Annotated in this window: 411 protein-coding genes, 10 tRNA genes, 3 rRNA genes, 1 pseudogene, 4 riboswitches and 1 other annotated feature (2 of these 430 running past the window's edge); of the genes and pseudogenes, 202 read left to right on the plus strand and 223 right to left on the minus strand. The window is 27.0% G+C overall.

Annotation, left to right across the window (positions count from 1 at the left end; translation table 11 throughout):
• The 3 genes from tyrS to ACZ5CK_RS08770 form a co-directional block, all read left to right on the plus strand.
• On the plus strand, positions 1–905 hold the 3' portion of the coding sequence (tyrS, locus tag ACZ5CK_RS08760) for a tyrosine--tRNA ligase (protein WP_464581438.1). It extends 286 nt beyond the left edge of the window; the window shows 905 of its 1,191 coding nt (coding positions 287–1,191); its start codon lies beyond the left edge, outside the window; it ends in the stop codon at positions 903–905.
• Between the two features lie 83 nt (positions 906–988).
• On the plus strand, positions 989–2,014 hold the full coding sequence (locus ACZ5CK_RS08765; RefSeq protein WP_464581439.1) for an S-layer homology domain-containing protein: 1,026 nt from the start codon (positions 989–991) through the stop codon (positions 2,012–2,014).
• 119 nt (positions 2,015–2,133) lie between these two features.
• Positions 2,134–3,684, plus strand: a complete 1,551-nt coding sequence (locus ACZ5CK_RS08770; protein ID WP_464581440.1) for a hypothetical protein — start codon at positions 2,134–2,136, stop codon at positions 3,682–3,684.
• A gap of 392 nt (positions 3,685–4,076) precedes the next feature.
• Here ACZ5CK_RS08770 and ACZ5CK_RS08775 read toward each other — a convergent pair.
• Positions 4,077–4,153, minus strand: a tRNA-Asp gene (locus ACZ5CK_RS08775).
• Positions 4,154–4,384: 231 nt separating this feature from the next.
• Here ACZ5CK_RS08775 and ACZ5CK_RS08780 point away from each other — a divergent pair.
• From ACZ5CK_RS08780 to ACZ5CK_RS08790, 3 genes are read left to right on the plus strand one after another with little or no spacing between them, the layout of a single operon-like run.
• Complete coding sequence (locus ACZ5CK_RS08780) at positions 4,385–4,657, plus strand: HU family DNA-binding protein (protein ID WP_464581441.1); 273 nt, start codon at positions 4,385–4,387, stop codon at positions 4,655–4,657.
• Between the two features lie 53 nt (positions 4,658–4,710).
• Positions 4,711–5,088, plus strand: a complete 378-nt coding sequence (gene crcB, locus ACZ5CK_RS08785) for a fluoride efflux transporter CrcB (protein WP_464582987.1) — start codon at positions 4,711–4,713, stop codon at positions 5,086–5,088.
• Entirely contained in the window at positions 5,085–5,405 is a 321-nt protein-coding gene (locus tag ACZ5CK_RS08790) for a DUF190 domain-containing protein (RefSeq protein ID WP_464581442.1), read from the plus strand. Before crcB ends, ACZ5CK_RS08790 begins: the two co-directional genes overlap by 4 nt.
• A 10-nt stretch (positions 5,406–5,415) precedes the next feature.
• Here ACZ5CK_RS08790 and ACZ5CK_RS08795 read toward each other — a convergent pair whose 3' ends face one another.
• From ACZ5CK_RS08795 to arcA, 15 genes are all read right to left on the minus strand, one after another.
• A complete protein-coding gene (locus ACZ5CK_RS08795; RefSeq protein WP_464581443.1) occupies positions 5,416–5,553 on the minus strand; it encodes a hypothetical protein in 138 nt (45 codons plus the stop codon).
• A 174-nt stretch (positions 5,554–5,727) separates the two neighbouring features.
• Positions 5,728–7,092: a hypothetical protein gene (locus tag ACZ5CK_RS08800; protein ID WP_464581444.1), complete on the minus strand. Its 1,365-nt coding sequence runs from the start codon at positions 7,090–7,092 to the stop codon at positions 5,728–5,730.
• A 15-nt stretch (positions 7,093–7,107) separates the two neighbouring features.
• On the minus strand, positions 7,108–8,352 hold the full coding sequence (locus tag ACZ5CK_RS08805; protein ID WP_464581445.1) for a DUF58 domain-containing protein: 1,245 nt from the start codon (positions 8,350–8,352) through the stop codon (positions 7,108–7,110).
• An 8-nt stretch (positions 8,353–8,360) separates the two neighbouring features.
• Positions 8,361–9,293 carry an AAA family ATPase gene (locus ACZ5CK_RS08810; RefSeq protein WP_464581446.1) on the minus strand — a complete coding sequence of 311 codons (933 nt, stop codon included), beginning with the start codon at positions 9,291–9,293 and terminating at the stop codon, positions 8,361–8,363.
• Positions 9,294–9,341: 48 nt separating this feature from the next.
• Positions 9,342–9,884: an NUDIX domain-containing protein gene (locus tag ACZ5CK_RS08815; RefSeq protein WP_464581447.1), complete on the minus strand. Its 543-nt coding sequence runs from the start codon at positions 9,882–9,884 to the stop codon at positions 9,342–9,344.
• A gap of 154 nt (positions 9,885–10,038) precedes the next feature.
• Positions 10,039–11,643, minus strand: a complete 1,605-nt coding sequence (locus ACZ5CK_RS08820; RefSeq protein WP_464581448.1) for a hypothetical protein — start codon at positions 11,641–11,643, stop codon at positions 10,039–10,041.
• 10 nt (positions 11,644–11,653) lie between these two features.
• The gene (locus ACZ5CK_RS08825) at positions 11,654–12,406 is read right to left on the minus strand and encodes an ABC transporter ATP-binding protein (protein ID WP_464581449.1); all 753 of its coding nucleotides are present in this window, start codon (positions 12,404–12,406) and stop codon (positions 11,654–11,656) included.
• Positions 12,407–12,419: 13 nt separating this feature from the next.
• Entirely contained in the window at positions 12,420–13,148 is a 729-nt protein-coding gene (locus ACZ5CK_RS08830) for a LytR/AlgR family response regulator transcription factor (protein ID WP_464581450.1), read from the minus strand.
• 4 nt (positions 13,149–13,152) lie between these two features.
• Positions 13,153–14,154 carry a sensor histidine kinase gene (locus tag ACZ5CK_RS08835; protein WP_464581451.1) on the minus strand — a complete coding sequence of 334 codons (1,002 nt, stop codon included), beginning with the start codon at positions 14,152–14,154 and terminating at the stop codon, positions 13,153–13,155.
• A complete protein-coding gene (locus tag ACZ5CK_RS08840) occupies positions 14,144–14,704 on the minus strand; it encodes a hypothetical protein (protein WP_464581452.1) in 561 nt (186 codons plus the stop codon). The genes ACZ5CK_RS08835 and ACZ5CK_RS08840 overlap by 11 nt, the downstream gene beginning before the upstream one ends.
• Positions 14,704–14,922, minus strand: coding sequence for a hypothetical protein (locus tag ACZ5CK_RS08845; RefSeq protein WP_464581453.1), 219 nt, complete (start codon positions 14,920–14,922; stop codon positions 14,704–14,706). Before ACZ5CK_RS08845 ends, ACZ5CK_RS08840 begins: the two co-directional genes overlap by 1 nt.
• A complete protein-coding gene (locus ACZ5CK_RS08850) occupies positions 14,897–15,349 on the minus strand; it encodes a hypothetical protein (RefSeq protein ID WP_464581454.1) in 453 nt (150 codons plus the stop codon). The genes ACZ5CK_RS08845 and ACZ5CK_RS08850 overlap by 26 nt, the downstream gene beginning before the upstream one ends.
• Before the next feature lie 22 nt (positions 15,350–15,371).
• Complete coding sequence (locus tag ACZ5CK_RS08855; RefSeq protein ID WP_464581455.1) at positions 15,372–16,073, minus strand: hypothetical protein; 702 nt, start codon at positions 16,071–16,073, stop codon at positions 15,372–15,374.
• 356 nt (positions 16,074–16,429) lie between these two features.
• Entirely contained in the window at positions 16,430–17,839 is a 1,410-nt protein-coding gene (locus ACZ5CK_RS08860; protein WP_464581456.1) for a basic amino acid/polyamine antiporter, read from the minus strand.
• 21 nt (positions 17,840–17,860) lie between these two features.
• On the minus strand, positions 17,861–19,063 hold the full coding sequence (gene arcA / locus ACZ5CK_RS08865) for an arginine deiminase (protein ID WP_464581457.1): 1,203 nt from the start codon (positions 19,061–19,063) through the stop codon (positions 17,861–17,863).
• Positions 19,064–19,373: 310 nt separating this feature from the next.
• Here arcA and ACZ5CK_RS08870 point away from each other — a divergent pair.
• The 11 genes from ACZ5CK_RS08870 to ACZ5CK_RS08920 all read left to right on the plus strand — a co-directional run bounded on the left by ACZ5CK_RS08870 (position 19,374) and on the right by ACZ5CK_RS08920 (position 31,931).
• Positions 19,374–19,449 (plus strand) — tRNA-Thr (locus ACZ5CK_RS08870).
• Between the two features lie 19 nt (positions 19,450–19,468).
• Positions 19,469–19,555 (plus strand) — tRNA-Tyr (locus tag ACZ5CK_RS08875).
• Between the two features lie 35 nt (positions 19,556–19,590).
• The gene (gene rpmG / locus ACZ5CK_RS08880; protein ID WP_464581458.1) at positions 19,591–19,755 is read left to right on the plus strand and encodes a 50S ribosomal protein L33; all 165 of its coding nucleotides are present in this window, start codon (positions 19,591–19,593) and stop codon (positions 19,753–19,755) included.
• Between the two features lie 71 nt (positions 19,756–19,826).
• Positions 19,827–20,054, plus strand: coding sequence for a preprotein translocase subunit SecE (gene secE, locus ACZ5CK_RS08885; protein WP_464581459.1), 228 nt, complete (start codon positions 19,827–19,829; stop codon positions 20,052–20,054).
• A gap of 22 nt (positions 20,055–20,076) precedes the next feature.
• Entirely contained in the window at positions 20,077–21,135 is a 1,059-nt protein-coding gene (locus ACZ5CK_RS08890; protein ID WP_464581460.1) for a transcription termination/antitermination NusG family protein, read from the plus strand.
• A 47-nt stretch (positions 21,136–21,182) separates the two neighbouring features.
• Positions 21,183–21,611, plus strand: a complete 429-nt coding sequence (gene rplK, locus ACZ5CK_RS08895) for a 50S ribosomal protein L11 (RefSeq protein WP_464581461.1) — start codon at positions 21,183–21,185, stop codon at positions 21,609–21,611.
• A 14-nt stretch (positions 21,612–21,625) separates the two neighbouring features.
• Complete coding sequence (rplA, locus tag ACZ5CK_RS08900; protein ID WP_464581462.1) at positions 21,626–22,327, plus strand: 50S ribosomal protein L1; 702 nt, start codon at positions 21,626–21,628, stop codon at positions 22,325–22,327.
• Positions 22,328–22,344: 17 nt separating this feature from the next.
• Positions 22,345–22,483: a sequence feature (ribosomal protein L10 leader region), on the plus strand.
• Between the two features lie 9 nt (positions 22,484–22,492).
• Complete coding sequence (gene rplJ / locus ACZ5CK_RS08905) at positions 22,493–23,041, plus strand: 50S ribosomal protein L10 (protein WP_464581463.1); 549 nt, start codon at positions 22,493–22,495, stop codon at positions 23,039–23,041.
• A 30-nt stretch (positions 23,042–23,071) separates the two neighbouring features.
• Positions 23,072–23,455: a 50S ribosomal protein L7/L12 gene (rplL, locus tag ACZ5CK_RS08910; RefSeq protein WP_464581464.1), complete on the plus strand. Its 384-nt coding sequence runs from the start codon at positions 23,072–23,074 to the stop codon at positions 23,453–23,455.
• A gap of 110 nt (positions 23,456–23,565) precedes the next feature.
• A complete protein-coding gene (rpoB, locus tag ACZ5CK_RS08915) occupies positions 23,566–27,174 on the plus strand; it encodes a DNA-directed RNA polymerase subunit beta (RefSeq protein ID WP_464581465.1) in 3,609 nt (1,202 codons plus the stop codon).
• Between the two features lie 23 nt (positions 27,175–27,197).
• The gene (locus ACZ5CK_RS08920) at positions 27,198–31,931 is read left to right on the plus strand and encodes a DNA-directed RNA polymerase subunit beta' (RefSeq protein WP_464581466.1); all 4,734 of its coding nucleotides are present in this window, start codon (positions 27,198–27,200) and stop codon (positions 31,929–31,931) included.
• A gap of 301 nt (positions 31,932–32,232) precedes the next feature.
• Here ACZ5CK_RS08920 and atpC read toward each other — a convergent pair whose 3' ends face one another.
• Genes atpC through ACZ5CK_RS08975 form a run of 11 tightly spaced genes read right to left on the minus strand, consistent with a single transcriptional unit; the run spans position 32,233 to position 39,744 of the window.
• Complete coding sequence (atpC, locus tag ACZ5CK_RS08925; protein ID WP_464581467.1) at positions 32,233–32,628, minus strand: ATP synthase F1 subunit epsilon; 396 nt, start codon at positions 32,626–32,628, stop codon at positions 32,233–32,235.
• 14 nt (positions 32,629–32,642) lie between these two features.
• Positions 32,643–34,052, minus strand: coding sequence for a F0F1 ATP synthase subunit beta (atpD, locus tag ACZ5CK_RS08930; protein ID WP_464581468.1), 1,410 nt, complete (start codon positions 34,050–34,052; stop codon positions 32,643–32,645).
• 17 nt (positions 34,053–34,069) lie between these two features.
• Positions 34,070–34,906 carry an ATP synthase F1 subunit gamma gene (gene atpG, locus ACZ5CK_RS08935; protein WP_464581469.1) on the minus strand — a complete coding sequence of 279 codons (837 nt, stop codon included), beginning with the start codon at positions 34,904–34,906 and terminating at the stop codon, positions 34,070–34,072.
• Positions 34,907–34,919: 13 nt separating this feature from the next.
• Positions 34,920–36,437, minus strand: coding sequence for a F0F1 ATP synthase subunit alpha (gene atpA, locus ACZ5CK_RS08940; protein ID WP_464581470.1), 1,518 nt, complete (start codon positions 36,435–36,437; stop codon positions 34,920–34,922).
• A gap of 6 nt (positions 36,438–36,443) precedes the next feature.
• Complete coding sequence (gene atpH, locus ACZ5CK_RS08945) at positions 36,444–36,998, minus strand: ATP synthase F1 subunit delta (protein WP_464581471.1); 555 nt, start codon at positions 36,996–36,998, stop codon at positions 36,444–36,446.
• Complete coding sequence (gene atpF, locus ACZ5CK_RS08950; RefSeq protein ID WP_464581472.1) at positions 36,995–37,486, minus strand: F0F1 ATP synthase subunit B; 492 nt, start codon at positions 37,484–37,486, stop codon at positions 36,995–36,997. Before atpF ends, atpH begins: the two co-directional genes overlap by 4 nt.
• A 42-nt stretch (positions 37,487–37,528) precedes the next feature.
• Positions 37,529–37,825, minus strand: coding sequence for a F0F1 ATP synthase subunit C (locus ACZ5CK_RS08955; protein ID WP_206528126.1), 297 nt, complete (start codon positions 37,823–37,825; stop codon positions 37,529–37,531).
• Positions 37,826–37,873: 48 nt separating this feature from the next.
• Complete coding sequence (atpB, locus tag ACZ5CK_RS08960) at positions 37,874–38,698, minus strand: F0F1 ATP synthase subunit A (RefSeq protein WP_464581473.1); 825 nt, start codon at positions 38,696–38,698, stop codon at positions 37,874–37,876.
• Between the two features lie 15 nt (positions 38,699–38,713).
• Positions 38,714–39,052: a hypothetical protein gene (locus ACZ5CK_RS08965; RefSeq protein WP_464581474.1), complete on the minus strand. Its 339-nt coding sequence runs from the start codon at positions 39,050–39,052 to the stop codon at positions 38,714–38,716.
• A complete protein-coding gene (locus ACZ5CK_RS08970; protein ID WP_464581475.1) occupies positions 38,985–39,278 on the minus strand; it encodes an AtpZ/AtpI family protein in 294 nt (97 codons plus the stop codon). Before ACZ5CK_RS08970 ends, ACZ5CK_RS08965 begins: the two co-directional genes overlap by 68 nt.
• A gap of 1 nt (position 39,279) precedes the next feature.
• Complete coding sequence (locus tag ACZ5CK_RS08975; protein ID WP_464581476.1) at positions 39,280–39,744, minus strand: chemotaxis protein CheX; 465 nt, start codon at positions 39,742–39,744, stop codon at positions 39,280–39,282.
• A 165-nt stretch (positions 39,745–39,909) separates the two neighbouring features.
• On the opposite strand from ACZ5CK_RS08975, the gene ACZ5CK_RS08980 reads away from it, so the two are divergent.
• Together ACZ5CK_RS08980 and ribF are read left to right on the plus strand one after the other, a co-directional pair.
• Positions 39,910–40,932: a 6-phosphofructokinase gene (locus tag ACZ5CK_RS08980; RefSeq protein WP_464581477.1), complete on the plus strand. Its 1,023-nt coding sequence runs from the start codon at positions 39,910–39,912 to the stop codon at positions 40,930–40,932.
• A 56-nt stretch (positions 40,933–40,988) separates the two neighbouring features.
• Positions 40,989–41,879: a riboflavin biosynthesis protein RibF gene (gene ribF / locus ACZ5CK_RS08985; RefSeq protein ID WP_464581478.1), complete on the plus strand. Its 891-nt coding sequence runs from the start codon at positions 40,989–40,991 to the stop codon at positions 41,877–41,879.
• A 26-nt stretch (positions 41,880–41,905) separates the two neighbouring features.
• On the opposite strand, the gene fliD is transcribed toward ribF, so the two are convergent.
• The 19 genes from fliD to ACZ5CK_RS09080 all read right to left on the minus strand — a co-directional run bounded on the left by fliD (position 41,906) and on the right by ACZ5CK_RS09080 (position 64,899).
• A complete protein-coding gene (gene fliD / locus ACZ5CK_RS08990) occupies positions 41,906–43,774 on the minus strand; it encodes a flagellar filament capping protein FliD (protein WP_464581479.1) in 1,869 nt (622 codons plus the stop codon).
• A 17-nt stretch (positions 43,775–43,791) separates the two neighbouring features.
• Positions 43,792–44,169, minus strand: a complete 378-nt coding sequence (locus ACZ5CK_RS08995; RefSeq protein ID WP_464581480.1) for a flagellar protein FlaG — start codon at positions 44,167–44,169, stop codon at positions 43,792–43,794.
• A gap of 74 nt (positions 44,170–44,243) precedes the next feature.
• On the minus strand, positions 44,244–45,083 hold the full coding sequence (locus tag ACZ5CK_RS09000; RefSeq protein WP_464581481.1) for a PHP domain-containing protein: 840 nt from the start codon (positions 45,081–45,083) through the stop codon (positions 44,244–44,246).
• Positions 45,084–45,086: 3 nt separating this feature from the next.
• Entirely contained in the window at positions 45,087–49,085 is a 3,999-nt protein-coding gene (locus tag ACZ5CK_RS09005) for a GGDEF domain-containing protein (protein WP_464581482.1), read from the minus strand.
• A 17-nt stretch (positions 49,086–49,102) separates the two neighbouring features.
• Positions 49,103–51,274, minus strand: a complete 2,172-nt coding sequence (locus ACZ5CK_RS09010) for a sodium-translocating pyrophosphatase (RefSeq protein WP_464581483.1) — start codon at positions 51,272–51,274, stop codon at positions 49,103–49,105.
• A gap of 77 nt (positions 51,275–51,351) precedes the next feature.
• Complete coding sequence (locus ACZ5CK_RS09015; RefSeq protein ID WP_464581484.1) at positions 51,352–52,446, minus strand: HD domain-containing protein; 1,095 nt, start codon at positions 52,444–52,446, stop codon at positions 51,352–51,354.
• 4 nt (positions 52,447–52,450) lie between these two features.
• Positions 52,451–53,416 carry a DNA polymerase III subunit delta gene (gene holA / locus ACZ5CK_RS09020; RefSeq protein WP_464581485.1) on the minus strand — a complete coding sequence of 322 codons (966 nt, stop codon included), beginning with the start codon at positions 53,414–53,416 and terminating at the stop codon, positions 52,451–52,453.
• Positions 53,391–55,094, minus strand: coding sequence for a penicillin-binding transpeptidase domain-containing protein (locus ACZ5CK_RS09025; RefSeq protein ID WP_464581486.1), 1,704 nt, complete (start codon positions 55,092–55,094; stop codon positions 53,391–53,393). Before ACZ5CK_RS09025 ends, holA begins: the two co-directional genes overlap by 26 nt.
• 4 nt (positions 55,095–55,098) lie before the next feature.
• On the minus strand, positions 55,099–55,374 hold the full coding sequence (locus ACZ5CK_RS09030; protein WP_464581487.1) for a hypothetical protein: 276 nt from the start codon (positions 55,372–55,374) through the stop codon (positions 55,099–55,101).
• A 14-nt stretch (positions 55,375–55,388) separates the two neighbouring features.
• Complete coding sequence (rsmH, locus tag ACZ5CK_RS09035) at positions 55,389–56,276, minus strand: 16S rRNA (cytosine(1402)-N(4))-methyltransferase RsmH (protein ID WP_464581488.1); 888 nt, start codon at positions 56,274–56,276, stop codon at positions 55,389–55,391.
• Between the two features lie 106 nt (positions 56,277–56,382).
• A complete protein-coding gene (locus ACZ5CK_RS09040) occupies positions 56,383–58,236 on the minus strand; it encodes an ABC transporter ATP-binding protein (protein WP_464581489.1) in 1,854 nt (617 codons plus the stop codon).
• Complete coding sequence (locus ACZ5CK_RS09045) at positions 58,233–60,431, minus strand: ABC transporter ATP-binding protein (protein WP_464581490.1); 2,199 nt, start codon at positions 60,429–60,431, stop codon at positions 58,233–58,235. Before ACZ5CK_RS09045 ends, ACZ5CK_RS09040 begins: the two co-directional genes overlap by 4 nt.
• Before the next feature lie 23 nt (positions 60,432–60,454).
• Positions 60,455–60,889, minus strand: coding sequence for a MarR family winged helix-turn-helix transcriptional regulator (locus ACZ5CK_RS09050; protein ID WP_464581491.1), 435 nt, complete (start codon positions 60,887–60,889; stop codon positions 60,455–60,457).
• A 154-nt stretch (positions 60,890–61,043) separates the two neighbouring features.
• Positions 61,044–61,544 carry a hypothetical protein gene (locus ACZ5CK_RS09055; protein WP_464581492.1) on the minus strand — a complete coding sequence of 167 codons (501 nt, stop codon included), beginning with the start codon at positions 61,542–61,544 and terminating at the stop codon, positions 61,044–61,046.
• Positions 61,541–62,032 carry a hypothetical protein gene (locus ACZ5CK_RS09060; protein ID WP_464581493.1) on the minus strand — a complete coding sequence of 164 codons (492 nt, stop codon included), beginning with the start codon at positions 62,030–62,032 and terminating at the stop codon, positions 61,541–61,543. The genes ACZ5CK_RS09055 and ACZ5CK_RS09060 overlap by 4 nt, the downstream gene beginning before the upstream one ends.
• Positions 62,033–62,618: 586 nt before the next feature.
• Positions 62,619–63,119, minus strand: a complete 501-nt coding sequence (locus tag ACZ5CK_RS09065; protein ID WP_464581492.1) for a hypothetical protein — start codon at positions 63,117–63,119, stop codon at positions 62,619–62,621.
• The gene (locus ACZ5CK_RS09070; RefSeq protein ID WP_464581494.1) at positions 63,116–63,607 is read right to left on the minus strand and encodes a hypothetical protein; all 492 of its coding nucleotides are present in this window, start codon (positions 63,605–63,607) and stop codon (positions 63,116–63,118) included. The genes ACZ5CK_RS09065 and ACZ5CK_RS09070 overlap by 4 nt, the downstream gene beginning before the upstream one ends.
• Positions 63,608–63,658: 51 nt before the next feature.
• The gene (locus tag ACZ5CK_RS09075; RefSeq protein WP_464581495.1) at positions 63,659–64,567 is read right to left on the minus strand and encodes a cation diffusion facilitator family transporter; all 909 of its coding nucleotides are present in this window, start codon (positions 64,565–64,567) and stop codon (positions 63,659–63,661) included.
• A gap of 2 nt (positions 64,568–64,569) precedes the next feature.
• On the minus strand, positions 64,570–64,899 hold the full coding sequence (locus tag ACZ5CK_RS09080) for an ArsR/SmtB family transcription factor (RefSeq protein ID WP_464581496.1): 330 nt from the start codon (positions 64,897–64,899) through the stop codon (positions 64,570–64,572).
• Positions 64,900–65,040: 141 nt separating this feature from the next.
• Here ACZ5CK_RS09080 and alr point away from each other — a divergent pair, with 141 nt between their 5' ends.
• The 4 genes from alr to ACZ5CK_RS09100 are packed head-to-tail and all read left to right on the plus strand — an operon-like array spanning position 65,041 to position 70,315.
• Entirely contained in the window at positions 65,041–66,147 is a 1,107-nt protein-coding gene (gene alr, locus ACZ5CK_RS09085) for an alanine racemase (protein ID WP_464581497.1), read from the plus strand.
• Position 66,148: 1 nt separating this feature from the next.
• Positions 66,149–67,186 carry a 3'-5' exoribonuclease YhaM family protein gene (locus ACZ5CK_RS09090; protein WP_464581498.1) on the plus strand — a complete coding sequence of 346 codons (1,038 nt, stop codon included), beginning with the start codon at positions 66,149–66,151 and terminating at the stop codon, positions 67,184–67,186.
• On the plus strand, positions 67,186–69,432 hold the full coding sequence (gene topA / locus ACZ5CK_RS09095) for a type I DNA topoisomerase (RefSeq protein WP_464581499.1): 2,247 nt from the start codon (positions 67,186–67,188) through the stop codon (positions 69,430–69,432). Before ACZ5CK_RS09090 ends, topA begins: the two co-directional genes overlap by 1 nt.
• The gene (locus ACZ5CK_RS09100) at positions 69,422–70,315 is read left to right on the plus strand and encodes a D-alanine--D-alanine ligase (RefSeq protein ID WP_464581500.1); all 894 of its coding nucleotides are present in this window, start codon (positions 69,422–69,424) and stop codon (positions 70,313–70,315) included. The genes topA and ACZ5CK_RS09100 overlap by 11 nt, the downstream gene beginning before the upstream one ends.
• Positions 70,316–70,403: 88 nt before the next feature.
• On the opposite strand, the gene ACZ5CK_RS09105 is transcribed toward ACZ5CK_RS09100, so the two are convergent.
• Together ACZ5CK_RS09105 and ACZ5CK_RS09110 are read right to left on the minus strand one after the other, a co-directional pair.
• Positions 70,404–70,565 (minus strand): hypothetical protein, encoded by a 162-nt coding sequence (locus ACZ5CK_RS09105; RefSeq protein WP_464581501.1) that lies wholly within the window; start codon positions 70,563–70,565, stop codon positions 70,404–70,406.
• A gap of 304 nt (positions 70,566–70,869) precedes the next feature.
• Positions 70,870–72,339: a GGDEF domain-containing protein gene (locus ACZ5CK_RS09110; protein WP_464581502.1), complete on the minus strand. Its 1,470-nt coding sequence runs from the start codon at positions 72,337–72,339 to the stop codon at positions 70,870–70,872.
• A gap of 101 nt (positions 72,340–72,440) precedes the next feature.
• On the opposite strand from ACZ5CK_RS09110, the gene ACZ5CK_RS09115 reads away from it, so the two are divergent.
• Genes ACZ5CK_RS09115 through prfB form a run of 3 tightly spaced genes read left to right on the plus strand, consistent with a single transcriptional unit; the run spans position 72,441 to position 77,372 of the window.
• Positions 72,441–73,799 (plus strand): hypothetical protein, encoded by a 1,359-nt coding sequence (locus tag ACZ5CK_RS09115; RefSeq protein WP_464581503.1) that lies wholly within the window; start codon positions 72,441–72,443, stop codon positions 73,797–73,799.
• 8 nt (positions 73,800–73,807) lie between these two features.
• Entirely contained in the window at positions 73,808–76,258 is a 2,451-nt protein-coding gene (gene secA, locus ACZ5CK_RS09120; protein WP_464581504.1) for a preprotein translocase subunit SecA, read from the plus strand.
• Between the two features lie 4 nt (positions 76,259–76,262).
• Positions 76,263–77,372, plus strand: coding sequence for a peptide chain release factor 2 (prfB, locus tag ACZ5CK_RS09125; RefSeq protein ID WP_464581505.1), 1,110 nt, complete (start codon positions 76,263–76,265; stop codon positions 77,370–77,372).
• A 335-nt stretch (positions 77,373–77,707) separates the two neighbouring features.
• Here the strand turns inward: prfB and ACZ5CK_RS09130 are convergent, their stop codons facing one another.
• From ACZ5CK_RS09130 to ACZ5CK_RS09140, 3 genes are all read right to left on the minus strand, one after another.
• Positions 77,708–78,955: an IS256 family transposase gene (locus tag ACZ5CK_RS09130; RefSeq protein ID WP_464581024.1), complete on the minus strand. Its 1,248-nt coding sequence runs from the start codon at positions 78,953–78,955 to the stop codon at positions 77,708–77,710.
• 153 nt (positions 78,956–79,108) lie between these two features.
• Positions 79,109–80,458, minus strand: coding sequence for a hypothetical protein (locus ACZ5CK_RS09135; protein WP_464581506.1), 1,350 nt, complete (start codon positions 80,456–80,458; stop codon positions 79,109–79,111).
• A 277-nt stretch (positions 80,459–80,735) separates the two neighbouring features.
• The gene (locus ACZ5CK_RS09140) at positions 80,736–81,077 is read right to left on the minus strand and encodes a DUF1292 domain-containing protein (protein WP_464581507.1); all 342 of its coding nucleotides are present in this window, start codon (positions 81,075–81,077) and stop codon (positions 80,736–80,738) included.
• A 140-nt stretch (positions 81,078–81,217) separates the two neighbouring features.
• Between ACZ5CK_RS09140 and smc the strand changes: the two genes are divergently transcribed.
• The 12 genes from smc (at position 81,218) to ACZ5CK_RS09200 (ending at position 96,230) form a co-directional block, all read left to right on the plus strand.
• The gene (gene smc / locus ACZ5CK_RS09145; protein ID WP_464581508.1) at positions 81,218–84,763 is read left to right on the plus strand and encodes a chromosome segregation protein SMC; all 3,546 of its coding nucleotides are present in this window, start codon (positions 81,218–81,220) and stop codon (positions 84,761–84,763) included.
• 244 nt (positions 84,764–85,007) lie between these two features.
• Complete coding sequence (locus ACZ5CK_RS09150) at positions 85,008–85,874, plus strand: FAD binding domain-containing protein (protein ID WP_464581509.1); 867 nt, start codon at positions 85,008–85,010, stop codon at positions 85,872–85,874.
• Complete coding sequence (locus tag ACZ5CK_RS09155; RefSeq protein ID WP_464581510.1) at positions 85,874–86,344, plus strand: (2Fe-2S)-binding protein; 471 nt, start codon at positions 85,874–85,876, stop codon at positions 86,342–86,344. The genes ACZ5CK_RS09150 and ACZ5CK_RS09155 overlap by 1 nt, the downstream gene beginning before the upstream one ends.
• Positions 86,344–88,695, plus strand: coding sequence for a xanthine dehydrogenase family protein molybdopterin-binding subunit (locus tag ACZ5CK_RS09160; protein ID WP_464581511.1), 2,352 nt, complete (start codon positions 86,344–86,346; stop codon positions 88,693–88,695). Before ACZ5CK_RS09155 ends, ACZ5CK_RS09160 begins: the two co-directional genes overlap by 1 nt.
• Positions 88,696–88,734: 39 nt before the next feature.
• The gene (locus ACZ5CK_RS09165) at positions 88,735–90,036 is read left to right on the plus strand and encodes a uracil-xanthine permease family protein (RefSeq protein WP_464581512.1); all 1,302 of its coding nucleotides are present in this window, start codon (positions 88,735–88,737) and stop codon (positions 90,034–90,036) included.
• A 9-nt stretch (positions 90,037–90,045) separates the two neighbouring features.
• Complete coding sequence (locus ACZ5CK_RS09170; RefSeq protein ID WP_464581513.1) at positions 90,046–90,717, plus strand: oxamate carbamoyltransferase subunit AllH family protein; 672 nt, start codon at positions 90,046–90,048, stop codon at positions 90,715–90,717.
• A 2-nt stretch (positions 90,718–90,719) separates the two neighbouring features.
• A complete protein-coding gene (fdrA, locus tag ACZ5CK_RS09175; protein WP_464581514.1) occupies positions 90,720–92,261 on the plus strand; it encodes an acyl-CoA synthetase FdrA in 1,542 nt (513 codons plus the stop codon).
• The gene (locus tag ACZ5CK_RS09180) at positions 92,258–93,661 is read left to right on the plus strand and encodes a YlbE family protein (RefSeq protein ID WP_464581515.1); all 1,404 of its coding nucleotides are present in this window, start codon (positions 92,258–92,260) and stop codon (positions 93,659–93,661) included. Before fdrA ends, ACZ5CK_RS09180 begins: the two co-directional genes overlap by 4 nt.
• A gap of 12 nt (positions 93,662–93,673) precedes the next feature.
• On the plus strand, positions 93,674–94,468 hold the full coding sequence (locus ACZ5CK_RS09185; RefSeq protein ID WP_464581516.1) for a cyclase family protein: 795 nt from the start codon (positions 93,674–93,676) through the stop codon (positions 94,466–94,468).
• A gap of 57 nt (positions 94,469–94,525) precedes the next feature.
• Entirely contained in the window at positions 94,526–95,248 is a 723-nt protein-coding gene (locus tag ACZ5CK_RS09190; protein ID WP_464581517.1) for an N-acetyltransferase, read from the plus strand.
• A gap of 391 nt (positions 95,249–95,639) precedes the next feature.
• Positions 95,640–95,861 carry a hypothetical protein gene (locus ACZ5CK_RS09195; protein ID WP_464581518.1) on the plus strand — a complete coding sequence of 74 codons (222 nt, stop codon included), beginning with the start codon at positions 95,640–95,642 and terminating at the stop codon, positions 95,859–95,861.
• A gap of 204 nt (positions 95,862–96,065) precedes the next feature.
• Complete coding sequence (locus tag ACZ5CK_RS09200; RefSeq protein ID WP_464581519.1) at positions 96,066–96,230, plus strand: hypothetical protein; 165 nt, start codon at positions 96,066–96,068, stop codon at positions 96,228–96,230.
• Between the two features lie 127 nt (positions 96,231–96,357).
• Here the strand turns inward: ACZ5CK_RS09200 and ACZ5CK_RS09205 are convergent, their stop codons facing one another.
• Positions 96,358–97,956 carry an IS1634 family transposase gene (locus tag ACZ5CK_RS09205; RefSeq protein WP_464581211.1) on the minus strand — a complete coding sequence of 533 codons (1,599 nt, stop codon included), beginning with the start codon at positions 97,954–97,956 and terminating at the stop codon, positions 96,358–96,360.
• A 411-nt stretch (positions 97,957–98,367) separates the two neighbouring features.
• Between ACZ5CK_RS09205 and ACZ5CK_RS09210 the strand changes: the two genes are divergently transcribed.
• The 10 genes from ACZ5CK_RS09210 (at position 98,368) to ACZ5CK_RS09255 (ending at position 105,366) form a co-directional block, all read left to right on the plus strand.
• Positions 98,368–98,589 (plus strand): hypothetical protein, encoded by a 222-nt coding sequence (locus ACZ5CK_RS09210; RefSeq protein WP_464581518.1) that lies wholly within the window; start codon positions 98,368–98,370, stop codon positions 98,587–98,589.
• A 204-nt stretch (positions 98,590–98,793) separates the two neighbouring features.
• Positions 98,794–99,009 (plus strand): hypothetical protein, encoded by a 216-nt coding sequence (locus ACZ5CK_RS09215; RefSeq protein WP_464581520.1) that lies wholly within the window; start codon positions 98,794–98,796, stop codon positions 99,007–99,009.
• Complete coding sequence (locus ACZ5CK_RS09220; RefSeq protein ID WP_464581521.1) at positions 98,972–99,700, plus strand: hypothetical protein; 729 nt, start codon at positions 98,972–98,974, stop codon at positions 99,698–99,700. Before ACZ5CK_RS09215 ends, ACZ5CK_RS09220 begins: the two co-directional genes overlap by 38 nt.
• Positions 99,701–99,945: 245 nt before the next feature.
• On the plus strand, positions 99,946–100,548 hold the full coding sequence (locus ACZ5CK_RS09225; RefSeq protein WP_464581522.1) for a hypothetical protein: 603 nt from the start codon (positions 99,946–99,948) through the stop codon (positions 100,546–100,548).
• 66 nt (positions 100,549–100,614) lie between these two features.
• Positions 100,615–101,025 (plus strand): hypothetical protein, encoded by a 411-nt coding sequence (locus ACZ5CK_RS09230; protein ID WP_464581523.1) that lies wholly within the window; start codon positions 100,615–100,617, stop codon positions 101,023–101,025.
• 32 nt (positions 101,026–101,057) lie between these two features.
• Positions 101,058–101,303: a hypothetical protein gene (locus ACZ5CK_RS09235; protein WP_464581524.1), complete on the plus strand. Its 246-nt coding sequence runs from the start codon at positions 101,058–101,060 to the stop codon at positions 101,301–101,303.
• Positions 101,304–101,417: 114 nt separating this feature from the next.
• On the plus strand, positions 101,418–102,656 hold the full coding sequence (locus ACZ5CK_RS09240; protein WP_464581525.1) for a hypothetical protein: 1,239 nt from the start codon (positions 101,418–101,420) through the stop codon (positions 102,654–102,656).
• A gap of 12 nt (positions 102,657–102,668) precedes the next feature.
• Positions 102,669–103,286, plus strand: a complete 618-nt coding sequence (locus tag ACZ5CK_RS09245; RefSeq protein ID WP_464581526.1) for a hypothetical protein — start codon at positions 102,669–102,671, stop codon at positions 103,284–103,286.
• A gap of 291 nt (positions 103,287–103,577) precedes the next feature.
• Complete coding sequence (locus tag ACZ5CK_RS09250; RefSeq protein ID WP_464581527.1) at positions 103,578–104,228, plus strand: winged helix-turn-helix transcriptional regulator; 651 nt, start codon at positions 103,578–103,580, stop codon at positions 104,226–104,228.
• A gap of 1 nt (position 104,229) precedes the next feature.
• Positions 104,230–105,366: a DegT/DnrJ/EryC1/StrS family aminotransferase gene (locus ACZ5CK_RS09255; RefSeq protein ID WP_464581528.1), complete on the plus strand. Its 1,137-nt coding sequence runs from the start codon at positions 104,230–104,232 to the stop codon at positions 105,364–105,366.
• A gap of 12 nt (positions 105,367–105,378) precedes the next feature.
• On the opposite strand, the gene ACZ5CK_RS09260 is transcribed toward ACZ5CK_RS09255, so the two are convergent.
• Both ACZ5CK_RS09260 and ACZ5CK_RS09265 read right to left on the minus strand, forming a co-directional pair.
• A complete protein-coding gene (locus ACZ5CK_RS09260; protein WP_464581529.1) occupies positions 105,379–105,684 on the minus strand; it encodes a nucleotidyltransferase family protein in 306 nt (101 codons plus the stop codon).
• Complete coding sequence (locus ACZ5CK_RS09265; RefSeq protein ID WP_464581530.1) at positions 105,681–106,085, minus strand: nucleotidyltransferase substrate binding protein; 405 nt, start codon at positions 106,083–106,085, stop codon at positions 105,681–105,683. Before ACZ5CK_RS09265 ends, ACZ5CK_RS09260 begins: the two co-directional genes overlap by 4 nt.
• A 347-nt stretch (positions 106,086–106,432) precedes the next feature.
• Between ACZ5CK_RS09265 and ACZ5CK_RS09270 the strand changes: the two genes are divergently transcribed.
• From ACZ5CK_RS09270 to ACZ5CK_RS09305, 8 genes are all read left to right on the plus strand, one after another.
• A complete protein-coding gene (locus ACZ5CK_RS09270; RefSeq protein ID WP_464581531.1) occupies positions 106,433–106,717 on the plus strand; it encodes a DUF5320 domain-containing protein in 285 nt (94 codons plus the stop codon).
• Entirely contained in the window at positions 106,714–106,980 is a 267-nt protein-coding gene (locus ACZ5CK_RS09275) for a DUF5320 domain-containing protein (RefSeq protein ID WP_464581532.1), read from the plus strand. Before ACZ5CK_RS09270 ends, ACZ5CK_RS09275 begins: the two co-directional genes overlap by 4 nt.
• Before the next feature lie 111 nt (positions 106,981–107,091).
• Positions 107,092–107,940: an ATP-binding protein gene (locus ACZ5CK_RS09280; protein ID WP_464581534.1), complete on the plus strand. Its 849-nt coding sequence runs from the start codon at positions 107,092–107,094 to the stop codon at positions 107,938–107,940.
• Positions 107,937–108,809: an ATP-binding protein gene (locus tag ACZ5CK_RS09285; protein ID WP_464581535.1), complete on the plus strand. Its 873-nt coding sequence runs from the start codon at positions 107,937–107,939 to the stop codon at positions 108,807–108,809. Before ACZ5CK_RS09280 ends, ACZ5CK_RS09285 begins: the two co-directional genes overlap by 4 nt.
• Before the next feature lie 16 nt (positions 108,810–108,825).
• Positions 108,826–109,170, plus strand: a complete 345-nt coding sequence (locus tag ACZ5CK_RS09290; protein WP_464581536.1) for a NifB/NifX family molybdenum-iron cluster-binding protein — start codon at positions 108,826–108,828, stop codon at positions 109,168–109,170.
• A 14-nt stretch (positions 109,171–109,184) separates the two neighbouring features.
• The gene (locus ACZ5CK_RS09295; RefSeq protein WP_464581537.1) at positions 109,185–109,517 is read left to right on the plus strand and encodes a NifB/NifX family molybdenum-iron cluster-binding protein; all 333 of its coding nucleotides are present in this window, start codon (positions 109,185–109,187) and stop codon (positions 109,515–109,517) included.
• Positions 109,518–109,537: 20 nt separating this feature from the next.
• Entirely contained in the window at positions 109,538–109,819 is a 282-nt protein-coding gene (locus ACZ5CK_RS09300; protein WP_464581538.1) for a 4Fe-4S binding protein, read from the plus strand.
• Between the two features lie 24 nt (positions 109,820–109,843).
• Positions 109,844–111,706 carry an NAD(P)/FAD-dependent oxidoreductase gene (locus ACZ5CK_RS09305; RefSeq protein WP_464581539.1) on the plus strand — a complete coding sequence of 621 codons (1,863 nt, stop codon included), beginning with the start codon at positions 109,844–109,846 and terminating at the stop codon, positions 111,704–111,706.
• Positions 111,707–111,761: 55 nt separating this feature from the next.
• Here ACZ5CK_RS09305 and ACZ5CK_RS09310 read toward each other — a convergent pair whose 3' ends face one another.
• A complete protein-coding gene (locus tag ACZ5CK_RS09310) occupies positions 111,762–113,102 on the minus strand; it encodes an FAD-dependent oxidoreductase (protein ID WP_464581540.1) in 1,341 nt (446 codons plus the stop codon).
• A gap of 146 nt (positions 113,103–113,248) precedes the next feature.
• Entirely contained in the window at positions 113,249–114,469 is a 1,221-nt protein-coding gene (locus ACZ5CK_RS09315; protein ID WP_464581541.1) for an MFS transporter, read from the minus strand.
• Between the two features lie 141 nt (positions 114,470–114,610).
• Between ACZ5CK_RS09315 and ACZ5CK_RS09320 the strand changes: the two genes are divergently transcribed.
• Positions 114,611–115,093 (plus strand): metallophosphoesterase, encoded by a 483-nt coding sequence (locus tag ACZ5CK_RS09320; RefSeq protein ID WP_464581542.1) that lies wholly within the window; start codon positions 114,611–114,613, stop codon positions 115,091–115,093.
• 37 nt (positions 115,094–115,130) lie between these two features.
• Here the strand turns inward: ACZ5CK_RS09320 and ACZ5CK_RS09325 are convergent.
• From ACZ5CK_RS09325 to ACZ5CK_RS09340, 4 genes are all read right to left on the minus strand, one after another.
• Positions 115,131–115,205: transfer RNA gene (locus ACZ5CK_RS09325), tRNA-Gly, on the minus strand.
• Positions 115,206–115,218: 13 nt separating this feature from the next.
• A tRNA-Leu gene (locus tag ACZ5CK_RS09330) sits at positions 115,219–115,305 on the minus strand.
• A gap of 21 nt (positions 115,306–115,326) precedes the next feature.
• Positions 115,327–115,402 (minus strand) — tRNA-Lys (locus tag ACZ5CK_RS09335).
• Between the two features lie 187 nt (positions 115,403–115,589).
• Positions 115,590–116,354, minus strand: a complete 765-nt coding sequence (locus ACZ5CK_RS09340) for a hypothetical protein (RefSeq protein WP_464581543.1) — start codon at positions 116,352–116,354, stop codon at positions 115,590–115,592.
• 128 nt (positions 116,355–116,482) lie between these two features.
• Between ACZ5CK_RS09340 and ACZ5CK_RS09345 the strand changes: the two genes are divergently transcribed.
• The 6 genes from ACZ5CK_RS09345 to ACZ5CK_RS09370 all read left to right on the plus strand — a co-directional run bounded on the left by ACZ5CK_RS09345 (position 116,483) and on the right by ACZ5CK_RS09370 (position 121,560).
• Positions 116,483–117,115, plus strand: coding sequence for a TetR/AcrR family transcriptional regulator (locus ACZ5CK_RS09345; RefSeq protein ID WP_464581544.1), 633 nt, complete (start codon positions 116,483–116,485; stop codon positions 117,113–117,115).
• Positions 117,102–117,962, plus strand: a complete 861-nt coding sequence (locus tag ACZ5CK_RS09350) for an ABC transporter ATP-binding protein (protein WP_464581545.1) — start codon at positions 117,102–117,104, stop codon at positions 117,960–117,962. Before ACZ5CK_RS09345 ends, ACZ5CK_RS09350 begins: the two co-directional genes overlap by 14 nt.
• A gap of 12 nt (positions 117,963–117,974) precedes the next feature.
• Positions 117,975–118,775 carry an ABC transporter permease subunit gene (locus tag ACZ5CK_RS09355; RefSeq protein ID WP_464581546.1) on the plus strand — a complete coding sequence of 267 codons (801 nt, stop codon included), beginning with the start codon at positions 117,975–117,977 and terminating at the stop codon, positions 118,773–118,775.
• A gap of 11 nt (positions 118,776–118,786) precedes the next feature.
• Positions 118,787–119,581 (plus strand): ABC transporter permease, encoded by a 795-nt coding sequence (locus ACZ5CK_RS09360; RefSeq protein WP_464581547.1) that lies wholly within the window; start codon positions 118,787–118,789, stop codon positions 119,579–119,581.
• Between the two features lie 439 nt (positions 119,582–120,020).
• The gene (locus ACZ5CK_RS09365) at positions 120,021–120,878 is read left to right on the plus strand and encodes a hypothetical protein (RefSeq protein WP_464581548.1); all 858 of its coding nucleotides are present in this window, start codon (positions 120,021–120,023) and stop codon (positions 120,876–120,878) included.
• A 13-nt stretch (positions 120,879–120,891) separates the two neighbouring features.
• Complete coding sequence (locus ACZ5CK_RS09370; protein WP_464581549.1) at positions 120,892–121,560, plus strand: hypothetical protein; 669 nt, start codon at positions 120,892–120,894, stop codon at positions 121,558–121,560.
• Positions 121,561–121,846: 286 nt separating this feature from the next.
• Here ACZ5CK_RS09370 and ACZ5CK_RS09375 read toward each other — a convergent pair whose 3' ends face one another.
• The 3 genes from ACZ5CK_RS09375 to ackA form a co-directional block, all read right to left on the minus strand.
• Entirely contained in the window at positions 121,847–124,603 is a 2,757-nt protein-coding gene (locus ACZ5CK_RS09375; RefSeq protein WP_464581550.1) for an ABC transporter permease, read from the minus strand.
• Between the two features lie 4 nt (positions 124,604–124,607).
• A complete protein-coding gene (locus ACZ5CK_RS09380; RefSeq protein WP_464581551.1) occupies positions 124,608–125,288 on the minus strand; it encodes an ABC transporter ATP-binding protein in 681 nt (226 codons plus the stop codon).
• 211 nt (positions 125,289–125,499) lie between these two features.
• Complete coding sequence (gene ackA / locus ACZ5CK_RS09385) at positions 125,500–126,720, minus strand: acetate kinase (protein WP_464581552.1); 1,221 nt, start codon at positions 126,718–126,720, stop codon at positions 125,500–125,502.
• 348 nt (positions 126,721–127,068) lie between these two features.
• Here ackA and ACZ5CK_RS09390 point away from each other — a divergent pair, with 348 nt between their 5' ends.
• The 3 genes and pseudogenes from ACZ5CK_RS09390 to ACZ5CK_RS09400 all read left to right on the plus strand — a co-directional run.
• Entirely contained in the window at positions 127,069–128,349 is a 1,281-nt protein-coding gene (locus ACZ5CK_RS09390; RefSeq protein WP_464581553.1) for a Glu/Leu/Phe/Val family dehydrogenase, read from the plus strand.
• Between the two features lie 92 nt (positions 128,350–128,441).
• Positions 128,442–128,591, plus strand: a complete 150-nt coding sequence (locus tag ACZ5CK_RS09395; protein ID WP_464581554.1) for a hypothetical protein — start codon at positions 128,442–128,444, stop codon at positions 128,589–128,591.
• A gap of 21 nt (positions 128,592–128,612) precedes the next feature.
• Positions 128,613–129,059, plus strand: a pseudogene (locus tag ACZ5CK_RS09400) (NUDIX hydrolase); the annotation flags it as partial.
• A 133-nt stretch (positions 129,060–129,192) separates the two neighbouring features.
• Here the strand turns inward: ACZ5CK_RS09400 and ACZ5CK_RS09405 are convergent.
• Positions 129,193–130,434 carry a hypothetical protein gene (locus tag ACZ5CK_RS09405; RefSeq protein ID WP_464581555.1) on the minus strand — a complete coding sequence of 414 codons (1,242 nt, stop codon included), beginning with the start codon at positions 130,432–130,434 and terminating at the stop codon, positions 129,193–129,195.
• Positions 130,435–130,436: 2 nt separating this feature from the next.
• A complete protein-coding gene (locus tag ACZ5CK_RS09410) occupies positions 130,437–133,946 on the minus strand; it encodes a hypothetical protein (RefSeq protein ID WP_464581556.1) in 3,510 nt (1,169 codons plus the stop codon).
• A gap of 165 nt (positions 133,947–134,111) precedes the next feature.
• On the opposite strand from ACZ5CK_RS09410, the gene ACZ5CK_RS09415 reads away from it, so the two are divergent.
• Together ACZ5CK_RS09415 and ACZ5CK_RS09420 are read left to right on the plus strand one after the other, a co-directional pair.
• Entirely contained in the window at positions 134,112–136,610 is a 2,499-nt protein-coding gene (locus ACZ5CK_RS09415; protein ID WP_464581557.1) for an ATP-binding protein, read from the plus strand.
• Positions 136,610–136,969, plus strand: coding sequence for a response regulator (locus ACZ5CK_RS09420; RefSeq protein WP_464581558.1), 360 nt, complete (start codon positions 136,610–136,612; stop codon positions 136,967–136,969). Before ACZ5CK_RS09415 ends, ACZ5CK_RS09420 begins: the two co-directional genes overlap by 1 nt.
• Before the next feature lie 19 nt (positions 136,970–136,988).
• Here the strand turns inward: ACZ5CK_RS09420 and glmM are convergent, their stop codons facing one another.
• Entirely contained in the window at positions 136,989–138,305 is a 1,317-nt protein-coding gene (gene glmM, locus ACZ5CK_RS09425) for a phosphoglucosamine mutase (protein ID WP_464581559.1), read from the minus strand.
• A gap of 206 nt (positions 138,306–138,511) precedes the next feature.
• Here glmM and ACZ5CK_RS09430 point away from each other — a divergent pair, with 206 nt between their 5' ends.
• From ACZ5CK_RS09430 to ACZ5CK_RS09455, 6 genes are all read left to right on the plus strand, one after another.
• Complete coding sequence (locus ACZ5CK_RS09430) at positions 138,512–140,698, plus strand: methyl-accepting chemotaxis protein (RefSeq protein ID WP_464581560.1); 2,187 nt, start codon at positions 138,512–138,514, stop codon at positions 140,696–140,698.
• 119 nt (positions 140,699–140,817) lie between these two features.
• Positions 140,818–143,007 carry a polyribonucleotide nucleotidyltransferase gene (gene pnp, locus ACZ5CK_RS09435; RefSeq protein ID WP_464581561.1) on the plus strand — a complete coding sequence of 730 codons (2,190 nt, stop codon included), beginning with the start codon at positions 140,818–140,820 and terminating at the stop codon, positions 143,005–143,007.
• A complete protein-coding gene (locus tag ACZ5CK_RS09440; protein ID WP_464581562.1) occupies positions 142,982–144,202 on the plus strand; it encodes a M16 family metallopeptidase in 1,221 nt (406 codons plus the stop codon). The genes pnp and ACZ5CK_RS09440 overlap by 26 nt, the downstream gene beginning before the upstream one ends.
• A 13-nt stretch (positions 144,203–144,215) precedes the next feature.
• On the plus strand, positions 144,216–145,229 hold the full coding sequence (locus ACZ5CK_RS09445; RefSeq protein ID WP_464581563.1) for an HD-GYP domain-containing protein: 1,014 nt from the start codon (positions 144,216–144,218) through the stop codon (positions 145,227–145,229).
• A complete protein-coding gene (locus ACZ5CK_RS09450) occupies positions 145,226–146,296 on the plus strand; it encodes an HD-GYP domain-containing protein (protein WP_464581564.1) in 1,071 nt (356 codons plus the stop codon). Before ACZ5CK_RS09445 ends, ACZ5CK_RS09450 begins: the two co-directional genes overlap by 4 nt.
• A gap of 9 nt (positions 146,297–146,305) precedes the next feature.
• On the plus strand, positions 146,306–147,382 hold the full coding sequence (locus ACZ5CK_RS09455) for an HD-GYP domain-containing protein (protein ID WP_464581565.1): 1,077 nt from the start codon (positions 146,306–146,308) through the stop codon (positions 147,380–147,382).
• On the opposite strand, the gene ACZ5CK_RS09460 is transcribed toward ACZ5CK_RS09455, so the two are convergent.
• The 6 genes from ACZ5CK_RS09460 to ACZ5CK_RS09485 all read right to left on the minus strand — a co-directional run bounded on the left by ACZ5CK_RS09460 (position 147,379) and on the right by ACZ5CK_RS09485 (position 154,332).
• The gene (locus ACZ5CK_RS09460) at positions 147,379–148,437 is read right to left on the minus strand and encodes a hypothetical protein (protein WP_464581566.1); all 1,059 of its coding nucleotides are present in this window, start codon (positions 148,435–148,437) and stop codon (positions 147,379–147,381) included. The two genes, ACZ5CK_RS09455 and ACZ5CK_RS09460, sit on opposite strands and share 4 nt — an antisense overlap.
• 1 nt (position 148,438) lies before the next feature.
• Positions 148,439–148,756 (minus strand): hypothetical protein, encoded by a 318-nt coding sequence (locus ACZ5CK_RS09465; RefSeq protein WP_464581567.1) that lies wholly within the window; start codon positions 148,754–148,756, stop codon positions 148,439–148,441.
• 56 nt (positions 148,757–148,812) lie between these two features.
• On the minus strand, positions 148,813–151,287 hold the full coding sequence (locus tag ACZ5CK_RS09470; RefSeq protein WP_464581568.1) for an ATP-dependent Clp protease ATP-binding subunit: 2,475 nt from the start codon (positions 151,285–151,287) through the stop codon (positions 148,813–148,815).
• Between the two features lie 260 nt (positions 151,288–151,547).
• Positions 151,548–152,801: an adenylosuccinate synthase gene (locus ACZ5CK_RS09475; protein ID WP_464581569.1), complete on the minus strand. Its 1,254-nt coding sequence runs from the start codon at positions 152,799–152,801 to the stop codon at positions 151,548–151,550.
• Positions 152,802–152,960: 159 nt separating this feature from the next.
• Positions 152,961–153,626 (minus strand): thioredoxin family protein, encoded by a 666-nt coding sequence (locus tag ACZ5CK_RS09480; RefSeq protein WP_464581570.1) that lies wholly within the window; start codon positions 153,624–153,626, stop codon positions 152,961–152,963.
• A gap of 4 nt (positions 153,627–153,630) precedes the next feature.
• Positions 153,631–154,332 carry a cytochrome c biogenesis CcdA family protein gene (locus tag ACZ5CK_RS09485; protein ID WP_464581571.1) on the minus strand — a complete coding sequence of 234 codons (702 nt, stop codon included), beginning with the start codon at positions 154,330–154,332 and terminating at the stop codon, positions 153,631–153,633.
• 70 nt (positions 154,333–154,402) lie between these two features.
• On the opposite strand from ACZ5CK_RS09485, the gene ACZ5CK_RS09490 reads away from it, so the two are divergent.
• From ACZ5CK_RS09490 to ACZ5CK_RS09500, 3 genes are all read left to right on the plus strand, one after another.
• A complete protein-coding gene (locus tag ACZ5CK_RS09490) occupies positions 154,403–157,348 on the plus strand; it encodes a DEAD/DEAH box helicase (RefSeq protein WP_464581572.1) in 2,946 nt (981 codons plus the stop codon).
• A gap of 187 nt (positions 157,349–157,535) precedes the next feature.
• Positions 157,536–160,994 (plus strand): hypothetical protein, encoded by a 3,459-nt coding sequence (locus tag ACZ5CK_RS09495; protein ID WP_464581573.1) that lies wholly within the window; start codon positions 157,536–157,538, stop codon positions 160,992–160,994.
• A 15-nt stretch (positions 160,995–161,009) separates the two neighbouring features.
• Positions 161,010–162,953: a S8 family serine peptidase gene (locus ACZ5CK_RS09500; protein WP_464581574.1), complete on the plus strand. Its 1,944-nt coding sequence runs from the start codon at positions 161,010–161,012 to the stop codon at positions 162,951–162,953.
• Positions 162,954–162,984: 31 nt separating this feature from the next.
• Here ACZ5CK_RS09500 and ACZ5CK_RS09505 read toward each other — a convergent pair whose 3' ends face one another.
• The 8 genes from ACZ5CK_RS09505 to ACZ5CK_RS09540 form a co-directional block, all read right to left on the minus strand.
• Complete coding sequence (locus tag ACZ5CK_RS09505) at positions 162,985–164,115, minus strand: aspartate-alanine antiporter-like transporter (protein ID WP_464581575.1); 1,131 nt, start codon at positions 164,113–164,115, stop codon at positions 162,985–162,987.
• Between the two features lie 9 nt (positions 164,116–164,124).
• Positions 164,125–164,961, minus strand: coding sequence for a succinate--CoA ligase subunit alpha (locus tag ACZ5CK_RS09510; RefSeq protein WP_464581576.1), 837 nt, complete (start codon positions 164,959–164,961; stop codon positions 164,125–164,127).
• Positions 164,954–165,976, minus strand: coding sequence for an ATP-grasp domain-containing protein (locus ACZ5CK_RS09515; RefSeq protein WP_464581577.1), 1,023 nt, complete (start codon positions 165,974–165,976; stop codon positions 164,954–164,956). The genes ACZ5CK_RS09510 and ACZ5CK_RS09515 overlap by 8 nt, the downstream gene beginning before the upstream one ends.
• A 54-nt stretch (positions 165,977–166,030) precedes the next feature.
• Positions 166,031–166,202: riboswitch (cobalamin riboswitch) on the minus strand.
• 5 nt (positions 166,203–166,207) lie between these two features.
• Complete coding sequence (locus tag ACZ5CK_RS09520) at positions 166,208–166,930, minus strand: AIR synthase related protein (protein WP_464582988.1); 723 nt, start codon at positions 166,928–166,930, stop codon at positions 166,208–166,210.
• Complete coding sequence (locus ACZ5CK_RS09525; protein WP_464581578.1) at positions 166,927–167,433, minus strand: histidine phosphatase family protein; 507 nt, start codon at positions 167,431–167,433, stop codon at positions 166,927–166,929. Before ACZ5CK_RS09525 ends, ACZ5CK_RS09520 begins: the two co-directional genes overlap by 4 nt.
• A complete protein-coding gene (cobS, locus tag ACZ5CK_RS09530) occupies positions 167,430–168,143 on the minus strand; it encodes an adenosylcobinamide-GDP ribazoletransferase (protein ID WP_464581579.1) in 714 nt (237 codons plus the stop codon). The genes ACZ5CK_RS09525 and cobS overlap by 4 nt, the downstream gene beginning before the upstream one ends.
• Positions 168,144–168,147: 4 nt before the next feature.
• Complete coding sequence (gene cobU / locus ACZ5CK_RS09535; RefSeq protein ID WP_464582989.1) at positions 168,148–168,702, minus strand: bifunctional adenosylcobinamide kinase/adenosylcobinamide-phosphate guanylyltransferase; 555 nt, start codon at positions 168,700–168,702, stop codon at positions 168,148–168,150.
• Between the two features lie 48 nt (positions 168,703–168,750).
• A riboswitch (cobalamin riboswitch) is annotated at positions 168,751–168,914 on the minus strand.
• Between the two features lie 14 nt (positions 168,915–168,928).
• Positions 168,929–170,596: an AAA family ATPase gene (locus tag ACZ5CK_RS09540; RefSeq protein WP_464581580.1), complete on the minus strand. Its 1,668-nt coding sequence runs from the start codon at positions 170,594–170,596 to the stop codon at positions 168,929–168,931.
• 118 nt (positions 170,597–170,714) lie between these two features.
• Here ACZ5CK_RS09540 and lepA point away from each other — a divergent pair, with 118 nt between their 5' ends.
• The 7 genes from lepA (at position 170,715) to ACZ5CK_RS09575 (ending at position 178,475) form a co-directional block, all read left to right on the plus strand.
• Complete coding sequence (lepA, locus tag ACZ5CK_RS09545) at positions 170,715–172,535, plus strand: translation elongation factor 4 (protein ID WP_464581581.1); 1,821 nt, start codon at positions 170,715–170,717, stop codon at positions 172,533–172,535.
• Between the two features lie 12 nt (positions 172,536–172,547).
• Positions 172,548–174,125 (plus strand): Rqc2 family fibronectin-binding protein, encoded by a 1,578-nt coding sequence (locus tag ACZ5CK_RS09550; RefSeq protein WP_464581582.1) that lies wholly within the window; start codon positions 172,548–172,550, stop codon positions 174,123–174,125.
• Between the two features lie 83 nt (positions 174,126–174,208).
• Positions 174,209–175,138, plus strand: a complete 930-nt coding sequence (flgA, locus tag ACZ5CK_RS09555) for a flagellar basal body P-ring formation chaperone FlgA (protein ID WP_464581583.1) — start codon at positions 174,209–174,211, stop codon at positions 175,136–175,138.
• A complete protein-coding gene (locus tag ACZ5CK_RS09560) occupies positions 175,138–175,749 on the plus strand; it encodes a flagellar basal body L-ring protein FlgH (protein WP_464581584.1) in 612 nt (203 codons plus the stop codon). Before flgA ends, ACZ5CK_RS09560 begins: the two co-directional genes overlap by 1 nt.
• 12 nt (positions 175,750–175,761) lie before the next feature.
• Positions 175,762–176,748 carry a flagellar basal body P-ring protein FlgI gene (locus ACZ5CK_RS09565; protein ID WP_464581585.1) on the plus strand — a complete coding sequence of 329 codons (987 nt, stop codon included), beginning with the start codon at positions 175,762–175,764 and terminating at the stop codon, positions 176,746–176,748.
• Positions 176,749–177,018 carry a rod-binding protein gene (locus ACZ5CK_RS09570; protein ID WP_464581586.1) on the plus strand — a complete coding sequence of 90 codons (270 nt, stop codon included), beginning with the start codon at positions 176,749–176,751 and terminating at the stop codon, positions 177,016–177,018.
• Between the two features lie 161 nt (positions 177,019–177,179).
• Complete coding sequence (locus tag ACZ5CK_RS09575; protein ID WP_464581587.1) at positions 177,180–178,475, plus strand: hypothetical protein; 1,296 nt, start codon at positions 177,180–177,182, stop codon at positions 178,473–178,475.
• A 43-nt stretch (positions 178,476–178,518) separates the two neighbouring features.
• Here the strand turns inward: ACZ5CK_RS09575 and ACZ5CK_RS09580 are convergent, their stop codons facing one another.
• From ACZ5CK_RS09580 to ACZ5CK_RS09645, 14 genes are all read right to left on the minus strand, one after another.
• Positions 178,519–178,866 carry a hypothetical protein gene (locus ACZ5CK_RS09580; protein WP_464581588.1) on the minus strand — a complete coding sequence of 116 codons (348 nt, stop codon included), beginning with the start codon at positions 178,864–178,866 and terminating at the stop codon, positions 178,519–178,521.
• Between the two features lie 10 nt (positions 178,867–178,876).
• A complete protein-coding gene (locus ACZ5CK_RS09585) occupies positions 178,877–180,499 on the minus strand; it encodes a hypothetical protein (RefSeq protein ID WP_464581589.1) in 1,623 nt (540 codons plus the stop codon).
• A gap of 10 nt (positions 180,500–180,509) precedes the next feature.
• The gene (locus ACZ5CK_RS09590) at positions 180,510–182,261 is read right to left on the minus strand and encodes a hypothetical protein (protein ID WP_464581590.1); all 1,752 of its coding nucleotides are present in this window, start codon (positions 182,259–182,261) and stop codon (positions 180,510–180,512) included.
• A 15-nt stretch (positions 182,262–182,276) separates the two neighbouring features.
• A complete protein-coding gene (locus tag ACZ5CK_RS09595) occupies positions 182,277–186,680 on the minus strand; it encodes a beta-alanine-activating enzyme beta-propeller domain-containing protein (RefSeq protein ID WP_464581591.1) in 4,404 nt (1,467 codons plus the stop codon).
• A 186-nt stretch (positions 186,681–186,866) separates the two neighbouring features.
• Positions 186,867–186,980, minus strand: a 5S ribosomal RNA gene (gene rrf / locus ACZ5CK_RS09600).
• A gap of 33 nt (positions 186,981–187,013) precedes the next feature.
• Positions 187,014–189,928: ribosomal RNA gene (locus tag ACZ5CK_RS09605) — 23S ribosomal RNA — on the minus strand.
• Positions 189,929–189,958: 30 nt separating this feature from the next.
• A tRNA-Ala gene (locus ACZ5CK_RS09610) sits at positions 189,959–190,034 on the minus strand.
• A gap of 48 nt (positions 190,035–190,082) precedes the next feature.
• Positions 190,083–191,624 (minus strand): 16S ribosomal RNA (locus ACZ5CK_RS09615).
• The 16S, 23S and 5S rRNA genes sit together here with 1 tRNA gene alongside, the layout of an rRNA operon.
• Positions 191,625–191,837: 213 nt before the next feature.
• Positions 191,838–192,866 (minus strand): potassium channel family protein, encoded by a 1,029-nt coding sequence (locus tag ACZ5CK_RS09620; RefSeq protein WP_464581592.1) that lies wholly within the window; start codon positions 192,864–192,866, stop codon positions 191,838–191,840.
• 10 nt (positions 192,867–192,876) lie between these two features.
• Positions 192,877–195,834, minus strand: coding sequence for an Eco57I restriction-modification methylase domain-containing protein (locus ACZ5CK_RS09625; protein ID WP_464581593.1), 2,958 nt, complete (start codon positions 195,832–195,834; stop codon positions 192,877–192,879).
• Positions 195,835–195,847: 13 nt separating this feature from the next.
• Positions 195,848–196,585: a hypothetical protein gene (locus ACZ5CK_RS09630; protein WP_464581594.1), complete on the minus strand. Its 738-nt coding sequence runs from the start codon at positions 196,583–196,585 to the stop codon at positions 195,848–195,850.
• Between the two features lie 4 nt (positions 196,586–196,589).
• Positions 196,590–198,323, minus strand: a complete 1,734-nt coding sequence (locus tag ACZ5CK_RS09635; protein ID WP_464581595.1) for an NAD+ synthase — start codon at positions 198,321–198,323, stop codon at positions 196,590–196,592.
• Between the two features lie 518 nt (positions 198,324–198,841).
• Complete coding sequence (locus ACZ5CK_RS09640; RefSeq protein ID WP_464581596.1) at positions 198,842–203,437, minus strand: outer membrane protein assembly factor BamB family protein; 4,596 nt, start codon at positions 203,435–203,437, stop codon at positions 198,842–198,844.
• 11 nt (positions 203,438–203,448) lie between these two features.
• Positions 203,449–205,671 carry a fibronectin type III domain-containing protein gene (locus ACZ5CK_RS09645; protein ID WP_464581597.1) on the minus strand — a complete coding sequence of 741 codons (2,223 nt, stop codon included), beginning with the start codon at positions 205,669–205,671 and terminating at the stop codon, positions 203,449–203,451.
• 238 nt (positions 205,672–205,909) lie between these two features.
• Here ACZ5CK_RS09645 and ACZ5CK_RS09650 point away from each other — a divergent pair, with 238 nt between their 5' ends.
• On the plus strand, positions 205,910–206,608 hold the full coding sequence (locus tag ACZ5CK_RS09650) for a zinc metallopeptidase (RefSeq protein ID WP_464581598.1): 699 nt from the start codon (positions 205,910–205,912) through the stop codon (positions 206,606–206,608).
• 48 nt (positions 206,609–206,656) lie between these two features.
• Here the strand turns inward: ACZ5CK_RS09650 and ACZ5CK_RS09655 are convergent, their stop codons facing one another.
• The 3 genes from ACZ5CK_RS09655 to ACZ5CK_RS09665 are packed head-to-tail and all read right to left on the minus strand — an operon-like array spanning position 206,657 to position 211,196.
• Positions 206,657–207,868 carry an extracellular solute-binding protein gene (locus ACZ5CK_RS09655; protein ID WP_464581599.1) on the minus strand — a complete coding sequence of 404 codons (1,212 nt, stop codon included), beginning with the start codon at positions 207,866–207,868 and terminating at the stop codon, positions 206,657–206,659.
• Between the two features lie 2 nt (positions 207,869–207,870).
• Positions 207,871–209,223: a sigma-54-dependent transcriptional regulator gene (locus tag ACZ5CK_RS09660; protein ID WP_464581600.1), complete on the minus strand. Its 1,353-nt coding sequence runs from the start codon at positions 209,221–209,223 to the stop codon at positions 207,871–207,873.
• A gap of 2 nt (positions 209,224–209,225) precedes the next feature.
• Positions 209,226–211,196, minus strand: a complete 1,971-nt coding sequence (locus tag ACZ5CK_RS09665) for a sensor histidine kinase (RefSeq protein ID WP_464581601.1) — start codon at positions 211,194–211,196, stop codon at positions 209,226–209,228.
• A 270-nt stretch (positions 211,197–211,466) separates the two neighbouring features.
• Between ACZ5CK_RS09665 and ACZ5CK_RS09670 the strand changes: the two genes are divergently transcribed.
• From ACZ5CK_RS09670 to ACZ5CK_RS09715, 10 genes are all read left to right on the plus strand, one after another.
• Positions 211,467–212,528: a sugar ABC transporter substrate-binding protein gene (locus tag ACZ5CK_RS09670; protein ID WP_464581602.1), complete on the plus strand. Its 1,062-nt coding sequence runs from the start codon at positions 211,467–211,469 to the stop codon at positions 212,526–212,528.
• Between the two features lie 63 nt (positions 212,529–212,591).
• Complete coding sequence (locus tag ACZ5CK_RS09675; protein WP_464581603.1) at positions 212,592–214,106, plus strand: ATP-binding cassette domain-containing protein; 1,515 nt, start codon at positions 212,592–212,594, stop codon at positions 214,104–214,106.
• Positions 214,107–214,118: 12 nt separating this feature from the next.
• A complete protein-coding gene (locus ACZ5CK_RS09680; RefSeq protein ID WP_464581604.1) occupies positions 214,119–215,288 on the plus strand; it encodes a sugar ABC transporter permease in 1,170 nt (389 codons plus the stop codon).
• Between the two features lie 134 nt (positions 215,289–215,422).
• Positions 215,423–216,793: a sensor domain-containing diguanylate cyclase gene (locus tag ACZ5CK_RS09685; protein WP_464581605.1), complete on the plus strand. Its 1,371-nt coding sequence runs from the start codon at positions 215,423–215,425 to the stop codon at positions 216,791–216,793.
• 1 nt (position 216,794) lies between these two features.
• Complete coding sequence (locus ACZ5CK_RS09690; RefSeq protein WP_464581606.1) at positions 216,795–218,390, plus strand: NAD(P)/FAD-dependent oxidoreductase; 1,596 nt, start codon at positions 216,795–216,797, stop codon at positions 218,388–218,390.
• A 25-nt stretch (positions 218,391–218,415) separates the two neighbouring features.
• Positions 218,416–219,738, plus strand: a complete 1,323-nt coding sequence (locus ACZ5CK_RS09695; RefSeq protein WP_464581607.1) for an NYN domain-containing protein — start codon at positions 218,416–218,418, stop codon at positions 219,736–219,738.
• 19 nt (positions 219,739–219,757) lie between these two features.
• Positions 219,758–221,812, plus strand: a complete 2,055-nt coding sequence (locus ACZ5CK_RS09700) for an HD domain-containing phosphohydrolase (RefSeq protein WP_464581608.1) — start codon at positions 219,758–219,760, stop codon at positions 221,810–221,812.
• 128 nt (positions 221,813–221,940) lie between these two features.
• Positions 221,941–223,254, plus strand: a complete 1,314-nt coding sequence (locus tag ACZ5CK_RS09705) for an ABC transporter substrate-binding protein (RefSeq protein WP_464581609.1) — start codon at positions 221,941–221,943, stop codon at positions 223,252–223,254.
• A 50-nt stretch (positions 223,255–223,304) separates the two neighbouring features.
• Complete coding sequence (locus tag ACZ5CK_RS09710) at positions 223,305–224,180, plus strand: carbohydrate ABC transporter permease (protein WP_464581610.1); 876 nt, start codon at positions 223,305–223,307, stop codon at positions 224,178–224,180.
• An 11-nt stretch (positions 224,181–224,191) separates the two neighbouring features.
• Entirely contained in the window at positions 224,192–225,037 is an 846-nt protein-coding gene (locus tag ACZ5CK_RS09715) for a carbohydrate ABC transporter permease (protein WP_464581611.1), read from the plus strand.
• 50 nt (positions 225,038–225,087) lie between these two features.
• Here ACZ5CK_RS09715 and ACZ5CK_RS09720 read toward each other — a convergent pair whose 3' ends face one another.
• A complete protein-coding gene (locus ACZ5CK_RS09720; RefSeq protein WP_464581612.1) occupies positions 225,088–226,293 on the minus strand; it encodes a transporter family protein in 1,206 nt (401 codons plus the stop codon).
• Positions 226,294–226,575: 282 nt separating this feature from the next.
• On the opposite strand from ACZ5CK_RS09720, the gene recJ reads away from it, so the two are divergent.
• From recJ to ACZ5CK_RS09785, 13 genes are all read left to right on the plus strand, one after another.
• A complete protein-coding gene (recJ, locus tag ACZ5CK_RS09725; protein ID WP_464581613.1) occupies positions 226,576–229,704 on the plus strand; it encodes a single-stranded-DNA-specific exonuclease RecJ in 3,129 nt (1,042 codons plus the stop codon).
• 1 nt (position 229,705) lies between these two features.
• Complete coding sequence (locus ACZ5CK_RS09730; protein ID WP_464581614.1) at positions 229,706–229,951, plus strand: hypothetical protein; 246 nt, start codon at positions 229,706–229,708, stop codon at positions 229,949–229,951.
• On the plus strand, positions 229,948–230,619 hold the full coding sequence (gene ruvX / locus ACZ5CK_RS09735) for a Holliday junction resolvase RuvX (protein WP_464581615.1): 672 nt from the start codon (positions 229,948–229,950) through the stop codon (positions 230,617–230,619). Before ACZ5CK_RS09730 ends, ruvX begins: the two co-directional genes overlap by 4 nt.
• The gene (locus ACZ5CK_RS09740) at positions 230,620–231,600 is read left to right on the plus strand and encodes an AI-2E family transporter (RefSeq protein ID WP_464581616.1); all 981 of its coding nucleotides are present in this window, start codon (positions 230,620–230,622) and stop codon (positions 231,598–231,600) included. It abuts the gene before it with no gap.
• 165 nt (positions 231,601–231,765) lie between these two features.
• On the plus strand, positions 231,766–232,569 hold the full coding sequence (gene rsmA / locus ACZ5CK_RS09745; RefSeq protein WP_464581617.1) for a 16S rRNA (adenine(1518)-N(6)/adenine(1519)-N(6))-dimethyltransferase RsmA: 804 nt from the start codon (positions 231,766–231,768) through the stop codon (positions 232,567–232,569).
• Between the two features lie 94 nt (positions 232,570–232,663).
• Positions 232,664–232,738 (plus strand) — tRNA-Arg (locus ACZ5CK_RS09750).
• 62 nt (positions 232,739–232,800) lie between these two features.
• Entirely contained in the window at positions 232,801–233,625 is an 825-nt protein-coding gene (gene ylqF / locus ACZ5CK_RS09755; RefSeq protein WP_464581618.1) for a ribosome biogenesis GTPase YlqF, read from the plus strand.
• A 90-nt stretch (positions 233,626–233,715) separates the two neighbouring features.
• Complete coding sequence (locus ACZ5CK_RS09760) at positions 233,716–234,879, plus strand: hypothetical protein (RefSeq protein WP_464581619.1); 1,164 nt, start codon at positions 233,716–233,718, stop codon at positions 234,877–234,879.
• Entirely contained in the window at positions 234,872–235,135 is a 264-nt protein-coding gene (locus ACZ5CK_RS09765; protein WP_464581620.1) for an EscU/YscU/HrcU family type III secretion system export apparatus switch protein, read from the plus strand. Before ACZ5CK_RS09760 ends, ACZ5CK_RS09765 begins: the two co-directional genes overlap by 8 nt.
• On the plus strand, positions 235,135–236,904 hold the full coding sequence (locus ACZ5CK_RS09770) for a tetratricopeptide repeat protein (RefSeq protein ID WP_464581621.1): 1,770 nt from the start codon (positions 235,135–235,137) through the stop codon (positions 236,902–236,904). The genes ACZ5CK_RS09765 and ACZ5CK_RS09770 overlap by 1 nt, the downstream gene beginning before the upstream one ends.
• A gap of 20 nt (positions 236,905–236,924) precedes the next feature.
• Positions 236,925–238,010 carry a hypothetical protein gene (locus tag ACZ5CK_RS09775; protein ID WP_464581622.1) on the plus strand — a complete coding sequence of 362 codons (1,086 nt, stop codon included), beginning with the start codon at positions 236,925–236,927 and terminating at the stop codon, positions 238,008–238,010.
• Positions 238,007–240,727: a fibronectin type III domain-containing protein gene (locus ACZ5CK_RS09780; RefSeq protein WP_464581623.1), complete on the plus strand. Its 2,721-nt coding sequence runs from the start codon at positions 238,007–238,009 to the stop codon at positions 240,725–240,727. Before ACZ5CK_RS09775 ends, ACZ5CK_RS09780 begins: the two co-directional genes overlap by 4 nt.
• Before the next feature lie 125 nt (positions 240,728–240,852).
• Entirely contained in the window at positions 240,853–242,733 is a 1,881-nt protein-coding gene (locus ACZ5CK_RS09785; protein ID WP_464581624.1) for a S9 family peptidase, read from the plus strand.
• A 27-nt stretch (positions 242,734–242,760) separates the two neighbouring features.
• Here ACZ5CK_RS09785 and ACZ5CK_RS09790 read toward each other — a convergent pair whose 3' ends face one another.
• The 20 genes from ACZ5CK_RS09790 to ACZ5CK_RS09885 all read right to left on the minus strand — a co-directional run bounded on the left by ACZ5CK_RS09790 (position 242,761) and on the right by ACZ5CK_RS09885 (position 265,092).
• Positions 242,761–243,552, minus strand: a complete 792-nt coding sequence (locus ACZ5CK_RS09790; RefSeq protein WP_464581625.1) for an energy-coupling factor transporter transmembrane component T family protein — start codon at positions 243,550–243,552, stop codon at positions 242,761–242,763.
• Between the two features lie 90 nt (positions 243,553–243,642).
• Positions 243,643–243,861 (minus strand): hypothetical protein, encoded by a 219-nt coding sequence (locus tag ACZ5CK_RS09795; RefSeq protein WP_464581626.1) that lies wholly within the window; start codon positions 243,859–243,861, stop codon positions 243,643–243,645.
• 22 nt (positions 243,862–243,883) lie between these two features.
• Positions 243,884–245,134 carry a diguanylate cyclase gene (locus tag ACZ5CK_RS09800; protein WP_464581627.1) on the minus strand — a complete coding sequence of 417 codons (1,251 nt, stop codon included), beginning with the start codon at positions 245,132–245,134 and terminating at the stop codon, positions 243,884–243,886.
• Positions 245,121–246,110 (minus strand): uroporphyrinogen decarboxylase family protein, encoded by a 990-nt coding sequence (locus ACZ5CK_RS09805; RefSeq protein ID WP_464581628.1) that lies wholly within the window; start codon positions 246,108–246,110, stop codon positions 245,121–245,123. The genes ACZ5CK_RS09800 and ACZ5CK_RS09805 overlap by 14 nt, the downstream gene beginning before the upstream one ends.
• A gap of 61 nt (positions 246,111–246,171) precedes the next feature.
• Complete coding sequence (locus ACZ5CK_RS09810) at positions 246,172–246,792, minus strand: cobalamin B12-binding domain-containing protein (RefSeq protein WP_464581629.1); 621 nt, start codon at positions 246,790–246,792, stop codon at positions 246,172–246,174.
• 99 nt (positions 246,793–246,891) lie between these two features.
• On the minus strand, positions 246,892–247,071 hold the full coding sequence (locus ACZ5CK_RS09815; protein WP_464581630.1) for a hypothetical protein: 180 nt from the start codon (positions 247,069–247,071) through the stop codon (positions 246,892–246,894).
• Positions 247,072–247,163: 92 nt separating this feature from the next.
• The gene (locus tag ACZ5CK_RS09820; RefSeq protein WP_464581631.1) at positions 247,164–248,087 is read right to left on the minus strand and encodes a nucleoside hydrolase; all 924 of its coding nucleotides are present in this window, start codon (positions 248,085–248,087) and stop codon (positions 247,164–247,166) included.
• 9 nt (positions 248,088–248,096) lie between these two features.
• Positions 248,097–248,891: an aminotransferase class IV gene (locus ACZ5CK_RS09825; RefSeq protein WP_464581632.1), complete on the minus strand. Its 795-nt coding sequence runs from the start codon at positions 248,889–248,891 to the stop codon at positions 248,097–248,099.
• Positions 248,888–250,240: an aminodeoxychorismate synthase component I gene (pabB, locus tag ACZ5CK_RS09830; RefSeq protein WP_464581633.1), complete on the minus strand. Its 1,353-nt coding sequence runs from the start codon at positions 250,238–250,240 to the stop codon at positions 248,888–248,890. Before pabB ends, ACZ5CK_RS09825 begins: the two co-directional genes overlap by 4 nt.
• A complete protein-coding gene (locus tag ACZ5CK_RS09835; RefSeq protein WP_464581634.1) occupies positions 250,237–250,827 on the minus strand; it encodes an anthranilate synthase component II in 591 nt (196 codons plus the stop codon). The genes pabB and ACZ5CK_RS09835 overlap by 4 nt, the downstream gene beginning before the upstream one ends.
• A gap of 201 nt (positions 250,828–251,028) precedes the next feature.
• The gene (locus tag ACZ5CK_RS09840; protein ID WP_464581635.1) at positions 251,029–252,579 is read right to left on the minus strand and encodes an ATP-binding protein; all 1,551 of its coding nucleotides are present in this window, start codon (positions 252,577–252,579) and stop codon (positions 251,029–251,031) included.
• Positions 252,580–252,711: 132 nt separating this feature from the next.
• Positions 252,712–253,215, minus strand: a complete 504-nt coding sequence (locus tag ACZ5CK_RS09845; protein WP_464581636.1) for a biotin transporter BioY — start codon at positions 253,213–253,215, stop codon at positions 252,712–252,714.
• Positions 253,216–253,223: 8 nt separating this feature from the next.
• A complete protein-coding gene (locus ACZ5CK_RS09850; RefSeq protein WP_464581637.1) occupies positions 253,224–254,147 on the minus strand; it encodes an ABC transporter permease in 924 nt (307 codons plus the stop codon).
• The gene (locus ACZ5CK_RS09855; protein WP_464581638.1) at positions 254,140–255,294 is read right to left on the minus strand and encodes an ABC transporter permease; all 1,155 of its coding nucleotides are present in this window, start codon (positions 255,292–255,294) and stop codon (positions 254,140–254,142) included. Before ACZ5CK_RS09855 ends, ACZ5CK_RS09850 begins: the two co-directional genes overlap by 8 nt.
• On the minus strand, positions 255,291–256,841 hold the full coding sequence (locus ACZ5CK_RS09860; RefSeq protein ID WP_464581639.1) for an ABC transporter ATP-binding protein: 1,551 nt from the start codon (positions 256,839–256,841) through the stop codon (positions 255,291–255,293). The genes ACZ5CK_RS09855 and ACZ5CK_RS09860 overlap by 4 nt, the downstream gene beginning before the upstream one ends.
• A gap of 413 nt (positions 256,842–257,254) precedes the next feature.
• Positions 257,255–258,334, minus strand: coding sequence for a BMP family ABC transporter substrate-binding protein (locus ACZ5CK_RS09865; RefSeq protein WP_464581640.1), 1,080 nt, complete (start codon positions 258,332–258,334; stop codon positions 257,255–257,257).
• A 62-nt stretch (positions 258,335–258,396) separates the two neighbouring features.
• Positions 258,397–260,121, minus strand: a complete 1,725-nt coding sequence (gene ade / locus ACZ5CK_RS09870; protein WP_464581641.1) for an adenine deaminase — start codon at positions 260,119–260,121, stop codon at positions 258,397–258,399.
• 164 nt (positions 260,122–260,285) lie between these two features.
• Positions 260,286–261,908, minus strand: a complete 1,623-nt coding sequence (locus ACZ5CK_RS09875) for an SIR2 family protein (RefSeq protein WP_464581642.1) — start codon at positions 261,906–261,908, stop codon at positions 260,286–260,288.
• A 21-nt stretch (positions 261,909–261,929) separates the two neighbouring features.
• The gene (locus ACZ5CK_RS09880; RefSeq protein WP_464581644.1) at positions 261,930–263,885 is read right to left on the minus strand and encodes an ABC transporter permease subunit; all 1,956 of its coding nucleotides are present in this window, start codon (positions 263,883–263,885) and stop codon (positions 261,930–261,932) included.
• The gene (locus ACZ5CK_RS09885; RefSeq protein ID WP_464581646.1) at positions 263,875–265,092 is read right to left on the minus strand and encodes a sugar ABC transporter substrate-binding protein; all 1,218 of its coding nucleotides are present in this window, start codon (positions 265,090–265,092) and stop codon (positions 263,875–263,877) included. Before ACZ5CK_RS09885 ends, ACZ5CK_RS09880 begins: the two co-directional genes overlap by 11 nt.
• Positions 265,093–265,168: 76 nt before the next feature.
• Between ACZ5CK_RS09885 and ACZ5CK_RS09890 the strand changes: the two genes are divergently transcribed.
• The gene (locus ACZ5CK_RS09890) at positions 265,169–265,723 is read left to right on the plus strand and encodes a nucleotidyltransferase family protein (RefSeq protein ID WP_464581647.1); all 555 of its coding nucleotides are present in this window, start codon (positions 265,169–265,171) and stop codon (positions 265,721–265,723) included.
• 14 nt (positions 265,724–265,737) lie between these two features.
• Complete coding sequence (locus ACZ5CK_RS09895; protein ID WP_464581648.1) at positions 265,738–266,601, plus strand: VIT1/CCC1 transporter family protein; 864 nt, start codon at positions 265,738–265,740, stop codon at positions 266,599–266,601.
• Positions 266,602–266,634: 33 nt separating this feature from the next.
• On the opposite strand, the gene hpf is transcribed toward ACZ5CK_RS09895, so the two are convergent.
• The 6 genes from hpf to ACZ5CK_RS09925 form a co-directional block, all read right to left on the minus strand.
• Entirely contained in the window at positions 266,635–267,180 is a 546-nt protein-coding gene (gene hpf, locus ACZ5CK_RS09900; RefSeq protein WP_464581649.1) for a ribosome hibernation-promoting factor, HPF/YfiA family, read from the minus strand.
• Between the two features lie 351 nt (positions 267,181–267,531).
• A complete protein-coding gene (locus ACZ5CK_RS09905) occupies positions 267,532–269,205 on the minus strand; it encodes an ABC transporter permease (RefSeq protein ID WP_464581650.1) in 1,674 nt (557 codons plus the stop codon).
• Between the two features lie 13 nt (positions 269,206–269,218).
• Positions 269,219–270,196, minus strand: a complete 978-nt coding sequence (locus ACZ5CK_RS09910; protein ID WP_464581651.1) for an ABC transporter permease — start codon at positions 270,194–270,196, stop codon at positions 269,219–269,221.
• A 93-nt stretch (positions 270,197–270,289) separates the two neighbouring features.
• A complete protein-coding gene (locus ACZ5CK_RS09915) occupies positions 270,290–272,032 on the minus strand; it encodes an ABC transporter substrate-binding protein (RefSeq protein WP_464581652.1) in 1,743 nt (580 codons plus the stop codon).
• A gap of 19 nt (positions 272,033–272,051) precedes the next feature.
• Entirely contained in the window at positions 272,052–273,215 is a 1,164-nt protein-coding gene (locus ACZ5CK_RS09920) for an ABC transporter ATP-binding protein (protein ID WP_464581653.1), read from the minus strand.
• Entirely contained in the window at positions 273,215–274,240 is a 1,026-nt protein-coding gene (locus ACZ5CK_RS09925) for an ABC transporter ATP-binding protein (protein WP_464581654.1), read from the minus strand. Before ACZ5CK_RS09925 ends, ACZ5CK_RS09920 begins: the two co-directional genes overlap by 1 nt.
• Positions 274,241–274,379: 139 nt before the next feature.
• Here ACZ5CK_RS09925 and ACZ5CK_RS09930 point away from each other — a divergent pair, with 139 nt between their 5' ends.
• Positions 274,380–274,616, plus strand: a complete 237-nt coding sequence (locus tag ACZ5CK_RS09930) for a S4 domain-containing protein (protein ID WP_464581655.1) — start codon at positions 274,380–274,382, stop codon at positions 274,614–274,616.
• Here ACZ5CK_RS09930 and ACZ5CK_RS09935 read toward each other — a convergent pair.
• The 3 genes from ACZ5CK_RS09935 to ACZ5CK_RS09945 are packed head-to-tail and all read right to left on the minus strand — an operon-like array spanning position 274,613 to position 277,609.
• Positions 274,613–275,845, minus strand: coding sequence for a replication-associated recombination protein A (locus ACZ5CK_RS09935; RefSeq protein WP_464581656.1), 1,233 nt, complete (start codon positions 275,843–275,845; stop codon positions 274,613–274,615). The genes ACZ5CK_RS09930 and ACZ5CK_RS09935 overlap by 4 nt on opposite strands.
• Before the next feature lie 14 nt (positions 275,846–275,859).
• A complete protein-coding gene (locus tag ACZ5CK_RS09940; protein ID WP_464581657.1) occupies positions 275,860–276,726 on the minus strand; it encodes a DegV family protein in 867 nt (288 codons plus the stop codon).
• Between the two features lie 4 nt (positions 276,727–276,730).
• Complete coding sequence (locus ACZ5CK_RS09945) at positions 276,731–277,609, minus strand: DegV family protein (RefSeq protein ID WP_464581658.1); 879 nt, start codon at positions 277,607–277,609, stop codon at positions 276,731–276,733.
• A gap of 103 nt (positions 277,610–277,712) precedes the next feature.
• Here ACZ5CK_RS09945 and ACZ5CK_RS09950 point away from each other — a divergent pair, with 103 nt between their 5' ends.
• The 8 genes from ACZ5CK_RS09950 (at position 277,713) to ACZ5CK_RS09985 (ending at position 285,900) form a co-directional block, all read left to right on the plus strand.
• Entirely contained in the window at positions 277,713–278,321 is a 609-nt protein-coding gene (locus tag ACZ5CK_RS09950) for a CBS domain-containing protein (RefSeq protein ID WP_464581659.1), read from the plus strand.
• Positions 278,322–278,333: 12 nt separating this feature from the next.
• On the plus strand, positions 278,334–278,951 hold the full coding sequence (locus ACZ5CK_RS09955) for an MBL fold metallo-hydrolase (RefSeq protein ID WP_464581660.1): 618 nt from the start codon (positions 278,334–278,336) through the stop codon (positions 278,949–278,951).
• Positions 278,952–278,970: 19 nt separating this feature from the next.
• Positions 278,971–280,431, plus strand: a complete 1,461-nt coding sequence (locus ACZ5CK_RS09960; protein ID WP_464581661.1) for a glycogen synthase — start codon at positions 278,971–278,973, stop codon at positions 280,429–280,431.
• A 9-nt stretch (positions 280,432–280,440) separates the two neighbouring features.
• Positions 280,441–281,445: a galactose-1-phosphate uridylyltransferase gene (gene galT / locus ACZ5CK_RS09965; RefSeq protein ID WP_464581662.1), complete on the plus strand. Its 1,005-nt coding sequence runs from the start codon at positions 280,441–280,443 to the stop codon at positions 281,443–281,445.
• Positions 281,442–282,641, plus strand: a complete 1,200-nt coding sequence (locus ACZ5CK_RS09970; protein ID WP_464581663.1) for a hypothetical protein — start codon at positions 281,442–281,444, stop codon at positions 282,639–282,641. Before galT ends, ACZ5CK_RS09970 begins: the two co-directional genes overlap by 4 nt.
• Before the next feature lie 178 nt (positions 282,642–282,819).
• The gene (locus ACZ5CK_RS09975) at positions 282,820–284,070 is read left to right on the plus strand and encodes an ABC transporter substrate-binding protein (RefSeq protein WP_464581664.1); all 1,251 of its coding nucleotides are present in this window, start codon (positions 282,820–282,822) and stop codon (positions 284,068–284,070) included.
• Between the two features lie 129 nt (positions 284,071–284,199).
• A complete protein-coding gene (locus ACZ5CK_RS09980; RefSeq protein ID WP_464582990.1) occupies positions 284,200–285,024 on the plus strand; it encodes a carbohydrate ABC transporter permease in 825 nt (274 codons plus the stop codon).
• Positions 285,025–285,042: 18 nt separating this feature from the next.
• Positions 285,043–285,900 (plus strand): carbohydrate ABC transporter permease, encoded by an 858-nt coding sequence (locus ACZ5CK_RS09985; RefSeq protein ID WP_464581665.1) that lies wholly within the window; start codon positions 285,043–285,045, stop codon positions 285,898–285,900.
• Between the two features lie 137 nt (positions 285,901–286,037).
• On the opposite strand, the gene ACZ5CK_RS09990 is transcribed toward ACZ5CK_RS09985, so the two are convergent.
• Genes ACZ5CK_RS09990 through ACZ5CK_RS10055 form a run of 14 tightly spaced genes read right to left on the minus strand, consistent with a single transcriptional unit; the run spans position 286,038 to position 301,842 of the window.
• Positions 286,038–287,732 carry an HD-GYP domain-containing protein gene (locus tag ACZ5CK_RS09990; RefSeq protein ID WP_464581666.1) on the minus strand — a complete coding sequence of 565 codons (1,695 nt, stop codon included), beginning with the start codon at positions 287,730–287,732 and terminating at the stop codon, positions 286,038–286,040.
• Positions 287,733–287,762: 30 nt separating this feature from the next.
• Positions 287,763–289,115: a GAF domain-containing protein gene (locus tag ACZ5CK_RS09995; RefSeq protein ID WP_464581667.1), complete on the minus strand. Its 1,353-nt coding sequence runs from the start codon at positions 289,113–289,115 to the stop codon at positions 287,763–287,765.
• A 10-nt stretch (positions 289,116–289,125) separates the two neighbouring features.
• Positions 289,126–289,518 carry a response regulator gene (locus ACZ5CK_RS10000; RefSeq protein ID WP_464581668.1) on the minus strand — a complete coding sequence of 131 codons (393 nt, stop codon included), beginning with the start codon at positions 289,516–289,518 and terminating at the stop codon, positions 289,126–289,128.
• A 2-nt stretch (positions 289,519–289,520) separates the two neighbouring features.
• Positions 289,521–290,657 carry an HD-GYP domain-containing protein gene (locus tag ACZ5CK_RS10005; protein ID WP_464581669.1) on the minus strand — a complete coding sequence of 379 codons (1,137 nt, stop codon included), beginning with the start codon at positions 290,655–290,657 and terminating at the stop codon, positions 289,521–289,523.
• Positions 290,650–291,723, minus strand: coding sequence for a protein-glutamate methylesterase/protein-glutamine glutaminase (locus ACZ5CK_RS10010; RefSeq protein ID WP_464581670.1), 1,074 nt, complete (start codon positions 291,721–291,723; stop codon positions 290,650–290,652). Before ACZ5CK_RS10010 ends, ACZ5CK_RS10005 begins: the two co-directional genes overlap by 8 nt.
• On the minus strand, positions 291,720–293,255 hold the full coding sequence (locus ACZ5CK_RS10015; protein WP_464581671.1) for a chemotaxis protein CheW: 1,536 nt from the start codon (positions 293,253–293,255) through the stop codon (positions 291,720–291,722). Before ACZ5CK_RS10015 ends, ACZ5CK_RS10010 begins: the two co-directional genes overlap by 4 nt.
• Positions 293,256–293,292: 37 nt before the next feature.
• Complete coding sequence (locus tag ACZ5CK_RS10020; RefSeq protein ID WP_464581672.1) at positions 293,293–295,227, minus strand: methyl-accepting chemotaxis protein; 1,935 nt, start codon at positions 295,225–295,227, stop codon at positions 293,293–293,295.
• A gap of 20 nt (positions 295,228–295,247) precedes the next feature.
• Positions 295,248–296,666: an Hsp70 family protein gene (locus tag ACZ5CK_RS10025; RefSeq protein ID WP_464581673.1), complete on the minus strand. Its 1,419-nt coding sequence runs from the start codon at positions 296,664–296,666 to the stop codon at positions 295,248–295,250.
• Positions 296,663–296,953, minus strand: a complete 291-nt coding sequence (locus tag ACZ5CK_RS10030; RefSeq protein WP_464581674.1) for a tetratricopeptide repeat protein — start codon at positions 296,951–296,953, stop codon at positions 296,663–296,665. The genes ACZ5CK_RS10025 and ACZ5CK_RS10030 overlap by 4 nt, the downstream gene beginning before the upstream one ends.
• Positions 296,950–297,708, minus strand: a complete 759-nt coding sequence (locus tag ACZ5CK_RS10035; RefSeq protein WP_464581675.1) for a ParA family protein — start codon at positions 297,706–297,708, stop codon at positions 296,950–296,952. The genes ACZ5CK_RS10030 and ACZ5CK_RS10035 overlap by 4 nt, the downstream gene beginning before the upstream one ends.
• Positions 297,696–299,597 (minus strand): chemotaxis protein CheA, encoded by a 1,902-nt coding sequence (locus ACZ5CK_RS10040; protein ID WP_464581676.1) that lies wholly within the window; start codon positions 299,595–299,597, stop codon positions 297,696–297,698. Before ACZ5CK_RS10040 ends, ACZ5CK_RS10035 begins: the two co-directional genes overlap by 13 nt.
• A gap of 1 nt (position 299,598) precedes the next feature.
• A complete protein-coding gene (locus ACZ5CK_RS10045; protein WP_464581677.1) occupies positions 299,599–299,970 on the minus strand; it encodes a response regulator in 372 nt (123 codons plus the stop codon).
• On the minus strand, positions 299,963–300,802 hold the full coding sequence (locus ACZ5CK_RS10050; protein ID WP_464581678.1) for a CheR family methyltransferase: 840 nt from the start codon (positions 300,800–300,802) through the stop codon (positions 299,963–299,965). The genes ACZ5CK_RS10045 and ACZ5CK_RS10050 overlap by 8 nt, the downstream gene beginning before the upstream one ends.
• Positions 300,796–301,842, minus strand: a complete 1,047-nt coding sequence (locus ACZ5CK_RS10055) for a HEAT repeat domain-containing protein (protein WP_464581679.1) — start codon at positions 301,840–301,842, stop codon at positions 300,796–300,798. Before ACZ5CK_RS10055 ends, ACZ5CK_RS10050 begins: the two co-directional genes overlap by 7 nt.
• A 162-nt stretch (positions 301,843–302,004) precedes the next feature.
• Between ACZ5CK_RS10055 and ACZ5CK_RS10060 the strand changes: the two genes are divergently transcribed.
• Together ACZ5CK_RS10060 and ACZ5CK_RS10065 are read left to right on the plus strand one after the other, a co-directional pair.
• Positions 302,005–303,306 carry a sensor histidine kinase gene (locus tag ACZ5CK_RS10060; RefSeq protein ID WP_464581680.1) on the plus strand — a complete coding sequence of 434 codons (1,302 nt, stop codon included), beginning with the start codon at positions 302,005–302,007 and terminating at the stop codon, positions 303,304–303,306.
• Positions 303,307–303,308: 2 nt separating this feature from the next.
• Positions 303,309–303,713, plus strand: a complete 405-nt coding sequence (locus tag ACZ5CK_RS10065; RefSeq protein WP_464581681.1) for a response regulator transcription factor — start codon at positions 303,309–303,311, stop codon at positions 303,711–303,713.
• Between the two features lie 79 nt (positions 303,714–303,792).
• Here ACZ5CK_RS10065 and ACZ5CK_RS10070 read toward each other — a convergent pair whose 3' ends face one another.
• Genes ACZ5CK_RS10070 through ACZ5CK_RS10095 form a run of 6 tightly spaced genes read right to left on the minus strand, consistent with a single transcriptional unit; the run spans position 303,793 to position 311,856 of the window.
• Positions 303,793–304,836 (minus strand): hypothetical protein, encoded by a 1,044-nt coding sequence (locus ACZ5CK_RS10070; protein WP_464581682.1) that lies wholly within the window; start codon positions 304,834–304,836, stop codon positions 303,793–303,795.
• Between the two features lie 5 nt (positions 304,837–304,841).
• Positions 304,842–305,669, minus strand: coding sequence for an NAD(+) synthase (nadE, locus tag ACZ5CK_RS10075; RefSeq protein ID WP_464581683.1), 828 nt, complete (start codon positions 305,667–305,669; stop codon positions 304,842–304,844).
• Positions 305,670–305,705: 36 nt separating this feature from the next.
• Positions 305,706–306,113, minus strand: coding sequence for a response regulator (locus tag ACZ5CK_RS10080; RefSeq protein ID WP_464581684.1), 408 nt, complete (start codon positions 306,111–306,113; stop codon positions 305,706–305,708).
• Positions 306,085–307,158: an HD domain-containing phosphohydrolase gene (locus ACZ5CK_RS10085; RefSeq protein WP_464581685.1), complete on the minus strand. Its 1,074-nt coding sequence runs from the start codon at positions 307,156–307,158 to the stop codon at positions 306,085–306,087. The genes ACZ5CK_RS10080 and ACZ5CK_RS10085 overlap by 29 nt, the downstream gene beginning before the upstream one ends.
• A complete protein-coding gene (locus ACZ5CK_RS10090; protein WP_464581686.1) occupies positions 307,136–310,441 on the minus strand; it encodes a response regulator in 3,306 nt (1,101 codons plus the stop codon). The genes ACZ5CK_RS10085 and ACZ5CK_RS10090 overlap by 23 nt, the downstream gene beginning before the upstream one ends.
• An 11-nt stretch (positions 310,442–310,452) precedes the next feature.
• Complete coding sequence (locus tag ACZ5CK_RS10095) at positions 310,453–311,856, minus strand: hypothetical protein (protein WP_464581687.1); 1,404 nt, start codon at positions 311,854–311,856, stop codon at positions 310,453–310,455.
• A gap of 169 nt (positions 311,857–312,025) precedes the next feature.
• On the opposite strand from ACZ5CK_RS10095, the gene ACZ5CK_RS10100 reads away from it, so the two are divergent.
• From ACZ5CK_RS10100 to ACZ5CK_RS10115, 4 genes are read left to right on the plus strand one after another with little or no spacing between them, the layout of a single operon-like run.
• Positions 312,026–312,238, plus strand: coding sequence for a hypothetical protein (locus tag ACZ5CK_RS10100; protein ID WP_464581688.1), 213 nt, complete (start codon positions 312,026–312,028; stop codon positions 312,236–312,238).
• Positions 312,239–312,287: 49 nt separating this feature from the next.
• The gene (locus ACZ5CK_RS10105) at positions 312,288–313,121 is read left to right on the plus strand and encodes a PHP domain-containing protein (protein ID WP_464581689.1); all 834 of its coding nucleotides are present in this window, start codon (positions 312,288–312,290) and stop codon (positions 313,119–313,121) included.
• Complete coding sequence (locus ACZ5CK_RS10110) at positions 313,118–314,059, plus strand: cation diffusion facilitator family transporter (protein WP_464581690.1); 942 nt, start codon at positions 313,118–313,120, stop codon at positions 314,057–314,059. The genes ACZ5CK_RS10105 and ACZ5CK_RS10110 overlap by 4 nt, the downstream gene beginning before the upstream one ends.
• Before the next feature lie 3 nt (positions 314,060–314,062).
• Positions 314,063–315,130 carry an alanine/ornithine racemase family PLP-dependent enzyme gene (locus ACZ5CK_RS10115; protein ID WP_464581691.1) on the plus strand — a complete coding sequence of 356 codons (1,068 nt, stop codon included), beginning with the start codon at positions 314,063–314,065 and terminating at the stop codon, positions 315,128–315,130.
• 35 nt (positions 315,131–315,165) lie between these two features.
• Here ACZ5CK_RS10115 and ACZ5CK_RS10120 read toward each other — a convergent pair whose 3' ends face one another.
• The 24 genes from ACZ5CK_RS10120 to ACZ5CK_RS10235 form a co-directional block, all read right to left on the minus strand.
• Positions 315,166–315,363, minus strand: coding sequence for a cold-shock protein (locus ACZ5CK_RS10120; RefSeq protein ID WP_464581692.1), 198 nt, complete (start codon positions 315,361–315,363; stop codon positions 315,166–315,168).
• A 170-nt stretch (positions 315,364–315,533) separates the two neighbouring features.
• On the minus strand, positions 315,534–315,731 hold the full coding sequence (locus ACZ5CK_RS10125) for a cold shock domain-containing protein (RefSeq protein ID WP_464581693.1): 198 nt from the start codon (positions 315,729–315,731) through the stop codon (positions 315,534–315,536).
• Between the two features lie 147 nt (positions 315,732–315,878).
• A complete protein-coding gene (locus ACZ5CK_RS10130; RefSeq protein WP_464581694.1) occupies positions 315,879–317,432 on the minus strand; it encodes a 5'-nucleotidase C-terminal domain-containing protein in 1,554 nt (517 codons plus the stop codon).
• Positions 317,433–317,469: 37 nt separating this feature from the next.
• Complete coding sequence (locus ACZ5CK_RS10135; RefSeq protein ID WP_464581695.1) at positions 317,470–318,357, minus strand: damage-control phosphatase ARMT1 family protein; 888 nt, start codon at positions 318,355–318,357, stop codon at positions 317,470–317,472.
• Between the two features lie 96 nt (positions 318,358–318,453).
• Positions 318,454–319,833: an RtcB family protein gene (locus ACZ5CK_RS10140; RefSeq protein ID WP_464581696.1), complete on the minus strand. Its 1,380-nt coding sequence runs from the start codon at positions 319,831–319,833 to the stop codon at positions 318,454–318,456.
• A gap of 264 nt (positions 319,834–320,097) precedes the next feature.
• Positions 320,098–320,670, minus strand: coding sequence for an acetate uptake transporter (locus tag ACZ5CK_RS10145; protein WP_464581697.1), 573 nt, complete (start codon positions 320,668–320,670; stop codon positions 320,098–320,100).
• A 133-nt stretch (positions 320,671–320,803) separates the two neighbouring features.
• Positions 320,804–321,553: a deoxyribose-phosphate aldolase gene (gene deoC, locus ACZ5CK_RS10150; protein WP_464581698.1), complete on the minus strand. Its 750-nt coding sequence runs from the start codon at positions 321,551–321,553 to the stop codon at positions 320,804–320,806.
• Positions 321,554–321,567: 14 nt separating this feature from the next.
• The gene (locus ACZ5CK_RS10155; protein ID WP_464581699.1) at positions 321,568–322,110 is read right to left on the minus strand and encodes an HD domain-containing protein; all 543 of its coding nucleotides are present in this window, start codon (positions 322,108–322,110) and stop codon (positions 321,568–321,570) included.
• Positions 322,107–323,324 carry a hypothetical protein gene (locus tag ACZ5CK_RS10160; RefSeq protein ID WP_464581700.1) on the minus strand — a complete coding sequence of 406 codons (1,218 nt, stop codon included), beginning with the start codon at positions 323,322–323,324 and terminating at the stop codon, positions 322,107–322,109. The genes ACZ5CK_RS10155 and ACZ5CK_RS10160 overlap by 4 nt, the downstream gene beginning before the upstream one ends.
• Positions 323,317–323,982 (minus strand): RadC family protein, encoded by a 666-nt coding sequence (gene radC, locus ACZ5CK_RS10165; RefSeq protein ID WP_464581701.1) that lies wholly within the window; start codon positions 323,980–323,982, stop codon positions 323,317–323,319. The genes ACZ5CK_RS10160 and radC overlap by 8 nt, the downstream gene beginning before the upstream one ends.
• Positions 323,975–324,535 carry a Maf family protein gene (locus ACZ5CK_RS10170; protein WP_464581702.1) on the minus strand — a complete coding sequence of 187 codons (561 nt, stop codon included), beginning with the start codon at positions 324,533–324,535 and terminating at the stop codon, positions 323,975–323,977. The genes radC and ACZ5CK_RS10170 overlap by 8 nt, the downstream gene beginning before the upstream one ends.
• Positions 324,532–325,029, minus strand: coding sequence for a Gx transporter family protein (locus tag ACZ5CK_RS10175; RefSeq protein ID WP_464581703.1), 498 nt, complete (start codon positions 325,027–325,029; stop codon positions 324,532–324,534). Before ACZ5CK_RS10175 ends, ACZ5CK_RS10170 begins: the two co-directional genes overlap by 4 nt.
• Complete coding sequence (locus tag ACZ5CK_RS10180) at positions 325,023–325,385, minus strand: NusG domain II-containing protein (protein ID WP_464581704.1); 363 nt, start codon at positions 325,383–325,385, stop codon at positions 325,023–325,025. The genes ACZ5CK_RS10175 and ACZ5CK_RS10180 overlap by 7 nt, the downstream gene beginning before the upstream one ends.
• An 18-nt stretch (positions 325,386–325,403) precedes the next feature.
• Positions 325,404–326,444 carry an FAD:protein FMN transferase gene (locus ACZ5CK_RS10185; protein WP_464581705.1) on the minus strand — a complete coding sequence of 347 codons (1,041 nt, stop codon included), beginning with the start codon at positions 326,442–326,444 and terminating at the stop codon, positions 325,404–325,406.
• Complete coding sequence (gene amrS / locus ACZ5CK_RS10190; protein WP_464581706.1) at positions 326,414–327,406, minus strand: AmmeMemoRadiSam system radical SAM enzyme; 993 nt, start codon at positions 327,404–327,406, stop codon at positions 326,414–326,416. Before amrS ends, ACZ5CK_RS10185 begins: the two co-directional genes overlap by 31 nt.
• A gap of 28 nt (positions 327,407–327,434) precedes the next feature.
• Positions 327,435–327,956: an AmmeMemoRadiSam system protein A gene (gene amrA / locus ACZ5CK_RS10195; protein WP_464581707.1), complete on the minus strand. Its 522-nt coding sequence runs from the start codon at positions 327,954–327,956 to the stop codon at positions 327,435–327,437.
• A gap of 39 nt (positions 327,957–327,995) precedes the next feature.
• Positions 327,996–328,910, minus strand: coding sequence for a tRNA pseudouridine(55) synthase TruB (truB, locus tag ACZ5CK_RS10200; protein ID WP_464581708.1), 915 nt, complete (start codon positions 328,908–328,910; stop codon positions 327,996–327,998).
• Positions 328,903–329,265 carry a 30S ribosome-binding factor RbfA gene (gene rbfA / locus ACZ5CK_RS10205; protein ID WP_464581709.1) on the minus strand — a complete coding sequence of 121 codons (363 nt, stop codon included), beginning with the start codon at positions 329,263–329,265 and terminating at the stop codon, positions 328,903–328,905. Before rbfA ends, truB begins: the two co-directional genes overlap by 8 nt.
• Positions 329,258–330,154, minus strand: coding sequence for an HDOD domain-containing protein (locus ACZ5CK_RS10210; RefSeq protein WP_464581710.1), 897 nt, complete (start codon positions 330,152–330,154; stop codon positions 329,258–329,260). Before ACZ5CK_RS10210 ends, rbfA begins: the two co-directional genes overlap by 8 nt.
• A gap of 9 nt (positions 330,155–330,163) precedes the next feature.
• Entirely contained in the window at positions 330,164–331,630 is a 1,467-nt protein-coding gene (locus ACZ5CK_RS10215) for a sensor histidine kinase (protein WP_464581711.1), read from the minus strand.
• Positions 331,631–331,633: 3 nt separating this feature from the next.
• Positions 331,634–332,017 carry a DUF1667 domain-containing protein gene (locus tag ACZ5CK_RS10220; protein ID WP_464581712.1) on the minus strand — a complete coding sequence of 128 codons (384 nt, stop codon included), beginning with the start codon at positions 332,015–332,017 and terminating at the stop codon, positions 331,634–331,636.
• Complete coding sequence (locus ACZ5CK_RS10225) at positions 331,992–333,212, minus strand: NAD(P)/FAD-dependent oxidoreductase (protein WP_464581713.1); 1,221 nt, start codon at positions 333,210–333,212, stop codon at positions 331,992–331,994. Before ACZ5CK_RS10225 ends, ACZ5CK_RS10220 begins: the two co-directional genes overlap by 26 nt.
• Entirely contained in the window at positions 333,209–334,633 is a 1,425-nt protein-coding gene (locus ACZ5CK_RS10230; protein WP_464581714.1) for an FAD-dependent oxidoreductase, read from the minus strand. Before ACZ5CK_RS10230 ends, ACZ5CK_RS10225 begins: the two co-directional genes overlap by 4 nt.
• 14 nt (positions 334,634–334,647) lie before the next feature.
• Positions 334,648–336,015 (minus strand): fibronectin type III domain-containing protein, encoded by a 1,368-nt coding sequence (locus tag ACZ5CK_RS10235; RefSeq protein ID WP_464581715.1) that lies wholly within the window; start codon positions 336,013–336,015, stop codon positions 334,648–334,650.
• A 91-nt stretch (positions 336,016–336,106) separates the two neighbouring features.
• Between ACZ5CK_RS10235 and ruvC the strand changes: the two genes are divergently transcribed.
• The 8 genes from ruvC (at position 336,107) to ACZ5CK_RS10275 (ending at position 343,724) form a co-directional block, all read left to right on the plus strand.
• Positions 336,107–336,589 carry a crossover junction endodeoxyribonuclease RuvC gene (gene ruvC, locus ACZ5CK_RS10240; protein ID WP_464581716.1) on the plus strand — a complete coding sequence of 161 codons (483 nt, stop codon included), beginning with the start codon at positions 336,107–336,109 and terminating at the stop codon, positions 336,587–336,589.
• Positions 336,590–336,674: 85 nt separating this feature from the next.
• On the plus strand, positions 336,675–337,685 hold the full coding sequence (gene mreB / locus ACZ5CK_RS10245; RefSeq protein ID WP_464581717.1) for a rod shape-determining protein MreB: 1,011 nt from the start codon (positions 336,675–336,677) through the stop codon (positions 337,683–337,685).
• Between the two features lies 1 nt (position 337,686).
• Entirely contained in the window at positions 337,687–338,367 is a 681-nt protein-coding gene (locus ACZ5CK_RS10250; protein ID WP_464581718.1) for a hypothetical protein, read from the plus strand.
• Entirely contained in the window at positions 338,367–338,777 is a 411-nt protein-coding gene (locus ACZ5CK_RS10255) for a hypothetical protein (RefSeq protein ID WP_464581719.1), read from the plus strand. The genes ACZ5CK_RS10250 and ACZ5CK_RS10255 overlap by 1 nt, the downstream gene beginning before the upstream one ends.
• Positions 338,758–340,476, plus strand: a complete 1,719-nt coding sequence (mrdA, locus tag ACZ5CK_RS10260) for a penicillin-binding protein 2 (protein WP_464581720.1) — start codon at positions 338,758–338,760, stop codon at positions 340,474–340,476. Before ACZ5CK_RS10255 ends, mrdA begins: the two co-directional genes overlap by 20 nt.
• A gap of 11 nt (positions 340,477–340,487) precedes the next feature.
• Positions 340,488–341,696 (plus strand): hypothetical protein, encoded by a 1,209-nt coding sequence (locus ACZ5CK_RS10265; protein ID WP_464581721.1) that lies wholly within the window; start codon positions 340,488–340,490, stop codon positions 341,694–341,696.
• A 13-nt stretch (positions 341,697–341,709) separates the two neighbouring features.
• Positions 341,710–342,348, plus strand: coding sequence for an HAD family hydrolase (locus ACZ5CK_RS10270; RefSeq protein WP_464581722.1), 639 nt, complete (start codon positions 341,710–341,712; stop codon positions 342,346–342,348).
• A gap of 128 nt (positions 342,349–342,476) precedes the next feature.
• Positions 342,477–343,724, plus strand: coding sequence for an IS256 family transposase (locus tag ACZ5CK_RS10275; RefSeq protein ID WP_464581024.1), 1,248 nt, complete (start codon positions 342,477–342,479; stop codon positions 343,722–343,724).
• Between the two features lie 546 nt (positions 343,725–344,270).
• Here ACZ5CK_RS10275 and ACZ5CK_RS10280 read toward each other — a convergent pair.
• From ACZ5CK_RS10280 to ACZ5CK_RS10310, 7 genes are read right to left on the minus strand one after another with little or no spacing between them, the layout of a single operon-like run.
• The gene (locus ACZ5CK_RS10280) at positions 344,271–344,588 is read right to left on the minus strand and encodes a hypothetical protein (protein WP_464581723.1); all 318 of its coding nucleotides are present in this window, start codon (positions 344,586–344,588) and stop codon (positions 344,271–344,273) included.
• A gap of 9 nt (positions 344,589–344,597) precedes the next feature.
• A complete protein-coding gene (locus tag ACZ5CK_RS10285) occupies positions 344,598–345,062 on the minus strand; it encodes a 23S rRNA (pseudouridine(1915)-N(3))-methyltransferase RlmH (protein WP_464581724.1) in 465 nt (154 codons plus the stop codon).
• A complete protein-coding gene (locus ACZ5CK_RS10290; protein ID WP_464581725.1) occupies positions 345,055–345,624 on the minus strand; it encodes an ATP-binding protein in 570 nt (189 codons plus the stop codon). Before ACZ5CK_RS10290 ends, ACZ5CK_RS10285 begins: the two co-directional genes overlap by 8 nt.
• Positions 345,585–346,412 (minus strand): AlbA family DNA-binding domain-containing protein, encoded by an 828-nt coding sequence (locus ACZ5CK_RS10295; RefSeq protein ID WP_464581726.1) that lies wholly within the window; start codon positions 346,410–346,412, stop codon positions 345,585–345,587. The genes ACZ5CK_RS10290 and ACZ5CK_RS10295 overlap by 40 nt, the downstream gene beginning before the upstream one ends.
• An 8-nt stretch (positions 346,413–346,420) precedes the next feature.
• A complete protein-coding gene (locus tag ACZ5CK_RS10300) occupies positions 346,421–347,533 on the minus strand; it encodes an FtsW/RodA/SpoVE family cell cycle protein (protein WP_464581728.1) in 1,113 nt (370 codons plus the stop codon).
• Entirely contained in the window at positions 347,530–349,596 is a 2,067-nt protein-coding gene (locus ACZ5CK_RS10305; RefSeq protein ID WP_464581729.1) for an HD domain-containing phosphohydrolase, read from the minus strand. Before ACZ5CK_RS10305 ends, ACZ5CK_RS10300 begins: the two co-directional genes overlap by 4 nt.
• An 8-nt stretch (positions 349,597–349,604) precedes the next feature.
• Positions 349,605–350,279, minus strand: coding sequence for a substrate-binding periplasmic protein (locus ACZ5CK_RS10310; protein ID WP_464581730.1), 675 nt, complete (start codon positions 350,277–350,279; stop codon positions 349,605–349,607).
• A 157-nt stretch (positions 350,280–350,436) separates the two neighbouring features.
• On the opposite strand from ACZ5CK_RS10310, the gene ACZ5CK_RS10315 reads away from it, so the two are divergent.
• From ACZ5CK_RS10315 to ACZ5CK_RS10420, 22 genes are all read left to right on the plus strand, one after another.
• Entirely contained in the window at positions 350,437–351,195 is a 759-nt protein-coding gene (locus tag ACZ5CK_RS10315; RefSeq protein WP_464581731.1) for a DUF2520 domain-containing protein, read from the plus strand.
• Complete coding sequence (gene panB / locus ACZ5CK_RS10320) at positions 351,161–351,967, plus strand: 3-methyl-2-oxobutanoate hydroxymethyltransferase (RefSeq protein ID WP_464581732.1); 807 nt, start codon at positions 351,161–351,163, stop codon at positions 351,965–351,967. The genes ACZ5CK_RS10315 and panB overlap by 35 nt, the downstream gene beginning before the upstream one ends.
• A 14-nt stretch (positions 351,968–351,981) precedes the next feature.
• Positions 351,982–352,704, plus strand: a complete 723-nt coding sequence (locus tag ACZ5CK_RS10325; RefSeq protein WP_464582991.1) for a biotin--[acetyl-CoA-carboxylase] ligase — start codon at positions 351,982–351,984, stop codon at positions 352,702–352,704.
• 1 nt (position 352,705) lies between these two features.
• Entirely contained in the window at positions 352,706–353,236 is a 531-nt protein-coding gene (gene hpt, locus ACZ5CK_RS10330) for a hypoxanthine phosphoribosyltransferase (protein ID WP_464581733.1), read from the plus strand.
• 69 nt (positions 353,237–353,305) lie between these two features.
• The gene (locus tag ACZ5CK_RS10335; protein WP_464581734.1) at positions 353,306–354,139 is read left to right on the plus strand and encodes a purine-nucleoside phosphorylase; all 834 of its coding nucleotides are present in this window, start codon (positions 353,306–353,308) and stop codon (positions 354,137–354,139) included.
• Positions 354,140–355,132 (plus strand): transglycosylase SLT domain-containing protein, encoded by a 993-nt coding sequence (locus ACZ5CK_RS10340; RefSeq protein WP_464581735.1) that lies wholly within the window; start codon positions 354,140–354,142, stop codon positions 355,130–355,132.
• A gap of 10 nt (positions 355,133–355,142) precedes the next feature.
• Positions 355,143–356,693, plus strand: a complete 1,551-nt coding sequence (fliF, locus tag ACZ5CK_RS10345; RefSeq protein ID WP_464581736.1) for a flagellar basal-body MS-ring/collar protein FliF — start codon at positions 355,143–355,145, stop codon at positions 356,691–356,693.
• Positions 356,694–356,704: 11 nt separating this feature from the next.
• Complete coding sequence (gene fliG, locus ACZ5CK_RS10350; RefSeq protein ID WP_464581737.1) at positions 356,705–357,721, plus strand: flagellar motor switch protein FliG; 1,017 nt, start codon at positions 356,705–356,707, stop codon at positions 357,719–357,721.
• Positions 357,714–358,400 (plus strand): hypothetical protein, encoded by a 687-nt coding sequence (locus tag ACZ5CK_RS10355; RefSeq protein ID WP_464581739.1) that lies wholly within the window; start codon positions 357,714–357,716, stop codon positions 358,398–358,400. Before fliG ends, ACZ5CK_RS10355 begins: the two co-directional genes overlap by 8 nt.
• Positions 358,387–359,709, plus strand: a complete 1,323-nt coding sequence (gene fliI / locus ACZ5CK_RS10360; RefSeq protein WP_464581740.1) for a flagellar protein export ATPase FliI — start codon at positions 358,387–358,389, stop codon at positions 359,707–359,709. The genes ACZ5CK_RS10355 and fliI overlap by 14 nt, the downstream gene beginning before the upstream one ends.
• Positions 359,710–359,842: 133 nt before the next feature.
• Positions 359,843–361,144: a carbohydrate ABC transporter permease gene (locus tag ACZ5CK_RS10365; protein WP_464582992.1), complete on the plus strand. Its 1,302-nt coding sequence runs from the start codon at positions 359,843–359,845 to the stop codon at positions 361,142–361,144.
• A gap of 12 nt (positions 361,145–361,156) precedes the next feature.
• Positions 361,157–363,376, plus strand: a complete 2,220-nt coding sequence (locus ACZ5CK_RS10370) for a carbohydrate ABC transporter permease (RefSeq protein ID WP_464581741.1) — start codon at positions 361,157–361,159, stop codon at positions 363,374–363,376.
• A 1-nt stretch (position 363,377) separates the two neighbouring features.
• The gene (locus ACZ5CK_RS10375; RefSeq protein WP_464581742.1) at positions 363,378–363,719 is read left to right on the plus strand and encodes a hypothetical protein; all 342 of its coding nucleotides are present in this window, start codon (positions 363,378–363,380) and stop codon (positions 363,717–363,719) included.
• Complete coding sequence (locus ACZ5CK_RS10380) at positions 363,646–364,410, plus strand: class I SAM-dependent methyltransferase (RefSeq protein WP_464581743.1); 765 nt, start codon at positions 363,646–363,648, stop codon at positions 364,408–364,410. The genes ACZ5CK_RS10375 and ACZ5CK_RS10380 overlap by 74 nt, the downstream gene beginning before the upstream one ends.
• Entirely contained in the window at positions 364,407–365,309 is a 903-nt protein-coding gene (gene miaA / locus ACZ5CK_RS10385) for a tRNA (adenosine(37)-N6)-dimethylallyltransferase MiaA (protein WP_464581744.1), read from the plus strand. The genes ACZ5CK_RS10380 and miaA overlap by 4 nt, the downstream gene beginning before the upstream one ends.
• 30 nt (positions 365,310–365,339) lie before the next feature.
• Positions 365,340–365,588, plus strand: coding sequence for an RNA chaperone Hfq (hfq, locus tag ACZ5CK_RS10390; RefSeq protein ID WP_464581745.1), 249 nt, complete (start codon positions 365,340–365,342; stop codon positions 365,586–365,588).
• 118 nt (positions 365,589–365,706) lie between these two features.
• Complete coding sequence (locus ACZ5CK_RS10395; RefSeq protein ID WP_464581746.1) at positions 365,707–366,699, plus strand: M23 family metallopeptidase; 993 nt, start codon at positions 365,707–365,709, stop codon at positions 366,697–366,699.
• Positions 366,700–366,820: 121 nt separating this feature from the next.
• On the plus strand, positions 366,821–368,017 hold the full coding sequence (gene metK / locus ACZ5CK_RS10400; protein WP_464581747.1) for a methionine adenosyltransferase: 1,197 nt from the start codon (positions 366,821–366,823) through the stop codon (positions 368,015–368,017).
• 33 nt (positions 368,018–368,050) lie between these two features.
• On the plus strand, positions 368,051–368,329 hold the full coding sequence (rpsT, locus tag ACZ5CK_RS10405; protein ID WP_464581748.1) for a 30S ribosomal protein S20: 279 nt from the start codon (positions 368,051–368,053) through the stop codon (positions 368,327–368,329).
• 287 nt (positions 368,330–368,616) lie between these two features.
• The gene (locus tag ACZ5CK_RS10410; RefSeq protein WP_464581749.1) at positions 368,617–370,779 is read left to right on the plus strand and encodes a metallophosphoesterase; all 2,163 of its coding nucleotides are present in this window, start codon (positions 368,617–368,619) and stop codon (positions 370,777–370,779) included.
• A 132-nt stretch (positions 370,780–370,911) separates the two neighbouring features.
• Positions 370,912–371,859 carry a tRNA (guanosine(46)-N7)-methyltransferase TrmB gene (trmB, locus tag ACZ5CK_RS10415; RefSeq protein ID WP_464581750.1) on the plus strand — a complete coding sequence of 316 codons (948 nt, stop codon included), beginning with the start codon at positions 370,912–370,914 and terminating at the stop codon, positions 371,857–371,859.
• Between the two features lie 39 nt (positions 371,860–371,898).
• Positions 371,899–373,392 (plus strand): diguanylate cyclase, encoded by a 1,494-nt coding sequence (locus ACZ5CK_RS10420; RefSeq protein WP_464581751.1) that lies wholly within the window; start codon positions 371,899–371,901, stop codon positions 373,390–373,392.
• Between the two features lie 8 nt (positions 373,393–373,400).
• Here ACZ5CK_RS10420 and ACZ5CK_RS10425 read toward each other — a convergent pair whose 3' ends face one another.
• The 7 genes from ACZ5CK_RS10425 to nadX form a co-directional block, all read right to left on the minus strand.
• The gene (locus ACZ5CK_RS10425) at positions 373,401–374,528 is read right to left on the minus strand and encodes an MFS transporter (RefSeq protein ID WP_464581752.1); all 1,128 of its coding nucleotides are present in this window, start codon (positions 374,526–374,528) and stop codon (positions 373,401–373,403) included.
• Positions 374,529–374,878: 350 nt separating this feature from the next.
• Complete coding sequence (locus ACZ5CK_RS10430) at positions 374,879–375,184, minus strand: type II toxin-antitoxin system RelE family toxin (protein ID WP_464581753.1); 306 nt, start codon at positions 375,182–375,184, stop codon at positions 374,879–374,881.
• A complete protein-coding gene (locus ACZ5CK_RS10435; protein ID WP_281000788.1) occupies positions 375,171–375,458 on the minus strand; it encodes a hypothetical protein in 288 nt (95 codons plus the stop codon). The genes ACZ5CK_RS10430 and ACZ5CK_RS10435 overlap by 14 nt, the downstream gene beginning before the upstream one ends.
• Before the next feature lie 394 nt (positions 375,459–375,852).
• The gene (locus tag ACZ5CK_RS10440) at positions 375,853–376,971 is read right to left on the minus strand and encodes an MFS transporter (protein ID WP_464581754.1); all 1,119 of its coding nucleotides are present in this window, start codon (positions 376,969–376,971) and stop codon (positions 375,853–375,855) included.
• Between the two features lie 607 nt (positions 376,972–377,578).
• A complete protein-coding gene (gene nadC / locus ACZ5CK_RS10445; protein ID WP_464581755.1) occupies positions 377,579–378,409 on the minus strand; it encodes a carboxylating nicotinate-nucleotide diphosphorylase in 831 nt (276 codons plus the stop codon).
• 1 nt (position 378,410) lies between these two features.
• Entirely contained in the window at positions 378,411–379,349 is a 939-nt protein-coding gene (gene nadA / locus ACZ5CK_RS10450; RefSeq protein ID WP_464581756.1) for a quinolinate synthase NadA, read from the minus strand.
• Positions 379,350–379,351: 2 nt separating this feature from the next.
• On the minus strand, positions 379,352–380,110 hold the full coding sequence (gene nadX, locus ACZ5CK_RS10455; RefSeq protein ID WP_464581757.1) for an aspartate dehydrogenase: 759 nt from the start codon (positions 380,108–380,110) through the stop codon (positions 379,352–379,354).
• 212 nt (positions 380,111–380,322) lie between these two features.
• Here nadX and ACZ5CK_RS10460 point away from each other — a divergent pair, with 212 nt between their 5' ends.
• The gene (locus ACZ5CK_RS10460; RefSeq protein ID WP_464581758.1) at positions 380,323–380,706 is read left to right on the plus strand and encodes an ArsR/SmtB family transcription factor; all 384 of its coding nucleotides are present in this window, start codon (positions 380,323–380,325) and stop codon (positions 380,704–380,706) included.
• A 348-nt stretch (positions 380,707–381,054) separates the two neighbouring features.
• Here ACZ5CK_RS10460 and ACZ5CK_RS10465 read toward each other — a convergent pair whose 3' ends face one another.
• The 11 genes from ACZ5CK_RS10465 to ACZ5CK_RS10515 all read right to left on the minus strand — a co-directional run bounded on the left by ACZ5CK_RS10465 (position 381,055) and on the right by ACZ5CK_RS10515 (position 389,899).
• On the minus strand, positions 381,055–382,302 hold the full coding sequence (locus ACZ5CK_RS10465) for an IS256 family transposase (protein ID WP_464581024.1): 1,248 nt from the start codon (positions 382,300–382,302) through the stop codon (positions 381,055–381,057).
• 112 nt (positions 382,303–382,414) lie between these two features.
• Positions 382,415–383,041 carry a hypothetical protein gene (locus tag ACZ5CK_RS10470; RefSeq protein ID WP_464581759.1) on the minus strand — a complete coding sequence of 209 codons (627 nt, stop codon included), beginning with the start codon at positions 383,039–383,041 and terminating at the stop codon, positions 382,415–382,417.
• Positions 383,042–383,053: 12 nt separating this feature from the next.
• Positions 383,054–383,326, minus strand: a complete 273-nt coding sequence (locus ACZ5CK_RS10475; protein ID WP_464581760.1) for an SHOCT domain-containing protein — start codon at positions 383,324–383,326, stop codon at positions 383,054–383,056.
• Positions 383,327–383,497: 171 nt separating this feature from the next.
• Positions 383,498–385,588: a heavy metal translocating P-type ATPase gene (locus tag ACZ5CK_RS10480; RefSeq protein ID WP_464581761.1), complete on the minus strand. Its 2,091-nt coding sequence runs from the start codon at positions 385,586–385,588 to the stop codon at positions 383,498–383,500.
• A 111-nt stretch (positions 385,589–385,699) separates the two neighbouring features.
• The gene (locus ACZ5CK_RS10485; RefSeq protein WP_464581762.1) at positions 385,700–386,080 is read right to left on the minus strand and encodes a hypothetical protein; all 381 of its coding nucleotides are present in this window, start codon (positions 386,078–386,080) and stop codon (positions 385,700–385,702) included.
• A gap of 298 nt (positions 386,081–386,378) precedes the next feature.
• A complete protein-coding gene (locus ACZ5CK_RS10490) occupies positions 386,379–386,501 on the minus strand; it encodes a hypothetical protein (protein WP_464581763.1) in 123 nt (40 codons plus the stop codon).
• On the minus strand, positions 386,501–386,695 hold the full coding sequence (locus ACZ5CK_RS10495; RefSeq protein WP_464581764.1) for a hypothetical protein: 195 nt from the start codon (positions 386,693–386,695) through the stop codon (positions 386,501–386,503). Before ACZ5CK_RS10495 ends, ACZ5CK_RS10490 begins: the two co-directional genes overlap by 1 nt.
• Positions 386,696–386,707: 12 nt before the next feature.
• Entirely contained in the window at positions 386,708–386,908 is a 201-nt protein-coding gene (locus ACZ5CK_RS10500) for an SHOCT domain-containing protein (protein WP_464581765.1), read from the minus strand.
• 10 nt (positions 386,909–386,918) lie between these two features.
• A complete protein-coding gene (locus ACZ5CK_RS10505; RefSeq protein WP_464581766.1) occupies positions 386,919–387,209 on the minus strand; it encodes an SHOCT domain-containing protein in 291 nt (96 codons plus the stop codon).
• Positions 387,210–387,226: 17 nt separating this feature from the next.
• Entirely contained in the window at positions 387,227–387,610 is a 384-nt protein-coding gene (locus ACZ5CK_RS10510) for a DUF302 domain-containing protein (protein ID WP_464581767.1), read from the minus strand.
• 15 nt (positions 387,611–387,625) lie between these two features.
• The gene (locus ACZ5CK_RS10515) at positions 387,626–389,899 is read right to left on the minus strand and encodes a heavy metal translocating P-type ATPase (protein WP_464581768.1); all 2,274 of its coding nucleotides are present in this window, start codon (positions 389,897–389,899) and stop codon (positions 387,626–387,628) included.
• Between the two features lie 191 nt (positions 389,900–390,090).
• On the opposite strand from ACZ5CK_RS10515, the gene ACZ5CK_RS10520 reads away from it, so the two are divergent.
• The 9 genes from ACZ5CK_RS10520 (at position 390,091) to ACZ5CK_RS10560 (ending at position 400,202) form a co-directional block, all read left to right on the plus strand.
• Positions 390,091–390,450 (plus strand): GntR family transcriptional regulator, encoded by a 360-nt coding sequence (locus ACZ5CK_RS10520; protein WP_464581769.1) that lies wholly within the window; start codon positions 390,091–390,093, stop codon positions 390,448–390,450.
• 16 nt (positions 390,451–390,466) lie between these two features.
• Positions 390,467–391,240: an ABC transporter ATP-binding protein gene (locus ACZ5CK_RS10525; RefSeq protein ID WP_464581770.1), complete on the plus strand. Its 774-nt coding sequence runs from the start codon at positions 390,467–390,469 to the stop codon at positions 391,238–391,240.
• Complete coding sequence (locus ACZ5CK_RS10530) at positions 391,237–391,992, plus strand: ABC transporter permease (RefSeq protein WP_464581771.1); 756 nt, start codon at positions 391,237–391,239, stop codon at positions 391,990–391,992. The genes ACZ5CK_RS10525 and ACZ5CK_RS10530 overlap by 4 nt, the downstream gene beginning before the upstream one ends.
• 14 nt (positions 391,993–392,006) lie before the next feature.
• Entirely contained in the window at positions 392,007–392,327 is a 321-nt protein-coding gene (locus ACZ5CK_RS10535) for a heavy metal-binding domain-containing protein (RefSeq protein WP_464581772.1), read from the plus strand.
• Between the two features lie 796 nt (positions 392,328–393,123).
• Positions 393,124–393,246: a hypothetical protein gene (locus ACZ5CK_RS10540; RefSeq protein WP_464581773.1), complete on the plus strand. Its 123-nt coding sequence runs from the start codon at positions 393,124–393,126 to the stop codon at positions 393,244–393,246.
• Positions 393,247–393,264: 18 nt separating this feature from the next.
• The gene (locus tag ACZ5CK_RS10545; RefSeq protein WP_464581774.1) at positions 393,265–394,995 is read left to right on the plus strand and encodes an ABC transporter ATP-binding protein; all 1,731 of its coding nucleotides are present in this window, start codon (positions 393,265–393,267) and stop codon (positions 394,993–394,995) included.
• On the plus strand, positions 394,995–396,743 hold the full coding sequence (locus tag ACZ5CK_RS10550) for an ABC transporter ATP-binding protein (protein ID WP_464581775.1): 1,749 nt from the start codon (positions 394,995–394,997) through the stop codon (positions 396,741–396,743). The genes ACZ5CK_RS10545 and ACZ5CK_RS10550 overlap by 1 nt, the downstream gene beginning before the upstream one ends.
• Before the next feature lie 420 nt (positions 396,744–397,163).
• Complete coding sequence (locus ACZ5CK_RS10555; protein ID WP_464581776.1) at positions 397,164–398,396, plus strand: hypothetical protein; 1,233 nt, start codon at positions 397,164–397,166, stop codon at positions 398,394–398,396.
• Positions 398,397–398,438: 42 nt separating this feature from the next.
• The gene (locus ACZ5CK_RS10560; protein ID WP_464581777.1) at positions 398,439–400,202 is read left to right on the plus strand and encodes an HD-GYP domain-containing protein; all 1,764 of its coding nucleotides are present in this window, start codon (positions 398,439–398,441) and stop codon (positions 400,200–400,202) included.
• Between the two features lie 170 nt (positions 400,203–400,372).
• On the opposite strand, the gene ACZ5CK_RS10565 is transcribed toward ACZ5CK_RS10560, so the two are convergent.
• Positions 400,373–401,197 carry an SDH family Clp fold serine proteinase gene (locus tag ACZ5CK_RS10565; RefSeq protein WP_464581778.1) on the minus strand — a complete coding sequence of 275 codons (825 nt, stop codon included), beginning with the start codon at positions 401,195–401,197 and terminating at the stop codon, positions 400,373–400,375.
• Between the two features lie 209 nt (positions 401,198–401,406).
• On the opposite strand from ACZ5CK_RS10565, the gene ACZ5CK_RS10570 reads away from it, so the two are divergent.
• From ACZ5CK_RS10570 to ACZ5CK_RS10610, 9 genes are all read left to right on the plus strand, one after another.
• Positions 401,407–401,895 carry a methylated-DNA--[protein]-cysteine S-methyltransferase gene (locus ACZ5CK_RS10570; RefSeq protein ID WP_464581779.1) on the plus strand — a complete coding sequence of 163 codons (489 nt, stop codon included), beginning with the start codon at positions 401,407–401,409 and terminating at the stop codon, positions 401,893–401,895.
• Positions 401,896–401,953: 58 nt separating this feature from the next.
• Positions 401,954–403,252, plus strand: coding sequence for a nicotinate phosphoribosyltransferase (locus ACZ5CK_RS10575; protein ID WP_464581780.1), 1,299 nt, complete (start codon positions 401,954–401,956; stop codon positions 403,250–403,252).
• 32 nt (positions 403,253–403,284) lie between these two features.
• Positions 403,285–404,160: a pyridoxal 5'-phosphate synthase lyase subunit PdxS gene (gene pdxS, locus ACZ5CK_RS10580; protein WP_464581781.1), complete on the plus strand. Its 876-nt coding sequence runs from the start codon at positions 403,285–403,287 to the stop codon at positions 404,158–404,160.
• Positions 404,161–404,162: 2 nt separating this feature from the next.
• The gene (gene pdxT, locus ACZ5CK_RS10585) at positions 404,163–404,741 is read left to right on the plus strand and encodes a pyridoxal 5'-phosphate synthase glutaminase subunit PdxT (protein WP_464581782.1); all 579 of its coding nucleotides are present in this window, start codon (positions 404,163–404,165) and stop codon (positions 404,739–404,741) included.
• Positions 404,741–405,358 carry a hypothetical protein gene (locus ACZ5CK_RS10590; protein ID WP_464581783.1) on the plus strand — a complete coding sequence of 206 codons (618 nt, stop codon included), beginning with the start codon at positions 404,741–404,743 and terminating at the stop codon, positions 405,356–405,358. Before pdxT ends, ACZ5CK_RS10590 begins: the two co-directional genes overlap by 1 nt.
• A gap of 1 nt (position 405,359) precedes the next feature.
• The gene (locus ACZ5CK_RS10595) at positions 405,360–406,016 is read left to right on the plus strand and encodes a metallophosphoesterase family protein (RefSeq protein ID WP_464581784.1); all 657 of its coding nucleotides are present in this window, start codon (positions 405,360–405,362) and stop codon (positions 406,014–406,016) included.
• A gap of 134 nt (positions 406,017–406,150) precedes the next feature.
• A complete protein-coding gene (locus ACZ5CK_RS10600) occupies positions 406,151–406,390 on the plus strand; it encodes a helix-turn-helix transcriptional regulator (RefSeq protein WP_464581785.1) in 240 nt (79 codons plus the stop codon).
• Between the two features lies 1 nt (position 406,391).
• Complete coding sequence (locus tag ACZ5CK_RS10605) at positions 406,392–407,006, plus strand: hypothetical protein (protein ID WP_464581786.1); 615 nt, start codon at positions 406,392–406,394, stop codon at positions 407,004–407,006.
• A gap of 5 nt (positions 407,007–407,011) precedes the next feature.
• Positions 407,012–407,509 carry a hypothetical protein gene (locus ACZ5CK_RS10610; RefSeq protein WP_464581787.1) on the plus strand — a complete coding sequence of 166 codons (498 nt, stop codon included), beginning with the start codon at positions 407,012–407,014 and terminating at the stop codon, positions 407,507–407,509.
• 39 nt (positions 407,510–407,548) lie between these two features.
• On the opposite strand, the gene ACZ5CK_RS10615 is transcribed toward ACZ5CK_RS10610, so the two are convergent.
• From ACZ5CK_RS10615 to ACZ5CK_RS10635, 5 genes are all read right to left on the minus strand, one after another.
• The gene (locus ACZ5CK_RS10615; RefSeq protein WP_464581788.1) at positions 407,549–408,211 is read right to left on the minus strand and encodes a hypothetical protein; all 663 of its coding nucleotides are present in this window, start codon (positions 408,209–408,211) and stop codon (positions 407,549–407,551) included.
• Between the two features lie 172 nt (positions 408,212–408,383).
• On the minus strand, positions 408,384–409,535 hold the full coding sequence (locus ACZ5CK_RS10620; protein ID WP_464581789.1) for an Eco57I restriction-modification methylase domain-containing protein: 1,152 nt from the start codon (positions 409,533–409,535) through the stop codon (positions 408,384–408,386).
• 12 nt (positions 409,536–409,547) lie between these two features.
• Entirely contained in the window at positions 409,548–410,387 is an 840-nt protein-coding gene (locus ACZ5CK_RS10625; RefSeq protein ID WP_464581790.1) for an EamA family transporter, read from the minus strand.
• 14 nt (positions 410,388–410,401) lie between these two features.
• A complete protein-coding gene (locus tag ACZ5CK_RS10630; protein WP_464581791.1) occupies positions 410,402–411,175 on the minus strand; it encodes a ZIP family metal transporter in 774 nt (257 codons plus the stop codon).
• Positions 411,176–411,187: 12 nt separating this feature from the next.
• Positions 411,188–411,439 carry a PD-(D/E)XK nuclease domain-containing protein gene (locus ACZ5CK_RS10635; protein WP_464581792.1) on the minus strand — a complete coding sequence of 84 codons (252 nt, stop codon included), beginning with the start codon at positions 411,437–411,439 and terminating at the stop codon, positions 411,188–411,190.
• Between the two features lie 351 nt (positions 411,440–411,790).
• On the opposite strand from ACZ5CK_RS10635, the gene ACZ5CK_RS10640 reads away from it, so the two are divergent.
• The 3 genes from ACZ5CK_RS10640 to ACZ5CK_RS10650 all read left to right on the plus strand — a co-directional run bounded on the left by ACZ5CK_RS10640 (position 411,791) and on the right by ACZ5CK_RS10650 (position 415,304).
• Positions 411,791–412,432 (plus strand): peroxiredoxin, encoded by a 642-nt coding sequence (locus ACZ5CK_RS10640; RefSeq protein WP_464581793.1) that lies wholly within the window; start codon positions 411,791–411,793, stop codon positions 412,430–412,432.
• Between the two features lie 174 nt (positions 412,433–412,606).
• Positions 412,607–414,823, plus strand: coding sequence for an HD domain-containing phosphohydrolase (locus ACZ5CK_RS10645; protein WP_464581794.1), 2,217 nt, complete (start codon positions 412,607–412,609; stop codon positions 414,821–414,823).
• The gene (locus tag ACZ5CK_RS10650) at positions 414,813–415,304 is read left to right on the plus strand and encodes an adenosine-specific kinase (RefSeq protein ID WP_464581795.1); all 492 of its coding nucleotides are present in this window, start codon (positions 414,813–414,815) and stop codon (positions 415,302–415,304) included. The genes ACZ5CK_RS10645 and ACZ5CK_RS10650 overlap by 11 nt, the downstream gene beginning before the upstream one ends.
• A gap of 39 nt (positions 415,305–415,343) precedes the next feature.
• On the opposite strand, the gene ACZ5CK_RS10655 is transcribed toward ACZ5CK_RS10650, so the two are convergent.
• A tRNA-Pro gene (locus tag ACZ5CK_RS10655) sits at positions 415,344–415,419 on the minus strand.
• 80 nt (positions 415,420–415,499) lie between these two features.
• Between ACZ5CK_RS10655 and ACZ5CK_RS10660 the strand changes: the two genes are divergently transcribed.
• Both ACZ5CK_RS10660 and ACZ5CK_RS10665 read left to right on the plus strand, forming a co-directional pair.
• The gene (locus tag ACZ5CK_RS10660; RefSeq protein ID WP_464581796.1) at positions 415,500–417,314 is read left to right on the plus strand and encodes a heme NO-binding domain-containing protein; all 1,815 of its coding nucleotides are present in this window, start codon (positions 415,500–415,502) and stop codon (positions 417,312–417,314) included.
• Positions 417,315–417,331: 17 nt separating this feature from the next.
• Positions 417,332–418,126 (plus strand): hypothetical protein, encoded by a 795-nt coding sequence (locus ACZ5CK_RS10665; RefSeq protein ID WP_464581797.1) that lies wholly within the window; start codon positions 417,332–417,334, stop codon positions 418,124–418,126.
• 33 nt (positions 418,127–418,159) lie between these two features.
• Here ACZ5CK_RS10665 and ACZ5CK_RS10670 read toward each other — a convergent pair whose 3' ends face one another.
• Entirely contained in the window at positions 418,160–418,432 is a 273-nt protein-coding gene (locus ACZ5CK_RS10670) for a stage V sporulation protein S (protein ID WP_014296869.1), read from the minus strand.
• Between the two features lie 51 nt (positions 418,433–418,483).
• Positions 418,484–418,560 (minus strand) — tRNA-Arg (locus ACZ5CK_RS10675).
• A 115-nt stretch (positions 418,561–418,675) separates the two neighbouring features.
• Between ACZ5CK_RS10675 and ACZ5CK_RS10680 the strand changes: the two genes are divergently transcribed.
• The 13 genes from ACZ5CK_RS10680 to ACZ5CK_RS10740 all read left to right on the plus strand — a co-directional run bounded on the left by ACZ5CK_RS10680 (position 418,676) and on the right by ACZ5CK_RS10740 (position 431,496).
• On the plus strand, positions 418,676–419,143 hold the full coding sequence (locus ACZ5CK_RS10680; protein ID WP_464581798.1) for a metallophosphoesterase family protein: 468 nt from the start codon (positions 418,676–418,678) through the stop codon (positions 419,141–419,143).
• Positions 419,128–420,102 carry an adenine nucleotide alpha-hydrolase family protein gene (locus ACZ5CK_RS10685; RefSeq protein WP_464581799.1) on the plus strand — a complete coding sequence of 325 codons (975 nt, stop codon included), beginning with the start codon at positions 419,128–419,130 and terminating at the stop codon, positions 420,100–420,102. Before ACZ5CK_RS10680 ends, ACZ5CK_RS10685 begins: the two co-directional genes overlap by 16 nt.
• Positions 420,103–420,107: 5 nt before the next feature.
• Positions 420,108–421,586: an apolipoprotein N-acyltransferase gene (gene lnt / locus ACZ5CK_RS10690; RefSeq protein WP_464581800.1), complete on the plus strand. Its 1,479-nt coding sequence runs from the start codon at positions 420,108–420,110 to the stop codon at positions 421,584–421,586.
• A gap of 14 nt (positions 421,587–421,600) precedes the next feature.
• Complete coding sequence (locus ACZ5CK_RS10695) at positions 421,601–422,239, plus strand: MBL fold metallo-hydrolase (protein WP_464581801.1); 639 nt, start codon at positions 421,601–421,603, stop codon at positions 422,237–422,239.
• A 40-nt stretch (positions 422,240–422,279) separates the two neighbouring features.
• A complete protein-coding gene (locus tag ACZ5CK_RS10700) occupies positions 422,280–423,170 on the plus strand; it encodes a bifunctional enoyl-CoA hydratase/phosphate acetyltransferase (protein WP_464581802.1) in 891 nt (296 codons plus the stop codon).
• 127 nt (positions 423,171–423,297) lie between these two features.
• Positions 423,298–424,311, plus strand: coding sequence for a hypothetical protein (locus ACZ5CK_RS10705; protein ID WP_464581803.1), 1,014 nt, complete (start codon positions 423,298–423,300; stop codon positions 424,309–424,311).
• A gap of 71 nt (positions 424,312–424,382) precedes the next feature.
• The gene (locus ACZ5CK_RS10710) at positions 424,383–424,994 is read left to right on the plus strand and encodes a TetR/AcrR family transcriptional regulator (protein ID WP_464581804.1); all 612 of its coding nucleotides are present in this window, start codon (positions 424,383–424,385) and stop codon (positions 424,992–424,994) included.
• An 11-nt stretch (positions 424,995–425,005) separates the two neighbouring features.
• Complete coding sequence (locus ACZ5CK_RS10715; RefSeq protein ID WP_464581805.1) at positions 425,006–427,147, plus strand: efflux RND transporter permease subunit; 2,142 nt, start codon at positions 425,006–425,008, stop codon at positions 427,145–427,147.
• A 31-nt stretch (positions 427,148–427,178) separates the two neighbouring features.
• A riboswitch (FMN riboswitch) is annotated at positions 427,179–427,301 on the plus strand.
• A gap of 94 nt (positions 427,302–427,395) precedes the next feature.
• Positions 427,396–428,562, plus strand: a complete 1,167-nt coding sequence (locus ACZ5CK_RS10720; RefSeq protein ID WP_464581806.1) for a bifunctional 3,4-dihydroxy-2-butanone-4-phosphate synthase/GTP cyclohydrolase II — start codon at positions 427,396–427,398, stop codon at positions 428,560–428,562.
• Positions 428,563–428,573: 11 nt separating this feature from the next.
• Complete coding sequence (gene ribH / locus ACZ5CK_RS10725; RefSeq protein ID WP_464581807.1) at positions 428,574–429,038, plus strand: 6,7-dimethyl-8-ribityllumazine synthase; 465 nt, start codon at positions 428,574–428,576, stop codon at positions 429,036–429,038.
• 4 nt (positions 429,039–429,042) lie between these two features.
• Positions 429,043–430,104: a bifunctional diaminohydroxyphosphoribosylaminopyrimidine deaminase/5-amino-6-(5-phosphoribosylamino)uracil reductase RibD gene (gene ribD / locus ACZ5CK_RS10730; RefSeq protein ID WP_464581808.1), complete on the plus strand. Its 1,062-nt coding sequence runs from the start codon at positions 429,043–429,045 to the stop codon at positions 430,102–430,104.
• Complete coding sequence (locus ACZ5CK_RS10735) at positions 430,089–430,649, plus strand: riboflavin synthase (protein WP_464581809.1); 561 nt, start codon at positions 430,089–430,091, stop codon at positions 430,647–430,649. The genes ribD and ACZ5CK_RS10735 overlap by 16 nt, the downstream gene beginning before the upstream one ends.
• 76 nt (positions 430,650–430,725) lie before the next feature.
• On the plus strand, positions 430,726–431,496 hold the full coding sequence (locus ACZ5CK_RS10740; protein WP_464581810.1) for a patatin-like phospholipase family protein: 771 nt from the start codon (positions 430,726–430,728) through the stop codon (positions 431,494–431,496).
• 17 nt (positions 431,497–431,513) lie between these two features.
• Here ACZ5CK_RS10740 and eno read toward each other — a convergent pair whose 3' ends face one another.
• From eno to ACZ5CK_RS10825, 17 genes are all read right to left on the minus strand, one after another.
• Complete coding sequence (eno, locus tag ACZ5CK_RS10745) at positions 431,514–432,803, minus strand: phosphopyruvate hydratase (RefSeq protein ID WP_464581811.1); 1,290 nt, start codon at positions 432,801–432,803, stop codon at positions 431,514–431,516.
• Between the two features lie 60 nt (positions 432,804–432,863).
• A riboswitch (Fluoride riboswitch) is annotated at positions 432,864–432,925 on the minus strand.
• 75 nt (positions 432,926–433,000) lie between these two features.
• Positions 433,001–433,864 (minus strand): L-serine ammonia-lyase, iron-sulfur-dependent, subunit alpha, encoded by an 864-nt coding sequence (gene sdaAA, locus ACZ5CK_RS10750; protein WP_464581812.1) that lies wholly within the window; start codon positions 433,862–433,864, stop codon positions 433,001–433,003.
• A complete protein-coding gene (gene sdaAB, locus ACZ5CK_RS10755) occupies positions 433,864–434,511 on the minus strand; it encodes an L-serine ammonia-lyase, iron-sulfur-dependent subunit beta (RefSeq protein ID WP_464581813.1) in 648 nt (215 codons plus the stop codon). The genes sdaAA and sdaAB overlap by 1 nt, the downstream gene beginning before the upstream one ends.
• 22 nt (positions 434,512–434,533) lie before the next feature.
• Positions 434,534–435,436: a GTPase Era gene (gene era, locus ACZ5CK_RS10760; protein ID WP_464581814.1), complete on the minus strand. Its 903-nt coding sequence runs from the start codon at positions 435,434–435,436 to the stop codon at positions 434,534–434,536.
• Positions 435,433–436,554: a TM0106 family RecB-like putative nuclease gene (locus ACZ5CK_RS10765; RefSeq protein ID WP_464581815.1), complete on the minus strand. Its 1,122-nt coding sequence runs from the start codon at positions 436,552–436,554 to the stop codon at positions 435,433–435,435. Before ACZ5CK_RS10765 ends, era begins: the two co-directional genes overlap by 4 nt.
• Positions 436,555–436,608: 54 nt before the next feature.
• Entirely contained in the window at positions 436,609–438,639 is a 2,031-nt protein-coding gene (glyS, locus tag ACZ5CK_RS10770) for a glycine--tRNA ligase subunit beta (RefSeq protein WP_464581816.1), read from the minus strand.
• Positions 438,636–439,490 carry a glycine--tRNA ligase subunit alpha gene (locus tag ACZ5CK_RS10775; RefSeq protein ID WP_464581817.1) on the minus strand — a complete coding sequence of 285 codons (855 nt, stop codon included), beginning with the start codon at positions 439,488–439,490 and terminating at the stop codon, positions 438,636–438,638. The genes glyS and ACZ5CK_RS10775 overlap by 4 nt, the downstream gene beginning before the upstream one ends.
• A 12-nt stretch (positions 439,491–439,502) precedes the next feature.
• A complete protein-coding gene (locus tag ACZ5CK_RS10780; protein ID WP_464581818.1) occupies positions 439,503–441,161 on the minus strand; it encodes a DAK2 domain-containing protein in 1,659 nt (552 codons plus the stop codon).
• A gap of 13 nt (positions 441,162–441,174) precedes the next feature.
• On the minus strand, positions 441,175–441,516 hold the full coding sequence (locus ACZ5CK_RS10785) for an Asp23/Gls24 family envelope stress response protein (protein WP_464581819.1): 342 nt from the start codon (positions 441,514–441,516) through the stop codon (positions 441,175–441,177).
• 23 nt (positions 441,517–441,539) lie between these two features.
• Entirely contained in the window at positions 441,540–442,340 is an 801-nt protein-coding gene (gene amrB, locus ACZ5CK_RS10790; RefSeq protein WP_464581820.1) for an AmmeMemoRadiSam system protein B, read from the minus strand.
• 1 nt (position 442,341) lies between these two features.
• A complete protein-coding gene (locus tag ACZ5CK_RS10795) occupies positions 442,342–442,857 on the minus strand; it encodes a hypothetical protein (protein ID WP_464581821.1) in 516 nt (171 codons plus the stop codon).
• 146 nt (positions 442,858–443,003) lie between these two features.
• A complete protein-coding gene (locus ACZ5CK_RS10800; protein ID WP_464581822.1) occupies positions 443,004–445,118 on the minus strand; it encodes a hypothetical protein in 2,115 nt (704 codons plus the stop codon).
• Complete coding sequence (locus ACZ5CK_RS10805; protein ID WP_464581823.1) at positions 445,115–445,696, minus strand: hypothetical protein; 582 nt, start codon at positions 445,694–445,696, stop codon at positions 445,115–445,117. The genes ACZ5CK_RS10800 and ACZ5CK_RS10805 overlap by 4 nt, the downstream gene beginning before the upstream one ends.
• Positions 445,693–446,097 (minus strand): hypothetical protein, encoded by a 405-nt coding sequence (locus tag ACZ5CK_RS10810; RefSeq protein WP_464581824.1) that lies wholly within the window; start codon positions 446,095–446,097, stop codon positions 445,693–445,695. The genes ACZ5CK_RS10805 and ACZ5CK_RS10810 overlap by 4 nt, the downstream gene beginning before the upstream one ends.
• Positions 446,090–446,584, minus strand: coding sequence for a hypothetical protein (locus tag ACZ5CK_RS10815; protein WP_464581825.1), 495 nt, complete (start codon positions 446,582–446,584; stop codon positions 446,090–446,092). The genes ACZ5CK_RS10810 and ACZ5CK_RS10815 overlap by 8 nt, the downstream gene beginning before the upstream one ends.
• On the minus strand, positions 446,578–446,970 hold the full coding sequence (locus ACZ5CK_RS10820; RefSeq protein ID WP_464581826.1) for a hypothetical protein: 393 nt from the start codon (positions 446,968–446,970) through the stop codon (positions 446,578–446,580). Before ACZ5CK_RS10820 ends, ACZ5CK_RS10815 begins: the two co-directional genes overlap by 7 nt.
• 3 nt (positions 446,971–446,973) lie before the next feature.
• On the minus strand, positions 446,974–448,095 hold the full coding sequence (locus ACZ5CK_RS10825; protein WP_464581827.1) for a type II secretion system F family protein: 1,122 nt from the start codon (positions 448,093–448,095) through the stop codon (positions 446,974–446,976).
• A 317-nt stretch (positions 448,096–448,412) separates the two neighbouring features.
• Here ACZ5CK_RS10825 and ACZ5CK_RS10830 point away from each other — a divergent pair, with 317 nt between their 5' ends.
• The 4 genes from ACZ5CK_RS10830 to ACZ5CK_RS10845 are packed head-to-tail and all read left to right on the plus strand — an operon-like array spanning position 448,413 to position 453,079.
• Entirely contained in the window at positions 448,413–449,579 is a 1,167-nt protein-coding gene (locus ACZ5CK_RS10830; RefSeq protein WP_464581828.1) for an ATP-binding protein, read from the plus strand.
• Positions 449,580–449,613: 34 nt separating this feature from the next.
• Positions 449,614–451,980, plus strand: a complete 2,367-nt coding sequence (locus ACZ5CK_RS10835; protein ID WP_464581829.1) for a Lon protease family protein — start codon at positions 449,614–449,616, stop codon at positions 451,978–451,980.
• Positions 451,971–452,900: a tyrosine-type recombinase/integrase gene (locus tag ACZ5CK_RS10840; RefSeq protein WP_464581830.1), complete on the plus strand. Its 930-nt coding sequence runs from the start codon at positions 451,971–451,973 to the stop codon at positions 452,898–452,900. The genes ACZ5CK_RS10835 and ACZ5CK_RS10840 overlap by 10 nt, the downstream gene beginning before the upstream one ends.
• A gap of 32 nt (positions 452,901–452,932) precedes the next feature.
• Positions 452,933–453,079 (plus strand): hypothetical protein, encoded by a 147-nt coding sequence (locus tag ACZ5CK_RS10845; RefSeq protein WP_464581831.1) that lies wholly within the window; start codon positions 452,933–452,935, stop codon positions 453,077–453,079.
• A 401-nt stretch (positions 453,080–453,480) separates the two neighbouring features.
• Here the strand turns inward: ACZ5CK_RS10845 and ACZ5CK_RS10850 are convergent, their stop codons facing one another.
• Positions 453,481–453,915 (minus strand): type II secretion system protein, encoded by a 435-nt coding sequence (locus tag ACZ5CK_RS10850; protein ID WP_464581832.1) that lies wholly within the window; start codon positions 453,913–453,915, stop codon positions 453,481–453,483.
• A gap of 166 nt (positions 453,916–454,081) precedes the next feature.
• Here ACZ5CK_RS10850 and galE point away from each other — a divergent pair, with 166 nt between their 5' ends.
• The 6 genes from galE to ACZ5CK_RS10880 form a co-directional block, all read left to right on the plus strand.
• Positions 454,082–455,095 carry a UDP-glucose 4-epimerase GalE gene (gene galE, locus ACZ5CK_RS10855; RefSeq protein ID WP_464581833.1) on the plus strand — a complete coding sequence of 338 codons (1,014 nt, stop codon included), beginning with the start codon at positions 454,082–454,084 and terminating at the stop codon, positions 455,093–455,095.
• A 115-nt stretch (positions 455,096–455,210) separates the two neighbouring features.
• Positions 455,211–456,467 (plus strand): sugar transferase, encoded by a 1,257-nt coding sequence (locus tag ACZ5CK_RS10860; protein WP_464581834.1) that lies wholly within the window; start codon positions 455,211–455,213, stop codon positions 456,465–456,467.
• A gap of 11 nt (positions 456,468–456,478) precedes the next feature.
• Positions 456,479–457,594, plus strand: a complete 1,116-nt coding sequence (locus ACZ5CK_RS10865; protein ID WP_464581835.1) for a glycosyltransferase — start codon at positions 456,479–456,481, stop codon at positions 457,592–457,594.
• Positions 457,591–459,393, plus strand: a complete 1,803-nt coding sequence (locus ACZ5CK_RS10870) for a GumC family protein (RefSeq protein ID WP_464581836.1) — start codon at positions 457,591–457,593, stop codon at positions 459,391–459,393. Before ACZ5CK_RS10865 ends, ACZ5CK_RS10870 begins: the two co-directional genes overlap by 4 nt.
• Before the next feature lie 5 nt (positions 459,394–459,398).
• Positions 459,399–460,382 carry a glycosyltransferase gene (locus ACZ5CK_RS10875; protein ID WP_464581837.1) on the plus strand — a complete coding sequence of 328 codons (984 nt, stop codon included), beginning with the start codon at positions 459,399–459,401 and terminating at the stop codon, positions 460,380–460,382.
• A gap of 7 nt (positions 460,383–460,389) precedes the next feature.
• Positions 460,390–461,373 carry the 5' portion of a hypothetical protein gene (locus ACZ5CK_RS10880; RefSeq protein WP_464581838.1) on the plus strand. 156 nt of this gene lie beyond the right edge of the window, so the window shows 984 of its 1,140 coding nt (coding positions 1–984); its start codon is at positions 460,390–460,392; the stop codon falls past the right edge of the window.

Raw genomic sequence — 461,373 nt, forward strand, 5'->3', positions numbered from 1 at the left:
TTGTAAAAAATGCGGAATCATATAAAAAACAAGCTTTTAAAATTTTAGACCCAGAAAAAACTGAGATAAGATTTAATGGCGAATGGTTAGATAAATTAACTTTTTATGATGTGGTAAAATTATCTTCTAACTATACAGTAGCCAGAATGCTTGAAAGAGATGATTTTGCGAAAAGATTAGCAAATAACGAACCTATTAGTGTTTCTGAATTTATGTATCCATTAGCTCAAGCATATGATTCTGTGATGGTACAATCTGATGTTGAAATTGGTGGAACAGACCAACTTTTTAACTTATTGGTTGGAAGAAAAATTCAAGAAGCTTATGGTCAAAAACCTCAAATCGTTTTGACAATGCCTATTATTGAAGGAACTGATGGAAATTTAAAGATGAGCAAATCTTTCGATAATTATATAGCTTTTGAAGATGAACCTTTTGACATGTACGGGAAAGTTATGTCAATTCCAGATACATTGATATTAAAGTATATGAGATTAGCAACCGATATACCAGAGGATAAAATAAAAGAGTATGGAGAAAAAATGAAAAACAATTCTATAAATCCAAGAGATATAAAAATGATTCTCGCTTTTGAAATAGTTAAGTTTTTCCACGGAAAAGAAAAGGCTGAATATGCTCAAAATGAATTTGTTAAAGTATTTCAGAAAAAAGACATTCCAGATGAAATGGAAGAGATAAAAGTAAATAAGTCTATATCAGCTGTTGACTTATTAATGAAAACTAACTCTGTTTCTAGTAAAAGCGAAGCAAAAAGGCTTATAAATCAAGGTGCAGTCAAGATTAATGATGTCAAAATCAATGATCCTTTCCAATTATTAGAAATTAAAGGCGATGAAGTGCTAAGAATTGGTAAAAGAAGATTTTTTAAACTAAAATTAGATTAATGATTTTTGCAATTTTTATAGTATAATATAGTTAGTGCGTTTTAATAACAAAAAATCAAAATTTAAAAGAGGGGGTAGAGCGTATGCGTAAAACACTTTTAGTATTGGCATTAGTTCTTATTGGAGTATTTTCATTTGCATTTAAAGACGTTCCAAAAGATCATTGGGCATATGATTATGTTATGGATTTAGCAAATAGAGGTATTCTTCCTATGGAAGATAATTTTAATCCTGATATTGTTTTAACAAAAGCTGAAGTTGCAGTATTATTATCAGATACATTAACTTATATTGAAAATGACCCAGTATTAGCAAAAGCTGAAGATATTAAAAGAGTAGAAACTGTTATGAAAATGTTTGAAGAAAAATTAGCTTCAGTAGAATCAAAGGCTATGGAAGACAACAAAGCTTTGAATGTAAAATTAGGTGCGGTAGAATCAGCTGTTACAGCAAATCAAAATGTTTTAATCAATTTATCAAAGAAAGTAAATGCTTTAGAAAATGATTTGAATTCTTTAAAAACCAGTAGCTCAAGAAATTATTTAGAACTAAAATATACTGTGTTAGACTTATCTGATAAATTGAATTCATTATTAGCACTTAAAGATGATGTTTCAGTTAATACAGAAAATATTGATGGTTTATGGGATGAATTAGATACAGTAAAATCAGATTTAGATAATTTAGCTGGAGTAAACGCTAAAGAACACGATGCATTAAAAGCTATGATAAATCAAAAAGCTGACAAGGCTGCTGTTGATAGTTTATCGAAAGATTTAAAAAAAGCTAATAATGAATTAGATACTCTTAAAAAGGTTGCATATAGAGCATTTAATAATGCAGATATGGTTTCAGAAGATATGTTAGATCTTCAAGATCAATTAGATAGTTTATCTTCACAATTATCCAATGTTCCTAGCGACTTATTAAAAGTTCAATATTTAGCTAATGATTTATCTGATAGAGTAACAAACGTTGAAGGAAAAGTTGCAGCTAACGAAGAAAAATTAAATACAGTTGATGCATCAGCTAAAAAAGCTAATACATTAGCAATGGTTGGTATTGCTTTAGCAGTTGTTGCAGTGGTTATTCCTTTTGTAAAAAAATAATATATCACTTGATTAATTAATTTAACGTTAAAAACTCTTGACATTTATTTACAAATATGATAGAATAATTACAGTTTATTACAAATTAAAATTAAACTATATTTAAGGAGGTTGTTTGAATGAAGAAGATTTTTGCTTTAGTCATGGCATTAGCTTTATTGGTATCTGCGTTTGCGGCTACAGAAGTGCCAGCAACATTATCAGTTACTAACCCAGTTTTTAAAGGTAGCGTTAGTTTCGAATTAGGGTTTGATGAAAATGGTTTAGATTTAAACTTCGCAAATGGATTATCCATGGTTACTAATTTTTCATGGAATTATAGTGCAAGTTTTGGTTCAAAAGATGAAGGTGCTTTATCAGTAGTGTTAAGCGGTGATTTAACATCGAATACAGTTCCTTCTATTGTAAGTTTTACTCTAGAAGATGATTTATTAAAAGCTGTTTTTAACAACAGTGGAATCGCAGAATATTCAACATATATTTTATACAACGAAGATGCTGATGGTGATGGTGCTTTAGATTTACCTGCAGTAGGAGCACATCATGCATTAGTAACATTAAAAGATTTAGGATTAGATTTATTATATGTTGACTTAACTTCTGGTTATGATGTTGATGTGGATGCAACATCTTCTGATAAACCAATTTTACTAAATGGTGATTTATTTGCTGCTAAAAAAGATTTATCTGTTTCTATGTTTGATGTTAATGTAACAGCTGCTGGATGGGCTGCAACAGATACAAGAGTGGCAGTAACAGGCTCTGCAACAGAAACAGGTTTTGCAGTTTCTTTTGAAACAACAGCAAAAGAAGCTTTAGAAGGTTTGAGTTCTGATATTTTAGTATTATCTCATGACGGTTCCTTGACTTATATGGTTAAAGGTTCTTATTCTAAAGATTTTGAAGCTGGTTTATTTACAGTAACTCCACATGTTTCATATGATTTTGCTAAAGCTGAATTAGTTCCTGTATTTATTAAACCAGTTTCAGACGCTACACAAGTTGCATTTGGTGCTAATTTAGCTGCTGATTTCGGTGTAGCAGGTAACCTAAAATTAACAGATACTGTTACATTACCACTTCCTGGAGATATGTCTTATACATATGCTGTCACATACTCAAATAAAGTGCATAACTTATTTAACTTAGAATATTTAACAGTTACTAAAGTTAATGGAACAGAAGTTGCTTCTCCATTTAATTTATCAGCAAAAGTTTCTGGTTCTACTACATTTGATGCTGTTTCAGCTGGTTATGATGTTACATTAGGTTCAGTTGCATTAGATAAAGTTTCTGATGAATACGCTGTAGATGTTCACGCAAATGCTGGCTATAAAACAGATATGGTTTCAGTATCATTTGATACATGGTATAAATTACACGCAGCTACAAAAGATGCTACAAATAACTTAGGTTATATGGCTTCAGTTGAAGTTAAGCCTATGGACAAAGTTGCTGTAGATTTATCTTTAAAGAACTTCAATGATACTGACAACGATGGAAATTACTTTGAAGAAACATTTAATAAACCAGCTGACTTCTTATACTCAGTAGATGTAACATATGCATATACTGATAATGTGACAACCGGCTTCCACTTAAGTAATGCTGCATTCGGAAGAAAAGCATTATATTGGAATGCATATGTAAAAGGTTCTATAAGCTTCTAAATTGGATTACTAATAATATAATCCCGGCCTTATGCCGGGATTTTTTATATAATATATAATTCCTAACAATTTAATACAAATATTTTTAAGAATAATATTCAATAATATGCAAAATTCTAATTCAATATTGTAATAAAAATAAAATTCATTCAAACGCTCGATTACTAATCTGAAAAAAGCTCAAAAATTATAAAATAAATTTCGAGCTTTCATTTGTTTTATTTTTGAATTCAAATAATATAACTGATTTCACTCATATTTTTTCTGAATTTTTCAAATATTCGTTATATTATTTTTTTGGAAATATTTTACCTATTCTCCGATTTCTCTCTATATAATAGAGTTGTTTTCATAAATAAAAAAACTCCCGGAAAAAAATCCAGGAGTTTTTTTGGCGGGGACGACGGGACTCGAACCCGCGGCCACCGGTGTGACAGACCGGCATGCTAACCAACTGCACCACGTCCCCAACTGACCGAATATATTTTACCAAAAGAATTATTACATTTCCAGTCCTAAGTGGTTTCTAAATAGTGACGTGTTTTTTAGTATTATTTTAAAAAATAATAGAATTGAATATGAATTAAGAATTTTTACATACTTAAAATCTCTAAAATTTACATTACTACTTGATTTTAAGAAAAAAATGTGGTAAAATTCCTTTGAAATACGTTTATATCAATATATAGGGGGTGCATGTATGAACAAGAAAGAACTCGTTAGCGCATTAGCCGAAAAAGTTAATGTTACAAAAAAAGAAGCTGCTTTATTTGTTGATTCTTTTGTTGATGTTGTTTCAGATGCTTTGGGTAAAGGTGAAAGCGTTAAAATTGTTGGTTTTGGAACATTTGAAGTTGTAGAAAGAAAACCAAGAAAAGGTGTTAACCCACAAACTAAAGAAGCTATTGAAATCCCTGGTGGAAAAGTTCCTAAATTCAAAGCTGGTAAAGAATTAAAAGCAAAAGTAAAATAATTTAAACGGAGCCCTTAGGCTCCGTTTAAATTTAATGGAGGTTGTTATTGATTATGATTCTAATATATATAGGTCTAGGAGGATTTTTAGGAGCAATTTCAAGGTATTTAGTATCAAAATATATAAACTCTCTCTTTCCACTTACAAACATGCCTTATGGTACTTTATTCGTTAATATTTTAGGAGCATTTATATTAAGTTATTTAATGTCACTTAGTATATATAAACTTGAACTCCCAAAAAACTTTATGCTTTTTTTTACAACTGGATTTATAGGTTCTTTTACTACTTTTTCTACACTCATATATGAAACCATCATTTTAAATGAAGAATCTTTTAGTCTATATTCTATTCTATATTTATCATTAAGTATTGTATTGGGATTAATTTTTGCATTTTTGGGATACTCATTAGGGAGGATGGGATCATGAATTTTTTAAGAATTTATTTAGGTGAAAGTGATCACTGTGGACATGAGCCTGCTTACAAACATATAGTTAAATTATGTTATGATCATGGATTAAAAGGAGTTACTGTATTAAAAGGATTTATGGGTTTTGGTGAAAAACATCATGTTCATAGAGCTGATTTTTTTACTTTGAGTGAAGATTTACCTATTATAATAGAAGTTATTGATGAAAAGGAGAAGATCAGAAAGTTAATAGAAGAAATTAAAAAATGTAATTTTGATGGTCTTGCTGTGTATTGGGATGTAAGCACAGTTAGGATAGAAAAAGAAGCCCTTTAATTTGGGCTTCTTACATTATATTATTACTCATATATATTTCCAATGCCTCTTCTTTAAAATTTTCTACTAAGTTATCAATCTCATTTTCTGAAACTTTACTCTCCATATATCCTAATTTCTTGTTTAAAAAATTTCTTATTATTCTCATTTTTCTCCCTCCCCTATAATGATTTTCAATAACATTATAGCTTTTAATTTATACAATTCGGTATCCGAACTATTATGTTATTTAACATTTATTTTTTCTCTTTCATTAACTTTAATAATATCAAAGGGATAGGGAAATAACTTTTTAATTCCAGCTTAATATATTCTTTGGTTCTTAATTATTTTTAAAGAACTCTATACACTTATTTATTATAGATTTTATTTCCTCCTTAGTGTGTTTATAATCTTTTTCTCCATATTCCTTTAAAACAAATAAATCCGTTAATAGTTCAAATTCCTTTGGATAATCTATTTCCTTTAATAATTCATATGGTGTTAAATGAGAAAATACTTTAAAAAATCTTTTTCTTATATATTTATATCCTTCTTCTATTAAATATGGAATGTCTTCATGTTCAAATTTCTCAATAGAAAATTTTTCTACCTCTTCTTTATCTTTCTCTTGATTAGCAAAAAACTTTTTGATGAATATTATAACGGTAATCCCAAATAAACTTGATACTATAAATAATATCCATTTTATTTCTTGATATAATTTAATATAAGCTGTTCTTGGTGAATTTGCTATTTCTCTAAAAGTTTCTAATATTTTATCTGAGGATAACGCGTCTATTGATTTGTTTGGAGTATCATTTATAGATAATGGCCCTTTATCAACCATAGGTGGTCTTCCTCTATTCATATATGCAACACCTGTTGCAATTAATATCCATGCAGAAAAGAAAACTACTAATGATATTATTATTTTTTTCTTTTCTTTTTTTGTAAATAATCTCCATGTGATTACGGCTGTAATAATACTTATTATTCCTCCTATAATAATATTTATTAAAACTATAGTATCAACAATATTGTTATTTTTTTTAATCATCCTTTTTTCTTTTACTGTAATATTTCCTATAAATTTACTTTTATTTTTTTCTATTTCTTTTGGGATTTTTTCTAAGGTTTTATTTTGACTAGTTACTTTCTTGCTTTCTATCTTCTTCTCATTTAATAATTGAGTGTCTGGAGAAAATTGTAATTCTTTAAAAGGATTATAATATGTATTAAAATTCCACACACTAAATATTATAGATATTGAAAAAACAGCAATAATTAATTTTTTATTCTTTTGATCTTTAAATAACTCAATAAGAGAAATAATAAAAGTAATAAGTGGAAATATTGGATTTATAAAATTCCTTAATAAAATTATGGAAATTAAAAATATGAAAGTATATTTAATAATATCTTTTGATTCAAGTGGAAGAAAATAAGAAAGTACTACAATAGCTATCAGATTAAAACTATATAACAAATTTTTAGAACCTACTAAATTTAAAATAAAAAAATCAAATGCAAATATACCTGCTAAAGATAAAAATGCAATATAATATGGCATTCCAAATTTTCTTATTCTAATAAACAAAAAAGAAAATAATATTCCCAGCAATAATGTTATTATTCCAGAATGTATATTAAATGGAACAAAGGTTAAAAATAATGAAAATAAATATAATGTCCTTTGTTTTTTCAATGAAATCCCCTCCATTTATATTGTTTCAAATACTTCTGTCAAGGAACTATTTGGAGATACTAATCTTACTATTATGTGGTTTTCTTCTAATAAAATAGCCTTTTTTTCAAGATCTATCGCTTCAACTCTAAACATATCATGCTCTTTTATATCTAGTTTACCTTCAGTTTCAATTCTAAATCCATATGGCATTATTAATACTATAACCTTTGAAACTTTTGCCCTTAATTTTATAAGATCTGGAATTATTTCGTCCGTTAAATGTATAGAAATTATTATAACTGTATCTTCATATGTAAAATATGGCATATTTTCTTTTAAAATTTCTTCTAAATTATATTTAGGATTATTTGTTCCAGAAATACTGGATAAAATATCACAATATTCGATCCAATCATTCGATGAATGCTTTACTACTTTTTCTCCAATTACTACTAAATTTACATCTTCATGTTTTTCTTTTTGATATTTTATAATGCTGGCTGCTGCTTTTAAAGCATATTCTTCATATATTTTTCTTTCATTTTTCCAAAATATATTATTTTTAGGAATTCCATCAGGTAGATTTAAATCTACAAACATATATATTTTACCTGTAGATGTATGAGAATATTTTTTTACCATTAGTTTATCGTATTTAGCTGAAACCTTCCAATTTATTCTGTTCATAGGTTCATTATTATATTCATCAATATTTTCAACATAGGTTACATCCTCTAATACACGAATATTAGATTTTTGGCCAGGAAGTAATTTTTTTAAACTTTCTTTATTAAATTCAGAATAAATAAATTCTGGCAATACTTCTATAGTTTTTTCCACCTTTTTTGTTTTCCAAAATTCAAATCCCAATGGGGTTTTATAATTAACACTTATATAACCTATTTCTTTTATTCCACGAGTTCCAAAAGACGTTATAAATACTAATTTCTTTTTCTCATTTGCTAGTAATTTTATCTTTTGAAACGGAGGTTTTAATCTACTTAATAAATTAGATGGTGAAACTGTAATAAAAATCTCTTCATCTGATTTATTTTCTATATATAATCTATATTCCACCTCTTCTTCAATAAAGCATTTTTCATATTCCAAATCATAATTTATTTCTAAATTTTCAAATACTTTTTTCTTTTGAAAAAATTCATACCATCCAACTCCAATTAAAACAAATAGCAATATTGTATAATTGCTAAAATAAAATATATTAAATAAAATTGATATTATTGTCATTAATATCAAGTTTTTAACTTTGTATTTCATACTATCATCTACTTTATTACTTTAACTTCATCAAGAATCTCATCTATTAATTTATATGTGGATACTTTTTTTATCTTTGCTTCTGCTTTTAATATTATTCTATGTGCAAGTGTATATTTTGCAATTTTTTTTACATCATCAGGAATGACAAAATCTCTTCCTTCAATAGCAGCAATGCTTCTTGACAATTGCATTAAAGCTATTGAACCTCTAGGACTAGCGCCTACTTTTATATCTTTATGATTTCTTGTTCTATTTACTATATCCACAATATATTTCTTAATCTCATCTGATACATGAACATTTATAATTTCTTTTTTTATTTTTTCTATTTCACTATAGTTTGAAATACTACTTATATTATTAATAGGATGTTCTTTCTCCTGTGAATTTAACATATTAATTTCATTTTCAATATCAGGATAACCAAGACTAATTCTAATCATAAATCTATCTAATTGTGCTTCTGGAAGAGGAAATGTACCTTCATATTCAATAGGATTTTGTGTTGCTATTACAAAGAAATTATTATCCAGTTTATGCGTTATACCATCAATTGATACCTGGTTTTCTGCCAATGATTCTAATAATGCTGACTGAGTTCTTGGTGTAGCTCTATTTATTTCATCTCCTAACAATATATTGGTAAATATTGGACCCTTTTTTAAGATAAATTCGTTTTTATTTTTATCGAATATGTATAATCCTATTAAATCATTTGGTAACAAGTCTGGTGTAAATTGAACCCTTTTAAAATCTAAATCAAAAGATTTTGCTAAAGCTCGAGCAAGCATCGTCTTGCCAGTTCCCGGAACATCTTCAAGTAAAACATGACCATTGGAATAAAAAACAGCTAAAACCATTTTTATTTGCTCCTCTTTCCCCTTAATAACCATCCCTACATTATCTACAATCTTCTTAGACAATTCCGCTGTAACCATAATACACCCCTTTCTAAATTTGTAATTTGTTTTATTAAATTATGGATTTTATAAATTAACTCCAAATGCGTACCACAATGCCGCACTAATTTTATATTTGCAATTATTAAACATATTAATTATTTCTTCTTTTGTTTTCAACACAACTTCTATATCTTCTTCTGGCTCTAAATTTTGTACTGGATTCTTATTTTCTTTTAAACTTTCGTCAATTTCAACTTCACATATTTTTACAGTACTGTCAATAACTGCTGGAAAAGCATATAATGATGGACTACACCTCTTAACCTTTCCATTATATCCTGTTTCTTCTTTTAATTCTCTTAATACATTTTCTTCAGTATTATTATTATCACAAATTCCTGCAGGAAATGCTATAACATAATCATCAATAGCTGCTCTATATTGTTTTATTAACACATATCTATTGGATGGGATTAATTTTGGTATAATTATAACTGCTTTTTTCATTTTACTCTTTCTTTCAAAATTCTCCCATCTTATTTCTTTTCCTTCTTTATTAATACATATTGTTTCTTTAAATCTAAACCATTTTCCTTCATACAATATTTTTTCCCTTATTTTTTTCATTTCTTCCCTTCTTTCAAAAAATTTTACATTTAAATTATATCATAAAAAAATGCTCCCTTACGGGAGCTAAATTTGGTATTTATTATTTATCTATTTTAAGGGGTTGTAATAAGATTATATCCTAATATCCTTAAAAAATGCTTAGAATACTGTTTCACTCCCATTTCAACATTCTTTCTTTTACTTTATTTATTTCTTTAATGGTCAAATATATAGCTAAAATTAATAAAAATATAGGTAAAACTCCACCAACTAAATGATATAAAATAGATGAATCAAAAAGAAAATCAATAAACTTATTTTTCATTTGAATATTATTTAATGAAAGCATATATAAATTACCAGGAAGAAAAATACCAAAGCCAAATCCCATAACTATTCCTTCGAGTGACATCACTTCTTTTCCTTTTATTATATTTTTTTGGGATAAATCTCTTTTAGGATTTTTTAAATATATACTAACTCCTAGTATTGAAGAATATACTATTAAAATAATAACTGGAATTATAGTTACAAAGATTACCCATGTTGCTTTTCCTAAAAAAAATGCTAAAAATGAAATACCTATATATTCAGCTGAAAAAATTAGAATAGGAACTATAATTTTTGAAAATATCATATTTCCCATTGTAATAGGCAATAATTTTGGCATTGGCCATATTTTTCCTTCATAAGCTATTGAATATATTGCTAACATGGCAGAGTATATTGTAGCTATCATTATAAAAACTAAACTCATAATATTTGCATCTGAATTTGTAAATATAAAGATAAGCGGTAAAAAGATGGGATATAGTATAAGGAAAAATGTTTGAGAATCTCTAAACAATAATTTAAAATCTTTTTTAATAGTTGGAAATTTTGTCGATTTGAAATTAATTTCGTTATTTTTCTTTTTACCTTTTTTTCTAGAAACACTTAATTCTAAAGAATTAGAAATATTATATACAATATAGCCAAGTATAATTATTGTTACTAGTAATACGGTTAATGCTATAATATTACCTTTCATTATTAAAATTATCCATGTATGTGGCCATGCATAATTTAATAGCAATGTAGACAATTTAGTTAATGACTCTGTTATTTGATTTATAGAATTATTTTCCATTATTCTTGGGATTATATTTGTTATTCCTACATATAAAAATATACTTATAAAATACATTATCATTGTCATTCTTTTAGCAGAAGTTTTAGTTAGAAATTTTGAAAATAATACTCCTCCAAGATTGGATATTAATAATAAAAATAATATATATCCTATTCCAGCAATTGTTGCTAATAACAAATTTGTTTTAGCTATTATTCCATATACGAAGAAAATAGGTATCATCATTCCAAGAGGTAGTCCTGCCATTACCAAACTATCTATAGCACTGGATAAATAAATATCAGAACGTTTTAACGGCATAGCTAACAATATTTTAGTCATATCACTTTCATATAAATTAGCAACAATAGCTGGTGAATAATTAAGAAAGAACATAAATCCCATAATTAAGAACCACATTGAAAATACTATGTCTAAAATTGTCCATGGTAAATCTATTCCTAATTGAGATAATGGTATATTTAAATCTTTAAACATTAAATAAATAAAAGGAGTAATAGATATTCCAAAAACCACTGCAGGAATTAAATATGCAGCTAATGCACTAAAAGGAGTAGATTTCTTGTATGTTCCATCTTTTCGTTTTTTAGGTCTTACTTTATTTTGATATGAATATTTTAATATTAACCATATTTTGCTTTTCATTAAATCACCCCTAAAGTTCTTTTATAATATCATCTAATTCTCCAGCACCTGTTAACTCAAGGAATAAATCTTCAAGTGATTGTTTTTTATCCGTTTTTGATAATGATTTTAATTCATCTAATGTTCCTTCTGCTATTAATTTACCACCCGAAATAATACCTATTCTATCGCACATTTTTTCAGCAATTTCCAATATATGAGTAGTTAAAAATATTGTTGCTCCTTCTTTTGAATACTTCTCCAATAACATTTTTAATATTTTTGCTGATTTTGCATCAAGTCCAACGGTTGGTTCATCTAAAAATATAACTTTTGGTTTTCTCATTAAAACTGATGCAACCATTAATTTTTGTTTCATACCATGAGAATAATCACCTATAAATGAATCAAGATAATCTATTTCAAAGGCCTCACAAATTTCATCAAGACGATTTTTTGCTTCTTTTTTATCTACCTCATATATATTCATAATAAACTCAATAAATTCTGAACCTTTTAGATTTTCATACATCTTTGGTTCATCGGGAACTACCCCTATGTTCGCTTTTATTTTTATTTCATCGGTTTTCATATTTAATCCTAATATTTCTATTTCTCCTGAGGTAGGTTTTAATGTACCCGTAAGCATTCTTATAGTTGTTGTTTTACCAGCACCATTTGGGCCTAAAAATCCATATATTTCACCTTTTTTAATATCAAGATTTACATTATTTACCGCTACAAAATCTCCAAACTTTCTTACTAAATTTTTAGCTTTAATCACAAAAACACCCCCGTTAAAATTTAAATTTTTCTTTTATATGATGCAAATAACTTCTACCTATTTTCAGTTCCACACCATTATCTAATTCTAAAATATAATCACGTGTAAAATACTTTTTAAACCTTTTTATATGTTCTATAGAAACTATATAACTCTTATGTATTCTTATAAATTTTTCTGGATCAAGAAATTCTTCCAAATTTTTTAATGTATCATCATAATAATATTCTTCATTTTTAGTGCATAAAAAGACATATTTATCCTCTGCCTTAAAATAATATATTTCTTCCTCTGAGATAATTGAAATTATACTCCTATCTTTTACTGAGAATTTTCTTAAATAATTATTATGATTAATTTTTTCTAATAAAGATTTATTTATTACTTGTTTTCTTTCTATTACTCTTTCAATAGAGATTTTTAATCTTTTTAAATCAAATGGTTTTAATAAATAATCAACAGCATTCTCTTCAAATGCTTTTATTGCATATTCTTGATAAGCAGTGACAAAAATCACTAATGGTTCATAAGAAAGTTCCTTTAATATATCAAATCCATCTTTTTCTGGTAAATTAATATCAAGAAATATTAAATCTGGTTTATTTTGTTCTATTAGATCAATTGCTTCTTTACCTGATTTTGCTTCTCCAATTAATTGAATATAATCAAAATTAGTTAAAAGTTTTTTTAATCTATTTAAGGAATGTTCCTCATCTTCAACAATAATACTTTTTATTAGCATAATTTCATCCCCCGATTTTTATTATTACCTTTATTCCTGATGGGTTATTTTGTTCAAATTCAATTTTTGCATTATCATATGTTAGTATCAATCTATTCTTTATACTCATAAGTCCAAAACCCATATTTATATCTTCAACTTTTCCTATTCCATTATCTATAATTTCAAATATTATTTCATTTGCTTTTTTAAAGGCGAAAATGCTTATTTTTCCTCCTTCTTTTTTCTTTGAAATACCATGAATTACGGCATTTTCAACAATAGGTTCCAATATTAAAGGTGGTATTTGAAATTTATTTAAATTATTATCTATGTTAAATTCACACTCCAGTCTGTTTCCCAACCTTATTTTTTCTATCTCAAGATATTCCTTTATTAGATTTATCTCTTCTTCCAAAAATACTAAATCTTTATCCGAAGAATATAGTATTTTTCTATATATATCTGAAAGATTTATTATAATTTTTTCCATTTGCTCAGAATTTTCCTGCCCAATTTCCAGTAGAGTATTTAATGTATTAAATAAAAAATGAGGATTTAATTTTGATCTTAATGATACTAATTCTGCTTTTAATTTTTCATTTTTCAATCTTTCATTTTTTCTTATTTCTTCATTTAATTTATTATATATTAATATAATAAAAAATATTAAGAATAAAAGAAGAAGAATGGTTATTAAAAATAAATATTTGTATGAGGAAAAAATATTAAAAGCAAGAAGATTTGACATTATATACTCCGAGATAACTATACCAGAAAAAAAGCTAAAAATCAAAATTAAAATATTAATTATTTTATTTAAAAATCTTATTTCTATTCTCACAAATAAATTTAGAAATTTTTGAAGAATATAGTAAATTATACCTATAGAATTTGAAAAAATTTCTGCAATTAAAATACCATACCATAAATTAAAATATGGAGAAAAAATATATATTAAAAATACTACAAATAAAACACCTATTTGATTTTCTAATAATATTTTATAAAATTTCTTAATTTTCATCATAAATCATCCTATAATAATAAGAGCTTTTATATTTTTTTAACTCTTCCAGAAATTTTCTACTTTTTTGGGGATTATTATTCTTATATATTTCAGAGAGTTTATATAATATCTCGCCAAAATCATAATTTTCTTTAAATTTTTCATTAGCCCTAATGTATATATATTCAAAATCATTTATGAATATTTCCTTAGAAAAATCATAATTAATAATTTCATATGCTGTTTTTCCACGTATATAACGGTAAAGGAGGTTGTCAAAATCGCTTTTAACAACCTCTTTCATTTCCAACATACCTGCATAAATATAATAATATTTTAATGGAAAAAACCATTCATAAATAGATTTTTTCACCAATATACTCCCATGAACTATTTTCAACAAATTATCCATATTTTTAGCATTATTAAAACTCTTTAAAATATTATCCAGCTCTTTTTTAGTAAAAGAATCGAAATTTTTTAGGTATGTATTAACTATATTAATATTATCTGGAAATATCTTTATCGATAAAATTAATAAAATAAAAACTATAATCCATTTTCTCATTAGAACCCCCACATAATACCTGCCCCAAATGAGTAATAATAATTGTAATTTGGTATATTATCAGTTACAGTATATTCTCCTTCTATTTTCCAATTTTCAGGCGAATAATTATATGTAAATCGTCCTTCTACAAAAAGACTAACAAAATCCATAACATTAAAATAAAAACTTGCTTTAGGCGAGATAGATAATTCATCTCTTTTTAATTGTATCAGCATAAGGAACTAAATCTACATTATTAACAAAATCATCTATTTTTTTACTACTTCTGGATTCTTCTACTTTTTTACTAATAATTGTTTCTCCACCACCAATTCCTATTCCAATATTAAAACCAAATACCTTGAATATATTTAAATGTTTTCCAAAGATAAAATATCCTTGAGATACCATTAGTTTATAATCACCATTTATTACTTCACCACTATAACCTTCTCCACCCATATATGAACCATTTGGCATAATTCCCATCCCACCACCACCATGTAATATAATTTCATCAAAACTTACATATTTTTTTAAAGGATTAATCTGAGAAATTTGATCTTTAGGTATATAATTAAATAAATACCCCCCACCACCAAAGTCAATTGAAAACATTGTTATCGACAAAATTAAAACCATCATTAAAAATACCTTTTTCATAATAATCCCTCCTCTAAGTTTTTTAAAACCTTATAATTTTTACTTTTTTATTGCTTTTTAATTCTCCCTTATTATCTTTTCTCATCCTTATAATAATATTATTTGAAATCCCATCATAATTAATAGTTCTAATACCTTCCCACGTATCCTTATATTCTATCTTTGCATTTACTGATATTCCATCAAATCTAATATTTTTACAATTAATTACTTGAATATCGATATTGGTAGAAATACCACTTATATTAGCAATATTCATATCATATTCCCCTTTGATAATTACATTTGTTCCATTTACTATTATTTCATTTCCCTTAAAAAATATGGTATCTTTAAAAATAACATTAGCTCCATCAATCTTAAAATTTTCAGAATTTAGTTTTCCATTAATTTGAACATTTAAACCATTTATTTTTATTTTTTTAAATTTATTTTTTGAACCAATAACAATTTCCATATTCTTATCTTTCCCCACACTATCTAATTTTAGTTTCCCATTTGTAATACTTGTTTTTAAAACTTCAGAATAAAAAATTTTATCAGATTCTGGATCAAACTTAATATTAATATTTAAACCATTAATTTCTATTTCAGTAATTCCTTTTAAATCTGTTATTTTATCAGGGATAATAGTATATTCTTTTATACTATAATCACTTATTTGAAATGCCATGAGTATAAATATAACACCTACCAATGGCAAAAAATACCAATACTCCCTCATATTATCACCTCCACAATTTATATTATATCTCTTCTATTTTTTTATTCAAGAAATTTCTGACAAACAGTCAACCTCTTCGAATAACACGTCACTTTTCTATATAAAAAACCTCCAGCTAATGCTGGAGGTAAACTGTTAATAAAGTATTTTCTAAAAAAATAATATGAACGAATACTTAAAAATTCCTAAACATTCGCTTCGCGAAAATAAAAAACTTTTGATATTCTTTATACAATCTTTTATTTATTTTTAATACTATGTATTAAAAATATCTCCATGAGTATTTTTAAGGATTTAGAATTTTCCGTATGAGTAAATATTATTTTTGGAAATACTTTGTATTTAATTTTAGAATATTATACTGATAATTTTCCTGTTGAAACTAAAATAATAACAACTATAGATACAATCCACATTAAACTATATACAGTTTTTTGAGTTCCTGTTAATCTTTCTCCTTTTTCTTTCTTTGCTATAGGGTATGCAAAAATACCAAACGAATAAATTACCAATGCTGTAATAATATAAATCCAACCAACTGCATAAATTACCCATGCTGTATAGATAACGGCAATCCATCCAAAAAATTTGTATAAGCCATTATTTTCTTCATTTGCTACTCTTACACCAAATACTGCCGAGAAGAAATAAGGTAATAATATTGTTGTTGTTGCTATATAGAAGATTGTGTTATATACATTTTGTAAAGTGTCTGAGAGAAGTGTTAATAAAAATATTTGAGTTATTATATTAGTTACTGTTAATGAAAACACTGGTGTTGCATGTTCATTTTGTTCAGCAAATCTTTTTGGGAAAACATTATCCTTAACTGCGGCTATGTATGGAATTTCCGCTGTTAATAATAACCAACTTAACAAAGCTCCAAAAACTGAGAATAAAAATCCAAAATCCAAAATATATTGTCCTGGTTTCCCCATTATTTTACTTAAAACCGTTCCCAATGGAGATGTTGAATTAACCAATTCGCTTGGCGGAACAACACCCATTGTAAATACTGAAACTGCAATATATATTACTAAAGTAATAAGAAATCCTATTACTGTTGCTTTACCAACATCTTTTTGAGACTTTGCTTTATTTGATAAAACAACAGCACCTTCTATACCTATAAATGCCCATAACATAGTTCCAAAACTATTATTAATTTGATTAAATATTGAAGATGTTTCACCTGTTGCAGCTAATTTGGTTGAAAAGAAAATTCCTTTTACTAATTCAGGATTAAATGCCAAAAGCGAAAGTATTGCAACTAAAAATAAGGGAACTAACTTTAAAATTGTTAAAATAGCATTTGTAAATCCTGCAGTTCTTATACCGCTAACAATTAAGAAATGATATACCCATAAAATAATACTCGAAAATATCAATGCTATAAATTTATTCTGTTCTAATATAGGAAAATATCCACTCAATATTTTCATTATAACTGCAAAAAAAGCTATATTTCCAAGTAATGCAGACCACCAATACCCCCATGCAGAATTAAATCCAACAAATTCACCAAATTGTTCTTTAGCATAAGAATAAATTCCACCTTCAAGTTCTGGTTTTTTGTATGATAAGAATTGAAAAACCATCGCAAGGGCAAAAACTCCAAATCCTGTAATTATCCACCCTATTAAAATTGCCCCCGGATTTGCTACACTTCCTAAATCTGCAGGAGAATTAAATATTCCTGCTCCAATCATTGAACCAATAACAATCATAGTCAACGCAAACAACCCCAAGACTTTATTATTACTCACACCACCACCTCCTATTTTAAATTATCCTCTATTCATAGGCATAGACATACATCTTGGCCCTCCACGACCTCTAGATAATTCACTTGATGGAATTTCAATAACGCTTATACCGTTTTCTCTCAATAATGTATTAGTAACATAATTTCTATCATATGCAATTACAACACCTGGTTTTATTGCCAAAACATTTGATCCATCATTCCATTGTTCTCTTTTTGCTGCAATTTCATCTTCTCCTCCACATTTTAATATTTTTATTTTACCATTATTCATATATTTCTGTAATATTGTTTCTAAAGATGCTTTTTCTTCAATAACTTCTAAATCCTTGTCACCTTTTTTAATAACATATACTAATAAATTGGATTCTAATTTTGAATGAGCTAAAAACTTATCATTATCAATCATTGTAAAAATGGTATCTAAATGCATATATGCCCTTTTCTTTGGAATATTTATTGCAAGTATAGTATCAAAACTTTCATCTGTTTCAAAAAATAGTTTTTTTGCTAAAATTTCCACTGCTTCTGGCTCAGTTCTTTGAGATATTCCTATTGCCAATACCTTATCTGTTAGAACCAGTACATCTCCACCTTCTATAGCAAAATGATTATACATATCATAATATATTGGAGTACCTTCAAAATCTTTATTATATTTTATAACATATTTCATAAATAATGACTCTCTTCTTCTTGCCTTTGTCATCATTTTATTTATTACTATACCCTTACCAACAAAAGCTATAGGATCTCTTTGAAAGTATAAGTTTGGCAATGGAAGTAAATAAAATTCTTTATTCATTCTAACTTTTGTTGAAAATGTTTCTTTCTTTAACCTAAATTCATTTATTCTTATACCACTAACAATTTTATTAATCATTTCTCTTGTATCAAAATTCCATAAATATTCTTTTAAAGCATCTAAAATATATTCATTCTTTACTTCACTTAATTGTAAATATTCATTTAAAAATTCTTTTTTAGCTTCTTCATTACTTAATGCTGTTGCCAACAAATCTGTTATATAATCAACATGGACACCGTTAGTTCGTAAAATTTCTGCAAAATAATCATGCTCTTGTTGTGCTTTTTTTAAGTAAGGAATATCCTCAAATAAAAGTTCTTCTAGCAAATCCGGTTCCATGTTCTCTAATTCTAACCCTGGTCTATGTAATAATACTCTCTTTAAATCTTTAACTTCTGAATACACGTTAATAGTCATAATATACCTCCTACATTATTGTTATTTTTAAATCCCATAATATTATACTTAATGTAACAAAAAAAGAAAAACCTCAAATCTCATGAAATTTTTTAAGTATGATAAATTTTTCACGGTTATATAAAATTATCATAAGTATACGTGAGTATGCGTCGATATGCTCAAGTTTATAATGAAATTTTTTTCACATTATAAAATAATTTTGTGTTCATTTATTAGTGATATAATGTTTCAAATGAGTAATAACTTCTTAATCGTTAAGTAATTGACAGAGTTGTTTTTATCTGGTATAATAACCCACGGATGAGTTGCCGACGTAGCTCAATTGGCAGAGCGGCTGACTTGTAATCAGCAGGTTGGGGGTTCAAGTCCCTTCGTCGGCTCCATATTTTTTTTCTTACCGGTGGTGAGGTGCCCGAGTGGCCAAAGGGGGCGGACTGTAAATCCGCTGGCGGATTGCCTTCGAAGGTTCGAATCCTTCCCTCACCACCATTTCATTAATTATAATGTTATGCGAGGTGAATAAAATGGCAGCAAAAAGTCCTGTTTTGACCGTATCGCTTAAATGTACAGAATGTAATAGAAGAAATTACTACAAACAAAGAAAAAGAACTTCAAAGAAAAAATTAGAATTTAAAAAATATTGTCCTCATTGTAATAAACACACATTACATGTTGAATCAAAAATATAATTCTAGAATTTTCTAAAAGAAAATCAACCCCCTATTATAGGGGGTCATGATTAAATTTTGGGGGTGTTTTGATGTCAAGGTTTTGGTTGTTTTTAAGCTCCGTTATGCAAGAATCTAAAAAAGTTAAATGGCCTAATAGAAAAGAAGCTATAAATTCCACATTAATCGTATTAGCTATATTGATTTTTGTTTCGTTATATTTATTCATAGCAGATTATGGATTGTTAAATTTATTTACTAAAATTATATATCCTTTAATTGGAATAAAAACGGGTTTAGGTACCGGAGCTTCTCAATGATCTGATAAAGCAGGTGGATAAAATGCGTAAAAAATGGTATATATTGCAAACTTTTTCTGGAATGGAATACAAAGTTAAAGAATTAATAGAGGAAAAAGCTAGGATATATGAAAAAGAACATATGTTTGGCAAAATACTTATTCCAGAAGAAAGTGAAATTGATTTAACTAATAAAAAAATTGATAGGATTGTTGTCTCAGAAAATGCAGTAATCTTTGTCAAAAACGGTGAAACTGTAAAAAAAGGTGATTTATTAGCAGAAGAACCTGCCGTTATAGTAAAAAATGCTGGGACTATAACAGAAATCAAGAATTTCAGAAAAATCATCGTGGAAACAAAGGATAAAAAATTTACAAAAACTTTTCTGATTCCAGAAAGCGCAAAAATAATGGGTGGATTAAAAGTTAATTCAAAAATTCATGCAGGAATTCCTTTAGCCAGAGAAGAAGGTTATGAAGCTGATTTAGATGGAATAGTAATATCTATTGAAAAACTAAAAAAAGTTGTCATTCATAATGAAATGAATTCCGATGACATTTATTTTATTTTTAAGGATAATTTTGACACATCTGCTTTCAAAAAAGGAACATACGTAGAAAAAGGACAAATTTTAGGAAATAAAAGACAATATAAAGCAAAATCATCAGGAAAGATTGAAATTAGAGATTTTGCAAGTCGAAAAGAAATTATTATATTAAAAACAAGGATTTCAAGATTGTTTCCAGGTTATATGTTTATTGAAATGATTTTAAATAAAGAAACCCAAGAAATGGTTAAAAATATTCCTTATGTTATTAACTTTATTAATATAGGTGGAACCCCTGTTCAGCTAAAATCAAAAGAAGTTAAAGCTTTATTGAGGTTAACTGGAGAAGAAACTTATGAAGTAAAAGAAAGTAAACTAAGAGCGGATTATGAAATAGGAGAACATATAAGAATTGTTAATGGCCCGTTTGAATTTTTCACTGGAAAAATTACTTATATTGATTTACATAAACAAACAGTAAAAGTTACTATTAATATGTTTGGTAGAGAAACTGAGGTTGAATTAGGTTTAACTGAAATAGAAAAAATAGATTAACAATAGTGGGAGGGTTACCCCGCTAATACCACAAAGGAGGGACATTTATGGCAAAAAAAATTGCTAGAATGGTAAAATTACAATTGCCAGCAGGTAAAGCAACACCTGCTCCACCAGTTGGTCCTGCATTAGGTCAACATGGTGTAAATTTGATGGAATTTTGTAAGAAATTCAACGCAGCAACAGCTGACAAAGCTGGTATGATTATACCTGTAGAAATTACAGTATATGAAGACAGGTCATTTACATTTACTTTAAAAACCCCCCCAGCTTCTTTCTTAATTTTGCAAGCAGCTGGACTTAAAAAAGGTGCTTCCAATCCAGGAAGAGAAATCGTAGGAAAAATTACAACGTCTCAAGTAAAAGAAATCGCCGAAACTAAGATGCCCGATTTAAACGCTAGAACAATTGAAGCAGCTATGGAAATTATAAAAGGTACTGCAAGAAATATGGGCATTGAAGTAGTGGAAGGTTAAGGGGGTGTATGTGAATGTCAAAACATGGTAAAAGATACTTAGAAGCAAGAAAGTTAGTTGATAGAGAAAAATTTTATACTTTGGATGAAGCTTTAGAAGTTCTTCCAAAAGTTGCTACAGCTAAATTTGATGAAAGTATAGAATTACATTTAATATTAGGTATAGATCCAAGAAAAAACGATCAACAAGTTAGAGGAAATATTTCTTTACCTCACGGAACTGGTAAAAACGTAAGGGTTTTAGTTTTTGCTAAAGGTGATAAAGCTAAAGAAGCTTCAGAAGCTGGTGCTGATTATGTTGGTTCAGATGAATTAATTCAAAAAATTCAAGGTGGATGGACTGATTTTGATGTTGCAATCGCAACTCCAGATATGATGAGAGAAATAGGAAGATTAGGTAAAATATTAGGTCCAAGAGGTTTAATGCCATCCCCAAAATCTGGAACAGTTACTAATGATGTTGCTGATGCTGTAAAAGATTTTAAAGCTGGTAAGATCGAAGTTAGAAATGATAAAACAGGAAATGTTCATATAGCCGTTGGAAAAAAATCATTTGATCTTTCAAAATTAAAAGAAAATATAATTGAAGCTTTACAACAAATTGAAAAAATGAGACCTTCAGGTGCTAAAGGTAAATTTATTAGAAAAGTTGCATTAGCTCCTACGATGGGTCCAGGTTTGAAATTAAACGTTTCTGAATATTTAACTGAAAAGTAATAAATAATATGTTATAATACTCACGTAGATATGTACTGAAGACAGCAGGTATTTTATAATGTGGTGGAAACCCGCCTGCCGAGGTACGCCGAAGATAAAACAATAATGTTTTAGTGCTTCTGCGGTCCTCGGGACCGCAGATTTTTTTAGAGGAGGTGTGAGTCGGTGTTAACAAGAGCTCAAAAAGCTGAGTTGTTAAAAGAATTAGAAAGCGTATTTAAAGATTCTTCAATAGTTGTTTTTGTTGATTTTAAAGGTATGACTGTTGCTCAATCAAATGCATTTAGAAGTGAATTATTTAAAAAATTCGAAGATAAAGTAAATTTTAAAATCACCAGAAATGCTTTGATTAAAACAGCAATGAAAAATGCTGGATTAAATTTAGAAGAATACGAAAAATTTTTAGAAGGTAACACAGCTTTATTTTACACAAAAGAAGCAGATCCTATTGAAGCCTTAAAAACTTTAGTAGAATTTAAGAAGAAAAACAAATTAGAAGTACCTGTTATCAAGGCTGGAATTTTAGAAGGTAAAGTATTTACTGCTGAAGAAGCTGAAGAATTAGCAAAATTACCTTCGAAAGAACAATTACTTGCTATGTTGGTTGGTGGCTTAAATGCTCCTATTTCAGGTTTAGTTGGCGCATTAGGCGGCATATTGAGGAAATTCTTATACGCATTGAATGCTATAAGAGAAGAAAAGGAAAAAGAATAATACTTAAATATTTTCAGGAGGTGTATTGGAATGACAAGAGAAGAATTAATTCAAGCAATTAAAGAAATGACTGTAGCAGAATTAGCAGAATTAGTAAAAGCTTTAGAAGACGAATTTGGTGTATCAGCAGCAGCTCCAGTTGCAGTTGCAGCAGCTCCAGCAGCAGGTGCAGCAGCTCCAGCAGAAGAAGAAAAAGATTCATTTGATGTTGTATTAAAGAGCTTCGGTGCTAAAAAAATAAATGTTATTAAAGTTGTTAGAGAAATTACAGGCTTAGGTTTAAAAGAAGCTAAAGATTTAGTAGAAAAAGCTGGAACTCCAGATGCAGTAGTTAAGGAAGGCGCTTCAAAAGACGAAGCTGAAGACCTTAAAAAGAAATTAGAAGAAGCTGGCGCAGAAGTAGAATTGAAGTAATTTCTTAAAGAAATATAAACTTTTATATGATATAATTTATCCGCATCAGACTATAGTCTGATGCGGTATTGTTTTGCTAATAAAAAATTAGGAAGACGAGGTGATTCTTTGTGAACACCCGAGTATTAAAGGTGGGAAAAAGAGAAAGGCATTTTTTTGGCAAAGTAAAGGAAGATTTATCACTTTTTCATGATTTATTAGAGATTCAGATGAACTCATATGAATGGTTTGTTAAAGAAGGGGTTAAGGAAGTTTTAAACAAATATTCCCCTATTACTGTTGAATTAAAGGGAAAGAGAAAAGCTAAAATTTCATTGGAGTTTACCGATGTTTGGGTCGAAGAACCCTTATTTGAAGAAATGGAGTGTAAAGAAAAAGGTTTATCTTACACAACTCCATTAAAAGCTAAAATAAGAATTACTGATCACAGTACTGGGGAAATTATTGAACCCAGCGATTCGTTGTTTTTTGGGAATATTCCAAAAATAACTGATAGAAGCACTTTTATAATCAATGGTGCAGAAAGAGTTGTTGTTAACCAGTTGGTAAGGTCTCCTGGTGTATATTTCGTTAGCGAAGAACAAAAAAGTGTTAAACAAACAAGACCATATTTTGTTGCTCACTTTTTACCAGTTAAAGGTGCTTGGTTAGAAATAATTTATAATCCAAACCCTGGAAAAGATTTCTTACAGATAAGAATAGATAGAAAAAGGAAATTTAACTATTTCTTATTCTTAAGAGCTTTAGGATTCGATTCTGATCTATCAATTCTGGATTTATACCCACAAAAAATTAATTTAAATTATGATTTAAGTGAATATTTGGAAAAAAATATAACTATACTTTCAGATATAAAAGTTCCTGAAAGTTCTGAACTTTACAAAGACACAAAAACTTATAGAGGGGTTAGATTAACTGAAAAAATAGTTGATGAATTATTAGATTTAGGTATATCCGAAATAACAGTTGCACATATTGTTGCTCAAAATACTTTAGACTTGTTTAAAAAAACTTATGAATCAGAAGATTCAATATTGACTCCAGAGGAAGCTTATAAAGAATTATTCAAAAAATTGAGACCTGGTGAAATTCCTAGAGTGAATATCGCAACTGATTATATTAATAATTTATACTTTAATCCTAATACATTTGACTTTTCTTTGATTGGAAGAAAGAAAATTGTTAATAGAATGGAAGATGTTTATAAAAAATATTTAATTGAAGTTGAAGGAAAAAATATTGATAAAGGTGAAGATGTTGAGTATCCTCATAAAGATGATAGAATATTGACTAAATTAGATTTAATCCTAGCTTCAAGACATCTATTAGAAATGAAAGAAAACCCAGAATTATTAGATACAAGAGACCATTTAGGAAATAAACGTGTAAGATCAGTTGGGGAATTAATGCAAATAGAGTTTGAACGTTCATTCTCAAAAATGTTACCTATTTTAAGTGAGAAACTCAGTATTATTCCTAATATTCAAAAATTAAATCCAAATACTTTAATAAATTCAAGGGCTATAATGACTACCATAAATCAATTTTTTGCAACAAGTCAATTATCTCAATTTATGGATCAAGTAAACCCATTGTCCGAATTAACCCATAAAAGAAGATTATCTGCTATTGGTCCTGGAGGTTTGAAAAGAGAGCATGCAAAATTTGAAGTTCGTGATGTTCACCATTCTCATTATGGTAGAATGTGTCCTATAGAAACTCCTGAAGGTGCTAATATTGGTTTAATTACATCATTAGCTATTTTAGCAAGAGTGGATGAATTTGGATTTTTAGAAACACCCTACTATAAAGTAAAGAATAGTAAGGTCTTATATGATAAAGGTGTTTATTGGTTAACTGCTGATCAAGAAGAGGAAAAAGTAATAGCTCCGGCCTCTGTAGAAGTTGATGAAAATGGTATGATTGTTCCTGAATATGTTGAAATTAGACATGCGGGAAAAGTTACATATGTTCATAGAGAAGATGTTGAGTTCATTGCTGTTACACCTAAACAAATTGTTAGTGTTTCTACATCTTTAATACCATTCTTGGAGCATGATGATGCTAACCGTGCTTTAATGGGTTCAAACATGCAAAGACAAGCAGTTCCTCTTATGATTACAGAAGCACCTTTCGTCGGAACAGGTGTTGAATGGCTTGCTGCAAGAGATTCTGGATATGTTATAAAAGCAAAGCACCGTGGTAGAGTTTCATATGTTGATGCAAAAACAATTGTTATTAATAGAATTGATGAAAAAGGAAATGAAATATTAGATAATTATGGGAATCCCGTTCAAGATAAATATACATTATGGAAATTTATCAGATCAAACCAGGATACAACAGTTAATCAAAGACCTATTGTTGAAATGAATGAAATTGTTGAAAAAGATTCTCCTATAGCCGATGGTCCTGCTATTGATATGGGTGAATTGGCATTAGGTAAGAATATTCTTGTAGCTTTTATGCCATGGGAAGGTTATAACTTTGAAGATGCTATACTTGTTAATGAAGAATTGCTTGAAAGAGATTCTTTTACATCATTACATATAGAAGTATATGAAACAAAAGCTATGGATACACAATTAGGCCCAGAAGAAATTACAGCTGATATTCCTAATGTAAAGAAAGAATCTTTAAGAAATTTAGATGAACATGGAATAGTTAGAGTTGGTGCATATGTAACTTCTGGAGATATTTTAGTTGGTAAAGTAACTCCAAGAGGCGAGTCTGAAACATCACCAGAAGAGAAATTAATTAGGTCAGTTTTCGGAGATAGAGGTAAGGATGTTAAAGATACTTCATTAACTGTTCCTCATGGTATTGAAGGAAGAGTTATTGATGTAAAAGTTTATACAAGAAAAGATATTCCAGATCTTGAAACTGGTGTAAATCAATATGTCAAAGTATACATTGCTTCAAAGAAAACTTTAAATGTTGGTGATAAATTAGCTGGAAGACATGGTAATAAAGGTGTTGTTTCTAATATCTTAAGGAAAGAAGATATGCCTTTCTTGCCTAATGGAAAACCTATTGAAATGATTCTTACTCCATTGGGAGTTCCATCACGTATGAATCTTGGTCAAGTATTAGAAATGCATCTTGGATGGTTAGCTAAATTGACAGGTAAGCATTTTGCTACCCCAATTTTTGATGGTGCAAAAGAACATGAAATAATGAGCGCTTTATACAAAGCAAGAAAAAATAATAGAATGGATGAATTAGATAAAGTTCGTAAAGAATATGGTTTAGACTTAGGAGATTCACCAGAAATAGAAAGTGGAAAAATTGTATTAAGAGACGGTAGAACTGGTGAACCTTTTGACTATCCTATAGCAATAGGATATATGTACATGTTAAGGTTGGTTCATATTGCAAAAGATAAAATGCATGCACGTTCTACTGGACCATATTCATTAATTCACCAACAACCACTTGGCGGTAAAGCTCATTTTGGTGGTCAAAGATTTGGTGAAATGGAAGTTTGGGCATTAGAAGCTTATGGCGCTGCTCATACTTTAACAGAAATGTTAACCTATAAATCAGACGATATAAAAGGAAGAAATGAAGTATACAAAGCCATATTAAATGGTAAAAATCTTCCTGATCCTGGAATACCTGAAAGTTTTAAAGTTTTAGTGAAAGAATTACAGGGGTTAATGTTAGATGTTCGTTTGTTTGATGAAGACGGTAATGAATTAGATGTAGATAAATTATAAAATCCCCTCAAGGAGGGTAAAGCATGGGTAGAATGACATCATCATTTAAAAGGAAAATCGCAAAAATCAAAGTGGGAATAGCTTCTCCAGAAAGAATAAGGGAATGGTCAAGTGGAGAAGTAAAAAAACCTGAAACTATTAATCACAGAACCTTTAAACCAGAAAGAGATGGTTTATTCTGTGAAAAGATTTTTGGTCCTGTTAAAGATTATGAATGTACTTGTGGCAGATACAAAGGTAAAAAATATGAAGGCACTGTATGTGAAAGATGTGGTGTTAAAGTCGAATCTAAAGAAGCAAGAAGAAGAAAAATGGGGCATATTGAATTAGCTGCTCCAGTAGTGCATATTTGGTTTTTGAAATCATCTCCATCTATTTTGTCTATACTATTAAATATACCAGTTAAAGAATTAGAAAATATTATTTATTATGGATCAAAAAGGGTTGTTGAAAAAATTTGGCTGATTACTGATCCAAAAGATTCTGACTTATTTGATTATGGAGATATGCTTCACAATACAGAATACGAAATTTTCAAAGAGAGAATGGATTTTGAAGTTGAGCAAGCAATTAAAGTTCTACATGTTAAAGAAAAACCTGTCGCAAAAAGAAGTGGCATTGTAAGTATAGAAACTGAAATGACACAAGCAAAACACGAAGTTACGTGGATAAAAATTAAAGATGAGAATGGTGTAGAAGAAAAATGGCCTATTTTTGAAGGATCTACACTATTTGTTGAAGATGGCGATGAAGTAGAAGAAGGAACACAATTAGCTGATACATTCTTATACGAAGAAGAAATTTTAACAGCTAGTGAATACTTAATATTTGAACAATTTTATCCATCTGCAATAGAAATTGAAAGAGATATTGAAAGAGACACTCCTATTTTAGTTATAACAGAAATTGATCCAGAAGTAGAAAAAGAAATTGGAAAAGGAATAGGTAGCACATTATTACAAGAAGAATATGAAGCATATAAAGAATTATATGAAGATAAGATAACTGCAGATTACGGTGGAGAAGCTGTTAAAAAGCTATTAAAAAACCTTGATTTATATGAGTTAAAAACACAAATAGAGTCTGATTTGGCTAAATTAGATAAAAAAAGTGCAAAAGCTTTAAAATTAATTAAAAGATTAAAAGTTGTAAAAGATTTCATAAAATCAGGAAATAAACCTGAATGGATGATAATTGAAGCATTACCAGTTGTTCCACCTGATATTAGACCTTTAATTCAAATAGATGGTGGAAGATTTGCAGCAACTGATTTAAATGATTTATATAGAAGGGTTATAAATAGAAATAATAGACTTCTTAAACTATTTGAAATTGAGGCACCTGAAATTATCATAAGAAATGAAAAAAGAATTTTACAACAAGCAGTAGACTCTTTGATATACAATGGCCGTGTAGGAAAAGCCATGACAGATAGAAGTGGAAGGCCATTAAGATCATTAACAGATTTAATTAAAGGTAAAAAGGGAAGATTTAGAAGAAATCTTCTTGGTAAACGTGTTGACTATTCTGGAAGGGCTGTTATCACAGTTGGTCCAGATTTAAAGATACACGAATGTGGATTGCCAAAGAAAATGGCAATGGAATTATTCAAACCTTTTGTATTAAACAAATTATTAAAAGATTCAAATGCATCAAGCAAAAATGCAAGAAAATTAAAGAAAACTATTATAGAAAAAGAAATGCCTGAAGCTTGGGAAATGCTTGAAGAAGTAATTAAAGGACATCCTGTATTATTAAACAGGGCGCCAACATTACATAGAATTTCTATTCAAGCTTTCATACCAAAATTAATTGAAGGTAATTCTATTCAATTACATCCATTAGTATGTCCTCCATTTAATGCTGATTTCGATGGTGACCAAATGGCTGTTCATGTTCCTTTATCAAACATAGCACAAGCTGAAGCAAAATTCTTAATGTTATCAAGATATAACATTATTTCTCCTGCTAATGGAAAACCAATTTCCATGCCAGGTAAAGATATGATAGCTGGTGCATACTACTTAACAACTGTTGATCCAAAATATTTTGATTCCAAAGAATTACCATCATCACCAAAAGATTTAACAGAAAATAATGATAAGATTAAATATATATTTTCAGATGAATTCCAGGCATTTTATGTTCATGAATATGAAAAGATAACAAGACATGAAGTAATCGTTGAAGATGGAGAATTAAAATGGGAAAAACCTACATTAATATTACATGAACCTATAGGATTATATCTTGATGGCAAATTAATTAAAACAACTGTTGGTAGATTAATATTTAAAGAAATACTTCCTGAACCAATTGGAAGATTTAATCCTGATTTTAATAAAATTTATAAAAAGAAAGAAATTAAAAATTTAATATTTGATACTTTCAAATACCATGGAATTGATAGAACAGCTGATTTATTAGATGACATTAAATTTTTAGGTTTCCATTATGCAACAATTTCTGGTCTTACGATTTCTGTTAGAGATATCGTAGAATCTAAGGAAAGATTAGAAATAATTAAGAAATCCGAAGAAATTGTGATGCAAATTGAAAAATATTTTGAAGAAGGTTATATCACAGATGAAGAAAGATATAAAGAAGTTATTAAAGTATGGGAAAAAACGATTGATGCTGTTACAGAAGTAACTAGTAAAGAATTTAGAAAATATCCATTTAATCCTGTATGGATGATGGTTGATTCTGGGGCTAGAGGTAATATTGACCAATTAAAGCAACTTGCTGGTATGAGAGGTCTTATGGCTGATCCATCAGGTAAAATTATTGAATTACCTATAAAATCTAACTTTAGAAATGGATTATCAGAGTTAGAATTCTTTAATTCTACTCATGGTTCCAGGAAAGGTTCCGCTGATACAGCTTTAAGAACTTCTACAGCTGGTTATTTAACAAGAAGACTTGTTGATGTTGCTCAATCTATTACAGTAACGGAACCCGATTGTGGAACGGAAAAGGGTGTTGAAGCTAGAGAATTAATAGCAGATGGATTAAAAATAGAAAAACTTTCTGATTATTTATTTGGTAGAGTATTAGCTAAAGATGTATTGGATCCTCAAACAGATGAAATAATTATCCATCCAGAAACAGGCAAAAAATATGTAAGAGATGTAATGTTAGATGAAGAAGATGCAGAATTTTTAGCAAATTACAAAACAAAAATTCCTGTAGTTGAAGAAATTAACAATATTGATATTGATGATATCAATCTTTACTTATATAACATATTAAATGATGATGTATTAGTTGACGGAGAATTATTATTCTCAAAAGGAACTGAAATAGACAAAGATGTAATTTTATCTTTAAAACAACATAATATAAAAACAGTAAATATAAAAGAATTTAAAGCAGTAAATTTTGTTTTTGTTGGAGATAACTTAAAAGTTGAAGACGAAAATGGAAAATTAATTACTTTAGCAAATTACCAAGAAAAAATAGATGCTGATACTGCTAAAAAACTTGAAAGATATAATATAGCTGAAATAGAAGTAAGACCATCAATTTATGTAAGATCCATTTTAACATGTGAATCAGAACACGGTGTTTGTGCTAAATGTTATGGTATGGACTTATCAAATCATAAAGTTGTTAATGTGGGTGAATCTGTTGGTATAATAGCAGCTCAATCAATTGGAGAACCTGGTACACAATTAACAATGAGAACATTCCATACTGGTGGTATTGCTACTGCAGGTGATATTACACAAGGTCTTCCTAGAGCTGAAGAATTATTTGAAGCAAGAAAGAATTTAAAAGGTCCAGAAGCTGAATTTTCTACAGTAAAAGGTGTAGTTAGAAAAATAGATAGGGATGAAAAAGGAAGATTAGTATTTATTGTTGAAGATTTCAAAGGTGAATTATATACATATATTGCCGATCCGAAAGTTAAACCAACAGTTTCAGAAGGAGATAAAGTAGAACCCGGTTATAGATTAACTTCTGGAAATATTAAACCTAGAAGATTATTAGAAGAATTAGGTGCAGAAGTTACATTCGACTACTTATTAAAAGAAATTAAGAAAATTTATGCAGAACAAGGTGTTGAAATTCATGATAAACATTTTGAAATTATTATAAAACAAATGTTTAATAAGGTTGAAATAACTTATGCTGGAGATACAGATTTCATGCCAAAAGATTTAGTTAATATTAAAACTGTTGAAAAAGTAAATAAAAAAATCTATGAAGAAAACAAAATGGTTGAACAAAATAGAGAAGATATTATTGGTAAAAAATTAGCTGAAAAGATTGCTATAAAAACTGATGAAGGTAGCGAGGTAATCGGAACTATTGGTGATGAAATTACGGAAGAATTATTAAATAAAATTATCGAAGCTGGACTAAAAGAGGTCGAAGCATTCAAAACTGAACCTCAATTATTAGAAACAGAAGATGGAGAAATAAATTTAGTTGGTGAAAAGAGAACATATTTAATTAATCCAAAAGAACCTGCAAGATTTGAAAGAAAACTATTAAGAATTACAAAATCATCTTTAGAAAGAGAAGGCTGGCTTGGTGCTGCTTCATTCCAACAAACAGTTCAAGTTTTGACAGAAGCCGCATTAGAAGGAAGAGAAGATTATTTATTAGGTTTAAAAGAAAACGTAATTGTTGGACAACCAATTCCTGCTGGTACTGGTTTAAAACCGTATTTAGAATCAGAGATATCTGTATTCGAATTACCAACATTCCCAACCGAAGAATCTCAATCAGAAGAAAGTGCTGCATCTTAATATTATAATAAAATCCCCGGAAATAAATTCCGGGGATTTTTAATTTATTTACAAACTAAAAATTTAAATACAAAGTATTTTCAAAAAATAATATTCACGGATATTTTTAAATACATTGTATTAAAAATAAATACAAGGTTTTACAAAAAATATTTTAATTTTTTTCGAACCAAAATATTTATATTAAAAGTTTTTTATTTTCGCGAAGCGAAAGTTTAAGAATTTTCAAGTATTCGTTCATATTATTTTTTTAGAAAATTATTTATCAATAGTAAAAAAATAAGGGACCTCCTAAGATCCCTTATTTTTTTACTATTGATATTCTTACCATATTTTTCTCTATCTCTGCTTGAGCTTTCGCTTTTTCTGCTGTATTTGCTGCATGACTCAATTTAGTTTTAGCCGCTTCTATTGCTTTCATTGCAGTTTCTACATCTATTTCTTCTGGTTTTTCTGCAGCTGTTGTTAAAACAATCATTTCTTGTCCATCCATTTCTAATATTCCACCATGCACTGCAAAAAGTTCTTCTTTATCATCTTCAGTTTTTATTTTTAAAGGAGAAACTTTTAATTTTGCAACAATAGGAAGTCTATTTGTTAAAACTCCCATGCCACCTTCAATAGTGGTGAATTCTGCATATTTAGCTTTTATTTCAGCTTTTATTCCTTTGGGGGTTACTATTTTTAAATCAAACATTTATGTCCCCCTCCTTAGACTTTAATTCCCATACTTTTTGCCTTTTCTACAACTTGATCAATTTTTCCAACCATATAAAATGCTTGTTCAGGTATATGATCATATTTTCCTTCTAAAATTTCTTTAAATCCTTTTACTGTATCTTCTATTTTTACATATTGTCCTGGAACACCATTAAACTTTTCTGCAACAAATACTGGTTGAGTTAAAAATCTTTGTATTTTTCTAGCTCTTTGTACGGTTAATTTATCTTCTTCAGACAATTCTTCAATTCCCAAAATAGCAATAATATCTTGTAAATCTTTATATCTTTGTAATACCTGTTGTACCCCTCTAGCTACTTTATAATGTTCTTCACCAACAATTGCAGGATCCAATATTTTTGATGTTGAATCTAATGGATCAACTGCAGGATACAATCCAAGCTCAGCTATTTGTCTTGAAAGAACAATTGTTGCCTCTAAATGAGTAAATGTTGTTGCGGGAGCAGGGTCAGTGATATCATCAGCTGGAACATAAACAGCTTGAACTGATGTAATTGACCCATCTTTTGTTGATGTAATTCTTTCTTGTAATTGCCCTACATCTGTAGCTAATGTTGGCTGATAACCAACAGCTGATGGCATACGACCTAAAAGAGCCGAAACTTCAGAACCAGCTTGAACAAATCTAAAAATATTATCAATAAACAATAACACATCTTTCTTTTGAACATCTCTAAAATATTCTGCCATCGTTAATGCAGTTAAAGCTACCCTAAACCTTGCTCCTGGTGGTTCGTTCATTTGCCCGAATACCAAAGCAGTATTTGGTAAAACACCGGTTTCTTGCATTTCTAAATATAGATCATTACCTTCTCTTGTTCTTTCACCAACACCAGCAAATATTGATAACCCTTTATGTTCAATAGCAATATTTCTTATGAGTTCCATAACTAAAACTGTCTTTCCAACACCTGCACCACCAAAGAAACCTATTTTTCCACCTTTAGGGAATGGAGCTAATAGGTCTATAACTTTAATTCCTGTTTCTAAAATTTCAATATCTGTTGATTGATCCTTAATAGATGGTGGTTCCCTATGAATAGGCCAATAATTTTTTGCTTTTAATTCTCCACTTTCATCGATTGGATCTCCTAATAAATTAAACATTCTTCCTAATGTTTCATCGCCTACAGGAACCTTAATTGCATCACCTGTATCAATAGCTTCAAGTCCTCTTTTTAAACCGTCTGTAGAATCTAAAGCTACACATCTTGCTGTATTGTCCCCAATTAATTGTTCTACTTCTAATACTGTCTTCTTGTTTGTATATGGATTTATTACCTCAATAGCATTATATACTTTTGGTAATTTACCTGTTTCAAATTTTATATCCACAACGGGGCCTATTATACTTACTATTTTACCAATACTTTTTTCCACTTATTACACCCCCAATATTATTCTTCCTGCAATGCCTGAGCACCATTTACTATTTCAATTAATTCTTGAGTTATTGATGCTTGTCTTTCTTTATTATATGCAAGAGTAAGTTTTTCAATTAAGTTCTTTGCATTATCTGTAGCATTATGCATAGCATTTTTTCTAGCATATAGTTCACTAATTTTATTTTCATACAAAATCATATACATTTTTGATAAAAGATATAAATAAGCTGCTTCCTCAAACAATTCTTTTGAATCAGGTTCATATTCATATCTTGGATCCATTTCATTTTCGAATTTAATTGGTAAAAGATCAATAACTTTAGGCTTTTGAATTAATACATTCTTAAATTCTCCATAAACCACTTTTACTTTACCAATATTTTCTTTTTCAATTATATCTATAATATCATCTAAAACATATTCTGCATCTTCTTGAGATGGAATATCATATAACTTTATTCTAGATAAAATTAGATCATTTGTGTGTTTTAATTCTATTTCTCCACCATTTCCTATGTTGTAATAACCTTTAAAATCTGCTAAATTTTCTGCAACTTTTTTTGCTTCTTTAACTAATTCTGAAGAAAACGATCCACACAATCCCATATCTGGAGTTATTGTTACTACTAAAGTTCCTTCTTTACTAGAAGTATATATAGTATCATTTATAGGTGATATCTTTTTTATTATTTTTTCAGAATAATGAGCATAATCCCTTAATGATTGAATATTTTTAACAATTTTGTTTGCTTTAGCTGCTGCGACCATTTCCATAGCTTTGGTTATTTTCATAGTGGACTGAGTAGAAGCTTTACGTTGCTTTAAGATTCTAAGATTACCTCGACCCATGAAATATCACCACCTAAGCTTGAAAAGCTTGCTTAAAGTCTTCTATAGCTTTTCTAAGCTCCTTTTCAATATCTTCTTCTATTACTTTTTTGGTTTTTATGCTTTCTAATATAGATGGTTTATTTAATTTCAAATATTGTAAAAATTCTTTCTCAAATTTTCCAATACTTAATGTTGGTATATCGTCTAAATAACCATTTACACCAGCAAATACTATTGCAATTTGATCCTCAACTTCCATTGGAACATATTGCCCTTGCTTTAATAATTCTGAAAGCTTTTCTCCTCTGATTAATTGCTTTCTCGTTGATTCGTCTAAATCCGTAGCAAATTGAGCAAATGCCTCCAACTCCCTATATTGAGCTAAATCTAATCTTAATCCTTTAGCAACCTGCTTCATTGCTTTTATTTGTGCAGAACCTCCAACCCTTGAAACAGATAATCCAACATTAACTGCTGGTCTTTGACCTGCATAAAATAATGAAGGATCAAGATAAATTTGCCCATCAGTAATAGAAATAACATTTGTTGGAATATACGCAGAAACATCATTTGCTTGAGTTTCAATAATAGGTAAAGCTGTCAATGAACCTCCACCATATTTATCATCAAGCCTTGCAGCTCTTTCTAATAATCTCGAATGCAAATAGAAAACATCACCTGGATAAGCTTCACGTCCTGGTGGCCTTCTTAAAAGAAGAGATAATTCCCTATATGCTGCAGCATGCTTAGATAAATCATCATAAATAGCTAAAGCATCTTTGCCATTAAACATAAAATATTCACCCATTGCAGCACCTGCATATGGGGCTAAATATAATAATGATGCTGGATCACTTGCACTAGCTACAACAACGGTTGTATATTCCATAGCACCATATTCTTCTAATTTTGCTACAGTTCTGGCGACAGCTGATGCTTTTTGACCAACCGCTACATAAATACAATATACACCTTTTCCTTTTTGGTTAATAATAGTATCAATAGCTATTGCAGTTTTACCTGTTTGCCTATCTCCAATAATTAATTCCCTTTGGCCTCTACCTATTGGAATCATTGTGTCAATAGCTTTTAACCCAGTTTGTAATGGTGTATCTACAGGCTTTCTAACAACAACACCTGGAGCTTTAAATTCAATAGGTCTTTTTTCTTTTGTATTAATTGGACCTTTACCATCTAATGGTTCGCCTAAAGGATTAACTACTCTTCCCAATAATTCTTCACCAACAGGAACTTCTGCAATTTTACCTGTTCTAACAACTTTATTTCCTTCTTTAATTAATCTATAATCACCTAAAATTATAATACCAACATTATCTTCTTCTAAATTTAATGCCATACCTGAAATTATTTCACCAGTATCGGCGTATATCTCTAATAATTCACTTGCCATAACATCTCTTAATCCATATGCTCTGGCAATACCATCTCCAACTTGGATTATCCATCCAACTTCTTTAACTTCACCTGATTCATAAGTTTTTATTCGCTCTTCAATAACTTTTTCAAGTTCATCAGGATTTATTCTCAAAACAAATCACCCCCGCTTGGAAGCGTACTCGCGTCCGATTTTTTCCAATATTCCTTTTATTGAATAATCAAATACCGTATTCTCCAATTGTAATTGAATACCTCCAATTAATTCTTCGTTTAGTTCTAAACTTATAATAGATTTTCTTCCAGTTTTTTTAAATATAATATCCTCTAAATCTTTCATAATATTTTCTTTTAATTTATATGGTGTTATTAATTTTACTTTTATAACTTTCTTTAATTCGTCATTTTTTTGTTCTAATAAAATATAAATCACTGGCAATAACAATTGCCTTTTTTTATAAACCAACGCATTTATAAAATTGTTAAAGATAGGATCATCAATTTCTGATGCTTCTACAAGCTTTAAAACTATATAATCTTTTGGTAATAAAGGATTTCCAACCAATTCAGAAAAAGCTGGATCTCCATCAATTCTTTCCACTATTTTTTTTATTCCTTTTACAAAATAGTCAAATTTATCTAATTTTTTTTCTTTTGATAAATACTCAAAAAATGCATCAGAATACCTTGTTGCCAAAGAAATGGAATTTTTCATAATTTTTCACCCTTACTTAATGCTTCAAACGCTCTCTTTACTATTTCTTCGTTTACTTTTTCATCAACATTTTTCTTTAAAATCATTGAAGCAATTGCAATTGAGAGTGAAACTACTTTATTTTGAATATCTTTATATGCCTCTTCTTTTATTTCTTTAGCTTCTTTTTCAGCAGTAGAAATAATTCTTGCTTTTTCATTTATAGCTTCTTCTTTAGCATTAGATACAATATTTTTTGCTAACTCTTCAGCTTCCTTAATTATTTGTTCTTTTTTTGATTTGATTTCTTCTAATTCCTTATTTACCTGTTGAAGTCTTTCTTCAGCTTCTTTTCTAAGTTTTTCAGATTGATTCAATTCACTTTCAACCATTTGTCTTCTTTTATCTGCTATATCAAAAAATGGTTTATAAAGCATTACCCACAAAAAATATGCTAAGACTGCAAAACCAGCTAAATTAACTATAGATGTGAAATTAAAATCTAACACTCATTACACCCCCTTTTATGGGGATTTTTACCCCGAATAATTTTATGGTAATACTATTAACATCAACAATGCAATAACCAAAGAGTATAATCCTGTAGATTCTGTAACTGCCATAGCAAGAAGCATACGTGTAGTTAAAGTCCCAGCCATTTCAGGTTGTCTGGCCATAGCATCCATAGCATGTGCACCAACATTACCTTCTCCAACACCAGGACCTATAGCACCAATACCCATAGCCAATCCTGCACCTACAAATTTACCTAAATAATATAATCCTGTGCCTAATGCAGCTTCACTTCCCGATTTCACTATTTCTTGTGCAACTTGTTCAACAGCCATTTAAATCTACCTCCTTAAATAATTTTTAATAATTTTATGTACCTTTAATTATTCTTCTAACAATGAACCCATATAAGCAATGGCTAATAAAGAAAAAACAAATGCTTGTATTAATCCTACAAAAATACCAAAAAAGCCCCACAAAAATACTGGTAAAATAAAATATTTTAACATATAACTAATAATTAACACAAGAATACCTCCACCAAATATATTACCAAAAAGCCTCAATGAATGTGATACTGGCTTTGCTAATTCTCCTATTAAATTCAAAGGTAATAATAAAGGAGAAGGATCTATAAACATTTTCAACCATTTACCAATACCTTTAGCTGATGCTGCAAATATATGACTAATTACAAGAACCATTAAAGCAAAAGTCGCATTAGTATTCAAGTCTGATGTTGGTGTATACCATGTATCAGTAAAAAGACCTATTTTTAAACCATTTTCAACCGGAACTACATTAATCCCTGGAATTCCTGAAATTAAATTAGCAACTAAAACAAATAAAAATAGCGTTGTTGCTATTACATAAATTGGTTTTCTATATTTCGGATTAGGAACAGCATCTTCTACCAATTCCCAAAAATATCCCAATAAAGACTCTATTAAAGCTTGTTTTTTATTAGGAATAAGCTCGAATCTCACACCTGCTGCAAAAACAATTAAAATAATTATAATCAAACTTGACATAATTACAGTCATCGGATTAATTGTATTCCAAAAGGAAGAAGTATTACCAAATGAATACGCCCATCTTAACCCCACACCTTCTAAATCCGCAGAGGGAAAAAACAAAAAATTAATTAAACCTAATACTGCGTAAATTGAAAAAAGTATTAAAAGTGTTTTTTTCTGTCTCTGACTCATATAAATTCCTCCCTATTATTTTGGTGAAATAATTGCAGCAAATTTCATATTCATTAATCCTAAAAAACTTAAAAAAAATCCTTCTTTTGAAATCATCCCTGTAACAAATAGGATTATAGCAAAAAAAGTATACCTAATTATATACCCTTTTGAAACTTTATGTTTTGGATTCGTTACCAATCTTTTAATTTCATCTGCCATCATTAAAATTCCTGCAATAGCACCGCAACTACCAAGAAATATAAATAGCGCTGTAATTTTATAAAAATATAACAAACTTAAAAATTCAATTATGGAAAGAAGTATTATTTTTATTATTATTTCCTTTACTTTCTTTTTTAATTCTATATTCATTATCCTGTTTTTTGACCTCCTTAAGCATTTCCATTATTCCATTATATAATCCAGATATTACTCCTAAAAACAAAAACACAATCTTCCATATTTCTGTGCCAGTTAAGGAAGACAAAAAATAACCAATTATATAACCTATAAATATATTTGATAGCACTACTAATGCAAAAAATAAAATCAAATTTAAATTAGCAAAAGTTTTAACATCAATCTTATCCTTTTTCATACTAACTCTTTAAAACTACAAAAAATTCTTCAGAATATTTATTATCAATAAACATAGGGAACTTCAAAGAAATTCCATCTTTTATAAAAATTATATTATTTCCATACATTATAGAAGGTGGTGTAATATTTATTTTAAATCCTAATTTTTCCAAATTCATAGCAATAGATCCAGAAATCATATTCCCCAATTCTCCTAAAGCACTTAAAGCCATTTCATCCAATTTAGTAACGGGCATTCCCATCATCATTTGAGAAACAACAACTTTTGCAGAATCCTCGGATAATCCCATATGAATATTACCATCAAGATCACCAATAAAACCAATTGTTACAACAACTTCATATGAATTGTTATCGCCTTTATCAACAATTGGTTTTTGAATTTCAATATTCATATTGTTTGTTGCCATTTTAAAAGTCCTTGAAAAAGCATCTAATATGGAGTTAATCACTTTAACATTCATATAAATTCCTCCTATTAATATTTCATAATTATTATACTATAAAATCAAAAAAATTACAAATTAGTATCAATTTTTTATTAGAATGCTTTTCTGGTATAATTGTAAATAAATATAAATAAACAAGAAATTTACTATAAACTCTACATTGGACTAGGGGGGGTATAAATGAGAGTTGGAATATTAACAGGTGGTGGCGATTGTCCAGGTTTAAATGCTGTAATAAGAGGTATTGTTCATGCTGCAAATGAAGGATATGAAACCTACGGAATCTTAAATGGATGGAAAGGTATCTTAACAAAAGAAATGATGAAATTAGACAATAATGATGTTGAAGGAATTCACATCTTAGGAGGTACTATTTTAGGAACTTCTAGAGTTAATCCTTTTAAGGATGAAGAAAGTAAAGAACTTCTAATAAAAAATTTTAAAGAAATGAAACTCGATGCACTAATTGCAATAGGTGGAGATGATACATTATCTGTTGCTGCAAAGTTATCAAGCTTAGGATATCCAGTTGTTGGTGTTCCTAAAACAATAGATAATGATGTTTCAAATACTGATTATACTTTTGGTTTTCATACAGCAGTCAATGTGGGTGCAGATGCTATAGATAGATTACATTCTACAGCAAAATCTCATCAAAGAGTTATGATTGTAGAGTTAATGGGAAGAGAAGCTGGTTGGATCACAATAGAAGCTGGATTAGCTGCAGGTGCTCATTTAATATTAATTCCAGAATTTCCTATGACAATAAATGAAATTGTAAACTATGTAAATAGAAGAATGAAAGAAAAAAAATATATGATAATTGCTGTAGCTGAAGGTTTTAAACCAACAGAATTAGAACAAGTTGTTGCAGATAAATCTAACATCGATGCCTTTGGTCACATTAGACTTGGTGGTATTGCTCATTACCTTGCAGAAATTATTGAACAAAAAACCGGATTTGAAACACGCTCTGTTGTATTAGGACATTTGCTAAGAGGTGGAACGCCAACCGCATTTGATAGAATATTAGGAACCAGATACGGAGTTGAAGCAATGAATTTAGTAAAAAATAGAGATTTTGGCAGAATGGTTGCTTTAAAAGGTAATCAAATAGTTTCCATCCCCTTAGAATATGGAGTTGCAACAAAAAAACTAGTACCTTTTGAATATTACAAATTAGCCAAATTATTTTTTGATTAATATAATTAAAAAATCAAGAAATCATATAAATATATATTAAGAGGTGAATTTTAATAATGGAGTATGCGGTAACTATTGGAACATTTGATGGGGTACATAAAGGACATCAAATAATTTTAAAAAAAACTTTAGAAATTGCACAAAAAAATAATTTAAAACCAAAAGCTTATATAATGAAGTATCCTGCAACAAAATACTTTGGAAAATTCGAGGGAGTAATATTACCATCCTATAAAAGACAAGAAATAATAGAAAAAATGGGATTTGAAACAGAGGTTTTTGATTTACTTGATGTTATCCATATCACACATGAAGAATATCTTGATTTACTTTTAAATTCTGGTATGAAAGCTATTGTGTGTGGAGCAGATTTTACTTTTGGAAAAGAAAAAAAAGGTGATGTGTCTTATCTTCTAGCAATACAACATAAAAAAAACTTTTTTATTGATGTCTTAAAAGATATTAAAACTTCTGAAACAAGAATAAGCTCTACTTTTATAAGACGCTTATTAGCTTCTGGTAATATTGAAGAGGCTAATAGTTTGTTAGGTAAAAACTGGACATTAGAAGGTCCCGTATATGAAGATAGACATATTGGTTTTAAACTCGGATTCCCTACTGCAAATATTAATGTTAATTACAAAGAAGAAGTATTAATACCTAAATATGGTGTATATTTAGTAAAAGGCGGGATAAAAAATTCAAAGTATTCTTATTATGGACTTATGAGTGTCGGATTGAGACCCACTTTTAATGAAAAAATTAAAAAACCTAAAGTAGAAATATATTTTCTTGATTATTTTGGCGATCTATACAATAAAATAATAGAAGTTGAAGTTTTAAAATTCTTAAGAAATGAAATCAAATTCGATTCCGAAAAAGAGTTAATAAAACAAATGATGAAAGATGAAGATAATGCAAGAAGATTAATCAATAAAATAAATTAAAAGCGGGAATAAATCCCGCTTTTAATTTATTTAGAAAATGCACTCGTTATCCAAGACCCTTGAGATTGCATTTGAGATATTGATTGTTCCATCGCAGAAAATTTTTGCCAATAATATGCTTCTTTTCTTTGTAATTGATCTACCAATGATGTCATCCTCTTAGCTATATCTCTCATTTCAGAGCCTATGGTCCCTGTTGTTCCAGAGATTTGGTCTATTGTTCCACCAAATTTTGTAGTATCCCATATATAATCTTTAAACTGAATAGCTATTCCCTTATTATTATCATCTTCGTAAGCAAATAATTTCCATACATCTTCTGCATTATTTTGAATAGCTTGTTTTAATTTATCTTCATCTATTTGAAGAATACCTTTCATGGTATTTTCATATGAACCACCAGCATCTCCGGAATTAATACCTATATCATATAAAGATCTGTATTTTGCATCAACATCTGAAGTCCATGAAACAACCCCATAAGCCATATCTCTCAAATTATCAAATATATCTTGTAAATTTTCATCACCTTTTAAAATACCTTTCATTTTATCATCATCACTTAACGTTTGACCTTTTTCTGCTTTTACAGGTTCTTCATTTAGTTTATCGTATATATATCCTATTATCTCATTATATTTATCAACAAATTCGCTAATTTTATCATATGTTGCATCAGCATCTTGAGTTACTTGAACATTAACCCAATCAGTAGAAATTGATTTTAAATCCAAAGTTACATTGTTATATTCAACTGTATTTCCCCATGTAGTTTTTGTTAAATCTGCTGTTCCATCGCCGTCTAAATCTATGCTTACATTAGCAGCTGTCCCTGGTACCACATTTCCAAGATAATTCCCACTATTATCAACCCACGATAAATCATCTAATAAATTCGTTTTATTCGCACCCGTAGAATCTCCATCCTCTATCGATATAGATTGAGGGCCACCCTCTTTATTCCTAAGCATTAACTTATCCTCATTCTCATCATACCACGCTATTACATTTGCATTAGATGCGTTTATTCTTGCTATTAAAGTCCCTAATGTATCTGATGAACTTACTGTTATTTCTGTTCCATTAATTCTAATTATTCCAGATGAAACATCACTACTTATATTTGAGAGCACTGCTGATGTGTTAACGGCACCTGCATGTACAGTACTTTCAATATAACCTGCTGTCGAACCACTTCCCGGAACAAAATCCGAACCCTCAAGATTAAATACATCTATAAAATTACTTGTATCAGATGAATCACCAAGCAAAACACTAGATACAGTACCCTCTTGCCCAGCCTTTTCTTCTATTTTTAATTTTCCATTATCAAGAGTTGCTGTAAAATATGTTGAATTACTATCTATTTGATTAATAATATCCCCTATAGTATCTGTTCCAGAAAAATTAATTTGAACGTTTTCTAAAATATTTCCAGAAGAATCTAAAGCTTTAATGGTAAAGGTCCCAGCTACAGGAGTTGTTCTCCCATCTAATTTATAATATTGTGTTGTTAAATCTGGTATTTTTCCTAATGTATTATTAGGTGTAAACGACGTTGATGAGGATAAAGAATTAACTTTTACCTTAAAATTCCCATTGCTTGCAGATGTGTTGGCAGTGGCTGTTAATACGTTATCATCACTAACTTGAACGGTTTTTGGAATTAATTTACTTTTTAATTTAAAAGTCGTTAAATAATCCCAAAAATCACTTAGTTTTGAATCTACTTCTTTCCAAGCTTTCTGTTTTAATTTCAAATTATCAAAATCAGCTTGTAATCTTTCTAAAGGTTTTCTTTCAACAGACATCAATTGATCTATTATAGATGATGTATCTAACCCACTCGCAATCCCACCAAATTGAAAGGACCCAAGATAACTATTTTCACTCATTGTACCACCTCCGCGAACTATGCGCGTTCATCAAGAAATATACCTTCTAATTTATCAAGCATTTCCGCCATTTTTACAGCTGTTTTAGACGGAATTTGTCTAATAACCTTTTTAGATTCTTTATCTACAATCTTTACTATAACCATATCAATTTTATTATCTACCTCAAATTTAACTTCTCCTTTAAATATTTCTTTTAACTTGTTTAATTTTTCTTCTATGACGCTAGCTAATTTTTTTGTATCAATATTCTCATTTTTTTTCGTGTCCACATCTATTTTACTATTCTGAAACTTTTTAGAATTATCATGTCTAACATCTTTAATATCAGTATCATTTGTAAGAGAATCAATAAATTTAGAAAAATCATTATTTATCCTATTCAGTTCGCTCATATTTACACCCCCATGGATTCCTTTCCAATTTATATCTTTCCTAATGTTATTATCGACTAGTTTATGTAAAAAGATTAGTATTTCTTATAATAATATGTTATAAAATAGTTAATAGTATCCTGGATAACAAAATCCTCAACATAAACTCCAAGCGAAACAAATGGCTTATTTAAACCATGAAAATCACTTCCCGCTGTTACTAATAATCCATTTTTCCTTGCTAAATCTATAAGAAAATTTGTATAATGTGGATCACTTGAATAATGGAAACACTCTATACCATCAAGTCCATAATCTTTTAATTCATTCACTAACGATTCCAACTGAACATTTGATAATCTTAATTTTCTTGGATGAGCTAAAACAGCTAATCCGCCTGATTTTTTTATCGTCTTTATAGTTTTTTTAGGAGAAAACTTAAATCTTTCAATATAACATTTCTTTCCTCTTGTTAAATAGCTTTCTATAATTTGACTAACAGACGTTCCATAACCTTTTTTTAATAATATTCTAGCAATATGCGGCCTTCCTATAGTACTCAATGACATACCTTCCAAATCTTCAATATCTATTTTAAATCCCTCTTTTTTTAATAATTCAATCATAATTCTATTTCTTTCTATTCTTTTGTTATAAATAGTTTCCAATATAAAATTCAAATAATCATTATTAATATCTATACCATATCCTAAAATATCCATTAATGTGGGAAATTCAGCATTAATTTCTACACCAGGAACATATTTTAGATTTAATTTTCTAGAATATTCTATCGCTTCTTTTTGAGCGTTAATAGTATCATGATCTGTAATAGAAAACATTTTTATACCCAAATTTTTTGCTTTTTTTATAAGTTGTTTTGGAGATAAAGTACCATCAGAATATGTACTATGACAATGTAAATCTAATAGCATAAACTAGTCTCCTCTCGCTATTTCGATTCTATTTTTACCTTTATTTTTTGCTAAATATAATGCTTTATCTGCATAATTTATCAATGTTTCGATTTTAATATCTTTTAATTGTGAGATACTTGCTAAACCCATACTACACGTTATATTTAATTCCGTCTTTTCAAATAAATCTTTATTTATTTCTTTTAAAAGCCTAAAGGCTATCTTTTCAGCATCTTTTATATCAGTATTAGGCAAAATAACCAAAAATTCTTCCCCGCCATATCTACAAACTATATCAAATTCTCTCAAATGCTTTTTTAAAGAATTAACCAATTCTGTTAAAACCACGTCTCCCTTTTGATGACCATATGTATCATTAACTTTTTTAAAATCATCTAAATCTAATATAATGATAGAGAATTCAAATTTATACCTTTCATATAATCCAATTAATTCACTTAATTTATTTTCCATATATCTTCTTGTATATGCTAAAGTCAATGGATCCATAATACTTTGCTCATAATGAGTTATTTTATCAAACATCGAATGTAATATATCTTCTAAAATAATTAAATTATCTAGTAAATTAACCGCTTCCATATGACTTAATATAATATCAGAATTTGATATATACATATAATATTTATAATCTTTATAATCTGAAATATAAGACAATTCTAATGGTTCTAATAAAAATTCATCAATTTCAATTTTTTCCTCTTCAGAAAAATTAAAGTTATATTCAACTTCAAAATCATTTGTTATTACTCTAATAAATACCTTGTTTACGGGATATGTATTTCTTAAATATTCACCAATTTTGTCCACTAAAGACTTTGGAGACTCTGACTTCAATAAATCAAATATTAAATCATTTATCTTTTCATAAGATTTTATTTTAGAATATAACATTTCATAATCTAATCTTGTTCTCTCATAATTTTCAGAATATACATCTTTAAAAGAAAATAATGGTAAGTGAAATTTCTCTATTAAAGTTTTATTTATTTCTTCAAATCTATTCTTCATCATTAAACTATCATAAATTCTTTGTGCTTTTCTTAAATGTTTTAAAGATTTAAATTTCTCCATTTTTATATCATAAAAGTTCCCTAATCCTTCATATAATAAAGCTAATGATAACTTTTTATCTTTAAATTCATTTATTAAATCCATTACCCATTTTTCATATTCTTCATTAAACGAATATCTTGCTATCTTATCTGAAACTATATTTACTATTTCTTCTTTAAAATATACTAAAGGGTTATTTTTAAAAAACAACCATGATTTATATAATTTTTCTTCGTCATTTTCAAATACTAAATTATACATATTAGAAAAAAATTCATTATTTGATAATATTTTTATATATTTTTTTTCTTTAAAAATAGAGTTATTTTTATCAAATAATGCTTTCAAAACATAAATAGAGTTATTAAGATCTTCAACGGTTTTTCCTAATAAGGGTTTATCCTTAATATAATTTTTTATTTTTCTAATATTACTATTTAAATTACTATAATCTTTAGCATATAAATAATAGTAATTTTTTAAATCATTTGCTAATATATAACTATTATAATCATTATTTATCTTAGAATATCTCTCTGCCTTATTTATCAAATCAAAAAATTCAATAATTTCACCTTTATATAATTTAGAATTCGCTATATTAATTAAGACCCTATTATATGTTCTATAATCTCCTATTTCTTTAGAAATACCCAATACTTTATTATTGTAATATTCAGATAAACTAGAATTTAAACTCTCATATAATATTGCCATATTTGTATAAATTATTTGGGTCAATCTTCTATAATTTTCTTCTAATGAAATTTTTATTGCGTCATTATAATACTTTAATGATAATTCTGGTAATTCTCTTTCCATCTTTATTCCTAACATATTTAACATCATGCCTTTTAAAATCTTAAACTTTCTTAGATTTTTATACTTTGAATAAACTTTTTCAAACTCATAATAATATTCAAAAACTTCTTCTTTGCTTAAATCTGTAAAATTTGTATTTAAAAAATAATAAATATATAAACCCTTTTTATAATCGGTAATTTTTTCTTTATCTTTTATCCAATGAAGAAGTTTTTTATTTAATCCATTTTTATTTGAATATTTCAAAAACAAATATGGCAAATAATTATATACACTACTTTTTATTAATTTCTCTTTGTATACTTCTATTTCTTTACTATATTCATTTAATATAAACTTCTTTGTCAAATATATAGCTATCGCTGATTTAGGAATATCTGTTGTCATATTTTTTATTTCATTAAACCCATAATCAATAAAATCGAGATTTGACCATTCATTTAATGATTTCTTCATTTCCTTAATAATTAAAGCAATAGTTGATCTAATTTTACCAGAGATTTTTAAATGATATATTTTTTTCTTCAAATCATTAGTTGATTTACACAAATATTCGTGAATTAATCTTTTATCATATTCATTTAATTTATTATGTAATATATCTAAATATGAATAATTAAAAAATCTAAATTCTTCATTTTCTCTTATTATAATATTGTTTTCTATCGCATATAAGATACTACTATCTAATGATCTTTTTAAAAATCTTTCTAAATTTTTAATATCATTATTATCAAATCTAAAACCCAGAGAAGATAAGTATATTAAATCTTTTAATATACTTTCCTGAATGCTTTTTATTTTTTCGTTTGATAAATCTATAAGTTTTTTATTTTTTAATTTTTCTGGATAAAAAATAAATCTTTGTTCCTTAAATTCTATTATCTTTAATGCATGTAAATCTTTAATAATCTGATAAATATTACCTGGATATCCTTCGGATAATTCATATACAATATCAATAAATTCTGGATACTTTTCCAAAAAATCTGCAGACAATATTATCTTTAGTAATATTTTTGTATTTCCTTTATCAAATGGCTTTAAATTAATATATTCTATATTATTAAATTTATATTTGGGTTCAAAATGAGATATCATAATTATTGAAAAAGGAAAATCAAAACTTTTATTAATAAGTTCTTCAATAAAATTCTTAAATTGAATATCAATATCCTGATAATCATCTATTATTATTACCATTTTAAAATTTTTATTATTCTTTCTTAAGGTTTCTACCAGATTCAAAAAATAAAAAATATTCATACTTTCTGGAACATTTATTTTTTTTGAATAAATATCTTTAATACTGCGAGCCTTTATTATTTCATAATTCATTTCTTTAAATTTAAATTCTAAAAACTGAATTAACCTGGTTTTACCTATTCTCTGAGGTCCATAAATAAAAATATGTTTTTTACCAACAAAATTTAATATTTTATTTCTTTCTTCTACTCTATCAATAAAATGTGGTTCCCTAATCAGTTCTGGCTTTGTTTTACTAAATTCAGAATACATTAATAATAATTCGTATAAGTCATGAACACATTCAAATTTTCTATTCTTTAATTTATTATAGCACTTATGAATATTTTCGGTTTTATTTTCAATTCTATTAAATAAATATTCAGTAAATTGAATCAAAACATCTATCACGCCATCTTCATTTCTTTTGTTATTAATAAAAATTTTTTCATTTTCTTTTACGTATGAAAATATAGGAGGTATTATATATACGTTACCCATTTCATCCATAAATATATCTTCCAATGAAAGATAAGGAATAACAATATTAGTTGAATGAGTTACTCTATCTACAATATCATAAACTCTATATAAAATATTAAAAAAGATTTTTTCAGTAATATTAATCTCTTCAATTGGAGTTTCATTCCAATATTCAAAAAAAAGATGGTAATATTCCTTTTTACTATCTATTTTTTTAGGTAAAACTATTCCAAATTCATTCAAAGTTTCAATGCTTTTAAATATTTTTAGATAATATTCATATGAAAATAAAGGCCTTTCCACAACTCTCATACGAAAGGTTTTATTATTAATTATATTTAAAAATTCTTTTCCAAAAATAGTTTCTCTTAAAAATACTTGAAATTCTTCCAAAATAATCTCCCCTATTTCTAGAATAAATGGTATATTTTAAATATAGAAACTGTAATTAAAGAGGTCACTGCCATTATTTTTATTAATATGTCCAGTGATGGCCCAACTGTATCCTTCAAAGGATCTCCAACAGTATCCCCTACGACAGATGCTTTATGTGCATCTGTTCCTTTTCCTTCACCTTCTAAATTTCCATTTTCAATATATTTTTTTGCATTATCCCATGCGCCACCTGAATTTGCAGTATAAATTGCTAACATAACTCCACTAAATGTAGTTCCTGCTAATAACCCTCCAACAAAGTCCGTTCCAAATATAAATCCAGATATTAATGGAGTTAATACTGCAATTAAAGCAGGAATTTTCATTTCTTTTAAAGCTCCATCACTACTAATCTTAATACACCTATTATAATCTGGCTTATTTTTCCCTTCCATTAACCCAGGAATTTCTCTAAACTGTCTTCTGATTTCTTCAACCATTTTTTCAGCCGCATTCACTACTGCATCAATTAAATATGCACTAAAAAAGTACGGTAATGCTGCTCCAAAAAGAGCACCTGCTATAGTCTTTGGACTTATTAAATTAATATTTAAAAAACTTTTTAAATCCACCTGCATAGATGGGTTAATTTGAGAATATACAAAAGAAGCAAACAAAGACAATGCAGCAAAAGCTGCTGAACCTATAGCAAAACCTTTTCCTATAGCTGCAGTTGTATTTCCTACAGAATCTAATGTATCGGTTATTTTTCTAACTTCAGGCTCTAATTCAGCCATTTCACTAATTCCACCAGCATTATCAGCAACAGGTCCATAAGAATCAACTGATACCGTTGCCGCAACAAAAGAAAGCATACCCATTGCTGCCATAGCAACACCATATAATCCGGAGAAATAATCTGCTAATAGAATTCCAAACATTAATATAAAAACTGGATATAAAACGCTTTTCATACCTAGTGCCATTCCTTTAGATATTATTATAGCAGGTCCCCCTTTAGAAAAATGGGCTAGTTCTTTAGTAGGAGCATATTTATCACTGGTATAATATTCTGCCAATAAACCTATTATTATACCTGATATTATACCTATAAATGCTGATAGCCATGGTGAATATACTCCAAATCTAAAATTCATTAATTTCAATTGATCACCAGGTAGATCTTTCAAATAAAAGAAACTCATGAAAAAAGTTAATATTAAAGTTATAGAAGCTGATGAAAATAAAGAATTATTTAACTCTCTATGAGGGTTATTAGAACTCTTCTTAAATATTACATATAATATTCCCATCATCGCCCCAATTAATCCTAATATAGCAAAAAATACTGGATAAATTGATAATTTATATGTAACTAAATAAGATATTTCTTTAATATCTTTTGATATCAAAAAACTTGCATATAGAACTAATATTACAGACGAAATTATAGCCCCAATATAACTTTCAAGTAAATCTGCTCCCAAACCTGCAACATCCCCAACATTATCCCCAACATTATCAGCAATAGTTGCTGGGTTCCTGGGATCATCTTCTGGCAAAGCCAATTCCGTTTTTCCAACCAAATCCGCACCCATATCTGCAGCTTTTGTATATATACCTCCACCAACTCTATCAAACATAGCAATAATAGAGCATCCTAATGCATATCCTGAAATTGTCATTGCAAATGGTATATAACTTATTCCTAACCAATTTCTGATAACTACTATATACTCTTTATTTAATTGACCTCTCCACACACCAAATATCAAATATACAAATATTAATCCTAAAAGAGCAAAACCTGCAACAGAAAGTCCCATAACACTTCCACCACGAAAAGCTACTTTTAATGTTTTCCCAATATCTTTGGTTTTTCGAGCCATATTTGATACTCTAACGTTTGCATAAGTTGCCATTTTCATACCAATATATCCCGCACTACCACTCATAATAGCTCCAATTAAGAAAGCTAATCCTGTATTGATATCTGTTACAATCATTAAAATGATAGCTATAAAAACTACATAAATACCTACTGTTTTATATTCATGATTAACAAACGTTTTAGCTCCTTCTCTTATAGCTAAAGCAACTTCTTGCATTTTCTCCGTGCCTTCATCTAATTTCTTTACAGAGTAATAATTAAATGACGCTAAAATAAGAGCTAATAAAGGAACAATAACTAAATAAATTAATAACATATTTTTTCCCTCCCCTATACAGATTTGATTACTTTAATATATATCAAAAAATTTTATTGGGGAGTATATTAATTCTTTTAATTAAAAAAAGTTAACTTTTCTATATCATCAATAAGATCATATATAAAATCAAATTTAAATTGTTTTAATTCTTTTTTCATTCCAAAAAATGCTTCTCTAAAAAGCAACTGTGAATTACCAGTTTTTATTTCAATAGCACATTCTAACATAGCATTAAATAAATCTGAACTTCTTACATATCTACCATATTCTTCTTCAAAAGGATTTATCATATATTTCTTTAATCGAGAAAAAACTTTTTCTGTATCTTTTTCATTATTAAGCCATTCATTTATCATTTCTTCTTCAATATTAGAAATTATATTTTCTAATCCTTTTACTTTTTTCTTTGTTGGAGTAATAACATCACCTGTAAATGCTTCAGGAAAATCATGTAATATACTGGCAATAATGATTTCATTCAATAACTCTTCATCAGAATTTTTACTTAAATAAAAGAAAATTACAGATACAACAGTTACCATAAAAGTGTGAGAAGAAACTGAACTCCTTACATTTCTATGATTTTTATTCCAACGAAACATTGTAGTCATTCTCGTTGATGTTTTTAAAACATAATTTAAAATACTCTCTAATTCGTTAATATATGGAAGATCTAATCTTAATTTCCTTAATTTTTTTTCTGTTTCCATTTTGGGAATTGAATAATACTCAGGAAAAAGTCTACTATTTATCTCAATCTCCTTTAACGAAACCATTAAATCTATAAAATTTGCATACTTTTCAAAATCTTTTTCGTAATCTTCCTCAAAAACACCAAAAATCTTATTTTCTCTCAATTCGTCATAACTTTTATCTAACACTTTATCCCAAATGGCTTTATCTTTTGATACTATTCTTTTTTTAGTATCAAGAGAAACATCAGAAAGTATTATTTTCGGTAATTCTTTAAAAATTTTAGCTTTTATATTTTTAGATATCGAAAGTTTTTCATCCAAAATATTGTTTAAAAATTCTATTGAAACTAAACTTAAAAGGAGACTGTGAAATACATTATCCGCTTCTGTAAATCGTAATACAGCCGGTCTATTATTCCAACGATATATTGTAAATAAATTTGTCAATTCATAAATGCTTTTTCCATATCCCATATTATCACCCACATATATTTTCTATTAAACTATATAAAATTATTTCCTTCTTTTCTCCCTTTTTAGCCATTCTATCAAATTCTTCTATTTTTATTATAATATCCATTATAGCGCCTTTTGAATATAACATAGCATGATTTGCATAGAATCTTTTTTCATTTTTAAATTTAACCCCTAAAAATTTTTTAACTCTTAACTTTGATACAGAAGTAATTTGCGATATTCTTTGAACTTCCGGCCAACTATATTTTTTCTTTTGTTCAATATTAATTATAACACGATATAAGTCAAAAAAGTATTTAAATAAATAACCCAATAGAAATATTATATTAAAATTTGTATCCGATAGATATTTTTTTGCTATTTCTAAAGCTTCTTCTTTTCTTTTTGAAGATAACAAATAAGAAAATTCCTCAAAATCCATATTTATATATGCAAAACCTATTTCTTCAATATCTTTTTTTGTAATAGTATCCTTATCAGAATAAATAGAAAATTTTTTAATTTCTTCAAACAAATAATTGTCATTTGTTCCATACACATCTAAAATATATCTTATTGCATCATCTTCTATATTTTTATTAAAAAACTTTGATATTTCTTTTATATAATCAATCCATTTCTCTTCTTCCCATGGTTTCGGTAACATACACTGTATTTCTTTGTCAAATTTAAATTTTATTTTTGAATTACTAATTATTATTATTTTATCAACATTCTCAGAATATATATCTTTTATTAAATCTAAAATTTCCTCTTGCTCTTTCTTTTTAAATTTATTAAAATCTTTTATAATTACTATTTTTTTGTTACCAAACAAAGAATTTGATAATAAATTGTTTTTTATTTCATTTAATGCATTTTGAGAATTTGGAGAAATTTTAATATTTTCTAATTCATTATCATAAAAACTTTTTAATGCCATTTCTATTCTTATATTAGAATCACCGTATATTATTATCTTTTCCATTTTTTTCATCTCCTAAATATAATATGACGTAATTTACTTCATCTTTATCATAAGATACATCTGGATCTTGCTTTATTACATAATTACCATTACCATAAATAATAATCTTTTTTTCATCTATTCCTATCTCTTTCAATATAAACAAAGCTTCCATGAGAGTCTTTCCTTTTAAATTAGGCAAATAATCATCTATAATTTCTGTTTTTTTATAATAATTAAATTCTTCTAATCTACTAAATATATTTGTAGCAACTGGAGCAGCTACTTCACCCCCATAGTATTCATTTTTAGGATCATCAATTATAGAAACTATAGTATATTTTGGTTTCGATGCTGGAAAAAAACCTACAAATAATGAATAATATTTATCTGAATAACCTTTTCCAGATATTGCTTTTTGTGCAGTACCTGTTTTTCCTGCTATTAAGACACCCGGTTTATAAGCTTTTCTAGCAGTTCCTTTTAACATTGTATATCTCAACCAATCCTTCATTAAATTAGCTATTTCAGGTGAAAACACTTGACGACTATCAGTAACCTTATCCTCTAAAAAAGTTGGTTTTACATATTTTCCCTCATTAGCAAATACGTTAAATATAGAAACAAGCTGAATTGGGGTAACACCGATACCTTGTCCAATAGCAATCTGATAAGGAGTTATTTTATACCACTTTTCTGGCTTTGTAAAAACACCTGAAATTTCTTTATTAAATTCTATACCAGTCTTTTTACCAAAACCAATTTGCTCAAGCTTGTTATATAACCAATCATTAGAAAAATTGCCCATTATTTTTTGCATCACTTTTACTGCTGCTACATTAGATGAATAAGCTATAGCATCTTTCGCATCTAAACTTGTAAAATGATGTCCTTCTGCTTCGCCTATAGTAAAATTAACCCCTGGAACTGGAGAAATTTTAGACGTTAAGGAAAATTTTTGATAAGGAGAAATGAGGTTTTTTTCAAGGGCTATTGAATATATGATAGGTTTCATAGTAGATCCTGGCTCAACATATCCCATAAATGCCATATTATAAGGATAATTAGATACTGAAGCTCTAATTTTTCCTGTTTTTGTCTCCATTATAATAACTGTTCCACCCTCTGCATTCTGACTTTTTATCATTTTAGATAATTCTTCATAAGCTATTTTTTGCATTTTTAAATCTAATGTTAATTTAATTTTTTCAGAATTTGCTAATATTCCATTATTATATAAATACGGTTCTATTCCATATTCAGTTTTACCCTTCTCACCAATATTTTTTCTTAAATCATATGATGTATTATAATTTCTTTCATATGTTTTATATATTCTACAATACCTCAAGATGCTTTCTGGAATATATGTTTTTAATTCTAAAATATCTTCATATTTCCCTAACATGATATATGGTTTTTCATAATCTTCTTCTTTCAAAAACCTATCTAACTGATATTTCAATTTTTCAAGTTTTTTTCTTTCTTTTATCGTTTTCAAATCCAACCACACTTCATAAATAGTTTTGTCAACTACAATAATGCGACCTTCTTTATCAGTTAAGGTCGCTAATTTTTTACTACTTTCTTCAATTTTATAATTTTTATTTAAAGCATATGGCTTTAAAATAAAAATATAGGAAACTAAAGTTATGTATAGAATAACTATAATGAGAAGAGTTAAACGACTGCGTCGCACAAGGCTAATCTTCCTCCATTACAATAAGAGCTTGTTTATAAAATTCTATTTCTGTGTTAACAGTTTGGATTTTTGTATTATAATCGGAAATTCTGGAGTTTAAAACGGAAACATTGTTTTTTAAAGTTTGAATTTTATTTCCAAAATTTAAAGTTGCAATTATAAAACTAATCATAATAATAAGCAAAAACACTAAAAAGACGAATGACAAAGAAATGCTTTTAGCTTTTTGTAATGTTTTTTGATTTATAGCGGGGAAAAACTTCAATTGTTTTTCCATAGTTTAGCCCCCTTTCAAATCCTTTCGGCTACCCTAATTCGAGCACTCCTTGCTCTGGGGTTAATTTTAATTTCTTCTTCACTAGGTAATATCGGCTTTTTTGTCAAAATCTTTAATTTTTCATGATTTCTAAAAAAATTCTTAACAATTTTGTCTTCTAAAGAATGGAATGATATAACACAAATTCTTCCACCTTTATTTAAAAATTCCGGAAACTTCTCAAGAGCGGTTCTAATATTATCAAACTCCCCATTAACTTCTATTCTAATAGCTTGAAAAGTTTTAGTAGCAAAATGTCTTTTTCGTCGATATCTTTCTTTTGGTGGTAATGCTTTTTTTATTGCATCAACAAGTTCAAATGTTGTATTTATAGGTCTTGAATTCACTATGTATCTCGCTATCCGTCTTGAAAATTTAAATTCTTCACCATACTCAAAGATAATTTTAGATAACTGTTCTTCCGAATATTCATTGACCACATTCCATGCAGTAAAATCAGAATCGGGATCCATTCTCATATCTAATGGTTCATCTTTCATAAAAGAAAATCCACGATTTTCACCTTTTAACTGAAATGTAGAAACTCCTAAATCCATTAAAAAACCATCAACCTTTTCTATTCCCAACCCATGCAAAACAATATCTATATCTCTGTATGATGATTTGAAAAATTCTATATCATCAGTAATCTCTTTCAATCTCTGCTCTGCTATTTCAAGAACCTCATAATCTAAATCCACACCTATTATCTTAGCTTTTCCATTAGTTTTTTCATAAATTGCTTTAATATGACCACCTTCACCTGTGGTACAATCTACATATATTCCATCTTCTTTAGTTATCAAATTTTCCAATACTTCATTAACCATTACACTTTTATGATAATCTTCATATTTACGCATATTACACCTCGAAATCTTTTTTTCAAAATTATATCATATATACTCTAAAAAACAAAAGAAACCAAAAGAATTATGGAAAAATTAAGGAGCCAGATATGGCTCCTTATTATATTTCACCAGCAACTTCAAATTGCGAATTATATAATTCAGCATAAAATCCGTTTTTCTTTAACAATTCTTCATGAGTACCTTGTTCTATAATATCCCCTTCATTCATAACAATGATAAGATCTGCCTTTTTTATTGTAGACAATCTATGAGCTATAACAAAACTTGTTCTACCTTTCATCAATCTATCCATAGCTTCCTGTACTTTTATTTCTGTTCTTGTATCTACTGAACTGGTAGCTTCATCCAATATCAAAATCTTTGGGTTTGCAAGAAATGCTCTAGCAATTGTTATAAGCTGTTTTTCACCTTGGGATATATTATTCATCTCCTCATTTATAACCATACTATATCCACCAGGTAATGCATGAACAAAGCTATCAACGTGAGCCATTTTTGCAGCTTCTATTACCTCTTCATCCGTTGCATTTAATCTTCCATATCTTATATTCTCCATGATAGTTCCATTAAATAGCCATGTATCCTGTAAAACCATACCAAACATTGATCTTAAATCTTTTCTTGAAAAACTCCTAATATCATGATCATCTATTAAGATAGCTCCATCATTAACATCATAAAATCTCATTAATAATTTTACGAGTGTTGTTTTTCCTGCACCAGTAGGGCCAACTATAGCTGCTGTTTGACCAGGTTGAATTACTTCTGAGAAATTTTTTATAACAATTTTTTCTGGATTATAACCAAATTTCACATTTTTAAATTCTACTTTTCCTTTAATATTATCAATTTTTAATGGTATTTCCACATCTTCAACTTCCTCTTCTTCATCTAAAAATTCAAACACACGTTCTGCTGCTGCTGCTGTTTGTTGAAAAATATTAGAGATATTTGCAACTTGAGCAATTGGTTGTGTAAACGATCTTACATATTGAATAAATGCTTGAATATCTCCAACTTCTATAATTCTTTTTGCTGCAAACCACCCACCCATAACGGCTACAACAACATATCCAAGATTTCCCACAAAATTCATCAACGGCATCATCATACTGGATAAAAATTGGGATTTCCATTCAGCATCATATAATTGTTTATTCATTCCAAGAAATTTATTAATACTTTTCTCTTCTCCATTAAACGCTCTCATTATTACATGTCCACCATACATTTCTTCAACATGGCCATTAACATGACCCAAAAAATCTTGTCTTTTTTTAAAATATTTTTGCGAATGTTTAATAACAAACATCATTAAAATTCCAGAAATAGGTAAAATTATGATGCTAACCAAAGTCATTTGCCAACTAATAGACAACATCATTACTAAAACACCAATAATTGTTGTTAAAGAAGTAATTATCTGAGACAAACTTTGATTTAAAGTATTATTTATTGTATCTACATCATTAGTTATTCTTGAAAGAATTTCACCATGATTTGTTCCATCAAAATACTTTAGAGGCATTTTATGGATTTTATCCATAATTTGTTTTCTTAAATTATATGTAACTTTCATTGATACCCCTGTCATTAACCATCCCTGTATATAACCAAATAATGCACTCAAAGTATAGATACCTAATAAAATAACCATAATTCTTCCTATGTATATAAAATCTATACCACTAGATGTCCCCATTATTTTACCCATAATACCTTCAAAAATCTTTGTTGTTACCTTACCCAAAATCTTTGGACCTATTATAGAAAATGTAGCACTTATCATAGCAAATATAATTGCAATAATCAATGGAAGTTTATATGGAGAAAGGTATTTTATTAATCTTTTCATTGTTCCTTTAAAATCTTTAGCTTTTTCAACAGGCCCTCTCATCATTGGGCCACCACCTGGACCCCTATGTCTTTGTTGTGTTCTTCTTTCGCTCATGCTAACTCCTCCTCTGACAATTGAGAGTAGGCAATCTCTCTATAAACCGGACATGTTTTCATAAGTTCTTTGTGTGTTCCTTTTCCAACTATTCTTCCCTTATCCAATACAATAATTTGATCAGCATTAATTACTGTAGAAATTCTTTGCGCAACTAAAATAATTGTGCTATCTTTTGTATACGATTTTAATTTTCTTCTAACATTTAAATCTGTTTTAAAATCCAATGCAGAAAAACTATCATCAAAAATATATATTTTTGCTTTTTTAGCTAATGCTCTTGCTATGGATAATCGTTGTTTTTGACCACCTGAAAAATTTATACCTCCTTGAGAAACTTCTTCTTTGAATCTTTTAGGTAGCTTATTAATAAATTCAAGGGCTTCTGCAATATCTGCAACTTTTTCCATTTCTTCATCAGTTAGGTTTTCATTACCATATTTTATATTTGATTCTATTGTCCCACTAAACAATGTTGTTTTTTGAGGTACATATCCAATATATTCTCTCAACTCATGTTGCGTCAATTCTCTTACATCTATACCATCTATTAAAACCTGTCCTTTACTAACATCATAAAATCTTGGTATTAAATTTACCAATGTGGATTTTCCAGAACCGGTAGAACCAATAATAGCCGTCATCTGTCCTGGTAATGCTTTAAAATTAATATCTTTTAAAGCATAATCTTCACCACCAGGATATTTAAAATATACATTTCTAAATTCCACAACACCTTTTACTTTATTATTTAATGTTTTCGGCTTTTCAGGATCTTTTATTGATGGTTGAGTTTCTAAAACTTCCGCAACACGTGTTGCAGATACTGAAGCTCTTGGTAAAAATATAAATATCATAGCCATCATCAAAAATGAGAAAATTATTTGCATAGCATATTGCATAAATGCCATCATATCTCCAATCTGTATACTAAAATCATTAACTTGATGTGCGCCAACCCAAATAATTAATAACATAACTCCATTAAGCACAAAAATCATGGCAGGCATTAAAAATGACATTAATCTTCCAACAAATAATGATGTCTTTGTTAATTCTTTGTTAACATCATCAAACCTCTTTTTTTCCTTTTCATCTGTGTTAAATGCTCTTATAACCATCATACCTGTTAAATTTTCTCTTGAAACAAGATTTAATTTATCAACTAATTTTTGTATTAGCTTAAATTTCGGCAATGCAAATGCAAATATGATAGAAATAACTCCTAACAAAAAAATAACAGCAACTGCAATAGTCCAGGACATAGAAACACTTTTATCTAAAGCCTTAATAATACCCCCAATGCTTAATATTGGAGCATAAAACATTATCCTAATCAATATAACCATAACATTTTGTATCTGTGTAATATCATTAGTTGTTCGTGTAATTAAAGAAGCTGTAGAAAATTTATCGAATTCTTCTCCAGCAAAATTTTCAACTTTTGTAAATAATTTCTCTCTAAGATCTCTAGCCAATCCTCCAGCAGTTTTTGAAGCTAATAATCCTACCAATATTGCTGCAATTGCACCTATTAGAGTTATTAAAAGCATTATGCCACCAGCTTTTAAAATATAATTCCTTTGAACTTCGTATAAATCAATTCCCACTTTTTCATATTCATCTTTAATAGCCATTATTAAAGACTGTCTTATCATTTCATCTCCCATAACACTAATTTTTTCATAAATATTATTTACAAAATCCAATCTTTGTTGTTGTGGAATAAATATTAATAGTTTAAATATATCCAATTTGCTATTCTTATTAATATTTAAACCTTCCGTTTGACCTTTTTCTATTGCTTGAACAGCAAAAAAAGCTTTAGCAAATATATTACTAAGGCCTTTGGTAGTTACGCTATCTTTTAAAACATATATTGGTTCTTTTTCCAAGATTGGATATTCTCTTGAATATATATCATATTTTTCACTACCCTTTTTTATATATTCATAATTTTCAAGTACTTTTTCCTTATCTTCATTAGACATAAACAAAAAAAGATGTTTCATTTGACTACTTCTAACAACCTTAGGAACAGTATCCTGTACCCCATTTTGTTGGATACCAACATTTACTATTTCAGACATATAGTCAGGAAGAGCTAAATTTGTCATCGCCTGAATATATAGTAATAGAACTGCTAATATAAGAAAAAATGTATATGGCTTTAAATATTTTATAATCTTTAGCATTCTATCTACTCCTTTTCATTATTTTATTCTTCTTCAAATATTTTCTTAAGAATTTTTAATCCTTCTATTACTTTATTTATTTCTTCCTCTGTTATATTTTTTAATTTTTTTTCAATGCTCTTTTCAATACTCATATGACTTTTTTTAGCCACTTCATGAAACTTATAAGTAATTTCAACATAAACCTTTCTTCTGTCTTTTTCATCGCGAATTCTTACAACATATCCTTGTTTTTCTAATCGATCTACTATACCAGAAACAGTGCTATTTGATAATCCCATATTTTTACTTAAATCACTCATTTTCATTTTTCCATTTTTTAGTAATAATCCCAGCAACATCCATTGAGATGATGTTAAGTCACTATTTTTAAAATTAGATATCATCGTTTTTTTTACTGCTTCACGAATTTCTTTAAATAATGCGATAATTTCATATGTTTTATCCAATTTTATCACCACCTTGTATTTTCATTTTTATAAATTTTCTATAGAAATATTTCGCATAGAAATATTTCGTATGCAAAATAATTTTATATTATTTTTATTTCTAAAATATTTCTTTGTAATTAAAAATAAAAAGTGATGACAAAAATGTCATCACCTTAATTTTTTATATTTTTTTGTTTTTAAAAAACAACTCCATTATATATCCACTTGAAAATGCATATAAAATTATAAATAAATTTATCAATAAAACAAATTTTATATCCAATATTGATAATGCAAAAGGCAACCATTGAATTTTAATAGACCAGGCAGCAATTGTCACCGCTATTACTCCTATACTTGCACCATTATTTATTAATTCAGCAAAAAATGGAAAAAAAACATATGCTGGTCCTATCATTAAACTACCAAAAATACCTCCTAATAATTTTCCTTTAAATCCACTTTCTTTCCCTACAAATTTTTTTATTGTTTGTTTTGGTATTATTTCAGAAATAAAACCTGTTAAATATGCTACACTTACAATAATAGGCAAAAGATATAAAAATGTCTTTACCGCATATTTTATTCCAAGCATTGCTTTATCTGGATTAAAAAATATAAGTATTATTGCTATTAAAAAAATGACTATTTCTACTTTATAATTTTTTATAAACTTTTTCATAATATCATCTCCATTAAATATGCAATAATTATTATTGATATTATTGCATAGAGATTTCGCACAATAGTAAATTTCTTTCCGAAATTTTGTAATTCATATGTTATAAAAACTATTCCAAGCATAACCCAGGAAAGCAAAAACGATGAAACAAGAGATATACTTGCATTATTTTCAAATAAATATTGAGCAATAGGATACCCTGAAGCCGGGGGCCCCATCATTATTGCACCAGTAAATAATCCTGTTATTATACCCTTTACACCAGAAAAATTCAATAAAAAATCACCAACTTGTTTTGGAGAGAGAAAATTTTGTAGAATTCCTATGATTAAAAATATTGAAAATATTCTAATAGAATTTTGAATAAGGTTTCTATTCCCTTTTTTCACAGCTTTCTTAAATTCCTTTTTTCCTTTGTTTTTAAATAAATAAACATAAAGTATTATTACAAATATTAATAATCCAAATCCAAAAATTAAATTACTCATAATCCCAGATCCTCTTTACTAAAATAATTTTAAATCTTCCCATTTGTTTTCTCACTTTTCTCCCTCCTTGTATTTTCATTTTTATAAATTTTCTATAGAAATATTTCGCATAGAAATATTTCGTATGCAAAATAATTTTATATTATTTTTATTTCTAAAATATTTCTTTATAATTAAAAATAAAAAGTGATGACAAAAATGTCATCACTTCCAGATTATTGATAGAATAAAATATAAATAAATAATATGAAAGAATCCTTGAAAATTCCAAAAAAAATGTAAATGGAGTTTAATATATTGGAATTCAAAAATAAAACGAATGAAAACCCGAAGATTGCCTAAGCATCGCTTCGCGAAAAAAATTAAATCTTATAAATTAAAATACCTATTTGTTTTAAACATGTATTAAATTATTTTTTTAATATAAACCTTTATCTATTTTTAATGCTTGCATTAAAAATATGCTCATGATTATTTTTTTCAGATTAGCAATCGAGCGTTTGAATAAGTTTTGTTTTGATTCCAATTTTTAGGACTTGGAATTTCCAACTATCAAAAAATGTTATTTTATAATTTTCATCTATTTTTATATTTTTTTATTTTTAAAAAACAACTCCATTATATATCCACTTGAAAATGCATATAAAATTATAAATAAATTTATCAATAAAACAAATTTTATATCCAATATTGATAATGCAAAAGGCAACCATTGAATTTTAATAGACCAGGCAGCAATTGTCACCGCTATTACTCCTATACTTGCACCATTATTTATTAATTCAGCAAAAAATGGAAAAAAAACATATGCTGGTCCTATCATTAAACTACCAAAAATACCTCCTAATAATTTTCCTTTAAATCCACTTTCTTTCCCTACAAATTTTTTTATTGTTTGTTTTGGTATTATTTCAGAAATAAAACCTGTTAAATATGCTACACTTACAATAATAGGCAAAAGATATAAAAATGTTTTTACTGCATATTTTATTCCAAGCATTGCTTTATCTGGATTGAAAAATATTAATATTATTGCTATTAAAAAAATGACTATTTCTACTTTATAATTTTTTATAAATTTTTTCATAATATCATCTCCATTAAATATGCAATAATTATTATTGATATTATTGCATAGAGATTTCGCACAATAGTAAATTTCTTTCCGAAATTTTGTAATTCATATGTTATAAAAACTATTCCAAGCATAACCCAGGAAAGCAAAAACGATGAAACAAGAGATATACTTGCATTATTTTCAAATAAATATTGAGCAATAGGATACCCTGAAGCCGGGGGCCCCATCATTATTGCACCAGTAAATAATCCTGTTATTATACCCTTTACACCAGAAAAATTCAATAAAAAATCACCAACTTGTTTTGGAGAGAGAAAATTTTGTAGAATTCCTATGATTAAAAATATTGAAAATATTCTAATAGAATTTTGAATAAGGTTTCTATTCCCTTTTTTCACAGCTTTCTTAAATTCCTTTTTTCCTTTGTTTTTAAATAAATAAACATAAAATATTATTACAAATATTAATAATCCAAATCCAAAAATTAAATTACTCATAATCCCAGATCCTCTTTACTAAAATAATTTTAAATCTTCCTATTTGTTTTCTCACTTTTCTCCCTCCTTACACAACCTTTTTTCAAATTGAATTGTCGTATGAATTATTCCAAATTTTTCATTCAAAATATGCTTTAATTCTTTTAAATATCCATCTAAATTATAATTTTCATTCTCTTTTAAAGAAATATGACATTCAAGATATTTATCCTGACCATCTGTTGTCCATACGTGTATATGATGAACATCTTCAACATAATCTAACTTTTCAAGTTCCTCTTTTATTTTATTTAATTCCATATTACCAGGAGTACCCTGGATTAAAATATTTGTACTTTCTTTTAATATATGATATCCCTCAAAGAGTATATATACACTTATTAACATAGTAAAAATTGGGTCCAGAATATACCAGTTATATTTATAAATAAAAATAGCTCCAATTATAATCATTACTGAAGATAAAGTATCACTTGCAATATGCACAAATGTAGCCTTTACATTTAAATTGTCCTTTGATTCTTTAAATAATAATATTGCTGTTATCAAATTTCCAGCTAATCCTATTATTGAAATAATAAGCATTAATTTCCCATCTATTATTTCAGGTTTATAAAATTTTTTTATACTTTCTACTATTAAAAATATTGCTACAGCAAATAAAAAAAGTGTATTTGTAAATGCCGCTAAAATTTCCACTCTTTTATATCCATATGTTCTTTTTTCATCTCTTGGTCTTTTTGATATCTTCCTTGCTATATAACTTAAAAGTATTGCCATTGTATCATTTAAATTATGTAGCGAATCAGAAATCAAAGCTAAACTATGTGAAAATATTCCTCCTAATATTTCCGATAAAGTTATAATAAAATTAAATAATACGGAAAACAATAACTTTTTATCTGTTAAATCATCTCCATGATGATGATGATGATGGTGATGATGATTATGATTTGACATATTTATTCTCCTTTCTCATTTAAATGTTCAAAAACCATATTTATAATTTTTTCTATATGTTCATCTTTTAAAGAATAAAATACATTTTTTCCTTTTTTACGATATTTTACAATATTCATTTGTTTTAAAAGACGAAGTTGATGAGAAACTGCCGATTGAGAGATACCAGCAATAGACACTATTTTTGATACACAAAGTTCATTTTCCAATAAGGCTAATAATATTCTCAATCTTGTTTCATCGGCAAATATTTTATACATTTCTACAGCATTTAAAATTAATTCCCTTTCTGGTAATTTATTAACAAACTTTTTTTTATTACAATCTTCCACAGCAACACCTCCTATACATGAACATTTATACATATGTAAACTATATCATCTTTTCCTATATTTGTCAAGAAAGTTTGTAACTTTTTTTTAACTTTTATACTTTATTATTAAGTAGCCTTAATTTAAACAGGGGGTGCAGTAATGTTCGATAGAAAAACCTTTGTAGAAGTAAATATTAAAAATTATATTCATAATTTAGAACTAATCAAACAAAGAACAAAAAGTAACATAATTCCTGTTTTAAAAGCTGATAGTTATGGCCATGGTGCTGTTCCACTGGCCAAAGCTGCTTATAATTATGGTGTTGATTTTATTGCAGTAGCTTTTTTAGGTGAAGGTATTGAAATAAGGAAAAGTGGAGTGAATATTGAAACATTAGTTTTTAACTACGCTACTCCAAAATCCATTGAAGAAAATATCGAAGGTTTTATATATACTATAGGATCATTGAAGCAATTAAACGAATTAATACAATATTTTGGTAAAGATATTAACAAAATAAAATTCCATTTAAATATAAATACTGGTATGAATAGAATGGGTATAAGTATAGAAGAACTCGATAATGTTATCAAATTAATAAAAGAATATAATATAAATATTCATGGTGCATATTCCCATTTTGCCACAGCAGATACTCTTGATAATTTTGTTAAAGAACAATATGAAAAATTTATTTTAGCTGTTAAATATATAGAAAATTCAAATATTTCTATACCAATAAAACATATTTGTAACTCTGCAGCTTCTTTATACTTTCCAAAGTATGCACTTGATTATGTAAGGCCAGGAATTGCAACATACGGATTACAACCATCAGACATAAAAACTGAAAAAGAATTAAAACCTGTATTAACCTGGAAAAGCACCGTTGCAAGAGTTGGGATATTAAAAGGTGGAGAAAGTGTAAGTTATGGAAGAACATATTTTGCAAAAAAAGATATTCCTATAGCAACAATTCCTGTAGGATATGCTGATGGTTATTTCAGACAATTATCAAATAAAGGTTATGTATTGATTCATGGGGAAAAATGTAATATAATAGGTAGAGTATGTATGGATCAATTTGTTGTTGAAGCAACTAATCTTTCAGATGTAAAAATTGGAGAAGACGTTGTTTTAATAGGCCAGCAAGATAAAAATTTTATATCTGCTGAAGAATTAGCCGATTTAGCAGGAACAATTAATTATGATATTACGTCAAAAATAACAAAAAGAGTTCCACGTATTTATATAGAGGAGGAATAAAATGAAAAATAACGGTGTAAATCTTGGTGACCTGTTAAAAGACAAAGGACAAATATTCGAAGAAATGATAGAAGATATTTATATTTCAGATCTTAAACCAAATGATAATAAAGAGATTGAAGGTAAGGTTTTGAGCAAAAGACTTCAAACAACAAAAGATGGAAAAGAGTTTTTACTCTTTACAATAGGTGATAAAAGTGGCACATTAAGAGCTATTGATTGGTTTAATGCTAAAGTGAATTCAGAAAAACTTAATATTGGAGATATAATTCGTGTAAAAGGAAAAATTGTAGTTTTTGAAAGTAGATTACAATTAAATGTAGAAAGAAACTATGAAATACATAAATTAAATGAAAATGAAATAAATCCAGAAAAATTCATTAAGACTTCTTCTAAAAACATTCATCAATTGAAAGATGAATTATTTTCGATAATTGATAGTATAAACAATGAATATATAAAAGAATTATTAAAATATATTTTTATAAAAGATAAGAAATTCGCAGATTCATTTTCATATGCTCCAGCTGCAATTAATGTTCATCATGCATATAAACATGGATTATTAGAACATACTATTGATGTCGCAAGATTATGTAACTCAATTGCTGAAAATTATAAAAATATAGTTAATAAAGATATACTCTTAGCTGGCGCATTGCTTCATGATATTGGAAAAACAAAAGAATATAAAATTACTCCAGCTGGGATAGAAAAAACAGATGAGGGAGAATTAATTGGACATATTGCTATAGGTATTCATATGGTTTCCGATTATGCTAAAAAAATAAGTAATTTCCCAAAACATATATTGGATGAGATTTTACATATGATAGCATCACATCATGGAGAATTAGAATGGGGAAGCCCAATTGTACCAAAAACTATTGAAGCGTTTATACTTCATTTTGCTGATAATCTGAGTTCAAAAGTTGAACAGGTAAGAAGTCATATAGAAGAATCAAATAATGAGCATTGGACGGAATACAATAAAAATCTTGGTAGGAAAATAAAAATTACAAAAACGGAGGATAAATAATGCCAAAAGCTGCTAAAAATATTGTTATAGTTGAATCTCCTGCAAAAGCAAAAACTATTGAAAAATATCTTGGTTCTGATTATAAAGTGGTTGCTTCAAAAGGTCATATTCGTGATTTACCTCAGAAAAAATTTGGTGTCGATATAGAAAATGGATTCGAACCAGAATTTGAATTAATGCCTGGAAAAGAAAAAGTTGTATCAGATCTAAAGAAAGTTACAAAAGGAAAAAAAGTTTTCCTTGCACCTGATATGGATAGAGAGGGAGAAGCTATTGCTTGGCATTTAAGCAATATCTTAGGTTTAGATAATTCAGAAGAAAATAGAATTGTATTTTCTGAAATCACTAAAAATACAATTTTAGAAGCTATTAAATCTCCAAGAAAAATAGATGATAAGAAAGTTGGAGCACAATTAGCAAGAAGAATTTTAGATAGAATAGTTGGGTATAAAATTAGTCCTATACTATGGAGAATATTAAAAGATTATAACACTAGTGCTGGTAGAGTTCAATCTGCTGCTTTAAAAATTCTCGTTGACAGAGAAAGAGAAATATTTAAATTTAAGCCAAAAGAATTTTATAAATTTTTCTTAAAATATGCTGATCAAAATATTCCACTTGTAAAAATAAATAGGAAAAAATTCAAAAAAGAAAGCATTAATAAAAAGAAAAAAGACGAAATATTAAAAGAATTAGAAAGTGCAACTTACTCAATTGATAAAGTAGAGGAAAAAGAAACAAAACGCAACCCTCCACAACCATTTATCACAAGCACTTTACAACAAAGTGCGATATCAAAATTTGGATGGTCTTCTAAAAAAACAATGCAAATTGCCCAAAAATTATACGAAGGTGTTGAAACTTCAGAAGGTCCTATTGCTTTTATCACATATATGAGAACAGATTCTACTCGGATTTCTGAAGAAGCACAAAAGACAGCATTTGAATATTTAAATTCTAATTATGGAAAAGATTATACAGGTAACTTTAAAGTTAAAAAATCAAAGAAAAAAATCCAGGATGCTCATGAGGCTATTAGACCAACTGACGTTTTTATCGATCCCGCTAAAGCAAAAAAATTAATTACAGGTGATTTATTAAAATTATATACATTAGTCTGGAATAGATTTATAGCTTCTCAATCATCCTCTTCAAAATATATAGAAAAAACATACACTATTACTGATAATTCAAAAAAATATACATTTGAGGCAGTTGGTAGAAAAAGGATTTTCGAAGGATTTGAAAAATTCTGGCAATCTTCAACTTCTGAAAAAGAATATGAATTACCAGAAACAGGTATATTAGAACCTGTTGAATTGAAATTTGAGAAAGACGAAACAAAGCCTCCTTCGAGATACACAGAAGCTTCACTTGTAAAAGAGATGGAAGCAAAGGGAATCGGGAGACCTTCTACATATGCCACAATCATAACCACATTATTAAATAGAAAATATGTTATTAAAGAAAAAAGTAATCTTATACCGACACTCGTTGGATTTATTGTTTCTGATTTACTTGAAAAGAATTTTCCAGAAATAGTTGATATAAAATTTACAGCTAATATGGAAGAAAAATTAGATAAAGTGGAATCAGGAGAAATTAACTGGAAAGATGTATTAACTGAATTTTATAAAGATTTCGAGAAATTTCTTAGTAACACTGAGAAAAAAATGAAAGAAAAGGCACTTGATTTTTATTACAAATCTAATATAAAATGCTCTAAATGTAATGTTGAAATGGAATTACAATTCGGAAGATATGGCTTGTTTTTGAAATGTCCGAAATGTGGAGATAACAAAAGTATTCCTAAAGGATCTTTGGGTGTAACTTTAAAAAACAATGTATATATAAATGAAGAAATCATATCTTCTACTGAAAAAGGAAAAGAAGAAAAAACTGGGGAAAAATGCCCTAAGTGTGGTGGAGATTTAATTATAAAATCTGGAAGATTTGGAAAATTTATAGCATGTTCTAATTACCCAGAATGCAAATATACCGCTCCATTACCAGCAAGAGGAAAATGCCCTAAATGCGGTAGTGTTGTTCATAAACTCAAAAGCAAAAAAGGTAAAATATACTTCAAATGTTCAGAATGTGGTGAAATGTTCTGGGATGAACCTTCTGATTATAGATGCCCATCATGTAATGGACCATTATTCTATAAAAAGAAAAACAAAGAAGAAATGTTATATTGCCCTGAAGAAAAAAAATATTTTAAAGAGAGTGAGTTGAATGAATTATAATATCGCATTAATATATGGTGGAAATTCAAATGAAAGAGAAGTTTCAATAGAAAGTGCTAAAAATGTTGAAAAAGCTATTAAAAATCTCGGTTATACTCTTTTTAAATATGATTTAAAATATGACTTTGAAAAGTTTTTAAAAGAACACAAAAGAATAGACTTGGTTTTTAATGTTGTACATGGATATGAAGGTGAAGATGGAACTCTACAAAAGGAATTTGAAAAGTTGGGAATCAAATATGTAGGTTCTAATTCTTTAGTTTCTGAAGAAACATTTGATAAGTTGATTTTCATGAAAAAAATCGGGAAAAATTTTTCTATTCCTGATTATGTGTCAACTAAAAAATATATAGGTCCACCTTTTGAATTTCCACTAATAATAAAACCAAGAAAAAGCGGATCAAGTTTGGGAATACATATCTGTCACAATATTGAAGAATATAAAAAATTTCTAATTGAAGAATTGAAAAATTATAGTGAAATGATAATTCAAAAATTCATAAAAGGCAGAGAAATTTCAGTAAGTATCATAGAAAAAAACAAGGAAATTATTGTATTACCAATACTTGAAATTAAACCCAAAAAAGAATTTTATGATTATGAAGCAAAATATACAGAAGGCTTGACAGAATTCGAAGTCCCTGCTCATCTCAATAAAGAATTAGAAGAAAAAATCAAAAATGATTTTGGAAAAATATTTAAAGATATAAGATTAAAGGATTTTGCCAGGATAGATGCTATTGTGAAAGAAAATGATTATTACATTCTCGAAGCTAATACTATCCCTGGATTAACAGAATTGAGCGATTTACCTCAATCTGCTTACGCGTATGGCTTATCATTTGAAAAATTAATAGATATACTAATAAAAAACAATATCTAACATCTCTTTGGATGTCAGATATTGTTTTTTATGACTATTAACTAAAATATTTGTGATTTTCAAAAAGTTTTTTATTTATCAATTTATTTCATTTATTTGTTAAATTATCTTTTATTTTTTTGGCTTCATCACTTTTGTTTTTTAATGGTAGTTTCATTATAATATAAGACAATTTTATTACTACAATTAAGATGACAATGGAAAAAATCAAATTCAGAATATTCAAAAACCCTGTTAAGAAAAAATCCATCTTATCACCACCACTCTTTCATAAAAATATAAGTTATGAGGCCGGCCTTACATTCTTTCCTAAAAGTTAAATTATTCTAATCTTAATGTTATTATAACAAAAAAAATATAAATCAATATCTATATAGTTATTTTATTTAATAAATAAAATAACTTAACAAAAAATAAATGTTATTTCGCATTTTCGACAAAATATTTTTGTAAAATCTTGTATTTATTTTTAATGCGATGTATTAAAAATATGTCCGTGAATATTATTTTAAAAATACTTTGTATTTAAATATAGAGTTTGCCAACAATCTGGATTATTTGACTAATATTTTACCTTTAGAGGATTTTTTTATTTCATATAATAAGTTATCGGATTTTTTCAAACATTGATATATTTCAGATGAATCCTTGCAAATAGTACCACCAGATGAAAATGTATACCCTGTTTCTTTTTTAAACTCATTGTTTATCCGAGAAATAATGTTAAATAAGTTTTCGCTATTTATTGAATCAAGAATTAAAACAAATTCATCCCCGCCATACCTAAAAGGTTTATCTTCTCTTCTAATATTTTTTAATACTATATTAGAAAATGTTTTTATAATTTCATCTCCTTTATCATGCCCAAAAGTATCATTAATCTTCTTAAAATCATCCAAATCAATAAAAATAACACCTACTTTCTTTTTAGCTGATAACGTTAATGTTTCCAAATATTTATCAAGACTTCTTCTATTATAAAAACCTGTTAAAAAATCTTTTTCTGCTTCAAATTTTAAAGCATCAATAAATAATTTATTTTCTAACAAAATTACTGTTTGTTTTGAAAAATAATCTAAAATATACAATTGATCCTTTGAAATAGGTTTATAATTGTATCTGTTATCTGCTATCACAAAACCAAAATCCTTATTTCCACTTTTTAAAGAACAAATAGCACATTCTCCAATAATATTTAAAGCATCCGAAATTTCAACTGGCAAAATAGATACTGGAATATGGGCAGTTTTACCAGAGCTTAACATTTCTTCAAATAAGGGATTTTTTGATATAACCTTTTTATTTATTTTGAATGTTTTTATTTCTTTTTCTAATGAACTAAAATATTTGCTATTTTTATAGTTTTTTATTTCTTCTTTAAAATCTATATTAATCTCTTCCATATATTTCCAGACTTCATGTGCTTCCTTTTCATTTTTAAATCCCAATGCTCTAAAAACTTCATAATTATCTTCTTTTTTTCGGAATAATATTGCTCTATTAAATGCCCCACCCATGTTTATAGTAATTGCTGTTAAATAAATATATATTAATTTATCCACATTTGTTTCCTTTTTAGCTGCTTCTTCCAGAAAAGTTCTTGAATTAAGCATTACATATGATAAACTACTACTTTTTAATAAAGTTGAAACCATTTCTAATGAAATTAAAGGAGATGATTCTGAAATTATATAATACATTATTTCACTTTCTGATTTTAATAATAATTCATAATTTAATTTTAAATTTTTTTCTTTATATATTAATTCCACTCGCTGTCTTTTAACACCTTTTAAAATCACTACTTTTTTTATTTTAAGAAAATTAAAAATTCTTGCTATCCTAATAATTTTAAATAAGTTTTTAGGAACAAAATCAGGATTTTCGCAAATATAAATATTTACATCTATTGATTCTATAAATTTACTGATATTTTCAATCAAAAAATAAAATCCTATATCAAATTGAGTACTATTTATATACTTTTCATATAACTTTAATTTTTCTTGAATATCAATTCCCATAATTATCACCTTATTTAAATTGTAATTAAATTTTTAAGACAAATATAATTAAAAAATATTTTTCTGCTATAATTTATTATAACAGAAAATGAGGTGATTATATGAAAAAAATAGTTTTTTTAATATTTTTAATATTATTACTGATTATACATATCAATGCTTTTTCATATAAAGAATTAAATAACTATGACTTTTACTTATTGTTTAAGAATCCTCAAAATTTTTATAATCAATTATATACTAATATTTCTTTTTTTAGATATCTATATTCTAAAGAAGGTGCAGGTCAAGAATCATTGTATGAATATTTATTAAAAAATTTAAACTCAGAAGAAACATCTGCAATAAATAGTTTTATTTCTTCAAATTTTTTATTTATCTCAAATGATAGTTTTAGTCTTTCAAACTTTCTATGGATAAATCCTGTACAGGATATAATAAAATTTTTAAAAACATTTAACGGTTACATAATTACGGATTATAATAATCGTGAAAAATTAATTAATTTGATAAAAAATCTTTTTAGTTATGATGTAGAATATAATAACGGTGAATATTATATAAAAGAATTAAATTTAAAAATTTTTTTTATTGCTGGACATACTATATTTTATAATCAAGATTTTTCTCTTAAAAAAATTTTTAAACTGTTAGACGATTTTAACTCTTTAATATTATCAAATAAAAATACTATATTTATATCTTTTAAAAATAAAAAATTTAATTATTATATTGAACAAATTCAAAACAAATACTTTTCCAATTATTCAGATTCTAATATAGGAACAGCAACGATAAATTATTCTAATAAGGAAATTTTAATAAACATTAATAGTCCTATAAAAGTTATTAAAAAATCTAGATTTGATAGTTCTTTTAAAACTTTTGGTGATTCTATTATTTTTTTGAACCTAAATTCAAAAAATGAAATCTATAATATTGCCGAAAATATTTTTATCCCTCAAGATAATTATTCAAAAGAAGCATTAAATTTTGTTCTTAATTCTATTAAAAATAATGGAGATATTTATTTGAGCGAATACTTTTCAAGAAAAACTAATGGCATATCAATTATTATCCCAGGAAAAGTTGATATTGAAAAAATAGATAAAAAAATTAAAAATTGGGGTATTGATAAAAAGACTTTAGGAAATTATTACTATTATAATATATATTATAAAAATGTAGGATCTCCTGTATATTTGTACATTAATGATAATCAATTAATTTTATCTTCTATATCTCCATCATTAATGAAATACCTAATAGTAAGTTCTAAAAAGTTTTCAAACATAAAAATTTTTAATTCAAATACAATACCAAAAAATATTTTATATCTATGGTATTCTAATATAAATTCATTTTTTGAAGAATATATAGGAAATTCAATTCCAGGAGAATTTTTAATAATAAACGCTTCTAATAATGAAAAGTTTATAGAAAAAATAATATTAAGGTAGGTGTTTTAATGAGTATTTTAACAAAGATATTTGATAAAAACAAAAGAATGTTAAATAAGTATAAAAAGATTGTCGAAAAAATAAATTCAATGGAATCAAAAATTGAAAAGTTATCAGATGAACAGTTAAAATCAAAAACAAATGAGTTTAAAAAAAGACTTTCTGAAGGAGAAACATTAGATGATATTTTAGTTGAGGCTTTTGCTGTAGTCAGAGAAACTGCAAAAAGAGTTTTAAAAATGAGACATTTTGATGTTCAATTAATGGGTGGAATTGCATTACATGAAGGAAATATAGCTGAAATGAAAACTGGTGAAGGTAAAACTTTAGTTGCAACTTTACCAGTATATTTAAATGCCTTAACAGAAAAAGGAGTCCATTTAGCAACACATAATGATTACCTTGCAAAAAGAGATGCTCAATGGATGGCTCCTGTTTATGAATTTTTAGGTTTAAGTGTAGGTTTCATACAAGCTGGTATGGATAATGAAGAAAGAAAAAAAGCATATGAATGTGATGTAACTTATGGAACTGCTAATGAATTCGGTTTTGATTATTTAAGAGATAACTTAGTTTATGATTTAAATGACAAAGTACAAAGAGGACATCATTATGCTATTGTTGATGAAGCTGATAGTATTTTGATTGATGAAGCTAGAACTCCTTTAATTATTTCTGGACCATCTGATACTCCTTCTCATTTATATACAAAATTCGCCTCTATTGCAAAAAAATTAAAAAGAGATGAAGATTTTACTTTAGATGAAAAGAGCAAAGCTGTTATTTTAACTGATGAGGGTATATCAAGATTAGAAAAAATGCTTGGAATTGAAAATCTTTATGATCCTAAAAATATTCATTATTTATTCCATACTTTAAATGCTTTAAAAGCACTGCATTATTTTAAAAGAGATAAAGACTATATCATTCAAGATGGAGAAGTTATTATTGTTGATGAATTCACAGGAAGATTAATGCATGGAAGAAGATATTCAGAAGGATTACACCAAGCAATTGAAGCTAAAGAAGGTGTAAAAGTAAAAGAAGAATCTTTGACTTATGCTACTATTACCTTCCAAAATTATTTTAGAATGTATGAAAAATTAGCTGGAATGACTGGTACAGCAAAAACTGAAGAAGATGAATTTAAACAAATATATAATTGTGAAGTTGTCGTTATTCCAACCAACAAACCAGTTATCAGAAAAGATAAAAATGATTTAATTTATAAAACTCAAAAAGAAAAATGGAATGCTGTGGTAAATGAAATAAAAAAACGATACAAAAAAGAACAACCTATGTTAGTTGGTACAACTTCTATTGAAACAAGTGAGTTATTGAGTTCTATGTTAAAAAAAGAAGGAATACCTCATAATGTTTTAAATGCAAAGTACCATGAAAAAGAAGCTGAAATAATTGCTCAAGCTGGACAAAAAGGCATGATTACAATAGCTACAAATATGGCTGGTAGAGGTACTGATATCAAATTAGGTGAAGGTGTTGTTGAATTAGGTGGTCTATATGTTATTGGTACAGAAAGGCATGAAAGTAGAAGAATTGATAATCAGTTGATTGGTCGTTCCGGAAGACAGGGTGACCCTGGAGAATCAAGATTTTTCCTTTCATTTGAAGATGATCTATTAAGATTATTTGGTGGAGATAAATTAAAAAATATCATGAATACCTTAAAAATTGAAGACGGACAACCAATTGAACATGGATTACTAAGCAAAATTATTAGAGATGCTCAAAAAAGAGTAGAAGGTATTCATTTTTCCATAAGAAAAAGATTATTTGAGCTTGATTCAATTATGGATTATCAAAGATCTTCTATTTATTCACATAGAGATTGGATTCTTGGCCAGGATAATTATGACGAGCATTTAAAAGAAATATTTGAAGATGTTGTTGAAAGGCTTGTAGAATCATCTATAACTGAAGAAGAAACCGTTGATAAAGAAAATTTATCAAAAAAATTATTAGCTTTCGGAATTGTTGAAAAAATTGAATACGATAATATAGAAGAATGTAAAGATAAAGTATTTAAAATGTTATGGGATAGATATCTTTCAAAGAAAAATGAATTTGGAGATGAATTTAATAAATTAGCCAAATTTATAATGCTAAGAATTATAGATGAACGTTGGAGAAAGCATTTAGAGGCTATTGAACATTTAAAAGAAGCTGTTAGTTTGCGTGCTTATGGACAAAAAGATCCTACTATGGAATTTAAAAAGGAATCTTATATTTTATTCGAAGAATTAATAAATAATATATATGATGACACAGTTTCTTATTTACTAAGAATAATAAAAGTGGATACATCAAAAGAAGAGGAAGAAACAAAAAAGAAAATTCATCAATTGAACTTTGTTCATAATGATGGGAGTGTTATTAATAGAGCTGAAAAAAGAAAAGAAAAGAAAAAAAGTCATAAAAGAATTAAAATAAAGAGGTGAAACAATGCTTGATTATGAAATAAAAGTTAAAATAGAAGAATTACATGAAAAATTTAAAAACCTTCAAAACCTTTTTAATATAGAAAAAACAAATTCTAGAATAATAGAATTAGAAAATGAAATGACTGATCCAAATTTTTGGAATGATCAGAAAAGAGCTGAAAAAATTTCAAGAGAATTACAACACTTAAAAAACGAAAGAGAAGAATTTAATAAACTTCACGGATTGTTTGAAGACTTAAATGTCGCTATGGAATTTAGCGAAGAAGATCCTACTATGGATGAACAAGCGCTTGAAATCTTAGAAGAAATAGAAAAAAAGGTTAAAGAATTTGAATTAGCTATGTTGTTATCAGGAAAATATGATTCAAACAATGTGTTCTTAACTATACATCCAGGAGCTGGTGGAACAGAATCTCATGACTGGGCCGATATGCTTTTAAGAATGTATACTCGATGGTCAGAAAAAAATTCATATAAAATAGATGTGATAGATTATTTACCTGGTGATGAAGCTGGAATAAAAAGCGTTACAATAAAAATCAATGGATCTTTTGCTTATGGAAAATTAAAATATGAATCCGGCGTTCACAGACTCGTTAGGGTTTCACCTTTTGATGCTGCTAACAGAAGGCATACATCATTTGCTTCTGTTTCCGTAACCCCTGAATTAGATGAAGATATTGATATAGAAATTAGACCAGATGATTTAAAAATCGACACATTTAGAGCTGGTGGAGCAGGTGGCCAACACGTTAACAAAACAGATTCAGCTGTAAGAATTACACATTTACCAACAGGTATTGTTGTAGCCTGTCAAAATGAGCGTTCACAGCATCAAAATAAAGCTACGGCTATGCAAATATTAAAAGCAAGATTATTCGAACTCGAAATGAGGAAAAAAATGGAAGAAAAGTTAAAATTAATGGGCGATATGAAAGATATTTCCTGGGGTAATCAGATTAGGTCATATGTTTTATACCCATACAAAATGGTAAAAGACCATAGAACAAATTATGAAACTTCAAATGCAGATGCTGTTTTAGATGGAGAATTGGATGGATTTATAGAAGCAGAACTGTTATATTTTGCCAAATTAAATAAAGAAGAATAAAAACAGTTGGGAGGATGGGATGAAAACAGAAAATTGGAAAAATTTTTTGGTAGCATGTAATTTTTTGTGTAAAAACCTCTTCTTGGATGGTAATAAATTAATTAAATTAGATTATTATTTTTAAATTATTTTCATATGAATTATCGTCTATATTGTAATATGCTTTAATAGTAATTTTCAGAAGTTTTTGATGTGGATTTTTAAAAACAAACACCTTTTTGCAATTTTCACTGCAAGATTTAACATTATTAAATTAAGAATATATTTTTGGCGTTAGTTTTTAGCATTTAGTTTTATGTATTATTGATTATTACAGATTTTGGAATTTAGTTGTATTAAGAATTATAGACGTATTTTGTGATTCTTTCTTTGAAAAAGATGGATAGTTCGTTTAGGACTTTACTCCAGTTTCTATATCGAGCTGTCCATCTTTTTGTTGCATCTATTGTTGCTAAATATAATATTTTTAATAATGCATCATCATTTGGAAAAGATGTTTTATTTTTAGTCACTTTTCTATATTGCCTATTCAATGATTCTATTACATTTGTTGTATACATTATTTTTCTTACTTCATCACCATAATCAAAATATGGAGATATTGTTTCCCAATGTTTTTCCCAGCTTTCTAATGCCAATTTGTATTTTGTCCATTTGTTTTCTTTTAAATCTTGTAGGTTTGAATAAGCTATATCTTTATTGGGTGCTTTATATACTTTTTTTAAATCATTTACAAGTTCTTTTCTATCTTTGTAATTAACATATTTTAATGTATTTCTTATTTGATGTATTATACATCTTTGTACTACAGTATCAGGAAATGCTGCTTTAATTGCTTGTGGAAATCCAGTTAATCCATCTACTGAAGCTATTAATATATCTTTAACTCCTCTATTTTTTAAATCATTTAATACTCTTAACCAGAATTTTGATGATTCTATTTCACCTATATATATACCAAGAACTTCTTTAAATCCATCAATATTTACACCTATTACAACATATGCAGTCTTTTTAATTATCTCACCATCATCTTTTACTTTAAATACTATTCCATCCATGAAAACAAAAGTGTATATCTCTTCTAATGGTCTGCTTTGCCATTCTCTAATTTCTGGTAATATCTTATTAGTAATTTTACTTATCATTTCAGCTGATAATTCTACACCATATATATCTTCAACATTCCTAACTATATCTTTCGTACTTAATCCCAAACCATACATTCCTATTATTCTACTTTCAATATCTGAAATATCTCTTTTATATTTTGGTATTATTTTCGGTTCATATTCACCCTTTCTATCTCTGGGTATTTTCAATTCCATCTCACCCATGCTTGATCTTACCTTTTTTGAGCTGTATCCATTTCTGGAGTTATCCGTTTCTTTATTTTCCTTATCGTATTTCTCATATCCTAATTCATCTTCTAATTCCGCTTCTAACATTTCTTGTATTATTGGTCCCATCAATTCTTTTATCTTGTCATATACATCTTTCATTGTGTTTACTTCAGGATCTCTTGCTATTAACTTTGCTAATTTTTCAATGTTACTTTCTTCTTTTTTCTTTCTCTTTGCCATTTAAAATACCCCCTTCTTGGTTTTATTTTACCATACCAAGAAGAGGGTTACCTATTTTTTCTACTTTTTATTTACACAAAATTTTTTATGGTCTCAATTTTTCAATATAACATCAATAAGGAAAAAATCCCCTGATATACTCAGGGGATTTTTTTAAAAACTATATTCTACACCTAATTTTATATTATAATAAAATTCATCTTTATTTGATGGTTTAAATATCTTCATGTCATAATTATCTGTTTCAGCAGTATCAACTAATTCCAATTTATTTTTTGTATATCTTAAATTTAATCCATTATATATTTTTAATCCATATAACATATAATCAACATTAAGATTAAAATCATACTTGTTTTCAAGTATCTTATCATCTAAAAAATGTGTACCTTGCCCACCTTCACTCCACACAGCATATTCACCCCATGGATTTGCTGGTGATTTGCTTCCTGAGATAACATATTCAAATGAGCCATTAATATTAATACCATTTACATTATTAAAATATGTTCCCATAAAAGCTATATTGTTTTCTCCATTATAATATCCTATATAATTTTCTTCAGGCAATATTACTTTTTCCCCATCATAATTATAGGTTACATCTGGATAATATGTATATCCATAATAAAGATTTTGGCCGTTTCCAGAAGGTTGAAATGTATATTTTGTTGCTCCAGCATTATATAATCCAAATTTTCCATATTCTGTTTCTATACTCCCACCCAAACTCCATGCAATCTTATCTGGATTTTGATATGAATCTGGAGCAAATACTCTATTTGTATTTATATCATCAACAAGTATTTGACCATAGAAATATTTATTTTCATCTGTATAATCCAGAGAAAAACCCATTATAGAATTTGCATTGTATCCATGAGTCCAGGGTTTTCCATAAGAAATATTAACATATTGAACAAAAAAATTAGGTATTACATTCACAAAATATTCTATATCAAAAGATGTATTTACATATACTGCAGATTCTTCATATGCTAACCTGAAATTCCCAAATTTTATGCCATAAGCTTTCAAATTAGCTCCTCTGTCAGGATAGTTAAGAGTTGATTCCCTATTTAGTTCAATATAACGAGTTTCATAGAAAAATTCATCATCTTCATAATTAAAATCAAGTATAACCGCAGGCAATCCTTTTGAAGAAATAAACAGAGAATAAGGTGAATCTACAATATCATAATGTTGTAATCTTCCAAATGAAAACTTATACCTATCAAAATCTAATATTATTCCACCATTTTTCATATAAAAATAAAACCCTTTATAATATGTATCTCCCATAGATGATTTATACTTTCCATCGTTATACGCATTAAGTTCTCCTAAAAATGTAAACCCTTCATAATTATGATAAATTTTGAATGTAACTCCTTGATATGTTTTTACATTATTTATATTGTCATCTATTTGTACAGAAAAATCAAAACCATATGTAATTAAAGAAATTATAGTTATTGATATAATTAAGAATAATTTTTTCATCTTAAATCCCCACCTTTTAAATTTTTTCCCAAATTCTTTAATTCTTAAAGTAGTGTCCAAAAAGTATAAAAGAAACGAAGACTCGAAGTTTTTTTGATCTTAATAAAAGAATTTTATAATTTCTTTTATTTTTAAGGTATGCAATCAGGGTGTCTGAGTAATTTTATCTTTTTGGACAACCTACTTTAATTTTTTCAAGTATAATCCGGTAATTTTTTATTTACCATATTATTTGATATTAATTTATAAAAAACAAATATAGGAACAAAATGTTCAATTAATTATCTTTATCTTCCTTTATAATATTATTTTCAGAATCGAGCATAATAAAATCTTCGTCCTCGTCAATATCAACTTCATCCATTATTTTTTTCCATTCTTCTTCAACTTTTTCCAATTCATCATCATCCTCAACAGCATCTAAGAAAATTTCTCCTTTTTCGTCATTTACTTTAAAAGCTACTGTATCTCCTAAAACAATATCTTCACTATCTTCTTCTTTAAAAGCTTCATAACATACCCAATATTTTTTACCCTCAATCTTTAATTCTTCAACAAACATGAAATTATATTCTTTTCCATCCTCACCAGTAATTGTAAAAAATTCTAATCTTTCCATAATAATCCCTCCAAAATAAATATTCTAGCTATATTTTAATTTAAAAATATGAATTTTTGATATTTTATTTGTTACTGAAATTATCATATCAAAATTCATTAATTACATGATATAATATTATGGACAAGGGGGCGAGATTTTTGAATTTATTGGAAATGCGTATTAAAGGGTTCAAGAGCTTTGCAAAAAACACAACATTAAATTTAAATTCCAATATTGTTAGTATTGTCGGACCAAACGGGTCTGGAAAATCAAACATTGTAGACGCTATAAGATGGCTCCTTGGAGAACAATCTTCAAAACAAATTAGAATTTCTGAAAAAATAGATGTTATTTTTAGTGGTTCTGAAAAATTTCCACCCGCAAAAAAAGCAGAAGTGTTTTTAAAAATAAAAGATGATAATGATAAAATAAGAACTATTGGGAAAATATTAACTGCAGAGGGAAAAACTCAATATAAAATAGACAACAGAAATGCTCGTTTAAAAGATATTTTTGATGTAATTGGTGGATCTGGAGTTGGAAAATCTTTTTACTCAATTATATCTCAAGATCAAGTAAGAGAATTAGTATCTGCTTCATCCGACCAATTACGAACAATAATTGAGGATGCTGCAGGAATCAAAACATATCTTGATAAAAAAGAAATTGCATTAAAAATGCTAAATCAAACTAAAGAAAACCTCGAAAGACTTAATGATGTATTATATGAGGTAGAAAAAAGAGTAAGATCTTTATCAAATAGAGCTTCAAGAGCTAAAAAATATGTGGAATATAACAAGGAATTAAAATTAATAGGAACTGAATATTTTGGTGCTAAAAGCCTTTCAATTGATAAAAAAATTAAAGAAATTGAAAAAGCAATTTTGGAAAATAAAGAAAAAATAAAATCTCATTTATCAGAAAGTTTTGAAGTAGAGAGATTATATAAAGAATTAAAAAAAGAGATTGAAGAGGAAGAAGAGCAACTTTCTATTTATGGTGAGAAAATCGAAAATTTCAGGCAACGTCTTAAATCCTATGAAGAAATGAAAGCAAAACTCGAAAAAGAAATTAATGAATTAAATTCTAAAATTGTAGAAAAAGATTGGGAAAAGAAAAAATTTGAAGAAGACCTTCAAAAAAATGAAAAAAGATATGAAGAAGTTACTGATTTACTTAGTAAATATAATAGTGAAATAAAAAAATACATAGAACAAATTAAAATTGTAGAAAATGAAAAAAGGGAAATTGAAAGTTCTATTTCGGAAGAAATGAACAATCTAACAAAACTAAAAGAAAATATAAAAAAAGCAAATCAGTATATAAAAGATTTAGAAAATAAGAAAAACAAATTAATTAATGAATTAGCTGATAAGGAAGAAAGGCTAAAATTTTTAAATACCGAAAAAGAAAACCTTGAAAAACAAATAGAATCTTTAGAAAATGAATTACAAAAAATCGAAAAAAATCTAAATACTATAAGCAAAAAAGAAGAGAATTTAAATAATGAAATACATGAGAAAAAAAATACCGTAGAAAGTTTACATTCAGAATTAAATAATACCTATGATTATTTAAAAAAATTAAGAAACAATAAAGATTTAATAGAAAGAAAAATTCAAAATATTTCCTTACAAATTAATGAATATGAAGGTTTTTCTTTCGCTGTAAAAAAACTATTTGAAGCTTTTCATAAGGATGAAAACTTAGTAGATGTTGTGTTAAATCTTATTGAAGTACCTGAAGAATTAGAAACAGCTATTACTATGGTTGCTGGATATAAGCTACAAAATGTTATAATAAAAAATTCAAATCAAGTTTCTTCTTATATCAATTACTTAAAAGCCGAAAAAGCAGGAAGAGTAACTTTTTTACCTCTTGATTTAATAAATTCTAAAATTAGAAGATACAAAGAATTAGAAAATGAACCAGGATTTTATGGTTATATTGTAGATCTTATAAAATACAATAAAGAATATGAAAAAGCCATTTACTATGTTTTTGGTAATTCTATAGTAGTAGATAGCATTCATACAGCTTTAAATATTAAAAATAGACATAAAAATTTATTTTTAACCATTTCAACAACAGATGGTGAAATAATTAATACCTCAGGAGCAATTTCAGGAGGTGCCTCTAAAGGTAATAATTCAACGATTTTACTTACAAGAAAAAGAGAATTACAAATATTAAAAAAAGAATTAAATGAATTAAACATTGAAATAAACACTTATGAAGAAAAATTACAAAATTTAGAATATGAATACAAAAAAAGAAGTATAGAACTGCGAAAGTTAGAAGAAAAATTGAATGAAATAAAATACAATAGAATAAATGGAGCTAATTCTTACAAAGAATTTAAAAATAATTATGATTCTTCCAAAAAACGTTATAATGAAATTATTAATAGAATAGATTCTTATGAAGAAAGAGTAGATGAGATTAATATAGAACTTAAAACTATTAACAACGAAATTGAAAAAAATAATGATTTAATAAGTTCTTTAGAAAAAGAGGTCGTTAATATTGAAAAAAATAATGAATCAATTCATGAAGAGTTAAGACTTAAAATTGCAAAACTAAATGAATTAAATATCTATAAAAATTCTATATCTGAAAAAATAGAAAATTATCAAACAGAATATTCTAATATAAAAAATAATATAAGAACAATTACTAACACAATAGAATCTATAAATAACCTTTTAAAAGAATTAAAAGGAAATATAAATAGAAAAAACGAAGATATGTTAGAGTATGAAAAAGAAATAAAAGCAATGAACAACGAAATAGAAGATGCTTTTAAAATGATGAAAATGAGTAGAGAGGGGAAAAGTGAAAAGTTTGATGAATTAGAAAAATATGAATTGAAAAAAAATGAATTAAAAGATAAAATAGACGAATTAAAAAATGCCTCTCATGAACTAGATTTAGAAATACAAAACTTAAAACATGAAAAAGATTTTATTATTGAAAAAGCAAAAAACATTGGAATAAACATAGAAGATTTCATTTATAAAGAATTATCTGATGTTGAATTATTAGCCTTAGAAAGAAGAATTGAAGATATTAAAAAAGCATTAAAACATATTGGAAGTGTTGATTTAGGAGTTTTAGACGAATATGAAATGGTGAAAAAAGAATTGGACGACAGATATAAACAAAAAGAAGATATTTTACAATCAATTAAATCTTTAAAAGAAGGTATTGAAAAAATTGATAACGAAGCTGAAGAAAAATATTTGAAAACGTTTAATCTTGTAAATCAAAAATTTGGTGAATTCATAAAAGAATTATTCGTTGGTGGAGATGGTATTTTAAAAATGGTTGGAGATGGAAAAGCTTTTGAAAAAGGAGTGGAGATCTCCGTTAAAAAGCCAGGAAGAAATTTTCAAAAATTACAATTATTTTCTGGCGGCGAAAAAGCCTTAATTACTTCAGCATTTTTATTTGCACTAATGAATGTTAATCCGAGTCCATTTTATTTATTAGATGAAATTGATGCACCACTTGATGATATTAATGCTGGAAAATTAGCTAAGTTAATAAAAAAGCATGCTGATAAAACTCAATTTTTAATTATTACTCATAATAAATTAATGATGGAAATAGCTGAAATTTTTCATGGAATTACAATGAGATATGGTGTTTCACAAGTTGTTCCTGTTGATTTTAAATTTATAGAGAGTTTAGATGAAGAATAGTCAAAGCGCCTTATTTAAGGCGCTTTTAATTTTTATAATATAGCTGCATTTTATTCCTTTAACAAGAAATTACAACTGATTAAATAGAATTATGAGTAATTATTATTTATAGTTTAATTTTTCCTTGACATAATGTAACTTGTAATATTGCTAAAATAAGCATATAATATAAATATAAAATTTAATATTTTTATACAAAAAAACTTAATAAAGTTTTTCATTTTATTTTAGAAGGAGGGAAATTATGATTACTTTTAGCTATGATTATATTAAGCCTAAAACGCTCGACGAAGCTTTAGACGCTCTAAGTCAAGACGATGCTTTTCCTATTCTTGGCGGAACCGATTTAGTCGTAAAAATGCGAGCCGGAAGAATTAAACCAAAATTAGTAGTTGATTTAAAAGGTATTGACGAATTATTTCATGTTGATTTTTCAAAAGAAAAAGGTTTAACTTTTGGTGCAGGTTTAAAACTAAATGTTTTAATTGAAGAATTTGATTATGTAAAAGAATATTATCCTACTCTTTTTCAAGGAATACGTGTTGTCGGAGGATACCAAACAAGAAATAGGGGAACTGTTGTAGGAAACATATGTAATGCTTCACCAGCTTCGGATACTGCTCCTGCTCTATTGACCTACAATGCGGAATTAAAATTAGTCTCAAAAAGTGGTGAAAGAACTGTAAAAATCACTGAATTCTTTAAAGGACCAGGAAAAACTATTTTAGAAAAAGGAGAAATTGTAAAATCTATTCATATTCCTTTTGAAGGAGAAAGTATTGGAAGATATTATAAAATTTCAAGAATTAAGGCTGTAGACTTATCCACAATAGGCATGGCTTTAACAATTATTGATCCTGAAGGAGAAAGAGAGATTAGAGTTGCTCTTGCTTCAGTAGCTCCTACACCTGTAAGAATATTTGAAGCAGAAGAATTTATAAAAGGAAAAGAATTAACAATGGAAAATGTTGAACAATTTGCTCAAATCATTCAAGATAGCATTAATCCTATAACAGATGCTAGAGGAACTGCAGAATATAGAAAGAGAATGGCTAAAATATTACCTATTAAATTATTAAGAGAAATGAAAATGATAAAGGAGGGATTATAATGAAAATTACTTTTACTGTAAATAAAGAAAATGTAGAAGTGGATGTAAAACCAAATGAAACCCTCCTGGATGTATTAAGAGAAAAATTATATTTAACAGGTGCTAAAGAAGGTTGTGGAAATGGGGAATGTGGTGCTTGTACAGTTATTTATAATGGAAGACCTGTAAATTCATGTCTTGTTTTAGCTCCTGAAGCAGAAGGTGCTGTAATAGAAACTGTTGAGGGTTTAACAAAAGGGAATAAATTACATCCTATTCAAGAAGCATTTATTGAAAAAAATGCATTTCAATGTGGATATTGTACTCCAGGTTTTATAATGTCAACAAAAGCTATGCTAGAAAAAGTTAAAAATCCTACAAAAGATGTTATTGTTGAAAGGTTAGCTGGTAACCTATGTAGATGTACTGGTTATACTGTAATACTTGATGCAGTAAAATTAGCTGCCCAGAAAATGGGAGGTGCAGAATAATGAAATATGAATATAAATCACCTATAAAATTTGAACATGTTGGAAAACCTATGAATAGGGTTGATGGTTTTGAGAAAGTTACTGGAACTGCAAAATATGTTACAGATATGTTCTTCCCAAATATGCTTTATGCTGCAGTAAAGAGAAGTCCTATACCACATGGAATAATCAAAAAAATAGATACTTCCAAAGCTGAAGCTTTACAAGGAGTAAGGGCTATCGCAACTGGAAAAGATGTTCCATACAAACAAGGAATTTATCTTGTTGATAGGCCTATTATTACACCTGATAGAGTTAGATATGTTGGAGAACCTGTTGCTGTTGTTGCAGCTGATTCTTTAGAAATAGCAAGAAGAGCAGTAGAATTAATTGAAGTAGAATATGAAGAATTACCTGTTGTTCAAGATCCAAGAGAATCCATTAAAGGTGAGGTTTTAATACATCCTGATTTAGGAAATTATGAAAGAATGCCTATTTATAATGTAGAACCAGAAAAAAATGTATTCCATCATCATAAAACAAGAAAAGGTGATATTAAAAAAGGCTTTGAAGAAGCAGATGTTATAGTTGAAGGAGATTATTACTTACCTCAAATGTATCATGCTCCTCTTGAACCTCATGCTGCTATAGCTTTTTGGGATTTCAATGAGAAATTAACAGTATGGTCCAGTGCTCAATCTCCTTTTACATTAAGAAACTTGATTTCTTATGCTTTTAAAATCCCAAGACATAAAGTTAGAGTTATTGCTCCATATGTTGGTGGAGGTTTTGGTGGAAAAGCTGGTATTAATATGGAAGGTTTAGTTATTGCTTTAGCCGAAAAAGTTAAAGGAAGACATATAAAATTAGTATATACAAGAGAAGAAGATATTGCTGCAGTTGTAAGACAAGCAATGTATGCTCATATAAAAACTGGTGTAAAGAAAGATGGTAGATTAGTAGCAATGGAAGCTGAATTGATATTTGATGGTGGTGCTTATGCAGAATATGGGACAAATGTTGTTAGAGCTGCAGGATACACATTACCAGGCCCATATTATGTTCCTAATTTAAAAACAGATTCATACGGTGTATATACAAACCATTTCTTAGGTGGAGCATTTAGAGGATTTGGACATGGTGAATTGCATTGGGCAACAGAAAGAAACCTTGACGAAGTCGCTCAAACATTAGGAATTGATCCTTTAGAATTAAGACTTAAAAATGTATTAAAACCAGGATTAACAAATTCAATGGGACAAACTATACATCATGATACTGGAGATGTCGAAGCATGTTTGAAAAAAGCTGCTGAATTAATTGAATACGATAAAAAACCTGAACAACCTGAAAATCCAAGAAAAGTAAGAGGAAAGGGTATTGCTGGTCTTGTAAAAGCTCCTGCTATGCCTACAAATGCAGCATCTGCTGTAATAATTAAATTCCATGAAGATGCTACAGTCACATTACAGGCAAGTATTCAAGAGATAGGTCAAGGATTTAATACAGCTGTTACTCAAATGGCTGCTGATGCTCTTCATATATCTCCAGATAAAATACATTTTGTAATGCCAGTTGATACAGATGTAAACCCATATGAATGGCAAACTGTTGCTTCAAGGGCATTATGGACAGTTGGTAATGCTTTATATAGAGCGGCCGAAGATGCATTAAATCAAATTAAAGATATAGCATCAAAAGTTTTGGGAGTTGCTCCTTATAACTTAGAAGTTGAAGATGATAGAGTATATGTAAAATATAGACCAGAAAAATACTTATTATTAAAAGATGTTGTAATGGGTTATACATATCCAGACGGTCATTCAATTGGCGGCCCAGTAATAGGTAGAGGTAGTTTTACCCCAGAAATGCTTACAAACCTTGATTTAGAAACTGGACAAGGAAATGCAGCTGCAGAATGGACTTTCGGCGCTCAAGCTGCTGAAGTTGAAATAGATCTTGATACTGGTGAATTAAAAATGTTGCAATTAGTAGGTGTTTTTGATGCAGGTACAATAATTAATCCTATAACTGCTGGAGGACAAGTTGTTGGGGGAATGATTCAAGGTATGGGTCCAGCATTATTTGAAGGAGTCAAATATAATGATAAAGGTTATCCTTTGACTGTATCATTCACTGATTATAAAATACCGACTATTGCTGATATACCAGATGAAGTTAAATATGATTTTGTTCAAACTTTTGAAGAATCATCACCATTTGGCGCAAAAGGTGTGGGCGAACATCCTATGATTTCTGTTCCACCAGCTATAGCTTCAGCAATTTATGATGCTCTTGGAGTAAATATAGATGAATTACCTTTAACTGCAGATAAAATATTAAATGCTTTAGATAAAAAAAATAATAAATAATTTTATTGTCTATCCAAATCTTTTTTAGGAGGGGAAAGTATGAGCGAAAGCGAATATTTGAATGTCGTTCCGCAAGAAGACAGAAGTGAAGGTATGGGTGTTGGGGGATTATTGTTATTAGGACTACAACATACCTTTACAATGTTTGGTGCAACTGTATTAGTACCGTATTTGACAGGGATTCCAGTAAATGTTGCTTTGTTTACCGCTGGACTTGGAACATTATTATTCCACTGGATTACCAAATGGAAAGTACCTGTATTTTTAGGTTCAAGTTTCGCATATATAGCTCCAATAGTCGCAGTTACAATGCATTATATGAATCAAGCAGGTCTTGGTTATAAAAACATTCAAGATGCGGTAGCTGCTGGTGCTGATTTAAAGCCTTATCTTGCATATGCTACAGGTGGTATATTCTTAGCAGGTTTGGTTAAATTTATTTTTGGTGCATTAATAAAATGGATAGGCATCAGAAGATTCGAAAAATTATTCCCACCAGTAATATCAGGTACTATGATTATATTGATAGGATTAATATTAAGTCCAGTAGCAATAAATATGGCAAGTGGAAACTGGTGGATAGCACTTGTATCATTATTTACAGCTATAATAGTAAGATTATATACCAGAGGATTTAGTAGATTAATACCTGTAATTTGGGGTGTAATAGTTGGATATATTGTTGCAGCAATAACAGGAAACGTGCATTTTGCAGAAGTAGGAACAGCAAGTTGGGTAGGATTTCCTGATATATACTTACCAAAATTCTCATGGTATGCTGCAGCTGCAATAGTTCCAGTAGCAATAGCTCCATCAGTAGAACACTTTGGTGATGTATTTGCAATCTCTGCTGTAGTAGGTAAAAAATTCTATGAAGATCCTGGAATGCATAGAACATTAATGGGTGATGGGCTTGCTACATCATTAGGTGGATTCTTTGGTGGACCTGCAAACACAACATATAGTGAAAACACTGGTGTATTAGCATTTACAAAAGCATTTAATCCTTGGATAATGAGAATAGCTGCATTCTTTGCAATTTTATTAGCAATGGTTCCAAAAGTTGGTGCATTAGTAAGATCAATACCTGTACCAGTAATGGGTGGAATAGAAATATTATTATTTGGTATGATAGCAAGTATAGGTACAAAAACATTGATAAATAATCATGTTAAAGTTGAAGGAAGAAACTTAGTAACAATGTCATTGATGTTAGTTACAGGTTTAGGAGGTGCAGTATTTAAAGCTGGTACCTTTGCTTTAGAGGGATTAGGTCTTGCTGCTATTGTTGGTATTGTTGTAAATGGAATTCTCGTTTTAACTCATGCTTCTGAAGAATAATATTAAAATATGATTGAAGTTTCTAAACTAGCTTTTTTGAAAAATAATTTAATCGCTAAAGAATTTTTTAAAACTAAACATACAAAATATTTTGTTTTTGATGATGATGATATTTTTACGTTAACTACTTATGATAACAGGGTTGGGGCATTGGGAATGACAGCCCCCTCCCATTTTCTAAAATTTTCATCCATTAAAGTTGAAAATAATAATTTGATTTTTGATGATAATTATGTTTTTAATAATTATATTTTATATGATCCTAAAATAAATTCTATTTTTCATCACGACTCATTTGTTGAAAACATCACATTATTAAAAGAAAAAGTTGATTATAGGATTTTCGAGAAAATCTTTTTAGCTTTAAAATGTAATGAATTTGTTAAATTAATAGGTTTTGGCCCAGGGTTAACTCCTTTGTTTGATGATATCTTATCTGGAATAATATTAATGAATTCTATAAATAGAAAATTTGAAGACAATTATATTATTAAGACTACTAAAGAAAAAACAAATAAATTATCTTATTTTCAAATATTATATGCATCAAAAGGATATGCCCCAAAACCTGTTAAAGAATATTTGGAAAATGGCAACAAAGCTGCTTTGTTAAACATGGGGGACACTTCAGGTTTAGGATGGCTTATAGGTATTACATTTTTCTTTGATTTGGAGGGATAACTGTGGTTTATAAAATGATTAAACCAAATTCGTATTATGATTCAGTTACACTTATGCTTATTACAGAAGATATCAAAAAACGTGACGAAGTTGAAGAAGCTTTAGTTGGTATGGGAACAGACACAAACAAGGAATTTTTAAAAGAATTGGATATGATCGATGAGGAATTAGAAAAAACTACCCCTAATGATTTACTAATAGTTATAAAAGGGGAAAATGTTAATATGGAAGAAATTGAAAAAGAAGTAGAAAAATTATTAAAAGCCGAGGCTGAGGAAGAAGAAGGAGAGAAATTTTATCCTTCCCTTGATAGTGCTGTAAAAAAATTAGATGGTGCAAATATGGCGGTTATTTCAATAGCTGGAGAATATGCAGGTTTTGAGACAAGAAAAGCTTTGGATTATGGTTTAAATGTAATGCTTTTTAGTGACAATGTTACTTTAGAAACAGAAATAGAATTGAAAAAATATGCTTTAGAAAAAGGATTACTTGTCATGGGGCCAGATTGCGGAACAGCCATTATTAATGGAGTTCCTATGGCATTTTCAAATGTTGTAAAAAGAGGAAAGATTGGTATAGTCGCAGCTTCGGGAACTGGTGCTCAAGAAGTTTCATCTATTATCTCAAATCTTGGTTGTGGAATTTCACAATTAATAGGTACTGGCGGTAGAGATGTAAAAAAAGACGTTGGTGGATTAATGTTTTTAGAAGGTATTAAAAGACTTATTGAAGATGATGAGACAGATATTATTGTTTTAGTATCCAAACCACCTTATCCTGAAGTAGTTAAAAAAGCAACAGAATTATTGAAAAAAACAAACAAAAAACATGTTGTTCATTTTGTAAATGGTGTTGTTGAAGATCCTACTATTACTGTTGGATATACATTAGAAGATGCTGCTATAAAAGCTGCATTATTATGCCAAGGAAAAGAAATAGAAAAAGATGTATATACGTATTTTGATTTCTTAGAATCATTTGATTTTGAATCAAAAGTAAAAGAAGAAGCCTCAAAAATCAAAGAAGGTAAATATATAAGAGGACTATATTCTGGTGGAACTTTAGCTGATGAAACGATGGTACTATTATCAAAAGAAATTGGACCTATTTATTCACCAGCACCACTTGATCCAAAATATAAATTAGAAAATATTAATTCAAGTAAAGAAAATACTGTTGTTGATATGGGAGAAGATGAATTCACAGTAGGAAGACCTCATCCAATGATTGATTTTACTATGAGAAAATCCAGATTAATAAAAGAATATTTAGATAAGGATACTGCAATAATAATGGTTGATGTTGTATTAGGTTGGGGATCTCACATGGATCCTGCTGGAGAAATTGCAGAAGCAGTAAAAGCTGCACGTGAAACTTCTGATAATTATCGTTGTGTTATTGCTAATATATGTGGAACATATGAAGATCCACAAAAATACTATGAACAAAAGAAAAAGCTGGAAGATGAAGGTGTCATTGTCTTCCCAAGCAATGCAAGTGCAGTTAAATTTGCAGTTAATGTTTGGAAGGAGTTGGGAAGATGAGTTTATTCAAAGAAGAATTAAAAATAGTTAATATTGGTTTGAAATCATTCTACGAAGATTTAAAAAAACAAGGTGCTAATGTTGTTCATGTTGATTGGAAACCACCTCTTGGTGGATCTAAGGCTTTAAAAATATTAAATGATTTTAATATGTTAAGTATTGATGTTGATGCAGCTAATAAGGAAGCTGTCGAAAGAATTATGAATTCTCAGCCAACTCTCGTTGGTATGGGAATCGCCAGAGATGTTGTTCCTGGAATGAAAGATAATATGATTTTACATGCTGGACCACCAATTACATGGGATAGAATGTGCGGACCATTAAAAGGTGCTGTTATTGGTGGATTAATATATGAAGGTAAAGCTAAAGATGAGAAAGAAGCTATTGAATTAATAGAATCTGGTGAGGTTGAATTTGATCCTTGGCATCATCACGATGGTGTTGGACCAATGGCTGGTGTAGCTACTCCTTCAATGCCTGTATTCATTATAGAAAATAAAACATATGGTATAAAAGCATATTGTACAATGAATGAAGGCTTGGGGAAAGTTTTAAGATATGGGGCTAATGGTCCTGATGTAATTAAAAAGTTAAAATGGATGGAAGAAACATTATATCCTGTTTTAAAAGAAGCTATTGAATTAAAAGGTGAGATTAATTTAAAAAATCTAATCGCTCAAGCCGTACAAATGGGAGATGAATGTCATAACAGAAATAGAGCAGCAACCTCATTATTCATAAGAGAAATAGCTCCTGCTATCTTAGATACCAGTTTTTCAAATAAAGAAAAGAAAGAAGTAATTGAATTTATCAATTCTAATGATCATTTCTTCTTGAATTTATCAATGCCAGCTGCTAAATCAGCCACATTAGCCGCTGAAGGTATTAAAGGAAGCACAATAGCTACTGTAATGGCTAGAAATGGAACAGATTTTGGAATTAGATTAGCTGGATTGCCAGGACAATGGTTTGTTGGACCAGCTCAAGAGGTTGAAGGTTTATACTTCCCAGGGTTTACAAAGGAAGATGCAAATCCAGATATTGGTGATAGTACTATAACAGAAACTGGTGGTTTTGGAGGATTTGCAATGGCTGGAGCTCCTGCAATAGTTAAATTTGTTGGTGGAACAGTTCAAGAAGCTATTGAAACAACATTAAAAATGTATGAAATAACAGATGCTGAAAATAACACATATAAAATACCATTCTTAAACTTTAGAGGAACACCTACAGGATTAAATGTAAAGAAAGTTGTTGAAAAAGGTATATTACCAAGAATTAACACAGGTATTGCCCATAAAGAACCAGGTATAGGTCAGGTTGGAGCAGGTTTAACCTATCCACCTATGAATATATTTATAGATGCATTAGAAGCATTTGTAAAAACTTATTTAGATTAAGGGGGGAACATTATGGCAGGTATTAAAGTATATGATTTAACTCAAAAGATAGGTATTACAACACCACCATGGCCAGGATATGAGCCAATGAAATTGTGGTATTTCAAAAGAATGATGCTTCAAAAAGTTAACGGACAAATAGTTCAAACAAGTATGCATAATGGTACACATTTAGACGGTCAAAGACATTTCATGACAGGCGGAAGAGATATAGCTTCATTACCATTAGATGGTTACTTATTCCATGAAGGTGTAATTTTAGATATTTCTAAGGAAGTTGGAGATTTTGATATTTATACACCTGAAACATTATTAAAAGTTGCAAAAGAAAATAATCTTGAAATTAAAAAAGGAGATATTATAATTATTAACACTGGTTATCACAAATATGCCTGGGATCAACCAGAAGCTAATGAAAATAAATATTACTATTTCCATCCTGGACCAGATCAAAGATTTGCTGACTGGTTAAAAGAAATGGAAATTAAATGGATTGGTGTCGATTGTGGTTCTGCAGATCACCCAATGAATACTATATTAAGAGAATATAGGCCTGAATTTGCTGCAATGGCAGATAAACATTTTAGAGAAAAATATGGAAAACCACTTGATGAATATTTCGATGATAAAACATATCAATTAATGCACATTGATTTATTCCCACACTTGATTCTTCATGCAGAAAATCTTGGTGGAGATATTGATAAAGTATTAAATAGAAGAATGTATATTGGTATATTCCCATGGAGATTAGTTGATGGTGAATCAAGTATTGCTCGTGTTGCAGCATTTGAAATTGAAGAATAATATTAAAAGTAATATATAATTATAAAAATTTACACTAAAAATATGGAGGGGAAATTTATGTGGAAAGAAATACCAGAAAAAGTATCACAAGAACAAATTACATTTGATGTTAGAGAATTAGAACCTTTATTATCAGGACCATCATTAAAATTACCACCTTATGAACCAGAAATGGCAAAATTAAAAGATGGAAGTTATTTATACATAAGACCTTTAGAAAAAGATGAAGTACCTAAATTATTACCATTTATTAAAAAACTATTAGATGTTGATCATGATTTCTATGATATCGTTGGTGTAAGGGTATACGGTGAATTATTAGGATGGTACAGAAATAGATTAAAGGATCCTTATTTCATGATTGGTACAATTAATGGAAAATTAGCAGGATTTGCAAATGCAAGAGTTATGAATAATGGTATTCATATTAGTCTTCATTCAATGGCATATGTTAGAGGATTAAGGGTTGGAGCTATTATGTATTATGCAAAGGCTAAATATGCATTTGAAAAATTAGGTGCAAAAGAATGGTGGGCAACATATGAAAGTTATAATGGATTTAAGAGATGGGGATTAGGTATGGCACAACCATCATACCCATGGCCAGATGTTCAACATGAACTCGGTGGTGCAAAAGTTTATTATGTAACTAAGGAATACTGGGATCTTTCAATTAAAGATTATTTAAAACAATTAGTAAAAACTGAACTTGAACCAGCAAGCGCTGAGGTTGCTGAAGCTAATAAAGAATTAATTATTCCAGACAGTCCCGTTGTTTAAATAAACTTTAGGCAGGCTTTTAAGCCTGCCTATTTTTATTATAATTTAAATAAAATTCTTTTAAGTTGACAATAATTTAGAATATATGATATAATTCACTCAGTGAATGAAATTAAAGTAAGTTTCTCTTTTCAATTGTTCTGGTTAATAATACCTGTAAAAAACGAGAAATAAAAATCAATCTCCTGCTTTGTGCAGGAGATTTTTCTTTTAGTAATTTGTATATAATAACTTTTTAACTTAATTGGTATATTATATAATAAAATAATTAAGTAAATTTATCGAATTTTAGAAATATAAAATTATCAGCAAATTTACTGCGATTTTGTTTACTTTTTTTTTTGATAAAATTATCAGCGAATTATCAAGATATAAAACTTAAGGTGAAAATATGAGAAAAATTTTTATTATATCTGTGTTTTTATTAACAATATTGCTGTTGAATATTTTAACTACTTTTTATATTTCGAATTTAAATAATAATAACGTTCCTAATCCTGATATATTTTATAAACATAATAAAAATTTAAATATTGAAAAAGAGTTCTTACAGAGTAAAGAATACACATTAAGCAAAATTTTTTATTCTATATATAGAAAACATGTATTATAATTATATTTATATTTACAATAATGTTATTAATCAACAATAGCGCGCTATTTATTGTAAAAAGTAAGCAAAAAAATATAGGAGGATGGAGAATGAAAAAAAATAGTATATGTTTTAATTCTTTTTATTAGTTTATTTTTTATATCATGTACTAATATAAAAAAATTAGAAAAAAATGTTGAAGATAATAATGGTTTAGAAAGTTCTGTGTATGATAATAATGTTATTAAAACATCTGAGTATTATACTAAAGATGGTTTTTTGGTATTCAAAAATTATTTTGAAGATGAAAATTTAGTAAAACAAGAGATATTTGATAAAGAAGGTAATATAGAGTATACATTTGAAATAAAAAATGAAAAGATTTCCTGAGTTTGACACTACTTTTGTAACTCAAATTCTCAAAAAGAGAAATAATAAGAAAAACAGCGATTGTTAACTTTTTGTAAAAAGAGAAATTAGCCACACACCTCCCTCTTTTTAGCTATTCATGCGTATTTTAGAAGTATTTTCCTTTAAATTCATCTAAATCCATCATTTTTTTAGGTTTTTCTATTTCTAATATTTTTAATATTGATTTTTGAAATTCATTTAAATTGGCTCTTAATGCAAATAATTTGTCTTTTAATCTTACTTCTGAATATTCCATATTTTTAATAGTCTCTCTAATTTTTTCATGTGAATAATCAATGTTATTTTTTTCTAGTTCTAATTCTAATGTTCTTTGCATTATGTAAGATATGAAACTCATTACTATATGACCTTTTATTCTTTTAGGAGTCCAATGAAATATAGGTCTTGTTTCTAGATAATTTTTTAATGTTCTAAATGTTTCTTCTACTTTCCATAATGTATGATACTGTTCTAATATTTGTTTTGGATTTAATTTAGTATTTGTCATTATTCCATAATATCCATCGTATTTTTCATCATTTTTTATTTTTTCATTATCTAATATATAATTCTGTTTATTTTCTTCTTTTAAATATTTTTTAGCTCCTCTTTTATTCATTGAATCTACATTATTATTTTCAAGCATTTTCTTTGCTTTTTCAATTAATCTAAGTCTATCTGCTCTATCTTTTTTAGCTCTTTCTTCTGAATATATTATGAGTAATCTATTATTATCGTATTGAACTTCTCTATATTTTATTCCTTTTGCTATTTCTATGAATTCTCCATCAAATATATTTACTTTTTTTAATTGTTTAATTGATTTACCTACTATGAATTCATAATTGGAATTTTCTACTACTTCTATATTTTTTTTACTCATCATTCCTCTATCTGATACTACTATTACTTTTCCTAATTGATATTCTTTTTTCATTGTTTCAACTGCATCTTTAAATGTATGTCCTTCAAATGTATTACCTGGATATATATCAAAACTCACTGGCATTTTATCTTGATCTATTGACATACCTAATACTATTTGTGATTCATTAAATTTCTTATCTTTTGAATATCCCATTTGTAATATCTCATTTGTTTGTTGTGTTTCAAAGGCTAATGTAGTTACATCGTAAAATACTAAATCTACTGTTGTATTAAACAAACTTATTCTTTGATTATACAAATGTTTTTCTATACCTTCTTTATTTTCTGCTAATACATCTAATGTTCTATACAACCAATGCAACATAACTTCATCTTTTTCTAATTCTTTTCCTTCACTAACTTCTACTGGTGTATATCCTAAATATTCTAAATTATTAAATATTCCTAATTTACTCCTCGGTTCTATTATTCTATTCATTACCATTATTTTTAACATCTCTTCTACATCATATGTTGTATTCATCTTCTCAAAATATCTTTTCATTTCATATCTGTCAAATATCTTATTTACTATTAATCGTATTCCGTAATTCTTTCTTGCTATTTCTTCCATTAAATCATCATCTATTTTTTCGTATCCTTCTATTTCAAATATCCTTAACAAACTATCTACAAGTTTAATTATATCTTTTTTAGTGTAATTATCAACATTTCCAAAATTTACCACTGTCTTTTGTTTAACCTTCTTACCTTCTCTTACACTTTCCATTATCCTTAAATATCTCTTACCTTTAACTTTTGATATTTTAGGATACATTATAATCATCCCCTTTTAGTGGTTGTCATATATATTATACCACTAAAAGAAGCTAAATAACAATATGTATAGTTAATTATATGTAACAAAAGTTAGCCACACATTTTTTCGACTTCCTGAAAAATACGCACCTCAAACCCGCATTCTACCGTCCTATTTACCCAAAAATCGCCATTTTTGTGTCAAAGTCAGGAAAATCAATCTCCTGCTTTGTGCAGGAGATTTTTCTTTTAGTAATTTGTATATAATAACTTTTTAACTTAATTGGTATATTATATAATAAAATAATTAAGTAAATTTATCGAATTTTAGAAATATAAAATTATCAGCAAATTTACTGCGATTTTGTTTACTTTTTTTTTTGATAAAATTATCAGCGAATTATCAAGATATAAAACTTAAGGTGAAAATATGAGAAAAATTTTTATTATATCTGTGTTTTTATTAACAATATTGCTGTTGAATATTTTAACTACTTTTTATATTTCGAATTTAAATAATAATAACGTTCCTAATCCTGATATATTTTATAAACATAATAAAAATTTAAATATTGAAAAAGAGTTCTTACAGAGTAAAGAATACACATTAAGCAAAATTTTTTATTCTATATATAGAAAACATGTATTATAATTATATTTATATTTACAATAATGTTATTAATCAACAATAGCGCGCTATTTATTGTAAAAAGTAAGCAAAAAAATATAGGAGGATGGAGAATGAAAAAAAATAGTATATGTTTTAATTCTTTTTATTAGTTTATTTTTTATATCATGTACTAATATAAAAAAATTAGAAAAAAATGTTGAAGATAATAATGGTTTAGAAAGTTCTGTGTATGATAATAATGTTATTAAAACATCTGAGTATTATACTAAAGATGGTTTTTTGGTATTCAAAAATTATTTTGAAGATGAAAATTTAGTAAAACAAGAGATATTTGATAAAGAAGGTAATATAGAGTATACATTTGAAATAAAAAATGAAAAGATTTCTTCTATAAAAAATTCAAATGGTCAAAAAATACCTGCTAATAAAATATATTTATAATAATATTAGTCATACAAAAGAATTATTTTTACCGAATAAAATATTTACTTTTGAAGATTATCTTAATAATATAAAAGATAAAGGTGTTTATGAATCATTGTATGATGAATTAGATCCAGGACAATATACTTTTGGATATAGACTTGATACTACAAAAACTGGATATACTGATGGAGAAATGTCAAGAAGAATATTTAATGCAACATTAAATACTATATTAGATATAGCTACAAATAACATTATTAATTCTATTGCTTCAGAATTAAAAAACTTCATTGAATATATACAATATACAGAAGATTTTATTTCATATCTTAAAAACAATTTTAGAATAACAAAAACAACAACCAAAGAAGCAAGACATTATACATTAAGAAAGGTATATGTTATACATTACATTTCAGAAAATGGAAATTGGAAAAAAGGTTGGGGAAAAGTTTTTGCAATAGCTGAACATAATTATAGCAGTTTATTAGTAAGAGTAGAAGGAATAGCAAAGTATAAATATAATGATAATGACATAATAGAAACTCGAGAAAAACTTGATGAAACTACTATAACCAGAGGTAATCTTGATGTAAAAGATTCTCCAAATTACAATAATATTTCCCAGTTATGTTTAATAGCAAAAGATAATTATTTAAATTATATAAATGGGGGAAATTATTATGTATGGTACGAAAAACCCTAAAAATTTATTTATCCAATATTAGGAATATTATCAGTATATTTTACAACATTTATATATAACACCTATTTTAATCCATAACATATATTAGAAAAATATTATGACACAATGTATTATGCTAATATATATTATAAAAATATTCTTAAAGATAATACATTATCTTCTAATACTATAAATGATTCCCTTAAATCTTATTTAAATAAAATGATAGAAGTTTGATAAATATATATTTTAGGAGGTCTTATGAATTGTTTAATTATTGGTATTATTGGAAGGATATTGATTTTAGATTTAAATTAATAATTTTTATAATCTCAATAATAATTTTGTATTTTCCGCTAAAATTATTCTATAACTTATACTTTAATCCTTTATATATAATTGAAAAATATTATGATGCAATGTATTATGCTAATATATATTATGAAAGTATTCTTGAAGAGAATACATTATCTTCTAATGTTATAAATGATTCCCTTAAAGCTTATTTAAATAAAATGATAGAAGAAAGAAAAAAGTATGTTTTAAATCCAGAAAAATCAGAAAAACTTATGAAAAAATATTATACTTTTCTTGAAAATGATGCTTCATTAGTAATGGGTACAAATACAAGCAAAAGAAATATAAATATAAAAAAAAGAAAGAATGGATATATGGTTCATATTATAAATGGAGATTTAGTATCCTATGAATTGGATTCAAAAGGAAAGATTATAAAAAAAGAAATAGATAATAATAAGATGAAAAAAATAAAATATCCAGAAAATGCTGAAATAACCTTTTATATAGTAAGAACATGGAAAGGATTAAAAATTGATTGGATTAAGTCCATTTATAACTATAACCAATAATATTTCTAAAATAGCGTGCTATTTGTTGTAAAAAACAAAAAATGATGGGAGGATGGAGAATGAAAAGTGGTATATGCTATTTTGTTGATGATGCTTGTAAACATGGTGCCTGTAAATATTTTTGCTCATTCAAAAGCTGTTGATGTAAAAGTTTTGACTGATGATGAAATGAAAAACATTATTGGTGCTGGTAGCAATAATGGTGGGGAAAATACCACTAGTAGAATTGAAAAAGAAATTACATCTATCGCTATTCTTTCTAGAAAATTCTATAATTATACAGTTAAATGTCAGGCGATGTCAGGATGGGAATCTGGAGAATCAACTTGTGGAAATATTAAAACCTCTAGGACTTATACAGGTACTATATATGGAAGTTTGTCCGTAGGTGCTGAAGCTTCTGTTAAGGATTTTTTAAAAGCTAATGTTTCTGTAAATGTCGGAAGAAGTGTTTCGGCATCATATACAAATGTATAGATTTAAAGCCTTATTTGACAGGAGCTGTTTTTGTGTTACGTCACTACAAAAATGAAACAGGAGAAATCCATATTGTTTATGATTGCAAAGAGTATCAAAATAATCAAATTGTTAAAACTTGGAGAGAAGATAGATATAAAACTTATGATGCATATGAACCTATAAAAACATTTTTAAAAGTTTTATATGAACCAGATCCTACTTCTGAATATCATCCACTAATAGAAGATCATGAAAATGCAAAGTTTAGGGTATGGAGGACTCCATGGGAAGATTAAAAAATAATTTCCTATAATTAAATTTCAGTAAATAAAATATAATTTCAAACTTGTTTAGGGTGTCCACCCTATCGAATTTATTAATAAAAAAACATTATACACAGGGGTGAAAATATGAAAAAATTAGTATTAAGTATTATTTTAATATTTTTTATAGGAAAAGTATTTTCTCATGAACTAAAGTATTTTTTTAAAGGAGTAGAACCATTAAATTTAAAACCGTTATATACCATAGCAACGGATAAAAAATATAATTTTGATGATGGATCAGATATTTCAGAAGAAAAGAATATAACTATTCCAGAAGATATTTTTTCTTCTCAATCAATGTATTGGATAATTAGCGAAGATGGAAATAAACTTTATATTTTTGAAAATGTATATACAATCCCAATTATTGAATTTTCAGATCTAAACGAAAATAAAGCATTTGTATATATTATAAATTTAAAAAATGGAGAAATGGAAAAAAGAAATATAGAAAGATTTGCACCACCCCCATTTCCAGAAGGACTTGCAGTTAGAGATATAAAAGAAAAAAATGGAAAAGTATACTTTCTTACAAATGCTGGGATAACTATTTTTGATGAAAATTTTAAAATAAAGGATTTTTATATTTTTGAGGATGTTGCAAATGATATAGATAATAATTATGAAAATGGAGAAATTATAATTCCTTACGCACATGGGGATAAAATGATGATTGATAAAAACGAAGATATTCATATTATAGATATAATTGAAAATAATAATCCAAAAATTATATATCAAAAATTATCCTCAATTGATAAAAAGGAAAATTTGTTTGGATATACAATATATGGAGTAAAAAAAGAACAAGAGATAAATAAAGAATTATCTAATACAAATAACTTAGAAGCATTTTTACTAAATAATAATGAAATACCATATTTACTGATATTTGAAGAAAATAAAAATAATCAAGAATATAATCTTTATAAGAAAATTGATAGAATAGCTTTATGGAAAATTACAGAAGATGGAATAACAGAAAAAAATAAAATTATTGATACCAGATATGCTTTCAGATATGAACAAATTATTCCTTCTGCTCAAATTATGGATAATAATTTATATTTATTAACTACTAATCCAAAAATTGGATATACAAATACAGGAAATTTATGTTTTATAAAAAAGTATGAAATTAATAATATGGGCTTAATTGAAAAAAAGGCAAAAATATTTTTAAATTTTGAAGGCAAAGAACCAGTTCAATCATATAAAATTATACCTGCCAAAATGAAGATTAGAAAAATAAATAATATGCTTTATTATTATGTATATGATAAATTTTATAAAAGATTTATCATATTTAAAGAAATAGAATAACAGGAGGCAGAGATGAAAAAAAGTTTTGTTTTATTATTAACAGTTTTTAACTTATTTATTGTTGCATATGGAGAAAATAACATTAAAAATACTTTTTTGTATTATGAAGATGCATATAAATATTATGCCTCAATTTTAAATTCAAACCATGAAATAAAAAACAAAAGCATTCTAGAAAAATATAGTGATTTTTTACCATATATATCATATGATTTTTCTTTTGGTTGGGATAAAATAAGTAAAGTGAATTTAAATACATCATCCATAAATTTTTCATGGAATGTATTTAGATCAGATTTTAGTGATAAAGCACAAATGAATAAATTAAATAAGCAAATAGCAAGTTTAAGTGAAGAAAACATAAAAGAGAAGAATATTTCATATTTTAAAAACTTATTTTATAATGCTTATTATCTTCAAAATTATATAGAATTTTTAGAAAAAGAATATAGTAAATTAAGTAATATTCCAATAACCACCAAGGTTGAAGAATTAAAAAAATATCTAACAAAAAAGAAACTAGAAATATTATTAAAAGAAAATTATGAATCATTATATAATTATAAAAATATGCTTATAAAAAATTTAAATTTAGAAATGCAGAAAGAATTTAAGCTAAGATATTCATAAAAATATTATATGTTAAAAAAATTCCAAGAAATCATAAAAAATATAGAATTAGAATGGGATAAATTTGAGAAAGAATATCAAATAGAAAAAATACAATTAGAAAGAAAAATGAAAATAATATATTACAATTTAAAAATTGAAAAGTTCCTTGAAACTTATACCAAAATGAAAAATACGAACAACCTTCCTTGAAATAAAAATCAATTTCCTGCTTTGTGCAGGAGTTTTTTTATTGACATAAAAAATAATATATGATATAATTCACTCAGTGAATGAAAAAGGAGTGGAATTATGTTTGATTTTGAAGATTATACTTTTTTTAATCCATCACCTAATTTCAGAGAATTAATGATTTTACAGATAATATCAAAAAATGAAAATGTTTCACAAGAAATGATAGCAAAAACAGTTGGTATTGTTCCATCTATGGTAAACCGGTATCTAAAGGATTTTGAAGACAAAAAATATATTATAAAAACTGGTGAAAACAGAAGAAAAATGAATTATGAAATTACTGCAGATGGTAAAAAAAGATTACAGTTTTTAACTGTATCTTTTATTAACGAAGTATCAAAAATATATTCAGAAACAAAAAAATCATTTAATAAGGTTTTGGATAAAATTGAAGATATGGGATATCAAAATATATTATTATATGGTGCAGGGGTTGTAGGTGGAATAGTATTAAAAGTATTAAATAGCGAAAATATAAATGTTATAGGTTTTATAGATGATTCTATTTCAAAACAAGGCGATAAAATCCATGGAATTAATATATATTCACCAAAAGAAGTAAAAAATATGGATTATGACATGATTATTATAGCTTCATTTAGACATTCTGAAGACATATTAAAAAATGCTAGAGAAAATGAATTATCAAATATATATATATTCAATATAGATGAAACAGGAAATGTTTCATTAGAGAAGGGGGAGTAATATGAAAATACCTTTATTTGACATGACAAGGCAATATGAATCTTTTAGAGATGAAGTTTTAAATACTTTAGATAATATATTTAAAACAGGAAAAGTGATTTTAGGCCCTCATGTTAAAACATTAGAAGAAGAACTGGCTAATTATGTAGGAACAATTTATGCTATAGGAGTAGCAAATGGTTCTGATGCTTTATTTTTATCTGTTAGGGCTTTGAATATAAGAAAGGGAGATTATGTGATTACAACTCCATATACATTTTTTGCTACAGCCAGTTGTATAACTAGAAACGGTGCAACTCCTATATTTGTTGATGTTGAAGAAAAATATTATAATCTTGACCTTGATAAGGTTGAAGAAATATTAAAAAATCATCCAGAAAAAGATAAGATAAAGGCTATTATACCTGTTCATTTATTTGGAAAAACCATAAATTTAGATAGACTTCAATATTTTAAAGAAAAATATGGAGTATATATTATAGAAGACGGTGCTCAATCTATTGGCTCAAAATGGAATGGTAAAAATGCTTTTTCTGTTGGTGATTTAAGTATTACCTCTTTCTTTCCAACAAAAAATCTTGGTGGATATGGCGATGGAGGTATGGTTTTCACTAATAATGAGGATTTAGCTAACAGAATAAGAAAGTTAAGAGTACATGGAGCTGCAAAAAAATATTATCATGACGAAGTGGGTTTTAATTCAAGACTTGATGAAGTTCAAGCTGCAATACTTAGAATTAAATTAAAACATCTTAATGAATATATAGAAAACAGAATTAATGTTGCAAAAAAATATGATGAATTGTTTAAAAAATATAATTTAACAGATTATATTGATTATCCTGAAGTTTTTGAAGATAAATCACATGTATATCATCAATACGTTATTACATTAAAAAAAGGAAATAGAGATGAATTAAGGGAATTTTTAACTAAAAAAGAAATAGGTACATCGATTTATTATCCAAAAGGTTTACACCAACAAAAGTGCTTTGAATATTTGGGATATAAGGAGGGAGATTTACCAGTAACAGAAAAAGCTACAAAATCAACTTTAGCATTACCTATATTCCCAGAATTAAGAGATTATGAAATAGAATATGTTGTAAAATCAATATATGAATATTATAAAAAGTAGGTAGATGACTATCTACTTTTTATATAGCACTATTCCATGAGTATCAATATGTTTTTTTAAATCTGGATTATCTATTTTATTATAATCAACTATATCAAAAAAATAAGGCAAATATATCTCTTCATTTAAATAAAAACTAATTTTTAATAGTAAATCACGTGTGATTTTTTTTCCTTTAATAGCAAGATCTATATCAGATCCTTTCTTATAATTTCCTATAGCTCTGCTTCCAAAAATTAAAACCTCTTCTATTTCTGGAATAGCTTTTATATAATCTATAATAATTTTTAAATGTTCTTCTTTTAAACCAAATTTCATTTCTTTAACTCCTTCAACATGTTTTCATAAAATTTATCTAACTCTGGTAAGTATATTTCTTTAATATTTTTCACTATTTCCATTGCAGTATTTTCATCATAAGTATATACTGTCAAATTTCTATCTTCTAAAGTCTTGAGCCAGTATTCACCATTATCTATAAATTCAAGTTGAAATGCAAGTTTTATAGCTTCTCTTGGACTTTTTACAAGATATCCGTTATACTCCAAAAAGTCTTTTAATACCTTCCATGATAATTCAAAAGACATTTCAAAAAATTGTATAATACCTGCTCTATCTAATTCATCCATATTTTCCATATTGATATATTTTTTTAATAACTTATATGATTTTTCAAAATTTTGAAATCTCTGTTTCCATCGAATATCTTTTTTATTCATTAAAATCTCTCCTTTATAGTTTAATATATCTATATCAGAAATAATATTCACTCATACGAAAAATTATAAAATAATGATCTTCACCAGGTGAAAATTCTAAATCCTCGAAAATTCATATTTTCGAGGATTTTCAAGGATTCTCTCGTATTATTTTTTTTAAAATACATTATCAATAGCCTTCAATATATATTATTATACCAGAAAAATAGTTCTTTAATTGTATTATAACAGATAAAATTTCTCTTATTTTTAACATTAAATTCAACAAAAATAGTTGACAGATATATGTAAAAGATATATAATAAAAATGAACAGTATATATATAATACATATAGGAGGTGAGTGACATGGCATATTATGATGATTATGGATACGGTTATGGAAGAGGAATGGGTCGCGGTAGAGGTTTTGGTAGAGGTATGGGAAGAGGTTTTGGATATGGGGCTGGATTCGGTAGAGGTTATGGAAGAGGATTCGGATATGATGCAGAATATGATGATTATTATAGACCATCAATAGAAGAAGAAAAGGCTATGCTATTAGATTATAAGAGATATCTTGAAGAAGAGTTACATTTTGTGGAAGAACGATTAAGAGATATTGATAAATATTCTCAAGGAGGTGACAGATGATGCCAGGATTTGATGGTACAGGACCAATGGGTACAGGCCCAGTAGGAAGAAGAATGGGACCATGTTCCAACCCAAATTATGTTGCTGCACCTGTTGCTCCAAGATATGGTTGGTTCAGACCATTCACAAACGCTTTCTATGGATTAAGAAGAGGTTTTGGTAGAGGATATTATGGATATGGGGCTGGATATGGAAGAGGTTTTGGTAGAGGTTTTGGCTTTGGAAGAGGTCGCGGAGCAGGATTTGGTAGAGGTTGGTGGTAAATAAATATTTAAAGAGGGTTGTTTTTCAACCCTCTTTAATATAAATTATATATAATTTATGTATATATAGTGATATAATATATATGATAATTTAAAAATAGGAGGCTGAATATGAGAATTACAATATTGAGCGGAAAAGGTGGAACGGGTAAAACAACCGTTTCTACTAATTTAGCTTATGCTCTTTCTAAAAAATACAATGTTCAATTATTAGATGTTGATGTTGAAGAACCTAATGATCATTTATTTTTTAATATAAATTTTGAAAAAGAAGAAAGTGTTGATATGCTATTACCTGTAGTAGATAATGATGCTTGTATAAAATGTGGTGAATGTGCAAAAGCATGTCAATTCGGTGCAATTTCTGTTTTTCCAACTGGAACTATGGTTTTTGAAAGTTTATGTCATGGTTGCGGTGCTTGTGCTATGGTATGTCCTGTTGATGCTATTACAGAAAAACCTAAAAGTCTTGGAAAAATAAGTTTAGGTAAAATAAATGATAATTTAAAATTTGGGATGGGTTTATTGAATATAGGAGAACCATCTGGAGTTAGAATAATAAGACAATTAAAGACACATATCGATGAACATGCTGATGTAATATTAATAGATTCTCAACCAGGAACATCATGTCCTGTTGTTGAGAGCCTAAGAAATGCAGATTTCGCAATTTTAGTTACAGAACCAACTACATTTGGATTACATGATCTTTCATTAGCTGTAGATTTGGTAAAAGAAATGAAAATCCCTGCTGGAATTATAGTCAATAGAGATACTGGCAAAACAAATATGATTGATGAATATGCAGAAAAAGAAAATGTTCCTATATTATTGAGAATTCCATTTGATAGAAATATTGCTAAATTGTATTCTGAAGGAAAAATATTTGCAGAACATTTGCCAGAATGGGAAGAAAAATTCAATAATGTCTTCGATACAATAAAGGGGATGATTAAATGAAACAATTAGCTATAGTTAGTGGAAAAGGTGGAACGGGTAAAACAACGTTAAGCTCTTCGTTTGGTGCATTATTAAATAATGCTGTTCTTGCTGATTGTGATGTTGATGCTGCAAACCTCAATCTTATGTTCAACGGTGAATTAAAAGAGAAATACGAGTATTATGGTGGGAAAAAAGCTATAATTGATCAAAATAAATGTGATAAATGTGGAATTTGTAAAAATATTTGTAGATTTGAAGCTATCACCTTTGAAAATGGTGTATATGATGTAGATACATATGCCTGTGAAGGTTGTAACGCATGCGTAATTGCTTGTCCTCAAGATGCTATCAGATTAGAAACAGCATTATCTGGAGAATATTATTATTCTTCTGTGAATGATGAGAAAGATATCGTTCATGCTAACTTAAATCCTGGTGAGGAAACATCTGGTGGATTGGTTGCAGAAGTAAGAAAATTAGCTATGAAAAAAGCTCAAGAAAAAGGTAAAGATATAGTATTAATTGATGGTGCTCCTGGAATAGGATGCCCTGCTACATCGTCTATAACAGCAACAGATTATGTGGTTATAGTAACAGAACCTACTTCTTCTGGATTACATGATTTAAAAAGAATAATTGAAACAGTTAGATATTTCAAAAGACCATTTGGTGTTGTTATAAACAAATATGATTTAAATCCTGTTGTAAGTAAAGAAATAATAAATTATTGTATAAGCGATAATATTGAAATTTTAGGAGAAATTCCCTTTGATGAAACAGTTGAAAAATCTAATCTTGAAATAAATCCAATTGTTAATTATGAGGATAGTATAGCTGCAAAAGCTATAAAAGAAATATTTGAAAAAGTAATGGAAAAACTAAAATAAATTTGGAGGTGTTAGTATGAAATTAGCAATACCATCACAGGGAAAAACTTTAGACTCTTTAAGTAATGACAGATTTGCAAGAGCAGAACTTTTTGTTATTTATGATTTAGATAAAGAAGAAATTGCAGAAATAATAGAGAATACTGCAAATGATGCTCATGGAATGGGTCCAAAGGTTTCCCAAATGTTAGCAGAAAAGGGTGTAAATGTTTTAGTTTTAGAAAGCGTGGGTAAAAATGCTTTTGAAGTATTAAACGCTGCAGGAATTGAAGTATATTTAACAAAAAAAGATACATTGGCAAATATTATTGAAAATTATAAAAATGGTAAATTAGAAAAAGTTGAAAATGCAACTCATTAAGGGGTGAAAGTATTATGAAAATAGCATTTGGCACTATAGATGGTAAAGAAATAAATGACGAACATTTTGGCCATTCCAATATATATGTTGTATACGATTATGATGGAGAAAACTTCACTAAAGTTGAAGAAATAAAAAATCCTTATGCTGAAACACATATGCATGCAAAGGTTGAGGAAATCTTAGAATTTTTAGGACATTGTAAAGTATGGGTAGGTAATTCTATGGGGAAAGGTTCAATGATTAAATTAGATAAATTGGGTTATAAACCTTTAATAGTTGAAAGTAAAACTGTTGATGATGCTTTGGAAGAAGTAAGATTTATGTTAGCAGGGGAAGTAGAATAACTTTCCAAGGAGGTGATAATATGCCATGGGTAAAAGAAAGTGAATGTGTAAAATGTAAGATATGTGTAAACGTTTGTCCTGTTGAAGGTGCAATAACACTTAAAAATGATGGTTATCCATATATAAATAATGATATATGTACAAGATGCGGCTTATGTATGGAAAAATGTCCTAAAAATGCTATAAGACCAAATTCTGAAAATCCATCTATGCGTGGAATGGGTAGAGGTCATGGAACAGGAATGGGTAGAGGCATGGGCCGTGGAATGGGTAGAGGTTTAGGAAGAAATAGGGGATATTAAAAAACTAAAAAGGGGTGATTTTTCTTGAAATTTGGAAAATTTGAAACGAAAAATCATATTTTTATGGCTCCTGTAAAAACCGCTTTAGCCACCCCCAAAACAGGATTTATCACTGAAGAACAAATTAAATATTATGAAAGAAAAGCAAAAGGGGGAGTTGGCACAATTATTTTAGAGCCAATTTCTGTATTACCTTCTGGTAAAGAACATCCAAAACAAACTATGTTGAACACAGATGAACATATTGATGGATTAAAAAAATTAGTGGATACATTACACAAATATGATACAAAACTTATTGTTCATTTAAATCATGCTGGAAGAGCTGCTAATCCGAAAACATCAGGGGAAGTTTTAGCTCCTTCCGCTATTTCCTGCCCTTCCACCGGTAAAACTCCAAAGGAATTAACACATTATCAGATAGAAGAGATAATTTATGCATTTAAAGAAAATGCTTTAAGAGCACAAAAAGCCGGTGCTGATGGTATTGAAATTCAATTTGGTCACGGTTATATTGTTCATCAATTCTATTCTAAAAGATCAAATCAAAGAACAGATGAATATGGAAAAGATAAATTTAAATTTGCAAAAGAATTATTATTAGCTCTAAAAGATGCTGTAAATATTCCAATTTCTATTAGAATTTCAGGAAATGAATTTGTAGAAAATGGGATTACCAATGAAGATTTATCAAAAATATTTGCATTAGCTGAAGAATTTGATATATCGCTTATTCATGTTGGTTGGGGTAATGCATGTGATTCTGCTCCTTGGTATTATAATCATATGTCATTACCATTAGAAGTTATGGATAACAAATTAAGAGAAATAAGAGATTTAACCTCATTACCTATTATAGCTGTTGGTAGAATGCATAAAAATGAAAGGTATAAATATTTAGTTGAAGAAAAAGTTGTGGATGGAGTAGTTTTCGGAAGGCAATTGATTATAGATCCTGACTTTCCAAACAAAATATTATCTAATTCAGATGATTATTTAAGATGTGGAAGCTGTTTGCAAGGCTGTCTTGGTAATGTTAAGGCTGGAAAACCTATTGGATGTATTGCCAACCCAGAAATTCATAAAGAATTTGTTGTAAAAACAGCTGAAAAGAAGAAAGTTGCTATTGTTGGTGGCGGACCTGCTGGATTATTTGCGGGATTATATTTAAAGAAAAAAGGGTATGATGTAACAGTATTTGAAAAGAACGATTATTTAGGTGGTCAATGGGTATTAGCTTATAAATCACCTGGTAAACTATCTATGAAAGATACATTAGATGATTTAATTAGAAAAGCAAAAAAATCTTTAAATATAAAATTAAATACTGAAGTTAATGAAAATACTTTTAAAAATGAAAAATTTGACGCAATCATTGTAGCTACTGGAGCTAAACCATTTGTTCCTCCTATAAAAGGATTGGAAAACTATATTACCGGTTTTGATTTCTTTGAGGGTAAAAAGGTTAATGGTGAAAGTGTATTAATTATAGGTGGTGGATTAATAGGTTTAGAAGTGGCTGAAGCATTAGTTAAAGAAAATAAGAAAGTGACAGTAGTTGAAGCTTTAGATTCAGTTGGAAGAGGTATGGAAATTGTTGCAAGCAAATTATTCCAAAAAAATTATGCTTCCAAAATTAGTATTTATACAAATACATTAGTAAAAGAAATAAAGGGAAAAGAAGTTATTGTACAAAATATGGAAGAAACTGAATCTCTTGGAGAATTTGATGATATTGTTATAACTACAGGAACCAAATCTGAAAATGATTTGTATGAAAAATTAAAAAATGAATTTGATAATGTTTATTTAATTGGAGACGCTATGAAAGTAGGACAAATAATAGATGCTACTCAAGAAGCATTAGAATTAGCAGAAAAGATATAATAAATAATACCCCAGCAGATAATGATCTACCGGGGTATTTTATTATTAATTGTCATTACATTTGTGCTAGAGCCTGCTCTGCAGCTACTGCAAGAGGATATACAGTTGGTGCAGCTGTTAACAATGGATGCGTTCCAATTTGCATTGTAAGTAAATCTTTTACATTAACTTCTTTTTGAATAGCTAAACTGATAATATTTATTATTTCTCCAACACTCTTTCCTCCAACAATTTGAGCACCTAACAATAAACCGCATTCTTTTGAGAAAATTAATTTCATTGTGATTTTAGAAGCATCAGCAAATTTCCCAGGATGTCTATCAACTACTTCTGCTTTACCAATTACAATATCAAAACCTTCAGCTTTAGCAACCGCTTCAGTTATACCAGCAGCCGCAAATGCTTTTCCGCCAATCATAGTTGAATAAGCATTTAATGATCCTTTATTTGTTCTCAATAATTTTAATTTGTATAAATTTGAAGCTGCAATTCTTGCATCAAAAACTGCTGCGGATGCGAGCATTAATCTGGAAGGTTTTCCAGTAAAATAATCTTTATGTTGTACACAATCACCAGCAGCAAATACATCTTTCACTGATGTTCTCATATAATCATCTGTTTCTATAAATCCCCATTCTGTAACTTTTATTCCCATTTTTTTAGCTAATTCTGTATTTGGCTTATAACCAGTTGCCATAATTACTATATCAGCTGGCAACTCTTCACCATTTTCTAAAATAACTTCTTCAACTTTTCCATTTCCCGCAATTTCTTTAACTTTTGTACTTACTAATACCTTTACATTATCACTTTCAATTTCTTTTTTTGCTATTTCACCAAAATCTGCATCAAATGAAGCAGGTAATAAGTAGTCTCTTGCTTCTATTAATGTTACATTTTTTCCGGATTTTTTTATTTCATCGGCGACTTCTACTCCAATAAACCCACCGCCTATAATCACGATATTCTCACTATTTTTAATCTTTTCTTGGACAGTTCCTAAATACTTGTAATTTTTTGGTATAGTATATACATTTTCTAAATTATGCCCTGGAATTGGTATAACAAATGGTGTTGATCCTGTTGCTATGACTAATTTTTCATATTCAAATTCTTTTCCACTTTTTGTTACTATTTTCTTTTCTTGAACATTCCCATCAACCACTTCATCAATTAATACATCGACATTGTTTGCCTTAAATTTCTCTTCTATTCCCATATAGTCTTTTTCAACAGCACCTAATGTGTGAAATATATATGGAATTCCACATGGAACCAATTCTTTCTCCAATTTTTTTACAACTAATATTTTTTTATCTTTATATAACTTTCTTGATGTCATTGCAGCAATTAATCCAGCAGCACTACCACCAATAACAATAATATCATATTTCATAATAACACCTCCATGTTATAAATTTCACGTGAATTTTATAATTAACTTCTCCATCTATATTATACCATATTTCACATATATATTTCTAAAACAGATATGTTATTTTCATTAATTTTTTATTAATAAAATTAGAGAATTAGAAATTTCTAAATTTCTAAACTACTAAGATTTATTTTATTTAAAAATATAATACTTGTTAAAATCATTATACTAACCAAACTCAAAACTATTGTAAAACCTGTAAACTTTATTACAGTCCCAATGATTAATGGAAGTATTGCAGTTACTATATTTAAAGCTCCGGAAATCCCTACATATAATGCTCTATTTTCATTTGTACTAATTTCAATTAATACGCCTTCAAAACACATTTGTCTTGCACTAAGAGTAAAACCTGTAACAAAAAATATCAAGGCATATATTATAGGAGTGGTATGACTTAAAAACAATGCTAAAAATGGTAAAATGCTACCGATAATAGTGCAATATAATAGAACTTTTTTATATCCTTTCCCATGCAATATTTTCCTCCAAAAAAAACTTGCTAAAACTATACCTATCATTTGTAATAGCAAGAAATTACCAACCATTTTATTAGCAGCGGGAAATGATTCTTTTGCTAATAAAATATAAAAGGGAATTATTATTAAGCCAAACCCTGTAAGATTACTAAATATAACATAATTTAGCAAGTTTCTATCTTTAGATAAAATAGAAGGTATATTTTTTATTATTTCCCAAAAAGACGGAAATTTTTTTGTTGCTTCTATTTCTTTTTCTTTAATAGCCCAAAAACCAAGTGAAGCTATAAATAAAGAAAAAGATGCAATTAAAAACATAGTTGAATAATTTTTTGGATACTTTAAAGCATTCAAAATATATTTTGCTAAAAATGCACTTAATAATGCAAATGAACTTCTGGAAATTTGTCTTGTACTCATAAACTTTCTTTGAATGTCTTTAGGTATGGATTTTCCTAATAAGTCAGTATAACTTACTCCTGCAAAAACTCCACTAAAGGAAAAAATAGATATAATTATAATAATTATTGTTAGCAATAATGTATTTGAAAAATGAGAAGTTAAAATTAATCCTATAGCCAATAATGAAAAAATCCTTAAATATATTCCAGTTAATAAATACGGTTTTTTTCGTTTTTTTGAAACAAGAAAACTGGCAAATAATAATTGAGCTAATAAAGGAATTCCTACATTTATGGCAGTAACAATTCCAAGAACAATTTCTCCACCACCTGCTTTTAAAATCAAAGAAGGTATTACTGTATTCATTTCAATAAAAGAACTTGCAATAGCTAAAAATACGGCATGCCAAATAAAAGCATAAAAATTTCTTTTTACGTTTTTCATACTTACCTCCCATTTATTAGCTAAGCTAATTTTTATTATATTATAACATAAATAAATCAATATTGGAATTTTCAAAAACAATTTGGATATAAAAAAACAAAATTTATTTTTATATGATATAATTAAAGTGGAGGTGGGATAATGTGGTTATTAATTTCCGATACACATGATAATATGCATAAAATGAAAGAAATTGAGAAAATTATTGAAAGAGAAAATATTACAGCAGTTTTTCATTGTGGTGATTTTGTTGCCCCATTTGTATTACCATATATAATTAAAGATAGTATAGACTTTTATGGTGTTTTTGGCAATAATGATGGCGAAAAATTATTATTAAGCGAAAAATCAAATAAAAGAATATTGCCTGGTCCACGAGAATTAAATATCAATGGATATAAGATTTTAATGATGCATGAACCATATGCTTTAAATGCCGCTGAAAAAAGTGGACTATATGATTTTGTGTTTTTTGGACACACTCATGAAATAGTAAGCAGAAAGAATGAAAATGGAACTACTATTGTTGTAAATCCTGGAGAAGGTTCAGGATGGCTTACAGGAATAGCAACTGTTGCATTAATTGACCCTGCTGATAAAGAAGTAAATATAATGAAAATATAAACAAAAAGCTCCCAAATATGGGAGCTTAAATTTTTTATGGAGCGGAAAACGGGATTCGAACCCGCGACCCCCTGCTTGGCAAGCAGGTGCTCTACCACTGAGCTATTTCCGCATGCATAGTAGGTTGGTGCGCGAGGTGGGACTTGAACCCACACGGGTAAAATCCCACTGGATTCTAAGTCCAGCGCGTCTGCCAATTCCGCCACTCGCGCGATGGCAGAGATATAAAAAACTGGTGACCCGCCTGGGACTCGAACCCAGGGCCCCTTGATTAAAAGTCAAGTGCTCTACCGCCTGAGCTAGCGGGTCACGCTCAATCCGTGTATTATTATATATTATTTTTTTTCATTTGTCAAGTTAAGAAAAGACTTTTTTATTTAAGAGAATAAAAACTTTCTTTTTCGATATATTTAATCTAAATAAAATAGGTAAAAATAGTAATTTATTATTAGTTGGTTTGGATAATTGCAATAATAAAAAAAGTTTTTACATTTACTCATTTATTAAATAAAAGTATTAACCCTGTTCCGAATAAAGCTAAATCCCCAAAAAATCCAAGAACATTAAGTTTTTCTTCATCTTTAATTATTTCATAGTTTGAATAAGATTTTTGAAATATTTTTTGATTATTTTTATTTAAAATTTCCATTGTTAGCACATAACTTATAGTATATTTTTTCGAAAAAGATATACCAGAATTATTTGTAATAATTTTTTGAGTTATATTATGAACATAGATGTTAATTATATAATCATTCATATTCGATTTTTTTGACAAAATAATTGAATTTTTCTTATTAATTAAGTTTTTTTCTACAAGATTTTTTAAGAGAATTAGATCAATATATTTATTTTTACTGGAAATAGAGATTGGATTTGTGAGAAAATAAAAATCCATCCCAAGTGGAAACATTAATGAGTAATATAGAATATCTGAATTTAAGTTTTTTACAATATCAAAAGTAGAAAATGCAAAAAACAAAAAAGCTGTAGGAGAGTATTTTAATAATGGAACACTTTTCTCTGCTATTATTGACGTCGTTGATCCTGAATATTCATTTTTATAATCCTCATAATATCTCAATGCTGAAGCTTCATTGGTTATATTTATAACAATATTTCCTTTAACTGTGTTTAATATATCATTGGATAAAACAGAAGCTATTTTTGAATATTCCTCATGCGTTATCTGGTTTATCAAATCTTCCGAAAATGAGAATATTGAAATTATCAATATAATCCCCATAATGAATTTCTTCATATATCTCTCCTCCTTTTAAATTTTATTTAATTTTATCATAAAAACATTAATTTATGTTTTCGTAATATATTTGTTGTATAACATGACAAAAAGGTCATGTGACTTTGTGGTCATAAGGAGATGATAAAATGCCTAAACAAACTTTTTTTAATCTTCCTGAAGAAAAGAGAAAAAAAATAATGGATGTTGCTCTTAATGAATTTAGTAATAATTTATACTCTAAAGTTAGCATAAATAAAATTGTAGAAAAATCCGGAATTTCAAAAGGAAGTTTTTACCAGTATTTTAGTGATAAAAAAGATCTATATAAATATATTTTAGATCAAATATTTAAATTAAAAATGGAATATTTATCTAATGCAATAAAAAGAAGAAACACAAATGACTTTTTTGAATCATTTGAAGCAATGGTTGAAGCTGGCTTTAAATTAACTTTAGATTATCCATTATATGCAAAAATAGGTCAAAATTTTATGTTGGAAAATGAGAAATTTATTACTGAAATTACAGGAGAATACTCTTCACAAGGAGAAGATTTTATTTTTTCATCATTAAAAAAAGCACAAGATAATGGTGAGATATATGAACATATTGATTTAAAAATGGTGTCTTTCTTAATTTCTAAAATATCTCTTTTCATTTTAGATTATATAAAGATAAATAATAAAAGTATGGATTATGAAAATATTAAAAATATTCTCAATGATTTTATGTTTATCATAAAAAATGGAATAAGGAGGGGGAAAAATGATAAAGATTAACAATTTAAAAAAATATTATGGAAAACATAGGGGAATTGAAGATGTTTCGTTTGAAATCAAAGAAGGAGAAATATCAGGATTAATTGGACCAAATGGTGCTGGAAAAACAACAACCATAAGAATATTAACGGGTTTTTTAAAACCTGATAGCGGCGAAGCTTTAATTGAAGGTAAAAAAATGCCATATGAAGTGGATTTAGTTAAAAAAAATATTGGTTATATTCCTGGGGAAGTAAACTTCTATGGAGATATGAAAATATCAGAATTTTTAGAATTTAATAGATCATTTTACAAAAAGATAGATAGAGAATATGAAAAAGAAATTATTGAATTATTAGGAATTGAAGTAAATAAAAAATTCAAAGCTCTATCTCTTGGGAACAAGAAAAAAGTCGCTATATTACAAGCTTTGGTTCATAAGCCTAAATATTTAATTTTAGATGAACCTACAAACGGATTAGACCCTTTAGTTCAACAAAAGTTCTATGATTTAATAAAAAGACACAAAGAAATGGGAGCAGTAATTTTATTTTCATCTCATATATTATCAGAAGTAGAAAAATTATGTGATACATTTGCAATGATTAAAGATGGAACTGTTATAAAATCAGGAACTATAGAAGGGTTAAGAGATATTTCTAAAAAAATAATAAATGTATATAATTTAAAATTCATTGATGAATTAAATAAATATAAAAATTTAAAAAATAAAAATACTACTTATACATTTGAAGTAAAAAGCACTGAATTAAAAAATTTCTTAGAAGATTTAGTAAAAACAGAATTTTCAGACATAGAGATTAAAAACCCTGCTTTAGAAGATATTTTTTTAGAGTTGTATAAATAAGGGGGTGCTGATATGAATTTAATAAAAAAAGAATTTAAGTTTAACTTAAAAAACCTTTTTATATGGATTATTGTAATTACTTTATTTAATTTAATGTTTATAAGTTTATCCGATATTATTAGCGAAGAAAATTCCCCTTTTATGAGTTTATTTAAAAAAATGCCAAAAACTTTTCTTGATGCTTTTAATATGGATCCTGAAACATTATTAAGACCTGAAGGAATGTTAGGTACAGAAGGTATGACATTTATGTTCATATTCTTTGGATTATATGCATCTATGTTAGCTAGTAAATTATTCGCAGGTGAATATGATAATAAGACAATTGAATATTTATTAATAAAGACATATTCCAGAAATGGAATATTTTTACAGAAATTTTCTGTTATTTTAATTAATGCAATAATTTTATTTTTAGTTTTTTTGGGAACTGAATTTTGGTTTTTTAATCAATATGTTGCTAGAGAGTTTAGTAATACTGTTTTATTTGCATTTGCCATTTATCTTTTAGTTATAGAATTATTTTTTGCCACTATAGCAACGTTAATTTCAACACTTATTCAAACAAGAAAATTAACTAATTCAATATCATTAGGAATATTATTTTTTATGTATTTTGGATATACAGTTACTGAAGGGGTGAAAAATACAGAACTATTAAGGAAATTAAGCATATTTTATTATATTCCAATTAGAGATACTTTAAAAAATGAAAATATATATTTATTAAATTCATTTATTATAATAATCATTGCATTTATAGTTTTCTTTGTTTCTCAGAAAATTTTTGAGAAACAGGATATAACTGTTTAGGGGGAACTGATATGTTATTAAAAAAAGAATTAAAATTTAATTACAAGCCTTTTTTAATATGGACTATTGTTTTATTATTTTTTTCTGCTATGATTGCACCATTTGTAGATGTAATAATGGAAGATGCTGCATCTCTACAAGATTTTATTAACTCAATGCCTAAATTCATGTTAAAACTTTTCAATATTAATGAAAATTTTATTACACCAGAAGGTTTTTTTAGTGCTAAAGTTATGATAATAGCGGAAATATTTGCAGCTATATTTGCTGTAATTTTAGCAGCAAATGTCTTTGTTGGTGAATTTGAATCAAAAACCATCGAATATATACTAACAAAACCTTATTCTAGAAGAAAAATATTTATGAAAAAAGTACTTGCTTTATTTATATATTACACTTTATTTGCTTTAATATTCTGTATATCTGTATTATGGTTATTTAGTATATATGTAGATTATGATTATAATTCTTCTATATTAGCTGGATTTGCATTATACTTATATGTAATTGAAATTCTTTTTGGTGCTTTAACAATATTATTTTCTGTTATATTCCAAAGTTCATTTACAACAATATCAACTACAATGGGTATTTTTTTAATAATGTTTGTTGCCGATATGTTAGGAAATGTTGGTGAAAAATATGAATGGATAAGAAACTTAACATTATTTAAATACATTCCTTTAGGAGATACTGTTAAATACTCTAAAGTTTATATAGGAAATTCTATACTTTTTATTATCCTTGGAATTATAATTACAATTATTGCAGAAAAAATCTTTGAAAGAGAAGATATATTAATTTAGGTGCTATTATAGCACCTTTCAGTTTGTAGACAAAATACAAAATAAAATATTAAAATAATATTTGCTCATCCAGTGAAAATTCGTAATCCTCAAAGTTGGAATCAAAATAAAACTCATTCAAACGCTCGATTGCTAATCTGAAAAAATTAATCATTCTCGGTTTCCGTTCAGACTCGCATCCATGCTCGGCTTCACTCAAAATCACATCCATGTGATTTTGGAAACCTACATTCATAATTTTTTCAGGCAATTTTCGAGTTTTCATTCGTTTTATTTTTGAATTCCAATAATATACATGATTTCATTCACATTTTTTCGGGAATTTCCAAGGATTCTCTCATATTATTTTTTCATATTTTATTTTGTCAACAGTCTGTTAAGTGCTATTATAGCACATTTTTTGTTTTAATGGTGTATAATACGAATAGGAGGCGATAATATGAAAAAAATTATTATTATATCATTAATTATTATGAGTGTAATTGGCTTTTCAGTAAAATCAGATATCGTTCCGCAGCATGAACAGGGATTTTTTGTTAATTTTGAGAATTTTGGATTTTCTTTTTCTGACATGGAAATGACAACAGCACCATTACTTGATATTTTAGGTGTATATAATCTTGGATTTAGATATTATATAGATAAAAATATGGTTTTAGATTTAAATGGTGGAGTAATAGATCCATTTGTTTTACCATCATATTTTGGTGAACCAAGACCTGATGATGGATATTTGTATATTTATTATTTTAATGGTTATAATCATAATAATTTTAATTTTGGAAAATTTTCACTAAAAATACATATTCAACCGTCATTATATGGAGTTATAATGCATGTCAACGAATTAGATAATAAGTCTTTTGATCTTGGATTTAATGCTGTTACTATAAGAGGATTTTCTCAGATAGGTTATTATTTAGCCGATAATTTAGAGTTATTCGGAGGTGTTGAAGGAGGATATCTGCTTTCAATAAATGTAAATCCAGATCCAAATGATCCCGACTTTGATACTTTTGTAACTAGAGCTAAAGAAAAATCACTATATTCATTAGGACGTGGAGGCATTAGATTTTATTCTGGAGATGTTTTCGGAGTAGAATTAGGCTATAGGGTTACCATAATTGATGGAATACTGAAATTTTTGCAAGGATATAATGCTACTGATTATATATATAATTATTTTAGTCTTACTTCCATTTATTCCAACCTACTAAATGAAGAAGATCCATTTAAAGATATTAATATTCCATTTATTACTACAGACTATTACTTATCTTTTACAGTTAAATTTTAAAAGGAGGAGTTTTATGAAGAACTTATTATTTATTATGCTAAGTATTATCGGTATATCTATAACAATTTTTTCTGTTCCCGTTTTAAATCCTTCTTCTGACATTATTGATGAGGGAGCTGTTCAGATTTTAGCAATATCTAATGGTAATATAGGAATACGATATGGGCTTTTTGGTTTTATAGAAGTTGGTGCATCAGAAAATGAAGGTGCTGGCTATTTAAAACTTGGAACTAAGAATCTTTTAAATATTCCTTTACAATTGTCTGCTAGTTATGGCTACGGATATGATGGAAGTGGCTATATAATTAATGGTGTTTTAGGAATAGATATGAAAAGTTTATATTTCTCAGGGGGCATTATGTTTTCAAAATCTCAAAGTTATGATTATGAAAAAAATGATTTTATAGATTTATATGAATTGAATCCATTTGCAACATTAGTTGTAAAAATTGATGAAATTTCTACTTTTAATATGGAAACTAATTTCCCAGTTTATTCAAGTAATATTTCAGCATCAGGTATTTCACCGTCAATTAGTATATATGCAACTCAAAAATATGATAATGTGTTTTTTTATAAATATGTAGGAATATACGGCGGAGTAAAATATGATTTTAAGGTAGTAAAAATATTATTTGGAGTTTCAGGAGAAATTAGTTTTTTTACAAATAAAAACAAATAATAGATACTGATATATCTTATTAAAAAAATTAAAAAAACAGGCGATAATCTCGCCTGTTTTTTTATTATCATATTAGAATGTCCAAAAAGTATAAAAGAAACGAAGACTCGAAGATTGTCTTTAAAAATTGTGAATGAAAGCCGTCAAAAAAACAGGACGTTTTTTTGAGTGAAGCTTTTGTATGGATGCAAAATCTGATCGACGGCTGAGAATGAATAATTTTTAAAGATATGCAATCGAGCTGTCTGAGTGATTTTAACTTTTTGGACATCCTGATTATCATATGTTAATCTAAAGATCTCATTGCCTCATTTGGTGATAATTTGGAAGCAGCCTTTGATGGAAGATATATAAATATTACAGAAATTAAATAAAATGTAAGAGACATTAAAGACAAGCTTCCATATGGAATTTTAAAGACAGCCCCACTATCAGCAAATAATTTTGTAAAAATTAAATAGCTTGTAAAAGTTCCTGATGATACTCCAATAATTATCCCCAATATGATAATTATTGTTGCTTCTATAAAGAAAGATAAAAATACCATATTTTTTGTAAACCCTATGGCTTTTAACATCCCAACGACTCTTCTTCTTTCATTTACTGATTTCATCATCGTTATTGCAATACCTATTATTCCTACCATCAACCCAAAATATAAAAATGAATTAAATATACTTACCATTCCTTGAGAAGCTTTTAATCCTAAATCAAGCAAATCATCCACAAATATATAAAATTGATTTTTACTTTTTAAATATTTTTCAACATCTGTTTTGTATTTAGGCCCCATAGAAAAGAAGAAACCGTGTATAGCATCTTTTTTATACTTTTCTATATTTTTATTATTTATACTCATAACTGGTCCCATTGCCAAAGATTCACTTATTTTTGAAGTAATAGCCACTATTTTAAACGTAATTGTACCAGTTATTGTCTCATTTTGATTAGGACCAAATGATTGTTTAGGAATATATGCTGTATACGTTTCACCCAATTTAAAATTATAACCATATTTTGGATCTGTCAAACGTTCTGGAATAATAGCGTATTCTGGATTATTATATACTTTTAACCATATTTCTTTATCTGACAAATTTTTAAACTCTTTTACACTTTCCTTTATTTTTAATTTATTTTGCGTAAAAAATTCTTTTGATCCAAATACCAAAGCATAATCCTCTTTTTCTTTATTTTTTGCTTTCAAAAAATAAAATTCTCCAACACTATTAATTCCATTGACATTTCTAAATTCTTCTTCATCTATTTTAACAGGAAATAAATTAGTTGGCATTTCAACAACTACTCCATCAAAACCAGCAAATAATGTATCTCTTGAACTTTTTAATTGTTCTTGCTGTATATATGGAAGTATTGTTAAAATAACAATAATAAAGATAACCATTCCGTATAGGGTAATAATAGCTCCTGTTCTTTTTCTATTTCTCATAGGATAAGAAAATGCTATTTTTAATATGGGGACAAATTTCCCTTTGAGTTTTATAATATTTAATAGAAATATTTCAATGTATTTTAGGTTAAAAGTAGTTATCATAATTGCAAAAATTAATATTAAGAAACTTTTTATACCTAAAATAATTAAGCTGTCTATTTTTAATAATATGGCTATAATAAAAACTATAACAGCAAAAGCATTTTCAATTGCATATTTGTATTTCTCAAATTTATTTTTCTTTTTCTCTTCTTCTAAATCTTTTATAGCATTTACTATATTTAACTTCCCTATTGAATATGAATACCAAAAAGTGATAGTTAATGGTAATAATATTCCTACAGCAATACCTATAATAATAGAGTTCGGAGAAATATAGTATGAGTCAATCAACGGTATTTCTCCTATTATATTTTCAAACGAGGATAATGATTTAAATAAAGCTGTAACTTTTGAAAAAGTAAATCTCGAAATTAATAAACCTGTGAATATCCCAAATGGAATTGAAAAAATGGTGTAGAAAATACTTTCGTAAAAAATTATATTTCTAATATCTTTCTTTTTAAAACCTATTGCTCTTAATACACCTAATTCTTTTTTTCTTTCTGCTACAAGCATAGAGTACATATTAATAATTAACACACCGCCTGAAACTATAGCAAATAAGCTTAAAGCTAAAAATATATAAGAAACTCCTCCTCTATCAACTGCTTTAATTTGATTATTTTTTACGGGAACAAACTCTCCCTCAATATTATATTTAGTATATAAATCTTTTATTGTATTAGTTAATTTATTACCTGTAATAAAATTTCCTTTATTAGAAATTAAAATTTGATAATACTTATTATTTGCAATTTTAGATATTTTTTGACCAGCTTTTAACGTTATGAACACTGTACCAATTCCATTATTAGCATCTAATCCTCTATAATTTAAAACACCTTTAGAATTTATAATTTTTATAACTTTAAATCTTTTTGGAAACAATATATTTATTGGAGAAGCGCCTGTTATTATTTCTATGTAATCGCCTTCAGAAATTTTCAATCTTTCAGCTAATCTTTTCGTTATTATTGCTTCATTATCTTTCAATTTAAAAAATTCTAATGGGATATTTATTTTTTCCTCTCCAAAAGATTTTATCAATTCATAATCCATACCAACTATACTTGCCTGAGCTAATTCTGAAATTTTTAAACCCTGAATATTACCTTTTTTAGTTACAGGATATAGTTTAAAATATATAGGTATAACTCCATCAATTAAATCTTTTTCTTTTAATTCTTTTATAAATGGATCAATGTTATTATAATCAATTCCAACTTTAGAGTTTATTACTTCATCAATTTCTCCAAAAAAAATATCTACACTTTTATAAATATAATTTTTAAAAGAATCGTTCATTCCTAGAGAACCTATAATAAAGGCAGTTCCAACCATAGATCCAAGTATCATCAAAAAAGATTCTCTTTTTATTCTAAAAATATTTCTAAAAGATATTTTTAAAACATGCTTATGATATGATGCTTTAATAAAAAAATAAATTATTGTAATTAAAGAAATAGCTAAGAGAATCCATATAAACATAATATCACCTCAAATCCAAATGTTCTGTTAATAATCCACTATCCATTTTTAGAATTCTCTCAGTATATTCAGTAATTCTTGGATCATGTGTCACAATAACAAATGTTTGATTATTTTTTTTATTTAATTCAACAATTAAGTTCATTATACTTACACCAGTTTTAGTATCCAAAGCCCCTGTTGGTTCATCAGCCCATACAATTTTCGGTTTAGACACAAGAGCTCTAGCTATTGCTACCCTTTGTGCTTCTCCACCACTTAACATATTTGGAAAATTTTTCATTCTATCTTTTAAACCAACTTCTACTAACATCTTTTCCGCTAATTCTCTAGCTTTTTTTTCATCATATCCTAAAATAAGCAATGGCAATTCAACATTTTCTACAGCATTTAATACTGGAATTAAATTAAAAAATTGAAAAATAAATCCCATATTTTTTGCTCTGAAATTAGTAAGCTCATCATCTTTTAGTGATGTAATATCTACATTATTAATAATAACTTTCCCTTCTGTTGGTTTATCTATTCCAGATAAACAATTTAAAAGAGTTGATTTCCCGGATCCTGATGGACCTAAAATCGAAACCATTTCTCCTTCTTTAATTTCAATATTTATACCTTTTAAAGCATGTACCTCCACACCTTCATTCTTATATACTTTTTTTAAATTTATTGTTTTTATCATAATAACACCTCCAAATTGAGGAATCCTATCATTTTAATTATACACCTAAACATTTGCTTCGTAAAGATAAATACAAAACTTATCTAAATTTATGCTTCGCAAAGGTAAATATTTTTAAAAAATATTTAGTTTAAATAAAAATTTTAATTTTTTACTTTATAAAACAAATAGGGAAGGCAAAAAGCCTTCCCTATTTGTTTTATAATAATTATTATAGTTTTAATTCATCTAATCCTTTTTCAATAATTTCTTTTGTATCTCTTGCAATCATTAATTCTTCATTTGTCGGTATAACCATAACAGATACTTTTGAGTCAGGTGTGGAAATTATTTTTTCTTCTCCTCTAACTTTATTAGCCTCTTTATCGACATTTATACCTAAATATCCAAGATAATTTTCAATAATTTCTTCCCTCATTATAGGTGAATTTTCACCTACTCCTGCAGTAAATACTATTGCATCAACACCATTCATAGCAGCAGCATATGCGCCTATATATTTTGCAATTCTATATTCATATACATCAAAAGCTAATCTACATACTGAATCTCCCTCAATAGCTTTGTCTTCAATATCTCTCATATCACTACTAAATCCTTTTGTTAATCCATAAACTCCACTTTTCTTATTTAAAATACTAACAACTTCTTTAGCGGATAATCCTTCTTCTTTTTCTAAAAATTCTACAATAGCTGGATCAATATCTCCACTTCTTGTACCCATTACCAATCCCTCTAATGGTGTAAAGCCCATAGAAGTATCAACTGAAATACCATTTTTAACTGCTGCAACTGAAGCTCCATTTCCTACATGAACTGTTATAACTTTTAACTGATCATATGGTTTTCCCAAAATTTCTGCTGCTCTTTTTGATACGTATCTATGACTTGTTCCATGAAAACCATATCTTCTAATCTTGTATTTTTCATAATATTCATAAGGAATAGCATATAAATAAGCTTTTGCAGGCATTTTTTGATGAAATGCCGTATCAAATACACCAACTTGTGGGACACCTGGTAATAATTTCATTGCTGATTTAATTCCCATTATATTTGCAGGATTGTGGAGTGGAGCTAAGAATGATAAAGCTTCTATAGTTTTTAATACTTCATCTGTAATTTTAACAGATGAAGCAAATCTTTCTCCACCATGAACAACTCTATGACCTACAGCTTCTATTTCATTTAAATTCTTTAATACTCCATATTTTTCATCTGTTAATAAATCTAAAACTAATTTTAATCCAACTTCATGATTAGGAATTTCATGTTCTATTATATGTTTTTCTCCATTCACACGATGAACAATTCTAGAACCATCAATAGCAATTCTTTCAACTAAACCTTTTGATAAAACTTCTTCTGTTTTCATGTCTAATAATTGATACTTTATTGATGAACTTCCTGAGTTAATAACAAGTACCTTCATCTTTATTCCTCCTTTTGGAATTTTTATCATATTCATTATATCAAAAAAATTTTTAAATTACAAAGTAGGTTATATTTAGTTATATTAACTTTTATACAAAATAATACCCATAATTACTATTATTATAATATATTGCAAATTTTTCAAAAAACATAAAATTTAATATTTCTTCCTTTTGAAAAATTTTTCGTGAAAATTTTTTCATATTATATAATTCAAGGAGATTTTATAGTTTAATCTAAAATAAATACTAATATATGTCCCAAAGCTACCACCATGAGAGTTGTTTTATTTGATAAAAAATCATAAAATTAGAATGAAGTTATTTTATTTGAGGAGGGTGCTGATATGAGCTTATTCGAAAATGCTTTAAAACAATTTGATAAAGCATGTAAAGTAATGGATTTGGACCCAAATTTACAAGCTGTATTATCAAAACCAAAAAGAGAGTTAACAGTTAATTTTCCTGTAAAAATGGATGATGGTTCAATTAGAGTATTCACAGGACACAGAGTTCAACACAACATTGCTAGAGGACCTGCTAAGGGTGGAGTAAGATACCATCCAAACGTTACTCTTGATGAAGTTAGAGCTTTAGCTTTCTGGATGACATGGAAATCTGCAGTTGCTGATATTCCATATGGTGGAGCTAAAGGTGGAATTACTGTTAATCCAAAAGAATTATCAGATGGAGAATTAGAAAGATTATCAAGAAGATTCTTTTCTGAAATTCAGGTTATTATTGGTGAAGACAGAGACATTCCTGCACCAGATGTGAATACCAATCCACAAATAATGGCATGGTACATGGATACTTATTCAATGAATGTAGGGCATTCAGTTCTAGGTATAGTAACTGGAAAACCATTAGATATTGGTGGTTCTAAGGGAAGAACCGAAGCAACAGGTAGAGGAGTCAGAGTTTGTGTTGAAGAAGCAACAAATTATTTAAGAGATAAAGGAAAGATTAATAAACCAAATAATCAATTAACAGTAGCTGTTCATGGTTTCGGTAATGTTGGTTCATATGCTGCATTATTGACAGCAGAAGAATTAGGCATGAAAGTTGTTGCATTTTCTGATAGTTCAACAGGTGTTTACAAAGAAAATGGTTTTACAGCAGACGAAATTAAAGATATTATGGATTATATTTCAGCAAGAAAAGCCAGATTGGCTGAATACGAAGGAAATGTAACATTCAAGAAAATAACAAATGATGAATTATTAACTTTAGATGTTGATATCTTAATTCCTGCTGCTATTGAAAATGTTATTACAGAAAAGAATGCAAAAGATGTAAGAGCCAAATTAATTGTTGAAGGAGCTAATGGTCCTATTACTCCTGAAGCAGATGAAATTCTAAATGAAAAAGGTATTTTGATAGTTCCAGATTTCCTTGCAAATTCAGGTGGAGTTACAGTATCATATTTTGAATGGGTACAAGGATTACAATATTACTTCTGGGAATTAGAAGATGTAAGAAATGCATTACATAGAAAAATGAAAGATGCTTTCTGGTCAACAATTAGAACAATGGAAAAATACAACACAGATATGAGATCAGCTGCTTACATTATTGCTATTGAAAGAGTTGCTACAGCTACAAAATTAAGAGGAATTTATCCATGATCATAACTTTTAATTAATAAGGGTAGGGCGTAAGCCCTACCCTTTGTTTATGTTATAATATTATTAGAATTTAGATTTATAAAGGTGATAAAATGAATATTGAACATATTAAAAAAAATTTTTTTAATAAAACCTCTCATCTTGTTTCTGATTATAAAGAGTTTTCTGTTGTTGTTCCATTAATAAAAGCAAATAATGATTTACATATTTTATTTGAAATAAGATCTCAAAATTTAAGTTAACCAGGAGAAGTTAGTTTCCCTGGTGGAGCAATTGAGGATGATGAAAATCATTACTTAGCAGGATTGAGAGAATTAAATGAAGAAGTTGGTGTTGAATATAAAGCTGTAGAAAAGATCGCAGAATTAGATTATTTTCCTACCCCATTCAATTTTGTAATATATCCTTTTTTAATATATATAAATGACTTTGATTTTAAAAAAATTAATATAAATAAGGACGAAGTTGAAAGTATTTTTACTGTTCCCTTATCTTTTTTCCTGAACAATGAACCTTTAAAATATAAGGTTAATATTAAAATGGAAATACCCGAAAATTATCCTTATCATCTTATTCCAAATGGAAAAAACTATAATTGGAGAAAAGGATATTATAAAACTTATTTTTATATATATGAAAATAAAATTATTTGGGGATTAACCGCAAGAATAATTTATGATTTTATTAGAGAAATAAAAATGCTCCTATAACAGGTGCATTCAGATTGTTGACAAAATAAAATATGAAAAAATAATATGAGCAAATATTATTTTGATATTTTATTTTGTACTTTGTCTACAAACTGAAATGCTCCCTTAACGGGAGCATTTTTATTATTAAAATCTAAATTCCAGCTGCAAAATTAATCTTAAATGAGAAATTATTAAACTTAAAAACATCTCCAAAGTCTATGGAATTACTCTCAGCCGAAACATTTATATCCACAATATGTAAATTTAAACCAAAACCCGTGTTTAATGACCAATAATCAATTTTATTACTTAAATCCAACCAGAAAGGTATAAACAATAGATTTCCATCAAAATTTATACCCCAGGATAATCCTTTTCCGAAGAAATATTGTATATATGGTGTAGGATTAAATAACATATCAAACGTTTTAAAGAAAGTAACATTCATTGGCAAATCTACAGGTGCTTCAGGATATTCTCTATTTACTAATTCATCAGATTTTTCTATAACAGGTGTTCCATTATCTGTTGTAACATTCATATTATCAACTACTATAGCTCCTGTTGCGGTTAATGTATAATCATATTTAACATCTGCTGGTTTTAGTACTATATCATTTAATGATAATCCCCATTTACCATTTTTATTTATATAACCTAAATTAACTCTCATTCCAGCACTATCTTTTAAAGTATTTAATATATCTTCTTCTATAGAAACGCCATAATACTCGTCAGATATTAATGATTCTAAAGATTTTAAAGAACTATACATATGACCATTTATTTCATAATCTATATTCATTGTTGCATTTTCCATATCATTTGTATTTTTAAAATTTATTGTACTTCTTAATATACTTATAGGATAAAAATTTGTAAAAGCTAATCCAAAAATCGAATTTTTACCTTGGAAAGAAACATAATCACTACTTTCAAAAATAATATTAGAATTAATTACACCTTCACCATTTAAATCTACCATTTGACCATCTTCAACATTACCATATGAAAGTAATTTAATTAAATCATTTGGTAATCCTATCTTTGTATTTGAATAAATACCTGCAGTTTTTGCATATGATGCAAACCATATATGCAATTTACCATATGCCATAACATCCGCATTTAAAAGCATTTTTAAATTATTTCCATCTAAGTTATCATATATTTTATTGAAATCTATTTCTACGCTTTCCTTAAATAAGTCACCAAAACTCATAAATGGTTGAATAAAAACTAAATTAACATCTCCACCTACATCAATAAAATTTCTTGTTCCATAATCCATTAAAGCTGGATTAAATGAATAATTCCATGGTTTATTAACATTAGGATTTGCAAATGAAATAATTGATAAAAGAATTAAAATAGATATTATTATTTTTTTCATAATTATTCACCTCTCCCTAAAAGATCTACATTTACATCTGTTACTACTTCAACCCATGCATTTATACTTATTTGTCCATCGGTTCTAAAGGATTGATTTGTATTTGCAGGAATATATGCATCAAAATCAAGATAATATGGATTATTATTCATTATTTTGTCTATATCAGATTTTTCAAATACAATATTTACATCATGTTTTCCATCTTGAAGAACTATATCTTTTTTATATAATATTGTATTAGATGAATTTCTTCCTATAATTTTTAATCCAGGTTTTAAACCACTTGTATTATCATAATTCAAATGTAAAATCAACTTTCCTTGATCTCCTATAATTAAATCAATAGGTAAATCTGTTTCATTTGAACCAGGTTCTCTTCCTAATATATCATCTTCACCTTTAATGCTCATAATATTTAGATTTTCATCTTTTATAAGATCAAAACTGAGAGGAATGGTTAGATCAATTTTAAAGTCAAACACAAAATTACTTAAGTCACTTAATGACGCTGTTATATTATTTGATTTCATTGACATATATACATCTTTACCCTTTAAAATTTCTTTCAAAAATTCCGAGATATCTTTTTCAATATTGGTTTTATCAAGAAGTATTTCTACATTTGTGGATTTTTTTGTATTATTCATAGTATATGTTGCATATAATGTTATCTTATTATTTGTATCAACTAATCCAGAAGGTATTATTCCGACTATTTTAGCAACAAATCCATTAATCTCTATATCATTTAATGTTAATGTAGCATCATCAGAAATTGGAATTTCAAAGTTTAATGGATCGCTTTCAGGTATAATATCCTGACTAAATGGTTTTATAGATGCATCTAATTTATAATCAAGAGAAATCGTTGCTGACAACGTGTATTCGCTACCTAATGAAAGATAATCATCAGGATCTGAAATATCTATTTTTAGAATGTTATTCGTATCATCATAATTTGCAGGAGATGCCTCAAAATCAAAGTGCATTGGGGTATCTAAGTCAATTGTTTTATTTGCTAAGTCGACTTCATGATAATTTTCTCCACTCATTGGGAAAGATTCATTGATAGTTAATTCTGGAACACTTAAATTGACATTTACTACGACAGGTAATTCATTATTCCATTCAATCTTTATATTTGACGGAGCTACAAAAGTAACAGAATTTAAAAAGTCTTTTGCTTCTGGTGGAAATTCAACTATTTGAGAATTTGTTACCTTTAAATCGCTATCAGGTGTAATTTCTGCATATTTTATCTTTGGATTAATTAAGTTTATATTTGCATTTAAAGAACTTCCTAAACTTATTCCACTTGTAGATTTTAATCCTATTTTATCTATGCTTACTTCTGCAGAAGGAGAACCTAATTCAAGATTAGTTAAATCTATAACAGCACTACCTTCTTGAGAAGTTGCAAATGATGTATCTGTAGAGCCATAAGTTAATGTTCCATCAAAACTTATGAATTGAATATTATCAACATTAACTTCTATACTTCCCGATCCAAAAATAACTTTTTTTATAGTATCTGGAATGCTTATTGATCGATTTAAATTAGTAGTTATAGTTGCTTCTGATATTTTTAAATCATTTAAAGAAGATGAAACTGATAAAGAATTTCCAAAACTCAACGGATTAGATGAAAAATCTATTAGCATTTCACTGATATTTAATGTTGCATCGTTTGTTCCTGATAATAATTTATCAGCCAAATCTACAGTTAAAGCGCCATTATTTGTAGTTAATGCTATATTTTCATATCCTGTTTCTAAATTACCTACAACACTTGAAATAAATCCATTGCTTAAACTTGAAGTTAAACTTCCTGACATGAATTTAACTTCTTCTATTTCATCAGGAATGTCAATTTTTTGTTTAGTTGTAAGACCTAATTTAACCTCTTTTATGCTTGGTTTGGTTAAATCTACATTTGCTGTTAAACTTGTATTATCTAACCCTGAATTTCCAAAATCCAATGATATGTTTTCTACCGTAATTGTTGCATCGTTTGTATTTTCACCTGTTAATTTAATACCATCCATATCTAAAACTGCTTTATTATTTTCAATTATGAATTCTTTAGTTTTATCTTCTGTTCCATCAAAATATATAAAATTAGCAACTATAGAACTAACATCAGTATCTGTAATGTCAATCGAAATCTTTCCACCATTTAAAATTACATATTTTATATCATCTGGCAGATCCATATTTTGTTTATTATCTATACCCACACCATCTATTTTCATAATTTTTATATCTGGTGTAACTGTTATTACTGGTGATTTTGTAAAATCTATATTTGCTTTAGTATTATCGCTGTTCATAAATGTTGAGTCTATTGTAAATTCAAAACTTCCATTTGGTGGTAATTCTTTTCCATTAAAAGTTAAATCTTTAGAAGAATTAAAAGTATCATTAACGAGCACAATACTTTCACTTCCATAAATATATGTAACCGTAGCATCAAATTCTGTTTTTACATTTGTCCATTCTGCTGGTAATTGTATATTTACGTTAAATGTACCATCAATTGTAACTGTTGAAAATTCTGTACTTCCCATGTTTGGATCTATAGTTTCAGTTATACTTTTTGATGTATTAAATGTAATACCTTCAGCTGCTTTAATTTTTGTTCCTGAAGCAAATTGTAAATTATTCGCAACCAAATTATTATTTCCATCTCCGCTTCCTGAAGTTATTGTGGCGATTAATGTGATTGTTGCATTATTTGAAATATACTTATCAGTCAATGGAAATGACAATTGCCCACTTTGAACCCCTGATAACGATAAAACTTGGGATTCTATCTTTGAATTATCTGGATTTTCAATAATACCCTGAACATCTATATCTGCATTTGATTCGTTATTTGTTACATCTAATAATAATGATCCAGTTGAAAATACTAACTTTTCAAATGTTCCATTTGATTCCATTGAAGTTTCCGTTGATGTACCATTTCCTGTGTTTCCTAAAACAGGTATAGAAAGATCAACTGCTGGTAAATCTACTCCAGCTGACTCAACATCCAATTCACCTATTGTAATATCAGGAGAAACAGAATCAGGAGTAATTTGAGGGACATTTATTGTAATATTTTGCGGATTAAAATCAAAAGAAGGAACATCTACTGTAATATCCGGTATACTATCAATATTTGGAACATCTACTGTAACAGGAGCAATACTTCCTATATCTGGCACAGAAATATTTTGACTTACTGAAGTACTAAAAGCGTCTATTTTTTCAAATGATTGACTTAAATCCACATTTAATCCTGTTGCATACTTAATGGTTTGAATACCGTTTACACTTTCCACCTTCGCATCAGGTAATGCGTTTTTTATACTATCTTCAATATTAACAAAATCATTTAAAGCCACTGTTGTAGCCGCAACTGGAACTCCTATCTTTGGCTTCGTTTTTACTTTTATACTTTTTACACATGATGATAATGACAATAATAATAAAATAGCAATACCAATAATAATCGCTTTCTTCATAAAATCACCCCTTAATTTTAATTCTATTATTGTAATTATAACACATTTTCTTTATTAAAAAAATATTAAAATCGAATTTATATATTAGACTAATAAAAAATGACTTTAGTTCAGTAATACAAAATTATGATATAATTATATAAAACAAATGTCAGAGGTGTTTTTATGAAAAATAAATTTTTAATGGTGACATTTATAGTTATTTCAATAATATCGCTATCATATATAAAATTATATGAAAATTGGGAGTATAAATGGAAAGATGAAAATATTTGGCATAAATATGAAACGCCTGGTGTTCCATTGGAAAATAAAAATAAAATCTTATATTTAAGATATAAAATACCTGATATAGATTTTGAAGATCCTGCAATATATATAACAGGAACTGTGTTATTTTTTAGATTATATGTTGATAATTATTTAATATATGATAATTTTGGAGAAAGTTATTTTTCTGCAAAAAGTATTTTTAAAATTCCAACTGATTATAAAAACAGATATTTGACTTTAGAAGTTAAATCCAATAAGAGAGATGTCGGATTTTTTGGTGAGGTATTAATAGGAAATGAAAAAGAACTTCTTAGACACCAAATAATTAAAGAATCTGATCGATTATTATTGATATCTTTTAATTTATTTGTTGGCATTTTATCTTTAATATTTTCTATTTACATTTTAATATTAAACAAGAACTTGGATCAAAGCAAAATACTTTTTTATATGAGCCTTTTTTCTTTTTCATTAGCTTTATTCATAATGGGCTTAAATCAAACGCTTAAATATTTTTTTGATAATCCAATATTTTGGGCATATGCTATGGATGTTGGAAAATATCTATCTCCAATTGGTTTAATGGGTTTTTTCTATTATATATTTGATTATTCATCTAAAAAATATATAAAATGGCTTTTAACTTTACATGTTTTATTATTTTTAACTATTAGTGTTATACAAATTATTAAAGGTCCAGAAATTAATTTTTATGTAAAATTTGTTATTATTCTTTATTCCTTAATATATGCAGACATATTATTTATGATATACAACCTATATATTGGAATTTTTAGGTTTAAAGATAAAAAAGCCTATATTTTTTCAATATCCATTATTATTGTTTCTATTTTCACCATATATGAAATAATGGGTGATTACAGAATAATAAATTGGCAGCGACCATATATTCAATGGTCTCTATTTATTCTTTTAAACTCTATGATTTTTTTAACAATTAATAATGTTAAAGAATTAAATATTGAATTGTCTGTGGCAAATAAAATTTTGGAAAATTGGAAAGATGCTTTGGAGTTAGAAGTCTCAAAAAGAACTCAAGATATTAAATTATTGTTGGATAACTCAGAAGAAGGTTTTTTAGCATTTAATAAAGATTATATTATTAGCGAACAATACAGTAAAGAATGCGAAAGAATATTTGAAGAAGATATTAAAGGTAAAAATGCTTTAAATTTAATTTTTAATTCTATAGAAAATAAAGAATTTATTAAAAGAATTTTTGATGATATATTTAATGAAAAAGATTATTTAAGAAAAGAGGTTTATCTGACATTTCTTCCAAATGAGCTTAAAATTAATGATAAATACTACAAAGTAAAGTTTAAATATATAGAGTATGCTGATCTTATAATGGTTATTTTAAATAATATCACAGGAGAAAAAAATTTAAAACTTAAAATTGACGAAGAACGAGAAACTTTGAAAAAAATTGTCTCTGTTGTCAAAAATTACGATACTTTTGTACTAATAATTAAGGAATTTGAAAACTTTATCATTCAAAATATAAACTCAAATTTTCAAAGCTTACTTGGTTCAATACATAATTACAAAGGTATTTTTTCCCAATTCCATTTAAATAAATTAGTTAATGATTTGCATAATATCGAAAATAAAATAATTAACAACGCTATAAATAAAACTGATTTAGAACAAATATATAATACTCTTAAAGTTGAAATAGAAAAATTAGAATCCGAATTAGGCCATAATTTAGATGTGATATTAAAAATTCCAAAAATTAAAATTATTGAATTAGAGGAAAAAGTAAAAGAATTATCTGGACAAGATGAGTTATTAACAGAAATCAAAAAGCTACGCTATAAAGATTTAAAAGATCTAATAATACCATATATTGACTACACAAAAGATTTAGCAAAAAAATTAAATAAATTAATTTCTGATCCTGTTATAATTTCAAAGGATGATATTTTGGTAGATCCTGAAGTTTTTTTTGATTTCACAAAATCACTAATTAACATATTTAGAAACATTATAGATCACGGGATTGAATCACCAGAAATAAGAATAGATCAAGGAAAATCGGAAAAAGGAAATATAAAAATTGATTTATTTAAAGAAAATGATAAAATTAATATAATAATAGAGGATGATGGACAAGGAATAGACATTAATAAGTTAAAAGAAATAGCTATAATAAATAATATAAATTATACTTCAAATAAAGATTTAATAGATATTATATTTATGGAATCAATTTCAACTTCAAATGAAGTTACTCAAATATCTGGAAGAGGTTTAGGATTAAACATTGTAAAGAAAGAAGTAGAAAAATTAGGTGGTTCGATAAAAGTGGAGAGTGTGTATGGTAAAGGAACTAAATTTCATATTATTATACCGGAAGTGATATAATGCCAAAAATTCTTATAGTAGATGATGCCCCATTTATTAGAAATCAATTGAAGTTAATATTAGAACCCTTAAATTTCGATATTATAGAAGCATCAGATGGAAAAGAAGCTGTAGAAATGTATAAAAAACATTTACCAGACATTGTAACAATGGATATATCAATGCCTGTAATGGATGGAATAAAAGCTTTATCAGAAATATTAAAATATGATCCAAAAGCAAAAGTTATTATGGTTACTGCTCTTGGCCATAAAATGAGGGTTTTAGAAGCCGTTGAAATAGGTGCATCTTATTATATAGTTAAACCTTTTGATTCTGAAAAAGTTATAAAATCTATAGTTAAGGTATTAAACAAATAGGCGAAAAGCGCCTATTTGTTTAATATTTGTCAATTTCTTCTATAACTTCATATAATTCATTAACTACTTTATATACAACATTTTCATCTTCACCTTCTGCCATTATTCTAACTTTATGTTCTGTACCAGAAGGTCTTACAACTAATCTAAAATTAGGAATATTAGAATATTCTTCTATTAGTTTTTTTAGTTTTTTGTCTTCCATTATCGCTTTTTTATCTTTTACAGAAATATTTTTTAATAATTGTGGGTATTCAGGAATCTCTTGTATTATATCATCTATGTTCTTATTAAAATAATTTAACGTATCTAATGTTTCTAATGCTGTTATTATTCCATCCCCTGTAGTTGATTTGTCTAAGAAAATGATATGACCTGATTGTTCTCCACCTAAATTAGAACCTATTTCTATCATCTTTTCTAATACATATTTATCCCCTACAGATGTTCTTAACAATTTTATATCATGACTGGACAAAAATTTTTCTAACCCCAAATTGCTCATAATAGTTGCCACTACTGTATCATTTTTTAATCTTCCTTTTTCTTTTAATTTTAAGGCATTTATTGCCATTAATTTATCTCCATCTATCAAATTCCCTTTTTTATCTATAAACAAACATCTATCTCCATCTCCATCAAATAAAATACCCATATCATATTCATCATTTTTGATTATATTTGCTAATACATCCGGATGAGTAGATCCACATTTTTCGTTAATATTTAACCCACTTGGTTCATTAAAGAAAAGATCATACTCCAATCCAAATGCATTAAAGATATTTTCTAACACTGAACCTGTAGCACCATTACCAACATCTATAGCTATTTTATATGGAATATTTTCTATTTCATAGGAAGAAATTATATACCCAATATATCTATCTTTTAAATGCGATGAATTCATTTTCCCTATCTCACCATATGGAACATATTCTGGTTTTTTTTCTAAAATTAAATTTTCAATATCTATTTCATCTTCATCAGAGATTTTAAATCCTTCAGCTAATACTTTTATCCCATTGTAATTTGCAGGGTTATGAGATGCGGATATCATCACTCCTAATGTTTTCTCACTTTTTGTCAAATAAGCTAGTGCTGGTGTTGTAATCACTCCACAAAATTCCACATTTAATCCTGCTGATAATGCACCTGATGCTAGCGCAGCTTCAAGCATTTCGCCAGAATTTCTTGTATCTCTTGCTATTAACAATCTTTTATATTTTCCTGTATACATTCTCCCTAATGCATTTCCTATTTTATATACTAAATCCACTGTTAATTCTTCATTTACTAATCCCCTAATTCCATCTGTTCCAAATAATCTTTTCACATCTCCCACCTCTTTTCGTGTAAAATTATTTTTTTATTTTTTTATTTTTTTTTTGCAAAATCAATTATATCATAGTATATTCAAAATTTACAAGTATTAGATAGCCATTCTAAAATAATACACATATTTAACGAATCATGATTTAATTGAAAATTAATATATCACATGATATAATTATATAGAAATTCATAAAGGAGGCAAAAATAGTGAAAATTCAGGGAAAAATTACTTTACTATTTACTATAACTATCTTAATTGTATTATTGTCATTTTTTATAATAAGTGTATCTAATTCACAAAACTCGCTAAAAGAAAGCTTTTCTGAAAAATTAATAACAGCTCGAAATCTTAAAATGAATTTTATAAAAAACATTCTTGATGAAGCAAATTCTGATTTAGAATACATTCATAAATTTGAAAATATTAAAGACGCATTTTTTTCTTTTTCTAATTTTATGGAGGATATGCAATCATCTATGAATATGAATAAAATCCTGGATACTTTAAGAAATATTTATATATTTAATAATCCTTATAAAGACAAATCAAAATTATATGATTATTATTATGATGAAAATTTCAAAAAAGATGAATTCGATCAAAATACTCTTAGTTTATTTAATGATTACAGCGTAATACATTCAGAACTTCAAAATGATTTTAGAGATTTTATAAATATCAAAAATTATGATGACATGTTGTTAATATTACCTAATGGAATTGTAGCTTATTCTGTTAGAAAAAATGAAGATTTTGCTACAAATTTAAATAATGAAAATACTATACTATCAAATTTATATTTATTATTAAAAGAAAAAAATGATGATGATGTTCATTTCTCTAACATTGATAACTACTATGGAGAACCTGCTTTTTTTGCTGGAATAAAAGTAGAAGATGAAGATTTTGGATTATATGGTTATTTAATATTTAGAATATCATTAAATAAAATTAATCCGATTCTCCAGGACAAAAGTGGAATGGGAGAAACAGGGATAACATATATAGTAGGACAGGATAAAATAATGAGAAGTAATTTACCGGGAAAAGAAACAATACTAAAACAAAAAGTAGATACAGATTACATAAAAAAAGCATTAAATGGAGAAACGGGATGGGAAATATCAAAAAATTTTAAAGGAGAAGAAGTATTAGCAGCATATACACCATTCAAATACAAAGAAATAAATTGGGCATTTATATCTGAAGTATCGACAAAAGAAGCATTCAGAGCATCGGAAAAAATAAAAAATATACTGATGATAACAACAGTATTGGTATTAATAATATCCATAATAATATCATTATTCTTCTCAAGAAAAATATCAAAACCGTTAATAGAACTAAGTAAAAAAGTAGACAAATTTGCAACAGGAGATTTCACAATAAAATTTGAATCAAAAGGGAAAGATGAAACAGCAATGATAGCAAACTCATTACAAAACATGGCAAATCAATTAAGTGAAACAATAAAATGGCTATTAGAAGCGGGTAAAAAAATAGAAGAATCATCAGAAATATTAACAGAAGTATCAGAAAAAACCATATCAGCAAATGAAGAAGTATTAGGAAAAACAAAAATGATAGAAGAAAATGCAGAAAATGCAGCAGCAACAACAGAAGAACTCACATCTGGAGTAAATGAAGTATCAACAGCAGCACAAAACGTATCAAGTACAGCGGTAGAAATAGCGGAAGAAGTAAATGAAACAACACAATTAACAGAAGAAGGAGAAAAATCAATAACAGAAATAACAAAAATAATAGACAGTGCAGTAGAAAAATCAAAAGAAACAGAAAAAACAGTAGAAGTATTAGCAGAAAAAGCAAACAACATAGGAGAAATAGTAGACACCATAACAAACATAACAGAACAAACAAATTTATTAGCATTAAATGCAGCAATAGAAGCAGCAAGAGCAGGAGAAGCAGGAAAAGGATTTGCAGTAGTAGCAGATGAAATAAGGAAATTAGCAGAAGAAAGTAAAAAAGCAACAGAAGAAATAGCCCAAATCCTAACAGAAATAAAAGAAGGAGCGCAAAATGCAAACAAAGCAACAGAAGACACAGTAAAAGTAATAAATGAAGTAGAAAACAATGCAGATGAAATAAAAGAAAAGTTCCAACAAATATTAGAAAGAGTAGAGAACATAAATCAAAGGATAGAAGGATTAACAGCAAGTGCAGAAGAACAAAGTGCATCAACAGAAGAAATGGCAGCAGCAAGTGACAAAACAGCACAAATGATATTAGAAATATCAAATGAAATAACAGAAATAACAGAAGAAATCGAAGAAGAAAGTAAAGAAATAGAAAATGTAAATATCAAAGCAGAAGAATTAGAAAAATTAGTGGATCAATTAAATAATAAACTTAATCAATTTAAAATTTAAGAACCAATAAATCCTCGGGAATATTTTCATACCCGAGGATTTATTATTTACACACATGTTATATTTTTATGAATTTGCCCAATTTTATGTTATAATTATATTTAAAAGGGGTGATATAAATGAAAGTATGGGAAACTGAAATTTTCGGCAGAGAATTAGTTATTGAACATGGAAAGATGGCAAAACAAGCTCATGGCTCTGTTTTGTTAAAATATGGCAAATCTGCTATTTTAGTAACAGCTACTGCATCTAAAGAAGCTAAAGAGGGTATAGATTTTTTACCATTAACAGTAGAATTTCAAGAAAAATTTTACGCTGTAGGTAAAATTCCTGGAGGTTTTCTAAAAAGAGAAGGAAGACCTAGCAGTGAAGCTATTTTATCTTCAAGATTAATAGATAGACCTATAAGGCCTTTATTCCCAAAAGATTTTCATAATGATATACAGGTTATAGTTACTGCATTTTCTATGGATAATGACGATAGCATTGAAACTTGGGGAATTACAGGTGCTTCCTTTGCATTAAACCTATCACCAATACCATTTGAAGGAATGGTTGCTGGAGTTAGAGTAGGTTATGTAAATGATGAATTCGTTGTATTTCCTACACAAGAGGAATTAAAAAACAGCAAAATGGATATAGTTGTTGCAGGAACAAAAGAAGCTATCACAATGGTTGAAGGTGAAGCTTTAGAAGTATCAGAAGAAGATATGGTAAAAGCCTTATTATTTGCTCATGATGCCATTAAACAAATAATTGAATTCCAAGAGAAAGTAGTATCTGAATTTAATATTGAAAAATGGGAAGTTATTCCACCAGAAGTTCCTGAAGGATTTGTAGAAGATTTTGAAAAACTCATTGATGACAATGAATTAAAAAATAGAATATTAGTAAAAGGAAAAAAGGATAGGGATGACGCTTTAGATTCTTATAAGAAAGAATTATTAGAAAAATTCCAAACAGAATATATTGAAAAATGGGATAATGAAACTTTTGAACAATATAAGAAGTTTTTATACGAAAATTATGATGAAAAGATTAAACAATTAATGAGAAAAATGATTATTGAAGAAAATACCAGAGCAGATGGAAGAAAAATTGATGAAATAAGACCTATAACTTGTGAAGTTGGATTATTTGAAAAAACTCATGGTTCAGCTCTATTTACAAGAGGAGAAACACAAAGTTTAGGTGTAGTTACATTAGGAGAACCATTTGATGTACAGATTATTGATACTGTTTTTGAAGAAGGCGAAAGAAGATTTATGCTACATTATAATTTCCCTCCTTTTTCCACCGGTGAAGTTAAAGGTTTAAGATTAAGCAGAAGAGAAATTGGACATGGTCATCTTGCTGAAAGAGCTTTAAAAAATTTAATACCTTCTGAAGAAGAATTTCCATATATAATTAGAGTTGTTTCTGAAATTTTAGAATCTAATGGCTCTTCTTCAATGGCAACAGTATGTTCTGGTTCTTTAGCCCTAATGGACGCTGGTGTTCCCATGCCAAAGCATGTTGCTGGAGTGGCTATGGGTTTAATTTTTGAAGATGAAAAATTTGTCGTTTTAACAGATATTTTAGGAATGGAAGATCATTTGGGAGATATGGATTTCAAAGTAACTGGAACAAGAGATGGAATAACTGCATTCCAAATGGATGTTAAAGTTGCCGGAGTTAACGAAGAAGTTTTAACTGAAGCATTGAAAAGAGCTAAAATTGCAAGATTGCATATTTTAGATTTAATGTATAAAACTCTTCCAGAACCAAGAAAAGAACTTTCTCCATATGCACCTTTGATTAAAACAACAAAAATTCCTCTGGATAAAATCTCAGAAGTTATTGGACCAGGTGGAAGAGTAATAAAGGGAATTCATAAAGACTTTGATGTGGAAGTATCCATTGATGATGAAACAGGTTTAACAAAAGTTAGTGGCTCTAGTGTAAAAAATGTTGATGATGCTATAACATATATTCAAAACCTTATAAAGGAAGTAAAAGAAGGCGAAGTTTTCGACGGAAAAGTTTCCAGAATTGAGAATTATGGTTTATTTGTAGAAATACTTCCTGGAAAACTAGGCTTATTACATATGTCTAATTTGGGTAAAGATGCTAAAGAATTATTAAAAACAATTAAAATTGGTGATATAATGAAAGTAGAAATAATTAGTATAGATGATAGCGGAAGAATACAATTGAAAAAATTTGGAGAAAAAACTGCTCCGAGAAAAAGCGGAAGCAGGAATAGTAATAATAGAAGATCATATCATAAATCGGAGGAAAAGAATGATAAAGAAAGTAAGTCTGAATAACGGATTAGATATACTATTAATTCCAAGAAATAGTATCAGAAGTATTTCTATAATCACAGCTGTAAGATCTGGATCTGCACATGAACCTAAGGAATTAATGGGAATTTCTCATCTTATAGAACATTCTGTTTTTAGAGGCACATATAATAGAAATATGGAAGAAATAAAAAGACCCATCGAAGAATTTGGTGGGTCGTTAAATGCGTTTACTGGAAAAAATATAACAGCATATTATGCTAAAGTACCATTAATAGCTTCAAAAGTTGCTTTAGAAATAATTACAGATATTTTATTTAATGCTAAATTCGATGAAACTGAAATTGAAAAAGAAAAGAAAATTGTATTAGATGAAATTGCAATGTATGAAGATGAGCCTGTAGAAAACACATTTGAACAATTAAATAAAATAATGTTTTCAAATGAGTTCGCTTTTCCTGTGTTAGGAACTAAAGAAAGTGTTTCTAATCTAAATAGCAAAAAACTTAAAGAGTATTATAATGAAAAATACAATCCTCAAAATATAGTAATGATGTTTGTTGGGCCAGAAAAGGAATTAAATTCCTTATTAGATGATATCAATATTCTTATTCCTAATAAATCAGGAAAAAAATGTGAATTTAAAAGTCCTGAATTCAACGAAATGGTTAAAAAAACAGAGAAAAAAAAGGATGATTTATCCCAGATTTATGTGGCTTATTCATTTAAAGCTCCATCAAAAATATCAGATGATTTTTATTCTGCCGCTATTCTAAAAACTTTTTTAGGAAGTGGAATGAGTTCACTTTTATTTACAAAAATCAGAGAAGAACTTGGATTAGCTTATGAAATAACAGCAGATTATTCCGCTTATAATAAAAATGGTACTTTTACAATTTTTGCTGCTACAGTACCAGAAAATTTTGATAAATTAAATAACGCTGTATTCGAAAACCTACAAAACTTATCCAATCTTGACAATATCGAAAATTGGATTGAATATGGAAAAAAAAGGCTTTCTGGAAGATATATGCTTGAAACAGAAAACGGTTTAAATTTTGGATTTTTAGCTTTGGACTATTATTTATCTTTTAACAAACTTATTGATATCGATAAAATCGTTAAATTAATAAATTCTAAAAATAATAGTGACATAAAAAAATTATCAGAAAATATTTTTAAAAGTATACCTTATATTTCTATAGTTAAACCAAAATAATGGGGATGGGAACTTGAGTAAGATTAAAATAACAAATCTAAAACCTGGAATGATTGTAGGGGAAGATATATATAATTTAAAAAATAGATTAAGCTTAAGGAAAGGTCAGAAATTAGATCAAAATACTATAGACCTCATTCTTAGTAGTGATATTAATGAAATAGAAATACTTGATAAAAGCAATGTTTCAACCTTCACTCAAAAAGCTTTTGAAGATGTCCCTTTAATTATTGATGAAAATGTTTATGGTAAATGGATTGATTCTATAGGAGATTTATTTCATCATTTTACAAAAGAAGAATTATATATTTCCCTAAATAATGTGACTGAAGAAATATATAAATCATTAAATGTAAAAGAACATTTTATTTTAAATTTCTTAAATTCCTATGGTAAAGATAGCCTCACATATCATTCCTTAAATACAGCTATTATAGTATCTATTATTGCCAAAAAAATAGAAACTCCTTATATCATGTATAAACAAACTATAAAATTTGCCTTAATTCATGATATTGGCTATGCTATGTTAGACGAAAGGGTTATAAATGATTTTGAATCAGATGATAAAAATGCACTTATACATAATATCGTTGCTTATAAAAAATTACAAGATTTAAAAGCTACATTAAATCATGAAATATTAGAAAGTATTTTATATCACCATGAAAGATATGATGGAAAAGGAAAATTTCATCTTAAAGGTGAAAAAATACCTCCTTTGGTTAGAATAACTCAAGTTGCTGATGCATATACTTCGTTAACAGAATTAGGTTATACACCGTATCAGGCATTATCCTGGATATTAAAAAAATGTGGTTTTATTTTTGATCCATATTATGTCGGATTACTATATGAAATTACCGGATATTATCCAACTGGCACTAAAGTAAAATTAAGTAATGGTGCAATAGGAACAGTTTTAAGAAGAAATGATATTGAGTTTTTCCCTGAGGTTCTTATAAAGGGTCAAAGAACTCAAACTGGACCTGATAGCAACCTCTATATAAAAGAGGTGATTGAATGAAAATTATTCCAATTAATAAAGCTCAATATGGAATGATATTAGCACTAGATGTTAGAGATACTACTGGAAAAGTAATATTAGAAAAAGGTACTGAAATGGATGAAAAAATTATTTACATTTTAAAAAAAGCTGGAATTTTTAATATTCCTGTCAAATCTACAAAAGTTATAAATAATATTGCCAAAGAATCTAAAAAGCACAGTGTAATTAGCAAAGAAAATCTTGATTTGAATTACAAAAAAGTTAAAGAAGTTTTTAAAAATGTCGAACAAACTGGTCATATTGATATAGATACTGTAATTGATATTGCATCATCTATAAAAAATGATATTGAAAACAATTATTCTGAAAAATTATTTGTTCCACTAAAAAAGTTAAAAGATTTTGATGAATATTTATATTCTCATTCTTTAAATGTAATGATAATTAGTTCGTTATTAGCCGTTGAAAATGGTATTATAGATGATATGTTATTAAATGTATCTATTTCAGCATTATTACATGATATAGGAAAGACACAGGTACCTAAAGAAATTATGAACGCTCCTCGACCGTTAAATGAAGAAGAAATGAATACTATGAGAAATCATGTTCTATTCGGGAAAAATTTAGCTCTGCAAAATAACATTAAAGAAATTGCTATTGTAAGCGGAATATATGAGCATCACGAAAGGGTTGATGGAAGAGGATATTTAGAGGGAAAAACACATGATGAAATTAGTGATTTCGGTAAAATAATTGCTATAGCTGATGTATATGATGCTTTAACAAGCGTTAGAAGTTATAAAGGTCCTTGGACGCCATATAAAACTATATCTTTTATATTAACTAATGTTGAAAAGCAATTCGATGGCACTTTTGCACAAGGGTTAATAAACGCTTTTGGAATATATCCTGCTGGTACTCGAGTCCAACTAAGCAATGGAAAATTTGGAACAGTTGTTGCATCAAATAGAAGTAATAAAATTAGGCCTCTAATAAAAATAGATCACGGAGATATTGTTGATTTAAGTGAGGAAAAATCATTAAGAATAGTAAAAGTATTAGATTATATATATATTGAGTGAGGCGATAAGATGAAATTTATTTCATTAAATCAAGTATCAAAAGGTATGGTTTTAGCAATGGATATAAGAGATTTTAATAATAAAGTCCTATTTGAAAAGGGAACAGTATTAGATAATGAAAAAATCAAAATAATAAAAAATAATGGAATTTTTAGAATTCCAGTAAATGAGGTAAAAAATGAATTTAATGTCTTAGAATCTGCATATTCTCATAGCACATTACCTAAAGATCTCTTAGACATAGGATTTAAACAAGTTAAAGATATTTTTAATGACTTAGAAACTACAGGAAAATTAAATGTTGAAAAATCATACGCTGTGGCTGCGAATATTACAAAAGAAATGGAAAAAAATTTCTCCGATGAATTATATATTCCATTAAAAAAATTAAAAACATACGATGAATACTTATATTCTCATTCATTAAATGTTATGATTTTAGCAACCCTAATTGGCTTGGAAGAAAATATTCAAGGACAAGATTTATTAAATTTGGCCTTAGCTGGTTTGCTACATGATATTGGAAAAACAAAAATACCTTTAGAAGTATTGAACGCCCCAAGAAAACTGAATCCTGATGAATATAATTTCATCAAAAAACACGTTTTTTTTACTAAAGAAATTCTGGAAAATTCAAAAACTATTGAAAATATTGTTATCAATGGCGCTTCAGATCATCACGAAAGATTTGATGGTTCTGGATACATTTTTAAGAAAAAAGGAAACGAAATTTCAAAATTTGGGAGAATATTAGCTTTAGCCGATGTATTTGATGCATTAACAAGCAAAAGAAGTTATAAAGAACCCTGGACGCCATACAAAGCCTTATCTTATATACTTTCTCATGTTAATAAAGATTTTGATCCTAAATTTACCCAGGATTTGATTAATGCTTTTGGTTTATTCCCACCAGGAATGGAAGTTGAACTTAGCAACGGAGAAAAAGGAATAATTGTAGCTTCAAATAGAAAAAACAAAATGAGTCCTATAATAAAAACCGACACAGATACTATAAATCTTAATAAAGAAAAAAAACTAAGAATTAAAAAAATTCTAGGTTATGTTTACATTGAAGATATGGATTAATTATTTTCTTTATATTCTTTAACTTTTATTTCTAAATATTTTTCATCCTTCTTTATTAAAATTTTATCTTTATTCAAGTTTATTGTCAATTCACCCTTCATTCGAGATAATATAGATCTTAATTTTCTCGGTGCTATTTCAACTAAATAATTATTTTGAAATTTTTCATTAAATTTCCAAGTAATTGTTGTGTTTTTATCTTTTGCAACAATATAAGAAGATTTACCAAAAACAATATAAGCTTTGGCATTCATAGGTAAAGATGTATATATTTTATTTAATAATTTCCTTAGATCTTTTAATTCGCTTTTTATAATCTCATTATATTTATAATTGTCTATATTTATATTTTTTCTTGCTGGATTTATAGTACTGCATACGTTTATATTATAACCAGTTCCTTTTATTCTTATACTTTCATTATTCAAAAAAACATGAATTTTTTCATTTGTAATCAATGACAAAGATTTTATTAAATGTCTAATGCTAACATATGGAATACTTCTAAATAATGATTCTTTACTTTTACCAAAATTATAATATGAAATCATATTATAACCATTAAAAATTCCCCATAAGTTATTTGATTCATCTGTAAAAAAATCTATTAACTCACCTTCCATTCCTTGAATACTAGTAAAATCCAAACCATCTATAAATTTTTTTAATTGAATATTTAAAAATGGATTTTTATTTGATGTTGTTAAAAACGGTCTTTCTTCATTTTGACTTTCTATATTTAAAATCATTTTTTCTAATTCGATTTTTAATCCTTCATCTAAAGCTAACATCCTAACAAATGGATTTTCTTCCTCTTTTAACCCCTTTAGTAACCCTTTTAAATGTTGAATAGGTATTTTATAACTTTTTTCAAAAGGAAAAAATTCTTTTGAAAAAAACATATCAGCTATTGCACAACCATCAGTCATGGATACCCTTAAGACCTTATCAAAATATAAATATATATACCTATGAGTTGGTTCAACATTTCCGCAAAATTTATCTGCAAATTCTACAACTTTTTTTAATCTTTGAGTAGGTATCCAACCTTCCATTTTAATCCTCCATTTCAAATTCTTCTTTTTTTATTGCTGTTCCTCCAATTAAGTCAAAATTTAATAATCTATATCCTCCATCAAATTCAGCAATTAATTGTATTCTTTCAGAGCATTTCGATCCTATATACTCTTTATTAATCACATATACTGATTTTCCATCATAAGAATTAGAAAAATCATATCCTTTTCTCAAGTAACTTCTAAACTTCTCTCCACAATTATTACATTTAAAATATATAACCAATGCATTTTGTTCATTATAAAAGGGATTTTTATTTAAATCCTTTTCTTTTTTCTTCTTTTTAAACCATAACATATTATCACCCCTACTTATTATATCATAATAAAAAAAATTCCGGCTTATGCCGGAATCTATTTTTCTTCATCTTTTGTTTTTATTTCGCCCTTTCCTACTCTAATTGTTAATTTATCTCCATCTAAATCTATTATAACTTTACTTTTTGGCGGTATTTCTCCTGCAATAATCTTATTTGCTAGTTCCATTTCAATTTCTCTTTCTATAACTCGTCTTAATGGTCTTGCTCCAAATATTCTATCATAACCTTTTTTAGCAATATATTCTTTTGCATCTTCTGTAATCATTAATTCTAGATCTTTTTCTTTTAACCTTTCTTCTAATCTTCTCATCATAATGCCAACAATTTCTTTAACTTCTTCAATAGTTAATGGTTTAAATACAACTATTTCATCTAATCTATTTAAAAATTCTGGTCTGAAATATTTCTTTAATTCCTCTCTTACAACTTTTTCTAAATCTTTTTCTTCATTTATTTTTTCTTCTTCATTCACAAAACCTAATTTTCCTCTATTTTCAAGTTTTGATAATATATTTTCTGATCCTATATTGCTTGTCATAATAATAATTGTATTTCTAAAATCTACCGTATTTCCTTTTCCATCTGTTAATCTTCCATCATCCAGAACTTGTAATAAAATATTGAATACATCTGGATGTGCTTTCTCTATTTCATCAATAAGAATTACTGAATATGGTTTTCTTCTTACAGCTTCTGTTAATTGACCACCTTGTTCATATCCAACATATCCTGGAGGTGAACCAATTAATCTAGAAACTGCATGTTTTTCCATATATTCGGACATATCAATTCTAATTAATGCTTCTTCTGTATCGAATAATACTTCAGCCAAAGATTTTGCAAGTTCTGTTTTTCCCACTCCAGTTGGACCAAGGAATAAGAAAGAGCCAATTGGTCTTGTAGGATCTTTCAATCCAGCTCTTGCTTTCCTTACATGTTGAGCAACTTTTATTATAGCTTCTTCTTGACCTACTACACGTTTGTGTATCTCTTTTTCTAAATTTAATAGTTTATCTCTTTCTTCTTCTAACATTTTTTTAGCTGGAATACCTGTCCATTTTTCTATTACTTCTGCTATTTTATCTTCATCTACTATGACTTCCTCTTCTTCTTTATCCTTCTCCTTCTCATATTCTTCCTTTAATTTTTCTATTTGTTGCTCTAATTCAAATAAATCCTTTTTCTTTAATGCTGCTTCTTCATATTCACCTTTAACTGTTAACTCATTTATCTCTTCTTCTAATTCTTTAGCTTCATATTCTAATTTCTTTATATTAGACAATTTCGAACTTTTTTCTAATCTTGCTTTAGCAGAAGCTTCATCAATTAAGTCTATAGCTTTATCTGGTAAAAATCTATCTGTTATATATCTATGAGAAAGCTTTACCGCTGCAACTACAGCACTATCATCTATTTTAACATTATGATGTTTTTCAAATGTTTCCTTTAAACCTCTTAAAATTGCTATAGCATCTTCCTCACTTGGTTCATCAACCTGAACTGGTTGGAATCTTCTTGCTAAAGCCTTATCTTTTTCAATATATTGCCTGTATTCATCTAATGTTGTAGCCCCTATTACTCTTAATTCACCACGTGCTAAATCTGGTTTCAACATATTAGCTGCATCCATTGAATTTCCTTCTGCTTTACCAGCTCCTATAATTGTATGCAATTCATCTATAAATAATATTATTTTATCTCCTTGCTTTTTCACTTCATCTATTACATTTTTTAATCTTTCTTCAAATTCTCCTCTAAATTTAGCACCAGCTAATAGTCTTCCCATATCTAATTGTAATATCTTTTTATCAATTAAAGCATCTGGTACAGCTCCTTTTATAATTCTTTGAGCTAATCCCTCAACTATAGCTGTTTTACCAACACCTGGATCTCCAACTAATACTGGATTATTTTTTGTTTTTCTGCTAAGAATTTCAATAGTTCTTTGGATTTCTAAATCTCTACCTATAACTGGCATTAATTTCTTTTCTTCTGCCATTTTTGTTAAATCAATAGTAAATTGAGCAAGAACATCAGCAATATTTTCTTCCGCACCTTCTTTAGTTACCTTTATATTTTTCAATTCTTCGTAGATTTCATTTGTTGTTAACCCGTATTTTGAAAATAATTTTGCTGAATATGATGTACCATCTAACATTATTGCTAATAGCAAATGTAATGTAGTTATTAGTTTATGCTTTGTTTTTTTAGCTTCTGATTTAGCTATTTCAAAAATTCTTTCTAATGTTGGAGAAATATATACTCTATTATCTCTTACTCCACCAAAAGAATATTGAACATTTTCCTCTAACTCACTCTCAATATTCTCCCTTATAGCTTCAACATTAATTGTTTCAAAAAGCCTCTTTACATATTCATCATCACTGTCAAGAATAGCTAAGGTAATATGTTCTGGAGTTACCACATTAGTTCCATAACCGTTCGCTAAAGTCCTTGCATTTTCTATTATCTCCAGAGCCTTTTCTGTAAAATTCTTTGGATTCATCATTTCCAACACCTCCTAATGTTATTTATTTTAATTTTAATTTTTAGCATTTGTAACTTTTATTTGCTAAATAGAACTTAAAAAAATAATTTATTTTGAATTCCGTTTTTTTAGACTGAATATTTTTAAAAAAGTTCAAAATCGCTTTTTCTTTTTATCACTATTAACATTAGATTGCTAATACAATTTTATGATACTATCTTTTTATTTCTAAAATATTAACTAAAAATTTCTATTATAAAAACGACCTCCAAAGAGGTCGTTTATATTTCAAATATAAGATCATTTTTTGTACACATTTCATTTGTTTTAGGTCCATAAGAAATATATGGAATTTCTACACCTGTTTTTTCTTCAATAAAAGACATGTATTTTAGAAAATTTATATGCTTTGTATCAGGCCAACCTTCCAATGTTTCGTATACAGGTTTTCCAACAAAAAAATCATATGATGATGTTGGGACTTCTTTTATTTCACCATTAACATCATATGCTACACATACTTTTATTTTATCTAAACCATTTAAAACATCTGCTTTTGTAATAACAAATTTCGTTAAACCCGATCTTAATTTTGCATATCTTAATGCTGGTAAATCCAGCCATCCTACTCTTCTTGGCCTTCCCGTAGTTGCACCAAATTCATTACCTTTTTTTCTTATCATTTCTCCCATTTCTCCAAGCTCTTCTGTGGGAAAGGGTCCTTCCCCAACTCTTGTAGTATAAGCTTTTAATACACCAAGAACTTCATCTAATTCAAATGTCGAAAAACCAACCGAAGATACTCCGTGAGCCATAGTTGCTCCAGACGTCACAAAAGGATATGTACCAAAGTCAAGATCAAGCAATACTCCCTGGGCACCTTCAAAAAGCACCGAAGTATTTCTAAATACATTTGCCATATCTATTGCTGAAGTAAAATTAACATTCATCTTCTCGAGCTTTTTCTTTTGATTTATTAAATATTCAAATATTTCTTCAGATTTAAAATTAAACATTTCACCATAAATATTTTTCTTCAAAAATATGACTTCCTCTAATCTTTGTTTCAAAAGTTTTTCGTCAAATAAATGATAAATCTTAAAACCTTCTCTTGACACTTTATCAGTATAAGATGGACCAATCCCTTTTTTGGTTGTTCCTATTGGATTTTTCCTTAATTTTTCTAAAATTTCATCTTCCTCTTTATGATAAGGTAAAACCATAAATGCTTCTAAGTCAATATATATTTTAGAAGAGACACCTGGAAAATCATTTTCTAATATTTCTATTTCTTTTATTAATTGTTCAATATCTATAACCATTCCAGCGCCCAAAAATGCCTTTGATTCACCTTCTGGTATTATAGAAGGCAATAAATGATTCACATATTTTTTATCCTTATAATAAATAGTATGCCCTGCATTAGCACCACCAGAAAATCTTACTATCCATTCATAATTTTTTGAAAAGTAATTTACCACCTTACCTTTACCCTCATCTCCCCACTGAGCTCCAACAATCGCAACCCTTTCCATATTTTCACCTCCAACAAAGTAAAAAAGCCCCTTTACAGGGCTTTTTTATTATATATTAATTTTTGTAATTTTTTCTTTCGCATAATATAACCTTCCTTAAGATTAATATTATAACAAGATATATTATATCATAAGTCGAAAAAAATACAATATATTGTATTATTTTTTATATATTACAACATAATATTTATCTTCTACTTTTTTATCTTCTTCATCCATAACAACATTTGTAAACTCATCTAATTTTTTATTGTACTTTTTTGTATTAGGATCATTCTTCAAAAGAAAATCTATATCTTCTTTATTTAACTTTAGTATTTTCTTACCAATTACCACATCTACCTTTTTGCTTAAAAAATTTTTAAAACTAATTTTCTCATTCCTATAATATTTAAAATATTTTAATATCGATAAAAAAGTATCTTTCTCTACATATCCTGGCAATTGCGCTAATGCTTCACCTTTGCTATTAAAAAAGAAAAATGTCGGAGTTCCTCTGACCCCAAATGCACCAAATAATTCCGCATAATTTAATGTTTTCCCCTTATAAACAGCTTTTTTATTTCTATCTGGATTTATTTCTGCAATAACAAATTCCGTTCTTAACCATTTTTGTATTTCTTTATCAACTAAAACCTCATTTTTAAACTTTTTGCAGTAATAACATGTTTCAGAAGAAAACATTACAATTACATTTTTACCAGTTATATCACCTATTTTTATTGCGTTATTAAAATCATGAATAACAAAATCATCTAATTTCACATTCGAAAAAGAATAAATAGAAATTACCAACAATACAACCACAATTAATATTTTTCTCATTATTTCACACTCCCTGTAATGTGTTAAATTTATTTAATAATACCAATACTCCTATTATAATCAATAATATACTACCAAGAATTTTTAAATACTTCTCCCATTTTGGTGTTCCAAAGGTTATTTTAGAAACTAATTTACTTACAATTCCACTTAAAAACAAAAATGGTATAGATATACCAAGAGAATATAAAAATAACATAAGCATGCCTTTATATATATTTGATGTTGTAGATGCAAATGTTAACACAGCTGCTAAAATTGGTCCCGAACACGGTATCCATACAAATGAGATTAAAATACCCATTACAAATGCACTGATAAACGATGTATTCTTATGTTTTAAAAGATTAACTTTAGCACCTTTAAATCCTTTTTTATCAAACAAATAATAAATCCCCAACCAAATAATGAAAATTCCTGCTATAATATTAAATATGAATTGGTATTTTGATAACATTGATCCAGCTATTCCTGCCAAAGCTCCAAGAATTGAAAAAAACAATGATAATCCTATAAAAAATGCCATACCACGTTTTAAGATTAATGAAACATTTTTCAAATCCGGCATCAATATACCAAAAAACAATGGTACAAGGGGTAAAACACACGGACTAAAAAAGGATATTATCCCACCTAAAAAAGCACTAATATATGTAATATCAGGTTGAACAGATAATGTAAATGTTTCCATTAAATCACCTACCATATAAAAACTCCATTTTATTTTCAATTATAACAAAAAAACTCCATTTTTTCAAAAAAGAGGTGCATATTTTATGATTAAAAATTTATTCAAAATATTAAATGCAATTGAAGATTTCAAAAATTCCATTTCACCAGAAATACTTGAAAAAGCTAAAAATCTTAAAGTTGAGGATTTTGTTGAATATGGTGATGAGCTATTAAGTTTCACTGGAATCGTAAATGATGATGTTAGGAATTTCAGGCCTTTCTTTTATATAAATAAAGAAACATTAAAAATAGGACATATGTGTACATGCAGTCATGTTTCGGAAAATAAAATGTGTTCTCATATAGCTGCATTAATTTTTACTATAGAAAATAATTTAAAAAATAAAGGAAAATTTAATGACGATTATCATCTCGAAGTAAATATTGATGAATATCTGGGAATAAATGATTATGGAGATACATATTATTTAATTTACCCAGAAAACCCATATACTTATGTTAAATTAGGACGCTTAAAAGAAAAGAGAGTCGTCTTAAGAAAAGATATTGACACATATAAAAAAATACTGAGTTTTTTAAAAACAAAAATACCAGAAGACGAAAATGATATAAAAAAATTATTAGTTCCTATTCACATTAGTGGAACTTCTGAGTATAAATTAATTTTAAAAAATTTTGAAGAACTTAAAAAAATAAAAAGTAAAAAGATTCTATTAAAAAATAAGAAAAAAATAGTATGGAACGATGATATCAAATTTAAATTATATGTTAGTGGTAATATTAAAGAGAATATTTCTACTATTAAACTACTACCAGAATTAAATAAAAAAAATATCGTCTCAACATATGATGATTATGCTTATTTTGAAAACAACACTTTGTCATTAATAAAATCAAAAACAAATATACTTTTCCCTTATTATGGTCCAATAGAAACACATGTCAAATTTAAAGATAAAAACGGACTCGAAATTTTCATTAAAGATAATCTTATAAAATATGAAAAATATGGTTTTGAAATAGAAATTGATGAAAATTTAGGAATTAAAAAAGATATTTTTATTCCTAAATTAAATTTATATATTAGCTTCATAAACGATCAATTCTATTTAAAAGGAAAATTTTTATATGGTACAGAAATAGAATTCTATAATGATTATAAATATAGAAATTTTGATGAAGAAAATAAATTATTAAATTCATTAAAAAATGCAGGAATTGATTTAGATGAAAAAGGAAAAGGAGCATTAGATATAGATTCTTTTTTTGATTTTATCGATAGTAAAATAAAATTCTTAGATAAAAATATAATAATAAAAATGAATAAAAATATTAAAAGACAGGAAATTGAAAGCATACAAATGAAACTAAACTTAAAAAATAATTGGTTTGATGTTGACGGAGAAATAATTTTAAAAGACAATAAAAAAATTGATATAAATATTTTGAGAAACAGAAAAGATAATTTTATAGTTCTAAAAGATGATACCATCATTAAAATACCAGAAAAAATATTAGAAAGATTGGAAGATTTGAAATTTAAAAAAGATAAAGTGGAAATTGAAAGTTATAATATATACTCATTTTTAAATAATCCTAATTTAAAACTGGAATCCTTAGATAAAAAAACAAAATCTTTTATTGAAAACATTAAAAACTTTGAAAAAATCAGAGAATATGATATTCCAGAATTAAAATCACCTATGAGAGATTATCAAATTCAGGGATATTATTTCCTTAGATATCTTCAAGAATTTAATTTTAATGGTATATTAGCAGATGATATGGGTCTTGGAAAAACTGTACAAACTATAGCATTAATATTATCTTTAAAAGAGAAAAAAAGAAAGTTTTTAATTATTACCCCTAGATCTGTAGTATATAACTGGGCATACGAAATAGAAAAATTTACTTCTAATTTGAAATATTATATATATCATAATAATCAAAAAGATATTCCTGATGATGTTGATGTAATATTAACCACTTATGGAACAATAAGAAATTCTATAGACAACTTTAAAAAAATGAAATTATTTTATATTATTCTCGACGAAGCTCAATATATAAAGAATCATGAAACAAAATTATATTCAGCTATTAAAAAATTAAAAGCGTCTCATAAATTAGCCTTAACCGGCACTCCTTTAGAAAATTCTTTAAACGATTTATATAATATATTTGAATTCTTAATGCCAGGATTCTTTGGGAAAAGAAAGGATTTCTTAAGAAAATATAATTATGCAAATAAGGAAAGTATAGAAAAGTTAAAGAAAAAAATCAATCCATTTATTTTGAGAAGAAAAAAAGAAAATGTTTTAAAAGAATTACCACCAAAAACAGAAGAATATATCTTCAATGAAATGACACAGCATCAATTAAAAATATATCATCAAATATTAAATGAGTATAAACAAAAAATTGCAATGTCACAGGGAACTTTAAATTTTAGTGTATTAGAAGGATTACTTCGTTTAAGGCAAGTAGTAAATCATCCAAAATTATTAGGCGTAAATATTGAATCTTCTAAATTTAATGAATTCAAAAAATTCGTTTTAGAAGTTTTAAAAGAAAATCATAAAATTGTTGTTTTTTCTCAATTCGTAAAAATGATTTATATAATGGAAGATTGGTTAAAAGAAGAAAATATTGAATATAATAAAATCACCGGTCAAACTAAAAAAAGAGTAGAAATAATCAATGAATTTAATAATGATAACAATATAAAAATTCTTCTTGTTAGTTTAAAAGCTGGTGGCACCGGATTAAATATTACAGGAGCAGATTATGTAATACATTATGATCCGTGGTGGAATCCAGCTGTAGAAAACCAGGCAACAGATAGGGTATATAGAATAGGTCAAACAAAACCTGTATTTGTATATAAGTTTATTACAAAAAATTCTATTGAAGAGAAAATATTAAAGTTAAAAAATGCAAAAAATGATTTATATAACCTTGCAATTACAGAAGAAAAATCATTATTAAAAAATTTAACAAAAGAAGATATCATGCAATTATTTAAATAGGGCGTTAAACGCTCTATTTTTTATAAATGTTATTATGTTAATTAAATTTTCAATCAAGAAACAAAATTAATTTATACATTTTTAGATTAACTTATAATTCACTTGAATTTCATTTAATTTTATTGTATAATAGTGTGTTAAATTCTTATATAAAATTTTTCAATATCATAATAAAGGGGGTTGAAGAATGAAAGACAGAAAAGTTTTTTATTTTCTAATGCTTAGCGTTTTCTTACTATTTTTATTTTCATCATGTGTTACACAACAGATTCCGTTAACAGTTTCTATTACGAAAGCCGTAACTGGTATTAATGGAGTTGTGCCAGTAAAAACTTCAGTTGATATCCAATGGTCTGTTGCTGGTGTTGATAGCTTTAATTCTAAAATTGTGGTAAAAAAAGGTGCAACTACTGTATTTGAAAAAAATGGAACAAATTTAACTTCAGTTACTATTCCTGAAGAAAAATTAGCTACTTTGGGTGATTATTCATATTATGTTGAGGTTTCTACAGATAAACAAACCGTAAAAACCAAACCATTAACTTTTAAAGTTGTTCCAAGTATAAAAAAAGTTAAAGTATTATCAAAAGATAATACTTCAGTGTTAAAAAATACATCAAAAGTAATAAGCTGGGAAGTATTATCTCTTGTTGATAATAGAAATTATGAATTTAAAGTAATGCTACAAAAACCTGGAGATGCTGATTTCACTTTAGCTGGAACAACCATATCAAAATCTTTTGAATTTAATAATTTATCTACTATTGGAGATTATAAGTTTAAGGTTGTTGCTATTGAATTGGGAAATATTGAAGTTGAAAGTTCTGTATTTTCTTTCCAAGTAGCTAATGAATCATACGAAGGAGAAAATCATTCTCCAGAAGTTGGAAATCCAACACCTGAAAATGGTACAGCTAATGTTTCTTGGGATTATTCAACATTTGATGATGGTGCAATATTAACATTGTCATGGTTAGCTACTGATGTTGATAATGATGCTTTAGAATTTGATGTTTATGTTGATGATACAATGTTAGCAACTACTGATGAAATGGAATTAACTCTATCAGGTTTATCCCCTGAAGAATCCCATTCTTGGTACATTATTGCAAGAGATTCAAAGGGTTTTGAAACTAAAAGTCCTGAATGGTCATTTACATTAAAAGCTAACTCTAATCCTGTTTTTGATAGTGACGTAGCATCTAGTGTAGTTAATAATACTGTTGTTAGATTTATATGGGATGTTATTGATAATGATAATGATGAATTATTATATGAAATATATTCAGGCACACCTAATGCTTCAACACTATTAGAAAAAGATAAAGTTGGAAGTTTCTTTAATACGGAAAATAAAGATGGTAATTATATAGTTGTTGCAAAAGATCCATTTGGTGGATTTGCTGAAAAAGCATTTTCATATACTCCTACAATAGAAAGCTTAACTGGTAATGCCACAGCTGTTGTATATGTAACCGATGCAAAATCCGGTCCTGCTGTAGCCGATGCAACAGTTACAGTAAATGGATTAACTGCTAAAACTGATGAAAGCGGTATGGCTACATTTACACTCAATATTAGTGAAGACTCAACATCATTAACTATTGAAGCAACAAAAATGAATCATGCTTTAACTAAAGTAGATGGGTTAATGCTAAATGTAGGCGAAACAAAGAAAATATATTTAACTCTAAGAAAAGCAGAATTAAATCCTGATCCAGATACACAAATATTACCAGAGATTGATTTCCATGTATATGATTATTCAAAATATATTAGTGGAATATTAGACGAAATTAGTTTAGATTCATCTATTGTTGCAGGTCCAATAGTTGTAACTGTTGCTGCCACTCCAAAATCAAATGATCATATTAATATAATATATGCATCATTAGGAAAAACTCCAGGTTCGAGTTTTATGACTGGAGATAGAGGATATACCAGCGGTGCATCTGAGGTCGCATTTGCGTTTAATACTTTTGATTATAATGGATTAACAGATTTACATATTACAGTATATGATTATAATGATAATCAAATAGAATTAGTTAAATATCTAAATATATTAAATAATAATGATGTTAAATTACCTAAATTCATACCTCAAGATTGGGCAAGTTATGGTATAGGAACAAACTTAGATGCATATACCAGAAGAATGGAAATAGGTTTTTATAATCAAGGAAATAATATTGAAAAATCTAATATTAAATTAAATACATTAATTAAAAAGAATATTGATAAAAAAATTAAGGCTTTTGAAAATAAATTCGGTAAATCACTAAATTATACTGTTGAAAGTGCTCCTAATAATACAAATCTTTGGGTTGAAGTCTGGTGGATTCCTGCAGATGCATTTGATCCAAATCATGAATATTATCAATGGCCAAATGGCTATAATATTTATAGATCATTTGATGGATCAAACTGGGAAAAAGTTGGGTATGTTTCACAATATGCCAAAACTAACAAAGTCTTTAGAGATTATTCTCCAGAATTAAAACCTGGAAAAACCGTTTATTACGCAGTAAGTTCTGTATATGATGACGGTGAAACTGAAATGCACAAATTAGGCTCTGTTACTCCACTTGGAATGTTTGACGTTCAATTAACTTCTCCATCTATGTTAGCAACAAATGTTGCAAGAGAGCCTATTTTTGAAATAACTCCTGTAAAACATGATGATTCATTAGATAATGCTACTTTTGAATACACATTATGGATATATGATTTAGTCCAATCTGATCAACATTTATTACCTGGTTATATAGGTGAAGATGGTAAGTTATATCAACAAATGTATGATGTTGTTGGCCCAAAATCTTTATCTATAAGTTATTCTGATCAACAATGGTTCTTATTAAATGCTGATGGAGCATTTTACTATAATGAACCATTACAACCAAACAAAACATATTCCTGGGCTGTGGATTTAGCATATGCTATGACATATGATGGTATTTCAAGCGCAATTTCGGTATCTATTGATCAAGGTTATAAGGTTGATCCATTTGGTGGTGTCGATGCTGATACATTTAATACATTTACTACAGGAACGGAAGTATATGATCATTATTCAATTCCAGAAGCTCAAGATAAATACTACAATACATATTTATTCGGAATAAATATTAAAGGAAATGTTGTTCATGTATATAAAAAATACGTTTATTTAGAAGATCCTGATACAGGAAAAGCAATTAAATTAAAATTTGATTCAAATGTTGAAGACGTAAATATAGGAGATGTTTTAATTGTTAAAGGAGACATGTATTCTGATACTTCGGGAAAACAATTTGCTATGAAAAACGTAGAAATATTATCAAAAGAATCATCTAACGAATTATCTCCATTAACTTTAACTCCTGATTTACTTGAAGAAGTTTTTGGCCGAGATAATTTAAATCCATATACTGGTTCTTTAGTAACCACATCAGGTACTGTTACAAATATGGATAATTATGGTCTAGAGTTAGAATATGACACTACTGATGGAACTTCTTTAATATATGTATACAAAGGTGGTTCTGATAACCTGACAAAAGATGCTACTATAAACGATAAATTAGATGTAAAAGGCATTTTGAAATTTTATAATAAATGGGAAATCAGTTTAAGAAATAATAATGATTGGTCAAAACAATAATAAGGAGGGGAGAATATGAAAAATTTAAAATATATTTTGATTGCATTTCTATCTGTTTTATTTCTATTTGCCAGTTGTCAGTCTTCTTTATTAAATAACAATTCTGATAAATTATCAAATAATGTATCTTTTGGAGAATTTAATAATGAACAAATCATAGAAGGAAGGCTTCTCGTTGGTTATGAAAACAAAGAAGCTGTTAATAAAATAAAAAAATTATTAAATGGAGAAGTATATATTGAAATACCAGAAATTAAGGTTGTTGGAATTAAATTCAACGGAACAGTTAAAGAAGCTTATTCAAAGTTAAAATCCCTAAAATTAGAAGGAATAAAATATGTTGAACCAAGTTTCAAAAGAGAATTAATAGATCCTACTCCTGGAATTGTCGATGATACGATCACAAAAAATATCGATGGTGTTTCAGAAGATAGCTTGTGGGGGTTAGATAAAATTGGTGCAAAGGGAGCTTGGCAAGTAGCTACAGGCACAAATGTAATTGTTGCTGTTGTAGATACACCTATAGATGCACAACATCCTGATTTACAAGGACAATTTGTTACTGGATTTGATCCTGTAACTGGAAATTTAATAATGCCAGACGAAGATTATGAGAACGATAAATATTTAGGTGACGAACACGGAACACATGTTGCCGGAACTATTGCCGCTAAAAAAGATGGTAAAGGCGTTGTTGGTTTAGCATATGGTGCAAAAATAATGTCTATTCCTATTTTCCAACCTGGTTATGTTGGTGATGCCTATGTAGCAAGAGGAATTATCTGGGCTGTTAATCACGGAGCTCAAGTATTATCAAATAGTTGGGGAGGCGGTGGATATTCTAAAACATTAAAAACTGCTATAGATTATGCATTATCTAATAATGCTGTATTTGTAGCTGCAGCTGGAAATTCTCATACTGATCAACACTGGCATTATCCTTCATCATATCCAGGAGTTATTGCCGTTGCTGCTTCAAATGCAAGAGATGAAATTACAAACTTTTCTAATCATAGTGATACAATATCTGTAGCTGCACCTGGTGAAAAAATATTATCTACAGTTCCAAGAAGCACTCCTGCAGTATATGGAGAACCATATGATTACTGGAATGGGACATCAATGGCAACACCTCATGTTTCAGCTTTAGCTGCACTATTAAAACAATTACATCCAAATGCAACACCATATCAAATAAGAAAAATGATAGAAAATACAGCTGTAGATATTGATAAAACTGGTTGGGATCATGCATCAGGATTTGGAAGAATTGATGCTGCAGCTGCTGTTAATGCAACATTGCCAACAGATGTTGGATCTACAAGAGATTTCTATATATATAGCAATGATGGTATGCCATTATCAAATATATTTTTATCGTTGATTAGGAAAAATGGAGATGGCGGTAATTATTATGTAACTACAGATGATGGTTGGGCTGAATTGTCTAATGTTGATCCCGGAACCTATACTTTAATTTTAAGTGGACCTGATTATCTACAATTAGATTCACCTATTTTCAGATCAGAAGAAGCTACTACTTTAATTAAAGATATTACTTTTACAAATAATAGTACAGAAATTTATCTATATTTAGATTCATCATTTACGTTGGATTTAACCTTTGATTCAACATTTACAGGTGGTGCCACATTAATGGTTGAAAATATTAATTATTTATATTCACCATTTTATGTAGTACACACATATTCAATAGATGAAGAAGCTACTAATGTATCTTTTGATCTTTCAAATTTAAGTGGTCAATTTAGATTATTTGTATATAGAGATGTAACAAAAAATGCTAGTGAGATAACTTTTGAAGGTACTGCTACTATTAATGACCACCCTGTTCCTGTATCTGGTATAATTCCATATGGACAATCAAAGGGATTTGTTGAAGATAATAGATTTGTTGGTCAAGTTGATCCTGGTATAATTCCTTGGACAATTTTCTAAAACAATAAAAACGGTCCCTTTCCGGGACCGTTTATCTTATCATTATCAAAATTTTATTAAATATCACCATTCCAAGTAACGCAAACGGGTAAGTTGCTCCATAGCCTATTGCTACTTCTTCTGAAGCATTAGCATCCATTGCGGCGCCTAATCCGGGAGTACTTGTCATTCCACCACATACAGATCCAGATAATATTATCCAATTAATTTTTAAAACATATTTGCCAAATAAAAATCCTAAAGTTATTGATATTATGGCTATAATAAAGGAATACAGCATTAAACTTAAAGTTTGAATATTTAAATTATTTAATGTATTATATCCTGATTTTAAACCAACTGACGATAAAAACATTAATAGTCCAAATTCTTGAAGTGTTTTTAATATTTTTTTATTCATTCTAAAATCAAAAATCCATACTTTTCCTAATTTCCCCAAAAATAATGAAGATAATAATACACCACCTGTAATTCCTAATTTAAAAGAAATATAATTAAAATCAAATGTATAATTACCTATTAATATTCCAATTATTATTACTAAAGAATATGCTAAAAAATCAAATTTTTCTTCTTTATCTTCTACAAAATGCATTTCTTCCATTAATGTCTTCTTTTCATTTTTTATATTTATTTTAAATATATATGGAAATATATACATAGAAAGAATTACAGCTAAAACTCCTGGAATATATCCAAAGGTATATCCAGATATTATTTCTTTTTCATGATTTGGTGCTGTTTCTAATGCCGTTGCTAATCCAGGAGAGCTGGTTAAAGCTCCAGAATATATACCAACAAATTCATATTTATTACCAAATCTGGAAAATATATATGTTGTTATAAATCCGGTAAAAGTAATAAAAAATGCCATAATTAAAAACTTTATTCCATATTTTTTTATAATCTTATCCAAATCCTTTGATGCTATTAAGCCTATTGAGGATATAAATAGTATTAGAGAAAATAAAAAAAATTGCTGAAATTCGCTATTCAATTTAACAATTGTTTGTTCATTGAAAAGGCTGGTTGAATACCAGCCTATTATTAAACCACTAAATAATGCTCCAGAACTACCTAATTTGAAGTTTTTAATTTTTATTTTACCTAACAAAATTCCAAAAAATATTGATAGAAATAATAATAAATATGGATTTTTCATATTAACCTCCTATACTAAATCTGGAATTTGTTTTATTACCTTAACTCCAAGTTCTTTCAACTTTATCTCTTTATATTCTATACTGCCTTCAAATCCCTCTATAATAGCACCAGCATGTCCCATTCTCTTACCTTTTGGTACCGTTCTTCCTGCAAAAAATACTTTTATATCTCCATTATATCCTTTTTTTAGTGCATATTCAATACCTTTAATTTCTTCATTACCACCAACTTCACCTATAATTACCACCTTTTTTATATCTTCTTCTATTATATAATCAAATACTTCTGCAACTGATGTACCAATAATAGGATCACCACCAAGTCCTATACCCACTTTTATTCCTGTTGAATATTTCGACAAATAATTTGATATTTCATACATTAATGTTCCACTTCTTGAAATAACCGCAATATCTCCAGGTTTAAACGCATTTTCTGGCATTATTCCAATTTTTGATACACCTGGTAATATTACTCCTGGACAATTTGGTCCTATTAACATTACATCATTATCTTTAGATATTCTATATACATCCAACATATCTTGCTGAGGAATATGTTCTGTAATAATTATAATTTTCTTTATTCCAGCATTTATCGCTTCAAAAACAGCATCTTTAGCAAATGGCGCAGGAACAAAAACTATTGAAGTATCTACATTATATTTTTCTACTGCATCATTCATATTATTTAAAACTTCTACTCCATTTATATTTTTTATATTTTTATTTTTCGAAACCCCGCACAAAATTTTAGTTCCATATTTTAGCATTTTTTCTGTATGTAATTTACCGTATTTCCCTGTAATTCCTTGAACACATACTCTTTCATTGCCATTAATCATTGATTCTCACCATCCTTACAGCATCTGAAATCATTGAATACATATCATCATAATATCCTATATTATTTTCTTTTAATATTTTTTTAGCTTCCTCTTCATTTGTTCCTGTTAATCTAGCATATAATTGTATTTCTGAATTTTTATTTTTGAATTCTACTAATCCTGAGGCTATTTCATCACATTTCGTTATTCCACCAAAAATATTTAATATTATACGATTTATACCATATCCTTTTAAAAGATTTAATGCTTCTATTGTTATGTCTCTTTCGGCTCCACCACCTAAATCAAGAAAATTTGCAGGTTCTCCACCCAATAATTTCACAGCATCCATAGTAGCCATAACTATACCTGCACCACATCCAATTATTCCAATGTCACCATCTAATTTTACAAAATGAAATAGAAATTTCTCTTCAACAAACTCCTTTACCCAATTCTGTCTAAATATCGCATTATCATCTAAATGCATTACTATATCAAGTGCATATAATTCTCCATTTATGTTTTCAACTAAGGGATTTATTTCTAATAATGTTAAATCCTTTTCTCTAAATAGTTTTCTTAATTTTGGCAATATTTTTGATATTTTTTCTGGAATTTTTCCTTCAAGATCATCAAAATTTGTTTTTATAATACTATCTTTATTATTCTCTATGTCTATTCCACCTTTTTCTGAAAATAATATAACAATATCTTTTTCTTCCCTATCTAACACTAAAGAAATATAATATTCCTTTCGTATAGGTATCATTTTCTCCACTAATACTCCATACGGTTTTTCACCTTTAATTTCTTTAAATAACAACTCCTTTACTTTACTTTTAAATTCACATTCTTCATGGACGAATAATACCCCACCAGCTTTCATTCTACCTCCTACTAAAACCTGTGATTTCAGCACTACTGGTAAAAACTTAATTTCAGAAGGTTCTTTCTTTACCAAATAGGATTCTGGAACCATTATCCCATAGTCCCTTAAAAGTTTTTTACCCACAAATTCATAAATCTTCATACCATACACCTCCAATATATATAAAAATTTCCCCATTTCGCCCGCGCGAATGGGAATACCTTAGGACTAAAGGCAGGTCTCCCGGCTTCTGGATCTATCTACTCCCAACGCCTTCCCAGTTTCCCAGTGGCATTTTGTTGGTTTCGTCCCCAGTTACGGTGGCGGGGCCGCGATGGATTTTCACCATCTTCCCTTTTAATTATTTACCTTCAATCCTGGAGGTATTATTTTTTAATTAAATTTTCCTAATTTAATTAATGGTATATCAATATTTAAATTTTTCAAATTTTCTTCTTTTAAAGTTATTACTGCACATGTTGCTGGTCCAGCACTTTTATATAGATCAACATTATAATTAAGTAATTTAAATTCTAAATCCCATAACTTAGAAATTTCATTAATTTCATAAAGAATACCTTTTGAACCTATAGGTACTATTTCGTGTATATAATTGTTATCTCTTAAACGCTTTAATATATCTAATGTGAGAATATCATTACTATTTAGCACCTCTTCACCAACTTTAGGCAATCCAACTAATATTGCAATATTTTCTTTTTCTGTTTTAAAGTTGATGTTTTTTTCTTTAATACCTATGACCGTAATACCTATTCCAGTTTGTATTGTTGGAAAATTTTCTTCTGTACTTCCTGTAATTACATTTTCCGTATCTATATCTATTAATTTCGCTGCCTTTTTTATTCCTTTTATTATTTCTTTTCCTGTATTATTCATTTCAACTGATAATGTATTTACAATAGTAATAGGTGTTGCACCATATGCAATGTTTTCACATAATGCAACATGTGCTCCAAAATATCCAACAATATCTGGCGAAATTTTTACTACATCCATATCTTTATTTCCAATTGCACCAGAAGAATCACAAGATATTACTAATTCTTTATCCTCTATATCAACAATTGTTAAATCCCTTATTTTTTTTATAATTATATTTCCACCTCCATATAATCCCCTAAATTTATACGTTTTTTAGTTATATAATTAATTACGCCACCATGTGTAACTATAATATATTTTTTTGTTTTATCTAAATCATTTAAAAATTCATCTATTCTTTTAAAAAAAGAAGAATAACATTCACCATTTGGAAAACAATATTTTTTATAATTCTCCATCCACGATAGATATTCTTTATAATATTTTTCTTTAATTTCTTCTATTGTTTTGCCATCAAAAATACCAAAATTTATTTCTTTTATTCTTTCATCAATAATAATTTCTATATTTACAACTTTTGATATTTCTAATGCTGTATAATATGCTCTATATAATGGACTAGTAATAATATAATCTACATATTTGTTTTTCAGTTTTCTTTTTAATTCATTAATTTGATTAAGTCCATTTTGTGTAATATTATAATTACTCCAACCACTAAATTTTTTATTTATATTTGCTTCTGTTTCAACATGTCTTACAATTATCAATTTCATAACATACCTCTTAAAATATATATTGTTATTAAAAATATGGTTTGTGATAATTCAATTATTAAACCTATGGTATCACCAGTCATACCACCTATTTTTTTACTTATTTTTTTAGTTAAAAATATAACGAATATATATGTTATTATTATTGGCAATAATATAAATATATTAAATAATACTGATATAGGTAATACTATTAAGAAGGATATAAAAAATTTTCTTATATTTGAATGAGTTATAAATACATATCCCATCCCATTATTTCTTGCATATGTGGATATTGATGCTGCCAATAATGCCGAACTTCTTCCTATTACTGGCATAATTAAAATATATACGTAGTTTATATAATAACTAAAAACTAAATTTGTTAATATTAAAATAGTCAAACCTATTACGCCAAAAGCACCTATTCTACTATCTTTCATTATTTTTAATATTTCTTCTTTACTTCTATTACTAAATATTCCATCAAACGAATCAGCTACACCATCTAAATGAAGCCCACCTGTAATCCAAATATATAATATCCAACTTAGTAATACATATATAGGTTTATCAATAGGAATATATGAACATATATACATTAAAAAACCTATAATTAATCCAATTAATGGTAAAAAATACATTCCTTTAGAAAAATCTTCTTCATTATATTCAGTATATATCGGTATTCTGGTAAAAAAATTTAATATTAAAATTATACCTTTCATATTATCATCCCTTTAATTTTAAAGGGATACCCGATATGGTTATATATACTTCATCAGATTCTTTAGCTAAATACTGGTTTATTCTTCCTGCAATATCTCTAAAAATATTACCAAGTTTATATGATGGTACAATGCCCATCCCAACTTCATTGGTAACTACAATTAAATTCTTATTATATTTTTTTATTATTTCTATAATTTTCTCTACTTCAAAAAATATTTTTCTTTCAATAATATCTATTTTTTCATAATCTGCATTTTCTATATTTTCTTCTAATAATAGATTGGATACCATCAGTGTCATACATTCAAATAAAATTGAATCACTGCTTAAAAAATCTGTATTAGATTCTAATTTTTCAAATGACTTATACATTTCTATAGTTTTCCATTCTTTAGGTCTAGAATCTCTGTGTTTTTTTATTCTATATTTCATACCCTCATCAAAAGGTATCGCTGTTGCTATATAGGTTATTTCATTACCTATTTTATTTATATATTCCTGTGCAAATATGCTTTTACCGCTTCTTACACCCCCTGTAACTAAAACTATCATAATTTTTCCTCCTTTAAATTAATTTTCATCCCATTTCGCCCGCGCGAATGGGATTAACTTAGAATTAAGGTAGGTCTCCCGACTTCTGGATCTATCTACTCCCAACGCCTTCCCAGTTTCCCAGTGGCATTTTGTTGGTTTCGTTCCCAGTTACGGTGGCGGGGCCGTGATGGACTTTCACCATCTTCCTTTACACCTTAACCCTGAAAATATTAACTTTTAAAATAATTTATTTCACTATAATCTCAACATCTTTCTTATCAAAAGCAATAGCAACTTTTATTATTCTTTCCATCCCATAACTTTTTATTTCTTCTTCATATCCTTTTTCTTCTATTTGTTTTATTCCCTTTTCTGCACTTTCTTTTAAATCTTTATCAAAATCTATACTATATTTTTTGAATTCAAATATTATTCCTGGTTCTGTTTTTTCTTTGGGTATTAATATTACATCTGCTCTTCCATACCCTGCCTCTCTATTGCTTTTTACTATGTATTTTTTACTTAGTCCTACTACCATTCCAAGTATTAATCCATGATAAAACCTTTCTGGTTCTTCGCCACTTACATCAAAATAACTCAATGTTTCTTTTACTATTTTTTTGAATTTTATTCCAAATTCTTTGTATTTTCCCAATATTATATCCTGTATTATACTTTCAAGTTCTATTTTTGTTTCCTTTATTATTGTCACTACTGTTTTTTTGAAGAATTGTAATGTTTCTTTGTTTGTTATTCTAAGACTATATCTTGGTTCCCCTTCTTCTCCTACATGTTCTACCCAGGTTAGGTATCCTGTAAATAGAAATAATGTCCATATGCTTTCTTCTGTACTTTTATCTAAGTCGCCATATACTAAATTTTCATCCATACTGCTTTCTATTGTTTTTCCTTCTATTAATTCTTCTATTTTTGTTTTTACTTCTGCTGTACTTTGTCTTATTAATTGTTTTATTAATTCATTTCCACTGCTGTTTATCCAATAATATTTTATTTCACCTTTATTTCTTGCCAGGTTTATTATTGAATATGGATTGTATATTTCTAATCCTCCAAAATTATATCCATTATACCATTCTATTACTTTTTCTTTTTCATATTCTAATCCATAATATTTTAATGTTTCTTCTACTTCTTCCCATGTTAATCCAAATTTATCATTGAATAGTTTTCCTAGTATTGTTGATACATCAAGATTATTTACACCTGTAAATATACTTTCTTTTGCTACTCTTGTTATTCCTGTTAATACTCCTTTTTCTAAATACTCATTGTCTTTTAATGCATTTCCTAATATATTTCCCATGAAATTTATAAATTCATTATAATATCCATTTAAATATGATTGCTGTATTGGCGTGTCATATTCGTCTATTAATAATATTACTTTTTGTTTGTAATATCGGTAGAGATATTCTGATAGATTTTTTAAACTATTTTCATATTTTACATTATCTGCAATACCTTTTGCTATTTCTATATAATCTTCTTTTTCAAATTCCTCTAATACTTCCATTGATTCTTTGTGTTTTCTATATAAATCTGTTATTGCATATTTTATTGCTTTTATCATATCTTCATAATTTCTTTGTTTTAAATCTTTAAAAGTCAAATATATAACAGGATATTTATTTAAATATTTTTCTATTATCTCTTTTTCTTTCCATATTTTTAGTCCTTCAAATAAATGTTTATTATCCTGATCATTTCTAAAAAAATATTTCATCATACTCATATTTAATGTTTTTCCAAACCTTCTTGGTCTGGTTATTAATATTACATCTCCACTTTCTATTATTTCTTTTATCAGCATACTTTTATCTATATAATACATATTATCTTCTATTATGCTTTTAAAGTCACTTCGTCCTATTGGTAATCGTTTCAATTTTTTCATCGTTTCCACCTCCAGCTTAATTATATCATACATTAAACTCTATTTTTCTTATAATTTTGTCATACTTTTTAAAGAAAAGTTTGATATAATAAGAAAAAAAGAATTTGGAGGTGCAAAAATGTATAATCCAGAATTGATAAGAAATATAAGTATTATTGCACATATAGACCATGGAAAAACTACACTTGTTGACAGAATATTAGAATTAACAAAAAGTGTCGAAAAAAGAAAAATGCATGATCAATATCTTGATATGATGGATATTGAACAAGAAAGAGGCATTACTATTAAATCTCAACCCGTTAAAATATTATATGATGCAAAAGATGGTAATACATATGAAATAAATATTATAGATACACCAGGACATGTTGATTTTACATATGAAGTTTCAAGAAGTTTAGCAGCATGTGAAGGTGCTGTATTACTTGTTGATGCATCACAAGGGGTTGAAGCTCAAACTGTAGCAAATACATATTTAGCAATAGAGAATGATTTAGAAATAATACCTGCTGTAAATAAAATTGATCTACCTAATGCAAATGTTGAAGAAACCCTAGCTGAAATTGAAGATTTAGTTGGTATACCTGCCGATGATGCCTTAAAAATTTCTGGTAAAACTGGTGAGGGAGTTGAAGATTTATTAGAAGAAATTATAAAAAGAATTCCTGCTCCAACTTCAAAAGGCACAAATGAAGATAAACTTAAAGCTTTAATTTTTGATGCTAAATATGATAAGTATAGAGGAGTAATTATATATACAAGACTATTTGGTGGAACTGTCAAACCTGGAGATAAAATAATGACAATGTCGAATAAAGAAACATATGAAGTTGTAGAAGTTGGTATATTCCATCCAGAAATGCAAAAAACTGAATCATTATCTGCTGGTGAAGTAGGATATATTATTGCTGGTATTAAAGATGTTGAATTGGCTCGTGTTGGTGATACTGTAACTAGCGCAACTGATCCTGTTGATGAACCATTACCAGGATACAAAGAAGTTAAACCTATGGTATATGCTGGTATATATCCTGGCGTTCCAGATTATTATGAAGAATTGAGAAAAGCACTTGAAAAGCTAAAACTTAACGATGCTGCTTTAACTTTTACACCAGAACATTCTCCCGCATTAGGATTTGGTTTTAGATGTGGTTTTCTTGGATTATTACATATGGATGTTGTTAGAGAAAGAATCGAAAGAGAGTTTGAACTTGCTATAATTCTAACAGCTCCAAATGTTGTATATAAAGTAAAATTAAAAAATGGTGAAGAAAAGGAAATACATGACCCCACCCAATTTCCTGATCAAGATTTATTAGAAGAAGTTTATGAACCCTATGTCAAACTGGATATAATTACACCTACTGACTATATGGGCGGCTTAATGGGTGTTGTTCAAAATGAAAAAAGAGGAGAATTTGTTTCTGTATCAAATGCTGGTAAAAATAGGGTTGTTATGCATTTTGAAGTTCCTCTTGGAGAAATAATATTTGACTTTTTTGATAGAATGAAAGCCATTAGTAGAGGTTATGCTTCAATGGATTATGAATTAATAGGTTACAGAAAATCTGATTTGCTAAAAGTAACTATATTGGTTAATAGGGAACCTGTTGAGGCACTTTCTTTTATTGTTCATAGGAGTAAAATATTTGAAGTATCTAAAAAGATGGTAGAAAAATTAAAGGATTTAATACCAAAACATCAATTCGAAATACCAATTCAAGCAAAGGGTGATGGAAGAATTATCGCAAGATCAACTATTAAAGCATATAGAAAAGATGTTCTTGCTAAATGTTATGGTGGTGATATTACAAGAAAAATGAAATTACTTGAAAAACAAAAAGAAGGCAAAAAGAAAATGAGACAAATAGGCAGTGTTACTATTCCACAAAATGCCTTTTTAGCTATTTTAAAAATAAATGAAGATGAAAAATAATGGAGGAAAATTATGCCTATTGATGGATTGCTTTTAAATAAATTAATAAGAGAAGCTAAAAAATTTGAAGGACAGAAAATTAGAAACATTTATCAACCTGTAAACGATGAAGTTTTATTACAGCTACAAAATGGATTTTTACTTTTTGTATTAAAAAATCCTTCTTATCTAATTTCTTTAGATACTAAACCAAATATGCCTGATTCACCTCAAAATTTTTCTATGTTTCTCAGAAAAAGAATTAAAAATGCAAAGATCAATAAAATTGAACAATTAGGTCTTGATAGATTAGGATATATAGATTTATCTGTAATAGATGAAACTTTTGAATTAAGAAATTACAAATTATATTTTGAATTAATGGGAAGAAATTCTAATATTTTATTAATTGATGAAAACAATAGAATACTTGATGCATTGAAAAAAGGGATAACTCCACAAAGAAGTATTATGCCTGGTGCTGAATATTTTCCTTTTTATAATACTGACTACATTAATATTTTAGAACACGATAATCTTGATTTTGATTTAAACCAACAATTAATGGGTTTTTCTAAAATTAGTAAAAAACTTTTTTTAGAATATATTGAGAAATTTGATTTTATCACTTTTATTGCTGAATTTACTGATAATTCAAATGTATATACATTCGAATATGAAGGGAAAAAAGAAATAATAGCTTTTAAACCAATAAATTATGATTATGAAGAATTTAAATCTCCCTCTGAAGGATTATTAAATCTTTTTCAATTGAGAAGCATTAATTCAAGATTTACAGAATTAAAAAGAAAACTCGAAAAGGTTGTTATTAAAGAAATTGAAAAATATGAGAAATTGTATAAAAAACTAAAATCAGAAGAAAAAGATATTGAAAAAATACCAGAATTAGAAAAACAGGGTCGCTTATTACAGGCGTATCTTTATCAATTTAAAGAAAAAACTGATTCAATAATTGTAGAAGACTGGGATACTGGAGAAAAGGTAAAAATAAAACTAAACCCTCTAAAAACTCCAAATGAAAATTTACAAAGTATATTCAAAAAAGTTCACAAACTAAAGTCAAAAGAACAACATTTAAAAAAGAGAATAAAAATAACCCAAGATATGATTAATTATTTATATCAACTTTGGCAAAGCATAGACTTAGCAGAAGACATTGAGACTTTACAAGAAATAAAAGAAGAAATGGTTGATGAAAGATTAATCACAGAAAAATCATCAAAAAAGAAAATGAAGAGAAAAGGGTCAAAACCATATGAGTTTAATTATAAAGGGTTTAGAATCTTAGTAGGGAAAAATAATATACAAAATGATAAGATTACAAGGGAAGCGGATAGAGAGGATATTTGGATGCATGCTCAGGGGATTCCTGGTGCCCATGTTATTATTAAGACAAATAAACAGGAAGTTCCTGAAGACGTTCTGATGTTTGCTGCATCTTTGGCTGCGAAATACTCTAAAGGTAGATATTCTTCAAAGGTTTCTGTTGATTATACACAAAAAAAACACGTATGGAAACCCAAAGGCGCAAAACCAGGTATGGTACATTATAATAATTTTAAAACTTTATATGTTGAACCAAAACAATAAGCCCTAAAAAAGGGCTTATTGTTTTAAGGATTTTACCATTATTAAAGCGAAAAATTAAATAGCTCAATAAGTGTGGTGATCGTATGAAAAAAACTTTATTTATTATTCTTATAATTACTCTTAATATTTATTTGTTTTCAAATATAACTATTCCAGCATCTATTACATCATATGACAAAGTTTTTTCTTTAAAAGATATTTTTCCTGATATAAAAAACGATAGAACTTTAGCCTTTTTTTCAAATGATTCAATTACATATGATGCTTCTACACTTAAAAATTTAATCTTATCATCTACAGATATATCAAATATTAGCTTTGATTCTACAATTATTACAATCTATTATTTGCCAAATATTGACAAATCAAATACTGAAAACAAATCTAATACAGAAAAACTTTTAGAAAATTTTTTTGAAAAGGATTTTTTAGAATCTACTCCAAATGCAACTATAAATGATTTTGAGATTAGTAAATATATGAAGGATACTCTTGTTTCTACCATATTAGATATGGATTATAGAAGAAGTATGAATAATATTTATGGTAATTTTCTAGTTCTGGATGAAAAAAATATAAGAAAATATATTTCATTTAAAGCTTTAGTTTCTAATTATGATTATGTATATTTTTCAAAAGAAAATATATCATATAAAACTGTTTTAAATACTAATTTAATAGAAAAAAGAAAAATAGATATATTTTCACTTACCATGAAACCTTTAAAAACAAAAGAATCAAATTTAATAAAATTTATGGCGAATAGAACTATTAGAAAAGGTGAAATTATTTTTGAAAACTCTGTAAAAAAAATTCCTGATGTTAAAGCTGGGCAGATAATACCTATTGAAGTATATTATGATGGAGTGAAAATATTATCCTGGGTAAGAATTTTAAATGATGCTATTATAGGTGATATTGTAATGGCAAGAAATGAAAAAACTGGTGTATTAATCAATGGAAAGTTATATTCTGGACCTAAAATAATAATAAATATAGGAGGTAATTTGTAATGAAAAGGATTTCGATTTTTATTAGTATTTTATTAATAATCACTGTCTCTTTTAGTGATTCACTTTGGAAAAAAGCTAATACTAAAAATTTATTTTCCAATCCTGAAAAAAATTATTCTATCGGAGACATTATAACAGTTGCGGTCTCAGAAAATCCTTCTTTAAGTTTGTCTGATAATAACCCAGATCCTTTTTCAGGAGTTATGGGAACTGTTGGTGCTATTTTTAATACTGTTGGAAATATTGATCTTATGAAATTCTTTCCATTAGGCGCAAATAAACCAGAAAATATTAAAGTATCAAACAAAAAATCTTCCTCTCAAAGCAAAGCTAACGTAAATCTTTATGTATCTGCTAAAGTAATATCAGTTTCAAAAAATGGAATTGTAAAAATTCATGGGGAAAAGGAATTTAAGGTGGACTCACAGAAAAAAATAATGATAATAGAAGGATATGCTGATCCTTCAAATATTAAAGATGGTGTAATAGATTCAAAAAATTTAGCAGAAGCTAAAATCTGGTATCAAGGTGATACCGATCTTCAAAAAGACCCAAACAATAAAACATGGCTTGCCTGGTTATTGTCTGGAATATCAAATTTATTCTTTTAAGGAGTGATTGATGTGAAAAAAGGATTTTTATCAATATTTTTAATTTTAATTACCATAACTACATTTTCTACTGTAAGACTTAAGGATATTGCATATTTTAGAGGAGCTAGAGATAATCAACTTTTCGGAATAGGTGTTGTTACGGGTTTAAACGGAACAGGCGATTCTGGTAAAGTTACTTCTGAATTATTAAACAATATGATGAAAAATTTGAATATAAGTTTACAGAATACATTTACTACAAAAAATTCCGCAGTTGTGTTTGTATTTGCCGATATTCCAGCATTTTATAAAGAAGGTATGAAGTTAGATGTTGTAGTAACAGCTGCCGGTGATTCAAAAAGTCTTGAAGGTGGATTTTTAATTCAAACACCATTGTATGGAGCAGATAATCAAGTTTATGCTATAGCTCAGGGAAGTGTTTTAACTGGTGGTGTAGAGGTTAGTGGAACTGCAAACTTACAGAAAAGAAATAAAGTCACAGGCGTTATTCCTCAAGGAGCCATTGTTGAAAATGAAATTCCAACATCTATAATTTCCAACAATACTGTAACTGTACTATTAAGAAATCCTGATGTTACAACTGCCGCAAGAACAGCGTTATCTATAAATAAACAGTTTGGTCAAAAGCTAGCAAAAGCTGTAAACCCATCATCAATAAAAATTGCAATACCAGATGTATTTTCTGACGATTTAATTTCATTTTTAGCTTTAATTGAAGAAGTAGAAGTTGATCCTGATTCTAGAGCAAAAATTGTTGTTAATGAAAAAACTGGAACAATTGTCTTTGGTGGAAATGTTAAAGTCGCTGATTTTACGCTTAATTATGGTAATTTTGTAATATCTGTCAACAATGGAAAAGTCGGGGATAGTGATGCTACAATATACAATTTAGTGAACGCATTAAAAGCTGCTGGTGCTACTCCTCAGGATGTTATAGCAATAATCCAAAACTTATCTGCAGCTGGATATTTATATGCAGATTTGGTGGTGATGTAGATGATTTCAGCAGTTTCTTTATCTGGAATACCTAAAAATTACAATAATTTAAAAAAAGAAGATGTGGCTGCTGAATTAGTTGGATCTGTCTTCTCAAAAGTATTTAAAGATATGTATAATTCCAATGCTTTTGAAAGTGATTTATTGCCAAAATCAAATACTGAAAAATGGTTTAAAGATATGTTAATTGATCAATATTCAATAAAAATAGCAAAAAATAATATGAAACCACTAATTAATGATATCATTAAAGCTTATCAAAAACCTTAATTTATATTTAATTAACAGAGCCTAATATGGCTCTGTTTTTATATTGACAATATAAATTAAAAAATGTATAATTAAATCGAACGTTCGTTTGTTTTATTAAAATAATATATTTTTACTTATATATGATATAATTATAATGAAAATATTATTGGAGGTGGACTATGAAAAAAGTTATATTTTTTCTATTTATTCTTATATTTACATTAACAGCTTTTGCAGATATCTATGATGTAATTCCTCAAAATTCTAAAGCTGTTATTGTAATGAATAACGCAAAAACTGTATATGAAGATTTAAAAACTGTTCCTGTTTTTGGAAAAATTTTAGATGATCCTACTTATGCTGAAAGTCTTATTTCTGGAATGATTGATGCATATATTCAATCATTAGAAATGGATAGTGATGAAGTATATGCTGCACTAGAAAAAAATGTTGGTTTATTTATTATTGAACCAACAGATAATGAATATGATTTTGGTATTGTATTAGGTCCTGTTGATGATGGAAATAAATATGTGGATATTTTCAGCAAAGTTATTAATGCTTTGATGCCAGATGATGCAGGAATGAGTTTTGATTATATTGTAAGGAAAAGTGATTTACAGGATTATTTGATAATAACCACAAATAAAAAAGCTTATGAAAATTCTCAATTAAAATTTGCACCTCAAAAAAGGTTTAATGATACCGGAATATATGAGGAAATAGATACAAGTTCTTTAAAAGGTTATGGATTTTCAAATGTAAAAGATGGATATTTATATAGCACTTTTGATTTATTTACTAATAGTAAAATAACTCCAACCCATGTAAATGTTGATAATTCAGATTTTTATGGATTACTTTTTTCGAGAACAAATTATTTACCTAAAGATTTATCTATTAATTTTAGTTCCTTCGGAATTACTTTGCCAGAAAATTTAATAAATAATATTTTAAATGAGTCAAATTGGGCCGAAGAAACATCATTAATCAATTTAAAAATGGATGATGAAACCGGAGATATGTCTGCTGATATGGCATTAAAAATAATGATAAATACAAAAAGTTCTTTTGATGAAATAGAAAAACTTATTCCATCAGATGCATCAATAGAAAAATTAGGTTCGAATTATATAAAAGTTACACATACTGTAAAAGATAACACTATTTCATTTTATTTATGGAAAGATTCAGATATATTGTATATTTCGAATGTTGATAAAAATAAAATAAATGAATATGATAAAAAAGCTATTAAGTTATCTCAAAATAAATTATATACAGAATTAAAATCAAAAGTTCCTGAATCAAATATCGGTTTAATATTCTTTGATTTAAAACCTTTAATAAACTTTTTAAAGGATTATTTGGGGGTTGAAGGTTTAGATGGAGAATTTGGAGGATTAGCTACTTCTGTATATACTAAATCTCCAGAAGGTAAAAATATGATAGAATTCCATTTTGTAATGAAATAAATTAATAAAATAACGGAGGAAAAATCCTCCGTTATTTTTATTTTTAATTCAATATATCAGATACTTTGATGTCCATATTCTCTTTTACTTCTATATTTTTTTCATCGTTATTGTTATCATCAATAAATACTTTAAAAGTATATGTCCCTTTATCTAATTGGATTTCATCTGATCTTTTTCCACTCCCAAGAGTTTTTACTTCAGCAATCTTTTCATTATCTTTATAAATTGATATATTAGCCGAAGTCGTAGTTGCATCATTATAATAAACATCATTGGTAATAGTTACTTTAACCTTTGATTGCATTAAACTATTAATATCAAAATTAGCACAGGAGGTTAAGAACAAAATCAATACAAAAAATGGAATTAATAATTTTATTTTTTTCATATTTCACACCTCACTTTGAATTCCTGATAATTTCTTCAAATACTTGAGTAAATTCCTCAATACTCATATTTTTATTTAATAAATCGCTGGTTCCTGTTTTATATAAATATAAGTTATCTTTTAATATATCATATATTGCTAATTTATCTGTATTATATGTAATATATGCAAATCTCCCATAATTATCATAAAAATCTATACTATTTATACTATTTAAAGAACTTAATCTATTTGTAGTTAAATTAACAACATTTAGTTTATATGATTGCAAATATGGGAACTTTATATTATAAGAGAGATTTCCTGATTTGTATGGGACAATAAAATCCGAAGGAATACTTGATCTTAAATCCATTTTATATAAACTATTATCCTCATTCTTTACAATAATATAATTTTCTGGTGAAATAAAAATTTTAGAATTCTCATTAATAATATTATCATCTAAATAATGGATTTTTACTTCGTTATCTCCTATTAATGTTTTATTTTGAGTATTGTCATATGGAAATTCTAAAACAACTAATGGTATATTATATTTTGCTTCAACTAAATTTGTTGCTCCTTGTGTCAAATCTCTAACTACCATGGTAGAATCCCATGTTAAATCTTTTAATACAACAAATGTAGAATTTTCATATGTATAGCCATCAATAATATCTCCATAAGTTATTGTAGAAACATGAGATTCATTATTATCTATTTCAGCATTTGGCTCGCCAACTAATTCAAAATCTCCAACCGTTCTATTATTTCCAATAAATTTAAATGTCTTATTACTTGAAGTAGTTAAATCATCTGTAATATCTAAAGAACTTATAATACTATCCTTTTTTATAGCATATAAAATGTTTTTATTATTTAATACAACTGGACCTTTTATGTTTGACATATCTGAAATCAAAGTATATTCTGAATCTGTTGATCCTGAAGTTGCTGAATAATGAACTATTTTTAGTTTTATTTTATCATTATCTTTCATCTTATACAATAATTTATCATTCTCTAAAACTTTAAAATATAAATTATCCTTATCTAATTTAATCCCCAAATTTGTTGGATCTGTGCTTATATTTACTTTATTATCAAAAACTAATAGCTTAGTACTTTCATTAGAAATTGCGAATAAATAATTATTTCCATCAAATTGTAAAGGTGACCATATTTTTCCATTTCCTTCAACAGATTTATTGAATAATGATTCTTTAGATATTGATTGAGGTAAATCTTTTCCTTCAGGATATAATAATACCGTTCTAACATTGTCTCCAAATTTAAAGTTTCCATTGACATATACATTTCCATCTATTTTATCAGAAAGCACAGTATTGATAAAATGCTCATCGAATTTATCTAATATATCTGTATACCATAATGTTTTTTCTAATGAACTTACTCTTAAATAAGAAAGATTATTTTTACTGTCAATAGTTATTAAACCCGATACGACCTGATTACCATTTGCATCATAACTTACGTATAAATGATTATCTTCAAAATTAACAGTAGTTTTCTGAACTGGTTTATCTATAAAATGCGGTGTTATTATTTCTCCTTTTTTCTCAGTGGTTACACATCCTGCTAAAAAAAGCATTACTAATAATATAACACTTAGTAATTTTACCATTTTCATAATGCTCACCTCACTTTCTGATTATAGCTTGAACAGCTTCTCTTTTCAACGATTCTTCATCTGAGGAAGATAACAATCTAATCATTACCATCTTTTCATTGTTTATATTTGATAAATCTATAATGCCATAAAGAGGGTTATCCTTTATATCTTTTCCTTCAAAATACATATAAATTCCAAAATCATCAGTAAATTTAGAAGTTACTGATTTTATTTTATATGGAATATTATTTTTTACACCAATATTTTTTAATTTTTCAAAATCTAAATTAACTGGTGCCATTAATTTTGTTTTCATTTTATTTCCTTTAATAACAAGATTAATATCGGCAGCATCTTTTACTTGATTTTCTTGAACTTTTTTAAATTCTATTGAATATTCCGAAGATGAACTTAAATCGAATCTCTTAATATATGCTCCATCTTCTAATGTTTTTGTTGAATCCACTGGAACTAAGGCAAAATAATATTTATTCAAAATTTTCTTTACGTTTTGTTTTTCATTATCTGATTTCTCAAATAAATATAATTCTTTTTCATCGAAATCTGGATTATTATCTGCATCATTTGGTATTACTAAAACAGCATAATATTTAACTTCATTTTGATCTTCTAAAGGTATCTGAACTTTATAATCCAATATAATTTTCACATTATATTTAATTCTTAATTCTGAAAATAAAATATATGTTTTATTTTTGCTATATATAACACTATCTATTGAAGGAATATTTATGCTAACATCGCTTTTCTGCAATAATAGCGTTCCACCTAAAGTTACTTCAGATGTGTTTGAAATTTGAATCCCATCAGATGTGAATAATTTTAATTCTGTAAAATCTTTTTCTGATGAATTATTTAAATTAATATATTTAAGTCTTGAAATATTTTCTGTGTTATCGAGATAAGCTAAATATCCAGATTTTGATAAAGAAATTGGATACGATGATTTATCGCTTAAATTATATAGCTCTCTTACATCTTTTATTTCTTTAACTTTTTCACCACTATCCAGTACTTTAGTAGTTCCAAGTTTTCCAACATAAACCTTATTATTCGCACTATATACTATTAAATTATTTACTATCATATAATAATCATTTATATTAAATCCTTTTAATGTATTTCCTACAGGATCTGCTAATCTGTAATATTCACTTTGTTCATAATCAAATGCATATAATCCTTTATTTTCAGTATTTATAAAATATAGCCAGCCTGTAGAATCCATTTGAACAGGTTGCCATGAACCTGGAAATTTTTCATTTCTAGTTGTTAAAACATTAATTTTTAAATTTTCAGTTTCTGCCTCTGCATCTGGAATTTTCAATTTTGGATTTTTTGAAGCATTTTCTAAAAGTACTATTTTCCAGATTCTTCCACTGCTTTTCCCAATAGAAATTGCAAAATTACCTATTAAATAATAATAATCTGGTTTTATCCTTAATGCATAATCTATTGAAAAAACTGTAAATACTGATGGAATATCGATCTGAGCAGCTTCTTTTGATACTGAGTCATCATATATTGTTAATTTTTTCTTACCTTCTAATCCAGGTACAACAGAAACTTTTAATATATTTTCTGTTGAATTATCTACAAATATCTTTTGATCATTCCAAAACTTTTCTGCCCCGGACATATTTTTAACCGGCTCAGAGCCCTTTTTCCCACCAAATGGGTTTAAAAAAGCTAATGGGCCACAACTACTTAATACAATCATTATAAAAATCAATAATACCGCTAAATATACTTTTTTCATCTAATAACCCCCTTTTTATTTATTAAAATAATCCTTTACTATATAATTTGATGGCACATTACTCCCTTCTATTTTTAAAGCATATAAGTATCCATCTTTACTTCCAATATATAGAATTCCATCTTTTATAACAGGACTTGATGAAATTCCATAATTGCTACTAAATATCCAATCAATTTTATAATCTTTAGTTATTGCATAAACATTTGCATCTAAACTTGCAAAATAAATATTCCCTCTATCATCAAACGTAGGGGTCGATATTATTCCACCTTCTGTTTTTAACTTATAAATCAATTCACCATTTTCATTCAAAATATAGAAATAATTATCTAAACTTCCAAAACAAATATTCCCTTTATCATCAATACTTACTTTTGTTTGAATTGAACTATTTGTTTTAAATTTCCATATAATAATACCTTTATCAGATATTTTATACATATAGTTATCATCACTTCCAATGTATATATTACCTTTTTTATCTATTGAAGGCGAAGATTTTATAGAACTACTTGTTCTAATTTTCCATTCCAGCTTTCCATCTTGAGTAATAGAATAAACATATGAATCTCCACTTGCAAATATTATATTCTTATCGTAATAAGCTGGTATTCCTGCAATGTAATCTCCTGTCTTAAATTTCCATTCAATTTTTCCATCTTTAGAAGACAATGCATATAAATTTCCATCATATCCACCAATGTATATTTTATCATCGATTACCAGTGGTGTAGAAACAATTTTATAAGTAACTTTATTTTTCCAATTTAACTTTCCTTCTTTACTAATAGAATACACATTTCCAGAATTATCTCCAAAATATAAATTTCCATTTTTATCAATATTGGCGGAACCTATTATTTCTGATTCAACAGGAACTTTCCATTTTAATTCTCCTTTTAAGCTTAAACAATAGAAATATTTATCATAGCTACCAAAATAAATTGAATCATTAACAACAAGTGGAACACTTTCTATCCAACCTTTAGTTTTAAAATTCCATTTTATTTTTCCATATGGATTGATTGTTTTAAATTTCCATAATTTCCCTTCTTTTTTTCCATTTCTTGAATCTGTAACGACAACTTTCCAATAGTAAGTAGTTTTTGGTTTTAATAATTTTTCTGGTTTATATATTGAAATTGTACTATCTCTTGAAATTAAATTTAATTTATCTGGATTCTCTCCAAAATATAAATCATAGTATATTGTATCTCCATCCATATCATAAGCTTGCCAGGATAATGTTGTATATAATGAAACATCTACCTGTCCATCTTCAGGATAAGGATTCCCTGGTCCTAAAGGTAATGAATTTTTTATTACTTTTAATCTTCCATCATTAAAATTATTCTTTTTAAATCTTGGCCATTGTGCAAATTCATCTAAATTTAAATCTTCAACATTCATAGAATATAATGTCCCATCTATATCAGAGAAAATCAATGAATTATTTGTTAATAACAAATTGGAGTTAACTATATCTTTAATATCTTTTTTCCATTCTAAATATCCTTTGCTATTGAGGCAATAAACATAATGATCATAACTTGCAAAATAGATATTTTTTTTGTTTCCGACAAGAGGAGTCGAGGAAACAATATAATCAGCTTTAAACTTCCATTTCAGTGTTCCATCTGGATTTATTGCATACAAATAATAATCCCAGCTACCTACATAGACTGTATTATCACTATCTATAATCGGTGATGATCTAATATAATTTTCCGTCTTAAACTTCCATTTTAACTTTCCTTCATAAGTTAAAGCGTAAAGATAACCATCTTCAGAACCTATATAAATATTTTCGTCTTTACTTAAAGCAGGTGTTCGAGATATTCTATTTTCTGTTTTAAACTTCCATTTCAGTGTTCCATCTGGATTTATTGCATATAAGTATCCATCCCAACTACCTACATAAATAGTTCTATCTCTTCCCATTACTACACTACCGCTAATAGAATTATTTGTCTTAAACTTCCATTTCAATGTTCCATCTGGATTTATTGCATATAAATATCCATCCCAACTACCTACATAAATAGTTCCATCTATATCAATAGTAGGAGATGAAGATATTATATCACCAGTTTTAAATTTCCAAACAATTTCTCCATTTTCATTAATTACATATAAATATCCATTATTATTTCCAACATATACTAAATCCTTTCTTATTGTAGGATTAGACCAAACTTTATCTCCTATTTTTATTTTCCATATTAATAAACCTTTTGAATTAAATTTATATAAATTACCGCCATTATCACCAATTATTATATTTCCTTTAGAATCTATTACAGGACTTCCTTCAATTTTATAATCCAATTTATATTTCCAAGTTATTATAGGAGAAAATCGTGTTTTTAATTTATAAATTCCTTCCTTAGAATAATTACCTTTATCATCTTTTGCTACTATTTTTATATAATATTCTGATCCTGGTTTTAAATTATTAGATAAAACTATATAATTTTTTTCATAATTCTCTTTAATTAATTTTATATTGTCTTTACTTTCACCTAAATATATATCATATAATAATTTATCCTTATCAACATCTGTAGATTCCCAAGAAATTGTAGAATCATATGTTATTTCCATATCTTTAAGATTTAATATTGGTGTTGCTGGAGCATGAGATGTGGTAAATTCATAAATGTCACTAACATTAGTATTATTTTCAGAATCTATTGATTCTATTTTCCAATAATATTTTTCTCCAGGTTTTAGCTTTTGAGTGATATTATAATAATTATTTTTAATATTTTTGTCTATAATCTTTAATTCTTTTTTATCTTTTCCAAAATATAGATTATATGAAATACCCTTACTATCTTTATCTTTTGAATTCCACATAAGTTTTAGACTTATTTCTACATTTGTAGCATTATTAGATGGGTATACAGCTATAGCTTTTTGAGGTCTATAATACAACTTAAATTTATAAATATTACTTGATGTTTTAAAATATCCATCGTTAGCTATTATTTTTATATAATATTCACTATTTCCCTTTAATGAATTAACCTCATACTTGTTTTCTTTTAAATTCTGTATTAACGGAATCATTTGATCATTATTTTTCTGACTATAATATATATCAAAACTTAATTGATCTTCATTCGGATCTATTGCTTTCCAAGAAATGGTAAAACTATTATCAATCACAACTGTTGAATCGTTTTCAGGATATACTATTTCAATATTTTTAGGAGGTAAATTTAAATATCTTCTATTTAAAAAACCTCTACTATAAGTCCATACTAAATAATCAAAAGGCATTCCCACTTCTAAATAATATATTTCGCCTTTACTTGATATGAAAAATAATCTTTTATTATCATAAAATAAAAATTTTTCTGAATTAAAACTCATATTATATTTTTCTATTTTTTTAGAAGATATATCCAAGATATTTAATTTTTTATCGTCTGTAGAAAAAAGAATTTTATTATTTACTAATAAAATATCACTGTTTATTCCATTAATTTCTAAATTTAAAAGTTCTTTCCCTGATTTGTCATATTTTACAATATTTTTATTAGTAGCCATATAAATATCATTTTTATTATCAATTAGCACATTAAACATTTTTTCAACATTATTATATTCTTTACTCCATAATTTATTACCTTTTTCATCAAATGAATATAATATATGATTGCTACTTATAACATATATATTTCCTGATAAATCAGTTGCAAAATCACCAATGGCACTTCCGCTAATTTTTGCAATCCATAAATTATTTCCAAGAGAATCGAAGCAATATATATTACCATTTCCATCACCAAAATATATTTTTTTGTCATATGAAATAATCAAATTAGAAGTTATTGTAGAATTTAATTTTTTTCTCCATATTATATTAAAATTTTTAAATCTATACAAAGTACCAACATCAGTAACTAAATACAAATCACCTGAAGGTAAAGAGGCTATAGAATATATATTTTCAAAAAAATCTTTTGAATATATTTCTTTTCCTAATAAATCGTAAACATATAATTTGGTACCATTAGAAAAAACTAAATTATTATTATAATCAATCAAAAATGGAGTAAATATAGTTGAATCAAATTTCTTTGAAAAAATCATCTTTTGATCTTTAAATGAATAAATATATAAAGTATCTAAATCATGAAAATAAAGAGTGTTATTATAAATAAAAAAATCATCCACTCTTTTTTTGTCTGTATTAATTTTATTTAAATTAAAATCTTTTGTATAAATAATTTTTACTTCATTCTCTAAAGCAGTTTTAGAAGCAGTTTTTTCATTCGAAGAAATCTTAGTAGAAGTATTAATATTAACTTCATCTTTTTTTGAAAAATTTAGTAACGAACAACTATTAAAAATAAAAAGAGATAGTAATATTAACAAAAGTAAATATATATAATTTTTTTTATACATACCACACCCCCTGAATAATTAATATACATATTTATTATAACAAAAAAAAACATAATTTTAAAGTAACTTTCAATTATTTAGTCTAAAAATTTGAAATTTATTCTATATTAAAATCGTCTAATTTTTCAAAAAAATAAAGGAAATAAAAAGAAACCCCCTGTCTTTTGACAGGGGGAAAAATAAAAAGAGGGGCGCTACCTACTCTCGCATGGATTGCCCATACTACCATCGGCCCAGATATGCTTAACGGTCGGGTTCGGTATGGATCCGCGTGTGCCCATATCTGGTATCTGCACCCCTCAAAACTCATTCACATGTGCATAGTTACTTAATAAGGTCAAGGCCTCGGGCTATTAGTACCGGTCGGCTCAATACATCACTGTACTTACACCTCCGGCCTATCTACGTCCTAGTCTCGAACTGCCCTTACCTCCGAAGAGTGGGAAACCTCATCTCGGGGCCCGTTTCCCGCTTAGATGCTTTCAGCGGTTATCGGTCAGGTACATAGCTACTCAGCTCCTGCTCCTGGCGGAACAGCTGATTCACTAGCGGTACCCTCACACCGGTCCTCTCGTACTAGGTGTGACCCCCCTCAAGTTTCCTACGCCCGCAGCAGATAGGGACCGAACTGTCTCACGACGTTCTGAACCCAACTCACGTACCGCTTTAATGGGCGAACAGCCCAACCCTTGGGACCTACTTCAGCCCCAGGATGCGATGAGTCAACATCGAGGTGCCAATCCGCGCCGTCGATATGAACTCTTGAGCGCGATAAGCCTGTTATCCCCGGGGTAACTTTTATCCGTTGATCGACGGCCCTTCCACTCGGATCCGCCGGGTCACTAAGACCGTGTTTCCACCCTGCTCGACCTGTCAGTCTCGCAGTCAGGCAGGCTTTTGCCTTTGCACTCTCCTGTGGATTTCCAACCCACATGAGCCTACCTTCGCGCACCTCCGTTACTCTTTAGGAGGCGACCGCCCCAGTCAAACTGCCCACCTAACACTGTCCCATCACTGCTCTTCACAATCAATGGTTAGTAACCCATCATGATAAGGGTGGTATCCCACCGGCGGCTCCACCTACCCTTGCGAGCAGGTTTCTCTGCCTCCCACCTATCCTGTACATATCATGACAAGTTACAATGTCAGGCTACAGTAAAACTCCACGGGGTCTTTCCGTCTAACTGCGGGTACTGGGCATCTTCACCCAGTCTGTAATTTCACCAGGCCCTCCGCTGAGACAGTGTCCAAATCGTTACGCCATTCATGCAGGTCGGAACTTACCCGACAAGGAATTTCGCTACCTTAGGACCGTTATAGTTACGGCCGCCGTTTACCGGGGCTTCGGTTCGTACCTCTCAGCACTCCCCTTAACCTTCCGGCACTGGGCAGGCGTCAGACCCTATACGTCCTCTTTCCGAGTTCGCAGAGTCCTGTGTTTTTGGTAAACAGTCGCCTGGACCTTGTCACTGCGACTCCCCAATGCAGTTGCCTACATCAAGGAGCACCCCTTCTCCCGAAGTTACGGGGCTATTTTGCCGAGTTCCTTAGCGGAGGTTAGCCTGCTCCCCTTAGCCTTCTCAGCTCACCCACCTGTGTCGGTTTTCGGAACGGGCATACATTTCCCAGTAAGCGAGGCTTTTCTTGGCAGCCTGGCTACGACCTCGTTGGACCTTCGTCCTCCCCATCACGCTTCAGCCTCCACCGGCGGATTTACCTACCAGCTTCTTCGACCTTTGCGCTTGGATGAGCGTGCCACTTGCTCACGAGGCTTCGCCTTCTGCGTCCCCCCTCTTACTATCGGTCATGTATGGCACAGGATTCTTTACCTGTTTTCCATCGGTTACTCCTTTCGGATTCACCTTAGGTCCCGGCTTACCCTGGGCGGACGACCCTTCCCCAGGTACCCTTGGGCTTTCGGGGGGAAGGATTCTCACCTTCCTCTCGTTACTCATGCCCACATCCGCTCTTGTGCTTCGTCCAGCATTCCTCACGAATTGCCTTCTCCCTACTGCACAATGCTCCCCTACCAATCCGCAGATTCCGCAGCTTCGGGGTACAGCTTCAGCCTCCTTACATTTTCGGCGCAGTCCGCCTCAACCGGTGAGCTGTTACGCACTCTTTTAATGATGGCTGCTTCTAAGCCAACATCCCGGCTGTCTCTGGCAGTCCACTACCTTTCACACTTAGCTGTCCCTTTGAGCCCTTAGCTGGCGGTCTGGGCTGTTTCCCTCTCGACCATGGAGCTTTTCCCCCACAGTCTGTCTCCCAACCACTAAGTTACGGTATTCGGAGTTTGACAAGTTTCGGAGGTTACCCCCCTACGCCTATCAGTGCTCTACCCCCGCAACTCTTGGTTGAGGCCGTGCCTACACACGTTTCGGGGAGATCCAGCTATCACCAGGTTCGGTTGGCTTTTCACCCCTATCCACAGGTCATCCGAATGCGTTTCACTGCATACCGGTTCGGGCCTCCATTGCGTTTCACCGCAACTTCACCCTGCCCATGGATAGCTCACCTGGCTTCGGGTCTGCATACATTGACTTCACGCCCTTTTCAGGCTCGCTTTCACTTCGGCTCCACCTCTCCCGGCTTAACCTCGCCAATGCATGCAATTCGTGGGCACATTAATCAAAAGGCACGCGGTCACTCCGTAGAGCTCCCACTTCTTGTAGGCTTACGGTTTCAGGTTCTCTTTCACTCCCCTCCCGGGGTCCTTTTCACCTTTCCCTCACGGTACTCTTCCGCTATCGGTCAACGGGTAGTATTTAGCCTTGGATGGTGGTCCACCCTGATTCACGCAGGATTCCTCGTGTCCCACGCTACTTGGGAGAGTAATCCAGGAGTTCCTATGTATTTCGCCTACGGGACTTTCACCCTCTCCGGTGTACCTTCCCAGATACTTCGGCTATACATTTTTCACTCCCGAGCCTCATGCAGTTGGCTCCGATTACTTCCCGCTACCCCAGTTAGGCAACGGCTGCACCCTTTTACACCTAACTGGTTTGGGCTCCTCCCCTTTCGCTCGCCACTACTCAGGGAATCTCTTTCGATTTCTTTTCCTCCGGGTACTAAGATGTTTCCCTTCCCCGGGTTCGCCCCGGCTCTCGCCGGTCTTCGGGTTGCCCCATTCGGATATCTGCGGATCTACGCTCGCTTGCAGCTCCCCGCAGCTTTTCGCAGCTTGCCACGTCCTTCTTCGCCTCCCGTCACCTAGGCATCCTCCGTAAGCCCTTTTTACCTTGACCTTATCTTTCACTATGCACTTGTCAATGAGCTGGTGGAGTAGAGGGGACTTGAACCCCTAACCTTCTGCGTGCAAGGCAGACGCTCTCCCAATTGAGCTACTACCCCAACTCCTTCACTACTGAACAGAGACACCCATTCTTCTTTTCTCCTTAGAAAGGAGGTGATCCAGGCGCACCTTCCGGTACACCTACCTTGTTACGACTTAGCCCCCCTCGCTGACTCCACCCTCAATAGGCGTCCTCCTTGCGGTTGGACTACCCATCTTCGGGCGTTTCCAACTCGGGTGGCTTGACGGGCGGTGTGTACAAGACCCGGGAACGTATTCACCGCAGTGTGGCTGACCTGCGATTACTAGCGATTCCGGCTTCATGCAGTCGGGTTTCAGACTGCAATCTGAACTGGGGTAGGGTTTCTGGGATTCGCTCCACCTCTCGGCCTCGCTGCCCTCTGTCCCTACCATTGTAGCGCGTGTGTCGCCCAAGACATAAGGGGCACGATTACCTGACGTCATCCCCTCCTTCCTCCGCCTCGTCGGCGGCTGTCCCGTTAGGGTTCCCACCTTTACGTGCTGGTAACTAACGGCAAGGGTTGCGCTCGTTGCGGGACTTAACCCAACACCTCACGGCACGAGCTGACGACGGCCGTGCACCACCTGTATAGGCTCCCAGTACCGAAGTACCAGGTCCCCACTATCTCTAGTGAGTACCACCTATATGTCAAGCCTTGGTAAGGTCCTTCGCTTAGCTTCGAATTAAACCACACGCTCCACCGCTTGTGCGGGTCCCCGTCAATTCCTTTGAGTTTCATCCTTGCGGACGTACTCCCCAGGCGGCCCACTTATCGCCTTAGCTTCAGCACGAACGGTACTACCGCTCACACCTAGTGGGCATCGTTTACGGCTAGGACTACCCGGGTATCTAATCCGGTTTGCTCCCCTAGCTTTCGGGCCTCAGCGTCAGGTTTACCCCAGGAGACCGTCTTCACCACCGGCCTTCTTACCTGTATCTACGCATTTCACCGCTACACAGGTAATTCCGTCTCCCTCTAGTAACCTCAAGTCTTCCAGTTTCAGACGCAACTCCTTGGTTGAGCCAAGGTCTTTTACATCTGACTTAGATGACCGCCTACACCCCCTTTACGCCCAGTGATTCCGGGCAACGCTCGCCCCCTACGTATTACCGCGGCTGCTGGCACGTAGTTAGCCGGGGCTTTTCTTTATCTACCCTCATCTGTGAGCCATTCCCTGCTCACTTTATTGTTCGATAAATTCAGGAGTTTACGTCCCGAAGGACTTCGTCCTCCACGCGGCGTCGCTGGATCAGGGTTTCCCCCATTGTCCAATATTCCCCACTGCTGCCTCCCGTAGGAGTGGGGGCCGTGTCTCAGTCCCCCTGTGGCCGGCCACGCTCTCACGCCGGCTACCCGTCGTCGGCTTGGTAGGCTTTTACCCTCCCAACTACCTGATGGGTCGCAGGCAGCTCCCTCAGCCATGCCTTAGCACGCTTTCACCTCTCGGTCTTATCCGGTATTAGCCACCGTTTCCAGTGGTTGTCCCGGTCTGAGGGACACTTTCCTACGCGTTACTCACCCGTTCGCCACTAGTACTACAGCCCGAAGACTGCCTCCTCGTTCGACTTGCATGTGTTAAGCACGCCGCCAGCGTTCGCCCTGAGCCAGGATCAAACCCTCCATCCAAGACTTCGAGTTCGATCTTAACTCTCACTTCTTACTTCCGCTGGGTGTCTCTGTTCACTTGTCAAGGAGCTTCTTCCTTTTTTCTCCCGCAGACCTCTTCGTCCGCGTCCGAGTATATATATTACCATCTTTCTTTCACTTTGTCAACTTACAACTTCGTTAATTTTGTTAATCATTCGTGAATTCATTCCTAACCCTTTTCTTTTCCTATTTCTATACTTCCGCCATTATTACATATCTCCTTAGTTTTTCTATATCTTCATTATTTCCTATAACCATTAGAGAATCCCTTGCTTTTATTTTATAATTTGATTTCGGATTGTATTGAGCTTTTCCCTTACTTCTAATTGCCATTACTATAATATCTAATGATCTAGATAACTCTAATTCTCCTAATTCTTTTCCAACCATCCAACTATTTTCTGGTATTCTTATCTCTGCAAATCCAAACTCTTCTCCAAAATCCATTTGAGTACTTTCTATAAAAGATAAAACATTTGGTTTCGATATCATTAAAGCCATTCTTTTACCTGTTATTTCTGGTGGCAAAATTACATTATCTACACCAGCATATAATAATTTTCGTAATTCCTCAGAACTATTAGCTCTTGATACTACATAAAGTGAAGGATTTAATGTTTTAGCTGTTAATGATATATATAAATTATCAACATCATCAGGAAGCGTTAACAACAATCCTTTTGCTTCAGTTATTTTAGCTTTAAATAAAATATCCTCATCCTTTGCATCACCAATTATATAATTAATATTTTTATATTCATCTTTTTCTATTAGCTTATCTATCTTATTTTGGTCATTTTCAATTATTATATATGGAATATTGTTTTTAATAAAATCATCTATGATGTATTTTCCAGTTTTTCCACCGCCAACAACTATATAATGATCTTTAATATTTTCAATCCTTTTAAGCATTTTTAGCCCCCCTCCAATTTTATTAAAATCCCCTTCTACTAATAATGCTGTTAACGAAGAAATCAAATATAACACAACAGAAATACCAGAAAAAATCAAAATTGTATCAAATATTATAGTTGCATGGGAAATATTATCTGGCATTCCGTACCCAACAGTAGATAAAGTAATGGCCGTTATATAAAAAGCTGTAAAAAAGTCCCACTTTTCTAAAATCATAAATCCAATAATTCCTACAAGAAATATTATTAATATAATACTTATAGATACTGTTATTTGTTTAAATATTCTTCTATATTCTTCCATAATTCCACTCCTAAATGTATGGATATGTATTTTTATAATATGAGTATTGTTCCTTTAAAAATTTATTTTCAAGATACTCTTTTAATGATATTTTTAAATATTTTTTTATAATATTTTCGTTTAATCCAATTTCTTCCAATTCAATTTTAATTTTATTATAACTACCCTTATTTTTAATGTATTCTTCATTAATTGCTAAAAAAAGAATTCTATTTACTCTGTAATTTTTAGAAAATATTATATCATTTTTGAGAGTATTAAATATATTAATCGGATTTGCATTTCCTGCATAAGATGCTCTTTCTATTGCATTATCATATGCATTTCTATTTTTCTTATAATATAATTTCTTTATATCTTCTTTATTTAATATCTTATTTTCATGCTTCAAATAACCTAAAAATTTATACACTTCACTTTCTATCTCCTCAACATCATTCTTACTTATACTAAATTCCTCCAAATACTCAGTTTTTAATAAATTTTTTAATGACTGAATTTTGTCATCTTTTATTACAGTCATCCAACCAACTGGAATACCTTCACTATTAAATATATCTTTTATAACATTGTTTTTTAATTTATAAATTTGAAAAATAATTTTTTCTATTAATGCTTCTATCAGCAATATATAAGTATCTAATATATCTTTTGATATAATTATATTATATAATCTTTCTTTTATTTCACCATTTTTAAATTGATGCAATGGGGAGCCTTTATAATGTAGCTCTAAAGGAGAAATATCTATATTTTGCTTTTTTATAAGAATTATTGTTTTTACTAATTTAATTAATAATTTTCTCTTTTTACTATCTTTTATCAATTTATTAGAAATAGGTAAATGTTTTAAATCCCCCACTTCCAAATCAACACTTCCTGCTATAAATTTATACAAATAAAAAGCTAATTTACTATTTAAAAAACCTAATAATGCAAATTTAAAATTTTCATCATCTGTAAAAATGCTACTTCCTTTGCAATCAAAAAGAAAATTTTCGGGAAGTATTCTGAAAGTTGGACCTTTTGATGTAGTCATAGAATAAGTTATTCCAGATTTAAAATAATATTTTTTATTTGGTAGGTGATTACCCATATTTTTTAAAATATTATAATTTTCATCATCAAATGCTATAACCCACCACAAATTACCAAACCACTTATTATATGGTCCTCCTTTTGCATAAGGAACCCATTTTTTGTTATCAACTTTATGATTAAAACTTATTTCTTCCTTAGGGACTTGCCAGTGATACCTTAAGAATCTTTTGTTATCACCAGTTGCTATACCCTGCCTCACATCTGCAAATTTAATTAATTTATCATATTCAAATATTTTCTTTATCTCATCATTTATCCAATAGACAAATGGTGATCGTGGAATTTTAGTAAATTCTTTCTGACTTTCTTCAAATATATATTGAGATTTTTCCCCATTATATATTTTTTTTATTGATTCAAATAATACTGTTTTTTTATTATTATATGGAATTTCATTAAGATCTATATATATACCTTTATTAACGTTATCTTTTGTTTTTCTAAAAACATACATCGCCGTATCAACCATGGCATCTTCAAATACTCCACCCAAGCCAAAATGAACAAGGTTTTCTATATACATATTTTTTATAATAAATTTTCGTAATTCTTCATAACTGCTAATAAACATAAATGTTTGAGGAGTAATCATTCCAAGTAAACCGTCTTCAATTAAAAATTCATAGTTCCTTTTAATAAAAGTAGCATATAAATTCTTTCTAAAATCAAAATATTTTTCTCTAATAAATTTTCGTAATTCTGGTGTATAATCATGTGAATCTGTATATGGCGGATTTGAAATCACAATATCATACTTATTAACCAAAATCTTAAAAAATTTTTTTATTTTTTCCAAATAATATCTTTCTAAATGCGTTTTTTCTTCAAACATTGGTATGGTATTTCTATTCTGTAAACTCAATATTTTTCTCTTTGATTTATTGCTCAACACTATCAAACTACCTAATATTTTATATCCTTCCAGATCTTCTTTAACTACATTATATACATTTTTTAATTCTATATCTTCTATATCTTCAGAATTTATCATTTCAAAATTTGTAGATACGAGATTAAAATTAAAATCATTTTCATATCCATCTTCTAATGCTTTTATCTTTAATATTATTTTTGCTATTTCAATTGCTCTTTCATCAATATCCATACCATATATATTTTTTTCTATAATACTTTTTATATATTCTTTTTTATTATAACCCTGTCTTTCATAAAATTCTTTCAATCTATCATATACTTTTATTAAAAAATGTCCGCTACCACATGCCGGATCTATAATCTTAAATTCTTCAAGTTTTTTTTCTGTATCTCTTTTTTCATATATTATTTTATACTTATTTGCTATTTCAACATCATCGTATATTTCACAATAATATTTTGTGAGAGTATTATCAACAAGGTATTCAACTATCCACTCTGGGGTATAGAATTGTGATTGCTCAAATAATTTTGGTCTATTTTCATCTAAATTATAATATTGATAGGCCCATCCAAGTATATCCTCTTTTTTCCAATGTTTAACATTATTTATCTCATTAAATATATTCTCATTTACCTCTTTATCTATATCAATATTATATATGTCATCAAAAAGCTCTGGAATATATTTTTTTAATTCAAATATATTCCTATTTTTATTTATAATATTTTTTTCTATCAAAATTTTTAGTGCCAAAATCTTATTTAAATAATTAAATGTATAATTTTCTATATATTTTTCTCTTTGAACTTCATAATTATCTGAAAACATTTCAAATAGCATATTATACATTTCATCATCTTTTTTAACAAATTTCTTTTTAAATAATTTTTCATCTTTTAAAAAGCCCATATCATTTAGTTTTTTATCTATACTTCCTTTTACGATTTTCTTTATTTTTTGTATAGTATCTTTAAGATTTTCATACATAACTATCCCCCAATTATTTTTCCATTAAAAACATTCTTAATATATAATTTTTTTCTTCTCTATTTTCTTCTTCTGCATTAATATAATAATATTCTATATAATTAGATGCTTTTGGATTTTTAACAAATAAATATGAATCTTCTGATAGTTTATAAACCTTATTTATATCTTCTAATATAAATCTCGTATATTTAGAATTAATTGTTATTTTTCCATTCTTAATTCTATTTTTTAAATTTATTGGCAAATCTGAAAAATTTATTTCCTTATTTTTACCAATCAAATATTGAGCAAAAATCTCATCATATTCATCCTGTAAATCTATTGGAATTTTAAAAAATTCATAAACAGTATTATTGGTTATAAGGATATTTTTTATTCCTCTCATAAAAAAAGACGGAAATGATATTAATATCGCATTATCAAATTCCCTAACATTAAAATATCTAAATGCCCTTTCATGAAAAACTTTGTCTTTATACTTTATAACATAGTTGGTTTCATCTATTTTATCAACTTCTATATTACCTTTACTTGTCTCAAATATTTTTTTATTTGAGTAAATGTTTACCCAATCAGATTTTTCTATTTGCAATGTTGGTAAAACTTTAAATTCATTTAAAAGTCCTTCATACTTCGTCCAAACAAACCATACAATTAAATAAGTAAAAAACATTATACTAAATATTATTATTAAAGATTTAGCGCCTTTTTTTCTTTCTTCTTTATTCAATAAATCTTTATTATTCATTTTATTACCTCCAGATTTTATAACCATTTGTTATCGGCATTCTTCTATCTTTACCAAAAGCTCTTTGGGTAACTTTAATTCCTGGTGCTCCCTGACGTCTTTTGTATTCATTTAAATCAACCAACTTTATTACATATTTTACAGTTTCCCTATCATATCCATCTTCAACTATTTCATCTATACTCATTTCATACTCTATGTATCTTTCAAGTATTGCATCCAATATTTCATAAGGTGGTAATTTGTCCTGATCCGTTTGATCTGGACGTAATTCAGCTGATGGAGCTTTAGTAAAGATATTCTCAGGTATAACCCATCCACCTTTGATTTTATTAAAATATTCTGCTAATTTATACACTTCTGTTTTATATACATCTTTTATAGGAGATAATCCGCCTGCCATATCACCGTATAATGTAGCATATCCCGTTGCAACTTCACTTTTATTCCCAGTTGCAAGAGCAATATAACCGAACTTATTTGAAAAAGCCATTACTATAGTTCCTCTAATTCTGGCCTGTATATTTTCTTCTGCCACATTCATTGGCAATTCTTTAAATGCTACATTCAGTTCTTTTAATAAACTTTCAAAAGTCCTTCTAATTGGTATAGTTTCTGTTTTTATACCTAAATTTTCCGCAAGTAATAACGAATCTTCTATACTCCCCTTTGATGAATACTGCGAAGGCATTAATATTCCTAAAACATTTTCACTACCAAAAGCATCTGCAGCCAATGCTACAACAAAAGCAGAATCCATTCCACCACTTAATCCCAAAACAACCTTTGAAAATCCATTTTTATGAATATAATCCTTTAATCCTAATTTTAAAGCGTTATATATTTCTTCATATTTATTTAATAAAAATATTTTTTTATTACCTTTTAAAATATTATCTTTTCTTTTTATGATCTTATCTATCTTTTGTGTCTCTACATTATGAGTGTCATATATAAGATGTCTTCTTTTCCCTTCTCTTAAATTAGCCCTTGTGGATGAAATAGGATCAATATCAATAAAATCTATTTTTTCTTCAAATAAAGGTAATGAATGAACAACTTCACCAAATGGATTAATAACTACACTTCCACCATCAAAAACTATTTCATCCTGACCTCCTACATGATTCACATATACTAACCATGTTGAAAGTTCAGAAGCTCTGGTTTTTAACATTTCTAATCTATCTTTTGGCTTACCTTTTGTATATGGTGAAGCAGAAATATTTATAATTACATGTGCTCCCATTTCCGCCAGATCAACTGCTGGTCCATTAGGAACCCAAATATCTTCACAAACTGTTATACCAATTTTTAATCCGTTTTTCATTTCTAACAATAATGGACTATTCCCTGGAGAAAAATATCTTTTCTCATCAAAAACAGAATAATTTGGTAAGTATATTTTATGATATTTTGCTTCTTCTTTGCCATTATATATTATATATGCTGTATTATAAGCATCAACCTTAAAGTCAAGATTCCCCATGACAGAAATTGTATTTTTCCCTTTTGAATATTCTATATATTTATTTAAATATTCTCTTGAATCACTTAAAAAACCGGTTTTTAAAACTAAATCTTCTGGTGGATATCCGGTTAAGAATAATTCTGGAAATATTAATATATCCGCCTTTTCTTTTTCTGATAAATCCAATGCCTTTTTTGCTTTTTCAAAGTTAGTATTTAAATCCCCTACATGTGCATTTAATTGTGCAAGACCTATTCTTAATCTCATCTCACTCACCTCTTTTTCTTTTTTTAATATTATAACATAAAATCCCCCGAAATCGGGGGATTGCAAACTGTCGATAAAGTATTTTCTAAAAAAATATTGGAATTCAAAAATAAAACGAATGAAAACTCGAAAATTGTTTGTTTTTCGTAAAGAAAACTTATAAAAATAATGTGCTGAACCATTGAAAATTCCCGAGAAAATTCGAATGAAGCAGGTCAATTTTGCATGGATGCAAAATTGAGTGAAACCGAACACGGATGTGAGTTTGACACGACCTGCAAAATGAGAATTTTTGAGGATTTAGAATTTTCACCTGGTGAAGAACATTATTTTATAATTTTCTTCATTTTTTCAGATTAGCAATCAAGCGTTTGAATGAGTTTTATTTTGATTCCAATTTTGAGGATTTAGAATTTTCCATATTAATAATTATTATTTTTTGAAAATACTTTGTATTTAAATGTAGGGTTTGTCTATAATTTAAAATCCCCCGAAATCGGGGGATTGATATTCTATTATTATTCTGTCCAAATTCCACCTATTGCTACAATATTATCCATATCATCGTTTGTTCCAGACCCAATTTCAGCTTCTTTTGTTAATGACAATACTCTTAAACCACCTGTTCCAGCAGCAACATATATATAATCACCATCAACATATATTTCTTCTGTAGCTCCATCACCTATATCTATCTTTGAAATAGTATTTGTATTATTATACGAATCAAGATTTTCTGGATCAGAAAGATCTATTGTTATTACATAATTTACAACAACCCCATCATTATTATCGTTATCCATATAACCAATATAAGCATTTCCATTAGCTAAGTATATAGTATTAGCTATTGCATCTTCTGTATTATCAGAATCTGTATCATCGTCACTATAATCATAAACATCTACTACGTCTGGATTATCTGGGGTAGAAATATCTATTACTACAAGTCCATTCTCACCATCTGCTATATACGCATAATCACCATCAATTGAAATATCTTTTGGATCTAAATTTCCATTTCCTGGTGTATAATCAGAATCTGTTGAATAATCATAAGTTGTTTTATGTGTAATATCACCGTTATTATCAACTTGAAATACTACCAATCCATTTGTTCCATCTATTACATAAGCATAACCGTTGCTATATGCTAATCCTCTAACATCATTTGATAAACCTGTATTATCTTTATTATGATAAACAGGATTAGTACCATCAGTTAAAGTTACTGTCACTAAACCAAGATTAGTATTATCTGAATCTAACAAGATAGCAAGATCTACATCATTATCATCATCTGCATCTACAACTTCTACATATTGTGTATCAAAATTATTTCCTCCACCATCATCACTAATTGCACTATCATGTGTAGGTGCAGTTGGATTAGATATATCAATTACTTCTAATCCATCTGGTCCTGCAGCAACATACGCATAATTTCCATATACTTTTATATCATTCATTTCAGAATCATTAGCATTAGCATTATTATCATTTATATCATCTGATGTTATTTGCTCTGGAGAATCTTTTTCACTTATATCACCTATTACAATCATTGATTCAGAAACTCCTGCATTTCCAGGTTTTCCTAAAATCAACGGAGTTTTAGTTGTAAAGGAATATATATCACTTGAAATTTCTGCTCCATTGTCATCTTTTGCTACCACTTTCCAATAATACTTATGACCATATTTCATATTAGCATTAGGAATAGTATATGATTCATCTGCTTGATTCGGAGAAACCACTGCACTCGGATCTTCATTTTCATCAAAATAAACATCATATGAAACAGTATCTCCATCATATTCTTTTGATTTCCAACTTATTGTTTTATCTGCTGTCGGATCCACCTTACCTGATTTATCTTCTGGAGATAAATTATATGGTTTTTTAGGTGGTCTGTTACCACCTGTTGCTGCACTATTTCTTTTAAACACAGGCCATTCTGTTTCAGCAATGCCTTCATTTTGAGAATCATATATTACATAAAATTTATTATCTAAAGATCCTGCGTAAATATTCCCATCTTTACCTATTGCAACACTACCGCTTATTGCTTTCTGAGCATCGCCAAACACCCATCTGGATGTTCCATCATCTTTTACTGAATAAATCTTACCATTGGATAACGGAACATATAATATATCATTTGAACCCTTTACACCAAGAGAAATTGGTCCTGCAGGTTCTATTTTTGCATCATATTCTCCATTTGATAATTTAGTAGTTTCTTTACCACTTAAATCGGGTTTCAAAGCAAAAACTTCACCTTCTTGAGTAATAACGTAAACAATATCAAAACTTCCTATTACTGGCGAATATTTTATAGAAGACTCTAAATCATATGAAGCTTCAATTTTCCCATAATTTCCACCTGTTGAATCTATATCTATAACATATATCTTCCCTGCTAATGTTCCTATATATAATTTTTTATTTGTATTATTAATAGCCCCTGCCGCCACCACTTGTTCTTCAGCTTGAGCATTTAGAGTTATTGGATCAAATAATTCTGTTCCATTTTTATCTAAACCATAAATTTTTCCATCATATGCGCCAAAATATATATTTTCATCATTATCTAAAATTGGACTTGCTTTTATTTTTCCTCCTGCTAAATACTTCCATTTTAATTCTCCGTTATTCTTATCTATAGCATATAAATAACCATCTGTTGATCCAACATATATAGTATCAATTCCTATTGCAGGCGAAGAATATATTGGAGACCCTATAATGTATTCCCAATTAGATGTATTATTATTATTAATAGAATATAATTTCCCTTCTAATGTTCCAAAATAAACATTTTCATCATTATCAACTGCTGGAGTTGTTGTTATTGGACTATCAACTACGTATGGTTCTTTATAATCTTCACCTGTTGGTTTAATTGCATATAATTTTCCTCCACTTTCATCATCTGCACCAAAGTAAATAACGCTATTTGGTGAGAATATAATACCAGTTCTTATGGGATTTTCAACATCTTTTACTAATTTTTGACCACCATTTTTATATCCTCTTGTGGTAAAGGTTAATACTTTACTAGATGTTTCACCACCCTTTGAATCTTTTGCAACTACTTTCCAATAATATGTAGTGCCTTCATCAAGAGTACTTTCATTATAAGTATAAGGTGGTGTTTCTTCTATACCATTTACTAAATCATAATTTGATGGTGATGTTCCAAAATAAAAATAATAAGTTATAGTATCACCATCATCATCTGTAGCATTCCAATTAAAATTAATATTTTCTGTATCTATCGAACTACCATTACCATTTATCAATGCTGGTGAAAATACACTTGTTACAAATTCTGGTAATCTATTTTTATTTTTAATAGTTATATAAAATTCAACTTTTGTTGGATCATTTATATGTTCATTATCCCATGCTTTTACAACAACCTTTTTCGTTACAGAATCACCATCTGTTACCATATCATAATCAGGAGTAAAGGTTAATGTTCCTTCTGTAGATACTTCAAAACCATCATCTGATTTTAATTCACTTTCTTCATCTCTACCATAATATATTTCATCACCTTCAGGATCTTCAAAGTATTGAGATAAATCTAATGTTAATGTTTCTGTTTCATATACTTCTTGATCTTCTATACTTGTAGCTGATGGTTTAAGATTTGATTGTTTTTCTGTATAGAATGAAAAAACTTTCTCTGTTGTTGCATCTCTACTATCTGTTACAACAACTTTCCAATAATATGTTTTTGTTAAAGAATCTGTTGAATTCTCTAATTTATCATATTTCTTTGTTATATCATAATTTGGAACCACATCAGATGAAAATGTAAGATTCGTTGCAAGTAATGTTAAATTATCATCTGATTCACCAAAATACAAATCATATGTTAATGTATCGCCATCTGGATCTTCAGAATACCATTTTAACACAGGTTGAATCGTAGATTCGTCATTATTTTCAGGATCTACAGCTATAGGTTCAAGTGGCACATTATTAGGTTCTGCTTTATCAAAATTAGCAGCGATAACAGAGAAATCATTAATATCTATTGAACCATCAGCAAAGGCTGAATCATAAATATCCTCCCAACCTTCTTTTTTATATAAATTATATGCTGGTGCTATATCATAATCTTCACTATATGATGTATCTCCTTCTTTCACATTACTATAATTCGAAAAATCTTTTACATCAATTATATCAACAACTCCATCATTATTAAAATCTCCTAATAATTTAGGATCTCTTAATTTTAACTCTCCATCATAAAAATTTACATTCCCTGATGAAGATATTACAATGCTTCTTTCTTCGCCGGAATTAGGATCGTTGGCAAATTGTATTCTACTAATACCTATTTTACCCTTACCATTTTCATCTTTCTTTGCTTTAAAATAAATTTTAAAGATTTCATTATCTTCCAAATCTATTTCTTCGCCATTTATTGTTGAAAGATTTATTTCTATTTCACCATTTTCTTCATCAATTGTTGGAATCATAATTAAACTACTACCACTTACAACAGGAAATGAATATACTCCTTTTTCTCCTCTGTATTGATCAACTTCTAATAAATCTTTATCATAAGATATTACTAAATTTAAATTTGTTACTCCCATAATATTTTTTGCATATATTGTTACCTCTCCATATCCATCTTTATTCATTTCTTCATCTATAATTGATAAACCGTCTTGAATAGATTCTGAACTCACTTTTGTTTTATCAATATCTATTGGAGCATATGAAATAACTTTTAAATCTACTTTTTTCTTTAATTTAAGTAAAATGTCTCCTTTTTTAAAAGGAATTCCAATTTTAGCGAGCATTATACTATTTCTTTTTTTATCTTTCATACTTAAAATATCTTTTTCAATTATATAGTCTTCATTTTCATTTCCTGAAATTTGAAGTTCTAACCCTTTTAAACTTTTCTTTAATACTACATCTCCATTATCTTTTACTTCAACAAATTCATTTGTGTTTAAAAACGAAATTTTATCATTTTCGTTTTGTGAATTTACTGAACTTAAGTTTTTTTCTTTTGTAAGACATCCTGATAAGAAAATCATAACCAACAAAACTGTTATAACAAACAAAAAATTCTTTTTCATAATCATCCCTCCTAATAAATTTTTATTTGCCCTATATCACTACAATCTATCTCAAACCCATCTGGTGAATCATGTACGCCATAGGCATCGGAAAATCTTACAATTGTTTTATCTACTACTTTTATTCCTTTTAAATATATTTTCAATAAATCACCATCATATGATGAATAAGAATCATTAAAAACAACATTTATTTTTATATAATTATCTCCCAAGGTTACTTTTTCAAAATATATATTTTCTTCATCAAAGTTCCATACTACACCATTTTTTCCTTTTGAGGTATCCACTTCCAAATATTCTGGATCATATATAAACTTAAAAGAAAATCCTCCAACATCATTTCCTTTACTCAAAAATATATTTACATAATTACTATTATTTAATGCTATCTGTGTATCTTCAACATTTAAAATTGCAGGTTCTTCTTTTGTTGTAAACATCCAAATATCACTTTTTGTTTCTAAATCTCCATCTGTCGCAATAATCTTCCAATAATATGTTGTTTGATAATCTAATACTGCTTCAATGTTATAATTATTACTTTCATAATTATCAACAATTTTTACATCTTCACTTTCATTTTCTACTTTTGTTTTATCATCACTAAAATATAATATATATTTTAAATTATCATTATCTGGATCATTAACTTCCCAATTTAAAACTACATTTTTTATTTCAATTCCGCTATACTTAGCTTCTGGGCCAACATTATGATTTAAAATTATAGGTTTTCTATTTACATTAGTTACTATAATTTCAAATATTGAATCTGTATATTCATATCCATCGCTAACCCTTATGGTTACTTCATGCATTCCTGAAGCCTCATAATCAGCATAATATTCATAATTAGTTGCATCATCTGTTGTAACTATTGTACCTGGACCTGATATAAGGCTAAATGTGAGGCTATCCCCATCTTCATCTGAAGCATAATCTGATAAATTTATTGTCAACGTGGAATTTTCACTCATTTCTTGATCTGGAATATTTAAAGTAGGTTTTGCATTTTCTATGTTTTTTGTTGTAAAGCTCCATACTTCAGATTCAGAAGAATCTCCATATTCATCTGTCGCTACGACCTTCCAATAATATGTTTTATTTATATAAATAGTTGGAGAATATTCTGTTTTTCCAAGATTTTCCGCAATTTTAGAATTTTCTCCTTTATTTTCTACATCATTTTTATTCTCGCCAAAATAAACTGTATAAGTTATTTTATCTCCGTCTACATCTAACGATTTCCATTTCAATTGAATATTTAAATCTATTCCAGTTGCATTATTTGATGGATATATTAATTCTGGTTTTTCTGGAGGATTATTAATTGTAGTAGCAGATACTTCATTTGAATAATCTGAAACAGCTATTATATCATTATTTTCTTCTTTTATAGCTCTAATCTTATAATAATATTCTTTTTTTCTTTCTAAATTTTTATCTGTATATTCTGTTTCATTTGTTTTACTGAGAAATTCATACTTATCATTATTTTTCCTATATATTTCATATCCTGTTGCATTATTAATTTGATTCCATTGAAGATTTATTGTTGATGTTGAATAGGAAGAAATAGTTAATTGTGGTGCTTCTAAAGTTTTTGGTGGATCTTGTGTTTTAAATGTTATCTCATCACCTTTTACTATTTCATACCCATCAGAAACATCTATTCTAAGGGAGTATGTTTTTCCATATTTCAAATTTATTGTATATTTTGTATCTTTAACCTTATCTGATTTTATAACTACATTATTTTCTTTTATTATTAATATATACTCTAAATCATCATTATCCTCATCTTTTGATGAATTCCAGGTTATATTTACATTATCAGGTGATACTTTAGCATCTTTTATTGGAAAAATAACCGTTACTTTAGAGGGTAATCTATTTGGTATTTCAATAGATTCTTCCACTGGATCTGAAACAAAATTATTTTTATAATACATTATTTGATATATATAAGTTTGATGTGGATTAAAATCATAATCCGCATATTTCGTGATCTTATTAGAATTTATAACTTTTATTAATTTATAATTTTCGTCATTTTTGTTTTTTTTGTATATTTCATATTTTTCTGCAGCAGGAATTTGATTCCATGATAGTTCGATAAAATTATCTTCAAATTTAATTTTTAAATCTAAATTTTTATTATCAGGTAGAAAAACACAAGATGTAAGTATTACTGTTAACACCAAAATTATCATCATTATTAATTTTTTCATACTTCAGTATCACCTCCACTTCTCCTTTTTGTTTTATCGACTATTTCTTTTACTTACTTTAATAAAATAGTTAATTTTTTCAAATATATAAATATAATTAAAAAATACTATAATTTATTCAATATTTAAATAATGGAATTTTTAAGAATATTTTAAGTTTTTATAGTATAATAAAATTTGAACATTATCTTTTTTAAACGGTCTAAAAGATGGAAAAATAAATGGAGGTGGTAGATAGATGTTCTTTTATCCTTTTTGGTTTGATCCAACATTCATAATATTATTACCTGGATTAATCCTTTCTTTAATTGCTCAAGCATCTGTACAAAGTACTTTTTCAAAATATTCAAAGGTTATTTCTTCAACCGGTGAAACTGGTGCGGAATTTGCAAGAAGAATGTTAAGCTCTTTGGGATTATATGATGTTAGAGTAGAAGCTGTATCAGGTTTTTTAACAGATCATTATGACCCAAGAAATAAGGTTTTAAGGCTCTCTTCTGCAACTTATTCTAGCAGATCTGTAGCTGCATTAGGAGTAGTTGCACATGAAGTAGGACATGCTATGCAACACCAGGGAAAATATTTACCTTTAGTTTTAAGAAATTTTTCCGTTCCTTTTGCTTCTATAGGGTCAAACTTATCCTGGCTTTTATTTATTATTGGGTTTTTATTTTATAGTCAAACATTAATACAATTGGGTATATTGTTATTTTCATTTGCTGTTTTATTTACTTTAATTACATTACCTGTTGAATTCAATGCCAGCGCAAGAGCTATAAAAACTTTACCTTTAATGGGTATGCCAACATCTGAAGTGGTTCATGTAAAAAAAGTTTTAGGAGCCGCCGCAATGACTTATGTTGCTTCTGCAGCAATGGCAATTTTGCAGCTTTTAAGAATGATAATGATTGCAGGAATGTTTGGTAACAGAGATTAAAAAAATAGATGGCAATTAATATGCCATCTATTTTTTTAATATAAGATGTCAATAAAGCCCATTTTCCTCTATTTCTTTTTGAACTTTATTTAGAGCTTCTGTTGGATTTATTAATCCTTTTAATGTCATTATTATATATTGTCTTAAAATTTCTGAAAATTTATTATATTTTATCAACGATGGCCTATTAATTGCATTTTCGAGTTCAAGAAGTTTTTTATAATTATAGTTTTTTTCTTTCATATAATCTACATACATACTTTTATATGACGGAATTTCATAATCAAATTTTTTAAAAAAATCTTTTTTTGTCAACATTTTTATTTTATCTACTGATTCTTTTATATTATTTGAATTTCTTAATATCGCTAACCCTTGATAGCCACTTACAGTAACAGTAGGTCTCTGATTTATAATATCTTCTGATACTGGAATAATTTCTAAATCACCTTTTCCTACTATTTTTGAATATCTACTATCCTCCATATATCTGGATTGATATGTCCAATTTGTAGTAAACGCAGCATCACCATTAATAAAAATATCTAACACATCATTTTCTTTAAATTCTAAAGACATGGGATTTATTAATTTTTCATCCAAAAGCATTTTCATAAAAGTCAAAGCTTTTATTGCCTCTTTAGAATTTATTTTCAAATTTCCATTATCATCATAATATTTCCCTCCGAAAGCTCCTAGCAACCATGTGAATTCACAGGTTAGGGCTTCTGTATTTTTCCACGAATCTACTATTGGATATTCTAAAATCCCTTTTTCTTTTATTATTTTAGCTTGCTCAACCATTTCTTCTAATGTTTTTGGTGCATGATCAAATCCTGCTTTTTTTAATATCTCTTTATTTACGTAAAAATGTTGAATATTTATTAAATATGGTAAAGCCCAAATTTTTCCATTATATTTAAATTGATCCAAAATATAATCCTGTATATCATTAAAGTATTCTTTTTCTATTAAACCATCTAGTGGATATAATAAACCCTTACTTGCTAATTCTGGTATCCATATTAAATCAACCAAAACTATGTCATACAAAGGTTTTTCTGAATTCACGGATATATTTATATTTTCATGCATTTCTTCATAAAATTTAAAAACAACATCTAAATTTTGTATGTTTTCTTCCTTTATATAATTTATCAAATCTTCTGGTTGATACCCAGCCTGATACATATATAAAAACTTAACTCCAAAAATTGTTATACTAAAAATGGCGATACTTAATGTTAAAATTTGTTTCATACTCACTCCCCCAAAATTTGCTTATATTTTTTTAATTTGTACTGTAATGTTCTCAAACTAATGCCTAAAGCTTTAGCGGTTTTTGTTTTGTTACCATTATATTTTTTCAAAGTCTTCAATATTACCTCTCTTTCCATTTCTTCTAAGGTTATCGCTAAAAATTCATTATTTTTTATACTTTTTTCAGCCGGATTAAGCATAATATCTATATCATTTATGTCTAACATTTTACTTGTATCAAAAATAATATATAATCTTTCTATAAAATTCCTTATTTCTCTAATATTGCCTGGCCAATCATAATCTGTAAGATATTCTATGGCTTCCTTTGTAAACTTTATTCTCTCTTTATTATATTTTTTTGAATATCTTTTATTAAAAAATTCTATAAATATCGGTATATCCTCTTTTCTTTCTCTAATTGGGGGTATGTTGATATTTATTACATTCAATCTATAAAATAAATCCATTCTAAAGTTCCCTTTTTTAACCTCTTCTTTTAAGTTTCTATTAGTAGCTGCAATAACTCTAACATCTACATTTATTTCTTTATTTCCACCTACTCTTTGAATAGTTCCACTTTCTAAAACTCTTAATAACTTACTTTGAATTTCAATAGGCAATTCACCTATTTCATCTAAGAATATAGTTCCTTTGTCTGCTAATTCAAATTTTCCAAGTTTGGATTTTTCTGCTCCCGTAAATGCTCCTTTTTCATATCCAAATAATTCAGATTCAACTAGTTCTTTAGGAATGGCTGCACAATTCACTATTATAAAAGGATTATCTTTTCTTTTACTAAACCTTTGAATATATCTTGTAAAAACTTCCTTTCCCACACCAGTTTCACCAGTTAATAATATGCTTGCATCTGTTTCTACTACTTTATTGACAATTTCTATTAATTTACGCATTATCTCTGATTGTCCAATAACAAAATCATCTTTCACACTTTCTTTAACAATATACTTTAGTTTTATATTTTCTTTTTCTAATTTTATTTCTTCATATGCCTTTTCCACAATAAAATTTAATCTTTTTAGATCTATTGGTTTTTTAATAAAATCAAAAGCTCCCGATTTCATTGAGTATACTGCATCCTCTACATCACCAAAACCCGTCATAATAATCACTTTTAAATATGGATTTATTTCCAGAAAATCTTTTATTTTTTCTGTTCCCTTTCCATCAGGAAGAATCATATCAAGAAGCATTATGTCAAAAGTATTTAAATTAATATTTTGAATACTTTTTAAATCATTATATACCTCAACTGAGTAACTTTGCTTTTCTAGATATTTTTTTAATATATTTGCACTATTTTTATCATCTTCTATAATTATTATATTGCTCATAATCACACCTCACAGTTAAATTCTATTATAAATTTGGTTCCATTCTTTGAGGATTCAAATTTTATATCTCCATTTAATTCCTTTACAATAGAATGAACTATAAACAATCCTATCCCACTCCCATACTGTTTTGTCGTAAATGGTTTTTTAAAAATATTTTCTTTATATTCTTCAGGAATTCCATAACCATTATCTTCAATAATAATTTTTATTTTTTTATTTTCCTTTGAAACATTTATTAAAATTTTCTTCTCGTCTTTCTTATTCTCTACCGCTTCTATTGCATTGTTAATAATATTATAAAACAATTGATTAAGGCGTTGAGGATTAGCATTAATTAAAATTTGTTCATGTGATTTGTTAAATTGTACTTTTATTGAATCTTCTAAAAATCTATATTTTAAGAGATTTAATATTTGAGATATAACATTATTTATATTTACCCTTTTTTCATTTGATTCCAAAATAGCTTTAGAGGATAATTCTCCTACAATTGAATCTATCGTTTTTATCTGTTCTACCAATAAATCACTTATGTTTTCAATCTTTTCATTACCTTCAAACTCCATTTTTAAATATTGCAAATTAAGATACATCGAATTTAAAGGATTTCTTATTTCATGTGCAGCAATCCTTCCAAATTTTTCTTTCTCTATTAATCTCTCATTTAAGGAATATAAATCATTCATTTCTTTTTCTAAAGATATATCTCTTATTAATACTAATAAAGAATTATTATTTAAAACTTCCCTGGTAATTTCAACTAATCTTTGTTCATTATTTACACCAATAGAATAAATTCTATTATTAGATTTTTTTATCTCCTCTTCACCTAATTCATCCAAAATTTCATTACCAAAATCATTTTTTATTTTTACACTTCCATCTATATCAAAAAATATAATTCCTTCATATAAATTTTCAACTAAATATTTTAATGTATTTCTTTCTCCCTCTAAGTTTTTTATATTTTTTTCTAATTCTTTTTTCATATTTTTAAGATTAGTAGATAGTGAATTTATTGATTTTACTAATTCTATATATCTATTATTTTCGAGATTTTTACTCTCTATCTTTACATCAAAATCGCCTTTAGCAATATCAGAGATAGTTTTTATTGAAAGTTCTAATGTTCCTATATCCTTTCCAAAATAAAATAATGCAAAATATATTAACAAAGGAAAAAGACTTAACCAAATTATAATAGAAGTATTTAAGTTCGAAGATATATTCTCAAAAAATATATCTTTAATCTTGTTTTGAATATTACTTAATTGAGAAATATCAAAAGATAAAATTATTTTTATATCATTTGGAATATTAATAATCTTTGATGGATATTTTGATTTTCCTGAAATTATAAAATCTTTCTCTAACATAAAATCTTTATAGAAATTCGCATTTTGAAATATTCTATGTTTCTTACCAATTACAGAAATTATCGATACAGATGATAAATTTAAGGAATCTAAAAATAATCTATCCATTTTTTTTGAAGCATATACAGAAACATTATTATTTTTAAATCCTGAAATAATATAGAAGTTTTTTTTACCTTCAAATATACCCTCTTCAACATTTTTTATGTCCGGAAAATCACCTATTTTTATACTTTTCTCATCATCAATATCAATTCTAATTCCATCAACATCTGAGGATTTTAATAATTCATTAATATATAAATTTAATGTATTCAACAATCCAAATTTTGCATAATCTATAACCCTTTGATTTTCAAGGATTTTTTTCGAGAAATTTTTTAATACATTTTTTTGCTCATATAAAACATTTAGTGTTGTTGGATATATTTTATTAACCATTTCAAATCCAAAATCATCTATTGTAGTTGTTGTATATTCTGTAAGTTCATTGAATAAAACATTAGTTATATATATCTTATTAAACAGTGTAATAATAATTGGAAAAACAGCAAATATTATTATTATAAAAATAAATCGTCTTTTCAATGACATTTTTTCACCTCATTTTTGCGCACCGCATGCAATTTTTGCATAGTTATTATACTACTATTAATTTTATTGCGCAATTTTTGCATTATTTCATAAAATTCATTTATACTTAATTAAATATTATAATACTCAGAATTCTTGATTTATATCAGATAAGCAAAAATATTTTTTTCATATTTTCAAATATAATTTCATTAAATTTTAAATTGGCACATTGTTGCTAATAATTATAATGGATTAAAAATATCATTACTATAAGGTGGAGGTGTAGGTATGAAAAAGTTATTATTAGCATTTTTAGTTGTTTTGGCAGTTAGTCTTTATGCTGTTGATATTGGTATTGTTCTTCCAACAAAGGATGAACCAAGATGGGTACAAGATGAAACTAGGTTTAAAGATGCTTTAAAAGATACAAATGTTTCAGTTGATGTTTTATTCAGTCAAGGCTCTCCTGCAATGGAAAGGCAAAATGTTGAAGCTTTAATTTCAAAAGGCATGAAAGTATTAATCATATGTCCTCATGATGCTGTTGCTGCTGCAGGAACAGTTGAAATGGCTAAAAAAGCTGGCGTTACTGTTATTTCATATGATAGATTAGTAACAAACACTACTGCTGTTGATTATTACGTAACTTTTGACAGCATTCAAGTTGGTAGAGCACAAGGTCAATTCTTAGTTGATCATGCAACTGGAAAAAACAATCCATTATATTTATATGCTGGTGCATTATCTGATAACAATGCTTTCTTATTCTTCCAAGGTGCTTGGGAAGTATTACAACCAAAAATCGCTGATGGAACATTTAGAATCGTTAATTCATCAGAAGCTATAAAATTACAAGACAAGAAAAATTTAACAAGAGAAGAAATGGCAAAAATCATAGGTCAAATCACAACAGACTGGAGTTTCACAGTAGCAAGAAGAAAAGCTGAAGATAATTTAACAAGAGCTAAAAAAACTGATAAAGGTACAGTATTTATTTTAGCTCCGAATGATGGTACAGCAAGAGCTATCGCTGATGCTTTCAGACAAGATAGAGATGTTAAAAAGTATTATGTTACAGGGCAAGATGCTGAAAAAGCTTCTATACAATATATACTTGATGGAAAACAATCTATGACAGTATTTAAAGATGTTAGATTATTGGTTAAAGATTCTATTGCTTTAGCTCAATTTGTTTTAAAAGGTGTTAAAATGATAACTCCTCAATCATATGACAACGGTGCAAAAATGGTTCCTGCTATTCAATCTGAAATACAGGTTGTTACAAAAGATAACGTGAAAAAAGTATTAATAGATTCTGGATATTATAAGGAATCAGACTTTAGATGGTAATTTAAAATGTAACTAAAGGGGTAGTGGAAACCGCTACCCTTTTTCAAATAAGGGGTGATCTTTTTGAGCGAATACATTCTTGAAATGAAAAACATTACAAAGGAATTTCCTGGTGTAAAGGCTTTGGATAATGTAAACTTCAAAGTAAAAAAAGGAGAAATACATTGTCTCATTGGAGAAAATGGTTCTGGAAAATCTACTTTGATGAAAGTGCTTAGTGGATTTCACAAATATGGAACATATGATGGACAAATTATATTTGAAGGAAAAGAGCAAAAGTTTAATAATATATATGATAGTGAAAAAGTTGGAATTGTTACCATATATCAGGAATTAGCCCTAATTCCTGAATTAACAGTTTATGAAAATATTTTTTTAGGTCATGAAATCAAAAACAAAGGCATAATAGATTGGAATAAAACCATTACAGAAGCTGAAAAAGAATTAAAAAAATTAGGTTATGAATTAGATACTTCAAAAAAGGTTAAAGACTTTGGTGTGGGAATTCAACAGATTATAGAAATTGCTAAGGCTCTTAGCAAAAACGTTAAATTATTAATATTGGATGAACCGACTTCAGCTTTAAACGAAACTGACAGTGAAAATTTATTGAAAATAATCAAAGAATTAAAAAATCATGGGATAACTTCGATTTTAATATCTCATAAATTAAATGAGGTTTTAGAAGTAGCTGATACTATTACCGTTTTGAGAGACGGATTAACTATAACAACAATTGAAAATAAAAATATATCTGAAAATGAAATTATTAAATATATGGTTGGTAGAGAAATTAACGATATCTACCCAAAAAGAACACATAAAATTGGAGAAAAAATTTTTGAAGTAAAAAATTGGAAAGCTTTTGATAGAAAAAGCGAAAGATATGTAGTTAAATCCGCTAATTTTTATGTAAAGAGAGGAGAAATTGTTGGTATAGCCGGACTTATAGGTGCCGGTAGAACAGAATTAGCTCATAGTATTTTCGGTAATCCTGATGATTATAAAGTTAGTGGAGATTTGTTTTTCGAAGGTGAAAAACGAGTATTTAAAGCTCCTTCAGATGCCATCAAGTCTGGAATAGCTTATGTTTCTGAAGATAGAAAAGGCAATGGTTTAATTTTAGATTTTGATATTAAAACAAATATTACTATTGCAAATCTAAAAAAACTATTAAAAGGATTTTTTATAAATGAAAATGAAGAAATTATAGTTTCTGAAGAATATAGAAAATCATTAAAAATCAAATCATACAGTATAGAACAAAAAGTATTAAATCTTAGTGGTGGAAATCAACAAAAGGTATCTTTAGCAAAATGGTTATTCGTAACCCCTAAACTTTTAATACTGGATGAACCAACAAGAGGTATTGATGTAGGTGCGAAACACGAAATTTATAACATAATGAATCAATTAGTTGAAGAAGGCATGAGCATTATTATGATCTCTTCAGAATTACCTGAAGTATTAGGTATGAGCGATAGAATTTATGTTATGGCTGGAGGAAAAATAACTGGCGAGCTTAGCAAAGATGAAGCAACGCAAGAAAAAATAATGTCTATGGCCGTAGAATATTAGGGAGGAAAAAGCATGTTAAAAGAATTAGGATTATTACTCAAAAAAAATATTAGAGAATATGGTATGTATATTGCTCTTTTAGCTATTATGTTGATTTTTTCATTTTTGACTGATGGATTATTTCTTTCTGCAAGAAATATCAGTAATTTATTTAACCAAATGGGTTATATAGCTGTTTTAGCAGTAGGTATGACTTTAGTAATAGTAATAAGGCATATTGATCTTTCTGTAGGTTTTGGTTCAGGATTTATCGGAGCTATAGCTGCAATATTAATGATGTATCATAATATGCCAGTAATTCCAACAATTTTGATAGCTCTTGCATTAGGAACTTTTTTTGGTTTAATTAATGGTTTTTTAGTCTCATTTATTGGTATTCCTTCATTTGTTGCAACTTTGGCTGGTATGATGATTTTCAGAGGTGCTCTCTTAGTTGCAACAGAAAAAAGCGGAACTATAATAATTTCAAACGATACTTTCAATGCTCTTGGAAATGGTTTTATTCCTGACTTTTTTCATAATGAAAATATGCATATTACTACATTATTAATAGGTGTAATAATAATTATCCTTTACTTAATATCAGAAGTAAAAAAAAGAAATAATAAAATGAAATACAACTTTGAAGTTTTATCTGTTCCTGTATTTATATTAAAATTATTATTAATTTCTTCTATAATTGCTTATATATTTTGGATTTTAGCAAGTTATAATGGCTTATCTTGGACATTTGTAATTGTTTTAATCGTTGCTTTTATATATCACGTTTTATCCACTAAAACTGCATTGGGAAGACATATTTATGCTGTTGGTGGAAATCCAGAAGCTGCTAAATTAAGTGGTATTAGCATTAATAAAATTACTTTATTTGTTTTTGGATCTATGGGATTCTTAATGGCCTTATCTGGTATATTGTATGCATCAAGATTTCAATCTGCCACACCTACTGCAGGAACATTATTTGAATTAGATGCTATTGCTGCTGCATATGTTGGTGGTGTTTCAGCAGCTGGAGGTGTTGGTAAGGTTACAAATTCTATTGTTGGTGCTTTAGTTATGGCGTCTCTCATAAATGGAATGAATTTAATAGGTGTAGGTATTTCATATCAATATATTATTCGTGGTTCTGTTTTAGTTGCTGCTGTTATATTTGACATAAAAACAAGAAACAAAACTTCATAACTCTCCCTAAAAAACCCCCGAAATTTCGGGGGTTTTTTATATTACCTATAATGTTAAACAAATATGATATAATTAAATGTGTGATTTTAACTTTTTTGACAACATATATATTATTTTTTTAAGGACGTGGGTCTATGAATATTAATTTCGATGAGTTTGATTTTCTTTATATTTTTCTTGATAAAGATGGAATAATAAAAGATATAAATAAGTTTGGGTGTAATCTATTAGGATTACCCAAAAATAAAATCATTGGTGTTAATGTTTTTGAAAATTTTATTCCAGAAGAAGATAAAAAAAATAGGTTATTAAATTTTAAAACCTTTTTTTATGATTCTAAAAATATTTTCAAAAAACAATCAATAATGAAATTCATCAATCCTGAAAAAAAAATAATTTATTTAGATTTACATAGTACCATTATATATAATGAGAAAAATGAAAAAATCGGATTTGTAAGTTTTGGATTTGATGTTACAGAAAAGATTAGATATGAAGATTTAAGAGAAAAAATTGATAAAATTCATCAATTGATAATAAATACTTATACTTCATCTGATGAAAAAAATATTTATCAATTTTTCTTGGAGGAAACTATAAAAATAATTAACAACGCTGATGGTGGTAGTATTTTGATGAAAAGAAATGATGGATTATTTCATTTTGTTGCTGCAGTAAATTTTGATCTAAAAGAATTACAAAAAGTTAAATTAACCAAAGAACTTCTTTTCCCTACAGATACTGTTATTATTAAAAAAAATATTGAAAATAAATATAGAAGTGAAAAAGATTTAGAAATAATGTTATCAACAGGTAAGATTAATAATATAGAATCTACCCTTTCTATACCTATATTTATCGATGGGAATTTAGAAGGTTCTATTAACCTTGATTCATTTAAAAGAAAAGACGCTTTTAATGCGGATGATATCGCTATAGGAGAAATAATTTCAAACGAATTATCCCAAGTTTTAAAAAGAAAAAAATTAGAACAGAGATTAAAATATCTTGCTTTACACGATCAATTAACAACATTGCCAAATAGATTATATTTCTATGAATACTCTGAAAACTTAATAAAACTAGCTAAAAGAAAATCTACTCAATTAGTCTTTATCTATATAGATTTAAAAAAATTTAAATTAATTAACGATAATTATGGTCATGATACTGGAGATCATTTTTTATATGAATTTGCTGATGCTCTAAAAAATTCTATTAGAGAGAGTGATTTTCCTGCTCGAATTGGTGGTGATGAATTTGTTGTCATTTTATGTGATTCAAATAAATCAGACGTATTAAAAGTTGTCAATAGATTAAAAGAAACATTAGACAACCCTATTTTATATAAAAATATTAAATTAAAAATAGATTTTAACTCTGGCGTTTCCTTTTTTCCAAAAAATGGAAATAATGTTAATGATTTAATTAATCTTGCAGATAAAGCCATGTATAAAGCAAAAAATTCAGATAAATTAATTGAATTTTATGAGGGAGAATTATAAAATGTTAAGAATTAATAACATAAAATTACCTTTAGACCATTCAATCATGGATTTAAAAAGAGAGATTGCAAAAAAATTAGCTATTCATACAAAAGATATAAAAAATATCTATATTAGAAAAAAATCCATTGATGCTAGAAAGAAAAATGATATGATATATTTTATATATAATATTGACTTTGAAGTAGAAAACGAAGAAATTCTATTAAAATATGATTTCATTTCAAAATCTCCAAATTACGATTATTCATTTCCAAATCCAGGAAATATTCCTTTATATTCAAAACCTATAATTGTGGGTTTTGGACCCGCTGGAATGTTTTCCGCTCTAATTTTAGCTGAAGCTGGATATGAACCAATAATTTTAGAACGTGGCAAAAAGATAGATGAAAGAAAAAAAGATGTTAATAACTTTTGGAACAATGGCAAATTAAATACTGAAAGCAATGTCCAATTCGGTGAAGGTGGTGCAGGAACATTTTCTGATGGAAAGTTAAACACATTAATAAAAGATAAATATAACAGAATCAGAAAAATGCTTAATGAATTTGTTGAAGCCGGTGCACCTGAAGAAATTTTATATATAAACAAACCTCATATAGGAACTGATAAGCTGGAAATCGCAGTAAAGAATATTAGAAGAAAGATAGAAAAGCTTGGTGGAACCTTTTATTTTAATTCTAAAGTTACTGATTTCATTATTGAAAATAATAAAATCAATGGAGTAGTTGTAAATAACTCAGAAAAATTATATTCTAATGTTGTTATTTTAGCCATAGGACATAGTGCAAGAGATACTTTTAAAACATTATTTGAAAAAGGGGTTAAAATAACTCAGAAACCATTTTCTATTGGAATTAGAATAGAACACTTAAAAGAAACAATAGACAAAAGCCAATACGGAAAATATTATAATCACCCCAAGCTAAAAGCTGCAGATTATAAATTATCCTATAGAGCAAAAAACGGTAGAGCAGTATATACATTTTGCATGTGTCCCGGAGGATATGTTGTTGCATCTGCATCAGAAGAAAATATGGTTGTTACTAATGGAATGAGTGAATTTGCACGAAACAATATAAACTCTAATAGTGCAATTTTAGTAAGTATATCACCTGAGGACTTCCCTTCAAAACATCCTCTTTCTGGAGTAGATTTTCAAAGAATATATGAAAAAATGGCCTTTGAGATATCTAACTCATATTATGCTCCTGTTCAACTATTTGGTGATTTTTTAAAGCAAAAAAAATCATCTAAATTTGGTAGCGTTAAGCCAACATATAAACCGGGAACAAGATTTTATGATTTAAATAAAATTTTTCCTGATTATATTTCTTCTTCATTAAAAGAAGGAATATTGACTATGGGGAAAAAATTAAAAGTTTTTTCAGATTATGAGTCTTTGTTAACGGGTGTGGAAACACGCAGTTCTTCACCTGTAAGAATAGAGAGAAATGAAGAGTATGAAAGTGTTAATATTGAGGGATTATATCCAGCAGGTGAAGGTGCAGGATATGCTGGTGGTATTACATCATCAGCAGTAGATGGTATTAGAATAGCTGAAAAAATCATTAGTAAATATAAAAAAGGATGGTGAAATTATTAAAAATATATTTATATTTATGGATTATCAAAATCAGCCTGTTGATCCAGAATTGATAATTGAAAAAATTAAGGAATTGGGGAAAATCGTTGGAGGAAAAGCATATGCTCATTGGTCAAAATATCCTGCAACAATGTTTTCGTTTTCAAGACATGGCATTGAATTAATAGAAATGCCTGAGGATGGTTTTGAAAACAAAAAAGGAAATGACATTAAATTAGCCATTGATGCTATTGAAACCATGTTTTCATTACCTCATATCGACGGTTTTGTACTTGTAACTGGCGATGCGGATTTCGTTCCATTAGTAAAAAAACTAAGAATATATGGAAAGGAAGTTATTGTAGTAAGTAGAAGTAAAAATACTTCTAAAGAAATGGAACTTTCAGCTGATATTTTTATTCCATATGAAGAAATAGTAAAATCAGAAAAAATAGAGGATAAAGATACTATAGAAGATATTGTAGATGAAATAATAAGAATTATAGAAGAACATCAGTATAACGATGTAAATGAAAGTATTATTAAAAGAATAGTTACTGGTATGAAAATAGACTATAGAAATTTTGGATTTTTATCTTATAATGATTTTATTAATCATTTAATAAAAGAAATAAGAAATGAATTTTATTCAAAAAATGGTGAATATAGTGAGTATGAAGAAAATTATATGAGATATATAGAAAGATTACTCGCTACAAGTGTTATACCATTAAAATTAGAACAATTGGTAGAAAAAGCTCAGGAGAAAAATCCATGGATCACAAAAAATTCAAAATACTCACTTAAAGAGTTAATTATTAAAATGATTGAAGAAAAAAGGCTTTGGAAGAATTCAAAAGGCTATATACTTGTACCTATACCAAGAAGATGGGAAATCAAACATGAAAAAATATTACCCTATCCAGAATTTAGAGATAAATTTATAGATTATGTATATAATTTATTTAAAGAAAAAAAAGCAAATTCGATTATAGAAGCCATACACTCAGCTAAAAAAGATTTAAATCTTACTAATAAAGTCGTAGGTTCATTTGGAATCGCATTAAAATTTTCTGGTAAATTTATTGGTAAAGATGGTAGTGATTATGTAAGTATGAAAACTCCTGTATATTTAAATGCAGATTTTAACGAATTTAAAATTGCTGTTGAAGCTTTTTATCTAAAAAGCATTTTAAAAGATGAAGACATACATGAAAAAAATCTACCTATAGTTGCAAAATATATTTATGATTCAGAAAATATCAAAAGACTAAATGAAGTGATCAATAATTTGATGGATTTACAAGAAATATTTTATGTAAAACCGTATTATAAATACTATAAAAATCTTAATAAATAATAGAAAATTAGGTGATTTAATGAAAAAAAATATTTTTATTATTTTATTTCTCACGTTTTTATCTTTTTTAAGTGCAGAAAATTTAATAGTGGGAATATATGAAAATAAACCGCTAACCTATAAAGAAAATGGTGAATATAAAGGGTTGGCAATTGATTTGCTAAATGAAATTGCCAAAAAGGAAAATTGGCATCTAACATATCAATATGACACATTTCCAAATCTTATAGAAAAAATAAAAAATAATGAAATTAATATATTAATAGATTTAGGAAAAACAAAAGATAGAGAATTATTTATTAAATATCCTTCACAACCTTTTTTTACAAATTGGGGTATAATTTATTCTAAAAATAATAATATAGATTCATTGCTCGATTTAAAAAATAAAAAGATAGCTGTTTTAAAAAATGATATATACTATACTCATGAAAATGGTATTAAAAATCTATCTAAAAAAATGAATTTAAATATTGAATTTCATGAATATAATTCATATGATGAAGTTTTAAAGGCAGTAAAGGATAACCTTTGTGACGCTGGTGTTGTAAATAGAATTTTTAATAACTCTTATAATCTTCATAAAACACCTATTGTATTTTTACCTATAGAAGTTTATTATGGTTTTTCAAAAAATACAAAGGATGATATTATAAATAAAATTGATTATTATTTAAACAAATGGAAAAATGAAGAAGATTCTATATATTTTTCTCTTATGAAAAAATATTTATATAATGAAAAATTTATTATTCCAGAATGGATTAATAAATTTTTATATTTTTCTTCTATAGTTATTATTACTTTATTTATCACTTCTTTAATTTTTTATATATTATTTATAAAAGCCACAAAGAAATCGAAAGGAAAAAATGAAGAATTAGAGGCTTATAATAACGAATTAGCTTCGATGAACGAAGAACTAGAAGAAAGTTACGCAAATATAGAAGATATGAATTTTAAATTAATTAAACTAACAAAAATAATGTCTAAATTAAAATTTTCAAGTACTTTTGAAGAATTTTACAATGAATTATTAAGAACTGCAATATTTTTAATACCAGAAGCAGATTATGGAAGTATTATATTTATAGATTCAAAGAAAAATCAATGGAAATTTTTAAGTGCTTATGGACATAATTCTGAAATGCTTAAAAATATTACATACGCCGCTGGTCATACACCTACAAAAGAAAAAATCAAAATAATTGATAATATTGTCGAAAACGAAAGAATAGAAATGAATAATGAATCATATAAAATACTAAGAGAAGCCTCAAAACCTATAAAACAGACAATGATTTATGAAATAAAATTAAAAGAAAATCAATGGATTAATTTTTGCCTTGATATTGATATTAATAGTGAAAAAACATTTTCTGAAGAATCAAAAGAAATCTTTGAGATATTTGCAAACCTTGCTAGAGCCTTTTGGATTGAAAAATTATCCTATGAATATATCAAAGATACATATCTTAACCTTGCTAATAAATTAGCTTCAATTGCCGAAGAATATGATGACATTACTGGAAAACATATATATAGAGTGGCAGAGTTTTCGAAATTTATTGCAGAAAAACTCCATTTAGATAAAAAATTAATTGATGATATTTATACTTATTCTCCCCTACATGATATAGGTAAACTTTTTATAGATAAGTCTATCCTATTAAAAGAAGGCTCTTTAAATAAAAATGAATGGGAAGAAATGAAAAAACATACTCTTTATGGTGCAAAAATTTTAGATGATCCTTATTTTATTATCGCAAAAAATATAGCTTTATATCATCATGAAAAATATAACGGTGAAGGGTATCCATACGGTTTAAAAGGGAATGAAATTCCTATAGAAGCACAAATTGTTGCATTAGCAGATGTTTATGACGCTTTAAGGAGTGATAGATCATATAAAAAGGGATTTTCACATGAAATTGCTGTGGAAATAATATTAAAAGGTGATGAAAGAACAAAACCAGAATTCTTCAACCCAGAAATTTTAAATATATTTGAAAATTTTCATTATGAATTCAAAGAGATTTATAATAATTTCAATAAAGATAATGGCACATTTTAAATTCTGTTCTTTTTTATGTTGATTTTTTGTCATAAATGTAGTATAATATTTACGCTATCATATATAAATTAATATTATATCTAAAGATATCTATGATAGATATCTTAAATTCTAAAGGGGGGAAACTTATGAAGAAGTTACTAGTATTGTTAGTTGTTGTTTTAAGTATTTCCATGTTTGCTCAAGTAACTATTGAGTTTTGGCATGCTATGAGTGGTTGGAGAATTGAGCTTTTACAAAATATGGCTAAAGACTTCATGAAAACACACCCAAATATCAAGGTAAATGTTCAATACACAGGTTCATACCTTGATACATTCAACAAAACTGTTGCTGCAGTTAAAGCCGGAAAAGCTCCTCATATCGTTCAAATATACGATATTGGAACTCAAGCCATGATTGACGGTGGAATAGCTGTTCCTATGGAAGATCTAATTGAACAAGATCCATCAATCGATAAAGGTGCTTTCTTAGAACAAGTTACAAATTACTATACTGTAGATGGAAAATTATATTCAATGCCTTTTAATTCATCAACAGCTATTTTATTCTATAACAAAACAATGTTTAAAGAAGTTGGATTAGACCCTAACAAACCACCAAGAACTTATGACGAATTAATAGAATATGCAAGAAAATTACAAAAGAAAGATGCTAACGGTAAAGTTATCAGATACGGTTTAACCTGGCCAACACATTCATGGTTCTTTGAACAATTGATGGCTGTTCAAAATGCCCCATTAGTAAATAATGGAAATGGAAGAGCTGGAGTTAGACCTACAGAAGCTGTATTCAATAGTCAAGCTGGTAAAAATATCTTTAATTTATTCAAAAAAATGACAGATGAGGGATTATTAATCAATACAAAAAGAGAAGATTGGAATGGTTCAAGTCAATTATTCTTGGCTCAAAAAGCAGGTATGTTATTATATTCAACATCAGACGTAAAATTCTTTGATGAATCATCCAAAAAAAATGGTTTTGAAGTTGGAACAGCATTCTTACCAAAACCTGACGAATCAGTACAAGGTGGTTCTGTAATCGGTGGGGGTTCATTATGGATTCTTAAAGGACATTCAGATGAAGAAACTAAAGCTGCTTGGGAATTTGTAAAATGGATGACAGAGCCTGCACAACAAATAAAATGGCATTTAGAAACAGGTTATTTCCCAGTTAGAAAAGATGCTATTGAACAATTATTATTCAGCGGATTTTATTCAGAACATCCAAATTATTTAACAGCTATTATGGAATTATTATTATCAAAACAAACAGTTAATACAAACGGTGCAGTTATGGGCGTATTCCCTAAAACTAGAGAAATAATAGAAACAGAATATGAAAATGTAATTAATGGTAAAAAATCTGTAGATCAAGCTCTTAATGATGCTGCTAAAGTTGTTACAATAGAATTAAAACGATACAACAGACTTTATAAGTAGATTTCAATATACGGGGCGGTTTTCCGCCCTTTTTTTAAAGGAGGAATTCTATGTCGTGGAAAAGTAAACTTACTCCATATTTATTACTTATACCAACTTTTATTGTAATTATTTTATTTATTTATTGGCCTGCAGCATATTCCTTTAAATTAAGTTTTTTCCAAGAATCTTTTTTTGGAAATAAAAGTATTTTTGTGGGTTTAGATAATTACACACAACTTTTTCAAGATCCAACTTATTATAAAGCTTTATTAACCTCTTTTATTTATTCTTTTTCTACTGTTTTTTTAACTATGTTTATAGCTTTTTTGATTTCTCAATTGTTGGTTCAAAATGTTCCAGGAACGAGATTTTTTAGGTTATTTATTTTCGCTCCATATGCTATATCTCCTGCTATAGCAGGTATATTATGGTCATTTTTATTAACACCTACTGTGGGTTATTTAAATTATGTTTTTATGAAGCTTTTTGGGATTGATACCGATTGGCTTACAACAACTCCTTATGCTTTTATTGCTGTTATGTTGGCTACAATATGGAAAATGTTACCTTTTGATTTAATTTTTTATATAGCGGGACTACAATCGATTCCTGATTCTTTATTGGAATCTTCTATGATAGATGGTGCAAATCTCTGGCAAAGAATGTGGAAAATAAAATTCCCTTTGTTATCACCTATTAGTTTTTACTTATTTATTATGAACTTTACAACAACTATGTTTACTTCATTTGGTATTATTGATATCATGACAAAAGGTGGACCTTCTGGAACTACAACAACTCTAATTTATAAACTTTATTTGGATGCCTTTACATATAGTAATAATGGTTCTGCTGCAGCTCAATCAGTTATTATGTTTGCAATAATGGGAGTTATTACAATTATATACTTTAAAGGTGTCGAAAAATCCGTTCATTATCAGTGAGGTGATTTACAATGGCTTCGAGTATTTCCAAACGAAAAAAAACAAACTTAGTTCTTTCTGAAATAATATTAATTACCATATCATTAATAGTCATGGCTCCTGTTTTACTAGCATTTAGTATGAGCTTCATGACTTATACAGAAGTTTACACATTTCCACCAAAACTGTTTCCAAGCACATTTCATTGGCAAAATTATGCTGAAGCTTTAAGATTAGTAAATCTTAGTCGAATGTTATTAAATTCTGCTATAATAGCTTTTTTCATTACATTTGGGAAACTAATTACCGGAACATTAGCAGGATATGCTTTTGCAAACTTCCAATTTAAAGGAAAAAATTTATCTTTTATAATCTTATTTATTACTTTATTTTTACCTGCAGAAACTGTTATGATACTTCCTTTGTTTTTGATTATGAAAGAATTTAATTGGATTAACACTTATTATGCTTTAATTTTACCTTTTACAGCCAGTGCAACAAATGCTTTTTTAATGAGGCAACATTTTATGACTATTCCAAAAGAATTAAGTGATGCTGCTAAAATTGATGGAGCAACATCTATGCAATATTTCTGGAAAATTTTATTGCCTCTATCAAAATCCATGCTTGGCGGTGCTGCTTTAATTAACTTTGTTTATGCATGGAATTTATATTTATGGCCTTTAATTGTAACAATGGATGATAAAATGAAAACTGTTCAAATTGGTATTAAAATGTTAATTAGTTCTGATGCCGCTAATAATTGGGGAATAATTATGGCTGGAACCATTATTGCTCTTGTACCTACATTATTAATTTTCTTTGCTATACAAAATCTATTTGTCAAAAGTCTTGTTAGTTCTGGGCTTAAAGGATAAAAAAATGTTGCAAGAATATCTTGCAGCATTTTTTTTTTATATTTCATTTTCTAAAATAATATATCTATTCCAATTCTTGCAAATGGTTCATTCAATGGTATATAATCTCCTTCTATATTACTTTCAATTCTATACCCACCATTCATTGTAATACCAAAATTATCCGTTATCAAAAATTCAATTCCAATATTCGGGCTAATCCCAACACCTATATTTGTTGCATATTCAGTATCATAATTCATCAAAGATGACATATATAAATCCACACCAAATTGAGGCATTATTTTACCAAATTTTTTCATATATCCTAAATAAACTCCTGTAGAAAAGCTGGGGTCATCTAATCCAAAAGAGAAATCTAAGTAAGTTCCAAAACTAAAACCTTTGTAATTATCCCCCATAAAATCCATTCTAAATAAATAGTTGCCACTTAATAACATTCCTCCACTTAATGAAAAATGAGCCCTTATTGGAGATAAGTCCGGATTTTCTATTACTTTTAAATCTTTATTAATATCAAATTTTGGCTTTTCTAAAATTTCCAATATTGCTGAATTCTGAGATAAATCCTTTACTATAAGCTTCCCGTCTTTCTTTCTATAAATATCGTTATTTACAGTGTATATTTTAGCAAAAGAAAACATCATTCCTTTATAAATTCCCATATTTCTTCCTGCGTCAATTAAAACCATGTTATTTTCAACATTTACTATATTTGCTGAAATTAAAAATAATTTATTCATCCTATAAACTAAAGAAGATACGAGATAATTTATTGCTTCATCTTTTGCATTTTCTCTTGCTTCATCTTCACTAACAAATTTAGTTACATTATAAGAACCAACAGCATCTATTGTTTTTATTTCTAAAATCTGACTTGTTTGTACATCTATAAGTCTATATGCTCCTTCTATCTCATATTCATACCAAACATTTCCATCATCATCTTCTTTTCTTCTTGAATCTGCATCAATTACTTCCACATAAACAATATAATCCGCTGCAAGATGTTTAAACTCAAAGTCTTTTTTATTAGTTACTCCACTTAAAACTCTTTCTACCTCATTTAAAACATTTAAATCTCTTTCTACTAATCTATATTTTCCCATTTCCAATAATCTTTCTTTTAATCTATGTTCTAATTTATTCGAAAGTGTTGAATATCCTTTAGAATAAATAAGAAGTGTTTTTCTACTATCTTCTGCAAAAATCACTAACGAAATGAGTAATAAAAATACAATTAAAATTTTTTTCATAATTCCACCCCCATATTTCATTTTTTCATACACAAATTATTATAACATAAAATATAAAAATAATTAGAAAAAAGCTATTTTTCTGATACAAAATTTTCCATATAATTGTTTTTTTAATTAAAATTTATTTTTTGTAATATTCATTATTAGCTCTAACAGCAAATAATAATCAATTAACGTTAAATTAAAATTAATGGAATATATTCCTAATATTATTTATAGCAAAAATTTTGTATAATTATAACAAAATAAAAAAAAATAAATAAGAGAGGAGAGAATATTTTGAAAAAGAATTGGAGGGTCTTTTGGGACTCGGATAATCCTTTATTTGCAGAAAATTTAAAACTTGCAAGAAAACTTGCTAATGAAACAGGATTGTCCGAATTTTTGATAAAGTTGCTTATTGTTCGTAGATTAAAAACCAAAGAAGATATTATAGAATTTTTATATCCTGATGAATCTTCTATTATTGATCCATTCCTTTTAAAAGATATGGATAAAGCTGTTGATTTACTGCTTGATATTAAAAAAAACAACGAAAAAATCGTCGTATATGGTGATTATGATGCAGACGGAGTAACTGCTGCATCGGTTTTGTTTAAAGGGTTTAAAGCTTTAGGATGGAGCGTTGAGGCCTACATTCCAAATAGAATAGATGAAGGATATAGCTTAAATATTGAAGCTATTGATGAATTATATGATAAAGGCTTTAAGAATATTATTACTGTTGATTGCGGAACAACATCCTTAAATGAAATAAATCATGCTAAAGAAAAAGGCATGAAAATTATTATCACTGACCATCATGAACCACAAGAAATTCTACCTAATGCCGATGCAATAATAAATCCGAAAAGAAAAGATGATCTATATCCTTTCAAGGGGCTTTCTGGTGTAGGTGTTGCTTTCAAAGTACTTCTTGCCATTCACAAAACATTAAATAATAAGACCTTTGATCCATTTTCGTTAATAGATTTAGTTGCATTAGGAACAATAGCAGACATTGTCCCTTTAAGAGAAGAAAATAGATATTTTGTGAAAAAAGGTCTTGATAAATTAAGAAATAATCCTAATCCTGCATTAAAATATTTAATGAAAGAAATAGGGGTTATACCTGAAGATGTTAAATCATACATTGTTGCTTACAAGATAGCACCAAAAATTAATGCTGCTGGCAGAATGGCAGATGCTATGAAAGCTTTTGAATTATTAATGACCCAAGAAAATAAGAATTTACAAAAAAAAGTAAAACAATTATTGGATCTTAACTCGGAAAGGCAGAAACATGAAAGACGTATATATAAGTCCGCTTTAAGTTTAATGGATGTTAATCCAGACTACCATGACAAAAAAGTTATTGTTTTAAGCGGAAAAGATTGGCATCTGGGAGTATTAGGCATAGTAGCTTCCAAATTATCTAATAAATTTAATAAACCTGTATTACTGGTATCCACTACTTCTGAAGATAACACTGGAAAAGGCTCGGCAAGAAGTCCTCAAGGAATTAGTTTAATTGAATTAATGAAAAACATCTCTAAAGAACATGAAGATTTTTTTAAAGAATATGGTGGTCATGAGTTAGCTGCTGGTTTTACAATAGATTCTGAAAAAATTGAATATTTAAGAGACGAAATAAATAAAATTTATGAAAACATATATGGAGATAAAGAGCCTGAATCAGAAATTGAAATAGATATGGAAATAGAAAATTTATGGAGTACATTTTTTGATGATATAATGCTTTTGGAACCTTTTGGTTATCAAAATCCAGAACCAACATTTTTAATAAAAAATGTTACATTGGATAAAGTAAAAGTTTTCGGAGCTGAAGAAGAGAATCTAGCAGGTGTTGCTAAAAGTGAAAAGGGTATGATATTTGAGGTTGTCGGATATGGTGTTTTAAATAATAAAAAAGATAACATGATGAATAATTCAAAATGTAATTTAGTAGGGAATTTTAGAATAGAAAGAACTTTTTATAATAATCAAAAGATTTTAAAATTTTATATTAAAGATATAGAGTTTATTGGAGATTCTTTAACTGAAAAAGGAAATTTAGGAAATATTTTAGTTTCACTACACGCAAAAGACAATGTTCACCATTTAACTAACTATAAATACAAAATATTATTAGACATGATTGAACAAAATAGAAATGCTATTTTTGCACCTTTAAAAATTAAAAATACACTTCTTATAGAAAAAATTAAAAATACAATTTCAAGTGGAGAAAAGCTAATAATTATTGGAGCTTCTCACTTATTATTGGATTACACTTATAAAATAATAAATCAGTATATTTCATCAGATTATATTTATTACAACAAAAAAGCTAAAATTGAAAATACAATATTGAAAAGTAAAAAAGTTATCTTAATTACTGTTCCTGCTTACATACAAAATATACAAAGATTAAATGATTTCTCAAAAAAATTATTAATTGATGAACCAATTTATTCATTTTTACATCCAACTATATCTAATATTCCAGAATATATACATCTCAGGAAGATAATTAGAACGAAACAATATGAGGTAAGTATATTGGGAACTTTTTATGATGAAAGTATAAAAGAATTTCTTAAGTTAAGCGGATACCGTGTTGCAAATGTAAATGCTAATGTTCCCTCATTTGAAGTAGTAAAAGAAATAAATTCTAATAAACTTAAACTAATAAAAGATTATCTATATAATTCTAAAAATCTGAATATTATTGTTAATGATGTTAATCTTTATAAAAATTTAAAATCATATATATCCTCTACATACGAATATTCAGAAGATTATATTTTGTATTACTCACATATTCATACATTTTTTGAAAAAATAAATATAAGAGAATTAAATAAAAAAGGACCATCCAGAATATTAATCTCTGAGTTCGCTAATGATGGAATATCCTTAGAACAAAAAGACAGAAACTCAATAATTATGTTATATGACGTTCCAAAAACACGATTAGAATTATTAGATCTTGTTTCTTCATGGCCACATAATAAAAAGGACAATATTATATTTGTAATGGCTTATAATACCGATTTTGCAACAAAATTCATGTATGATTTTTCCAGAAATTATCCTTCACATGAAGTATTAAAAAAGATATACGAAATAATTGAAGAAACTGATTTAATAAACACAAATTTAATAGCTAAAGAGTTTTTCAATAATGATATTGACTTTGTTAAAAATGCTATAGACGAATTAATTAATTCTGGCATAGTAATTAACACTTCTACTGGTTTAAAAACTGTGGATGACTTTAGATTGGATCTGATACATAAAAATGTTAAGTCAAAAGAAAGCATATTAGATAAATGGATACTTAAAAACGCTATAAGATTTTTTTCAAATTTCAAATCAAGAAGTCTGATTTCATTATTAAACAATCAAATTGCGGAGGTTAAATAAAATGAAAAAAACAACTAAAGATTTAAATTTATACATTAAACTTGAACAAAAATATATGGTAAAAGTTCTAGATAAACTTAGAAAAAATAAAATTTTTTCTAAGTTTTTCCCACTTGGCGGATTTCCAATTATCGCTATATCAGAAGATGATGAATCCAAAACAAAAGAAATTTTAGAAAAAATGGATATAAAATATGAAATCCAAAAAGCTAATCCTGATATTATTGAGGAGATGTTAAAATTTTGAATTACATTGGTATTGATTATGGCCTAAGTAAAACCGGTATATCAATTAGTGATTCTGTTTTAAAAGTAGCTACTATTAAAGATACTGTAAAGACTGAAAATTTAATTAATTATTTGAAAAAATTATATAAAAATGGTGATATTTTTATTGTCGGCCTTCCAATTTCTATGTCTGGAAGATATTCCAAGCAAACATATGAAACAATAGATTTTTGTTTAAAATTAAAAAATCTTTTTAATACTGATATTTTATTAATAGATGAAAGATTAACCACTCAAAGAAGTTTTTCTATGACAAAAAATTTTTTAAACGCTAAAAAAGCTAAAAAAAATAAAGATCAAAACAGTGCTTTGCTTATCTTACAAAGATTTCTTGATAATCCTTATTCAAGTATTAAACTAGAAGAAAAAAAGCCATATAAATTAGAAAACATCGAATATAATTCTATCTTAATTAACGATATTATCATAAAAAATAGTAATATATATAATAAATCAGATATTCTAGCAAAAAATCCTTATGTTTTTTGGTGGTATTTTAAAAGAAATAAAAGGTCTACAACTTTATTTGATGATTTGAAAAACTCATATGATGTTTTAATAACAAAAGATAATAAATTAGATGAATCTAACATCACGTTTCAAAAAATTATAGTTGTAGGTGATTAAATGTCTAAATCATTTTGGTTTATACTTTCATATCTAATAATATCCTTAATTTTGTTAAAAGTATTCCCTACTATTGTAGGGAGTTTGGTTATTGCCTTATTCTTTACTATTTTAATAGATGTAATTGCGTCTTACCTTGAAAAAATAAAAATATCAAGAAAAATAACAGTTCCATTGGCTTCATTAATTTTTTATGGTGCAATAGTATATGCTTTTTACAATTTAATTCCTATAACCATAGAAGAAAGTACTAAAGCTTTTGATGTATTAAAAGGTATTAATTTTACTACTATTCCAGGAAAAACTGGAGATGTTGTTAATACATTATTAGATACTGCTGGAAAATATTTAAATAATATAATAATACAATTAGCTGGTTATCTAGCCTCTAATTTGTCTAATTATATTACTGTTGCTCTATTACTGATAGTCGCTTCTGGATATATGGCTATTGCAAGTAAAAGATTATGGAAATCAATTGATAAATTTTTTCCTAATTCAGAACTTAAATATACTAAAAAGTTTTTAATGAAAACTTATGATGATTTAAAAAAATTTGTTTCTGGGCAAATGATAACTGCTTTATTTGTAGGCATAATTACCTGGTTTTTAGCTTTAATTTTAGGATTTCCATATTCTATTTTCTTAGGAATTTTAGCTGGCATTACAGATTTTATACCATATTTAGGTGTGTTTATTACTGCATTTCCTTTAATTCTATTAGGTTTTACAAACTTTGGATTAATGGGTATAATAAAGGGTATAATTATATTAATCGTTGCTAATCAAATAGAAACATGGATTTTATCTCCAAGAATATCTGGTGGAAAGGTTAATTTAAATTGGTTTTTAATATTAGTTTCTATGTTTATATTTGCTCAAACATTTGGAGTAGTCGGAGTTCTAATAACCGTTCCTTTATTAATAGTATTCAGAAATTTGTGGGACATGTATATTATTAAATATCTCAAAAATACATAAAACAAAAAAAGCAGCCACTTGGCTGCTAAATGTTAAGCAGGGGGAATTTCAAAAAACGTTATTTTTGTTCATTATTTGCAATTAATTATATTTATTTGCTATTATTTTCTTTTTTCGAAATTATACAATATTTTTTTTATTTTGTCAAACTGAAGGGAGAATTTTATGAAAACAAGTGATTGGCTAAAAAAATATAATATTTATTTAAAGAAAAGTCTTGGTCAAAATTTTCTTGCAACAGAGGTATACGCAAAAAAAATCGTTCAAAAATCTGGAATTACCAGTGAAGATACTGTAATTGAAATAGGTCCTGGAGCAGGAACATTAACAGAATCATTGGCAAAAACAGGTGCAAAAATTTTTGCATTTGAAATAGATCAGAGACTCAAACCATTGTTAGAAGAAAGATTTCAAAATTATAATAATGTAAATATTCAATTTATTGATTTTTTAAAAGCAGATTTATCCAATTTTGAAAAACCTAAATATGTCGCAAACATCCCATATTACATTACATCGCCTATTTTGGAAAAAATTTTTTTAGAAACTCCGAACTTTCAATTAGCTACATTAATGGTTCAAAAAGAATATGGCGACAGAATGCTTGCAAAATCCGGAAAGAATTATAGTCCTTTAAGTATATTTGTACAATTTTTCTGTGATGTTGAAAAATTGATAACTGTTCCACCACACGCTTTTATCCCAAATCCAAAAATAGACTCTGTAGTTATCAAATTAACTCCAAAGGAAAATATTCCTGATATTGATAAAAATAAATTCTTCAAATTTATACACATATCTTTTTCGCAGCGAAGAAAAACAATAAAAAATAACTTGAAACAACTTTTTGGTGACAAAACTGAAGAAATATTAAAAAAATGCAATATCGATTCCAAAACTCGTCCAGAAAACATCAACATAGATCAATTTATAAATCTCTTTAACATTTCTAAATCTTATAATAAATAGAATATATATTCTTTAATTTTCTATTTATAATTTCTTTATTGATTTTATAATCATTTTTTGTTAAAATATACTTAGTCCTAAAAATATCAATCACGCCCTCATAGTTCAACGGATAGAACGGCGGATTCCTAATCCGCAAATGGAGGTTCGATTCCTCCTGGGGGCACCAGCAACAATCCGGGAACCTCCCGGATTTTTTGTTATATAAATCTTGTTTATGAGGTGAACAAAATGTGGTATCCTGGTCATATTAAAAAAGCAAAAGGAAAAATTAAAACCTATTTAAAAACGGTACAGGGAATATTAGAATTAGTAGATGCTCGTGCACCATATGCCAGTAGAGCATATGAATACGATAATTTATTTATGAATAAAGAAAGAATAATAGTTTTTAATAAAGTTGATATTGCAGATGAAAGTAAATTATCCTTCTGGAAAAACTATTATAAAACTAAGGGATATAAAGTTTTAAAAACATCCTTAAAAAAAGTAAGTGTTAGAAGCTTTTTAACTAAAGTTGTTTATAAATCTTTTCCTAAAAAATTTAGCGAATTAAGAGTTATGGTTGCTGGAATACCCAATGTTGGAAAATCAACGTTAATAAATAGTATTAAAGGAAAGAAAGCTTTAAGAGTAGGAAATACACCTGGAGTTACTAGAGGTCTTCAATGGATAAGTGTAAATGATCAATTTATGTTATTAGATACACCTGGTATCCTATATAGCGAAATATATAATAAAAAAATATTATATAAATTAATATTAATTGGTTCTTTAAAACCTGAAGAAGATGAAAAAGAATTTGCAATTGAATATGGTTTTAACTTTTTTAAAGAAATGTATCCTAATATAATTAAAAATGCTTTAAAAAGTGATTATATGCCTGAAGAATATCCTGAATTTCTTAATCTGTTTGCAAAAAAAAGAAATTTTATCACTTCGGGAAATAACTATGATATAGAGAGAGCAATAAATACATTTTTAAAGGAACTATCTGATGGAAAATATGGTAAAGTTGTATACGATTATCCAGAAGATTATGATATCTTAAAGTGAGGAGAAAATATTTTAAACGGAATTAATTTTTTTAATATTGGTATTTTAAAAGATTTAGTAAAAAGTAAAAATACAAAAACATTACTTGCCATGATTGAGGCAATAGATGATGATATTATACAATTGAAAATTGATTCTAATAAAAAAATTATAATTGAAAATCCTAAAAAATCATTACCAAAAAATTTAAAAAGTGGGGATTATATAAATATTATTACTGAAAAAGAAAATAATAATTCTCCTTTAACTCAAGCAAAAGCATTAATAGAAATCATTAATTACTCAGAAAATAAAAATCTTATCAAATTTAATTTACTTAATGAAAACACTGATATGATATTAAATGGAAACATCAAAACGCCACAAATAAAAAATTTTTTAACCTGGTTGGGAAAGTTTATTAAAAATATTAAATTAGAAAATTTATCTTCAAATTATTTTGATAAATCAATAAATAAAAAAAGCATAAATAATTTCATAAAAACTTTTATAAAAGAAATTGCAAAAAGTATAATCGAAAACAAAAATTTAAAAATACCAGCACCTAAGGATAGCGCTCAAATTATAGAGAATTTAATAGAAAAAACCTATATAGACAATAAGAAAAATAAAAATTTAGAAAATATTTTAAAGAATGAAAATCAAAAAAATATTCAGCATAATGATAATAAAAATTTAGAAAATTCTGTCTCTACAAGAAAAAATATTTCAAATATTAATAATAAAAATCATGTAGAAAAAAATTCAATATCAAAACAGAAAAAAAATATAGAAAATTTAAATACTGAAAAAGAAAAGTATTTAAAAAAAGATTCCTATATTAATAAAAAAAATTTTAATATTGAACATATTAGAGAAAAAACAAGTTTACATAAAATAATTAACACATATAAAACTTTTTCTCAATTTGAAGTATTTCAAGAACCAAACTTTATATTTTTTCAATTATTTGGAATTCCTATTTTTTTAAACGTCGATAATGAAATAAGATATGAAGGAAATAAAAAAGAAAAAATAAATAGAATATCCTTTTCTTTTATCTCTAATAATTTTGGCCTGATTAATACTATTATCTATAAAAAAGAAAAAACTGTATCATTAAACTTTTTTGTTGAAAACAATTTAGATTTTTTTAAGAATAATATATCCGAATTAATCAATAGTATACAAGAAGATGGAATGAAAATAGAAGGATTACAAATAAACTCTATAGAAAATAATTTTGAGTTAAATAAGAAGGGATTATATGGATAAAAAAGTTGTCGCAATAAAATACAAAGAACTTCGTAATGATGTTCCATCTGTAATTGCAAAGGGAGTAGGAAAAATAGCTGATAAAATTATTGAAATTGCTAAAGAAAATAACATTCCTATATTAAAAAATACGAAAGTTATAAATGAACTTTATTCTCTGGATATACCTTCAGATATTCCTGAAGATATGTATTTTATTGTTGCTAAAATAATTGCTTATACATTGAAACTAAATGAAAAAAAGGAGGAAAAATAATGGGTTTAAAATATGCTATAGTGTATCTTGATTTAAAACCTGAATATGCCAAGTTATATAATTTGCCAATAAAAATGCCCGTTTTAGTGGAAGATATGAAAAAAATCACTGATAAAAACAAATTGCCATTAGACATCATTTTAAGAGGATTAGAAGCTCAATATAAAATTTCAAAAGACGACTATTATAAAAGTTATTTAGTATATTTTTATTATGAAGCATTTAAAAAGGCTTTAAATAATAATGATTTTGAAAATGCAAATTTATATTTAAATAAAGCAAAAAAACTTGGTGGTGAGGATTATAGATTTAATTTTTATAGAGCATTATTACTAAAAAAAAGCGATCAAGATGAATTAGCAGAATTGGAATTAAAAGAGGCTATTGTAAAAAATCCTAATTTTTATTTAGGTCACTTTGAACTTGGTAATTTGATGTTTGAACGCAAAATATATGAAGAAGCATTAGAAGCATTTAAAAATGCTATTGAACTAAACCCAGAATTTGTAATTCCTCATTTAAAAATTGCAGATATCTATATTGAAAATGGCCTATTTTCAGAAGCTATTGATGAATTAAATGAAATATTAAAAAAGGATCCTAATTTTGCCGCTGCCTATGTGAGGTTAGGCATTATTTTTAATCAACTTCAAAGATTTGAAGATGCTTTACAAATCCAAGAAAAAGGTTTAGCTAAAGATCCTGAAAATTATGAATTGCTTTATAATATAGCCTATACATACGCTAAATTGGGAAGACACAGAGAAGCCACCAAACGTCTTGAAAAAGCTGCAAAAATTCATGAAGAAGATTATATCCTTCATGAATTAGCTATTTCATATAGAAATATAGGTGAATATCTAAAGGCTTTTGAAACTGCTAAAAAAGCACTTGAAATATCATCAGAAGAAAATAAAGAATTAATATTGTTATTATTAGTAAAACTTGCTGCTATTATAGGAGATATAGAAGAAACCAAAAAATACTATACTTTATTGAAAAATACAGAATTTGAAATCTCTGCAAAAACTTTTTATATGTTCTCATTATTATCAAATGACAACATAGAATTAGCAAAAAAAATATCTTTAGAACTATACAATTATGGAATATACGGAAATATACATTTAATAATCGATAATATTGATAGCTATATTGATTACCTTGAAACTCATACTGATAAAAACTATACTGAAGCCTTAATAGAATCATTTAATGACTTTGGAGATATAGATAAGTTAGGATTATATAGAAATTTAAAGAAAAATAACATAGACATAATAAATATTATAAAAGATGATGTAAATGAAGTGGTTGATGGGATTGAACTATTATTAAATGCTTATCTATTAAGCGGTATTGATTATGGATTATCTGAAAGGGTTTCTACTTTATTAGCAAATTTCATATGGAAAGATGGTAAAGGTATTTTAATTTCAAGATTCTTATTAAGATATTATCAAGACAGAGTATTTGGAAATTTTAGTTCTTTAGATGTATTTGTAAATGATATTATTGAAGAAATGAAAGATTTGCACTTTGAACTTGCTAGAGTAATTTCTGATTATGAAATCAATTTAATAGATTTTGATGAATTACTTGAATATAATTTAACTAATTTAGAAGATATTATAAAAATTATTCTATCATACATGCATATTCAACCAACATTAAATGAACTAAATTCATCACATTTTGAAGATAGTCGAATTAAAAAAATTTTATTATGGGCAAAATATCTTGATGACCTTATAAAAGTATTAAAATAACATATTGGGGAGGATTTCTTATGAAAAAGTTTATATATTTACTACTATTTTCATCACTCATTTTTCTCTTTGTAAGTTGTGCACTAAAAGAAGACAAAAAACCTGTTATTAATTTAATTGAACCAACATCAGATTTAATAGATTCTGCATTTAATCTGAAATTTGAAATATCCGATGATGTTTACCTTAAAAACTGGGATATTTCTATAGATAATCAAGTCATAAGCGCCTTAAAATTTGATAGAATAAGTGAAAATAAAATTGTCGTTAGTTCCTTAAATCCTTATGAAATAGATAATATCCCCGATGGCGAAACTTTAAACATCATAATAAATGCTGAAGATAATATAGGAAATAAAACTTCATTAAAAAAGGTATTAAAAGTTGGAAGAAAACCTATAATAAAACTTCTTCCTACAGAATCTTCTTATGATACAGTTGAAGGTACTTTTTCTATTCAAGCTTATATAAAAGACTTAGATATAGAAGGATTTGAAGATTTGAGTAATTATTCTTTGAGTTTATCTCACAATAATGATATAATAGATTTATACAACGCCCCACAAGAAGTTAAATTAGGGGAGCATAATAAAGAGGCTACTATAACTGCCTCAACATATGATGCTGGGGAATATCCTATAGGTGACACCTTAAATCTTTTAATTACAGCTACAGATAGAGCATCAAACACAACAACTTATAGCAAAACTATTAAAATTGGTGGTTTAGCTCCGAAAATAGATATAATAGAACCAACAATACTATCTTCCGCTTCAACAGAAATTAAAGTTATTGCTAAAGTTACTGATGATGTTGAAATTAGGGATATAAAATTATTTGTTAACGATGATGACAAAACGGATAGCAGTATATTATATTTAGATTCTTTAGAATCAACACCTTTAAATATTAGTAATTTCAAAAAACAATCATATGTCAAGGTTGCATATATAGAAAATGATAAAATAGAATTAGATAATAATGAAACTAAAATCGTTATTCAAAGTGAAGATAGAGCAGGAAATATTGTATCAAGAGGATTCAGAATAAAGATTTTAAACCAAAATTCACCAAATAGATCAATTAAGATTATTAAAGAGTGGTGATAAATATTAGAAAAATTTTTATCATATTATTTACCTTATTTGAAGTATTGATGTTTTCAAATATAGAATTTTTAAATAATTATCCTGAAAATAATCAAGAAAACGTATCTCCAACAAGTTTAATATTAAAATGGCAATTAACAAACACTGAAAATAAAAAATTAATATATGATATATATTTAGGGGAGTCTAAAACTCCCCCTTTGTACTATTCAAATATACCAACTAATATATTTCCAATAAAAATATTAAAACCATCTACAACTTATTATTGGAAAATAATAGCAAAAGATGGTGAAAATATTTATGAAAGCCCGATTTGGTCTTTCAAAACCCGCCCTTTCGACAATGGTGAACTAATTTGGGTTTCTTTTTTAAAAAAGAGTTCCTCTCTTCTATACTCAAATAATATTATATTCAATATATATGATAATAATATCGAAGCTTATAATAGTACCAAAAATCTATCTTATACAATTACTGAACCTTTTTTAGGTGTTAAAGCTTATAAAAATAACCTTTATTTACTTAAAAAAAATTCTATTAAAATATTTTCTACAATAAATGGTTCCTTCAAAAAAAATATTAAACTTTCTCAAACGTATAAAAAATTAAAAATAATAGATAATGATAAATTCCTTTTATATACTGATAATCAAATTGATTTATATCAAGGTTCCGATAAATATATAAGTCTTAATTTTAACGAAAAAATATCTAATATATTTTTATTTGATAATGCCTTTATTGTAAACTTAAAAACTAAAATTATTGTCTTTGATTATGATGGAAAGATTATAAAAGAATACAAAGTATCTGGAAATATCATCGATTTAGATAATAACTTTATTCTTTTAAAAATAGAAAATTCTTTATTTTTGCAAACATATGATGGACGTCTTACAAAAATAGATGACAATATAAGAAATGCACATTTGTTAAATGATAAAATTTTCATCGAAAAAAATAATAATATAATTATATATAATATTCTTACCAAATCCAGAAAGTCTATAACTGTGAATTTTGATTATAATAAATTAATTGCTTTTAATAATGAACTTATATTGTTAGGTAATGATATAAAGTCTATCGACTATGACGGAAAAATTATTTGGAGTCATAGTTTTCAAAATGAAGAAATTGTTTCTAACATAATCATTACTGATTATAACACTATATCATTTTCAATATTTGATGGTTCTTATTATAAAATAGTAGAAATTTATGATAACAATATCAAACAAATAAACAATAATAAAAATTCAAAAATCTCTTTTGCAGAAAATAATATAATAAATAATATAAAAAATGAAAAAACTACATCTTTACCAACTCCTACTATAATAAATCCAAAAACAAATGAAAAAATAAATTCATTAAGTATAACTCTTGAATGGATATTGCCTGATTACGATAGTACAACAGTTAAATATGAAATTCAGCTAAAAGAAATTAGTAGTGGTTTAATAAAAAATAAAAATATTAAAAATATTACATCTAATAAATTAACAATTCTTTTAGAACCAAATACTAAATACATATGGAAAGTTATAGCTATGGATAATGATAAAAAAGCTGAAAGTAATTGGTCATCATTTTCAACAACTAATTTTAATTTCATTTTAAAACGTATAAAATTAGCTGATAATCAAATGGTTTTAGATTCAAAAATGAAAAATGATAAAATTTATTTTACTGGATATACAACATCTCCGAATACTAATATTTTAAAATTATTATATGGAAATATAACTACTTCATTTGTTAATTTAAAAGCATGGGATTTTGGTAATGCACATAATAAATTTGGTTCTTCTATAGACATAACTGATGATGGAACTATATTAATAGGAGGATATTCTGCTGAAAAAGATTTAAGAGGAGATATGTTACTATACTCATTAACTGAGGATGGTAAAATTAATTGGAATATTGTTACCGGAAGTTCAAAAAGAGATTCTATTAATGATTTATATTACGATAAAGATGAAAATTATATATATTATATTGGTTCCATTGGTACAGATAATATGGAAATGAATATACAATTTTCAAAATATAGTCCAAAAGGTTTTAGAATATGGTCAAGAGAGTTCGGAGGTTACGATATGGAATTTGCCTCCAGTATAAAAAGAATAGATAAATATTCTTTTTTACTATTAGGAAGTACTAAATCATTCGGAGAAGGCGGATATGATTATTACGTTATAAAAACAAATGAACTTGGTGAAAAAATTTGGGATTTAACAATTGGCACTTCAAAAGATGATTTTGCTTCTGATTTATTATTAGTTTCAAAAAACGAATATATAATATTAGGAACTTCTTTTAGAGATACATTACAACCATTTTTAGCAAAAATTGATAATAATGGTTTTAAGATTTTTGCTAAAATAATCCCATTTATAAATGATGTTAACCTTGTAAAAGGTGTTTTATATAATAATTATATATACTCAATTGGGTGGTTCAGATATTCTAATTCATTAAAAAGAATGGGTATAATAACCAAATTTGATTTAAATGGAAATTTAATCTTTGCAAAAATTTTTGATATTGATAATCAAGATACTGTGTTTACAGATTTAATTATTAAAAATAATAAATTCTTTTTAATTGGTTTTTCTGAATATCCAGAACCAAATTCTAGAGATATAATTTTTATTCAAACTACAGAAGATTATATATTAAATAATTTTAAAGATGCAAAATGATGAAAATTTTAAATGACAGATTATTAGAATATTGCTATTTACAAAAAAGAAAGCAAGTAAATCTTGCTTTCTTTTTTGTTATATTGTATAATTTAATAGACTTTAATTAAGAAAGGGGATATATTATGGGGGAAAAATTGTTTAAAAGTGAAGATATAAAAAAGATATCATTTCTAAGTAGCTTAAATATTCATCCAAAAGATAAAAAATTTGTCTTTGTAAAAACTAATATGGTTAAAAATGATTATAAAAGCCATATTTATTTATCATCATTTTCAGGAAAGATTAAAAAATATGCTAAAGGAAAAAATCCATTATGGTCACCTGATGGAAAATTACTATTATTTGTTGATAAAAAAGATAAAGACTTTAAAGGTCAAGAATTATATTTAATACCATACGATGGTGGTGAACCATATCTATTAACAAAAATAAAAAATGGAAGTTATTCTAACATTAAATGGTCTGATAATTCAAAGGGTATTTATGCAATAAAAAAGGTAGAAGAAGAAAATGATTCAGATGTTAGAGAAATTGAAAGTCTTCCGGTTTGGCAAAATGGTGGTTCTTTTATTGAAAGATTTAAATATTCTCTTGTATATACCACTATTAATGGAAAAGAAAAAGAAATTAAACCACCAAAAGATAATTTTGAACCAATATTTATTTCATTATATAAAAATAAATTGACTGTTATTACAAGAAAAAATAGAATAAATTATCCTGCTGAGACAGAAATATATATATATGATTTAAATAAAAAGCAATGGAAAGAGATTTCTCTTTCATTCAAAAAAGTATATTGGCTTGAATGGGTAGATGATAAACATTTTGTATTTTTAGGTCATGATGGAAAATATGGTTTAAACACCAATATGCATTTATATTATTATATAAACAAAAATAAAATTATAGATTTATTTGGTGATTTAGATCTTTCTTTTGGAAATTCATTAAATTGTGATGTTAGATTTGGTTCAACAAGAAAAATAAAACTAATAGATAATACTATATATTTTGTTGTTACAGAAAAAGAAAAAGCTCCATTATACAAAGTTACTGTTGATGGTAAATTAGAAAAAGTATTATCAGAAAGCTCATGTGAAGATTTTGATATTATTGATGATAATTTAATATACATAAACCAAGATTTTTTAAATTTACCAGAAGTATATTCGTATAATAAAAACAAAAAATTGACAAAATTCAATGATAAAATAATTAAAAATTATACTATAAAACCGCCATATTATTTAAATGCAAAAAGTGAAGATAAAAAAGATTTAGATGTCTGGTATCTACCTCCATATACAAAAGAAAATAAAGGTACTATACTTGAAATCCATGGAGGGCCAAAAACTGCATATGGTGATTCGTTTATGTTTGAATTCCATCTATTAGCTTCTAATGGATATGGAGTAATATTTACCAATCCACATGGTAGTGAAGGATATGGAAATAATTTCGCAGATATTAGAGGGAAATATGGAACAATAGATTACAGAGATTTAATGAAAGCAGTTGATGCTGTAGTAGAAAAATTTGATTTAGATAAAAACAAATTGGGAGTTACCGGTGGTTCGTATGGTGGATATATGACTAATTGGATTGTTACCCAAACCGATAAATTCAAAGCTGCTGTAACTCAAAGATCAATTTCTAATTGGTTTAGTATGTATGGAACTACAGATATTGGATATTACTTTGTTACAGATCAAATTGGCAGTCATCCCTGGGAAAATAAAGAAAAATATATTGAATCATCACCACTATTTCATGTGGATAAGGCAAAAACACCATTATTGTTAATTCATTCATTAAAAGATTATAGGTGTTGGGTACCAGAAGCTCTTCAATTCTATACAGCATTAAAAGTGCGTGGTATCAAAACAAAATTAGCATTATTCCCAAATGAAACTCACGAATTATCTAGAAGCGGAAAACCTGACCATAGAATTAAACGTTACAACTTAATAATAGAATGGTTTAACGAAAATATAAAATGAGGCTCAACGCCTCATTTTATATTATTATCAAATTATAATCATAGCAATTCCTAAAGAAATGAATGAAATAAAAAATATTGTATCTCTTAATTTCCATTGGAATTGTTTATATCTTGTTCTTCCTTCCCAACCACTATAACATCTTGCTTCCATTGCTATACTCAATTCATCTGCTCTTCTAAGTGCAGAAACCAGAAGAGGTATTATTATAGCAACTAATCCTTTTAATCTACCCGATATCTTTCTTGAATCAAAATTAGCTCCTCTACTCATTTGAGCTTTAAATATTCTTTCTGCTTCACTTGCCATAACAGGAATAAATCTAATAGCAATTGTCATAACCATAGACAATTCATGTGCAAACGATCTTTTTACTCTAATCCATATTAGAACATCTTCCATTGCATTTGCAAGAGATGTTGGAGATGTTGTTAAAGTTAACACTGAAGATAACATAATAGCAAAAAATAATCTAAATGTTATTATCGCTGCATTAGATAAACCTGTATCTGTTATTTTAATAAACCATAATTGATAAATGACATTTCCTTCGTAATTAAACAATTGCACAACAAAAGCAAATAAAATCAACATCCACATTGATTTTATTGATTTACCATACATTCTTAAACCCACTTGGGATAAAAGCATTAAAATTAAAGTATATGATGACATTAATGCAACATCATAAAAACTATTTATAGTAAATGCAAAACCTGCAAGAAAAAACAATCCTATTAATTTTGCTCTTGGATCTAATGAATGCATTAATGATTTTTTTTCAACATATCTTCCTATTGCGATATTTTCAGCAAACATTTCACACCACCTAAATGTTCTATTCTAGATCTATTATAATATCTTAATTATAATAACTAAACTTATTTTTGTTAAAATTCAAAGAACTCTTTAAACATTATTTTTTCTTTTTTCATCAAAATCATATTCAGAAAAAATTGTATTTCCCCCCATTGTTTTTGCTTTATACATTGCCTCATCTAATCTTTTAAAAATTGTATCTAAACTATTTTCTCCTTTATAGTTTATTACTCCAAAACTTGCACTTATATTACTTAATTTTTTAATACTTATTCTATTGACTATTTTTTTTAATTCTCCAGCTACCATTGTTGCTTTATTGAGAGACGTATTAGGTAATAATATAATAAATTCGTCTCCACCCCATCTGAAAAAAAAAGTCTGTTTCTCTCAAGCGACTTCTAACAGCTTTGACTACAGTTTTTAAAACTTTATCTCCAAAATCATGTCCAAATTTATCATTTATACTCTTAAATTTATCCAAATCAAACATTATTAATGAAAATTCTTTTTTTTCTCTTTTAAATTTTTTCATTTCTTCATATAGTTTTAATTCAAAATATTTTCTATTATATACTCCAGTTAATTCATCAGTTATTGACATTTCTTTTATTTTTTCCATTTTTTTAGCATTAGCTATACTTAATCCTATAATATCATTAATATGCATCATAAAATTTAAATATGAATCGAAAAATTGAGGAAATAAAAACCCTTCAATCTTTAAATATCCAAATATTTCATTTCCATATTTTATTTTTACTATAAATCCTTTGTTTGAAGAAATTATTTCATAATCCTTTCCATTTAATATATCTTTATCTTTATAATAAATGAATTCGAATTTTTTTGGCGAAAAAAATATTTTTATCTTATCTAATAAATTTTTTATAATATTTTCTACATCCTCTTCATTAGAAAGATTATGTAAAATATTTAATGCTGTTATATAATTACTTTTTTCTATATTTAGACCTTTAATTTTTTCATTTTTCTCTATTAATTCAATTTCTAATTCTTTTTCTCTAAGTATACTTGACACCATTAATTCCAAATAATCTAAATCAATGTTATCTATGATATATGGTAATTCAACATATTTTGAAAATTCAATTATCTTTTCTTCTATGTTATTTTCTACTTCTGTATTTAACAATACTATTTTTTCAAATATTTCATTATAAAATTTAATAGCATGTTCTCTTGTAAAACCACTTTTTTCAAGGTTGCTTTTCCAATTCATTAACCATCCTGGCGTTACAATATAACCTCTTTCTTTTATATACATATCTACTTTCGTTTTCCCAAATATATATAAACAATTATCAAGTTTAAAATACTTGATATTCTCTTTATACTCATTTGGAATTTTTCTTAAAACTTCACAAAAACGCCCAGAAATTATTATTGAATTATCAAAATTTAACGTTTCTTTCTTAAAAAACTTTTCTTCCCTATTTTTATCTCTATAAGAGCAAAAACTCGGAAAAGAAATTATATTAATATTCTTATTAATTTTTTCAACTACTTTTTCAAATTCTTTTTTAAAATTCTCACAGACAAATAAATTAATTTGCTTCATCTTTATCATCCTTTTGAATAGGATATTTACCATATTTTCTTACTGCTTCTGATACATTCTTCAGCACATCTTCGCTAACTTGCCAAGGAATTTCTCCATGATTATCAGAGATTATAAAACCTCCACCTGGTGCTGCATCATAAATAATTCGTTTTATATTATAATCAACATCATTTTTATTCCATTTTCTCATAGAAACCCCATCCAAATTCCCAATTAACGAGATTTTCCCCTTGCACAAAGCTTTCAATTTCTTTATATCATCATCTTTACTAATTCCTATTCCAACAATTTTACTATCAATAAGTTCTTTTATAGTATCCTCTGTTTTTGCTGATGCCATATGAATAACTACTGGTCCATTTATAATTTTAATACTTTCTTTTGCAATTAAAAAACCTGTTTTTTGTAGTATCTTTAAGGGAATCATTTCTGTAGACAACAATGGATCAAAATATACAATTGCATCAACACCAGCTTTTAATTGCATATTAGCCCATGATATTGAAAATTCCATATTTTTTTTCATAAGTTTCCAAAAATAATCTTGATAATTATATATTAATTCTATATATTTATCAAAACCCATTTGCATAATAGGTAAAGAAAACGGAGAAATTATCACTCCAACTATTGGAGTATCAAATTTATCATTTTTTTTCAATTCATATTCTGTTTCAAATACTTTTTTCAAAGGATTTGAATTCTTAATATTTGGTACCTCTAATTTATCTATATCTTTTAAACCTTTTATTATAGGTTCTCCAGCATTTGGGGGACCATCTTCAATAAAAATAGTTTCTCCTCCAAAAGCTTCAATTTCTATTGATGCATAATAAAAACTATAATAAAAATCATTTTTATACTTTTCTCTCATTTTTTGTTGACCATATATAACATTCTTTGAATTAGAAAAATATTCTTTTATACTCATACCCAATTCTTTTGCACCATAAAAAGATAGTGCTAAAAACAATCTCTATCTGGTTCTTTGTGAGATAAAGCCATTAAAATTCTCTCTTTAGATGTTAATTCTTTCATTTTTTCACCATCTTTCTTAACAACTCTACAGCATCATTTGCTGACACACCTACTGCATCTGCTTCTACATCCTTCCATAATGACTCATCAATTTTAAATGGTGCCCCGCCTACAATAATTTTTATATCTTTTTTTACATCTTTTAATTTTCTTATCAAATGATTTGTTTTTAATGCAGAAGGTAACATTAATGTCGATATTAGCAATATATCAATATCATCTTTTATTGCAAATTCATAAACTTCATCTACTGTTTTTCCTATGCCATAATCTTTTACATTAAATCCAGAAGATCTTAAAAACGATAATACAATTTTCTTCCCTAAACCATGATAATCTTCAAGAGTTACAATTGCAATATTTGAATTACTATGATTTTTATAATCCTTTGATTCTAAAAATTTATCAAGTAATTCTTCACAAATACTACCGCTAATATATATTTGAGCAAGTGCGATATCTCCATTTTCCCACATAATACCTATTTTTTCAAGAGAATCACTTATGATTTTTTCAATCATATTTTTATTATCAGCATAATTATTTAACATTTTTTCTGCACTTATTTTATTTCCTTCTAACAATAATTGTGTGAATTCATTAATAATATCTGTCATATTTTACCTCTATTGATAAAAGATGTTTTTATTATATTATCCATATTATATCAAAAATATATGAAAATATTAAAAAATGTGGAGCATTCGCTCCACTTTTCAATTTTCTTTAGCTTTTAATCCTTCAATTTTCTTTTCAATTTCTTCAAGTTCTTTATTTATTCTTTTCCATTCCTCGTCAAGATTTTTGTCATGTTCATATGGCCCCATATATTTTTTTATTGCTTCTTTTTCAATCTCTAAAACTCTTTTTCTTCCTAATAATTCTTCTAAATTCATAATATCCCCCCTTTTGATTTGTGAAAAAAATCATTTACAAAGTACGACCTATCATCTTCTTATTTTACCATTTTGTTTCAAAAAAATCAATATTAATTATATTTTTTCAAATTCTCAAATAATATTTTTATAAACTCTTTTCTATCTACTTTTAATGCCCATTTAGAATTTGGTTCTTTAAAATGCCAATAATCTACTACTGTTTCACCATATGTTAATTCGCCTTTAGTTTCTACCTGTGCATAATATTCTTCAAATTCAAATATTTCTGGTTTTATTAAATATGCTATAGTACATGGATCATGTAATGGAGCGCCTTCAATTTTAAATATATCAAAATATGTTTGATGAAAGAATTCCAATAATACGCCCATTTTTGATACTATTTCTGATTCAAATTTTTGCATTTCCTTAATTTCATTCATATATATCTTTGCTTGATGAGTTACATCAAGTGGAAATACTGTTAAATTAAAACCTGCATTAAAAACAATTTGAGCTGCTTCTGGATCAGCATATATATTAAATTCTGCTCTTGGTGTTGTATTTCCAAATTTTATTCCACCACCCATTATAACTAATTCTTTAACTAATGGAACTAAATCTGGATAGTTTAATGCAAACTTTGCTATATTGGTTAAAGGACCAACAGCAACTAATGTAATTTCATTTGGATTACTATATACATTTTCTGCAATAAATTCAAGATAATTTTTATTTTCCAATTTTTTTGTTGGCTCAGGCAAATTTGCTCCTTCTAATCCGCTTTCCCCATGAATATTAGGAGCCACTATTTGCTCTCTTAATAATGGTTTGTCAGATCCTGCAAAAACTGGAATATCTAATTTAGCCATTTCTGTTAAAATCAAAGCATTTCTTGCTGTGTTTTTCAAATATGAATTACCAGCTACTGCTATTATTCCCAATAATTCAATTTCTTCTGCAATACCAGCCAATAATATTGCAACTGCATCATCATGCCCCGGATCACAATCTAAAATTACCTTTTTTTTCATAACATCACCTCATTTATTAGTAATAAAATTTATATTTTCTATCTCTTTTTCTAGATTTTTTAAAAATTTCAAATTAAAATCATAGTTAATATCTTCAAACATTTTTATAGGTATTATTCTCATTAAGGAATTACTTAAAAAAGCATAATCATAATATTTTATATCCTTACTTCTTATTATAACCTCTTTTACATTAAATTCCTCAACTAGTATTTTTCTAATAACTCCATTTAATAATCCACATTCCATTTTAGGTGTATATATTTCATTATTTTTAACAAAATAAATATTTGAAATACTACCTTCTGTTATTTCATTTTTTTCGTTTAAAAATATAGCTTCATCTTTGCTAATACTCATAACTCTATTTAACTCTAAAATATTTATTACATAATTATTTGACTTTATATAATTTATAGGGTTTTTGCTAAATTTTCTATTTTTTGCAAATACTACATTATAACCTTTATCTTTAAGTTCATCTAAATACACTCTATTATTTGAAGTTATTATTGTATCAAATGTTTCTCTATTTTTCAAAACATTTATTTTCAAACTTCCACTAATAATATTATTTTTTCTAATAACTTCCATTGAAATGTTATATAATTGTTCTATATCCATATTAAAATTAATATCTAAAACATTACATCCATTAATAAGTCTTTCATAATGGTATTTAAAAAATTCTAATTTACCATTATTAATTTTTAATGTTTCAAAAACACCTATCCCATACATTAACCCTTCATTTAATTTATATGGTATTTCATCACTATAATATTTACCATTGAAATACATCATATCATTTTTAACCCCTTTATTAATGCCTTTCCTTTTGATAATGATTCTTCATATTCATCTTCTGCATTAGAATCCCATACAATACCTCCACCAAAATTTGCATATGCTTTTTTATCTTTACAAAAAATAGTTCTAATAACTATATTTAAATCCATTGAATTATCAAATCCAACATAACCTATAGTTCCTGTATATAATCCTCTTTTATTTGGTTCTAATTCTTCAATTATTTCCATTGCTCTAATTTTAGGAGCTCCTGTAATAGAGCCACCTGGAAATGTTACCATAATTAAATCAATAGCATCTTTATCTTCTTTTAATTCTCCTACAACAGTAGAAACTAAATGGTATACTGTTGCATATTCTTCTAAAACAAATAATTCAGGCACTTTTACACTTCCTGGAATACAAACCTTTGATAAGTCATTTCTTTCTAAATCAACAATCATTAATAATTCTGCTTTATCCTTTAAACTATTTATCAACTCTTTTTTATTTTTTTCATCTATTTCTTTATCTCCTGTTTTAGGTCTTGTACCTTTTATTGGTCTTGTTTCAACATATCTATTTTTCAATTTAATAAATCTTTCTGGAGAACTTGATACAATTTGAAAATCTCCTACATCTATATATGCTGCAAAAGGAGCAGGATTTATCTGTCTTAAGTCTAAAAACAATTCTTCCGGAGATTTTATTAATTCGGTTTCTATTCTTTGAGTAAAATTGATTTGATATACATCACCTTGATAAATATAATCTTTTATTCTTTCTATAGCGTTTAAATAATATTCTTTACTCATATTAAACTTAATATCTATATCAGCTAATTTGTTTTTTTCTTGTGGAATATACTTTTTCGAATTAAAAACCATTTCCTTTATTTCATTATGTTTCTTTTCATCTTGACTGGATAAGTATAATTCTTTAGTATTATGATCATATATTAAAACAGAGTCATAAAAGGAAAAATAAATATCATATATTCCCATATCATCAATAGCCTTTGATTCAATATTTTCTATATATTTATTACTATCATATGAAATAAAACCCATTGCCCCACCAATAAATGGAAGTTCTGTATCATTTTTTATTTCATATTTTTTTATTATTTCTTTTAAATCTAAAAATGGATTATCAGAATAATATTCTTTAATCTCATTTTCATCCTCTAAAATAATTTTATTGTTCTTTGCTTTAAAGATTAAAAAAGGGGTTAATCCCAGAAAGGAATATTTACCAAGTCTTTCCTTATCCTTTTGGCTATCTAAAAAAACTACATTTTTCTTATCTTCTAAAGAAGTAAAAATATCAACTAAATTAAATGAAACTTCTAACTTTTCAATCATAATATCTCCTTCCTATAATTCTTAGCAAAGGATAAGAAGTTTTTCAGCATATCAAGTCCATGTTCTGTTAAAACCGCTTCCGGATGAAATTGCACACTTTCTATTGGATATTTTTTATGTTTAATTGCCATTATTTCTCCTTCTAAAGACTCTGCTGTAATTTCTAAATCTTCTGGTAAACATTCTTTTGAAACTACAAGAGAGTGATATCTTGTGACATTTAAAGGATTTTTTAATCCTTTAAAAACACCTTTAGAATTATGTTTTATTGGATATACTTTACCATGAACAGGTTCTTTTGCTTTAATGATTTTAGCTCCAAAACTTTGAGCTATTGTTTGATGACCTAAACATACACCAAAAATAGGAATTTTTTCTTTGAATATTTTTATTATTTCCAATGATATTCCTGCTTCATTTGGTATTTTCGGACCAGGGGAAATAACAATCATATCAGGATTTAATTTTTCTATTTCTTCTATTGCTATCTTATCATTTCTATATACTAAAACCTCTTCGTTTAATAAGTTTAAATAATGAACTAAATTATATGTAAAAGAATCATAGTTATCAATCATTAATATCACGCTTTCACCTCTGATTCTATAAAAATACCCAGCTATTGCTGGGATAAAATAATATCATTTTTTCTACATTTTTATTGAATATTAAATATATAAATTGTGACTTATGTGACAACTGTCGAATTTTTGTATACAATTGTGACAAATATTGAAGTTTAAAAAATAATATAAAATTCTTTCTATTAACAAAAAAGTATTATTTTTTTATATTTTTTCAATCATATAATCCTCAATATTTCTTTTTTCTGAATTTATATTTATTCCTATTATGTATATTTCTTTTTCATTATTTTTATTTAGGTATTTTTCATAATATTTCTTTTCTTTTATTTGGTTTATCGCTTCTTTTGCGCTTTTATCTAATTTTATTTCAAATATATATATTTTATCATTATGTTCTAATACTAAGTCGCTTCTTCCGAGATTTGTTAATTCTTCTGCTGTTATGTTTAATCCCGCTGATGCTAATATTGTATATATTAATGAGTGATAATAACTTTCCCTTTTTTGATGTAAGTTATACGGTATTGCACTTATTATCCTTTTTATTTCTTCTATTATTTCTTCTATTTTATTTGCTTCTATTTTTTCATATATTTTATTTTCTATTTCTTCTATTTCTTCTAATCCATAATTTGCTTCTAATATTAATTCCGAAAAGCTATTTTTTACTTCTATGTTTGGATAATCTAATATGTATTTTTTTCTTAGTCCATATCTTTTTATTCCTTTAAATGTTAAATATCCTGCTTGTGCAAAGAATATATTTGCTTTTGCATCTTCTATTTCTCGTGTTGAAAAATCCATTGCACTTACTGGATATTTTGTTAATTCTTCATAGGTTACTTTTTTTCCTTTTATATATTCGTATATAAATGATGGCGATCCACTTTCAAACCAGTAATTTTGAAATTCTTTTTTTTGGAAGAATTTTAATATTGAAAATGGATTATATACAAAGTGTTCTCCATCAAATGAGAATCCATTATAATATTTTTTCATTTCTTGTAATAGTTCTTTTTCTGTTATTTCTAATTTTTTTGCTGTTTCTTTTATGTATTCAGCAAAATAATTTTCCAGTTCTTCTTGTGTGTATCCTAGCATTTGTGAATAGTCATTATCTAATGATATATCATTTAAATTGTTTAATGCTGAGAATACTCCTGTTTTGGTGAATTTCGTTATTCCTGTTATGAATACGAATTTTATGTATTCATCTTTTGTTTTTACTTTTTTATAGAATTCTCTTAAGAATCCTCTTATTTTTTCTGCTTCTTTTTTATTGTTTATATGCTCTAATATTGGTGATTCATATTCATCTATTAATATTACTACTTTCTCATTATATTTTTTATTTAAACTTTCTATTAAATTACCAAATTTTGTTGGAATATTATTTTTTATTATTGGTATTTCTTCATTTATATATATTTTATTTATTACTTCATCTAAAGATTCTATAAAAGTTTCATATGTTGTTAAGGTATTATCAGACATATCTAATTTTATTATTGGATATTCTTTGAATTCCCATTTGTCATATATGTAGGTATCTTTAAATAATTCTTTTTCTCCTTTGAATATGTAATATAATGTCGAGATGGTTAAACTTTTTCCAAATCTTCTTGGACGAGATAGAAAATAATATTTCCCATTATCTATTAAATTAAATATATATTTTGTTTTATCTACATATATATAATTTCCCTCTATTATTTCCTTATAATCTTGTATTCCAATCGGTAATTTTTTCATCGTTTCCACCTCCGATTCAATTATACCATATAAAAGTAAAATGAGGCTTTAGCCTCATTTTAGCCTTTTGATTATTTTATTTTATACTTTGTCTACAAACTGCAATAAGAAATCAGGTCTGCTTTTGCAGACCTAATCTCTTATTATATTAATTTCATATTTCTGTGTTAACTTATATGTATAATACCCAAGAATAACTTTCAATGAATCAAATAATATAAACGGTAAAAATCCTATTTTAATTGCTTTCATTAAAGATAAATCAAGTTTAATCATTAATCCAGAAACACCAAAAATATAAATAATAAAAATAGCTAAAAATCCGTTAATAATATTATTAAAAGGTAAATATGCAACAAGTGTTGCTATTAAAAATCCTATTATATAACCTCCAGTAGGACCAAAAATCACTGAAAGACCTCCTCCAAAACCTGCGAAAACTGGCAACCCTACAGCTCCTAACAATACATATATCAAAACTGCTTTCCAAGCATCTCTTCTTAAAAAATATATTGTTAATACCACTCCAAAAACTTGAAGTGTAAATGGAATTCCAAATGGAGTTGGTATTTTAATCCATGATGTAACTATTAAAAAAGCTGTAAATAGTCCTAATAAGGATATTTTATTTTTCATATTACACCTCAAATATCTCTATTCTTCTTATTTTTAGATTTATTCCAAGCATAAAATGCTAACGCACCTACTGTTATGATAAACGGCATTGATTGTGTAACTTCGTATGGAATATTTAAGAATTGTAATGAGAATGATAATGCTTCTGAAAATCCAAATAACAATGAACCTAATGCAACTCCATATGCCGATGTTCCACCTAATGCTTGTGCTGCCAATGCAATAAAACCTCTACCTGATGTCATATCTCTTGCATACCATGAAACATATCCCATTGATAAGAATATACCACCCAAACTTGCAAGCATACCACTAATAATTAATGCGGTATATTGTGTTTTAAATACAGAAATACCAACAGAACGTGCTGCATCAGGCGATTCACCTACTGATCTAATTCTTAGCCCAAGAGGTGTCTTATATAACATATATTGAACTAAAAACACTAAAATTATAGCTACATATGTTAAAATATGATGTCCACTTAATATGTCGCCTAAAACTGGGATATCTTTTAATATTGGTATATCAACATTTGGCAAAACCAAAGACTTTAATGATGCCGAAGATCCCTTATCTCCAGTTAATAAATACAAGGCATAAATTGTTCCACCACTTGCAAAAATATTTAATGCAATTGCCGCCATTATTATATCTGTTTTTAATTTTAGTGAGAAATATGCCAATATTGATGACATAATTACTCCTGTTAATAATGCTCCTAATACTGATAACCATAAACTTTGTGTAAATCCACTTATAATTACACCAACAAAAGCGGAGAATAACATAGTTCCTTCAAGTGCTATATTTGGGGTTCCAGCTAACTCTGCAACTAATGCCCCTAATGCCGCTAAAAGTATTGGTGTTGTAACCCTGATTCCTGAAGCTACAAAATCCCATGACAAAATAGAACTTAATACACTATTCATTTATATCACCACCAGCTATTGCTTCTTCTGTGCTTTTTGCTTCTTTTTCTATTGCCCTTTGTCTCATTTGTGATAAGAAAGCTTCTGCTGTTACTAATAATATAATAGTTGCTTGTAAAATAGAGACCATTTCTGGTGGTATATTAGTATATCTACCCATTGTCTTTGCTCCAACTCTAATATAAGATAAGAATAATGCTGCTAATGGTACATAAATTGGATTATTTCTTGCAAGTGTGGCTATGATAATTCCATCCCAACCATAACCCGGAGAATATAACCAAACAAATCTTCCATAATATCCTAAAAGTTCAATTATTCCTGCAGTTCCTGCGATAGCCCCACTTAACAAATGCACTTGGAAAAATGTTTTCTGGGTATTAATACCTGAATGATATGCAAAATGCTTATTATTACCTATTAATCTCACTTTATAACCCCATGTAGTTTTTTTCATGACAAACCACAATGCAATACTCATTCCCAATGCTATTAAAATACCGCTATGCCATCTATATCTCGTATTTAATAAAAATAAAGTAGCAGAATCAGAAAATTTCAAGGATACTAATTGACCCGCATTAGGATCTCTTAAAAATGTTTTAATTATAAATAATCCCATGTATAATGCAACATAATTAAGCATTAAAGATGTAACGACTTCTGATGCATTCCATTTAGACTTTAAATAGCCTGGTATTGCAGACCAACCCGCTCCAACTAATGAAGCTATTAATATTACAACAATTGGAGTTATTATTGGTATTGAAGGGAAATAAATAGCAGCACCTGTTGCTATTGCTGCACCTAAAAATAATTGACCTTCAGCACCAATGTTAAAATGTTTAGCTGTAAATATTAAAGATACTGCTAAACCAGTAATCATAATAGGAACACTTTCATTTATCCATTGAATGAAACCTCTTAAATTAAATACCCAATGTCCTCTTCTGTGCTTTAAAATTGGAGATATTAAAAATGTTCTAAAAGCATCATTTGCATCTTTTATTGCAGACTTTAATTTATCAAAAAATACAATATCTCCTTTTGGAAATACTGTTATTAAAATTAATATATATCCTAATAACAATGCAATACCTATAGCAATAGCTGTTCTATATACTTCATATCTTTTTGTTGATTTCATACTAAATCACCCATTTCCTCTTTAGACATTTTTTTAATTCCAAGCATATATTCTCCTAAAATTTCTTCGTTAATTTTTTTAGCATCTTTAAAGTGAGCCACAAATTCTCCATGATATATTACTAATATTCTATCCGATACTTCTAATAATTCTGTTAAATCTGAAGACACCAATAACACAGCTACATTATTATCTCTTTCTTTAACTAATCTTCTCCTAATAAAATCTGCTGCTGCTATATCGATACCTCTTGTTGGCTGATCTGCTATAATAATCTTTGAATTAGATGTAAATTCCCTCGCAACAACGACCTTTTGAATATTTCCACCAGACAACATTTTTACTGCTGTTTTTGGTCCATCTGTTCTAATATCAAATTCTTTTATCATCTTCTTTGCAAATTCAGTAATCTTATTGTATTTCAACACACCTTTTTTAGAAAATGGCTCACTTTCAAATCTATCACTAATTAAGTTTTCTTCTATTGTATCTTCTTTTGATACACCATATAGCATCCTATCAGCGGGAATAAAACTCATTCCTATTTTTCTAAATTCATGAGGACTATTAGCATTTTTCATATTTTTACCAAAGATATGAATTTCACCTTTTTCTGGTTTATCCATTCCCGTTATAATATCAACTAACTCTGTTTGACCATTTCCCTCAACACCAGCTATTCCCAATATTTCTCCTTCTCTTAGCTTTAAATTTAAACCTTTAAGCATTTTTACTCCATCAAATCTTGTGTATTCTAAATTTTTTGCTTCTAATACAACTTTTCCTGGTTTTGCTGGCTCTTTTTCTATTTCTATATCAACATCTCTTCCAACCATCATTCTGGACATATCTTTTTCTGTAATGTCTTTAACTTCTGCCTCCCCTATAGTTTTTCCACGTCTTAAAACAGTAATTCTATCTGCAATTTCTTTAACTTCATTTAATTTATGAGTTATAAATATTACTGTTTTTCCTGCTTTAGTTAAATTTTTTAAAGCTTTAAATAATTCTACTGTTTCTTGTGGAGTTAATACAGCAGTTGGTTCATCTAAAATAATTAAATCTGCACCTCTAACTAATGTTTTAATTATCTCTACTCTTTGTTTCATTCCAACACTAATATCCTTAACTTTTTCATTCAAAGGAACGGGTAATCCATATTTATTCATTTCTTTTTCTACAAATTCTATAGACTTTTTTAAATCTATGGATAACCCTTTTCTTGGTTCCATACCGAGAACAACATTTTCAACAACAGTTAAAGATGGAACAAGCATAAAATGTTGGTGAACCATACCTATACCTAATTCTATAGCTTTATATGGCGAATTAATATGTACTAATTCACCGTTATAATAAATTTCTCCCTCTGTTGGTTTTTCAAAACCAAATAACATTTTCATCAAAGTACTTTTCCCTGCACCATTTTCTCCTAATAATGCGTGAATTTCACCTTTTTTTACTTTAAGATTTACTCCTTTGTTTGCAGTAACTCCATTAGGATATACTTTCCATATATTTCTCATCTCAAGAACAAATTCACTCATCCATCTCACCTTTCTTAATAGAAAATTTTAATTCCACATATAATCAATTGAAAATTCCAGAAAAAATTCTAATAAAGTTGAATATAGAATATATTATTGGAATTCAAAAATAAAACGAATGAAAACTCGCAGATTGTTTGATTTCCATAAAAGAAAATTTATAATAATAATGTGATGAACCATTGGAAATCCCCGAGAAAATTCGAATGAAGCAGGTCAATTTTGCATGGATGCAAAATTGAGTGAAGCCGAACACGGACGTGAGTCTGATACAACCTGCGAAAATGAGAATTTTCAAGGATTTAGAATTTCCACCTGGTGAAGAACATTATTTTATAATTTTCTTCAACTTTAATAAAACAGGGGCTTTAAATAGCCCCCATCTTCTCAAATATTATATGACTTATTTATTATTATGGTCTTACAGAATTTCTAATTTTATTTAACTCTTCGTTACTCATTCCATATGCTGTTGGAACTTTAATCTCTCCTCTTATAATACCTAATTCTATATCCTTTAATTTTACCAATACCCATGGATCAGATTTCATAATTTCTCTAAAGTATTTATTATCTGCTAAACCTATACCTTTTTCTTTCAATCCTAATGCTTCTGCTTTTCCTAAAGGCATTTTACCTTCTAAATATAATTTTATTGCTCTATATAATGAATAGTCAACATTTTTCATCATTGAAGTTAATGTATGATTAACAATATCCATATCTTTTTCTTCATACAATAATTGCATATCTGAATCAACACCAATTGCCCATCTATCCATTTCTTTTGCTGCTGCTAAAACACCATTTCCTGTTTCCCCAGCTACTGCAAATACAACATCTGCACCTTGTCTATACATGGATAATGTAAATTCTTTACCTTTGGCAGGATCATTCCATGCACCAACATAAGAAATTAATACTTTTACTTCTGGGTCAATATATTTTGCACCTTCTATATAACCTACTAAGAAATCATTTATAACTGGAATATCCATTCCTCCTAAGAAACCTATAACTTTTTTATCTGGAACAGAATATTTGAATTTTTTTGATTCAGATACTAATGTTGCCATTGCACCAGCTAAAAATGATCCTTCATTTTGTTTATATGTAATTGAATACACATTTTGAAGATTTCCTTTTGAATAGTCAACTGCATCATCAAAAATTACATATTTTTCATCTGGATATAATGGAGCAATTCTTTGTAATAATTCAACCATTTGCCATGTTCCAACAATTATAATATCATATTCACCACTATCAGAGATATCTTCTAATGTTGGTTCCCACTCTGAAGGATTATAACCCATTTCAATAACTTTTGTTTCTACTCCTAATTTTTCTTCTGCCATTTTCATTCCTCTTGCTGCAGAATCGAAGAATGATTTATCACCCAATGTTCCATTAATTAACAATGCTACTTTTACTTTACCAAACAATGTTAGTGATAATACTGCAATTAATAATACTACCAAAATCTTTTTCATACAAACCCCTCCTTTTTCTGATGTTTTAATTTTACTATAATTTTATATTTTTTCCAATTTGCCTAATCTTCAAATAAGCCCACATATTCCTGTTTATTAACATTAACAAGCCCATTATTTGTTATTTTTAAATTCGGTATAACTGCTAGCTGAACAAATGAAAGTGTCATAAATGTTGCGTCTATTCCACCTAATTTCTTCATTTCACCTTCTAAATGTTCTAATTCCTCAACAACTTCTTCTAATTCCTTATCAGCCATTAATCCGGCTATTGGCAATGGTAATCTCGCTAATACCTTTCCATTCTCAACCACAACCATTCCACCATTCATTTTTTCTATTTCTTTTGCTGCTATATACATATCTTCATCATTTGTCCCAATTATACCTATATTATGTGCATCGTGCCCAACACTTGTTCCTACTGCTCCGCTCTTTATACCAAATCCTTTAATAAACCCTAAAGAAAAATTGGTTCCAGTATGCCTTTCAAAAATAGCAATTTTTAAAATATCCCTTTCCACATCAGGAACAACATACCCATTTTCTACCTTAGGATCTAATATTAGTTCATCTGTCAATAATGAACCTTCATAAACCTTTATAACTCTTATTTTTTTACCTTTATCTTTTATTTTTAAATCGTCTGCTGTAAACTTTGGCAAAATCACTTTACCAAATTTTTTTGGCATATCATTATATACACCCTTCATTTCATCAACGAATTTACCATCTTCAACAACCAATTTTGAATCTTTAAACACCATTTTAATATTTATTTTTTCTAAATCATCAACAACAATCATATCTGCTTTATAACCAGGAGCTACTGCACCCATACTTCTTAAATTATAATATCTTGCCGTATTAATAGTAGCCATTCTAATAGCGATAATAGGGTCTATCCCTTTCTCTATACTTCTTCTTACTAAATAATCTATATCACCATCTTTCAAGATGTCTAAGGGTTCCCTATCGTCCGTACAGAAAGAAAAACTATGATGATTCATAATATTAACAGCTTCAATCAATGCTTCTAAATTTTTAGCTGCTGTCCCTTCTCTTATAAATACCTGCATACCTTTACCTATTTTTTCTAATGCTTCTTCTTTTGTTGTACATTCATGATCAGATCTAATAAATGCATCTATATATGCATTTAACTCTTTACCAGTAACTCCTGGAGCGTGTCCATCTATTTTCTTATACATATGTCTTAAAATTTCTATTTTGGTTAACAACTCCGAATCTCTATTAATAACCCCTGGAAAATTCATTACTTCTCCTAATGCGATAATTCTATTAGGATATGAATCTACAAACCCAACCATATCTTCAGGTCCAAGCCTTGCTCCAGATGTTTCCATATTTGTTGCAGGAACAGCTGAAGGTATTGCTATATAGACATTTAAAGGGATTCCTTCTGTAGATTTAATCATATATTCCAATCCATCCAATCCTAAAACGTTAGATATCTCATGTGGATCTGCTATTACTGTAGTTGTTCCTCTTAATAACACTGCTTTCGCAAATTGCCTTGGTGATAACATAGAACTTTCTATATGTAAATGAGCATTAATAAATCCAGGTAATACATACATACCTTTTAAATCTATTACTTCTTTTCCTTCTGTATAATCACCAATTCCTGCAATTCTTTTTCTAAATAATGCTATATTTGTTTCTTCTATTTCGCCAGTAAAAACATTTACGAGTTTTGCATTTTTTAATAATACATCAGGTTTTTCTTTTCCTAAAGCCACAGGAATAATATCTTTTATTTTCATTCTACCCCTCCAATCAATTTAAAAAAATTTTTTATTTTTTCATTGATTTTTATAAAAAAATATGTTATACTTTGAATAGATAAGGTTTGAATTAATTAGGCACTCCTGCTTTAAAGTGGCGGTATCTCTAAGATGCTGACCATTTTAAGGTGTTAGTGGGTGCCTTATTTTTTATATTTAAGATAATCATATATCTTTATTATTTTTCTAAATTTACTAAAATTAGGATAATTTTCATTTCTTCGAGCATCTTCACTCTTCTGATTATCATTCCTCAATATTTCAGGATATTTTATCAATAGTTCTTTTATATAATCTAATAATTCATTTAAATCAATATTTTCTTGGCTTAAATAAGCTATATATTCTACTATTTTTTTATCATTATTTTTATATTTTTCTTTTAAATCTTTTAATGTATAATTCTTATAATTTATCTGTTTTCTCTCATCCCACTTACTCCATACAGGTTTAATTTCATTAAATTCATTCATAAATTTTTCTGGCAAAATACCTTCATATTCTGAAATATATTTATAAACAGGTACTGAATAACTATTATTGTTTAAAAGGTTTGGAAGGGTTAATGATACTAATTCTTCAATATTATACTTTAAATTATTATATACAATATCCTTATATATGTCTTCTAGTGAAATTGGAGTATATCCTTTTTTAAGAATTTTTATAGCCCCTACTCCTATAACAAATTCAATATTTTCAGTATTATCCATTTCTTCAACATTAATAACCTCAATCTTATCTTTTGGATCATTATTCAAAATAATTTCATATAATTGCTCCTTTACTTTTCTTAATACTTTTATACTAAATTTTCTTTTATTTGACAAAATCGCATTATAAATAGGAGTAAAACTATTTGTTTTTATTTTTGTCATTTCTATAGTTTCATTTTCAAAATTTATATAAAAAGAACCAATATCATTATTTTCTGATTCACTCCACTCAATAAAGAATAAGTTTTCTTTTAATCTTTTTCTTTTATTTTCATCACTTAAACAATTTGATATTGCCTTTAAAATTTTTCTAATATTGGGATCATTCACAGAATATCCCATAAATATAACTGGATATTCTATAAAAATAGTTAATAATTTTGCTGCCAAATATGTATTTTTTTCATTAAATTTTCTATAATCACTTTCAGTTATTATTATACTTTCAGGATTTTCACAACTTCCATGAATCTTATAAATTTCACCAATTTCTTGAATATGAGAAAATAATAAATCTTCTTGACCAATATAAACTTTAAAATCTGAAAATATTTTTTCCAATAACAAATCATAATTTGTCGTAATTATTCCACTAACATTTTTTTCGGACGTTGCTTTTAATAAATTCAATTCATCTTTTAAATTTTCTGTCAATTTTTCACTTTTATATTCCAATGATTTAAAATATTCTGCTATTTGTATTTTAAATGGAGAAATCCCTTTTTCCAGTAGATTCTTATTTTCTTGAAATACTTTCTCGTTTCTTATTTTTGCAAAATTCCTTCTAAAATCTTTTTCTATACTTTCTGCAATAAGTGGATATATATTTTCTTCATTTATATTTTCATTAAAGGCTTTTACTTTATTATAATAAATTGCAAAAGACATATCATCCTTAAGAACTTTTGTAGAAAATATTTCAAGCAACTCCCTAAAACTTGGCGCTCCTAAATATCTTCTTGTTATTCCAGAACCAATAAACAAAAATGGAGCTGTTGGAATCTTCTTTAATTGATTTTCTAAATAAGTTTTTATATCCTTATTTTTCATAATTCACCCCATTACTTATCCTTAATATCTATCTTTTAAAACTCCATTCATTAAAGGTCTTCTAATCATTATAAAAATAAGTCCAAGAAAAATTATATTTAATATTGATGATGCCGAAAACAAATCCCATTTTGGATATGATGTCCCTGGTTCTCCAATAAGACTATATAATTTTACTGAAAGCGGATATAAAGAATCTTTGTTTAACAACATCAAAGAAGGGATAAATCCATTCCAACCTTTCATAAATCCTATCAACATTGATACAAGTATAGCTGGTATAGATAATGGAAATAAAATATAAAAATACGATTTTAATTTTGTGGTATCCAACAATGCTGTTTCTTCTATCTCTTTAGGTATTTTATCCAGATATCCTTTTATTAAAAATGTTGACATCGGTAATGTATGAGTTGCATATACAAGCGAAACTCCAAATAAAGAATTCAATAAATGGAGTTTTCTAAATATCATAAATAAAGCTATTATAGAATGAACTCCTCCTAAAAAGTCTATAAATATCAATAATGGTAATATCCAACTTAGATTATTTTTAGATATAAATAGAGCAAGTGGATAAGATATTATAGGAACGATAATTGACGTCAAAAAGGCTATAATTATTGTATTTTTTAAATTATGTTCAATATGGATTTCTGAAAATATCCTATTGTAATTTTCAAAAGTTAATTTTTCTGGAAATAATGTTACTGTTATATTATTTGTTCCAGATAATGATATATTTATTATGTTATACACTGGAAGCATAATAATTATTATTAAAAAAGCTAATAAAAGGTATTTAAACACCAGTTTTATCGATTTCAAATTCATTTTAATTTTTGTTTGAGGAATTACAGGTGTTTTTTCTTTAAAAATCAGCCACATTAAAGATATTATAGGGATAAAATCAAATCCTCCCCAAAAACCTTTAATACTTATATTTAAAATCATCATTGAAAAATCCAAAACAACAATCAAGCCAAATAAATTTCTTTTTCTCAAAAGAATAAAATATAATCCTATTGTCAATAGTAGAATAATTCCAGGATTAAAAATATAAGATAATATTTTTATAGCAATAACAAAGGCTAAAAACTTTTTCAATGATAATGTTCTCCTGGTTAGGAAAATAAATGCAATTAACATAACAAATATAGCTGAAATTACACTATATGCAGAAATAATACCAAAATCATATTGTGTATTTGAAATAAAATAATTAAAAACTCCCATTGTTGTTGTTATTCCTACAATACTATGTGAAGTAAAACCAGAAAAAAGCGGGGGACCACCTGCAGTTAAAAGGAAAGGAACTGTAAAATCCTTAAAATGATTTGCAAACGTAATTAAAAACCACGTTATTATCGTGGGTTTTATATATGGTATAGTTATATTTATTAATGTATTCAAAGAATTTGCCCCATCTATCTTTGCTGCAAGATGTAGCTCTCGTGGCACTTCTTGATATGCTGATATTAACACCATAACTACTATTGGTAACTCAAGCCAAATGCTAACAAAAATCCCCCATCCCAAACCAGCAAAAATATCTGTAAATATATTCGTATTTAAATGAAAAATATTTTTTATAATAGACTCTGTTCCATAACCATAAATTAAAGACCTCCAAATCAAAACTCCCATATATGAAGGTATTATCCACGGTAACATTATTATAAAAAACAACATTTTTTTATTTTTCGCTTTAGTTTCTAATATATAAGCTATTATTATTCCTAAAATTATTACTATAGATGAAATTATTGATGCCCAGATAAAACTTATTTTAACAGCAATACCCATTCCAGAATCATTCAAGACTTTTATATAATTTTGAAATCCCACAAAAGATCCATCTTCTCCAAAAGGAGAATTATAAAATGATGTTTTTAACATTGATAACATCGGTATTATTAATATAAATATAATTAACACTAAAGCGGGTAATACAAGTAAAAATTTTTTATTTCCCATCCATAAACTCCTGTGCTTTTTCTACAATTTCTCCATCATAACCTTCTTTTTGTTTCAAAATTAATGTCATCATAGTTCTTACACCTTGCCAGTATTTTGATTTAAAATATGCTGATGTTGGCATCGTTTTACCTATTCTTGCTGATTCATAAGCAACTTTGAAATATTCATCTTTATCTTTTAGAATATTAAATGCTTCTTTATTTACTGGGAATTTATATAAATCTTTGCAAAATTCTATTTGAGATTTTTTATCTAAAATATATTTAATAAATTTTTCGATCTCTGGTGTCTTTTTACCTTTAATTATGCTAAAACCTTTATAATCTAATATAGGAGTCATATAATTTCCAGCTTCTTCTATATATGGCAATGGTAAAATTTTGAATTCGATACCAGATTTAATAAAATCAGGAATCATAAATGTACCAAAAAACATTGATGCAATTTTACCCCTCTTAAATCCCGCTATTAATCCTTGTCTTTCCAACCAATGAGCGCTTTTACCAACAATATTTTTAAATATAAAATCTATTGCTTTATATGTTTCATCATCATTTACTATTATTCTACCATCTTCCATTAAATTTTCTTTTCCAAATGCCCATTGGAAAGGTGGAAACCAATATGGTGAATTTGCTCCCCATGCTAAACCCATTATTTTCCCTTTACTTTTATCTTCTACTACATAACTAGCAAATAATAAATCTTCAAAGGTTAATCCTTCATCTAAAGGAAAACCATTATCGTAAAAAATCTTGTCATGATAATATAAAACCTGTGTATCAAAATAAAATGGTACACCATAATAATGTTTTTCTTTTCTAAAATTATTAGATTCATTATTTATAATACTTTTTTCTACACTAAATGCATCAAAAGCTTTATCTATAAAACTATCTCCCATTTCATCTTTAAAATTATCTACATTTTCTATCAAATTTGAATCTGTTAATATCCCTATTTCATCATTTTTTATTAAAATAATATCGGGTAATTCGCCACCGCCACGATATGTGTTTAAAACTTTGCTCACAATCTTTTTTTGTTCTACTAATTGAATTGTTATATCTGGGTTTTCTTTTTCAAATTCCTTAATAATATTATTCATTTGTTCCATACCTTCATATTCAAACCAGACAATAATATTTTTTGAAAAAACCACTAACGAAATAAGCAACAATAAAATTATTAAAACTTTTTTCAAAATAATACCCCCTTTTTAAAATTTTTTGTGATATAATCTTAACATATATTATACATCAAATGGAGGAATAATAAAAATGAAAATATTAGGAGTTATTTTAGCTGCTGGACTTTCTAGCCGTTTTAAGGGCAATAAAATGCTTTTTAATTACAATGGAAAACCTCTTCTACAATGGACAATTGATTTTGTAAATTCTTTTAATTTCGACTCGATAATTATTGTAAACGAAAAATGGAAAGAATATAAGAATTATTTTTATCTATATGATTTTAAAACAATAGAAAACAAAGAATATAAAAATGGAATATCATCTTCTGTAAAAACTGCAATAAAATATGCTTTATCTCATGGTTATGATAATGTGTTAATATTCCTTGGTGATATGCCTTTAATACCAAAAAATATAATAGAAAAAATATTAAAAATTCAAACACAAAAACCCATCATTGCACCTTATTATAATGAAAAAAAAGGATTTCCAACTTTAGTAAAAAATGAAATTTTTGAAGATATATTAAATCTCAAAGGTGATGCTGGCATAAAACAAATAATAAAAAAACATCCTAATCTTGTTGAAAAAATAATTGTTGATTCACCAGAAGTAATTGTGGATTTTGATTACAAACCTTGAGGAGGGAAAACAATATGGATGAAAATATAAAAAATCAACTAATAGTGTTTCAAAAGAATGAAATAACAGAATATCATGTGTATAAAAAACTTGCAAAGAGAATAAAAGGAAAAAATAATAAAGTTTTGGAAGAAATTTCTAAAGATGAATTTAAACACTATAATATTATGAAAAAATATACAGCAAAAGAGGTTCCACCTAACAATTTTTTAGTATTCTGGTATGTATTATTATCTTATATATTCGGATTAACTTTTGCTTTGAATGCTATGGAAAAAGGAGAAGAAAAAGCTCAAATTAATTATGATGAAGTAAGAGAAATAATTCCAGATTTTAATGAAATTATAGACGATGAAAATAATCATGAAAAGAAATTATTGGGATTAATAGATGAAGAAAAAATTCAATATGTAAGTTCTATGGTTTTAGGATTAAATGATGCATTAGTTGAGTTAACTGGAACATTAGCTGGATTAACCTTTGCATTTCAAAACTCAAGGCTTGTTGCATTATCAGGATTAATTACAGGAATTGCAGCTTCTTTTTCAATGGCAGCATCTGAATATCTATCTCAACGTGCAGGAAAAAACGCAACAAATCCTTTAAAAGCTTCTATATATACAGGAATTGCATATATCATAACCGTTGTACTACTTGTATCACCATATTTTATATTTTCTAATCCTATGATTTCATTGATATTTACCATAATGAATGCATTAATAGTTATAGTCTTTTTTTCCTTCTTTGTTTCAGTTGTTCAAGAAAAAACATTTAAATATTATTTCCTTGAAATGCTAACAATTAGCTTTGGAGTTATGATTATTTCCTTTGTCATTGGTCTTATAGCCAGACAGTTTTTTCATATCGAAATATAAAAACGGGGGAAAATCCCCCGTTTATTTATATTATTAACCTATTAATTCTATTAAGCCAATACTCCCGTCTTTTCTCTTATAAACCACATTAACCTCTTCTGTTTCAGAATTTCTAAACACATAAAATTCATGACCTAATAATTCCAATTGCAATATTGCTTCTTCTAAAGAAATCATATTTAAATCATATCTTTTCCTTTTCTTTAATTTACTCAAAACATCTTCCTCTTCTTCATATTCTTCTACATTTATCTCTTTTAAAGGATTTGGTGTATCATGATTTTGCAATTTTCCTTTAAATTTTTTCAGTTTTCTCTCATATGCATCAGAAACTTTATCTATTACTTCATAGAGATCAGTACCTCTCTCCTCAACTTTTAATATAGTTCCATTCACTTTTAAATGCGAAGTAGCCTCTACTTTAAAAGTCTCTCTTTCTTTTGTAATTCTAATATCGGTATTCATCAATAAATCGTCATGCTTCTTAAATACTCTATCAATTTTTTCCATCCTTTTTTCTAAATAATCTTTTAAGGCATCTGTTAATTCAATGTTTTTTGTATATAGTTTGTAATCCATACAAACACCCCCTTTGGTAGATCCCTATTATAATAATAACACTTTTTACTAAAAAAGTCAAACTTTCTTAATGTTTCTATAACTTCATACATATTTTGACTTATGTTTTTGTTTTTAAGTTCTACAAACAAAATAAAATATGAAAAAATAATATGAGCAAATCCTTGAAAATTCTCAAAACTTTCGTTTTGCGAATAATTTTGAATATTTTAAAATAATAATAAAAAATCTTTTTTTATTTTTAATGCTTCGCATTAAAAATATGTCCATGAGCATTTTTGAGGATTAGAATTTTTATAAGTTTATCTACAAACTGTAATAAAAATGGGACTCAAAAGAGTCCCATTTTTATTAATGTCCTAATGCTCTTGGATCTAAAGCATCCCTTATAGCATCACCAAATAAGTTAAATGCAAGAACAGTAATAAATATAAACAAACCTGGTAATAATAACCATGGATAATTAGTTAATGCTGTAATGTTTTGTGCTTGAGATAACATCAATCCCCAACTTGCTGATGGTTCTCTGATACCTAAACCTAAGAAACTCAATCCAGCTTCACCTAAAATATAACCTGGTATTGATAATGTTGCTGAAACTATAACATATGTTGCTGTATTAGGTAATAAATGCTTCCATATAATTCTTCTTGATGGATATCCCAAAGCAACCGCTGCTTGAATAAATTCTGTTTCTTTTAAACCTAAAGTCATACCTCTAATAACCCTTGTCATACTTGGCCATCCTATAAACGATAAAATTACAATAATCAAAATATATTTCACTGATGGTGACATACCAGATGGCAAAATAGCACTTAAAGATACCAACAAATAGAAACTTGGTATTGACATCAAAATTTCAGTAAATCTCATTAAAATTTCATCAATCCAACCACCAAAGTATCCAGAAACTCCACCTAAGAATAAACCTATAGTGAATGTTATAGCTATACCTAATAAACCTATTGTTAATGATACTCTACTACCAAAAACTAATCTACTAATCATATCTCTTCCAAATTTATCAGCACCCCAGAGATATATGATTCCATCCTTTGTAGAGTAATCTTCTGCTAAAAATGGCAATTTACTCTTTTCAACTCCAAACAAATGTATGTTTCCAGGAATAAATCCCAACCATTTATATTCCCAACCTTTTGTAAAGAATTTTATATTAAACTTCTTGAAATTAACTCCTTCTAAATTTTCAGGTAAATATTCATAAAAATCATCTGCTGTTTCTACTTCTATTGATTCAAGAGAAACATACTCTCTATACTCTTTAATATCTTCAGGTTTTAAGTTTAATTTCTTCAAATTTGCTTTTGTCTTATAATTTTCTTCAAAATAAAATGTTGAAGCTATTCCTCTATCGTCTTTACTTAAAAGAACATCTTCACCTTTTAACAATGGAATTTGATCTACAGACAAAAATCCATCTTGACTTCTTTTTAGTATTTTACCTTTTATACCTAATTCTTCAAATGTAACTAAAGGTTCTGATTTTGTTTCAGAATATATTTTGTATTCTTTTCCGTCTTTTGTTATAACTGTAGTTTTATAATTCAATACAAATTGATAATTTGTAACCGTAGATTCAAAATCAGGATTATATTCTCCTAATTTTAATACTGTTTCTTTTTCTGTATCAAAATCTATATCATCATATACTTTAACACTTTCAAAATATGTTGCTGGTTTAAACGTGCTTTGAAATGTAACTGGATCTTTAACTCTTTTATATAAATATACATGAGGACCTATATTTTTCCCTGTTTCATCTTTCCAAAACACTTTCATTGGTGGCGCAAATTTATATTTTATATGTTGAACTTTATAATTCATTGGTGATAGAAAATCAGCAAAGATTGCAAACAAATATAATACAATTAATATCCACATGGATATAAGTCCAAATTTATGTCTTTTTAAAGCTCGCCAAACTAATTGAGGGGTTGATAAAAACTGTTTCTCAAAAACATCTTGGTTTTCTTGATTTTTTACATCTTTATTTTCAGCCATCATTTTCCCTCCATTATGATAATCTCAATCTAACTCTTGGATCAACTGCAGCTAACAATATATCAGCAATTAAATTACCAATAACCAACAATACAGAAGCTAACATAATATCAGCCATTATAACAAAAATATCTTGTTGTAATAACGCTTCAATAATTAATTGTCCCATACCTGGCCAACCAAATACATTTTCCGTTAAAACTGCTCCTCCTAATAATCCTGATATAGAAAAACCTAATGCGGTAATTATAGGATTAATAGCATTTCTTAAAGCATGCTTATAAATTACAACATTTTCTGGCATACCTTTAGCTCTTGCAAATTCAACATAATCCTGTTTCAATTCGTCCAACAATTGACCTCTCATAATTCTCATTGTACCTGCAAGACCAGATGTTCCCAACGTAATCATAGGCCCTAAAACATGCCAAAAAATATCTAAAAACTTCTTCCAAACTGGAAATGAATCATAATTCAATGAAATATACCCACCAACTGGAAATATTTTTCCACCTGTTTTTGCTGCAAAATATAAGAATAATAATGCAAAAAAGAAATTAGGAATTGATAATCCAATAAAACCCAAAACTGCTACAAGTTGATCTCCTATACTATATTGATGCAAAGCACCATATATACCCAGCGGGATACCTATCCCCCAGGTAAAAATGAATGTGGTAATACTTAGTAATAATGTAGCTCCAACTCTTCTCCATATTAAATCCCAAACTGGAATTTGATATGTGAATGAATCTCCCCAATCGCCTTTTAAAATATTTTTTAACCATAAAAAATACTGAACAACAGGAGATTTATCCAATCCAAATCTTTTTTCTAAATTTTTTACTTGATCAGCACTTACTGCCGGATTAAGCCTATAAGTATCCAAAAAATCACCTGGTGCTAATGATATTATCATAAAGGATACTATCGATACACCAAGCAAAACTGGTATAGCCATGATAATTCTTCTTATAATATATTTTAGCATCACAAGACCTCCTCACATAAAGTTGAAAAGGAGTGGAGAAAACTCTCCATTTCCCCCACTCCCAATTAAACATAAATTAAATAAAAGTTGAAATTATTGATCTTTCCAAATATCCCATCCTGCCCAAAGAACTCCTGCTGCTGGATTTGGATCTGGATTATAGATATGAACTGACTTTTTGTATGCAACTAAGTAATTTTGTGCTACTGTATATACTAATACTTGATGTTCTGCTACTAACATTTGGAATTCATCAAATAATTTGTGTAATTCATCTTTATCAACAGCTGAAACTTGTAATCTCATGATTTCATCAATTCTTTTTTCATAATCTGGAACCCAATAATCTGCTTTTAAAGCATCATCAAACATATCTGGTTTTACTTCTGGTGAATAATTCCAGAAATGCAATCCACCATCTAATCTCCATACATTCCATCCTGATGCTGGATCAACGGAACCTGTTAAACCTATGATAACTGCTTCCCAATCTCCTGTTGCTACTAATTTCCCAACTAATGCATTAAATTGCATTGGTGCAAAATTAACATCTATACCTAATTTTGCTAAGTTTTCTTTTAATATGTTTCCAATTTCTTCCCTAACATTGTTACCAGCATTTGTTGTTAATTCAAATTTAACTTCATTTCCATCTGCATCATATAATTTTCCACCTTTTAATACAAATCCACCTTGTTTTAATTCTCTCTTAGCTCTTGCTAATGAGTATCTGAATCCTAAATCTTCAACTGCTGGATTATAGAATCCTGATGATGGTGAAACAGGACCATATAATGCTGCACCTAAACCGTTATATAATACATCGATTAATGTTTGCTTATCAATTGCATAAGCTATAGCTCTTCTGAAGTGATCATTTCTGAACCATTTTCTCTTTACAGGATCCTTTGCATTAAAGTTGAAAGTTACAAAGTTTGAACCTAAGTTTGGACCACCTTGTCTTACTACCCAACCTTTTTCTTCTGCCATTGCTCTAATTTCTGGGAATTCTTCTGCTGTTGGTGAATAAATATCTGTTTCTCCAGCTTCAAACTTCAATCTTTCTGTATTTAAATCTTTAACAATAATATAAACAATTTGATCTAAATAAGGTAATTGAACACCATTTTTATCTTTTCTGTAATAATATGGGTTCTTTTCTAATACAACTCTAACGCCTTCTTTATATGTCTTTAAAACAAATGGACCGGAAGAAACAACTTTATCTAAATCTGCTAATGACCATGCTTCTTTAAATTTACCTTCATTATAATATGGTTCTAAAACGTGCTTTGGTAAAATTTCTGTCCAACCTATTGATTCATGACCTCTTCTGAATTTTGAATTATAGATAAATTGTACTGTATAATCGTCAACTTTATTAATTGTTGGTAATTGATCGTTTGAATCCATATAACCTGCATTTCCATTTGCAGTCATATCATTATTAAACCAAACTTTTTCGAATGACCAGATAACGTCATCAACTGTTAAAGGTTCTCCATCTGACCATTTTAAACCTTTTCTTAATACATAAGTATAAACTGTTTTTCCATCCTCTGTAACTTTAGCAGAAAATTCTTTAGCTAAACCTGGTAATTCTGCCAAACCTTTGTTTGATGAATGTACCAATGTGTCTAATACCCATCCAATAATATCAGTAGATGATGTTTCTTGTGCCCATGCTGGATTCATTGTTTTTGGACCTGATGTTGTACTCAAAAACAATGTACCCCCGGGTTTTCCAGCAACGTCTTCAATAGCCCAATCCACTGTATCAGCAAATACAGCTAAGGCTGTAACTAAAACAAACAATAAAACTAAAAGCTTCTTCATACTACTCCCTCCCTTGATTTCAAGATTTTGGTTCATATTTAAAGCATGCTACATAATGATTATTTCCAACCTCATAATAATCTGGGAATTTCTTAGAACATGGTTCAAACGCATATTTACATCTTGGCGAGAAGAAACAGCCTTTTGGCCTATTAATTGGTGATGGAACCTGACCTTTAATAATAAATTGTTTTCTGTCTCTTCTTTTCCTTGGATCAGGAACTGGTGCTGCATTTAATAGAGCTTCAGTATATGGATGCTTATAATCATCAAATATTTCATCAGAATCGCCATACTCAACCATTCTACCAAGATACATAATACCAACATAATTTGAAATAAACCTAACAACACCAAGATCGTGTGAAATGAATAAATATCCTGCATTTAACTCTGTTTGTAAATCCTTTAATAATTTAATTATCTGCGCTTGAACAGAAACATCCAATGCTGAAGTCGGCTCATCTAGAATAATCAAATCCGGTTTTAATATAGCTGCTCTGGCTACAGCTATTCTTTGTCTTTGACCACCAGAAAATTGATGTGGATATCTATCAACATGATATTTTTTTAATCCAACACTAACAAGAATTTCTTTAACAATGTCAAAAGCTTCATGTTTATTCTTGGCTATACCATGAAATAATAATGGTTCTGATAAAATTGACCCCACTGTCATTCTTGGATTTAATGATGATGTTGGATCCTGGAAAACAATTTGTACTTTTCTTCTAAAGTGCATCCTTTTTTCTTTCAAATCTGAAAGCATATAATCTATAAATCTATTTTCTCCGTTCTTCATCAAAAATTCGAAATATGGTTTTTTATAGTCTGGCAAATCATTTAAAAATTCTGATTCTGATTTTTTCTTAATATTTTCATTTAAAACGTCTATATAATGTCTTTTTAAATATTCTTTTGCTTCACTTCTTTTCATGAAAAAATAACTGGTATCTTTATCATCAATAAAAATTTCTCCATCTGTTTGATTATATAATCTCAATATTGTTTTTCCAATTGTCGTTTTACCACAACCAGATTCCCCAACAAGACCATAAGTTTCTCCTTTTTCTAATGAAAAAGAAACTCCATCAACTGCTTTAACATATCCAACTGTTTTTTCAACAATAAATCCATGTTTTATAGGAAAATATTTTTTTAAATCATTAACTCTCAATAACATTATTTATCTCCCTCCATTCCAGCTGCAGAAACTGGATTCCAACATCTAACGAAATGCCCTGGTTCGACTTCTTTAAACTCTGCTAACTCTTTCCTACATCTATCTGTTGCTCTTGGACATCTTGGTAAAAACGGACATAATGGTGGAGGGTCTAACATTATTGGTGGTTGACCTGGTATTGGTTCCAAATCTTCTTTTTTTGCATCATGTCTTGGAATACAGTTTAATAGCATATTAGTGTATGGATGTATTGGCTTTTCGAAAATAGTATTAACATCAGCCATTTCCATTTGCATACCGCCATACATAACCATAACCTTATCTGCAATTTCAGCTACAACTGATAAATCATGAGTAATATATATCATTGCTGTATTGAATTCATTTTGTAAATCTTTCATTAATTCAAGAATTTGTGCTTGAATAGTAACATCTAATGCTGTAGTAGGTTCATCTGCAATTAGCAAATCTGGATTACAAGATAATCCTATAGCAATAACAATTCTCTGCCTCTGACCACCAGAAAATTGAAATGGATAATCATCAATTCTTTTATCAGCATTAGGAATACCAACTTTTCTTAATAATTCCACAGCTCTTTTTCTAGCTTCTAATTCTGATACATTTTGATGATACATTATTGTTTCAATCATTTGATCTGCTACAGTATACATAGGATTCAATGATGTCATAGGATCTTGAAAAATCATTGCTATATGTCTTCCTCTGATTCTTGTAAATTGATGTTGGGGTAATTTGGCTAAATCTATATACTCTTTCTTACCATCTTTGCTAAATTCATCCGTATAAAACAATATTTTACCTTCAGGTATATATCCAGGCTTTTTTATTAAACCCATTATAGTCTTCATTGTTACACTCTTACCAGAGCCTGTTTCTCCAACAACTCCAAGAGATTCGTTCTTGTTCAAAGTAAAAGATACTCCGTTTACTGCCTTTACCGTTCCTTCAGCAATATCGAAATATGTTTTTAGGTTCTCTACTATAAGAACTGGTTCGGACAACTCTATCACCTCATAATTGTTTTATTTTATTTAAATATTGAATATTTCTGCTAAATATATTATAATTGTTTTAAGCTACTATGTCAAGAGATAATATAGCTTTTCCATCTAATTTTATCGTAAAAAAGGAGGATTTAACTTGAGATTAGATAAATTTCTAAAAACAAACAGAATAATCAAAAGAAGAACAGTTGCAAATGAGCTTGCAAAATCAGGAAAAATCACCAAAAATGACAAGCCTTTAAAGCCTTCCTATGAAATAAAAATTGGTGATATAATTACCATTTCATTATACAACAAAAAAATCATTTTTAAAGTGATAGAAAATCATAAAATAGAGATTTTACAAGAAATAATCGAGAATAAAAAGCTTTAATACTCTTTAAATCCATCCCATAACTTCATTAATCTTTGCTTTATTTTATTTTCAAAACCTATTTTGGAAGGGAAATAAAATTGTTTGTTTTTTAAATTTTCTGGTAAATACGTGTCTTTGACAAATCCACCAAAATCATGTGGATATTTATAGTTTTTACCATAGCCTTTATTTTTCATCCATTTTGTTACAGGATTTCTTAACTTTATAGGGATTTCTATTTTTTTATCAATGTTGTCTTTTGCAGATTTATATGCCTTTAAAATAGAATTACTTTTAGGAGCTGAAGAAAGATATATTGTCGCTTCACCTAATGGATATAAACATTCAGGAAAACCTATTTCTTTTGTTGTTATAAATGCGGAAACGGCAATGTTTATTGCCATTGGATCAGCTAAACCTATATCTTCAGAAGCTAATATCATTAATCTTCTCGCAATATATAACGGATCTTCACCATTTTCCAACATATATGCAAGATAAAATATAGCCGCATCTGGATCGCTACCTCTAATACTTTTAATAAATGCGGAAATAACATCGTACTTATCTTCTTTTGAATACCCAAAAGAAGATAATATTTCTTTAAACGTTTCTGGAGTTATTTCTTTTATCCCCATATCTATTAAAGCTTCAATGGTATTAATAATCCTTCTTATATCATAATCAAAGAAATTTTTTAAACTAAATTTTAGTTCCTCAACTAATTTTATATCTGGATAAATTTTATTAATTCTCTCCAATAATATACCAATATTTTCTTCATCCAGAGGAGAAATTTCAAAAGTTAATATCCTTGATAATAATGCCGGATTAATAGAAAATGATGGATTCTCTGTTGTAGAACCCACCAATATTAAATCTCCTTTTTCTATATGAAGTAATAAAACATCTTGTTCAGCTTTATTTAATCTGTGTATTTCGTCTACAAATAAGACAACTTGTTTTTTAAACAATGGTATTTCAGCATTAGAAATAATATTTTTTAATGTTTTTGCTCCCTCTAAGGCACCTGAGATTTTATGTATATCATACTTTTTACTATTTAATTCATTTAAAAAAGCATTAACAATAGTTGTTTTCCCAGAACCCGGTGGACCATATATAACAAAAGATTTTATTTTATCCTTCTCAATCCAATTTTTTAATATTCTTTTTAATTTTAAATTACCTAATACATCATTTAAAGTTTTAGGCCTTAATTTTTCATATAATGGGATATTATTCAATTTATTTCATCACCTCATTCAATAATTAAAGCACCTATACCAAACATATCTGGTCCAGAATGTACCAATAGAGTACTCGATACTTTCCCAACAATAACCTCTACGGTATGCTCTAATCCCGATATTTTTTCAAAAAAGTTATTTTGCAAATTCTCAAATTCCTTTGATGCCCCACTAATATAAACTGCAGCCATATGTTTTTTTCCATCTACAAAATTTAAAAATTCTTCATATACTTTCTTAAAAGACTTTTTAAAGCCTCGTACCTTTGATATTGTATAATAAATTCCATCATCATTAATTGATATAACTGGTTTTATATTCAATAATTCCCCAATTTTAGCAGAAACCTTTCCTATTCTACCACCGCGTGCAAGATATTTTAATGACGGGATTACGAAAAATACTTTAGAATTTCTTTTATGATCATTACACCAGTTAACAATTTCATCAAATGTCTTTCCTTCATTTATCATCTTAGCCGCTTTATATGCAAAAATACCAGCACCAATCGATATATTTAGTGTATCAATATTTTTTATTATTACATCAGAGTATTTTTCTTTAATTTCATTAGATACTATCCTAAAAAGATTATATGTTCCGCTCATATTACTGGAAATATTAAAGGTTAATATTTTTTTTATACCACTATTTATTAATTTTTCTAAAGTATTTTTAATAGAATCTGGATTAGGTAACGAAGTTTCTACTTTACTATCATCCATTCTTTTCAATAAAAACTCCTCAGAAATTTCCCCTTCTTCATAAATCTTACCATCAATTATTATTCTTAATGGAACTACTTCTATATTATATTCCCTTACAATATTTTCTGGTATATCTGTACCTGAATCCACTACAATACCTATTTTTTCCATATCCTCATCCTCCGTTTGTTAATTTTAATATTCCAATACCAATTAAATCAGGACCAGTATGAACAGATAAAGTACTAGAAACCTTTCCTTTAAAAATTTCTAAAGTATTGCCAAAAGTTTTAAGTTTATCTATAAAAGCTTCTTGCATTTTTTTTACCTTTTCACCATTACCACTGATAACTACACCTGCTATAAAATTATTATTACCGATATACTTTAAAACTTCTTGATATAATGCTTCTACAGATCTATTAAAACCGCGTATCTTTGATACAGTATAATAAACCCCTTCATCATTAACCGATATTATAGGTTTTACATTAAGAAGTTGACCTAACATTGCAGAAACCTTTCCTATCCTACCACCACGTGCAAGATATTTTAAAGTTGGGACCACATAAAAAACTGTTGAATTTTTTATGTCTTTTTCAATTAAATTAATTAACTCTTTAAATTTTTTTCCTTCTTCAATATATTTAAGAGCTTTATATACGACCAAAGCGGATCCTATTGATATATTTAATGTATCGATATTTATTATTTCTATATTTTCATTATTCTGCATTATACTTTCAGATATCATTTTAAATAAATTATATGTACCACTTAAATTTTTAGAAATATTGAGAGTTAATATTTTATTATATCCTTCTTTTATCATATCTTCAATAGATTCTTTTATATTTTCTGGTCTCGGTAATGAGGTAGTAACGTTTTCATCTAAATGCTCAAATAAAAAATCTTCTGTAAAGGTTCCTTCAGCATATTCAACGCCATTTATAATAGTCCTTAATGGAACTATTTTCAGGATATTATTATGTTTTTCTAAAATATCATTAGGTATATCACAACCCGAGTCAACAATAACTCCTATTTTTTCCACTTATATCGCCTCCTGAAATTAACATCTACTGATAATATTATTATAGCACAAATTTTATCCTTTTTGGTGTATAATATAATAAAAGAAAAAGGGAGGATTATTAATGTATGTCAAATTATGGATGAAAAAAAATTTCAAAACGCTAAAAATTACAAACACCGTTGATGATGCTATCAAACTCTTTTTTGAAAAAGATATTGAAATCATTTTAATCACAAGAAAAAATAACACCCTTCTCTCTGCAATACGTAGAGAGGATCTTGCGATTTTAATGGAATATAATAGTGATGATTATTTAATAGATGTATTTGAGCCAATAGAAGATTTTTTATATGAAGATGACTTAGTAGAAGATGTGTTGTTAACTATGCTTGAAACAGATTATAAAATACTTCCAGTTGTAGATTATGATATGAAACCTGTAGGTTTATTTGGATTTCAAGAATTAATTAAATCAATGGTAAGTATTACAGCTCTTAATGAACCAGGAACAAAGGTTATCCTTACGCTTGATGATAAGCCTGGAGAATTAAAAAAAATTGTTGAAACAATAAGTAATAATAATTTAAATATTTTATCGATGACAACATGCAAAATTAGCGAAAATAGAAGAATGCTATCGATAAAACTTTCAATAAAAGATGTAAATGAAGTTTCATATATATTAGATAAATGTGATATCGAATATGATGGAATATACGAAGAAGCATAGGAGGTATATATTATGAACTTTAGAGTTATTTTAGATGGTGGTTTATTAACTATAACAGGAAGAGTACATGGAACATTTTCTTCAGTTTTTTTATTAGAAAATAAAGAAAGAAAAATTTTAATTGACCCAAGCCATATACATGTAATTCAAGATATTGAAGAGAATTTAGATATTCCACCTGAAGAAATTACAGATATAGTATTAACACATGTTCATCTTGACCATGCATATAATTCCATTTTCTTTCCAAATGCTACTATTAGAATACACGAAAATTATAAAGATAAAAATTACAGAAAGTTTGGTCCATTAATTGGACAAGCTTATCAACAAATGATAGATTCTTGGAAAGATCGTGTAGAAACTTTTAAAGACGGTGAAGAACTTTTTGACTCTATAAAAATTATTTATACCCCTTATCATTCTAAAGAACATGTATCTTTGTTTATAAAATCAGAAAATATGGGAAATCTTTTCTTACCAGGAGATATTTGTATGACAAAAATAGATTTTTATGATATTATGAGAAATTTAAGAACTGATAAAGTTGCAGAAATAGTTAAAGAATGGAGTAAAAAATCTGATTATGTAATTTTCACCCATGATACGCCATACAAAATAAAAAAATAAATTTAAGGTGGTGAGCTAAATGAATGTTACCTTTGTTTCATATGAAGTAACCCCTTTTGCTAAAATCGGTGGTTTAGCTGATGTTGCTGGAGCCTTACCAAAATATTTAAATGATAAAGTAAATGAAATAAGTGTTATAATGCCTTTTCATAAAATTGTTGAAGAAAATATCAAAAAGTATGATTTACCTTTAGAAAAAATCGCAGAAAATCTTTACCCCATAAGCCACTCATTCAAATATCCATTTTCAATATTTAAATCTTATCTTCCAGACACAAAAATTCCAATATATTTTATAAAAAATGAAAATCTTTTCTCCACAGAAGACGTGTATGAATATCCTAATAAAGATCATCAAACTTCATATTTTTCAGATTGTGTCATATCCTTTATAAAAGACTTTCTCCCCGACACAAATATAATTCATATTAACGATTGGCAAACTTCATTAATCCCTGTCTATTTAAAAAATAATTATAGAGATAATGAAATTTTATCCAAAATAGCTACGGTTTTAACAATTCATAATTTAGGCTATCAAGGTATATTCCCTCCCGAAATATTAAGTATTGCAGGACTTCCAGGATATTTATATAACATAGATGCACTCGAATTTTTTGGCCAAATAAACTTTTTGAAAGGTGGAATTTTATTTAGTGATGTTATTAATACTGTAAGTAAGACATATGCAGAAGAAATACAAACAGATGAATACGGCTATAAACTTGATGGAGTATTAAAGGTTAGAAATAATGACTTATATGGTATATTAAACGGTATTGATTATGAACATTTTAATCCAGAAACAGATAAATTAATACCTTATAATTTTAATAAAGATAATGTTGAAAACAAATATAAAAACAAATTATATTTACAGGAGAAATTAAATCTCCCAAAAAATAAAAATATACCTTTAATTAGCTTTATTGGTAGAATCGTCGAACAAAAAGGTATTGATTTAATATCAGAACTTTTGAATTATCTAACATTACTCAATCTACAAATTGTCATATTGGGCACAGGTGAAAAACACTACGAAGAATTATTATTAAAGTATCAAAATAAATATCCTGATAAATTATCTATAAACATTAAATTTGACCTTGAATTAGCTCAATTAATATATGCTGGAAGCGACATGTTTATGATGCCTTCTAAATATGAACCTTGTGGTTTAGGTCAAATGTATGCCATGAGATATGGTACTATTCCAATAGTAAGATATACTGGAGGACTTGCTGATACAGTTAAAGAAGCTTCTTGTGAAAATAAACATGGAACTGGTTTTGGATTTTATGACTATATATCCTCAAATCTATTAATTGAAATTTTAAAGGCGATACATGTATATAACAGAGATAAGGATTGTTGGAATGCCTTAATTGCAAATGCTATGTCTGAAAACTTTTCTTGGAATAAATCAGCCGAAGAATATATATTCATATATAAAAGAGCTTTATCAAAAAAACATATATAGGAGGAAAATATGCCCGAATACAGAAAGGATCCTATAACAAACAGATGGGTAATTATTTCTTCCGAAAGGTCTAATAGACCCATTGAGAAGTCTATTTCAATGACTACTGAATCAGATTTTTGTCCTTTTGATATAGGTAATGAATATTTAACTCCCCCCGAAATTATTGCCTTTAAACCAAAAAATTCAAAACCTAATGATGAAAATTGGTGGTTAAGAGTAGTTCCAAATAAATTCCCTGCTGTTGCTACTAATTATTATCCAAAATTAAAACAAAACGGATTATATTATTCAATTGATGGTTATGGATATCATGAAGTTATAATAGAAACACCAAAACACGATTCTAAAATTGCTTATATGGATTATTTTGAGGTTGAAGAAATAATTTGGGCTTATCTTCATAGATTTAATGATATAAAAAAAGATAAAAAAATAAAATATACTCAAATATTTAAAAATTATGGAAGAAATGCTGGAGCTTCATTATCTCATCCTCATTCCCAATTAATTGCAACTCCAATACTACCAATATTTATAGAAGAAGAATTAAAAGGAGCAAAAAATTATTATAGACTAAAAAACAAATGTATATTTTGTTCAATTATAGAACAAGAAAAAAAAGATAAAATTAGATTAGTGGAAGAAAATGATGATTTTTTGGCTTTTGAACCTTATGCACCAAGATTTCCATACGAGACTTGGATAATTCAAAAAGAACATAACTCTAATTTTGGAAGTATAAATAAAACATTAGTAAAAAGTTTTGCAAGAATTTTAAAAAATACTTTATTAAGGCTAAATTTATTTTTAGGCGATATATCATATAACTATATGATTCATACTTCCCCATACGATAATTTAAATAATCCATATTATCATTGGCATGTTGAAATACTCCCAAGGACAACAAATGCCGCTGGATTTGAGTGGGGATCTGGTTTTTTTATAAACTCAGTATCTCCAGAAGATGCTGCAAAAAATTTAAAATCTCATGAGGAGGGATTATTATGAAAAAAACATTGATTCTATTATTAGTATTTGTATTCGTTGTATCAGCTTTTTCATCATTTTATGTAAATCCGTATTTTAATACTGTAAAAGTAAACGGGCAAGATTATTTAACCTATTCTATTACTGGTATATTTGAAAATTCAAACTTCGGTATTGGGATTGGTCTTAATGCTTATCAAAAAGAAATAGGTGGATCACTTTATTATGGAAAACCAGGTATGGATGAAACATCAGATGTATTAAATGGTTTAACTATTAATTTATTAAAATTAAGAATGGGACCATTGTATTTTAGATATGGAACATTTTTCCCAAAAACTGTTGGTTTAGGAATGTTAGTATACAACTATACTAACAACTATCAAAATGCTTTAGATTTAGGATTAATTTCCAATGGAAACAGCATTGAAATTCACGTTCCATATTCATTAGACTCATTAGTTCCATTTACATACAGTCAAACAGCATACTTAAATTATGCCTTATTAAAAACACATATTAGTTTTATTAATATAGAATCTTTTGTTGGAAAAACAATGCCTAAAAATGATAAAGAACCTTCAAGAAAAGATTTACTTGGAAGTGTATCTGCATATGTTGGCGGAAACTCTTTAAGACTAGGAGGAGAAGCTGGTTATATTTCTTCATCATTTGATTCAACAAATTTAACAGGATACGGTGCTGGTGTTGGCGGAATACTAAACTTGGGTATAATAACATTTAAAGCTTTACCTGTAGTACTTCAAATGCCATATTATAAATTAGGATTTGTAAATGCAAATTACGAAAATGATTTAGAAGACTCTACAAAATACAAAGAATTATCTTCATATGATACAACAAGATTAGGCGGAATCGGAGAATTAGCAGTTAACCTTGGAGGTTTATTATCTGCAAATGCAAGATTAAACTATGATTTAACCACAGACTTTGAAATTCAAAATCCAGAATTAAACGGTTCATTATATGCAAGAATACCTTCAGACCAATTCCCATTAATAATTGTTGGAAAATATTATAAACCTATGACCACATTAGATGAATTAAATAATTTATTAGATAGTAATACTTTCGCTGAATTATCTATTGGTTATCCTATTTCAAATGGTTTATTTATGCTATATACAAAATATTACGATAACATAAATGATGAATTTAAAGACAAAATAGAATTTAGTGTTGTCGCTGAATTTTGATGATTAAATATAATTAATTTGAATTATGCTATTTTTTCTTAAATTTATAGTGATTTTCCCCTATAAACTTTTTATAGGGGAATTTTTTTTATTTTAAAATTTATGTTATAATTGAAAAGAAGTTGTTTTTGAAAATTAACGAAAACGGTTGCAAAAAAAAGAAAGGGAGGGTGTTAACATGAAAAAATTGCTCGTATTATCTTTAGTTGTTTTAATGGCAGTTATCGGCATGAGCGTAAAAATCACTATGGCTGCTGGTGCTGTTGGAAAAGAGTTAGAAGTTTTAATGAATCAAATTAAAATGTTTAATAAGATTTATCCAGATATCGAGGTTCAATTATTACCTATGCCAAATAGTTCCACATCAAGACATGACTTATATGTTACTTATTTAGGTGCTATGACTCCAGATCCAGATATTTTAATGATTGATGTTGTTTGGCCTGCAGAATTTGCTCCTTTTGTTGAAGATTTAACAAATGACTATGACTATTTTGGTTTAAAAGATTTCTTACCAGGAACAGTAAAATCAGCAACAGTTCAAGGAAAAATAGTTGCAATCCCTTGGTTTACAGATGCTGGATTATTATATTACAGAAAAGATTTATTACAAAAATATGGTTATGATGTTCCAGAAACATGGGAAGAATTGAAAAAAGTTGCATCAGATATTGCATCAAAAGAAAAAATCAATGGTATGTTATTCCAATTAGCACAATATGAAGGGTTAGTATGTGATGTTGCTGAATTCGTACATTCATATGGTGCGGATTTCTTAGATGCAAATGGAAAAGTTATTATTAGCGATCCTGATAATCATGCAAGATTAGTAAAAGCATTAACAACATTAAAGAGCTTTATAGATGATGGCGTTGCTCCAAAGGGTGTTTTAACTTACATGGAAGAAGAAACAAGAAGACCTTTCCAAAACGGTGAATCAGTATTCTTAAGAAACTGGCCATACGTATGGTCATTAGCTAATGATCCAAAACAATCAAAAATTGCTGGCAAAATCGGTGTTGCTCCATTACCAAAAGGTGACATAGATGGTGGAAGACATTCAGCTACATTAGGTGGGTGGATGTTAGCAATTAACAAATATTCTTCAGCTGCAGAAAAAGATGCTGCAAAGAAATTCATTAAATTCTTAACATCATATGATCAACAATTATATAAAGCAATAAATGCTGGACAAAATCCAACAAGAAAAGATGTTTATTCAGATCCTAAATTAAAAGAAGCAGCTCCTTTCATGGTTGAACTTTACAACGTATTTATCAATGCAGAGCCAAGACCAATTACTCCATTATATACAGAGGTTTCAGATGCAATCCAAAGACATATTCACGACTTCTTATTAGGTAAAGTTGACGTTGAAAAGGCTTTGAAAGATTTAGATTCTGAATTAAAAATGATTACTGGACAATAATATTTAATCCTAAGAAGCCGGGGGTAAAACCCCGGCTTTAAAGTAGGAGGGGTTCTTTTGAGTGCTAAAATAAATATTCATTATAAAAGAAAAGATGTATGGTTAGGTTTTTGGCTAATTGTTCCCGCAATGATAGCTATTTTTTTAACCGCATTTTTCCCATTATTAAAAACTTTTTGGGATAGTCTTTTTTCATTTGGTTTAAGACCTGGTATTCCAAAAAGATTTATAGGGTTAGATAATTATATTAGACTACTCAATGATACAAGATTTATGACAAGTTTAGTAAATACCTTGGTATTTACAGCTATATCAGTAACTATAGAATTTATCCTTGGACTTGCTACAGCTTTAATATTAAATGCAGATTTTGCATTAAGAGGTATTGTAAGAGCTGCTATTCTTATTCCATGGGCTGTTCCTACATCTGTTTCTTCTCAAATGTGGAAATGGATGTATAATGATCAATATGGTATCATTTCACAAATTTTATATAAATTAGGTTGGTTAGCTCCTGGAACGCCAATATTAAGCGATAAATGGTCCTCTATGTTTGCAATTATAGCTGTGGATGTATGGAAGACTGCTCCATTTATGGCTTTATTGCTTTTAGCAGGCTTGCAAACTATTCCTTCTGAATTATATGAGGCTGCAAGAATAGATGGTGCATCTGGATGGAAGCAATTTACAAAAATTACATTACCTATTTTAAAGCCGACAATTGCTGTTGCACTTATTTTTAGAACATTAGACGCTCTAAGAGTGTTTGATATATTCTTTATTATGAATAAGTCGGTTGAGACTTTAGCAGTTTATAACAGACATATTTTAATGGATAGAGCATTTACAGGTGCTTGGTTTGGTTATGGATCTGCTATATCTGTTGTAATTTTCTTACTAATTAGTATTTTTGCTATAATCTACATTAGATCATTAAACCTCAGGTTTGAATGATCTAAAGGAGGATTAGATATGGACTTAATAAAATCTTATAAAACCAAAAAAAGAATTGGTGCAGTTTTATTATATATATTAGTAATAATAATGCTAATATTTTATGTTTTTCCTTTTTATTATGCTATAACATCATCAATAACCCCTAATTCTGAATTATTTTCAAAAAGTATTAAATTATTTCCTGCACATCCTACATTTAAAAATTATATACTCGTTTTTACAGAAAGACCTTTTTATCAAAATATAATCAATTCTATTATCGTTGCTGGAGCAACAACTATTTTATCATTACTATTTGGTGCTTTTGCAGGATATGCTGTTGCAAGAATTAAAATGCCTGGAAAAGTATTAATTATGTCACTGATACTTGCTGTTAGTATGTTCCCTCAAGTATCTATATTAGGTGCATTGTTCCAAATATTAAGAAGTATGAGATTAATAAACACATATCCAGGGTTAATTTTGCCATATATTGCATTAAATTTACCATTAACAACATGGATATTACATAATTTCTTTAAGGAAATTCCTGTTTCAATTGAAGAATCTGCTGCAATTGATGGCTGTTCAAAATTTATGACATTATGGCGAATAATTATACCATTATCTGTTCCTGGCTTAGTTACCACTGGGCTGCTAACATTTATAGCTGCATGGAATGAATTTTTATTTGCCTTAACATTTATGCAATTACCAGAAAAATATACAGTTCCTGTTGCAATTGCTATGTTCTCTGGTAAAACATTCTATGAACTTCCATGGGGTCAATTAATGGCTGCCGCTGTAATTGTTACATTACCACTTGTTATTATGGTTTTGATCTTCCAAAAGAAAATAGTTGCAGGTTTAACTGCAGGTGCTGTAAAAGGCTGATAATAAATCCCCCTTAAAAAGGGGGATTTATACTGTTAAAAAAATCAAATGAGTTTTATTTTAATACCAATTTTGAAAATACTTTGTATTTGATTTTGAATTTATCTACAAACTTAACCCCCACTAAAATTGGGGGGTTATAATTCATAAATAGATCCTATTTTTCTAATGGATGATTGTCTTCTAAATATAATTCTATAAATAGCTGATTGCAATCTTTCTGGCAATTCAAAAAATTTAGCTTCATACTCTGTATAATACAATCCTTTTTTCTTAGAAATTAAACTCGCTGGTATAAAAATTTCTTCTCCTATTTTATCAATATATATTATTACAACATCATCTTTCTTGAAGATATCATGTTCCTGATTTATGGAAAAAATTATCCCTTCTGCTCCAAAAACTTTACATCTTGCAGGTTTCATTTTTGATTTTAAAACATTCCATATAACTGGGGTTAGTTTTTCTTTTAATAATGGTGTAATTTCGTTTTTATAACCTATTAAAAATTCGAAATTCCAAAAAACTTTTAGTTTTGATTTTTTTGTTTCTCTTTTTTCAATAATTTTTATAACATATCCATACGGATTTTTTAATATTACCTGAGCTTTTGCTATTAGCGGGAAATCCTTTGTTGTTATTTTTACTTTTAATATTGATCCTATATTAATTTGATCTATTGTTCGTACATTAACATATAATGTATCTCCCAAAACTTTCTCAATAGATCCTGTTAATTCAATCAATTCTTCTCCCAAACCTTCATATCTTAAATTAATCGTTCTTGACTTCAAGGTTAATTCAGAAAATTTACCATTATCAAATTCTGTATAATAAATCTTTATTGCTTCAATAGCCGCATTAACAACATTTTTATCGTATAGTTTTCCAACATTTTTTTCCAGATATTCAATTATGCTTTCTGTTTCTTGATTTCCTGAAAGAACCATATTTTCGTCAATATAATTAGCCACTATTAAAATATTATCTTCTATACATAAATTTTTTTTCTTATAGTATCCCGTTCCTGCCATATTTTCATGATGGTTTAATGCTAAATCTACATAAGGTTTCATTAAAATATTACCAAAAAACATTTCTTCAAGTCTTTTTAAATGCATACTTATCATGGGATTCTTTTCATTGCCATTTTGTAAATCAAATAGTTCCTCAAGGGCTTTTTCTGAAAACCATATATATCCTATATCATGAATAAATGATGCTATTTGTAATTTATAAAGACTTTCTTCATCTAATCCTAATAAACTTCCTATAATATTTGTTAAATCTGCAACTCTCAAAGAATGTTCATATAATACATCAGAATGATTTTGAAGAAGCATCAAATAATTTTTTACAAAAGCATTGATAGAATATTTAGAATATTTGTTAAAATAAACCGCATCAATATTCTTTTCAAATATAGAAATAAATCTTGAAAACACATCTTTATTATCAAATACTATCTCATCTTTATAAATCAAATAAAAAAAACCATAATTTTTTCCTTTTTCTGGCAATAATATTGTTTTTATAATAAAATTATCAAAACGATTGTTTATCAAAAATGAAAATTCATTAGAGAATGTAATCCTAAAATTAGATTCTCTTCTTTCTTCAAAAACATCATACATTTTTTGTGGAACTTCAAATACAACATCTTCGGAATATTCAAAATACTCCTTATTTAGATTATCAAAAGTAAATATATTTAAAAAGCTTGTACCTTCTAAATTCACTGCAAGTCCTATAAACAATTCTTTATTTTGAAATAACGTTCTTGAAAATATATTTATTGCTCTTTTAATTATTTCTAAATTAAAAATTTCCATCACCCCATTTTTCCATTTTACTTTGTAGTATTACTTGGCAGGTATCCGAATTATAAAATATGTATTATTTTCATCTGATTTTTCAATAAATTCTATATGATAATTACTCAACATTACAGAAGATATATTTATGACTTTTTTCAATTCTTTATTATTCAGTTCTATAGAATTGATTTTTGTATTTATTTTTAAATAATAATAACTTTTTTCTTTTGTTAATGATATTTCAAAATATTTATTAGATGTATATTTTAAAACAGATAAAATTATATTCATAATTGCATTAAATATAATCTTTCTAGAACCATATATTTGTGCATCTATTATTAGCCTTGTTTTAAAAACAACCTCTGGATTAAGAAACTTGATTTTATTTTCAATTTCTTTCAAAATTTCGTTTATATGAACTATTTCTATAGATTCTGCATTATAAAAATTGGATTTATACCTAGAAATAGCTTCTTTTATACGATTAACAGATTTTTTTAATTCATTTGATATTTCAGGGTTTTGTGATTCAAAGAAAAAGGAAACTAAATTTATTCCTGTAATAGCACTATTAATTTCTTGTATTAAATCCCAGGATACAAAATTCATTAAAAGTGTTTCTTTAGCTAATTCAGAATAATTTTCCAAAATTTTATTCAATTCTTCTGAATGTTTAATAATTACAACTTTCATAAAAAAATCTTTTATTTTCTCGACAATCTCTTCATCAATATTACAGTCTATATATATTTTATAATATTTATCTTTAATTCTCAAGCTATTTTTTTCAGGGGTATTTGAAGAAAGGAGTTTTACATCTACACCAAATTTGTTTTTAATAGTTTTTATTACATTATTCATAAATTCTATTGCTGTATTTGTTTTTGAATATATATCAACAATTAATTCAAAAATATACGCATAATTTTTAAATCTTTCTCTTTCACTATGTATTTCTTCGAGTAAAATTATATTATATATTGCTGGTAAAATATATGCTTTAATTCTAAAAAGAAAATCCAAATCTTTCTCACAGAATTTTTTATCCTTTCTATTTAAATTCATAATTCCTATTAATTTCTCTTTAAAATACATGGGAAAAATAATTGATGAAATAACATCATTTTTTTTCTTTTTTATATTATATTTTTCAAGATCTTCATCATTAATTATTATTGGTTTTTTCTCTTTTAAAAACATTTGATCAATTTTACCAGGAGATATACTATCAATGTCAATATTTAAATTTTTTTCTATTTTGAATATAATGTTATTATTTTCATCAAAAACAATCAAAGAGCCTGAATAAACATTCAGATTTTTTATAATATCATTAAAAATGGTGTTTATATATTCATTAAATTCATTAAAAGATAATGTAGATATAAAATTCATATTAAACACCTCATAATAACCCCAAAGTCTTTTTCCACCTTTTTACTCTTTTAACATTCTCTTTAACTAATTCTATTATATTTTCTGGTTCAAAAGGTTTTTCTATAAAATCTGTAGCTCCAAGTGTCAATGCATGTAAAACATAATCAGGACTTGAATATGCTGTCATCATAATAACTGTAGTTAGTGGTGATAATTTTTTTACTTTTCTTAGAACTTCAATTCCATCTAAATCTTCCATAATTATATCAAGTAAAATCACATCATATTCTGTACTTTTTATAAGCTCTATTGCTCTGTTTCCACCTTCAGCAACATCCACATCAAAATTTTCACTCTCAAGTACTTTTTTCAACACTGTTCTAATGATATTATCATCATCTACTACTAGTATTTTCCCCATACTCATTCCTCCTCGAAAAATTTATTGATTTTTAAGAATTTTATAAATTCATCTGTTAATTGCGGATCAAACTGTTTCCCTTTATTTTCAATAAGTTCTTTAGTTGCCATATTCACAGACAAGGCATTTCTATATGGTCTTGCTGTCGTCATAGCATCAAAAGCGTCAACCACTGTAATTATTCTTGACTCAAATGGTATTTCCTCTCCAGTTAGTCCATCAGGATATCCTTTTCCATCGTATCTTTCATGATGATGTCTTATTATTTTACCTATTTTTTCAAATCCTTCAAATGCTTTAACCAATTCCTCTCCTTTAACGGGATGTTCCTTAATTTTTTCAAATTCTTCCTCTGTTAATCTTTCTTTTTTTAATAATATACTTTGGGGTATTGAAAGTTTTCCTATATCGTGTAAAGCACTGGCAAGAAAAATATCATTTATAATTTCTTCTTTTCCTATTATTTTCGCAAGTGATGTTGCGTAATATGATACTCTCTCAGAATGACCTTTTGTATATGGGTCATAAAAATCAACCGCTTTTAAAAAGGCAAATGCAGTATTTTTTAGAAATTTTTGCTGTTCACTATATAATGTTTTTGATACTAAATATATCGAAGCTATTTTACTCATTACTTTTATTAAATCTTTTTCAACTTTTTTTATTATTTTATCTTTTAAATCAAGTATAATATATCCATGTAATTCAAACGTTTTCAAAGGTATAATTAAGCTTTTATTAGACTTTATAATATTATTTTTTATAACATCAAAATTTTTTATATAATTACAATAAAAATTTTCTATTTCTCTAATTTCATGAAATTCTTTAGTTAAAATAGCTGTATCTAACAATAGTTTTTTATTATGTCCTAAAACCGAAGCAAATCTAAAAAAATCTCCTTCTTTATATAAAACACAACCCGAAGATATTTCAGGAATTAATTCAACAAAATAGGATAATAATTTACCAAAATAATTTTTCATGGATATATCTATAGATATATTAGTTATTAAATCTGTAACTCTAATAAATCTATTATTCAATTCTTCTAATTCATTATATGCATTTTCCAATTCTTCATATGCTTCTTCTAATTCTTCTTTTAAAGCTAACAATTCTTCATAGCTTTTATCCATTTCTCAATCCTACTTTCTTAATTATCTCTTTTGCTATATCATACGAAGGTAAAACTTTATCTGCTCCTCCTAATTTAATAGCTTCAGCGGGCATTCCAAAAACTACTGCAGTTTCTTCAGATTCTGCTATAGTATATCCATTTTTTTCTTTAATTTTAACCATGGCATTTGCTCCATCATTTCCCATACCTGTCATTAACACACCAACAGTTTTATTACCAAAATGCTCTAACACTGATTCCATCATAATATCTACAGATGGCATAAAAATATGGGGTGGAGTTTTAGATAATAATATTTTTAATCCATTCAATCCTTTTCTTAGTTTTAAATGATATCCACCCTTACCCACATAAACATAACCTGGTTTAACATCCATATCATCATCTGCCTCAACAACCTTTAATCCACAACTATTATCTAATCTTTCTGCATAGGTTCTTGTAAACTTCTCTGGTATATGCTGTACCAGGAAAACTGCAGCATTTAAATTTGCTGGTAATTTGGGCAAAACATCATATATTGTCCTTGGACCACCTGTAGATATCCCAATAGCTACTCCATAATAATCCATTTTAATTGGAGTTTCTATTTCTATTGCTTTTTTATCTACATGATCATACGATATTTTCTTTTCAGAAAAAAATTCTTTTTTTGCTTTTTCTGATTGAGAAAAAATATATGCAGCATGAATTTTTTTAATCAATTCATCTTTTAAATAATATAAATCATCCAGCTTTTCAATATAATCAAAAGCTCCTAATTCAAGTGCTTCATATGCAATCACTGAACTTCTTTCTCCTAAAGAAGAAACAACAATAACAGGAATATTCTTTTCTTCAAGAATATATTGTAATGCCGTTAATCCATCCATATTTGGCATTTTTATATCCATTATTATAACATCGGGGTTTAATTCATTTGTTTTTTCAATTGCATCAATTCCATCTCTTGCCACCCCTATTACCCTCAATTTTTTATCTGATTCAATCAAAATCTTTAATACTTTTCTAGTTAATGGTGAATCATCTGCAATTAGAACATTTGTTTGTGAAATATCGATCACCTCGATCTCTTTAATTTTATATTTTTCTTTTGTAGTTTTTTATCGTTTCCTTTGTCTTTCTCAATAATTTTATTTTCATTGCTAATTTTTTCATCCTTTGGTTCTTCTATTTTTACTTCATTTTTTGGTTTATCACTAGCATTTTTCTTATTTAATTCTATTTTTGATTGATTTTTTTTAGATATCTTGCTATCCACAAATTTTGAACTAATATTATTTAAAGATTTCAATTCATTTTTATCTAAAATATTATTTAAATCTAAAAGCAAAATTGATTCATTATAATATTGTCCTAAACCTTTAATAAATCTATTATTTGACTCAAATTTAATATAATCCATAGTTATTAATTTATTTACTGAATCAACTAAAAATCCAACTAATTGATTTTCGATATTAATAACTAAAATTCTAGATAATTCTGTTATTTTAATTTCTTTTGAATTTCCAAATCTGCTTTTCAAATCTATTATAGGAACTATATCTCCTCTTAAGTTTATAATTCCTCTAATATACTTTGATGATTTTGGAATTTTTGTTATTTTGTTTATTCTATTTATTTCTTTAACTAAATTCAATTTAATTGCATACTTTTCATTATTTACATTAAATAATATATATTTATCATTTCTCTTCTTTTTCTCAACTATATTTATAGTTTCACTTTTTTTATTTAAATTTTTAATTTCATCTGTCAATATACTATTTAAATTTAATACTACTGCTGAATAATCATCTGTTTTTATATAACCGCTTAATATACTTTTTTCTTTAATCGGTAACTCTTTTATTTTTTTAACTTCTACTAGTCTATGAATACTTTCCACAATTACACCAAGCTTATAATCATCAATATTTATTATTACTATTTTTGTTTTTTCTGTAATATTAGATTCAATATTATATAAAATTTCTTTTAAATCTATTACAGGAATAATTTCTCCTCTTTCAGATATAATGCCCTTTACATAACTCTGAATATTGGGAACTTTATTTGGCTCAATATAATTAATTATTTCAAAGATTTTTTTTAATTCAAATCCATATATCTCATTATTTACTTTAACTGTAACTACTTTTTTTAATTCCAATTTTCTTATTTGCTTTTTATTATTTTTTTTCGCATTGACACTTAAAGATTTTGTATTTTTTATATTTATAATCTTATTAATATCTAATATAAAATATTCTTTATTTTTGCTTTTAATAATAGAACTGATGTATTTGGTTTTTGACTCAATTTTCTCATCGTATTTATTCAAAATACCATTTATTGAATCTACCAGTATTCCAAACTTTCTATGTCCATTTATAATAATAATTTTTGAAAATGGAATATTATTACTCTTTAATCCTATTTTAGTTTTAAGATTAATGATAGGAATAATTTCTCCTCTCAAATTTATTAATCCTTCAACATATTTAGGAGATAATGGAATTTTAGTTATCTTTTTTAACCCTATTATTTCTGATATATCTTTCATTGATATACAGTATTCTTCTTTATTAAGCGAAAATATAACATAATTCATATATACACCTTCTTTAAAAAGTGTGTCTACAAAAATTCTATGATTGTAAATTATTCGACTGATTCATTATTTCCTTAGTTACTTTAAGCATTTCATTTATTCCTCTTTCATGTTCTAATGAAGCTTTTAATGCTTCCTCTATAGAAGCAAATGATTCTTCTACTGCACTTTGAGATTGTTCAACGGCTTTTTTAGATTGTTCAATTGCAATTACAATTTCTGAAACAGAGTGAGAATTTACTTCATATTTATTCAATAAGTCTTTAATAGTTTTTTCTATTTCATTAATTGAATATAATGCTGAATTAGCTTCTATTATTTCAGAATATGTCCTTTTTTGATTTTCATATACATTTTCTTCTGATATTTTAATATATTCATCAATTTCTTCTATTACATTTTTTATTGATTCTAAATTTTCTTCAGATGTTTTTGAAAGCTCTCTTATATCATTTGATACTACATAAAAACCATTACCATATTCACCTGCTCTAGCAGCTTCTATAAATCCATTTACAGCCAACATATTAACCTGTATAGACATTTTTTCCATTTTTGAAATACTATTATTTATTAATTTAAAATTAGTGGCTAGTTTTTTAATATTTAAGTATATGTCAGAAAAGCCTTTATTTGTTTTATTTATATTATCTACTAAATCACTTACTTTTAACTTACTATCTTTTATGTTTTTTAAAATTAATTCAACAGTTTCTTTATCTCTATTATTTATTTCTAATAATTCATGTGATAGCTCCTGAAATTTTAAAACCAAATTATTCATATTATCCATTTCTTCTGCAAAAACAGATGAAATTTTTTCTAATTGTTCTAAATGATGTTTAATGCTTTCAGAACCATGATAAGCTTCTTCTATTATGCTAAATAACTCATCAATTGATGAAGATAACAATAACAATGAATCCTTGTCTTCAGTAGAATTTAATATTTGTTCCGCTATATCAACTAAATTTTGAGCTGCTTGAGAAATTTGATTAAAAGCCTCTTCTTCTTCTTGCAATGATATTGATATTTCCTCTGATTCTTTTGCCACTTGTTCAGAAAAAGATACAACATTCTCTGCTGAAGCTAAGTATTTCTCTGATATGTCTGCAAATTCCTCAATTATTTTTAATTCTTTATTTAAATTACCTTTGATTTCTTCAAATGTTTCTTTTACATCATTAAATATCTTATTAATATCATTACCTAAATTTCCTTGTTCTTCAAAAAACTCATTTATCTTTTTAACATCTTCAATCACATAATCCATGCTATTCTTTAAATTATTAATATTATCTTCTATATTTTTTGCATTTATTTCAGAAACTTCAGCCAGGTTCCTTATTTCATCTGCAACTACTGCAAATCCAACTCCATATTCTTCAGCCCTGGCTGCTTCAATTGCAGCATTTAAAGATAACAAATTCGTTTGATCAGCAATTAATACTACTGAACTAATAATCTCTGATATTTTTTGTGATTTTTCTTTTAAAACTGTAATATTTTCATTAGTGTCTTTGTTATGCTCTATAGTTTTATTTACAGAATTAATCAATAAATCTACACTATTAATTGATTGCAAAATTTGAACCTGTGATTTATCTGTTTGATAAAATATATCATTAGCTTTCTTTTTTATTCCTTCTGAATTTTTATTTATTTGATAAATAGCAGCTCTCATTTCATGTATAGAATTTGAAATTTGTTCAGTACCTGAACTTATTTGCATCATCGATTTTGATAATTCCTCAATACTTGAACTTATTTGCTCCACAGCTGCTAATAATTCTTCAGAAGATAATGTTAACTCTTCTGCCATTGCTTGCCTTTTTAAAATAGTTTGTTTCTTTGCTCTTTCAAGGGCTTTTTGTCTTGCTTCTTCTCTTTTTCGCTTTAATTCTTCATCTTTTACTTTCATTATCCCTGGAGTTTTTTGCGATTCTGGAGAAAGTAATTTTTTTTCTTTCATATAAATTCCCCCATTCTTATTTAAATTATTTTATATTTTTTCATTAAATCTGTATCTACTTTTCTACTATTTACCATAGCATTTATTATTTTCCCCTTTAAACTTTGTCCTATATACATATCTTCTGCACTTATTTCTAATACACCATTTATGTTCAATGAAAAATTAACTGCAATCCTCGCTTCATTTTTCTTCCATTTATTAGAAAATTTAAACTCAAAATTTCCAAGATTAACCATTTCATTATTTTTTCTCTGTAAAACTTTAATGATAATAGTATCTTGATTATCATGTGTATTTGTAAAAATCTCAGTTTCCGATGTTGGATAATGCATACCTTTTTTTAATATTTCAATAAAATTACCTTCATCATCTAAAACACCTAAAGAATGTGGTAATATATCCTTTAAAATAATATTATTTTTTCCTTCTATAACCTGAGAATATATACCTGCTCCTTTAACAACTAACTCTTCAGGATTTAAATCTGATATTATTTTTTTATCTGGAAATATCTTTTTCACTAAATCTTTGAAAAAAAATAGTCTAGATGATCCACCTACAAATATTATTTCACTTATATCATCATTTGCATTTTCTATTATTAATTCTTTTATTTTCTCTATCAATTTATTTGAAATATTTAAAAATATATCCCTCGTTATATTTATATTCAAATGATACGGTCTATTATTTAATGTTGAAATATATGGAATTACAATATCAGTATTATCTACAACAGATAAGTCTATTTTTGCGCTTTCCACATGATTATATATTTGTTGTAATGCTACAGGATCATTACCTAAATTTATTCCATCTCTTTCATATATCGTATTAACTATCCAATCTACAATTGACTTATCAAAATCTATTCCACCTAGTTCTGAACTTCCACCTGTTTTTATAACATTAAAAACATCATTTTTTATTTCCATTAAAGTTATATCAAATGTTCCACCGCCAAAATCAAGAACTAATACTTTCTTATCTTTCTCATTAATTCCATATGCAATAGCAGCCGCTACAGGCTCATTTAATAATTTTACTACATTTAACCCTGCCAAAGATGCTGCTTCCAATACACCATTCCTTTGATTATCATCAAAATATGCTGGAACGGTAACTACTGCATCTGTTATTTCTTCATTGACTATTTTTTTTAATTTTCTAAAAATAAAACTCGCTATTTCTTCTGCTTTAAATTTCTTCTTATATATAATATATTCTTTTCCTTTTCCAAGATCTCTTTTTACATTTAATACTACTCTATCTGGCCTTATATACATTTGTGACTTTGCTAAATCACCAACTAATATTTCATTTTCTTTTCTAAAAAAAACTATAGAAGGAGTAATTCTACTACCTCTCTCATTGACAAATATTTCTGAATTTGCTATTAAAGAATTCGTTGTCCCAAAATCTATACCTACTATCAAATCAGTCCCTCCAAATATTCGAGGTTTTCTTTTGCTTCTTTGTTATCCGGATTAGCTTCTAATGATTTTTTTAACAATTCAATAGCTTCTTTTTCATATCCATTTTCAGCTAATATCACAGCTGCATTATTTAATGCTTTTGATTTTATTTCTTCATTAGTTTCCGCAGCTTTCATATAATAATGAAATGCAAAAAATATATTCCCATTATCATCATATTCTAAAGCTTTTTTAAATAAATTATCGGAATTAAAAAAAGTATTTAATCCACGACCTAGAATTTTCATTTAATCAACTCCTGAATTTCTTTTGCTATTTTCTTTATATCAAGTGATGCTCTTGATTTTGGGGCGTATTTGGTTATAGGTATTCCATGACTTGATGATTCTATAAGCTTTACATCGTTTCTAAGAGGAGTTAATACTTTTTTATCTCCAAAAATTTTCTTTAATTCACCTATTATTTCCTTTGAAATTTTTGTTCTTTTATCAACCATTGTAGGAATTACACCTAAGAATTTTAAATTAGGATTTTCTACATTTACCTTATAATATATTTCCATCATTTGAGATAATCCAACTAATGATAAGAAATCACTTTTTACTGGAATTAACAAATAATCTGAAGCATTTAAAGCATTTATTGTTAATAATCCTAAACTTGGAGGAGTATCTATAAAAATATAATCATATTCATTATGAAAATCTATTATTAAATCTTTTAAAACAAAATTTCTTTCTTCATATGATGCTAATTCAATCTCAAGTGCTGATAAATTTTGGTTTGACGGAATAATATCTATATTATGAATATTTATTTTTTCATCTTTATATTTTCCCGTATTAATATAATCTACAATCATTTCATATATTCCATACTTCACATCAAATGGATTAATTCCAGCATATACTGTGGAATGTGCTTGTGAATCAAAATCTATTAATAATGTTTTTTGGGATTTAAAAACATGAGATAAATTAAAGGCTAGTGTAGTTTTCCCACTTCCACCTTTTCTATTAGCAAAAACTATTACTTTTGCCATTGTATCACCATTTCAGAAGGTTTTAAAATTAATACTATATCTCCATTTCCTAATATAGTAGAGCCATATATGAAGTTATACTTTAAATATTCTGGTAATGATTTTACTAAAAATTCATTTTCTTCTATAATTTCATCCACTAATATACCAATATTACCATTATCAATTAATATAATTGGTATTAAATCATGTTTATACTCTCTATTGCTAATTTCTTCAAAAGTATTATCTTTATTTTCTATTATTCCTTTTAAAGAAAAAATTGGAATTATTTCTTCTTTATACTCTACAAATAATTGATTAGAATAATTGTGTATTTTTTCTTTATTTACTTTTATTATTTTTTCTACTTCTTCAAATGGGAAAATATATTTTTCATTATCAACTAAGAACATAACTCCATCTATATTAATAATTGAATTTGGTATTTTTAATGTAATTTTTGTTCCCTGATTTTTTTTGGTTTCAATATATACTTTCCCATTTAATTTCTCTATATTATTTTTAACAATATCCATCCCCACACCACGGCCAGAAATTTCAGTAACTTCTTTCGCAGTGCTAAATCCAGGCTCAAAAATATAATTAATAATTTCTTCATCTGGAATATTTATATCATATCCTAATTCTTTTGCCTTTTCTTTGATCTCTTCTACATCTATTCCTTTTCCATCATCTATAACTTCAATAAAAACATAGCCACTTTCGTAAAATACATTTATTTTAATTAATCCAACTTTATTTTTTCCCAATTTTTCCCTTTCTTCTGGAGTTTCTATACCATGATCAATAGCATTTCTAATTATATGAGTTAATGGATCAGATAAATTTTCTAATAATATTCTATCTATCTCTATATTTTCCCCAGAAAATTCATATGAAATTTTCTTGTTTTTTTCTTTAGCTAATTCTCTTATTAATCGTTTATATCTATATAATAATTCTTTCATTGGAGTCATTTTCAAGCTCAATATTTGATCTTGAATGTTCATTATTATTTTATCTAAATTAGCAAAAACCTGTGTATATTCTTTATATAATTCTACTGACACCTTATATAATTCTTTTAACAAATAAGAAGAGGTATTTTTTATAGTTACTAATTCACCTACTAAATTCATAATGGTATTTATCTTTTTTATATCTACTCTAACAGTATCAGAAAATTCAATTTTATTAATAACTTCATTAGATTGTTTATTAAACAATATATTATCAAACTCTTTTATAGCATTTTTTATACTCTCTTTATTATTACTCTCTATACATTTTATGATTTCTTGGAATTTATTAGTTAATTTTTCATTTCCAAATCTTTTTAATGCATTTTCTATTGGTTTTTTCATTCTGTTTATTTGAGACATATTATAATTTTCCGCATTCAATAAATATTCAAAAAATTGTTCTTTTAAATTTATTAACATTTTTTTTATAACTTCATTTGTGCTTTGTTTCTTTTGTTCATATGCATTTGTATTTTCATCTTTATTTTTTAAATTCATCATATAGCTAGATATATCTATATCGACATTTTCATCATTATATGAACTAATGATCTTTTTTATCAAGTCCAATCCATCATATAATAAATCTATATTTTTATCATCTTTTCCTGATATTTTTAAGGATAAATCTTCTAATTTATGTGAAATTTCCTCTATTTTTTTTATTTTTTCTAAATATTTTTCGGGAATATCCATAGATAACAGTAGCCTTGATGTTCCTTTAAGACTATGGAATCCCCTCATTATTGAATTTATTAAGTTTATATTACCAGTTTCTTCTAAATTTACCAAATTAACTTCAATTAAATTTATATTTTCTTGTGCTTCAGAAGAAAACTCTTTTATTGTATCATTAATAAAATTCTTATCAAAACGCATTTTCATTTTAATCCTCTCCAAGTGCAATTTTTACACTTTCTATTAATGATTCAGGATCAGATGGTTTTACTATATAAAAATTAGCTCCTACTTCAAATCCTTTCATTTTATTAGTAGCCTTGTCTAATGTAGTTACTATAATTATTGGTATGTCTTTATAATTTTCATCTTCTCTAATCTTTTTTATCATTGTATATCCGTCCAAATTAGGCATATTCAAATCCGTTAATATAAGATCTATATTTTCTTCTCTGTATAATATATCTAACGCCTTTGCACCATCTTCTGCTTCAAGCACCTCATATCCTGCCGCTTTTAAAATACTGGCATGATAACTTCTTGTCATCTTGGAATCATCTATTACAAGGATTTTATACATTATTTTTCCCTCCTTCAGATGGTTTTTGATATAATATGAAACCGTTTGCTTTTACAATCCTAAACGCATTTGTTATTCTGTTTATAGACTCTGAATGACCTAAAAATATATAACCACCATCATTTAAAATTGTATAAAATTTAGTTATAACCTTTTTTCTAATTTCATCTGAAAAATATATAAACACATTTCTACAAAAGATAAAATCATAGTCATCGTCTAACTTTTCATATGTTTCATCTTCAATTAAATTAAGATTATATATATTTACTTTATCTTTCACTATATCCTTTACTTTATAATTATTTCCTTCTTTTTCAAAATATTTTGATAAATATTCTTTGGGCACATCTCTAACAGAATAATCACTATATACTGCACTTCTTGCTTTTAATACCATTATTGGATCAATATCAAAAGCATCTATTTTATAATCAAAACTATAATCAAGCATTTCTCTTAAAATTATAGATAATGTATAAGGTTCTTCTCCAGATGCACTACCAGCAGATAACACTTTAATATATTTATTATTTTTCCTTTTAATCATATCATTTAATGCATATTCTGCAAAAACCTTTAATTGAGGAAACTCTCTAAAAAAATATGTTTCATTTATTGTTATTTCACTTATTAACTTTTTTAACTCCATCTCAGAGTACTCGCTTTTTACTAAAAAATTGTAATATGTTTCAGGATTATCTAATGCGAGTTTTTTTATCCTTTTAATAACTCTATTTTTAAAAAAATACATCCTTTTCTCTTCAATATATATTCCTGTTTTTTCATATATATAATCTCTTATTTTATTATAATTTATTGTATCTACCATTCTTTCATCTCCAAAAAAACATCATCAATAATTGCTTTAATTTCTTCGGAAAAATTCCCTTTAACTTCTTGAAGATACTCTTTTAGAGAGGTTAATCTCCTTTCATTTATTATTTCAACAGCTGCCAGTATTCCTTCATCATTTAAATATTTTATATTTTCCTTCAATATATCCTCAATTTCATCTTCAAACAAATTATTTAAAACAATCAAAATATCGTATTTATATGTATCAAAATCCTCTGACTTCAAAATATCTATCAATATTTTCCCTAATTTATTTTTTAATTTCTGATATATTTTTATATTTTTATAATTCCTGAAAATATATTCCAGAAAATCATTTATAATCATTTTTTTATGTTTATTGCTAGCAAAAAAATCTATGCATTCAAAAACATTTTTTCTGCTGAATATATATTTCGAATATGGTATAATCAAATATGGTTTATTTAATTTTTTAATTTTTTCATCTATTATTTTATCTGTTTTTTCATTACCTATTAAAGATAACGTTTCAAGTATAGTGGTAATTAAAAATGGATTTTTTGCTGTTTTTAATTTTTCTGAAATTTCTTCAGCATATTCATTTGCTCCTAATAATCCCAAATACTCTATTGCTGCAATTTGATTGTTTATATCTGGATCGTTTAAACATTTAGCTATATATTTAATTGCTTCTTTTTCTTTTGTTCTATAAAGACCATCTAATGCATATTTCCTAATATCTTTATCTTCACTTTCAATTAATTTTCCCAATACTTTAATTTTCTTTGACATACTTAAAAGGGATAATGCAAATTCCTTTAATAGTAATTTTTCGTCACTTAATAAATCCAAAAATAATTCATCTGGAATATTCTCTAAATTTAACTGCTTTAAAGTGTTGATTATGGCTTCTTGAATTATTATATTATTTTCATATTTTAACATTTTAAATAGATCTTTTGCATATTTGTTCTTTTGCCCTTCAGCAATTATCTCAAGCGCTTTTAAAAGATCTTTTTCATTAGAAGAATATAACATATTTTTTATATTCATCATAATCTCTCCTTTACTCTAAACCTCATTAAAATTATACCACATTTAACAGCAACTATAACATATCTTTAATTCCATATTACTTTAATAATTTAAATTCCGTTTATTATTTTCTTTTTTATGCTATAATTATAATAATAGATATTTTTAGAGGTGTTTAATATGAGAATTGATATTAATAATTTAAATACTCCCATTGCTATAATTGATATTGATGGAAACATTCTTAATACTAATTTTGCTTTTGACATTTTTTTTAAAGAAAAAATTTTATTTAATTTAATTTATCCTTCTTTTCATTCTATGCTAAAAAATATTATGAAAAATCATTCTACATTTTATTTATCAGAAAGAAAAAATAATAAAATCTTTAAAAATAAGAACTATTTTAGTTTAAATCTTCATCCTTTAAATGAAAAAGAATATATTATGGAATTATATCCAAAATCAAAAGAAGATATATCTAAAATAAGTATTAATACTGAATTTAAATATCTTTATTCACTAACAGATTTTTATAATAAAAGTCTATCTTTTTTATTCTCAATTCAATATTTAAACAAAGATGAACTCGAAGAAAATTTTATTAAATTAATTCAACATAATGATTTTATTTTATTTGTTTCAAAAGAGAAAGAAAGCCCCTATTATTTTGAATTTTTTGAAAATACTTATTATTATAAATTAAAAGGAGATATCCCTTTAAATATAATTCCTCTTATTAATAATTCCATTGAAACATTATCAAAACATTCTGAAAATGTTTTTAACATATTCTCTAAAAGAGAAGGAACAAAGGTATTTGATTATCTTGAAATTGCCAATAATTTAATCGTTGGTATGTTTCATGAAATAAACAACCCTTTATCTATTGTTTTAATGAAATCAGAAATGTTAAGTAATTTAATAGATGAAAAATATCAGGAATATGTTAAAAGCATTATTGATAATGTATATAGAATAATTGAAATTACAGGACTATTTAAATCTTTAGTAAAAGGTGAAATTTCACAAACTAAAATTGATTTAATAGAAATTCTAAAAAATGTTGTGAAGTTTATGCGCTTTAAAGCACCTTCAAATATAAAAATAAACTTAAGTTCTAATTCGTGGGAACCACATTATATTAAAGGTAATAAACAAGAGTTAATGATTGTTTTTTCAAATTTAATAGAAAATGCGATTGAAGCTATTAAAAAAAGAGGTTTCATCAATATTTTAATTAATGAATTCCCCACTTTTTATACTGTAATAATTGAAGATAATGGAGAAGGTATTCCTAAAGAAAATATTAAGAAAATTTTTGAACCATTTTTCACAACAAAGTCCAAACATGGCATGGGATATGGCTTGTTTTTTGTATATAATATATGTTTAAAGCATAAAATTGAAATTAATGTTGATAGTGAGATAAATAAAGGAACTAAATTTATATTAAAAATTCCTAAAATAAAGGAGGAATAAAAATGGCCTGGAAGGTTTTAATTGTTGATGATGAACCTGGCATTAGAGAAGTTTTAAAGGATTATATTGAAATGAATTTTGAACACACAAAAATTGAAACTGCAGAAAATGCAGATATAGCTTTGAAAAAAGTAACTGAAGACCAATATCATATTATTTTATTAGATATAGTAATGCCTGGACTTGATGCTTTTGAATTCTTAAGAAAGGTTAAAGATTTAAATTCACTTATACAGGTTATTATGATTACAGGAAATTCTACAATGGAAAGAGTATTAGAATCTATTGAAGCAGGCGCTGATGATTATTTATTAAAACCTTTTTCAACTAAGGAGATAGAAGAAATTCTAAAATGTTCATTTGCAAAAATAGAACGCTGGAGAAATGCCTTTAGAAATTCATTTTAGACGAAACCTTAAAAAGGTTTCGTCTAATTTATTTTTTTGATTCTAAAATTCAAATCTCTTAAATTAATAAATACTAATATTACTCTTTTGTAAACTCTTTGTGTTTTCTTAAATTTTTATTTAAATTTGAGAATGCGTGGATTAAATTTTCTAAACTTCTATTAATATTGTATATTTCAAACAATTTTATATATTCTTTATTTTCTATTCCAAAATATATATATGTATTTCTATCAAATTCAATTTGAATATATTTCTCACTAAGCTCGATAAATTCTACAATATTATTATTAATTTCTTTTATATTTAATTCCTTTAATATTAAATTTTCAAATCCCACCTTTTCTAATATTTTAATTTTTTCATCATTTTTTTCGCATAATAGTGCTTTTTCCACAAATGGAATGATCTTTATTAATGTTTTAAATCCTTTTACCAATAAATTTTCTTTAGAATTTAGATCATAAGTATTATTAGTCATATCACTTATGATTTCTAAAACATTATTATACATTTTTTGTATTTTTTTATTTATTTCTAATAATTGATAATTTTTGAATTTTAATTCTTTATTCAATTCATTTAGTTTATTCTTTTCTAATTTGTTTTTTAAAAATATTTTTGCTATATAACCAAATAATTTCAATATATTTATTGAATCTTCAGAAAAAGTTTTATTGCTATTAGCATCTATATCAAGTGTAAATTCCATCCATATTTTTTCTGTTATTTTCATATGATAAGCCATCGTTTGTTTTATTGGAGTTGATGCTCTTTTTATTATCTTGTATGAGTATTCAGACATATTATCCTTTGTTTTTTCAATTATATTCCCATCCACAAAAATTAATCCCTCTTTTAAATTTTTAGCTTTTATAGAATGAGTCATATTGCATAATAAATTTTTATTATGTCCTACAGTTGCCAACCATGTCCAAGAATTTTTTTCTGGTATAATCATTATTAAAGAACCATAATCAGCTTCTGGCACTATTTTAATAGCAGTTTTTAACAATTCATCATAAAACTGATCCATATCTTCATTTTCTTTAGATATAGCTTCTAATAATGAGATTAATTTTGGAATATTATCTATAACATTTTGATTTAATTCAAATGGCATTTATATCACTCCATATGTATATTTTTAATCTCTCTAAATTTTGCTGCTTCTAATATGTTTTTCACTTTTTCAACCATATTTTTATCCTCATCACTTAAATCTTCATTATTTTCCATTTTAATTAATATTCTATCTAAATCATTATAACTAATACCCATTGCATATTCATCTGTTATCCCGGGAATTAAATCAGGTGAAGGTGATTTATTTATTATTTTTTCTGGTATATTTAAATTTCTTGCTAATTCAAATACCTGTGTTTTATACAAATGCATTATTGGTTCTATATCCACAGAATCATCACCATATTTCACATAAAATCCTGTTTTTAATTCTGTTTTATTTGTTGTTCCTATTACTGCATAATTTATTTGTTCTGCATAAAAATATAATAATACCATCCTTATTCTATGTTTTATCCTATAATATGCTAAACCCTTTAAAAAATCTTTATCTCCTCGATTTTTTAAATCATTTATATAACTTCTTTTTTTAAACTCTTTTTTTGCATAACTTTCTTGAATTTTTCTTGGTATAAAAAATGTTGGTGGCTCTAAATTATATACACCTATTTTTCTTAAAATCGGAGATATTTTTACAATTTTATATTCAATTCCTAAAAAATCACATACTAATTTAGCATCTTCCATTGTTTCTGGTGATGAATCTCTTTCTGGTAATATTAAACCATTTACATTTCCCTTTCCTAACGAATCAACACATAATTTTCCAACTACAGCAGAATCAATTCCGCCACTTATACCTATCATAGCACCATTATATCCATATTTTTCAATATTTTCTTTTATAAACGATTCTATTTTTTTAATCATATAATTCACCTCACAGAAGAAATAAATTTTGTTAAATTATAATGACCTATTTAAAACACTTTTCCATCTAAGTAATTTTCTCGTACTATATTCCATAACTTCTTTTATATCTTCAAATGAAAATGGCTTTATTAAATAATCATCAGCTCCATTTTTAATTGAATTTAAAATATTATTATAGCTATTATTTGCTGTTGTTATTATCACTTGTATTAATGAATTTATTTCTTTTACTTTTTTTAAAAATTCAAATGCATCCATTCCTGGCATTACAAGATCGAGAAAAACTATTTGCATGGATTTTTTTTTATGTAATATATTCAGTCCTTCATCAGCACTTCCAGCTTCAAATATTTCAACATTTTCTAAAATGTTCAAAATATATTCTTTCAAAAATTCTCTTGATGTATATTCATCATCTACTATTAAAATTTTCCATTTCATTTTTATTTCCCCTTTCATATAACTTCTCTATCTCATTAAAACCTTCTATAAAAGCTTTTACTACATCTGGAGAATATAATATATTGCTTAATCTCTTTATTTCATTAAAACCTTTTTCTAATGGTTTCGCCGGTTTATATACTCTTTTAGAAACAATTGCATCAAAACTATCCGCAACACCTGTTATTAATCCTTCTATAGATATTTGATCTCTTCTTAATCCTTTTGGATAACCACTACCATCCCATCTTTCATGATGATTAAGCGCTATTGACGCAGCAAGTTTTAAAATGGCCGAATTCGAATTAGACAATATTTTATATCCTATTCCAACATGTGTTTTCATTATTTCAAATTCTTCATTTGTTAAACTTGCAGGTTTTAATAGTATTTTATCTGGAATTCCTATTTTTCCCATGTCATGTAGTGGCGCAGAGAAATATATATTATTAATAAAATCCATATCTAATCCAAGATTTTGTGCAATAATTTTACTTATTGTTCCAACCCTTTTTGTATGTTCATATGTTTCGTTATCTCTATATTCTGAAACTAAATACATCTTTTCAAGTAAATCAAATACCAAACTTTGATTTTCGTTAAATAAATTTTCCAGAATTTCTAAAGATTTTATATTTTCGTTTAACAGGCTTCTTAAAAACAATGTTTTATTTTCATAAAATATCTTAGTTTTTATTATATTATTTAGCCTTATTTCTAGTTCATCAAATCGAATGGGCTTTACTAAAAAATCATCTGCTCCAGCATTTGCAGCTTTTCTTAAATCTTCCTCACTATTTGCTGTCGTAAGCACTATAATTGGAATATTTATACCATTTTCTCTTATTTGCTTTATTGCTTCAAATCCATTCATAACTGGCATATATAAATCTATTATTATCAAATCAATGGTATTATTTAACACTAATTGCATAGCTTCTTTTCCATTAGTTGCTTCTACAGGAAGATATTTCAGTTCTTTTAAATATTCTATTAAAATATTTCTTGAAGTATAATCATCATCAACTATCAATATCTTTTCCATTTAGCTCACTCCTAAGAAAGTTTCCTATTTCCTCCTTCAATAAATAATATTCTTTTTTTATCTCTTCAAAATCTTTGTATCCGCTATATTCATATTCTATTTTTTCTGCTAATTTTCCCATTTTATTTGCTGAAACATTTTTTGATGATCCTTTTATAGTATGTGCATAGAATCTTATTTTTTCTTTATCATTTTTGTTTATAGACTCTTCTAATTTTTCTATGTTTTCTTTTAAATCTATTAAATACTTTTTTAGTATTTTCTCTGCTAATTCTTTTTTATTTAATACGCGTTTTAAATATTCTTTTTTATCAAAATGAATACCTTTTATACCATTAGACGCTTTATTTTTTCCATTTGTTTTAGTATTTTCTTTTTTTATTAAACAATACTCTTTTATTTTTTCATAAATCATATCTGGGCTTATAGGTTTTGTAATAAAATCATTCATTCCAATTTTTAACGCTTTTTCTTTATATTGCGACATTGCATGTGCTGTCATTGCTATTATTGGTGTATCTTTATTTAATTCTCTAATAATTCTTGTTGTTTCATATCCATCCATAACTGGCATCTGTATATCCATAAAGATTATATCATATTTACTAATTTTTATTTTCTCTATTGCTTCTTCTCCACTTTCTGCTAAATCTACTATTATATTAAAATTCTCTAAAATAACTTTCCCTACTTCTCTATTTATTTCATTATCATCAACTAACAATACTTTCATATTTTCAATTATTTTATTTTTTTCAATCTTTTCTAATTTTTTTAATTTTAAAATGTCATTCCTAAATATTGAAATAATACTCTCAATTAAAACTTCTCTTTTTATCGGTTTTGGTATAATAGCGTCATAATTTAGCTTTGTTATTTCCATTAAATTGTCTAATGTAGAAGATAATAATATTTTTTTTATTCCTTTTAATTCTTTAATTTCATTTATTTTTTCTGTAAATTCTATTCCATCCATAATTGGCATGTTTTTATCTATTAATAATAGGTCATATTTTTTTTCTTTTAACTTTTTTAGAGCTTCAACTCCATTTACTACCTCTTCAATATTCAAATTTAATTTTTCAAGATATTTTCTCATTATAAAACGATTTGTTTCATTATCATCTATTATTAACACATTCTTTAAGGAAAAATCAATTGATTCACTGTCATTATATTGTTTGCTATTTTCAGAAATTTCAAATGGGATTCCAATATAAAATGTCGTTCCTTCATCTACTTTTGAGGTTATCTTTATTTCCCCACCTAATAAATCTACCAATTTTTTTACAATACTCAATCCCAATCCTGTTCCTCCATATTTTCTGGATATTGTTATATTTTCCTGGATAAATGGTTTAAAAATTCTTTTTCTATTTTCTTTTTTTATTCCTATACCTGTATCAATAACTTTAAATAAAATAATCGGTGTTTTCTTATTTTTTTCAAGAGATATAAATATGTTTACTTCTCCCTTAGAAGTAAATTTTATAGCATTGCTTATTAAGTTATTTAATATTTGCTTTAACTTAATAGAATCCCCTATTAATTCTTTTGGAACGTCATCTCCTATATAATAGTTTAATTCCAATCCTTTTTTATATGATTCAATAATATTCGCATCTATTGCTTTCTCCATTTCCTTCTCTAAATTAAATTTTCTTTTCTCTATTATCATTTCATTTGCTTCAAGTTTTGAAAGGTCTAATATATCATTAATTAAATCTGTTAGAATATATGCGCTATTTTTTAACATTTTTAGATATTTCCGTTGAGTATCGTCTAATTTTGTTTTTTCAAGAATATATGTCATTCCTACTATACCATTAATTGGTGTTCTAATATCATGACTCATATTTGATAGGAACATTGTTTTAGCTTCATTGGCTTTTTTAGCTTTTATTTTTTCATATTCAGCTTTTCCAAAAGCTATTTTATATTTAAAATATACCGTTGCTAAGTTTCCAATCATTTCCATTAATTTCTTTGCTTCTTCTGAAAAGTCTTCATCTTTATCATTGTCAATAAAAATTCCAAAATATAAGTCATCTATTATTTTATTTATATACATCATTGTGCTTTTTATTGGTTTTGCTGCTTTTTTAAATTGTTCTTGAATTTCATCTTTTGGAATACTCAATATATTTTTTATTATTTTTATATTTGGTAACCTTTCTATATTGAAATAAAAATCATTATTTACAATATGTATTTTTCTTAAAATTTTTATATCATGGCCAATAGCGCTTAAATAATTTATTATATTATTTTTTGCTAAAATAACACTCCCATATTTTCCTTCTGGAATTACTTCTATTGATTCTTTTAAAATTCTATTGCCAAATTTTTTTATATTTTGTTCTTTAAGAATTACCTCTGTTATTATATTTACTATCTTTGATAATATGTTATATTGATGTTTATTTTCTTTAGACAGTTTTTCATATTTCTCTTTTTGTTTTATTAAGTTTTTCATTGTTTTTTTGTATTTTTTTCTAAATATATAAAGACTTATAGATACTGTAAAAAATAATATTAGAAAAAGTATAAATACATTTAAAATCCATAATGGTATTATATATTTTACCCCAAAAATTTTTTTTGATAATGCTTCATAATAAATCGAATTTTTATCAGATTTATATTCTTTTATATATTTATCTAACTTATCTACCATATCTTTATTTAATTTCCTTGATATATTAAAATATATTTCTAAAGGATAGTAATATACATAATATCCTTGAATATCTATAATATTTTCTAAATCATCTGCGTCAATAATGGCTATATCTGCTTTCTTGTCTTTAAGCTCTTTCAGTTTTTCTTCAAACGAACTAACTATTAAAACTTTTTTACTAATCTTTTCAAATATTTTATCTAATTGAATTCCTCCACTTCCTTTTTTTATAACAAATGTTTTTTCCTTTAATTTTTTTAGATCAAATTCTTTTTCAGCAATCATACCTATCCACTGTGAATACAAGGGTTCCTTATTTGTTATATAATTTGAATTCTTTTCATCAAAAACAAAAAATGGCGCCAGGTCAATTTCATCATTTTCTACTTTTTTTAATATCTCTTCTCGTGTTCCATAAATAAATTCTAATTTCCAACCTTCTTTTTTCGCAATGTCTTTTAAAATATCAACAACAAATCCTTTATATGTATTATTTTCTCTATAATAAAAAGGTTTTTCATCAAATATTCCTATTTTTAATGTAATGCTATATGAAAACGCCGTAAAAATCAAAAATATTATTATTATTATTGTTTTCTTCATTTAACCACCCTCTATTTCATTGGTACTAAAATTTTTATTTTAGTATTTTGATTATTCTCAATAATTAAATCCATATGAAAATTATTTAATACTTGTCTTATGATATCTATTTCCAAATCTTTTTCTTTTATATTTATTTCGTTTAATATTATCTCAATCAATCCCATTTTCTCATTTTCTTTATTAATGTTTATTATTATATTTGTGTTTGTGTTTATTTTCTTTTTCAAAAAATGAGCTATTTTAAAAATATCAATAAAAAGAACAGTTAATGCATTTTTAAATATCTTTTTATCTACATATAGCTCTATTTCAGTTCTAAAATTTTTCCCTATTTTAATTTCAAATATGTTTATTTCATTTATTATTTCATCTATTATGTTATTTAAAGATGTTTTTTTAACATCAGTCTTAACATATTTATTTTTATAATCTTCAATTGTATTTTTTATTCTATCAAGAGATGGTTTTATTTCTTTTATTTCATTTACACAATCATCTCTAATTGTATATAGATTTAAGTAGATTCCTGAGAGGGCACTATTTATTTCTTGAAAGACTTCCCAAGAAGTAAATTTAAGTATCATATTTTCTTTTGAAGTTATTAGAAGATTATCTATTTTTTTATTTAATTCTTGTAACTTTTTCAGGTTTAATAATTGTTCTAAAAATATGAAGATTCTACCAAACTTTGTTATATCTATTTCTTTCTTTTCATCAAAAAAGCTTAAAATCCCATTTTTATCAATGTATTCTAATTTCACATGAAAGTATTCGTCATTTATTTTTATAGAAAATAGTTCTTTTTTTTCGCATTTTTCAAATTGAGCATCTATACTAAACCTTTTTCTTATTTCTTCTTTTATTTTATTTATAAATTCTTCCTGAGTTTCTGTTTTCTCAAATAGTCCAAGCATTAAATCCATTAATATTGTATAATTTTCGAGTTCTTCTTTTTGTAAAACAATTTTTCTTACAAAGTAAATATTTGACATTATAGAAATAAGTATTTTTTCATAGTTTTTTATCTTTTCCACATCTTCATCAAAAAATAATGAATTTTTTTTATTTAAATTTATTATTGCCAGCAACATATCATTTAAAAAAATAGGATATATTATTGATTCTTTAATTTCATTATTTTTTTTATATAAATATTTTAATTCCGGTATTATATTAAAATCTGAAATTCGGTACATTTTTTTCTTTCTTATAACAAATTCGTCTATCTTTCCTAAATTCAAAGATTCTATAGACGTTTTTACATTATATAAACTTTTAAAAATTATATTCTTTTTATCATCAAAAATAAAAATAGTTCCAGAATCTGCTTTTGTTTCAATTAATATTTTTTTGAATAACTCTAAAACACCTGTTTCACTTGTTTTAAAAGGTATTTCAGAATAAAATTCCATAATTTCACCTGCTTAATTAATAAAATTTTATTTTTTCATTACATACAATTATACTACATTTTTATCTTATATTATAAAGATATTAAAAATGCTTTTTTCTATGTTTTAAACTAAATTTAACCATAAAATAAGCCGATATATGTTATGATTATAGAGAGAAGGTGATATTATGATTTCACCAGTCAGTGGAGTTTCTTATCAATATTCTCCACAAATTTCAACTAGAGTTTCAAGTAAAGCTGTTCAAACCGCCAAACAAACATCACAAGACTTTGAGGACCTTTTAAATGCTATTGTTTATAAACAAGATGGTTTAACAAGAAAGCTTGTGAGAATTGTTGGAGAAATGTATCAAGGACAGAAACTTGATATTCTCGCATGATGCGGGCTATTTGCCCGCATTTATTTATTGTAGATAAAGGAGGAATTTTATGTTATTAGATTTACATTCACACTCAACATTTTCAGATGGAACTTTTACTCCAGAGGAATTAATTCTCAAAGCAAAGGAAAAAAATTTATCTTTATATTCTATTACAGATCATGATAATTTAGGTGGTCAAGAAGAAGCGATATTTTATTCAAAAAAATATGGTATTAATTACATTACTGGATTAGAAATTAGTTGTAAGTTTAAAAATATGTTTGATATTTTAGGTTATAATATTAGCTTAGATAATTTAGAATTAAATAATGCATTAAAAAAAGTACAGGATTTTAGAAAAAATCGGAATAAATTAATGGTAGAAAAATTGGTTAGTTTAGGATTTGATATAACTTTAGAAGAAGTGATAAATGAAGCTCAAGGAGATGTTGTTGGGCGTCCGCATTTTGCTCGTGTATTACTAAATAAGGGATATGTTAAAGATAGAGATGAAGCTTTTGAAAAATATTTGGGAGATGGAAAAATTGCCTATATACCTAAAGAAAAAATCGAACCCAAAGATGCAGTAAGGCTTATTAAAAATGCTGGTGGATTTCCTGTAATAGCTCATCCAAAATATTTGAGATTATCTTATGATGAATTAAAAAATATAATTTTAGAATTGAAAGAATATGGTTTATGGGGGATTGAGGTTTATTATCCCAAACATTCTAATAAAGAGATTAAAATGTTTAGAGATTTAGCTATTGAAACTAATCTTTTTATAACTACTGGTAGTGATTTTCATGGTGCGAATAAACCTGATATTGATTTAGGAATGAATGTTGATGATGAATTATTAAAAATATCCATAGATATTTTAATGGAGGCTATTAAATGAACTATGTTGAAAGAGAAAAGATATCGACTCGATCTTCATTGATTTCAATAATAGTAAATACATTGCTTGCTTTGCTAAAAATATTTACAGGTTTTATTACTAATAGTATGGCTATTTTAGCAGATGGTTTGGATACTGCTACAGATATTCTTACATCTTTTATGACATTAATCGCTGGAAAAATTGCAAATAAACCACCAGATATTAAACATCCATATGGTCATGAACGTGCAGAAACAATTGCCACTAAAATAGTATCTTTAGTAATTATATATGCCGGATTTGAGGTTCTTATTGGATCTATAAAGCGATTGATTAATAAAGAAATTATTATAGAAAATGCTATATATATTGTTATTATTGCTTTTATATCTGTTGTTTCCAAATTTTTATTATACAAATATAGAATGAGTGTTGGTAAAAAAATAAATAGTAACGCTATTATTGCTGATGCTATGAATATGAAAAATGATATTTTAACTTCCTCTTCTGTGTTAATCGGAATTGCTGTTTTATACTTTACAGGAATATGGTGGTTAGATCCTTTAATTGCTATTTTAGTTTCAATTATGATTTTAAAAACTGGTTTTGAACAATTTATGGAATCTTCAAACGAATTTATGGAGAGTTCACCTGAATTAAAAGAAATATATAATATAGTAATTAATGAGGCTAAATCCTGTAATTGCGTAAAAAATCCTCATAAAATTAGAGCGAGAAAATTTGGATATAAAATATTTGTGGATATGCATATTGAGCTTCCACCAGATATGACAGTGAAAGAAGCAAATGATATTACTGCAAAGTTAGAAAAAAAAATTAAGGAAAAAAATAATAGTATTAGAGATATCGTTATTCACATTGAACCATATGGAAATGCAGAAAAAGAATGTTTTGGTCTTTCTGAAAAAGATATAAAAGATTTAAAGGGGGAATAGTTAGTGTATCCAATTCTTCATATTTATCCTGAAAGAATTAAATTTAATGCAAAAAGAATTAAAAATATGTGTGATAGCAGAAATATTATGCTTACTGGGGTTACAAAAGTTGTTTCTGCAAATATAGATGTTGTAAAGGCTATGCTAGATGCAGGCATTACATCGTTAGGTGACTCAAGAATTCAAAATATAATCCATATGAAAAAAAATGGTATAGATGCTGAATTTATATTGCTTAGAATACCTATGAAATCGGAACTCGATTTGGTAGTTGAATATGTTGATATTGTTTTCGTTTCTGAATTAAAAACTGTAGAATGGATAAATGAGATTGCAAAAGAGAAAAATAAAATTCAAAATATAGTATATATGGTTGATGTTGGAGATTTAAGAGAAGGTGTTTGGTATGAAAATTCTGTTGAAGAGATTCTCCAAGTTCAAAAGTATAAAAATATTTATTTAAAAGGAATTGGAACAAACCTTGGGTGTTTTGGTGGAGTATTGCCAAGTGTAGAAAATATGAATATACTTTTAGAAATTAAAAATGAAATAGAAGAAATTTTAAATAGAAAATTGGATATGATTTCTGGTGGAAATACCGCTGCTTTACCTTTATTAGAAAATAATACATTACCAATTGGAATTAATCATTTCAGACTTGGAGAATCTATCATATGCGGAACCGATGCTACAAATAATAGGAATATTCCTGGGAATAGACAGGATACTGTTATTTTAGAAGCTCAAATTATTGAATTAAAAGAAAAACCATCTGTTCCAGTTGGAGAAATCGGGTTTGATGCTTTTGGAAGAAAACCTATTTTTGAAGATAAAGGGAAAAGATTAAAAGCTATTCTTGCTATAGGAGAACAAGATATTTCACCTGAAGGATTAATACCTCTTGATGATAAAATAGAAGTTCTTCATTCAAGTAGTGATCATACCATTGTTGATTTAACTAATTCTGATAATAACTATAAACTTGGAGATACCATTAAATTTAGAATGAGTTATGGTTGTTTATTAAAAACTATCACAAGTAAATATGTAGAGAAAGTTATTGAAAAATAAAAAAAGCCCCATTTCGGGGCTTATTGGTTTTTTTGTTAGATAGCTTTTACATTAACTGCTTGTAAACCTTTTTCATTTTCTTGAATGTCGTATTCTACTTCTTGACCTTCTTCTAATGTTTTGAATCCGTCCATAGCAATTGCTGTGAAATGAACGAATACGTCGTTTCCATCTTCACCAGAAATAAATCCATAACCTTTTTTTGCGTCAAACCATTTAACTTTTCCTCTCATACTTCTCCTCCATGTTTCTACCGTGTTACCCATTGCAACTACGGATGTGATTCTTTCCCTTTAGGGACAGAATAATTATATACCTTTTTTTTATAAAAGTCAACAAAAACATAAAAATAATTTTTTTACTTAAAATAAAAAAGCCCCATTCCGGGGCTTGATTGGTTTTATTAGAGAGTAGTTACATTAACTGCTTGTAAACCTTTGTTGTTTTCTTGAATCTCATATTCAACATCTTGACCTTCTTCTAATGTTTTGAATCCGTCCATTGCTAATGCTGTGAAATGTACAAATACGTCATTTCCATCTTCACCAGAAATGAATCCATAACCTTTTTTTGCGTCAAACCATTTAACTTTTCCTCTCATGTTTTCCTCCATGTTTCTCCGTGTTACCCTTGTAACTACGTGTGATTTCTTATATAGTATATACTTTAATTATTACAAAGCACTACATTAAATATTAAGTTTTAAAATTAAATATCGGCGAGTGTACACTCGCCGATTGCTATAGTTTTATTTTGTTTCCATCATTATTCTTGGGGTATTATCATAATTCTCAATTGTTCCTAATTTTTGTATATATTCTTTAACAACATCTGCTAATACAAATCCTGTGTCATATCCTTTTTTACCTTTTAACATGGAATATCCGTCTCCACCACTAGCCATATAATTATTTGCAGCAACTTTGTATAATTTATCCATTTCCAATGGTTTGCCATTTACCATTACATCTACAGGTTTTCCATCTTTTACTTTATATGTCAATCCAGCTACATGTAACCATGCTCCTTTTCCTGCTGGAATTTTAACTGCATAATTTAAAACATCCATAATATCTTTTCCTGTTAATTCTTCAATATAAACCGTATTTCCAAATGGTAATACAGTTAAAATATCTCTATATGTGATTTTTCCTGGTTGGATTGAAGCTCTTATTCCACCACCATTTTGCAATGCAATATCTGCTCCTGTCTTCCATATTAAAGCATCTGTTATTAAATGACCTAAATTAGTTTCTCCACCTCTAACATGTGTTCTTTCACCATCTAATAATACTTTTGTTTCACCTATAACTTTATTTAATTCTTCTGCACCTAAGTTATAATAGTAATCTGCTATCATTTTGATAAATGGATCTTCAGGGATTGGTTCTGTTACATATTCATATTGAGCATGTCCATTTGCGTCTTTACCTAAGTATTTTTTCATATTAATTGGAATAGCTGCCCAATCATAATCAACGATTTTTCCATTTTCTACCCATAAGTCTAATCTACCTAAGTATTTACCCCATTCTCCAGCTTGAACAACAATAGTTTTATTAATATATGCTGCTTTTTCCATTAATGTGTGTGAATGTCCATCTATAATAACATCAATGCCTTTTACATCTTTTGCTAATTTATCTGATGTTGTATATTCAACACCCAATGGTTGATATTTTCCATCATAACCCAAGTGACCAAGAACAACAACAATATCTGCTTTTTTCTTTAATTCTGGAAGATATTTCTTTACTGTTTCTTCAACATTTAAGAATTTTCCACCATTTAAGTGAAGAGGTTCTAATACCTGTGTTTGTTCTGTAGTAACACCAAGAATAGCGATTTTAACTCCACCAACATTTTTAATAATATAAGGCTTGAATAATTGTCTGCCATCTTTAGTAACAAAATTTGCTGATAAGAATGGAAATCCAGCATATCTTTGTTGCATAAGTGTTGTGCTTATTGGATTATCAAATTCATGGTTACCTAATGCCATAGCATCTACACCCATATAATGTAAAGCTACAAAGTCTGGTATTGCATCGAGTTGATCTGATTCTGGAACACCCGTGTTAACATCGCCAGCATGTAAGAATAATACATTTGGATTTACTGCTCTTTCTTTGTTTACTAAGGTAGCAATTCTTGCAAATCCCCCAATGTCTGGATTATGATACTCACTATATGGCCACACATGCCCATGAGTATCGTTTAAATGAAAAATGACTATATGCTGTGGAGTTGCAAATACAGCAACAGCTAACACTGCCAATAACACCACTAAAAACTTTTTCATCTTCATACCCCCTTAAAAAGTAAGATTTTGGATTTAATTACTTAACAAACATCCTTTTTCTAGAAAAAATTAAATCACCAACATTTACATTTAATTCTCTAGCCACTACAGGACATTTGGACATTAATACGAAATATATATTTTCATTTTCTTCGCTTAGACCTTCAAAATTCCCTTGACCTTTAGAAATTATAATATCTGCTTGTTTATAAGCAATAATAAATTCCTGATTTACATCACTTAATAATGTTCCTGGTATTTTGCTACCTGAAGAAATAACTTCTGATGATACTTCCTCTAATCCAACTTGCTTCGCATCCTCTAATGTAACATCATTTATCACCGGAGCTCCTCTAACTGCAGAAATAATATGCAAATCTGGATATTCCTCTTTTAAAAGCTTTATAAATAGCTTGTCTAATACTATTTCTCCTGCATTATCATGAATATATAAGAGGATTTTTGAGTTTTCTAATGATTCTGAAAAACTTCCAAAATCATCTAATGCAAATTTTTTTAATTTCAATACATTTTCTAATTCCCATTCCAATTCGCCAAAAGAATTTTTTACTCCATAATCTATTACATTACCTAAAGCAGAAAGCTTTGCTGCATTTTTGAGAGGTTCATCAGAATTCTTTAAAAATGAATACATATCATCAAAAACTTCCAAAAATGTTTCATTTGATTGTTTTTTCTCTTCACTAAAATAATCTGTTGTTCCTGTAAATTCTTCAAGACGTTCATATATAACCCTAGCCATTTCAATTGGTTTTTTACCATATGATGAGTATTTAAGCATATCCATAGATATATTTTTCATCAACTCAAATTTCTGTTTTTCATCATAATTTTTGAAATTTTTATTTATTATATTCTTTATTTGATCAATAACGCATCCTATACATTCATATTTAGCAAACATATTATTACCCCCGCACATTTTATTTCTATAATTAAATTATAGAAATATTTCTTTACAGTTTTAAATATTTAACTTGAATATACCTTTTAATTTTTATTAACCCTTTAAAACTGATATTGGAATTAATCTTGCTACTTTAGTTGAAATTCCTACTTTTTCTACTATTTTTACTACATCATCAATATTTTTATAAACTTCGGGGGCTTCTTCAACAATTGAACTTTTCGATTTTGCTATAATATGTATGTTTTTTTCTCTTAATTCATCTAAAACTTCTTTTGAATTCAATCTCCTTTTTGCCTGCCTTCTTCCTAATACTCTTCCTGCACCGTGAGCTGAAGATCCAAAAGCAAAAGATTTTGAATTTTTTGTTCCAATAAGAATATAGGATGCCGTTCCCATATTGCCAGGTATAATAACTGGTTGGTTTTCAAAAGCCCTTGTTGCACCTTTTCTATGAACTATTAACTTTTTTATCTTTCCATCAATTTCATGTTCTTCTAATTTTGCTATATTATGAGTGATATCATATAATAATTTAACTTTAACATTAAACATTTCTTTAAATATTTCTCTAATTTTATGTCCCATAATTTGCCTATTCGTAAAAGCATAATTGGCTGCTCCATTCATGGCTGCAAAGTAATTTTGACCGTATTGACTGTTAAATGGTGCGTTTATCAATTGTTTGTCTGGCACTTTTTTATTCCATTCTTTTAAATTGTCTCTAAATATTTTTATATAATCCGTTGCTATTTGATGACCTAAACCTCTTGAACCAGAATGAATTGTATATACTACTTGATTTTCAAATAATCCCCATTTTTTAGCTATTTGATAATTATATATTTCTCCAACTTTTTGTATTTCGATAAAATGATTCCCTGAACCCAATGTCCCTAATTCATCCGATCCTCTTTTTATTGCTTCTTTTGATATAGTATTAAAGTCTGTGTAATCAATTTTACCTCTATCTTCAATATTATTCAAATCTTCTGATATTCCATAATTATTATTAATAGCCCAATAAACACCATTTTCTATAATATTCTTCATTTCTTTTACAGAAAGCTTAATTTTTGTTCTTGATCCAACACCAGCAGGTATTGTATCAAATATTTTTTTTGTTAAAATTTCTATGTGATTTTCTATTTCTTTAAAATTCAAAGGTGTAGTCATTACTCTTACACCACAATTAATATCAAATCCTACACCACCAGGAGAAATTATTCCATCATTTGCACTAAATGCCGCTACTCCACCTATTGGAAATCCATATCCCCAGTGGATATCAGGCATAGCATAAGCAGCTTTTACTATTCCTGGTAATGATGCTACATTAACAAGTTGTTGAATTGCCTCGTGATATTCTGAACTATATATTGTTTTTGAATCAGTAAAAATATATGCATCAACATTCATTTTACCAAACTTTTCAATTTTCCAAATATAAGGATTTTCCCTAATTATTTTCATAGTTCCACCTCATAATTATTATAACACACTCAGCCTGTTGGCAAAATAAAATATGAAAAAATAATATGAGTGAATACTTGAAAATTCCCGAAAAAATGTGAATGAAGTTGAATATATTGGAATTCAAAAATAAAAAGAATGAGTTTTATTTTGATTCCAACTTTATGGAATAAGAATTTTCACTGGATAAGCGAATATTGTTTTGAATATTTTATTTTGTACTTTGTCTACAAACTATAATAAATAGCCCTTTCGGGCTATTTATTATAATGGCAATACTGTTTTTCCTAATTTTTCATTTAAAACTTCAGCCATAGCTGTATAAATTGCTGAGGATCCACAAAAAATCCCTTCCCATCCTGCAATTGCCTTTATAATTGCACTACCTGTAAAATCTCCTATTGCTAATAAGAAAAATAATATTGTTAAAGTTCCAAAAACTGTTTGTGTTGCTTTATTACCATTTAATGTTCCTATATACATAAATAATGTAAATATTCCCCATAACAAAAGATAAAAAGCTACAGCTTTTGCAGAAGCTGGTTCTCCTAATCCCATTTTTGGCATTGTCCATATACCAACTAAGCTCAACCAGAAAAGTCCATAAGATGTAAATGCTGTTGCACCAAAGGTATTATTTTTCTTCATTTCAAAAATACCTGCTATTACTTGTGCTAACCCTCCATAAAAAACACCCATTGCCATAATCACAGCACTTAATTCTATAATTCCAGCATTATGAAGATTCAATAAAACAGTTGTCATACCAAAACCCATTAATCCTAATGGAGCCGGATTTGCTAATTTTTCTGAAACATTTACATTTTTCACTTCCACTTTTATTCCTCCTTAATTTTATTTTATTCCACGATATTTTAATGGAAATATATTACCTAAATTTTAATACCATATCACTGTATAAAATAACTCCTTAAGTATTTATACTTAAGGAGTTATTTTAATCTTTTTATTAATAATTTTCGTTGGATTTTTCGCCATTTACAATTTTTACGCCAGCACTTGCTCCAATTCTTTCTGCACCAACTTTTATCATTTTTTCAGCATCTTCAAAACTTCTTACTCCTCCAGAAGCCTTTACTTTTAATGCATCACCTACAACAAATTTCATTAATGCTACATCTTCAACTGTTGCACCACCAGTTCCAAAACCTGTTGATGTTTTTACAAAATTAGCTCCCGCTTCTTTTGAAATTACACATGCAGCTATTTTTTCTTCTGTTGTTAAATAACATGTTTCAATAATAACTTTTACTGTATTTCCTTGAGCTGCTTCTACTACTGCTTTTATTTCATCATATATATAATCATATTCTCCAGCTTTTAACATTCCAACATTAATAACCATATCAAATTCATTTGCACCATCATTTAAAGCTATATCTGTTTCATATGCTTTCACATCAATTGAATTTGCACCTAAAGGAAATCCTATTACAGTTGCAATTTTCACATCAGAATCTTTTAATTCTTCTTTTGCTAAAGGAACATAAACCGGATTCACACATACGGAAAAGAATCCATAATCTTTTGCTTCTTTACATATTCTTTTTATATCTTCTGGTGTTGTTGTTGCTTTTAATATTGTATGATCTATATATTTAGCAACATCTTTTGGTTCTAGTTTTATATCTTTCTCAATAATTTTAAATTCTTTGTTGTATCTTTCTATTTCCTTTTGAACTAATTTTTTTAATTCCATCTTTTCACCTCTTTCTAAAGTCCTAATTCTTCAGCAATTTCTTTCATTGATTCTATGGAAATTTCAAAAAATCTATTTAATTCTATACCTATTTCCTCTATTTTCCTTATATTTTCTCTATTTGCACCTGCGGCAAATGATTTATCCTTAAACTTTTTCTTTAAAGACTTTACTTTTAGTCCTTCTATTGATTTATCTGGCCTTACTAAAACTGCTGCAGTTACTAAGCCTGAGATAGGATCTGCAGCATATAATGCATAATCCATTTTTGTATTTAATGGAGCATGATTATTATGGGCTAATATCGCATTTTTTTCTTCATCTGTTAATTTATTTTCTAGTAATTCAACTGTTTTTTTTGCATGAATTTCTGGATTATTTTTTGTATATTCATAATCTAAATCATGAAGTATTCCTATTATTTCCCATCTTTCTGGATCTTCATTTAATTCTTTTGCCAATCCTTTCATTATTGCTCCTACTGCCAAACAATGTTTTATAAGATTATCACTTTTTACTTGCTCTTTTAATAATTTTATTGCTTCTTCCCGTGTCATTCATTTTCCCCCTCAAAGTACATTTGGCATGTTCTCCAACCAAATAACATTTTTATTCCCTCGTAAAAAGGAATATCTATCATGAAATCATATCTTGTTCCTTCTTTTGATTCTAATCTTTGAATTATATTTTTTATCTTATTAAATACTCCAGGACCAGCTAATTTTGCCATTTTGCCATTTTTCACTGGTTGTAAATTAAAGGTTCTTAACCCTTTTACATGTGAATCATTTGGAAAAAATACTACCTTTACCTCTCCAAACATTTCTGTAAGTTCTTCAAATTTTTGATTAGCCATTTCTTCATTACCATAATTATAATAACCGAGAAAACTAATTATAGCTTGTTCTGGTAAATTTAACTCAGTCTCAAATCTCCCAGAAGTTTCAAATTCAAATGATTCAAGAACTTTCCAATATTTACAATAATCGGGTGGAACATTTATAGCCTTTAATTTTGAATATCTTAATAAACAATTTGAACATGGAATATTATTTTCAAAGTTTTTTCTCATTTGATATAATTTATCACCTTCTTGTGACATAAAATAAAGATATCCTTGATATATTGAAGCTAAATATTTTACTTTACCTTGTAAAAATACCTTACTCAAATACTCTTTTGCTTTAATATAATCCTTATCATATAAAGAGGTTATAAAATGTAACAATGGATCATTTGCACCCCTTGCAGCTTCTTCCACCGCTTTATATGCCTTAATGTAATGACCAGCATATACAGCATTCATCGCTAAGAGTAAATTTGTATATTTATTATTTGGAAATTTTTTTACCGCATTTTCAGCAAATTCATAAGCATCCTTTTCTCTTAAAAAGAACTTTGCCATACCTAAGTTAAAATAGTCTTCAGGAAAAGATGGATTGTTTAATAGATCTTTTACTTCTTCATATTCTCCTTTTAATAGATGAACAACAGCCTGTTGATTTATATATGAACTCTTAGGTTTGTTCGCAAGCATCTTTTCAATATGTTTTGCTAATTCTAAATTATTGTTTTTAAAATCATAATAATTAAGATCCACCAATGTTTGCACATCGTCAATAGGTACAGATATGTATTTTATCTCTATTTTTGCTCTTTCGACAGTTTTTTGCTTTTTCTTTTCTATATTAATTCCTTTTTTCTTCAAGTCTTTTTCAAATTTTTTCTTTAATTGCATTATTGCCTTTAAATTATCAGGTATATTATCCATTTCTAATCACCTTTCTTCCGAGTTTAAAACTATAATATTCTGATTTTCCAATAATCACATGATCAGATAATTTTATTCCTAATAGTTCTCCGCTTTTTTCTATTTTTTTAGTTATTTCAAAATCTGTTATACTGGGTTCACTATCTCCAGATGGGTGATTGTGAACTATCAAAATAGATATTGCATTATTTTTTATAGCTGTTTTAAATATATCTCTGGGATGCAAAATCGACTGATTAGCTGTTCCTATACTAACAGTTTCAATTGAGATTGGATTTAATTTACTATTTAAAGATATGCATTTTACCATTTCCTTTTCTGATAATGCCATTTCATCATATAATAAATCATATACTTTGTCTGGAGAATCTAATTTCAAATCTTCTTTTTTCAGTATTTCTTTATGAAATCTTATTCCTAACTCAAATACTGCTTTTAATGTTATAGCTGTAACTTCACCTATACCATCAATTTGACTTAATTCTTCTATATTCATAAAAAACAAATCTTTTAAAGAATATGTATTTGATATTTCTTTTGAAATTTCAAATACTGTTTTTTCTTTTATACCTTTTCTTATTATTATAGCTAATAATTCATCAATAGTCAAATTTTTAGGTCCGTATTTTTTTAATTTTTCCCTCGGCAATTCAAACATTGAAAACTCCTTTTTTATATAAATACCAAAAAATCTTATTTAAAGGCAACCCCATAACATTATAATAATCACCATTGATTTTTTCAATAAAAGCTCCTCCAAAGTCTTGAATCCCATAACTTCCAGCTTTATCTAAAGGTTGATATTTTTTTATATAGAATTTTATCACATCTTCTGACAATTCATGAAAAAAAACTTCTGTTAAATCATATGTTGTATATATTTCATTTAATGTTCTAAATGTGATTCCTGTTATTACTTCATGTTTTTTACCAGATAATTTTTTTAATGTATTTATTGCATCTTTTTCATCTCTAGGTTTTCCTAAAATTTCATTATTAAAAATCACTATGGTATCTGCGGTTATTAATAATTCATTTTCTAATATTTCTATATCTTTTGATTTATTAATACTCAACTCTTTAGCATATTCTATTGGATTATTTTTCTCACTATATTCTTCTTTATTCGATACTCTAACTTCAAAAGGAATTCCTAATTTCGATAATATTTCTTTTCTTCGTGGCGACCCAGAACCGAGCACTATTTTCATTTTTTTACACTCCTAAAAGTTGATTTTACTACAAATGCATTTGCTAATGCTGAAAATGTTCCAAATAATATCATCTGAGGCAAATACCAAAATATTCCTGCAGATTTAACTATAAATAACCAACCTATTGTAACTTGAGTTAAATTATTGAATATTGCTCCCACTTCACTAATACCTATTATATCAAAAATTTTTATTTTTATTATTACATACATTGCTAATGTTGCTATAATACTTCCTGTTAATCCCATAAAAAAGGTTGGACTTAAAAATTTACCTGCTAATAATGATCCCAATATACTTTTAAATATTGCTATGTATAAACCGTTTATTAATATATTATCTGATGTTAAAGAATATAATATTGCAAAATTCGAAAAACCCCATCTTGCACCAGGTAAAGGTATAGGAAATGGCACTAATGTTTCTAAATAATAGACTGCTGAAGATAATGCTGTTAGAATAGCTAATTTGGGGAGATTATTTTTTACCATGAAATTATGTCAACTCCTATATTTTTCTTTTTTCCTATTGGTTTAACTACTACTTTGTTTGGCAAACATATAATTTCTTGAGATGAATTATCTACCCACCCTGTATGCTCACATGTTTTTAATGGACAATCTGCATCTATAACCCTTATTTTTTTTCCATTAAATACAACTTTTAACTTATAGTCTCCATCATCACCATATACTGCATATGTCCCTGGTTTTGTTATTTTGAATAATTCCTTTCCACCAAGATAAACTTCTGCTCCTTTTAAATCGTCTTTTAAAAGGTTTTGAAATAACATTATTCCAGATACTATTATAATAATTATAAACAAAAATATTAAATCTTTCTTCATTTTGTCTCCTCACAAATATTATTTTTCTTCTTTTAAATAATAATCAAACCCAGTTGTTTTAATAATTTTATTGTCTGATGTTATACCATATACTTGAATTCCATACCGCGTCATAGAATCTAATCCTATTAATTTATCACCTAATATGAATATGGCTGTTGCCATTGCATCAGCTTTCATTGCTGTATCGGATATTATGGTAACACTTTTATAATAATTTGCTGGATATCCTGTTTTTGGATCAATTAAATGGTGATATCTTACACCATCTTTTATAAAAAATCTTTCATAATTACCTGATGTAACAATAGCCCCTTCTTTTAAATAAACTTTTTCTTTTATATCATATGGACCTTTATCGGGATCTCGAATCCCAATTGTCCATGCAAATCTACCAAATTTTGGACCAATAATTCCAATATCCCCACCAGCATCTATAAAACCAGTAGCATTTGGGTCTAAATCTTTTATTTTATGAATAGCCATATCAACAGCATATCCTTTTGCTATTCCACCCAAATCTATCATTGTTTTATCATTTAATAATGATATCCTATTACCATCTATTTTTATAAATTTATAACTAACACCCGGCAATGCGGCTTTTATTTCATCGGGAGATGGCACTCTTTTTTCACTATTCATATCATCAAATCCCCATAGTTTAACTAATTCTCCAACAGTTGGATCAAAAGCACTACCTGTCAAATCAGCAAAGTTAATTGCAGCTTTTATTAAAAACAGCGTTTCTTTATCAGCTATTATCGACCTATCTTTATTTAATTTTGAAATAACGCTTGTTTCTATATTTTTACTAAATTTTCTTTCTATTCTTTTCATCTCATCAAATGCAATATCTGCTAATTTTTCTGAATCAATCTTTTCACTGGCGACGACAACTCTAACCCATGTGCCTAATGCAAAGTCTTTTTTCTCATAATATTTTGGCAATGGTTTATGAAATAAGAAAAATAATGTTAATCCTAAAGCTATTAACAAAATACCTATATATAATATACCTTTATTTTTTAAAAAATTATTGGAATTTTTTTCAAGCAATTTTTGCACCTTCCCTTTTCATCTATATTTTGAATTTTTATATTATAGCCATTTCTTTCTATAAGTAATGTATTACACTCTGGACAATATGTTGATTCATATTTTTCATCCCATACATTTCCTAAATACACATAATTTAAATATTTTTTTGCCGTATTATATAATTTTTCCAAAAAATATATATTTGTGGGTAATTCTTTATATTTATACGATGGATAATATCTGCTTAAATGCAATGGAATATCCTTTGAAATATTACTAATCCATTTGAAAAGCTGTTCAAGTTCTTTTTCATTATCATTTCCATTTGTGACTACTAATGTAGTTATTTCAACATGAATATTATTTTCAAAGCATAATTTTATTGTTTCCATTACCGGTTCTTTATTTCCACCTATTATTTTTTTATAAAATTCATCATTAAAACCTTTTAAATCTATATTTACTGCATCTATATAAGGAATTAATTTTTTTAAAGGTTCTTTATTAATATATCCATTAGTAACAAGAACTATTTTTATTCCATGTTTTTTCAACAAAGCTACTACATCAAAAATATATTCATACCAAACTATTGGTTCAGAATAAGTAAATGCAACCATTTTTGCTTTTTTATTTAATACTATTTCTACTAATTCTTTTGGTTCTATTTTGTATATACTATATGGACGTTCCTGTGAGATTTCAGAATTTTGACAAAATGCACATTTAAAATTACAACCCCATGTTCCTAAAGATAGTATATTTTCTCCTGGATAAAAATGAAATAATGGTTTTTTTTCTATTGGATCATTGCTAATTGCTGTAATTTCTCCATAATTCAAGGAGTATAATTTCCCATCAACATTCTTTCTTACCTTACAAATTCCTGTAAGATTATTTTTTATTATGCAATTATGCGGACATAAATTGCATTTTACTTTTTTATTTTCCAATTTTTCATAAAACATTGCTTCTTTCATAAAATCACCAAATATTTTGTTTAAAGATTTAAAAATATCTTTCTACTGTGAATTTATAAATTTCATAAGGTTCTGTAGAATAAATACCAGCCTTTAATTTTGCTATTCTTAATTGTTCTTCAACTGTATCCACACCATCTATTGCTGGTAACAAAACACCTTTTTTCCAACCACTAACTACTATTATGCCATATATATTTGGATCTAATTCATCTACCGATTCAATTAACTGTGGTTCGCTTAATACATCTACATTGACTTGAATATCTTCTAATTCATCAACAGTAACAGGAGAAAATCTATAATCTCTTGTAGCTGCCGCTATTCCATTTTCTCTTATTTCTGTTGCAAGATTCTCATATACAGGTTCAATTGTTCCTATACATCCTCTTAAATCACCATTTAAAAGGTGAAGAGTAACAAAACAAGCTGCTCTCCTAGTCAATAATTCTTCTGGCAAATCTTCTCTTATATCAATTTTTCTACCGTATCTTACATAATTTTCAATAACTTCTATTGCCCACTTCACATAAGGATGACTACCTTCCATTTTATCACCCTCTTTTCATTATTAAGATTTTCAAAGTTTTTATTTAAAAACTTTTTTTATTTTAAATATTCTTTCTATCCTATCATGTCTTTCCAAAGTTTTCAAAAATTTAGAATTTCTTTCAGCAATTGCAATAGCTATTAAATTATTATTATCATCTATTAAAGAAACATAATCATCTTTTTTAAATTCTTCATATTCTTTTATATTATCTAAAAATATTGGATTACCATTTAACCCGCGTATAATACCCATGTCATTTAATTTCACTTTTGGAAAATCTAAAACTTCTAACATTGATATCATTTTTTCTTCTGAAATTTCCTCTATATTTATTGCATCGTCAACATTAAATCTACCTACTTTCAATCTTCTAAGTTCTTGAGTCACTGCACCAATTCCAATTTTATATCCTATATCCATTATCAAAGATCTAATATAAGTTCCTGAAGATACTTCACACGTAAATTCAAAAACTCCATTCTCATAAATTTTTATATTTTCTATATTATAAATTTCTACTTCCTTAGGTGGCATATTAATAATTTTTCCTCTTCTTGCTAGTTCAAATAATCTTTTACCATTATATTTTCTTGCTGAATACATTGGAGGAACTTGCATATATTTACCCTTAAACGATAATATTATTTCTTTTAAATTTTTTATATGCTCTTCTTTTACTTCATTTTTTTCTTTGATCTCACCAGTTATATCAAATGTATCTGTAACTATACCCAATTTTGCTTTTACAAAATATTTTTTGCTTTTATTCTGTAAATATTCTAATAGCCTTGTTCCTTTATTAATTCCTAATATGAGTAGTCCTGTAGCAAATGGATCTAATGTCCCAGAATGCCCAACTTTTCTTGTGAAAAATTTTTCTCTAACAATATCTACAACATCATGTGAAGTTATTCCTGATGGCTTATCAATTAAAATGAAACCGTTATTCATCGGTTTCACCTTTATCTTTTGATATTTCATTTAGCAATTTATGTATTTTTATGCTTTCTTCAATACCAATATCTTTATGAAATCTGATTTCTGGTATTTTATACATTCTAACGTTTTTAGCAATAACGCTTTTGAAAAAACCTTTTGCCTTTGTTAATACTTCTATAATTTCTTCTATATCTCCGTTTAAGACGGATATATACACATCAGCAAACGATTTATCTCTGGATAATTCAACTCTCGTTGCAGAAATTATCTTATTCTGTATTCTTGGATCTCTGAGATTTGATATATTCATATTTATTAATTTTAATATTTCTGATTCTATCATTTCTCTTCTAAATTCTTTAGCCATTTTCTGATTCCTCCTCTTCTGGTTCCTCTATAAATGTATCTAAGTTCATGAAATCATTTGATTCATCTAATTTTTCTTCTAATTTTTCTAAAAAATCTAAATACTTTTTAGCAGTCATCCCAAACTTATTCCAAACAACATCTGAAGGAACTGGTATATCATAACACCCTGAATATCCGTAATAAATCGTATTTATCGAAGAATTTGCTAAATGAACTATATATACATTCATAGAGAATTTTTCAATATCTAATTTTTCTGGAATATCATGATATTCTGCAGTATATATTACATTATCTGGCAAATTCCAATTTTTAAATAATTCTTTTCCAAGAATTTGATGACTCATAACATTGAGCATCTCTTCTGCTTTTAAAAAAGATACTTTTTTATATTCCGCCACATTCAACACCATTTCAACCGTTTCTGGAGTTATTATTCCCATCACCATTTTTCCTAAATCATGTAACATTCCGCTCAAAAATATTTCTTCTTTATCTGGATAGTTTACTATTTGAGCTAGTTGCTCAGCGGCAATAGCTACTGCTATGCTATGCCGCCAAAATTTTTTTGAATCTAAAAATTCAAACTCCCTTCTAAAAAAAGAATCAGCAACAAAAATTCCCATTGCAAGATTTCTTACAGTTTTAAAGCCTAATATATTAATTGCCTGCGATAACTTTGTTATTTTTCTTGGTAACGCATAATATGCAGAATTACTTAATTTTAGAATTTTAGCTACAAGAGGTGGTGATTGTAATACTGCTTTTTCTAATTCTTTCGTATTAGATGATGGATTTCCTGCTATATCCATTATTCTTTTTAATATAAAATTAGGAGTTGGTAATTCAGATATTTTTTTTAACAATTCTTTCATCGTTGTAGCCATATTTTATCACTATCCCTTTTTAAACTCTATATAAAATCTTGTGCCTTTACCTTCTACGCTTTTTAACCAAATCTTACCATCCTGTATTTCTACTAACTCTTTTACAACTGATAAACCTATTCCAGTGCCTGATACTTCATAAGTTAATGAGGAGTCTACTCTATAAAATTTCTCAAATATTTTTTCATGATGTTCTTTAGAAATACCTATACCATTATCTTCCACCAAAATTAATATCTTATCCCCTTCATTTTTTAAGGTTATTTTTACAAATTTTAAGTCTTTCCTCTTATCAGAATACTTTATTGCATTATCTATTAGATTAGATAATATTTGTTTTACTCTTGTTCTATCTAATTTTACGATTATATTTTCTTTTGGTAAAACTTTATATAATTTAACTCCATTTGCTTCAGCTTTATTTTTATTTGAATTATAAACTTCCTCAATTAATTCATTTATAGAAAATTCCTCTTTTTTTATGTTTATTGTTTTCATTTCTAATCTTGAAAAATCTAATATTTCATCAAGTAGATTTTGTAAATGATCGGCTTCATTTAATATGGTCTCCATAAAATCTTTTAAAGTTTCTGTATCAAGCATTTCAAGGCTATCCACGATAGATTCTGAATAGGCTTTTATAGCAGCCAATGGGGTTCTTAATTCATGGGATACCATAGATAAAAATTCTGTTTTCATTTGATCCAGTTTTCTTAATCTTTCCAATTCTTTTGTTCCAGAAATATCTGTTATTATTACTAAATAATTATCATCTATGGTTTTTAAAAAATCAATTGATAAAAAATGATCCTTTAATTCTAACTCTTTAGTTAGTTTCTCTCCGATAATTTCTAATTTTATCAATTCATTTTTTATAAACCCTAATAATTCTTCACCATAAATATCTTCAAGATTTTTAAAATTATTGTTTATAAATATTATGTTATAATTTTTATCATAAACTGCTAAACCACTAATCATGGAATTCAATATTTGATTGAGAAAATCTCTATTTTTCTCGATAATCTTGTTTGTTTCCAAGATTTCTTCATATAATTCAAGGTTTTCAATGATTGTCGCCATTAAAAAGCTCATTATATTGAGAAATAATGTTATTTCATTTGATATTTCTTCTACTTCAGTTTCACAGACATATATTAATAGCAATCTTTGTGATTTTGAAAAAGGAATAATTAAAGCACTACCGCCATTTTCCAGTGGAAATATAGAAGTTTTTAAAGATTTGGCAGCCCATGCTGCCAAATCTTTAATTTCTTCTGATAATTCCTTATTATTAATTTCAATATATTTATCATTCTGGGGTTTTAAAAAATACTCATCCTTTATGGGTATTAGTCTGTTTATAATAGAATGTATAGAGTTTTCTACTTGATCTAAGCTATTTAAAGAACTAACTTCCATTACTAAATCTGAAATTTTAGAATATGTCTCTATTATCATATTTTTCGAATCCATAGCTCACAACCTTTCAACACTTCTGGTTACTATTAAATCAACCCCGCTTTCTAAAAAATTCTTTATTATTATATCGCCTCTTTTTACAGGAGCTTCAACTTCCATTTTTTCTATCACTTTCATTGCTTCTTCAAAAAGCCTTAAAGGTATAGAATCCGTTGTTTTAACGGAAGCTAATGGATACTTCCCATTCTTTACTTTTACGCTAGTTACTAAAATCCTGTGTGGATCACTTATTTCCTGTATTGCATATTCTCTTCCACGAGGACATCTGTTACCACTAACATCTATTACTTCTAAATCTTTCGTATATTCAATTCTTACTTTACACCCCAACGGACATCTTACGCATGTAAGTTCCTTAACCAAGTTTTGAGATGAGTTCATCAGCTATCACCTCGATTTCATTTATACTTTCATCAAATGGTTTTAATTTAACAACTATCATTTCTGGTGGTCGTGCTTCATCCTCTATAACTTCAACACCAAGAGGTTCAACTTTTATACTTGCTCTATCAAACACTTTTGATACTCTAATATATAATGTTGACTCTTGAGTAGGATCTATATAAACCGGATGAATAATTCCTATATTTTCTCCCTTTCTAACTTTTACTTTTTTACCTTGCTTATATTCTCCTTTTGCATACATAGCAGCATATTTTCCTGCTTTTTCTCCTTCTTTTGCTACATAATCAACTAAATCAAATATTACTGTACAATTTCCAGCAGCAAATATCCAATCTTCACTTGTTTGATTGGTATTTGATACAAGAAAACCCGGATCAGCCTCTACAAAATCTACTGGTTTTGTTTGAGGAATTAATCCAACTGAAGTTATTAATGTATCAACTTCAAATTCTTTTTCTGTACCTGGAATTGGGTCCCATTTATAGTCAACCTGAGCTGCTATTACTTTTTCTAATCTTCTATCTCCTTTAATAGCAGTAACTGTATGAGACAAATAAAGTGGAATATTAAAATCTTTCAAACATTGTTGAATATTTCTTTCTAATCCGCCAGGATATGGCATAATTTCTAAAACTGCTTCTACTTTTATTCCTTCTAAAGTCAATCTTCTTGCCATGATTAACCCTATATCGCCAGATCCCAATATTACTGCTTTACTTCCAGGTTTGAGATTCTCTAAATTAATAAATCTTTGGGCTAATCCAGCAGTAAATACACCTGTTATTCTTTTTCCTGGAACAGGTAATGAATTAAAATGTCTTTCTCTTGCGCCAGTTGCCATAACTAATGCTTTAGTTTCTATCTCATGAATTCCTCTTCTATCAACAAATATAATTGTTTTGTCTTTTCTAACTTCTAACACATATGTACCATATAGTATTTCAATATCTTCAAGTCTAACTTTTGCAAATTCTTTAAATTCTGGACCTGTTAAATCTTTTTTGAAATATTGAAGACCAAAACCGTTATGAATACATTGATTTAATACACCACCAGTATCTTCATCTCTTTCTAATAATATTACATCTACTCCTTCTTTTTTTGCTCTATATGCTGCAGCCATCCCAGCTGCTCCACCACCTATTACAACAACATCTGTTTTGTATTTCATATTCTCACCTTCGCATTCACAATCCATGATCCATCTTCATTTTGAGTAATCTCTCTTGGATCTCTATTTGTATATTCTGCTAATATTTTTAATATTTTTGCTGTACAGAATCCGCCCTGACATTCACCAAATGATGCTCTTGTCATAAATTTTATATCGTCAAGCGTCCTTGCACCATTTTTTATTGCATCTATTATTTCTTTTTTTGTAACTTTATTACAATGACAAATCATTTCTCCAGCATTTGGATCATTTTCTATAATCTTATTCCATTCTTCTCTTTCTATGTGAACTAAATGCGGTGTCCTATCGATTTCATGTATATAATTCTCACGTGGATATAATTTAATCCCTAGCTTTTCTTGAATTAAATAATCAACAACATATTTTGCAATAGCTGGAGCTGCAGTTAGTCCTGGTGATCTTATACCAGAAGCGTGAATTACTCCACTTTTACCAACATCTATATAGAAATCCTTTTTTTCTGTTTCTGGTCTTAATCCTGCAAATGTTTTAACAAGATGTCTCCTGAAATTTAAGTTTGGAACTAATTTTGTTCCCTTTTCTCTAATTTCATTTAATCCATCCCTTGTAGTTGCTGTATCAAATTTCGACATTACCCTATTTGCATTTGGACCTACTAAATATCCTCCATCTACCGTTGGTAAAACTAAACAACCTTTAGAAATTCCTGTTGGTACTGGAAATATCGTTGAATTAACATATTTAAAATCCTTTGAAAGTAAGAAATATTCACCCTTTACAGGAAAAATTTCCGGTACTTCATCACCAAAAAGCTTTGCAACTTCATCTGCAAATAATCCAGCAGCATTAATAACTAAATCTGCAAAATATTCTGATTTATCCTGGAATTTTAATAAGAATTTCCCGTTCTTTTTTTCTACTTCTACTAATCTCTTTTTTATTAATGTTCTTCCACCATTTACTCTAACAGATTTTGCTGCTTGCATAGCAACAATCCATGGATCAAATATACCTGCAATCTCGCAGAATAATGATCTTTTAGCTTTAGGATTTATATTTGGTTCCATTTCAAGCAATTCCATTTTCTCAATTATTTTTACTTCTTTTACACCGTTCTTTTCTGCTTTTTTTAATAAATTGTATATGTATTTTGTTTCTTCATCTTCTATAGCTACAACATGAGAACCTACACGTTTTAAATCAAATTTTAATTCTTTTTGTAATTCTGTATATAATTGATTTCCTTTATAACATAATTGTGCCCTTAAACTACCTGGTGGATCATCATATCCACCATGTAAAACTGCAGAATTGGATTTTGTTACTCCCATTCCAAAATTGGTTTTTGCCTCAAAGAGCCATACATCTTCAACATACTTATTCAATTCTCGGGCAATTAATGTTCCTACAATCCCCCCACCAATTACAGCTATCAAAAAACCACTCCCTTTCATCTATATAACTCGATATTTTCTATTTTATCAGATTTAAAATAATATAATAAATTTTCATATATTTTTATATTTTCTACTTCTTCTTTATCTGTTCCACTATTTAAATATTTATAGTCTAATAAATTTAAATTAGTATTGTATATATATATTTCGTTATTATAAGATAAAAAAGCCATTTTGTCATCATATATATCATAATCTTTAATCTTTGATAATTCTATCTCTTTCTCAAAAAATATTATTCCATTCTTATAATGATATTTTATTAGCTTATTTGATGTTAGCAATATTAATATATTATCATTATTATATATTATTTTTTGAGGATTTTCTATATTTTCTTGAAAATATATATTATAGTCTTTATCCATTAATGTTAATTTTTTATCTTCTAAAACAGTTATACAGCAATTATTTACTGCTACCGATATATATTTACCTTTAATCTCTTTATCTAAAAATGGATAATATGGATTTGTTATATCATAAACATAAAGACCTTCTATATTTGTTAAATATAATTCTAATTTATTATCCTTTTTTTCAATGTGGATATCTTTTATGTTTTTTATTTTTATAAAAGATGTTTTATTACCATTTATATGCACAAATTCTATTCCCTCATTTGTTTTTAAAATTAAAAAATTGTTATATTTTATATATGATTCTATCTTACTATCAGACTCAAAAATTCTCTTTTTTTCTATATAATCTCCATACGTTCTTAATTTATATAAAACATTATCTTTTGTTATATATATTTCATATGTTTTTGTTGAAAAAGTATAAGGTCCATAAATATATTTATTTTTTAATTTATCTCTTATAATAAGATACCATTTATAGTTTATCCCTGGTTTTAGAGAAAGCCTTAATTTATTGTAATTTAATTTCTTATCATAAATTTTTTCATTATTTTTGTATAACAAAAATTCTGTAGTATAATCTATTGGATAATAAATACTCCAGGAAAATTGAATCTCTTCAGAACTAATATCGTGATCAAAATTTGGATATATGTTTTCCACTTTTGGTTTATTTAATTGAAGAAAAAATCTATTTATTTCTGATTCAACAACACCTGATTTAGTATAAGCTATTATTTTCCAATAATAATTTTTATTAGATATTAGATCTGTTATTATATAAGTATTTTTTTCACCCATGTATATTATTTTCATATTTGTAGATTCATCACCAAAAAAAAGTTTATAATATTCAACAGGTATATTTAAATTCCAAGATAATTTTATTGAATCACTATACTCAATTATTTCATAATTCTTTGGTGTAAATCTCCAGATAATATTAGAAAATGATATCATTATAATTAATAAAAATATAATTATAAGTATTTTTTTCATATTTACCTCCATAATTTTATTTTCAATTTAATTATAACACAAAAGTTATAGAGGAAATATGTGTTTTAAAATTTTTTTATTGAGGTGAGAAATGAGAATATTAGGAATTGATCCTGGCTATGGGAGAATTGGCTTCGGAATAGTTGATAAAATAGGAAATAATTTTAAATTAGTGGATTTTGGTGTTATTGAAACAAATAAAAAGTCTGATTTGAATGCCAGATTATTAGAAATTTATGATTCATTAGGTAATTTAATAGAAAAATTCAATCCTGATGAATCCGCTGTAGAAAGCTTATTTTTCTTTAAAAATGTAAAAACTGCCATTCAAGTGGGAGAAGCAAGAGGGGTTATATTACTCGCTTTACAAAAGGCGAATATACCTATATATGAATATACGCCATATCAAGTGAAACAAGCGATTACAGGTTATGGCAGGGCTGAAAAAGGTCAAATTCAAAGAATGTTAAAGGTTGTTTTTAATCTTAAAAAAACACCCACTCCTGATGATGCTGCTGATGCATTAGCTATTGCCTTTTGCCATGGAAATTTTCAAAAATATAATAATAAATAATTATTTCTTATTTTTCTCTTAAAATCTTCAATATTTTAAGATATTGTGATATAATTTATAAAAATAAAATTCAGGAGGATTAATAATGAGATCAAATATTGGAATTGATTTAGGAACTGCTAATACTTTAGTTTATGTTAAAGGAAAAGGCATTCTTGTTAATGAACCCTCTGTTATTGCTATAGAAAAAGATTCTAAAGAAATATTGACAGTTGGTAAAGAAGCCAAAAAAATGATAGGGAAAACACCAGCAAATATTATTGCTGTTAGACCTTTAAAAGATGGGGTTATTGCTGATTATAATACAGCTTTAGCTATGTTAAAATATTTTATTAGTGCTTCTGTTGGATCTTTTACATTTTTCAAACCAACTGTTGTAGTTGGTGTCCCTACTGATGCAACAGAAGTTGAACGAAGCGCTTTACACAAAGCAACGTTAGATGCAGGAGCAGGTAAAGCTTTTTTAATTGAAGAAGCTATGGCTACTGCTATTGGTGTTGGTTTAAATGTAGAGGAAGCTTCTGGAAATATGGTTGTCGATATTGGCGGAGGCACCACTGAAATAGCTGTAATTTCTCTTGGAAGTATTGTAATTTCAAAATCAATAAGAATTGCTGGAGATGAATTAGACGAATCTATAATAAACTACGTTAAAGATAAATCTGGACTTTTAATTGGGGAAAGAACAGCCGAAAAAATTAAAAAGAAAATTGGTAATACATGGCCTAATGACGAGTATGACAATGAGGAAATAGAAATAATAGGAAGAGATATTTTATCTGGACTTCCAAAAAATATAATTTTAAAAGGTTATGAAATAAGAGAAGCTATTAATACATCTGTTTCAAAAATTATAGAACAAATAAAATTAACAGTTGAGGAAACTCCTCCAGAACTTCTAACTGACATTGTTATGAAGGGGATTTATCTTTCTGGCGGTGGCGCACTTTTGAAAGGTCTTAAAGAATTGATCGAGCATGAAACAAAGATAAAAGTTATCATTGCTGAAGATCCGTTAACTGCAGTTGCAAGAGGTGCTGGTATGGTATTGGATAAAGTGAAAATTTTGGAAAATCTATCTAAGTTACAAAAGTAATATGTTTAGAAAATTTGTTTCATATACTATCATATTGATTTTTATAGCTATATTATCAACATTATTTCCATATATAAATTATATTATATCCAGAGTAAATTATCCTCTGGATATTGTTTTTTTTGAAATAAGAAATAATTATTCACTTTTAACCAAAAATGCAGACTATTTGAAAAATTTGGAGGAATCTATATCTAATTCGATAATATATTTTGAAATACAAAATAAAAATATTGATTTAAAAACCACCTTAACCCCAGGTATATTTATAAATGAAGATTCAAAATATATATATGTAAAAACTACACAAGATGTAAAAAACGAAGAAATTGCTTTTACAAGAAGTGGGGAAATTTTAGGTTTTGTTAGCGATTCTTTTAAAAATAACAAGATTATAAAAAAACTTGGATGGGGAAATCATGAAATTTTTGGAGAATTTGACAATATAGAATTATTGATAAAAGAAAGTGGAAACGGAAATCTTATTATTAATATTCCAGAGGGTTTTTCTATATTTCAAAATAAAAAACATGCAAAAATTTTGATTTCTGATTCTAATTGGCTAAATACAACATTATCTGTTGAAGGATTTGTGTATAAAAAATCTAATAATATTTACTATATAGTTCCAGATAAATTGAAAGATAATGTTATTTTATTTAGTGAATTTGGGGTGAAATGATGCAATATATTTATATATTTATTATGACAATGATATCTTCTTCCTGGGATAGATGGATGGGTGATGTTTTATTTTTTTCTTTTCCTATAGTATTTTTAATTGTCCAATATTTATTTAAAGAAAAATTTTATTTTTTTGCTTTTTTATATTCCATAATATATTTTTCTTCTAAATATGATATTGGATTAATGACAATATTATTTTTTATATTAATAATAGCCTCATTCCATATTTTTGAATTTTTAGAAAAAAGTTTTTTTAGAAGCCTTCTAAGTGCATCTATTCCTTTGTTTTTTCTATCTTTTATAAATAAAAACTATTATGTCTTATTAATTTCATACATATTATTATCTATAACACATTTTATCCTCATTGGAAGGGTCGATAGAAATGAAAGAATACAGGTTTAAATTTTTTGTTATTTTTATTTTTATTTCTTTTTCATTTCTTATAATTAGAGCTTTTTATATCCAAATAATTCAACATAATTTATATTCAAAAGAAGTTGAAGAATTAAGCACCAAAATTTTAACTCTAAACCCTATAAGAGGTAATATTTATGACAGAAATGGTGTTTTATTAGCTTGGAATGAAAAGGTTTATGTAATTGAAAATTATAGTGAATCTTTCTCTGAAAAAGATATAAAAACTCTAAAAAAAGTTTTTTCTACAATTACAAATTCTCCAGAAACATATATAGATAAATTGATTTTCCAAAAAAAAATTACAGTGAATCTTACTGCTGCTAACATTAAGCAAATTTCAAATATAAAGGGTTTACGAGTTTTCGAAAAATATATAAGAAAATATAAAGATAATACTATTTATCCAATTGTTGGGTATGTAAATTCTGAAGGTGTCCCATTATATGGTATTGAAAAAGAATATGATGATATTTTAAAGGGAAAACCCGGGTATCAAATTGTAAAAATCACACCAAGTGGTCGTGTAGATAAGGTTTTAGAAACTGTTGAATCTGTAAAAGGTAAAGATTTATATTTAACAATAGATTATAATTTACAAAAATATATTTATGATGAAATGGAAAAATATAAAAAACCTGGCTCTGTTATAATGTCTAATCCAAATAATGGAGATATTCTTGCTTTAGTTAGTTATCCATCTGTTGAACCAAATTTATTTTCTTCAGGCCTTTCTATACAAGATTGGAAAAAAATAATATATGATACTAAACAGCCATTAATAAATAGAGCTATCTCTTCTGTTTATGCTCCAGGATCCGTTATTAAGCCGTTTTTTGCTCTTGTAGGTTTAGAACAAGGAATTTCTCCAGAAGCCACTGTTAATTGTAAAGGAAAATTTGAACTTGAAAATTCTCAAGGAAAAGTTATTGCTGAGTATTATGATTGGAATATTTTTGGGCATGGAATTACTGATCTTGTGAAATCATTACGTGTATCATGTAATGTATATTATTATAATCTGGGATTAAAACTGGGAATTGATACAATGAGTGCTTATGCAAATATGTTTAATATTAATGAAAAAACCGGGATTGATTTAACTGGTGAAGTAAGCTCTGTTTTTCCTAGTAGAAGCTGGAAAAAAGAAAAATTTGGTAGTGATTGGTTTATTGGAGAAACGGTTTTAACTTCAATTGGCCAAGGTTATATGCAATTTACGCCAATCAGTATTTTAAGATTATATAATATATTAGCCACAAAAGGTAAATATTATAAATTTCATGTATTTAATAAATATATAAAAAATATCTCTGGTGAAGAGGTACATTATGAAAAAAAACTATCTTTTTCACATAATATTAAACCTATAGATTATTTCACAATCTTAAAAGGTTTAATTGAAGTAACAACTTATCCTGGAAATAGTACAAACGGAGGAACAGCATATCATGTATTTAAAGATTTTAAAGCATTAGTTGCTGGAAAAACAGGTACTGCAGAAGTTACTGGTGGAAAATCACCTCATTCCTGGTTTGCTGGATTTATGCCTGCGAATAATCCAGAAGTATCTATTGTTTCTTTTGTAGAAAATGGTGGATATGGTTCTGAAGTTGCTGCACCTATTGCCAAAAAAGCTTTGGAAAAATATATCAAATTAAAAAATAATTATAAACAACAAAATTAGGAGGTAGTTTTATGAAAAAATATGTGATTTTTATTTTGATATGTATAATATCTTTACTATCTTTTTCTGATGATTTATTTATCTTTAGAAATACGGGAATAATAAGTAAAGATTACCCATGGACTGATGAAATAAAAATACCTTTAGATAAAAATGAAAATGTAGTTTTTATTGAAAATGCTGATTTTTATAAAATATCTTTATCAAACTTAGATGATATTAATTTTAAAATTATTGGAGATTCTGATGATTTAAAAAATGCTTTGGGTAGTAGAATCACAATGGTTAATTCAAATCCAATTATTTTAAAGGACGTTTTAAATTTAAATTATATTTACTTTTTTAATTCATATTTAAATTTATGGTGTAGAACTGATGCAATAAATTTAGACTCTTTATTAAACCATAAACTTTTATATGCTAAAAATGTTAAAGGTAAAGTAATGCTTTCAAAACCTTTATCATGGGATTTATTTTATTCATTAAAAAATAATAGCGATTTATATGTCACATATACCATAAGTGGAAATATAAAAACAACTTATAACACTATCTTAATAGATGAAAACTTTAACATAAGCAACAAATCAAATAATGATTTAGGATATACTAAATCTATGACTTTTGAATCTGCCCAATATGTTCCACAAATCGAAAATGAAAGTGCACTAATAAATTTGGGAGAAATAAAACCGTTTAATGGTGAATTCTCAAAAGTTATAAAACTCGGAACTATTAAAAATTATGAGGATATTAATTTTTTAAACATAAATTTCTATTCCAATTCATTTGAGAATAAATATTTAAATATAATAAGAGAGTTTGAAAATACTAAAGAAAATGGTCTGGGAATACCATTAATTAAAGGCAATATTTATATTTTCACAAAAAAGGAAAATAAAGAATTTATACAAAAGGTTGCAACTTTTTCAAAAACTAATGAAAATGAGATTGGCAAAATTAATCTCGGACAATCATGGAATTCAACAGCTAAATTAAAAGTATTAAACGAAACCAGAACAAAAAATTATATAGATAAAACTTTTAATATAAATGTCAAAGGTAATGGAAAGACTGAAATAGAAATATCTGGACAATCTTTAAATTTATTAAGTATTAAAGGTAATTATATAAAAAAAGATATCTACAGCGACAAAATTGTTATATATATTCAAGGTACTCAAAATTTAGAATTAACTATTAGAAGTAATATAAAATAAAGAGGAGGAAAAAATGAATATTGTTTTCGATTTAGATGGAACTTTAATTAAAACAGAGAATATTGCTTTACCAGCTATTAGAAAGGTATTAAAAGATTTAAATTATGATCCAAATATTCCGAATTCTGAAATATTAAAATATATTGGTTATACCATTGATGATATTTTTGAAGGTCTTTTAAAAACTAAAGATGATAAAATCATAAATAAGGCTATTAAATTGTTAGATAAATATGAAATAGAAATAATTAAAAATACCAGTATAAAAGACATATTCTTTGATGGTGTTTTTGAAGTCTTGGAACGTTTAAAACATAATGGTCATAAATTATTTATTCTCTCAAATTGTAATATAAAATATATGATAACAATATTAGAAAGAGGATTAAATAAATACATTGATTCTCCTCATTGTGCAGAAATGTATGATTGGAAAGAAAAAGATTTTGTTTTAAGATTAATATCCGATGGAAAAAAGGATTTTGTGATGGTTGGAGATAGACATAAAGATATAGAAGCGGCTAAAACTAATAGTTTCATATCTATTGGTTGTGCATATGGTTTTGGTTATAATGAAGTTAAAGATGCAGACTATATAATTAATGATATAAAAGAGTTAATTCCGATAATAAAACAAATAAACCTGGGATAACCCAGGTTTATTTGTTTAGACTGTTAACAAAATGAGACCATAAAAAATTTTGTGTAAATAAAAAGTAGAAAAAATAGGTAACCCTCTTCTTGGTATGGTAAAATAAAACCAAGAAGGGGGTATTTTAAATGGCAAAGAGAAAGAAAAAAGAAGAAAGTAACATTGAAAAGTTAGCAAAGTTAATAGCAAGGGATCCAGAAGTAAACACAATGAAAGACGTATATGACAAGATAAAAGAATTGATGGGACCAATAATACAAGAAATGTTAGAAGCAGAATTAGAAGATGAATTAGGATATGAGAAATACGATAAGGAAAATAAAGAAACGGATAACTCCAGAAATGGATACAGCTCAAAAAAGGTAAGATCAAGCATGGGTGAGATGGAATTGAAAATACCCAGAGATAGAAAGGGTGAATATGAACCGAAAATAATACCAAAATATAAAAGAGATATTTCAGATATTGAAAGTAGAATAATAGGAATGTATGGTTTGGGATTAAGTACGAAAGATATAGTTAGGAATGTTGAAGATATATATGGTGTAGAATTATCAGCTGAAATGATAAGTAAAATTACTAATAAGATATTACCAGAAATTAGAGAATGGCAAAGCAGACCATTAGAAGAGATATACACTTTTGTTTTCATGGATGGAATAGTATTTAAAGTAAAAGATGATGGTGAGATAATTAAAAAGACTGCATATGTTGTAATAGGTGTAAATATTGATGGATTTAAAGAAGTTCTTGGTATATATATAGGTGAAATAGAATCATCAAAATTCTGGTTAAGAGTATTAAATGATTTAAAAAATAGAGGAGTTAAAGATATATTAATAGCTTCAGTAGATGGATTAACTGGATTTCCACAAGCAATTAAAGCAGCATTTCCTGATACTGTAGTACAAAGATGTATAATACATCAAATAAGAAATACATTAAAATATGTTAATTACAAAGATAGAAAAGAACTTGTAAATGATTTAAAAAAAGTATATAAAGCACCCAATAAAGATATAGCCTATTCAAATCTACAGGATTTAAAAGAAAACAAATGGACAAAATACAAATTGGCATTAGAGAGTTGGGAAAAACATTGGGAAACAATATCTCCATATTTTGATTATGGTGATGAAGTAAGAAAAATAATGTATACAACAAATGTAATAGAATCATTGAATAGGCAATATAGAAAAGTGACTAAAAATAAAACATCTTTTCCAAATGATGATGCATTATTAAAAATATTATATTTAGCAACAATAGATGCAACAAAAAGATGGACAGCTCGATATAGAAACTGGAGTAAAGTCCTAAACGAACTATCCATCTTTTTCAAAGAAAGAATCACAAAATACGTCTATAATTCTTAATGCAACTAAATTCCAAAACCTGTAACAATCAATAATACATAAAACCAAATACTAAAAACTAACGCCAAAAATATATTCTTAATTTAATAATGTTAAATCTTGCAGTGAAAATTGCAAAAAGGTGTTTGTTTTTAAAAATCCACATCAAAAACTTCTGAAAATTACTATTAAAGCATATTACAATATAGACGATAATTCATATGAAAATAATTTAAGAATTATAATCCAATTTAATTAATTTATTACCATCCAAGAAGAGGTATTTACACAAAAAATTACATGCTACCAACAAAATATTTGAATATGGGCAAATATTTGAATTTTCTCAAAATTTTCGCTTCGCGAAGCTTTTTATTTTACTATTTAAATACAATTTTAATAAAATCCCTTGCTTCGAAAAAACTTAAAACATTTTTTGTAAAAAACTATGTTTGTTCTCAATACGATGTATTAAAAATATGCTCATAAATATTATTTTTTGAAAATATTTTGTATTTAATTTTTGAGTTTGTCTATAAACTATAATAAACTTGGTATAATCCAAGTTTATTTTTCTCTAACTTCAAAAATTATTTCTAAAAACAAAGAACTGTCTCTAAAATCCGGTGCTTTTTGTTTCCAGGATTCTAACTTTTCTTTTGTTTCATCTACATATTCTTCGTAACATAATTCACAACTTCCAGAACGATAAAATTTTATAAATCTTATCTTATCTTCTTCTTCAATTAATTTAAATGCGCTATCTTCTTCTTCGAATAAAATTTCTTTTACAACTTCCGATGCCTTTTCATCTTTTATTTCATTTTCAAAGTATTTTTTTACATCATCATAGTTTTTTAATCTTTTAAATATTCTTTTATGCATAAATACCTCCTAATAATGATATTTTTCGTTATTATTTATTTTGAAAGCTCTATATATTTGTTCTAATAAAAGCAATACAGCCATTTCATGTGTAAATGTCATTTTTGAAATTGATAATAAAAAATCTGCATTTTTTCTTATTTCTTCATGATGACCTAATGGACCACCTATAAAAAAAGAAATATTCTTTTTTCCTATTCTCCATCTTTCTATTTTATTTGCAAAATCTATAGAAGGTAGTTCTTTACCTCTTTCATCTAAAACTACTTTAAAAACATCTGGTAAAAAGTATTTATCAAATTTTTCTTTATCTTGATTTTTATATTCTTTCTCCGTTATTTTATTTAAATCATTAGAAAGAGGCAATTCTACTAATTCAACTCTATCATATTTGCTATTCCATTTTAAATATTGTTCTATACCCATTTTTATAAATTTTGTTTTAGGTTTACCTATTACAAATATTTTAATCATCCAATTCAGCCTCAACTTTCCAATATCCGTTTCTTGAAGACCCTACCCTTGTTAGTAAATTTTTCTTTTTCATTTTTGAGATGTATTCTTTAATAGTATTTAAACTTAAATCCAACTCCTTAGCTAATTCTTTTCTTGTAATTTTAGAATTTTCTTTCATTTTAATTAATATTTTTTTCTCTAAATCTGTAATTTGATATGATGTCTTTGGGGTGGTCTTTGAACCGTAAATAATAACCTCCAACCCACCAGCTATTTCTTTAATATCAGGTTCTTTTAATTCATTCATTTTTAATTCTGTAATAGCTCTTTTAATACCACTCCCATATCTTTCAATAAAACCTATATCTCTAAATATTTCTGCTATTAACTTATTTCTAGGGTGAGATTTTTGATTTCCTTTTTTAACGTCTTCTATATTAAGATCATATGGTAATCTACCTGAATTCCACAATACTATTTTATCTGGAAAAATTTGGAATTGTGAGTGTTCACCTCTATAATCTCTATGAACAATAGCATTTATAACAAATTCTCTAATTGCATTAATGGATATTGCCATTTTTCTGTTCTTTGAACTTTACCATCAAATATGTATTCTTTTAAAATATATGATTTTATGAAATCCATTACTTCTTCTACCTCTGAGATTAAATCATTTCTTATTATTTTTGATTTTTTTATTGTTATTTCATCTTGAAATAAACCTATTTGTATATCAGTCATATCTAATGGTTTTTTTGAAAACAAAAGCAATGATGCATTTGTAGGAAATTCCATTTGATTTTTTTCTATAATTAAAGAGTACTTTCTTAAAAAAGATAATGGATTATCTAAATCAATTTCTAGATTTTTTTCTATCATTTTCATAACCTTTAATATTTTATTTTCATCTAAATCGTTAATTGACTTATTCTCATTAATAAGATAATCCCAACTTGTATTTCTTGTTCTTAAATACATTTCTGCAACTTCTGATAATCCCATATGATGATCTCTATTTTTTGTTCTTATATAATATCTTCCTTTAAATGATACGGGCTTTATCGGAAATTCTATCACTTCAAAAGCTACTACTTTTTTATTCTCTATTTCAAATATAGATATTTCTGGAGTTATATATGGTGACGTTTTATTTTTTATTTCTGTTAACCATTTTTGTATACTTTCTTTACCTAAATTTATTCCTTTAATTTCACCCTTATCTGAAATACCTATTATGACAATTCCACCTTTATAATTAGAAAAAGCACATAGTGCTCTTATTACTTCATCAGAGAATTTTTCTTTAAATTCTATATATTCATTTTCTCCATTTTTTATATATTTTAATATATCATCTTTTTTCATATCTTCACCTACTCATTATCCAGATAATTCTCTTCATTAAATGTTTCTGTTGTTGCTATACCCTTTGTAACCAATCCCAATAAAAATGAAAAGGTTATTATCTGACTTCCGCCATATGAAATTAATGGCAATGGAACACCAGTTACGGGCATAATTCCTAAATTCATTCCAATATTTTCATATACATGAAAAAATATTATTGCAATTGTTCCAAAATATATATATTTCCAGAATTTTCTGGATGTTTTCATAGAATATTGATAAATTCTATAAATCAGTAAAGCATATAACCCTATAACAAATAATATTCCAGTAAATCCTAATTCTTCTCCAATAACCGCTATTATAAAATCATTATGATCTTCTGGAACAAAATTCGAAAGATTCATAAATCCATTCAAATATCCTTTGCCAAATAAACCACCTGATCCAATAGCTCTAATTGCTTGCAATGTATTATATGCAACACCTGCAGCATTTTTTTCTGGAAATAAAAAACCAATTATCCTTGCTCTCTGATAATCTTTCATAAAATAAAATGCAAATGGTGAAGAAAATAACATTAAAAACAATGATGTTTTCCATGTTCTTTCATGTTGTCCTGATATATAGGTTAATAAAAACCATAATCCAAATGTGAATAAAGTCATTCCTAAATCTGGTTGTTTAAAAATTAAACCTAGTCCTATTAATGTTGTAAATGATAGTATATAATATGCTTTTTTATTTTTTTCTGCTAAATATTTTGAAAAAATTATAAGTGTAAATACTAAAAATAAATGTGATGGTTGAATCCCTACAGGTCCTACTCTTATCCATCTTCTTGCGCCATATCTTGCTCTTTCAAAAAGTAATACATACAATAATAAAAACATAGTTATAGCGTATAAATGAGGAATTATACTTTTTAATATTCTTTCTTTTAAAAAATATGTTAGGAAAAATATTATTATTCCTAACATAGAAAATATTATTTGCTTATAGTAATTATCTTCAATATATTCACCATATGTAGCTGTTCTAACCATTAAAATACCAAAAATCAATAAAGAAAAATATATTAATGGAACTATATATTCAAATTTTCGCATTCTTTCAAAAGGTTCAACATTTATTTTCACAGATATTTCCTCCTAAGAAACTCTATAAATTGTTTTGCTAAATCTGGATCAAATTGTTTCCCAGCATTTTTTTCTATATCTCTAATAATATCGTATATAGACTTTGCCTTTTTATATGGTCTTACTGTTATCATTGCATCGAAACTATCAGCCAACATAATAATTCTTGAAATAAATGGAATATTATCACCTGATAATCCATCTGGATAGCCATTTCCATCCCATCTTTCATGATGGTGTCTAACAATCTTCGAATATTCAGAAAGATATGGATTACTTGCTAATAATTCATAACTTTTCACAGGGTGCTCTTTTATTAACTCGTATTCATCATCATCTAGTTTAGCCGGTTTATTTAAAATTGTTTGTGGAACAAAGAATTTCCCTATATCATGTGTAATTCCAGCCCAATATACCTTTTTTATATCTTCTTTATTCATATCAAGAAATTCCGCAAATTCAGATGCTATTTCTGCAACTCTCTCAGAGTGCCCACGGGTATATTTATCATAATATTCTAAAGCATTTACTAATGTTAAAATTATATTTTTATGTAATTGCCCTTCTTCTTTAGATAATCTTTTTAACTTAATAAAAAAAGATGATAAAATTGATAATGCTTCAACAAATTTGATAGTTTCATCTGAAAAATTTATTTCTCTTTCTGTATCTAACGATAATTGACCTATAATATCCTCATTGACTTTCAAAGGAGCTAATATGCTTTTTTTGATATTTTTACTTGCTTTATCTAGTATTTCTCTATCTTTTTCAGATAATAAATTTTTATCTTTTTCAACTATATTTTCTATTATAGAAATTTTTTCTGTATATAAAAACGTTTCATCTGTAAATTTTACTAATTTTAACTTTTCAATATCATGACCATAAGCAGATATAAATTTCCATTCCTTATTTTCTTTAATAGCTATGCTTCCATAATCTATTTCCGGGACTATTTCTATTGATATGCGCAATAATTTATCAAAAAATTCCTTTTCATCTTTATCATATAAACTTAAAGTTCCTATAATTCTGACTATATTCTCAAATTTGTTAATATATTCTTCTAATCTGACATTCAATGAAATTAATTCTTCATTCATTGCTTTTGTTTCTTCTAATGATGCCTCTAATTCCTCTTTATTACTATTAAGATTTTCAATCAAATTATTATAAGATTGCCTTAGCATTTCAAATTCATAAAATTCAAATTCCTTATCATATGGCTTATTTTCATACTTTTCTATATGCTTTGTAAACCCTTCAATTGGATATATTATTTTCTTCTCCAAATCTCCTAATTCTATATATTTAATTAAATAATATAAAAATAAAATTATAAAAAGTAAAATAATTGTAGCTAAAAATAGCAATTTTGCCTGATTGGAATAATCAAATATATAATAATAGTCATCATTATAAAATTTTATTTTTATCTTTTTTATGAAGCTTTTATTTATGTTATTCAACTCAGTTTCTGATAATAAATATTCATCCTTATCTAATATATTTTTTATAGAATTTAATAACAATTCTTTAGAATATTCAATAATTAAAATCCCCTGAAAAAGAGTTTCATCAGTATCTACTAATGTGTAATAATATGGAAGAATTATATATACAATATCTTTTCTTGATAAAATTTTATAATTTTTAGGTTTTTTTATATATTCCAAATTTTCTTTTATTATATTTTTTATATCTTTTTCAATATCAATATTTTCTGGATATTTTGCATTTACATAATCAAACGTTGGTTTATAGTCCATTACTCCTATCAAATTATTTCTATTCAACAAAAATTCTTTTAATGTATTCTCATTATCAACAGAATATGAATATAATTTAGAAAATAAAATTGAATTAGTCACTATATTATTCTTTTGGCTAATTATCAATTCATTTATTTTTTGATATTTAAGTGTTGCCCTTGCATCAACAGATTTTCTTATTAAAAATATCATATTAAATAATAAAAAAATATATATACTTGTCAAAAGGATCAAAAAGGTTTTTTTAATATGCGTTTTGAACCATTTTCTTAAATATTCTTTATTCATCGTCCACCTCAATAATTTATCAAATTCTCTTCTCTGTATTTCAAAAGTAAAAGGTTGATCTTTTTTAATAAATTGTTATCTCTTACACCAATTCCAACATCATTTTTTGTTAAAGGTTCTCCATATATTTCAACTGGATATTTTTTCATTAAATATAATGCGTTAACTAAATCAAAAAATGCTCCATCTACTTTTCGATTTAATAGTGATTCTAAACATTCCTCATTTGTATCAAAAACCATATAACTTACATTTTTTCCTTTATTTTTCCATTGAATTACTGTTTTATATCCAGTAGAATCCTTTTTTACAGCATATGTTGTTAATTTTTCCTTTTCATTTTCTTTTAATTTTAATATTACTAATCCTGTTGTTAAATAAGGAATTGAAAATTTGATGCGTTTTTTTCTTTCTTCTGTAATATGTATTCCACCAATAATGATATCTATATTTTTCAAACCATTTTCAATTAAATCTGGAAATGAATAAACTAATATATCAACTTTTTCATTTAAATCTTTAGAAAGCATTTTAATTATATTTATATCTATTCCTTTCAATAAATATCCATTATCAGTTTCCTCAAAATATGCATATGGTTCTGTCAATGCCACACCAACTTTTAAAACTCCAAATATTGTTATTCCAAAAAATAAAATACTGAATATTAAAAATTTTTTCATTAACTCACCACCAAAAATTAAAAATTAATTATTTTGTAGTATAATATAAGAAACGATAATTCGGTTTAATAACAAAATACAATAGTATTGAAGCATATTTATTATATCACAAAAATAATTGTTTTTTTTAATAATTTTAATGAAAGGATGCAGTGATATGAGAATAAATATTATAGGCCCTGGAAAAGTCGGCAAAAGCCTATATAATTGTTTTTTAGAAAAAAATATTGAAGTTACCCTAATTGATAAAAATTATGATTATAGTAAGGATATTTTAAAAGGTATTGTTTTAATTACAACTCAAGACGAGAATATAATTAATATTTGGAATAATTTAAAAAATTATAATATTTCAAATATAAATGCTGTTGGTCACTGTAGTGGATATTTGGATTCTTCATTTTTTGGAGATATCCCACATTTTTCGATGCATCCTAATTTTCCTTTTTCTTCTGTTGTCAATTGTAATATGATTAAAGGTATTACCTGGGGTATAGAAGGAAATAAAGAGGGTATAGAAATTGCTAAAAAATTAGTTACTATTTTAGAAGGTAAATATGTTATAATACCACAAAATAAAAAAAAATTATATCATTTAGCTGCTGTAATATCTTCTAATTTTTCTTACGCATTAATAAAAATGTCTAAAGATATATATAAATATATGGAAATAAATGATATAGAGCATTTGATAAATCTCAGTATTAAATCTTTAGAAAATATAAAAGAAAAAGGTTTAAAAAATGCCTTAACTGGACCAGTTGCAAGAAATGATTTAAAAATAATTAAAGAAGAAGAATTTGAATTTGAGAAGTTTTTTGGAAATAAAATAGTATATGATTTTTTTATTGACACGCTTTATAAAATTAAGGAGGGTGAAAATGAACATAAAAAAAATATTGAAAATGAAAAATAAAGAAAAAATAGCTATGATCACTGCATATGACTATGTAAGTGCAAAAATAGCCGAAGCTGCTGGAATCGATATGATTCTTGTTGGAGATTCTGCTTCAAATGTTATGTTGGGAAATGATGATACTGTAAAAATTGGTATGGATGAAATGCTAATTTTTATAAAAGCAGTAAAAAAAGGTGCTCCTAACACTTTCGTTGTTGGAGATATGCCATTTTTAAGTTATCAAGTATCAGAAAGTGAAGCTATTAAAAATGCTGGACTTATATTAAAAGCTGGTGCTGATGCTGTTAAGCTTGAAGGAGGAAAATATGTTGCTCCATTAATTAATAAAATGGTAAATTATGGTATACCTGTAATGGGTCATATTGGATTTACTCCACAATCATATAAACAAATTGGTATTTCTTCTAAAGGAAAAACTAAAACAGAAGAAGATATGCTGATTGAAAGCGCTATTGCTCTTGAAGAAGCTGGTGCTTTTTCTATTGTATTAGAAATGGTTACAGAACTCGTTGCAAAAAAAATTACTGAAACTATTTCAATTCCGACTATTGGAATTGGTGCTGGAAGATTTTGTGATGGTCAGGTTTTAGTATGGCATGATTTTTTGGGTTTAAATAAAGATTTTGAACCTAAATTCTTGAAAAAATATTTAAATGGATTTGAGTTATTTAAAAAAGCTATTGAAAATTATTCTAATGAAGTAAAAAATGGAAAATTTCCTACTATTGAAAATGTATTTAAACCAATAGAAAGTAGTGATCAAAAATAATTGGAGATAAAACAATATATTTCGATACAATAGATTCAACAAACAAATTTTTAAAAGAGAATTGGAAAGAATTACCTTCAGAAACAGTTGTTTGGGCTTCAAAACAAATTGGTGGATATGGAAGAATGAAAAGAGAATGGATATCACCAAGAGGGGGTTTATGGTTTTCTGTATTATTTAAACCTAAAAATAGACCTATGAATCCTTGGCATTATGTTCGACTTTACACAATGGCTGTTAAAGAGGTTTTAAAAAAATACCGCCTTAATTCTGTTATAAAATGGCCTAATGATTTACTAGTTAATGATAAAAAAATATGTGGTATTTTAGGGGAAGGAATATATACCGGAAGAGCTTTTGCTGCTATTATAGTTGGTATTGGATTAAATGTTAATAATAAAATCCCAAATGAATTAAATGATATTGCTACTAGCTATATTGACGAGAAAAACAAAGAATTAAATCTCGAAAAATTGCTTAAGCAAATAAATAATACAGCATATTATAATTATTATATAAAATATTTTAAAAATAATACAATTTCCGTATTTACAAAAAAATGGATAAGTAATCTTAACATTAGAAACGGAGATTTTATAAAAATCATCTCTCAAAACGGTGAAAAACGTGGTAAAATTGTTTCAATACATGGAGACTATTTAGAAGTAATGCTTGAAAACGGTATAATAGAAAATGTTTATGCTGGCGAAGTTTCATTGAGAAAGGAGAGTGTTTAAAATGGGAATTGATCCAAAAAAGTTAAAAGTTTTATTGACAGAAGAACAAATATTGCAAAAAGCCAAAGAATTAGGAGTAAAAATAACAGAGTATTATAAAGATATTGATGATGAAATAATCGCTGTTTGTGCATTAAAAGGCTCTATCCACTTTTTCTCTGATTTAGTGAAAAATATTGACCATGATATGAAATATTATTTTGTTAGAGTTTCAAGCTATCACGGTGGAACATCTTCAACTGGTTCTATAACTGTTAACAGTTGGACAAATGAACCATTAGAAGGAAAACATATTCTTATTGTTGAAGATATTGTAGATACTGGAAATACAATAAGATTCTTAATGAATGAAATAAAAAAGCAAAATCCCGCTTCCTTAAAATTAACTTCTCTTCTTGTAAAAAATGCTCATGATCATGGTATAAATGTAGACTTCCCAGGATTTGAAATTGACAATTATTTTGTAATAGGTTATGGACTCGATTATGAGGAAAAATATAGAAATATTCCATTTATTGGATATATTGAGTAATTATTTAACATATTATAATTATTGTGGTATAATATTTATGCCATTAAATGTTCGCTTGGAGGTGTTTTTATGAATTTTGATATTAATGATTATGTAAAAAAAGTTAGAGAAGCTGCTGAATATATTAAAACAAAAGTAGAAAATAAACCAGAAATAGCTATTGTTCTTGGTTCTGGATTACACGGAATAGCAGATAGTTTAGAAAATTCTTCTAGCATTTCTTATTCGGAAATTCCTAATTTTCCTATTTCTACTGCCCCGGGACATAAAGGAGAATTGATGTTTGGAAAAATTTCTGGAAAAAATGTTTTACTTATGAATGGTAGATTCCATTATTATGAAGGATATACTATGAAAGAGGTTACATTTCCTATAAGAGTAATGCAAGAATTAGGAGTAAAAATTTTAATTGTTACTAATGCTGCAGGAGGTATGAATCCAAATTTTGAAGTTGGAAATCCTTGTATTATTACAGATCAAATAAATTTCATGGGAGATAACCCTTTAATTGGCCCAAACTGTGAAGAATGGGGTCCAAGATTTCCTGATATGAGCGAAGCTTATAATAAAGAATTAACAGAAAAGGCTATTTCTGTTGCTAAAAAATTAGGTATACCTGTTTATACTGGTGTTTATTTAGGAATTACTGGTCCAACATTTGAAACACCTGCTGAATTAAAAATGATGAGAAACTTTGGTGCTGACTTAGTTGGAATGTCTACTGTTCCAGAAGTAATTGTTGCAAATCACGCAGGAATAAAAGTATTGGGAATTTCTGCCGTTACTGATAAAGCCGTTCCAGAAGAATTAAAACCTGTGACTGCTGAAGAAGTAATAGAAATTGCTAACAGCACTGGAGAAAAAATTGCTAATATTATATTAGAATTATTAGGAGAACTATAGGTGAAAAAGTTTTTTTTACTTATTACAATATTTATAGCAACATTTATTTTCGCAGAAAAAATTGATATCTATAATAAAATATTCTATAATCCCGGACTACACATGGAGTTATATACAGACTCCATGTTTTTGAATTTTGAATATACTTTAATTGGAAAATATTCCTATATAGATTCTTCTGAATTATTGCATTATGTTTGGACAGTGGATAAAACTCTCATTGGTGGACAAATGTATGTTGAATCAAATTATTATACTCATGCTATATCTTCAAGTCATGCTATTGGTTTATTACAGATGAAACCAATAGTTGCAAAAGATTTTGGTATAAATAATCTTTTTAATCCTATTGATAATATTACTGGATCTTCAGCTTATCATAACTATTTATATAAACTGCTACAATCTGAAAAAAAAGAAATTGCTGCTTATTATCAAGGACCTACTTCTGTTTTAAAAAATGGAATTAATTCAGATGGTTTAAAGTATTATAAAAAAGTTAAAAAAGCGCAAAAAAACTATAAAAATACAAAAATATACTCACCTTTTATTCTGGGGATAAGTGGAGCAGTTTCACAAGATTCTTTAAACTTTAATTCATATTCTGGATTAGCATATAAAAATTTAGAGTTTTATTCTTTACAAACATTAAAATTCAATAAAGAAAATGATATTACTCAATTAAATGAATTTAATATAAATTTTGGAATATTATATTTCCCAAAATCTGATTTTTCTATGGGAAGCAATTATAATTTAAATGCTTTTAACCTTATACTTAGAACCGGTTATCCATGGGCGCAAAATGTTGTTTCTCTGAATAAAGATTTTGTTAATTCTTTTTATTTTAATGTTGATTACAAGAATGGCTTATGGATAAAATTATATGTTGATAAAAATCTTGAATTTTTATCTGGCTTTTCGGTTTATGATATTAAATTTGGTATTATTTTTAAATCCAATTATAGAATAGGTATATACATGAGTCTTTAGAGGTGAGTTAATGAATATTTTTCAAACGATTAAAGATTATTGGAATAATTTTTCTACTAATCAAAAAATTATATATTCTGTAATGATTATTACAGTTCTATTTTTAATCATTTTCCTAATTGCATTAAACTTAAGACCTAATTATCAGGTCTTAATAAGCGGTGTTGATGAACAACAAGGTGGAAAAATTATTTCAAAATTAGAGGAATTAAATATTCCATATAAGGTTGGTCCTGGTGGATCAATTCAAATTCCTGAAAAATATAATAAATATGAATTATGGATGAAATTAGCGTTAAACGGTGTATTGGGAAATCAAGTTCAAGGATATGAATTGCTTCAAAAACAAAATTTTGGTGCAACCAGTTATGATAAACAGGTGAATTATCAAATTGCTTTGGAAGGAGAATTATCTCGTTCTATTTCTACCATGAAAGGAATTCAATATGCAAGAGTTCATATTGTAATGCCTACAACGACATATTATACTCCTGCCGATAAATCTAAGCCAACAGCTTCTGTTTTACTTTTTTTAGAACCTGGAACTAATATTGATCCAAGCCAGGTTAAAGCTATTATGGACTTTGTAGCTGGTGCTGTCCGAAATCTAGATCCTAAAGACGTAAAGGTTGTTGATAATAATTCAAGAAATTTGAGTGCTGAAGTTCTCTCTGAAGGAAATATAGCTGATGCTGCAACTAAATTTGATTTAAAAAGAAAAATTGAAGAATATTATACTGATAAAATTGAAAATAAACTACAGCGTGTTTTTGGAATGGGAGCAATTGTTGTTATTCCAGAAGTAGATTTAAATTGGCAAAAAATTGAAGAAGAAACAAGAAAAGTTCAACCAGTAAACAAAAGTTCTGGAATTATTGTAAGCCAGCAAACTGAATCTGAAGAAAAATCATCTGGTTCTGGAACTTCAAATATTCCAGGCACTGATTCAAATATTCCTCCATATACAACACAAACTCCTGACAATCAAGGTTCCGATACATATAAAACATCAAAATCTATTACTAATTATGATTTTAATGAAATTTATCAAAAAGTTACTAACGACAAAAATGGCGAAATTGCAACTAAATCTATTACAGTATTTATAGACTCTGATCGATCTCCTATACCTCAAAATGATACAACATTAGCTCAGATTAAAAGTGCTATATCAACTGCTACTGGGGCAACTCCAAGTAATATAAATATATTATTTACTAAATTTAATAAAGAATTAGAATCAGAATATCAAGCAATACAAAAACAAGCACAGAGAGCTCGATTTATGACTGTTGTCATCATAATTTCTGTAATTTTTGTGGTAATAATGGGGTTACTAATATATGGAGTAATAATCTTAAAGAGAAAATCACGTGCAAGGAAAACACTACTCGAAAGAAAGAAAAAGTTGGAAGAAGCTGCAACAAGTATAATTGAAGAAATTGAACCTGAAGTAACAGAAGCTACGGAAGAACAAAAAACTTTTGAAAAGCTTTTAAACGTTGTAGATCAAAGTTTAGATGATGTTGTCGAAATTTTAAAATATTGGATTAACCAATAAGAGGTGATTTTATGGCTGTAGGTCAGTCTAACATTAACGGATTAAGAAAAGCTGCTATTTTGGTAGTTTTAGTTGGTCCAGAAAGGGCCTCAAAATTATTAAAAGAATTAACCGAAGATGAAGTTGAAATGTTAACATTAGAAGTAGCTAATCTTGGAAAAATATCCGATGAAGAAAAAAATACAATATTGAGTGAATTTTTTGAACTGATGAAAGTAAAAGAATTTATAAAAGAAGGCGGTGTCGATTACGCCAAAAAGTTGCTTGAAGAAGCATTTGGACCTGAACAAGCTATTAAAATTATTGAAAATCTTGTTACTAATTTACAGGTTAAACCATTTGATTTCTTAAAAAGAATCGATATTGCACAAATCACTAATGTTTTGCAAAATGAACATCCACAAACTGTTGCTTTAGTTTTATGTTATTTACCTCCAGCAGCTGCTGCTCAAGTTATTGCTGGACTTCCAGAAGATTTGCAAGTTGATGTAATTAAAAGAATTTCTATTATGGATAGGGCTACTCCTGATGTGGTTAAGGAGGTGGAAAGCCGTATGAAAGATAGGTTATCTGCATTTGCTGCACAGCCATTTAGTCAGGTTGGCGGCATTGAAACTACTGCAGAAATAATGAATAATATCGATAGAACTGTTTCTAAAAACATATTTGATAGATTATCAGAATCTGATCCTAAATTATCCGAAGAGATTAGAAAGAAAATGTTCGTATTTGAAGACATTCTTAAACTTGATGATAGAACAATTCAAAGAATTCTCAGAGAAGTTGATACTCGTGATTTAACATTATCTCTAAAGGGTGCTTCTGAAGAATTAAAAAATAAGATATTGTCTAATATGTCACAAAGAGCAAGTCAGATGATACAAGAAGAACTTGAATTTATGGGGCCTGTTAGATTAAAAGATGTTGATGAAGCACAACAAAGAATTGTTGCTATTATAAGAAAACTCGAAGAATCAGGAGAAATTATTATTGCCGGTGGCGGAGGAGGAGAAGAACTAATTGTTTAATAAAAGAATAATAAAAGGACAATATGTGATTTTTGAATCATCAGAAAGCGACCATGAGACCGAAAGCAAAATATCAGACAATATTTCTAAAAATATTATTGAAGAAGCTGAAAAAAAAGCTAAAGAAATAATCGAAAAAGCACATGAAGAAGCTGAAAATATAATAAACGAGGCACATTTAGCTTATGCTGAAGAAGTTGAAAAAGGTAGAAAAGATGGTAAAGAACAAGCTGAAATAGAAGTTAATAATTTGGTTGAAGAATATTCTAAACAACTAAATGACATACTAAAATCATTTGAGAATTCTATTGATTTAGAAATACATAATGTTAGAATTTTATTATTTAATATATTAAAAGTATTAATATATAAGTTTTTAAATGATGAAATCTTTTCTTCTCCAAAGTGGGTAGAAAATTCATTAAATAAAATACTAGAAAAATTTATAAATATGAATCAAATAAAAATTCATGTTAGCCCAAATATTATGAAAAAATACCCAGAAATAATTGAAAAATTTAATGCCGTTGATAATATTGAAATTATAGAAGATATCAGATTAAATGACTTCTCCATGTCTGTTCATACTGAAATGGGAAAAATTTCTATAAACAAAGATGATATTATAAAAGATGTAACAAAAATTATTGAGGAAGAATTAAACGATGAAAGATTATAATGAAATTTATGAAAATATACAAAGAAAAATAAATTCTCTGGAATTATTTTCACTTGAAGGAATTGTAGATAGAATAACTGGTGTTGTTATAGAATCCAAGGGACCAGATGTGTCCCTTGGTGATTTGTGTTCTATAACTTTAAAAGATGGAAATAAAGCTTTATGTGAAGTAGTTGGGTTTGTAGGCAATAAGGTTTTATTAATGCCATTTGAAGATGTTCACGGTTTATATGTTGGAGCAAAAGTTAAAAAACTTAATAGAAAAGTATCTATTGGAATTACCCAAAATTTATTAGGAAGAGTTTTAGATGGAATCGGAAGGCCTATTGATGGAAAACCTTTATATACTGACAAATATAGAGATATATATTCACCACCTCCTAATCCTTTAATTAGAAACAAGATCGAAGAACCATTATCTGTTGGTGTAAAGGCTATTGATGGTTTAATAACCTTAGGTAAAGGGCAGAGAATTGGTATTTTTGCAGGAAGTGGCGTTGGAAAAAGTACATTATTAGGTATGATAGCCAGAAATACCTCTGCTGATATAAATGTTATATCATTAATAGGAGAACGTGGAAGAGAAGTTAGAGAATTTATTGAAAGAGATTTGGGTGAAGAGGGGTTAAAACGTTCTGTTGTCATAGTATCAACCTCAGATCAACCTGCATTAATGAGAACAAAAGCTTTATTGAGTGCTACTACTGTTGCTGAATTTTTTAGAGATATGGGATATAGTGTAATGCTAATGGTCGATTCATTAACTCGTTGGGCTATGGCTCAAAGGGAAATTGGTCTTTCAATCGGGGAACCTCCTGCTACAAGAGGTTATACCCCTAGTGTTTTTGCAGAATTACCAAAAATATTAGAAAGAGCTGGTAATTCAGATAAGGGGAGTATTACTGCTATATATACTGTATTAGTAGAGGGTGATGATTTTAACGAACCTATATCAGATACCGTAAGAGGGATTGTTGATGGTCATATTATATTATCGAGAAGATTGGCAGAATCTTCGCATTATCCAGCTATTGATGTTTTAGCTAGTATTAGTAGGTTAATGTCATCTGTTGTCTCTTCAGAACATCTGGATGCTGCATATACAGTTAGAGACATTATGGCCACTTACAATGATGCAAAGGATCTAATAGAAGTTGGTGCTTATAAAGAGGGAACAAATAAAAAAATTGATATTGCTAAAAAGGAAATAGATAATATAAACGCATTTTTAAAACAAGGAACATTCGAAAGACCAACATTTGATGAAATAGTGGAGCAATTAATAAATCTCTCAAAAAATTTAAAATAATTTTTTGACTTTTCTTTTATATTTATGGTAAAATTGGTGTTAAAAACTTTTATGGATTGGAGGAAAGTCTATGCCTGCCGAAATTCTCATACCTATTGTTGGTATCAGTATAGCTATTATTCTGGTTATTATTATGAAGGTTTCAAAATACTTCCTTTCTCCTCACGCCTGGAGAAGAACTCGAGAAAGTTTAACAGCATATCTTTATATATTGCCTTCTATGATGGTTTTATCTATTTTTGTTTTTTGGCCTATTATTTATTCATTTGTATTGAGTTTTTTCAAATGGGATTTCAAAAATCAGGCTAATCCAAAATTTATAGGTTTAGATAATTATACACAATTATTTAAATTAAAACATCCCGTTGAACTTTCTTTTAATGTTGCATTTTTAGGTACATTTTTTATTGTTTTCTTTGTAGCATATTTTTTAAATACTCTTCTCGACACGAAAAGGATTAAAGATAAAAAAGTTAAAAATATTATTATTATTAATACTATCATTGGTTTATTGACATTTGTTCTTTGGAATTATATAAATTATCAATTACAGTGGGTTATTTTCCTATGGTTAGCATTTTCATATGTTGCAATTGCCGCTATGAAAAAAATTGAAGGAACACCTGATAAATTATTATTAAGATTAATCTTATTTGTTGGCATTTATATTATTGGATTCAAACTAATAAAAATTCCGGAAATTATTAATTATTTGAGTATGGCGAAAGAAGAAGCTGATTTCCTAAAAGCTATATGGAATACAAGTTATTATGTTCTATTATCGATGCCTATTACAATTTTCCTTTCATTAATAATTGCTTTATTGTTCTATCAAGAAGTAAAGGGTAAGGTTGTTTTTAGAACCATATACTTCATACCATTTGTCACAAGTGTTGTTGCTGTTTCATTAGTATGGCAATGGATTTTTAATGATAATGGTTTATTAAATTATATTCTCTCATTTTTTGGAGTAGAAAAAATTATGTGGTTAAAAGATGAAAAATGGACAATCCCAACTATTGCTATTATATCAATATGGAAGCTTGTTGGTTATTATTCGATAATTTTCCTATCTGGACTTCAAAATATCGATAAAAGTTATTATGAAGCTGCTGAAGTAGATGGAGCTACAAGATGGCAAAAATTTGCATATATAACATGGCCATTATTGTCTCCTACAACGTTTTTCATACTTATTGTTTCGATGATTGGTGCATTTAAAGTATTCTCTGAGATTTTCGTATTATATTCTGGACTCCCTGGTCCTTATAACAATAGTGGTTTAACTGTAGTTTATTACGTTTTTGAGAAATTTTACGGAGAACAAAGAATGGGTCAAGCGAGTGCCGCTGCATATGTATTGTTTGGAATTATTCTAATATTTACATTCATACAATTTGTAGCTGGTAAAAAACGCGTCCATTACGATTCTTAAGGGGGTCTTATTATGTCTTGGTCTAAATTTGCTAGTACATTTGGAACCTTAATTGTATATCTTTTAATAATTGGTGGAGCAATTATAATGGCTATGCCTTTTGCATGGATGGTTGTTACTTCATTTAAAACTGGAAGTGAAATTTCCCAATGGCCACCAAGGTGGACTTCAAAAAATTTCAGTTCTGAAATTTCTGTAAATATTAAAAGTGCTCCTTCTACCTTAATAGGAGGACAGGGAAGTTTGAGTTTAGCAGAATTTAGAGCTTCTCAAAATAATGTTGCATATGATCCTTTTAAAAAAGTGATGAGCATAGAAGATGATCCTGTAAAACGAGGATTGGTTACATTAACCTTTTCAAGATTAAATTACGCAAATAATTCTGACTTAAACATATTAATACACGAAATTCAAGAATATAACGCTAATTTTCCTTTAATCAAGGATTTATCTGATGAAATTAATACATTAGAAGAAACACCAGAAAGTTTTGAAAATTTTTATTTTTCTTTATATTCAACATCTAATGGTATATTTAAAAAATCTCAAATATTAAAGTCTCTTGATAAGGAATTGGAAAAATCAATAAATTATATTGATAAGTTCTTAAGAATATCTTTAAATAGATTATCGTATCTAAGGGTTAAAGATAGTGATAATTCCGTAGTAAAAAAGGAAAAATTAGAAAAAAAGGAAGAATTAAAAAATTATCTTTTAAATTTAAAGAATGATTTAACTAACTTATCTAATACTATATCTAAATATTCAAAAGGAACTGGTGTTATATCAAATGATGAGATTAATAAAATAATTTCAGAAATTAATAATATAAAATTAGTTTCCTTTAATGATATGTATTTGAGGAATGTAAATAGATTATTAGAAAAATATATTTACAATGCAATTATCTTTAATAAAAATTCATTAAATTTCAAATTATTTTTTGAGGAAAAATTTAATGAATTACAAAAAAATTCATCTAAAAACTTAGTTATAAAATTTAAAATACCAACTAAAGAAGAAATGAAAAAGAATTTTTTAAATAATCTTGCTTCTTCTGATATTCCAGAACACTTTAAAAATGAAATTGATAAAAATATTGATATTTTAGAAATAAAAGACAACTTTGTACTTAACTTAGAACACGATTTTAATAATTCTGTTTTATCAGAATTAAATATAAATTCTGAAGATTTATCCAGAACATTAATGATTATAAGAACCATTTCAAAAATTAAAAACGTTAATAAGAATAATGTTGAGGATTATTTGAGCTCATTTGATAAAGATTTTATAACTAAAAAGAATATTGATGAATATAAATTAGTTGATCTTGCTCTAACAAGAAAAAATTATGATAACATTCTTGAAAAATTTAATAAATTATATTCTGATTCTATTTCTAAAGTACAATTAATAAATGCTCCAGACATAGTAAAAAGTGTTTATTATAGAAATTATTCAACCATAGAAATTTATTTTAAAGATGTTTATGCATTATGGTTCTTAGATGATAACCCAATAATGAAAGTTAAATTTACACCCTCTGAAATATTTGCAAATGTATTTCAAAATTACGTTGATGCATGGCATGCAGCACCATTTTCTAAATATTATATAAATACAATTTTCATGGCAACTTCCACTACTATATTTGAAATAATACTTGCTGCGATGGCTGCATTTGCATTTGCAAAATTAGAATTTTGGGGTAAAAATGCATTGTTTACTTTATTTTTAGCTACTATGATGGTTCCAGGTGAAGTTATGCTCGTTCCAAACTTTATTACTATAAGTAAATTTAGATGGCTTGATACATATTATGCTTTAATTATTCCATGGATAGTTAGTGTTTTTGCTATTTTCTTATTAAGACAGCAGTTTTTAACAATTCCTAATGATTTATGGGATGCTGCTAAAATAGATGGAAGCAGTAGTTGGAGATTTTTATGGACTGTAATGGTTCCATTAAGTAAACCAGCTTTAATCACAGGTGCATTACTTAAATTTGTTGGAAGCTGGAACGCTTTCTTATGGGTATTAATTGTTACCAAATCACCAGAAATGAGAACTCTTGCTGTTGGACTACAAACATTCACAACAGAATCTGGTACATTATATAATCTATTAATGGCTGCTTCCACATTCTCAGTAATACCTATAATTATATTATTTATATTCATGCAAAAATATTTTGTAGCAGGAATAGCACGTTCTGGATTAAAGGGATAATATGAAAAGGAAAAAAATCGTAGTAGGAAAAAAAAGGAAACAAAAAAAAGCTAATATAACTTTAATAATCGTTTATTCATTTATAGCATTTATTATCATTTATTTCAGCATACAAATGATACGTATGTTGTTTATATACTCTGATTTATCAAATGAGTATAAAAAAACTCAAGCAGAATTTGAAACCCTCAAAAAAAAATTAAATTCTATAGAAAAAGAAAGAGATATGCTAAAAAAATTATTAGAAGAAAAGGGTGTGACAATAGAAAATGGAAAAATTAATTATAACTACATCCCACAAACCATCGAAGGAACAAATACAACGAGCAAAGCAACTCGCTGAAGAATACGGTTTAATATATAAAAACAGAAGACATTTAAAAACTAATAATATATATTTTGTTGTAAATAAAGATTTAACTGTTAAGGTTAAACGAGACGATTTTGAATTCTTTTTCCACCCTTCAATTGTAAAAATTAGAATGAAAAATTTTGTTTCTGATAAAATGGATTATCTATTAAACAATATGGATTTAAAAGGAAATGAAACTGTATTAGATTTAACTTTTGGTCTTGGGAGTGAAGCTTTATTAATCTCCTCACAATTGAAGGAAAATGGTAAATTAATAGGCTTAGAAGGATCTTTTCCAATTTATTTTGTAGTTAAAGAAAGTATAAATTATTACCCATATAAAATAAAATGGTTAAAAGAATCAGCTAAAAAAATTGAAATTATCAATGATAATTATAAAAAATTTATTAGAAAACAAAAAGATAAAAGCTATGATATTGTTTATTGTGATCCAATGTTTGAGAATCCCGTATTTGAATCATCTGCTTTAAACCCTTTGAGAAAATTTGCTGTATATGACTCTTTAGAGCCTTCTGATATTGAGGAAATGAAAAGGATTTCAAAAGATAAAGTTATAATAAAAGCACATGTTAAAGATTCTATATGGGATAAATATAAATTCGATAAGATTGATGGTAGTAAAAACTCTGGTGTTTTTTATGGGGTGATTTTTTTAAAATGAAAATTCCAGTAATATTAGGTCCTACTGCTGTAGGAAAAACTGGTATATTAACAGAATTAGATAATGATTTTGAGGTTGTTTCCTGTGATTCAAGACAAATATATAAATATATGAATATAGGAACGGCTAAACCTACTCAAGAAGAACAAAACAAAATAAAACACCATTTAATTGATTTTATTAATCCCGATCAATATTATAATGCATATCTATATAGATTAGATGCTTTAAAAGTTATTAAAGATATTTTGAATAGAGGAAAAATCCCTATAATTTCTGGAGGAACTGGATTATATTTTGATGCCATATATAAAGGTTTTTTTGAATCACCAAGTTCTTTAACATTAAGAAGCTATTTGAGAAAATTAGAAAGTTCTCAACCTGGTATAATTAGAGAAATATTAAAAGATGTTGATCCAGAAAGTTTTTTAAGAATACATCCTAATGATTTAAAAAGAAGTATTAGAGCATTAGAAATATATATAATATCTGGTAAAAGAATGTCAGATTTAATAAAAAATCAAAAAATTGAATCACCATATGAATTTAATATAATAATATTGGACAGAAATAGAAAGGAATTACATGAAAGAATTAATTTAAGAGTTGAAAAAATGATTGAAGATGGGTTAATTGACGAAGTAAAAAATTTATTATCTATGGGATATAACAAAAACTTAAATTCTTTGAATACTATTGGATATAAAGAAGTATTAGAATACATTGAGGGGAAATACGATTTTGATAAAATGATTCATTTAATCAAAAGAAATACGAGAAGATATGCAAGGAGACAAATTATATATTTTAGAGGATATGAAAACGCTACATGGATCAATCTTTCACAAGAAAATAACTCGATTAAAAAAATTAAAAATCTTATTTTTTCAGGTATTTAGTATTATTTTTATTATAAAGGGGGAGTTGTAATGGCAGAAAAATTTAATTTACAGGAAAGATTTTTAAATTTATTAAGAACTAATAAAATTGAATGCAAAATTTATTTTGAAGGTGGTTTTCAAACAACTGGTTTTATAAAATCTTTTGATAACTTTACAATTTTACTTGAAAAAAAAGGACAACAATCTCTAGTTTATAAACATGCTATAAAAATGATTGTTCCAATGAAGTATGTTAAATTATTCCAACAGGATAATTCAGGAGGAAATCAAAACTAAACGATGTTAATTAAACTATATTCAAAATTTTTTGTATTTACAATTTAATATATAAAATAAACCAGAAGAGATTCTTCTGGTTTTGTGGTATAGAATTATCAATTTTAGGAGGTATATCATGAAAAAATTAATCATTTTAGTATTAATTTTGTTTAGTGTTGTTTTTTCATTTTCACAAAGATTTTTACCACCTGTTAAAGATTCTTATTTAACATCTTCATTTGGAGAATTTAGGGATACCGGAAATAATCCTCATTTCCATATGGGTATAGATTTCTCATCTTTTTCAAGAATTGGTTATCCTGTTAACGCTGCGGCTGATGGATATGTATATAAAATTTGGTTAAATCATAAAATATATGGAAATACTGTGTTTATATATCATCCAGATTATGATTTAATTACCGTATATGCTCACCTAAGTGCATTTAAAGGCTTAGTTGAAGAAATTGCTAAATCTGTATTATCTGAAGTTGGTAACACCTTTGCTGAAATTAAATTCCCAGAAAATGAAATTAGAGTAGCGAAAGGTGAAGAAATTGCTTACTCAGGTAAATCTGGTGAGGCTGTAGTACCTCATGTCCATTTTGAAGTTAGAGAAATTAAAAAATCTGGTAATGATGAAGTAGAAATAGCAAGAGATGCTCTTGAATTTGTTGATTATGTTGAAATGAGACCAAGAACATTAGAAGCATTAGAAATAAGATCAAATAATAGAACATATAAATTGTTGGATGATCAAGTAACAGAAATACCTTTTTCAACTTTACCAAAATTAGAAGTAAAAACAGATGAAAAGATTGGAAATAACACTAAAATTATTCCTAGAAAAATATCTTTAAGAGTTAATGATGAATTAGTATATGAGATAGAATTTGATGCTATTAGATTAGATGAGATGTATTCTCCTAATGCCATATATGGTAATGGATCTAATATTTTCACATACTGGATAAAATTATATTCATCCTCTTTTATTACTCCAATAAAAGTTAATAGATGGAATGAAGTTGCTTTTACACTAAAAGATAGAAATCCAGCTGAACTTATACTTGAAGATATTTGGGGAACGGTGAAAGTTTATAAATTGGTATTAGTAAAAGAAATGTAACTTAAAATACAATAGATTTTATTTTAAAATTAATTTTTTAGATGTCTATTGATTTATATTTTTGGTATAATAATACCTTGAACGTCGAATAAAATAAAGTTAAAATAAAGGAGGAAGAAAATTGAAAAAAAGACTTTTCACAAGTGAAAGCGTTACTGAAGGACATCCTGATAAAGTCGCAGACCAAATTTCAGATGCTATATTAGATGCTTTATTAGAAAAAGATCCTTTTTCTAGGGTTGCTGTAGAAACATTAGTTACAACTGGTATGGCTATGGTGGCTGGTGAGGTTTCTACTAAAGCATATGTTGATATACCTAAAATTGTAAGGCAAACAATATTAGATATTGGATATACAAGAGCTAAATTTGGTTTTGATGGTGAAACTTCCGCAGTTTTAGTTTCTATTGATGAACAATCGCCAGATATTGCTATGGGTGTTGATAAAGCATTAGAAGCTAAAATGGGAGAAATGAAAGACGAAGATCCTTATGAAAAATTAGGTGCTGGAGACCAAGGAATTATGTTTGGTTACGCAACAAATGAAACTCCAGAAATGATGCCATTACCTATAGTTTTAGCTCACAAATTAGCATATAGATTAACAGAAGTTAGAAAAAATGGAACTTTAACATTCTTAAGACCAGATGGAAAAACACAAGTTACTGTTGAATATGATGAAAACGGAAAACCTGTTGAAGTTGAAACTGTTTTAATTTCAACACAACATGATCCTGATGTTACTATAGAAGAAATAAAGGAAGCTTTAATTGAACATGTTATAAAGCCTATAATCCCAGAAAAATACTTAACAGAAAATACAAAAATTTTAGTTAATCCAACAGGAAGATTTGTATTAGGAGGACCACATGCTGACACTGGATTAACAGGTAGAAAAATTATTGTTGATACATATGGTGGTTGGGTACCACATGGTGGAGGAGCTTTCTCAGGTAAAGACCCAACTAAAGTTGATAGATCAGCTCATTATATGGCTCGTTATGTTGCAAAAAATATCGTTGCTGCTGGGTTAGCTGATGAGGTTATGATTCAATTAGGTTATGCTATTGGTGTTGCAAAACCTGTTTCAATATTAATTGATACAAAAGGTACTGCAAAGGTTGATGAAAATAAATTATATGAAGTTGTTACTGAAATGTTTGATTTCAGACCTGGAGCAATAATTAAAAATTTAGATTTATTAAAACCTATGTACAGAAAAACTGCAGCTTATGGCCACTTTGGAAGAACTGACGTTGAATTCCCATGGGAAAGAACAGATAAAGTTAAAGATTTAAAAGCTGCTTTTGGATTATAATATAAATAAATAATATAAAAGGAGGAAACAAAAGTGCCTAATGTAAAATCTGCTAAAAAAAGAGTAAGACAAACTGCTAAAAGAAGATTAAGAAACAAAAGTTATAAAACAAGAGTAAAAAATTCTATTAAGAAAGTGTTAGTAGCTATCGAAGAAAAGAAAGAAAAAGATGAAGTTATGGAATTATTAAATTCATCATTTTCAATAATAGATAAAGCTGCTAAAAAAGGTGTTATTCATAAAAATAATGCTTCCAGAAAAAAAGCAAGATTACATGCTAAAGTTAAAGAATATTTAGGAGAAGAAGCTTAATCAAAAAAATTCCCGATTAAATCGGGAATTTTTTTTTACTTTATTATTTCTAAATCTACTAAAAACTATATAAAAATATTTACATATCATTATTTTTTTTCATTATATAATAAGTTTTTTTTATTTATATGAATTTATAATATTTTCTACCATAATCATTTTATAATAGCTTTTATTATTTAAAGTGTATTTTTATTAAATTTGACATTTTACCTAAAAAGGTGTAAAATTTTAATTTGCATGAAAGTTTTATTAACGTTTACATCAAAAAAGGAGGAGGAGTTAGAATGTATAAAAAGCTATTTGTATTGTTTTTAGTATTTTCCTTGTTAACAGTAGCTGCATTCTCAAATGCAAAAGTTTTTAGAGTAACTGACAAAAGTCAATTACTCAATGGACCTGCTGCTGATGGTAAGGTGGGGGATTATATTTTAACAAATGAAAAGGTTTCTTTCTTAATTGGAAACCTTAATAACTATCATGGTTATATGAAATCAGGTGGAAATTTACTTGATGTTACTTATGCTGGCGGAGAAGATCAATTTGATGAAATGCATACATATTTTGGATGGCCAAAACAAGCTATCTACGAAAATATTTTTGTAGTTAACAACGGTTCAGATGGTGGACCTGCTGTATTAAAATTGGTTGGACATCACTCTGATATACCTGGAATTAAAATCACTACAACATATACATTATTACCTGATGAAAATTATTTAATTATGAAAACTACATTAGACAATCAAAGTGGAAAAGATATTAATAAAATGATTTTAGGTGATGCTACTTTCTTTGGTTATGCTCAAGCATTTACATTCGGATTAGGTTTTAAAGTTAGCAGAACTGATACTGATTTATTAGGGGCTATGGGAGATAACATTGCATATGGCGTAACAACTACAGAAACAGATGAAAACGGAAAATTAAGAGATATTCATATTTCTTATATTTTTGCAGATCCAGAAATTAAAACTGTTTCTATTAAAAATGGTGAAAAAGTTTCATTCCAAAGAATATTCTTAGTCGGAAGAGACCTTTCATCTGTATTAAAAACTGCATTTGATATTAGATCAAAAGACTATACTTTAGTAACTGGAAAAGCTACATTTGAAAATGGAAAACCTTTATCTAATGTAAAAGTTAATATTTATGATAGCAAAGGAACTCTTTACATTGTTTCATATACAAATGAAAATGGAATGTATACATTCCCAGCTTTAAAAGGCGAATATACAGCTAAAATTGATTTAATGGGTATGAATACAGTTTCTTCACCAAAAATAGTTGTCAATAATGAAATAGAATTAAATGTTGATAAAGCTGTTGTTGGTAAATATGTATCAGAAAATAAAGTATTATGGGGACCATATCTATCTGATTTAACAAAAGATAGTGTTTATGTAAACTGGAAAACATTAGTTCCAGCTAAAGGAAAAGTTATTGTAAATGGAAAAACATATGAAGATATGAATAATACGGTTATGCACCATCTTAAAATAACTGGATTAAAACCTGGAACAGAATATACTTACAAATTAGTTGTTGAAGAAGGTTCTGCTAAGGGTGTTGAATCAGAAAGTTATACATTTAAAACAGTACCTGAAAAAGTTAAAGAATTTAAATTTGTAGTATATGGAGATACAAGAACATATAATAAGAGACATAAATTAGTTGCTGATAAAATTGCTGCACAAAAACCTGCATTTGTTATAAATGACGGTGATTTAGTAATGGATGGTAGAGTTTTAGGTGACTGGGATGGATTCTTCTGGGCAATTAAAAATATGGCTGCAACAGCACCATTCTATCCTGTATTAGGTAACCATGAATATAATTCAAAATTCTACTTCAGCTCATTTGTAACTCCACAAGGTGGCGGAGATTATAATGAACAATATTATTCTTTTGATTATGGACCTGCACATTTCATCGTTTTAGATGCTGATGTATTATTAATGCAAAAAGATAAAGAAGGCATGGAAAAAGAAACACAATGGTTAATTAATGACTTAGAAAAGAATAAAGATGCTAAATGGAAATTTGTATTCTTCCATGAACCATTCTGGACAAATTGTACAGAATATGGTGTAGAACCAGTTAGCCCAACTGTTGATTACTGGAAACCTGTTTTTGAAAAATATGGTGTTGATATGGTAATTAATAGTCATTTCCATATGTACGAAAGATTTGAAAATAATGGTATAGATTATATTACTACTGGTGGTGGCGGAGCTCCATTATACACCCATGTTAAATCTTACGAAGATAAATATCCATTCACTATAAAAGATGTTGTTGGACTTCATCACTTCGTGGAAATTTTTGTAAGCGAAAATCAAGTAAAAGTTGTTGTAAAAGGTGTTGCACAACAAACAGATAAAAAATCAGAAGATGGTTTTGTTCCTGTTAATGTAGTTCTTGATCACTTTGTATTAAATAAATTCTAATATATTTCAAATATAATGGAGTGCCATAAGGCACTCCATTTTTTATACATATTATTTTACATTAAAAAAATAATATCTTTTATTATATATGATATTATTATATTTAGTATATTAGAACAAGGAGGAAGAAAAATGCATGATAAAATTGGGGCATTAAAATATTTTTTAAAACCCCAAAATTTCGATAAATATCCATTGAAATGGAATGAAATTTTTGGAAATAAAAGAAAAATATATGTTGAAATAGGTTTTGGTAGTGGTGAATATATGGCAGAACTTGCAAAAGAAAATCCTGATATTAACTTTGTTGGTTTTGAAACTTCATTAACTGCTTTGTACAAAGCACAGGTTAAATTCTATAAAAATAATATAAAAAATGCAAGGGTTATTCAAGGAGATGCTAGATTATTAATTAGAGAATTGTTTTCATCTAATTCAATTTCAAAACTAATTGTAAATTTTCCCTGCCCCTGGCCAAAACAAAGGCATAAAGAAAGAAGAATATTTATTGAATCGTTTATAAATACTTTAGCTGATGTTTTAAAAAAAGGTGGAACAATAGAACTAGCTACAGATGTCGATTGGTATGCTCAAGAAGTATATGAAAATTTTAAAAAATCGGAATTTTTTGAAGCACAAGAAATTATAGAAAATTTTGATAGACCTGTAAAAACTAAATATGAATTAAAATGGGATAATGAGGGCAGAAATAAATATTTATTTATAGCTAAAAAAATTAAAGATAATAAAGTAAAAAGAGTTTTGGAAGGAGTGAGCGAATTGCCACATAAAAGTATAAAAAATGTTAATATTGAAAAATTAAAAAATCTAAAAGATAAACATATTAAAGAAAACGATATATCATTTACTATAAATTCTATATATGAAGATATTATAAATGACAGATATCTCTTAAGAGTTGTTTCAACGGATGGAGATTTTATGCAACAATACTATATATCAATATACAAAAAAACTAAGGATTGGCTTATTAAACTTGATTCTACTACTATTCCATATAGAACTCCAGCTGTAAAATTTACTGTTTATAAGATTGCTGAATTAATTGAAACTTTTTAAATTTTTTATTATAATATTAGTTTTTGACGGGGGGGTAAGATGACTTATAAAACTAAATTATTTAATTCAATAATTATAGGTTTAATTTTATTTGGAATATTAATGATTTTTATAAATTCTTTTGTTCAAATTTATACTAACGGAATTATATTAAAAAACATGAAATATTCTATAAATTTAACAAAAAACATATCTTCTGTAGTTTTTCATCTTCAGAAAGAACGTGGATATACTAATTTATATTTAAATGGAAATAAAAATGTTTATTCTAACATTATAAAGGAAAAAAATCTAGTTGATAGTTATTTTACTCTTATCAAAAATATAAATGAAAAAAAGCTTTATTTTAAAAATATCGATGATTTGGAATCAAAACTAAATTCATTAAGAGTTATTTCTGAAAAACAAATTGAATCTCCAATAAATATTTTTAGTGAATACACAACTTTAATAAATGAATTTATCGATTATTATAATTATCCAATAAAACAAAAAACGACATCAGAAACAGGTAAATTAATGATTTCAATTTACTTTCTTGAAAAAATGAAAGAATATGCAGGTGAATTTAGAGGTATATATTCATCTATTATTAAGGAAAAACATATTAATGACAAAGAATATACTTTTCTAAATAAAAGTTTTTATAATATTATCGAATCTACAAATTACAAAGCTTTTCAATTTACTAATAATACATATAACAAAATTTCAAATTTCTCAAATTCAAAATATTATAAAACTTTATGGAATTATTATAATTTGATTGAAAAAAAATCTAATGAATTATACAAACTTAATCCTGAAGAAACCTTTAAAGATTTAACCTCTATTGTTAATTTTTTTCAAGATTTAATAAATTATGAACTATTAAATCTTACGGAAAAAATAAATATAAATCTAAAGAAAAATAAGATTATATTATCTATCGATATTTTCTTTTTAATATTTAGTATAATCTTACTCATTTATATAATGCTAAATTATTATAAAGTTATAAAACTAAAAAATAATTTAAAATATTTAGCAACACACGATTTATTAACAAAATTACCCAATCGACTTTTATTTTTTGAAAAATCTAAAAATTTGATTTCATTAGGGGAAAGAAACAACTTAAAATACGCCATTATGTTTATTGATATAGATAATTTTAAAAAAGTAAATGATACTTTTGGCCATAAATCTGGTGATGATATCTTAAAAAAAATGGCACAAACATTAAAGAAAATTTTGAGAAATTCTGATATTATCTCAAGATTTGGTGGAGATGAATTTGTAATTTTAACTCAATATAAAAATATTGAGGATATATATTCTATTACTCAAAAATTAAATAATAATATGGCAAAACGATTTGAAAAAGATGGAAAATCCTTTACTGTTTCTTTAAGTATAGGCATTTCACTATTCCCTGAGCATTCTAAAAATATCGATGAACTAATAAAATTTGCTGATATAGCTATGTATAAAGCAAAACAACAAAAAAATTCAACTATAATATATTCTAAGAAATATAGAAAAGACCTCTGAGGTCTTTTCTATATTTCTTTTATCTCATTAAAATTCTTTTTAAAATTAATCAAAAATACAGTAGACGTTAAACTAATCAAAGATAGGGCTAAAATAAAGAAATTCATTCCACCCATTGTGTAAAATATCGATAAATATGGACCAAAGAAATTTCCACTTATTCTAAATGCTGAAAACACAGCCATACCTTTTTCTTCAAATCCTGTTGATAAATAAGATGCATATTCACTACTCATAGTTAAGGATAATCCTAGGAAAAATCCTGCAATAACTATTAAAAACAAAAATAAAAACATTGAAAATGAATTTACAAACAATGCTATCATCAAAGTTAAAAATGTTGATAATGGTATCCATAATCTAACTCCACTTACCTTATGTTTAAATAAATTCCCAAGCATCAAAGATAAGGCAAAAATGGAAATATAAATTTTTCCTAAAACTGGATTATTAACATAATTTTCTACAAATAAAGGCATTGTTGCTTGAAATCCTACAATTACTGCTATCGTAAATATTCCAAAAAATGCTGCTAAAAAAATTCTTGGTGAAAATTTAGTAACTTGCTTTTTTATTACTTTTTCACTTATTTCAATAACTGGTAATTGCTTATAAATTATCAAAGTTGCTATAAACAATATAACCCCTATTGTCATTAATATATAATGTGACATATATATAAAACCTGTACCGATAATCAAAGGCCCCATAACTGCACCAAAACTTGCTAAAAATTCAACTAAACCAAAATATTTTGTCTGCTCCTTTGGTGAAAAACCTGATTTTGTAATTACAGTTAGGGCATTAGAGAAAAGTGCTGAATCAGCTATACCTTGAATTGCACGGAATACTATTGCTAATATTGGCAATTTTAATGATATTCCAGATAAATAAAGTGCTGTACTCCATAATGCCATAGAATACAAAAAAGTTTTACTTTCTCCTTTTTGTTCTAATATCTTTCCCCAAAATGAACCAAACAATATTGATACTAATGGTGTTATTCCTATAAATGTACTAGCTAATAATGATGATCCAAATATATTAGTTAGTTGAGGAAATGATGATGCTATTCCTACTTGAACAAAAACTTGTAAAAATGGTAATGCTAAAATAAACTTTAATTTTCCTTTCAATCTATTCGACCTCCTATATATCTCACTTTTCCAGTCAACTTTAAACCAAAAAAGTTAAAATAGTATGTAGTTTTTTTACCCATCAATTAATTTAATGATAATTATTAGTCTAAAATCCTTTTTAAATCAAAGCTTAAAACTATTGTAACCATAAAAAAAGAATCTGAGTGAATACCCCCAGATTCTTTTTTTATTTTACTTCGACTTAGTCGACAGCTTCGACAATTTTCGTTAACCTTCGACAAAAAATCCCCTCTACTTTTAGAGGGGATTTTTTTGACTTAATTTTGAATTTATTATTACATTAGACATTATAAATGGTACATTAAACATAAATAATATTATCAAGATTATTTAAAATGCTTTTTTGTATACACATCTTTTCTATGCATAATATTAATAATTAAAATTACTAATTTTCCATGATTAATTGTAAATATAATTATATAATTTCCACTACGTAATCTAAAAAAACCTCTTCCTTCATCTTTTAATTTCTTTACATCTAAACTGACCTCAACATCTTTATTATAATAATTAATTAACTTTTTTAAATCCTCTTTAATTTGGGATTGAAATTTAGGATCTATCTTTTCAAAAGATTTATAAGCTTTTTTAGTCCAATGCAATTCCCATTCTTGATTAGAGTTTTTCAATCTTAACCACTTCCATATCTTCATTTGTCAGTTTTTTTAATTCATTAAGTATTTCAATATTTTCTTCATCGCTAACTTCTGGAAGTGTGGATAACAGTTTAAAATAAAGAGTATTATATTCTGAATCTTTTAAGTATTTATCAACAGCCTCATCAATAATATTGCTTATGCTTTTATTTTTAATTTTTTTTAATTCTTGAAGAATCATCCAGGTCTTATTTTTAAGATTTATATTATGTCTACTCTTTTTTTCAAAATCTTTAATAGTACTCATATTAAATCACCTCGATTCTTTTTTGTGTATATACACAAACATTATATCATATCATGATATCGTCTGTCAATGAAAGTATTTTCTAAAAAAATAATATGACGAATACTTGAAAATTCCCGAAACTTTCGCTTCGCGAAAATAAAAAACTTTTATTCTTTATACAATCTTTTATTTATTTTTAATACTATGTATTAAAAATATGTCCATGAGAATTTTTGAGGACTCAGAATTTTCACCAGGTGAAGAGCATTATTTTATAATTTTCTTCGTTTTTTTTCAGATTAACAATCAAGCGTTTGAATGAGTTTTATTTTGATAATTTGGAATTACATAAAATATTGTTATTAATAATCCTGTTATACCTAAAAATATTAAATAATATCCACTATGAATTTTATCTATTACCTTTCCACCTACAGATATACCTATTATTTATTTGCATTATCACCATTTTTAATGATCCAATTCTTCCTCTTATTTCATTATCTATACTCATTTGAAATTTTGAATTTATTATTACATTGGATATTATAAATGATATATTAAACATAAATAATATTATCGAGATGATTAAAAATTTAATAATTTTATTTGGAAAATTCCAGAGTATTACTATTCCTAAGAATAAAATTGTAATATTCAAAATAATATTAGACAATTTGAAATATTTTGTTTTTTTATTATTTGTCATTATAAAGGTTATTAATGAGGCGCCTGCTAAAGAACCTATTGTCATGGCCGTTTCGGATAAACCTACATATGTTGGTGAAAAACCTCCGTCCCTTTTTATTATTACAGGTATAAATACTGCAAAAATTGGTATCATCCATACAGAATAAAATATCATCATATTCAATAAATGTTTTAACTCCTTCTTAACTTTCAAATATTTTATTCCATTTTTTATTTCATTAAAAAACGATATTTCTGATAATTTTTTCTTGTTTTCTATATTAAATTTATATTCAATATAAATTTCGCTTATACCTGATAATATGAATGTTATACCATTAACAAATAGCAAAATTTTAATTCCGTATATACTATATAAAAACGCACCTATTGGAGGACCTGCTAGTGAAGAAATATTTGAAACAATCAGAAGATATGAATTTGCTTTTTCAAGATATTGATTTTCTACAATTTCTGGTAACATTGCATATGTTGAGGTATCAAATAATGTACTTATAATTGATTGTATAACTAAATATACAAATATCATCCATACACTTATAATGTTATTTGCTATAAGAAATGCCATAACTAAACATAATATCCCACTGATAAAATCCATTTCAACCATTATTTTCTTTCTATTATAATTATCAGCTATAACTCCCAAAAAAGGTCTTATTAATATTTCAAAAGCCATGATAAATATCGTTGCTAACCCAAGTATTGTTGCTGATTGTGTCATATCCAACAATAATAGCGGAAAACCTATAACTTGAATTGTATCTCCTAAATTTGATATAAATCTTCCAAATATATATATTTTGAAATTTTTATTCACATTTTCACCTCATCATATTATTTCAATCCAGTTCGTTCCAGAATAATTATTTTTTTACATAATTTAAAGTCATATTTTTTTATTTATTATATTATATCATATAATATGTATTTATTGTTAATTTTTTGATTAATTGGATTTTATTGATAAAAAATCCCCTCTAAATTTAGAGGGAACAGACTGTTAACAAAGTATTTTCTAAAAAAATAATATGACGAATACTTGAAATTCCCAAAACTTTCGCTTTGCGAAAATTAAAAATTTTTAATATTCTTTGTAAAAACTTGTATTTATTTTTAATGCATAGCATTAAACATTCGCTTCGCGAAAATAAAAAACTTTTATTCTTTATACAATCTTTTATTTATTTTTAATACTATGTATTAAAAATATGTCCATGAGCATTTTCGAGGACTCAGAATTTTCACCAGGTGAAGAGCATTATTTTATAATTTTCTTCGTTTTTCAGATTAGCAATCGAGCGTTTGAATGAGTTTTATTTTGATTCCAATTTTGAGGATTAGAATTTTCACTGGATGAGCAAATATTATTTTGATTATTTTATTTTGTTTACAAACTAAAATCCCCTCTAAAATTAGAGGGGATTTTAGTTATCACTTTTTATTTCCAATGAAAAATCTATATATTTTACTTCTGTCGTTAACTTTCCCATTGAAATTATATCGATGTTATCATCCACATAATTTAAATAATTTTCTTCATTAATACCACCAGAAACTTCAACAATTATATGTGGATATTTTTCTTTTAATTTTTTTGCTGTTTTTCTAGCATTTTCTGATGAAAAATTATCTAACATTATAATATCAACATTATTTTTTGCTGCTAAAAATGCATCTTTTTCATTTTCTACTTCAATTTCTATTTTTTTAGTAAATGATTTATAACTTTTTACTGCATTTATTGCGTTTTCAATGCCACCATATAATGCTATATGATTATCTTTTATCATTATGCTTTCTGATAAATTCCATCTATGCGTATTTCCACCACCATGAATTACTGCTAATTTTTCTAAATTACCTAACCCTGGAAATACTTTTCTCGTTGCTGCAAGTTTTGTTTTTCCACTTATTTTACTAACAAGATTATATGTTTTAGTCGATATTGCACTCATTAATGATAATACATTAAGCATTGTCCTTTCTACAATCAATATATTATATGCATTTCCTTTTATTTTTCCAATTATAGTTTCATCTAATTTATCTCCATCATTATAATAAAATTCTGATTCTATATTAAATTCATTTAATAGTCTTTCTATTATTTCCATTCCTGATACTACAACGTTAGAATTTTTTAATAATATTTCTGCTGTTGTTTCTTTATTTCTTAATTCATATGATGCTATATCAAAAAAATTATTGTCTTTCTCTATCCATTCTTTTAATAATTTTATTTCATAATCAAACATTTTATCCCTCCATTAATTTAAACATATTCATTATAGGGATTTTAGCCTTTTCAATTATTTCTTCTGATAAATTAATTTCATTTTCTTCATTTAATAATGCTTCATATACATTTTTTAAATTATTCTTTTTCATATTATTACATATACCTAATTCTTTTAAAGGATAGAATTTTTTATTTTTAAATGTTTTAGACAATTTATGAATCATTCCGATTTCTGTTCCTATAATAAACTCTTCTGTTTCGTCTTCTTTTGGAAATTTCATCATTTGCCCAGTACTGCCAATATATTCACATAAATCCCTAACATCTTTTGATGATTCTGGATGAACAATAATTTTAGCATTTGGATATTTTTCTTTTGCTTTTCTCACATCTTCAATAGAAAATCTATTATGAACATAGCAATATCCCGTTTCACCTGGAATAGGTATTATTTTCTTTCCTGTTTTTTCAGCTACATATGAACCTAAATTTTTATCTGGTCCAAATAATATAATATCGGAATTTATTTTACTTACAATTTCTACAGCATTTGCTGATGTACATGTATAATCTGCCAATGCTTTACATTCAGCAGTGCTATTAACGTACAATACTACTGGTGCATTTGGATATTTTTCTTTAAAAGATTTTATTATTTCTGGTGTTAAAGAATTAGCCATAGGACATGTTGAACCCTTTGTTGGAACTATTATTTTCTTTGATGGATTTAATATTTTTAATGTTTCCGCCATAAAATCTACACCAAGAAATAAAATTTTATCATTTTCTATTTCCGTAGCTAATCTTGCTAATTGTAATGAATCTCCTGTTATATCTGATAAATCCTGTAATTCAGAAATTACATAATTATGACCTAATATTGTATATCCTTTTTTTTCTTTTAAATCTTTTATCTTTTCAATTAAATCACTTTCAATAGCAGTTTCTTTTATCATTGTTATCCTCCTATTCTAAAATTTGTTTTTAGATTCTTCAATAAACCAACAATTGATAATGGTGCTAAATAACTGGTTTTTGGATTTTTTGATGGAAAATTTTCAAATTCAAACTTATAATTTCCAGCTTTTGAAATTATTTCAACTGTATGTATATTCCTTTCAACTTTCGGATCTGCAATTATTCGAACATTTACTTTTTCAAAATTTCTTGCTGCTAAAGACAAAGTAACTGCAACATTTACATTTTTTGGGAATCTTTCAATTGCTTCGATGGAATTTCCTTCAAAAATTATTTTTTCTTCTGTTATTTCTAACCCTAAACTTTTTGGTGGTTTTCTCGTTGTCAAAGTTATTTTTTCTATCTTATCATATATTGTATTTATTAAATCTATTCCGCCAATAGCTCCAGATGCAATATATACTTTATTATTAGTGCTGTTTAATTTTTTCACAAAATTATATCTAAAAATTTTATCTGCAAAAGCACCTGTACTCAATACTATTAAGTCTTTATTCATATCAAGTATTTTTAAACCATATTCTTTTAAAGCTTCAACAGATGCAACTTCAATAACATAATCAACTTCTAAATCTTTTATCTGATTTATCTCTTTATATTCAACATTGTTAAAAATATACTTGAGTTTATCAACCTGTTCTTTGTTTTTATCATATATATAAGCTTTTTCAATAAACTCATGCATTTCTTCTAAAATAATTTTTGCTGAATTACCTCCACCAAGAAAAAATAATTTCATTATTATCCCTCCATTACTTTACTTTACTCTATTATACTCTTATGGTAAATAATAGTCAAGAAAATAATATAAACTACAAAATCACTTAACAAATTTTATTAATATTTGAAATATTCAAACATACATAATGTAATTTTCTTTGTTGACATTTTTTTTATTTTGGTATATAATAAATATGAACAATTATTCATATATGAAAGATGGTGAACTAAATGAGTAAAAATAAAAATACTACAAAAGATAATATTGAAATTTGTCAAACAATTGAAATTCATGAAGATATTATAAAAAAAGTTCATGAAAATACACCTGATGAAAACACTTTAAATAAACTAAGTGATTTGTTTAAAGTTATTGGAGATAAAACACGAATGAAAATTTTATATGCTTTAATGCAGGTAGAAGAGATGTGTGTATGTGATATATCTGTTGTTCTTAATAAAACAACTTCTGCTATTTCACATCAATTAAGGGTTTTAAGACAAGCTGATCTTGTAAAATTTAGAAAAGAAGGAAAGGTTGTTTTTTATTCTTTAAATGATGAACACGTAAAAGAATTAATCAAAGTTGGATATGTTCATGTAACTGAAAAATGACTTTCTATAAAATAAATACAAGCTGGGTTATTAATCCAGCTTGTATTTTTTAGGTAGCATGGGTAGCATGTAATTTTTTGTGTAAATACCTCTTCTTGGATGGTAATAAATTAATTAAATTGGATTATAATTCTTAAATTATTTTCATATGAATTATCGTCTATATTGTAATATGCTTTAATAGTAATTTCTAGAAGTTTTTAATGTGAGTTTTTGAAAACAAACACCTTTTTGCAATTTTCACTGCAAGATTTAACATTGTTAAATTAAGAATATATTTTTGGCGTTAGTTTTTAGTATTTGTTTTTATGTATTATTGATTATTACAGGTTTTGGAATTTAGTTGTATTAAGAATTATAGACGTATTTTGTGATTCTTTCTTTGAAAAAGATGGATAGTTCGTTTAGGACTTTACTCCAGTTTCTATATCGAGCTGTCCATCTTTTTGTTGCATCTATTGTTGCTAAATATAATATTTTTAATAATGCATCATCATTTGGAAAAGATGTTTTATTTTTAGTCACTTTTCTATATTGCCTATTCAATGATTCTATTACATTTGTTGTGTACATTATTTTTCTTACTTCATCACCATAATCAAAATATGGAGATATTGTTTCCCAATGTTTTTCCCAGCTTTCTAATGCCAATTTGTATTTTGTCCATTTGTTTTCTTTTAAATCTTGTAGGTTTGAATAAGCTATATCTTTATTGGGTGCTTTATATACTTTTTTTAAATCATTTACAAGTTCTTTTCTATCTTTGTAATTAACATATTTTAATGTATTTCTTATTTGATGTATTATACATCTTTGTACTACAGTATCAGGAAATGCTGCTTTAATTGCTTGTGGGAATCCTGTTAATCCATCTACTGAAGCTATTAATATATCTTTAACTCCTCTATTTTTTAAATCATTTAATACTCTTAACCAGAATTTTGATGATTCTATTTCACCTATATATATACCAAGAACTTCTTTAAATCCATCAATATTTACACCTATTACAACATATGCAGTCTTTTTAATTATCTCACCATCATCTTTTACTTTAAATACTATTCCATCCATGAAAACAAAAGTGTATATCTCTTCTAATGGTCTGCTTTGCCATTCTCTAATTTCTGGTAATATCTTATTAGTGATTTTACTTATCATTTCAGCTGATAATTCTACACCATATATATCTTCAACATTCCTAACTATATCTTTCGTACTTAATCCCAAACCATACATTCCTATTATTCTACTTTCAATATCTGAAATATCTCTTTTATATTTTGGTATTATTTTCGGTTCATATTCACCCTTTCTATCTCTGGGTATTTTCAATTCCATCTCACCCATGCTTGATCTTACCTTTTTTGAGCTGTATCCATTTCTGGAGTTATCCGTTTCTTTATTTTCCTTATCGTATTTCTCATATCCTAATTCATCTTCTAATTCTGCTTCTAACATTTCTTGTATTATTGGTCCCATCAATTCTTTTATCTTGTCATATACGTCTTTCATTGTGTTTACTTCTGGATCCCTTGCTATTAACTTTGCTAACTTTTCAATGTTACTTTCTTCTTTTTTCTTTCTCTTTGCCATTTAAAATACCCCCTTCTTGGTTTTATTTTACCATACCAAGAAGAGGGTTACCTATTTTTTCTACTTTTTATTTACACAAAATTTTTTATGGTCTCATTTTTTATGGTCTCTTCTATTTTCTTCCATTCATATTATTTGGCATATTTTGATTATAATTATTCATTGTTCCAGGATAACTATATCCTCCCATATTTCCATATCCATTCATTGCTCCAGGATAACCATATCTATTCATCATTTCATAATCATATGGATCAGGATAATAATCATACCATCCACCCATCATACCATAACCGTTCATCATACCAGGATAGCCATATCCTCCCATATTTCCATACCTATTCATCATACCAGGATTATAATTTCGATTATTCATATATCCATTATTATTCAATATTGAATATGTTTCATTGTTTATGTTTATAGTATTAACTACAACTTCCTTTACTTTCGAAAAATTTGATAAAATAATACCTTCAACATCTATTGTATCTTTCACGTTAATTGGTAAATTTCCATAGTACATTAATATTGGAGACAATCTTAATATATAATATGATCCTTTTCCATCGACTGCCAATACACTAAAAGTAATATTATCTAATTCTTCTATACTTAATTTTAATGATACTTGAGTTACATTATTCGCAACATTTGGGTTAACATTGTTAATTCCAAAAGCATATAAATTTGACAAACCTAAAATTATTATAACTACTAAAAAAATTCTACTTTTCATACTTTCACACTCCTATTCAATAATTTTTTTCTTTCTTAAATATTCTTCTTCTGTAATTTCACCTTTAGCTAATTTTTCATTTAAAATTTTTAATACATCATAGTTATTGGTTTTAACATTTTCTTTTTTTCTTACATCATTATTTTTTAAACCTTTAAATATGAAATAAATAACTCCTATAATTACTATTAACATTATAAATGAAATAAAATATCCTATCATTCCATAACCATTGCCCATAAAAGGTCTAAATCCATTCCAACCCCACGCACACATATTATCCATCTCCCTTTTCTTTTATTTTTCTAATATAACTCCAGATAATACAATTTCATTTTTTACTATATTATTTGCATTCTTTATTATTTTAAAAATTTCTTTATGTTTTATCTCACATAATACATAATTTTCTTTTTTTACTTTAGTAATTATTCCGGCATTTTCAGGAAATATTTTTTATTTCTTTTTTACTCTCAATATTCTTAATGTATTAAATACTGCTATTATAGTTATTCCAACATCTGCAAAAACTGCTCCCCACATATCTGTTTTACCTAACGCACCTAAGATAAGGAATAATATTTTTACTCCAAGCACTATTGTTATATTTTGCCATGTAATCTTTAAGATTTTTCTGGATATTTTCATTGAATCTGATAATTTAGAAATATCATCATCCATTATGACAACATCTGCTGCTTCTATTGCCGCATCTGAACCCAGGCCACCCATAGCAATACCAACATCTGCTCTGGTTAAAACAGGAGCATCATTTATTCCATCACCAACGAAGGCTGTAGAAACCCCTTCACTAAACTTTTCAAAAAAGTTAACTTTATCTCCTGGAAGTAATTCAGCATAATATTCATCAATTCCAATTTCTTTTGCAACTGATTGAGCAACCTTTTCACTATCTCCTGTAAGCATCACTGTTTTTTTAACTCCTAAATCTTTAAGATTTTTTATTACATCTTTTACTCCTGGTTTTATTTTATCTGATATTCCAATATAGCCGGCGAATTTTCCATCAATTGCAACAAATACTATAGTTCCGCTAAAGTTTATTTCAGGTGTTTTTATCTTAAATTTATTCATTAATTTTCTATTTCCTACAAGTATTTCTTTTCCTCCTATTTTTGCTCTTATACCATGTCCTGAAATTTCTTCATAATCTTCAATAATGTTTTTGTTTATTACCTTTTCAAATTTTTTCTTTATCGATTCTGCAATAGGATGATTTGAATGTTCTTCAGCATAAGCTGCTATTTTAAGTATTTCACCTTTTTTGAAATCATTAAATGTTTTTATCTCTACAACTTCAAAAACTCCTTCTGTTAATGTTCCTGTTTTATCAAAAATAACTGTATCTAAATCTTTTAGTCGCTCGAGATAATTTCCACCTTTTACAAGAACCCCTTGTTTTGACAATGCACCTACACCTGCAAAATATCCAAGAGGTATAGAAACAACAAGACCACATGGGCATGATATAACAAGGAAAATTAAAGCTCTATATAACCATTCATTAAATGGTGCTCCTGTAATTAATGGTGGTAAAGTAGCTAATGCAATAGCTAAAAAGACGACTACTGGTGTGTAATATTTAGCGAATTTTGTAATAAGTTTTTCTGTTTTAGCTTTTTTTGCTGCTGCATTTTCAACCATATCAAGTATCTTGGATATTGTAGATTCAGAATATTCTTTTTCAACTTTCACAGTAATAAGTCCATTAAGATTTATAAACCCACTCATAACTTCATCATTTTCTTTTATGCTTCGTGGAACTGATTCTCCAGTTAATGCTGAAGTATCTACCATCGAATTTCCTTTAATAACTATTCCGTCTAAAGGTACTCTTTCACCAGGTTTTACTATTATTAAATCACCTTTTTTAACCTCTTCTGGTGATACTCTTATTTCTTTACCTTCTTTTAAAAGATTTGCATAATCTGGTCTTATATCCAGCAATGCTTTTATTGATTTTTTTGAATTATCTACTGCCATATCCTGTAATAATTCACCTATTTCAAAAAACACCATAACTCCAACAGCTTCTGGAAATTCTCCTATTGAAAAAGCTCCAATTGTTGCAACACTCATTAAGAAATTTTCATCAAAAACATTCCCTCTTATAATATTTTTAAATGATCTTAATAATACTTTTCCACCAGAAATTAAATATGCAACTATGTATAATGTTAACTGTAACCAGAATGGTTCTTTTACAAATAAAGCTGTTATAAATACACCAAGGGCTGAAACTAATCTGATAATTTCTAGCTTTCTATTAAACTCTTCTCCTTCTTCCTCTTTATTTTTTCTTTTTCTTTCATTTTTCTCATAAACTTCTACATCTGGTTCTATTTTTTTTACTATTTTTTTTATTTCTTCTATTTTCTCTTCATCTTCTACTTTAATAGATAAAGTTTTTGTTATGAAATTAAGTTCTACACCATCTACATTATCTAAATTTTTTACAGTATCTTCTATCTTTGCAGCACAACTTGCACAATCTAACCCTTCAAGTACAAGTTCTTTTTTTTCCATTTTAATCCCTCCTTTATATTTGAATATTTGAATATTAATTCAAATATTGTTTTTTTAAAAGGGAAGATTTACTTCCCTTTTATTTTTCTATATATAAAATCAAGAATATTTTTAAAATGAATAATCTTTGAATATCCCTAAACTTTTGCTTTGTAAATTTAATTCTAATCTTAATGGTGAAGGAATAATAAATCCTAAAAATGCTGCAACTCCTGGTTTTTTCTTATTTTTTTCATAAAAAATCGCTTTATCTGAAGAAAAAAGGTTATTATCTAATCCTTCTATTTTTTTTGAATCTTCTTCTTCAATGAAAGCTATATCCTTTTGTTTTATTGTTGCAGGAGAACCTGATTTTAATTTTATAACAACCTCTTCTTCATTAACTTTTACAACTGTTCCTTCCATTATTACACCGCTCTTTAGATAAATCTTATCTGAAAAACCAATTAAAGATAAAATCAATACTGCCAATACAATCAGACTTTTTTTCATACTCAAACACCTCCATTAAAATTTATTTTTATTTTATTATTTGAATAATTGTTCAATTGTATTATAGCAAAAATCGTCTATAAAGTCAACACTATGTGTTTATTCTTTAATTTCTTTTTAGTTTTTTTAATAATAAAGAAATACCTCCACAATAGTTCAATGTTATTTTTACCATTACACTGCCTACTTTGGAGGTATTATTTCAAATTATTTGTAAATCTTTGTTTTAGTGTTTTAATTTCAATAATTTTACATTTCTAATTCTTGTGTATAATCTGGAGTATTTGGGTAACCATAATTATTCATATTTCCCTGGATAGCCATATCCATTCATCATATTTCCACCCATCATTCCTGGATAACCGTATCCAAAATTTTTAGGTATAATATATTCCTTATTATCTATTTCAATCGATGTCACTAATAACTCTTCAACTTTTGAAAAACTGTATACTTAGGTATCTGTTCATTTATTTCCATAATTTTTAAATCAATATTAATTGTTGGAATATTTGTATAATATACATTACTCTGATTTTCTATATTACCACCATGTGCAAAAATTAATGATAAGCTAAAAATCAGCATTAAACCCAATAACAATCTACTTTTCATATCATTCCATCCTTATTCAATAAGTTTCTTTTTTCTTAGATATTCTTCTTCTGTAATTTCACCATTTATAAATTTCTCATTTAATATTTTTAAAGCTTCTTTTTTGGAATCTTCTGTACTATTTTGAAATTCTCCTAATTTTTTAGCTGCTTCAGGATTTTTCATAAAATACCAGATTATAAATATTATTATTATAAGAAACAAAAACATCATACTACTCACCTCACTTTAAATTTTTTAAAATTAATTCTTTTTTTCTGATATATTCTTCCTCTGTAATTTCACCTTTGACTAATTTTTCATTTAAAATCTTTAATACATCGTAATCTTCATTTTTACTACTTCTACTAATATTTTTAAAATCAAAATTTCCATTAAAAAATATCTTTTTTATTACAAAATAAATCACCACAAGAAATATTATTAAAAATATAAAACTTATAAATGATCCTATTAAACTATATCCTCCAAAACCATATGGTCTAAACCCTGACCAACCCCAATCATGCATCATAATTTCATCTCCTTTCTTTAAAGATTATCAATAACTCTTGTTAAAGCATCTTCAATTTCTTTAGCTATTTCATATACTTTTTCATTATTTGATGATTCCATTGCTACTGTTAGTTTTATTGCTGCAATAACTGTTTTTTCATCTTTTTCATACACTATTACATTACATGGTAAAAATAAACCTATATTTTCTTCTGCTAATATTGCTTTGCGGGCATTTTTTGGATTACATGCTCCAAGTATTGTGTACTTTTTAAATTCTATACCTAATTTTGCTTTAAATTTTTCATTTAAATCTATTCTTGTTAAAATCCCAAATCCTTCTTTTTGTAACTCCGCATTTAATTTTGATATTGCTTCTTCAAATCCATAATTTGTTTCTTTTAATATTCCATATTTCATAATTTCTACCTCCTTTTAATTTTTAGGTTTAAAGTTTTTTAATCTCAATGCATTCAATAAAACTGATACAGAACTAAAAGACATTGCTGCTGCTGCAATCATAGGACTTAATAATGGACCACCAAAAACATGTAATAAACCTGCTGCTATTGGAATACCTGCTGTATTGTAACCAAATGCCCAAAATAAGTTTTGTTTAATATTTCTTATTGTAGCTTTACTTAATTGAATAGCAGTAACTACATCTTCAAGATCACTTTTCATTAAAACTATGTCCGCTGATTCCATTGCAACATCTGTACCAGAACCTATTGCTATACCAACATCTGCCTGAGCTAAAGCTGGTGCATCATTTATTCCATCTCCTACCATTGCTACAACACTTCCATCTTTTTGTAATTTTTTTACTTCATTTGCTTTATCCTGTGGTAAAACCTCTGCAAGAACTATATCTATTCCAACCTGTTTTGCTATTGCTTCTGCCGTTCTTTTATTATCACCAGTTATCATTGCAACTTTAATTCCCATTTTATGAAGTCTTTTAATTGCATTTGAACTGGATGGTTTTACTGTATCAGCCACCGCTATTATTCCTTCTAATTTTCCATCAATTGCTATAAACATTGGTGTTTTTCCTTCATCTGCCAATTTACTTGCTTCTTCATTTAAACTTATTTCTATATTTTTATCTTTCATAAGTTTTAAATTTCCAAGATAAATGTCCATATTATCTATTATTACTTCAATACCATGTCCTGGAATAGCCATGAACTTATCTACTTTTTTCAATGCTAATTTCTTTTCTTCTGCTGCTTTTACAATAGCTTCACCTAATGGATGTTCTGAACCTTTTTCCGCAGACGCCGCTATAATAAGTATTTCATCTTTAGAGTATTTTCCTGTTGTATAAATATCTGTAACCTTAGGCTTTCCTTCTGTTATTGTTCCAGTTTTATCAAACACTATAGTATTTATTTTATGTGTTGTTTCAAGTGGTTCTCCACCTTTTATCAATACACCATATTCTGCGCCTTTACCTGTTCCAACCATTATTGCTGTAGGTGTTGCCAATCCCAATGCACATGGACATGCTATAACCAGTACAGAAATAAATATAGTTAATGCAAATATTTGACCTGCTCCTGTTAAATACCATGCTATTGCTGCAACGATAGCGATTGTTATAACTATTGGAACAAAATATCCCGAAATAATATCTGCCATTTTGGCAATTGGGGCTTTTGAACCCTGTGCTTCTTCAACTAATTTTATTATTTGAGCTAACGCCGTATCTTTTCCAACTTTTGTTGCTTTAAATTTTATACTTCCATTTTTGTTTATAGATCCTCCTATAACCTTATCTCCTACATTTTTTTCTACTGGAATACTTTCTCCTGTAAGCATTGATTCATCAATAGAGGTATGACCTTCAATAATAGTTCCATCAACTGGTATTTTTTCACCAGGTTTAACTATTACTATATCTCCTACTTCTACTTCATCAACCGGTATTTCAATTTCTTTTCCATCTTGAAAAACAAGAGCCGTTTTCGGTTGTAATCCCATCAATTTTTTTATCGCTTCTGATGTTCTACCTTTAGTAACACTTTCAAGATATTTACCTAAAAGAATTAGTGTAACTATAACTCCCGCAGTTTCAAAATATAAATCATTTGCATATTTTGTGTTTCCAAAATAAATTTGAACTGTTCCAAAAATACCATAAATTATTGCTGCAGATGTACCTATTGCAATTAATGAATCCATATTTGGACTTAATTTAAATAAATTTCTAAACCCTATCGTATAAAATTTATAACCTGCTATAGCTATAGGAATAACCAATAATAATTGAATTAAAGCAAAATTAAATGGATTAATTTCTGGATTTATAATTCCTGGTAATTTTAATCCCAATATATGGCCCATTGATATATATAATAATGGTATAGAAAAAACTGCTGAGACTATAAATTTTCTCCCTAATGTTTTGATTTCTTTTTCACGTCTTTCTTTTTCAAAATCTACACTATCTTTAGAATCTGCTTCAAGTGGTTTATATCCTGCTTCTTCAATAGCTTTTTTTATTTTAGATAATCTTGTAATATTCGGATCATACGAAACAACCGCTTTCTCTGTTGCAAAGTTTACTTTCACTGTTTTGATTCCATCGAGTTTATTGATTTCTTTTGTAATTGCATTAGCACATGATGCACATGTCATTCCAATAACACTGAGTTCTTTTTCAACAATTTTATTATTTTCAGTTATAACTTTATTTTTACTCATAAATGATTCCTCCATTTTTATTATCCCACCCATATAGGGGGGTATTACATCTATAGTATATGCCTTTTTTGTTACAAACAAGATCCTTTTATTTCTTTATGATTTTGAAAAAATAAATATATTATGTCTTTTTGTATTTATATTGACAAAATACTACTGTAATAGTATAATAGTACACTGAGGTGATAATTATGTGGTTTCATATAGATTTTCATTCATACACTCCTGTATATAAACAAATAAAAAATAAAATAAAAGAAAAAATAGCAAAAAAAGATTTAAAAGAAAATGAATATATTCCTTCTATTAGAGCCTTAGCTAAAGAAATTGGAGTAAATTTAAATACCGTAGCAAGGGCATATAGGGAATTAGAACAAGAAGGAGTTATTCAATCTGTTAGAGGTTCGGGATATATTGTAATAGGTATTGATAAGGAAAAAATGATAGCGGATAAAAAGGAAGAATTTAAAAAAATAGTTTTATCTGCAAAAAACTTGAAAATAGAAAAAAAAGAATTATTTAAAATTATAGATGAAGTATATGGCAATTGATTTGGAGGTGAATATTATGATTTTAAAAGTATCTAACTTGATAAAAAAATATGGAAATTTGACCGCAGTTAATAATATTTCTTTTGAAGTTAATAAAGGTGAAGTTTTTGGATTATTAGGACCAAACGGTGCTGGCAAAACATCCACATTAAAATGTATATTGGGTTTAAGAAAAAAAGATAGTGGTAATATTGAAATTAATGGAACAATTGCATATTTGCCAGAAAAAAAAGAATTATACAAGAGTTATACTGTAGAAAAAATGATAGAAATAACAGAGTCTATTACAAATAATTTTTCTAAAGAAAAAGCATATAACTTAATAAATGAATTTAAATTAGATAGAAAAACAAAAATATCTAATTTATCCCATGGAATGCTAACTCAATTATATATTTCATTAACTCTTGCACAAAATGCTGATTTATATATATTAGATGAACCAACATGGGGATTAGATCCTTTGATGAGAAATACTATATTAGATTTGATAAGAGAATTGACATATGATGGAAAAAGCATATTATACACAAGCCATATACTTTCTGAAGTAGAAAAAATTGCAGATAGAATTGCTATTATGTCAAAAGGAAAAATTTTAGAAAATGATTATTTAGATGATATAAAAAATAATTATTCTGCAATAACATTACCAAAAAATGAAAAAACAAAGGGTTATCTATGGAAAAAATTAGAAAATGAAAATATATGGATTGTAAAAAGTTGTGAGGGAGAAAAAGTTACTATTGATGAAATATTTGAAGCTATTGTAAAGGGGGAATGGAAATGAAAAAAGAATTTTTAGATATAAAAGTTAGAGCAATTGTTATATTTATAATAACCTTTATTTTATTCTTTTCTATTGCTCCATTTCAAAATATTTTACTTGGTGTATTAGAAAAAAATAAAGCTGTTATTGAAACATATGCTAATAAATTTGGTCTTAATAGTATGATTTCGAGATTACATGATTGGAATTTTTATATATTTACACAATGGTTTGGAAAAAACTTTGGTCAAATGATACCTATTTTTGCTATTATTCTTGCTTTTCCATTGTTTTCAAGAGAAATAGAAAATGGAACTATGGAATTTTTACTGGTTAGAAAATCTCGTAATTATGTGTTTTATTCAAAGGTATTTTCATGTTTAATTGTAGGTTTTAGCTTAATCATTATAGGAAGTATATTACCAATATTATACTCATTTTTTGCTGGAAAAGATTTCTTAAATGAATATGCATTAAAGTATATAGTACATGGTTTAATTACTGTTTGGTTTTGGAATAATATTACAATATTCTTTTCTATAATATTCAATGATCAAGTTAAACCAATATTATCATCTGCAGGATTATTAGCAATAACTACTGCACTTGGATTTTTAAAACCTTTAAAATGGTTAAATACTTATAGTTATTCATTAGGTGGAAAAATATTATCAGAAGGTAAAATAAATTGGGTATATTCTGAAAGTTTATTTGTTATTGGAGGTTTTATATTATTAGCAAGTTATTATAGCTTTAAAAACAAAGAAATTTAAAGGGGGAATATTATATGATAGTAACAACAGTTGGATATGTTCCAGGATATGAATTTGAGGAAGTTTTAGGGGTAGTTATAGGAAATACTGTTCATTCAAAACATCTAGGAAGGGATCTTGCAGCTGCTTTTAAAACATTAGCTGGTGGTGAAATAAAAGGATATACTGAAATGCTTACAGAAGCAAGAAATATTGCATATAATAGAATGATTGATGAAGCAGAAAAATTAGGTGCAGACGCTATTATTGGAATGAGATTTTCAAGTTCCGCTGTAATGCAAGGTGCTGCTGAAATACTTGCTTATGGTACTGCTGTAAAATTAAGAAAAAAATGAAGAATTTTATAAAATAATGTTCTTCGCCAGGTGAAAATTCTGAGTCCTCGAAAATTCTCATTCTCGCAGGCCGTATCAGACTCACATCCGTGTTCGGCTTCACTCAATTTTGCATCCGTGCAAAATTGACCTGCTCCATTCGAATTTTCTCGGGATTTTTCAATGGCTCATCACATTATTTTTATAAATTTTCTTATATGATAACAAAAAAATCTTAGAGTTTTCACTCGTTTTATTTTTGAGTTCCAGTAATATACATAATTTCAATATTTTCTTAGATTTTTCAAGTACTTGTCATATTATTTTTTTAGAAAATACTTTGCCGAAAATCTAAATTAATTAAAAATTTAATCAATTTGTGTTATTTTGTTAATTTTCTTTAATGTTATATAGATTTTAGTTTATAATAATAAATAATATGACGTAATTAGCTATAATCAATATTAGTTATTTTTTTCTCTTTTTTAATTCTGTGTTATTATAGGATTGTGTAATAATATTAAAATTCAAGAGGAGGTTGTCACATGTTAATTAAAAGATTATTTGTATTCTCAGTGTCAGATAGTGGGAATAGTGTGTCTATTTTATGTGATAACCTTGCTCACATCAATCATTATTGATGATAAAGTAATTAATTTGGGCTATGGTTATCACACCATAGCCCATTTTTTTGTTTTATATGGGCTATGGTATATACCATAGCCTTTTAATTTTATAGAAAGGAGTGGGAAAATGACTTTTAAAACTGTAAGGTGGAATTTTAATTAATGAAATTGTGGAAAAGGGGGTGATTTTTATGTTTGAAAAAAAGAAAAATATTTCTCTCAAAAATAATAAACCAAAATCTTATTATGAAGGTTTTAATGAAATGGAAAAAATTAAAGACTTATTATTAGAACTCAAACGATGCAATTATTGATTTACAGGAGGTAATATAATGAAAAACATATTAAAATATGTATTTAATCAAAAAAAGTTTATATTAATAGCTGCAATAGGTATGATAGGTGGTGTAGCTGCTGAATTAATACTTCCATATTTAAATAAAGTTGTTATTGATAATATTATTATCAACAAACAAACGAATTTATTGTTCATAACTTTATTATCCATATTTTCTATCACTATATTCAGAGCATTAATGGGATATGTTCAAGAATTTACATTTGATTATGTTGGTTCAAGAATAAGTAAATCATTAAAATACGATGTTTTTAAACATATACAAAAATTATCATTTAAATATTTTGATAAGACAAATACAGGAGAATTAATGTCCAGAATTAGTGAAGATATTGATAATATATGGATGGCATTCGGTTTTGGTATTGGTTTATCTATTGAATTTTCATTATATTTTATTTTAGGTAGTATTGTACTGTTTTATTTAAATTGGAAATTAGCATTAATTAGCTTAATATCGGCACCATTTATAGCTTATTTAGCAACAAAATTAGAAAAAGAAATAGGAAAAGCTTTTGATAAGATTAGTGATCAAACTGCTGTTATTAATACCACAGCACAAGAGAATATATCTGGTGTAAGATTGGTTAAAGCGTTTGCCAGGGAAAAACACGAAATATTGAAATTTTTAAAATTAAATGATGAAAATTATAATTTAAACATTATGAAATCAAGAACATGGGGTAAATACTTTCCTACAATAGAATTTTTAGGAAATGCTGCTTTGATTTTAGTAGTCACAATAGGAGGCATGTTTGTTATTAATGAAAATATATCTTTAGGTACATTAGTTGCATTTAATGGATATATGTGGATGATTGTATGGCCAATGAGATTAATTGGATGGTTATCAAATATTTTATCTCAAGCAAATGCATCTGCTAAAAAAATAGAAAAAATATTTAATGAAAAAGAAGAAAATTATGATGGAATTAATTTAGAAAATGTAAAAGGTACATTAGAATTTAAAAATGTAAGTTTTAAATATGAAAATGAATATGTATTAAAAAACATTAATTTTAAAATTGATGCAGAAAAAACATTGGCAATTATGGGACCTACTGGTTCTGGAAAGAGTACATTAATTTCTTTAATATCCAGATTTTATGAGGATTATGAAGGGGAAATTTTACTTGATGATATAAATATAAAAGATATTTCATTAAAATCATTAAGAAAGAATATTAGTTATATTTTCCAGGATACATTTCTATTTTCTGACTCTGTAAAAGAAAACATTAAATATGGAAATGAAAATGCCACTGATGAAGATATTATTAATGCATGTATAGAAGCACAAGCACATGATTTTATTATGAATTTACCAGAAAAATATGATACTGTTGTTGGAGAAAGAGGTCTTGGGTTATCTGGAGGTCAAAAACAACGTTTAACAATAGCTAGAGGATTAGTAAAACATAGCCCTATTATCATATTTGATGATGCTACATCTGCACTTGATATGGATACAGAATATGAATTATTGAAAAGTATATATTCTAAAGAAAAACAAAATACAAAAATCATTATAGCTCATAGAATATCTGCTGTAAAAAATGCTGATGAAATTATTTTCTTAGAAAATGGTGAAATAATTGAAAGAGGAAATCATGAGGAATTATTAGAGAAGCGTGGAAAATACTATGATATATTTAAAGAACAATTTAAAGACTTTGAAGATTTAATAAGAGATGAGGTGATCTAATGAAGTTTGAAAAATTTGGTACAATAATCAGAATATTCAAATATTTAAAGCCATTTATACCTAAAACTATTTTAGTAATATTTTTAATGGTAATAGTTATGGTAATTAATTTAATTAATCCCTACTTTTTTAAAGTCGCTATTGATAATTATATAGCTAATAAAGATTTAAGAGGTTTAATGATTATTGGTGGAATATTATTATTATTAAATATTATTGCTTTAGTTTTATCAAGAATTAGAATTGTTGAAATGGGAAAGATTACTAATAAGATTGTATTGAATATACGTCATGAATTATATGAACATATACAAAAATTATCTTTTTCATTTTTCGATAGTAGACCAGTTGGGAAAATATTAGCCAGAGTGGTAAATGATGTAAATTCATTAGAACAATTATTTTCTAATAGTATTACCAGTTTAATACCAGAATTATTAAATTTAATTTTTGTTGCAGGAATCATGTTCTATATGAATTATAAACTTGCATTAGCTTCTATGATTATATTACCATTTTTAATATTTGGATTATTTTTAATAGAGAGCATTAGTAGAAAAAGATGGATGGAATATAGGAATAATAGATCAGAATTAAATGCATATACTCATGAAGATATATCTGGTATTAGAGTAGTTAAAGCGTTTACTGCAGAAAATAAAACAAATAGAAAATTTAAGTTTTTAACAGATAAAATGATGAATTCTTTTGTAAATGCTGTTAAGGTTAATGATTGGTTTTGGGCTATGGTTTTTATATCCTGGGGAATTGGAAGCGTATTAGTATTTTATTTAAGTGTTAAAATGATTGATTTAAATCAAGTTACTGTTGGTACTGTTGTTGCCTTTGTTGGATATATAGGTATGTTTTGGAGACCTATAATGAATTTAAGTAATTTCTATAATTCATTAGTTACAAATATATCCGCAGGAGAAAGAATATTTGAAATACTCGATACAAAACCAGACATTGTAAATCCAAAAGATGCTAAGATAATGCCCAAAATAAATGGTGATGTTGAATTTAAAAATGTTACTTTTTCATATGACAAGGAGATAGTATTGAATAATGTATCTTTTAAAATTAAACCTGGTGAAACCATTGCATTAGTTGGACCAACAGGAGCTGGAAAAACAACAATAGTAAATTTAATTAGCAGATTTTATGATCCACAAAAAGGGCAAATATTAATAGATGGTCATGATATTAAAAAAGTAGATTTAGAATCATTACGTTCTCAAATGGGAATTATGCTACAAGATACATTCTTGTTTTCTGATACCATAAAAGAAAATATTAGATATGGAAAATTAGATGCTACAGATGAAGAAATTATAGAAGCAGCAAAAGCTGTACATGCACATAATTTTATAATCAAATTAGAAAAAGGATACGATACTGATGTTAACGAAAGAGGTGTTAGATTATCCATTGGTGAAAGACAATTAATATCCTTTGCCAGAGCATTATTAGCAAATCCAAGAATATTAATTCTTGATGAAGCTACTTCTAATATTGACACATACACAGAAAAATTGGTACAGAATGGTATAAAAAAATTATTAAAGGGTAGAACATCATTTGTTATTGCTCATAGATTATCTACTATTAGGAATGCTGATAGAATATTCTATATTGATAATGGAGAAATTCTTGAAGTTGGGAATCACAAAGAATTAATGGCTAAAAAAGGACATTATTATAATCTATATATTTCACAGTTTAAATTTTTAGAATTAGGTGCATAAATATAAAAATCAATATGTTATAATATCAATATGATGTTGATAATTTCAAACTTTTGTTATTGAATATAATCAGCTTATATAAATATTTTAAAAAGTTAACAACATATAATGTTTATAACTATTGTTAATGTTAATAATTTTATGAACTAAAAATGTTATTAATTATAATTAGCAACTAAATAAATAACTAACAACGTTGAATGTTTATAATATATAAACAAAAATGATTTTTGAACAAAAAAATATAGTATAAATATTCTATATTTTAACTTACAACATTTTAAAGAAAAATTTGAAAAAAAACTTTCAAAGTTAATAACCTAATCAAAGCATTTTAAATTGTAGATTAATGTTATTTATTAACAAACAACATCACTATAGCACCTACACCTATAAATAATATATATAAGGAGAAAAAACATGAAAAAAATATTGTTGTTAACCTTAGTAATTATTTTTATACTAATAATATTAGATTATATATCTATAAAAACGTCTACTGAAAAAGATATAAAATTTTTAAAAATAGAAAAAAATGATACTCAACAAAAAGATATAATAAATACCAAAAATAGCAAAACAGAAAACATAATAAAACCATGGTATAAAATAATTACTGATGGTAAATTTTTAATTATAAAAGATAGCATAAAATTAAAAGACAAAATTATCTTTTTTGGACAAAATGAAAAAGTTAATAAAAACATAGTAATAATAGAAACTAATTTAGATGGAAATATATTATCTGAAAAAGAATTAAAAATTTCCTCTACAACGACTATAAAAAAAGTTATTTACATAGATAATAACTTTTACGTAATCGGTACTCAAGAATATAAACCTACAATCTTTATAGTAAATAACGAGGAAAAAATAATTAAATCAAAAACTTATGAAAATAACGGAGAACTAGAAACAATATTAAAAGATAATTTTGATAACATATATATAGGAGGATACATTGTTGAAAATGGTAAAAAAACTGGATATTTCGCAGAAATTGATAAAAATCTTGAAAAATTAAACGACTTCAAAATAAACTGGTATAACGATGAAATAATAACAGATATTAAAACCGATAAAGATTATATATACTTATTAGGCAATACAAATTCTACAGCTAACAATAACTTTGACACATATATAATTAAGTTAAACAAACTAAATTATTCAGATTATTCAATTTTAAAAATAGGAAAAGAAAACTTAAATGAATTTGGTTATTCTTTATTAATTGATAATAATAATTTATATATAGCAGGATATAGCTCCACAATAGATAAATTTCCATGGAAAACTATGATAATAAAAATAGATAAATCTTTAAAAATTATATGGAGAAATGATTATTTATTAAAACGCTCTTCAATAGCTTATAATGCCAATTTTTATAATAACAATATTATCGTATCTGGATATTCTTTAGAAAAAAACGATGATTTTGACGGTTTTATAGCTTTAATAGAAAAAAATAATGGTATATTATTAGATGAAAAATATTATGGTAATTCATATGATGAAAGATTATTAAATACTAAGGTAATTGATAACAATGCAATAATATCTGTAGGATATCAAAAAAAAGATAGTATTATTTCGGGAGTTTTGTTATATACAAACATAAATTCAGATATACAAGGATTCACAAAATAATATGATATAATTAATATAGTATTTAGATCAAAGGAGGATTTTATGAACAAAAAAAATAAAATAACATTATATGAATTAATTTTAAAAAATATAAGGTCCATTGTAATTACAGGAATAACATCTGTATTAGTTATTATAATGATATTTACATACATAACAATAAATCATGTTGAAGATTCTTTAAAGGAAAATTCTACAGGATTAATTAAATTAGCTTTTAATTCACTTTATAACACTCTATACGACTTTGATTCCAGATATTATAGAGGATTAGATAAATTTATAAACGATTTAAAAAAAGAACCTAGCGATATTAAAAATAAACTAATGGATTTCATGTATATATCAAATAAATTTGGTATGGAATCTACAGTAACAACTTTAGATATTAATAATGTAGATGAATACGCAAAAGATAAAGTTGAAAAATTACAACCTTTTAATTATTTTATTGTCATTGATCTAAATCAAAACAATTTAATTAGAAATGTTTATTTTAAAACAAACAACAATATATATTTACTTAAATATAAACTACCTATAGATAGAATCGAAAATACTATAAACAGCTTATATGAATTAAAGAACGATTATAAATTTATAAAAGAAATAAATATATGTACACACTCATTTGAAAGTTTAAATAATAATTTTCCTGAATTAAGTAAAGAAGATGAAGAATATTTAAAAACTGCATTTGATTCTAATAAAGAAGTTATTATTAAAAAAAATAATGGGATAAATTTCTATTTTGTTTGGAACTTTGAAGATGAAAAAACATTATTTAAACCTATAGGTATTGTATTAAAACTGGATTTTTCAACATATAGAAATTTAATAGCTATAAACATAATAATGTTTATAATTCTTCTGAGTTTGGTATTTTATTTTATAACTAAAAGAGCTCATAGAGTATCAAAACAAATATCTCGACCTTTTGAAGTAATGTTAAACAATATGAAAAAATTCAAAGAAACAAAATATTTAGAATTTGATAAGATTATTGAAAAATGCGATATAGAAGAAATAAATGAACTTATGACAGAATATCAAAAAATGACAGAAGATATTATGTCATCTTTTGAAGAAATAAATGCTATGAATGAAGAATTAGAAGAATCTTATAAAGAAATTGAAAAAGTAAACAACGAACTAGAAGATGCCTATTTGAACTTTAGCACGCAGCTTTCTATAATTGCTGAAGGATATGATGAAACAACTGGTAATCACGTAAATAGAGTAGGGGAATTGTCAGCGTTTATTGCAGAAAAAATGGGAGTTAATAGCGAAAATGTTGAGAAAATTAGATATTATGCCCCTTTACATGATATTGGAAAAATATTGATACCTAAAGAAATATTGGATAAAAAGGGTAGATTAACAGAAGAAGAATTTAACATAATGAAAAAGCATACTATTTATGGATCAGTTTTAATAGGTGATTCCCCTAAATTTGAAATAGCTAAAAATATTGCATTATACCATCATGAAAAATATAATGGAAAAGGTTATCCATATGGGTTAAAAGGAGAAGATATTCCTTTATGTGCAGCAATTGTATCAGTTGTAGATGTATATGATGCATTACGTTCGGAAAGACCATATAAACCTGCTTTTTCACATGAAAAAACAATGGATATATTAATTAATGGTGATGAAAGAACTCATCCTGATGATTTTCATCCTGAAGTATTAAAAATTTTAAAAGAAAACGAAAATGAGATAAAAATTCTTTGGGAAAAGATAAACCAAAACAGCTCAAAATTAATAGAACTATTGAAAAATATTGAAAATTATAAAAAATAGTATCAAAAAACAACCCCATTTCGGAGAAAGGGGTTGTTTTTTTAAAGTCTTTATTTAAGCCAAAAAATTTAATTTGTATTATTTTAATATTATTACAATATTATCTTATAATTATAGATGATATAAAATCAAAATTATCATTAAAAAAAATAAAAAATGAGGCTTTTGCCTCATTTTTTATTGTTATAAGAAACAAACTCTACAGTTCCTCTTTGCCTTACAGGTTGTGTATATAAGTCCATTAAAGCATATACTTCTTCTGGCATATCAGTCGAAACATTTAATCCTAATTCTTTAGCTTCTTCAACTGTAATAGGATAATCATGTGTCCATCTTCCTTCGGTTAATGTTTGGGATAATTCTTTAGCTTTTTCTTCATCCATATTATCTTTTAAAATAGAATATATGAACTTTTGAACTTGAGATATAGATTTTTTTGCAACATCAGCCAAAATAAGTGTTTGATCATCAACTTTATCTACCCCTTTTTGTTCTACAGCTTTTACAATGCTAGGTGCAGGGTTTTGACCTAATTGAGGATCAACTGGACCTAAAACAGCATGTTCATCCATTATAATTTGATTTGCAGCTAGTGAAATTAAAGTTCCACCACTCATTGCATAATGAGGAACAATAACCCTTGTTTCTTCAGGATGGTCATGTAAAGCCTTTGCTATTTGTGTAGCAGCTAAAACAAGACCACCTGGAGTATGAATTATTAAATCAATAGGTTTATCCTTTGGAGCTTTTCTAATAGCCCTTAGTATTTCTTCACTATCTTCAACATTAATATACTTATAAAATGGAAAACCTAAAAAACCCATACTTTCTTGTCTATGAATTAAAGTAATAACAGTAGAATTTCTCTTTTTTGAAAGAGAAGCTAAAATACTTTTTCTACCAGCTATTAATTGCGCAAACTTCATTTGTGGTCCCATCAATACATAAAAGATAAAAATCCACCATAGTAAAGATCCTAAAAATCCAGCAGTCATTATTATCACCCTCCAAAAAATATGAAAATTATAATATAATTATATCATATTAAATATGAAAAATTTTTCATATTATAGAGATAATCAATAAATAATAAGATAAAAGAAAATATTAAGAATTATTTGGATATATTTGAAATAATTTGGTATATGAATATATAAAATTTTCTGGTATACTACTATAGTATGATGTCAAGGAGATGATAACTGTGAACAAATTTATTGTAAGTACTAAATATGGAAGTATTATAGGATATGTTAAAAACAATAAAGTATTTCAAATAGATTTATCAAATAGTATTGAGGAAGAATATCACGATAGTTATACAGCAGATTTTTACTTCAAAATAAAAGAATATATAAAAGGAAATGATGTTTTAAATGAAATACCATATGAAATATTTTTTAAAAATGATTTTGAGAAAAAAGTTTTGTTGGCTTTAAAAAATGTAAGATTTGGAAATGTTGTTTCTTACAAAGGATTAGCAATACTTGCAGGATATCCAAATGCTGCAAGAGCTGTAGGAACAATAATGGCTAAAAATAGGATCCCATTAATATTTCCATGTCATAGGGTAATAAAAAGTAATGGTGAAGTGGGAAAATATGGTGGTGGAGAATCATTAAAAAAATTTCTATTAGAGATTGAAGGTGTTGTTATAAAAGGAGATAAAGTTATTTCGTGTAACAAACTTTAACTTTTATAAAACATTTAAGAATAAATTTAAATATATAATTAAATTTGAGGTGATTAAAATGTCAAAAAGATTACATCCAAAAATATTTAAAGTACCTATAGACAGAATTAGAATGGGATATTATTCAGATAAATATTTTACGAGATATGTAGAAGTTTTAAAAAAAGATAATAGACATATTAATGTTCTATATCAGTATTTTCCAAGAAAAGACTGTGTTGTTGTAGGAATTGATGAAGCACTCGCTATTTTAAGATTTGGAACTGGTTATTATAAAAATGAAGAAAGAGCAAATGAACTATTTAATCAAATAATGGATTTAGAAAAAGCACTTCAAAATGCTGCACATAAAATGGATAAAGATGAATTATTAAATATAACTTCCAAAAAATGGGATTTAAGAATGTTATTAAATGAATTATGGGTTGATAAATGGAATGAAATTGAGGTTAAAGCTTTATATGATGGTGATGAAGCGAAAAATATGGAGCCTATTTTGACTATAGAAGGTGACCCTGCTTATTTTGGATATTTAGAAACCGTATTATTAGGTGTTTTGGCTAGAGCAAGTTCAACAGCGACAGCTGTAAAAAAAGTAGTAGAAGTTGCTAATGGAAAACCAATATTATTTTTTAGTGCCCGATTTGATCATTATTGGGTTCAAGCAACAGATGGATATGCAGCATTAAAAGCAGGAGCATTTGGTGTATCTACTGATGCAAATGCTGATTATTGGGGTATAGAATCATTAGGTACAATTCCACATGCATTGATAGCTTCATATGAAGGAGATACAGCTGAAGCTGCAATTGCATTTGATAAATATATAAATGGAAATGTGAATAGAATGGTTTTAGTTGATTGGGATAATGATGTAATAGGAACAACATTAGAAGTTGTTTCAAGGTTCTATGAACATATAACGGGAGAAAAATTCAAATTAGGAATTAGCGATCCTTCAATAATAATAGGACCAGGTAAAAATAAAATATGGGGTGTAAGATTTGATACATCAGGCAGTTTAAGAGATAAAAGCGTAACACCAAGAGATAAATCATCTTTAGGTGTAAATCCAGAATTAGTATGGAAAGCAAGAAAAACGTTTGATGAATATGGTTTAAAAGATTTAAAAATAATAGTATCTGGTGGTTTTGATGTAGAAAAAATAAAATTATTTGAAATGTTAGATGTACCTGTTGATACATATGGTGTAGGTTCAAAGTTATTAAAAGAAAAAGTAGATTATACTGCAGATATAGTGGAAGTAAATGGAAAGCATTGTGCAAAAGTTGGAAGAAAAAAGGGAGATTTTTCTAGATTATCAACAGTAGAAAGAAATTATTGGGAAGAAAAATAAAATAAAAAGAAATTTTAAAGGAGGAATATAAAATGGAAAAAGGTACATGGGTTGTAAAGAAAGGTTTTGCAGAAATGTTTAAAAATGGTGTAATTATGGATGTAACTACTGCTGAGCAGGCAAAAATTGCTGAAGAAGCTGGTGCTGTTGCAGTTATGGCTCTTGAAAGAGTTCCAGCAGATATTAGAAAAGCTGGTGGAGTTGCAAGAATGGCAAGTATTTCAAAAATTAAAGAAATTATGGAAGCAGTATCTATTCCAGTTATGGCTAAAGTAAGAATAGGACATATTGCAGAAGCTAGAATATTAGAAGCATTAGGTGTAGATTTTATAGATGAATCAGAAGTATTAACCCCAGCAGACGATAAGTACCATATAAATAAACATGATTATAAGGTTCCATTTGTATGTGGTGCAAGGAACTTAGGTGAAGCATTAAGAAGAATTGCAGAAGGTGCAGCAATGATTAGAACTAAAGGTGAAGCTGGAACAGGAAATGTTGTTGAAGCTGTTAAACACATGAGACAGGTTATGGATGAAGTAAGATTAGTTCAAAATATGCCAGAAGAAGAATTAGTAACTTATGCAAAACAAATAGGTGCTCCTGTAGATTTAGTAGCAGAAGTTAAAAAATTAGGTAGATTACCTGTAGTTAATTTCGCAGCTGGTGGAGTTGCAACACCTGCAGATGCTGCATTAATGATGTTATTAGGTGCAGATGGTGTATTCGTAGGTTCTGGTATATTCAAATCAAAAGAACCAAAGAAAATGGCAAAAGCTATAGTTGAAGCTGTATTACATTATGATGATCCAGAAAAATTAGCTCAAATTAGTGAAGATATTGGAGAAGCAATGGAAGGATTAGAAATTGATCAATTAGATGTTCATTTACAAGAAAGAGGTTGGTAATATTGAAAATAGGTGTATTAGCAGTTCAAGGAGATATTAGAGAACATGCAAATATGATAGAAAAAATTGGACATACACCAGTTAGAGTTAAATCAGTAGAAACATTAAATGAGGTTGAAGGTTTGATAATTCCTGGTGGAGAAAGTACAACTATTTCCAAATTAATGAAAAAAACAGGTATATGGGAAGAATTAAAGAAAAAAGCACAAGAAGGATTTCCTATTTTTGGAACATGTGCAGGAATGATAGTTGTATCAAAAGGTATAGCAAATTATCCACAACAAGAAACAATGGGATTAATAGATATATATGTTGAAAGAAATGCGTATGGAAGACAAGTATTTTCATTTGAGGAAATTTTAAAATTTCAAGGAAAAGATATAAAAGTTACATTTATAAGAGCACCAAAAATTGTTAAATATGGTGATAATGTTGAAAAATTAATAGAATTTAAAGATGCACCAGTTTTAGTAAGAGAAAACAATATATTAGCTGCATCATTTCATCCAGAAATAGAAGATGATCCTTCAGTTCATCAATACTTTGTAGAAAATATGGTAGCTAAAAAGCAGGTGAAATAATGATACCATTACATGGTTTTTTAGGTCATTTTGTTGCAGATCATGCATTTTCTAATGTATATTCTGACAAATTAAAAATAAAAAATAATTTAATAACACATATTATATGGAGTATTTTAGCGATATTAGCCTTTACATTTGATTCATTGAAAACACCATTAGGTATAATAGCATTTTTAGTATTAATATCGTATCATGTTTTTATCGATGTATATAGAACAAAAGGAACAACATTTAAAAAAGAGTTATTATACTTAGCAATAGCTCTAATTATAAATTTAGTATTTTATAAAGCTTATGCTAATTCATATATATCAAATGAATTTATTTATTATATTATAGGTATGATGTTTGCAACAAGTTTTGGTTCATTTATTGAAAGAACATATAATATAATTGATCAACAAATAAAAGATACTACAGGTGCTTCAGAAAGATTAGCTATATATATATTTATTAGCAAATTTAAAATTGAATGGGTTTTAGTTGCAATATTAGCTGGATTATTATATAGATTTTTAATAGTTAAAGAAAAATCTAAAGAATGGGTATTTTCTCCAGTATATGGTGTTATAGTTTCATCAATTTGGATTTTGATAATGAAAGCAATTTTTTAAAATGATTTGGGCAATTTCAGATATTCATGGAATGTATGAAAAGCTATTAAATTTAATACAAGAAATACCAGAAAATGATAAAATCATTTTCTTAGGAGATTATATTGATCGAGGACCGGAATCTAAACAGGTCCTCGATTTACTATTCAAATTAAAAAATAGAGCTATATTTTTAAAGGGAAATCATGAGGATATGATGATTGATTATATAGAAAAAAGAGGTATTTATGCTGAAAGGGTATGGTTTAGAAATGGTGCTGCATATACATTAAAAAGTTTTGAAAATAATATAGAAAATAAATATATTGAATTTATAAAATCCTTGAAATTATATCATATAGAACAAATAAATGGACAGAAATATTTATTTGTTCATGGTGGAGTTAGATATGGAGCAAAATTAGAAGAACAAACAGAACGTGATTTATTATGGATAAGAAGTGATTTTTATTTACAAAATAAAAGATATGAAGATTATATCGTTATTCATGGACATACTCCAACATTTTATATAATTGAAGAGTATGAAGTGTATTATCATAAAGATGAAAATAATAATATTATAAGTATAGATGTAGATACTGGATGTGTGTATGGTGGGAAATTAACAGCATTTGGAATAGATGAAAATAATAATTATAAAATTATATCTGTATAAATATTATTTAAAAATATAAAATCATTGTATATATGGATATTCATCGAATATTCATATATTTTTAATTTAAAATATCAAATATACTTGACTTTTTGTCAAATAAAGTTGTATAATTTTAATGGGAGGAGATAAAGATGAAAAATAAGTTGAAAGTATATAGAGCAATGTATGATATGACACAAGAAGATTTAGCAAATAAAATAGGCGTTTCCAGACAAACAATTAATTATATAGAAAAAGGAAAATATTCTCCTTCTGTAGTATTAGCACTTAAAATAGCGAAAATATTTAATTGTAAAGTAGAAGATTTATTTATTTTAGAAAGAGAGGATTTAGATAAGGGAAATTCATTTGTCTTTAAAGGAGGTAAGTAAAATGAGAAAGTATTTATTTATAATTGAAATCACTTTATTAATTATAATAACCATATTGGTCTCATTGAATTATTGGTTCTCCTTAATGTATCTAATAATATTAATCCTTGAAATATATAAAGATAAAAATGCAATAGATGAGATGGATAAGTATTTAAGATATAAAACTTCTAACATAACATTATATATAATAATTGGAGTATCGGCTTTCTTTTTAACAATGGATTTTGTTCCAGAAAAAGAATTATTAATATTTTATACGTTATTTCCATTACTATTGAAAAATTTATTATATGTTGGATATATGTTAAATAGGGAAAAGGTAATAAAAAGAACAGGATACACTATATTTTTAATACTAACATTATTTACTGTCTCATCACATGGTTTTTCTGTGGTAACGTTAATAGAAATGACGCCATGGTTATTAATATTATTAGCTACATGGATTGCTATAAAATATAGAATAATAGGATCAATACTATTTTTTGGTGCAGCAGGTGTTATGACTTATTTAATATTTAAAAATGAAATTGATTCTGCACAGATATTAACCTTTTCATTGGTAGTAACTCCATTATTGTTTTTGGGTTTTCAAACCATTAGAAAGGAGTGATAAAAATGAAAAAAATAATCATAACAATTATCATCATATTAGTTCTTATTTACACTAATATTTTATTTGCAAGTAATATTTCATATTCTATTGGAATTGCAGTATCAGGAGCATTATTTCCATATTTAGGTATTAGTTATAATATGGATAATATTAAAATGGGTGGTTCTATTGGTTTTATTTTTGGGCCTGATGATAAAAATCCTAAACAATGGAATTATATGTTTTCACCAGCATTTAATATAGATTATTTTGTTATGAATAATTTTTCAATAGAAGTAAATACAAGAATGCTTGTTGTTATTCCATATCAATATGAACAATTATATTTAGCAGGAATAGGTATAAAATATGGAATACCAATAAATGATAATTTTATTAATTTAATATTATCTGGAAATTACATTATACCTATAAGTGCTGGTGAAAGATCATGGGAAAAAGTAAGAGATATGAAACCATACATTCCAATTCCATTTATTCAAGGAGAATATGAATTTTAAAAAAGCGAGGCAAAAGCCTCGCTTTATATATTATATGAATTACCATCTACCTCTTGGCATAGGTTGTTGATTTGGATATTGTCGTTGTCCTTGATAACCTGGCATTTGGAAGTTGCCTCTTGGAACAAAATCTCTATTTGAAATTTGTGGTCCATAACAATTATTTTGCATTTGGTAATATCTTTGATTATTATTTCTCATAGGAGATTGTCTCATATTACCTCTAAAATTAGAATTTCTATTATAACCTGGCATTTGTGTATTTGACCTCATTCCTCTAGCAGCATCTCTAAAACCATTTAAAACAACATCTTTACCGTCAACTTTGGATTCAACAGGTCTAAAAATTTTTTCATTATTGAATTCTATTTCCCAACCTTTTACTTCAATAGTTTTACCTATTTCTAAATCTTTTGCGAAATAAGAATTTGCATGAATTTCTACAAAATCACCATTATCTGTTTTGATTTTAATTTCCAAAATACCAGGGAAATCTTTATTTTCTTCAATAGAATCAATAACACCAGTAACTGTAATCATATTTTCTTCATTGAACATATATCCACCACGAGTACCTTGATAATTTTGATAAATAGGAGCAGCATTAGGATCTTGATTTACTCTAGGAGCATTAGCGTTAAAAGCGAAAATAGAACCTGCCATCAAACCACCGACTAATAAAACAGTTAAAAACTTTTTCATAATAACACCTCCACAGTATTTTTTTAATTTTTTTGTTTTTGTCTTTCGACACTAGTATAATAACTTATAATCCTTAAAGAAAACTTAGTGTTTGCTTAGAATTTCCTTAGAAAAAATTTTGTTGAAGTAAAATAAAAGGAGAGCGTACACTCTCCTTTTATTATTCTGTTTATTATTTAAATATTTCAAAAGAATTTGGTAATAACGTGTTTTCTAATTTTCTTTGATTAAAAATATATCTTCCATCACAAACAAATCCTAAGTCTTCCCAATCTACCTTATTTAGCATATCTTTAAATTTAACAATATCAATATCTTTTTTTGGGAAAATACCTAATATACTGCCATCATAATATATAGAATCATGTAAGAAAAAAGGTTGTGTATCTCTAGTTCTTGTATTTACATAAACTCTTGGTTTATCAGAAACATAAAAATCTCTACCCCATTTATACCAGTTTTCTTCGTTAAATTTTCTAATTTTTCTTTTTAATAAATTTTTTTTATTTTTTAAAATATGATCATTAATTATATTGTATATCATTTTTTTAGTTTTTCCTGTTCTTTTTGTATATGAGCAGATAACATCAATATTACCGCTTTCATGAGTAAATATCTTATCTGCTCCGCTTGCTCCACCAACCTTTACATATGCTATATCTTTAAGCTTAATAGTATAATTTTTATTTTTTAAAAACAAAAAATGACCTTCAACATTATAAAAATATCTAGTTTCATTATTATAAATTACCTTTCTATTATAATTATTTTTTTCATATCTCCAAATAACAACGTTAGGAGAAAATTTATATCCAAAAATTCTATCGTCACCAAATTCAATAACATCAGTAATGGTTCCATTTTCAAAGAGCAGATTATTTAATTTTACAGCGGAAGTTAAACTAAAAAAGTCTCTTGGAGTAATAAATATAATTTCACCATTATCTGTTAAATGTAAAAATGATTTATATATAAAAAATAAGAATAAATTAGCTCTTTTATCAAAAATTTTCATAGGAAGTTTTTTCTTTGTATCTTTTAAAATATCTTTAAAAGCAACATATGGAGGATTACCAATCACAGTATCAAATTTTTCTGAAATTGGATAATCAAAAAAATCCATTTTTAAGCAATTATTTATTTTAAAATCTTTTTCAATTCCGATAATATTTTTATCTTTGAGTAAACGAATAAAAATACCATCCCCACAGGATGGCTCTAATATTCTGCTTCCTCTTTTTATTAATTTAATCATTTTTTTTGAAATATTTTCTGGCGTAAAAACCTGACCAAGTCTTTTAATTTTATAATCTTCTTTAGCCATAATAACTCCTTATTATAGATATATAATAAATGCGCCTAATATTAATAATATTGTTCCTAAAATTCTAATAGCGACTTTTTCCTTAAAAATAAATTTTGCAAAAAATGCAGTAATAAGTGCAGAACTCATAGAAACCGGTTCTGCTATACTAACATCTATATATTTAAACATATTTAATAATGCAATATATGAATAAGCATTTGAAATTCCGCCACTTATCAAAGGAGAAATTTTACTTTTAATAATTTTTATATGAGGTTTGATTGATTTATATTTTATCATAGTAACTATAAAAAAGTATATACTAACTATTAAATATATAGAAATTGAATAGCTTAATGAATCAATATTTCTTATAAAATATCCATCTATTGTTCTACCTATTGCCATTAAGCCAGAAGAAATCAACATGGCGACAGCACCTTTGCTTTTTAAAATATTTTTATAGGATTCCTTTAAATTATTATCCTTCTTTAAAAATGAAACGCCATATAACATCAATAGACTACCCAAAATTTTAGTAATAGTAATTTTTTCATCTAAAAAAATAGCAGTAGTGATTATTAAAAAAATAACATTCATATTATATAAAGGAGCAATTACAGAAGCATCTTCATTTGCTAGTGCATAAACATATAAAAAGAATGAAAATGCATATATAGTTCCACTAAAAATTGCTGTTTTTAATGAAATAAAACTTATATGATTAAAAAATGGGAAGAAAGCTAAAAAAGAAAAAAAGAAAAATGCCCATGAAGACAAAATTTCATCTTCATGGGTAGTTATTTTCTTTCCAGCGATTCTTTCATAGCCTAATAATGTAATTCTAATTATTAACCAGAGATACACCATTTATTATCACCAAATCATCCAAGAGCATTATCAAGGATCATCATTACTAAAAATCCGGTAATCAAAGAGAATGTTGCAGCTCTTTCATAACCATGTGAATGTGTTTCTGGAATTATTTCATCACTGATTACATATAACATAGCTCCTGCAGCTAATGCAAGAAAGAAAGGTAAAGCTGGTCTCATTAAAACAATAAAACCTGCACCAATAATTCCACCTATAGGTTCAACCCATCCAGAAAATGCTGAATACCAAAAAGCTTGTTTTTTAGAATATCCAGCCTTTAAAAATGAAACAGCAGTAGCTGTTCCTTCTGGAATATTTTGTATTCCAATAGCAGTAGCTACAATAATACCATTTTTAATCATTTCTGTTGTTCCACCACCAAAACTTACCCCAACAGCCATACCTTCTGGAAAATTATGTAAAGTAATAGCTATAACAAATAACCATACTTTTTTAACAACGGCCATCTTTGGACCTTCATGACCTTTTAAAAAATGTTCGTGTGGTGCAAAAGTATCCATTAATTCTAAGACAACAGCACCTACAATAATTCCAATAACAGTTATAGTAATACCTCCAAGGTCAATTGCTGGAACAATTAATGAAAACATTGTAGCAGCAAGCATTACTCCAGATGCAAACCCCAAAGCCATGTCCAATTGTTTTTCTGTCATTTGTTTTTTCATAAAAAATATGGGTATGGCTCCAAGAGCAGTAGCGCTACCAGCTATTAAACTGGCTAAAGCTCCATAAGTAAATATTTGATTTCCAGTTAATTCCATCATATACCTCCTTTATTTTACTATAATTTCTACATCCTTTTTATCAAAAGCTATTGCTACTTTTATTATTTTCTCTATTCCATAACTCTTTATTTCTTCTTCATATCCTTTTTCTTCTATTTGTTTTATTCCCTTTTCCGCACTATTTTTTAAATTACCTTCTTTTATGTAATGTTTTTTAAATTCAAATATTATTCCTGGTTCTCTTTTTTCTTTTGGGATTAATATTACATCTCCACTTTCTATTATTTCTTTTATCAGCATACTTTTTCTATATAATACATGTTATCTTCTATTATGCTTTTAAAGTCACTTCGTCCCATTGGTAATCGTTTCAATTTTTTCATCATTACACCTCTGGTAACTTATATTAATATTATAGCATAAAAGTAATGAAACTGTTCAAAAAGTTAAAATCACTCAGACAGTTTGATTGCAAATCTTAAAAATAAAGGAAATTATAAAAATCCTTTATTAAAATAAAACAATAAAAGTTTATAAAGTATACATAAATTTGAAAATAATATTTTACAAATTTTTCTTGACAAATGATAAAAATAGATGTATAATAAAAATGAAATCATTACAAAAATAAATCATATGGAGGTGGTATTAATGGCAAATATTCCATTAATAGGAGAGAAATTTCCAGAATTAGAGGTAGTAACAACACATGGTAAAATGAAATTACCAGAAGCATTTAAAGGCAAATGGTTTGTATTATTTAGTCATCCAGCAGATTTTACACCTGTTTGTACAACAGAATTTGTTGGATTCCAAAAAAGATATGATGAATTTAAGAAATTAAACACAGAATTGATAGGTTTAAGTATCGACCAGGTATTTTCACACATTAGTTGGATTAATTGGATAAAAGAAAAAATGGGAGTAGAAATTCAATATCCTGTTATAGCCGATGATAGAGGAATGGTTGCAGAAAGATTGGGTTTAATTCATGCTTCAGCTTCGCATACTGTAAGAGCAGTATTCATTGTTGATTCTAATGGTATTGTAAGAGCAATTATCTATTATCCACCAGAATTAGGAAGAAATCTTGATGAGATTATAAGAGCAGTAAAAGCACTTCAATTAGCAGATAAAGCAAAAGTAGCTATGCCAGCTAATTGGCCAAATAATGAATTAATTGGAGATAAAGTTATAGTACCTCCAGCATCTGATGTGGAATCAGCAAAAGATAGATTAAAAAATTATGAAGGATACGATTGGTGGTTTGTTTATAAAAAATTAGAAGATTAATTATCATAGTATCCATACTCAATAGCTCCAGCTTTTTAAGCTGGAGCTATTTTTATGAAACGTTGTATTATTTTAAAAAATGCATTAAAAGGATTCTTTTACTAATATAATATAGAATTGAAATAAATGTGATATAATATAGTAAATAAAACTTTAGATGGTAGAGTGATATAAGTGAGTATAAAAGATTTTTTTAGAAAAATTGTTATAATTTTTTTAGTGTTTATTTTTATTATTGGAATTATTTTTACATATATCTCATATAAAAAAGAAATAAATAATAATATTAAAGAAATTAAGTTTGAAATAAAATTAATATCTTCAAACTTCAGATATATTTTTGAAAAAAGACTAAATTTTATATCTGAAATATCTCATGAGATAAACAACAAAAACAATGTAGAAAACATATTAGAAAAAATATATACATATAATAAGGATGAAATAGTTTATGCCTATTTTGCAGATAAAAATGGGGATATAGTTATTGTTCCAAAAATAAAAATACCTTCAAATTTTGATCCTAGGAAAAAAGATTGGTATATAAAAGCTATAAAAAATCCTGAAAAGGTTATTATAACAACTTCATTTGTTGATCTTGAAAAGACTGATGTTGTTCAAACTCTTTCTAAAGCAATTATAGTAAATAATAAAATTATAGGTGTTTTGGGTATTGATGTAAAAAGAGATTCTATTAAGAGAATTATTAATATAGTAAACTTACCAAAAGAAGATAAAATATGTATTTTCAATAAAAATGGATATATTTTATATAATAAAGAAATAAAAAATATAAGTAATTTTATAAAGGTAATAGATGATAATGATAATGATACTCATACTCATATTATAAAAAAAGGATATAATATGTATTTCTATAATAAAATAACAGATGATATATATATACTATATGTTTATAATAAATCTGATCTATTTAAGTTAGTGATAAAGAAAATTATTATTATATTTGCGGTTATCTCTTTAATTACCTTGTGTTTTTTGTATAAAATTAATGATTTTCTAAATAAAAAGATAATAAATCCTATATATGAAATATCAAAATCCATGAAGAATGTTTCTATAGATTTAAGAAAAAAAGAAGTTCCAAATATTAAAAATAATTATGATATAAAGGAAATAAAAGAAATAGCAAATAGTTATGAAATGATGATTAGCAATGCTATAGCATCCTTAATGAATTTTAATCTTTTAACAGAAGAAATAAGAAAAATGTATAATAATTTAAAATCAATAAATGATGCATTTTTTGAATTTGTTAATTTAATTAATATTATTGAAAATGAAAATTTAGGTATGGAAGAATATTTTAATTCAATTTTAAAATATATGATTTCTCATATTAGAGAAGCTAAGTATGGAAGTATATCAATTTTAGCCAATAGAAAATGGAAATATATTACAGCAATTGGACATGATATAAATAAATTAAGATCATTAGAATTTTATTCAGATCCAAAAAATTTCAATATTAGAGAAAAGGTTAATATAATTACATATGATGAACTATTTAAAAGTGATTATGAAAATCTTGAGGATAGTCAATATATAATATTGAAAGAAGTTACAAAAAGATTTAAATATGCAATGACATATATAGCTGAATTAGAAGAGAATAAGCTCCTTATGATTTCTATTGAAACACCAGAGAATAAAATGTTCTCAAAAGAAAGTATAGAAGTATTTAAAGCACAGGTTAATCTTGCTAAAATATTTTTAGATAAAAATTTTGAAATAGAAAAAATTCAAAAGATATATTTTAATTTTGCGGAAAAATTAGCATCCGTTGCGGAAGGACATGATGATGTAACAGGAAAGCATATATATAGAGTTGGAGAAATATCAGCATTTTTAGCTCAAAGATTAGGGTTGGATGAAAAAGAAGTTGAAAAGATAAGAAAATTTGCACCTTTGCATGATATTGGTAAAATATATGTTCCAAATGAAATTTTAAATAAAGAAGGAAAATTAACTAATGAAGAATGGGAAGAGATGAAAAAACACACTATTTACGCGAAAAGGTTGTTATCAGGCGATAAATGTTTCGACTATGCCTCAAATATTGCATTATATCATCATGAAAATTGTGATGGAAGTGGATATCCATATGGGTTAAAATGTGATGAAATACCATTAGAAGCAGCAATTGTAAAAATAGCGGATATATATGATGCATTAAGAGCAAAAAGGCCATACAAAGAAGGTTTTTCACATGAAAAAAGTGTAGAAATAATAACAAAAGGCGATGATAGAACAAAAATAGAACATTTTCATCCAAAAGTGTTAGAAATATTTGAGAAATATCATGAAGAAATTAATATAATTTGGGAAAGAATAAACGAAATTGGAGGTGATGAGGATAATGAATATTAAATTTGAAGCAATTGATATTAAATTTCCAGAAGATTGTAATGTTATAGTGGGTCAATCGCATTTTATAAAAACAGTAGAAGATATATATGAAACAATAGTAACAACAGTACCAGGAATGAAATTTGGATTAGCTTTCAACGAAGCAAGTGGTCCAAGACTAATTAGATTTGATGGCAATGATGAAGAATTAACAAATCTTGCAATAGAAAATGCAAAAAATGTTGGAGCAGGACATTTTTTTGTTTTAATAATAAGAAATGGATATCCAATTAATATATTACCGAGATTAAAACAGATTCAGGAAATTGTAAATATATATGCTGCTACAGCGAATCCTCTGCAAGTTTTAGTAGCTGAAACAGATTTAGGAAGAGGTGTAATAGGAGTTGTTGATGGACAACGTCCATTAGGTGTTGAAGAAGAAGAGGATAAAAAGAAAAGATATGAATTCTTAAGAAATATAACAGGATATAAAAAATAAATATTAAAAAGAAGCTGGTGATTTACCAGCTTCTTTTTTTGGTCGGGGAGACCGGAGTCGAACCGGCGACCTTCAAATCCCGAATTTGACACGCTACCATCTGCGCTACTCCCCGAAAAATTTCAAAATATATTATACCATAAAAGTATGGTATAATTAAAATAAATGGATAAAATTTACATTGGGGGTGTTAACATGAAAAGATTATTAGTCTTTACTTGGATAGAAACATGGAAAAAATTGTATGGTGATAATATAGATGAAATTTTACAGAATAGTAATGTAGATACAAATGAAAAAGGTTCTCCTTTAGATGATTTTGATGAAGCATTATTAGAAAAAATAATTAAAGAAATATCAGAAAAAAATAATATAACAAGATCAGAACTAATGCAAAAAACAGGAAAAGAAAATATAAAAACATTTTTCAAGTGGTATCCACTATTTTTTAGAAAAAATAGTGCATTGGCATTTTTGGCTTCAATGGATACCGTTCATGAACTTTTGACAAGAAGGTTAAAAGGATTAACACCTCCAAGAATTATTTATGAACCAATAAATAGTACAGAGGCTTATTTGACCTATAAATCTAAAAGGGAATTTTCTGATTATTTTTTAGGATTAATAGAAGGAGTTTCTGAGAAATTCAATGAAAAAATAGATGTAAAGATTGTAGAAAAAGGGAAAGATAATAATTTAAATTATTTAAAAGTACATTTAAAATCAGAAAAACCATATATAAAAATGGAAAAAATGAAAATATTTAATATTTTCTCATTAGGGATTTTTAAAACATTTCAAAGTTTATTTTCTATTTTAATGCCTATTATTGTTTTTATTTTATCTTATTTATCATTTACATATATAAATAATACTTTTATTGCTGGTTTAGTAACAGCAGTGTCTTTTGGTATTCTTTCTTATATAGATATAACTGATTATAAAAAAGGTTCAAAAATAATAAAAGATATTTTTGAAAATTATAAGAAAAAGAATTTTGATTATCCTGTTAAAGTAAAGGGAGCTAAAGAGATTACTGAAATAACAGATAATTTTTATGAATTAACCGATGAAATGAGAAAAATATTATTAGGTGTAACGGGTGATGTACAGGAAATAGAAGGTGCAGTTACTTCAGTTAGCAATTCTGCAAATAATCTAAAAGATTTAATAGATACTATGAGAGATTTAGCTCAACAGGTTGCAGATACATCAATACAAATTAGCAATGATACAGAAAATGTTTCAGAAGCTGTTAATTCTAATGTAGAAACCTTAGCGAACATTGTTGAAAGAGAAACAGAAATGGTAAAATCGTTAAATGAATCCGTTAGTTCAATATTAAAATCATCAGAAAATGTTGAAAAATCATCAGTGGGAATATTGGATATGAGTAAAAGGTTTGAAGTATTAGTTGAATCTGCAGATAGATTACAAAAAGAAGCTGAACAAATAAAGGAAATCGCTGAAACTGTTATGAATATAGCAGAACAAACGAATTTATTAGCATTAAATGCAGCAATAGAAGCAGCGAGAGCGGGAGATGCTGGGAGAGGATTTGCTGTAGTCGCTGATGAAATTAGAAAATTAGCAGAAGAATCGAAACAATCTGCAAATAATATATCAGAATTTTTAGGCTCAGTTACAACGGGTATCGATGAATTAACAAAAAATATTTCTTCAGAATTTGAAGAGATGAAAAAGCAATCGGAAATGTTAAAGAAGAATTCTGATGAAAACAAAGAAGCTAGTGATAAAATATCAGAGATCTCTATGGAGATTAGTAATTTAATAGAGAAATTAAAAGAAGAAGAAGAAAAATTGGAAGGAACTACTCAAAATATAGAAAGTTTATTGGCTATTTCTGAAGAAAGTGCCGCAACTGCAGAAGAAATAAGCGCATCAATACAGAATTTCTTATTTAATACAAAAGAAATTTTGGATGAAGTAAATAATATAAGTAATTATATTAAAATATTGTATGATAATTTTGAGGGAATAAATATATAATTAAAAGGGGGATTTTTATGGAAAACAAATATTTATCATATCAGTTAGCAGCATCTTTAGGAACACCATCTTTTTATAATTTACTTGGCGATTTATTGATGGAAGAATCTAATAGTAATAAATTAATTATAGTAAGAGCTGATAAAGAAAGATGGATAATATTAGATTCTAAGGGCTATAATCCTAAAAAGTTAGATTATGATACATTGGAAGAATTGACACTAACTTTAGAAGATATTAAAATGCTTAAATTTCCATTTAATACATATATATTATTCGATGGAAAATTTGAAGACAAAATATTATTAAAAATGTTAATGATGTTATTTGAAAAAGAAGAAAGTATATATGAAAAATATAGACTTGAAATGGTTATAGATAGGCTTTCATATCAATTATCAGGGATAGAAAATATTGTAAAAATATTTTCTAAAAAAATAAAAGAAGAAGATTTTTTGGATACAATGCTCGGAATAATATCTGAAATTTTCTTTTCAACAGCGGGTATTTATGAGCAAAACAAATTGATTAAGAAAAATGGTAAATTGATGTTGCCTGAAGATATTGAAATTTTTGATACTATGTCAAAATTAGAAAAAGGTAAATCTTGCAATATTATGAATTTAAGTGATAGCAATAAAGCATATTATAATGTATTTAACATTAAATATATAATTCCATATTTAAAAGAAGGAGTAGTAAAATATTTATTAGTAATATCAAGAGATACACCTTTTGAAAAAGAAGAAGCAGGAGTTTTAGAGACAATTCAAAAAATAACACAATTCTTTTTTGAAGAAAATGCTATTTAGAAAAAATAAAAAGGGCAAAACGCCCTTTTTATTTTATTTTCTAGGTTGAACAACAAATTTTATAGCAGTTCTTTCTTCACTGTCGATTTTTACATCAACAAATGCAGGAATACATACTAAATCAATTCCACTTGGTGCAACATAACCTCTTGCAATAGCAACAGCCTTAACAGCTTGGTTAACGGCTCCAGCTCCAATAGCTTGAATTTCAGCTTTCCCCTTTTCCCTAATGATTGCAGCTAAAGCACCAGCAATAGCGATAGGTTTTGAATTTGCAGCAACTTTCAATACTTCTACTTCTGCCATAAATATTACCTCCCTTTTTTTTCTAATTATTTCGACATATGTTAGTGGAATTGGCGCACCTGGAGGGATTTGAACCCCCAACCTGCGGATCCGAAGTCCGACGCTCTATCCAATTGAGCTACAGGTGCTTCTCAAGATATATTATACTTTAAAAATTAAATTTATTCAAGTGGTTAATAAAAAATTTTTTTTAAAGGAAGAAGCTTTTTAATAAAAATTTGATATAATAACTTGGGTGATAATATGATAAAAATATTATTAATTTCAGATATTCATATTCCAACAAGAAATAGATATGAGAGATTAGAAAAAATAGATTATAATAAATACGATTACATCATAGCAACAGGAGACTTTTCTGAAGAGGATGTAATATATTATTTTAAAGCTCAAAAACCCATATTTTATGGTGTTTTTGGTAATACAGATGATTATAATATAAAGTTTTCCTTACCAGAAAAAAGGGTTATAAAAATTAAAGATTACAATATCGGTATGATACATGGTCATCAAGCTGGTTGGGGTGATCCATCGAAATTAATCCATAAATTTAATAATATTGATATATTATTGTATGGGCACTCACATAGAAAAGACGATAAAATAATAAATGGAATACGGTGTATAAATCCAGGGGCTTTTTGTGATGGATATTATGCAGAATTAGAAGTTGGGAGTGATTCATTATCATTAAAATGGATGAAAATTTAAACATAAAAATTGAACAAATAAAAGCTGAAATCAAAAACATAGTGAAAGATGATATATTGTATGTAGCCTTTTCTGGTGGTATGGATAGCACTATTGCAGCATTTCTCGCAAAAGAAGCATTAGGACAAGAAAAAGTAAAACTTGTTAATGTGTTATTTGGTCCCTTTGCATATTCAAAAAGTGTAGAATCTGTGTTGAAAACAGCAGAAGATTTAGGGCTTGAAATAGAATTTGCAGACAAACATCAAGCACAGTATTCGATAATGAAAAAAGGGCCGAATTGTAATCAATGTACAAGAACTTTAAAAATGTCAGGAGTAAAGGAAATTGCTAAAGATAAATTAGTAGCAACAGGAGCCAATCAATCAGATTCATGGGGGAAAACATGTATAAAAGTAATGAATAATCTTTATTCTCCTATTATAGGTTTAACAAAGGACGAATTAAGAGAGATTGTAAAAAAATATAATTTAAAAATAAGAAAAGTTGGGGAAAACGCTCATAGAGAAGGGTGTAAATTAAAACATTTACTTAAATTATTGATCAATATGGATTATCATGGAAGGGCAGTATCTTTTGCAAATGAGATAATTCATGATGTGTTAGATAGATACAATTATAAGAGAGAAATAGCTAATGTAAAAATAATAGGGCCACTTTCAAAAAATATAGCATTAATAAATATAGAACCTCATCCACCAAAAGAAATATATGATGAAATAGTAGAAATATTAGAAAATGAAAAAAGTATAGATGAAGTTTATATTGTTGATAAACCAATTGAGTTAACTATTAGTGCAAACCCAGGAATATATGGAAATGAAGAATCAAGATACTGGATAGAAAAAGGAAGATTACAACCAGAATTTGCTGCTCCATTAAAAATAGTATGGAAAAAATCAAAGAATGAAAGGTTATCCACATTTCATGCAGTAGACTTTCGATTTATTGAGGAGTGATATTTTTGAATTATTTACTACCCATTATTTCAGGAGTTTTAACTGGTTTAGCTATGCCAGGAAATCTTTTTTCATTTTTAATATGGTTTTCTGTAGCACCTTTTATTTATTCATTTTCTAAATCTAAAGGCACATTGGAGAGATTATTAAAAATCTTTTTATATAGTTATTCGTTAATGACTACCACATTATGGTGGGAGATACCCGTATTATCAAAAAATATTCCTGAAGTATTAAATACATTTCCAGGATATTTGGGCTTATTATCTTTCTTTTTATTAGTATTTATATTAACACTACCATATTATATCATATGGTTTTTAGGAGAACTTTATTTTAGAAAATCCAGGGTTGTGAATTTTAAATCATTATTACTTTTTTCTACATTTTCCTATGCAGCAGCGGAAATGTTAAAAGAATTTGGAGATTTTGCTTTTACAGGTGGCAATTTATCTGATGCATTATATCAACATATTGGCCTTTTACAAATAGTACCATTTACAGGAACAATCGGATTAACAATATTAATATTGATAGTTAATTCGGTAATTGCATTTACACCTGAAAGAGAAAGAATAAAATATGCTATCGTTCTTATTGGAGTTATTTATTTAATAAATTTTACAATAACAGAAAAATTGCCATTAAAAGTTATGAATAAAAACGCAGTAAAAGTAAGTGTTTTTCAAACAAATGTTCCTCAAGAAGTAAAATATTCTGATAATACGTGGAATTCATATGTTGAAATATCTAATTATTTGCAAGAAAATAATGATAAAACTGATTTATTAATATTACCAGAAGCTGTATTTATTAAAGATATAAGAGATAGTGATATATTTAAAATAATTCAAGAAGCTATAAAAATATCAAATAAAAATTGGATTATGGGATTTCCAACAGTGGATTATAAAAAAAGAAAATTCTATAACAGTGCCATATATTTTAATAAGAACGGTGAAATAGAAAAAATATATAATAAAACAAAATTAGTTCCATTTGCTGAAGTTTTACCATATGAAAGTATATTTAAAATGTTTTCTTTTTTTAAATTAGTTAATTATTATACACCCGGTACAGATTATTCAGTTTTAAAATTAAATGATAATAAATTTAGTGTCCAAATTTGTTTTGAAACATATTTTCCTTCTATTTCAAGAAAATTTGTAAAAAACGGAGCAGAGTTTTTAGTGGCTATAAGTAATGATGGATGGTTTAATAATAAAACAGCATTAATTCAACATTTTTCAAAAGGTGTATTTAGAGCAATTGAAAACAGAAGAACCTTTATTCAAGTTTCAAATACAGGCATAACTGGAATTATAGATAAATATGGAAGGATAATAGAGACATTACCAATAAAAACTTATGCGAATCAAAATTTTTATGTTCCCATTGAGAAAAAAGAAACATTATATACAAAATATGCTGATGTGATTATTGTATTAATATTTATATTATCTATTTTATTTAGTTTAATATAAGGAGGTGAGAAACGATGAAAATAAAATGGTTTGGGCATTCTAGTTTTGGAATAGAATATATGAATGTAAAAATATTAACTGATCCGTTTAATGAAACAGTAGGATATCCATTGCCAAATTATCAACCAGATATAATTACCGAAAGTCATCAACATTTTGATCACAATGCACATCATTTAATTAAGGGAAAATATATTCTTATTAACACTCCAGGAGAACATTTGTCAAAAGGAGTTAAGATAATAGGACTAAAAACATATCACGATAAAGTAAAAGGGCGAGAAAGAGGAGAAAATATCATTTTTAAATTTAAATTTTCTGATGGTTTAACAGCGGCACATTTTGGAGATTTAGGACATATACCTGATGATTCTGTTATGAAAGAATTGGAAAACATAGATATAGTAATGATTCCAGTAGGTGGATATTATACTATTGATGCAGAAGAAGCAAAAGAAATAATAAATATATTAAATCCAAAAATAATAATACCTATGCATTTTAAAACAAAATATATAAAATTTCCAATAAATACTGTAGAAAATTTTATAGATAAAACAATGAGAACAGTGGTTAATGTTGGAAAGGAATATGAAATTAGTAAAGAACAAATAAAAGTATCAGGATCCAAAATATTATTATTTAATATTTAGAATAATCAAAATTATTATATAGTCAAAGGGGGAATTAAAGTTGAAAACATTAAAGGAAGTTATAGAAAAAGCAAAAATTGTAAGTAAAAAAAGAGTAGTAGTAGTTGGTGCAGAAGATAATGAAGCATTAAAAGCAGTGTCTGCAGCATATGATGAAGGTTTTGTAGATCCGGTTTTGGTAGGAAAAAAAGAAATTATAGAAGAAAATTTAAAAGAATTAGGTAGAGAATTTGATATTATTGATGCAAAAACAGAAGAAGAAGCAGCAGAACAAGGAGTAAGGCTAGTATCTTCAGGAGCTGCTGATATAGTCATGAAAGGACTTATTAAAACATCAAAATTATTAAAAGCCGTTTTAAATAAAGAATGGGGTTTAAGAACAGGTAGTGTTTTAAGTCATGTTGCAATAATTGAAACAGAAGCTTTAGATTCATTAAAAATAGTTACAGATGGTGGTATGATTATAAAACCAACATTAGATCAAAAAGTAGCAATAATAAACAATGCAGTAGAATTAGCACATTCTATGGGAATTGAAACACCAAAAGTAGCATTATTAGCAGCAGTTGAAGTTGTAAATCCAGATATGCCAGAAACTATGGATGCTGCAATAATAACCCAAATGAATAAAAGAGGTCAAATTAAAGGATGTATAGTTGATGGACCTTTAGCTTTGGATAATGCGTTAAGTGAAATGGCAGCTAAAATAAAGAAAATAAAGAGCGATGTTGCTGGACATGCAGATATATTAGTGGTTCCAGACATACATGCAGGAAATATTTTAGGAAAATCAGCTATATATCTTGCAAATGGAAAAATTGCAGGACTTGTATTAGGTGCAAAAGCTCCAATTGTTATTGTTTCAAGGGCAGATACAGCAGAATCAAAATTAGCATCATTAGCATTAGCGGTATTAAAAGCAGAAAAATAATAACATAGTAATCCCAATTCAAGAATCATTGAATTGGGATTACTTTATATTTGCAATAAATATAAAGTAGTGATATAATTATTGCATAAATAAAATGATACAAAATGTTAAATAAGGTGAGGAGATTATGTATAATAATATAAATGATAATTTACCAGAATTAGTTAAACTGTTGGAAGATACATATGATCATGTAGAAAATGTAGATGAATATTTTGAAAAAATATTACAATTAGCAATTAATGTTATTCCAGAAGCAGATTATGCTTCATTAATAATGTTATTACCTGATCAAAAAAAGATTAATTGGTTTGCTGCAGTTGGACATGATATAAAAAAATTATCTAAATTTTCTTATCATATTAAAAATTTAGATTTAGAAATATTAGAAGCTATAAATGGAAAGATTATTGAGGGAAATGTATTAGAAAGATTTGAAAAATATTTTACCATTAATGAAATTAAACAATTAAAAAAATCATTAAAATCATGTAAACAATCTATAGTTTATGCTTTAGAATTAAATAGAAAGTATTATTTAATATTTTCTTTAGATATTTCTGAAAGTAGTGAAAAAAGATTTTCAGATAAATCAAAAGATTTAATGAAAGTATTTGCAAATATAGCCTATATTTTTATTAAGTTTAAAATGAAAGAAGAAGAAATAAAAGATTCTATGAAGAATACAATTAATGAAAGAGAAAAATATGAAAGATTAAGAGAAGAATTTTTATCTAGAGTAAAAATATTTAAAGATATTTTAATGAAACTAATATCATTATATATAAATAAAGGTAGAAAAACATTATATTCTAATGAAATATTAAAACATATAATTTCTAATATGCCATTTATTGAAAAAGGAATAATAATTGAGATGAAAGATGACAAATTTAATATAATAAATGAAATAGGATATGAAAGTTTGAAAATTAAAGAAATATCAATAAAAGACATATATAGAAAAAATAATATAAATGTAATTACATTTAATGAGTTATCTGGTGAATATTTTGAGCTAACATCTATCGATGAAAATACAAATATATTACTTAAAATAAATGAAGAAAGAGAAGATATATTAATAGATTTGGAATTAGAAATACTTTCAGATATTATAAGTATTTTTATTAATGAATAAAAAGACCCGAAAGGGTCTTTTTTTTGTTGACAAATAAAATAAAATGAGTTATAATTAAATCGAACGTTCGTTTGAAAGGCGGTGAAATTATTAATTCATTAAAAGAAAAGATATTAAATACCTCTATAGAATTATTTTATAAAAAAGGTTTTGAGGCAACAGGAGTTAGAGAAATATCTAAAAAAGCAAAAGTTAGTCCGTCTATGATAAATTATCATTTTGGATCTAAAAAAGGTATTTTAAAAGAGATAATGGAACTATTTTTTTCTTATATGGAAGAGTATTTAAATAAGGAACACGTAGAAGAAAAAAACTTTGAAGAAAGAATCAGAATGGCTATTAAATCTTTAGTAATAGCATTAAGAAAAAATGAGAAAATGTTTAAAATTATTATGACACAAATTCCAGATGATGACATAGATTTAATAGAATATAGAACAGAGAAAATGAAAAAAATTATATTAGGAAGAATATTTTTAGATGAATTTAAAGGGTTTAATAGCAATATTAAATATGAAATAATAGGTCCTGCATTAAGTGGTATGATTTTTTCACACTTTTTATTAAAAGATATAGCTACTCAGATAACAGGAACAAAGTTTGATGATGAATTTTATGAAATTTATCCAGATTATATAGCAGATATATATTTATATGGAGCTTTAAAAAAATTAAAGGAGTAGGTGATGAGGTTATGGAAAGATATGTGGAATTCATATTTAATAACAGAAAAAAACTATTGATATTATTAGTAATAATTAATATCACAGCATTAATAGGGTTAATACAAATTAGATTAAACGTTGATATGAAAACCTTTTTACCAAGTAGCTCGAAATATTTAGATAATTATTCTATTATAGAAAAAAAGTATGATTTATCAGATCAATTAATAGTAATGCTTGAAACGGATAAAAATCCATTGGAAGATTTAGATTTATATAGAAAATTATGGTCATTGCAAAGAGAATTAGAGAGTATAAAAGGAATAAATTTTATTTCCAGTTTATTTCCTCAATCATTTCCTGGATATAATATAAAATCACCTGAAGATATTAATGAGAGTTTTTTAAATAAGATTTCTCAAATATCGATGTTTAAAGATAAGTTCTTTAAAGAAAAAGATGGTAAATATTATACTTTACTAACAATTCCTTTAAAAAGTGAAGATTTTAAGGTAGTAGATCAAATAGAAGAGAAATTAAAAAATGTAACTCATTATGGTGGAGGAACGTTATATTTTACGAAAAAATTATTTGACTATCTGTTGAGCATTGTAATATTTTTACCACCGTTTGCATTTTTAACAATGTTATTAATCTTTTCTCTTCAATTAGGATCAAAAAAATTAGCGTTGTTTTCTGTTATCCCTGCAGGATTAGGAGCATTATGGACCTTAGGATTAATGGGATGGTCTGGAAGGGAATTGAGTATAGCAAGTGTTTTAGTACCTATATTTACTATTATTATGGGTAGTGCTGATGGTATGCATTTTTTAACTCATTATGTAGAATATATAGAAAGAGGATTAGACAAAAAAAGTGCAGTTATAGAAACATTAAAAAGTACAGGTATTGCAATGATAATGACAACAGTTACTACAATAATAGGATTTATTTCTATGATGTTTATTAATTCAAATATGATGAAGGAAATGGGTATTTGGACATCTTTTGGTATTGGCTTTGCAGGTATAGCAACATTATATATATTACCAGTTATTATTGCGGGTGATGTTGAGTTAAAAAGAAAAAGAGCACATATGTTTGATGTTTCTTTTATTAAAAAATTTTGGAATAGAAAAGGTGTATTCACATATATAATCTTAATTTTGATATTTGTATTACTAATTCCTACAATAACCGTAAAATTTGATCAAATAAGTATGTTTAAAGGTTATACAAAAGTTAGAAAGGATTATGAAAAATTAACATCAGTATTTGATTTTAATATACCAGTTATGGTTGATTTTCAAACAACAAAAGATCCATTAGATAAAACATATTTAAATGAAATGAAAAAATTTGAAAATACACTAAGCGATGAGATATCAATGTTTAATTATCCACAACAATTTTTAGATGTAATGGGAAAAGAATTTTTTAATTTCAAATCATATCCAAATCCAATTCAAATATTAATAATAAAAAATGCAATTAAAAATAATCCATCTATTCCGTTATTCGATTTAATAAAAGGAAAGAGTTACTTAGGAATAATTACAACAAAAGATAATTCTCAAATGACTTTGGAAAAGGTTCAAGATGCAGTTGAAAATTTAAAAAAAGATGGAGTATTCAAAGATATAAAAATTTCTGGAATGCCTTATGTGTTTAATGAAATGAATACAACAGTTTTAAATAGTCAAATAAAAAGTATTATTATTAGTTTAATTTTAGTATTTATTTCTATATTTATAATGATAAGAAGCTTAAAAATTTCATTTTATGGAATATTGCCTTTAATAGGAGCATTATTAGCAGAATTTGGAATAATGGCATTGTTTAAAATTCCGTTAAATATTCAAAGTGCATTAATGGCTAATATCACAATAGGTGTTGGTGTTGATTATGCAATTCATATGATAGGAACATATAGATATTATAAGACAAGGAGTAAAAATCCAATAGAAGAAACATTTAATGTTGTTCAAAAACCTATATTGGCTAATGCTATAGGATTGGCTTTGGGATTATCTATTTTGAATTTTTCACCATTTACATTCCATACCTACTTATCAATAATAATGTGGGTAGGCATGATTAGTGCATCGATGTTCACATTAATGTTATTACCAAATTTCTTAAAATATGAAAATAACAAAAATGTTAAATAGTATTTTTATGTGATATAATATATTAAAAGTGAATATTCTCCGGGGCAGGGTGAAATTCCCGACCGGCGGTTAAAGCCCGCGAGCCTTATGTTATAAGGTTGATCTGGTGAAATTCCAGAGCCGACAGTTAAAGTCTGGATGGGAGGAGAAACATAGAATGTGGGATAAGTGTATTCTATATTAAATGATATATTATAATTATTGCCCTGGAGAAATCCAGGGCAATTTTATTTTTAGGAGGCGAAATTATGGAAGATATTTTAAAAACATTTGAAATGAATAAACCAGTTATTATTTGGGATGAAGACAAAGAAGTTGAAGCTGATTTAGTTTTTCCTGCTCAAATGGTAAATGAGGAAATAATTAATTTTTTTATTACTAAAGGTAAGGGATTATTATGTTTAGCAGCGGAAGAAGAATATTTACTAAATAAGGGATTTTTTAAATTACCAACAAATAATTATGATAAATTAAAAACCAATTATTTTATTACTATTGATTACAAAGATACAAAAACAGGTATATCTGTAGAAGAAAGATCTAAAACAATTAAAAATTTTTCGAATAATTTAAACATAAGTCATTTTAAATATCCAGGACATGTTCAATTATTAGGAAGTGTTGGAATAAATAAACGTAAAGGACATACAGAAGCATCGATTGAATTAATGAAATTATTAAATTTAAAATCATTTTCAATATTAATTGAAATATTAGATGAAAATGGAAATTCTCATAATTATGAATATATTAAAAGTCTTTCTGAAGAATTCAAATTACCATTATTAAATACAAAAGATATATATAGTGAGGTTATAAGAAAAAAACTTTTTGTAAAACCCATATCAGAGGCTAAATTACCCACAAGATATGGTGATTTTAAAATAATTGGATTTGAAAACAATCTGGATGAAAAAGAACATTTCGCTATATATAAAGGTTCTCTAAAAAAAGAACCATTATTAGTTAGAATACATTCTGAATGTGTGACTGGAGATATATTATCCTCAAGAAAATGTGATTGTGGAAGCCAATTGCATAAAGCAATGAGAAAGATAAATGAAGTAGGTAATGGATTAATAATTTATTTAAGACAAGAAGGTCGAGATATAGGTATTACAAATAAAATTAAAGCATATGAGTTGCAGGATAAAGGTTTAGATACAGTACAAGCTAATTTGGAAATTGGAATGCCTATAGATAATAGGGATTATGCAATAGCAGCTCAAATATTAAAATCATTAAATATAAAAAGCATCATTTTAATGACAAATAATCCAGATAAAGTAAATCAATTAAGAAAATATGGAATAGATGTAGTAAGGAATGAAGAACATTTAGGTGAAATAACAGAAGAAAATAGATTTTATTTAAAGATAAAAAAAGAAAAAATGAATCATAATATTAAAATTTAGGAGGTATACATATGAAAGTTATTGAAGGAGTATTTAATGGAAAAGATTTAAAATTTGCTATAGTGGTATCAAGATTTAATTCATTCTTTTCAGAGAAATTATTAGAAGGGGCATTAGATGCATTAAAAAGACATAATGTTGAAGAAGATAATATTGATGTGTTTAAGGTTCCAGGCGCTTTTGAAATTCCATTTATAACTAAAAAATTAATAAAAAAAGATTATGATGCAATAATAGCATTAGGTGTTGTAATTAGAGGAGAAACATATCATTTTGAAGTTGTGGCTAATGAAGTTTCAAAAGGAATTGCGCAGATAAATCTTGAATCTAATATTCCAGTAACTTTTGGAGTGGTTACTTCAGAAACATTAGAGCAAAGTATAGATAGATCCGGAGCAAAAGCAGGTAATAAAGGATTTGAAGCTGCAATGGCAGCAATAGAAATGGCTAATTTAAATAAACAATTAAAGGAATGATATTATGAATCATGAATATTATATGAAAATAGCAATAAATGAAGCTAAAAAAGGAATCGGAAAGGTAAATCCTAATCCTTTAGTTGGAGCAGTTATAGTAAAAAATGGGAAAATAATATCAAAAGGTTATCATGAATTTTATGGTGGAAGACATGCTGAGATTGTAGCAATAGAAAATGCAAAAAATAAGGGAATTGATATAAAAAACTCAACAATGTATGTAACACTGGAACCATGTTCGCATTATGGAAAAACCCCACCATGTGCTCATAGATTGGTTAAAGAAGGATTTAAAGAAGTTTATATTGGAATGTTAGATCCAAATCCATTAGTAAATGGGAAAGGTAAAAAAATATTAGAAGATGCTGGCATAAAGGTAGAATATGGAATATTAGAAGAAAAAGTAAAAGAGTTAAATGAGATTTTTATTACATATATAACTAAAAAAAGACCTTTTATAGCTTTAAAATTTGCAATGACTTTAGATGGATATATAGCAACAAAAGACTATGATTCTAAATGGATATCAAACGAAAAATCTCGAAAACTTGTTCACAATCTTAGAAATTATTATTCATCCATTTTGATTGGAGCAAATACATTAATAACAGATAATCCTAAATTAACCTGTCGAATAAAAAATGGAAGAAATCCAATAAGAATAATATTAGATAAAAATGGATTATTTGAAAATAAAAAATTGAATATTTTTAACGAAAATGGAAAAAATATTATTTTTACAGAAAAAACCGTTATAAATGTTCCTGAAAATACAGAAATAATAAGAGAAACAGATATTTTTAATATAATTAATATTTTATATAATAAAGGCATAGATAGTATTCTTGTTGAAGGTGGTTCATCAATATTATCAATGTTTTTAAAAAATAATTTGGTTGATAAAATGCATGTTTTTTATTCTCCGAAAATAATTGGTAATGGCTTATCTCCATTTGGAAATCTCACAATTAACAAGATTGAAAATTCTATAAAATTGAAAACAATAAAAAATAAAAGAATAGAAAATGATATCTATTGGGAGTTGAAACCGTGTTTACAGGAATAATTCAAAAAGTGGAAAAAATGAAAATAAAAAATAATCAAATTATTATACCTAATATTTTTGAAAATGTAAGTTTAGGTGAAAGCATAGCAATAAATGGCGTGTGTTTAACTGTTGAAAATATAATAAATAACGAATTATATTTTTCCATCGGTGAAGAAACATATAGTAGAACTAATTTAAGATATTATAATAATAAATTTGTTAATTTAGAAAGAGCATTAAGGGTTTCGGATCTTCTTGGAGGACATATAGTATCTGGTCATGTTGATGGGACAATAAAATTCTTAAATATTATAAAATCACATAATACATATTGGATGAAATTTAAGATGCCATATGAAAAATGGGCTGTTATTGAAAAAGGGTCAATTACTCTAAATGGAATAAGTCTAACTATTGCAAGAAAGGATGTGGATTCATTTAATGTGCAAGTAATTGATCATACATTTAAAAATACGAATTTACAATATTTAAAATCCAGTGATTTAGTTAATTATGAGATAGATATATTTGCTAAATATGTTAAAAATATTGTTAGCAAATAAAATATATAAATGGTATAATATGTGAGATCAAGATAAAAATAATATTGGAAGTGATAATATAAAAAAAATAATTATTATGATATTTATATTAATTAGTATAAGTATTTTTTCAAAAACATTATTGGTGCTCGGCGGTGGTGGAGCTGCTGGAGCATATGAAATAGGTGTATTAAAATATATTACAGAAAGTAATATTGAAATAGATGGAGTTTATGGAGTTTCTGCTGGAGCATTAAATGGTGCAGGTTTTGTTATGGGAAAATTAGATGAAGTTGAAAATTTATGGAAAAGTATAAATGATGAAGATATTTTTAATTTTAATACAGAAAATCATGTTTCTAAAATAAAACCATTTATTTTAAATCCATCACCATTATATAAATTATTGAAAAAAATTATATCTGAAGATTTAATATTAAAATCAAAATATGATTACGGAATATTAACATTTAATATGACAGATTTTAAACCTGTTTTTATAAGAAAAGAAGAAATGAAAGGAAAAATGATAGATTATATATTTGCGAGTGCCAGTTATCCTTTATTTGGAGCTATTGAGATAGATGGAAAAAAATATACTGATGGTGGTGTATTTTCCAATACTTATCCAGCATTATTGGCGGACAGATATGGTTATGATAGGGTTATTGCGGTATATCCTGTAATAGATTTACCAACAGATTGGTTGATATACAGTATTTTAAAGACAAAAAAGAATGTAATAATAATTAGACCTTCAGATTCTGTACCTTTTCCATTGAATTTTTCTGCAGATTATTCTGAAAAATTAATAAATATGGGATATAATGATGCTAAAGAGATTTTATCTAAGAAAATAGGGAGATAATAAATCTCCCTATTTTCTTATCTTACAAATCCATTTCTTCCAGCATATTCAGCATATTTCCCTAATTTCTTTTCAATTCTTAACAATTGATTATATTTTTCAATTCTTTCTCCTCTACAAGGAGCCCCAGTTTTAATATGTCCTGTATCCATACCCACAACAAAATCTGATATAAAACTATCAACAGTTTCACCACTTCTATGAGATACCATGGCTCCCCACCCGGCACTATATGCTAATTTTATTGCTGCAATAGTTTCAGTTAGTGTTCCAATTTGATTTAATTTTATTAAAGTACTATTGGCTACATTTTCCACAATACCTTTCTCAATTCTTTTTACATTAGTAACAAATAAATCATCACCAACAAGTTCAATTTTATTACCAAGTTTTTTATTTAATATTTTCCAACCTTCCCAATCATCCTCAGAAAGTCCATCTTCAATTAAAATAATAGGATATTTTTCTATCCATTTAGCATACATATCAACCATTTCTTCAGCAGTTAATTTTTTACCTTCTGACTTTAAAATGTATAAATTTGAATCAGAATCGTAAAATTCACTTGATGCAGGATCCATGGCAATTGCAATATCTTCCATAGGTTTATAACCAGCTTTTTCTATTGCTTCTACTATAACATCAAGAGCTTCTGAATTAGATTTTAGTGAAGGAGCAAATCCACCTTCATCACCAACACCTACAGAATAATTTTTTGATTTTAAAACAGATTTTAAAGTATGATAAGTTTCGCTAGCCCATCTTAATGCTTCTCTAAAATTTGGAGCTCCAACGGGACAGATCATAAATTCTTGAAGATCAGGGCCTTGCCAATTTGCATGAACGCCACCATTTAATATATTAAACATAGGTGTAGGTAATCTTCTTGCAGTAATTCCACCAATATATTCAAAAAGAGGTATTTTTAGATAATTAGCAGATGCTCTTGCAATAGCAAGGCTAACTCCTAAAATAGCATTAGCTCCTAAATTAGCTTTGTTTGGTGTTCCATCCAAGTCAATCATTAAATTATCAATAGTTGATTGTTCAAATGCACTTAAGCCAATAATTTTTGGAGCAATTTTTTCATTAACGTTATTAACAGCTTTTAAAACACCCTTCCCATTATATCTTTTCTTATCACCATCACGTAACTCTACTGCTTCATGAATACCCGTAGATGCACCAGAAGGAACACCAGCAACTCCAATAGTGCCATCTTCTAAAGTTACTTCTACTTCAACAGTAGGATTACCTCTTGAATCTAAAATTTCCATAGCTGAAACTTCTTTAATAATAGCTTTCATTTTTTTCCCTCCTTAATTTATTAAATAAAAATAGCCCCTATAGTGATAGTAAAAAATACTACCATTATAGGGGCTATCATCTCTAACGAGAAATTATGGCGAGCTCCATCACCTATTAATTTCAATAATATTATAACATAAAATATTATAGTATACTACAATAAAGATGTATATTAATGAATAAAAGTGTTAAATTATTATTTCCATCTTTTTCTAATATCTTCAACTAATTTTTTAGCAGTTGGTGTAGCAGCAATTCCACCATTTCCCGTTTCTCTTAAATCTTCATGCATCATTTTTCCAACTCTATACATTGCATCTACAACTTCATCAAATGGAATAACACTTTCTACCCCAGCTAAAGCCATTTCAGCAGTTGTAATTGCAACATTAGCAGCAGATGCATTTCTTTTTACACATGGTACTTCAACAAATCCTCCAACAGGATCACATACAAGACCCATTAATGATTTCAAGGCTAAAGAAGATGCATGACCACATTTTTCTGCATCGTGTGAAAAATAATATGTTAAGGCGGCTGATGCCATTGCAGCAGCCGTGCCAATTTCTGCCTGACATCCACCAGCAGCTCCAGAAATAGTAGCTTTTTTAGCTATAATATTACCTATAGCTCCAGCAACAATAAAAGATGAAAGAAGATCATTTTCAGTAGCATTATGAACTTTTTTTAAAGCATATAAAACAGCAGGAACAACTCCACAAGCACCAGCTGTTGGACAAGCAACAATTCTTCCCATTGCAGAATTATTTTCAGCTGTAGAAATTGCAGTTATAGTGGCAACATAATTAAATTCACTCAACATTTTTGGTGTATTATTAAATAATTTAAAAGCATTATTTCCAGTTAAACCTGTTAATGTTTCATGTTTTTTTCCATAATTTTTTTCTGCTTCAGTAATCATTACTTCTACTAATTTCTTCATATTATTTTTTATATTAACAGGATCCATACCTGTTTCTACCATTTCTTCAGTTAAAATAACTTCATCAAATGAAATATTTGTTCCTTTCCATATTTCTAATAAATTTTTAAATGTCATTAATTATCACTTCCAACATAAAAATACTTTATAACACATTCGATATTATCTAAATCTTTTAAATTATCAGGTTTTTCATCGAGTTCTAAAATAGTTAAAGAACGTCCTTCTAAAATACTTGTTCTTTTTAAATATAAATTAGCTACATTAACATGAACAACACTTAATATATTTTCCAAAGCGCCTTTAACATCTCTATTGACGATAATTAATGTATTATAATCACCACTTAAATCACAATCAACTCCATTAATTTTTGTAATTTTAATAGCACCACCACCAATAGAAACTCCCTGGACTTCATTAATACGGTCATTTTTTTTAGCTCTTATTAATACAGTATTTGGATGAACATCACCTAAATCAGTTTTAATAAATTTAAATTTTAAATTCTTTTTATTTGCTAAATCGTATGCATTTTTTATTTTGTAGTCATCTTCTCTTAAGCCTAATACACCAGCAATCAAAGCTCTATCTGTACCGTGTCCAAGATATGTTTGAGCAAAAGAACCATGAAGGTGAAATTCGACTTCATCAGGAATACCATTAATTAACTTATATACAAATCTTGCAATCTTTAAAGCTCCTAAAGTGTGAGAGCTAGAAGGACCAACCATAACAGGACCAACAACATCCAACATACTCATAGTTTCACCTCAAATCAGTAGATTAATCTAAATCATCCCTCATTCCAATAGTATTTAATATTATAGAATCTTTTTGTCTCCATTTATCTTTTACTTTTACATATAAGTCCAAATATACTTTATCATCTAATATGTTTTCAATATCTTTTCTGGCAAGCATACCAATTTTTTTAATCATTCTACCTTTTTGCCCAATTATAATACCTTTTTGTGAAGGTCTTTCAACATAAATTTCTGCTCTAATATATACTAAATTTTCTTTATTAGTTATTTCTTCAACAACAACTGCTGTAGAATGGGGTATTTCCTCTGAGGTTAAGTGAAAAATTTTTTCCCTTATTAATTCTGATATCATAAAAGCTAGTGGTCTATCAGTTGTCATATCTTCAGGATAATATTGAGGTCCTTCTGGTAATGTTTCTATTATTTTTTCTAATAACTCATTTAGATTTTTTCCAGTTAATGCAGAGATTTTAAATTCAGCAATAATATTTGAATTTTCATCAAGTACACTTTTAATTCTTCTTTCCGCTTCTTGGATTTGTTCTTGGGTTGCAGCATCGATTTTATTGATTACTAAAATTGTAGGAATATTAGCTTCTTTAATTATTTTTGCAATATTTAAATCAGATTCTCTTACCATGTCTATAGGATCAATTAAAAACAATATTAAATCTTGCCCTTTTAATGCATTAACTGCAATTTTTACCATATATTCCCCAAATTTATGTAAGGGTTTATGAATTCCTGGAGTATCAACCAAAACAATTTGAGCTTCAGGAGTATTTAAAACACAATTAATTCTGTTTCTTGTCGTTTGTGGTTTATCTGAAACTATTACCACTTTTCTTTTCATTAAAGCGTTTATTAATGTTGATTTACCAACATTTGGTTTTCCTGCAACAGCTACAAAACCACTTTTCATTTCATCAACTCCCTTAATTTTTCCATTACTAAAGCTGTGGATCTACAGTCATCTTCATTATATGTGAGTATTTTTTCTAAACTTTCTTTATGTCCTCTAAGATAATTTTTATATTCAATAAATATAGCATATCCTGTTAAATCAGTTCTCCATTTATAACCAAAATATTTACTTATATCTTTCAATGAGTAAGAAGTTACGGGTAAAGATACATTTTTTTGTATTTTTTCATATAAGTCATATGATCTATCTTCAATTTTGTATAGATATTTGTATAGATGAGATATATTTTTAGTAATCAATTGAAGTCTTTTTATATCATATACGTCATAATGGACAATTATATCTTTTGTAGAATCTATAAATTTCAGAAAATTTTCAAGATTATCATCAGTATTTTCTATATTTAAAAATGGTTTATATTTCCCTTTTATAAGAATGCCATGTAAGAAATCTAGTTCTCTATATGTTTCAACATCATATACTATATACTTATCTGGAATATCGAATTTATTTATTATTATAGGTTTATTAATCAATAAAGATTTTAAATTATATAAAGGTTTTCTAAACTGTGGTGGAACTTTTTCTATTTTATTGGATTCAACGGCTTTTAGTGGGTTTATATTTATATCTTTTAATAGATTAAGATAACTTTTTGATATTCCTGGTACAATGGAGATATCGCCTTTTTCTAACAATTCCATATGACATTGATTTTTTATTTTACAGAACTTGCAATAATTTCCAGGAGTTTTATCTTTTTTATTTTTAAATATTTCAATTTCTTTTTTTAACAACGGCATTTTTCTCATTATCCAACGTTCAGAAAAATAATTTACTTTATTTTCTAAATTAACCTCAACACCTCTTACTTCCTTACCTTTGTTAGTAAAATATAAGTAAGCGGAAATTATATGATATATATGACTTAATTTAAGTTTTCGAGATTCTCTATTAATCTTTATAGATTTTCTTTTATGATCATATCCTTCATAACTTGCTATGATATTAACACCATCATATTCAAATTCAAAATAATTTGTTGGTCTTTTATAAATAGGAGTAAAATAAGGGCATTTTCTAACATTTGCATAGTTTAACAGATCCATTTTCATTTTACCAGCTCCACTTCTTTATTCACTTTTAAAATGCATTGTTCAAATAATGCATCAGCTGTATAATTTTGTAATATCTCCAAATTCTAAGAATAAATTAGCAATATTTTTCAAAAATCCCAGTCTATTCATTCTTATACTTTCATCCTTATCCATAACAAAAACATTATCAAAATAATTATCTATGCTATCTTTTAATCTTAAAAGTTCATTGATAGCGCCATCATAATTCAAATAATCTATTTTTTCTTCCATTTTGCCTTTTACACATAAGTATTTATCAAACAATTCTTTTTCTGCATCTTCTTTAAATAATCTACCTTCATATTTTAAAGAATTGTGATTTTTAGAAATATTTTGAACTCTTTGGAATGTTTTTATAAAAACTTGGAAATCTTCAGAATTAACAACTTTGTTTAATGCTTCAGCAGAAAGATAAGCTCTTAAAGGTTTGTTCCAGTTAATCAAAACAGAATTTACAACATCTGTAGATATTCCTTTTCTTGATAAAAATGTTTCAAATCTATTTTTAAAGAATTCAGCGATATCATTTTCTAAATATTCAATATTTATAATTTTAGCAATATCTTTCATAATATTGTTTAATTCAATATCCCAATTATTTTCTACTATAATTCTAATTACACCGTATGCTTTTCTTCTTAATGCAAATGGATCTTTAGAACCAGTTGGGATTTTTTTAATTCCAAAAAATCCAACAATATCATATAATTTATCAGCCAATGAAACGATTAAAGAATTTATTTCTTTTGGAAGTTCGTCATTTTCTTCCACAGGTTTATAATGTTCTTCTGGAACCATATATATATCTTCAGGATAATCATGATATTTTAAATAAATTCTTCCCATTATTCCTTGTAATTCTGGAAATTCATATACAATATGAGTAGGTATGTCGATTTTTGATAATTCAGCAGATTTTGTAAGGTTTTCATTATCATAATCTAAAGCTTTAGATAGTAAACTAGATATTTCTTTTAAAGCATTTATCTTATCATAATATGTGCCTAACCTAGCTTGATAAGTAATTTCTTTTAATTTTGAAAGATAAGAACTTTCATTAGTATTTAAATCTTCATCATAATAAAACTTTGCATCGTCAAGCCTTGCATTTATAACCCTTGAATAACCATTAGTAACATTTTCTTCAGAACTTAACCCATCTTGAAAGGCTATATAATAATTAGAAATTTTCCCATCTTTTTTTGCGACAAAACTTTTTTGATGATGTTTTACAGTAATTTCTATTACTTCTTCAGGAAGATTTAAGTAATCTTCTTTAAATTTTCCAACTACAGCACTTGGATATTCAGTAAGCTGAGTAATTTCATTGATTAAATGTTCATCATTTTCAATTTCTAATTCATTATTTGTAGCAACATTTTTTAATTCTTTAATAACTCTTTCTTTTCTTTCATTATAATCAGATACAACGAAGTTTTCTCTCAAGAGATCAATATAATTATCAGGATGAGAGATAGAAATTTCACCTTTTCCAAGGAATCTATGTCCATAACTTTTTCTTGAAGAATTAATTCCGAATAATTCAAAGTCAATAATTTCATAATCAATTAATGCCACTATCCAATGAATAGGTCTTATAAACTCAAAATCTCCATTTCCCCATCTCATGGGTTTTTTAAATTTAAGTTTTTTAATAATAGAAGGATAAATTTCTGATAAGGTTTCAGAAATATTTTTTCCTTCTTTTTTTATTTTTGCAAACATATATATATTGCCTTTTAATTCCTTTTCTATAATCTCATAATTTTCATTTTTTAGAGAGTTTAAAAATCCTTGATATGGTCTTGCAGGATTTCCATTTTCATCAAATGCCACATTTTTAGCAGGACCTTTTCTTTCAATAATTTTATCTGGTTCTTTTTCTGGTAATCCTTCTAAAATAATTCCAAATCTTCTAGGAGCAATAAATACTTTTAATTTAGAATAAGAAATATTTCTATTAATCAACTCATCTTCTGTATATTGATATAATTGTTTTATTATGTTTTCATATTCACTTGAAGGTAATTCTTCTACGCCTATTTCCAATAAAGATTTCATTCATCATCGCCCCCAATCGCTTCTAGATATGTGCGGGCAGTTTTTCTTGCCATATCTCTAATTTCAAGAATATATTTTTGTCGTTCATTTACACTAATAGCATTTCTTGCATCTAACAAATTAAAAGAATGAGCAGCTTTTACGAGATAATCATAAGCTGGTAAGTATAACTTTTGTTCAATTAACGCTTCAAATTCTGATTTATAAGTATTAAACAAATTATATAAAGTTTTTATATTTGCTTTTTCGAAATTAAAAATAGAAAATTGTCTTTCATTTTCCTTAAATAGCTTTCCATATGTAACATATTTATTCCACATAGTATCATAAACATTATCTTTTCCCTGTAAATACATGGCTAATCTTTCAATACCATATGTTATTTCTAAAGATATTGGTTTTAAAGGGACACCGCCCATTTGCTGAAAGTATGTAAATTGAGTAATTTCCATACCATCTAACCATACTTCCCATCCTATTCCCCATGCACCTAAAGTTGGAGATTCCCAATTATCTTCAACAAATCTAATATCATGTTCTAAAGGATCTATTCCAATAGCCTTTAATGATTCTAAATATATTTCCTGCGAATCTTTTGGAGAAGGTTTTAAAATAACTTGATATTGGTGGAATCTCTGCATTCTATTTGGATTTTCACCATATCTACCGTCTGTAGGTCTTCTACTTGGTTGAACAAAAGCAATATAAAAAGGATCTTCACCTAGTGTTTTAAAAAAAGTAGATGGGTGATAAGTTCCTGCACCCATTTCCATATCATATGGTTGGTCAATAACGCAGCCACGTTCAGACCAAAATTTATCTAATTTTAATATCAAATCCTGTATATACAAGGTAATTCCTCCCTACTCTAAAGAAATTAATAACGGATAATGTGGTTGTCCACCGTTATGTATTTCTACCTCTAAATCTGGAAATTCTTCCATTAATTCATTTGCTATTAATTCTGCGGTTTTTAATTCGATATCTTGTCCATAGAACATTGTCATTATTTCAAAACCTTCATTTATTTTTTCTTTTAAAACCTTTAATACTGCTTCACTTAAATTAAAACTATGTGCTTTTAATTCTTTACCAACAAAAACGAGATATTCATCTTTTTTGATTTTTTCTCCAGCAATTTCAGAATCTCTTATAGCATATGTTACCTGAATAGGAACAATACCTGAAATTTCAGATTCAATAGCTTCTTTTAATTCATCATAGTCCATATTATCATCAAAGGCAAGCATAGCGGTAATACCTTCTTGAATGTACTTTGTTTTAACAACTAAAACCTCTTTATCTTCAACCATATCAGCAACTTTTTCTGCTGTTAAAATAATATTTGGATTATTTGGTAAAATTAAAATCTTTTTTTGAGGTAATTCGTCAATAGCATCTTTAAAATCTTTTATGCTAGGATTCATAGTTTGACCACCAAATATAACTTTATCTACGCCAAGACTTTTAAATATTTTTGTTAATCCTTCACCAGGAGATACAGTTATTACACCCCAATTTTCATTATTTGATTCATATTCAACCTCTTCTTGGGAAGATTTTTCATTATAATTTTCAGAAGTTTCAACCACATGTTCATGTTGAACTTTCATATTATCAACTTTCACTTTATATAATTCACCATAATTAATAAATTCCTCAAAAACTTTACCAGGCCTATTAGTATGAACGTGAGTTTTTAAGAAATCTCCTTGGTGAACCAAGACGATAGAATCTCCCATCTCTTCTAAAAATGCTCTAATTTTTTCTAAATCATCTTTTGATATATCAGGATTATTTAATTTTAATACACATTCTGTACAATATTGGAATTTAATTTCTTCATATGCAATTTCTCTAATTTCTTCAGGAGATGCATTTTCAATATGTTCAAGGTTAATTTCAGTATCCCCTTTTATAGCGTCTCTAAACCCTTTAATTATATAGCTAACACCTTTTGCTCCGGCATCAACAACATTAGCATCACGTAATTTTTTTAGATATTTTGGAGTTTCATCTACAATTTCAGTAGAAATTTCATATAACTTATCTAGAAATTCCTCAAAATCTTCTATATCAGACAATTCTTTTTCTGCCCTATCAGCTAATTTTCTTATTAATGTTAACATAGTACCTTCAACAGGTTTTATAACAGCATGATACGCAACATCTTTTGCGTTTTTTAATGCTTCTATGAAATCTTTTGTTGTTACAGTTTCCTTATCTTCTAATGTTTCTGTAAAACCTCTAAAAATCTGAGATAATATAACGCCAGAGTTACCTCTGGCACCCATTAATAATCCATCTCTCATGTTTTTCATTATTTCTTTTATTTTATTTTTATTCTTGGCTCTATCAAGCCATTCGCAAGCTTCTAGCATACCAGAAGTCATATTTGAGCCTGTATCTCCATCAGGAACAGGAAAAACATTTAATGCATTTATCTCATCTTTATTTACAAGTAATGTTTCGGCAGCCTTTTTGAATGCCACATAAAAGTCCTTTGCCTTTAATTCAGTCATTTCAGTCACCTCTTTATGATTTTATTCCAACGACTTTTACATTCACAATAACATCGACATCCCCCAAGGCTTCCTTTATTCTATGATAAACATTTTCTTGAGCATTTGCAGCAACTCTCTTTAAAGGTAAACCGTATTCCATATAAATATATAAGTTAATAATAACCTTGTTATTTTCTTCGATAACTTCAACACCTTTTTCACGAGGTTTTTGAAGCATGGAAGTTAATTTATTTAAAAAACCCCCTTTACCAATATCCACAGTACCATAAGATTCCAAAGCAGCTCTGTATACTATTTCATTAAAAACTTCAGGCTTAATAGTAACTGTACCTAATTCTGTTTCAACAATCATAATTACACCTCCAAGGTAATTTTTTATTCTAATATAGCGGATAAGTATCCAACAGTTCTGTAATAATCGCCAAAAGCTTCGGCGCTAGTCGTATGATATAAGATTCTCGTTTTATTAAAACCAAAATATAATAATGTGTTAATGCATCCGTATCCACAAGCAGTAATATTATATTCTTTTACATAGTCATATAATAATTCTGGATTATTTTTCTTTAAAGCATCTATAATAAACTCATCTTTTTTTAAAGTTATTTCATGACTTTCATAATGATTCATATCACTTGATGCAATTATAAGGGTACCATCATCAGCAATTTCTTTTAAAGCAATAGCTAATTTTTTACTTGTTTCTAAAGATTGATTGCCTAAAACAATAGGAATAATCTTAAAGTTGTTTCCATATAAGTATTGCAAAAAAGGCAATTGAACTTCTATTGAATGTTCATACTTATGCGCAGAATAATCTCCATTTATATTTAACTTTGATAATAATGATAAAGCTTTTTCATCTATTTCTACTTCACCTAAAGGGGTAATCCATGAACCATCAGAATATACAGAAATATCAGGACCTATACCAGTATGATTAGGTCCAATAATTATAACAGATTTTATTTTACCTTTTTTGAAGATTTCATAATATCCATATGAAGCTGTTTTTCCAGAAAAGACATATCCAGCATGTGGAGATATCAATCCTGTTACAGGTATTAAGTCATCTTTTCTTTCTGGTAACTCACCAAAAAAATTTTTTAAAGTATCAATCAATTCAGATTTTGAATCTGGATAAAAACTCCCTGCAACAACAGGGTATCTGATCACCTTAATCGCCCCCATATTTTACCAATTTGGGCCATATAAATAAATTTAAATCATATTCTCTATTTCTTTTTTCATTAGTTTTAAAAAGGAATCCAATAAATGGTAAATCTTTTAAAAAAGGAATACCAGAATTTAAGTTTTCTTCTTTCATTACCTTTAATCCGCCTAATATGCTAACATAATTATTTTTCAAAATCATTTTTGTATTAATTTCTCTGGAATTTTCTGCATTATAGTTTGAAACAGTAGATTTTTCTGGTTCCCCAACTTTTAAACTAATATCCATATTTATTAAATCTTGGTCTTCAATATAATCTGCCTGTATTTCTAAGGTTAAACCACTTTCTATATATTGAATAGAGTTTTCTTGTATTACAGGAACTCTATAAACTGATTTAAAAGTAGATTTACTACCAGATTTTAAAATTATTTTTGGCTTTGAAACCAATCTGGAATGCGATTTAGAATTTATGTTCTCGCTTTTTAATGCTGTATCAAGTATTTCTTTATATAACAAAGGATTTATTATACCCTGGCTTATAGAATCTACAATGCTTTTTGATGTAATTTTTGATTCTATTTTTTGAATTGTTTCTTCTAAAATAGAAGAATCAACAATTGCAAATTCAATTGATATTATTTTAGGTATTTTTTCTTTAATAATTATGACATTTTTTCTTTGTCCATGTAATAATTGTTCTCTTCTAATATTTTCTCAATATCTTCAATATTATTATAGTTAAAGACCTTTATGTTTTTTAGTTTTTCGTCATTAATTAAAGCTAAATTATTATTTTTTGCATATATTTCCACTAATTCAAATAATGTTTTATATGCTGGAACATTTGTTTTTGTAGTATCTTTTGTTATAGTAGTTATTGTATTTTTTAAAGAAAGTAACTTATATAACTTTTTATAATCTTCTAAATTGGATTTTATTCTAATAATTTTTCCTACATTGTTTGAATAAATAGCATCATATTGTATATTCATATTTTTAGCAATAGCATCAAAATAATCAAATTTATCATTTTTTATTGAAATATAAAAATCATTAATTTTATTTGTATCGTTTATAGTTTTTGTAGCTTCTATAATATTGTATTTATCATTAAAATTTTCTATAATTTTTATATCATCTTCTGTACCTTTTATTATATAATTTTTATCTATCTTTTGGATTATAGTATTTTTAAAAATTTTATTAAATGGTAATAAATCTAAATTAGATTGAATTATTTTAATTTTTATTGTATTTTTTATATTATTATTGTTTGCTTTTTTATTAATTTCACTTTCTTTTCTTTGAGGTATTTTTGATAGTATATCCATTAGTAAATTTATATTCCTACCTTTTACGACGTAATTATCTTTTGAAAGTTCTATTATATCTAAATTTAAAATGTCAGCGAGTTTATCAATAGGTTTTGTAGTATTTATAACGGTAATAGTCGCAGGATTATCTAAAATAGAAATTGTCGATTCTTCAGTACAGTTTATTTTAGTACTATCATTCGAAATTAAATCCTTGATTTTATTATTTATGTTTTTCATTTTCTCAATATTTTTTTTTGAACCCTTAATAACATAAATATCATTATCAATATAGTCAATTTTTAAATCAAATAAAGGGGATATTTTTCCTATATCAACAGGTGTTTTTAAAATAGCATAAGTAGAATCTTCTGTGATTTTAGGATAATCAGAATTTTTAGAAATTTCATCATCTTTTTTATTTTCTTTATTTTTTGAATATATATCATATGCAATGTTATAATATTTTTCAAATAAATATAAATCATTATTATATCCTTTTAATAGTAATAGATTATCGCTGATTTCTGTATATTCAATATTAAAATCTTTTATTATATCTTTTTGAGGGAGATTAAAATTGAAAAGTTTAAATTCTTTTGTTTTCTCACTATTTGTTTTTGTAGAAGGATAAGATATCTCAATATTCTCTTTTTTAGCTTTTTCATTTTTATTTGTATTATTATCTGTAATAGAAGAAATATTAAAGGATATTTCCTTTATCAAATCAATATTTTCTGAATCACCTTTAACTAAATATAAAGAGTCTGATATTTTTACATAGGAAAGATTTAGTAATTTTATTATTGAAGAAAAATTTGGAACAGTAGAATTTATTAATTCAAATTCCTCTTTTTCATTAGATTTATTTGAATTAATAATAGGAAAATTTTCTGAATATAATTTATTTTTTGAAATATAAATATCTTTTGTACTAAGGTAATCATAGTATAATCCAGTTGAATCAAAAATGATTCTAAATAAATCTTCGGGATAAAAATTTTTAAGTTCTAATGAAATATTTTTATCTGGAATTTCTGTTAAATAGTATTTATTAAATCCCAATTCTTTTAATAATATATCTAATAAATCCTTTATTTTTATGGTTTTAAAGTGAAACAATTCATCATTTAGAGGTTGTTTTCCCGTTATTGTAATTGAGATGTCTTTACTTGATTTAATATCTATATCAACAGGAAAAATCATAATCAACTCTAATGTATTATCATAAAGTTTAATCATTTTAACAGGGCCTTTTGGCAAAATATATGATTTATTTTCAAATGCAGTATCTTTAAATGCTATTTTGTAATCTGTTTTTGTATTATCCATAAATACAGTGGCATTTGTCGATACATCAGAAAGTTTAATAAAATTAGTATTGTTACTATAATCGATTTTAATATTATATGCAGAAAGAATTATAGAATATACTAAAAATAGTAGTAAGGATATTTTTTTCATCTAAGCACCTCAAATCTTTTCTCATATTCATTAAATAGTAAAATGCCATTGTCATAAATTTTTAAAATACGAAAATCTCCCAAATTACTATTTTCTTTTACCTCTTTTAAAAGTCCTTTGAAATAAATATAAGCACGTTTTTCATTGTTCTTTCTTATTACACCAGAAAATTCAAAAAGATTAGAATTTTGAATATTTATAGAATTTTTCCAAATTTTGTCCATATCAATATCCAGAAAATCAAAACTTTTATAATTTATTTTTTCATAATCTTTTATGTATTTTATATTCTGTGGAATATCCCTTTTTATATAAACAGAATAATTTTTATTGTCTAAAAAATTGTAATTTGAATCCACTTTAAAATGTTCAATTAAAACACCTTTTTCTGCTTTTAATTGAGATAATATATCATTTAAATCATTAAAAGAAACTCTTTGGTTTACATAATTATCTGAAATTTGAGAAACAGAAAATTTTGGTAAAATAAAGTTTTTAACATTCTTTTCTGGCTTTTGAATAACTAAAAAAATAGAGATAAAAATAATAATAAATGAGATTAAATATCTATATATCATTTTTTCATCTCCAAAATTTTATATTGCTTATAAAATAAATCTAATGTTCCAATTTCTTTTATTTGATATGGCGATATGATTTTTAATCCATTAACCACCTCAATTAAAATAGTTGCATCAAGACTTTCTGGAGAATAATCAATTGATTGAACATATACATTGGTATCAATCTTGTTCAAAAATTCCAGAAAAGAAAACAAATTATCATTAGCTTTTTTTGATGAATTAATTCTCTGGTTAAATTCATTTAAAAGCTTTTCGTTATTCTTAATTTCTTCCATTTTTCCAGAATAAACTCTACTTTGAAAATTAATTATTGAGAAAATTAAAAGTATAATAGAAAACAAAAATACAACATAAGAAATAACATTTAAATATAATCTAATAACCGACCTAAACATAATACTTTCCTCTCAAAGATTTAATGGCTTCAATAATTAATTTTTCATCAACAACAATATTTTTTCCATAAACATCATCAGAATATAAACCATAAAGATAATCATTTTCAACTTTTTCAAAAATAATATTATTTTTTCCAGATGAAAAGGTAATATATTCATCTTCCCAGTCATTTGAATCTAAATAATTCCACAATAGAAAATTTAGTGGAATAGTATAATCAAAAAATAATGAGTATTTAAATTTTTTTATATAATCACTAATATATAAATAAAACAAATTTTCTTTTAATTGAATGTACTTAACCTTTCTTGTAGAAATTTTGAAATCTCTGGAGTTTTTAATTATATATTTATCTCTGCTTTTTTCATCTGGAAATTTTAATATTATGCCATAATAATCCTGAATATTTATTTTTAAATTATTAAAACCTTTATCTTTGAATCTATATATCAATTTTTTATTAAAATAAAAGCTTCTTACCATTCAATACCACTCCATCTAAATGAAGAAGTTATGGGAAGAATAACCAAATTAGCCCCGTCAATATTTAATGTATTTCCAGGACTTTTTAATATCAAATTATAAAAATTAAAAACTTTTGAATAATCACTAGTTTTATAAGGAATTTCTTTATATACAATACCATCAAAATAACTATGATTTGAAATTACAATTTTTGTATACTGATCGTCAAAATTAATAGAATGTATCTTTACCTGTACAAAATAATCCATCATTTCTATAAAATCTATTCTCTTTTTTATATCATCAAAAATCTCTTTTTTTATCACAAAACTAAAACTGAGAAATAAAAAACTTTCTATTAATAAAACTATTAATAATTCATATAAAATAAATCCTTTTTTCATAGACTAAAACCCCAAATTATTTATAGTATTAAATATCCCACCATAAAAACCATATGCAATCTCAAAAATAACAATAGAAATTATCATTATAAGTATTGGTTCCAACAATTTTTTTAATCTTTGTATAAATTGGGATAATTCAAAATTTAATTCTGCTTCAAGTATTTCCAGAGGTTGTTTTAAATCACTCAAATCTTTTGATAGGGATATAGAAAACAAAAGTTCATTAAACTCTGTATTTTTTAGAATATCAACAATGTTATTTCCCTTTTCCAATTGACTTAAGATATTTATAATTTCTTCTTTTAATTTTTGAGATGAGATAATTTCAGAACTTTTTTCAAATGCATCGAATGTAGTGTCACCACTTTCTATAAATATTGAAGTGGATTCAACAAATTCAAGCAAAGCATATTTTTTATGAATTTTCCTTATAACAGGCAATACGTATAAAATATCATCAAACTTTCTCTTATTTTTAAATAAAACAATGAGTATAACAGTTGAGAAAGCAATAATGCCGATTAAAATCCATGAAATAAAAAAACTAAAATTTGTATTAAAATTTTGCCTAAAAATTGGAACGATAAAAAACTGTAAAAATAATAATAAACTAATTAAAGCAGAAAACAATAAAATAGGATAAGAAAGAATATTTCGCAACTCATGAAAGTTTTTCACTCTATTATCATAAACTTTTTCGAGTCTGTTTAGAATTTTCAACAATTCAACCTTATCAGAGGCTTTAGATAAAGACTTTCTGAATTCATAATCAAAATATGATGTCATATCCATAGCTATTTTATAAGGTGTTCCTGACATAATATTATTAATTAAAAAATCAAGTGCAATTTTTATTCTCTGAGAAATCTCATTATTATTTCTAATATATTTTATTGCATCTAAAAAATTAACATCAGAAAGAATAAAGGCTTTTAACATTTTTATTATTTTCAAATGTTCTTTGGTGTTTAATTTTTTGAAATTAATTCTCTTCACATATTCAAATTTATCTATTTCCATTTCATTATCAATTTTACTTAATGCGTCAACATCAGACTTGCCAATAATATATCCTTTTACTGGTAAACTAAAATTTTTTCCTTCGAAATAAAAAAGTTTCATAATATCACCTTTTTAAAACAAATTAATTATATTTTACCATAATATTTTGATTTTTTAAAATAGACATATTATTAATGCAGAGCATTAATAATAACAGGCTGTTGACAAAGCATTTTCTAAAAAAAATAATATGAGCGAATATTATTTTGATTCCAATAATACTTTTTTATTACTTATCCGAAATCGTTCTATAATAGAACGATTTTAATAAATAATCGTATCATTTTAGAACGAATTTATTAGAATTAAATAAAATTCGTTTTGATTTAGAACGAATTATGGTATAATTAGTATTGATATAGAACGGAGGTGAAAAAATGGATTTAAATGAAATTATTGAAAAAATGGAATTAAAAAAAGCACGATTGCTAAACGCATTACCTGCAAAAAAGAGGTTGTATTTTAAAAATATTGATAAATATGATAATAGAGGAATATTGCTATATGGACCTCGAGGAGTAGGTAAAACAACATATTTGTTGATGAAAGCAAAAGAGAATAATTATTTTTATATCTCTGGAGACGATCCATTAATTTCAACATTTCCATTATATGAAATTGGTGAAAAAGTTTTTTTAGAAGGATATGATGGAATAATAATAGATGAAGTTCATTATTTGAATAAATGGAGCATACATATTAAGGCACTATATGATTCATATCCGGATAAAAAGATATGGATAAGTGATAGTAGCAGTATAATATTAAGAACAGGAATATCTGATCTTTCAAGAAGGTTTATAAAAATTAGAATGCCTTTATTATCTTTTAGAGAATATATATATTTATCAAAAAATATAGAAGTTCAAACCATAAACTCTCCTTTTAATTTTGATAAAGAAAAATTGATGTCACAAATAAAAAATCTTGATATTTTAAAGATATTTAAAGAATATGCATCGTCGGGAACAAGACCATTCTTTCTTGAAGGTAATTTTTCTGAAAAAATGGAAAATATTCTTGAAAAAACATTATATAGCGATATACCATTTTTTTTAAACAGCATAAAAGAAAATCATTTAAAATTAATGAAAGCTGTAATAGGTTATTTAATATACTCAAAAATTCCAACGATTAATGTTGAACGAATGTGTAAAGATTGGGGATTGAGCAAAAATAAATTATATGAATTATTAAAAGTGATGGAAGAAGCGGAATTAATAAATATAATATTAAAAGAAAAAGATTTCAGTATAAATTCAAAAGGTGAAAAAATATTTCTTGCTGATCCCTCATATTACTATATATATAATGGAGAGATTGGGAATTTTAGGGAAGCATTCACGGTATTTGCTTTAAAAGAAAAAGGAAAAATATTTGCATCAAAAAATGAGAAAGAAGGAGATTTCATTTGGAATGATATAAAAATTGAAGTAGGAGGAAAAAATAAAAAAATAAAAAAATCAGATTTTGTTATTCGTGATGATATTGATATACCGTTAAAAAATAAAGTGCCGTTATGGTTATTGGGATTTTTATGGTAAAAATGCTATAATTTTAATGGAGGGGGGGAATAAAATGGAATTAAAATGGGAAGATTTTAAAGTAAAAATTCCAGAATTGGAATTTGAAAATACTGAAAAAATAGAAGCAATAACAGAATATTTTGGACAAAAGCGTGCATATGAATCCATATTAATGGGATTAGAAATAGAGCAAAAAACTCACAATATCTTTATCACAGGCCCTGTGAATACAGGAAGAAGAACCTTTGCTAAAACCATACTTTCTAAATACTCCACAACTAAAAAAACTCCAAATGACTATATATATGTATATAATTTTAAAGATTCTATGAAACCCAAAGCAATATCGTTAAAACCAGGAAGTGCAGTAAAATTTAAAAAAGATTTAGAAGAAACAATAGAAATGGCATTTAATGCTTTAAAAAAAGGTATAGAAGGAGAAGATTTCACACAAAAAAGAACACAACTGGAACAAGAATATTTATCAAAAAGAAAAAAAATATGGGAAGAATTAAAAAAACAGGTGGAAGAGTTAAGTTTCAAATTACAATTTACATCTGATGGAGCAGTTACAATACCAGTATATGAAGGAAAAGAATTAACAGATGAAGAATATGATAAATTACCAGAAGAAATTAGAAATAAGTACGAAGAAAAAACCCCAATATTAAGACAATTAATGGAAAAAACAATGATTAAAATAACAGAAATGGATAAAAATTATAGAGAGCAATTAAGAAATCTGGAAAAATATTGGGCATTATTCACGATATCCGGTATTTTTGAAGGTTTAATAAAAGAATATAATGATAATTCTGATATAGTAGATTATCTAAATGAAATAAAAAATGATATATCAGAAAATTTTCCAGAAATTCTTTCAAATGATGAAAATTTTTTAAAATTATACAAGAAAAAATATTCAATAAATATAATTACAGATAATTCTTCAATAACAGGTGCTCCAGTTATAGAAGCAACAGATCCAACATATTCAAATCTCATTGGCAAAATAGAATATATTTCTCAAATGGGTATATTAAAAACAGATTTTTCAATGATAAAACCAGGATTGTTGCATAAAGCAAATGGTGGATATCTTATATTAGATGCAGAAAAAGTAATGAAAAACCCATATGTATGGGAAGCCTTAAAAAATGCATTGATGAATAAAGAAATAAAAATAGAAAATCTTGAAGGAAAAATGGGATTAAGCGTAGTTCATACATTAGAACCTGATCCAATACCTTTGAATATAAAAATAATAATGATTGGCGAAGAATGGATGTATGAAATACTATATTCATATGACCCAGATTTCAAAAAATTATTTAACATAAAAGTGCCATTTGATACAGAAATAGATTTAAATAAAGAAAATGCAGAATACTTTGCACGTTTTGTAAAAAACATAATAAAAGAAAATAATTTAAAAGACTTTACAAAAAAAGCAATAGAAGAGTTAATAAAATATTCCTGCCGATTAAATGAAAAAAATGATAAATTATCAGCAAAATTTGGAGTATTAAAAAATATAATATTAGAAGCTAATTATATTTCTGATAAATACAGTAACACAATTCCATATGTAGATGAAAATGCTGTAAAAGAAGCAATTCAAAAACATGAAAATATGTTTTCATTATACAGAGATAAAATAATGGAATCAATAAAAGAAGGACAACTAATTCTGGAAACAAAAGGAGAAAAAATAGGTCAAATTAATGGCTTAACCGTAATGGAAATAGACTCATATTCATTTGGTGTTCCTGTAAAAATAACAGCTAAAGTATTTTCTGCAAAACAAGCAGGGCTATTAGATATACAAAGAGATGCAGATATGAGTGGTAAAATACATAGAAAATCCACATATATAATAGAAAATTATTTCTATTCAAAATATCATTTGGATGAACATATGGTATTTTCCGCTTCAATAAGTTTTGAACAAGTTTATTCAATGCTTGAAGGAGATAGTGCATCTTTAGCAGAAGTTTTATCATTAATTTCTGCTATATCAAATATTACTATAAAACAAAATATAGCAGTAACAGGTTCAATAGATCAAAATGGGAATATACAACCAGTTGGTGGAATAATAGAAAAGGTAGAAGGATTTTATAATGTATGTAAATTGCAGGGATTAACGGGAAATCAAGGTGTAATAATCCCACATCAAAACATAAAAAATTTAGTATTAAACCATGAAATTGAAAAAGCGATAAAAGACAGCAATTTTCATATATATACAGTAAAAAATGTGGATGAAGCAATAGAAATAATAATGAATAAAAAAGCAGGAAAAATGGATGAACATGGCAACTTTGAAAAAGATACAGTTAATTGTCAGGTAATAGAAGGAATAAAAAGGTTGAAAAAATTACATCCAAATAAGAAGAGGTTCTGGCCATGGAAATAGAAAGGAAAGAAGTAAACAAATTCGATGAAATTCTAATAGAATTTCTCGAAGAACTGGATGAAGTAACACCAGCGACAAAAAAACAATATACAAAATCTATAAGATACTTTCTCAATTATTTAAGAAAACAAAATATAGCAAAACCCACACCTAAAACAGTAAAAATGTGGAAAACCTATTTATTAAAAGATAAAAGTCCATATACAGTAAACCTATACCTTTCTGGTGTAAGGCGCTTTTTCGCCTTTCTTGAAGATAAAGGATTATATAAAAATATTGCCAAAAATGTAAAAGGTGCAAAAAGACCATTTGGCCATAGAAAAGATATATTAACAGATGAAGAAATAAGGGAAATATTTGAAATAATAGATACATCAACATTAGCTGGAAAAAGAGATATGGCAATAGTAAAAACATTAGCATATACAGGCATAAGAATATACTCATTAACGCAAATTAAAATTAGAGATATAGTAAAAAGAAATAACAAAGTATTATTACATTATAAATCAAAAGGTCATATTGAAAAAGATTCTATAATAGCCTTACATAAAGATGTATATACCGCAATTAATGAGTATTTAAAAGAAAGAAATAAATCAAAAAAGTATAAATCAAATGATCCACTTTTTATATCATTATCGCCAAATTCATATGGCAAAGCATTAACAGAAAGAGCAGTTCAAATGATAATAGATAAATATTTCAATGAATTGGGATTAAAAGAATTTAGAGGTGATAAAAAACTTTCAGCTCATTCATTTAGACATACTGTAATTACAAAAATAGCATTAAATCATGGAATAGAAGCGGCAAAACAAATAGCAGGTCATAAAAACATATCAACCACACAAATATACTATCACGAAGCAACCTCAGTAGCACTAGAGGCTGATGAGCTAATTGATTTCAATGAGTAAACATATATAGCTGTTATAAAGGTGGTGAAAAAATGCTAAATAAAGAGAAAAAATACAACAACATATATTTTCAAATAATGTCTAAAGTGAAATTTTGTGACGATGAAGAAAATGAAGAATTAACAAGAATTTTGGATGACCTTACCGAGGAAGATCTAAAAGTTGTAGATGAATATTAAATACATCGTTAACTTAACTAAAAAAGCAAAGAAATCAATGAATAAACTTGATTTCTCGAGGTAGTGCATATAAAAAATAAATTGTCCGGTTAAGCCGGACAATTTTAGATTATAAACAAAATAAAATATCAATAAAACTAGATATTATTGGAATTCAAAAATAAAACGAATGAAAACTCGAAGATTGCCTGAAAAAATTATGAATGAAGGTTTCCAAAATCACATGGATGTGATTTTGAGTGAAGCCGAGCATGGATGCGAGTCTGAACGGAAACCGAGAATGATTAATTTTTTCAGATCAGCAATCAAGCGTTTGAATGAGTTTTATTTTGATTACAACTTTGAGGATTCAGAATTTTCACCTGGTGAAGAGCATTATTTTATAATTTTCTTCTTTGCTATTAAAATATAACTTTTAAAACTGGATATTTTTCAGTATCAGACGGAACATCAGCAAGTGTAGAAAAATCCGAATTAGAAGAACTCCATTTTAAAGTAGTATCTAAATTTTCTAATTCATCAGCTTTTTCAACTTCGCTATTATAATAAACATAAACAACATTAGAATTTGTACTAAAATTTATGTTGTCAACAGTATTTTCTAAATAATTATTAGCGATCAAAGCATCAATATCATTTGGTAAAGAATCCTCATTATAATAATACTGCATAATAGAATTTTCCAAAACCTTCATATCGTTTATAATCTTCGTCATCTTCGCTTTTCTAACAACATTATTCACCATAGGAACAGCAAAAGTTCCTAAAATAGCAATAACCGCTAAAACAATCAACACCTCGTACAAAGAAAAACCAGCTTTACTCTTCAAAGCCATCCCCACGCCCCCTTTTGTTAAATGTTTATATTTATAACAAAAAATATAGCCAAAAACTATTATATCATAAAAACAATTAAAATTTTACAAATTAAATTTTAGTATTTTGAAATAATTTAAACATTATTTGGTATAATAAAACAGACAATAATCGGAGGTGAAATAAATGGCAATATTAATAACAGGTGGAGCAGGATACATTGGTTCTCACGCATGTGTGGAATTCTTAAATGCAGGTTATGAAATTGTAGTTTTAGATAATTTTTCAAATAGTAAACCAGAAGTATTAAAGAGAATAAAAGAATTAACAGGAAAAGATTTCAAATTTTATGAAGTAGATTTATTAGATAAAAAAGGATTAGAAAGAATATTTAATGAAAACAATATTGAAGCAGTAATACATTTTGCAGGTTTAAAAGCGGTAGGTGAATCTGTATTGATACCATTGAAATATTATAAAAACAATATAACTGGAACATTAAACTTATTAGAAGTAATGCAAGAAAAAAATGTAAAAAAGATAGTGTTCAGTTCCTCTGCTACAGTATATGGTAATCCGGAAAAAGTTCCAATAACAGAAGACGCTCCACTTTCTGCTACAAATCCATATGGTAGAACAAAATTATTTATAGAATACATATTAAAGGATTTATATGTATCAGATAATGAATGGTCTATTGCATTACTTAGATATTTTAATCCAATAGGAGCACATGAATCCGGTAAAATAGGAGAAGATCCAAATGGTATTCCAAATAATTTAATGCCATATATAACTCAAGTGGCAGTTGGAAAAAGAGAAAAATTAAATGTATTTGGAAATGATTATAGTACACATGATGGAACTGGCGTAAGAGATTACATTCATGTAGTGGATTTGGTAATAGGACATATAAAAGCATTGGAGAAAATAATGAATGAAACAGGAGTAAAAGTATATAATTTGGGAACTGGTGTTGGATATAGTGTATTAGATGTTGTAAAAGCATTTGAAGAAGCAAATGGAATAAAAATACCCTATGAAATAGTAGATAGAAGGCCAGGAGATGTTGATCAAGTATATGCAGATCCAACAAAAGCATTAAAGGAATTAGGATGGAAAGCCGAAAGAAATATAGTAGATATGTGTAGAGACTCCTGGAATTGGCAAAAAAATAATCCTAATGGTTATGATAACTGAGAGCATTGCTCTCAGTTATTAATAATTAAATGTAACATATATTCAAATAATTATAAAAACAAAAGCTGAAATTTGTGCTATAATTGAAATGAAAAAAGATTGGCGGAGGAAGAAGATGCGAATAAATTCAAATTTCTTAAAAATAATTGACTATATTATATTAATAATTTTTAATCTATATATAACAAAAAATATATATATTTCATTATTATTTGGAACATTTATATATCTTGGTATATATGCATTTAGAACATACGACTTTGAAAATATTGAAAGTTGGAATGATACAATAATAAGGATTTTTGCTGGAATGATGTTAGGGTTTCTTGTAGTTTTATCTTTTTTAGCATTTTTTGATAATATCATCTTAAAATCATATTTTTTAGATAACTTCCTATTTAATATTTTAGTGTTACCAGTTGTTCATAAAATTAGTTACTACATATTATTAAAAAATATAGAACCAAAAAAATATATAGTAATTGGTAGAAAAGAAGAATGGGAAGAGTTAATGAATGAAATAGAAAAAAAGAGTCTTGGTAAATTACAATTTGTTGAGTATATAAATCCTTCGCCTGTTAGATTGAAAAAATTGATTAAAGAGCATGATGGTGTTTTAGTAGCTGATCCAGAATTAGAAAAATTAGTATTAAATGAAATAAATGAATTTAAAGAAAATGGGATAAATGTAGAATATTTACCAGTAATAGTAGAAAAATTTTTAAAAAGAATTCCAATACAAGTAGCTATGAAATTTAAAAATCATTATGAAGTAGCTTTTAGTGAAATAAAAGAATCTCCTGCTAAAAGAATAGTTGACATATTTATATCTTTAATAGCTTTAATTGTATTATCTCCCATTTTTTTATTGATCACTTTAGCAATATTTATAGAAAATGGAAAACCTATAATCTTTAAGCAAAAAAGAATAGGAAAAGATGAAAAAATTTTTACTCTAATTAAATTTAGAAGTATGTATAATAATAAGAAAAATGCTTCAGAAAAATTTGCAGACAAGGAAAGAGATAGAATAATGAGATCCGGAAAAATTATCAGACCAATTAGACTTGATGAAATTCCTCAATTTATTAATATATTAAAAGGCGAAATGTCTTTTGTCGGTCCGAGACCAGAGCAACCAGGGTTTGTAAAACAATTTAATGAATTAATACCATTTTATGAATTTAGGCATAAAGTAAAACCAGGATTGACTGGATGGGCACAAATTAATTATAAATATCCAACAACATTAGAAGAAACAAAAATAAAAACTAGTTATGACTTATATTATGTAAAAAATAGAACTACACTATTAGACTTAAAAATAATAATGCAAACAATAGAAGCCATTTTTTGGAAAAAAGGCATTTAAGGGTGAAATTAATGTTATTAAGTGTTGTAAAAATGTATCCCCCTGAAATGGGTGGTGTAGAAGTTGTAGCTAAGGAAATAGCTGAAATAGGAAAAGAATATTATGGAGGATCTGAAGTTATAACCTTTAACAAAGAAAATAAATTAAAAATTGAAAATATAAATGGTGTAAAGGTATATAGGTTAAAAACCGTTTTTCGTAAAGATCCATTAAGAATATCACTTCAATATGATTATTATATAAAGAAAATTTCTAAAAAAGCTAAAAAGATAATATTTCATTTTCCAGCATTTCAGCCTGAAATGTTTTTTTTAATAAATGATATAAAAAAATCTGAAAAGATATGTTTTTATCATGCTGATATAGTTGGAAGAGGTTTTTTTGGTGATTTATACAACGATATAGTTGTTAATAATTTTTTAAAAAAGATGGATAAAATAATAGTAACATCACCAAATATAATTGAATCCTCAAATGTATTAAAAAAATTTAAAGATAAGATAGAAATTGTTCCGTTATTTGTTGACTTAAGCCATTTTTATTTTAGAAAAAAGAATAAAAGGGAAGAATTATTGAATAAAATATCTAATTTAAATAAAGATGTAAAATTAATTTTATATATTGGACGATTAGGAAGATATAAGGGAATAGAATATTTAATAGAAGCGACAGAAAATCTTCCTGATAATTATTATACAGTGATAATTGGAAATGGTCCAAAAAAAGAAGAATTGAAGGAACTAGTAAAAAATAAAAAAATAATAGGAAGAGTGATTTTTTTAGATCACATATCTTATCAAGAAATGCCTGAGTATTATTCAGCTGCGGATGTTTTTGTTTTACCTTCTATAGATAGAGGAGAAGCATTTGGTTTAGTTGCAATAGAAGCAATGGCTTGTGGAACTCCGATAATAACTACAGAGTTAGGAACAGGAACGTCATATCATAATATAGATGGCGTTACTGGAAAAGTAATACCTCCAAAAGATTCGGATTCATTAAAAGAAGCAATATTAGAAATAACAGAAAATGAATATACAAAAGAAAAGATTATAGAAAGAGCTAAAGATTTTTCCCTTGAAAAATTTAAAAATAATATAAGAAAAATTTTAGGAGGAAAAATATGAATGATTCTAAAATAAATAATGATATATCTAATATATTTTATGCTATAAAAAAAAATAAAATATTATTTATTATAATTTTTCTATTAATATTATTTCTTACTGTTGTATATTTAAAATATATAGCGGTAAAATATTGGGAAGCTAAACAGGTGATAGAATATAAGGGAAATATATCAACACAGGATTTTTCTGGATTAGCTATTCTTGGAGATTTAGCTGGTCAATCAAATTCAAATGCATCTATAGAGCTAAACAGAATGAAATCAGATATTGTATTAAAAAAGATAGTTGATGAACTAAATATAATAGATTTTTTAAATAATCACCTATCATTATATCAAAAGCTGTTAAAAGTTAAATATTCAGAAAGATCAGCAATAAAATATTTAAAAAATAATATACAATTCTTTCCTTCCAAAGAAAATGCAAATATTATAGAAATGAAAATAAGAACAATGGATCCTACCTATGCAGCTTCTATTATATCTCTTACATATAAATATTATAATGAATATACAAGAGCTATTGACTTGGAAAATTCTGAAAAATATATTGCTCAATTAGAAGAAAAATTTACCCAAGTTTCGAAGGAATTAGATAATATAAATAAGAGAATTATAGAATTTCAAGCAAAAAATAAAATTACAGATGATGGTTTAAATAAATATCTTCTTGATTACTATATGAATATATATACAAATTTATTATCTCTTGAAAAACAAAAAACAGAATATGAATTAAAAAAAATAAATATAGAAAATAATATTAACAATATGGATTCAGATTTAAAAAAGCTATTAGTATTTAATTCCAATAGTCAATTGAAAGCGTTAAAAAGCCAAATTATAGATTTAAATATAGAATTAGAAACAACAAAATTATTATCACCACAATCACCGAAAGTTGTAGAATTAGAAACAACATTAAAAGCTTTGAACAAAGAATATAATGATCTTCTTCAGGAATCATTAAATCAAAATAAATTAGCTTTTTTAGCTTCTATAGATAAGGATTTATATAAAGAATATACAACAGTAATATCTTCTTTAGATAACATAGATACATTAAAAGCGACATATATTGGAATATTAAACAAAATTGATGATGAAATAAATAAAAGTACAGGACCAACTTATGAATATTTAAAGTTAAAGAAAAATCAAAAAGTGTTAGAATTGAAATATCAAATGTATTTAAGTAATTTAGAAAACGAGAAACTAAAATTAGCAACATATAAAGATAAGTTTATAGTTATTGATAAGGTATATATACCACAAAGTTCAGTAGCCCCAAATAAAAAAATGGGATTAGCTATAGGTTTTGTTTTTTCTATATTTTTTGCACTATTTACAGTAAATTTAAAGGAAACATTGAATACTAAAATAGATGATATCTATAAATTAAAAGAAATTTATGGAACACCAGATTTTTTAATAAATAAAGCAGAAGATTTTTCTAAAATAGCAGTATATGCTAAATTAAATAATAAAAAAAAGATTGGAATTCTTTTTTCGAAATCAACAGAGTATTTAAAAGAAGAAATTTCAGAAATATTCTTCTTCTATAACTTTTCTATTATAGCAATACATAAAGATAAAATAATGGAACACTTTGATAAATTTAAAAAAAGTGAAGATTATCAAGCTGTTTTAATGGAAAACATTAATTCCTTCGAGTACATATTATATAAAGATCATTTAGATGAATTATATATTGTAGCAAATAAATATGAGATAAATGTTTTTAAAGAAGTTTTGAACAAAAATAAAAATGTAAAAGTAATATATATAAAAGGATGATTAATTTGAGAGTCTTTCAATTATTAGATAAATTTCGCTTCGGTGGAGGAGAAAATGTAGCAGTAAATTATGCAATAGTTTTGAACAAATTAGGTATAAAAAATTATATTGTAGCAGAATATATGGATGATAAATTTTTAAAAAAATTAGAAGATCATAATATAAAATATATGTCAAAGGATAAATTAAATGAAAATATAGATGATATTATTTTTATACATACAAATAGGAATCTTTTAAAGATGTATATGAAGTATATATGGAAATCAAGAAAACCTAGAATATATTATATTCAACATTTATTGTATTCAGAAAAAAAATTAAAAATGCTATCGAAAATGATAAATTATGTTTGTGATGGATTTATTCAGATAACTCCTATTACAGAGAATTTAATAAAAAAATATATTAATACAGAAATAATATTTTTCCCAAATTTTTATATAAACAAATATTCCGAAAATGAAAGGGAACAAATAAGAAATAATTTAAGAAAAGAATTAAAAATTTCAGAAAAAGATTATATAGTTACCTTTAGTGGAGTATTTAAAAAAGGAAAAAATGTTTCCCATATAATAGAATTATCAAAAATGTTAGAGGATCAAAAAAATATAAAATTTTTGATTTTGGGAGATGGTCCAGAAAGGGAAATAGTAAAAAATAATTTAAAAGATAATATAATCTGGCCAGGATTAGTAGATGATGTGGAAAAATATTTATATGCATCTGATCTTTATTTTTTTCCATCACAAAAAGAAATGATGCCTATGGCATTAATAGAAGCTATAAATGCAGATTTGCCAATAATTGCATATGAAACGGATATAAGTAAATTTTTATTAGAAAAGCAATTTATCGCAGAAGGCTTATTAGAAGTAAAAGAAAAAATATTAGAATTTTATAATATTGATTTTCGAAAATATAATCATAAGAATAAATTTGATTTAAATTATGGAATGGAAAAATTAAAGAAAATACTCTGGAGCTGATTACTTAATGCTTGGTATATTAATTTTAATTCTAGCTGTTTATACTTCGTATATTCAAAAAAGAGAAAAACACTTTTTAATATATAATATTATAATTCTCTCATTAATATATCTTTATGGGATTCAGAATTATAAAGCATTATATCAGGTAGAACCAAAAACTTCAGACACATATTTATATTACACGGCGTTTAAATCATATATATCAGATATGCCAAAATTTTTATTCTATCAATATCCACTTTTTTTAAAAATATTTATTTATCCTTTTCAAAATGTCTTTTTTGCATTAACAGTACAATCAAATATTATCTTTCTTTTAATGTTGCTAATAACAGAGAAATGGAATAATTTATATTTTTTTATTTTATACATGAATCATACATTGATATTTACAACAGTAAATTTTTTTAAAGATAATTATATTATAATAATCGGATTAACAGGAATATATCTTTTACAAAAAATAAAAAATAAAATATATCAATCTATAATAATATTTTTTACTATATATTTTATAGATATGGTAAGGCCATTTTTTAAATTCTTTTATTTTTTAATAATATTGCCTTTTTTAAATAATGTCAGACTCCAGAAAAAACATTTAATATTACTTTATCTTTTAATATTCCTTTTAGCAGCAGGAGTTTTTATTACATATAGTAATACAATTTTTTCTGTATTGGATAAATTAGAATCATCAGGAACGGGTGGAGGTTTTTCAATAACATCACCAATAAGAGCATTATTTGGCCCAACTCCTATAAGATATTTATTTCACGAAGAATATTTCGAGCAACCTTTTTTAGAATCTCAAGGATATATATATTATATGCTCCATATCTTGTTTTATTTAACCTTTCCAATAGTTTTAATAATATTTATATTAGATTTAAAAAAATATTTTTATTTAAATAATATAAAAACAGATTCATTATTTAGTTTTTCTATTTCTTTTTTAACTTTTGCTGTATATCAGGTAGTATATGGC

The organism is Marinitoga okinawensis, from assembly GCF_055387075.1.

Excerpts from the sequence above, each read along its gene's own strand:
- ACZ5CK_RS08765 (WP_464581439.1), top strand. The coding sequence starts at position 989 with ATGCGTAAAACACTTTTAGTATTGGCATTAGTTCTTATTGGAGTATTT.
- ACZ5CK_RS08770 (WP_464581440.1), top strand. The coding sequence starts at position 2,134 with ATGAAGAAGATTTTTGCTTTAGTCATGGCATTAGCTTTATTGGTATCT.
- ACZ5CK_RS08780 (WP_464581441.1), top strand. The coding sequence starts at position 4,385 with ATGAACAAGAAAGAACTCGTTAGCGCATTAGCCGAAAAAGTTAATGTT.
- crcB (WP_464582987.1), top strand. The coding sequence starts at position 4,711 with ATGATTCTAATATATATAGGTCTAGGAGGATTTTTAGGAGCAATTTCA.
- ACZ5CK_RS08790 (WP_464581442.1), top strand. The coding sequence starts at position 5,085 with ATGAATTTTTTAAGAATTTATTTAGGTGAAAGTGATCACTGTGGACAT.
- ACZ5CK_RS08795 (WP_464581443.1), bottom strand. The coding sequence starts at position 5,553 with ATGAGAATAATAAGAAATTTTTTAAACAAGAAATTAGGATATATGGAG.
- ACZ5CK_RS08805 (WP_464581445.1), bottom strand. The coding sequence starts at position 8,352 with ATGAAATACAAAGTTAAAAACTTGATATTAATGACAATAATATCAATT.
- ACZ5CK_RS08810 (WP_464581446.1), bottom strand. The coding sequence starts at position 9,293 with ATGGTTACAGCGGAATTGTCTAAGAAGATTGTAGATAATGTAGGGATG.
- ACZ5CK_RS08815 (WP_464581447.1), bottom strand. The coding sequence starts at position 9,884 with ATGAAAAAAATAAGGGAAAAAATATTGTATGAAGGAAAATGGTTTAGA.
- ACZ5CK_RS08820 (WP_464581448.1), bottom strand. The coding sequence starts at position 11,643 with ATGAAAAGCAAAATATGGTTAATATTAAAATATTCATATCAAAATAAA.
- ACZ5CK_RS08830 (WP_464581450.1), bottom strand. The coding sequence starts at position 13,148 with ATGCTAATAAAAAGTATTATTGTTGAAGATGAGGAACATTCCTTAAAT.
- ACZ5CK_RS08835 (WP_464581451.1), bottom strand. The coding sequence starts at position 14,154 with ATGAAAATTAAGAAATTTTATAAAATATTATTAGAAAATCAAATAGGT.
- ACZ5CK_RS08840 (WP_464581452.1), bottom strand. The coding sequence starts at position 14,704 with ATGAGAAAATGGATTATAGTTTTTATTTTATTAATTTTATCGATAAAG.
- ACZ5CK_RS08845 (WP_464581453.1), bottom strand. The coding sequence starts at position 14,922 with ATGCTGATACAATTAAAAAGAGATGAATTATCTATCTCGCCTAAAGCA.
- ACZ5CK_RS08850 (WP_464581454.1), bottom strand. The coding sequence starts at position 15,349 with ATGAAAAAGGTATTTTTAATGATGGTTTTAATTTTGTCGATAACAATG.
- ACZ5CK_RS08855 (WP_464581455.1), bottom strand. The coding sequence starts at position 16,073 with ATGAGGGAGTATTGGTATTTTTTGCCATTGGTAGGTGTTATATTTATA.
- arcA (WP_464581457.1), bottom strand. The coding sequence starts at position 19,063 with ATGACTATTAACGTGTATTCAGAAGTTAAAGATTTAAAGAGAGTATTA.
- rpmG (WP_464581458.1), top strand. The coding sequence starts at position 19,591 with ATGGCAGCAAAAAGTCCTGTTTTGACCGTATCGCTTAAATGTACAGAA.
- secE (WP_464581459.1), top strand. The coding sequence starts at position 19,827 with ATGTCAAGGTTTTGGTTGTTTTTAAGCTCCGTTATGCAAGAATCTAAA.
- ACZ5CK_RS08890 (WP_464581460.1), top strand. The coding sequence starts at position 20,077 with ATGCGTAAAAAATGGTATATATTGCAAACTTTTTCTGGAATGGAATAC.
- rplK (WP_464581461.1), top strand. The coding sequence starts at position 21,183 with ATGGCAAAAAAAATTGCTAGAATGGTAAAATTACAATTGCCAGCAGGT.
- rplA (WP_464581462.1), top strand. The coding sequence starts at position 21,626 with ATGTCAAAACATGGTAAAAGATACTTAGAAGCAAGAAAGTTAGTTGAT.
- rplL (WP_464581464.1), top strand. The coding sequence starts at position 23,072 with ATGACAAGAGAAGAATTAATTCAAGCAATTAAAGAAATGACTGTAGCA.
- ACZ5CK_RS08920 (WP_464581466.1), top strand. The coding sequence starts at position 27,198 with ATGGGTAGAATGACATCATCATTTAAAAGGAAAATCGCAAAAATCAAA.
- atpC (WP_464581467.1), bottom strand. The coding sequence starts at position 32,628 with ATGTTTGATTTAAAAATAGTAACCCCCAAAGGAATAAAAGCTGAAATA.
- atpG (WP_464581469.1), bottom strand. The coding sequence starts at position 34,906 with ATGGGTCGAGGTAATCTTAGAATCTTAAAGCAACGTAAAGCTTCTACT.
- atpH (WP_464581471.1), bottom strand. The coding sequence starts at position 36,998 with ATGAAAAATTCCATTTCTTTGGCAACAAGGTATTCTGATGCATTTTTT.
- ACZ5CK_RS08955 (WP_206528126.1), bottom strand. The coding sequence starts at position 37,825 with ATGGCTGTTGAACAAGTTGCACAAGAAATAGTGAAATCGGGAAGTGAA.
- atpB (WP_464581473.1), bottom strand. The coding sequence starts at position 38,698 with ATGAGTCAGAGACAGAAAAAAACACTTTTAATACTTTTTTCAATTTAC.
- ACZ5CK_RS08965 (WP_464581474.1), bottom strand. The coding sequence starts at position 39,052 with ATGAATATAGAATTAAAAAAGAAAGTAAAGGAAATAATAATAAAAATA.
- ACZ5CK_RS08970 (WP_464581475.1), bottom strand. The coding sequence starts at position 39,278 with ATGAAAAAGGATAAGATTGATGTTAAAACTTTTGCTAATTTAAATTTG.
- ACZ5CK_RS08975 (WP_464581476.1), bottom strand. The coding sequence starts at position 39,744 with ATGAATGTTAAAGTGATTAACTCCATATTAGATGCTTTTTCAAGGACT.
- ACZ5CK_RS08980 (WP_464581477.1), top strand. The coding sequence starts at position 39,910 with ATGAGAGTTGGAATATTAACAGGTGGTGGCGATTGTCCAGGTTTAAAT.
- ribF (WP_464581478.1), top strand. The coding sequence starts at position 40,989 with ATGGAGTATGCGGTAACTATTGGAACATTTGATGGGGTACATAAAGGA.
- fliD (WP_464581479.1), bottom strand. The coding sequence starts at position 43,774 with ATGAGTGAAAATAGTTATCTTGGGTCCTTTCAATTTGGTGGGATTGCG.
- ACZ5CK_RS08995 (WP_464581480.1), bottom strand. The coding sequence starts at position 44,169 with ATGAGCGAACTGAATAGGATAAATAATGATTTTTCTAAATTTATTGAT.
- ACZ5CK_RS09000 (WP_464581481.1), bottom strand. The coding sequence starts at position 45,083 with ATGCTATTAGATTTACATTGTCATAGTACATATTCTGATGGTACTTTA.
- ACZ5CK_RS09010 (WP_464581483.1), bottom strand. The coding sequence starts at position 51,274 with ATGTTATTAATTTATTTAGTTATTGTTCCTTTATTAGCTCTTATTTTA.
- ACZ5CK_RS09015 (WP_464581484.1), bottom strand. The coding sequence starts at position 52,446 with ATGGGATATGGAAAAAGCATTTATGAATTGACAAATTTATTTACAATA.
- holA (WP_464581485.1), bottom strand. The coding sequence starts at position 53,416 with ATGGAAAAGATAATAATATACGGTGATTCTAATATAAGAATAGAAATG.
- ACZ5CK_RS09030 (WP_464581487.1), bottom strand. The coding sequence starts at position 55,374 with ATGGAAAAACAATTGAAGTTTTTCCCCGCTATAAATCAAAAAACATTA.
- rsmH (WP_464581488.1), bottom strand. The coding sequence starts at position 56,276 with ATGCGTAAATATGAAGATTATCATAAAAGTGTAATGGTTAATGAAGTA.
- ACZ5CK_RS09040 (WP_464581489.1), bottom strand. The coding sequence starts at position 58,236 with ATGAGCGAAAGAAGAACACAACAAAGACATAGGGGTCCAGGTGGTGGC.
- ACZ5CK_RS09045 (WP_464581490.1), bottom strand. The coding sequence starts at position 60,431 with ATGCTAAAGATTATAAAATATTTAAAGCCATATACATTTTTTCTTATA.
- ACZ5CK_RS09055 (WP_464581492.1), bottom strand. The coding sequence starts at position 61,544 with ATGAAAAAGTTTATAAAAAATTATAAAGTAGAAATAGTCATTTTTTTA.
- ACZ5CK_RS09060 (WP_464581493.1), bottom strand. The coding sequence starts at position 62,032 with ATGAGTAATTTAATTTTTGGATTTGGATTATTAATATTTGTAATAATA.
- ACZ5CK_RS09065 (WP_464581492.1), bottom strand. The coding sequence starts at position 63,119 with ATGAAAAAATTTATAAAAAATTATAAAGTAGAAATAGTCATTTTTTTA.
- ACZ5CK_RS09070 (WP_464581494.1), bottom strand. The coding sequence starts at position 63,607 with ATGAGTAATTTAATTTTTGGATTTGGATTATTAATATTTGTAATAATA.
- ACZ5CK_RS09075 (WP_464581495.1), bottom strand. The coding sequence starts at position 64,567 with ATGTCAAATCATAATCATCATCACCATCATCATCATCATCATGGAGAT.
- alr (WP_464581497.1), top strand. The coding sequence starts at position 65,041 with ATGTTCGATAGAAAAACCTTTGTAGAAGTAAATATTAAAAATTATATT.
- ACZ5CK_RS09090 (WP_464581498.1), top strand. The coding sequence starts at position 66,149 with ATGAAAAATAACGGTGTAAATCTTGGTGACCTGTTAAAAGACAAAGGA.
- topA (WP_464581499.1), top strand. The coding sequence starts at position 67,186 with ATGCCAAAAGCTGCTAAAAATATTGTTATAGTTGAATCTCCTGCAAAA.
- ACZ5CK_RS09100 (WP_464581500.1), top strand. The coding sequence starts at position 69,422 with ATGAATTATAATATCGCATTAATATATGGTGGAAATTCAAATGAAAGA.
- ACZ5CK_RS09105 (WP_464581501.1), bottom strand. The coding sequence starts at position 70,565 with ATGGATTTTTTCTTAACAGGGTTTTTGAATATTCTGAATTTGATTTTT.
- ACZ5CK_RS09110 (WP_464581502.1), bottom strand. The coding sequence starts at position 72,339 with ATGGGAATTGATATTCAAGAAAAATTAAAGTTATATGAAAAGTATATA.
- ACZ5CK_RS09115 (WP_464581503.1), top strand. The coding sequence starts at position 72,441 with ATGAAAAAAATAGTTTTTTTAATATTTTTAATATTATTACTGATTATA.
- secA (WP_464581504.1), top strand. The coding sequence starts at position 73,808 with ATGAGTATTTTAACAAAGATATTTGATAAAAACAAAAGAATGTTAAAT.
- prfB (WP_464581505.1), top strand. The coding sequence starts at position 76,263 with ATGCTTGATTATGAAATAAAAGTTAAAATAGAAGAATTACATGAAAAA.
- ACZ5CK_RS09130 (WP_464581024.1), bottom strand. The coding sequence starts at position 78,955 with ATGGCAAAGAGAAAGAAAAAAGAAGAAAGTAACATTGAAAAATTAGCA.
- ACZ5CK_RS09135 (WP_464581506.1), bottom strand. The coding sequence starts at position 80,458 with ATGAAAAAATTATTCTTAATTATATCAATAACTATAATTTCTTTAATT.
- ACZ5CK_RS09140 (WP_464581507.1), bottom strand. The coding sequence starts at position 81,077 with ATGGAAAGATTAGAATTTTTTACAATTACTGGTGAGGATGGAAAAGAA.
- ACZ5CK_RS09150 (WP_464581509.1), top strand. The coding sequence starts at position 85,008 with ATGATTACTTTTAGCTATGATTATATTAAGCCTAAAACGCTCGACGAA.
- ACZ5CK_RS09155 (WP_464581510.1), top strand. The coding sequence starts at position 85,874 with ATGAAAATTACTTTTACTGTAAATAAAGAAAATGTAGAAGTGGATGTA.
- ACZ5CK_RS09160 (WP_464581511.1), top strand. The coding sequence starts at position 86,344 with ATGAAATATGAATATAAATCACCTATAAAATTTGAACATGTTGGAAAA.
- ACZ5CK_RS09165 (WP_464581512.1), top strand. The coding sequence starts at position 88,735 with ATGAGCGAAAGCGAATATTTGAATGTCGTTCCGCAAGAAGACAGAAGT.
- ACZ5CK_RS09170 (WP_464581513.1), top strand. The coding sequence starts at position 90,046 with ATGATTGAAGTTTCTAAACTAGCTTTTTTGAAAAATAATTTAATCGCT.
- ACZ5CK_RS09180 (WP_464581515.1), top strand. The coding sequence starts at position 92,258 with ATGAGTTTATTCAAAGAAGAATTAAAAATAGTTAATATTGGTTTGAAA.
- ACZ5CK_RS09185 (WP_464581516.1), top strand. The coding sequence starts at position 93,674 with ATGGCAGGTATTAAAGTATATGATTTAACTCAAAAGATAGGTATTACA.
- ACZ5CK_RS09190 (WP_464581517.1), top strand. The coding sequence starts at position 94,526 with ATGTGGAAAGAAATACCAGAAAAAGTATCACAAGAACAAATTACATTT.
- ACZ5CK_RS09195 (WP_464581518.1), top strand. The coding sequence starts at position 95,640 with ATGAGAAAAATTTTTATTATATCTGTGTTTTTATTAACAATATTGCTG.
- ACZ5CK_RS09205 (WP_464581211.1), bottom strand. The coding sequence starts at position 97,956 with ATGTATCCTAAAATATCAAAAGTTAAAGGTAAGAGATATTTAAGGATA.
- ACZ5CK_RS09210 (WP_464581518.1), top strand. The coding sequence starts at position 98,368 with ATGAGAAAAATTTTTATTATATCTGTGTTTTTATTAACAATATTGCTG.
- ACZ5CK_RS09220 (WP_464581521.1), top strand. The coding sequence starts at position 98,972 with ATGGTCAAAAAATACCTGCTAATAAAATATATTTATAATAATATTAGT.
- ACZ5CK_RS09240 (WP_464581525.1), top strand. The coding sequence starts at position 101,418 with ATGAAAAAATTAGTATTAAGTATTATTTTAATATTTTTTATAGGAAAA.
- ACZ5CK_RS09245 (WP_464581526.1), top strand. The coding sequence starts at position 102,669 with ATGAAAAAAAGTTTTGTTTTATTATTAACAGTTTTTAACTTATTTATT.
- ACZ5CK_RS09250 (WP_464581527.1), top strand. The coding sequence starts at position 103,578 with ATGTTTGATTTTGAAGATTATACTTTTTTTAATCCATCACCTAATTTC.
- ACZ5CK_RS09255 (WP_464581528.1), top strand. The coding sequence starts at position 104,230 with ATGAAAATACCTTTATTTGACATGACAAGGCAATATGAATCTTTTAGA.
- ACZ5CK_RS09260 (WP_464581529.1), bottom strand. The coding sequence starts at position 105,684 with ATGAAATTTGGTTTAAAAGAAGAACATTTAAAAATTATTATAGATTAT.
- ACZ5CK_RS09265 (WP_464581530.1), bottom strand. The coding sequence starts at position 106,085 with ATGAATAAAAAAGATATTCGATGGAAACAGAGATTTCAAAATTTTGAA.
- ACZ5CK_RS09270 (WP_464581531.1), top strand. The coding sequence starts at position 106,433 with ATGGCATATTATGATGATTATGGATACGGTTATGGAAGAGGAATGGGT.
- ACZ5CK_RS09275 (WP_464581532.1), top strand. The coding sequence starts at position 106,714 with ATGATGCCAGGATTTGATGGTACAGGACCAATGGGTACAGGCCCAGTA.
- ACZ5CK_RS09280 (WP_464581534.1), top strand. The coding sequence starts at position 107,092 with ATGAGAATTACAATATTGAGCGGAAAAGGTGGAACGGGTAAAACAACC.
- ACZ5CK_RS09285 (WP_464581535.1), top strand. The coding sequence starts at position 107,937 with ATGAAACAATTAGCTATAGTTAGTGGAAAAGGTGGAACGGGTAAAACA.
- ACZ5CK_RS09290 (WP_464581536.1), top strand. The coding sequence starts at position 108,826 with ATGAAATTAGCAATACCATCACAGGGAAAAACTTTAGACTCTTTAAGT.
- ACZ5CK_RS09295 (WP_464581537.1), top strand. The coding sequence starts at position 109,185 with ATGAAAATAGCATTTGGCACTATAGATGGTAAAGAAATAAATGACGAA.
- ACZ5CK_RS09300 (WP_464581538.1), top strand. The coding sequence starts at position 109,538 with ATGCCATGGGTAAAAGAAAGTGAATGTGTAAAATGTAAGATATGTGTA.
- ACZ5CK_RS09310 (WP_464581540.1), bottom strand. The coding sequence starts at position 113,102 with ATGAAATATGATATTATTGTTATTGGTGGTAGTGCTGCTGGATTAATT.
- ACZ5CK_RS09315 (WP_464581541.1), bottom strand. The coding sequence starts at position 114,469 with ATGAAAAACGTAAAAAGAAATTTTTATGCTTTTATTTGGCATGCCGTA.
- ACZ5CK_RS09320 (WP_464581542.1), top strand. The coding sequence starts at position 114,611 with ATGTGGTTATTAATTTCCGATACACATGATAATATGCATAAAATGAAA.
- ACZ5CK_RS09340 (WP_464581543.1), bottom strand. The coding sequence starts at position 116,354 with ATGAAGAAATTCATTATGGGGATTATATTGATAATTTCAATATTCTCA.
- ACZ5CK_RS09345 (WP_464581544.1), top strand. The coding sequence starts at position 116,483 with ATGCCTAAACAAACTTTTTTTAATCTTCCTGAAGAAAAGAGAAAAAAA.
- ACZ5CK_RS09350 (WP_464581545.1), top strand. The coding sequence starts at position 117,102 with ATGATAAAGATTAACAATTTAAAAAAATATTATGGAAAACATAGGGGA.
- ACZ5CK_RS09355 (WP_464581546.1), top strand. The coding sequence starts at position 117,975 with ATGAATTTAATAAAAAAAGAATTTAAGTTTAACTTAAAAAACCTTTTT.
- ACZ5CK_RS09360 (WP_464581547.1), top strand. The coding sequence starts at position 118,787 with ATGTTATTAAAAAAAGAATTAAAATTTAATTACAAGCCTTTTTTAATA.
- ACZ5CK_RS09365 (WP_464581548.1), top strand. The coding sequence starts at position 120,021 with ATGAAAAAAATTATTATTATATCATTAATTATTATGAGTGTAATTGGC.
- ACZ5CK_RS09370 (WP_464581549.1), top strand. The coding sequence starts at position 120,892 with ATGAAGAACTTATTATTTATTATGCTAAGTATTATCGGTATATCTATA.
- ACZ5CK_RS09375 (WP_464581550.1), bottom strand. The coding sequence starts at position 124,603 with ATGTTTATATGGATTCTCTTAGCTATTTCTTTAATTACAATAATTTAT.
- ACZ5CK_RS09380 (WP_464581551.1), bottom strand. The coding sequence starts at position 125,288 with ATGATAAAAACAATAAATTTAAAAAAAGTATATAAGAATGAAGGTGTG.
- ackA (WP_464581552.1), bottom strand. The coding sequence starts at position 126,720 with ATGAAGGTACTTGTTATTAACTCAGGAAGTTCATCAATAAAGTATCAA.
- ACZ5CK_RS09390 (WP_464581553.1), top strand. The coding sequence starts at position 127,069 with ATGAGCTTATTCGAAAATGCTTTAAAACAATTTGATAAAGCATGTAAA.
- ACZ5CK_RS09395 (WP_464581554.1), top strand. The coding sequence starts at position 128,442 with ATGAATATTGAACATATTAAAAAAAATTTTTTTAATAAAACCTCTCAT.
- ACZ5CK_RS09405 (WP_464581555.1), bottom strand. The coding sequence starts at position 130,434 with ATGAAAAAAATAATAATATCTATTTTAATTCTTTTATCAATTATTTCA.
- ACZ5CK_RS09410 (WP_464581556.1), bottom strand. The coding sequence starts at position 133,946 with ATGAAGAAAGCGATTATTATTGGTATTGCTATTTTATTATTATTGTCA.
- ACZ5CK_RS09415 (WP_464581557.1), top strand. The coding sequence starts at position 134,112 with ATGAAAAATAAATTTTTAATGGTGACATTTATAGTTATTTCAATAATA.
- ACZ5CK_RS09420 (WP_464581558.1), top strand. The coding sequence starts at position 136,610 with ATGCCAAAAATTCTTATAGTAGATGATGCCCCATTTATTAGAAATCAA.
- pnp (WP_464581561.1), top strand. The coding sequence starts at position 140,818 with ATGAAAGTATGGGAAACTGAAATTTTCGGCAGAGAATTAGTTATTGAA.
- ACZ5CK_RS09440 (WP_464581562.1), top strand. The coding sequence starts at position 142,982 with ATGATAAAGAAAGTAAGTCTGAATAACGGATTAGATATACTATTAATT.
- ACZ5CK_RS09450 (WP_464581564.1), top strand. The coding sequence starts at position 145,226 with ATGAAAATTATTCCAATTAATAAAGCTCAATATGGAATGATATTAGCA.
- ACZ5CK_RS09455 (WP_464581565.1), top strand. The coding sequence starts at position 146,306 with ATGAAATTTATTTCATTAAATCAAGTATCAAAAGGTATGGTTTTAGCA.
- ACZ5CK_RS09460 (WP_464581566.1), bottom strand. The coding sequence starts at position 148,437 with ATGGAAGGTTGGATACCTACTCAAAGATTAAAAAAAGTTGTAGAATTT.
- ACZ5CK_RS09465 (WP_464581567.1), bottom strand. The coding sequence starts at position 148,756 with ATGTTATGGTTTAAAAAGAAGAAAAAAGAAAAGGATTTAAATAAAAAT.
- ACZ5CK_RS09470 (WP_464581568.1), bottom strand. The coding sequence starts at position 151,287 with ATGATGAATCCAAAGAATTTTACAGAAAAGGCTCTGGAGATAATAGAA.
- ACZ5CK_RS09475 (WP_464581569.1), bottom strand. The coding sequence starts at position 152,801 with ATGGAAAGGGTTGCGATTGTTGGAGCTCAGTGGGGAGATGAGGGTAAA.
- ACZ5CK_RS09480 (WP_464581570.1), bottom strand. The coding sequence starts at position 153,626 with ATGAGAAAAATATTAATTGTGGTTGTATTGTTGGTAATTTCTATTTAT.
- ACZ5CK_RS09485 (WP_464581571.1), bottom strand. The coding sequence starts at position 154,332 with ATGGTAGGTGATTTAATGGAAACATTTACATTATCTGTTCAACCTGAT.
- ACZ5CK_RS09490 (WP_464581572.1), top strand. The coding sequence starts at position 154,403 with ATGATTAAAAATTTATTCAAAATATTAAATGCAATTGAAGATTTCAAA.
- ACZ5CK_RS09495 (WP_464581573.1), top strand. The coding sequence starts at position 157,536 with ATGAAAGACAGAAAAGTTTTTTATTTTCTAATGCTTAGCGTTTTCTTA.
- ACZ5CK_RS09500 (WP_464581574.1), top strand. The coding sequence starts at position 161,010 with ATGAAAAATTTAAAATATATTTTGATTGCATTTCTATCTGTTTTATTT.
- ACZ5CK_RS09505 (WP_464581575.1), bottom strand. The coding sequence starts at position 164,115 with ATGAAAAATCCATATTTATTATTATTTCTATCAATATTTTTTGGAATT.
- ACZ5CK_RS09510 (WP_464581576.1), bottom strand. The coding sequence starts at position 164,961 with ATGATTAATGGCAATGAAAGAGTATGTGTTCAAGGAATTACAGGGAAA.
- ACZ5CK_RS09515 (WP_464581577.1), bottom strand. The coding sequence starts at position 165,976 with ATGAAGATTTATGAATTTGTGGGTAAAAAACTTTTAAGGGACTATGGG.
- ACZ5CK_RS09525 (WP_464581578.1), bottom strand. The coding sequence starts at position 167,433 with ATGAAATTGATAATTGTAAGACATGTTGAAACAGAAGCAAATATAAAT.
- cobS (WP_464581579.1), bottom strand. The coding sequence starts at position 168,143 with ATGAAAGGTATAATTTTAATATTAAATTTTTTTACCAGAATACCGATA.
- ACZ5CK_RS09540 (WP_464581580.1), bottom strand. The coding sequence starts at position 170,596 with ATGAAAAAATTGAAACGATTACCAATAGGACGAAGTGACTTTAAAAGC.
- lepA (WP_464581581.1), top strand. The coding sequence starts at position 170,715 with ATGTATAATCCAGAATTGATAAGAAATATAAGTATTATTGCACATATA.
- ACZ5CK_RS09550 (WP_464581582.1), top strand. The coding sequence starts at position 172,548 with ATGCCTATTGATGGATTGCTTTTAAATAAATTAATAAGAGAAGCTAAA.
- flgA (WP_464581583.1), top strand. The coding sequence starts at position 174,209 with ATGAAAAAAACTTTATTTATTATTCTTATAATTACTCTTAATATTTAT.
- ACZ5CK_RS09560 (WP_464581584.1), top strand. The coding sequence starts at position 175,138 with ATGAAAAGGATTTCGATTTTTATTAGTATTTTATTAATAATCACTGTC.
- ACZ5CK_RS09570 (WP_464581586.1), top strand. The coding sequence starts at position 176,749 with ATGATTTCAGCAGTTTCTTTATCTGGAATACCTAAAAATTACAATAAT.
- ACZ5CK_RS09575 (WP_464581587.1), top strand. The coding sequence starts at position 177,180 with ATGAAAAAAGTTATATTTTTTCTATTTATTCTTATATTTACATTAACA.
- ACZ5CK_RS09580 (WP_464581588.1), bottom strand. The coding sequence starts at position 178,866 with ATGAAAAAAATAAAATTATTAATTCCATTTTTTGTATTGATTTTGTTC.
- ACZ5CK_RS09585 (WP_464581589.1), bottom strand. The coding sequence starts at position 180,499 with ATGAAAATGGTAAAATTACTAAGTGTTATATTATTAGTAATGCTTTTT.
- ACZ5CK_RS09590 (WP_464581590.1), bottom strand. The coding sequence starts at position 182,261 with ATGAAAAAAGTATATTTAGCGGTATTATTGATTTTTATAATGATTGTA.
- ACZ5CK_RS09595 (WP_464581591.1), bottom strand. The coding sequence starts at position 186,680 with ATGTATAAAAAAAATTATATATATTTACTTTTGTTAATATTACTATCT.
- ACZ5CK_RS09620 (WP_464581592.1), bottom strand. The coding sequence starts at position 192,866 with ATGGAAGAATATAGAAGAATATTTAAACAAATAACAGTATCTATAAGT.
- ACZ5CK_RS09625 (WP_464581593.1), bottom strand. The coding sequence starts at position 195,834 with ATGTATGAAAATCTTAAAGATACTATACAAAAAATAAAGAAAATCGTA.
- ACZ5CK_RS09630 (WP_464581594.1), bottom strand. The coding sequence starts at position 196,585 with ATGAATAATAAAGATTTATTGAATAAAGAAGAAAGAAAAAAAGGCGCT.
- ACZ5CK_RS09635 (WP_464581595.1), bottom strand. The coding sequence starts at position 198,323 with ATGAGATTAAGAATAGGTCTTGCACAATTAAATGCACATGTAGGGGAT.
- ACZ5CK_RS09640 (WP_464581596.1), bottom strand. The coding sequence starts at position 203,437 with ATGAAAAAGAATTTTTTGTTTGTTATAACAGTTTTGTTGGTTATGATT.
- ACZ5CK_RS09645 (WP_464581597.1), bottom strand. The coding sequence starts at position 205,671 with ATGAAAAAATTAATAATGATGATAATTTTGGTGTTAACAGTAATACTT.
- ACZ5CK_RS09650 (WP_464581598.1), top strand. The coding sequence starts at position 205,910 with ATGTTCTTTTATCCTTTTTGGTTTGATCCAACATTCATAATATTATTA.
- ACZ5CK_RS09655 (WP_464581599.1), bottom strand. The coding sequence starts at position 207,868 with ATGAAACAAATTTTAACATTAAGTATCGCCATTTTTAGTATAACAATT.
- ACZ5CK_RS09660 (WP_464581600.1), bottom strand. The coding sequence starts at position 209,223 with ATGAGCAATATAATAATTATAGAAGATGATAAAAATAGTGCAAATATA.
- ACZ5CK_RS09665 (WP_464581601.1), bottom strand. The coding sequence starts at position 211,196 with ATGTCATTGAAAAGACGATTTATTTTTATAATAATAATATTTGCTGTT.
- ACZ5CK_RS09670 (WP_464581602.1), top strand. The coding sequence starts at position 211,467 with ATGAAAAAGTTATTATTAGCATTTTTAGTTGTTTTGGCAGTTAGTCTT.
- ACZ5CK_RS09680 (WP_464581604.1), top strand. The coding sequence starts at position 214,119 with ATGTTAAAAGAATTAGGATTATTACTCAAAAAAAATATTAGAGAATAT.
- ACZ5CK_RS09685 (WP_464581605.1), top strand. The coding sequence starts at position 215,423 with ATGAATATTAATTTCGATGAGTTTGATTTTCTTTATATTTTTCTTGAT.
- ACZ5CK_RS09690 (WP_464581606.1), top strand. The coding sequence starts at position 216,795 with ATGTTAAGAATTAATAACATAAAATTACCTTTAGACCATTCAATCATG.
- ACZ5CK_RS09695 (WP_464581607.1), top strand. The coding sequence starts at position 218,416 with ATGGATTATCAAAATCAGCCTGTTGATCCAGAATTGATAATTGAAAAA.
- ACZ5CK_RS09700 (WP_464581608.1), top strand. The coding sequence starts at position 219,758 with ATGAAAAAAAATATTTTTATTATTTTATTTCTCACGTTTTTATCTTTT.
- ACZ5CK_RS09705 (WP_464581609.1), top strand. The coding sequence starts at position 221,941 with ATGAAGAAGTTACTAGTATTGTTAGTTGTTGTTTTAAGTATTTCCATG.
- ACZ5CK_RS09710 (WP_464581610.1), top strand. The coding sequence starts at position 223,305 with ATGTCGTGGAAAAGTAAACTTACTCCATATTTATTACTTATACCAACT.
- ACZ5CK_RS09715 (WP_464581611.1), top strand. The coding sequence starts at position 224,192 with ATGGCTTCGAGTATTTCCAAACGAAAAAAAACAAACTTAGTTCTTTCT.
- ACZ5CK_RS09720 (WP_464581612.1), bottom strand. The coding sequence starts at position 226,293 with ATGAAAAAAATTTTAATTGTATTTTTATTACTCATTTCGTTAGTGATT.
- ACZ5CK_RS09730 (WP_464581614.1), top strand. The coding sequence starts at position 229,706 with ATGAAAAAAACAACTAAAGATTTAAATTTATACATTAAACTTGAACAA.
- ACZ5CK_RS09740 (WP_464581616.1), top strand. The coding sequence starts at position 230,620 with ATGTCTAAATCATTTTGGTTTATACTTTCATATCTAATAATATCCTTA.
- rsmA (WP_464581617.1), top strand. The coding sequence starts at position 231,766 with ATGAAAACAAGTGATTGGCTAAAAAAATATAATATTTATTTAAAGAAA.
- ylqF (WP_464581618.1), top strand. The coding sequence starts at position 232,801 with ATGTGGTATCCTGGTCATATTAAAAAAGCAAAAGGAAAAATTAAAACC.
- ACZ5CK_RS09760 (WP_464581619.1), top strand. The coding sequence starts at position 233,716 with ATGATTGAGGCAATAGATGATGATATTATACAATTGAAAATTGATTCT.
- ACZ5CK_RS09765 (WP_464581620.1), top strand. The coding sequence starts at position 234,872 with ATGGATAAAAAAGTTGTCGCAATAAAATACAAAGAACTTCGTAATGAT.
- ACZ5CK_RS09770 (WP_464581621.1), top strand. The coding sequence starts at position 235,135 with ATGGGTTTAAAATATGCTATAGTGTATCTTGATTTAAAACCTGAATAT.
- ACZ5CK_RS09775 (WP_464581622.1), top strand. The coding sequence starts at position 236,925 with ATGAAAAAGTTTATATATTTACTACTATTTTCATCACTCATTTTTCTC.
- ACZ5CK_RS09785 (WP_464581624.1), top strand. The coding sequence starts at position 240,853 with ATGGGGGAAAAATTGTTTAAAAGTGAAGATATAAAAAAGATATCATTT.
- ACZ5CK_RS09790 (WP_464581625.1), bottom strand. The coding sequence starts at position 243,552 with ATGTTTGCTGAAAATATCGCAATAGGAAGATATGTTGAAAAAAAATCA.
- ACZ5CK_RS09795 (WP_464581626.1), bottom strand. The coding sequence starts at position 243,861 with ATGGTAGCTGGAGAATTAAAAAAAATAGTCAATAGAATAAGTATTAAA.
- ACZ5CK_RS09800 (WP_464581627.1), bottom strand. The coding sequence starts at position 245,134 with ATGAAGCAAATTAATTTATTTGTCTGTGAGAATTTTAAAAAAGAATTT.
- ACZ5CK_RS09810 (WP_464581629.1), bottom strand. The coding sequence starts at position 246,792 with ATGACAGATATTATTAATGAATTCACACAATTATTGTTAGAAGGAAAT.
- ACZ5CK_RS09815 (WP_464581630.1), bottom strand. The coding sequence starts at position 247,071 with ATGAATTTAGAAGAATTATTAGGAAGAAAAAGAGTTTTAGAGATTGAA.
- ACZ5CK_RS09820 (WP_464581631.1), bottom strand. The coding sequence starts at position 248,087 with ATGAAAAAAAAGGTAATTTTAGATTGTGATCCGGGGCATGATGATGCA.
- ACZ5CK_RS09825 (WP_464581632.1), bottom strand. The coding sequence starts at position 248,891 with ATGATGTATTTCAATGGTAAATATTATAGTGATGAAATACCATATAAA.
- pabB (WP_464581633.1), bottom strand. The coding sequence starts at position 250,240 with ATGATTGAAAAGTTAGAAGTTTCATTTAATTTAGTTGATATTTTTACT.
- ACZ5CK_RS09840 (WP_464581635.1), bottom strand. The coding sequence starts at position 252,579 with ATGAAAAAATTACCGATTGGAATACAAGATTATAAGGAAATAATAGAG.
- ACZ5CK_RS09845 (WP_464581636.1), bottom strand. The coding sequence starts at position 253,215 with ATGAAAAATAAAATATCCTTATTAGGACTATTTACAGCTTTTTTAATA.
- ACZ5CK_RS09850 (WP_464581637.1), bottom strand. The coding sequence starts at position 254,147 with ATGAATAGTGTATTAAGTTCTATTTTGTCATGGGATTTTGTAGCTTCA.
- ACZ5CK_RS09855 (WP_464581638.1), bottom strand. The coding sequence starts at position 255,294 with ATGAAATCAACAAAAAGATATGAAGTATATAGAACAGCTATTGCTATA.
- ACZ5CK_RS09860 (WP_464581639.1), bottom strand. The coding sequence starts at position 256,841 with ATGAGTGAATTTGTTCTTGAGATGAGAAATATATGGAAAGTATATCCT.
- ACZ5CK_RS09865 (WP_464581640.1), bottom strand. The coding sequence starts at position 258,334 with ATGAAAAAGATTTTGGTAGTATTATTAATTGCAGTATTATCACTAACA.
- ade (WP_464581641.1), bottom strand. The coding sequence starts at position 260,121 with ATGAAAATAAAAGATATTATTCCTGTGGCTTTAGGAAAAGAAAAACCT.
- ACZ5CK_RS09875 (WP_464581642.1), bottom strand. The coding sequence starts at position 261,908 with ATGAAAAATAAGGATATAAAAACTTATTTAGAAAATCAATTAAAGAAG.
- ACZ5CK_RS09880 (WP_464581644.1), bottom strand. The coding sequence starts at position 263,885 with ATGGGAAATAAAAAATTTTTACTTGTATTACCCGCTTTAGTGTTAATT.
- ACZ5CK_RS09890 (WP_464581647.1), top strand. The coding sequence starts at position 265,169 with ATGAAAATATTAGGAGTTATTTTAGCTGCTGGACTTTCTAGCCGTTTT.
- ACZ5CK_RS09895 (WP_464581648.1), top strand. The coding sequence starts at position 265,738 with ATGGATGAAAATATAAAAAATCAACTAATAGTGTTTCAAAAGAATGAA.
- hpf (WP_464581649.1), bottom strand. The coding sequence starts at position 267,180 with ATGGATTACAAACTATATACAAAAAACATTGAATTAACAGATGCCTTA.
- ACZ5CK_RS09905 (WP_464581650.1), bottom strand. The coding sequence starts at position 269,205 with ATGGCTGAAAATAAAGATGTAAAAAATCAAGAAAACCAAGATGTTTTT.
- ACZ5CK_RS09910 (WP_464581651.1), bottom strand. The coding sequence starts at position 270,196 with ATGCTAAAATATATTATAAGAAGAATTATCATGGCTATACCAGTTTTG.
- ACZ5CK_RS09915 (WP_464581652.1), bottom strand. The coding sequence starts at position 272,032 with ATGAAGAAGCTTTTAGTTTTATTGTTTGTTTTAGTTACAGCCTTAGCT.
- ACZ5CK_RS09920 (WP_464581653.1), bottom strand. The coding sequence starts at position 273,215 with ATGTTATTGAGAGTTAATGATTTAAAAAAATATTTTCCTATAAAACAT.
- ACZ5CK_RS09940 (WP_464581657.1), bottom strand. The coding sequence starts at position 276,726 with ATGGAAAAAATAGGTATTGTAGTGGATTCAGGTACAGATATACCAGAA.
- ACZ5CK_RS09950 (WP_464581659.1), top strand. The coding sequence starts at position 277,713 with ATGTATGTCAAATTATGGATGAAAAAAAATTTCAAAACGCTAAAAATT.
- ACZ5CK_RS09955 (WP_464581660.1), top strand. The coding sequence starts at position 278,334 with ATGAACTTTAGAGTTATTTTAGATGGTGGTTTATTAACTATAACAGGA.
- ACZ5CK_RS09960 (WP_464581661.1), top strand. The coding sequence starts at position 278,971 with ATGAATGTTACCTTTGTTTCATATGAAGTAACCCCTTTTGCTAAAATC.
- galT (WP_464581662.1), top strand. The coding sequence starts at position 280,441 with ATGCCCGAATACAGAAAGGATCCTATAACAAACAGATGGGTAATTATT.
- ACZ5CK_RS09970 (WP_464581663.1), top strand. The coding sequence starts at position 281,442 with ATGAAAAAAACATTGATTCTATTATTAGTATTTGTATTCGTTGTATCA.
- ACZ5CK_RS09975 (WP_464581664.1), top strand. The coding sequence starts at position 282,820 with ATGAAAAAATTGCTCGTATTATCTTTAGTTGTTTTAATGGCAGTTATC.
- ACZ5CK_RS09980 (WP_464582990.1), top strand. The coding sequence starts at position 284,200 with ATGATAGCTATTTTTTTAACCGCATTTTTCCCATTATTAAAAACTTTT.
- ACZ5CK_RS09985 (WP_464581665.1), top strand. The coding sequence starts at position 285,043 with ATGGACTTAATAAAATCTTATAAAACCAAAAAAAGAATTGGTGCAGTT.
- ACZ5CK_RS09990 (WP_464581666.1), bottom strand. The coding sequence starts at position 287,732 with ATGGAAATTTTTAATTTAGAAATAATTAAAAGAGCAATAAATATATTT.
- ACZ5CK_RS09995 (WP_464581667.1), bottom strand. The coding sequence starts at position 289,115 with ATGAATTTTATATCTACATTATCTTTTAATGAATTTAATGAATATATA.
- ACZ5CK_RS10000 (WP_464581668.1), bottom strand. The coding sequence starts at position 289,518 with ATGGGGAAAATACTAGTAGTAGATGATGATAATATCATTAGAACAGTG.
- ACZ5CK_RS10005 (WP_464581669.1), bottom strand. The coding sequence starts at position 290,657 with ATGGATAAAAGCTATGAAGAATTGTTAGCTTTAAAAGAAGAATTAGAA.
- ACZ5CK_RS10015 (WP_464581671.1), bottom strand. The coding sequence starts at position 293,255 with ATGAATTATGTTATATTTTCGCTTAATAAAGAAGAATACTGTATATCA.
- ACZ5CK_RS10020 (WP_464581672.1), bottom strand. The coding sequence starts at position 295,227 with ATGAAAGAAAAAAAATTACTTTCTCCAGAATCGCAAAAAACTCCAGGG.
- ACZ5CK_RS10030 (WP_464581674.1), bottom strand. The coding sequence starts at position 296,953 with ATGAAAATTCTAGGTCGTGGATTAAATACTTTTTTTAATTCCGATAAT.
- ACZ5CK_RS10035 (WP_464581675.1), bottom strand. The coding sequence starts at position 297,708 with ATGGCAAAAGTAATAGTTTTTGCTAATAGAAAAGGTGGAAGTGGGAAA.
- ACZ5CK_RS10040 (WP_464581676.1), bottom strand. The coding sequence starts at position 299,597 with ATGAAAATGCGTTTTGATAAGAATTTTATTAATGATACAATAAAAGAG.
- ACZ5CK_RS10045 (WP_464581677.1), bottom strand. The coding sequence starts at position 299,970 with ATGTATAAAATCCTTGTAATAGATGATTCCAAGATGACAAGAAGTTAT.
- ACZ5CK_RS10050 (WP_464581678.1), bottom strand. The coding sequence starts at position 300,802 with ATGGTAGATACAATAAATTATAATAAAATAAGAGATTATATATATGAA.
- ACZ5CK_RS10055 (WP_464581679.1), bottom strand. The coding sequence starts at position 301,842 with ATGAATATAAAAAATATGTTATATTCTTCTAATGAAAAAGATCTTTTA.
- ACZ5CK_RS10060 (WP_464581680.1), top strand. The coding sequence starts at position 302,005 with ATGAGAATTGATATTAATAATTTAAATACTCCCATTGCTATAATTGAT.
- ACZ5CK_RS10065 (WP_464581681.1), top strand. The coding sequence starts at position 303,309 with ATGGCCTGGAAGGTTTTAATTGTTGATGATGAACCTGGCATTAGAGAA.
- ACZ5CK_RS10070 (WP_464581682.1), bottom strand. The coding sequence starts at position 304,836 with ATGCCATTTGAATTAAATCAAAATGTTATAGATAATATTCCAAAATTA.
- nadE (WP_464581683.1), bottom strand. The coding sequence starts at position 305,669 with ATGATTAAAAAAATAGAATCGTTTATAAAAGAAAATATTGAAAAATAT.
- ACZ5CK_RS10080 (WP_464581684.1), bottom strand. The coding sequence starts at position 306,113 with ATGAAATGGAAAATTTTAATAGTAGATGATGAATATACATCAAGAGAA.
- ACZ5CK_RS10085 (WP_464581685.1), bottom strand. The coding sequence starts at position 307,158 with ATGGAAAAGATATTGATAGTTGATGATGATTATACTTCAAGAAATATT.
- ACZ5CK_RS10090 (WP_464581686.1), bottom strand. The coding sequence starts at position 310,441 with ATGAAGAAAACAATAATAATAATAATATTTTTGATTTTTACGGCGTTT.
- ACZ5CK_RS10095 (WP_464581687.1), bottom strand. The coding sequence starts at position 311,856 with ATGGAATTTTATTCTGAAATACCTTTTAAAACAAGTGAAACAGGTGTT.
- ACZ5CK_RS10100 (WP_464581688.1), top strand. The coding sequence starts at position 312,026 with ATGATTTCACCAGTCAGTGGAGTTTCTTATCAATATTCTCCACAAATT.
- ACZ5CK_RS10105 (WP_464581689.1), top strand. The coding sequence starts at position 312,288 with ATGTTATTAGATTTACATTCACACTCAACATTTTCAGATGGAACTTTT.
- ACZ5CK_RS10110 (WP_464581690.1), top strand. The coding sequence starts at position 313,118 with ATGAACTATGTTGAAAGAGAAAAGATATCGACTCGATCTTCATTGATT.
- ACZ5CK_RS10120 (WP_464581692.1), bottom strand. The coding sequence starts at position 315,363 with ATGAGAGGAAAAGTTAAATGGTTTGACGCAAAAAAAGGTTATGGATTT.
- ACZ5CK_RS10125 (WP_464581693.1), bottom strand. The coding sequence starts at position 315,731 with ATGAGAGGAAAAGTTAAATGGTTTGACGCAAAAAAAGGTTATGGATTC.
- ACZ5CK_RS10130 (WP_464581694.1), bottom strand. The coding sequence starts at position 317,432 with ATGAAAAAGTTTTTAGTGGTGTTATTGGCAGTGTTAGCTGTTGCTGTA.
- ACZ5CK_RS10135 (WP_464581695.1), bottom strand. The coding sequence starts at position 318,357 with ATGTTTGCTAAATATGAATGTATAGGATGCGTTATTGATCAAATAAAG.
- ACZ5CK_RS10140 (WP_464581696.1), bottom strand. The coding sequence starts at position 319,833 with ATGAAAATAATTAGGGAAAATCCTTATATTTGGAAAATTGAAAAGTTT.
- deoC (WP_464581698.1), bottom strand. The coding sequence starts at position 321,553 with ATGGAATTAAAAAAATTAGTTCAAAAGGAAATAGAAAGATACAACAAA.
- ACZ5CK_RS10155 (WP_464581699.1), bottom strand. The coding sequence starts at position 322,110 with ATGACACGGGAAGAAGCAATAAAATTATTAAAAGAGCAAGTAAAAAGT.
- ACZ5CK_RS10160 (WP_464581700.1), bottom strand. The coding sequence starts at position 323,324 with ATGGATAATATACCTGATAATTTAAAGGCAATAATGCAATTAAAGAAA.
- radC (WP_464581701.1), bottom strand. The coding sequence starts at position 323,982 with ATGTTTGAATTGCCGAGGGAAAAATTAAAAAAATACGGACCTAAAAAT.
- ACZ5CK_RS10170 (WP_464581702.1), bottom strand. The coding sequence starts at position 324,535 with ATGAAAATAGTGCTCGGTTCTGGGTCGCCACGAAGAAAAGAAATATTA.
- ACZ5CK_RS10175 (WP_464581703.1), bottom strand. The coding sequence starts at position 325,029 with ATGGTAAAAAATAATCTCCCCAAATTAGCTATTCTAACAGCATTATCT.
- ACZ5CK_RS10180 (WP_464581704.1), bottom strand. The coding sequence starts at position 325,385 with ATGAAGAAAGATTTAATATTTTTGTTTATAATTATTATAATAGTATCT.
- amrS (WP_464581706.1), bottom strand. The coding sequence starts at position 327,406 with ATGAAAGAAGCAATGTTTTATGAAAAATTGGAAAATAAAAAAGTAAAA.
- amrA (WP_464581707.1), bottom strand. The coding sequence starts at position 327,956 with ATGGAAGGTAGTCATCCTTATGTGAAGTGGGCAATAGAAGTTATTGAA.
- truB (WP_464581708.1), bottom strand. The coding sequence starts at position 328,910 with ATGAATAACGGTTTCATTTTAATTGATAAGCCATCAGGAATAACTTCA.
- rbfA (WP_464581709.1), bottom strand. The coding sequence starts at position 329,265 with ATGGCTAAAGAATTTAGAAGAGAAATGATAGAATCAGAAATATTAAAA.
- ACZ5CK_RS10210 (WP_464581710.1), bottom strand. The coding sequence starts at position 330,154 with ATGGCTACAACGATGAAAGAATTGTTAAAAAAAATATCTGAATTACCA.
- ACZ5CK_RS10215 (WP_464581711.1), bottom strand. The coding sequence starts at position 331,630 with ATGGATTCGAAAAATATGATAATAGAGACATATTCTAAAATTTCAGAT.
- ACZ5CK_RS10220 (WP_464581712.1), bottom strand. The coding sequence starts at position 332,017 with ATGAACTCATCTCAAAACTTGGTTAAGGAACTTACATGCGTAAGATGT.
- ACZ5CK_RS10225 (WP_464581713.1), bottom strand. The coding sequence starts at position 333,212 with ATGAAATACAAAACAGATGTTGTTGTAATAGGTGGTGGAGCAGCTGGG.
- ACZ5CK_RS10235 (WP_464581715.1), bottom strand. The coding sequence starts at position 336,015 with ATGAAAAAAATACTTATAATTATATTTTTATTAATTATAATGATATCA.
- ruvC (WP_464581716.1), top strand. The coding sequence starts at position 336,107 with ATGAGAATATTAGGAATTGATCCTGGCTATGGGAGAATTGGCTTCGGA.
- mreB (WP_464581717.1), top strand. The coding sequence starts at position 336,675 with ATGAGATCAAATATTGGAATTGATTTAGGAACTGCTAATACTTTAGTT.
- ACZ5CK_RS10250 (WP_464581718.1), top strand. The coding sequence starts at position 337,687 with ATGTTTAGAAAATTTGTTTCATATACTATCATATTGATTTTTATAGCT.
- ACZ5CK_RS10255 (WP_464581719.1), top strand. The coding sequence starts at position 338,367 with ATGCAATATATTTATATATTTATTATGACAATGATATCTTCTTCCTGG.
- mrdA (WP_464581720.1), top strand. The coding sequence starts at position 338,758 with ATGAAAGAATACAGGTTTAAATTTTTTGTTATTTTTATTTTTATTTCT.
- ACZ5CK_RS10265 (WP_464581721.1), top strand. The coding sequence starts at position 340,488 with ATGAAAAAATATGTGATTTTTATTTTGATATGTATAATATCTTTACTA.
- ACZ5CK_RS10270 (WP_464581722.1), top strand. The coding sequence starts at position 341,710 with ATGAATATTGTTTTCGATTTAGATGGAACTTTAATTAAAACAGAGAAT.
- ACZ5CK_RS10275 (WP_464581024.1), top strand. The coding sequence starts at position 342,477 with ATGGCAAAGAGAAAGAAAAAAGAAGAAAGTAACATTGAAAAGTTAGCA.
- ACZ5CK_RS10280 (WP_464581723.1), bottom strand. The coding sequence starts at position 344,588 with ATGCATAAAAGAATATTTAAAAGATTAAAAAACTATGATGATGTAAAA.
- ACZ5CK_RS10285 (WP_464581724.1), bottom strand. The coding sequence starts at position 345,062 with ATGATTAAAATATTTGTAATAGGTAAACCTAAAACAAAATTTATAAAA.
- ACZ5CK_RS10290 (WP_464581725.1), bottom strand. The coding sequence starts at position 345,624 with ATGGCAATATCCATTAATGCAATTAGAGAATTTGTTATAAATGCTATT.
- ACZ5CK_RS10295 (WP_464581726.1), bottom strand. The coding sequence starts at position 346,412 with ATGAAAAAAGATGATATATTAAAATATATAAAAAATGGAGAAAATGAA.
- ACZ5CK_RS10305 (WP_464581729.1), bottom strand. The coding sequence starts at position 349,596 with ATGAATAAAGAATATTTAAGAAAATGGTTCAAAACGCATATTAAAAAA.
- ACZ5CK_RS10310 (WP_464581730.1), bottom strand. The coding sequence starts at position 350,279 with ATGAAAAAATTTTTAATATTCAGTATTTTATTTTTTGGAATAACAATA.
- ACZ5CK_RS10315 (WP_464581731.1), top strand. The coding sequence starts at position 350,437 with ATGAGAATAAATATTATAGGCCCTGGAAAAGTCGGCAAAAGCCTATAT.
- panB (WP_464581732.1), top strand. The coding sequence starts at position 351,161 with ATGAACATAAAAAAAATATTGAAAATGAAAAATAAAGAAAAAATAGCT.
- hpt (WP_464581733.1), top strand. The coding sequence starts at position 352,706 with ATGGGAATTGATCCAAAAAAGTTAAAAGTTTTATTGACAGAAGAACAA.
- ACZ5CK_RS10335 (WP_464581734.1), top strand. The coding sequence starts at position 353,306 with ATGAATTTTGATATTAATGATTATGTAAAAAAAGTTAGAGAAGCTGCT.
- fliF (WP_464581736.1), top strand. The coding sequence starts at position 355,143 with ATGAATATTTTTCAAACGATTAAAGATTATTGGAATAATTTTTCTACT.
- fliG (WP_464581737.1), top strand. The coding sequence starts at position 356,705 with ATGGCTGTAGGTCAGTCTAACATTAACGGATTAAGAAAAGCTGCTATT.
- fliI (WP_464581740.1), top strand. The coding sequence starts at position 358,387 with ATGAAAGATTATAATGAAATTTATGAAAATATACAAAGAAAAATAAAT.
- ACZ5CK_RS10365 (WP_464582992.1), top strand. The coding sequence starts at position 359,843 with ATGAAGGTTTCAAAATACTTCCTTTCTCCTCACGCCTGGAGAAGAACT.
- ACZ5CK_RS10370 (WP_464581741.1), top strand. The coding sequence starts at position 361,157 with ATGTCTTGGTCTAAATTTGCTAGTACATTTGGAACCTTAATTGTATAT.
- ACZ5CK_RS10375 (WP_464581742.1), top strand. The coding sequence starts at position 363,378 with ATGAAAAGGAAAAAAATCGTAGTAGGAAAAAAAAGGAAACAAAAAAAA.
- ACZ5CK_RS10380 (WP_464581743.1), top strand. The coding sequence starts at position 363,646 with ATGGAAAAATTAATTATAACTACATCCCACAAACCATCGAAGGAACAA.
- miaA (WP_464581744.1), top strand. The coding sequence starts at position 364,407 with ATGAAAATTCCAGTAATATTAGGTCCTACTGCTGTAGGAAAAACTGGT.
- hfq (WP_464581745.1), top strand. The coding sequence starts at position 365,340 with ATGGCAGAAAAATTTAATTTACAGGAAAGATTTTTAAATTTATTAAGA.
- ACZ5CK_RS10395 (WP_464581746.1), top strand. The coding sequence starts at position 365,707 with ATGAAAAAATTAATCATTTTAGTATTAATTTTGTTTAGTGTTGTTTTT.
- ACZ5CK_RS10410 (WP_464581749.1), top strand. The coding sequence starts at position 368,617 with ATGTATAAAAAGCTATTTGTATTGTTTTTAGTATTTTCCTTGTTAACA.
- trmB (WP_464581750.1), top strand. The coding sequence starts at position 370,912 with ATGCATGATAAAATTGGGGCATTAAAATATTTTTTAAAACCCCAAAAT.
- ACZ5CK_RS10420 (WP_464581751.1), top strand. The coding sequence starts at position 371,899 with ATGACTTATAAAACTAAATTATTTAATTCAATAATTATAGGTTTAATT.
- ACZ5CK_RS10435 (WP_281000788.1), bottom strand. The coding sequence starts at position 375,458 with ATGAGTACTATTAAAGATTTTGAAAAAAAGAGTAGACATAATATAAAT.
- nadC (WP_464581755.1), bottom strand. The coding sequence starts at position 378,409 with ATGTTTGATTATGAAATAAAATTATTAAAAGAATGGATAGAGAAAGAC.
- nadA (WP_464581756.1), bottom strand. The coding sequence starts at position 379,349 with ATGATAAAAGAAACTGCTATTGAAAGTGATTTAATTGAAAAGATAAAA.
- nadX (WP_464581757.1), bottom strand. The coding sequence starts at position 380,110 with ATGAAATTATTTTTTCTTGGTGGAGGTAATTCAGCAAAAATTATTTTA.
- ACZ5CK_RS10460 (WP_464581758.1), top strand. The coding sequence starts at position 380,323 with ATGAGTAAAAATAAAAATACTACAAAAGATAATATTGAAATTTGTCAA.
- ACZ5CK_RS10465 (WP_464581024.1), bottom strand. The coding sequence starts at position 382,302 with ATGGCAAAGAGAAAGAAAAAAGAAGAAAGTAACATTGAAAAGTTAGCA.
- ACZ5CK_RS10470 (WP_464581759.1), bottom strand. The coding sequence starts at position 383,041 with ATGAAAAGTAGAATTTTTTTAGTAGTTATAATAATTTTAGGTTTGTCA.
- ACZ5CK_RS10475 (WP_464581760.1), bottom strand. The coding sequence starts at position 383,326 with ATGGATAATATGTGTGCGTGGGGTTGGAATGGATTTAGACCTTTTATG.
- ACZ5CK_RS10480 (WP_464581761.1), bottom strand. The coding sequence starts at position 385,588 with ATGGAAAAAAAAGAACTTGTACTTGAAGGGTTAGATTGTGCAAGTTGT.
- ACZ5CK_RS10485 (WP_464581762.1), bottom strand. The coding sequence starts at position 386,080 with ATGAAAAAAAGTCTGATTGTATTGGCAGTATTGATTTTATCTTTAATT.
- ACZ5CK_RS10495 (WP_464581764.1), bottom strand. The coding sequence starts at position 386,695 with ATGAAAAGTAGATTGTTATTGGGTTTAATGCTGATTTTTAGCTTATCA.
- ACZ5CK_RS10500 (WP_464581765.1), bottom strand. The coding sequence starts at position 386,908 with ATGATGTTTTTGTTTCTTATAATAATAATATTTATAATCTGGTATTTT.
- ACZ5CK_RS10505 (WP_464581766.1), bottom strand. The coding sequence starts at position 387,209 with ATGATGCATGATTGGGGTTGGTCAGGGTTTAGACCATATGGTTTTGGA.
- ACZ5CK_RS10510 (WP_464581767.1), bottom strand. The coding sequence starts at position 387,610 with ATGAAATATGGAATATTAAAAGAAACAAATTATGGATTTGAAGAAGCA.
- ACZ5CK_RS10515 (WP_464581768.1), bottom strand. The coding sequence starts at position 389,899 with ATGAGTAAAAATAAAGTTATAACTGAAAATAATAAAATTGTTGAAAAA.
- ACZ5CK_RS10520 (WP_464581769.1), top strand. The coding sequence starts at position 390,091 with ATGTGGTTTCATATAGATTTTCATTCATACACTCCTGTATATAAACAA.
- ACZ5CK_RS10525 (WP_464581770.1), top strand. The coding sequence starts at position 390,467 with ATGATTTTAAAAGTATCTAACTTGATAAAAAAATATGGAAATTTGACC.
- ACZ5CK_RS10530 (WP_464581771.1), top strand. The coding sequence starts at position 391,237 with ATGAAAAAAGAATTTTTAGATATAAAAGTTAGAGCAATTGTTATATTT.
- ACZ5CK_RS10535 (WP_464581772.1), top strand. The coding sequence starts at position 392,007 with ATGATAGTAACAACAGTTGGATATGTTCCAGGATATGAATTTGAGGAA.
- ACZ5CK_RS10540 (WP_464581773.1), top strand. The coding sequence starts at position 393,124 with ATGTTTGAAAAAAAGAAAAATATTTCTCTCAAAAATAATAAACCAAAA.
- ACZ5CK_RS10545 (WP_464581774.1), top strand. The coding sequence starts at position 393,265 with ATGAAAAACATATTAAAATATGTATTTAATCAAAAAAAGTTTATATTA.
- ACZ5CK_RS10550 (WP_464581775.1), top strand. The coding sequence starts at position 394,995 with ATGAAGTTTGAAAAATTTGGTACAATAATCAGAATATTCAAATATTTA.
- ACZ5CK_RS10555 (WP_464581776.1), top strand. The coding sequence starts at position 397,164 with ATGAAAAAAATATTGTTGTTAACCTTAGTAATTATTTTTATACTAATA.
- ACZ5CK_RS10560 (WP_464581777.1), top strand. The coding sequence starts at position 398,439 with ATGAACAAAAAAAATAAAATAACATTATATGAATTAATTTTAAAAAAT.
- ACZ5CK_RS10565 (WP_464581778.1), bottom strand. The coding sequence starts at position 401,197 with ATGACTGCTGGATTTTTAGGATCTTTACTATGGTGGATTTTTATCTTT.
- ACZ5CK_RS10575 (WP_464581780.1), top strand. The coding sequence starts at position 401,954 with ATGTCAAAAAGATTACATCCAAAAATATTTAAAGTACCTATAGACAGA.
- pdxS (WP_464581781.1), top strand. The coding sequence starts at position 403,285 with ATGGAAAAAGGTACATGGGTTGTAAAGAAAGGTTTTGCAGAAATGTTT.
- ACZ5CK_RS10590 (WP_464581783.1), top strand. The coding sequence starts at position 404,741 with ATGATACCATTACATGGTTTTTTAGGTCATTTTGTTGCAGATCATGCA.
- ACZ5CK_RS10595 (WP_464581784.1), top strand. The coding sequence starts at position 405,360 with ATGATTTGGGCAATTTCAGATATTCATGGAATGTATGAAAAGCTATTA.
- ACZ5CK_RS10600 (WP_464581785.1), top strand. The coding sequence starts at position 406,151 with ATGAAAAATAAGTTGAAAGTATATAGAGCAATGTATGATATGACACAA.
- ACZ5CK_RS10605 (WP_464581786.1), top strand. The coding sequence starts at position 406,392 with ATGAGAAAGTATTTATTTATAATTGAAATCACTTTATTAATTATAATA.
- ACZ5CK_RS10610 (WP_464581787.1), top strand. The coding sequence starts at position 407,012 with ATGAAAAAAATAATCATAACAATTATCATCATATTAGTTCTTATTTAC.
- ACZ5CK_RS10615 (WP_464581788.1), bottom strand. The coding sequence starts at position 408,211 with ATGAAAAAGTTTTTAACTGTTTTATTAGTCGGTGGTTTGATGGCAGGT.
- ACZ5CK_RS10620 (WP_464581789.1), bottom strand. The coding sequence starts at position 409,535 with ATGGCTAAAGAAGATTATAAAATTAAAAGACTTGGTCAGGTTTTTACG.
- ACZ5CK_RS10625 (WP_464581790.1), bottom strand. The coding sequence starts at position 410,387 with ATGGTGTATCTCTGGTTAATAATTAGAATTACATTATTAGGCTATGAA.
- ACZ5CK_RS10630 (WP_464581791.1), bottom strand. The coding sequence starts at position 411,175 with ATGGAATTAACTGGAAATCAAATATTTACTTATGGAGCTTTAGCCAGT.
- ACZ5CK_RS10635 (WP_464581792.1), bottom strand. The coding sequence starts at position 411,439 with ATGCTGATAAAAGAAATAATAGAAAGTGGAGATGTAATATTAATCCCA.
- ACZ5CK_RS10640 (WP_464581793.1), top strand. The coding sequence starts at position 411,791 with ATGGCAAATATTCCATTAATAGGAGAGAAATTTCCAGAATTAGAGGTA.
- ACZ5CK_RS10650 (WP_464581795.1), top strand. The coding sequence starts at position 414,813 with ATGAATATTAAATTTGAAGCAATTGATATTAAATTTCCAGAAGATTGT.
- ACZ5CK_RS10660 (WP_464581796.1), top strand. The coding sequence starts at position 415,500 with ATGAAAAGATTATTAGTCTTTACTTGGATAGAAACATGGAAAAAATTG.
- ACZ5CK_RS10665 (WP_464581797.1), top strand. The coding sequence starts at position 417,332 with ATGGAAAACAAATATTTATCATATCAGTTAGCAGCATCTTTAGGAACA.
- ACZ5CK_RS10670 (WP_014296869.1), bottom strand. The coding sequence starts at position 418,432 with ATGGCAGAAGTAGAAGTATTGAAAGTTGCTGCAAATTCAAAACCTATC.
- ACZ5CK_RS10680 (WP_464581798.1), top strand. The coding sequence starts at position 418,676 with ATGATAAAAATATTATTAATTTCAGATATTCATATTCCAACAAGAAAT.
- ACZ5CK_RS10685 (WP_464581799.1), top strand. The coding sequence starts at position 419,128 with ATGGATGAAAATTTAAACATAAAAATTGAACAAATAAAAGCTGAAATC.
- ACZ5CK_RS10695 (WP_464581801.1), top strand. The coding sequence starts at position 421,601 with ATGAAAATAAAATGGTTTGGGCATTCTAGTTTTGGAATAGAATATATG.
- ACZ5CK_RS10705 (WP_464581803.1), top strand. The coding sequence starts at position 423,298 with ATGTATAATAATATAAATGATAATTTACCAGAATTAGTTAAACTGTTG.
- ACZ5CK_RS10715 (WP_464581805.1), top strand. The coding sequence starts at position 425,006 with ATGGAAAGATATGTGGAATTCATATTTAATAACAGAAAAAAACTATTG.
- ACZ5CK_RS10720 (WP_464581806.1), top strand. The coding sequence starts at position 427,396 with ATGGAAGATATTTTAAAAACATTTGAAATGAATAAACCAGTTATTATT.
- ribH (WP_464581807.1), top strand. The coding sequence starts at position 428,574 with ATGAAAGTTATTGAAGGAGTATTTAATGGAAAAGATTTAAAATTTGCT.
- ribD (WP_464581808.1), top strand. The coding sequence starts at position 429,043 with ATGAATCATGAATATTATATGAAAATAGCAATAAATGAAGCTAAAAAA.
- ACZ5CK_RS10740 (WP_464581810.1), top strand. The coding sequence starts at position 430,726 with ATGATATTTATATTAATTAGTATAAGTATTTTTTCAAAAACATTATTG.
- eno (WP_464581811.1), bottom strand. The coding sequence starts at position 432,803 with ATGAAAGCTATTATTAAAGAAGTTTCAGCTATGGAAATTTTAGATTCA.
- sdaAA (WP_464581812.1), bottom strand. The coding sequence starts at position 433,864 with ATGACATTTAAAAATTTATTAGAAATATGGAAAGGAACAAATATTTCA.
- sdaAB (WP_464581813.1), bottom strand. The coding sequence starts at position 434,511 with ATGAGTATGTTGGATGTTGTTGGTCCTGTTATGGTTGGTCCTTCTAGC.
- era (WP_464581814.1), bottom strand. The coding sequence starts at position 435,436 with ATGAAAAGTGGTTTTGTAGCTGTTGCAGGAAAACCAAATGTTGGTAAA.
- ACZ5CK_RS10765 (WP_464581815.1), bottom strand. The coding sequence starts at position 436,554 with ATGAAAATGGATCTGTTAAACTATGCAAATGTTAGAAAATGCCCTTAT.
- glyS (WP_464581816.1), bottom strand. The coding sequence starts at position 438,639 with ATGAAATCTTTATTGGAAATAGGCGTAGAAGAATTACCTTCAAGTGAA.
- ACZ5CK_RS10780 (WP_464581818.1), bottom strand. The coding sequence starts at position 441,161 with ATGACTGAATTAAAGGCAAAGGACTTTTATGTGGCATTCAAAAAGGCT.
- ACZ5CK_RS10785 (WP_464581819.1), bottom strand. The coding sequence starts at position 441,516 with ATGATTGTTGAAACAGAATTAGGTACAGTTACTATTAAGCCTGAAGTT.
- ACZ5CK_RS10800 (WP_464581822.1), bottom strand. The coding sequence starts at position 445,118 with ATGAAAAAAATATCCTTACTACTATTTTTAGTATATTCTATAATTCTT.
- ACZ5CK_RS10805 (WP_464581823.1), bottom strand. The coding sequence starts at position 445,696 with ATGATATATAGATATTTAATCTCATTTATTATTATTTTTATCTCTATT.
- ACZ5CK_RS10810 (WP_464581824.1), bottom strand. The coding sequence starts at position 446,097 with ATGTTTAGGTCGGTTATTAGATTATATTTAAATGTTATTTCTTATGTT.
- ACZ5CK_RS10815 (WP_464581825.1), bottom strand. The coding sequence starts at position 446,584 with ATGGTAAGAAGCTTTTATTTTAATAAAAAATTGATATATAGATTCAAA.
- ACZ5CK_RS10820 (WP_464581826.1), bottom strand. The coding sequence starts at position 446,970 with ATGAAAAAAGGATTTATTTTATATGAATTATTAATAGTTTTATTAATA.
- ACZ5CK_RS10825 (WP_464581827.1), bottom strand. The coding sequence starts at position 448,095 with ATGAAACTTTTTTATTTCGAAGGAAAAAATTTTAGTTTACCAGTAAAA.
- ACZ5CK_RS10830 (WP_464581828.1), top strand. The coding sequence starts at position 448,413 with ATGGATTTAAATGAAATTATTGAAAAAATGGAATTAAAAAAAGCACGA.
- ACZ5CK_RS10835 (WP_464581829.1), top strand. The coding sequence starts at position 449,614 with ATGGAATTAAAATGGGAAGATTTTAAAGTAAAAATTCCAGAATTGGAA.
- ACZ5CK_RS10840 (WP_464581830.1), top strand. The coding sequence starts at position 451,971 with ATGGAAATAGAAAGGAAAGAAGTAAACAAATTCGATGAAATTCTAATA.
- ACZ5CK_RS10845 (WP_464581831.1), top strand. The coding sequence starts at position 452,933 with ATGCTAAATAAAGAGAAAAAATACAACAACATATATTTTCAAATAATG.
- ACZ5CK_RS10850 (WP_464581832.1), bottom strand. The coding sequence starts at position 453,915 with ATGGCTTTGAAGAGTAAAGCTGGTTTTTCTTTGTACGAGGTGTTGATT.
- galE (WP_464581833.1), top strand. The coding sequence starts at position 454,082 with ATGGCAATATTAATAACAGGTGGAGCAGGATACATTGGTTCTCACGCA.
- ACZ5CK_RS10860 (WP_464581834.1), top strand. The coding sequence starts at position 455,211 with ATGCGAATAAATTCAAATTTCTTAAAAATAATTGACTATATTATATTA.
- ACZ5CK_RS10865 (WP_464581835.1), top strand. The coding sequence starts at position 456,479 with ATGTTATTAAGTGTTGTAAAAATGTATCCCCCTGAAATGGGTGGTGTA.
- ACZ5CK_RS10870 (WP_464581836.1), top strand. The coding sequence starts at position 457,591 with ATGAATGATTCTAAAATAAATAATGATATATCTAATATATTTTATGCT.